Origin of the sequence: Qipengyuania algicola, assembly GCF_042492175.1 — a bacterium.
Taxonomy (GTDB): domain Bacteria; phylum Pseudomonadota; class Alphaproteobacteria; order Sphingomonadales; family Sphingomonadaceae; genus CAJXSN01.
This window is the reverse complement of the sequence record NZ_CP170453.1, coordinates 568,493-1,025,753: the sequence shown is the minus strand read 5'-3', so window position 1 is coordinate 1,025,753 and position 457,261 is coordinate 568,493. Positions and strand designations below refer to the sequence as shown.

The 457,261-nt window shown below is 62.2% G+C and carries 411 protein-coding genes, 9 tRNA genes, 3 rRNA genes and 1 pseudogene (2 of these 424 cut by a window edge); 220 read left to right on the top strand and 204 right to left on the bottom strand.

Annotation, left to right across the window (positions count from 1 at the left end):
- From ACFCW2_RS04870 to ACFCW2_RS04855, 4 genes are all read left to right on the top strand, one after another.
- Positions 1–335: the 3' portion of a GntR family transcriptional regulator gene (locus tag ACFCW2_RS04870; RefSeq protein WP_379548504.1), read on the top strand. It extends 64 nt beyond the left edge of the window; only the last 335 of its 399 coding nucleotides appear in the window; its start codon lies beyond the left edge, outside the window; its stop codon occupies positions 333–335.
- Between the two features lie 172 nt (positions 336–507).
- A complete protein-coding gene (locus ACFCW2_RS04865; protein ID WP_379548503.1) occupies positions 508–786 on the top strand; it encodes an integration host factor subunit beta in 279 nt (92 codons plus the stop codon).
- Positions 787–912: 126 nt separating this feature from the next.
- Positions 913–997: transfer RNA gene (locus tag ACFCW2_RS04860), tRNA-Leu, on the top strand.
- Between the two features lie 107 nt (positions 998–1,104).
- The gene (locus tag ACFCW2_RS04855; RefSeq protein WP_379548502.1) at positions 1,105–1,740 is read left to right on the top strand and encodes a PilZ domain-containing protein; all 636 of its coding nucleotides are present in this window, start codon (positions 1,105–1,107) and stop codon (positions 1,738–1,740) included.
- A 13-nt stretch (positions 1,741–1,753) separates the two neighbouring features.
- Here ACFCW2_RS04855 and msrB (ACFCW2_RS04850) read toward each other — a convergent pair whose 3' ends face one another.
- The 4 genes from msrB (ACFCW2_RS04850) to ACFCW2_RS04835 all read right to left on the bottom strand — a co-directional run bounded on the left by msrB (ACFCW2_RS04850) (position 1,754) and on the right by ACFCW2_RS04835 (position 6,103).
- Entirely contained in the window at positions 1,754–2,266 is a 513-nt protein-coding gene (gene msrB / locus ACFCW2_RS04850) for a peptide-methionine (R)-S-oxide reductase MsrB (RefSeq protein ID WP_379548501.1), read from the bottom strand.
- Between the two features lie 94 nt (positions 2,267–2,360).
- Complete coding sequence (locus ACFCW2_RS04845) at positions 2,361–3,692, bottom strand: cytochrome P450 (RefSeq protein ID WP_379548500.1); 1,332 nt, start codon at positions 3,690–3,692, stop codon at positions 2,361–2,363.
- Between the two features lie 147 nt (positions 3,693–3,839).
- The gene (locus tag ACFCW2_RS04840) at positions 3,840–5,084 is read right to left on the bottom strand and encodes an ABC transporter permease (RefSeq protein WP_379548499.1); all 1,245 of its coding nucleotides are present in this window, start codon (positions 5,082–5,084) and stop codon (positions 3,840–3,842) included.
- Entirely contained in the window at positions 5,081–6,103 is a 1,023-nt protein-coding gene (locus ACFCW2_RS04835; RefSeq protein ID WP_379548498.1) for an ABC transporter ATP-binding protein, read from the bottom strand. The genes ACFCW2_RS04840 and ACFCW2_RS04835 overlap by 4 nt, the downstream gene beginning before the upstream one ends.
- A gap of 75 nt (positions 6,104–6,178) precedes the next feature.
- Between ACFCW2_RS04835 and queG the strand changes: the two genes are divergently transcribed.
- The gene (queG, locus tag ACFCW2_RS04830) at positions 6,179–7,249 is read left to right on the top strand and encodes a tRNA epoxyqueuosine(34) reductase QueG (RefSeq protein ID WP_379548497.1); all 1,071 of its coding nucleotides are present in this window, start codon (positions 6,179–6,181) and stop codon (positions 7,247–7,249) included.
- Here the strand turns inward: queG and ACFCW2_RS04825 are convergent.
- The 9 genes from ACFCW2_RS04825 to ACFCW2_RS04785 form a co-directional block, all read right to left on the bottom strand.
- Positions 7,246–8,472: an NAD(P)/FAD-dependent oxidoreductase gene (locus tag ACFCW2_RS04825; RefSeq protein WP_379548496.1), complete on the bottom strand. Its 1,227-nt coding sequence runs from the start codon at positions 8,470–8,472 to the stop codon at positions 7,246–7,248. The two genes, queG and ACFCW2_RS04825, sit on opposite strands and share 4 nt — an antisense overlap.
- A gap of 70 nt (positions 8,473–8,542) precedes the next feature.
- Positions 8,543–13,306, bottom strand: coding sequence for an NAD-glutamate dehydrogenase (locus ACFCW2_RS04820; protein WP_379548495.1), 4,764 nt, complete (start codon positions 13,304–13,306; stop codon positions 8,543–8,545).
- A gap of 291 nt (positions 13,307–13,597) precedes the next feature.
- Positions 13,598–14,593 (bottom strand): LLM class flavin-dependent oxidoreductase, encoded by a 996-nt coding sequence (locus ACFCW2_RS04815; protein WP_379548494.1) that lies wholly within the window; start codon positions 14,591–14,593, stop codon positions 13,598–13,600.
- Positions 14,590–15,336, bottom strand: coding sequence for an alpha/beta hydrolase (locus ACFCW2_RS04810; RefSeq protein WP_379548493.1), 747 nt, complete (start codon positions 15,334–15,336; stop codon positions 14,590–14,592). The genes ACFCW2_RS04815 and ACFCW2_RS04810 overlap by 4 nt, the downstream gene beginning before the upstream one ends.
- A complete protein-coding gene (locus ACFCW2_RS04805) occupies positions 15,336–16,490 on the bottom strand; it encodes a M48 family metallopeptidase (RefSeq protein ID WP_379548492.1) in 1,155 nt (384 codons plus the stop codon). Before ACFCW2_RS04805 ends, ACFCW2_RS04810 begins: the two co-directional genes overlap by 1 nt.
- 3 nt (positions 16,491–16,493) lie before the next feature.
- Positions 16,494–17,588, bottom strand: a complete 1,095-nt coding sequence (locus ACFCW2_RS04800) for a YjgN family protein (protein WP_379548491.1) — start codon at positions 17,586–17,588, stop codon at positions 16,494–16,496.
- A gap of 80 nt (positions 17,589–17,668) precedes the next feature.
- Positions 17,669–17,860, bottom strand: a complete 192-nt coding sequence (locus ACFCW2_RS04795; protein ID WP_379548490.1) for a helix-turn-helix transcriptional regulator — start codon at positions 17,858–17,860, stop codon at positions 17,669–17,671.
- On the bottom strand, positions 17,857–18,504 hold the full coding sequence (locus ACFCW2_RS04790; protein WP_379548489.1) for a hypothetical protein: 648 nt from the start codon (positions 18,502–18,504) through the stop codon (positions 17,857–17,859). Before ACFCW2_RS04790 ends, ACFCW2_RS04795 begins: the two co-directional genes overlap by 4 nt.
- Positions 18,471–18,653, bottom strand: a complete 183-nt coding sequence (locus ACFCW2_RS04785) for a hypothetical protein (RefSeq protein ID WP_379548488.1) — start codon at positions 18,651–18,653, stop codon at positions 18,471–18,473. The genes ACFCW2_RS04790 and ACFCW2_RS04785 overlap by 34 nt, the downstream gene beginning before the upstream one ends.
- A gap of 156 nt (positions 18,654–18,809) precedes the next feature.
- On the opposite strand from ACFCW2_RS04785, the gene ACFCW2_RS04780 reads away from it, so the two are divergent.
- From ACFCW2_RS04780 to ACFCW2_RS04765, 4 genes are all read left to right on the top strand, one after another.
- Positions 18,810–20,480, top strand: a complete 1,671-nt coding sequence (locus tag ACFCW2_RS04780) for an alkaline phosphatase D family protein (RefSeq protein WP_379548487.1) — start codon at positions 18,810–18,812, stop codon at positions 20,478–20,480.
- The gene (locus ACFCW2_RS04775) at positions 20,477–21,325 is read left to right on the top strand and encodes a glycosyltransferase family 2 protein (RefSeq protein WP_379548486.1); all 849 of its coding nucleotides are present in this window, start codon (positions 20,477–20,479) and stop codon (positions 21,323–21,325) included. Before ACFCW2_RS04780 ends, ACFCW2_RS04775 begins: the two co-directional genes overlap by 4 nt.
- Positions 21,326–21,388: 63 nt before the next feature.
- Complete coding sequence (thrS, locus tag ACFCW2_RS04770) at positions 21,389–23,419, top strand: threonine--tRNA ligase (RefSeq protein ID WP_379548485.1); 2,031 nt, start codon at positions 21,389–21,391, stop codon at positions 23,417–23,419.
- A gap of 12 nt (positions 23,420–23,431) precedes the next feature.
- Complete coding sequence (locus tag ACFCW2_RS04765) at positions 23,432–24,178, top strand: TSUP family transporter (protein ID WP_379548484.1); 747 nt, start codon at positions 23,432–23,434, stop codon at positions 24,176–24,178.
- Positions 24,179–24,186: 8 nt separating this feature from the next.
- Here ACFCW2_RS04765 and ACFCW2_RS04760 read toward each other — a convergent pair whose 3' ends face one another.
- Genes ACFCW2_RS04760 through ACFCW2_RS04750 form a run of 3 tightly spaced genes read right to left on the bottom strand, consistent with a single transcriptional unit; the run spans position 24,187 to position 27,777 of the window.
- Positions 24,187–24,999: a DUF1223 domain-containing protein gene (locus tag ACFCW2_RS04760; RefSeq protein WP_379548483.1), complete on the bottom strand. Its 813-nt coding sequence runs from the start codon at positions 24,997–24,999 to the stop codon at positions 24,187–24,189.
- A 57-nt stretch (positions 25,000–25,056) separates the two neighbouring features.
- On the bottom strand, positions 25,057–26,037 hold the full coding sequence (locus tag ACFCW2_RS04755) for an agmatine deiminase family protein (protein WP_379548482.1): 981 nt from the start codon (positions 26,035–26,037) through the stop codon (positions 25,057–25,059).
- Between the two features lie 24 nt (positions 26,038–26,061).
- The gene (locus tag ACFCW2_RS04750; RefSeq protein ID WP_379548481.1) at positions 26,062–27,777 is read right to left on the bottom strand and encodes a M28 family metallopeptidase; all 1,716 of its coding nucleotides are present in this window, start codon (positions 27,775–27,777) and stop codon (positions 26,062–26,064) included.
- Between the two features lie 114 nt (positions 27,778–27,891).
- Here ACFCW2_RS04750 and ACFCW2_RS04745 point away from each other — a divergent pair, with 114 nt between their 5' ends.
- From ACFCW2_RS04745 to ACFCW2_RS04715, 7 genes are all read left to right on the top strand, one after another.
- Entirely contained in the window at positions 27,892–30,597 is a 2,706-nt protein-coding gene (locus ACFCW2_RS04745) for a bifunctional [glutamine synthetase] adenylyltransferase/[glutamine synthetase]-adenylyl-L-tyrosine phosphorylase (protein WP_379548480.1), read from the top strand.
- Complete coding sequence (locus tag ACFCW2_RS04740) at positions 30,597–31,061, top strand: peroxiredoxin (protein WP_379548479.1); 465 nt, start codon at positions 30,597–30,599, stop codon at positions 31,059–31,061. The genes ACFCW2_RS04745 and ACFCW2_RS04740 overlap by 1 nt, the downstream gene beginning before the upstream one ends.
- Positions 31,062–31,069: 8 nt before the next feature.
- The gene (locus tag ACFCW2_RS04735) at positions 31,070–31,861 is read left to right on the top strand and encodes a ferritin-like domain-containing protein (RefSeq protein WP_379548478.1); all 792 of its coding nucleotides are present in this window, start codon (positions 31,070–31,072) and stop codon (positions 31,859–31,861) included.
- Positions 31,862–31,977: 116 nt separating this feature from the next.
- A complete protein-coding gene (locus ACFCW2_RS04730) occupies positions 31,978–32,661 on the top strand; it encodes a M23 family metallopeptidase (protein WP_379548477.1) in 684 nt (227 codons plus the stop codon).
- A 187-nt stretch (positions 32,662–32,848) separates the two neighbouring features.
- The gene (locus tag ACFCW2_RS04725) at positions 32,849–34,384 is read left to right on the top strand and encodes an acyl-CoA synthetase (protein ID WP_379548476.1); all 1,536 of its coding nucleotides are present in this window, start codon (positions 32,849–32,851) and stop codon (positions 34,382–34,384) included.
- Complete coding sequence (locus ACFCW2_RS04720) at positions 34,384–35,676, top strand: cytochrome P450 (RefSeq protein WP_379548475.1); 1,293 nt, start codon at positions 34,384–34,386, stop codon at positions 35,674–35,676. The genes ACFCW2_RS04725 and ACFCW2_RS04720 overlap by 1 nt, the downstream gene beginning before the upstream one ends.
- Entirely contained in the window at positions 35,673–36,410 is a 738-nt protein-coding gene (locus ACFCW2_RS04715; protein ID WP_379548474.1) for an SDR family NAD(P)-dependent oxidoreductase, read from the top strand. The genes ACFCW2_RS04720 and ACFCW2_RS04715 overlap by 4 nt, the downstream gene beginning before the upstream one ends.
- 74 nt (positions 36,411–36,484) lie before the next feature.
- Here the strand turns inward: ACFCW2_RS04715 and ACFCW2_RS04710 are convergent, their stop codons facing one another.
- The 4 genes from ACFCW2_RS04710 to galU form a co-directional block, all read right to left on the bottom strand.
- Entirely contained in the window at positions 36,485–36,733 is a 249-nt protein-coding gene (locus ACFCW2_RS04710; protein ID WP_379548473.1) for a hypothetical protein, read from the bottom strand.
- A gap of 604 nt (positions 36,734–37,337) precedes the next feature.
- Positions 37,338–38,474 (bottom strand): J domain-containing protein, encoded by a 1,137-nt coding sequence (locus ACFCW2_RS04705; RefSeq protein WP_379548472.1) that lies wholly within the window; start codon positions 38,472–38,474, stop codon positions 37,338–37,340.
- On the bottom strand, positions 38,471–38,914 hold the full coding sequence (locus ACFCW2_RS04700; RefSeq protein ID WP_379548471.1) for an RHS repeat-associated core domain-containing protein: 444 nt from the start codon (positions 38,912–38,914) through the stop codon (positions 38,471–38,473). The genes ACFCW2_RS04705 and ACFCW2_RS04700 overlap by 4 nt, the downstream gene beginning before the upstream one ends.
- Complete coding sequence (gene galU, locus ACFCW2_RS04695) at positions 38,911–39,795, bottom strand: UTP--glucose-1-phosphate uridylyltransferase GalU (protein ID WP_379548470.1); 885 nt, start codon at positions 39,793–39,795, stop codon at positions 38,911–38,913. The genes ACFCW2_RS04700 and galU overlap by 4 nt, the downstream gene beginning before the upstream one ends.
- A 119-nt stretch (positions 39,796–39,914) precedes the next feature.
- On the opposite strand from galU, the gene murA reads away from it, so the two are divergent.
- Positions 39,915–41,198, top strand: coding sequence for a UDP-N-acetylglucosamine 1-carboxyvinyltransferase (gene murA, locus ACFCW2_RS04690; protein WP_379548469.1), 1,284 nt, complete (start codon positions 39,915–39,917; stop codon positions 41,196–41,198).
- Between the two features lie 2 nt (positions 41,199–41,200).
- Here the strand turns inward: murA and ACFCW2_RS04685 are convergent, their stop codons facing one another.
- Positions 41,201–41,455: a ribbon-helix-helix domain-containing protein gene (locus ACFCW2_RS04685; RefSeq protein WP_379548468.1), complete on the bottom strand. Its 255-nt coding sequence runs from the start codon at positions 41,453–41,455 to the stop codon at positions 41,201–41,203.
- Positions 41,456–41,541: 86 nt separating this feature from the next.
- On the opposite strand from ACFCW2_RS04685, the gene ACFCW2_RS04680 reads away from it, so the two are divergent.
- Positions 41,542–42,309, top strand: a complete 768-nt coding sequence (locus ACFCW2_RS04680; protein ID WP_379548467.1) for a DUF4019 domain-containing protein — start codon at positions 41,542–41,544, stop codon at positions 42,307–42,309.
- A gap of 192 nt (positions 42,310–42,501) precedes the next feature.
- Here ACFCW2_RS04680 and phbB read toward each other — a convergent pair whose 3' ends face one another.
- Positions 42,502–43,224 (bottom strand): acetoacetyl-CoA reductase, encoded by a 723-nt coding sequence (phbB, locus tag ACFCW2_RS04675; RefSeq protein ID WP_379548466.1) that lies wholly within the window; start codon positions 43,222–43,224, stop codon positions 42,502–42,504.
- Positions 43,225–43,344: 120 nt separating this feature from the next.
- A complete protein-coding gene (locus tag ACFCW2_RS04670; RefSeq protein ID WP_379548465.1) occupies positions 43,345–44,070 on the bottom strand; it encodes a hypothetical protein in 726 nt (241 codons plus the stop codon).
- A gap of 461 nt (positions 44,071–44,531) precedes the next feature.
- Between ACFCW2_RS04670 and ACFCW2_RS04665 the strand changes: the two genes are divergently transcribed.
- From ACFCW2_RS04665 to ACFCW2_RS04620, 10 genes are all read left to right on the top strand, one after another.
- On the top strand, positions 44,532–44,942 hold the full coding sequence (locus ACFCW2_RS04665; RefSeq protein WP_379548925.1) for a DUF3576 domain-containing protein: 411 nt from the start codon (positions 44,532–44,534) through the stop codon (positions 44,940–44,942).
- 61 nt (positions 44,943–45,003) lie between these two features.
- A complete protein-coding gene (leuS, locus tag ACFCW2_RS04660) occupies positions 45,004–47,538 on the top strand; it encodes a leucine--tRNA ligase (RefSeq protein WP_379548464.1) in 2,535 nt (844 codons plus the stop codon).
- Positions 47,538–48,053, top strand: a complete 516-nt coding sequence (gene lptE, locus ACFCW2_RS04655; RefSeq protein WP_379548463.1) for an LPS assembly lipoprotein LptE — start codon at positions 47,538–47,540, stop codon at positions 48,051–48,053. The genes leuS and lptE overlap by 1 nt, the downstream gene beginning before the upstream one ends.
- A 22-nt stretch (positions 48,054–48,075) precedes the next feature.
- Positions 48,076–49,116 (top strand): DNA polymerase III subunit delta, encoded by a 1,041-nt coding sequence (gene holA / locus ACFCW2_RS04650; protein ID WP_379548462.1) that lies wholly within the window; start codon positions 48,076–48,078, stop codon positions 49,114–49,116.
- A gap of 127 nt (positions 49,117–49,243) precedes the next feature.
- The gene (locus tag ACFCW2_RS04645; RefSeq protein ID WP_379548461.1) at positions 49,244–50,626 is read left to right on the top strand and encodes an exopolysaccharide biosynthesis polyprenyl glycosylphosphotransferase; all 1,383 of its coding nucleotides are present in this window, start codon (positions 49,244–49,246) and stop codon (positions 50,624–50,626) included.
- Positions 50,627–50,688: 62 nt separating this feature from the next.
- On the top strand, positions 50,689–51,129 hold the full coding sequence (locus ACFCW2_RS04640; RefSeq protein WP_379548460.1) for a hypothetical protein: 441 nt from the start codon (positions 50,689–50,691) through the stop codon (positions 51,127–51,129).
- A gap of 72 nt (positions 51,130–51,201) precedes the next feature.
- Positions 51,202–52,515: an O-antigen ligase family protein gene (locus ACFCW2_RS04635; protein ID WP_379548459.1), complete on the top strand. Its 1,314-nt coding sequence runs from the start codon at positions 51,202–51,204 to the stop codon at positions 52,513–52,515.
- Between the two features lie 34 nt (positions 52,516–52,549).
- On the top strand, positions 52,550–53,263 hold the full coding sequence (locus ACFCW2_RS04630; protein ID WP_379548458.1) for a polysaccharide biosynthesis/export family protein: 714 nt from the start codon (positions 52,550–52,552) through the stop codon (positions 53,261–53,263).
- 3 nt (positions 53,264–53,266) lie between these two features.
- Entirely contained in the window at positions 53,267–55,447 is a 2,181-nt protein-coding gene (locus ACFCW2_RS04625; protein WP_379548457.1) for a GumC family protein, read from the top strand.
- Positions 55,448–55,623: 176 nt separating this feature from the next.
- Positions 55,624–56,181 carry a hypothetical protein gene (locus tag ACFCW2_RS04620; RefSeq protein WP_379548456.1) on the top strand — a complete coding sequence of 186 codons (558 nt, stop codon included), beginning with the start codon at positions 55,624–55,626 and terminating at the stop codon, positions 56,179–56,181.
- Positions 56,182–56,190: 9 nt separating this feature from the next.
- Here the strand turns inward: ACFCW2_RS04620 and ACFCW2_RS04615 are convergent, their stop codons facing one another.
- On the bottom strand, positions 56,191–57,876 hold the full coding sequence (locus tag ACFCW2_RS04615; protein ID WP_379548455.1) for a hypothetical protein: 1,686 nt from the start codon (positions 57,874–57,876) through the stop codon (positions 56,191–56,193).
- Positions 57,873–58,304, bottom strand: a complete 432-nt coding sequence (locus tag ACFCW2_RS04610) for a hypothetical protein (protein WP_379548454.1) — start codon at positions 58,302–58,304, stop codon at positions 57,873–57,875. Before ACFCW2_RS04610 ends, ACFCW2_RS04615 begins: the two co-directional genes overlap by 4 nt.
- Before the next feature lie 207 nt (positions 58,305–58,511).
- Here ACFCW2_RS04610 and ACFCW2_RS04605 point away from each other — a divergent pair, with 207 nt between their 5' ends.
- The 5 genes from ACFCW2_RS04605 to ACFCW2_RS04585 are packed head-to-tail and all read left to right on the top strand — an operon-like array spanning position 58,512 to position 64,064.
- A complete protein-coding gene (locus tag ACFCW2_RS04605; protein ID WP_379548453.1) occupies positions 58,512–59,804 on the top strand; it encodes a lipopolysaccharide biosynthesis protein in 1,293 nt (430 codons plus the stop codon).
- Positions 59,801–60,667, top strand: coding sequence for a glycosyltransferase (locus tag ACFCW2_RS04600; RefSeq protein WP_379548452.1), 867 nt, complete (start codon positions 59,801–59,803; stop codon positions 60,665–60,667). Before ACFCW2_RS04605 ends, ACFCW2_RS04600 begins: the two co-directional genes overlap by 4 nt.
- A complete protein-coding gene (locus ACFCW2_RS04595; protein ID WP_379548451.1) occupies positions 60,664–61,887 on the top strand; it encodes a glycosyltransferase family 4 protein in 1,224 nt (407 codons plus the stop codon). The genes ACFCW2_RS04600 and ACFCW2_RS04595 overlap by 4 nt, the downstream gene beginning before the upstream one ends.
- Positions 61,884–63,137, top strand: a complete 1,254-nt coding sequence (locus ACFCW2_RS04590) for a hypothetical protein (RefSeq protein WP_379548450.1) — start codon at positions 61,884–61,886, stop codon at positions 63,135–63,137. The genes ACFCW2_RS04595 and ACFCW2_RS04590 overlap by 4 nt, the downstream gene beginning before the upstream one ends.
- Positions 63,138–63,164: 27 nt before the next feature.
- A complete protein-coding gene (locus ACFCW2_RS04585; RefSeq protein WP_379548449.1) occupies positions 63,165–64,064 on the top strand; it encodes a sulfotransferase in 900 nt (299 codons plus the stop codon).
- On the opposite strand, the gene ACFCW2_RS04580 is transcribed toward ACFCW2_RS04585, so the two are convergent.
- On the bottom strand, positions 64,065–64,901 hold the full coding sequence (locus ACFCW2_RS04580; RefSeq protein WP_379548448.1) for a phytanoyl-CoA dioxygenase family protein: 837 nt from the start codon (positions 64,899–64,901) through the stop codon (positions 64,065–64,067). It abuts the gene before it with no gap.
- Complete coding sequence (locus ACFCW2_RS04575) at positions 64,898–65,689, bottom strand: SDR family NAD(P)-dependent oxidoreductase (RefSeq protein WP_379548447.1); 792 nt, start codon at positions 65,687–65,689, stop codon at positions 64,898–64,900. The genes ACFCW2_RS04580 and ACFCW2_RS04575 overlap by 4 nt, the downstream gene beginning before the upstream one ends.
- A 193-nt stretch (positions 65,690–65,882) precedes the next feature.
- On the opposite strand from ACFCW2_RS04575, the gene ACFCW2_RS04570 reads away from it, so the two are divergent.
- Genes ACFCW2_RS04570 through ACFCW2_RS04555 form a run of 4 tightly spaced genes read left to right on the top strand, consistent with a single transcriptional unit; the run spans position 65,883 to position 69,169 of the window.
- Entirely contained in the window at positions 65,883–66,773 is an 891-nt protein-coding gene (locus tag ACFCW2_RS04570) for a hypothetical protein (protein WP_379548446.1), read from the top strand.
- A 2-nt stretch (positions 66,774–66,775) separates the two neighbouring features.
- Positions 66,776–67,474, top strand: coding sequence for a sulfotransferase family 2 domain-containing protein (locus ACFCW2_RS04565; protein WP_379548445.1), 699 nt, complete (start codon positions 66,776–66,778; stop codon positions 67,472–67,474).
- Positions 67,467–68,264 carry a WecB/TagA/CpsF family glycosyltransferase gene (locus tag ACFCW2_RS04560; protein WP_379548444.1) on the top strand — a complete coding sequence of 266 codons (798 nt, stop codon included), beginning with the start codon at positions 67,467–67,469 and terminating at the stop codon, positions 68,262–68,264. Before ACFCW2_RS04565 ends, ACFCW2_RS04560 begins: the two co-directional genes overlap by 8 nt.
- Complete coding sequence (locus ACFCW2_RS04555; protein WP_379548443.1) at positions 68,264–69,169, top strand: glycosyltransferase family 2 protein; 906 nt, start codon at positions 68,264–68,266, stop codon at positions 69,167–69,169. Before ACFCW2_RS04560 ends, ACFCW2_RS04555 begins: the two co-directional genes overlap by 1 nt.
- On the opposite strand, the gene ACFCW2_RS04550 is transcribed toward ACFCW2_RS04555, so the two are convergent.
- Positions 69,166–70,827, bottom strand: coding sequence for a glycosyltransferase (locus tag ACFCW2_RS04550; protein WP_379548442.1), 1,662 nt, complete (start codon positions 70,825–70,827; stop codon positions 69,166–69,168). The two genes, ACFCW2_RS04555 and ACFCW2_RS04550, sit on opposite strands and share 4 nt — an antisense overlap.
- Positions 70,824–72,509, bottom strand: a complete 1,686-nt coding sequence (locus ACFCW2_RS04545) for an ABC transporter ATP-binding protein (protein ID WP_379548441.1) — start codon at positions 72,507–72,509, stop codon at positions 70,824–70,826. Before ACFCW2_RS04545 ends, ACFCW2_RS04550 begins: the two co-directional genes overlap by 4 nt.
- A gap of 264 nt (positions 72,510–72,773) precedes the next feature.
- Here ACFCW2_RS04545 and ACFCW2_RS04540 point away from each other — a divergent pair, with 264 nt between their 5' ends.
- A complete protein-coding gene (locus tag ACFCW2_RS04540; RefSeq protein WP_379548440.1) occupies positions 72,774–74,339 on the top strand; it encodes a glycosyltransferase family 2 protein in 1,566 nt (521 codons plus the stop codon).
- Positions 74,340–74,353: 14 nt separating this feature from the next.
- On the opposite strand, the gene ACFCW2_RS04535 is transcribed toward ACFCW2_RS04540, so the two are convergent.
- Genes ACFCW2_RS04535 through ACFCW2_RS04525 form a run of 3 tightly spaced genes read right to left on the bottom strand, consistent with a single transcriptional unit; the run spans position 74,354 to position 76,230 of the window.
- On the bottom strand, positions 74,354–74,932 hold the full coding sequence (locus tag ACFCW2_RS04535) for an LptA/OstA family protein (RefSeq protein WP_379548924.1): 579 nt from the start codon (positions 74,930–74,932) through the stop codon (positions 74,354–74,356).
- The gene (gene lptC / locus ACFCW2_RS04530; RefSeq protein ID WP_379548439.1) at positions 74,932–75,594 is read right to left on the bottom strand and encodes an LPS export ABC transporter periplasmic protein LptC; all 663 of its coding nucleotides are present in this window, start codon (positions 75,592–75,594) and stop codon (positions 74,932–74,934) included. Before lptC ends, ACFCW2_RS04535 begins: the two co-directional genes overlap by 1 nt.
- 12 nt (positions 75,595–75,606) lie before the next feature.
- Positions 75,607–76,230, bottom strand: a complete 624-nt coding sequence (locus ACFCW2_RS04525) for a ribonuclease D (RefSeq protein WP_379548438.1) — start codon at positions 76,228–76,230, stop codon at positions 75,607–75,609.
- Between the two features lie 79 nt (positions 76,231–76,309).
- Here ACFCW2_RS04525 and ACFCW2_RS04520 point away from each other — a divergent pair, with 79 nt between their 5' ends.
- Together ACFCW2_RS04520 and ACFCW2_RS04515 are read left to right on the top strand one after the other, a co-directional pair.
- On the top strand, positions 76,310–77,005 hold the full coding sequence (locus ACFCW2_RS04520) for a uracil-DNA glycosylase (RefSeq protein WP_379548437.1): 696 nt from the start codon (positions 76,310–76,312) through the stop codon (positions 77,003–77,005).
- 176 nt (positions 77,006–77,181) lie between these two features.
- On the top strand, positions 77,182–77,550 hold the full coding sequence (locus ACFCW2_RS04515) for a TraR/DksA family transcriptional regulator (protein WP_379548436.1): 369 nt from the start codon (positions 77,182–77,184) through the stop codon (positions 77,548–77,550).
- Here ACFCW2_RS04515 and ACFCW2_RS04510 read toward each other — a convergent pair.
- From ACFCW2_RS04510 to ACFCW2_RS04485, 6 genes are all read right to left on the bottom strand, one after another.
- Positions 77,525–78,547 (bottom strand): YeeE/YedE thiosulfate transporter family protein, encoded by a 1,023-nt coding sequence (locus tag ACFCW2_RS04510; protein WP_379548435.1) that lies wholly within the window; start codon positions 78,545–78,547, stop codon positions 77,525–77,527. The genes ACFCW2_RS04515 and ACFCW2_RS04510 overlap by 26 nt on opposite strands.
- Before the next feature lie 84 nt (positions 78,548–78,631).
- Entirely contained in the window at positions 78,632–79,705 is a 1,074-nt protein-coding gene (locus ACFCW2_RS04505; RefSeq protein WP_379548923.1) for a carbohydrate porin, read from the bottom strand.
- Positions 79,706–80,035: 330 nt separating this feature from the next.
- Positions 80,036–81,472, bottom strand: a complete 1,437-nt coding sequence (locus ACFCW2_RS04500) for a glutamate synthase subunit beta (RefSeq protein ID WP_379548434.1) — start codon at positions 81,470–81,472, stop codon at positions 80,036–80,038.
- Positions 81,473–81,530: 58 nt separating this feature from the next.
- Positions 81,531–86,195: a glutamate synthase large subunit gene (gene gltB / locus ACFCW2_RS04495; RefSeq protein WP_379548433.1), complete on the bottom strand. Its 4,665-nt coding sequence runs from the start codon at positions 86,193–86,195 to the stop codon at positions 81,531–81,533.
- A gap of 243 nt (positions 86,196–86,438) precedes the next feature.
- Positions 86,439–88,622 carry a hypothetical protein gene (locus ACFCW2_RS04490; protein WP_379548432.1) on the bottom strand — a complete coding sequence of 728 codons (2,184 nt, stop codon included), beginning with the start codon at positions 88,620–88,622 and terminating at the stop codon, positions 86,439–86,441.
- Positions 88,623–88,667: 45 nt separating this feature from the next.
- Positions 88,668–89,912, bottom strand: a complete 1,245-nt coding sequence (locus ACFCW2_RS04485) for a TIGR04063 family PEP-CTERM/XrtA system glycosyltransferase (protein ID WP_379548431.1) — start codon at positions 89,910–89,912, stop codon at positions 88,668–88,670.
- A 121-nt stretch (positions 89,913–90,033) separates the two neighbouring features.
- Between ACFCW2_RS04485 and ACFCW2_RS04480 the strand changes: the two genes are divergently transcribed.
- From ACFCW2_RS04480 to ACFCW2_RS04455, 6 genes are all read left to right on the top strand, one after another.
- The gene (locus ACFCW2_RS04480) at positions 90,034–90,246 is read left to right on the top strand and encodes a hypothetical protein (protein ID WP_379548430.1); all 213 of its coding nucleotides are present in this window, start codon (positions 90,034–90,036) and stop codon (positions 90,244–90,246) included.
- A gap of 6 nt (positions 90,247–90,252) precedes the next feature.
- Complete coding sequence (locus ACFCW2_RS04475) at positions 90,253–91,650, top strand: DUF5935 domain-containing protein (RefSeq protein ID WP_379548429.1); 1,398 nt, start codon at positions 90,253–90,255, stop codon at positions 91,648–91,650.
- 56 nt (positions 91,651–91,706) lie between these two features.
- Complete coding sequence (locus tag ACFCW2_RS04470) at positions 91,707–92,156, top strand: MaoC family dehydratase (RefSeq protein ID WP_379548428.1); 450 nt, start codon at positions 91,707–91,709, stop codon at positions 92,154–92,156.
- Between the two features lie 118 nt (positions 92,157–92,274).
- Positions 92,275–93,453, top strand: a complete 1,179-nt coding sequence (locus ACFCW2_RS04465) for an acetyl-CoA C-acyltransferase (protein WP_379548427.1) — start codon at positions 92,275–92,277, stop codon at positions 93,451–93,453.
- A gap of 118 nt (positions 93,454–93,571) precedes the next feature.
- The gene (locus tag ACFCW2_RS04460) at positions 93,572–94,531 is read left to right on the top strand and encodes an alpha/beta hydrolase (RefSeq protein WP_379548426.1); all 960 of its coding nucleotides are present in this window, start codon (positions 93,572–93,574) and stop codon (positions 94,529–94,531) included.
- Between the two features lie 88 nt (positions 94,532–94,619).
- The gene (locus ACFCW2_RS04455; protein ID WP_379548425.1) at positions 94,620–95,273 is read left to right on the top strand and encodes a hypothetical protein; all 654 of its coding nucleotides are present in this window, start codon (positions 94,620–94,622) and stop codon (positions 95,271–95,273) included.
- Positions 95,274–95,306: 33 nt separating this feature from the next.
- Here the strand turns inward: ACFCW2_RS04455 and ACFCW2_RS04450 are convergent, their stop codons facing one another.
- Positions 95,307–96,551, bottom strand: a complete 1,245-nt coding sequence (locus ACFCW2_RS04450) for a polyhydroxyalkanoate depolymerase (RefSeq protein ID WP_379548424.1) — start codon at positions 96,549–96,551, stop codon at positions 95,307–95,309.
- A 154-nt stretch (positions 96,552–96,705) separates the two neighbouring features.
- Between ACFCW2_RS04450 and ACFCW2_RS04445 the strand changes: the two genes are divergently transcribed.
- The 5 genes from ACFCW2_RS04445 (at position 96,706) to ACFCW2_RS04425 (ending at position 102,810) form a co-directional block, all read left to right on the top strand.
- Positions 96,706–98,544: an ABC transporter transmembrane domain-containing protein gene (locus ACFCW2_RS04445; protein ID WP_379548423.1), complete on the top strand. Its 1,839-nt coding sequence runs from the start codon at positions 96,706–96,708 to the stop codon at positions 98,542–98,544.
- A 117-nt stretch (positions 98,545–98,661) separates the two neighbouring features.
- Positions 98,662–100,863: a M13 family metallopeptidase gene (locus ACFCW2_RS04440; RefSeq protein WP_379548422.1), complete on the top strand. Its 2,202-nt coding sequence runs from the start codon at positions 98,662–98,664 to the stop codon at positions 100,861–100,863.
- A gap of 432 nt (positions 100,864–101,295) precedes the next feature.
- A complete protein-coding gene (locus ACFCW2_RS04435; RefSeq protein ID WP_379548421.1) occupies positions 101,296–102,102 on the top strand; it encodes an undecaprenyl-diphosphate phosphatase in 807 nt (268 codons plus the stop codon).
- A gap of 101 nt (positions 102,103–102,203) precedes the next feature.
- Positions 102,204–102,458, top strand: coding sequence for a hypothetical protein (locus ACFCW2_RS04430; protein ID WP_379548420.1), 255 nt, complete (start codon positions 102,204–102,206; stop codon positions 102,456–102,458).
- A 91-nt stretch (positions 102,459–102,549) separates the two neighbouring features.
- Positions 102,550–102,810 carry a hypothetical protein gene (locus ACFCW2_RS04425; RefSeq protein ID WP_379548419.1) on the top strand — a complete coding sequence of 87 codons (261 nt, stop codon included), beginning with the start codon at positions 102,550–102,552 and terminating at the stop codon, positions 102,808–102,810.
- Between the two features lie 105 nt (positions 102,811–102,915).
- Here ACFCW2_RS04425 and phhA read toward each other — a convergent pair whose 3' ends face one another.
- Positions 102,916–103,854 carry a phenylalanine 4-monooxygenase gene (gene phhA / locus ACFCW2_RS04420; RefSeq protein ID WP_379548418.1) on the bottom strand — a complete coding sequence of 313 codons (939 nt, stop codon included), beginning with the start codon at positions 103,852–103,854 and terminating at the stop codon, positions 102,916–102,918.
- Positions 103,855–103,959: 105 nt separating this feature from the next.
- Between phhA and ppk2 the strand changes: the two genes are divergently transcribed.
- The gene (gene ppk2, locus ACFCW2_RS04415) at positions 103,960–104,694 is read left to right on the top strand and encodes a polyphosphate kinase 2 (protein WP_379548922.1); all 735 of its coding nucleotides are present in this window, start codon (positions 103,960–103,962) and stop codon (positions 104,692–104,694) included.
- On the opposite strand, the gene ACFCW2_RS04410 is transcribed toward ppk2, so the two are convergent.
- Genes ACFCW2_RS04410 through ACFCW2_RS04385 form a run of 6 tightly spaced genes read right to left on the bottom strand, consistent with a single transcriptional unit; the run spans position 104,695 to position 109,863 of the window.
- Positions 104,695–105,546: an FAS1-like dehydratase domain-containing protein gene (locus ACFCW2_RS04410; RefSeq protein ID WP_379548417.1), complete on the bottom strand. Its 852-nt coding sequence runs from the start codon at positions 105,544–105,546 to the stop codon at positions 104,695–104,697.
- Between the two features lies 1 nt (position 105,547).
- On the bottom strand, positions 105,548–106,774 hold the full coding sequence (locus tag ACFCW2_RS04405) for an acetyl-CoA C-acetyltransferase (protein ID WP_379548416.1): 1,227 nt from the start codon (positions 106,772–106,774) through the stop codon (positions 105,548–105,550).
- A gap of 12 nt (positions 106,775–106,786) precedes the next feature.
- Entirely contained in the window at positions 106,787–108,031 is a 1,245-nt protein-coding gene (locus ACFCW2_RS04400) for a CoA transferase (protein WP_379548415.1), read from the bottom strand.
- Between the two features lies 1 nt (position 108,032).
- Complete coding sequence (locus ACFCW2_RS04395) at positions 108,033–109,208, bottom strand: acyl-CoA dehydrogenase family protein (RefSeq protein WP_379548414.1); 1,176 nt, start codon at positions 109,206–109,208, stop codon at positions 108,033–108,035.
- The gene (locus tag ACFCW2_RS04390; RefSeq protein WP_379548413.1) at positions 109,205–109,441 is read right to left on the bottom strand and encodes a hypothetical protein; all 237 of its coding nucleotides are present in this window, start codon (positions 109,439–109,441) and stop codon (positions 109,205–109,207) included. The genes ACFCW2_RS04395 and ACFCW2_RS04390 overlap by 4 nt, the downstream gene beginning before the upstream one ends.
- Before the next feature lie 17 nt (positions 109,442–109,458).
- A complete protein-coding gene (locus tag ACFCW2_RS04385) occupies positions 109,459–109,863 on the bottom strand; it encodes a hypothetical protein (protein ID WP_379548412.1) in 405 nt (134 codons plus the stop codon).
- A 125-nt stretch (positions 109,864–109,988) separates the two neighbouring features.
- On the opposite strand from ACFCW2_RS04385, the gene recQ reads away from it, so the two are divergent.
- Both recQ and ACFCW2_RS04375 read left to right on the top strand, forming a co-directional pair.
- Positions 109,989–111,815: a DNA helicase RecQ gene (recQ, locus tag ACFCW2_RS04380; protein ID WP_379548921.1), complete on the top strand. Its 1,827-nt coding sequence runs from the start codon at positions 109,989–109,991 to the stop codon at positions 111,813–111,815.
- 60 nt (positions 111,816–111,875) lie between these two features.
- Positions 111,876–112,901, top strand: coding sequence for a right-handed parallel beta-helix repeat-containing protein (locus ACFCW2_RS04375; RefSeq protein ID WP_379548411.1), 1,026 nt, complete (start codon positions 111,876–111,878; stop codon positions 112,899–112,901).
- A gap of 10 nt (positions 112,902–112,911) precedes the next feature.
- Here the strand turns inward: ACFCW2_RS04375 and ACFCW2_RS04370 are convergent, their stop codons facing one another.
- The 4 genes from ACFCW2_RS04370 to ACFCW2_RS04355 are packed head-to-tail and all read right to left on the bottom strand — an operon-like array spanning position 112,912 to position 115,848.
- Positions 112,912–113,412, bottom strand: a complete 501-nt coding sequence (locus ACFCW2_RS04370) for a GNAT family N-acetyltransferase (protein ID WP_379548410.1) — start codon at positions 113,410–113,412, stop codon at positions 112,912–112,914.
- Positions 113,413–113,423: 11 nt separating this feature from the next.
- Entirely contained in the window at positions 113,424–113,936 is a 513-nt protein-coding gene (locus ACFCW2_RS04365; RefSeq protein ID WP_379548409.1) for a GNAT family N-acetyltransferase, read from the bottom strand.
- Entirely contained in the window at positions 113,933–114,994 is a 1,062-nt protein-coding gene (gene ribA, locus ACFCW2_RS04360) for a GTP cyclohydrolase II (RefSeq protein ID WP_379548408.1), read from the bottom strand. Before ribA ends, ACFCW2_RS04365 begins: the two co-directional genes overlap by 4 nt.
- 44 nt (positions 114,995–115,038) lie before the next feature.
- The gene (locus tag ACFCW2_RS04355; RefSeq protein ID WP_379548920.1) at positions 115,039–115,848 is read right to left on the bottom strand and encodes an exodeoxyribonuclease III; all 810 of its coding nucleotides are present in this window, start codon (positions 115,846–115,848) and stop codon (positions 115,039–115,041) included.
- Positions 115,849–115,962: 114 nt separating this feature from the next.
- Here ACFCW2_RS04355 and ACFCW2_RS04350 point away from each other — a divergent pair, with 114 nt between their 5' ends.
- On the top strand, positions 115,963–117,384 hold the full coding sequence (locus tag ACFCW2_RS04350) for an alkaline phosphatase (RefSeq protein WP_379548407.1): 1,422 nt from the start codon (positions 115,963–115,965) through the stop codon (positions 117,382–117,384).
- 260 nt (positions 117,385–117,644) lie between these two features.
- Here ACFCW2_RS04350 and ACFCW2_RS04345 read toward each other — a convergent pair whose 3' ends face one another.
- The 5 genes from ACFCW2_RS04345 to pabB form a co-directional block, all read right to left on the bottom strand.
- A complete protein-coding gene (locus ACFCW2_RS04345; RefSeq protein WP_379548406.1) occupies positions 117,645–118,307 on the bottom strand; it encodes a LolA family protein in 663 nt (220 codons plus the stop codon).
- 92 nt (positions 118,308–118,399) lie between these two features.
- Positions 118,400–118,567 (bottom strand): 50S ribosomal protein L33, encoded by a 168-nt coding sequence (rpmG, locus tag ACFCW2_RS04340; RefSeq protein ID WP_379548405.1) that lies wholly within the window; start codon positions 118,565–118,567, stop codon positions 118,400–118,402.
- Positions 118,568–118,715: 148 nt separating this feature from the next.
- Positions 118,716–119,135, bottom strand: a complete 420-nt coding sequence (arfB, locus tag ACFCW2_RS04335) for an alternative ribosome rescue aminoacyl-tRNA hydrolase ArfB (RefSeq protein WP_379548404.1) — start codon at positions 119,133–119,135, stop codon at positions 118,716–118,718.
- Positions 119,128–119,808, bottom strand: a complete 681-nt coding sequence (locus ACFCW2_RS04330; RefSeq protein ID WP_379548403.1) for an RluA family pseudouridine synthase — start codon at positions 119,806–119,808, stop codon at positions 119,128–119,130. The genes arfB and ACFCW2_RS04330 overlap by 8 nt, the downstream gene beginning before the upstream one ends.
- Positions 119,805–121,625 (bottom strand): aminodeoxychorismate synthase component I, encoded by a 1,821-nt coding sequence (gene pabB, locus ACFCW2_RS04325; protein WP_379548402.1) that lies wholly within the window; start codon positions 121,623–121,625, stop codon positions 119,805–119,807. The genes ACFCW2_RS04330 and pabB overlap by 4 nt, the downstream gene beginning before the upstream one ends.
- Positions 121,626–121,684: 59 nt before the next feature.
- Here pabB and ACFCW2_RS04320 point away from each other — a divergent pair, with 59 nt between their 5' ends.
- Positions 121,685–123,259: a helicase HerA-like domain-containing protein gene (locus tag ACFCW2_RS04320; protein ID WP_379548401.1), complete on the top strand. Its 1,575-nt coding sequence runs from the start codon at positions 121,685–121,687 to the stop codon at positions 123,257–123,259.
- 17 nt (positions 123,260–123,276) lie between these two features.
- Here the strand turns inward: ACFCW2_RS04320 and ACFCW2_RS04315 are convergent, their stop codons facing one another.
- From ACFCW2_RS04315 to ACFCW2_RS04285, 7 genes are all read right to left on the bottom strand, one after another.
- Entirely contained in the window at positions 123,277–124,365 is a 1,089-nt protein-coding gene (locus tag ACFCW2_RS04315) for a glutathione S-transferase family protein (protein ID WP_379548400.1), read from the bottom strand.
- A gap of 33 nt (positions 124,366–124,398) precedes the next feature.
- The gene (locus ACFCW2_RS04310) at positions 124,399–125,808 is read right to left on the bottom strand and encodes a sensor histidine kinase (RefSeq protein ID WP_379548399.1); all 1,410 of its coding nucleotides are present in this window, start codon (positions 125,806–125,808) and stop codon (positions 124,399–124,401) included.
- A 5-nt stretch (positions 125,809–125,813) separates the two neighbouring features.
- Positions 125,814–126,575 carry a response regulator gene (locus tag ACFCW2_RS04305; protein WP_379548398.1) on the bottom strand — a complete coding sequence of 254 codons (762 nt, stop codon included), beginning with the start codon at positions 126,573–126,575 and terminating at the stop codon, positions 125,814–125,816.
- A gap of 24 nt (positions 126,576–126,599) precedes the next feature.
- Complete coding sequence (locus ACFCW2_RS04300; protein ID WP_379548397.1) at positions 126,600–127,220, bottom strand: EF-hand domain-containing protein; 621 nt, start codon at positions 127,218–127,220, stop codon at positions 126,600–126,602.
- 215 nt (positions 127,221–127,435) lie between these two features.
- The gene (locus ACFCW2_RS04295; RefSeq protein ID WP_379548396.1) at positions 127,436–127,837 is read right to left on the bottom strand and encodes a cupin; all 402 of its coding nucleotides are present in this window, start codon (positions 127,835–127,837) and stop codon (positions 127,436–127,438) included.
- A gap of 52 nt (positions 127,838–127,889) precedes the next feature.
- A complete protein-coding gene (locus ACFCW2_RS04290) occupies positions 127,890–128,270 on the bottom strand; it encodes a VOC family protein (protein ID WP_379548395.1) in 381 nt (126 codons plus the stop codon).
- Positions 128,271–128,341: 71 nt separating this feature from the next.
- Positions 128,342–130,162 (bottom strand): aminopeptidase P family protein, encoded by a 1,821-nt coding sequence (locus tag ACFCW2_RS04285; protein WP_379548394.1) that lies wholly within the window; start codon positions 130,160–130,162, stop codon positions 128,342–128,344.
- A gap of 114 nt (positions 130,163–130,276) precedes the next feature.
- Here ACFCW2_RS04285 and ACFCW2_RS04280 point away from each other — a divergent pair, with 114 nt between their 5' ends.
- The 3 genes from ACFCW2_RS04280 to ACFCW2_RS04270 are packed head-to-tail and all read left to right on the top strand — an operon-like array spanning position 130,277 to position 134,165.
- Positions 130,277–132,475, top strand: a complete 2,199-nt coding sequence (locus tag ACFCW2_RS04280; protein ID WP_379548393.1) for a S9 family peptidase — start codon at positions 130,277–130,279, stop codon at positions 132,473–132,475.
- Entirely contained in the window at positions 132,472–132,876 is a 405-nt protein-coding gene (locus ACFCW2_RS04275) for an acyl-CoA thioesterase (RefSeq protein WP_379548392.1), read from the top strand. Before ACFCW2_RS04280 ends, ACFCW2_RS04275 begins: the two co-directional genes overlap by 4 nt.
- Positions 132,873–134,165 (top strand): NADH:flavin oxidoreductase/NADH oxidase family protein, encoded by a 1,293-nt coding sequence (locus ACFCW2_RS04270; protein WP_379548391.1) that lies wholly within the window; start codon positions 132,873–132,875, stop codon positions 134,163–134,165. Before ACFCW2_RS04275 ends, ACFCW2_RS04270 begins: the two co-directional genes overlap by 4 nt.
- An 11-nt stretch (positions 134,166–134,176) precedes the next feature.
- On the opposite strand, the gene ACFCW2_RS04265 is transcribed toward ACFCW2_RS04270, so the two are convergent.
- Together ACFCW2_RS04265 and ald are read right to left on the bottom strand one after the other, a co-directional pair.
- A complete protein-coding gene (locus ACFCW2_RS04265; RefSeq protein ID WP_379548390.1) occupies positions 134,177–135,826 on the bottom strand; it encodes a sensor domain-containing diguanylate cyclase in 1,650 nt (549 codons plus the stop codon).
- A 161-nt stretch (positions 135,827–135,987) separates the two neighbouring features.
- Positions 135,988–137,109: an alanine dehydrogenase gene (gene ald, locus ACFCW2_RS04260; protein ID WP_379548389.1), complete on the bottom strand. Its 1,122-nt coding sequence runs from the start codon at positions 137,107–137,109 to the stop codon at positions 135,988–135,990.
- Between the two features lie 185 nt (positions 137,110–137,294).
- On the opposite strand from ald, the gene ACFCW2_RS04255 reads away from it, so the two are divergent.
- Complete coding sequence (locus tag ACFCW2_RS04255) at positions 137,295–138,692, top strand: OprO/OprP family phosphate-selective porin (RefSeq protein ID WP_379548388.1); 1,398 nt, start codon at positions 137,295–137,297, stop codon at positions 138,690–138,692.
- A 76-nt stretch (positions 138,693–138,768) separates the two neighbouring features.
- Positions 138,769–139,812 (top strand): substrate-binding domain-containing protein, encoded by a 1,044-nt coding sequence (locus tag ACFCW2_RS04250; protein WP_379548387.1) that lies wholly within the window; start codon positions 138,769–138,771, stop codon positions 139,810–139,812.
- Between the two features lie 140 nt (positions 139,813–139,952).
- On the opposite strand, the gene ACFCW2_RS04245 is transcribed toward ACFCW2_RS04250, so the two are convergent.
- The 3 genes from ACFCW2_RS04245 to ACFCW2_RS04235 form a co-directional block, all read right to left on the bottom strand.
- On the bottom strand, positions 139,953–141,488 hold the full coding sequence (locus tag ACFCW2_RS04245; protein ID WP_379548386.1) for a DUF389 domain-containing protein: 1,536 nt from the start codon (positions 141,486–141,488) through the stop codon (positions 139,953–139,955).
- Positions 141,489–141,497: 9 nt separating this feature from the next.
- Complete coding sequence (locus tag ACFCW2_RS04240; protein WP_379548385.1) at positions 141,498–143,888, bottom strand: FtsK/SpoIIIE family DNA translocase; 2,391 nt, start codon at positions 143,886–143,888, stop codon at positions 141,498–141,500.
- 240 nt (positions 143,889–144,128) lie between these two features.
- Positions 144,129–144,704: a thiamine phosphate synthase gene (locus ACFCW2_RS04235; RefSeq protein ID WP_379548384.1), complete on the bottom strand. Its 576-nt coding sequence runs from the start codon at positions 144,702–144,704 to the stop codon at positions 144,129–144,131.
- Here ACFCW2_RS04235 and ACFCW2_RS04230 point away from each other — a divergent pair.
- Complete coding sequence (locus tag ACFCW2_RS04230; RefSeq protein WP_379548383.1) at positions 144,703–145,380, top strand: YggS family pyridoxal phosphate-dependent enzyme; 678 nt, start codon at positions 144,703–144,705, stop codon at positions 145,378–145,380. The two genes, ACFCW2_RS04235 and ACFCW2_RS04230, sit on opposite strands and share 2 nt — an antisense overlap.
- Here ACFCW2_RS04230 and ACFCW2_RS04225 read toward each other — a convergent pair.
- Complete coding sequence (locus tag ACFCW2_RS04225; protein WP_379548382.1) at positions 145,377–148,148, bottom strand: [protein-PII] uridylyltransferase; 2,772 nt, start codon at positions 148,146–148,148, stop codon at positions 145,377–145,379. The genes ACFCW2_RS04230 and ACFCW2_RS04225 overlap by 4 nt on opposite strands.
- Positions 148,145–149,836: a class I adenylate-forming enzyme family protein gene (locus tag ACFCW2_RS04220; protein ID WP_379548381.1), complete on the bottom strand. Its 1,692-nt coding sequence runs from the start codon at positions 149,834–149,836 to the stop codon at positions 148,145–148,147. The genes ACFCW2_RS04225 and ACFCW2_RS04220 overlap by 4 nt, the downstream gene beginning before the upstream one ends.
- Before the next feature lie 143 nt (positions 149,837–149,979).
- Here ACFCW2_RS04220 and lgt point away from each other — a divergent pair, with 143 nt between their 5' ends.
- From lgt to ACFCW2_RS04205, 3 genes are all read left to right on the top strand, one after another.
- The gene (gene lgt / locus ACFCW2_RS04215; protein ID WP_379548380.1) at positions 149,980–150,870 is read left to right on the top strand and encodes a prolipoprotein diacylglyceryl transferase; all 891 of its coding nucleotides are present in this window, start codon (positions 149,980–149,982) and stop codon (positions 150,868–150,870) included.
- Positions 150,867–151,940: a class I SAM-dependent methyltransferase gene (locus ACFCW2_RS04210; protein WP_379548379.1), complete on the top strand. Its 1,074-nt coding sequence runs from the start codon at positions 150,867–150,869 to the stop codon at positions 151,938–151,940. Before lgt ends, ACFCW2_RS04210 begins: the two co-directional genes overlap by 4 nt.
- Before the next feature lie 90 nt (positions 151,941–152,030).
- Positions 152,031–152,471: a DUF2147 domain-containing protein gene (locus ACFCW2_RS04205; protein ID WP_379548378.1), complete on the top strand. Its 441-nt coding sequence runs from the start codon at positions 152,031–152,033 to the stop codon at positions 152,469–152,471.
- Between the two features lies 1 nt (position 152,472).
- On the opposite strand, the gene ACFCW2_RS04200 is transcribed toward ACFCW2_RS04205, so the two are convergent.
- The 3 genes from ACFCW2_RS04200 to ACFCW2_RS04190 are packed head-to-tail and all read right to left on the bottom strand — an operon-like array spanning position 152,473 to position 156,295.
- A complete protein-coding gene (locus ACFCW2_RS04200; protein ID WP_379548377.1) occupies positions 152,473–154,017 on the bottom strand; it encodes an ABC transporter permease/substrate-binding protein in 1,545 nt (514 codons plus the stop codon).
- Positions 154,014–154,778 (bottom strand): ATP-binding cassette domain-containing protein, encoded by a 765-nt coding sequence (locus ACFCW2_RS04195; protein WP_379548376.1) that lies wholly within the window; start codon positions 154,776–154,778, stop codon positions 154,014–154,016. The genes ACFCW2_RS04200 and ACFCW2_RS04195 overlap by 4 nt, the downstream gene beginning before the upstream one ends.
- A complete protein-coding gene (locus ACFCW2_RS04190; RefSeq protein ID WP_379548375.1) occupies positions 154,775–156,295 on the bottom strand; it encodes a sensor histidine kinase in 1,521 nt (506 codons plus the stop codon). The genes ACFCW2_RS04195 and ACFCW2_RS04190 overlap by 4 nt, the downstream gene beginning before the upstream one ends.
- Before the next feature lie 189 nt (positions 156,296–156,484).
- Between ACFCW2_RS04190 and ACFCW2_RS04185 the strand changes: the two genes are divergently transcribed.
- The 7 genes from ACFCW2_RS04185 to ACFCW2_RS04155 all read left to right on the top strand — a co-directional run bounded on the left by ACFCW2_RS04185 (position 156,485) and on the right by ACFCW2_RS04155 (position 162,011).
- Positions 156,485–157,651 carry an acyl-CoA dehydrogenase family protein gene (locus ACFCW2_RS04185; RefSeq protein ID WP_379548374.1) on the top strand — a complete coding sequence of 389 codons (1,167 nt, stop codon included), beginning with the start codon at positions 156,485–156,487 and terminating at the stop codon, positions 157,649–157,651.
- The gene (locus ACFCW2_RS04180; RefSeq protein WP_379548373.1) at positions 157,648–157,998 is read left to right on the top strand and encodes a hypothetical protein; all 351 of its coding nucleotides are present in this window, start codon (positions 157,648–157,650) and stop codon (positions 157,996–157,998) included. Before ACFCW2_RS04185 ends, ACFCW2_RS04180 begins: the two co-directional genes overlap by 4 nt.
- Complete coding sequence (locus tag ACFCW2_RS04175; RefSeq protein WP_379548372.1) at positions 157,995–159,605, top strand: carboxyl transferase domain-containing protein; 1,611 nt, start codon at positions 157,995–157,997, stop codon at positions 159,603–159,605. Before ACFCW2_RS04180 ends, ACFCW2_RS04175 begins: the two co-directional genes overlap by 4 nt.
- A gap of 4 nt (positions 159,606–159,609) precedes the next feature.
- On the top strand, positions 159,610–159,969 hold the full coding sequence (locus tag ACFCW2_RS04170) for a hypothetical protein (RefSeq protein WP_379548371.1): 360 nt from the start codon (positions 159,610–159,612) through the stop codon (positions 159,967–159,969).
- A gap of 101 nt (positions 159,970–160,070) precedes the next feature.
- Positions 160,071–160,703, top strand: a complete 633-nt coding sequence (locus tag ACFCW2_RS04165) for a 1-acyl-sn-glycerol-3-phosphate acyltransferase (RefSeq protein ID WP_379548370.1) — start codon at positions 160,071–160,073, stop codon at positions 160,701–160,703.
- Between the two features lie 92 nt (positions 160,704–160,795).
- Positions 160,796–161,257, top strand: coding sequence for a hypothetical protein (locus ACFCW2_RS04160; protein ID WP_379548369.1), 462 nt, complete (start codon positions 160,796–160,798; stop codon positions 161,255–161,257).
- Positions 161,258–161,378: 121 nt separating this feature from the next.
- Positions 161,379–162,011, top strand: coding sequence for a hypothetical protein (locus ACFCW2_RS04155; protein ID WP_379548368.1), 633 nt, complete (start codon positions 161,379–161,381; stop codon positions 162,009–162,011).
- Between the two features lie 52 nt (positions 162,012–162,063).
- Here the strand turns inward: ACFCW2_RS04155 and ACFCW2_RS04150 are convergent, their stop codons facing one another.
- The 5 genes from ACFCW2_RS04150 to gyrB all read right to left on the bottom strand — a co-directional run bounded on the left by ACFCW2_RS04150 (position 162,064) and on the right by gyrB (position 168,451).
- Complete coding sequence (locus tag ACFCW2_RS04150; protein ID WP_379548367.1) at positions 162,064–163,260, bottom strand: NAD(P)/FAD-dependent oxidoreductase; 1,197 nt, start codon at positions 163,258–163,260, stop codon at positions 162,064–162,066.
- Between the two features lie 15 nt (positions 163,261–163,275).
- Positions 163,276–164,400: an AI-2E family transporter gene (locus ACFCW2_RS04145; RefSeq protein WP_379548366.1), complete on the bottom strand. Its 1,125-nt coding sequence runs from the start codon at positions 164,398–164,400 to the stop codon at positions 163,276–163,278.
- Positions 164,397–165,149: a M50 family metallopeptidase gene (locus ACFCW2_RS04140; RefSeq protein ID WP_379548365.1), complete on the bottom strand. Its 753-nt coding sequence runs from the start codon at positions 165,147–165,149 to the stop codon at positions 164,397–164,399. Before ACFCW2_RS04140 ends, ACFCW2_RS04145 begins: the two co-directional genes overlap by 4 nt.
- A 130-nt stretch (positions 165,150–165,279) precedes the next feature.
- Positions 165,280–165,804: a nuclear transport factor 2 family protein gene (locus ACFCW2_RS04135; RefSeq protein ID WP_379548364.1), complete on the bottom strand. Its 525-nt coding sequence runs from the start codon at positions 165,802–165,804 to the stop codon at positions 165,280–165,282.
- 82 nt (positions 165,805–165,886) lie between these two features.
- Positions 165,887–168,451 carry a DNA topoisomerase (ATP-hydrolyzing) subunit B gene (gyrB, locus tag ACFCW2_RS04130; protein ID WP_379548363.1) on the bottom strand — a complete coding sequence of 855 codons (2,565 nt, stop codon included), beginning with the start codon at positions 168,449–168,451 and terminating at the stop codon, positions 165,887–165,889.
- 142 nt (positions 168,452–168,593) lie between these two features.
- Here gyrB and ACFCW2_RS04125 point away from each other — a divergent pair, with 142 nt between their 5' ends.
- The 3 genes from ACFCW2_RS04125 (at position 168,594) to ACFCW2_RS04115 (ending at position 172,969) form a co-directional block, all read left to right on the top strand.
- Positions 168,594–170,153 carry a class I adenylate-forming enzyme family protein gene (locus ACFCW2_RS04125; protein WP_379548362.1) on the top strand — a complete coding sequence of 520 codons (1,560 nt, stop codon included), beginning with the start codon at positions 168,594–168,596 and terminating at the stop codon, positions 170,151–170,153.
- A 742-nt stretch (positions 170,154–170,895) separates the two neighbouring features.
- Positions 170,896–172,485 carry a glutamine-hydrolyzing GMP synthase gene (gene guaA / locus ACFCW2_RS04120; protein ID WP_379548361.1) on the top strand — a complete coding sequence of 530 codons (1,590 nt, stop codon included), beginning with the start codon at positions 170,896–170,898 and terminating at the stop codon, positions 172,483–172,485.
- A gap of 4 nt (positions 172,486–172,489) precedes the next feature.
- Positions 172,490–172,969, top strand: coding sequence for a hypothetical protein (locus ACFCW2_RS04115; RefSeq protein WP_379548360.1), 480 nt, complete (start codon positions 172,490–172,492; stop codon positions 172,967–172,969).
- Between the two features lie 28 nt (positions 172,970–172,997).
- On the opposite strand, the gene ACFCW2_RS04110 is transcribed toward ACFCW2_RS04115, so the two are convergent.
- Positions 172,998–173,594, bottom strand: coding sequence for a zeta toxin family protein (locus ACFCW2_RS04110; RefSeq protein WP_379548359.1), 597 nt, complete (start codon positions 173,592–173,594; stop codon positions 172,998–173,000).
- Positions 173,594–173,944 carry a TA system antitoxin ParD family protein gene (locus ACFCW2_RS04105; protein WP_379548358.1) on the bottom strand — a complete coding sequence of 117 codons (351 nt, stop codon included), beginning with the start codon at positions 173,942–173,944 and terminating at the stop codon, positions 173,594–173,596. The genes ACFCW2_RS04110 and ACFCW2_RS04105 overlap by 1 nt, the downstream gene beginning before the upstream one ends.
- A 44-nt stretch (positions 173,945–173,988) precedes the next feature.
- Here ACFCW2_RS04105 and ACFCW2_RS04100 point away from each other — a divergent pair, with 44 nt between their 5' ends.
- The gene (locus tag ACFCW2_RS04100) at positions 173,989–174,696 is read left to right on the top strand and encodes an endonuclease III domain-containing protein (protein ID WP_379548357.1); all 708 of its coding nucleotides are present in this window, start codon (positions 173,989–173,991) and stop codon (positions 174,694–174,696) included.
- On the opposite strand, the gene gloA is transcribed toward ACFCW2_RS04100, so the two are convergent.
- Positions 174,693–175,181 carry a lactoylglutathione lyase gene (gene gloA / locus ACFCW2_RS04095; protein WP_379548356.1) on the bottom strand — a complete coding sequence of 163 codons (489 nt, stop codon included), beginning with the start codon at positions 175,179–175,181 and terminating at the stop codon, positions 174,693–174,695. The two genes, ACFCW2_RS04100 and gloA, sit on opposite strands and share 4 nt — an antisense overlap.
- Positions 175,182–175,270: 89 nt before the next feature.
- Between gloA and ACFCW2_RS04090 the strand changes: the two genes are divergently transcribed.
- Positions 175,271–175,897: an endonuclease III domain-containing protein gene (locus ACFCW2_RS04090; protein WP_379548355.1), complete on the top strand. Its 627-nt coding sequence runs from the start codon at positions 175,271–175,273 to the stop codon at positions 175,895–175,897.
- Here ACFCW2_RS04090 and ACFCW2_RS04085 read toward each other — a convergent pair.
- From ACFCW2_RS04085 to ACFCW2_RS04070, 4 genes are all read right to left on the bottom strand, one after another.
- Positions 175,887–176,384, bottom strand: a complete 498-nt coding sequence (locus ACFCW2_RS04085; RefSeq protein ID WP_379548354.1) for a DUF924 family protein — start codon at positions 176,382–176,384, stop codon at positions 175,887–175,889. The two genes, ACFCW2_RS04090 and ACFCW2_RS04085, sit on opposite strands and share 11 nt — an antisense overlap.
- Before the next feature lie 63 nt (positions 176,385–176,447).
- A complete protein-coding gene (locus ACFCW2_RS04080) occupies positions 176,448–176,903 on the bottom strand; it encodes a hypothetical protein (RefSeq protein ID WP_379548353.1) in 456 nt (151 codons plus the stop codon).
- A gap of 133 nt (positions 176,904–177,036) precedes the next feature.
- Complete coding sequence (locus ACFCW2_RS04075) at positions 177,037–177,297, bottom strand: zinc-finger domain-containing protein (RefSeq protein ID WP_379548352.1); 261 nt, start codon at positions 177,295–177,297, stop codon at positions 177,037–177,039.
- 53 nt (positions 177,298–177,350) lie between these two features.
- Positions 177,351–177,998 (bottom strand): DUF4402 domain-containing protein, encoded by a 648-nt coding sequence (locus ACFCW2_RS04070; protein ID WP_379548351.1) that lies wholly within the window; start codon positions 177,996–177,998, stop codon positions 177,351–177,353.
- A 124-nt stretch (positions 177,999–178,122) separates the two neighbouring features.
- Between ACFCW2_RS04070 and ACFCW2_RS04065 the strand changes: the two genes are divergently transcribed.
- The 11 genes from ACFCW2_RS04065 (at position 178,123) to ACFCW2_RS04015 (ending at position 188,389) form a co-directional block, all read left to right on the top strand.
- Positions 178,123–179,109 (top strand): ABC transporter ATP-binding protein, encoded by a 987-nt coding sequence (locus ACFCW2_RS04065; RefSeq protein ID WP_379548350.1) that lies wholly within the window; start codon positions 178,123–178,125, stop codon positions 179,107–179,109.
- Positions 179,110–179,114: 5 nt separating this feature from the next.
- Positions 179,115–179,414 carry a putative quinol monooxygenase gene (locus ACFCW2_RS04060; RefSeq protein WP_379548349.1) on the top strand — a complete coding sequence of 100 codons (300 nt, stop codon included), beginning with the start codon at positions 179,115–179,117 and terminating at the stop codon, positions 179,412–179,414.
- Between the two features lie 315 nt (positions 179,415–179,729).
- Positions 179,730–181,313: an L-aspartate oxidase gene (nadB, locus tag ACFCW2_RS04055; RefSeq protein ID WP_379548348.1), complete on the top strand. Its 1,584-nt coding sequence runs from the start codon at positions 179,730–179,732 to the stop codon at positions 181,311–181,313.
- Between the two features lie 90 nt (positions 181,314–181,403).
- On the top strand, positions 181,404–181,715 hold the full coding sequence (locus tag ACFCW2_RS04050) for a GIY-YIG nuclease family protein (protein ID WP_379548347.1): 312 nt from the start codon (positions 181,404–181,406) through the stop codon (positions 181,713–181,715).
- 43 nt (positions 181,716–181,758) lie between these two features.
- Complete coding sequence (locus ACFCW2_RS04045; protein ID WP_379548346.1) at positions 181,759–182,694, top strand: alpha/beta fold hydrolase; 936 nt, start codon at positions 181,759–181,761, stop codon at positions 182,692–182,694.
- 542 nt (positions 182,695–183,236) lie between these two features.
- Entirely contained in the window at positions 183,237–185,276 is a 2,040-nt protein-coding gene (locus ACFCW2_RS04040) for a ribonucleoside-diphosphate reductase subunit alpha (RefSeq protein ID WP_425589491.1), read from the top strand.
- 112 nt (positions 185,277–185,388) lie between these two features.
- Complete coding sequence (locus tag ACFCW2_RS04035) at positions 185,389–185,757, top strand: endonuclease domain-containing protein (protein WP_379548345.1); 369 nt, start codon at positions 185,389–185,391, stop codon at positions 185,755–185,757.
- 94 nt (positions 185,758–185,851) lie between these two features.
- Entirely contained in the window at positions 185,852–186,112 is a 261-nt protein-coding gene (locus ACFCW2_RS04030) for a hypothetical protein (RefSeq protein WP_379548344.1), read from the top strand.
- Between the two features lie 13 nt (positions 186,113–186,125).
- Positions 186,126–186,299: a hypothetical protein gene (locus ACFCW2_RS04025; RefSeq protein ID WP_379548343.1), complete on the top strand. Its 174-nt coding sequence runs from the start codon at positions 186,126–186,128 to the stop codon at positions 186,297–186,299.
- Between the two features lie 59 nt (positions 186,300–186,358).
- Complete coding sequence (locus ACFCW2_RS04020) at positions 186,359–186,892, top strand: hypothetical protein (RefSeq protein ID WP_379548342.1); 534 nt, start codon at positions 186,359–186,361, stop codon at positions 186,890–186,892.
- A gap of 138 nt (positions 186,893–187,030) precedes the next feature.
- The gene (locus ACFCW2_RS04015) at positions 187,031–188,389 is read left to right on the top strand and encodes a GntP family permease (RefSeq protein WP_379548341.1); all 1,359 of its coding nucleotides are present in this window, start codon (positions 187,031–187,033) and stop codon (positions 188,387–188,389) included.
- Positions 188,390–188,434: 45 nt separating this feature from the next.
- Here the strand turns inward: ACFCW2_RS04015 and ACFCW2_RS04010 are convergent, their stop codons facing one another.
- From ACFCW2_RS04010 to ACFCW2_RS04000, 3 genes are all read right to left on the bottom strand, one after another.
- A complete protein-coding gene (locus tag ACFCW2_RS04010) occupies positions 188,435–188,728 on the bottom strand; it encodes a DUF6958 family protein (protein ID WP_379548340.1) in 294 nt (97 codons plus the stop codon).
- A gap of 145 nt (positions 188,729–188,873) precedes the next feature.
- Entirely contained in the window at positions 188,874–189,116 is a 243-nt protein-coding gene (locus ACFCW2_RS04005; RefSeq protein WP_379548339.1) for a DUF2171 domain-containing protein, read from the bottom strand.
- Positions 189,117–189,239: 123 nt separating this feature from the next.
- Positions 189,240–189,377: a hypothetical protein gene (locus ACFCW2_RS04000; protein ID WP_379548338.1), complete on the bottom strand. Its 138-nt coding sequence runs from the start codon at positions 189,375–189,377 to the stop codon at positions 189,240–189,242.
- Between the two features lie 224 nt (positions 189,378–189,601).
- Here ACFCW2_RS04000 and ACFCW2_RS03995 point away from each other — a divergent pair, with 224 nt between their 5' ends.
- The 4 genes from ACFCW2_RS03995 to ACFCW2_RS03980 all read left to right on the top strand — a co-directional run bounded on the left by ACFCW2_RS03995 (position 189,602) and on the right by ACFCW2_RS03980 (position 192,951).
- Positions 189,602–190,675, top strand: coding sequence for a ribonucleotide-diphosphate reductase subunit beta (locus ACFCW2_RS03995; protein WP_379548337.1), 1,074 nt, complete (start codon positions 189,602–189,604; stop codon positions 190,673–190,675).
- A 35-nt stretch (positions 190,676–190,710) separates the two neighbouring features.
- Positions 190,711–191,967: an AAA family ATPase gene (locus ACFCW2_RS03990; protein WP_379548336.1), complete on the top strand. Its 1,257-nt coding sequence runs from the start codon at positions 190,711–190,713 to the stop codon at positions 191,965–191,967.
- A 134-nt stretch (positions 191,968–192,101) separates the two neighbouring features.
- Positions 192,102–192,404, top strand: coding sequence for a DUF1294 domain-containing protein (locus ACFCW2_RS03985; protein ID WP_379548335.1), 303 nt, complete (start codon positions 192,102–192,104; stop codon positions 192,402–192,404).
- A gap of 196 nt (positions 192,405–192,600) precedes the next feature.
- Positions 192,601–192,951 (top strand): hypothetical protein, encoded by a 351-nt coding sequence (locus ACFCW2_RS03980; RefSeq protein ID WP_379548334.1) that lies wholly within the window; start codon positions 192,601–192,603, stop codon positions 192,949–192,951.
- Between the two features lie 112 nt (positions 192,952–193,063).
- Here the strand turns inward: ACFCW2_RS03980 and ACFCW2_RS03975 are convergent, their stop codons facing one another.
- The 4 genes from ACFCW2_RS03975 to ACFCW2_RS03960 form a co-directional block, all read right to left on the bottom strand.
- Positions 193,064–193,456, bottom strand: coding sequence for an SEC-C metal-binding domain-containing protein (locus ACFCW2_RS03975; protein ID WP_379548333.1), 393 nt, complete (start codon positions 193,454–193,456; stop codon positions 193,064–193,066).
- Positions 193,422–193,946: a thermonuclease family protein gene (locus tag ACFCW2_RS03970; protein WP_379548332.1), complete on the bottom strand. Its 525-nt coding sequence runs from the start codon at positions 193,944–193,946 to the stop codon at positions 193,422–193,424. The genes ACFCW2_RS03975 and ACFCW2_RS03970 overlap by 35 nt, the downstream gene beginning before the upstream one ends.
- Before the next feature lie 386 nt (positions 193,947–194,332).
- Entirely contained in the window at positions 194,333–194,812 is a 480-nt protein-coding gene (locus tag ACFCW2_RS03965; protein WP_379548331.1) for a thermonuclease family protein, read from the bottom strand.
- A gap of 88 nt (positions 194,813–194,900) precedes the next feature.
- The gene (locus ACFCW2_RS03960) at positions 194,901–195,557 is read right to left on the bottom strand and encodes a hypothetical protein (protein ID WP_379548330.1); all 657 of its coding nucleotides are present in this window, start codon (positions 195,555–195,557) and stop codon (positions 194,901–194,903) included.
- 128 nt (positions 195,558–195,685) lie between these two features.
- Here ACFCW2_RS03960 and ACFCW2_RS03955 point away from each other — a divergent pair, with 128 nt between their 5' ends.
- The 7 genes from ACFCW2_RS03955 (at position 195,686) to ACFCW2_RS03925 (ending at position 200,351) form a co-directional block, all read left to right on the top strand.
- Positions 195,686–195,919, top strand: a complete 234-nt coding sequence (locus ACFCW2_RS03955) for a hypothetical protein (protein WP_379548329.1) — start codon at positions 195,686–195,688, stop codon at positions 195,917–195,919.
- Between the two features lie 7 nt (positions 195,920–195,926).
- Positions 195,927–196,547 carry a DUF6969 family protein gene (locus ACFCW2_RS03950; protein ID WP_379548328.1) on the top strand — a complete coding sequence of 207 codons (621 nt, stop codon included), beginning with the start codon at positions 195,927–195,929 and terminating at the stop codon, positions 196,545–196,547.
- A gap of 59 nt (positions 196,548–196,606) precedes the next feature.
- Complete coding sequence (gene argB, locus ACFCW2_RS03945) at positions 196,607–197,557, top strand: acetylglutamate kinase (protein WP_379548327.1); 951 nt, start codon at positions 196,607–196,609, stop codon at positions 197,555–197,557.
- A 71-nt stretch (positions 197,558–197,628) separates the two neighbouring features.
- Entirely contained in the window at positions 197,629–197,928 is a 300-nt protein-coding gene (locus ACFCW2_RS03940; protein ID WP_379548326.1) for a YggT family protein, read from the top strand.
- Positions 197,925–198,818 (top strand): bifunctional methylenetetrahydrofolate dehydrogenase/methenyltetrahydrofolate cyclohydrolase FolD, encoded by an 894-nt coding sequence (gene folD / locus ACFCW2_RS03935; protein WP_379548325.1) that lies wholly within the window; start codon positions 197,925–197,927, stop codon positions 198,816–198,818. The genes ACFCW2_RS03940 and folD overlap by 4 nt, the downstream gene beginning before the upstream one ends.
- 12 nt (positions 198,819–198,830) lie before the next feature.
- Positions 198,831–199,715 (top strand): hypothetical protein, encoded by an 885-nt coding sequence (locus ACFCW2_RS03930; RefSeq protein WP_379548324.1) that lies wholly within the window; start codon positions 198,831–198,833, stop codon positions 199,713–199,715.
- 9 nt (positions 199,716–199,724) lie between these two features.
- Positions 199,725–200,351 carry a MarC family protein gene (locus ACFCW2_RS03925; protein ID WP_379548323.1) on the top strand — a complete coding sequence of 209 codons (627 nt, stop codon included), beginning with the start codon at positions 199,725–199,727 and terminating at the stop codon, positions 200,349–200,351.
- Between the two features lie 8 nt (positions 200,352–200,359).
- On the opposite strand, the gene ACFCW2_RS03920 is transcribed toward ACFCW2_RS03925, so the two are convergent.
- From ACFCW2_RS03920 to ACFCW2_RS03905, 4 genes are all read right to left on the bottom strand, one after another.
- On the bottom strand, positions 200,360–200,785 hold the full coding sequence (locus ACFCW2_RS03920) for an MAPEG family protein (protein ID WP_379548322.1): 426 nt from the start codon (positions 200,783–200,785) through the stop codon (positions 200,360–200,362).
- The gene (locus ACFCW2_RS03915) at positions 200,782–201,432 is read right to left on the bottom strand and encodes a TetR/AcrR family transcriptional regulator (RefSeq protein WP_379548321.1); all 651 of its coding nucleotides are present in this window, start codon (positions 201,430–201,432) and stop codon (positions 200,782–200,784) included. The genes ACFCW2_RS03920 and ACFCW2_RS03915 overlap by 4 nt, the downstream gene beginning before the upstream one ends.
- Before the next feature lie 98 nt (positions 201,433–201,530).
- Positions 201,531–202,136, bottom strand: a complete 606-nt coding sequence (locus ACFCW2_RS03910) for an LON peptidase substrate-binding domain-containing protein (RefSeq protein ID WP_379548320.1) — start codon at positions 202,134–202,136, stop codon at positions 201,531–201,533.
- Positions 202,137–202,150: 14 nt separating this feature from the next.
- On the bottom strand, positions 202,151–203,062 hold the full coding sequence (locus ACFCW2_RS03905) for a tetratricopeptide repeat protein (protein WP_379548918.1): 912 nt from the start codon (positions 203,060–203,062) through the stop codon (positions 202,151–202,153).
- 265 nt (positions 203,063–203,327) lie between these two features.
- Here ACFCW2_RS03905 and ACFCW2_RS03900 point away from each other — a divergent pair.
- Positions 203,328–203,402 (top strand) — tRNA-Gly (locus ACFCW2_RS03900).
- 72 nt (positions 203,403–203,474) lie between these two features.
- On the opposite strand, the gene ACFCW2_RS03895 is transcribed toward ACFCW2_RS03900, so the two are convergent.
- Complete coding sequence (locus ACFCW2_RS03895; protein WP_379548319.1) at positions 203,475–204,767, bottom strand: acyl-CoA dehydrogenase family protein; 1,293 nt, start codon at positions 204,765–204,767, stop codon at positions 203,475–203,477.
- 263 nt (positions 204,768–205,030) lie between these two features.
- On the opposite strand from ACFCW2_RS03895, the gene ACFCW2_RS03890 reads away from it, so the two are divergent.
- A complete protein-coding gene (locus ACFCW2_RS03890; protein ID WP_379548318.1) occupies positions 205,031–207,235 on the top strand; it encodes a TonB-dependent receptor in 2,205 nt (734 codons plus the stop codon).
- Positions 207,236–207,259: 24 nt separating this feature from the next.
- On the opposite strand, the gene ACFCW2_RS03885 is transcribed toward ACFCW2_RS03890, so the two are convergent.
- The 6 genes from ACFCW2_RS03885 to putA all read right to left on the bottom strand — a co-directional run bounded on the left by ACFCW2_RS03885 (position 207,260) and on the right by putA (position 214,054).
- Positions 207,260–207,619 carry a DoxX family protein gene (locus ACFCW2_RS03885; RefSeq protein ID WP_379548317.1) on the bottom strand — a complete coding sequence of 120 codons (360 nt, stop codon included), beginning with the start codon at positions 207,617–207,619 and terminating at the stop codon, positions 207,260–207,262.
- 17 nt (positions 207,620–207,636) lie between these two features.
- Positions 207,637–208,821: a saccharopine dehydrogenase family protein gene (locus ACFCW2_RS03880; protein WP_379548316.1), complete on the bottom strand. Its 1,185-nt coding sequence runs from the start codon at positions 208,819–208,821 to the stop codon at positions 207,637–207,639.
- A 54-nt stretch (positions 208,822–208,875) separates the two neighbouring features.
- Entirely contained in the window at positions 208,876–209,691 is an 816-nt protein-coding gene (locus ACFCW2_RS03875; protein ID WP_379548315.1) for an acyl-CoA thioesterase, read from the bottom strand.
- Between the two features lie 2 nt (positions 209,692–209,693).
- On the bottom strand, positions 209,694–210,248 hold the full coding sequence (gene dcd, locus ACFCW2_RS03870; protein ID WP_379548314.1) for a dCTP deaminase: 555 nt from the start codon (positions 210,246–210,248) through the stop codon (positions 209,694–209,696).
- 60 nt (positions 210,249–210,308) lie between these two features.
- Positions 210,309–210,833 carry a hypothetical protein gene (locus tag ACFCW2_RS03865; protein ID WP_379548313.1) on the bottom strand — a complete coding sequence of 175 codons (525 nt, stop codon included), beginning with the start codon at positions 210,831–210,833 and terminating at the stop codon, positions 210,309–210,311.
- Between the two features lie 83 nt (positions 210,834–210,916).
- Positions 210,917–214,054 carry a bifunctional proline dehydrogenase/L-glutamate gamma-semialdehyde dehydrogenase PutA gene (putA, locus tag ACFCW2_RS03860; protein WP_379548312.1) on the bottom strand — a complete coding sequence of 1,046 codons (3,138 nt, stop codon included), beginning with the start codon at positions 214,052–214,054 and terminating at the stop codon, positions 210,917–210,919.
- Between the two features lie 91 nt (positions 214,055–214,145).
- Here putA and ACFCW2_RS03855 point away from each other — a divergent pair, with 91 nt between their 5' ends.
- Positions 214,146–215,045: an SDR family oxidoreductase gene (locus tag ACFCW2_RS03855; protein ID WP_379548311.1), complete on the top strand. Its 900-nt coding sequence runs from the start codon at positions 214,146–214,148 to the stop codon at positions 215,043–215,045.
- Between the two features lie 9 nt (positions 215,046–215,054).
- Here ACFCW2_RS03855 and ACFCW2_RS03850 read toward each other — a convergent pair whose 3' ends face one another.
- Positions 215,055–215,822: an N-acetylmuramidase domain-containing protein gene (locus tag ACFCW2_RS03850; RefSeq protein WP_379548310.1), complete on the bottom strand. Its 768-nt coding sequence runs from the start codon at positions 215,820–215,822 to the stop codon at positions 215,055–215,057.
- A 145-nt stretch (positions 215,823–215,967) separates the two neighbouring features.
- Between ACFCW2_RS03850 and ACFCW2_RS03845 the strand changes: the two genes are divergently transcribed.
- From ACFCW2_RS03845 to ACFCW2_RS03825, 5 genes are all read left to right on the top strand, one after another.
- Positions 215,968–219,567, top strand: coding sequence for a hydantoinase B/oxoprolinase family protein (locus tag ACFCW2_RS03845; RefSeq protein ID WP_379548309.1), 3,600 nt, complete (start codon positions 215,968–215,970; stop codon positions 219,565–219,567).
- Complete coding sequence (locus tag ACFCW2_RS03840) at positions 219,564–220,241, top strand: DUF969 domain-containing protein (protein WP_379548308.1); 678 nt, start codon at positions 219,564–219,566, stop codon at positions 220,239–220,241. Before ACFCW2_RS03845 ends, ACFCW2_RS03840 begins: the two co-directional genes overlap by 4 nt.
- Positions 220,238–221,188, top strand: coding sequence for a DUF979 domain-containing protein (locus ACFCW2_RS03835; protein ID WP_379548307.1), 951 nt, complete (start codon positions 220,238–220,240; stop codon positions 221,186–221,188). The genes ACFCW2_RS03840 and ACFCW2_RS03835 overlap by 4 nt, the downstream gene beginning before the upstream one ends.
- A complete protein-coding gene (locus ACFCW2_RS03830; RefSeq protein ID WP_379548306.1) occupies positions 221,188–222,180 on the top strand; it encodes a DUF2891 domain-containing protein in 993 nt (330 codons plus the stop codon). The genes ACFCW2_RS03835 and ACFCW2_RS03830 overlap by 1 nt, the downstream gene beginning before the upstream one ends.
- A 117-nt stretch (positions 222,181–222,297) precedes the next feature.
- The gene (locus ACFCW2_RS03825) at positions 222,298–223,488 is read left to right on the top strand and encodes an acyl-CoA dehydrogenase family protein (protein WP_379548917.1); all 1,191 of its coding nucleotides are present in this window, start codon (positions 222,298–222,300) and stop codon (positions 223,486–223,488) included.
- A gap of 283 nt (positions 223,489–223,771) precedes the next feature.
- On the opposite strand, the gene ACFCW2_RS03820 is transcribed toward ACFCW2_RS03825, so the two are convergent.
- Entirely contained in the window at positions 223,772–224,599 is an 828-nt protein-coding gene (locus tag ACFCW2_RS03820; RefSeq protein WP_379548304.1) for an ImmA/IrrE family metallo-endopeptidase, read from the bottom strand.
- Complete coding sequence (locus tag ACFCW2_RS03815; RefSeq protein ID WP_379548302.1) at positions 224,596–224,928, bottom strand: helix-turn-helix domain-containing protein; 333 nt, start codon at positions 224,926–224,928, stop codon at positions 224,596–224,598. The genes ACFCW2_RS03820 and ACFCW2_RS03815 overlap by 4 nt, the downstream gene beginning before the upstream one ends.
- A gap of 145 nt (positions 224,929–225,073) precedes the next feature.
- Here ACFCW2_RS03815 and ACFCW2_RS03810 point away from each other — a divergent pair, with 145 nt between their 5' ends.
- Positions 225,074–226,375 (top strand): site-specific DNA-methyltransferase, encoded by a 1,302-nt coding sequence (locus ACFCW2_RS03810; RefSeq protein ID WP_379548300.1) that lies wholly within the window; start codon positions 225,074–225,076, stop codon positions 226,373–226,375.
- Positions 226,372–227,196 carry a DUF5681 domain-containing protein gene (locus ACFCW2_RS03805; protein ID WP_379548298.1) on the top strand — a complete coding sequence of 275 codons (825 nt, stop codon included), beginning with the start codon at positions 226,372–226,374 and terminating at the stop codon, positions 227,194–227,196. Before ACFCW2_RS03810 ends, ACFCW2_RS03805 begins: the two co-directional genes overlap by 4 nt.
- Before the next feature lie 68 nt (positions 227,197–227,264).
- On the opposite strand, the gene ACFCW2_RS13745 is transcribed toward ACFCW2_RS03805, so the two are convergent.
- Positions 227,265–227,684, bottom strand: a complete 420-nt coding sequence (locus ACFCW2_RS13745) for a hypothetical protein (RefSeq protein WP_425589489.1) — start codon at positions 227,682–227,684, stop codon at positions 227,265–227,267.
- Between the two features lie 211 nt (positions 227,685–227,895).
- Between ACFCW2_RS13745 and ACFCW2_RS03795 the strand changes: the two genes are divergently transcribed.
- Genes ACFCW2_RS03795 through ACFCW2_RS03785 form a run of 3 tightly spaced genes read left to right on the top strand, consistent with a single transcriptional unit; the run spans position 227,896 to position 230,240 of the window.
- A complete protein-coding gene (locus ACFCW2_RS03795) occupies positions 227,896–228,366 on the top strand; it encodes a hypothetical protein (protein WP_379548995.1) in 471 nt (156 codons plus the stop codon).
- Positions 228,367–228,387: 21 nt separating this feature from the next.
- Positions 228,388–229,341: a patatin-like phospholipase family protein gene (locus tag ACFCW2_RS03790; protein WP_379548295.1), complete on the top strand. Its 954-nt coding sequence runs from the start codon at positions 228,388–228,390 to the stop codon at positions 229,339–229,341.
- Between the two features lie 8 nt (positions 229,342–229,349).
- Positions 229,350–230,240 carry a nucleotidyltransferase domain-containing protein gene (locus ACFCW2_RS03785; RefSeq protein WP_379548294.1) on the top strand — a complete coding sequence of 297 codons (891 nt, stop codon included), beginning with the start codon at positions 229,350–229,352 and terminating at the stop codon, positions 230,238–230,240.
- A 47-nt stretch (positions 230,241–230,287) separates the two neighbouring features.
- Here the strand turns inward: ACFCW2_RS03785 and ACFCW2_RS03780 are convergent, their stop codons facing one another.
- Positions 230,288–231,643, bottom strand: coding sequence for a DUF6414 family protein (locus tag ACFCW2_RS03780; RefSeq protein ID WP_379548292.1), 1,356 nt, complete (start codon positions 231,641–231,643; stop codon positions 230,288–230,290).
- Positions 231,621–232,871, bottom strand: a complete 1,251-nt coding sequence (locus ACFCW2_RS03775) for an ATP-binding protein (protein ID WP_379548291.1) — start codon at positions 232,869–232,871, stop codon at positions 231,621–231,623. Before ACFCW2_RS03775 ends, ACFCW2_RS03780 begins: the two co-directional genes overlap by 23 nt.
- A 210-nt stretch (positions 232,872–233,081) precedes the next feature.
- On the opposite strand from ACFCW2_RS03775, the pseudogene ACFCW2_RS03770 reads away from it, so the two are divergent.
- A pseudogene (locus tag ACFCW2_RS03770) lies at positions 233,082–233,713 on the top strand (tyrosine-type recombinase/integrase).
- Positions 233,714–233,953: 240 nt separating this feature from the next.
- On the opposite strand, the gene ACFCW2_RS03765 reads toward ACFCW2_RS03770, so the two are convergent.
- From ACFCW2_RS03765 to ACFCW2_RS03745, 5 genes are all read right to left on the bottom strand, one after another.
- Complete coding sequence (locus tag ACFCW2_RS03765; protein WP_379548290.1) at positions 233,954–234,955, bottom strand: hypothetical protein; 1,002 nt, start codon at positions 234,953–234,955, stop codon at positions 233,954–233,956.
- A gap of 227 nt (positions 234,956–235,182) precedes the next feature.
- Complete coding sequence (locus ACFCW2_RS03760) at positions 235,183–236,124, bottom strand: hypothetical protein (protein WP_379548288.1); 942 nt, start codon at positions 236,122–236,124, stop codon at positions 235,183–235,185.
- Between the two features lie 206 nt (positions 236,125–236,330).
- Entirely contained in the window at positions 236,331–238,883 is a 2,553-nt protein-coding gene (locus tag ACFCW2_RS03755) for a polynucleotide kinase-phosphatase (RefSeq protein ID WP_379548287.1), read from the bottom strand.
- Entirely contained in the window at positions 238,876–239,688 is an 813-nt protein-coding gene (locus ACFCW2_RS03750) for a nucleotidyltransferase domain-containing protein (protein WP_379548286.1), read from the bottom strand. Before ACFCW2_RS03750 ends, ACFCW2_RS03755 begins: the two co-directional genes overlap by 8 nt.
- Complete coding sequence (locus tag ACFCW2_RS03745; protein WP_379548285.1) at positions 239,685–241,091, bottom strand: 3' terminal RNA ribose 2'-O-methyltransferase Hen1; 1,407 nt, start codon at positions 241,089–241,091, stop codon at positions 239,685–239,687. The genes ACFCW2_RS03750 and ACFCW2_RS03745 overlap by 4 nt, the downstream gene beginning before the upstream one ends.
- 638 nt (positions 241,092–241,729) lie before the next feature.
- On the opposite strand from ACFCW2_RS03745, the gene ACFCW2_RS03740 reads away from it, so the two are divergent.
- From ACFCW2_RS03740 to ACFCW2_RS03725, 4 genes are all read left to right on the top strand, one after another.
- Positions 241,730–242,203, top strand: coding sequence for an Ig-like domain-containing protein (locus tag ACFCW2_RS03740; protein WP_379548916.1), 474 nt, complete (start codon positions 241,730–241,732; stop codon positions 242,201–242,203).
- Entirely contained in the window at positions 242,197–242,655 is a 459-nt protein-coding gene (locus ACFCW2_RS03735; protein ID WP_379548284.1) for a hypothetical protein, read from the top strand. Before ACFCW2_RS03740 ends, ACFCW2_RS03735 begins: the two co-directional genes overlap by 7 nt.
- A gap of 79 nt (positions 242,656–242,734) precedes the next feature.
- Complete coding sequence (locus ACFCW2_RS03730; RefSeq protein ID WP_379548283.1) at positions 242,735–247,090, top strand: RHS repeat-associated core domain-containing protein; 4,356 nt, start codon at positions 242,735–242,737, stop codon at positions 247,088–247,090.
- A 423-nt stretch (positions 247,091–247,513) separates the two neighbouring features.
- Positions 247,514–247,876 carry a transposase gene (locus ACFCW2_RS03725; RefSeq protein WP_379548281.1) on the top strand — a complete coding sequence of 121 codons (363 nt, stop codon included), beginning with the start codon at positions 247,514–247,516 and terminating at the stop codon, positions 247,874–247,876.
- Between the two features lie 178 nt (positions 247,877–248,054).
- Here ACFCW2_RS03725 and ACFCW2_RS03720 read toward each other — a convergent pair whose 3' ends face one another.
- Genes ACFCW2_RS03720 through ACFCW2_RS03680 form a run of 9 tightly spaced genes read right to left on the bottom strand, consistent with a single transcriptional unit; the run spans position 248,055 to position 256,079 of the window.
- Complete coding sequence (locus tag ACFCW2_RS03720) at positions 248,055–248,423, bottom strand: TrbC/VirB2 family protein (RefSeq protein WP_379548280.1); 369 nt, start codon at positions 248,421–248,423, stop codon at positions 248,055–248,057.
- Complete coding sequence (gene virB11, locus ACFCW2_RS03715; RefSeq protein ID WP_379548279.1) at positions 248,423–249,448, bottom strand: P-type DNA transfer ATPase VirB11; 1,026 nt, start codon at positions 249,446–249,448, stop codon at positions 248,423–248,425. The genes ACFCW2_RS03720 and virB11 (ACFCW2_RS03715) overlap by 1 nt, the downstream gene beginning before the upstream one ends.
- 6 nt (positions 249,449–249,454) lie before the next feature.
- Positions 249,455–249,682, bottom strand: a complete 228-nt coding sequence (locus tag ACFCW2_RS03710; RefSeq protein WP_379548278.1) for a TrbC/VirB2 family protein — start codon at positions 249,680–249,682, stop codon at positions 249,455–249,457.
- A gap of 32 nt (positions 249,683–249,714) precedes the next feature.
- Complete coding sequence (locus ACFCW2_RS03705) at positions 249,715–250,782, bottom strand: TrbI/VirB10 family protein (RefSeq protein ID WP_379548277.1); 1,068 nt, start codon at positions 250,780–250,782, stop codon at positions 249,715–249,717.
- Positions 250,779–251,474, bottom strand: a complete 696-nt coding sequence (locus ACFCW2_RS03700; protein ID WP_379548276.1) for a TrbG/VirB9 family P-type conjugative transfer protein — start codon at positions 251,472–251,474, stop codon at positions 250,779–250,781. The genes ACFCW2_RS03705 and ACFCW2_RS03700 overlap by 4 nt, the downstream gene beginning before the upstream one ends.
- Positions 251,471–252,214: a virB8 family protein gene (locus ACFCW2_RS03695; RefSeq protein ID WP_379548275.1), complete on the bottom strand. Its 744-nt coding sequence runs from the start codon at positions 252,212–252,214 to the stop codon at positions 251,471–251,473. Before ACFCW2_RS03695 ends, ACFCW2_RS03700 begins: the two co-directional genes overlap by 4 nt.
- Positions 252,215–253,471: a type IV secretion system protein gene (locus ACFCW2_RS03690; protein ID WP_379548273.1), complete on the bottom strand. Its 1,257-nt coding sequence runs from the start codon at positions 253,469–253,471 to the stop codon at positions 252,215–252,217.
- Positions 253,438–255,819, bottom strand: coding sequence for a VirB4 family type IV secretion/conjugal transfer ATPase (locus ACFCW2_RS03685; protein ID WP_379548271.1), 2,382 nt, complete (start codon positions 255,817–255,819; stop codon positions 253,438–253,440). Before ACFCW2_RS03685 ends, ACFCW2_RS03690 begins: the two co-directional genes overlap by 34 nt.
- Positions 255,798–256,079 (bottom strand): type IV secretion system protein VirB3, encoded by a 282-nt coding sequence (locus tag ACFCW2_RS03680; RefSeq protein ID WP_379548269.1) that lies wholly within the window; start codon positions 256,077–256,079, stop codon positions 255,798–255,800. The genes ACFCW2_RS03685 and ACFCW2_RS03680 overlap by 22 nt, the downstream gene beginning before the upstream one ends.
- A 434-nt stretch (positions 256,080–256,513) precedes the next feature.
- On the opposite strand from ACFCW2_RS03680, the gene ACFCW2_RS03675 reads away from it, so the two are divergent.
- Genes ACFCW2_RS03675 through ACFCW2_RS03665 form a run of 3 tightly spaced genes read left to right on the top strand, consistent with a single transcriptional unit; the run spans position 256,514 to position 258,845 of the window.
- Positions 256,514–256,783, top strand: a complete 270-nt coding sequence (locus ACFCW2_RS03675; RefSeq protein WP_379548268.1) for a DUF3489 domain-containing protein — start codon at positions 256,514–256,516, stop codon at positions 256,781–256,783.
- Positions 256,780–257,211: a DUF2924 domain-containing protein gene (locus ACFCW2_RS03670; protein WP_379548267.1), complete on the top strand. Its 432-nt coding sequence runs from the start codon at positions 256,780–256,782 to the stop codon at positions 257,209–257,211. Before ACFCW2_RS03675 ends, ACFCW2_RS03670 begins: the two co-directional genes overlap by 4 nt.
- Positions 257,208–258,845 carry a recombinase family protein gene (locus ACFCW2_RS03665; protein WP_379548266.1) on the top strand — a complete coding sequence of 546 codons (1,638 nt, stop codon included), beginning with the start codon at positions 257,208–257,210 and terminating at the stop codon, positions 258,843–258,845. The genes ACFCW2_RS03670 and ACFCW2_RS03665 overlap by 4 nt, the downstream gene beginning before the upstream one ends.
- A 204-nt stretch (positions 258,846–259,049) precedes the next feature.
- Here the strand turns inward: ACFCW2_RS03665 and ACFCW2_RS03660 are convergent.
- Positions 259,050–259,136: transfer RNA gene (locus ACFCW2_RS03660), tRNA-Leu, on the bottom strand.
- Between the two features lie 199 nt (positions 259,137–259,335).
- Here ACFCW2_RS03660 and ACFCW2_RS03655 point away from each other — a divergent pair.
- Positions 259,336–259,578 (top strand): hypothetical protein, encoded by a 243-nt coding sequence (locus tag ACFCW2_RS03655; RefSeq protein ID WP_379548265.1) that lies wholly within the window; start codon positions 259,336–259,338, stop codon positions 259,576–259,578.
- A 17-nt stretch (positions 259,579–259,595) separates the two neighbouring features.
- On the opposite strand, the gene ACFCW2_RS03650 is transcribed toward ACFCW2_RS03655, so the two are convergent.
- Positions 259,596–260,498, bottom strand: coding sequence for an MJ0042-type zinc finger domain-containing protein (locus ACFCW2_RS03650; RefSeq protein WP_379548264.1), 903 nt, complete (start codon positions 260,496–260,498; stop codon positions 259,596–259,598).
- Positions 260,499–260,654: 156 nt separating this feature from the next.
- Here ACFCW2_RS03650 and ftsE point away from each other — a divergent pair, with 156 nt between their 5' ends.
- The 4 genes from ftsE to ACFCW2_RS03630 are packed head-to-tail and all read left to right on the top strand — an operon-like array spanning position 260,655 to position 263,576.
- On the top strand, positions 260,655–261,413 hold the full coding sequence (gene ftsE, locus ACFCW2_RS03645; protein WP_379548263.1) for a cell division ATP-binding protein FtsE: 759 nt from the start codon (positions 260,655–260,657) through the stop codon (positions 261,411–261,413).
- Complete coding sequence (locus ACFCW2_RS03640; protein ID WP_379548262.1) at positions 261,410–262,342, top strand: cell division protein FtsX; 933 nt, start codon at positions 261,410–261,412, stop codon at positions 262,340–262,342. Before ftsE ends, ACFCW2_RS03640 begins: the two co-directional genes overlap by 4 nt.
- A complete protein-coding gene (locus ACFCW2_RS03635; protein ID WP_379548261.1) occupies positions 262,339–262,875 on the top strand; it encodes a YdcF family protein in 537 nt (178 codons plus the stop codon). The genes ACFCW2_RS03640 and ACFCW2_RS03635 overlap by 4 nt, the downstream gene beginning before the upstream one ends.
- A complete protein-coding gene (locus ACFCW2_RS03630) occupies positions 262,854–263,576 on the top strand; it encodes a lysophospholipid acyltransferase family protein (protein WP_379548260.1) in 723 nt (240 codons plus the stop codon). Before ACFCW2_RS03635 ends, ACFCW2_RS03630 begins: the two co-directional genes overlap by 22 nt.
- Here ACFCW2_RS03630 and ACFCW2_RS03625 read toward each other — a convergent pair.
- Positions 263,573–264,715, bottom strand: a complete 1,143-nt coding sequence (locus ACFCW2_RS03625; RefSeq protein WP_379548259.1) for a pyridoxal phosphate-dependent aminotransferase — start codon at positions 264,713–264,715, stop codon at positions 263,573–263,575. The genes ACFCW2_RS03630 and ACFCW2_RS03625 overlap by 4 nt on opposite strands.
- A 131-nt stretch (positions 264,716–264,846) precedes the next feature.
- Between ACFCW2_RS03625 and metX the strand changes: the two genes are divergently transcribed.
- From metX to ACFCW2_RS03610, 3 genes are read left to right on the top strand one after another with little or no spacing between them, the layout of a single operon-like run.
- A complete protein-coding gene (metX, locus tag ACFCW2_RS03620; RefSeq protein ID WP_379548258.1) occupies positions 264,847–265,941 on the top strand; it encodes a homoserine O-acetyltransferase MetX in 1,095 nt (364 codons plus the stop codon).
- Complete coding sequence (gene metW / locus ACFCW2_RS03615) at positions 265,934–266,530, top strand: methionine biosynthesis protein MetW (protein WP_379548256.1); 597 nt, start codon at positions 265,934–265,936, stop codon at positions 266,528–266,530. Before metX ends, metW begins: the two co-directional genes overlap by 8 nt.
- A gap of 44 nt (positions 266,531–266,574) precedes the next feature.
- Entirely contained in the window at positions 266,575–267,336 is a 762-nt protein-coding gene (locus tag ACFCW2_RS03610; protein WP_379548255.1) for a hypothetical protein, read from the top strand.
- 111 nt (positions 267,337–267,447) lie between these two features.
- Here the strand turns inward: ACFCW2_RS03610 and fghA are convergent, their stop codons facing one another.
- Genes fghA through ACFCW2_RS03585 form a run of 5 tightly spaced genes read right to left on the bottom strand, consistent with a single transcriptional unit; the run spans position 267,448 to position 270,881 of the window.
- On the bottom strand, positions 267,448–268,284 hold the full coding sequence (fghA, locus tag ACFCW2_RS03605) for an S-formylglutathione hydrolase (protein WP_379548254.1): 837 nt from the start codon (positions 268,282–268,284) through the stop codon (positions 267,448–267,450).
- Positions 268,284–268,676: a VOC family protein gene (locus ACFCW2_RS03600; protein ID WP_379548253.1), complete on the bottom strand. Its 393-nt coding sequence runs from the start codon at positions 268,674–268,676 to the stop codon at positions 268,284–268,286. The genes fghA and ACFCW2_RS03600 overlap by 1 nt, the downstream gene beginning before the upstream one ends.
- Before the next feature lie 12 nt (positions 268,677–268,688).
- Entirely contained in the window at positions 268,689–269,057 is a 369-nt protein-coding gene (locus tag ACFCW2_RS03595) for a cupin domain-containing protein (protein WP_379548251.1), read from the bottom strand.
- On the bottom strand, positions 269,057–270,163 hold the full coding sequence (locus tag ACFCW2_RS03590; protein ID WP_379548249.1) for an S-(hydroxymethyl)glutathione dehydrogenase/class III alcohol dehydrogenase: 1,107 nt from the start codon (positions 270,161–270,163) through the stop codon (positions 269,057–269,059). The genes ACFCW2_RS03595 and ACFCW2_RS03590 overlap by 1 nt, the downstream gene beginning before the upstream one ends.
- Positions 270,164–270,215: 52 nt before the next feature.
- Positions 270,216–270,881, bottom strand: coding sequence for an alternative oxidase (locus ACFCW2_RS03585; RefSeq protein ID WP_379548247.1), 666 nt, complete (start codon positions 270,879–270,881; stop codon positions 270,216–270,218).
- A 218-nt stretch (positions 270,882–271,099) separates the two neighbouring features.
- On the opposite strand from ACFCW2_RS03585, the gene ACFCW2_RS03580 reads away from it, so the two are divergent.
- Entirely contained in the window at positions 271,100–271,750 is a 651-nt protein-coding gene (locus ACFCW2_RS03580) for a carboxymuconolactone decarboxylase family protein (RefSeq protein ID WP_379548245.1), read from the top strand.
- On the top strand, positions 271,747–272,277 hold the full coding sequence (locus ACFCW2_RS03575; RefSeq protein WP_379548243.1) for a VOC family protein: 531 nt from the start codon (positions 271,747–271,749) through the stop codon (positions 272,275–272,277). Before ACFCW2_RS03580 ends, ACFCW2_RS03575 begins: the two co-directional genes overlap by 4 nt.
- Positions 272,278–272,310: 33 nt before the next feature.
- Here the strand turns inward: ACFCW2_RS03575 and ACFCW2_RS03570 are convergent, their stop codons facing one another.
- Complete coding sequence (locus tag ACFCW2_RS03570) at positions 272,311–273,741, bottom strand: NAD-dependent succinate-semialdehyde dehydrogenase (protein ID WP_379548241.1); 1,431 nt, start codon at positions 273,739–273,741, stop codon at positions 272,311–272,313.
- 108 nt (positions 273,742–273,849) lie between these two features.
- Between ACFCW2_RS03570 and ACFCW2_RS03565 the strand changes: the two genes are divergently transcribed.
- The 5 genes from ACFCW2_RS03565 to ACFCW2_RS03545 all read left to right on the top strand — a co-directional run bounded on the left by ACFCW2_RS03565 (position 273,850) and on the right by ACFCW2_RS03545 (position 278,649).
- Positions 273,850–274,194, top strand: coding sequence for a hypothetical protein (locus tag ACFCW2_RS03565; protein WP_379548239.1), 345 nt, complete (start codon positions 273,850–273,852; stop codon positions 274,192–274,194).
- A 100-nt stretch (positions 274,195–274,294) separates the two neighbouring features.
- Entirely contained in the window at positions 274,295–274,732 is a 438-nt protein-coding gene (locus tag ACFCW2_RS03560) for a hypothetical protein (RefSeq protein ID WP_379548237.1), read from the top strand.
- Between the two features lie 64 nt (positions 274,733–274,796).
- On the top strand, positions 274,797–275,468 hold the full coding sequence (locus ACFCW2_RS03555) for a glutathione S-transferase family protein (protein WP_379548235.1): 672 nt from the start codon (positions 274,797–274,799) through the stop codon (positions 275,466–275,468).
- A 379-nt stretch (positions 275,469–275,847) separates the two neighbouring features.
- Positions 275,848–276,252, top strand: a complete 405-nt coding sequence (msrB, locus tag ACFCW2_RS03550; RefSeq protein ID WP_379548233.1) for a peptide-methionine (R)-S-oxide reductase MsrB — start codon at positions 275,848–275,850, stop codon at positions 276,250–276,252.
- Between the two features lie 138 nt (positions 276,253–276,390).
- Positions 276,391–278,649 carry a transglycosylase domain-containing protein gene (locus ACFCW2_RS03545; protein WP_379548231.1) on the top strand — a complete coding sequence of 753 codons (2,259 nt, stop codon included), beginning with the start codon at positions 276,391–276,393 and terminating at the stop codon, positions 278,647–278,649.
- A 69-nt stretch (positions 278,650–278,718) separates the two neighbouring features.
- Here the strand turns inward: ACFCW2_RS03545 and ACFCW2_RS03540 are convergent, their stop codons facing one another.
- The 3 genes from ACFCW2_RS03540 to hflK all read right to left on the bottom strand — a co-directional run bounded on the left by ACFCW2_RS03540 (position 278,719) and on the right by hflK (position 282,388).
- Positions 278,719–280,254: a Do family serine endopeptidase gene (locus ACFCW2_RS03540; protein ID WP_379548915.1), complete on the bottom strand. Its 1,536-nt coding sequence runs from the start codon at positions 280,252–280,254 to the stop codon at positions 278,719–278,721.
- Positions 280,255–280,430: 176 nt separating this feature from the next.
- A complete protein-coding gene (hflC, locus tag ACFCW2_RS03535; protein WP_379548229.1) occupies positions 280,431–281,261 on the bottom strand; it encodes a protease modulator HflC in 831 nt (276 codons plus the stop codon).
- 2 nt (positions 281,262–281,263) lie between these two features.
- Complete coding sequence (gene hflK / locus ACFCW2_RS03530; protein WP_379548227.1) at positions 281,264–282,388, bottom strand: protease modulator HflK; 1,125 nt, start codon at positions 282,386–282,388, stop codon at positions 281,264–281,266.
- A 140-nt stretch (positions 282,389–282,528) separates the two neighbouring features.
- On the opposite strand from hflK, the gene ACFCW2_RS03525 reads away from it, so the two are divergent.
- From ACFCW2_RS03525 to ACFCW2_RS03510, 4 genes are read left to right on the top strand one after another with little or no spacing between them, the layout of a single operon-like run.
- Complete coding sequence (locus tag ACFCW2_RS03525) at positions 282,529–283,506, top strand: Mrp/NBP35 family ATP-binding protein (protein WP_379548225.1); 978 nt, start codon at positions 282,529–282,531, stop codon at positions 283,504–283,506.
- A 3-nt stretch (positions 283,507–283,509) separates the two neighbouring features.
- Complete coding sequence (locus ACFCW2_RS03520) at positions 283,510–285,780, top strand: xanthine dehydrogenase family protein molybdopterin-binding subunit (RefSeq protein ID WP_379548224.1); 2,271 nt, start codon at positions 283,510–283,512, stop codon at positions 285,778–285,780.
- A 41-nt stretch (positions 285,781–285,821) separates the two neighbouring features.
- Complete coding sequence (gene hemH / locus ACFCW2_RS03515; protein WP_379548223.1) at positions 285,822–286,868, top strand: ferrochelatase; 1,047 nt, start codon at positions 285,822–285,824, stop codon at positions 286,866–286,868.
- A gap of 35 nt (positions 286,869–286,903) precedes the next feature.
- Positions 286,904–288,289, top strand: a complete 1,386-nt coding sequence (locus ACFCW2_RS03510; RefSeq protein ID WP_379548222.1) for a cytochrome P450 — start codon at positions 286,904–286,906, stop codon at positions 288,287–288,289.
- Here the strand turns inward: ACFCW2_RS03510 and ACFCW2_RS03505 are convergent.
- A complete protein-coding gene (locus tag ACFCW2_RS03505) occupies positions 288,286–288,456 on the bottom strand; it encodes a DUF1674 domain-containing protein (protein WP_379548221.1) in 171 nt (56 codons plus the stop codon). The two genes, ACFCW2_RS03510 and ACFCW2_RS03505, sit on opposite strands and share 4 nt — an antisense overlap.
- 51 nt (positions 288,457–288,507) lie before the next feature.
- Between ACFCW2_RS03505 and ACFCW2_RS03500 the strand changes: the two genes are divergently transcribed.
- Positions 288,508–289,782, top strand: a complete 1,275-nt coding sequence (locus tag ACFCW2_RS03500) for an RsmB/NOP family class I SAM-dependent RNA methyltransferase (protein ID WP_379548219.1) — start codon at positions 288,508–288,510, stop codon at positions 289,780–289,782.
- Between the two features lie 76 nt (positions 289,783–289,858).
- A complete protein-coding gene (locus ACFCW2_RS03495; protein ID WP_379548217.1) occupies positions 289,859–290,329 on the top strand; it encodes a DM13 domain-containing protein in 471 nt (156 codons plus the stop codon).
- On the opposite strand, the gene msrA is transcribed toward ACFCW2_RS03495, so the two are convergent.
- Positions 290,326–290,862, bottom strand: coding sequence for a peptide-methionine (S)-S-oxide reductase MsrA (msrA, locus tag ACFCW2_RS03490; protein WP_379548215.1), 537 nt, complete (start codon positions 290,860–290,862; stop codon positions 290,326–290,328). The genes ACFCW2_RS03495 and msrA overlap by 4 nt on opposite strands.
- A gap of 102 nt (positions 290,863–290,964) precedes the next feature.
- Here msrA and ACFCW2_RS03485 point away from each other — a divergent pair, with 102 nt between their 5' ends.
- Genes ACFCW2_RS03485 through folK form a run of 3 tightly spaced genes read left to right on the top strand, consistent with a single transcriptional unit; the run spans position 290,965 to position 293,370 of the window.
- On the top strand, positions 290,965–291,933 hold the full coding sequence (locus ACFCW2_RS03485) for a class I SAM-dependent methyltransferase (protein WP_379548213.1): 969 nt from the start codon (positions 290,965–290,967) through the stop codon (positions 291,931–291,933).
- 31 nt (positions 291,934–291,964) lie between these two features.
- Positions 291,965–292,828: an N-carbamoylputrescine amidase gene (aguB, locus tag ACFCW2_RS03480; protein ID WP_379548211.1), complete on the top strand. Its 864-nt coding sequence runs from the start codon at positions 291,965–291,967 to the stop codon at positions 292,826–292,828.
- A gap of 41 nt (positions 292,829–292,869) precedes the next feature.
- Positions 292,870–293,370 carry a 2-amino-4-hydroxy-6-hydroxymethyldihydropteridine diphosphokinase gene (folK, locus tag ACFCW2_RS03475; protein WP_379548210.1) on the top strand — a complete coding sequence of 167 codons (501 nt, stop codon included), beginning with the start codon at positions 292,870–292,872 and terminating at the stop codon, positions 293,368–293,370.
- A 12-nt stretch (positions 293,371–293,382) separates the two neighbouring features.
- Here folK and ACFCW2_RS03470 read toward each other — a convergent pair whose 3' ends face one another.
- Positions 293,383–293,937 (bottom strand): hypothetical protein, encoded by a 555-nt coding sequence (locus ACFCW2_RS03470; RefSeq protein ID WP_379548208.1) that lies wholly within the window; start codon positions 293,935–293,937, stop codon positions 293,383–293,385.
- Positions 293,938–294,178: 241 nt separating this feature from the next.
- Here ACFCW2_RS03470 and ACFCW2_RS03465 point away from each other — a divergent pair, with 241 nt between their 5' ends.
- The 4 genes from ACFCW2_RS03465 to ACFCW2_RS03450 all read left to right on the top strand — a co-directional run bounded on the left by ACFCW2_RS03465 (position 294,179) and on the right by ACFCW2_RS03450 (position 299,956).
- The gene (locus tag ACFCW2_RS03465; RefSeq protein WP_379548207.1) at positions 294,179–295,768 is read left to right on the top strand and encodes a tetratricopeptide repeat protein; all 1,590 of its coding nucleotides are present in this window, start codon (positions 294,179–294,181) and stop codon (positions 295,766–295,768) included.
- Between the two features lie 81 nt (positions 295,769–295,849).
- Positions 295,850–295,925, top strand: a tRNA-Lys gene (locus tag ACFCW2_RS03460).
- A gap of 512 nt (positions 295,926–296,437) precedes the next feature.
- Positions 296,438–297,751 (top strand): FecR domain-containing protein, encoded by a 1,314-nt coding sequence (locus ACFCW2_RS03455; protein ID WP_379548206.1) that lies wholly within the window; start codon positions 296,438–296,440, stop codon positions 297,749–297,751.
- A gap of 18 nt (positions 297,752–297,769) precedes the next feature.
- Positions 297,770–299,956, top strand: a complete 2,187-nt coding sequence (locus tag ACFCW2_RS03450; protein ID WP_379548204.1) for a CHASE2 domain-containing protein — start codon at positions 297,770–297,772, stop codon at positions 299,954–299,956.
- Positions 299,957–300,014: 58 nt separating this feature from the next.
- Here the strand turns inward: ACFCW2_RS03450 and ACFCW2_RS03445 are convergent, their stop codons facing one another.
- The 3 genes from ACFCW2_RS03445 to ACFCW2_RS03435 all read right to left on the bottom strand — a co-directional run bounded on the left by ACFCW2_RS03445 (position 300,015) and on the right by ACFCW2_RS03435 (position 304,881).
- Positions 300,015–300,563: a hypothetical protein gene (locus tag ACFCW2_RS03445; protein WP_379548202.1), complete on the bottom strand. Its 549-nt coding sequence runs from the start codon at positions 300,561–300,563 to the stop codon at positions 300,015–300,017.
- Positions 300,553–301,257 (bottom strand): response regulator transcription factor, encoded by a 705-nt coding sequence (locus ACFCW2_RS03440; RefSeq protein WP_379548201.1) that lies wholly within the window; start codon positions 301,255–301,257, stop codon positions 300,553–300,555. The genes ACFCW2_RS03445 and ACFCW2_RS03440 overlap by 11 nt, the downstream gene beginning before the upstream one ends.
- A 141-nt stretch (positions 301,258–301,398) precedes the next feature.
- Entirely contained in the window at positions 301,399–304,881 is a 3,483-nt protein-coding gene (locus ACFCW2_RS03435) for a PAS domain S-box protein (RefSeq protein WP_379548199.1), read from the bottom strand.
- 261 nt (positions 304,882–305,142) lie between these two features.
- Between ACFCW2_RS03435 and ACFCW2_RS03430 the strand changes: the two genes are divergently transcribed.
- Complete coding sequence (locus ACFCW2_RS03430; RefSeq protein WP_379548198.1) at positions 305,143–305,925, top strand: glucose 1-dehydrogenase; 783 nt, start codon at positions 305,143–305,145, stop codon at positions 305,923–305,925.
- 175 nt (positions 305,926–306,100) lie between these two features.
- Positions 306,101–311,029: a beta strand repeat-containing protein gene (locus ACFCW2_RS03425; protein ID WP_379548196.1), complete on the top strand. Its 4,929-nt coding sequence runs from the start codon at positions 306,101–306,103 to the stop codon at positions 311,027–311,029.
- A 78-nt stretch (positions 311,030–311,107) separates the two neighbouring features.
- Here ACFCW2_RS03425 and ACFCW2_RS03420 read toward each other — a convergent pair whose 3' ends face one another.
- Positions 311,108–311,728, bottom strand: coding sequence for an RNA polymerase sigma factor (locus ACFCW2_RS03420; RefSeq protein WP_379548194.1), 621 nt, complete (start codon positions 311,726–311,728; stop codon positions 311,108–311,110).
- A gap of 243 nt (positions 311,729–311,971) precedes the next feature.
- Between ACFCW2_RS03420 and ACFCW2_RS03415 the strand changes: the two genes are divergently transcribed.
- The 4 genes from ACFCW2_RS03415 to ACFCW2_RS03400 are packed head-to-tail and all read left to right on the top strand — an operon-like array spanning position 311,972 to position 320,574.
- Positions 311,972–313,645: a tetratricopeptide repeat protein gene (locus ACFCW2_RS03415; protein WP_379548192.1), complete on the top strand. Its 1,674-nt coding sequence runs from the start codon at positions 311,972–311,974 to the stop codon at positions 313,643–313,645.
- A 55-nt stretch (positions 313,646–313,700) separates the two neighbouring features.
- Positions 313,701–318,281 carry a cytochrome P450 gene (locus ACFCW2_RS03410; protein WP_379548190.1) on the top strand — a complete coding sequence of 1,527 codons (4,581 nt, stop codon included), beginning with the start codon at positions 313,701–313,703 and terminating at the stop codon, positions 318,279–318,281.
- Positions 318,278–318,958 carry a hypothetical protein gene (locus ACFCW2_RS03405; protein WP_379548189.1) on the top strand — a complete coding sequence of 227 codons (681 nt, stop codon included), beginning with the start codon at positions 318,278–318,280 and terminating at the stop codon, positions 318,956–318,958. Before ACFCW2_RS03410 ends, ACFCW2_RS03405 begins: the two co-directional genes overlap by 4 nt.
- On the top strand, positions 318,955–320,574 hold the full coding sequence (locus ACFCW2_RS03400; protein ID WP_379548188.1) for a S8 family serine peptidase: 1,620 nt from the start codon (positions 318,955–318,957) through the stop codon (positions 320,572–320,574). Before ACFCW2_RS03405 ends, ACFCW2_RS03400 begins: the two co-directional genes overlap by 4 nt.
- A gap of 120 nt (positions 320,575–320,694) precedes the next feature.
- On the opposite strand, the gene ACFCW2_RS03395 is transcribed toward ACFCW2_RS03400, so the two are convergent.
- Positions 320,695–321,384, bottom strand: coding sequence for a queuosine precursor transporter (locus ACFCW2_RS03395; protein ID WP_379548186.1), 690 nt, complete (start codon positions 321,382–321,384; stop codon positions 320,695–320,697).
- Positions 321,385–321,536: 152 nt separating this feature from the next.
- Here ACFCW2_RS03395 and ACFCW2_RS03390 point away from each other — a divergent pair, with 152 nt between their 5' ends.
- From ACFCW2_RS03390 to ACFCW2_RS03380, 3 genes are all read left to right on the top strand, one after another.
- The gene (locus ACFCW2_RS03390; protein WP_379548185.1) at positions 321,537–322,880 is read left to right on the top strand and encodes a NupC/NupG family nucleoside CNT transporter; all 1,344 of its coding nucleotides are present in this window, start codon (positions 321,537–321,539) and stop codon (positions 322,878–322,880) included.
- Positions 322,881–322,891: 11 nt separating this feature from the next.
- The gene (locus tag ACFCW2_RS03385; protein WP_379548184.1) at positions 322,892–323,845 is read left to right on the top strand and encodes an isopenicillin N synthase family dioxygenase; all 954 of its coding nucleotides are present in this window, start codon (positions 322,892–322,894) and stop codon (positions 323,843–323,845) included.
- Positions 323,846–324,116: 271 nt separating this feature from the next.
- Positions 324,117–327,542, top strand: coding sequence for a TonB-dependent receptor (locus ACFCW2_RS03380; protein WP_379548183.1), 3,426 nt, complete (start codon positions 324,117–324,119; stop codon positions 327,540–327,542).
- A gap of 98 nt (positions 327,543–327,640) precedes the next feature.
- On the opposite strand, the gene ACFCW2_RS03375 is transcribed toward ACFCW2_RS03380, so the two are convergent.
- Positions 327,641–330,508 (bottom strand): ATP-binding protein, encoded by a 2,868-nt coding sequence (locus ACFCW2_RS03375; protein WP_379548181.1) that lies wholly within the window; start codon positions 330,506–330,508, stop codon positions 327,641–327,643.
- 144 nt (positions 330,509–330,652) lie between these two features.
- Here ACFCW2_RS03375 and ACFCW2_RS03370 point away from each other — a divergent pair, with 144 nt between their 5' ends.
- From ACFCW2_RS03370 to ACFCW2_RS03360, 3 genes are all read left to right on the top strand, one after another.
- The gene (locus tag ACFCW2_RS03370; protein WP_379548180.1) at positions 330,653–331,387 is read left to right on the top strand and encodes an energy transducer TonB; all 735 of its coding nucleotides are present in this window, start codon (positions 330,653–330,655) and stop codon (positions 331,385–331,387) included.
- 83 nt (positions 331,388–331,470) lie between these two features.
- Entirely contained in the window at positions 331,471–332,508 is a 1,038-nt protein-coding gene (locus ACFCW2_RS03365; RefSeq protein ID WP_379548179.1) for a mannose-1-phosphate guanylyltransferase, read from the top strand.
- Positions 332,505–333,296, top strand: a complete 792-nt coding sequence (locus ACFCW2_RS03360; RefSeq protein ID WP_379548178.1) for a class I mannose-6-phosphate isomerase — start codon at positions 332,505–332,507, stop codon at positions 333,294–333,296. Before ACFCW2_RS03365 ends, ACFCW2_RS03360 begins: the two co-directional genes overlap by 4 nt.
- Positions 333,297–333,309: 13 nt before the next feature.
- Here the strand turns inward: ACFCW2_RS03360 and ACFCW2_RS03355 are convergent, their stop codons facing one another.
- The 4 genes from ACFCW2_RS03355 to ACFCW2_RS03340 form a co-directional block, all read right to left on the bottom strand.
- Positions 333,310–333,609 carry a polyhydroxyalkanoic acid system family protein gene (locus tag ACFCW2_RS03355; RefSeq protein ID WP_379548177.1) on the bottom strand — a complete coding sequence of 100 codons (300 nt, stop codon included), beginning with the start codon at positions 333,607–333,609 and terminating at the stop codon, positions 333,310–333,312.
- 4 nt (positions 333,610–333,613) lie between these two features.
- On the bottom strand, positions 333,614–334,357 hold the full coding sequence (locus ACFCW2_RS03350) for a hypothetical protein (protein ID WP_379548176.1): 744 nt from the start codon (positions 334,355–334,357) through the stop codon (positions 333,614–333,616).
- Positions 334,358–334,367: 10 nt separating this feature from the next.
- Positions 334,368–335,576: a toxic anion resistance protein gene (locus ACFCW2_RS03345; RefSeq protein WP_379548175.1), complete on the bottom strand. Its 1,209-nt coding sequence runs from the start codon at positions 335,574–335,576 to the stop codon at positions 334,368–334,370.
- A 99-nt stretch (positions 335,577–335,675) separates the two neighbouring features.
- Positions 335,676–337,421, bottom strand: coding sequence for a fatty acyl-AMP ligase (locus ACFCW2_RS03340; protein WP_379548174.1), 1,746 nt, complete (start codon positions 337,419–337,421; stop codon positions 335,676–335,678).
- Positions 337,422–337,564: 143 nt separating this feature from the next.
- On the opposite strand from ACFCW2_RS03340, the gene ACFCW2_RS03335 reads away from it, so the two are divergent.
- The 4 genes from ACFCW2_RS03335 to ACFCW2_RS03320 all read left to right on the top strand — a co-directional run bounded on the left by ACFCW2_RS03335 (position 337,565) and on the right by ACFCW2_RS03320 (position 339,845).
- Entirely contained in the window at positions 337,565–338,182 is a 618-nt protein-coding gene (locus tag ACFCW2_RS03335; protein ID WP_379548173.1) for a regulatory protein RecX, read from the top strand.
- Positions 338,183–338,187: 5 nt separating this feature from the next.
- Positions 338,188–338,664 (top strand): DUF192 domain-containing protein, encoded by a 477-nt coding sequence (locus tag ACFCW2_RS03330; protein WP_379548172.1) that lies wholly within the window; start codon positions 338,188–338,190, stop codon positions 338,662–338,664.
- Positions 338,665–338,838: 174 nt separating this feature from the next.
- On the top strand, positions 338,839–339,255 hold the full coding sequence (locus ACFCW2_RS03325; protein WP_379548171.1) for an NADH:ubiquinone oxidoreductase subunit NDUFA12: 417 nt from the start codon (positions 338,839–338,841) through the stop codon (positions 339,253–339,255).
- The gene (locus ACFCW2_RS03320; RefSeq protein WP_379548170.1) at positions 339,255–339,845 is read left to right on the top strand and encodes a DUF2155 domain-containing protein; all 591 of its coding nucleotides are present in this window, start codon (positions 339,255–339,257) and stop codon (positions 339,843–339,845) included. The genes ACFCW2_RS03325 and ACFCW2_RS03320 overlap by 1 nt, the downstream gene beginning before the upstream one ends.
- Here the strand turns inward: ACFCW2_RS03320 and aat are convergent.
- On the bottom strand, positions 339,758–340,459 hold the full coding sequence (aat, locus tag ACFCW2_RS03315) for a leucyl/phenylalanyl-tRNA--protein transferase (protein WP_379548168.1): 702 nt from the start codon (positions 340,457–340,459) through the stop codon (positions 339,758–339,760). The two genes, ACFCW2_RS03320 and aat, sit on opposite strands and share 88 nt — an antisense overlap.
- Positions 340,460–340,601: 142 nt before the next feature.
- On the opposite strand from aat, the gene ACFCW2_RS03310 reads away from it, so the two are divergent.
- A tRNA-Trp gene (locus ACFCW2_RS03310) sits at positions 340,602–340,677 on the top strand.
- 48 nt (positions 340,678–340,725) lie between these two features.
- Here ACFCW2_RS03310 and ACFCW2_RS03305 read toward each other — a convergent pair.
- The gene (locus tag ACFCW2_RS03305; RefSeq protein WP_379548167.1) at positions 340,726–342,114 is read right to left on the bottom strand and encodes a hypothetical protein; all 1,389 of its coding nucleotides are present in this window, start codon (positions 342,112–342,114) and stop codon (positions 340,726–340,728) included.
- Positions 342,111–342,752 (bottom strand): ATP-binding cassette domain-containing protein, encoded by a 642-nt coding sequence (locus ACFCW2_RS03300; protein WP_379548166.1) that lies wholly within the window; start codon positions 342,750–342,752, stop codon positions 342,111–342,113. The genes ACFCW2_RS03305 and ACFCW2_RS03300 overlap by 4 nt, the downstream gene beginning before the upstream one ends.
- A 184-nt stretch (positions 342,753–342,936) precedes the next feature.
- On the opposite strand from ACFCW2_RS03300, the gene ACFCW2_RS03295 reads away from it, so the two are divergent.
- Positions 342,937–343,092, top strand: coding sequence for a hypothetical protein (locus tag ACFCW2_RS03295; protein ID WP_379548164.1), 156 nt, complete (start codon positions 342,937–342,939; stop codon positions 343,090–343,092).
- A 5-nt stretch (positions 343,093–343,097) separates the two neighbouring features.
- On the opposite strand, the gene ACFCW2_RS03290 is transcribed toward ACFCW2_RS03295, so the two are convergent.
- Together ACFCW2_RS03290 and ACFCW2_RS03285 are read right to left on the bottom strand one after the other, a co-directional pair.
- Positions 343,098–343,823, bottom strand: a complete 726-nt coding sequence (locus ACFCW2_RS03290) for a glutathione S-transferase family protein (RefSeq protein WP_379548163.1) — start codon at positions 343,821–343,823, stop codon at positions 343,098–343,100.
- A 35-nt stretch (positions 343,824–343,858) separates the two neighbouring features.
- Positions 343,859–345,394, bottom strand: a complete 1,536-nt coding sequence (locus ACFCW2_RS03285; RefSeq protein WP_379548162.1) for an alanine/glycine:cation symporter family protein — start codon at positions 345,392–345,394, stop codon at positions 343,859–343,861.
- A gap of 251 nt (positions 345,395–345,645) precedes the next feature.
- Here ACFCW2_RS03285 and secE point away from each other — a divergent pair, with 251 nt between their 5' ends.
- The 3 genes from secE to ACFCW2_RS03270 all read left to right on the top strand — a co-directional run bounded on the left by secE (position 345,646) and on the right by ACFCW2_RS03270 (position 348,172).
- Positions 345,646–345,876: a preprotein translocase subunit SecE gene (gene secE, locus ACFCW2_RS03280; protein WP_379548161.1), complete on the top strand. Its 231-nt coding sequence runs from the start codon at positions 345,646–345,648 to the stop codon at positions 345,874–345,876.
- A gap of 67 nt (positions 345,877–345,943) precedes the next feature.
- Positions 345,944–346,480: a transcription termination/antitermination protein NusG gene (nusG, locus tag ACFCW2_RS03275; RefSeq protein WP_379548160.1), complete on the top strand. Its 537-nt coding sequence runs from the start codon at positions 345,944–345,946 to the stop codon at positions 346,478–346,480.
- 105 nt (positions 346,481–346,585) lie between these two features.
- Positions 346,586–348,172, top strand: coding sequence for an AbgT family transporter (locus ACFCW2_RS03270; protein WP_379548159.1), 1,587 nt, complete (start codon positions 346,586–346,588; stop codon positions 348,170–348,172).
- A gap of 20 nt (positions 348,173–348,192) precedes the next feature.
- On the opposite strand, the gene ACFCW2_RS03265 is transcribed toward ACFCW2_RS03270, so the two are convergent.
- Positions 348,193–349,251, bottom strand: coding sequence for a retroviral-like aspartic protease family protein (locus ACFCW2_RS03265; RefSeq protein WP_379548157.1), 1,059 nt, complete (start codon positions 349,249–349,251; stop codon positions 348,193–348,195).
- Between the two features lie 287 nt (positions 349,252–349,538).
- Here ACFCW2_RS03265 and rplK point away from each other — a divergent pair, with 287 nt between their 5' ends.
- Both rplK and rplA read left to right on the top strand, forming a co-directional pair.
- Positions 349,539–349,970 carry a 50S ribosomal protein L11 gene (gene rplK, locus ACFCW2_RS03260; RefSeq protein WP_379548155.1) on the top strand — a complete coding sequence of 144 codons (432 nt, stop codon included), beginning with the start codon at positions 349,539–349,541 and terminating at the stop codon, positions 349,968–349,970.
- A gap of 2 nt (positions 349,971–349,972) precedes the next feature.
- Complete coding sequence (rplA, locus tag ACFCW2_RS03255) at positions 349,973–350,671, top strand: 50S ribosomal protein L1 (protein ID WP_379548154.1); 699 nt, start codon at positions 349,973–349,975, stop codon at positions 350,669–350,671.
- A gap of 193 nt (positions 350,672–350,864) precedes the next feature.
- Here rplA and ACFCW2_RS03250 read toward each other — a convergent pair whose 3' ends face one another.
- The 3 genes from ACFCW2_RS03250 to ACFCW2_RS03240 form a co-directional block, all read right to left on the bottom strand.
- Positions 350,865–353,888 carry a DUF2339 domain-containing protein gene (locus tag ACFCW2_RS03250; protein ID WP_379548153.1) on the bottom strand — a complete coding sequence of 1,008 codons (3,024 nt, stop codon included), beginning with the start codon at positions 353,886–353,888 and terminating at the stop codon, positions 350,865–350,867.
- An 87-nt stretch (positions 353,889–353,975) separates the two neighbouring features.
- The gene (locus ACFCW2_RS03245) at positions 353,976–354,746 is read right to left on the bottom strand and encodes a competence/damage-inducible protein A (protein WP_379548151.1); all 771 of its coding nucleotides are present in this window, start codon (positions 354,744–354,746) and stop codon (positions 353,976–353,978) included.
- 33 nt (positions 354,747–354,779) lie between these two features.
- Positions 354,780–356,288: a flavin-containing monooxygenase gene (locus ACFCW2_RS03240; RefSeq protein ID WP_379548150.1), complete on the bottom strand. Its 1,509-nt coding sequence runs from the start codon at positions 356,286–356,288 to the stop codon at positions 354,780–354,782.
- A gap of 112 nt (positions 356,289–356,400) precedes the next feature.
- On the opposite strand from ACFCW2_RS03240, the gene ACFCW2_RS03235 reads away from it, so the two are divergent.
- Together ACFCW2_RS03235 and ACFCW2_RS03230 are read left to right on the top strand one after the other, a co-directional pair.
- A complete protein-coding gene (locus tag ACFCW2_RS03235; RefSeq protein WP_379548149.1) occupies positions 356,401–358,434 on the top strand; it encodes a TonB-dependent receptor in 2,034 nt (677 codons plus the stop codon).
- A 90-nt stretch (positions 358,435–358,524) separates the two neighbouring features.
- Entirely contained in the window at positions 358,525–359,298 is a 774-nt protein-coding gene (locus ACFCW2_RS03230; RefSeq protein ID WP_379548148.1) for an SDR family NAD(P)-dependent oxidoreductase, read from the top strand.
- A gap of 12 nt (positions 359,299–359,310) precedes the next feature.
- Here the strand turns inward: ACFCW2_RS03230 and virB11 (ACFCW2_RS03225) are convergent, their stop codons facing one another.
- The 9 genes from virB11 (ACFCW2_RS03225) to ACFCW2_RS03185 all read right to left on the bottom strand — a co-directional run bounded on the left by virB11 (ACFCW2_RS03225) (position 359,311) and on the right by ACFCW2_RS03185 (position 367,783).
- The gene (gene virB11, locus ACFCW2_RS03225; protein ID WP_379548147.1) at positions 359,311–360,318 is read right to left on the bottom strand and encodes a P-type DNA transfer ATPase VirB11; all 1,008 of its coding nucleotides are present in this window, start codon (positions 360,316–360,318) and stop codon (positions 359,311–359,313) included.
- A 12-nt stretch (positions 360,319–360,330) separates the two neighbouring features.
- Positions 360,331–361,479, bottom strand: a complete 1,149-nt coding sequence (locus tag ACFCW2_RS03220; protein ID WP_379548146.1) for a TrbI/VirB10 family protein — start codon at positions 361,477–361,479, stop codon at positions 360,331–360,333.
- A gap of 12 nt (positions 361,480–361,491) precedes the next feature.
- Positions 361,492–362,313, bottom strand: a complete 822-nt coding sequence (locus ACFCW2_RS03215) for a TrbG/VirB9 family P-type conjugative transfer protein (RefSeq protein WP_379548144.1) — start codon at positions 362,311–362,313, stop codon at positions 361,492–361,494.
- A complete protein-coding gene (locus ACFCW2_RS03210; RefSeq protein WP_379548143.1) occupies positions 362,310–363,545 on the bottom strand; it encodes a type IV secretion system protein in 1,236 nt (411 codons plus the stop codon). The genes ACFCW2_RS03215 and ACFCW2_RS03210 overlap by 4 nt, the downstream gene beginning before the upstream one ends.
- Positions 363,542–366,007: a VirB4 family type IV secretion/conjugal transfer ATPase gene (locus ACFCW2_RS03205; RefSeq protein WP_379548142.1), complete on the bottom strand. Its 2,466-nt coding sequence runs from the start codon at positions 366,005–366,007 to the stop codon at positions 363,542–363,544. Before ACFCW2_RS03205 ends, ACFCW2_RS03210 begins: the two co-directional genes overlap by 4 nt.
- Positions 366,008–366,036: 29 nt before the next feature.
- Entirely contained in the window at positions 366,037–366,321 is a 285-nt protein-coding gene (locus tag ACFCW2_RS03200; RefSeq protein WP_379548140.1) for a type IV secretion system protein VirB3, read from the bottom strand.
- 3 nt (positions 366,322–366,324) lie between these two features.
- Entirely contained in the window at positions 366,325–366,630 is a 306-nt protein-coding gene (locus tag ACFCW2_RS03195) for a TrbC/VirB2 family protein (protein WP_379548138.1), read from the bottom strand.
- Positions 366,631–366,634: 4 nt separating this feature from the next.
- Positions 366,635–367,273 carry a lytic transglycosylase domain-containing protein gene (locus ACFCW2_RS03190; RefSeq protein WP_379548136.1) on the bottom strand — a complete coding sequence of 213 codons (639 nt, stop codon included), beginning with the start codon at positions 367,271–367,273 and terminating at the stop codon, positions 366,635–366,637.
- A 195-nt stretch (positions 367,274–367,468) separates the two neighbouring features.
- The gene (locus ACFCW2_RS03185; protein WP_379548135.1) at positions 367,469–367,783 is read right to left on the bottom strand and encodes a hypothetical protein; all 315 of its coding nucleotides are present in this window, start codon (positions 367,781–367,783) and stop codon (positions 367,469–367,471) included.
- A 208-nt stretch (positions 367,784–367,991) separates the two neighbouring features.
- Here ACFCW2_RS03185 and ACFCW2_RS03180 point away from each other — a divergent pair, with 208 nt between their 5' ends.
- The 3 genes from ACFCW2_RS03180 to ACFCW2_RS03170 all read left to right on the top strand — a co-directional run bounded on the left by ACFCW2_RS03180 (position 367,992) and on the right by ACFCW2_RS03170 (position 373,841).
- Positions 367,992–369,581: a hypothetical protein gene (locus tag ACFCW2_RS03180; RefSeq protein WP_379548133.1), complete on the top strand. Its 1,590-nt coding sequence runs from the start codon at positions 367,992–367,994 to the stop codon at positions 369,579–369,581.
- A 167-nt stretch (positions 369,582–369,748) separates the two neighbouring features.
- Positions 369,749–372,433 carry a TonB-dependent receptor domain-containing protein gene (locus ACFCW2_RS03175; RefSeq protein WP_379548914.1) on the top strand — a complete coding sequence of 895 codons (2,685 nt, stop codon included), beginning with the start codon at positions 369,749–369,751 and terminating at the stop codon, positions 372,431–372,433.
- Positions 372,434–372,578: 145 nt separating this feature from the next.
- A complete protein-coding gene (locus ACFCW2_RS03170; RefSeq protein ID WP_379548131.1) occupies positions 372,579–373,841 on the top strand; it encodes a glutamate-5-semialdehyde dehydrogenase in 1,263 nt (420 codons plus the stop codon).
- A gap of 48 nt (positions 373,842–373,889) precedes the next feature.
- Here ACFCW2_RS03170 and ACFCW2_RS03165 read toward each other — a convergent pair.
- A tRNA-Ser gene (locus tag ACFCW2_RS03165) sits at positions 373,890–373,981 on the bottom strand.
- Positions 373,982–374,233: 252 nt separating this feature from the next.
- Between ACFCW2_RS03165 and ACFCW2_RS03160 the strand changes: the two genes are divergently transcribed.
- The 3 genes from ACFCW2_RS03160 (at position 374,234) to ACFCW2_RS03150 (ending at position 376,918) form a co-directional block, all read left to right on the top strand.
- Positions 374,234–375,067, top strand: coding sequence for a DUF1134 domain-containing protein (locus ACFCW2_RS03160; protein ID WP_379548913.1), 834 nt, complete (start codon positions 374,234–374,236; stop codon positions 375,065–375,067).
- An 87-nt stretch (positions 375,068–375,154) separates the two neighbouring features.
- Entirely contained in the window at positions 375,155–376,339 is a 1,185-nt protein-coding gene (locus tag ACFCW2_RS03155) for an aromatic amino acid transaminase (protein ID WP_379548130.1), read from the top strand.
- 3 nt (positions 376,340–376,342) lie between these two features.
- Positions 376,343–376,918, top strand: a complete 576-nt coding sequence (locus ACFCW2_RS03150; RefSeq protein WP_379548129.1) for a GNAT family N-acetyltransferase — start codon at positions 376,343–376,345, stop codon at positions 376,916–376,918.
- Positions 376,919–376,975: 57 nt separating this feature from the next.
- Here the strand turns inward: ACFCW2_RS03150 and ACFCW2_RS03145 are convergent, their stop codons facing one another.
- On the bottom strand, positions 376,976–377,842 hold the full coding sequence (locus tag ACFCW2_RS03145; RefSeq protein WP_379548128.1) for a hypothetical protein: 867 nt from the start codon (positions 377,840–377,842) through the stop codon (positions 376,976–376,978).
- Positions 377,843–378,076: 234 nt separating this feature from the next.
- Between ACFCW2_RS03145 and ACFCW2_RS03140 the strand changes: the two genes are divergently transcribed.
- On the top strand, positions 378,077–378,508 hold the full coding sequence (locus tag ACFCW2_RS03140; protein WP_379548126.1) for a DoxX family protein: 432 nt from the start codon (positions 378,077–378,079) through the stop codon (positions 378,506–378,508).
- Positions 378,509–378,510: 2 nt separating this feature from the next.
- Here ACFCW2_RS03140 and ACFCW2_RS03135 read toward each other — a convergent pair whose 3' ends face one another.
- The 7 genes from ACFCW2_RS03135 to ACFCW2_RS03105 all read right to left on the bottom strand — a co-directional run bounded on the left by ACFCW2_RS03135 (position 378,511) and on the right by ACFCW2_RS03105 (position 383,401).
- Entirely contained in the window at positions 378,511–379,128 is a 618-nt protein-coding gene (locus ACFCW2_RS03135) for a riboflavin synthase (protein WP_379548124.1), read from the bottom strand.
- Between the two features lie 140 nt (positions 379,129–379,268).
- Positions 379,269–380,240: a bifunctional diaminohydroxyphosphoribosylaminopyrimidine deaminase/5-amino-6-(5-phosphoribosylamino)uracil reductase RibD gene (gene ribD, locus ACFCW2_RS03130; RefSeq protein ID WP_379548122.1), complete on the bottom strand. Its 972-nt coding sequence runs from the start codon at positions 380,238–380,240 to the stop codon at positions 379,269–379,271.
- Positions 380,237–380,749 (bottom strand): hypothetical protein, encoded by a 513-nt coding sequence (locus ACFCW2_RS03125; RefSeq protein ID WP_379548121.1) that lies wholly within the window; start codon positions 380,747–380,749, stop codon positions 380,237–380,239. Before ACFCW2_RS03125 ends, ribD begins: the two co-directional genes overlap by 4 nt.
- Before the next feature lie 55 nt (positions 380,750–380,804).
- Positions 380,805–381,653 (bottom strand): DUF4402 domain-containing protein, encoded by an 849-nt coding sequence (locus ACFCW2_RS03120; RefSeq protein WP_379548119.1) that lies wholly within the window; start codon positions 381,651–381,653, stop codon positions 380,805–380,807.
- Between the two features lie 55 nt (positions 381,654–381,708).
- Positions 381,709–382,443 carry a M48 family metallopeptidase gene (locus ACFCW2_RS03115; RefSeq protein WP_379548118.1) on the bottom strand — a complete coding sequence of 245 codons (735 nt, stop codon included), beginning with the start codon at positions 382,441–382,443 and terminating at the stop codon, positions 381,709–381,711.
- A complete protein-coding gene (locus tag ACFCW2_RS03110) occupies positions 382,440–382,895 on the bottom strand; it encodes a YcgN family cysteine cluster protein (RefSeq protein ID WP_379548116.1) in 456 nt (151 codons plus the stop codon). The genes ACFCW2_RS03115 and ACFCW2_RS03110 overlap by 4 nt, the downstream gene beginning before the upstream one ends.
- Complete coding sequence (locus tag ACFCW2_RS03105; protein ID WP_379548115.1) at positions 382,883–383,401, bottom strand: SCO family protein; 519 nt, start codon at positions 383,399–383,401, stop codon at positions 382,883–382,885. Before ACFCW2_RS03105 ends, ACFCW2_RS03110 begins: the two co-directional genes overlap by 13 nt.
- Positions 383,402–383,610: 209 nt before the next feature.
- Between ACFCW2_RS03105 and ACFCW2_RS03100 the strand changes: the two genes are divergently transcribed.
- The 5 genes from ACFCW2_RS03100 (at position 383,611) to ssb (ending at position 387,662) form a co-directional block, all read left to right on the top strand.
- Positions 383,611–384,240 carry an ankyrin repeat domain-containing protein gene (locus ACFCW2_RS03100; protein ID WP_379548113.1) on the top strand — a complete coding sequence of 210 codons (630 nt, stop codon included), beginning with the start codon at positions 383,611–383,613 and terminating at the stop codon, positions 384,238–384,240.
- Positions 384,241–384,243: 3 nt separating this feature from the next.
- A complete protein-coding gene (locus ACFCW2_RS03095; protein ID WP_379548112.1) occupies positions 384,244–384,921 on the top strand; it encodes a COQ9 family protein in 678 nt (225 codons plus the stop codon).
- Positions 384,922–384,989: 68 nt separating this feature from the next.
- The gene (locus ACFCW2_RS03090; protein ID WP_379548111.1) at positions 384,990–385,241 is read left to right on the top strand and encodes a FeoA family protein; all 252 of its coding nucleotides are present in this window, start codon (positions 384,990–384,992) and stop codon (positions 385,239–385,241) included.
- Between the two features lie 27 nt (positions 385,242–385,268).
- On the top strand, positions 385,269–387,113 hold the full coding sequence (gene feoB / locus ACFCW2_RS03085) for a ferrous iron transporter B (protein WP_379548110.1): 1,845 nt from the start codon (positions 385,269–385,271) through the stop codon (positions 387,111–387,113).
- 15 nt (positions 387,114–387,128) lie between these two features.
- Positions 387,129–387,662, top strand: coding sequence for a single-stranded DNA-binding protein (gene ssb, locus ACFCW2_RS03080; protein ID WP_379548109.1), 534 nt, complete (start codon positions 387,129–387,131; stop codon positions 387,660–387,662).
- A 39-nt stretch (positions 387,663–387,701) separates the two neighbouring features.
- On the opposite strand, the gene ACFCW2_RS03075 is transcribed toward ssb, so the two are convergent.
- Together ACFCW2_RS03075 and ACFCW2_RS03070 are read right to left on the bottom strand one after the other, a co-directional pair.
- Complete coding sequence (locus ACFCW2_RS03075; RefSeq protein ID WP_379548108.1) at positions 387,702–388,244, bottom strand: YceD family protein; 543 nt, start codon at positions 388,242–388,244, stop codon at positions 387,702–387,704.
- 8 nt (positions 388,245–388,252) lie between these two features.
- The gene (locus ACFCW2_RS03070; RefSeq protein WP_379548107.1) at positions 388,253–388,771 is read right to left on the bottom strand and encodes a ubiquinol-cytochrome C chaperone family protein; all 519 of its coding nucleotides are present in this window, start codon (positions 388,769–388,771) and stop codon (positions 388,253–388,255) included.
- Between the two features lie 247 nt (positions 388,772–389,018).
- Here ACFCW2_RS03070 and ACFCW2_RS03065 point away from each other — a divergent pair, with 247 nt between their 5' ends.
- From ACFCW2_RS03065 to ACFCW2_RS03050, 4 genes are all read left to right on the top strand, one after another.
- Positions 389,019–389,495 (top strand): outer membrane protein assembly factor BamE, encoded by a 477-nt coding sequence (locus ACFCW2_RS03065; RefSeq protein ID WP_379548106.1) that lies wholly within the window; start codon positions 389,019–389,021, stop codon positions 389,493–389,495.
- Positions 389,496–389,558: 63 nt separating this feature from the next.
- Entirely contained in the window at positions 389,559–390,116 is a 558-nt protein-coding gene (gene hslV / locus ACFCW2_RS03060) for an ATP-dependent protease subunit HslV (RefSeq protein ID WP_379548105.1), read from the top strand.
- Positions 390,117–390,226: 110 nt separating this feature from the next.
- Positions 390,227–391,528, top strand: coding sequence for an ATP-dependent protease ATPase subunit HslU (gene hslU, locus ACFCW2_RS03055; protein ID WP_379548103.1), 1,302 nt, complete (start codon positions 390,227–390,229; stop codon positions 391,526–391,528).
- Between the two features lie 27 nt (positions 391,529–391,555).
- On the top strand, positions 391,556–392,200 hold the full coding sequence (locus tag ACFCW2_RS03050) for a hypothetical protein (RefSeq protein WP_379548102.1): 645 nt from the start codon (positions 391,556–391,558) through the stop codon (positions 392,198–392,200).
- 8 nt (positions 392,201–392,208) lie between these two features.
- Here the strand turns inward: ACFCW2_RS03050 and ACFCW2_RS03045 are convergent, their stop codons facing one another.
- The 5 genes from ACFCW2_RS03045 to ACFCW2_RS03025 form a co-directional block, all read right to left on the bottom strand.
- Positions 392,209–393,726 (bottom strand): SulP family inorganic anion transporter, encoded by a 1,518-nt coding sequence (locus ACFCW2_RS03045; RefSeq protein WP_379548100.1) that lies wholly within the window; start codon positions 393,724–393,726, stop codon positions 392,209–392,211.
- A gap of 134 nt (positions 393,727–393,860) precedes the next feature.
- A complete protein-coding gene (locus ACFCW2_RS03040) occupies positions 393,861–395,705 on the bottom strand; it encodes an ABCB family ABC transporter ATP-binding protein/permease (protein WP_379548099.1) in 1,845 nt (614 codons plus the stop codon).
- Between the two features lie 73 nt (positions 395,706–395,778).
- The gene (locus ACFCW2_RS03035; RefSeq protein WP_379548097.1) at positions 395,779–396,789 is read right to left on the bottom strand and encodes an aspartyl protease family protein; all 1,011 of its coding nucleotides are present in this window, start codon (positions 396,787–396,789) and stop codon (positions 395,779–395,781) included.
- Between the two features lie 90 nt (positions 396,790–396,879).
- Positions 396,880–398,835, bottom strand: a complete 1,956-nt coding sequence (locus tag ACFCW2_RS03030) for a sulfatase-like hydrolase/transferase (RefSeq protein ID WP_379548095.1) — start codon at positions 398,833–398,835, stop codon at positions 396,880–396,882.
- Position 398,836: 1 nt separating this feature from the next.
- The gene (locus ACFCW2_RS03025; RefSeq protein WP_379548094.1) at positions 398,837–400,333 is read right to left on the bottom strand and encodes a lipopolysaccharide biosynthesis protein; all 1,497 of its coding nucleotides are present in this window, start codon (positions 400,331–400,333) and stop codon (positions 398,837–398,839) included.
- Between the two features lie 599 nt (positions 400,334–400,932).
- Between ACFCW2_RS03025 and ACFCW2_RS03020 the strand changes: the two genes are divergently transcribed.
- The 6 genes from ACFCW2_RS03020 to ACFCW2_RS02995 all read left to right on the top strand — a co-directional run bounded on the left by ACFCW2_RS03020 (position 400,933) and on the right by ACFCW2_RS02995 (position 406,417).
- Positions 400,933–402,421, top strand: a 16S ribosomal RNA gene (locus tag ACFCW2_RS03020).
- A 204-nt stretch (positions 402,422–402,625) separates the two neighbouring features.
- Positions 402,626–402,702: transfer RNA gene (locus ACFCW2_RS03015), tRNA-Ile, on the top strand.
- A 14-nt stretch (positions 402,703–402,716) separates the two neighbouring features.
- Positions 402,717–402,792 (top strand) — tRNA-Ala (locus tag ACFCW2_RS03010).
- A 267-nt stretch (positions 402,793–403,059) separates the two neighbouring features.
- Positions 403,060–405,851: ribosomal RNA gene (locus ACFCW2_RS03005) — 23S ribosomal RNA — on the top strand.
- A gap of 119 nt (positions 405,852–405,970) precedes the next feature.
- Positions 405,971–406,085 (top strand): 5S ribosomal RNA (gene rrf, locus ACFCW2_RS03000).
- Together the 16S, 23S and 5S rRNA genes with 3 tRNA genes alongside form the textbook arrangement of a ribosomal RNA operon.
- 255 nt (positions 406,086–406,340) lie before the next feature.
- Positions 406,341–406,417 (top strand) — tRNA-Met (locus tag ACFCW2_RS02995).
- Between the two features lie 89 nt (positions 406,418–406,506).
- Here the strand turns inward: ACFCW2_RS02995 and ACFCW2_RS02990 are convergent.
- Positions 406,507–407,664: an acyl-CoA dehydrogenase family protein gene (locus ACFCW2_RS02990; protein ID WP_379548093.1), complete on the bottom strand. Its 1,158-nt coding sequence runs from the start codon at positions 407,662–407,664 to the stop codon at positions 406,507–406,509.
- A 195-nt stretch (positions 407,665–407,859) separates the two neighbouring features.
- Between ACFCW2_RS02990 and ACFCW2_RS02985 the strand changes: the two genes are divergently transcribed.
- From ACFCW2_RS02985 to ACFCW2_RS02965, 5 genes are read left to right on the top strand one after another with little or no spacing between them, the layout of a single operon-like run.
- A complete protein-coding gene (locus tag ACFCW2_RS02985; protein ID WP_379548092.1) occupies positions 407,860–408,351 on the top strand; it encodes a (2Fe-2S)-binding protein in 492 nt (163 codons plus the stop codon).
- On the top strand, positions 408,348–410,639 hold the full coding sequence (locus ACFCW2_RS02980) for a xanthine dehydrogenase family protein molybdopterin-binding subunit (RefSeq protein WP_379548091.1): 2,292 nt from the start codon (positions 408,348–408,350) through the stop codon (positions 410,637–410,639). The genes ACFCW2_RS02985 and ACFCW2_RS02980 overlap by 4 nt, the downstream gene beginning before the upstream one ends.
- A 9-nt stretch (positions 410,640–410,648) precedes the next feature.
- Positions 410,649–411,110, top strand: coding sequence for a c-type cytochrome (locus tag ACFCW2_RS02975; protein WP_379548089.1), 462 nt, complete (start codon positions 410,649–410,651; stop codon positions 411,108–411,110).
- A gap of 12 nt (positions 411,111–411,122) precedes the next feature.
- A complete protein-coding gene (locus ACFCW2_RS02970) occupies positions 411,123–412,067 on the top strand; it encodes an XdhC family protein (RefSeq protein WP_379548088.1) in 945 nt (314 codons plus the stop codon).
- Entirely contained in the window at positions 412,054–412,659 is a 606-nt protein-coding gene (locus ACFCW2_RS02965; protein WP_379548086.1) for a nucleotidyltransferase family protein, read from the top strand. Before ACFCW2_RS02970 ends, ACFCW2_RS02965 begins: the two co-directional genes overlap by 14 nt.
- Positions 412,660–412,680: 21 nt before the next feature.
- Here ACFCW2_RS02965 and ACFCW2_RS02960 read toward each other — a convergent pair whose 3' ends face one another.
- Positions 412,681–414,456 (bottom strand): sodium:solute symporter family protein, encoded by a 1,776-nt coding sequence (locus tag ACFCW2_RS02960; RefSeq protein ID WP_379548085.1) that lies wholly within the window; start codon positions 414,454–414,456, stop codon positions 412,681–412,683.
- A gap of 14 nt (positions 414,457–414,470) precedes the next feature.
- Positions 414,471–414,773 (bottom strand): DUF4212 domain-containing protein, encoded by a 303-nt coding sequence (locus ACFCW2_RS02955; RefSeq protein ID WP_379548084.1) that lies wholly within the window; start codon positions 414,771–414,773, stop codon positions 414,471–414,473.
- 239 nt (positions 414,774–415,012) lie between these two features.
- On the opposite strand from ACFCW2_RS02955, the gene ACFCW2_RS02950 reads away from it, so the two are divergent.
- The 8 genes from ACFCW2_RS02950 (at position 415,013) to ACFCW2_RS02915 (ending at position 423,566) form a co-directional block, all read left to right on the top strand.
- The gene (locus ACFCW2_RS02950; RefSeq protein WP_379548082.1) at positions 415,013–416,221 is read left to right on the top strand and encodes an acyl-CoA dehydrogenase family protein; all 1,209 of its coding nucleotides are present in this window, start codon (positions 415,013–415,015) and stop codon (positions 416,219–416,221) included.
- A 24-nt stretch (positions 416,222–416,245) separates the two neighbouring features.
- Positions 416,246–417,376, top strand: coding sequence for an acyl-CoA dehydrogenase family protein (locus ACFCW2_RS02945; protein ID WP_379548081.1), 1,131 nt, complete (start codon positions 416,246–416,248; stop codon positions 417,374–417,376).
- A 172-nt stretch (positions 417,377–417,548) separates the two neighbouring features.
- Entirely contained in the window at positions 417,549–419,033 is a 1,485-nt protein-coding gene (locus ACFCW2_RS02940) for a carotenoid oxygenase family protein (protein WP_379548079.1), read from the top strand.
- A gap of 14 nt (positions 419,034–419,047) precedes the next feature.
- Positions 419,048–420,277, top strand: coding sequence for an acetyl-CoA acetyltransferase (locus tag ACFCW2_RS02935; RefSeq protein ID WP_379548077.1), 1,230 nt, complete (start codon positions 419,048–419,050; stop codon positions 420,275–420,277).
- Positions 420,278–420,280: 3 nt separating this feature from the next.
- On the top strand, positions 420,281–421,183 hold the full coding sequence (locus tag ACFCW2_RS02930; protein WP_379548075.1) for a DUF1295 domain-containing protein: 903 nt from the start codon (positions 420,281–420,283) through the stop codon (positions 421,181–421,183).
- A 10-nt stretch (positions 421,184–421,193) separates the two neighbouring features.
- On the top strand, positions 421,194–422,153 hold the full coding sequence (locus ACFCW2_RS02925) for a winged helix-turn-helix transcriptional regulator (protein ID WP_379548073.1): 960 nt from the start codon (positions 421,194–421,196) through the stop codon (positions 422,151–422,153).
- Positions 422,154–422,157: 4 nt separating this feature from the next.
- On the top strand, positions 422,158–423,015 hold the full coding sequence (gene asd, locus ACFCW2_RS02920; RefSeq protein WP_379548071.1) for an archaetidylserine decarboxylase: 858 nt from the start codon (positions 422,158–422,160) through the stop codon (positions 423,013–423,015).
- Positions 423,015–423,566 carry a pseudouridine synthase gene (locus ACFCW2_RS02915; RefSeq protein ID WP_379548069.1) on the top strand — a complete coding sequence of 184 codons (552 nt, stop codon included), beginning with the start codon at positions 423,015–423,017 and terminating at the stop codon, positions 423,564–423,566. The genes asd and ACFCW2_RS02915 overlap by 1 nt, the downstream gene beginning before the upstream one ends.
- Positions 423,567–423,577: 11 nt before the next feature.
- Here the strand turns inward: ACFCW2_RS02915 and ACFCW2_RS02910 are convergent, their stop codons facing one another.
- Positions 423,578–424,735, bottom strand: coding sequence for a JmjC domain-containing protein (locus ACFCW2_RS02910; RefSeq protein WP_379548068.1), 1,158 nt, complete (start codon positions 424,733–424,735; stop codon positions 423,578–423,580).
- Positions 424,732–424,998: a hypothetical protein gene (locus tag ACFCW2_RS02905; RefSeq protein WP_379548066.1), complete on the bottom strand. Its 267-nt coding sequence runs from the start codon at positions 424,996–424,998 to the stop codon at positions 424,732–424,734. Before ACFCW2_RS02905 ends, ACFCW2_RS02910 begins: the two co-directional genes overlap by 4 nt.
- 79 nt (positions 424,999–425,077) lie before the next feature.
- Between ACFCW2_RS02905 and ACFCW2_RS02900 the strand changes: the two genes are divergently transcribed.
- From ACFCW2_RS02900 to ACFCW2_RS02890, 3 genes are all read left to right on the top strand, one after another.
- Positions 425,078–426,943 carry an ABC-F family ATP-binding cassette domain-containing protein gene (locus tag ACFCW2_RS02900; RefSeq protein ID WP_379548065.1) on the top strand — a complete coding sequence of 622 codons (1,866 nt, stop codon included), beginning with the start codon at positions 425,078–425,080 and terminating at the stop codon, positions 426,941–426,943.
- A gap of 77 nt (positions 426,944–427,020) precedes the next feature.
- Positions 427,021–428,547 carry an acetyl-CoA acetyltransferase gene (locus ACFCW2_RS02895; RefSeq protein WP_379548063.1) on the top strand — a complete coding sequence of 509 codons (1,527 nt, stop codon included), beginning with the start codon at positions 427,021–427,023 and terminating at the stop codon, positions 428,545–428,547.
- Between the two features lie 72 nt (positions 428,548–428,619).
- Positions 428,620–430,269, top strand: a complete 1,650-nt coding sequence (locus tag ACFCW2_RS02890) for a RyR domain-containing protein (RefSeq protein ID WP_379548061.1) — start codon at positions 428,620–428,622, stop codon at positions 430,267–430,269.
- A 12-nt stretch (positions 430,270–430,281) separates the two neighbouring features.
- Here ACFCW2_RS02890 and ACFCW2_RS02885 read toward each other — a convergent pair whose 3' ends face one another.
- Positions 430,282–430,797, bottom strand: coding sequence for a hypothetical protein (locus tag ACFCW2_RS02885; protein ID WP_379548060.1), 516 nt, complete (start codon positions 430,795–430,797; stop codon positions 430,282–430,284).
- Between the two features lie 153 nt (positions 430,798–430,950).
- Between ACFCW2_RS02885 and ACFCW2_RS02880 the strand changes: the two genes are divergently transcribed.
- Entirely contained in the window at positions 430,951–431,403 is a 453-nt protein-coding gene (locus ACFCW2_RS02880; protein ID WP_379548058.1) for a MaoC family dehydratase, read from the top strand.
- Positions 431,403–432,275: an HpcH/HpaI aldolase/citrate lyase family protein gene (locus ACFCW2_RS02875; RefSeq protein ID WP_379548056.1), complete on the top strand. Its 873-nt coding sequence runs from the start codon at positions 431,403–431,405 to the stop codon at positions 432,273–432,275. Before ACFCW2_RS02880 ends, ACFCW2_RS02875 begins: the two co-directional genes overlap by 1 nt.
- A gap of 3 nt (positions 432,276–432,278) precedes the next feature.
- Here the strand turns inward: ACFCW2_RS02875 and ACFCW2_RS02870 are convergent, their stop codons facing one another.
- The 5 genes from ACFCW2_RS02870 to ACFCW2_RS02850 form a co-directional block, all read right to left on the bottom strand.
- The gene (locus ACFCW2_RS02870; RefSeq protein ID WP_379548912.1) at positions 432,279–433,007 is read right to left on the bottom strand and encodes a 3'(2'),5'-bisphosphate nucleotidase CysQ; all 729 of its coding nucleotides are present in this window, start codon (positions 433,005–433,007) and stop codon (positions 432,279–432,281) included.
- Between the two features lie 107 nt (positions 433,008–433,114).
- Positions 433,115–435,031 (bottom strand): sulfate adenylyltransferase subunit CysN, encoded by a 1,917-nt coding sequence (gene cysN / locus ACFCW2_RS02865; protein ID WP_379548054.1) that lies wholly within the window; start codon positions 435,029–435,031, stop codon positions 433,115–433,117.
- Between the two features lie 123 nt (positions 435,032–435,154).
- Positions 435,155–436,060 carry a sulfate adenylyltransferase subunit CysD gene (cysD, locus tag ACFCW2_RS02860; protein ID WP_379548052.1) on the bottom strand — a complete coding sequence of 302 codons (906 nt, stop codon included), beginning with the start codon at positions 436,058–436,060 and terminating at the stop codon, positions 435,155–435,157.
- A 164-nt stretch (positions 436,061–436,224) separates the two neighbouring features.
- Entirely contained in the window at positions 436,225–437,235 is a 1,011-nt protein-coding gene (locus tag ACFCW2_RS02855) for a radical SAM protein (protein WP_379548050.1), read from the bottom strand.
- 4 nt (positions 437,236–437,239) lie between these two features.
- Complete coding sequence (locus ACFCW2_RS02850; protein ID WP_379548048.1) at positions 437,240–438,658, bottom strand: dihydrolipoyl dehydrogenase family protein; 1,419 nt, start codon at positions 438,656–438,658, stop codon at positions 437,240–437,242.
- Between the two features lie 141 nt (positions 438,659–438,799).
- On the opposite strand from ACFCW2_RS02850, the gene ACFCW2_RS02845 reads away from it, so the two are divergent.
- Positions 438,800–439,813, top strand: coding sequence for an SDR family oxidoreductase (locus ACFCW2_RS02845; protein ID WP_379548046.1), 1,014 nt, complete (start codon positions 438,800–438,802; stop codon positions 439,811–439,813).
- Positions 439,814–439,816: 3 nt separating this feature from the next.
- Here ACFCW2_RS02845 and ACFCW2_RS02840 read toward each other — a convergent pair whose 3' ends face one another.
- The 3 genes from ACFCW2_RS02840 to ACFCW2_RS02830 are packed head-to-tail and all read right to left on the bottom strand — an operon-like array spanning position 439,817 to position 442,508.
- Positions 439,817–440,551, bottom strand: coding sequence for a glycosyltransferase (locus ACFCW2_RS02840; RefSeq protein WP_379548044.1), 735 nt, complete (start codon positions 440,549–440,551; stop codon positions 439,817–439,819).
- Entirely contained in the window at positions 440,548–441,129 is a 582-nt protein-coding gene (locus tag ACFCW2_RS02835; protein WP_379548042.1) for a TIGR04282 family arsenosugar biosynthesis glycosyltransferase, read from the bottom strand. The genes ACFCW2_RS02840 and ACFCW2_RS02835 overlap by 4 nt, the downstream gene beginning before the upstream one ends.
- Entirely contained in the window at positions 441,126–442,508 is a 1,383-nt protein-coding gene (locus ACFCW2_RS02830) for an MATE family efflux transporter (protein WP_379548040.1), read from the bottom strand. The genes ACFCW2_RS02835 and ACFCW2_RS02830 overlap by 4 nt, the downstream gene beginning before the upstream one ends.
- A gap of 143 nt (positions 442,509–442,651) precedes the next feature.
- Here ACFCW2_RS02830 and ACFCW2_RS02825 point away from each other — a divergent pair, with 143 nt between their 5' ends.
- Positions 442,652–443,416 (top strand): class II aldolase/adducin family protein, encoded by a 765-nt coding sequence (locus ACFCW2_RS02825; protein WP_379548038.1) that lies wholly within the window; start codon positions 442,652–442,654, stop codon positions 443,414–443,416.
- A 31-nt stretch (positions 443,417–443,447) separates the two neighbouring features.
- Positions 443,448–443,990: a (2Fe-2S)-binding protein gene (locus tag ACFCW2_RS02820; RefSeq protein WP_379548036.1), complete on the top strand. Its 543-nt coding sequence runs from the start codon at positions 443,448–443,450 to the stop codon at positions 443,988–443,990.
- 35 nt (positions 443,991–444,025) lie between these two features.
- Here ACFCW2_RS02820 and ACFCW2_RS02815 read toward each other — a convergent pair whose 3' ends face one another.
- Entirely contained in the window at positions 444,026–446,155 is a 2,130-nt protein-coding gene (locus tag ACFCW2_RS02815; RefSeq protein WP_379548034.1) for a TonB-dependent receptor, read from the bottom strand.
- Positions 446,156–446,296: 141 nt separating this feature from the next.
- Between ACFCW2_RS02815 and arsC the strand changes: the two genes are divergently transcribed.
- On the top strand, positions 446,297–446,641 hold the full coding sequence (gene arsC / locus ACFCW2_RS02810; RefSeq protein ID WP_379548032.1) for an arsenate reductase (glutaredoxin): 345 nt from the start codon (positions 446,297–446,299) through the stop codon (positions 446,639–446,641).
- A gap of 15 nt (positions 446,642–446,656) precedes the next feature.
- Here the strand turns inward: arsC and ACFCW2_RS02805 are convergent, their stop codons facing one another.
- Positions 446,657–448,057, bottom strand: coding sequence for an MFS transporter (locus ACFCW2_RS02805; RefSeq protein WP_379548030.1), 1,401 nt, complete (start codon positions 448,055–448,057; stop codon positions 446,657–446,659).
- Positions 448,058–448,174: 117 nt separating this feature from the next.
- Here ACFCW2_RS02805 and ACFCW2_RS02800 point away from each other — a divergent pair, with 117 nt between their 5' ends.
- Positions 448,175–448,804, top strand: a complete 630-nt coding sequence (locus tag ACFCW2_RS02800; protein ID WP_379548028.1) for a class I SAM-dependent methyltransferase — start codon at positions 448,175–448,177, stop codon at positions 448,802–448,804.
- 6 nt (positions 448,805–448,810) lie between these two features.
- Here ACFCW2_RS02800 and ACFCW2_RS02795 read toward each other — a convergent pair whose 3' ends face one another.
- Positions 448,811–449,671, bottom strand: a complete 861-nt coding sequence (locus tag ACFCW2_RS02795; RefSeq protein ID WP_379548026.1) for a glycerophosphoryl diester phosphodiesterase membrane domain-containing protein — start codon at positions 449,669–449,671, stop codon at positions 448,811–448,813.
- Between the two features lie 47 nt (positions 449,672–449,718).
- Between ACFCW2_RS02795 and lipB the strand changes: the two genes are divergently transcribed.
- Positions 449,719–450,387 carry a lipoyl(octanoyl) transferase LipB gene (gene lipB, locus ACFCW2_RS02790; RefSeq protein ID WP_379548024.1) on the top strand — a complete coding sequence of 223 codons (669 nt, stop codon included), beginning with the start codon at positions 449,719–449,721 and terminating at the stop codon, positions 450,385–450,387.
- Positions 450,384–450,680: a hypothetical protein gene (locus ACFCW2_RS02785; protein ID WP_379548022.1), complete on the top strand. Its 297-nt coding sequence runs from the start codon at positions 450,384–450,386 to the stop codon at positions 450,678–450,680. The genes lipB and ACFCW2_RS02785 overlap by 4 nt, the downstream gene beginning before the upstream one ends.
- On the opposite strand, the gene ACFCW2_RS02780 is transcribed toward ACFCW2_RS02785, so the two are convergent.
- From ACFCW2_RS02780 to ACFCW2_RS02755, 6 genes are all read right to left on the bottom strand, one after another.
- The gene (locus ACFCW2_RS02780; RefSeq protein ID WP_379548020.1) at positions 450,677–451,549 is read right to left on the bottom strand and encodes an HpcH/HpaI aldolase/citrate lyase family protein; all 873 of its coding nucleotides are present in this window, start codon (positions 451,547–451,549) and stop codon (positions 450,677–450,679) included. The two genes, ACFCW2_RS02785 and ACFCW2_RS02780, sit on opposite strands and share 4 nt — an antisense overlap.
- A 61-nt stretch (positions 451,550–451,610) precedes the next feature.
- Positions 451,611–452,723 carry an alkene reductase gene (locus ACFCW2_RS02775; RefSeq protein ID WP_379548019.1) on the bottom strand — a complete coding sequence of 371 codons (1,113 nt, stop codon included), beginning with the start codon at positions 452,721–452,723 and terminating at the stop codon, positions 451,611–451,613.
- A 131-nt stretch (positions 452,724–452,854) separates the two neighbouring features.
- Positions 452,855–454,189 (bottom strand): DUF2254 domain-containing protein, encoded by a 1,335-nt coding sequence (locus ACFCW2_RS02770; RefSeq protein ID WP_379548018.1) that lies wholly within the window; start codon positions 454,187–454,189, stop codon positions 452,855–452,857.
- 312 nt (positions 454,190–454,501) lie between these two features.
- Positions 454,502–455,488 (bottom strand): quinolinate synthase NadA, encoded by a 987-nt coding sequence (nadA, locus tag ACFCW2_RS02765; RefSeq protein WP_379548016.1) that lies wholly within the window; start codon positions 455,486–455,488, stop codon positions 454,502–454,504.
- A 73-nt stretch (positions 455,489–455,561) separates the two neighbouring features.
- Complete coding sequence (locus tag ACFCW2_RS02760) at positions 455,562–456,347, bottom strand: hypothetical protein (RefSeq protein ID WP_379548015.1); 786 nt, start codon at positions 456,345–456,347, stop codon at positions 455,562–455,564.
- 44 nt (positions 456,348–456,391) lie between these two features.
- A protein-coding gene (locus tag ACFCW2_RS02755; protein WP_379548014.1) for a sulfotransferase crosses the window boundary here: on the bottom strand, positions 456,392–457,261 show its end. 1,104 nt of this gene lie beyond the right edge of the window; 870 of the gene's 1,974 nt are visible here — the last part of the coding sequence; the start codon falls outside the window, past its right edge; its stop codon occupies positions 456,392–456,394.

The window sequence follows — 457,261 nt, the reverse complement described above, 5'->3', positions numbered from 1 at the left end:
AAGGCCGCTACCGCGAGGGCGAAATGCTGCCTTCCGTCCGGTCCTTTGCCGCCGACCAGGGCGCCAACCCGTTGACGGTGGCGAAAGCGTATCAGCAATTTCAGGCCGATGGTCTGGTGGCGGTGCAGCGCGGCGTGGGCATGTATGTCGTGCGCGGTGCGGCGGCGAAGCTGCGCGATGCGGAGCGCGAACGCTTTCTGGCCGAAGAATGGCCGGATATCGCCGAACGCATGGCGCGGCTGGATATTGATCCCAAATCGCTCTCCATGCCGCAAACGAACGCAGGTACATCGCCGGGATCGGGGGCGAAAAAGGCTGAGGCTGCGTCCGCTTGACCGCAGGCCTCAACAAGGAACCACACCGGTAATTGCGCCCCCGCCCCAAGTCTGGCATACCCGCCTGAAGGTCGCGCCCCTGTTGCCGCTTATTGCGGCATCCGATCCGGGAATGTGGGATTCCCGCTGTCAAACCCAAAGGCGCCCCTCCCTCAGAGCGTCGGAGAATAGCATGATCCGTTCCGAACTCCTTCAGGCGCTGGCGAAGGACAATCCCGAATTGCGGGCCGAAGAAGTCGAGCAGGTGGTCGATATCTTTTTCGACGAGATCTCCGAAAGGCTCGCCGAAGGCGGCAGGGTCGAATTGCGCGGCTTCGGAGCATTTTCCACCCGCGAACGCGCCGCACGGGTCGGCCGCAATCCGCGCACTGGCGAGGCGGTCAATGTCCCTGCGAAACGCGTGCCCTATTTCAAGCCGGGCAAGGAAATGCGCGAAGGCCTGAACGAATAGAGCTTTCCGGCCGCGCGGGTTCCATTCCGGCACCACTACAGACAGCACACTCTGCGCGATTGCGCGGGCGCCTTCGATTGCGCTAACGGCCCGTATTGTACGGTGCGTCTTGCATCGGCACGCAATGCGGGTGTGGCGGAATGGTAGACGCCGGGGACTTAAAATCCCCTGTCCTTTGGACGTGCGGGTTCGAGTCCCGCCACCCGCACCACCCCCTCTGCTGATCAGACCCCGTAAAATTCCCTACCCGCTCGCTAGGCATAGGGCAGGCAGACCCGGTTAGGGGTTGTCCCCACGATGAAAACTCAAGGGGATCCCATGCACGGCTTGATAGGCCCGGAACTGGAACTGGACCAGACCGCTTCGGTCGAGCAGCGCGAGGCACCGCGCGTCGCATTGATGCTGCGCAATGCGAAATTGTCGATCGACGGGGTCGAAATCCTGTGCATTGTCCGCGATGTGAGCGCCACCGGCATTCGCATCCGGGCTTTCCATAGAATTCCCGAAGGCAAGGCCTGCTCGATCGAATTGTGGGAAGGCCAGCGCTTTCCGATCGAAGAAGCCTGGAACACGGGCGACGAAGCAGGATATGCCTTCTGCGAGGCCAAGGATCTCGACGCGCTGGTCTATGAGCACGGCCCCTTTCCCAAGCGACCGATGCGGATCAACCTGACCATGCCTGCTGCCATCATCAGCGGCGAGACGGGCACACAGGTGACGATCCGCAACATCTCGCAGCAGGGTGCCTGTGTTGAAAGCGACGGCGTGTGGGCGCCGCAGCTGCTCGTTAGGCTACAGGGCCAGTGCCTGCCTGACCCGCTCCATGCCAAGGTTTTGTGGCAGCGCGATAATCTGCACGGGCTGGTGTTCGAGCGGACATTTGCGCTGGCGGACTTTGCGAGATTGGCGGCGCGTCTCCAGAAGCTTCCGGCCAACATTGCGCCGGGCAACTAGCGGAACCAAGCGCTTAGCCGGGGCGGAAATCCATTGCGATACCGTTGATGCAATGCCGCTTCCCGGTCGGCCTGGGGCCGTCGTTGAAGATATGCCCCAAATGCCCGCCGCAATCGGCGCAGTGCACTTCGGTGCGGGGATAGCCTAATTTGAAATCGCGCGATGTGCCCACTGCGCCCTTGTCGATCGGCGCATAGAAGCTGGGCCAGCCGGTGCCGCTGTCGAACTTGGTCTTCGAGGAATAGAGCCGGTTGCCGCAGCCTGCGCAGACAAACGTGCCGCGCCGGTTCTCCTTGTCCAGCGGAGAGGAATAGGGGCGCTCCGTCCCCTTGTTGCGCAGCACGGCGAATTCAGCGCGGGTCAGCTTCTTGCGCCATTCCGCTTCCGACAGGCGCACGGGAAAGCTTTTGGCCTCTGCCGGATCGACCCCGCATCCGCCGAGCACCAGAGTAGATACACCAGCGCCCAGCCAGCCCATGAGAGAGCGGCGACTGATTGCCGTATGGGGTTTGCCAAGGTCGGTCATTGTCACGGGTCCTTCAGTGTCTCGCGCTGGATATACGCACGAGACCGGTGAAAAGTTACCGCGCCTAATGGCCGTGCCGCTTGGCGGCCAACTGTCAGAAGGTCGAGAGCTCCACCTCGAGCACACGGAACCCTTCGACGAAATTGGCCCGCACGCGCTCGACATCGCCCGCGACATGCACCCGCATGCGGCGGGCATGCATTTCTTCGAGCAGGATGCGCAGCTGCAATTCCGCAAGACGCGCACCGACACAGCGGTGAATGCCATAGCCGAAGGCGAGGTGCCGGCGGGCGTTTTCGCGGTCGAGGATCAGCTTGTCGGCATTTTCGAAGACCGTCTCGTCGCGATTGGCGGAATTGTACCACAGGACAACCTTGTCGCCCTTCTTGATCTGCTTGCCGAACAATTCGGTGTCTTCGCTGGCCGTGCGGCGCATATGCTTGAGCGGGGTCTGATACCGGATGCATTCCTGCACCGCATTGGGGATCACATCGGGGTTCTGTTCGAACAGTTTGCGCTGGTCGGGGAATTTGTCGAGCGCGTGGACGATGCCGCTCATCGTGTTGCGCGTCGTGTCGTTCCCGCCGACGATCAGCAGCACCAGATTGCCCATGAATTCCTGCGGGCTCATCTGGTTCATGGCCGGGGAATGGATCATCATGGAAATGAGATCGGCACCGGGTTCTTCCTGCGATTTCTTCGCCCAGAGCTGCTGGAAATAAGCGGCCATTTCCATCTGGATGCCGCGACGGGTTTCTTCCATTTCGGGGCCGGCAAGCATCAGTTCGGTATCGCCCGACCAGTCGGACCAGAAGGTCAGCAGGTCGCGGTCTTCCCACGGGAAATCGAACAGGATCGCCAGCATGCCGGTGGTCAGCGGGATGGATACCTTGTCGACCCAGTTGAACACTTCGCCTTTGGGCAGCGAGTCGAGACATTCGCCGGTCCGCTGACGGATCTCGCCTTCCATCCGCTTCATTTCGCCGGGATTGAAAGCGGGCGCTACAGTGCGGCGCTGGCCGGTATGCTTGGGGCGGTCCATGGCAATAAACATCGGGAGCTCGAAACGCTCCTCGTCGGCCATGTCTTCGTCATCGACGCGCTCCAGAATGGTGATGCCGCCATGTTCCCAGCTGGAGGAGAACAGTTCCGGCAGCGCCTCGACATGCTGGATCGCCTTGTGTCCCACCACGCTCCAATAGGGGCCGAACGGGCTTTCCTTGATGTAGTGCAGCGGACCTTCTTTGCGCATTTCGGCGAAAATCGGGGGCCATGTGTTGTCGACATAGATGTCGCTGCGGCTGGTATCGTATTTCTCGGGATGCGACGGTTTGGCTTCCGGGTGGTCGTCAAAATGTTTCTGCAACGCTTCATGCGCTTTGGGGCTGCGGGTCCATTCGGTGCGCTCGGGGGCCAGGGTCGCCATTGTCACTCTCCAACAGATCGGGTGCATCTACGGCACCTCGTTAGGTTCCATCCTGACGCTACTGACATGGGAGTCAATACTGCGTTTCAATCTGCGACCTAGTTCTGCCTTTTCAGGCCCGGGCCAAGCTGCTGGGAAAGCGGCAAATCAGGCGGGTTTGCGTCGGAACAGACTTTTTCCGGCACCCGATGGCCCACTCTGCATCACCTTGCGGCGGAAGAGCGTGGACCCGACTTTCACGAAGATGGCCACCCACAGCAATTGCCATGCGATCCCAGCCACGTGCCACCACAGCGTGTCGAACATCGCGCCGCGCGCCAGCATCACATAAGGCGAGCTCATCGGCACGATCATCGCGATACGCTCCACCGTGCTGCCCGGATCGGCCACGGCGAAGCTGGCGAGAAAGAAGATCAGCACCTGCAAAATGGTCGAGGGCAGCGAGAGCGTCTGCACGTCGCGCACCGTCGGGGCCATCGCGCCCACGGTCAGGAAGATCGAGCCGATCAGCAGATAAGCGAGCGCGAAATACACCAGAAATAGCAGGGCGAAGAGCGGCCAGCCAATGGCGGGCGGAGTGGGCAAGGTCATGTCGCCCGCTCCAACAGCCGCCAGCGTCAGGCCGACCGTTCCCCAAAGCGCGATTCCGACAAAGCTCACCGCCAGCATGGCGAACAGCTTGCCCAGAAACACCGCGTCCATCGGGATGGAGGCCGCGAGTATTTCGATAATCTTGTTGCCCTTCTCCTCCACCAGATTGGACAGGACCATGCCGGCCAGAAGCATGGACAGGAGAAACAGCATGGTGATCGAAGCGGTTGCCGTGGCGGTGTTGCTGCGCCGTTCTGCCGCAACGCTGTTGTCGCGCGGGGAGAGCGTGATTTCGGGCACTTGATCGGCCGCATTGCCGGCCGAAGAACCGCCCATCGCTTCGGCCGCCTCTGCGGCCAGCAGAGCGACTTCGCCGCTCCAGCCCGTGATATTGGCTCCGGCACCGGTCAATTCCGGCTCTGCCAAAGTGCCGCTGAGCACGCCGCCGAAATTGCCTTCCTGATCGATCAGCAGTTCGTCGATTGTCCGCCCGTCTTCGATCGTTTCAATCGGCGGCAGAGTGATCAGATCCGCAAGCTTTGCGTGCGACCGGGCCAACGCTGCGCGCTCGCCCGCGTCGGACAAGGCCACGGCCATGCGCGGCGGAGTAACGCTTTCCGCAGCGCGATTGGCGAGCGACCCTGCAGATACGCTGATGCCGACAAACAGCAGCGGGCCAAGCAGGAAGAAAATGAACGCCTTGCTGAGCAGGATGGCAAGAAAATCGCGCCGGGCCACCACGAAGGCGGCTTGCAGCAGCGAGAGACGACCGGCGGAGGCCGGAGTAGATGGCGTGCTCATGCTGCGGCTCCTGCGGCGTCGGCTTCCATGGCTTTGGCCGCGGCCTCTCCGGCAATTTCGACGAAGGCATCATGCAAACCGGCGCGTTCGATCGACAGCGACAAAATGCCTGCTCCCCCCTCGATTAGCGCGCGAAGCAGGGTTTCCACGCCGGTAGACGGCAGCGGGAAATACCAGAAATGGCTTGCTTCGCCGCCCGTCGCGGTCTTTGCCTCGTGCCGCGCATCATCGGGCAGAGCGCTGCGCCATGCGCCGTCGCCAGCCTTGGTTTCCAGCTTCACCTGCGCCGGAATGCGGTCGCGCGCCTCGTCGACCGATCCGGCATAGGGCACCTTGCCGCCTGCGATAATCGCGACGCCTTCGCACAGGCGTTCGGCATGGTGGATCACATGGGTGGAGAAAATCACCGTCACCCCGTCATCGGCCAGCGCGCGAATCATCCGCTCCAGCTTGCCCTGATTGATCGCGTCGAGGCCGGAGAACGGTTCGTCCAGCACCACCAGACGGGGCCGGTGAACCAGCGTTCCGAGCAATTGCACTGTCTGCGCCATGCCCTTGGACAGCATCCGGATCTGCTTGTCGGCAGCATGGCCCAACCCGTGCGCTTCCATCAGCTCGCGGCCACGGCGCCAGCCTTCGGGTTGCGGCACACCGCGCAGCGCGCCCATAAAGGCGATGGCATCGACGCATTTCATCGTCGGATACAGCCCGCGCTCTTCCGGGAGGTAACCGATCATCCGGCCGATCTCGTGCGGCTTCTCATGCCCCAGCACCCGGCGCACGCCTTCATCGGGGTCGATAATCCCCAATAGCATCCGCAACGTGGTGGTCTTGCCCGCCCCGTTAGGCCCCAGAATGCCGTAAATCGCGCCCTGCGGCACGGCGATATCAACGCCGTTCACCGCCGCAACGCCGTCGAACCGTTTGACCAGCCCGCGCGCCTCCAGCGCCAGAACCTGAGGAGCCGCCGGTGCGTGGGCCTCGTCCAGTTCGTCTGTGGGGAGAGTATCGTTGCCCATGGCCGGGGCTTGGCTTAGCGATGCATCCATGAGCGGGCAATTACCTCCAAGGCGTGAACGGGATGGCCCCTGTCTATGGTAAACGCCGCATCAACCTCTGACGCTTACGATAAACTGCGTACTGCGCTCGTCCAGCGGGCGCAGGAGCTGGGCTTTGTCTCTGTCGGATTTGCCTCGGCGCAGGACGATCCGGAGCGCGCGCGTCGGCTGCATGACTGGATCGCGGCGGGGCATCACGGCGATATGGGCTGGATGGAAGACCGCGCCGATGTGCGGCAGGGCCCGCAATCCATGTGGCCCGAGGCGCGCAGCGTGATTGCGCTGGGCATGGCCTACACGCCGGACATCGATCCGATGGCGCTGGAAGGCGCGGGCGACCGGGCGCGGATCTCGGTCTATGCCCAAGGCCGCGATTATCACGATACGGTGAAGAAGGCGCTGAAGGCGCTCGCCCGCTGGCTGGTGGAGCGTGAACCGGAAAGCGCTCTGAAGGTGTTCGTCGATACTGCGCCGGTTATGGAAAAGCCTCTGGCCGAGGCTGCGGGGCTCGGCTGGCAGGGCAAGCACACCAATGTCGTCAGCCGTGAGCATGGCAACTGGCTGTTTCTGGGCGCGATCTACTCCACGCTGCCCTTCGCGCCCGATGTGCTGCATTCGGACCGATGCGGGTCCTGCAATGCCTGCCAGACGGCCTGCCCGACCAAGGCGTTTCCCGCGCCTTATCAACTCGATGCGCGGCGCTGCATTTCCTATCTCACAATCGAGCATTCCGGACCGATCCCCGAGGAATTCCGCGCGGCCATGGGTAACCGCATCTATGGCTGCGACGATTGTCTGGCGGTGTGCCCGTGGAACAAATTCGCCGATAGCGCCGCGCGGCACAAAGCCTTTGCGCCGCGAGAGGAATTGATCGCGCCGCAGTTGGCGGATTTTCTGGGCCTGGACGATGCGGCCTTCCGGGCGCTGTTCTCCGGCTCTCCGATCAAGCGCATCGGGCGCAACCGCTTCGTCCGCAACTGCCTGATCGCGGCGGGCAACAGTGCGGATGCGGCGTTATCCGCGCCAGTCGAGGCGCTGCGCAGCGATGCCGATCCGGTGGTGGCCGAAGCAGCCGACTGGGCCGCTGCACGCCTTTCGGCGCTCTAGAGCAGTTCTTTCAGCGGGCGCTCGATATCGGCGAGGTCTTCGGGCGCGGCGACCAGCCCGGCCTCGACCAATTTGCGCCCCTGCGCATAATCCTTGGTCCGGTTCACGCAATCGAGCGCCAGCACGCGGCCCTCGCGCAGATAGACCACGGTAAAGCTGCGCTCTGCCGGATCGCCGCGCAGGACCGTCGCGTCATAGCCGAGCGACAGGCCGACCGTTTGCAGGCGCAGATCATACTGGTTGGACCAGAACCACGGGACCGCATGGTAGGGCTTGGCATCGCCGCAGATCGCGGCGGCGGCGACATTGGCCATGTCATTGGCGTTCTGGACCGATTCCAGGCGGACCACGGCGCCTCCGGCAAAATTATTGGCGTGGGCTGCGCAGTCGCCGATGGCGTAGACGTCCTCCAGACTGGTGCGGCAGAAATCGTCCACATCCACCCCGTTCGACCCGGAAGCCCCGGCGGCGATCAGCGGACCGATGGAGGGCACGATACCCACCCCGAAGACGACGATATCGGCGGGGATTTCCTCGCCATCGGCCAGCTTCACGGCAGTGGCACGGTCGCCTTCGCCCAGGATAGCTTCCAATTGCGCATTGAGGCGCAGGTCCACCCCGTGGGCCCGGTGCTCTGCGGCGTAGAAATCGGACAGGTCCGGCCCGGCAACGCGGGCCAGCACCCGGTCCTGCGCTTCCAGCACGGTTACCTCCATATTGCGCTTGCGCATCACCGCTGCGGCTTCCAGCCCGATATAGCCGCCGCCGACAATCACCGCGCGCCGCGCTCCGCCTTCGATATCGGCGCGCAGCCGGTCGGTATCGGCGCGGCCGCGTATCGTGTGGACATTGCGAAAGTCGGCACCGGGGCAGGGCAAGCGGCGGGCATTGCCCCCTGCTGCCCAGATCAGGCTGCCATAGCCGATCGTATAATCATCGCCGCATTCCACCTGTTTGGCCGCTGCGTCGATCAGCGTCACCGTCCGCCCGGATAGAAGCGTGATATCCTTGTCGGCCCAGAATTTCTCCGGCCGCAGCTGGATTTTCTCGAACGGCTTTTCGCCCGCGAGATAATCCTTCGACAGCGGCGGGCGCTCGTAGGGCAGTTCCTTGTCCCGGGTCAGCACGGCGATGCTGCCGGCAAACCCCTTTTGACGCAGAGCGATGGCGGCCTGTGCTCCGCCATGGCCCGATCCTACGATGACGACATCTGCATGGTTCATGCCCGCGGGAATGTCCTGCGCAGAAGCTTTGGTCAAGCAAGCACGGATGTCAGCGCGGGGTCAGTGCCGGTCAGCGCGCCAGGAGATTGCGCGCCTGGCTGGCAATTTGCGCCAGCATGGCAGGTGCGACCGGCGTGTGGCTCTGCGCGCGGCCAATCATCGAACCGAATTGCCGGATCGCCGCTGCATTGGCCTCGGCCCAATCGCTGACCGCTGCAGAGGGATCGTCCTTCGCCCCCTTGCGCCGCAAGAGGCGCTTCAGGAAATCGAACCGCATCTGCTGGAAATCCCTTGCGAGGCCTGCGACCAGCAAACGCTCCCATACATCGGAGGGGTTCATCAGCGCAGCCGTACCCTGCGCCCAGTCGAGCCCCATCCGTTCGCCCAGTTCGGTAAAGGCGCAGGTGAGCGAGCGCGGATCGACATCGAGATCGCGCGACAGGCGGGCAAGGCCCATGATACCGTCGAGGTCGAACAGCAGGGCCGCTGCGGCCGCTGCCTCTTTGGGCGCACCATCGGCGGTGAATTCGGAGCGCATCCGGGCTGAGCGACGGCGGTTTTCCTCGCCCAGAAGATTGTCGGTGCCATGGGTCAGATCGCCGACCTGTTTTTCCAGCGCGGCAATAATGTCCGACGGGCTGGTATTGTCCCCGCAGGCGCGCAGGACGTCGCCCATATGGATGCGCATTCCGGCGGCGACCTGATCGAACAGGTGCAGCCGTGTCGCCTCGGGCATGGCGCCTTCTTCCAGCGCGCTCCAATGCGCGTCCATCCCCAGCAGGCGTTCCGTGGCTACAAAGGCCACGGCGACTTCGGCCAGACTGACGCCCTCTTCCTCGGCCAGTTCGAAGGGATGGATGATCCCCATCCGGTTGATGATCCGATTGGCCAGCCCGGTCGCCGCGATTTCACGTTTGAGGCGATGGTCACCGATTTCGGCCGCATATTTCTTGCGCATGGCGGACGGGAAATAGGCCACCAGCGGTTCGTGCATGGCCGGATCATCGGGCAGCGTGCTCGCCTCGATGGCATCCTGCAGCACCAGTTTCGCGCTCGACAGCAGGACGGCGAGTTCGGGGCGGGTCAGCCCGCTGCCATCGCCCGCGCGGCGGACCAGGGTCTCATTGTCGGGCAGACCTTCGGTCTGGCGATCCAGATCGCCGCTTTCCTCCAGCGTTTCCATCAGGCGAATGAAGGAACCGGTCGTGCCCGCGCCGCCATGCTCGGCAATCGACAGGGCGAGCGCCTGCAGACGATTGTCTTCCAGCACAATCTCGGCGACGTCATCGGTCATCGATTCCAGCAGCGTATTGCGGCGCTTCTCGCTCAGCTTGCCGCTGCGCTGGGCGGCGGCCAGACCGATCTTGATATTCACCTCGTTGTCCGAGCAATCGACGCCCGCCGAGTTGTCGATGAAGTCGGTGTTGATGCGTCCGCCGGTGCCGCTCGCGCCTTTCAGCGAGAACTCGATGCGGCCGGCCTGGGTGATGCCCAGATTGGCCCCCTCGCCGATGACCTTGGCGCGCACATCACGCGCATCGACCCGCAAGGCATCATTGGCCGGATCGCCGACCTGAATGTTGTTCTGCGTCTCCGCCTTCACATAGGTGCCGATGCCGCCGAACCACAGCAGGTCGACCGGCGCCTTCAGGATGGCCGAGATCAGCGCTTCGGGGTCCCATTCGGCCTGATCGACGCCGAGTGCCTTTTGAGCTGCCTTGCTCAGCTTGATCGACTTGGCGCTGCGCGGGAAAATGCCGCCGCCCTTGGACATCACGTCGCGGTTGTAATCGTCCCAGCTGGAGCGGGGCAGGGCGAACATCCGGCTGCGCTCTTTCCAGCTTTTCGCCGGATCCGGATCGGGATCGATGAAGATATGCCGGTGATCGAACGCGGCCAGCAGGCGCAGTGATTTGGACAGCAGCATGCCGTTGCCGAACACATCGCCCGACATATCGCCGCAGCCGACCACGCTGACCGGATCGGTCTGCACGTCCACGCCCATTTCCCGGAAATGGCGCTGGACCGACACCCACGCACCGCGCGCGGTGATGCCCATCGCCTTGTGGTCATAACCGTTGGACCCGCCGCTGGCGAAGGCATCGCCCAGCCAGAAACCGCGCTCCATCGCGATGGCATTGGCGACATCGCTGAATTTTGCAGTGCCCTTGTCCGCCGCGACCACGAAATAGGGGTCGGCCCCGTCGCGGATCACAACGCCTTCCGGATGCAGGACCTTGTCGCCATCCAGATTGTCGGTGATCGAGAGAAGCGTGCGGATAAACACTTCGTAGCTGGCCTGCCCCTCGGCGGCCCAGCCTTCGCGGTCGGTCGCGGGATCGGGCAATTGCTTGGGATAGAATCCGCCCTTCGCGCCGCTCGGCACGATGACGGCGTTCTTCACCCGCTGGGCTTTCATCAGGCCGAGAATTTCGGTGCGGAAATCGTCGCGCCTGTCTGACCAGCGCAGGCCCCCGCGCGCCACCGGGCCGGAGCGCAGATGGATGCCCTCCACCCGGCGGGAATAGACGAATATCTCGCGCCACGGCAGCGGGCGGGGCAGCCCCGGAACCTTCGCGGATTCGAGCTTGAAGGCGAGCGCTGTCTGGCCGCCCTGTGTATCGGTGCATGCGAAGGCATTGGTCCGCAGCATGGCCAGTATCACCCCGTGATAGAGGCGCAGCAGGCGGTCGTCATTGATCGCCGCCACCTTGGACAGCCCGGATTTGATCGCGCCTTGTGCATCCCTGATGGCTTTCTCGCGGTCACCGGAGAAGGCGGGATCGTGCATCGCGGTGAACAGGCCGAGCAGCGCCTGCGTGACCTGCGGCGCGCGAGCGAGGGCATCGACCACGGTATAGATCGTGAAGCCCATGCCCGTCTGGCGCAGATAGCGGTAGATCGCGCGCAGCCATTCCGCCTCGCGCGCGCCCATATCGGCGGCCACCACCAGACGGTTAAACGCATCGTCCTCGGCCCGGTCGTTCAGGACGGCAGTGATTGCCGGCTCGATCTGGTCCGCCCGCTTCAGCACGGTGGCGCTGTCGATGCCGGGCAGGGTTTCCAGCAGGAAATCATGCACCGTGCCCAGCTCACCGCCTTCCACCGGATTGGGGATTTCCTCCATCACGCGGAAGCCGAAATTCTCCAGCTCGGGCACCGCATCGGATAGCGGCAGGCTGCCCTGGTGTTGATACACTTTCAGCCGCATCCGGTCCTGCGGATCGCCGTCGAGATGATACAGCCGCGCGCTGCGTTCTCCGGCACCGTCCTCGGCCCCTTCGCGGCCCGACAGACGGCGCAGATAGTCGATATCCATGGCCGCTTCGCGCGGGCCGTAGCGGGCGCGGTAGGCGGCGGAGAAGCCGCTGCCATAGCGCATGGTGAGGGCCGCTGCGCGCTGAGCGGAGACCATTTCGCCCAGCTCGGTCTCGACGGCCTCTCCCCAGCCGCGCAGCATCGCCTGCAGCCGTTCCTCGACCACGGCCTCGTCCACCTTGCGGCGATGGGCGCGGTTGTCGAGCACGAAGCGCAGCATGGCCAGCGTGCCGCCCTCTACTTCCAGCCCCCAATCGAGCAATTTCGCTCCGGTGGTTTCTTCCAGCATCGCGGTGATCTGGTGGCGGAGCGCGGTCGACATCGTGTCGCGGGGCAGCCATGCGAAGGCGAATATATGACGGGCCAGCGGTGCCTCGACCAATGCGATGCGCGCGCGCGGGCGGTCCACCAGGCTCATCATGGTGGTGGCAATGCGCTCCAGATCATGCGTCTCGAAACCGACCAGCAAATCATGCGGCAGGCTGGTCAGCGCGTGGACCAGAGCCTTGCCCGCATGGCCCCCGGGATCGAAATCCAGTTCTTCCATGAGCGACGCCATCTGCGCGCGCAGGCGCGGCACCGCTGCGGGCGGAGCGGCCAAGGCGGCACTGGTCCATACGCCCGCGTGGATCGACAGGGCCTCGGTCTTGCCCTTGGCATCGCGGCGGGGGACGATGAACAGGTCCAGCGGCACGCGGCGATGGACATTGGATACCCGGTTCGCCTTGATCACCAGCGGCTGGCGGATCGTGTCGCCCTTGCGATCGAACCACGCAAACGCGCGATCATACGACTCTTCGGCCAAAATCTGTTTGGCGCTTCGGCGGCAAATCCCCAGCAGATCGGAGTGGCTGCCGTCGCGGTGGCGGGTGACATGGCCGAGCTGGGTCAGCATCCCGCTGTTGAGCCATTCGAGCAAGGCCGCGCCTTCTTCGGCTTCGGGAGAGGCCGCTTCGCTGGCCCGGATTGCGCGGGCATCGGCGGCCATCGCTTCCTGAGCCTGTGGCCAGTCGCGCACTGCGGCCCGCACATCGTTCAGCGTTTCGCGCAGTGCCTTCTCGATTGTTCTCCGGGTCTTGGCGTCGACCCGGTCTGTTTCCAGGTAGATCATCGATTCGCGCAATGGCGTCTTGCCCTTGGGCGACAGGCTGGTCAGCGCGCCGTCCGGATCGCGCTCCACCGGCAGAACCGGGTGGATCAGGCGATCGATGATCAGCCCGTGCCCCGCCAGCGTGGCCGCCACCGAATCGACCAGAAACGGCATGTCGTTATTGACGATGGCGATGCGCAGGAAGCGCCGTTCACCGGTTTCCGACGCCAGCGACAGGGCCGTTTCATCCGCCGGACGCCGGATCGCTGCCCCCAGCAGGAACCGCGATGCCGCATCCAGCTCGGCTTTCGAGAACGGCGCGTCGCCGGGCAGAAGGGAGGCCTTCAGACGCTTGGCCAGTGCGGCCTGCAAAGCAGTCTCCAGCGCGGGGTCGGAACGATTGGCGGCGGCAGTTGTGGAACCCATCGGGCAGCATGCTCCCTGACAGGTCCGGGCTCGGGCCTGACTCTGCGCTGCTTGTTATAATGTTGCGCGGGGTGCGGCAAGCGTTGTCGGCCCGGTGAAAAAATTCCCGGCAAGCGCCCGCGTGCCGGCATTGGCCGCTATAACCTCACTGTGACGGCGCAACTGGCTGGTTTCTGCAGACGGTCTCCCTCGCTGCAGGGGCTCTCCCTTCCCCCAAGCGCTGTCACCTTTACCCGTCCTGCCTTTGGCCCGGCTGCAACAAACCGGGCGGCAGACCCGGGCCCGTTCGGTTCAGGCGGGCACTGCTTCGCGGCAGGCCGCCACGGTCAATGCAACCGATCGGGCCCGGGCTTCGGGTTCGAAGGTCGCCCCCGACATGATGATTTCGTCCGCGCCTGTGCGGGCCACGAAGGCCGCGATTTTCTCGGCTACCTGATCGGGTGTGCCGATGGCGGCAGCCTGATCCATGTGCGCCAGCATGGCCCGGGCGGGCGCAGGCAAGGTGCTGCGGTAATCCTTGATCGGCGGAGGCAGCTTGCCCGGCGTGCCGGTGCGCAGGTTGACGAAGGCCTGCGCCTGGCTGGAGGCGATCAGCTGCGCCTCTTCCTCGGTGTCGGCGCAGAACACCGTCATGGCCGGCATGACATAGGGCTGCGCGAGGGAGGCGCGGGGCTGGAAATCGCGGCGATACAGCTCTAGCGCGGCGTCCAGATGATCGGGCGCGAAATGGCTGGCGAAAGCGTAGGGCAGTCCCAGCTTTGCGGCCAGCTGCGCGCCGAACAGGCTGCTGCCCAGCATCCACATTTCGATGTTCGCGCCGAGGCCCGGAGTGGCTTTGACCGGCAGCTCCGGCTCGCCGCTAAACAGCGCCTGCAATTCCGCGACATCCTGCGGGAAATATTGCGAGGCCGCGTTCAAATCCTTGCGCAGGGCGCGCTGCAATTCGGGGCCTGCACCGGGCGCGCGGCCCAGCCCCAGATCGACGCGGCCGGGGAACAGCGCCTCCAGCGTGCCGAACTGTTCGGCGATCACGAACGGCGTGTGGTTGGGCAGCATGATGCCGCCCGATCCGATGCGGATGGTGGAGGTGGCATTGCCGATATGGGCGAGCACCACCGACGTTGCGCCGCCTGCAATCCCGGCCATTGCGTGATGCTCGGCCACCCAGAACCGGTGGCATCCGGCTGCTTCGGCGGCGCGGGCCAGATCGGTGGTGGCGGCCATCGCCTGCGCGGTGGTCTGGCCCTCGCGCACGGGCACGAGATCGAGAACGGACAGTCTGGTCATGCCACATCGTCCACCAATTCCAGCAGCCGCGCAATATCCTGTTCGCGGCTGAGCCGGTGGTCGCCGTCCTTGATAAGGGTCAGCACTACATCGTCGCTCGCCAGTTTCTCGGCGAGACGCACGCTGATCTCCCACGGAACATCGGCGTCCTGCTGGCCGTGCAGCAGGCGAACCGGCGCGGTGATTGGAATGGGACCGCCCAGCAGCCGGTTCGCCTGCCCGTCGGCGAAGAAGCCGGGATGGGTCGGGGTCGGCTCCGGCCCGTAAGGATTATCGGCGAAAACGGGCTGGCCTGCGGACAGCGTCGCCTTGTCAGCCGCGCTCGTGCCCCATTCGGTGAAGTCCGGCGCAGCAGCTATGCCGCCCAGCCCCGCCAGTCGGTCGCCCAAGGCAAGGCCGACCATCAGCATCAGCCACCCGCCCATGGATGAACCGATGACCACCACGGTCCCGTGCAGATGCGCATCGATCAGGGCCAGCACCTCGTCCCGCCACCGGCTGAGCGTGCCGTCGGCAAAATCCCCGTCGCTCTCACCGCAGCCGGAATAATCCATCAGCAGGCACGCGCGCCCGGCGGCCTGTGCGTGGGCGAACAGGGCGGTTGCCTTGCCGCCAGCCATGTCGGACATATAGCCGGGCAGAAACACCAGCGCCGGACGGGTGTCGCCGGAGGCTGCGGGCGAGTACCGGAAAGCAATTCGGCGGCCATCGGGCAGGGCGTGGAAGCGGGTCTTGTCGGTCATCAGAACAGGTCGAACTCTTCTACGTCTTCATCCTCGTCGCACATCGATTGGATCGCGGCGAATTCTTCATCGGTGAGGACGGGCGGGTAGCCTTTGCCTTCGCTCGCTGCATCGCGGTAGGCCTTGGCGCGTTCGCCGGGCGCGGGATGGCTGGCAATCCAGCCGATCAGGGCGTTCTCTTCGCGCGCGTCTTCGCCGTTTCCTTCGCCGTCCTCATCCGCTTCGTCATCCCCAGTCTCATCAGCTTTGCCGCCGCCCAGCCGCTCGAAGAACGCGGCGGCCCCCAGCGGAGAGATATCCGCCGCTGCCATGCGCGCGCGGGCATATTCGTCCGCCTCACGCTCCGCCTCGCGCGAATAGCCGAGACTGGCGATGCCGAAGGCGGTGTTGCCAATGCCCGAATCCGCGCCTGCCAGCAGGATGGAAAGCCCGAACTGGCGCAGGATAGCGGTCATCACATGCCGCTCCCGCACATGGCCGACCTCGTGACCCAACACGCCCGCCAGCTCTTCGGGGGTCTCGGCCTGCTGGACCAGCCCGTCAAACAGCATCACCTGCCCGCCCGGCAGTGCGACGGCGTTGACCATACCGGAATTGGCCACGCCTGCGCGCACCTTTGTCTCCGCCGGATCGACCGCAGCCAGCATCTTCGCCATGGCCGCATCGCCCGCCGGCGTGTGGCAGAGCTTTCCGCCCAGATCGCCGACCATTGCATCGCCGATCTGCCGCTCCCATGCGGGCGGAACCATCGGCCCCAGCCATTCGGGCGCGGTCATGAACAGCGCGACGGCGGCGGCGCTAACCGCAGTGAAAGCGATGACGGCCTTGCCCAGACCCAGCCGGTCGACCCAGCCACCATATTTGCGCCGCTGCGGCAGGGCGGCAGCAAAGTCGGGCGGCAGATCGAGCGGCAGGCGCAGGCGGAAATCGGGCAGGCTGACGCGCTGATAAAGCAGCTGGGACGCCAGCGCTCCGCCCGACACCAGATCGCCAAGCGGGACATGCAGCGCAGGCTGTCCCGCTTCCTCCAGCACCAGTGCGGTCTGACCGCTCAGCCTTGCGGTGCCCTCGTGCCGCACAGCCGATACGCCGTCATACCAGTTGGCAGGCAGAGTGCCGGCCAATGATCCGGGAGGGCTGGCGGTCTCCTCCATCGGCTAGATCGCGCCTACATCGAAGGCATCGAGCAGGCCCTCGCCATGTTTCGATGTTGCGGTGGTGGACTGGGTCAGCTCGTCCAGCATGATCTCGCCATCAGCCTCCAGATGCGTCATGAAAAACTTCCAGTGGCGATAGGACAAGAAGATATACCCGATGCCTAGCGTGAACACGACCAGCGCGAAATCGCCGAGCAGCAACATGATCCACTCCTTCGTCGATGCGGTGAAGGAAAAGCCGACGCTGTTCCACCGCATCGCGCCGACCACTTCTCGGTAAAATGCGGCGTAGAAAGCAACTGCGATCAGGCCGAGTACGAAGTAGAACCCGAAGACAAACAGCAGGACTCCGATCACGAAGCCCGCGCCCATCGCGTCCGAATCCATGGTGCCTTCTTCCAGGCTTGCGATGACACCGCCGAACAGCAATCCGCCAATAAAGATCGCGAAAAACATCAGAAACGGTGCGAGGTAGAACAGCAGATACCGCACGAAGACCGGACCCTGATCGGCTTCGGCAATGAACTGGTGCGGGCCGAAGCTCATCTTGCTCCAGCGTTCATTCCACAGGCTGACCATCGACCACGGAACCAGCAGGCCCAGCGGCAGATATCCGACAAAAGTCTTCCACATATAGGACAGGCCGAAATTCCAACCCTGCGTATCGCTGCCTCCGCGAATACCGCGCCAGCGGGTCCGTGAAAGGCGGTATCGCAACGCGCGGAAGCGGGCGACGCCGGCGAGGTAGAAGATCGCGAGGAAGGAAACGAGCGTCAGCCCGACGCCCAATGCTTCCTGTCCTTGCAGAACAAGCATTTGCGATACCTGCGAAATGACAAAGAAGGGTAGCAGGAAAACGATTGCCGCAAGGGCGAAACCGATCAGCAATTCCTTGCCGGTGCCGGCCCATTCCAGATTCTCGTCCACGAACCGGCTGCGCGACCAGAGATAGCGGCGTTCGCGCGCGGTCGCCCAGAACCGGTAAATACCCAGTGTGACAATCGTCAGCAGCAGGTTGGTGAAAGCGATGGGCGCAAATTCCTGCCACGTGCCTTCGAATTGAAAGGCGCTGTCCGCGCCCGGTTGATCCTGCATGTCCACTGTTTCCCCGCACAAGCTCTTCCCGCGTTGTCCAGACGGGGCGGGGCCAAGTCAAGCGGGCCGAAGGCTGCAGGTCATTCGCGCTGGAAAATCTCCTCGATCGGCATGCCGAACACATCGGCAATGGTGAAGGCCAGCGGCAGAGAGGGATCGTAGCGCCCTGTCTCGATCGCATTGACGCTCTGCCGCGACACGCCCAGCCGATCGGCCAGCGCCTGCTGGCTCCAGTCACGCTCGGCGCGCAGGACTTTCAGGCGGTTTTTCATACAGCGCCCCATGTGCCGAATTGCACACGGTTGACAATCGCGCCCACGCCCAGTCCCAGAAACCAGATGATCGTGACCCAGTAAAGGTCGACTGGCGGTGCGATATCGCCGGCTTGCAGGAAGCCCCAGATGGACGCTGCGCTCAGCGCCAGTCCGGTTGCGATCAGCGACTGGCGCACGGTCAGCATGCGGAGAAATTCGTCGCTTTCCTCCACGATAAGCCTGCCGACTGCCCACAGCACGCCCAGAATCGCAAGGCCGGGCAGGAGGGCAAGAACGACACGAAGCGCGTAGGCGACTTCTCCCGCTTCCTGCAGAAACGTCATCAGGGCGAACGACGCCAGATAGGCGGAGGTGAAGATCGCCACGCGCCTTGTATAGCGCTTCTGCGCCGCACTGTTGCCGCCGCAGGCTGCGTCTTTCTGCCGGGAAGACTTGGCCAGCGGATACATCAGTCCCGCCGGGATCAGCAGGAGCAGCATGGCGGTGTATTTGCCAATCGCGTCGGTGATCGCGAGCCCCGCGATAATGCCGATCGCGGCCAGCATGCAGCCCAGCCACAGGCCGGGGCTGCCCCAGTTGCGCGTGGGGCCGGGCTCGCTTTGCGCCATCACGAGCGCGCCTTGCCAAAGGGCAGGCAGCATTTGCCGGAGGCTGTCATCGAAACTGCGAGGGCGGGCAGGACGAACAGCATCAGCTGGCCGAATTTGGGATCGACCTGTCCCTGGCTGACACCCAGCGCGACGAGGATCATGCTGACTGCAAAGCTGGCGGCGAGGAGGAGATTGCTCATGGTCAAGGTTCCTTTCTTTAATGGAAAGGGTCTTTGACATCGATTCGGGTTCTTGTCAACTAAGCTTTCCATATTGGAGCGGGTGCTTGCCATTCCCTGCGTCATCCTGCAGTCATCGCAGCGCGTCATAGAGCGCGGGTAGGGAGAGAATTTGTTATGTTGCCAGCCGATAATCCTGCCGCTCCGACCTCTGCACAATTGAACCGCAGGACTTTGCTGAAAAGCGGCGGTGCCGGGCTCGGAATGCTGGGCGCGGCGGGCTCGGGCGCGCCTTTGTTGGCGCGGGAACGGGGGAGCGGCTTCACCCATGGCGTGGCGAGCGGCGAGCCGGGGCCTGACCGCGTTTTGCTGTGGACCCGCTACAAGGCGGAGCAGGATACGCAGCTGGCTGTCGAGATGAGTGAGACGCTCGATTTCTTCCGCCACAGCCGGGGGCAGAGTGTGACCGCAGGGCCTGACAGTGATTTTTGCGCCAAGGTGGTGGTCACCGATCTGAAGCCCGGGACCTGGTATTACTACCGCTTCATCGCGCCCGACGGGACCATCAGCGACGTCGGTAGGACCCGCACGCTTCCAGAGGGCCCGACCACCCGCTTCCGCATGGCGGTGTTCTCCTGCTCCAATATCGGTTTCGGCTATTTCAATGCCTATGCCCATGCGGCCGAGGCGAACGATTTCGATCTGGTCGTCCATACCGGCGACTATTTCTACGAATACGAGGCGGGGCGTTACCCCGACGAGCCGCTGGCGGGACGATCGATCGACCCGCAGACCGAAACGCTCGCTCTGGCGGATTACCGTCTGCGCCATGCCAGCTACCGCGCCGATCCGGACCTGCGCCGCCTGACCCAGCTCTATCCGATGATCATGGGCTGGGACGATCACGAAAGCGCCAATGACAGCTATGCCGACGGGGCGGAAAACCACGATCCGGCGACCGAGGGTTCGTGGGATGTGCGCAAGGCCGCCGCGATCCGCGCCTACCGCGAATGGTTGCCGGTGTCGGACGATCCTTGGGCGGCGTATGAGGTGGGCAATCTGGCGACGCTGTTCCGGCTGGAAACCCGGCTCACCGCGCGCTCCCGCCCGCCGAGCTTGCGCGAAATTATCGGCGGCAAGACCTCGCCCGAGGATATGGTCGCCAGCCTGGCCGCCTTCCGCGAAGGTGCCTATCGCGACCCCGCGCGCACCATGCTCGGAGAGACGCAGGAGGACTGGCTGGCGGCGGGACTCGCGCGCTCGGCCCGTCAGGGCAAGGCGTGGCAGGTGCTCGCGCAGCAAGTGCTGATGGGCAGCGTATCCACCCCGCCTGCGCTGGCTGGCGGTGTGACAGAAGACATGCCCGATTTCGTCCGTCAGCGGGTGCTCGCTGCAGGCATGGCGAGCCGCGCGGGTCTGCCGCTCAATATGGACGCGTGGGACGGATATCCGGCGGCACGCGAGCGGCTGCTGCGCTCCGCTCTCGACGCGAACGCGAACCTTCTGGTGCTGGCCGGAGACAGCCACAATGCCTGGGCCTTCGATCTCGATCTGGACGGCGAGCGTGCAGGCATCGAGTTCGCCGGACAGTCGGTCACTTCGCCCGGTTTCGAAGGCTATCTGCCCGGCGTTCCGCCGCAATTGCTGGAAGGCGCCGTGGTCCAGCACAACGATCAGCTCAAATGGGCCGACACATCGCAGCGCGGCTATCTGGCCGTGGAGCTCACACCGACGCAGGCCGTGGGCGAATACCGTTTCCTCGGCTCGGTCCGCCAGAAAAGCACCGCCCTCGCAGGCACCAAACGCTTTGTGTCGGGTGCTGGCGAGCGGGTGTTGGCGGAAGGTTGAGGCGCCCGCGCATTTCGCTGGTTCTGCCCGTTCACAACGGAGCGGACTATCTGGAAGAGGCGCTGGCTTCCATCGCCGACCAGACCCTTGCCGGATACGAGCTGATATGCGTGGATGACGCATCGAGCGATGCCACGCCGGAGATATTGGCGAAAGCGGCAAAAGACGACGACCGGATCACCATCCTGCGCAACGCCGAAAGGCGCGGCCTTCCCGCCAGCCTCAATATCGGCTTTGCCCGCGCCACTGCCCCGCTCCACAGCTGGGTGAGCCACGACAACCGGCTGCTCCCGCATATGCTGGAACGCCTGACCGCATTGCTGGAAGCGCGCCCCGACTGCGCGATTGCCTACGGGGCTTACCGCGAAATCGACCAGTCGGGCGCGCGCACCGGCCATCACGGCGCGCGCGGCAGTGCGGACTTGCTCCTCGCCAACACTGTCGGCGCAGCCTTCCTGACCCGCGCCGGGGTATGGCACCAGCTCGGCGGCTATGACGAAAACCTCGAAGGGGTGGAGGATTACGATTTCTGGCTGCGCGCACGCCATCATTTCGCGTTCTGTGCCACCCAAGAAGAGCTGCTCGAATACCGCCTCCACCCCGCCAGCATGACCTCGCGTCGCTCCGCCGCCATCGCCGATGCCCATGACGCTTTGCTGGAGCGCGAGATTCCGCTGGAGGAAGATGCCAAGACCCGCGCCCACGCATGGCTTGCACTGATGGAACAGCGCCCCGATATGTCCCGCATCCGATACCTTGCCCGCGCGGCAAGGGCGCATCCATCAACCGCTCTTGCCCACACCCGCAAAACATTGCGCTGGCTGCGCGCGGCACGCCGCAACTAATCCTGCACTTTATGCGCCCGCTCGCCTATGCCATGGGCGCGCCGAACTTGAGACGAGAAACCGATGACACAGCTTTTGAAAATCAGCCTGCCCGATGGATCGGTGCGCGAGATGGAGCCGGGCAGCACGCCCGCCGACGTCGCGGCTGCTATCGGCCCCGGCCTTGCCAAAGCGGCGCTGGCTGCCCGCGTGGACGGTGAAGTGCGCGATCTGGGCCGCCCGTTCGACGGCGATGCCGAGCTGGCGCTGATCACCGCGAAGGACGAGGAAGACGCGCTGGAGCTGGCGCGCCACGATTTCGCGCATGTTCTGGCGGAGGCGGTCCAGTCGCTGTTCCCCGGCACGCAGATCACTTTCGGTCCGGCAACCGATGACGGGTTCTATTACGACGTCAAAGCGCCCGACAGCCGCGAGCCGTTCAGCATGGACGATCTGCCCGCGATCGAGGAAGAAATGCGCCGCATCATCAAAGCGGACAAGCCGCTGGTGCGCGAAGTCTGGAGCCGCCAGCAGCTAATCGAAAAATGGCAGTCCGAAGGCGAGACGTTCAAGGCCGAATGGGCCAAGGAACTGCCCGAGGATGAAGAGCTGACGGTGTACTGGTCGGGCGAACCGGGCAGCGAGGACGGGTGGCTCGACATGTGCCGCGGCCCGCATCTGGCCAGCACGGGCAAGCTCGATCCACAGGCGTTCAAGCTGATGCGCGTCGCCGGGGCCTATTGGCGCGGCGACCAGAACAATGCGCAATTGACGCGCATTTACGGCACCGGATGGCTCAACAAGAAGCAGCTCAATGCGCATCTTCACCGGCTGGAAGAGGCGGCCAAGCGCGACCACCGCAAGCTGGGCCGCGAGATGGACCTGTTCCACCTGCAGGAAGAGGCGCACGGGTCCGTCTTCTGGCATCCCAAAGGCTATCGCATCTGGCGCGAGCTGGAGGCCTATATGCGCCGCAAGATGGATGGCGGCGGCTACCGCGAAATCAAGACGCCGCAGCTGATGGACGTGCGCCAATGGACCCAGTCCGGCCATTGGGGGAAATATGCCGAGAACATGTTTGCCGTGCCCGACATGGTGCCCGAAGTCGATGACGAGGGCGACGGCGTAGCGCGCCCGACGGTCGAGGACGATGCCGATTGGATGGCGATCAAGCCGATGAATTGTCCGGCGCATGTGCTGGTCTTCAAACAGGGTATTACCAGCTACCGCGACCTGCCCATCCGGCTGGGCGAAATGGGCTGCTGCCACCGCAACGAACCCCATGGCGCGCTCCACGGCCTGATGCGCGTGCGCCAGTTCACGCAGGACGATGCGCATATCTTCTGCACGGAAGCGCAGGTGGTCGAGGAGGTGCGCACCTTCTGCAAACTCGCCGCAGAGGTCTATTCCGATTTCGGCTTCAACTTTGCAATCAAGCTCGCGCTGCGTCCCGAAAGCCGGCTCGGAAGCGATGCTGACTGGGACAAGGCCGAGCAGGAACTGCGCGACGCAGTCCAGGAAGCGGGCATGATGAACGAGGAGTTCGGCTGGGAAGAACTGCCCGGCGAAGGCGCGTTCTATGCGCCCAAGCTGGAATGGCACCTGACCGATGCGATCGGCCGCACATGGCAGGTCGGCACGATTCAGGGTGACCGGGTGCTGCCCGAGCGTCTGGATGCAACCTATATCGGCGAGGACGGCGATAAGCATCGCCCCGTCATGCTGCACCGCGCGATCTTCGGTTCCTACGAGCGCTTCATCGGCATCCTGATCGAGCATTTCGCAGGCCGCCTGCCCGTGTGGCTCGCTCCGGTCCAAAGCGTGGTCGCGACAATCACCTCCGATGCGGACGGCTATGCCGGTGAGGTGGCTGCGAAGCTGGAGGCGGCGGGCATTCGTGCCGAGAGCGACCTGCGCAACGAGAAGATCAACTACAAGGTCCGCGAGCACAGCCTTGCCAAGGTCCCGCATCTGCTGGTCGTCGGCAAGCGCGAGGCCGAGGAAGGCACCGTCGCCATCCGCACGCTGGGCGAGAAGGAGCAGCGCGTGATGAGCCTCGACGAGGCCATCGCGATGCTGAAAGACGCCGCGACGCCGCCCGATCTGCGCGGCTAGAGCCGGACCGCAGTGGAACTTCTGGCAGGCTACACCGCGGTCCAGATCGCTGCGGCGCTGGCGACGGCGTTTGCCGCTGCCTTCGTGCGCGGGCTGGCGGGCTTTGGTCTGGCGATCCTGCTGGTGCCGGTACTTGCGCTCGCGCTCACTCCGGTGGAGGCGGTGCTGGCGACCAACTTCGTGGCGCTGTTTATCGGCCTGTCGGAAATCCGCACCATTCTGCGCGATGCCGAGAAGAGTGCGCTGGTGATCGGGGGAATCGTTGTTTTGACAACTGCGCCGGGCCTGATGTTGCTCGCCGCGACGCCGCCCGATCTGGCGCGGTTCCTTATTGCTCTCGTGGCGCTCTCGGCGTTTGCTGCAATTCTGTTGCCGACCCGCTCTGCCGCTGTGCCGGGCCCGGCGGTGACAGGCGGGGTCGGCATTGTCAGCGGATTGCTGACGGGCTTTGCCGGAATGCCCGGGCCGCCGGTGGTGCCCTATTATGTCGGGCGACAGATCCCGCGCCACATGGCCAAGGCATCCATGCTGCTGATTTTCACCATCGCTGCCACGGCGGGATTGGGGGCAGGGCTGGCCATCGGCGTGCTGGAATGGCGGCTGGCGGTGCTGGCGCTGCTGCTGTTCCCCGCAGTGCTGGTCGGCAACTGGCTGGGCGCGAAGGCGTTCGGCAAGGTTAGCGACCCGGTTTGGCGCGGCTTTGTGGCCTTCGCATTGTTTGCGGCAGCGGCGGCGGCGCTGATCAAGCTGCTCAACTGAGCGAACCGTCAGGCGTCAGGCAGAATTTTCCCCGCCAGTATCGGGCCATCGGCTCCATCGCGCAGGATCACCGCATAGGCATTGGCGCCGTCGATATCCCGCTCATTATTTGCGAGCGTGTAGTCCAGCGATTGGTTCGCCAGCTGGCCCAACGGTTTCTCGCCCTTCCAGACATTGGTGTAGGTAACGCTGCGCCCGCCATTCTCGCCGCGCCCGATTTTGACAGTCTCGCTTCGGTCCAGCCCGACCAGCTGGAGCCGTCCGGACTGGCCGGGCTTGCCATCGACCGCAATCTGCACAGTTCCGTTCACTCCGCGGGACAGCATGATGTCCGGCGCATCGCGGTGCCGCTCGCGGCCCACCAAGGTGCGCAGGGCATCCTCGCGCGAACCGACCACGCCTTCGCGCCCGCTGACCACTGCTTGCGGAGTGTAAACGCCATTGCGGCCCTCCAGACCGCGCCTTGCATAGGCGCGCTGCAAATTGGTGTTGGCTTGCTTGCCCAGCGTATCGCGCCAGCCCAGCCGGTCCCAATAGGTCACCGGACGCTCGATCACGAGCAGGCCGTCTTCCTTCGCCAGCTTCGCCGCGAGCCGGTCCGCAGGCGGGCAGGAGGAGCAGCCCTGACTGGTGAAAAATTCCACCACGACCGGTTTTTTCTCAGCTTGCTTCTGGCCGGGAGCGGCGGGAGCCGATTGCTCCATCATCATGCGCTTCTTTGCGGCAGCGTCGGCCTGGTCGGCGGAATTGCCGACATAAAGCGTGCCGGCCGTCAGGCCGAGAGCGCCGATTGTGGCTGCGATCCAGAGGGGCGTGTGCATAGCGTTGTCCGTGGCAGTGTGTGTCTGCCCCGGTATTCGAAGGTTATGCCTGTATAGTTACAGGTTTGCGGGCAAAATGGGCATTTGCTGGCTGGCGCAATGGAAGCCCCCACCACCTGCCAGAACGGCATCGGCCGGAAGCCCGATCGTCATGCGATCAGGGAACAGTGCGGCAATGGCCGCCACCCCGTCAGCATCATGCGGGCTGCCGAAAGTCGGCACCACGACCAAATGCGTGGTGATAGCAAAATTGGCGTAGCTCGCCGGTTCGATGGCTCCGTCACGCACAATCCTGCCGGGGGAGGGGATGCGCACCAGATCGAGCCCTGCCTCGGTGATACGCCCCGCCGCATCGGCATAAATCGCGGCGTTGGGATCGTCCGAGCCTGTCGCGCGCGGCAAGGCCACTGTGCCCGGGGCCACAAAGCGCGCGAGATTATCGACATGGCCGTCGGTATGGTCGTTGATCAGGCCATCACCCAGCCACACCACGCGGTTGAAGCCCAGATCGCGCGCCAACCGTGCCTCGATCTCCGCCTTGGAAAGGCCGGGATTGCGGTTGAGATTGAGCAGGCATTGCCCGGTGGTCAGCACGGTACCCAATCCGTCCGTATCGACCGCCCCGCCTTCCAGCACCCAGTTGCCTTCCACCACAGGCAACCCTGCATCGCGGGCCAGCTCGGCCCCGATGGTCTGGTCGCCCGCCATAAGATATTTCCCGCCCCAACCGTTGAATTGGCAGCGCAGAGCCGTGCCGTCTGTCCGCACCAGCGGGCCGGTATCACGCAGCCAGATGTCGCCATAGACGCGCCGTTCCAGCGTAATCGCAGCCGTGACCAGTTCGCGCGCCCGTGCCTCGTTGGCGGCGTCCCGCACGAGCAAGCGCACTTCCTGCCCGCTTTCGGCCACGGCATTGGCGAAGGCGGCGATCTGTTCCTGCGCGCGCGGCAGGATGCCCGGCCACTCCTCGGCGTCGTGCGGGAAGCCGATCCAGAGCCAGTCCTGCGGCGCCCATTCGGGCGGCATGGTTGCGGACATGGTCTCCGGCTTCCCGTCAGACGATCAGCAGCCCACTTCGCTCCGCTCGCAATCCGCATCGCGGGTGCCGCGGAATTCATCGCCGTCGTTCCAGTTGGGCCAGCTCGTGCTCATGCCCATCATGCGGCCAAGGCGGTAGAACAGGTTAAGATCGCCCATCACGCCGGACCAATCCCACTCCTCGTTGAACTCGTCTTTCGGGCCGTGATAACGGTTTTCGGTGTAGTCTTTTGCCACGGCAGCACCGGCTTCGCGGCCGCCTTCGACCAGATCTTCACCGCCATCGACATACAGCATCGGCACGCCGCGCTTGGCGAAAGCGAAATGGTCAGAGCGATAATAATAGCCCGCTTCCGGCTTGGGATTGGGCGTGGCGACGCGGCCATCGGCTTCCAACGCGGCCTCCAGGAACAGGTCGAGCTGCGATTTTCCGGGGCCGACAACGGTCACGTCCTTGGCAGGCCCGGCCACCTGAAACGCGTCCATATTGATGCCGCCGACTGTCTGCGCCAGCGGGAACACGGGATTGGCTGCGTAGTAATCGGCACCCAGCAGGCCCTGCTCCTCGGCAGTCACAGCGAGGAACACGAGGCTGCGGGCAGTGGCGCCAGCCTTGGCATGCGCCTCGGCAAGAGCGACCAGAGCGGCGGTTCCGGTGGCATTATCGACCGCGCCATTGCAGATATCGTCGCCGTCGGGCGCGGGCGTGCAGCGGCCCAGATGGTCCCAATGCGCGGTATGGATCACATACTCATCGGCGCGCTCGGTGCCGGGCAAAACGCCGATAACGTTCTGCGAAGCATAGGTGCGGATGTCGTTGCGGAACGAGGTCGAAGCACTGAGGCCGAGCGGGACCGGCTTGAAGCCCGGCTCCTTCGCAGCGGCGAGCAGAGCTTCGAAATCCTGCCCTGCTGCCTCGATAATCTGCTGCGCTGCGCTTTTCTGCACCCAGCCATTCATGCTGGTCATGGGCGGAGCATTCTCGCCGCGCTGGGCGTAGGCCTGCGGGCCGGACCAGCTCGATTCCACCACATTCCAGCCATAGGAAGCCGGGGCTTCGTCATGAATGACCAGCGCTGCTGCCGCGCCTTTCCGCCCTGCTTCCTCGAACTTGTAGGTCCAGCGGCCATAATAGGTCATCGCCTTTCCGCCGAACGGTCCATCCAGCGTCTCTGCGCCAAAATCGGGATCGTTGACGAGGATGAGGGCGGTTTTGCCCGTCATGTCCACGCCGTCATAATCGTTCCACTCGCGCTCTGCTGCATCGATGCCATAGCCGACGAAGACGATCTCGCTGTCCTCCAGCGTTGTCTCGACATTTTCCTGATAGCTGACGCCGACCCAGTCGGTGGCGAAATCGAGCGAAATATCCGCCGCTGCATCGCCGTTCGGGTTGGTGATCGTCAGCGGAGCGAAATCCTTCCCGGTTATCTCGACCAGCGGCACATCCTGCACCCACTCGCCATTATTGCCCGGCTCCAGGCCCGCCGCTTTGTACTTCTCGATGAGCAGCGCGACCGTTTTCTTGCCGCCCTCGGTTCCCGGCATCCGGCCTTCATATTCGTCGGAAGACAGCTCGCGCACGATGTCGACCATGGTTTGCTCGGACAACTCGCCATCGGCCACTTCCGGAATGTCGAGCGCAGAACCTTCGCCGGAAAGGCTGTCAGGCAATTCGTCGCAAGCGGTGAGCGAGAGGGCCGCTGCGGCGCTGGCTGCGGCAAGGAACATGCGTTTCATGGCGGTGGTGTGTCCTGTGATGGGCGTGTGTTCTGGCGCGCTTGTCGCAAAGGCGGGCGCATTGGGCAAGTGGGGTGCTTGCAAGCATTCACCGGGAGCGGCAGTGCATATGGTATGACAAAGGAAGAGCCGGACTGGACGGGAGCGCTGGAGCGGGCGCGGGCATACGCTCCGTTTTTGGCGCGCACTCTGGTACGCAGACCGGAACTGGAGGAATTGCTGGCTGCGGGGCGCGGCGAAGAGGCTCTGGACCTCGCGAGACACTCAGGCGAAGGGCAGGCGGAAGGTGTGGCCCTGCGGCGCGAACGGCTTGGGTTGGCGCTGACGCTGGCGGTCGGCGATCTGGCGGGGGCTTTCGAACTGGAGACCGTGACCGGCGCGCTGTCTTCCTTTGCCGATGATGCTCTGGGCCGGGCGATCCGGGCAGCCATAGCGCGGCGAGTGGAGGATGCAGACGACAGCGGTTTCTATGCGCTGGCTCTGGGCAAGCATGGGGCAGGGGAACTCAATTACAGCTCGGACATCGATCCCATCCTGCTCTACGATCCCGCCCGCATGGCGCGCCGCGAGCGGGACGAGCCGGGCGAAGCGGCGCAGCGCTATGCCCGTGAGATTGTCCAATTGCTGTCCGAGAATACCGCCGAGGGCTATGTCTTCCGGGTCGATCTTCGCTTGCGCCCGGCGTCGGAAGTCAGCCCGCTGGCGATTTCAGAAGGGGCTGCGCTGACCCATTACGAAAGCAGCGCGCTGCCATGGGAACGTGCGGCTTTTCTGCGCGCCCGCGCCTGTTCTGGAGACATTGCAGCCGGCGAAAATTTCCTCGCCGCCATCGATCCGTTCATTTGGCGGCGCAGCCTCGATTTCGGGGCGATTGCGGAGATTGGCGCGCTGACGAGCCGCATCCGGCAAGCGCATGACGGGCCGAAGGCACCGGGGCCGGGCTACAACGTCAAGCTGGGGCGAGGCGGCATTCGGGAGATCGAGTTCTTCGTCCAGACCCATCAGCTGATCCATGGTGGCCGCAATCCCGGTTTGCGCCATCGCGGGCTGTTCCGTTCGTTGGAGGCGCTGGTGGAGGCCGGGCTGGTCCCGCGCGATGATGCAGAGGTGCTGGCCGCCGCCTATCGCCGCCTGCGCACAGTGGAGCACCGCTTGCAGATGGTGGAGGACCGGCAGACCCACAGCCTGCCCTCTGGTGATGCGCTGGGTGGCATCGCGCGTCTCGATGGTCTTGATAATGCGGCGGCTCTGGTGGCGGATTTGGAGGGCTATACCAAAGAAGTCGGCGCGCTGTTCGACCAATTGCTGGAGCAGGTCGGGGCCGGTCCAAGCTTCGCGCCTCTCCCTCAGCCGGGTGAGGCTATTGCCGACGCCGATGGGTTGCCCAGCAAAGAGAAGGCGCGGATGCGGCAGCGGATCGAGGGGTGGCTCGACGGCCGTTACCGGACGCTGCGCAGCCCCAATGCGCAGGCTGCGTTCCGCTCTCTTTTGCCTAAATTTCTGGATGCGATTGCCGACACGCCGGAGCCTGATCAGGCGCTTTTACGGTGGGAGAAACTGCTGGCGACCATGCCATCGGCAATCAATCTGTTCCGCTTGCTGGAAGCGCGGCCCGGGCTGCTCGACCAGTTGCTGCGGATATTGTCGCTTGCTCCGCCGCTGGCCGACGAGCTTGCCCGCTCGCCCGCTCTGCTGGATGCGCTGATCGATCAGACGGCGCTCGATTTGCCCGCCGATGTCGCGGCGCTGGAGGCGGCTATGCGCCCTTCTGACGTAGCGCAGGATTACGAACGTGCGCTCGACCGGCTGCGGGTGGTCACTGGAGAGCAGCGCTTTGCCCTCGGCGTGCAATTGATCGAGGGCGCGCATGATCCGCTGGATATTGCCGCGGGCCTTTCGCGGGTCGCCGAAGCTGCCGTCCAACGCAGCGTCGCCATGGCCGAAGAGGAATTTGCGAAGAATCACGGCCGGATCGCGGGCAGTGATCTGGTGGTGCTGGGGCTGGGGCGGCTGGGCGGCTGCGCGCTGACCCATGCCTCCGACCTCGATCTGGTGACGATCTTTACTGGCGATTTCGCCGCCGAGAGCGACGGGGAAAAACCGCTCGGCGGGACACTCTACTTCAACCGTTTGGCCCAGCGAGTCGGAGCAGCGCTCAGCGTGCCGACAGCGCAGGGGGCATTGTATGAAGTCGATACAAGGCTGCGTCCGCAAGGTGCGCAGGGGCCGCTGGCGGTCAGTCTGGACAGCTTCGCGCGCTATCAGCAGGAGGACGCGTGGACGTGGGAGCATATGGCGCTGACCCGGGCGCGGGTGGTGGCTGGCCCGCCCGAAGCGCGCAAAGCGGTGGAGCGTGAGCTGGATCGCGTGCTCTGTATGGAGCGCGATCCGGAAGAGCTGCGCGCAGCCGTCCTGAAAATGCGCGAGGATATGGCGCAGCATAAACCGCCCAAGGGACCGCTCGATGCCAAGCTGCTGCGGGGCGGGCTGGTCGATCTGGAATTCCTCATCCACCACCAGCAATTGCTATCGCGCAAGGGCCTCAGCCCCAGGCTACCCGAAGGGATCAATGGCTTGGCAAGCGCGGGACTGCTCCCGGATGGTCTGGCCGATGCGCATGATTTCCTCACGCGCCTGATCGTCGGCATGCGGCTGCTCGCGCCCGATAGCGCCATGCCCGAAGGCGCGCGAGGCGACGTGTTGTGCAGCGCGTGCCGGGTGCCAAGCCCTTCGGCCCTCTTGAAAGAGCTCCAGCTTTCGCGGCAATGCGTCGCGCAAGGATGGGAGCAATTCCTGAACACCAAACTGGAGATCGACTGATGGCCGAAGCTGGCGAAAAACTGCCCGATATTGCGATGGGAACCCCCGACGGCGGGACGGTTAAGGGCTCCGGCTACAAGGGCCGCAAACTGGTGCTGTTCTTCTACCCCAAAGACAACACGCCGGGTTGCACGACCGAGGCGAAAGACTTCTCCGCACTGAAGGCCGAGTTCGAGAAGGCGGGAACTGCGCTTCTGGGGATCAGCAAGGATTCCGCGAAGAAGCACCAGAACTTCATCGCAAAACATGATCTGACTGTCGATCTGGCGACCGATGCGCAAGAAGGTGGCCTGTCCGATGAGCTCGGGATTTGGACTGAGAAGCAGATGTACGGGAAGACCTATATGGGCATGGTGCGCACCACGCTGCTGGTCGATGCCGAGGGCACAATCGCGCAGGTCTGGCCCAAGGTGAAGGTCAAAGGCCATGCCGAGGCGGTTCTGGAAGCGGCCAAAGCGCTCTAGCTCTCCCTATGCAGTCATTGTCCCACGCCATCCGCGATGCGCTGCTGACGCCTGATCCGCGTGCGAAGTGCTTTGCCACCCGCGCTTTGGTGCGGGAATGGCGTCGCGGGGAGCTGGCGCCTGTTTTCGACACGTATATGCCTGATCGGCCAGCCTGGCCTGAAACACTCGAACTGTTGCCGCCGTCGCAAATGCCGCGCCGGGGCAAGGGCGGATCGGAGAAAAGCCGCATCGCCCTGTGGCACGCGCTCGCCCATATCGAATTCGTCGCCATCGATCTGGCACTTGATATGGTTGGCCGGTTCGGGGCGCAGGGCGGGCAGGAGTTCGCCGACGATTTTCTGCAGGTGGCTGCAGAAGAAGCGATGCATTTCGGCCTGATCGAGCGCAAGCTGCGCAGCCTTGGTAGCCATTACGGCGCTTTGCCGGTTCACGATGGGCTGTGGCAGGCTGCGCAGGATACGGCCCATGATGTGGCAGCCCGGCTGGCGGTGGTGCCGATGGTGCTGGAGGCGCGCGGTCTGGATGTTACCCCGGCGATGCTGGAACGGGTCCGTGCCGCCGGAGACGAGAACGGCGCGAAAATTCTCGCCCGCATTCTTGACGACGAAATTACCCATGTCCGATTCGGGACAAAGCACTTTCTGATACAGGCTAAAGTCCGCAGAATTCCGCCGGTCGAGCTGTGGCACACGCTCGTGAACCAACATTTTACAGGACGAATTCAGCCACCGTTCAACGACTCGGCGCGGTTTGCAGCCGGTCTGTCGCGCGACTTCTATTGCGGTATTGCTTCGTAAACATTCTGCCCGCAACCACACTAACCATGGACGCCGGGATTGGTTCCCGGCTTGGGTTTGGCCTCCGAAAGACAGCGGAAACAGCTGGCACGGGGCACAATGGAACGGGTCGCTCTATGATTGATCGCAAGATCGCTTTTGCAGTTATTTCCGCGTTTGCAGCGATGGGCATGTCCGCCCCCGCAAATGCAACCAGCGCTTCTGCCGCAGCCGCCGTCGAAATTACCGAAGCCGTGGACGAGGCGTCCTCTCCGCTGGGTGCGGGCGATGACCAGTTCAGCCGCTTGTTCGCGGACTGGAAATCGCTCGATAGCGGTTCGCCAACCGCTCCGGCACCTACCACCACCGTTTCGGTTCCCTCGCGGATGCCGCTGGACGACGCGCGCCTGACCAGCGGTTATGGCATGCGCACTCATCCGGTGACCGGCGGACGCCGCGCTCACAAGGGCATTGATCTGGCTGCACCGACGGGCACACCCGTTTATGCCACCGCCGATGGTACGGTAGAGCGCGCCAACTGGTTCTCCAGCTATGGCAAATTCATCAAAATCGATCACGGCGCGTCGATGGAAACCCGGTTCGCGCACCTTTCGAAAATTTTCGTTTCGGCGGGTGATCGGGTGAAGAAGGGCCAGCTGATCGGCCATGTTGGTTCAACCGGCCGCTCCACTGGACCGCATCTGCACTATGAAGTGCGAATCGATGGCAAGGCTGTGAACCCGATGCCCTACATGGTCGAAAGCCAGGCGCAGCAAGCCTTCCAGCTGGCCACGGGACAGGGCGGCCGCGGCGGCGACTAAGCGCCCGATTTCAGATTATCGGTTACCGCTTGGACGCGGAACAGAAGAGGCGGCGGGGTAATCCTGCCGCCTTTTTCTTTGGCTGATGAAATGGTCATCGCTCTCAATCAGTTTGGCAGGGTCTCGCCCGTTTTCGCTTGCCCGCAAACGGTTGCCGCTTAAAACCTGATGGCAGGAGAGAGACATCATGCACCCCATTACCCACGCGCAGACCAAGCCTGACCATCCCGCAATCATCATGGCGGGAAGCGGGGAAACGGTGACCTATGGCGAGATGGATGCGATGGCCAATCGCTTTGCCCATTTGCTGCGGTCCAGAGGGCTGAAGGAGGGCGATAGTTTCGCGCTTCTGATGGAGAACAACGCGCTCTATCTGCAGCTTGTCTGGGGATCGCAGCGCGCCGGCACGATGCTGGTGCCAATCTCCACCCGCCTCGCCGCGCCCGAGATTTCCTACATCATGCAGGACGCTGGCGCGCAATTGCTGCTCACCTCGCCCGCCTTTGCCGACCGGCTTCCCGCACTGCGCGCCGACTGTGCTGACTGCGAAGTTCTGGTGCTGGGCAGTGGAGACAACGAAGACCTCGAGGCGGCTCTGGCGCAGCAACCCTCAACTCCGATCAACGATCAGGCCGCCGGGCTCGTTATGCTGTACAGCTCGGGCACCACCGGTAGGCCCAAGGGTATTATGCCCGCTCCCCCTGACGATCCCGATGTGAAGGCGATCAATCCGCTCGTCGGCCTCGCCACGATGGGTGTCGGAATGCCCGCCGATGGCAGCATGGTCTATCTCAGCCCGGCGCCGCTTTATCACGCGGCCCCGATGGCATGGTGCAGCACAGCGCACCGGCTGGGCGCAACCATCGTCGTAATGGAGAAGTTCGACCCCGAATTGGCGCTCGCCTCGATCGAGAAATACAAGGTCACCGACAGCCAGTGGGTCCCGACGCATTTCGTGCGCTTCCTGCGCCTCGAAGAGGAAGAGCGCGAGCGTTACGACTTGTCGACCCACCAACGCGCGGTCCACGCCGCCGCACCTGTGCCGATCCCGATCAAGCAGGCGATGATCGACTGGTGGGGCCCTATTCTGGTCGAGTATTACGCCGGGTCGGAAGGCATCGGCATGACCATGGTGAAGAGCGAAGACTGGCTGGAGAACCCCGGCACGGTCGGGCGCGCGCTGCACGGTATCCTGCATGTGTGCGGGCCGGACGGTGAGGAACTGCCGGCGGGGCATGACGGGGTGCTCTATTTCGAAAACGACAAGATCCCGACCTACCACAACGATGCGGAGAAGACCGCCGAGGCGATGCACCCTGAAGGCTGGATGACGCTGGGCGATATCGGCCATGTCAACCAAGGCGGCTGGCTGTTCCTGACCGACCGCAAGAGCCACATGATCATCTCCGGCGGGGTGAATATCTACCCGCAAGAAATCGAGAACTTGCTGATCGCGCACGAAAAAGTGATGGATGCCGGCGTGATTGGCGCGCCATGCGAAGATATGGGCGAGAAGGTGGTCGCGGTCGTTCAGCCGGCCGATTCCGCCGCCGATACTGGAGCGCTGGAGGCGGAACTGCGCGAATATCTCGAGCCGCAAATCGCCCGCATCAAGATGCCGAAGCTGTTCGATTTCCGACCCGAATTGCCTCGCGAGGCCAATGGCAAGCTCTACAAGCGCGAGCTGCGGGATGAATTCGAAGCCAAAGCGCAGGCCTCCTGATGGCCTTGCCGGTGACGCTCGACCAAGAAACCGCCCGCGCGGTCATCAATCCGCAGAGCTATGCCGCGTGGGACCCGTTGCTCGACCTTCTCGACCGGGTGCGCAGCAAAAGCCCGGTGGCCCGGGTCGAGCCCGATACGCCGGGCGTGTTCGAACCGTTCTGGCTGGTGACGCGCTATGACGACGTGATGCGCATGTCGAAGGACAATGCGCTGTTCCTCAACAATCCGCGCCCCGTGGTGTTCAGCCTGAACAGCGCCATCGAATTCAGTCGCAAGGCTACGGGCAGCGACATACTTGTCGACTCGCTGGTGGTGTTCGACGCACCGGTACACCCGAAATATCGCAAGCTGACGCAGGACTGGTTTATGCCGCGCAACCTTGCGAAGATCGAAGGGGAGATCCGCGAGCTGGCTCACCGGACAGTAGAACGTTTGGAGGCATCGGGCGGCGAGGCGGACTTCGTAGAACTGGTCGCCGCGCCCTATCCACTGCATGTCGTAATGCAGATCCTTGGCGTACCGGAGGAAGACGAGCAGCGCATGCTGATGCTGACCCAGCAGATGTTCGGCGGGCAGGATGCCGATCTATCGGGCAGCGGCATGGAGAACATGACTCCTGAACAGGTCGTCCAGTTGGTCGCTGGAGCAGTCCAGAATTTCGAGGACTATTTCGAGACAATCACCCGGGCGCGGCGCGAAAACCCCACAGATGACGTCGCCAGCGTCATTGCCAATGCCACCGTCGATGGCAAACCGCTGCCCCCGCGCGATATGGCGGGCTATTACATCATCGTGGCGACCGCAGGGCATGACACCACCAGCGCCAGCACGGCGGGCGCGATGCTGGCGCTGGCGCAGGACCCGGAGCAGTTCGCGAGGGTCAAGGCTGATCGCAGCCTGCTGCCGGGTATCGTCGAAGAGGCGATCCGCTGGACCACGCCGGTGCAGCATTTCATGCGCACGGCGGCAGAGGACACCGAGCTGGGCGGCCAGGAAATTGCCAAGGGCGACTGGCTGATGATGAATTACGTCGCCGCCAACCACGATCCCGCGCAATTCGACGATCCGCGCCGGTTCGACGCGGCGCGCAGCCCCAATCGCCATCTGGCGTTCGGCGCGGGCGCGCACCAGTGCCTCGGCCTGCATCTGGCGCGGCTGGAAATGCGCATCCTGTTCGAGGCTCTGCTCGACCGGATTGACACGCTGGAACTGGTGGGCGAGGCGAAACGCTCCAGCTCGACTTTTGTGAGCGGCCTGAAGACGCTGCCGATAAGGTTCACTACATCATGACCGATCCACTCGACTTCACTGGCAAGCGCGCTCTGATCATCGGCGGATCGAGCGGTATCGGCAACGGTATTGCGCGCGCATTCTTGGACCGTGGCGCGGAGGTGACCGTTTGGGGCACCCGCCCCAGTGCGGCGGATTATGCAGGCGAAAACGGCAGCGATCTGTCGGGCCTCAGCTACGCGCAAGTCGATGCGACCGACGTCGACCAGATAGAAGCGACGCCAGTGCCCGATGCTCTCGATATCGTTGTGTGCTGCCAAGGCGCAGTCGAATACCGCCGGGCTGAATTCGAGCGCGAGGGGTGGGACCGGGTGGTCGCCACCAACATGACCTCGGTCATGGACTGCGCCCGCCACACACGCGCTGCACTGGCGCAGGCGGGCGGCGCGCTGATCGTAGTCAGCTCCACCGCAGCCTTCCATGCCACCATCGGCAATCCCGCTTACGGCGCATCAAAGGCCGCCGCTGTGGCGCTGGTCAAAAATCTCGCGGCAGCGTGGGCGGGCGAAGGCATCCGCGTCAACGGCATCGCCCCCGGCTTTGTCGCCACCAAAATGACGAAAGTGACCACCGACCACCCCAAACGCCTAGAAGGGGCCCTCGCAAAAATCCCGCTGGGCCGCATGGGCGAGCCAAGCGAAATGGCGGGAGCAGCGCTGTTTCTGGCATCGCCTATGTCGAGCTACGTGCTTGGCCAGACGCTGGTGGTGGATGGCGGGCTGACTTTGGGGTGAACGCGATCTACCGCCTGCCGAGTATGATCCGTATGCCGGAGCCTCGCTAAGGCGGGATTGAGAACGTCCGCCCATCAGGCTGCCTTCGGCTTGGGCCCCGGTTTGCGCGGACGAAAGGTGCGTCCAGTCACGTCTTCCTGTTGCCTGATCCATTCGTCTGCTGCAAGCGGGCGGCCAGTGCGCAGCCGCGCCTCGATCGCTTCGGCCACGTTTTCACCCTCAGCGGCTGTGCCTCCGGCTTCCAGCCCATGCCGCAACATGGACCTCCAGTTCGAGACCGCATCCGCCAGAGTCTCGACATCGGTTAGCGTATCATGCAGCAACCGGCTGCCAAGAATATGGCTCTGCGCGCTCGACTATTTCCATCGTTCGGCTCGTTCAACGATTTTCGCAGCGACCGGCCCTTCGACAAGCTCAGGAGAGCATTATTCTAGGCATAGCGCACAGCCGCCATCAAATGGGCATCGTCCATCGGATAGCTGGCGAAGCGACCCTGAAACAGATGACCGCGCCACCCTTCGCGGAAATTGATCATTCGCGTGTACCGCCTATGCGACTCACCAAGCATTGCACGCAGGCCGTCCGTATCTTTGGGGACGAGGACTAGATGGACTTGATTGTCCTCAGGCACCAGGCGACACAACGCGTGCCGCTGGCTTTGGCGGCGTACGCGACGAGCGATAGGTATTCCGCACGGTCATTGTCGGAAAAGAACACGGGCAAGCGGCGGTTGCCGCGCTGGGTGACGTGATGCGCTACGTCCGGAATGACGATGCGAGAGAGCCGGGGCATATTCGCGAACTAACCGCACGGGTACAATTTGCCAATTATGCATACTGTCCCCGGAACTCCAGTCCGTTGTCAGGACCCGACCAGTAACGACCGTCAAATTCGATAGCACGTCCGGTCAATCGAGGGGTTATTCGCTCAATCGGGCGTGGCGGACTGCGCATCGGTGTTCGGCGAGGGCTCGTTAGTTTCAACCGAACGGGTCGGTTGGGCGGCGGGCGTTCGCTGCGCGGAAGGCGCATCTGTGACGCTCTCGCGAGCAACAGGCCCGGGGCGCTGCCGTGGGCTCTCCATCGCGGATTTTAAATCCTCGACCTGCTGCACATCCGAACCACGGCCACCACCGCCCAGGTCCCGCAGGACGCCCTGTGTGGTGTTGCGGATCGTGCGTAGCCGAGTATTGGTCTGCCCCGGCCGTCCGTAGTGATCGGCTTGGTTGGCAACTTGGAAGGCGAAATAACTGCTTTGTGATCGGCCGGCCGCGCGGGCTGCCCCGCGATCGGCCTCGGCCGCCGCGTAGTCGAAAGCCGCGCAGAAATCGAGCTTCCCCCATTCCTGCGCGTCGGCGGCCGCCACATGGCAGTTCTCGCTGTATTTTCGCGCACCCGCGATCCCTGATCTGCGAAGCGTCCGCTGCATGGTTACGACCGCCTCTTCGATATTTGCGAAGTCGACGGCGTCGGGGACCGCTGGAAGGTATGCTGTAGTTTCGACGTTCCAAACTTCGGGGTCTAGGGCGGAGGCACCCGCCATCGCCAACTCAGCATCGATCGCCGCCTGCTCCGCGTCGAAGAGCACATCATCGACACCGACTGCCATCGCATCCAAGTTCGCTTCGGCGTCCATCATCGCGGCGTCGACTGCCATTCCAGCATATTCCCGATCGCGCGATGTTTTATCGTTGGCGATCATGAACGCGAGCCCACCGAAAATCATGATGCCCAAGGTTACGAGAGGAGTTCTCCATTCCGGCGGCTCCTCCGCTTCGTCTTCACCCTTGTCGGATTCAGGAGGCGGTGCCGGTGGAGGGGGAGGAGGAGATGGAGGTCCTGAAGATTTTTCCTGATTCGGCTGATCTTTCGCCCGCTCTCCTATTCCGCTCTTGATCGCCTCATAAGCCTCGACGATTTCGCTCGTCCGTTCGGCCGCGTCCTTGCCATGGTATTTGTCCGGGTGAAATTTCTTCAGACACGCGCGGTAGGCCGCCTGAACAACGTAATCCGGAGCGTCGGGCGTAATGCCGAGAACTTCAAAGGGGTTGCGGCATTGCTTCATGAGGTGATGGTTAGCAGCGGATCGATCAGCATGGCAATTGAAGAGGTCGCCAACCAACCGCATCCCGATCCGCCTTCGGGAGGTGCGGAACGGGCCTTACTCGCTATCCATTTCCCACTAGGATCTATCGCATTTATCGGAACATTCCCGACATACGCATAGAGGTTCACCTGATCCTCATACCCGATGGGATCGACCTGCAGGAACCGCCCAAGGATCGGCGAGTAGAATCGTGCCTTGTAGTGATAGAGCCCGACCTCTTCGAGCCACGCCTGCCTGGTGTATTGGAACCGGCCTGCGTTTGTGGTGCCGGACACGCCATAGGGATCGTACGTGTTGATCGCGGTGGCGGTGCCCGTGTCGTCGGAGCGATAGGCACCCGAACCACGCGTATCGGCATAGAAGAAGGTCGCATTGGCGAGCGATGCGCGCGACCTCACCCCAGCAACCGCGTCATAATCTCGCGCAACTCGTCCCCCATATCCTCGCGCTCCAGTGCCAGCGCGAGGGTCGCTTCCACGAAGCCCGTCTTGCTGCCGCAGTCGAAGCGGCGGCCTTCGAAGGTTTTGGCGTGGAAGGGTTGCTCGCCGATCATTCGGGCCATCGCGTCGGTCAGCTGGATCTCGCCGCCGGCGCCTTTGCCTTGCGTTTCCAGCGTGCGCATCACTTCGGGCTGGAGAATATAGCGGCCCGAGATGATCTTGTTCGACGGGGCCTCGGAAACCGGGGGTTTTTCGACCAGACCGGTCACCTCGACCAGCGTGTCGGACTTTTCCGCGCCCGGCGCAATTACGCCGTAGCTGGAAACCTCCTCCTGCGGCACTTCCAGCACGCTGATCAGATTGCCGCCGACTTCCTCATAGGCCTCGACCATCTGCTTCATGCAGCCGGTGCCGCCCTGATGCGCGACCATCAATTCGTCGGGAAGAAAGATGGCGAAGGGTTCGTCGCCCACAATCGCCCGCGCGCACCAGATTGCATGGCCCAGACCCATCGGAACCTGCTGGCGCACGGTGATAATATCGCCGGGTGTCGCGCCGGTCGGCTCCAGCGCCGACATATCCTTGCCGCGCGAGGACATGGTGTCTTCCAGCTCGTAAGCCACATCGAAATGTTCGACGATGGCGGTCTTCCCGCGGCCCGTCACGAAGATCATCTGCTCGATCCCCGCCTCGCGCGCTTCATCCACCGCATACTGGATCAGCGGGCGATCGACGATGGGCAGCATCTCTTTCGGGATGGCCTTGGTGGCGGGGAGGAACCGCGTGCCGAGACCGGCAACGGGGAAAACGGCTTTCTTGATCGGTTTGTGTGTGGTCATGGAAATCGGCCTAGCATGGGGGACAGGGAAGACAATTGTACGCTGACGACTGCATTATCATGACACGCAGGGCGGGGCACGCTTTGCCGCGGGAGTAAATCCGGTTAGAGGCTCCTCCCATGGACAAACTGATCATTCGCGGCGGCAATCGCCTGTCGGGCACTATTCCCATTTCCGGGGCGAAAAACGCGGCGTTGACGCTGATCCCCTGCGCCCTGCTGACCGAAGAGCCGCTGACCCTGCGCAATCTGCCGAGGCTGGCGGATATTGACGGATTCCAGCATCTGATGACGCAGTTTGGCGTCTCGACCGGAATCCGGGGCAAACGTCCGGAAGAATTCGGCCGGGTGGTGACGTTCGAGGCCGCGCATCTGACGTCCAATGTCGCCCCTTATGATCTGGTCCGCAAAATGCGCGCGTCGATCCTTGTGCTCGGCCCATTACTGGCGCGCGCTGGCGAGGCGACGGTTTCGCTGCCCGGCGGCTGCGCGATCGGCAACCGCCCGATCGATCTGCACTTGAAAGCGCTGGAAGCATTCGGCGCGAACATCGAGCTGACGCAGGGCTATGTGAAGGCGATGGCGCCTGATGGCGGCCTGCCCGGGGGCGATTTTGATTTCCCTGTGGTGTCGGTCGGCGCAACCGAGAACGCACTGATGACGGCTGTGCTGGCCAATGGCACCAGCCGCCTGTTCAATGCCGCGCGCGAGCCGGAAATTGTCGACCTGTGCAATCTTCTCGTGGCGATGGGCGCGGAGATCGAGGGCATTGGTTCGTCCGATCTGACGATCCACGGTGTGAAGAAATTGAACGGAGCCACCTACAAGGTGATGCCCGACCGGATCGAGGCGGGCTCCTATGCCTGCGCAGCCGCCATCACCGGCGGCGAAGTGCGGCTGGAGGGGGCGTGCGAGGCGGACATGCACTCAACCAATGCCGCGCTGAAAAGTATCGGGGTGGAAATCGAAAGCGACAAGCACGGGATGACCGTGCGCGCCGATGGTCAGCTGAAGGCTACCAACCTCTCCACCGCGCCCTTCCCCGGCCTCGCCACCGATATGCAGGCCCAGTTGATGAGCCTGCTGTGTAAGGCTGAGGGTACGTCGGTGCTGAAGGAAACGATCTTCGAGAACCGCTATATGCACGTCCCCGAATTGGCGCGCATGGGAGCCAATATCGAAACCGAGGGCCGCACGGCGATTGTCAAAGGCCCGGCCGATCTGACGGGCGCCGAAGTGATGGCGACCGATCTGCGCGCTTCGATGAGCCTGATCATCGCGGCATTAGCGGCGGAGGGTGAAACGCAGGTCCGGCGGATTTACCACCTCGATCGCGGGTACGAGCGTCTCGAAGAGAAATTGCAGCTGGCAGGTGCCGATATCGAGCGGGTCGGCGACGAATAGACTCAGTCGGCCGGGTCCGTGCGCGTCGATCCCAGAGAATAGGCCAGCCAGGTACGGACCGCGGTTGCGAGGCCGGTCGGTTCGGCTGCCGCCAGTCGCTCTGCATCGATCCGCGCGACGATCGCGTTGATCGGCACATTTTCGCGCGCAGCGGCATCGCGCAGCAGGTCCCAGAAAACCGGCTCCAGACTGATCGACGTCTTGTGCCCGGCAATCTCGACCGACCGTTTCACCGGAGGATGATAGGGGACGCTCATAGTCCGGTGGTAGCCGCTCGCATGCGTGCTGCCACGAATTTTTTGGGGTGGGGCGGCGGTTCAGTAGAAGCTAGGCTACGTCCATAATGCCGCAACCGACCGACCTCCTGAGCGAAAAAGAGAAGGAAACCCTGCGGCTTATCGTGCGCGGACACGATGCCAAATCGATGGCGCGCGAACTCGATCTGTCTGTGCACACGATCAATGACCGGCTGCGCGCAGCGCGCCGCAAGCTGGGCGTCACCAGCAGCAAGGAAGCCGCGCGGATGCTGCTCGAGCAGGAAAGCGGCAGCCCCGAATATTCTGCGTACCAGCAATTGGGGGATGAATCCGCAAGCGCCGATGCTCCACTTTCCTCCCATCCGGCACGTGCATTGTCACAGAGCCGGTGGGTGGCCCCCAGGGCTGCCCTCATTGCAGGAGGATTGATTATGCTCACTCTTATTTCCGCCATCGCGCTTTCGTTTGCGGCCCATCCTAGTGAAGAAGCCGTTCAGTTCGGCGAAGCAGCGCAAACCGCAACGACCGATGCCGAAGTTCTGGGCGCAGCGCAGGCGTGGCTGGCACTGGTCGACGATGGTGACTGGCAGGCGAGCTGGGATGCTGCCGGCGAAGCGTTTCGTGAACCCAATACGCTGGCGGGATGGACGTCCGCTTCCGAGCAGGTCCGTCCGCCGCTCGGCGATGTGCTGGCCCGCACACCGCTTTCGCAGGACCATGTGAATGCCCCGCCGATGGGGTACATTCTCCAGCGCTTCAAGACCGATTTCGAAAACCGCAACGGCGCAATCGAGACGGTCACGTTGATGCGCGAAGATGGCGAGTGGCGTGCAGTGGGATATTTCATTTCCTGAGCAAGCGGATTGTCCCCGGACAATCATGCGACGGCGGGCGCCTCGCTCTTGATCACGATTTCCGGGTCGAACAGCGCGGCTACGCCTCATCGCGTGCGGGTGGCGCCTGTTACTTCGACAGCGTGGTTGAGCCCGAAGCCCTGCAGCCAGGGGGTCGGGTTGTGCGCAGATCTCTGCACTACCGATAATCCCTCAATACATGTGCTGACCGCCATTGATGCTCATGGTCGATCCGGTCACAAAACCCGCTTCGTCGGAGCACAGGAAAGACACGCCGCGGGCAATCTCGCTGGGTTGGCCCAGTCGCCCCACCGGGATTTTCGCAACGATCTTCTCCAGCACATTCTCAGGCACGGCGGCGACCATGTCGGTGTCGATATAGCCCGGTGCGATTGCGTTTACGGTGATATCAAAACGCGCGCCTTCCTGGGCCAAAGCCTTGGTGAAACCGTGAATGCCGGACTTGGCGGCGGCATAATTGACCTGGCCATATTGCCCGGCCTGCCCGTTTATCGATCCGATATTGACGATCCGGCCCCAGCCGCGTTCCTTCATTCCGGGGAAGCAGGCCTTTGCCATATTGAAGCAGCCCCCCAGATTGATCCGCATGACATCGTGCCAATCTTCATAGGTCATACGCATCAGCGTACCGTCACGGGTAATCCCGGCATTGTTGACCACAACATCCACCGGGCCGATCTCTTCGGTCACTTTCTCGCAGCCGGCCTGCGTGGCGTGATGGTCGCCTACATCCCATTTGTAAGCCGCAATGCCCGTTTCCTTGGTGAAGGCCTGCGCCGCTTCGTCATTGCCGCCATAATTGGCGACCACGGTGAAGCCGTCTTCTTTCAAATGCTCGCAGATCGCGCGGCCTATACCCCGCGTTCCTCCGGTGACGATTGCGACACGTGCCATATCTCCGCTCCTTGCCTGTGCTTGTCCCCTTGACGTAGCGTCAGGCGGGTTTGCGGGCAAAGAAAAACCCCGCCGGAGCGGGGTCAGTCATTCGTATTCAAATACCCGGTCTGCAAAAGATCAGAAGCGCAGCTGGGTTCCGACATAGACCGACTGATCGTCTTCCGTACCATCGGTGAGTGGCGCCAGACGGTCGCGCTCCTGCGACAGACGGACACCGGCGGTCAGATCGATATTGCGCGAAACGCGGAAGCTGCCGCCCAGCTCGACCGATTGCTCACCCTGTGCCTCCAGAGTGCGGGGCGAACGGCCTGCGGGTGTGCTCTGATCCAGCGTGAGGCGCGGCGTAAAGCGGCTCGGCTTGTCGGGAGCGGTACCTTCTTTCGGCTTGAACTCGGCCAGATCGGGCATTTCAACCCGCGCAATCCCTGAAGGAAGCTGCGTAGCGGGTTTGGCAAAGCTCTGATACCCGCGCGAGATACCCAGATCGAAGCGCGAAGGAGCGATGGTTTGCACGGTGCGGCGACCCGGTTCCACTTGCGCGGATGCAACGGCTGTCCGCACCGAAATGGCGCGGGCCTCTTGCTCGCCGACACGGACGGCCACGGTCACCGTTCGGTCCGCCGGCTGGGCGCGACCTGCGGGCGTAAAGCGAATCGCCTTGCGCGCAGCGGCGTAGCGGCTGGCCACACGCTCGGCCAATTCCGGATCGACGCTGGCGGGTGTGAACGGGAGGGCGCTCTGCGCTTGCTGGTCGGGAGCAAAGCTGACCCCGGCAAGCGCGAGACCTGCGGTGGGCACAGCAACAATCGCGGCGCCGACGGCGAGCGGAGCAATGCCCCGCATCCAAGCCTGTCTGATCGCGCTGCGCATTGCTTTGCTCTCGTCCCCTGTACGCCCCGCCTCATGCGGGCACGCAAATGTTCTGTTCTCGTCGGCTAGCCGCAAGGGCGACTCACTGACACTGTCGAAATCTATGGGGCATTCCTTAGAAGCGCCAGTTTTTCCACAAGCTGAACAGCGCTTTGCCCTCCTACTGTGTCCCGATGCACACAATCGGCGCTCCCGGATACGGTGGTTGCGTGGTTCCACGCCATTCAGTCGCCATAAACGCTCCGGACGCAGAAAGCAGCCTGCGACCCTCCGGAATTGGTGCACGGCGCTTGCCGAGGCCACCCGCAAGGCTATAGGACGCATCACATAAGACACGCGTTTTCGCGCCGAAGTATGAGAGAACCACTATGATGACTGACACAGCAGCCGCCCCCACCGCCGGTCAATCGCGCGTTCGCACCCTGGCGCGGGCGATGGTTCTGGGCACCGCGACCTTGGGTCTTTCTGCATGCGGCGGCGGTGATGACCGTCCGGCTGCCGATCTGGCGGCGGCGCAGATCAGCACGATTGGCGTCAATTCCTATCTCTGGCGCGCCAGTCTCGAAACCGTCAGCTTCGCGCCGCTGCTGCAGGCCGATAGCGCGGGCGGCGTTCTGGTGACCGACTGGTATACCAATCCCTCCAATCCCGGAGAGCGGGTCAAGCTGACCGTTTCGATTCTCGATCAGGATCTGCGCGCCGATGCGCTGAGGGTCGCTGCCAGCCGTCAGGTTGCGCAGGGCGGAACATGGGTCGATGCCCCGGTCCAGGCCGCCACCGTGCAGAAACTCGAAGACATCATCTTGACCAAGGCGCGCGAACTGCGTCGACAGGCCGTGGGTTGATCGCACGGCACCTGCCTTAAGTCGTGCCTGCACATAGCATCGCCCCTTCCGGAGCAATTTCATGACTGACGCCGTTCCTTCCCGCTTCGATCCGGGCAGCGCAGACGCGCGCTGGCAGGCTGCGTGGGACGAGGCCCGCATTTTCGAAGCGGATTCGGAAAGCAACAAGCCGAAGAGCTTCGTGCTGGAGATGTTTCCCTATCCCAGCGGGCGCATCCATATCGGCCATGTACGCAATTATACCATGGGCGACGTGCTCGCGCGGTATAAGCGGATGACGGGGCACGAAGTGTTGCACCCGATGGGCTGGGATGCTTTCGGGATGCCGGCCGAGAATGCCGCGATGGAGAAGGGCGTTCATCCCGGCGGTTGGACGCGGGACAACATCGCCAATATGCGCGCGCAGCTGAAACGGCTGGGCTTCGCGCTCGATTGGTCAAGAGAATTGGCGACCTGCGAACCCGATTATTACGGCCACGAGCAGGCCCTGTTTATCGATCTGTACGAAGCCGGGCTGGTTTACCGGAAGCAGGCGACTGTAAACTGGGATCCGGTCGATCAGACCGTGTTGGCCAACGAACAGGTTATCGACGGCAAGGGTTGGCGCAGCGGAGCTGAGGTCGAAAAGCGCAAGCTGAGCCAGTGGTTCCTCAAGATCACCGACTTTGCCGATGAATTGCTGGATGGGCTGGGTGATCTTTCCGGCTGGCCCGATAAGGTCCGGCTGATGCAGGAGAACTGGATCGGCAAATCGAAGGGGCTGCAATTCGCCTTCGATCTGTCGGATGGCGGAAAGTGCGAGGTCTATTCCACCCGGCCTGACACCATCTTTGGCGCGAGTTTTGTGGCGGTTGCCGCCGATCATCCCGTTGCGCAGGCGGTCGCTGAAAGCAGCGCCGAAGCCGCCGATTTCATCGCTCTTTGCAAGCGGGGTGGAACTACGGCTGCAGACCTCGAAACGGCGGAAAAACTGGGCTTCGATACGGGGATTACGGCGGAGCATCCGTTCACCGGCGAAAAGCTGCCTGTCTTCATCGCCAATTTCGTATTGATGGAATATGGCACTGGCGCGGTGATGGGCGTGCCCGGCCACGACCAGCGCGACTTCGAGTTCGCGACCAAATACAAACTGCCGATCCCGCGCGTGGTTGCTGCCAGTGAAGAGGATGCGGACCAGCCTGTCGCCACCGAGGCCGAGCCGGGTGACGGGGTGATTGTCAATTCCGGCTTTCTCGACGGGATGGATGTGGACACCGCCATCGCCGAAGTCATCACCCGGGCCGAGAAAGGCAAATGGGGCGAAGGAAAAACGGTCTGGCGACTGCGCGACTGGGGCGTCTCGCGCCAGCGGTATTGGGGCACGCCTATCCCATTCGTGCACTGCGATGCCTGCGGCGTGGTGCCGGTGGCTAAAGACAGCCTGCCGATTGCTTTGCCCGAAGATGTCGATTTCCAGACGCCGGGCAATCCACTGGTCCGCCACGCGAAATGGAAGCACACGACCTGCCCAAAATGCGGCGGTGCAGCGACACGCGAGACCGATACGCTCGATACGTTCGTCGACAGCTCTTGGTATTTCCTGCGCTTTGCTAGCCAGCCGGAGGACAAGCCGTTCGACGCTGCGGAAGTCGCCAAATGGCTGCCGGTCGAACAATATATTGGCGGGATCGAGCATGCGATCCTGCACCTTCTCTATGCGCGCTTCTGGACCCGTGCGCTGAGCCATATCGGGCAGATCGACTTCCAAGAGCCGTTTGCCAGCCTTTTTACGCAGGGTATGGTCACGCACGAAACCTATTCCCGCCGCGCGCCGGACGATGGCCGTCAAAGCTATTTCTCGCCCGACGAAGTGGAGCGTGACGGCAAGGGCGCAAAGCTGAAGTCCGACGGTTTCCCGGTCACTGTCGGCCGAGTGATCAAGATGTCCAAGTCGAAGCGCAATGTGATCGACCCGGATACGATCATCGCTAATTATGGCGCGGATGCGGTCCGCTGGTTCATGCTGTCGGACAGCCCGCCGGAACGCGACCTGCCATGGTCCGAAAGCGGGATCGAAGGCTGCTGGCGCTTCGTCCAGCGGGCTTGGCGTTTGTTCGGTGCGTATGATGCAGCGGCGAGCGGCGAAGACAAGCCGCTTGCCCGCAAAATGCACCAGACGGTCGCCGCAGTGGCTGATGATATCGAGGCGCTGTCGTTTAACAAAGCTGTGGCGCGACTTTACGAACTCGCCAGCGCAATCGAGAAAGCCGATGCGTCGGCCGCGCGCAGCGAAGCAATCCGCACCCTGCTGCTTATGATCGCGCCGATGATGCCGCATCTGGCCGAAGAAGGCTGGGCGCAAATGGGCATGGAAGGTCTGGTATCGTCAGCGCCTTGGCCCACCGTCGATGAGGCCATGCTGATCGAGGACGAAGTGACCATCGCCATCCAGCACAAGGGGAAACTCCGCGATACGCTGACTGTGGCAAAGGGCTTGCCGAAGGACGAAATGGAAGCGCTCGCGCTGGCCAGCGACAAGGTTCAACGCTCGATCGACGGGGCCGAAGTGCGAAAGGTCATTGTCGTGCCGGACAGATTGGTCAATATCGTCACGTGATGCGGTTTCGTGCTCTCCTTGCGGCTTGCTTTGTCCCTCTGGCGCTGGCCGGATGTGCGCTGCAACCGATGTATGCGGGCGGAGCCGCAGGGGCAGCCGGGCAGGCGCTGGCCAATGTTTCGGTCGCACCGATACAGGGACGCGCCGGATGGCTGGTGGCGAACGAATTGCGCGACCGGCTTTCCGTGGGTCAGTCTGGCGGGGGCGTGGACGATGACAGCGCCCGATACCGCCTCGAAGTGCGGCTGGACGACCAGCTCGAGGGCTTTGGCCTTCTCAATGACGACACGATCGGTCGGGAGCGCCGGACTCTACGCGCGCGTTATCAGCTGATCGATACTGCAGACGATTCCATCGTGCTCGACGCGACTGCGGGTTCCGATGTCGGGATCGATGTCGTCTCCAGCGAATATGCGGTGATCGCCGCTGAACAGACCGCGCTGGAACGGCTGGCGGGCGAAGTTGCCGACCGCGTCGTGACCCGTATCGCCTTGCTGGGCCGCGAGAGCCAGTGAACGCAGCGCTGCAGAACGCACGATGAAGGTGAAGCAATTCGAATTCGCCGGACGCGCCAAAGCTGCTGCGTCGCAATGCAACATGTTCTTTTTCTGCGGGCCTGACGAAGCGGGCGCAAGCGCTGCTGCTGCCACTATCCATTCGCTCCTGCCCGATCCGGGAGAGCGGATCGAACTGTCGGGCGCCGATATCAAACGCGATCCGGTGCTGCTTGGCGATGAAGCGCGCTCCAGCTCCCTGTTCGGTGAAAAGCGCCATATTTTCGTGCGCGCTGCAGGGGAAGAAGCGCATGATGCGCTTAAAAACCATCTGACGGGAGAAGGAGAGGCCTGCCCGGTTCTGATCGTCGCAACCGGTGCGACCGACAAATCGCGTACGGCCAAGCTGCTCGAAAAGCGCGACGATGCGCTGGTGGTAATGTTCTATCCGCCGGACATGCGCGCCATGACCGGCACGGTGCGCGATCTCGCCGACCGAGCAGGCCTTCGATTGCAAGGCGACATGGCCGAGCGCATCGCGCGGTCTTCCGGAATGGATCAACGGCTGGCGGCTTCCGAAATCGAGAAGCTGGCCCTTTATCTCGATGCCGCGCAGGACCGGCCAGTGAATGTCACCCGCGAGGATTGGGACGCGATCGGGGCAGTATCCGAAGAAGATGGCTTCATGGACATTGTGAACGCTGCCCTGTCAGGCCGCGCGCAGTCTTTGCCGGGAGAACTGGCGCGGATGGAGGCGACCGGGATCAACCCGGTGACCGTGCTTTTGGCGGTCGAACGACGTGCGGCACAATTGTCACAACTGGCGGCGCGGCTCGGGAGTGGCAGCGATATTGCGGGCTTTATTGATGGAGAGAAGCGCGCGCGGCGGGTGTTTTTCAAGGAAGCTGCTGATTTGCAGGCACAACTGGGAACTTGGCGCGGTCCCAATTTGGACCGGCTCGTCGCACGATTGACCTCGCTTCATCGAAAAATGTTAGGCAATAGTCAGCAAGCAGGAACACTGCTAAGACACGAATTGACACAGATTGCGCGGGTCAGCGCGCGGGGTCGCGGGAGATCGTAGGAAGGATCGGCCGCATGACGCAAAATAATGGTGATCGGAGGCCAACCTCCGGCGAAAAGTTTTTCGGAATTGCCGGGCCCGGGCTCGCGAAGGATGGCGTCGCACCGGACGGGTGTGGAATCTGAAAATGAATGCCCCATCATTCCTGACGGCAGCCGATCTGGAAGGCGACACTCCGCTTGTGCAATCGCTGGAGAAGCGGCGCCTGCGCATCTACGCGGCGTTTCTTGTCCTTGATATTTGCATCCTGGCCTTCAGTTTTGCGGTATCCAGCTGGCTCACCAACCGGGTATTCGCCGGGGCGGGGGCAATGGCTCAGGCGCAGGTGATGGCACCTTTGTTCCTGACCATCGCGCTCTACAACCGAGCCTATTCGATGAGAGCTATGGAAGCGTGGAATTACGCCGCGTTCCGGGCGGTGTTGTCGCTGCTGATCGCAGCGGCGCTGCTGAGCTTCATTACCTTCTATCTGCGAGCAGAGGATTACTCGCGCGCGGTTTTCACTCTTGCCATCTCGATTTCCGCGATCGGTCTGGTGGTCTCGCGCTATGCCATTGTCGGCCAGTGGCAGCCCTGGGGGCGCAAGCTGACCAATGTGCTGGTTGTCCATGATGGCGGCCCCAAAGTTCCGCTGGAGGGCGCGATCCATGTGGATGCGAGCCAGCAGGGCATTCGCCCCGACCCGAACGATCCGCACGCGCTGAACAAGCTGGGCCAGATGATGACCAATATGGACCGCGTGCTGATCAGCTGCCCGATCTCGCGGCGGATGGAGTGGTCGTTTGTTTTGCGCTCGGCAGGCGTCAATGGCGGCATCGTGACTGAACGGCTGAACGAACTACGCCCGCTGCGGATGCAGAACGACAACGGTCTGCTTTCGCTGGTGGTGTCTGCAGGCCCATTGGGCATGCGCGACCGGGTTCTAAAGCGCGCGTTCGATACGGCCCTCTCGGGTACTGCGTTGATTGCATTGTCGCCCCTGTTGATCCTGACCGCGCTGGCGATCAAGCTGGAGGACCGGGGCCCTGTGTTCTTTGTCCAGCGCCGGCTGGGTAAGGGCAATTGCTTCTTCGATATGTGGAAATTCCGCTCGATGAAGGTTGCCCGGCTGGACGCCGACGGCAAGCAGTCGACCGCGCGCGACGACGACCGGGTGACTAAGGTCGGGAAATTTATCCGCAGCACCAGCATCGATGAACTGCCCCAGATTATCAACGTGTTGCGCGGAGAGATGTCGATCGTCGGCCCGCGGCCCCATGCTCTGGGTTCGCAGGCAGGGGACAAGCTGTTCTGGGAAGTCGATCCGGAATATTGGCGACGTCATGCCCTGAAGCCAGGGCTAACCGGACTGGCGCAAGTGCGCGGTTTTCGCGGGGCGACGGAGCAGGAAAGCGACCTGCAACACCGTTTGGGCGCCGATCTGGAATATATCTCCAATTGGAGCCTGCTGACCGATATCGCCATCGTCTTCGCAACCGCCAAAGTATTGGTCCATCAACGGGCTTTCTAACGACATTGAATCTTTACTGGTTTTCTGCGATAAAGTGCTGTCGAATAGATCAGGACAATAAGATGCAAGCGAGAGCGACAATTTCAGGGCGGTTGGTTGTTGGTCTGGGCTGCGCCAGTCTGGCGATGGCCGGTGTGCCTGCCCATGCCGATACCCGCGTGAGCGTTCTGTTGCCTCTTTCTCAGCAAACTTCCGCCGTCGCGACATGTGCTGCATCGCGTTCTGCCGCTGAAGTCGCGACTGCCGCTCAGGGCGCGCAGACTGCCCAAACCGCGCAAGCGGCCCAAACCCGCGGTTGCCTGTTGCCACTTCGCGCAGCACCGCCGCCAGCGGTTCAGCCTCCACCGCCGGCTCCTCCCGCTCCGCCGGTTGCCGCTCCGGCTGCAGGTGGTGGGTTCGGCTGGCTGGCTCCGGCGCTTGCCGGGATCGCCGCGATTGTCGGCATCGTCGTCGCTGCAGGCGGCGGTGACAATGGCGCTAATCCCGGAATTAGCCCCGGCTAACCGGCGATAACCGCTCTCAAGATACTTTAGCCAGGCGATGCAATGGCACCTCTGGCGTCTCAAACAAGCAAGGTGAAAACTACCATTGCCGAATGGGCTCTGGCGGGCCTGCTGGTTCTCGCCTTGCTGTTTGGCGGAGGAGGCAGCCCGTCGCCGGCACCCGAACTCGTTCTGCAGATCGCTTGTGCCATCTTTGGCGTTGCCGCTCTGTGGGCAGGATGTTTTGCGAACGGGGCAGGGCGGACGGCGTGGTGGCTAGCGGTCATCGTCCTCGCACTCCCGGCAATTCAGCTTATTCCCTTGCCGCCCAGTGTCTGGAACGCGCTGCCGGGACGTGATCTTGTCGCAATCTCGCTGGAGAATGTCGGCGCATCCGGCGATTGGCGCCCCCTTTCCATTGCGCCGCACAAGACCATGGCCAGCCTGCTGGCATTGGGCCCGCCCCTGCTTGTCCTCCTGCTGACCGCCTCTTCGAGTGATAGCCAACTGCGCAAGGCGCTCGGGGCGATCATCGTGATGGCTTTGGCGGCCACTATTCTGGGCGCAGTGCAAGTCGCGTCGGCAGGACAGGTGGGCCATCTTTACGAAGCGACCCATCGCGGTTGGGTCACCGGCTTCTTTGCCAACCGCAATGCGGCAGCCGATCTGTTCCTTATCGCAGTGCTGGCGCTGCTCGCACTCGCCTATGGCCAGCCTGATACCAAAAGCCCTGCGCGTGTTCCCCCCGGAGCGGCAGGAGTAATCGCGGTGCTCATGGGTGCCGCGTGCATCATGACAGGATCACGCGTCGGCGTGGTACTTCTGGCCGTGCTCGCGATGGTATGGCTGGCCAGCGTCGCCATTAGGGCGATATCGGTGTCCAGAAAAACTGCGGGCACTGCGGCCGCAGGAGCTGCAACCGTTGTGATGGGTCTGCTCTTGGCCGGTTGGTATGCTGGCGGCCTCAGGCAAGTTGCCGCCCGTTTCGGAGCAACCCGCGATATGCGTGCCGAGATCTGGCCTGACACTGTCCATGCAATCGAGCGGTTTTGGCCTGTTGGCTCTGGGCTAGGCACTTTTCAGGAAGCCTACGCGCCGTCCCAGCGGCTCGAGACGCTGGGGCCGGCAATTATTAACCGCGCGCATAATGATTTTCTGGAGCTCGCACTGGAAGGCGGGCTGCTCGCATTGATCCTGCTCTGTGCCATTGCTGCCTTGCTGCTGCGCAGCGCGCTGCTGCAATGGCGAGCCTCACCTCTGATCCGCAGTCGCCTGCTTTTTGCCGGTGCAACGCTTGCCGTTCTGGCCGCGCATTCGCTGGTCGATTATCCCCTTCGCACGATGGCGCTGGCAGTGCTTGGCGCCTTCGCTGCCGGAATTGTGGCAAAACTTGTAAGGCCGTCTTGATTGCGCGGACGCTTGCTTCACTGTCGCGTTAACCATGAAAAAGCGCTTAGCCCGATTCGGCCCCAAAGCCGCTATCGCCATCCCAGTGGGTGCTCTCGCAGCGTGTCAGGCGACGTTGCAGCCCGATGTTCCGGCAGGCGCTGACGCGTATACCGCCATTTCAGTGGCCCCGGAAGAGAGCGATGCGGTTGCTCCACGTTACGCATTGCGGGGCGGTGATGTCGTCAGTGTGGCAGTGTTCCAAGAGCCGGAATTGTCGCGCGATTCCATCGTGTTGGACGCCGCGGGTAATCTCAATCTCCCTCTGCTGGGGGAAATTCGCGCACGGGGCCTGACCACCAGCGAACTCGCCCGGTCGATCGAAAGCGCCTATGCTGCGCAATATCTGCGGGATCCGCGGGTCGCGGTCTACCTCGATGCGAGTATCAAGGATGCCGTCACCATCGAAGGGCAAGTCGAATTGCCCGGCATGTATGATTACCGCGACGGGCTGACGCTTCTTTCGGCCGTGGCTCTCGCCCGCAGTCCGACCCGTACGGCCAAGCTGGATGAAGTGGTTGTCTTTCGCGAGGTCGATGGCCAGCGGCAGGGGGGCGTATTCGATCTGATGGCGATCCGCGAAGGCCGGATGCCTGACCCGGCATTGCGTCCTGGCGATGTAATTGTCGTCGGCTACTCCTCGTTGCAGGGAACCTACCGCGATATTCTGCAAGCCGCCCCGATCCTTGGCATCTTTACGCGGTTTTAGAGCATGGCGACTTCCTCCAACCTGCCGGTAGTTATTCCGCAGTCTTCCCAGTTCGGGGAGACATCGGTCGGGCGTCTGTTTCGTCAAAGTATTGTGGCTCTGCGCCGCAATGTGTGGCTGGCCCTCGGGCTCGTCGCTCTTGGTCTGGTGCTCGGCGTGGCCGCCACTCTGCTGCAAACGCCGCGTTACACGGCCACCACCAGCATGGAGATCGACGAACGCGCGCAGCAGATTCTTGGCGAAGGTCTGGATACCGAAACTGCCGACAGCGATCCGTGGGATATCGACCGTTTTCTCAACACCCAGCTTGATGTGTTGCGCAGCCGCGCTTTGGCGAAACAGGTTGCGGAAGAACTGGGGCTGCTGGAGGATGACACCTTCCTGACCGCAATGGGCGCTGCAGTGCCTGACGACGCGGCTGACGAAGAAGCGCGCGAAAACACCGTTCTGGCGCAGTTGCGCGAGAACCTGCTGATCGAACCGCCAGAGAACAGCCGGGTGGTTCGGGTCTCCTTCACCAGCCCCGATGCTGCACTGTCCGCCCGCATCGTCAACAGCTTTGCCGCCGAATACATCCGCTCGACGCTGCAGAACCGGTTCGACAGCTCGTCCTATGCGCGTGAGTTCGTATCGGATCAGCTCGAGGAAGCGCGCGTGCGGCTGGAAACCTCGGAGCGGGAGCTCAATGCGTTTGCGCGGGCTGCCGGGTTGATCCGCTCGCGCGATCCGCAGGTCAGGGAAAACATTCCGGCAAATACCAGCATCACTGCGGCCAGCCTGCAGCAGGTGAATCAGGCGGCGAATGCCGCGCGGGCGGAGCGGATCGCTGCTCAAGGCCGATGGGAAGCCGAACGCGCGACGCCGCTGCTGTCCTCTCAGCGGGTGCAGACCAATTCGACGGTACAATCTCTGATGACCCGCAAGGCCACGCTGGAAACCGAGTTGCAGGCCGCGCGGGAGCGATATCTCGATGGCCACCCTACGGTCGAGCGGTTGCAAGGCGAGCTGGCGATTACTGACAGGCAATTGTCGACCGCCGCGAACAATGTGCGGGCATCGGTGCGCGCCGAGTTCATTGCCACCCAGCGGGCCGAGCAGGCGCTGGCGAGCCAAGTGCGCGAACTTCGCGGAGAGACACTGGCGGAGCAAGATCGATCGGTGCGTTACAACACCCTCGCGCGCGAGGCGGACACCAACCGCAAGATCTATGACGAGCTGCTCGAACGCTATAGCCAGCTGAATGCATCGTCAGGCGTGGCTTCCAGCAATGTGACGATCATTGACACCGCGATGGCTCCGAGAATGCCGTCTTCGCCCAACCTTCTCGCAAACCTGCTGGTCGGGTTGCTGGGCGGATTGGTCGCTGCGGCGCTGGCAATCTTTGTCAGGGATCAGCTCGACGATGCAATTCGGGTGCCCGAGGACGTCGAAACCAAACTGGGCCTGCCGCTACTGGGCGTCGTGCCTAAAGCTCTGCGCGGTGGTGCCGGTGACGAACTGGCCGATTCCAATTCGGCCATCGCGGAGTCCTACATGGCGCTGCGTGGAGCGATGCTTTACGCTACGCCCGAGGGCCTGCCGCCAGCTTTTTCGGTTACTAGTGCAGAAGAGACCGAAGGCAAGACGACCACAAGCATGGCGCTGGCTCAGGGCCTCGCGCGCATGGGCAAGAGCGTGGTTCTGGTCGATGCAGACCTGCGCCGTCCGTCGATCCATAAGCGTCTTGGCATGGCCAACAAGGCGGGCACGGCCGACTATCTGATGTCCGACCGTGGTGCAGCGGAATTCATCCAGCCCGGGCCGGTCGACGGTCTTTCGGTGATCACAGCGGGCCCCTCTCCGGTCAGTGCGGCCGACCTTCTGTCGACCCCGCGTCTGCAGGATTTGATCACCGAGTTGCGTGCCCGATTCGATGTGGTGATCCTCGACACGCCGCCTGTGCTGGGGCTGGCCGATGCACCGACAGTGGTGGCGCAGACCGGCGCGGTTCTGTTCGTCGTCGAAGCGGGAAGGGTGCGCAGCGGGCAGTTGAAATCGGCGCTGCGCCGGCTGCGTTTTGTGCGTCCGGCGATCCTCGGAGCGGCCATGACCAAGTTTGATCCCTCGCTCGCCGGCAACAGCTATTCCGCTTATTACGGGCGCGATTACTACCGCTATGATAGCCCTGACGAGGCGGCAGTCTGATTAAGCGCTGCCATACGGACGCGAACACATCACGAGCGCGCCTTGTCGCAGCCTCGGCATCGGCGCTGATTTTTGCCAGCTTGAGCATCGCCAGCGCTGCGGACCGGCTGACGGTTTTTGATGCCCGCGCGTCGGCACTGGTGCCCGCTTCTTTTGCCGGGAGAAGCTCTCAGATCATGGCTGACACCGCGCTTGAGCGTGGCGAGGTCACCACCGCGCTTGCTTACGCGGCGTTGGCCGTGCGGCAATCGCCGATGGATGCGGCGGCGGTGGACCTTCTGGGCGAGGCGCAGCTTGCTGCCGGTGAACAGGACGCGGCATTCGGCACCTTTGCAATCGGGCAACAATTCGGCTGGCGCGGCGCGGTGGGGCAGGCTTACCAATTCGAACAGGCAATCGCAGGGGGAAATGCCAGGCGCGCAGCGCTTCATCTCGACGCATTGCTCCGCTTGCGGGCAGGCGACGCGGCTCTGCACAGCGCCATCGACCGGCTTCTGGAGCAGGACGGTGGACATGCGGCACTCGCCGAGCGGTTGTCCTACCGCCCGCGATGGCGCAGCGCTGTGCTGGGCGGGCTCGACGGATTGTCGCGGCCAGCGCTGGAAAGGCGCGCCATGCTGGTTGTGGAAGCCATCGAGGCCGGAGCAATCCGCTGCACCGAAGCACGGTTTTTCGTCACCCATGCCGAGGCGCGCGGATTGGCCATAGAACGGTGCGATACGCCAAACCGCTAGGCGCCGGCCTCAAAGACTGGCGGTCAGGTCCAGCTCCACTGTAACGTCGGCGCTGGCCTGCGTTTCCAGATTGGCGCGCATCTGGGTCGATCCGGCATGAAGTGAGCCATACGGCACGCCGCCGCCCGAAGTCGGTCCCAGTGGCCGAGCGGACAATTGCAAGCCAGCATTGGGCAAGTCATGGCCGATCAATGGTCCGCTCACGGAGCCTGCCGGGATCGTCGAAACGGCGCGTGACCGAACTGGCAGGCCGGGATTATCGGCCTCAATCTTCAAAGCGGCAGCATTGTTTTTGAACACAAAGCTCTGCGCCGAATGGGGCACCGCCGCGGCCATCCGGTTGGCGGAGAGATGAACCGTGTATGCGTCGGCTCCGGATTCCGCGAAGGCCGCCACCAGCGGACCGACCCGCGACGGATTGCCATTGGTGATGGTGTTGCCGGCGATCACCTGTTCGCCGGTCAGCGTGTGGCAGGCGATCACCGGCCTGTTCTCAGCATCTGACCATAGGTCGCAGTGCTCGACAGTCACAGGTCCGCAGGTTTTGGGCTGGCCATCGTCATCTGTTCCCGTGCCCTTGATGGACAGAACATGCCAGCCATTGGTCCCGGCATCGCTGGCCACCGCCAGCTTCATATTGCGCAGAGTCAGTGCGTCGCTGACTTCGAACGACAATTCGCTTTGGATGGTTGGTCGCCCGCCGGGATCGCCCACAGCCCTGACCAGCGTCAGCCCGTCGATCGAGCATTGGCTGTTTGCATTATAGGCCACGCGCCGCCCGCTGAAGGAGATCGGCGGTACATCGACCGGCGCTGTTGCCGCGCGGATCATCGCATCGCGCATCACCAGCCTGTCGCACCCGGCATTCTCCAGTTGCGGGCCGGCATTGCCGTCAAAATAGGGGCTGTGGACGGTTGCATTGTCACCCTTGCCTGTGAAACTGAGGCCCATACCCAGCGCAGCATTCACTTTGCCGGCGCCAACAATGCGCGGGCGGATGAAGTGGATATCGGCATAGCGCGCGGTGCCATCATTATTATGGTTCTGCAGTTCGAAGTTCATCCGCCCCGCGTCGCGAAATTCGCAATCGACGAAATAGACGGTGCGGATGCCACCAGACATGTTGTCGGTCACCAGTTTCATGGCATTGGCAAGCAGGCCCGGCCGCGTGGTGAAGCGGCAGCGATTGAAGATTATGTGCTCCAGATCGTTGGCCAACCCTGCACCAAAGCCGCCATCGAATGTCATATCGGCAAAATAGAGATGGCTGCAGCTGGCACCGAAATCGAAGACCCGCCCGCCTGCGGGATTGACGTTAGAGAGGATTGTCCGCGTCATCCCGCGCCCGACCATGCCGCCATGGCTATCGGTCCATTTGAGCGAGCCGCCACTGGCATTCTGGCCGATGGCGAAAGTGCCGCTGCCGAGCTGGACGATGCCTTCGCCGACCTGTCCGACGGTCTCGGCAAATGCAGCGAGAGCAGTGCCGTCATCATGGATACCGTCGCCCAGTGCGCCGAAATCGCCCGGAGTCAGGCCCATTTGCCTGATGACGGTGGAAACGGGTCGCAAAACGGCCTCGGCAATATCCCGGCGATAGCCCACCGATTGCGCGCCTTCCGCACCGCCAAGCGCCGCATTGAATGCGAGAGAGCGGGCAGCGAGGCCACGCGCTGCGAGATCGGCCCCGCTCATTGCGACACCCGGTAGATGCATGAGCCGGAGTTCAGAGCGAACTCAAGCCAGAAGGTCGCTTCGCCGTCGCTCTCCGACCAGATCTGCTCGACTCCGTTCTGGGTCAATACACCCCAATCGAGGCCGACGACCCGTAAATTATGCAGAGTGGCGCCGCCGTCGACAGACCTTTTCAGGCGCACCTCGCCTGCCCAATCGCCTGACAGCGATACCGCAATCGGAGCAGAGCTTGCGGGCGTGAAAGGGCCGGCCAACCCGGAGGTCGATTGTGTCCCGGCCAGAACGGCGGCCTGTCCGGCGCCGGCTGCAAGCGCGACCGGAAGCGGATTGGCTTCGGTGATCTGCACCAGACGGTTCGCAGGATCGGAATATCCGATCGCGAAAGCCGGAGCGAAACCGGCGGGGGTGGTAATACGGGGTGCTGGCATGGGGGTCCTTCCGAATCGGGAAGGCAACCAACTATACATCGAAGGTTCTGTAGGAAAATGATTTGTACCAAATAGATTAATCCAAGGGCGCCGTGCCGGAGAAGCTGCATGTGCCGGAGCCGTGGGGGAACACGCAATCGGGCTTGAGAAGACGGCACTGTCCTGCGATGCCTGCAAACACTGGATCGAAGGGAAGCTGGACACACAATGCGTGCCCCACGGGCCCATATGCGCGAGGTTTCCGCGACGGCGGCTATTACCGGTTTGCGGATGGCGGGCGCTGCCCTGTCATTCGCGCTGGCAACGCTTCTTTCGGCCCTCTTGGGCGCGGGCGATGCAGGACGGTTTTTTGCAGCAATCAGTTGGGCGACCGGTCTGACAATCATCGCATTGTGGGGCTTCCCGCAACTGGTCCTTCACGAAATTCCGCCGATGCTTGCCCGGGCGAGAAGGGCTGCGGTGGGGCCACTCATCCGCTCGATGATGGCCGCCAATGCTGCGCGTCTCTTCGGCCTTCTCGCCGTTTCGGGTCTGGGCGTTCTTGCCTTCCGAGCAATAACCGGCGCGGGAGGGGCGATCATGGATATGCTCTTCGCCGCAGCTGCAGCGTTCCTTTTGCTGACGATCCGAACCGCGACCTCGACGGCCAAGGCCTTGGGGCTGCCGGGCCGGGCAACCGCGCTCGAATTTGTCCTGGTGCCCGGTCTCGCCATCGGTTTGTGTATTCTCTTTCTGCTCGGTGGCGACGCCGACTTGTGGGGAGCTATAGTGCTCTACATCGCCACGCTCGCTGTAGCCGCCGCTGCTGCATACGCCGGGCTCCAACACCAGCTTCCCGGCTGCCGCTTCGCCCGGCGGTCCGATCCCGCGCCGTGGAAGCAGCGCCGGTTTGTGTTTGCGCAAATCGAGACGGGGCAGTTTCTGACGGCGATGGGTGCAATCGCATTTCTCCCGCTGGTTCTGTCCTCTTCCGACGTCGGGGTGCTCAATCTGGTCTTGCGGATCGCCGGTCTGGTCTCGCTCGTCACGGCGACCATTCCCTCCATCTTCATCCCGCGGCTGGCGACACTGCAGGCGGAAGGGGACAGGGCGGGATTTGCCCGAACGCTGGGTTCGCTGCGCCTGATCATGGGAATGTCGGGCGTGGCCGCCTATGCCGCTATTGTTCTCCTCGGACCCGGCATCCTGGCGCTCGCAGGACCGGACTTCCTGGCAGGCGCGCAGGCTTTGCCATGGGCCGCAGCCGGGTTTTGTGCCGCGCTCGTACTGGGCCCTGCCGGAACCGAGCTGACCTTGCTTGGCCACGAAAAAGTTCTCCGCAACACAATTTTGCCGCTGGGCATCTTGGGTGTGGTGGCGAGCCTTGTGGCCGGATGGCTGGCAGGTCCTGTCTGGGCTTCTGCCATGCCCGGTGCGGCAGCCTTTCTGGCGCGCGCAGCCCAGCTTGCCATTCTGCGGCAAGTGCGGGCGCGGACAAATCAGGGCGGGGCCGCGCCATGAACCCAAGCACACAACCCCCAAAATTCTCGATCCTTATCGCAACCTACAACGCGGCGGAGCCACTGCAACGATGCCTCGATAGCATCGCCCGTCAAAAGGCGGGGCTATACGAGGTCCTGATTGCGGATGGAGGATCGACCGACGGCACACATGCAATTGTCGAAGCGAGCGACCATCTTGTGGCGCATCGTATCTTTGGACCCGATGGGGGGCCTTACGATGCATGGAACAAGCTCCTCCCGCATGCGCGCGGCGAATGGATTATGTTTCTTGGTGCGGACGACCAGCTCGCCACTCCCGACACCCTGCGCCTCCTTGCCGAGCGCTGCGCCCGGCTTCCGGTCACGGCACCGCAGCTCGCTTTTGTTTTCGGAGTCACCGAATTCGTCGCCGGTGACGAGATTATTGAGCGGTTTGGCGAACAAGCGATGCCTGGCGACCAGCATGACCTCGCCACGGATTTTTCGCTTTCGCATACAGGCCTGCTCCACCACCGCGATTTGTTTTCCGCTTTCGGCCCGTTCTCGGCAGAATACGCAATTGCAGGCGACGCGCATTTCATGCTGCGCAGCGCGCTCGACCCGCGAACCCGGTTTTTCCATGCGCCCTTTCCGGTGGCGCGGATGGCCGCCGGTGGCCTGTCGAGCAGCGTTGCCTCGCGGGTGGCTTGCTATGCTGAAGTGGAGAAGGCGCGCCGCGAATTGGGGGTCAAGCCCATCCGACCGCACTGGCTCGCTGCACTCCAGTTCCGCTCAGCCCTCGCTGCCCGCATTCAGACGGTTCTTGGGAAAAAGGCCCTGCTGTTGGCCGCCAATCTCTACCGCACGCTGTCGGGCAAACGCGCGCGGAGCGATTATCGATGAGCGGCCTTCCTCCGATACTGAAACTGCATAACCGCTACCGTCAGACGGGCGGAGAGGAAGCGGTGGTCGCCGCCGAATATGCGTTGCTGGCATCGGCTGGTCACGACGTATCGCTGCGCGAGATGGACAATGCCGACATAGCCGGCCTCTCGGGGAGTATGGCCAGCTTTGCCGCTGCGTCGGGCAGCGAAAAGTCCGGCGCATGGCTGGAGCGACTGCTCGACGAGACGGGGGCGGGCATAGTCCATGTCCACAATTTCTTTCCTCTGCTCTCGCCAACCATCCACCTGACGGCCGCCCGACGCGGTGTGGCTGTGGTGCAGACCCTCCACAATTACCGCCTGCTCTGTGCTGCCGCTACATTCCTGCGCGATGGCGAGGTATGCGAGAAATGCGTTTCGGGTGGCCGGAAATGGGCGCTGATACATCGTTGTTATCGCGGCTCTCTGGCTGGCTCACTGGCCAGCATCCGGATGCAGCGCGCCACAATCGGCAGTCGGCAATGGCTTAACGGTGTCCACCGCTTCATCGCGCTTTCCGAATTCGCCCGCCAGAAGATGATCGCCGGAGGATTACCGGCCGAACGCGTTGTGGTGAAGGGCAATTTTCTCGAGTCAGCGCCCGTTCCGCCGGAGACGCCGATGGACAAGGGAACCGGCCGGACCGGCGTGATTTATGTTGGACGTCTGTCGGCAGAAAAAGGTTTGCGGGAGTTGATCGAAGCATGGCGTGCGCTTCCCGATATCGCTCTGGCAATCATTGGGACCGGACCGCTGGAGGCTGAACTGAAAGCGGGGGCACCGCCCAATGTTCGCTTTGCCGGGTATTGCTCGGCGGAAGAGGTAGCCAGCAAGATGCGCTGCGCCAGCCTGCTCGTTATGCCGTCGCTCTGGTATGAAGGATTCCCGCGCACGATGGTGGAGGCGTTTGCCCGTAAATTGCCGGTGATTGCCAGCGATCTTGGTAGCTTGCGCGAAATTGCCGGGGAAGGCAGGCTGGCCCGTCTTGTCGAGCCGGGTAATATCGACGCATTGTCGGGCGCTGTCCGACAACTGATGGGTTCCGATGACGAGCGCGGCAGGCTCGCCGAGGCAGCGCACGGCGCGTATCTGCAACACCACACCGCGGAAATAAATTTGGGCAAGTTGGAAGACATCTACCGCGCAGCATTGGGGGAAGTGGCTCAAGCGCCGGCCACAGGGCTCGGGAGCCGATCATGATATCGAGAACCCTGACCCCCCAGCAACTGACATCTGCCGAAACCGCGCCGCCCCAGCAAGAGCACGCACAGACAAGCGCCGGAGAATTGCTGCTCGCGGCGCTGATGCTGTTCTACGCGTGCCTCTTCCCTTGGCTGCGTGATGCCGGTGTCGCCGCGCTCGCCGTTCCGGCGGCAGCAACCGTGGCTCTCGCTCTGATCTATGGCCGCCGATACATACAGTTCTCCCTCATCCTGCTGGCGGCTATCGGGATGGTCTACGTCGCCCTGTCCTGGGCGGGGATAATGCATCGCGGGATCACCCTGCTTTACCAGCAATCGGCCATTGTCCAGCAAGCATTCTATACTGTGTTTCTGGTCGCTCTCGTGCCAGCCTGCGCGCATATCTGGTCGCAGATAGAACAAGACAGGCCGGGTTGGCGTGCGCTGGAAATATGCGTTCTGATCGCTGCCTTGGCCAGCAAGATTGCGCTCGCTCTTTCCGGGCAGAGAACCACCGACGGATCCGGGTTCGGTATCTCGCAGCTCATCAATGCGGATATGATCGCCGTGGTGATCATCGCCCATCTGGTGGTGTTCAATGAGAACCGCCCGGCCTTGGTGCGGTTTCTGGTCGCAGCACTGCTGCTGCTGTCGGCTGGCTCGTTTCAATCCGTTCTCGTTGTGTCGGCAATGATCGCGCTGCTGGCTCTGCCGCAATTTGGAAAGATGATCGCTGCTGGCGTGTTTCTAGGCCTGTTCGTGGTGGCCTTCGCCGCGCAATTCTATGCCCAAGCCATATGGTGGTGGGACTACAATACCGGCATCCGGCTACTCTTCTGGCGGGATGTGTATGAGCGGCTTCTGGCCAGTTGGGGCACTGGTGTCGGGTTCGGCACGGAGACGATCCGCCCTGTCTACCATATCGGCATAGAGGAGCATGTCATCTCCGGTTTGGAGCGGACGGGCTACATCCATGTCACCGCCCACAATGCCTATGTCGATGCGTTCTACCGGATGGGCATTTTCGGGGGAGTGGCCTTGCTGGTCTATGTCTTTGCCATGTTCGCCCGCACGGTCGACCCTGCCCGCCAAAGCTCCGGCTTCGACTGCTGGGTTTTCGCAACGCTGGCCATATCGCTTATGGTCAATGTGGCGCTGGCCAGCGTGGGTTTTATGATCGGCACCGGGCTGCTGATGGGATGGTTGGTCTATCGTCACCACGATGCCGATTCGATCCCAGTGGCAGAACGATGGGCGCAGGCACCCTGACGGTGACGTCAGGATGACCGATCCGTGATGAACAAGACACTGGTTTGCATCGCCGGATATGGCCGATCGGGCAGCACAATGCTCGAAATGCTGCTGGCCCGACGCTTGGACGCGCTGGGTCTGGGTGAGGTAAAATATGCGTGGAGCCGCGGTTTCCTGCGCGGAGACACTTGCTCCTGCGGAAAGGCGGCGCAGGATTGCCCATTCTGGCAGGCGGCGTTGGGCCGGGTGCGGCAAGCAATCGGTAAAGGGCCAAATGAAGCCGAGGCTCTACGCAATGCGGTTGAGCGCAACCGGCACCATTGGGCGCATCGGCTGCTGGGAATTCCCTCGTCCCGCTATGACGAAGCGCGGGCACAATATGTCTCGCTACTGTCGCAAATTTATGCGCAAGCCGAGGCCTTCGGATCCGGCGACTATCTGATCGACAGCAGCAAAGACCCGGCGCATGTCGATCTCGCGATTGACGCATGGTCTGGCAGGACCGTGGTCATCCACCTTGTGCGCGATCCGCGTGCCGTGGTGTATTCTCGCCGCTATTCCCGGCGCAGCCCCGATGCGCTTCGTCAGAATGGTGTTCTGCGTTCCTGCACCGAGTGGAATGCGATCAATGTCGCCTCTGACAAACTTCGTCACCGCGCAGAATACGCGCTGGTGCGGTATGAGGATCTGTCCACCGACCCGGGCGTGCTGCACGAGCTGGTGACTCAGATTGCCGGTGGCGATACGCCCCCGCCGAACTCGACCGGCGGCGGGACAGGTCACGCCTTGTCAGGCAACAGTATGCGGTGGGAAGTTGACGGGATCGAAGCCCCCGTGCTCGATACGCGCTGGCACACTGCACTCCCGGCTTGGGAGCGCAGGCTGACAGGTGTGTTATGCGCCCCGGTCATGGCGCGATACGGCTATTCGAGCGCGGCGGACTAGTCAGCGCCAGTCGAGCGCAAAATCCGGACAGGTGGACCCTGCAACCATGGCAGGCGAAGTGCCCCGGCCGCTCATTTCATCGAAGGCCTCTCGCGCGATTGTGTTGCGCGGATCACAAAACCTCAAACCGATGGCGAGGCGGGGAGGATCGGCAATAAGACCCTTGCCCTCGAACCGGCTGACGACCGATTTGGCAGTGCGCTTCGCGAAAGAAACAAACGGGTTCCGATTGCTGTTGTCACCCAGACGATCGACCGAAGCGTGCAGTGTGGCGGGGTGGAACAGGAAGAATTCGCCCGGCGCCAGCGGTATCGCTTGGGGCGCGGCAGCGCCGCTCATCCGCTGATAATAGGGCGTGCCATACCCTGTGCCCGCTGTCTTCTCGATCAGATGAAATCCGGCTGTCTGGCGCTTCTCCTCGCTCCACAGATGGCTGCCGGGGATCACTTTCATGCAATTGTCCGCAGGCGCATCGGTGAGCGCGAGATGTGCGGTCAAATGATCCTCAGAATCCGCCAGCAAGGTTGTGAAGCGGTCGCTGTGCCAGCCAAGGCCGCGTCCGGGCCTTCCAGTGAAGACGTGGCTGCGCCACAGCAGCAATTGCCCGGAATACACGGCTCTCACGGTTTCGATCAGCGCTTCGGCAGTGGCGGCTTTGCGCACCGAGGGAAGATCGAAATGGCGATTGCGGCGGGCGTGGGCAGAGTAATTGTCATCGCGCAATTCCGCGCGCAATTCCTCCGCAGCCAAGGCGGCGTCGGCCTCTGAAATCGCTCTCAAAGGGCCGACAAAGCCGTCCTTCGCAAAATCGCGGGCAAGCATTTGCGGATCTGTCATACGCCGAGTGCCTGTTGCAGGTTTGCCCGCCATTGCTTGGCTCGCAATCGCCAACCGCCCCGCGCCACGATCTTGCGGCGATACACCGTGTGTCCGGCTCCCGCCCAGCGCGGGCGATCCAGCAAGGCGCGCACGAAGGGATAGACATCCTCAGGTGACTGATAGCGTTCCGGACTATCGGTCTGCGTGCCCAACAAGCCAGTTACGGTCTGCCCCGGATAAAGCACATTGGCCTGCACATTGGCGCGGCCTTTGCGCTGCCACAGGATTTCGTGCGCCACGCTCTGGGTCAATCCCTCAACCCCTGCTTTCGAGGCGCTGTAAGCCGAGGTGACGGCTCCGCCAGCATGGGCGGAGCGGCTTCCCAGAGTTACGATGCGCCCGAAATCCCTTGCCAGCATGCCGGGCAAAACGTGATGTATAGCCAAGGCTGGAGCGAAGAGATTAGCCTCCATGATCTTCCGCCATTCTTCCATGTCAAATGTGGCGAGCGCGCTTTGCGTATAAAGGCCAGCGGCATTCACCAGAATGTCCACGGGGCCGGTGTTCTGCTCGATTTCTTGCATTGCGCGCGTCACGGCCTCTGGATCGGACATATCGCACCGCACCGGATCAATCCGGCCGCCAGACAATTGTGCTGTTTCCTGCAAGGTAGCCTCGGTTCGGCCGGTGATGGCAACCCGCGCACCATCCTTCACCAGACCCAGCGCAACGGCGCGGCCAATGCCCGTCCCACCGCCCGACACGAGGGCTACACGGCCAGAGTAATGCAGCTCTGATTGTCGCACTTGGCGATCCTAAACAAAAAACTGGGGAAGGCCACACTGCATTAAGGGATAACCCGTAATAACGATGCTATAAAACAAATAAAGCCGACCACACGGCGCGAGGTGAGCAGCGATGCTTTACCGTGTAGTCAGGCCGGGTCCACAACCTCGCATGATGTCTGCTGGTCTTATGGCCTAGCAGCTGGCGGCACGGGTGAAAATTTTCGAGTTCAATCTCTTCTACAACGAGCATGACGCCTTGACGATCAAGCAGGGCGAGGCGGCGCGTTGGGTGGATGAGCTGCACTTGTGCGAGGCGACGCGAACATTCCGTGGGCAGGCGCGCGCTTCCTCCGGTCTACAAGCAGATGATTTTCTGCGCATTCACCAGTTCGACGGCGACCGTTTCCACCCTGAATACAAATGGGGCCTCAGCCGTTACGCGCCGTTCTTCCGGCGCAAGGATATGGCGCGCAAGAACGAAACGATGCAGCGCAATGCGGTGCACGATCTGATCCGGCCAGGTGACGACGATATCGTGATCCTAGCCGATGTCGATGAGATCATCGATTCCCGCCATGCAGAGGCGATCGTTGCGGCGGCACGGGAACACGGGATCGTGTCCATCCGGCTGCGGCACACCTTCTTTTTCCTCAATCTGTTTTCGACCCGGTTCCACGAAGCATGGCCAGGTTCGCCGCCGGATTATGCCTACCGTATTTTCGTAATGACCGGCGCGTATTTCAACACGATGCGCCGTACATCCGATCGGTTGCGGCGCCTTGGCGAATGGAACCGGCTGGGCGGCGAAGTGCATCTGATGGACGGCTATCGCGGCACCCATCATTCGTGGTTAGGGGATGCGGAAACAGCGTTCACGAAGCTGAAGTCCTACGCTCATCGGACCGAAGAACATGATCCCGATCTGGTCGATGCGGCGAGCGGGGAGATTACTCTGGCGCGCCTGGCGCAGGCAATCAGCAACGGGCGCAGTCTGTTTCCCGGCGACCACCTGGAGCAGCGCGCGCCGGCTGATGCAGCCTTACTGCCCTTCGTGGCCGACAATCCGGACAAGTTTTCGCATCTGATGATGGAGGCTGCGTGATCATGCTCGATTATCTCGCGCAGCTTGTCCGGCATGGCAGGATCGACCCGGTCGAATACTACGTCAGCGACCGGCACCGCGCTGTTTACGTCGAGAATGCGAAAGTCGCCTGCACAGCAATCAAGGCGGCGATGTTTCCCGATGCTGCCGCGAAGGGTCTATCGCAAACCGCGTTCCACGAGGCATTGCGCGGCCATGCGCATCACCGCCTGCCGACCATCGCATACAATTACCTTGTATTCACATTCGTTCGCCATCCCGAGGCCCGCCTGCAAAGCTGTTATCGCGACAAGGTCCAGCGAAACGCGCACGAGGACGGCCCCTCGATCCTTCACCGCCGGTTCCATCGCGGCCTGTTTGCCACCTTGGGCGGTGTCGACATTCGTGCCGACGGCTTGCCGTTTGAAAGATTTGCAGAGGCGGTCGCGCGGATCCCCGATCGCGTATCCGACCGCCATTTCGCCAGTCAGTCGCGCGCGGTCGAGGCTGTCCAGCGTGCCGAGAATTCCTTCGTCGGGCAGTTGGAGACGCTCCGCAGGGATTGGGCCGAAATTCAGGCAATGACCGGACTTCCCGATCTGGCGATTGCCAACCGCTCGGCAGCCGAAGGCGGGACAACTGCCACGAGTCCGGTTGCCCGAAGCGTCATCGCCCGGCGCTATGCTCGCGACTTCAAGGTGTTGGGTTACGCTTATGAATGAAGTGTCCCACAACTTCGCATCCTACGATGTGCTGGGCGTGCCGCTGACGGTCACGACCCCGACCTTGACGGCCGAAGCCATCGAGCGCTGGGCGCAGGATTCCGTCGGCCGGTTCGTCTGTTTGCGCGACGTCGCAAGCCTGATGGCGATCCGCGACAATCCCGATCTTGCACCGCTGCACCGGGATGCCAGTGTCATCACTCCCGATGGAAGGCCGCTTGCGGAGCTCGGCAAGCGGCGCGGCTTGCCGGTCGAGCAGACGTCGGGCTACGATTTGTTCGACGCGGTTTGTAGCCGCTCTGCGGAAAGCGGGCTGAAGCATTATATTTATGGCGGCGACGATGGGGTGGCCCAGCGATTGGCCGAGATCATGCGGGAAAAATATCCCGGCATCGCAATCGTGGGAGTCGAAACCCCGCCGATGGGCGATCCGGATGATCGGACCGCGCAGGCCACCCGGGATCGCATTCGTGAATCGGGCGCGGATGTTGTGTGGGTGGGCCTGTCCTCGCCTCGCCAGGACGCATGGATGTGGCGCAATCATAAGGACCTGCCGCAAACCCTGATCGGTATCGGAGCGGCGTTCGATTTTCACACCGGTCGTAAGCGCCGTGCCCCGAGGATTGTGCGCGTCATGATGCTGGAATGGCTTTACCGGTTGCTGGCCGAACCCAAGCGGCTGTGGAAACGCTATCTGGTGCTTCTGCCGCGCTTCGTCACACTTGTACTGGTCGATAAGGGACGCCGCGAACGCAGGGCGTTTCGCCGCCACAACATTTCCCCCGAGTAATGGCGCAGTCAGGCACTGGCGATCTGCCGTCTGCAAACAGCAAGCGCGCGACGCCTCGCGTAACCGTCATCTGCATCTTCCTGAACGAAGAGCGGTTCCTGCGCGAGGCCATCGATAGCGTGTTGGCGCAGGACCTCGACGATTGGGAACTCGTGCTGGTCGATGATGGCTCTGTGGATGGCAGCACCGGCATTGCACTGGAATTCGCCGAGAGCGATCCGCGGATCAGCTATCTGGCGCATCCCGGACATGCCAATCTGGGAATGAGCGCCTCGCGAAATATCGGTGCCGCCGCCGGATCGGGGGAATTCGTCACATTCATCGATGCGGACGATCGCTGGCCAACCGATAAGCTGACGCATCAGCTCGCCATCATGGACGCGCACCCCGAAATCGCCATGACCGCTGGCGCGATCCGCTATTGGGACAGCTGGCGCGGGGGTGAGGACCGGATCGAACATTGCGGCGTGGTGCGCGGCAGCGTGACCCCGGTTCCCGAAGCATTGCTCGGTGTGTATCCGCTCGGCAAAGGGGGCGCCGCTGCAGTCAGCGCACTCATCCGGCGCAGCGCATATGAAGCAGTCGGCGGGTTCGAGGAGCGCTTCCCCGGGTTCTACGAGGATCAGGCGTTCTTCGCGAAGATCTACGCCCAATTTCCCGTGCTGTTCAGCAGCGCTTTGTGCCAGGATTACCGCCAGCACGATGATAGCTGCTGTGCCCGTACCGAGGCTGCCGGCCTCTATCTGGAAAAGCGCTCTGATCTACTGAAATGGCTCGAAGGCTATGCGGCAAACCTCGACACGGATTGGCAGCCAAAGCTTGTGGCGGCGCTTCACCGCGAACAGCGGCGTCTGCGATGGAGAAAGCTGAGGCAGGCGCTAATATCCTTGCTGGGCAGGAGTTAGCGGCGGGCCACGAATGGCCAATGTCGCAGGATGGTCGCAGCCGTGGGGAACCGCGTCTTGAACCGAAAGCGCCAAAGCGTATCGGTCGAATGCATCATCACGCGGGGCAGGTCATACAGGTCGCTCGCGGGCGTTACGCGGCGATCAGCCAGACCCCAGCCGGCGGCATAACCTGCATCCTGCACAGCCTGCTTAGCGGCGGCATTCTTCTCCCCAAAAGGGTAGGCGAAGTGGGACGGGACCGGCAGACCGGCCGCTGCAAAATCCTGCCGCGGCCCGTCGATCTCGACCCTGAGATCGTCCTGTTCCAATCCGCTCAAATCCGCGTGAAAACGGGAATGACTGCCCAGAGTGACCCCTGACCGGCGCAATTCTGCCGCACCCTCCCGGTCAACCAGCTGGCGCGGCAGCGCCCCTGCAGGCTGGTCCCAGACATTTGTCTCGCCAAGCCGTCCGGAGACCAGAAAGGCAAGCGCCGGGATGCCATCTGGCGCCAGCAGCGTGTTCACTGCCGCCGGCAAATCATCATAGCCATCATCGAATGTCAGCAGGACCGAGCGGTCCGGCACCTGCGCAAGGCCCCGCGCTACGGCCAGTGCGGTGTCGGCTGTGACGAAGTGGAAGCCGCGCCGGACGAGCGACCGGATATGGTCGCGGAACAGCGCGGGCGGGATCGAATAGGCTGCCAGCACCGGATCATCCGAATGATCGGCGATCGCATGATAACACAGCACAAGCACCCGCTTGCCGGAAGGGATGCCGCCCGCGTCCCGAACCCCCGACCACCAATGGATACGCCGCGCAATATCGAACGATTTCGCTTCGCCAAGAATCTTGGCCAACCATTCCGAGGCGGCGCGGATCCCGGGGATGCGGGCCACCCATTTCAGCACCAGCCGGTCAAGCGCCCGGTCTGCGCCGCTGCCAGATATTAGCCCGGCTGCATGGCGGGGATGGGTCCGGCAAAAATGGATGTCGGCTCGTCCCTGTTCGAACGCCCGTTTGATCATCACGTCAGGCGCAACATTATGCACTTGCCACGCTCTGGCAGCCGGTGCGGCAGCGATTGCGCCATGGTCCAGCAGGCGGACGGCAAGATCGGTGTCTTCCCGGCCGTATCCGCCATTCGAAGTGTAGCGTTCCTCGAAACCGCCAATCGCCTCGAACGCCTGACGCCGAACAGAAAAATGTCCACCATAGAGCGCGAAGGGATCGCTTGCGCGGGGTCCGTCGAGCGCTCCCTCGGTCCACTCTCCGACCCCTTGCGTGAGGAAATTGACATCGGATTGCTCATCCAGCCCGATCCACCCGGCGACGGCGACAACCGATGGCTCGAGAGCCGCTGCATGCTGGCCAAGCAAATCGGGCGCGACCCGCATGTCGTCATCGAGAAACAGCAGAATGTCGCCCTCGCTACTCCGTGCCCCGGCATTGCGCGCGGCGGCGAGACCGGCATTGTCCTGTTCGATGATGTTGAGAGGGTACGGCAGATCGAGGGCGCGCAAAGCCTTGGCGGTATCGTCGGTCGATCCATCGACGACGACACAGACGGACCAGTCCCCGGCATACTGCAGCTTTGCCAAAGACTGCAGCGCGCCTGTGACGAGCTCACGCCGCTCATAGGTTGGAATGACAATCGAGAAACTCGGCAGCTTCATTGCGCCGCCCGTTCCAGCGATTGAAAGTAGGCCAGAATTTCGATCGGCCCGCTCTCCGTGACCCGTCCCTCGCGTAGAACGATGCCGTGGGTGCAGGCCGCCAATGTGGCGCTCCGGTGACTGATGACAATTGCTGTGTGGAAATGCTCGCCGCGCCTGAGCAACGCGACGATCTCGGCTTCGGAGGGAGCGTCGATAGCGCTGGTAGCCTCGTCCAGAACCAGAATGTCGGGCTTGCGCAGTAATGCTCTGGCGAGAGCGATGCGCTGTCTTTGTCCGCCCGAAAGCGCCCGGCCGCCGGGGCCGAGCGGCGTGTCATAGCCTTGCGGTAGCGCTTCGATCATCGCAGCAGCCCCGGCATCCTGTGCCGCCTGCAAGATGGCAATGTCCGAAGCGCCCGCTGACCCGAAGCGGATATTCTCGCGCACTGTTCCCTCGATCAGCGCGATGTCCTGACCGGCATAGGCCATGCGTGCGCGCCACAGCGATGCGGGAATGGTCTCTGCAGGTGACCCATCGTGCAGCAGGGTTCCGGCATCCGGTTCAGACAGGCGCGCGATGAGGGAAACGAGTGTCGATTTTCCAGCGCCCGTCGGCCCCATCAGCGCGGTGATCGATCCGGCGGGAATGTCGCAATCCACGCCAGTCAGCGCTCCGTCACGACCGGGATAGGAATAGGAGACCTCGCGCAGTTCCAGGGTGCCCGTCAGCTCTGGCACTGCCGCGTTGTCGGGCGGAGGCGTTTCGCTTGCTTGATCCAGCAACCATTCGACTTCGGTCATGGAGCGGTGCCGCGCGGCAAGTTCCACCCGGGCCTGACTGAGAGTTGCGGCATAAGGGTAGCTGCGCAGGAGGATCAGCAGGAACGCCGCGAGCGCGGGGGCGGGGCGTTCAAGCGATATCCCGCTGAACAATATCAGCAGGAAAAGCCCCGCAAGCAGCAATTCCGAGAACGGACCGGTGAGGGCCGCCAGCCGGCCCACCGCGAGGATACTGCCGGCTGCGTCCTGACTCGCTTGGGCAAATCGCGCCTCTTCGCGCTTCGCCTCCCCGAACAGGCGCACTGTGCGCACACCCTCGACCACCGAAAGCATTTGCCATCCAAGCACGCGGTTGGCGGCCGTCGCTGCCGCGCCCAACCTCCGCTGGCGGCGCTCGATCAGACGCAGGATCAGCCATAGAACAAGGCCCGCAGCCACAACGAACCCCAGCATTAGCGGATCGAGCCAGAGCAGAAGGCCGCCAAACAGCAGCAATCCGGCCAGTGCGGGAAGGGTGGACAGGCCCGCCCGCGCAGCCTCGGCCACGGCCCAGCTGTCGGTCGAGAGCACATGCAGCAGGCGCGCGCGTTCGGCAGAGAGATAGGTCGCGAAGTCGAGCGAAAGGATCCGGGCGCCCAGAGCCTCTATTAGACGTCGCGCAACGGAGACATCTATCCGCGCAATGAGGAGTGCATTCGCCGATTGCAGCACGGTTTTCAGAATAACCGCCATCAGGATCAGAGAGCCGAGAACCGCAATGCTCGCTTCGGGGCTCATGTCGCCTGCGAATTCGGCTAATGCCCCCAAAGGTTCCGGCAGGGGTTCTGTGGAAGATGGCGCCAGCAATATGGCCGCAATCGGCACCAAAAGGCCAATCCCGATCCCCTCAAGCAGGCTGACGATCAGGCCCAGGAAGACCACTAACGGCCAAACGCGCGCTTCGCTGCGAACAATCGCGCCTAGGGGTGTCCGAGAATCAACCAGCGGACTTGCACCCGGAAGGATAAATCCGTGGTCCTTCACACCGTCGCCTTAAGTCGCTGATTGCGATAGGATGCTGCCAATTGCACGCAGCAACGCAAATCGCCGTTAAGTCGCACCCTGAAACTCTGGCCGGTCACGTCCCTATTGTCCTCCACCATGTCATCCACTGCAAGCACGGTGCCCGCAAAGGCGGAGGATAGCATGCGCGCGGCCATTGTGGTCACAACCTATAATCATGCGCACTTCCTTGGTCAGGCGCTCGAGAGCATTGCGAACCAGACCCGCGCGCCTGACGAAGTGGTAGTGGTCGATGATGGGTCGCAGGACGATCCCGCATCGGTGACCGCCCGGTTTCCTTTTGCCCGCTTGGTGAGAACGGAAAATCGCGGGCTGGCCGCAGCGCGAAACACCGGACTGGCGAATGTCACCGCCGATGCGGTCGCATTCCTCGATGCGGACGATATCCTTTACCCCGGCGGATTGCAGGCGGGCCTGACTGCGCTTGCCAGCAATCCGGGCGCGGGATTGGTGCACGGGGCTTTCTGCTATCTCGACGCCGATCTGGGGTCGCCCAGCGCGCCGCGCTTGCGGCGAACCGGCCCGGCAGCGCGGCAGATTCTGCTCAGGGAAAACGCGATTCGAATGCACGGGGCGGTGATGTACGACCGGGAGAAATTGACGGACATTGGCGGGTTCGACGAAACGCTGCCGCTGGTGGAGGATTATGACGCTTATCTTCGCATGGCGGCGCGGTACCCTCTGGCTTCGCATGGCGGAGTGGTTGCGGGTTATCGGCGGCACGCGGGCGGGCTTTCGGCCAATGCACGGGCGATGTTCGATTGGACGCGGACGGTTCATCGCAGGCATGAGCCGGACCGGGCCGAAGCGTTGCTGCATCAGGCGTGGCTGGACGGAGAGCAGCATTGGCTCTCGGCTTTTAGCGAGCTTGCGTGGACAGGGCGGCCCGATATGGAAGGGCGCAATGTCTGGTCCGACCGTAAACGCCTGATGCGCATCGCCCCGCGCCTGACCCCGCCAGCGGCGCTGCGTGCGCTTGCGATACGACTGTTGCCGGCGCCGGTTGCCGACTGGCTGCGACAGATCCGGCGCGGCCCGGTCGAGCCGCCCACCGGTGAAGTCGATCTGGGCGATCTGGGACGGATTGCGCCGATCAGCGCGGATTTCGGGTTTGCCCGCGGTACTCCGGTTGACCGGCTGTATATCGAGCGCTTCCTCGAGCGGGAGCGGGCTGCGATTAGCGGGCGCGTGCTTGAATTGGGTGATCCCGGATATAGCGAGCGCTTTGGCAAAGGGATTACCCGGCAGGATGTCCTGTCGCTGGATGATGGGCCGGGTGTGACGCTGACCGGAGATCTCGGCACGCCCGGGACTCTGCCCGACCAAGCCTTCGATTGCGCCATCGTTACGCAAATGTTGCAAATGGTGTTCGATGTCGGGTCGGCGGTGCGCGAATTGCATGCCAGCCTTTCTTCCGGGGGAGCCTTGCTGGCGACATTGCCGGGCATCACGCCTGTTCGTCCCGAGGCAAATGAGGGTTGGTATTGGTCGTTCACCGGCTCAGCGGCCAAGCGCTTGTTTGGCAATGTGTTCGGCCCAGATCAGGTCGAAGTCGAAGTGTTCGGCAATGCTTTTTCGGCGACCTGCTTTCTACAGGGCATTGCGCAAGAAGACATCGGCCCCGGCTGGCTCGATCCGGTCGATCCGGCCTATCCGGTGATTGTCGCGGTGAAAGCGGTGAAGGCCTAATCCGGCCCTACAACCTAATCCGGAACCGCAAAGCTGCCCGACACCCTGCCATTGCCGGTACTCACTGCTGGCTCTCCGGTGACCGAGCTGGACCCGGCGGCGCTGCCGTCCACGCTGGAGACACCGCTGCGCAGATCGATGGTTAGCCGCCCGCCATTCAGCGTATCGCCGCCGCGCGCGAGGCGGACATTGCCTGCCATGGTGATGATCCGCCGGTTGAAATCATACACCGCCACCTCGCCCGAGGCCCGCTCGTTGCCGCGCGTCACGGTCACTCCGCCGGTTGCGGTGATGCGCTGGATGGAAAGGCTGCCCGCATCGCTATAGTTCACCACGGTGCGGCCAGCACGCAAAGTAAGCGCGGCCTGGCTGATGACGACATTGCCTGCCAACACCACGCGGTTCTGCTTGTCCTGCAGTTCCAGCCGGTCTGCGGCATAGCTGACAGGCGCGTTGGAATTGTGCGACGCGATGGCCTGTGCATCCAGCCGGATGCCGGTCGCCACCACCAGCGTGACGGCAAAGCCCAGCATGGCAGAGCGCAGCGCGGTCGATGTCAGGCTTCGTTTGGCCGTGCTGTCATTAGGGCGCATCATTGCATACTCCTGAGGGCTCCGGGTTCCATGCGCATCCGCGCATTGCCGGTCAATGTTACGGTGCGTTCGGGCAGATCGATGCGCAGCGCGTCGGCCGAGAAAGTGCCCGCGGGTATTTCGCCGCTCACGCCGCCACTCCCCACCAGTTCCCGCGCGTCGAGATCGATCGATACGCCGTTGGCTGCGAGCCGGTACCCATCGGCTGCCGTCAGTCGCAAGGTACCGTCCACATCCACCACATCGTCTCGGATCAGATAGCGTCCATTGGGCGCACGGAGGCTCGCGGGGCCTTCGGGCAATTGAATGCGCGCGACCATATCGTCCAGCCGCAAAATGCCTTCTTTCGTGGAGCGCTGGACGGCCTCGTCCGCTGTCAGCGAAAAGGGCCGCCCCTGACTGTCGGAACCGCGCACCATCGCATTGTCGACCCGCAGCCGTTCGTCGATCACTGCCACCTCGTCACGGTCGAGCAGAAAGCTGACTTCGCCGCGCGGGGCCAGCGGCGTGATGATCATGAGCGCAGCCAGAACACCGACTCCCATCGGCAACACTGCCGCCAGCACGCGCACCAGCCTGTCATGAAAGCCACCGGGTGCGGCGAAGCGCTGGCGTCCGCGCCGCAATGCCCGTGCATCTTCGCTGGTGATCCGCTCGCTCATCGCCTGTGCGTATCAGCCTTCGTGGCTGAACAGGTCCTTGTCAGCCCAGCCAACCAGATCCAGCCGTGCGCGGGTGGGGAGGAAATCGAACGCCGCCTGCGCCATCTCCATCCGGCCCTCGCGCTCCAGTCGCTTCTCCAGCTCCACCTTCATCCGGTGGAGATAGCGCACATCGCTGGCGGCATAATCGCGCTGCGCCTGGCTGATGTCCGGGCCGCCCCAATCGCTCGATTGCTGCTGTTTGGAGATGTTCTCGCCCAGCAGCTCCTCGACCAGATTTTTCAGCCCGTGCCGGTCGGTATAGGTGCGCACCAGCTTGCTGGCGATCTTGGTGCAGAACACCGGCGCGGCTTCCACGCCCAGATAGTGCTCGATCGCCGCCAGATCGAAGCGGGCGAAGTGGTACAGTTTCGTGCGCGTTCGGTCGGCCAGAATCGCTTTGAGGTTTGGCGCCTCATAGCTGCTGCCGGGGTTGAAGCGCACGAGATGCTCGTCTTCCCCGCCATCGCTGATCTGCACGATGCACAGCCGGTCGCGTGCGGTGATCAGCCCCATCGTTTCGGTATCGACGGCAAGCGCGCTGTCGCCCTGCAGCACGCCGTCCGGGAGGTCTTCTTCATGAAAATGTACAGCCATAGCTAGCGCTCCTAGGCGTATCGGGGATTGAGGGGAAGAGTGGATGGCGCGGGCGCGATGCACCGCCTAGCGTGCCAGTATGAGCGAGACAGTTCCCGAAAGCTGGCGGCCTGTGCTGGAGCCTGTTCTGGCCACGGCCGAAGTACGCGCGCTAGGCGGCTGGCTGCGGGCCGAAGAAGCTGCGGGCAAGGTGATCTACCCGCCGAGGGGCCAGCGGCTCCGCGCGCTGGAGCTGACCCCGCCGGAGAGCGTGCGTGCGGTCATTCTGGGGCAGGACCCGTATCACGGGCCGGGGCAGGCGCATGGGCTGGCGTTCTCTGTGCCCGAAGGCGTCAAAGTGCCGCCGTCGCTGGTCAACATCTTCAAGGAATTGCGCGCCGATCTGGGCGTAGAGCCGCCGCAAAACGGCAATCTGGAGCATTGGGCGAAGGCGGGCGTCCTGCTGCTCAACACCAGTCTGACAGTGGTGGCCGGGCAGGCGGGCAGCCATGCCGGACGCGGGTGGGAGGCGCTGACCGATGCGATTGTCGCCAGCGTGGCAGCGCGCACCGAGCCGACCGCATTCGTCTTGTGGGGCGCGCACGCCCAGAAGAAGGCGCGGGCCATCCCCGCTTTGCGCAGCCCCCATCATCTGGTGATCGAAAGCCCGCACCCGAGCCCCCTCTCGGCCCATCGCGGCTTCTTCGGCTCCAAGCCGTTCAGCCGGATCAATGCGTTTCTGGAGGCCAACGGGCGCGGGACCATTGACTGGTCTGGCCCAGCGCGGGAACGCTGAACCCTGTCCTAAAGAGTGTGACTTTCGCCGCATATTGCTGAAACAGTTGCCGGGAATGCGCAGCCGGTGTGGCTTTCGCGATGTCGGGGGCGTCGGAGGGAAATAGGTGCTGAATTCGGGCATCAAAGGCACTCTGCAACAGCGCCGATGCTGTAGAACAACATTTTCGTGTAGGATTGGCCTATCACGCAAAAGCTCATGACCCCGGAAGAGGCTCGCACCTGCCTGATCGCGCGCCGCGATGCATTGTCGGAGGAAGGCGCGCTGGGCGAAGATGGCCGCGCACCCGTCACGCTGCAACAAGACAGCGTCGGGCGGTTATCCCGGATGGACGCGATGCAACAACAGGCCCGAAAAGTTTGGGGGCTCAGGCCCAAGAACGCCGCCGTGCCGCCGAACGCCAACGCATCGATGCTGCGCTCGCCCGGCTGGACGAAGACGAGTTGGGGTGGTGCGCAACCTGCGGCGAGGAAATCGCCCCCGCAAGGTTGGCGCATGACCCCAGCGCGGCGCAGTGTATTACTTGCGCGCGCGTTTCTGTCTGAACCTTTCCGGCAAGAACGTCGCTAGCAACACTACGCTCATCACCGCGTAGGCTGTAATCGCGCTGAGTGACAGCGACGGGACCCCGTAGAGCACGAGCACACCATTGCTGCCCGGAACCATCGCCGCGCCTGCACCCATGGCAATCCCGCCGATGCCGTGCCTCGTCAATTGCGACACGGATGCCCAGCGCGGCGAGAATCGGCCGGATCTGAAGGCGGCAAAAACCGCACCGGCGACAAGTGCGCCGCTGGCGGCCAATGGGCGTGCGCCAACGGTTTCGCCTGTCATGCCAAAAATGAACCTGCCCTCGCTGGAAAGCACGCTCAGATAGGTCCAGCTCTGCGCAAAAGCGAACAGTGTGCCGCCCAGACAGCCGATCACCAGCATCGCCCCCGTGGGCCGTAGCAGAGTGTCTTTTCGAACGACTGACGCAGCGACGTTTTTGAATGTTACCCGCTTCAAGGCAGGCCAGACCGCGAGCCCGCACAGACCAAACGCGGCGAGACCTGCCCAAGAATTCTGTTGAACATACATCCTGTCTGCCACCAGCGGCGGGGATTGGTTGATAAGCATCGCCCCGGCAATCGCACCAAGCACGGTGCCCAGATATCGAAGCTGTCCCCCGCTAAGACGCGAGAGCGTGCCAAATGCGCAACCGCCATTGAACCGCGCCCCGATTGCAAACAGCGCAGCGCCTCCGCACAATTTCAGAGTAATCGGGCCTTCCGGATAGAGCGCGACCAAGTTGGGGGCTGCCCATGCGGCAGGAATGATGATGACGCCCGCTGCACCCGCCGCGATGGCAAATGATCTCAGTTTGAGAGTCTTGCCCTTGACCACGGCGCGCTGGGAAGCGTCGACCAGGCATACGCTCCCACGGCGGATCGCAAATCCCATCGCGAACGCCATCACTGTGACAGCGATGATAGAAAAGAGGTTCTGAAACTGATCCAAATTAGGTGCACCCCGGTCACACCAGACTATGTCGATAGGCATGATGGACGCGGTTGACCCTCTTGGGAAGATGCTGCGAAAGACAGTTGACCTGATCTGGCCAAAGAGCGCTTGCGGCGGTTCTCCCTAAAACCGCGTTTGCAGCACAAATGTCCCGATCACGGCGTTCCCCCGCGCGGCGATGCTGGAGTTGACCCATTGCACATCGGCGGTGACGCGCAGCCAGTCGGTGACGCCGAGTGTGTAGAAGGCCTCGACCCCGTATTCGTCCTCGAACGCGATGAAGGGGGAAAGGTCGCTGACCAGTTCATTGCTCAAGGAATAATGGAAATATGTCAGGCCGGCCTTGTCCTGCGGGCGGCCCGGAATATCGCCCGACACGCCGATAAAGGCGCTCCAGTCCAGCGGGTTGGGATCGCCATCGGTCAGGAAAGCCTGCCCGAACAGGCCGATGCCTTTGCCGGGATTGTCGGCGGCGAGGGTCAGGAATTGCTGGAAAGAGAACGTGACGCTGCCGGTGCCCTTCTGCCGCCCCCATTGCCCGCCGGGGATGGGCTGGAGCACGGGGGGCAGGATTTCCGTTGGCGGGCCGGTGCGGGTGGTGCCGGTGAATTTCAGCGAATACATTCCCGGCTTGCCGCCGATTTTGGCCGGTACGCTGACCATGGCGAGCCCGCCGACGCCGGTGGCAAACGGGTCTTCCAGCCCGGTCCGCTGCGATTGCAGATAGGGATCGTAGACCCACAGGCGAAAGATCGCTTTGTCCGTCGGGATGGTCAGCAGTGCGCCGGTGAGATTGGCGGGGACAATCGCGCTGGGGGGCAGGGCGATGCCCAGATTGCGGAAGCCCTCCAGCCCGCCGCCGCCCTCGATTGGGATCTGCGCGACGTAATCCAGCGCATTCAGCTTGCCCACGGTGAGCGAAACGCCGGATTGCCAAGTCTTGGTGACATTGAGCGCGAGGTCCACCACTTCGCCATCATCGGCGGGATAGAACAGCGCTGTGTTGACGGGTAGCAGGCCGACCTCCGCATTGGGATCGCCGCCATAGCGAAATTCCGGATGGGCGCTGATCGAGATGCTGTCGTCCAGCCCGATGGCGCTGCCACCGATCTTGGCGAACAGGTCGATCTTGCCGCCATAGGTTTCGCCCGAAGTGCCGCCGCCTACATCGTAAGCGCTGGCGAATTGTGTCCACACCAAATCGAGGTCTATGGGCGATCGGACAGGCGCGGCCTCGGGTTCTTCTGTAGCCAGAGTTGCAGGTTGCGGGGTGCCTGACGCATCGTCTGCAGGCGAGGCGGAAAAGGGGCGCGCTTCATCCCCCATCTCATCCTGCGCCGCGACAGGCGCACACAGCAAAAGCGCACACGCCAACAGGCCGTACGGCAATACTTGCCTAACCAACAAATTAACCCCCATCCCGAATACCGGGTGCGATCAGGCCCGGGACGTACCAAGTAATTTCCCTTGGTCTAAGATGGTATTGTTAGCAAGTACTTACTGGCCGGCAGCTTAACGGCACACGCATCAGCGTGGCAGGTGGGATACACCCATCAATGCCCCGTCCACAGCGCGGGCGCATTGGCGGCCTTCGCGGATTGCCCAAACGACCAAGCTTTGCCCGCGACGCATGTCTCCGCATGCAAAAATGTCCGGCTCGCTGGTGACGTAGCTGTCGGTATCGGCGGCAACATTGCCGCGGCCGTCGAGATCGACGCCTGCCCGGTCGAGCAAGCCGCGTCGCTTGGGGCCGGTGAAGCCCATCGCCAGCAGGATCAGATCGGCGGGCAGGGTAAATTCGCTCCCTTCGATTTCCTCGATCTTGCCATCGCGCCATTCGATGCGCACGCATTCGAGGCCGGTCATGTTCTCGCCGTCGCCGATCACCCGCTTGGTCAGGATCGACCAGTCACGGTTCGCGCCTTCCTCGTGGCTGGAGGTGGTGCGCATCTTCACCGGCCAATCGGGCCACGTCATCGCCTTGTCCTCATGCTCGGGCGGCTGGGGCATAATCTCCAGCTGGGTGACGCTTTTTGCGCCCTGCCGGTTGGAGGTGCCGACACAATCGGAACCGGTGTCCCCGCCGCCGATCACGATTACGTCCTTGCCCGTGGCGGTCAGCGTGCCGCGCGGGGCGGCGCGAACCTCGTCGTCACCCGCATTGCGCTTGTTCTGCTGGGTCAGGAATTCCATCGCCAGCCGCACGCCGGGCATTTCAGCGCCTGGAATATCGAGCGCGCGGGCTTCCTCCGCGCCGCCCGCCATTACCACCGCATCGAAGTTTTCGCGCAATGCCTGCAAGCTGACTTCCACGCCGACTTCGGAGCTGGTTTTGAACACCACGCCCTCGGCTTCCATCTGCACCGCGCGGCGGTTGATCAGATGCTTCTCCATCTTGAAGTCGGGGATGCCGTAGCGCAGCAATCCGCCGATCCGGTCGTTCTTTTCGAACACGGTGACGGCATGGCCCGCGCGGGCGAGTTGCTGGGCGCAGGCAAGGCCTGCAGGACCGGAACCGATGACCGCAACGGAGCGCCCGGTCTGCTTTTCGGGCACTTGCGGTTTCACCCAGCCTTCTTCGAACCCGCGATCAATAATCGCGCACTCGATGCTTTTGATGGTCACCGGATTGTCGGTGATGTTGAGCGTGCACGCGGCCTCGCACGGGGCGGGGCAGATGCGGCCGGTGAATTCTGGGAAATTGTTGGTCGAATGAAGGACGGTGAGCGCGTTTTTCCAGTCATCTTCGTACACCAGATGGTTCCAGTCGGGGATGATGTTGTTCACCGGGCAGCCGTTGTGACAATACGGAATGCCGCAATTCATGCACCGCGCGGCCTGCTCGCGCAGCACCTTTTCCGGCGGCGAGACGGTAAATTCGCGGTAGTTTTGCACGCGCTCTTCTGGCGCGAGATAGTCCCGTTCGCGCCGTTCGATTTCCAGAAAGCCGGTTTCTTTGCCCATGCAATTTTAGTCCCAAAAAATGTTCGTCATCCCCGCGAAGGCGGGGGTTCACCAATTGTTATTCCGCCGCTTCCGATGCCGCTTCTTCACGCTCGTTTTCGAGGTTGGTGAGCGCGCGGCGATAGTCGGTCGGCATGACCTTGACGAATTTCGTGAGCGCCGTGTCCCAATCCTCCAGCAAAGCCGCCGCCTTCGCGCTGCCGGTGTGGAGCTTGTGCCGCTCGACCAGAATGCGCAGCCGCTCTGCATCGTGGCGCAGCATGTCGCCCATGCCGTAATCATGCACGCTTTGCGGGCGCTGGCGGGGCAGGCCTGTGCCTTCGTCGGGCGAAGGCTCGCCGCTGATCCGCTCCAGTTCGACCTGCGCCGGATTGACCAGATCGGCAAAGGTGCCGTCCTCGTCCAGCACATAGGCGATGCCGCCGCTCATCCCCGCAGCGAAATTGCGGCCCGTCTTGCCCAGCACGGCCACTACGCCGCCGGTCATATATTCGCAGGCGTGGTCGCCCGCACCCTCGACCACGGCGATCGCGCCCGAATTGCGGACGGCAAACCGCTCGCCTCCGACGCCTTCGAAATAGGCCTCGCCCGCAATCGCGCCATAGAGCACGGTGTTGCCGACAATGATGTTCTGGTCAGGCGAACGCGGTGCGCCATCGGGGGCACGCACGATGATTCGCCCGCCTGACAGGCCCTTGCCGACATAATCATTGGCATCGCCGACCAGATCGAGCGTGACGCCGTGCGCCAGCCACGCGCCGAAGCTTTGTCCCGCCACGCCGGTGAAGTTCACCTGCACGGTATCGGGAGCGAGCCCTGCATGGCCGTGCTTTTCGGCAATCCGGCCCGAAAGCATTGCGCCGACTGTGCGGTGCACGTTGCGAATCTCGCGGGTGATCTGCACCGGTTCGCCGGTGTCGATGGCGCCTTGTGCTGCGGCGATCAGATCGTTGTCCATCGCGGCTTCCAGCCCGTGTTCCTGCGTCTGCGTGTGATGCAGCTGGCGGCCTTCGGGCAAATCGACCTGATGGAGCAGGCGAGAGAGGTCCACGCCGTCCGCCTTCCAGTGCCGGTCCACCCGGCGGGTGTCGAGCAGGTCCACCCGGCCAACCATATCGTCCACGGTGCGGAAGCCCATGCGGGCCATGATCGCGCGCAGTTCTTCGGCCACATAGAAGAAGTAATTGATCACGTGCTCCGGTGTGCCGGTGAAGCGCGCGCGCAGTTCCGGATCCTGCGTTGCTACACCCACGGGGCAGGTGTTGAGATGGCATTTGCGCATCATGATGCAGCCCGCCGCAATCAGCGGTGCGGTGGAGAAGCCGAACTCGTCCGCCCCCAGCAATGCGCCCACTGCTACATCGCGGCCCGTCCGCAGGCCGCCATCGACCTGCACCGCAATGCGGCTGCGCAGATCGTTGAGCAGCAGCGTCTGCTGGGTTTCGGCAAGGCCTATTTCCCACGGGCTGCCGGCATGGGTCAGGCTGGTGAGCGGCGAAGCGCCGGTCCCGCCTTCATAACCCGAGATGGTGACGTGATCGGCGCGCGCTTTGGAGACACCCGCCGCCACGGTGCCCACGCCCACTTCCGATACCAGTTTCACGGAAATGCGCGAGCTGGGCTTCACGTTCTTCAGATCGTGGATCAGCTGGGCAAGGTCTTCGATCGAATAAATATCGTGATGCGGCGGGGGCGAGATCAGGCCCACACCCGGCGTCGAATGGCGCACGGCGCCAATCCGCTTGTCCACCTTGTGGCCGGGCAGCTGACCGCCTTCGCCGGGCTTCGCGCCCTGCGCCATCTTGATCTGGATATCGTCCGAATTGACCAGATATTCCGTGGTCACACCGAAGCGGCCACTGGCCACCTGCTTGATCCGGCTGCGCATCGAATCGCCGTTGTCCATCGGGGTGAAGCGGAACGGTTCCTCGCCCCCTTCACCGGTGTTGGAGCGGGCGCCCATGCGGTTCATAGCGATGGCCATGGTCGAGTGCGCTTCGTGGCTGATCGAGCCGAGACTCATCGCGCCGGTGCTGAAGCGTTTGACGATTTCGGAGGCCGGTTCAACCTCGTCGATATCGAGCGGGGTCTCCGCCTCCTGAAATTCCAGCAGGCCGCGAATGGTCAGCAGGCGCTCCGCCTGATTGTTCAGCGATTCCGCAAAGGCGTTGTAGTTCTCGTAGCCTTTCTCGTCCGGCCCGCCGCGCACGGCGTGCTGCAATTGTGCAACGTTGGTGGGGGTCCAAGCATGGTCCTCGCCGCGCAGACGGAACTGGTAGATGCCGCCGACATCCAGCATTTCGGTGTGGAGCGGATCATCGCCATAGGCGAGCGCGTGGCGGCGGATCGATTCCTCGGCCAGTTCGGCCAGCCCGATGCCTTCGATCGTGGTGGCGGTGCCGGTGAAATAGCTGTCGACCAGCGCGCTGGAGAGCCCGACCGCGTCGAAGATCTGCGCGCCGCAATAGGACTGGTAGGTCGAAATGCCCATCTTGGACATCACCTTGCGGATGCCCTTGCCCACGGCCTTGATGTAATTCGCCTCGACCTGCTCCGGCGTCAGATCGGGATGGCGTTTGACCCGCAGGCCTTCCAGTGTTTCGAACGCCAGATACGGGTTGATTGCTTCCGCGCCGTAGCCCGCGAGCACGCAGTAATGGTGCACTTCGCGCGCTTCGCCGGTTTCCACGACAAGGCCTGTCTGCATCCGCAAACCCTGGCGCACCAGATGGTGGTGCACGGCAGATGTGGCGAGTGCGGCAGGCAGGGGAATGCGGCTCTCGCTCATCGCGCGGTCGGACAGGATAAGGATATTGGCATCCTGCAGCACGGCCTCGGTCGCGGCCCAGCACATTTCCTTGATCGCCAGCTCCACGCCTTCCGCGCCGCTGTCCGCGTCCCACGTGGTGTCCACGGTGGCGGTACGGAATGCGCCATCCAATGCGGTTTCGACCGAACGGATTTTCGCCAGATCGGCATTGGTCAGGATTGGCTGGCTGACTTCCAAGCGCTTGTGCGTCCCGGCTTCTTTGCCCAGCAGATTGGGGCGCGGGCCGATCATGGACAGCAGGCTCATCACCAGTTCTTCGCGGATCGGGTCAATCGGCGGGTTGGTTACCTGCGCGAAGTTCTGTTTGAAATAATCATACAGCATTCGGCTCTTGTCGGAGAGCACGGCAATCGGCGTGTCGGTGCCCATAGAGCCGAGCGGATCGTCCGCGTTGAGCGCCATCGGCTCGAGGAAGCGCGTGATGTCTTCCTGCGTGTAACCAAAGGTCTGCTGGGCCTGTAGCAAGGTAGGCGTTTCGAGGTTTTCGTCCTGCCCCAGCATCGCGAATTCGGGATCGACGATCTCGAGGTCTTCCAGCTTGTACTGCGCTGTGTCGAGCCACTGGGCGTAGGGCTTGTCGGCGGCCAATTGTGCTTTCAACTCGCCGTCTTCGATGATCCGGCCCTCTTCCAGATCAATCAGCAGCATCTTGCCCGGCTGCAAGCGCCATTTGCGGGTGATGTCGGCATCGTCGAACGGCAGCACGCCGCTTTCGGAGGACAGGCAGATCAGATCATCCTTGGTCACGCAGAAGCGCGCCGGTCGCAGGCCGTTGCGGTCCAGCGTCGCACCGATCTGGCGGCCATCGGTAAATGCGACGGCGGCGGGGCCATCCCAAGGCTCCATCAGCGCGGCGTGATATTCGTAAAACGCGCGGCGGCCCGGCTCCATCTGGGTGTTCTTGGCCCAGGCCTCCGGCATCAGCATCATCATGGCGTGGGCCAGCGAATATCCACCCGCCAGCAGCAGCTCCAGCGCATTGTCGAGGCAAGCGGTGTCCGATTGGCCATACGGGATCAGGGGCCACATCTTGTCCAGATCGGGGCCGAGCAGTTCGCTCTCCATCGTCCGGCGGCGGGCATTCATCCAGTTCACATTGCCGCGAACCGTGTTGATCTCCCCGTTATGCGCCATGAAGCGGAACGGGTGGGCCAGTCGCCAGCTGGGGAAGGTGTTGGTGGAGAAGCGCTGGTGCACCAGACCGAGCGCGGAAACGCAGTCAGGATCGCGCAGATCATCAAAGAAAGTGCCAACCTGGTTCGCGAGGAGTAGGCCTTTATACACAATGGTTCGCGCGCTGAAGCTGGGAATGTAGCTCTGCGTCAGGCCGGGCAAGTCATGCTTCTCCGACAGTTTCGCAAGCGGATTAAGAGTTTGCTTGCGGATCACGACCAGCTTGCGTTCGAACGCAGCTTCGTCTGCGCAATTTGGCCCGCGCGCGATCACGCATTGGCGGATCACCGGCATGGATGCGACAACTGCCTTGCCCAGACCGTCGAGCGTCACCGGCACATCGCGCCAGCCGACCACGCGCTGGCCTTCCTTCTCGGTGAAGCGCTCCAGCCGCTCGATCACGAAATCGCGGCTCGCCTCGTCCTGCGGCAGGAAACACATGGCCACCGCATATTCGCCGCGCTGGGGCAGATCGTGGCCGTTCGTTTCCGCCCATTTGCGAATCAGCGGATCGGGGATCTGAAGCAGAATGCCGGCACCGTCGCCCAGCAGTGGATCGGCCCCGACAGCGCCGCGGTGATCGAGATTGGAAAGGATCTCCAGTCCCTGTTTGACAATATCGTGGCTCCGCTCGCCTTTAATATGCGCGACAAAGCCGACGCCGCAGGCATCGTGTTCATTACGCGGATCGTAGAGGCCCTGCGAAGCGGGGTGCACCATAAATTGCCATTCCTGTCAGGTGCCGTGCAGCACACCCTCAGGGCAGCGCGCGGCAATTAAGCACGCGTTTCGTCGGCAAAGCCTTGTACGAAACTGTCGCGAGCCATCCTTTTGGCGACAGGATATGTTTTTTGCAAGTGCGAAGGGGCGAACGAAATCTTGGCCACGGCAAAGTGCCGCGCCGATCCGGTAAGCCGGATTATGTTCGCTTAAGCGGCACAGGCCGCGCCGCCTATCGCCCGATCAGGCGGCGCCGCTCATGCGCTGCAGCTTCTCGAGCGCTTCGCGCAGAGCCCGTTCGGTTTCGGTCGGGTCGGAAGGGGCGCTGGGAGGCGTGGTCGGCTGCGGCACGGGGTTTCCGCCTTGAGCCGCTTCTGCCGGAGCATCGAACATGCGGGCCGGAGTCTGTGCTTCCTGTGAAAATGGGCGGCTCTCGCCCTGGCGGTTTTCGTTCTGGCCGGGGAATACGACGACCGGTTCCGGCAAGGAATCTGCTGCGTCATCCTCGTCGTCGACCCGCACGAATTCCTGTCCCGACAGCTTGCTCTTCATCGACAGAAGCGAGCTGTAGGCGTCTTCGCTGCCCTCTTCTTCGGCACCTTCGGCTTCAGGCTCGGAAGCGGCAAAGAGATTGGACGGTACAGGCCCGGCCAGCGGATCGCGCGGACTTGCATCCGGCGAGTTGGTTTCCGGTGATGCCGGTGCCTTCGCAACCGGGTCGGCAAAGGGACGCTGGGCTGCGAAGTCGATCGAAAGCGGCGCATGGGCCGTATCGTCGTCCTCGTCATCTTCGTCTTGCAGGTCGAGGGGCTGCAGCGCTGACGGAATGCCGCGTTCCTGCGCGAAGGAGGGCGCAGCCTCTGCCTGCGCGGGCGCTGCGGGGTCTTCCGATGCTCCCGAGCGGCGGAATACCATCGGCGCAGCCGGTGCATCGTCGACCGGTGCCTCTTCGGCTGTAGGCGCCTGAGCAGGTTCCGCAGCCGGTGTCGATTCCGCCGCAACAGGCTCGGGATCGTGCGCCGAGAGAGGCGACGTGAACGGCAGGGGCGAGGCCATCGAAGGCGCTGCGCCGCGCTGACCGAGGTCGGCCTCGGCTGCGCGATCGGCAAAGGGGTTGGCCCCATCGAATGCATGCGACGGGGCGCCTACTTCTACAGATGCTTCCGGAGCGCTTTCGTCACGCTCTGCCTTGGCCTGCATGGCGGTGGCAAAACGCTCCACCAGCTCGGCCATCCCGAGATCGGACAGCGCAGCTGAGGCCGGGGAAGCCGGCGACTGGGCCGGCGTAGCGGCAGGCGCCGCGCTTGGGGCCGCGAAATTGTCCGGAGTGGGCTCTGTCATCGGTTGTTCCTGCACTGGTGCTTGGGAAGGTGCCTGCACGGGGGATGCCTGCATTGGGGAGGTTGAAAATTCGTTTGTCTGTTCGGGGTGAGCGTCAACAGAACCGGCCGACTGGGCCGCTTCTGCTTGCGCAAACACGGCAGCGGGATCGCCCGCAACTGCCGGTTCCTCCTCTGCATGATCGACCGCTTCATCGCCCCCTTCGTCGGGCGCTGTCAGGTCGGCCAACGGATCAATGATACCCGACTCGCTGTGCGAAGAGCGCGGCTGCGGCGCGGGTGCCGGAACAAACGCGTCGTTGCGCAAGGACGCGAATTCCTGATTGAATTCTTCAACTGCCGTTTCGTCCTCGGCAGCCATGTCCTCGATCTCTTCTTCCTCGAGGATATCGAGCTCGAGAGGATCATCGTAGCTTTCGCCGGGAAGCGGGACCTTCTGAAGGTAGTCGCTGGGGCCGGAATCGTCGGTTACCGAAAGCGCGCGGCGGCGACCGGGCAAGGCACCTGGCACGGGCTTGCGAGCCGCTTCTGCGTGATCTTCACCGGCATCTTCACCGGCATCCTCACCGTCATAGGACGCGTCGTCATCATATTCATCGTAGTCGTAACCGTCGTCGTCCTCGTACTCATCGTCATCATCCGAAGCCCATTCGTCTTCGAATTTCCACGGGTCCTCCATTGGGCCAAGACCTTCGCTGCCGAGTTCGGCGCGGGCCGAGATCGGGCGTTTGGCGGGGGCGTCGGGGTGACGGTCGGCTTCTTTCAATTGCAAGTCGCGACTGCGCTCCTTGGGCGCTGCCTGGGACTGCGCCACCTTGCGGGCCAGAAACAGGCCAGCCACCAGTCCGAGACCAGCGACCACAAGGGCAATCATCGCGCGCGCTGTAAAGCCGAGCGGCGGAGCGGCGGCGGGAAGAATTTTGTGCAAGCCGATTGTGGCGATGGCGTTTTCGACCAGGGCGTCGGGCAAGACCATGCTGCCAATGCCGAATAGTGCCGCAAACCACAGGGCAACTATCGCGGGAAAGGCCGGGTGAGTGCTGATCGGCGCTCCACCCTTTGCAGCTTTCTGCTTTTTACGTGCCATGCCCAAACTACTTTCCTGTTGCCGCCCGTGTGCCGGTGCTGCGGTTCAGGCAGCGGCCGGAACGGGCCTAATCTTCAGGTTTGCTAGCAAATGATGGTAAACGCTTTGATAACGATGGATGCCCGCATCCCAGTCGTGACGGGCTGCGACATGCTCGTAAGCGCGCTCACGGATCTCATCCCAGTCACTGCGCCGGGCCGACAGGCTGGCCAGCGCCTGCGCAATCCCCTCCGGATCGTCCGCCGGGAACAGCGTGCCGGTGACACCGTCTTCCATCAATTCGCGGTGTCCGCCTACATCGGATGCTGCGACCAGCCGCCGCTGGGCCATGGCTTCGAGAGGCTTTAGCGGGGTGACCAGATCGGTCAGACGGCTACGTTTTCGCGGATAAGCGAGGATATCGGTCAGCGCGTAATATTTCTCCACCTCCTCATGCGGCACGCGGCCGGTGAAATGGATCGCATCGGCGCACGGGGATGCTGCCGCCTGCGCTTGCAACGCCTGATTCATCGGCCCGCCGCCGACCATCAGCAGATGCGCCCCGGGCTGGCGCTCGCGGAGCATCGGCATGGCGGCGATCAGATCGTCCAGCCCCTCATAATCGTAGAAACTGCCGATAAAGCCGATCACCGGACCACCATCGATGCCCAAAGAAGCCGCCAGCGCATCATCGCGCTGCGCCGGTTCGCCGAACAATGACAAATCGACCCCGTTGGGCGAAATCCCGATCCGTCCGCCGTCAAAGCCGCGCTCGATCAAATCGTCCCGCAAGCCTGAGCAGATGGTGAAGACCGCATCGGCGCGGGCCACCACCCGGTTTTCCAGCGCGCGGGTCATGCGGTATTTCAGCGAACCCTCGCGTCCCTGACCATTGCCGACCGCAGCATCTTCCCAGAAGGCGCGGATTTCATAAACGACCGGAATGCCCAGCCGTGCGCCCGCCCGCACAGCCGCCATCCCGCACAATGCAGGAGAATGGGCGTGCAGCACATCGGGACGCCATTCCTTCGCCAGTTCCTCAATGGCTTTGGCGAGACGGTTGATCTCGCGAATCTCGCTGATTGCCGGAAGCGAGCCGGTATCGCCATCATCGGGCGTACGGTGGAAAATCAGCCCTTCGGCCTCTTCCTGCATCGGACCTTTCGCGCTGTGCCGCAGGCTGGTGATGCCGCGCACTTCCATTCCGGCGCGTTCCTGCGCCTTTAAAATGGCGCGCGTGCGAAAGGTGTAGCCGCTGTGCAGGGGCAGCGAATGGTCGAGAACATGCAAGATGCGTGGCTGTGTCGTCATGGGGAGCGCTTCTGCCATGGTTTGCTTAACGGCCCGTCAACCCGTCAGTGGTAGCGAACCGGTAACCAAAGGCAGGCCATACCGGCCCGCACTGGTCCGCCGCCGGAGCACCACGCGCGCCATGATCGACTATTTCGCCCTCGCCTTGACCCATGGGCTGCTGCTCATCGGGCTGCTGCGCGTGCTGACCGATGACAAGCTCGACCACGAGGATGTAGCGACTTTGGCCGAGACCGATGCTGCGGATGCGGCGCGGGGCGAGGGGGCAGAGGAAGGCCCCAAAAAGCACAGGCCCGCTCACCGCAACCACAAGACACAGCAGACGGCCCGCTGACCGGATATGCTCGACGCGGCCCTCTTCCTGTTTGTCCTCGGCTTCTTCGCGCTGGGCGTGCGCCGCCCGTTCGTGTGGGTGCTGGCCTACCTCTATATCGATATTCTCGCGCCGCATAAGATCGGCTGGGGTCTGATGCAGATGTTTCCGCTGTCGCTCATCGCGTTCTGCGCAGCCTTTGGCGGCTGGCTGCTGACCGATACCAAGAAAGATGTGCGCTTTACCTTCAGGCAGGGACTGCTGCTGTTTTTCATGCTGTGGTGTTTCTACACCTTGCAGAGCTCGCCCTTCCCGGAAGACGCCTATGCGAAATGGGATTGGGTGTGGAAAGCGATGTTCTTCGCGATCTTCCTGCCCTTCACCCTGATGACCCGCCTGCGGCTGGAAGCGGCGGCCATGACAATGGTGCTGGCGGTGGGTGCGATCATCATCTCGGCAGGCATGAAAACCGCGACTGGCGGTGGCGGCTATGCGAGCCTCTATTTCTTCGTGAACGACAATAGCGGCCTGTATGAAAGCTCCACTCTGGCGACGGTGTCCATCGGGATTATTCCGCTGATCCTGTGGTTCACCAAGCACGGGACAATCTTTGCGCCCGACTGGCGGGTGAAGCTGTTTTGCTATGCGCTGGTCTTTGCCTGCCTGCTGATTCCGGTGGGGACAGAGGCGCGCACCGGTCTGGTCTGTATTGCAGTTTTGTTGGTGCTGGCTTTGCGCGATGTGAAGCGCCGGGCGCTGTTCATGATTGCCGGTGCTTCGCTGGGCATGATGGCGATCCCGTTCCTGCCGCAAAGCTATTTCGAGCGGATGTCGACCATTGCCAGCCATGACGGTGACCAGTCCGCCTCCACCCGTGTGGCGGTGTGGGAATGGACGTGGGAATATGTCCAGAACAACCCGCGCGGAGGGGGCTTCGACATCTACCGGGCGAACAAATTTACCTACCAGCTGCCCCAGCGCACGGGCGAGGGGAACACAAGGTCGATCGAATACAAGAAGGTGGTCGATGAAGGCCGCGCGTTCCATTCCAGCTATTTCGAAGTGTTGGGCGAGCAAGGCTATCTCGGCTTTGGCGTCTGGGCGTGGCTGCAACTGCTTGGCCTGTGGCACATGGAGCGGATCCGCCGGAAATGGCGCAAACGTACCGGCGACGGGGAGCGCTGGCAGGCACCGTTCGCCACGGCGCTGCAATATGCGCACGTCATCTATCTGGTGGGCGCGCTGTTCCAGGGCATTGCCTATCAGCCCTTCATCATGATGCTGATCGGCCTGCAAATCGCGCTGCATGTCTATTGCAAACGGCTTGATTCGCCGATCAAACGGGGAATCGGGGCCACGCGTGCCCGGCCTGCCTCTGCCAAGGACAAGCCTGCCGTAGCGGCAGCCGAGCCCGCATTGCGCTAGGCGCGCTCATCCTGCATGAATGCCCGCAATTGCAGCATTCATATCAGGAGAGGTACATGACCCCGCAAGATCTCGCCGCCAAAACAGGCGAAAACCTCGGCTCCAGCGAATGGACCGAGATGACGCAGGAAAAGGTCAACATGTTCGCCGATGCGACAGGTGACCACCAGTTCATCCATATTGACGAAGAGAAAGCCAAGATGACGCCGTTTGGCGGCACCATCGTGCACGGCTTCATGACCCTGTCGATGATCCCGTATCTGGGCGCGAACAGCGATATGCCCAAGATCGACGGCGTGAAGATGGGCGTCAATTATGGCGGCAACAAAACCCGCTTCATCGCGCCCGTCCGCGTCGGCAAACGCATCCGCGGACACTGGAAGCTGCTCGAAATGATCGAGAAGCGCCCGGGCCAGTGGCAGCAGACCGCCGAGATCACCATCGAGATCGAAGGCGAGGAAAAGCCCGCTTTGATCTGCGAGTGGATCACCCAGTACTTCGTGTAACCGGCGTCGTCCCGGCGAATACCGGGGCCGCTTTCCCCTAGGTCGTCCTTCGCTGAACGAGGCCCCGGCTTTCGCTGGGGTGACGACCCCTTTGTTTTGAGTTTTCAGGAGCATCACCATGCGCGACGCAGTTATCGTATCCACCGCCCGTACCGGAATGGGCAAAGCCTATAAGGGCGCTTTCAATTCCACTCCCGGCGCAACTCTGGGCGCCTACGCTCTGGCCCCGGCGATCGAACGCGCCGGTATCGAGCCGGGCGAAGTCGACGATGTTCTTTGGGGCTCCGCGCTCCAGCAGGGCACGCAGGCAGGCAACCTGGCGCGTCAGGTCGCTTTGAAGGCGGGCTGCCCGATCTCCACCAGCGGCATGACCATCGATCGTCAGTGCTCCAGCGGCCTGATGTCGATCGCGACGGCTTCGAAGCAGGTCACGCTCGACCGGATGGATATTGTGGCCGCAGGCGGTCAGGAATCGATCAGCCTGGTGCAAACGCCGGAAATGCGCGTCGCCCCTGACAAATCGCTGATGGCGATGCACGGCGCGATTTACATGCCGATGCTGCAAACCGCGCAGACGGTCGCCGATCGCTACGGTATCAGCCGCGAAGCACAGGACGAATACGGCCTCCAGTCGCAGCAGCGCACCGCTGCCGCTCAGGAAGCCGGTCTGTTCGATGACGAAATCGTCTCGGTCACCACCACCCATATGGTGAAAGACAAGGAAACGGGCGAAGTCTCCGAACAGGAAGTCACCATCGCCAAGGACGAGGGCAACCGTCCCTCGACCACGCTGGAAGGCCTCGCATCGCTCCAGCCGGTCCTCGGCCCCAACACGACGATCACCGCCGGTAATGCCAGCCAGCTGTCGGATGGTTCGTCCGCCGTGGTGGTGATGGAAGCCGCCGTCGCCGCGAAGAAGGGTTTGACTCCGCTGGGCCGTTATGTCGGCATGGCTGTGGCCGGCACGGAGCCCGACGAAATGGGCATCGGCCCGGTCTTCGCCATCCCCAAACTGCTCGAGCGGTTCGACCTGTCGATCGGCGATATCGGCCTGTGGGAACTCAACGAAGCGTTCGCCGTGCAGGTCCTGTACTGCCGTGACAAGCTGGGCATCGATAACGACAAGCTCAACGTCAATGGCGGCTCGATCTCCATCGGCCACCCCTACGGCATGACCGGCGCACGCTGCACCGGCCACGCGCTGCTGGAAGGCAAACGCCGTGGCGCGAAATACGCAGTCGTCACCATGTGTGTCGGCGGCGGCATGGGCGCAGCGGGCCTGTTCGAGATCTTCTAAGCACGCGCTTAACCGATAGATCGCTCGGCCTGATCGACGAGCGGATTGGTGCATTGGCCCTGCTGGATGTTAGCGTTTTCTTGAACCCAGCATTCGGCAGGGTTTTTTGCGAGGGACTATGATCAGATTTTTCGGGTTGATATTGGCGGCTCTGGGCTTGGGCATCGCCGCGCCGGCGCTGGCCAATCCGCAGCTTGCCGCCATTCCGGGCGCGCGGGCCAACATGGAAGTCTTGGACACCGAACGTTTTCGCGGCACCGCGTTTTCCTATGACCACGCGGTCACCATTGCTCTGCCAGCGAGCTACGGCGTGTTGCCGGACAAGACCTATCCGGTGCTGTGGGTGCTGGACGATCCGCTGATGACCCGGATGGCGGTTTCGACCGTCGATTTGTTGGTGAGCGGCAATATGATGCCGGAAGTCATCGTGATCGGCGTGGGCAGTCCGAGCGAAGAAGGGCTTGCCGGAGTAGGCAAGCGGATCGTCGAGTTTTCGCCCCCGGGCCAAGGTTTCGGCCCGCCGGGATTAGCGGGCGAGACCATGCGCCAGATCGTCCCGCTGCCCGAATATCCGCACCGGGCGGATGAATTTCTCGGCTTCCTGATCGACGAACTGCGCCCGCAACTGGCGCAGCGTTACCGCTTCTCCGGCGAGCATGTTTTGCACGGGCATTCGCTGGGCGGCATGCTGGGCGGCTATGCGCTGTTCAGCCGTCCGGGCGCGTTCGACAAGATGATCCTGGGCAGCCCGGCGATGGCGAATATCGACGATGCCGTGTTCAAGGCGGAGGAGCGCTTTGCTGCTCAGAACGAAGCCTTGCCCGCCACGCTCTATGTTGGCGCAGGCGGGGCGGAGGGGAACGAGTGGTTCCTCAATGTCGGCAGCATTCTGACCGGCACATCGCGCTTTGTGGAGCGGCTGCGCTTGCGCGGCTATGACGTATTGGACCTGCACAGCCAGTTCTACACCGGCGAGGACCACTATACGGTCGCCCCGCGCGTGATGCTGGATGGCCTGCGCTATCTCTACCGCGAAGAGGCTGCCGAGATCGGCTCGACATGGCCGCAACGCCCGTGATGCGCCCGTGATGTGAGGGTTCCCTGAGGCGGGCGACTGTGGCTAAAGTGCCCCAGGCGGGATCACCGCCGTCTTGGGGGACACTGACATGAAACGCCTTGCTCTGATTGCTTCGCTCGCCCTGCCTTTGGCTGCCTGCCAGCAGGATGCGGAGGAACCTTCTGCAGATCCGGTGAGCGAACTGGAGGCTGCCGCAACCGAAGAACCAGAGACCGGGGCGGGAGAGGCGGAGGAAGGGGAACCCAAAACCGAAGACGGCGAGAAAACCGAAGACGGTGTGACGTTCAGCTATTCCAAGCTCGATTTCGATGCCTGCGACCAGATCGACGCTGCCGAAGAGGGGGAGGGCGAATGGGCAATCTGGGAATGCCCGGCAGTGCAGGGCGTGCCCTATTGGGTGGCGGCAGGCGACGGGCGCTATGATCTGGATGTCGGAGCGGAAGGCGAGTTCGAAACCATTGGCGCCTTCAACGATATCGCCCCGACGATGGAATGGCGTAGCGAGGGCGGCAAACCCTTCGCGGTGATCTTCCGCTACAAGGACGTGTCGATGGAATCCGGCGGTCGCACGGTGCTGGCGGTCGAAAAGGTCGGCTCAGGCGGCGAGGCCGGCTGCCGCGTCGCGCAAATCGAGGGCAGCTATCCCAGCGCCAATGAGGAAGCGCGCAAGCTGGCGGACGCGGAGGCACGGGGCTTCACGTGCGGGAGCGACGAACCGACATTTCTCGGCAACGCGCGTTAGATTACGCCAGCGCGCGCCGAAGCCGGTCAGCCTTTATCCATTCGCGGCGATAAACTCCTCGACCACCGGGGCGATTTTGTCGCGCCATTTGCTGCCGTTGAAAATGCCGTAATGGCCTGCGCCTTCGGCCATGTAATAGCGCTTCTTCTTCTCTGACAGACCGTTGGCAAGCTTCAGCGCCGCCTTCGTCTGGCCCAGTCCTGAAATATCATCCCGCTCGCCCTCGATGGCGAGGATGGCGGTCTGGTCGATTGCGCCCAAATCCACCAGCTCGCCGCGATGGGTGAAAGTGCCGTTGGGCAGCGAGTGCTTCTGGAACACCTCCTCCACCGTCTGCAGGTAAAACTCGGCGGTCATGTCGCACACGGCGCGATATTCGTCGTAGAAATCTTTGGTCGCCTGCGCGCTTTCCTCGTCGCCCGCGGTCAGATGTTTGAACATCTCGTAATGGCTCATCATGTGATTGCTGAGGTTCATGCTCATGAAGGCCGAGAGCTGCATGAAACCGGGATACACCCGCCGCCCTGCGCCGCGGTATTGCATCGGCACGCTGGCGATAACCGACTGGCGGAACCATTCGATCGGCTTCTTCATCGCATGATCGTTGACGGTGGTCGGGCTTTCCCGTGTGTCGATCGGGCCGCCCATCATTGTCAGCGTCTGCGGCGTGGCGGGCGAATTGCTGGCGTTCATAAGCGCGGTTGCGGCAAAGGCCGGGACCGAGGGCTGGCACACCGCCATCATATGCGGGCGCTGGCCCCCTTTGTTGGCGCCTTCGACGCGGATATGCTCGAGGAATTCCATCAGGTAATCGATGTAGTCGTCGAGATCGAAGCTGCCCTCGTGCGTTGGTACCAGCTTCGCGTCGGCCCAGTCGGTGATGTAGACGATGCAGCTTTGCAGCATGCGCTCGACCGTACCGCGCAGCAGCGTAGCGTAATGCCCGCTCATGGGCGCGACAATCAGCAGGCGGGGCGAATCTTCCGGCAGCCCGGTATGGCGGAACCGCTTGAGATCGCCAAAGGGCCGGTTGACTACCGTGGCTTCTTCCACGGCATGCACTTCACCGTCTTTCTCGATCTCGGTAATGCCGAAGGCCGGTTTGCCATAGCTTGCGGTCGCATGGGCAACCACGTCGAGCGCGTTGGCGGTTATGCTGCCGATTCCGAGATAGCTCCACGGATTGGCCTGGCTGCTGAGCATTTCTGAGCTGAGCGAGGCCATGGTGCTGACCGAATTCAGCCAGTTGCGCTGCATTTCATAAGCTTTGTAAAGCACTGTTCGTCCCCTGCGGATGCTCTTCTCGGAGCATCACCGTCCTCCTTATGATGGGCGTCCTGCGCTGATTGTGCAATGCACAATACCTGATACGGCCTAACGGGCGGTGGATTTACGCCCCGGCAAACCCTAGATAGCCAGTAACAGACAAAACATGGCTATTCCCGAAACATCACAAACCACCGGTACGGACCCGGATGCTCATCGGGCCGCGCCCAAGAGCCGATCGCTCGGCCCGCTGCGCATGGTGTACCGGGAAACGGCCAAATATCCGGACAAGATCGCACTTGCTTTGATCGCACTGTTGGTGACGGCGGCGGCCACTTTGGCCATTCCGGCGGGATTCAAGCTGATTATCGATCGCGGCTTCGCGGCTGGCGGCGACCCGGCGGATATCGGGCGGTGGTTCGAATATCTGCTGATGATTGTCGGCGTGCTGGCGCTGGGCACCGCGATGCGCTTCTATTTCGTCAGCTGGATTGGCGAGCGGGTGGTCGCGGATTTGCGCAAGAAAGTGCACGCCAATCTTCTGCGGCAAGAGCCGGGCTTTTTCGAGACCAACAGCCCCAAGGAAATCAGCAGCCGGATGACCAGCGACACCGCGATTATCGAGCAGGTGGTCGGCACCACCGTATCGGTCGCCTTGCGCAATCTGCTGATGGCACTGGGCGGTACGGCTTACCTGTTTTACCTCGCGCCCTCGCTCACGCTGGGGATGACGCTGGTGATCCCTGCCGTTGTCATTCCCATCACGATATTCGGGCGGCGGCTGCGCAATGTCTCGCGCGATAGCCAGGACCGCGTGGCCGATGTGGGCGCGATGGTGACCGAAGTGCTCTCGGCGATGAAGATCGTTCAGGCCTTTGGGCAGGAACGGCGCGAGACCACGCGTTTCGGCGACGCGGTGGAGCGGATTTTCACCGTGGCGAAGCGCCGCATTGCGATCCGTGCGGCGATGACCTCGATCATCATCCTGCTGATTTTCGGCTCCATCACCCTGCTGATGTGGCGCGGGGCCATCGGCGTTTCGTCGGGCGAGATTTCCAGCGGGGCGATTGCTGCGTTCGTGATTACCGGCGGACTGGTCGCAGGCTCGTTCGGCTCGCTGACCGAGGTGTATGGCGATCTGCTGCGCGGGGCTGGGGCCGCCAGCCGTCTGAATGAATTGCTGGTCGCCCAACCTGGCATTGCGCCGCCCGACCGGCCCGAGAAATTGCCAGAGCCCCCGCGCGGCAGCTTGTCGTTCCGGGGCGTCACTTTCCAGTATCCCACCCGGCCGGAGACCAATGCGCTAGAGGGGTTCTCGCTGGAAGTCGAGCCGGGCGAAACCGTGGCGATTGTTGGCCCGTCGGGCGCAGGCAAGTCGACGATTTTCCAGCTGGCCGAGCGGTTTTACGATCCGCAGGCGGGCACGGTGCGCCTCGACGGCGTCCCGCTGACCAGTCTCGACCCGGCGCAGGTCCGCGACCGGATGGCGCTGGTCCCGCAGGATGGCGTGCTGTTCAGCGCCGATGCGCGCGATAATCTGCGCTATGGCAATTGGGCCGCGAGCGACGAGGAAATCTGGGAGGCTGCGCGCGCGGCCAATGCCGAGGATTTCCTGCGCGATCTGCCGCAGGGGCTCGACACGTTTCTGGGCGAAGACGGCACCCGGCTTTCGGGCGGGCAACAACAACGCATCGCGATTGCCCGCGCGGTTCTGCGCGATGCGCCGATCCTGCTGCTCGACGAAGCGACCAGCGCGCTGGATGCTGAAAGCGAGCGGCTGGTGCAGGATGCGCTCGATCATCTGATGCGCGGGCGCACGACGCTGGTGATCGCCCATCGGCTCGCCACGGTGCGGGCGGCGGACCGGATTGTGGTGATGGAAAACGGCAGGATTGTCGAACAGGGCCGCCATTCGCAGCTCATTGCGAATGGCGGATTGTATGCCCGGCTGGCCTCGCTGCAATTCGACGCGCCGGACGAATTGGGCACGAATGCAGCGGCCTGATCTCCATTCACGTGCCGCTCAATCGACGGGCGGCATATCCATCCGACGAATGCACCCGCTGCTGGCCGATATCGGCTATGCCGGGACCCATAGATTTACCAAGGGGACGCTCCAGATATGATCCGTACAGCCATCGCCACTTCCGCCAGTGTGCTTGCACTGGCGCTCGCCGCGCCTGCCCCCGCTCTCGCCAGTGCGCAGGACGCCGAGACCGACGCAACATCCGCAGAAGCGCCGGTTCCGGGAACACCCACTCTGCCCGATGGCGAAATGGCCGAGCCACCAAAGCCGAGCATGAGCTTCGGGGAATGGGGCTTCGATCCGCGCTATCTGTCCGAAGACATCGATCCGGGCGACGACTTCTTCGCTTACGCCAACCAGACATGGCTGGATGAGAACCCGCTGCCCTCCGACCGTGCGCGCTTCGGTGCATTCGATCTGCTGCGCGAGAAATCGACCGAAGACGTGAAGGCCGTGATCGACGATCTGACGGCCAAGCCGGTGGCCGAACTGACCGCAAACGAGAAGCGCATCGTCGATGGCTACAACGCCTTCCTCGACACCGATGCCATCGAGGCTGCGGGCCTCGCCCCGGCACAGCCTTATCTCGAGGCGATTGAAGGCGCGGAAACGCTGACCGAGCTGGTCACGCTGTGGAGCACGCCGGGCTATCCCTCGCCCCTGGGCGGCTTCGTCAATGTCGATTCGAAAGAGCCGACCCGCTACTCGGTCTATGTCGGCTCCGGCGGGCTCGGCATGCCCGACCGTGAGTATTATTTCGACGAGACCGAAAAGGGCCTGTCGATCCGCGCCGCCTATCAGGAATATCTCACCTTCCTGATGACCGAGGCTGGCTATGACGACCCCGCCGCGATGGCGCAGCGGGTCTATGATCTGGAAGACAGCTTTGCCCGCAAGGTGGCGTGGGACCGCACCGTGCGCCGCAATCGCGACCTGACCTACACCGCGCTGACGCCGGAAGAATTGCAGGGCCTGTCCGATGCCTTCCCCGTCGCCACGATGCTGGCGACCACCGGCTTCGACAAGTCGGACCGCTTCATTGTCGGCGATATGCCCCCGTCGGCCGAGCGTCTGGCCGAGCTGGAACTGGACGAGGAAACCATTGCCAAGATCGGCGGCGGAACGCCTGCGATGTTTGAATTGCTGGCGAGTGCGCCGATGGACGTGCTGCAGGCGTGGACGATCAAAGGCTTCCTCTCGGGCAATGCAGCCGTCTTGCCCAAGCGGATCGACGAGGCGAATTTCGCTTTCTACAGCACCAAGCTGAACGGCATTCCCGAGCAGCGTGAGCGCTGGAAACGTGCCGTGAGCGCGACCGAAGGCATGCTGGGCGAATTGCTGGGCGCGTCTTATGTCGAGCGGTATTTCCCGCCCGAAAGCAAAGCTTCGATGGATGAGCTGGTCGCCAATCTGCGCGTTGCGCTGGCCGAATCGCTGGAAGAAATCGACTGGATGTCCGATGCGACCAAGGTCGAGGCGATGGCCAAGCTCGACAGCTTCGATCCAAAGATCGGCTACCGCGACAATCTGGAAACCTATGAAGGTCTGGCGATCTCGGGCGACGATCCGCTGGCCAACAACATGGCCTCTGCCGAGTGGGCGCTGGCCGACAATCTGTCCAAGCTGGGTGGACCGATCGATCGGACCGAATGGTTCATGCTGCCCCAGACGGTGAACGCCTATTACAATCCGACCAAGAACGAGATCGTCTTCCCGGCGGGCATTCTGCAACAGCCGTTCTTTGGCAAAGATGCCGATCTGGCGATCAATTACGGCGCAATCGGCGGTGTGATCGGGCACGAGATCGGCCACGGTTTCGACGATCAGGGTTCGAAGTCCGACGCCAGCGGTGCGCTGCGCAATTGGTGGACCGAAGAAGATCGCGCAAACTTCGATGCGCTGGGTGACCGTCTGGTGGCGCAGTACAACGAGTTCTGCCCGCTGGATGATGGCGAGACCTGTGTGAATGGCCGCCTCGCACTGGGCGAGAACATCGGCGATCTGGGTGGTCTCTCGATGGCTTACCGCGCCTACAAGCTGGCCACAGAGGGGCAGGAGGTTCCGGTGCTCGACGGGCTGACCGGTGACCAGCGCTTCTTCCTCGCCTGGGCGCAGGTGTGGCGCGGCCAGTACCGCGAAGATGCGCTGCGGACCCAAATCCGCAGAGGGCCACACAGCCCGACCAAATACCGGACCAATGGCATCGTGCGCAATTTCGACGAATGGTATGAAGCCTTCGGCATCACCGAAGACGACGCGATGTATATTCCGCCCGAGGAGCGTGTGCGGATTTGGTGAGGTAATTCTGTACCGGGGCGTGGGGTGATTGCTGAACCCCCGCGCACCGGAAGGAGTTTGTTTGTTTCATGAACCCGCATCCGCGGGTTCGTCCTCGGTGCTGTTTCGACCCTGCGGGTCGAGCACCTGCGGGGCGGCCGCGTGGCCTTGCGGCCTGCTGGTCGCAGGCCGAGTTCCGCAGCGATATGGCCTGTTGCGACGGAGATCGGTCCAAGCCTGTACGGCTTGGCGCCGAGCATTTCGCCAAACTGCTTAGTTCTCGAATGATCTTGGTCGCGACCAGCGACCGACACAGGCCGACCGGCCGCCCGCAGCGACGCGACCTTCAGGTCGCATGAGCGAGGATAGCCTAAGGGAGCGAATGCGACCGCCGGCGCTTGAGGCCAATCAAAAGTTGACACATTCCCTCCATTGTCCATGGACCTCACCGCTATGGACAACACGATTACCGCCATCCTGCTCGGCATCCTTGAGGGGCTGACCGAGTTTCTGCCCGTTTCCTCCACCGGCCACCTGATCCTCGCGCAGGCGTGGTTCGGGTATGATCCGGCGGAATGGAGGCAGTTCAACATCGTCATCCAGCTGGGCGCTATCCTGGCGGTGGTGGTCGCCTATTTCGGCACCTTCTGGAACATGGGGATGGGCCTGCTGCGGCGCGAAGAGCAATCCCTCCGGTTCGTGCGCAACATCCTGCTCGGCTTCGTGCCCGCTGCGATTATCGGGCTGATGGCGAAAGACGCGATCGACGCGATGCTGGAGACGCCGATGGTGGTCGCAGTTGCCCTGATTGTGGGCGGAATCGCCATTCTGGTGTTGGAGAAGGTGATCCCCCCGCGCGAAGATACCGGCGTCGCGGGCATGTCGGCCAAAACCGCTCTGGCGGTCGGCTGTGTCCAGTGCCTCGCGATGATCCCCGGCACCAGCCGTTCAGGCGCGACGATCATGGGCGCGCTGGCCATGGGCGTGGGGCGCAAGACGGCGGCGGAGTTCTCCTTCTTCCTCGCGGTGCCGACCATGCTGGGCGCGGCCACGGTAAAGATTCTCGATGATCCGGCTCTGCTGGCGGGCGAGGCGACGATTGGCTGGACGGAGATCGCGCTGGGCTTCACTGCCGCCTTCGTCGTGGCGCTCGCGGTGATCAAGGCGTTTGTGGCTTATGTCAGCAAGCGCGGCTTTGCCCCGTTCGCTTGGTACCGGATTCTGCTGGGCGGAGCGTTCATCGCGTGGTTCATGACGTAAAATTACTGCTATGATTTGAAGCGCTTGGTGCATTGCAGCAAATTTCCCGGAACGCGCCCAGCGCCTTTTCGTTTATTCTGCATGACACGCAGAGAATTTTCATGGGTTTGGTAATCCTGATTGTCATCGGGGCCGTTCTCGGCTGGCTGGTGACGATTATCCTCAATATCGAAGATGCCCAGCGGGTGGGAATGCACATCCTGATTGGATCGGGAGGTTCGTTGCTCGCTGGCCTGGCGATCAGCAGCGGCGAGGCAGTGACCAGCCTCAGCCCGATTGGTCTGTTTGCCGGTATCGCCGGCAGCGGCATTGGTCTCGTGCTCTATCGGGTGTTCCAACGCACTGAAATCCGGTGATTGTTCTTAAGACGCTGGACTCAAGGTGCAGCCTGCTGTCATGTCCTAAGCGAGTCCAAATTTGGATTCGTCCGAATCAAGGGGAATTGAAATGAAGTTCACAAGCAAGACCGCCATGGTCGCCACCGCAGCCGCTCTCAGCCTCGGCCTCGCCGCATGCGACGGTGCCAACGAAGAAGCTATGGAAGATGCCGGCGAAGAAATGGTTGAAGCAACCGAAGCCGAAGCAGACGCGATGGAAGAAGCCGGCGAAATCACTGGCGACGAAGCCGACGCAATGGTCGACGAAGCCGAAGACACGGCTGACGCCATGGAAGAAGAAGGCGAAACCATGGACGAAGCCGCTTCGTAAGAAGTTTTCGCTTCGCGGTTTCGAACCGTTAGATTGGCGGTCCCGGAGCGATCCGGGGCCGCTTTTCTATTGTCGCGTCTGTTTTCCCGAGTGGCCAGCGTCCGCTTATACCGGCGCAGCTCCGCTGCCCCGTCCACCGCGCAGCAGATATTCCTGCGTTCCCCGATGCACCAAATTATCGACATCGATGATCGCTGAATTGGCATAGGTGAAGCTGGGCGGCAGATTACGATACAGCCGCTCGAAATCGCGCTCCACCGTCTGGCGGTAGAGATCTTCGAAGCTTTCTATGACGAAATAGGTCGGCTGCAGATCGCTGATGACGTAATCGGTGCGCATCACCCGGTCGACATTCAGCATGATCCGGTTGGGGCTTTCCGCCTCCACCGCGAACACTGCCTCAGTCGGGCCGGACAGAATCCCTGCGCCGTACGCCCTGATGCCGTCCGCTTCCTCGATCAGGCCAAACTCGACCGTGTACCAATAAAGCGCGCCCAATGCCTTCAGACGGTTGTAGCGCATCGCGTTCCAGCCGGCCTTGCCGTATTCGTACATGTAATCGGCATAGACCGGATCGGTCAGCATCGGCACGTGGCCGAATACGTCGTGAAAGACGTCCGGCTCCTGAATGTAATCGAATGTCTCGCGCGTGCGGATGAAATTGCCTGCCGGAAATCGGCGATTGGCCAGATGCCAGAAGAACACGTGATCGGGGATCAGCATAGGCACAGGCACCACGCTCCACCCGGTCATCGGCTCCAGCTCGGCCGAGAGGCGGGCAAATTCGGGCACGCCTCCACGGCTCAGATCGAGCCGCTCCAATCCTTTCAGGAATGCTGTGGCGGCGCGGCCCGGCAAGACCTCCATCTGGCGCGCGAAAAGGTCATTCCAGATAGCGTCGTCTTCGCCATCATAGACCGTCTGCGCAGGCTCAAGCCAATCCTCGCCCACATGTTCGGGGCGCTTCAGCGGCGCGGTGAAGACGTCATCCGGCATGTGCGGGAGGACGGAATAATCCTGATCGGTTTTTGCGAGTGTAGCCATGATGCAGATTATGTAGGTATCATCGCCGCAGATTGCTGGCAATTTCGTGAAGGGTGTAGTGTGCCGAAGCTTAAGAAAAAGGCCTACGAGGAACTGCTTGGTCCGATGGAAGAGGAACTGGTGGCCATGGCCCGCTGGGCGCGCACGACGGGCCAGCGGATCTGTGTAATTTTCGAAGGCCGCGATACGGCGGGCAAGGGCGGGGCAATCCGCGCCGTTGGCGGGCGCCTGAACCCGCGCCAGACCCGGGTTGTGGCGCTGTCCAAGCCGAGCGAACAGGAGCGCACGCAGTGGTATTTCCAGCGCTATGTCCCGCATCTGCCCAGCGCGGGCGAGATCGTGCTGTTCGACCGCAGTTGGTATAACCGCGCCGGGGTGGAGCAGGTGATGGGCTTTGCCGATGAGGCAGAGGTCGCAAAATTCCTGCGCGAGGCTCCGGTGTTCGAGCGAATGCTGGTCGATGATGGCATTCTGCTGTTCAAATATTGGCTGACGACCGATCAGGAGAAGCAGGAAGAGCGCCTGAAAGAGCGGCTGGACGATCCACTCAAACGCTGGAAGCTCTCGCCAATCGACCTCGCGGCGCGGGGGAAATATGATGCCTACACGCAGGCGCGCGAGGCGATGCTGGAGGCAACGCACACCGAACACGCGCCGTGGACACTGGTCGATTTCAACGATCAGAAACGCGGGCGACTGACGCTGGTGCGCGATCTGCTGGACCGGCTGCCGGATACACAGGTTGAGCCGGAACCGCTGGAATTTCCCGAACTGGACCACGAGCCCAAAAGCGAGAGCTACGGAGTGCTGAAGCCTATCAAGGATTATCCGGTCGACTAGTCAGATCGAGGCGCTCGCCTTCATCACCTGTCGGCCATCTGAGGCAAACGCGCCCAGTTCGTAGTCGCCCTCGCTGCGGCGCATCACCAGATGCAGCGGCTCGCCCGTGATAGCGGGTGACACGCCCCGGAATGAGAACTTCCGCACCCTATTCTCGCCCAGCTCCCTCGCCGCCAATTGCAGCAGCAGACTGGCAGTGAGTGGCCCGTGGACGACCAGCCCGCGATAGCGCTCTTGCGTCTGGGCATAGGGCAAATCGTAATGGATGCGGTGGGTGTTGAAGGTCAGCGCCGAGTAGCGAAACAGCAGCCGGGGATCCGGCGTCAGGCCGCTATGTGCGTCCCATGCGGAGGGATCGAATGCGCCTTCGCCCATCTCCGGTGGGCTGAGCGGCGCATCGGCTGCAGCCGCATCGCGGTAAACCAGCGTTTGGGTCTCGCGCACCGACAAAGTGCCATTGCTCGTCGTCTCATGCGCGACTTGGACGAAGGCGAGTTTGCCCGATCCGCCGTCCTTCTCGCTGATAGACGCGACGCGGCTGGTGCGGTCGATGTCCGCGCCTATTGCAATGGGGGCTATGAAATCGATCTCGCTTGAGGCCCACATCCGGCGCGGCATCGGGAACGGGGGAAGGAAACTGTCCGGATTGTCATCGCGCGCCGGGTGGCCGTCCTCGCCAAGGCAATCGGTGCGCGCTTCGGGCGTGCACAGCGCGAAGTGGATGCCCTGCGGCATCACCCCATCGCCGGGCCATTCGAGATCGAAGGTGGAGCACCATTGGAATGCGTGCTGCGGTGTGAGCGTGTCGCGGCCACTCTGCTCGCGCCCGATCCACGCGTCCCACCCGGCCATGTCAGACCGCGCGCTCGAATACCGCAGCGATGCCTTGCCCGCCGCCGATGCACATGGTTTCGAGGCCGTAGCGCACTTCGCGGCGGTGCATTTCATGCGCCATGTCGGCCAGAATGCGCCCGCCGGTCGCGCCGATGGGATGGCCCAGCGAAATGCCCGAGCCGTTGACGTTGAGGATATCGCGGCGGCTGTCATCCTCGCTCCAGCCCCAGCCTTTCAGCACCGCCAGCACTTGCGGCGCGAAGGCTTCGTTGAGTTCGACGAGCCCGATATCGTCCCAGTTGTATCCGCGCCGTTCGAACAGCCGCTCAACCGCCGGCACAGGGCCGATGCCCATGCGCGAGGGGTCGCAGCCTGCCGCCGCCCAGCCGCCGAACCACAGCATCGGCTCCAGCCCCAATTCCTCCAGCTTGTCTTCGGCCACCACCAGACACGCGGCAGCGGCATCGTTTTGCTGGCTGGCATTGCCTGCCGTCACGATCGCCTCGGGGTTTTGCCGCCCTTCGATGGCGCGCAATTTGCCGAGCGTTTCCATGTCGGCATCGGCGCGGTAGCCTTCGTCCTCCGAGAAAGTGACCGGATCGCCGCGCCGTTGCGGTACGTCGATAGGGACGAGCTGTGCATCGAACTTGCCTGCGTCCCACGCCGCAGCCGCGTTCTGGTGGCTGCGCACGGCAAAAGCATCGGCTGCCTCGCGCGAGATATTGTAATCCTTGGCGAGGTTTTCCGCCGTTTCGATCATGCCGGTAATCACGCCGAAGCGCTCGATTGGCTGGCTCATCACACGGCCCCGGCTCAGCCGATCATGCAGGGTCAGGTCGCCCATCCGCGCGCCGTGGCGGCCCTGCGTGGTGTAGTGCTCTACATTGGACATGCTCTCGCAGCCGCCCGCGACCACCACGTCGGCCATCCCGGTCTCGACCATCATCGCCGCGTTGGCGATGGCCTGCAGTCCCGATCCGCAGCGCCGGTCGAGCTGATATCCCGGTACTTCCAAAGGCAGATCGGCTGCCAGCCATGACCAGTGCCCGATGCACGGGGCCTCGCCGTTGCCGTAGCCCTGACTGAAAACCACATCGTCGACCCGTGCGGGATCGATCCCGGTGCGCTCCATCAGCGCCTTCAGGATTACAGCCCCCAATTGCCCGGCATCCATCGGTGCCAGCGTGCCGAGGAACTTGCCGACCGGCGTGCGAAGCGGCGAGACGATTGCGGCTCTTCTGGACATATCGGACGGTTCCTATCGGTTGTTCTTGTCGCTGGTGCGCACGATGCCGCGATCAATCAGATCGCCGATACTGCCGCTGCCCAGGCCCAGCCGCTCGGCCAGGACTTCTTCGCTGTGCTGGCCCAGATATGGCGCAGGGGCGGGGTCGCCGGCCTCACGCTCCGGGATATTGGCGAAACTGCGCGGGGCAGGATATCCGAACCCGCTGGGATTGGCGGGCGAGGGGCCGAACAGCGGATTATCGCCCACGAGCTGCGGGTCCTGCGCGGCCTCGTGCGCGGTGCGGTATTTCTCGAACGTGGTGCCCGCCGCCGCCATGCGTTTTTCCAGCTTGGCATATTTCAGCCCGCTGGCGACATTCTGGAACAGATCGAATAGCCGGTGGCGATGGGTGAAGCGCGGCTCATCCCCGGCGCTGAAATCCACGCCCAGCTCTTTTTCGAGAGAACCAATCGCCTCGCCCAGATTGAACGCTTCGACGAGGCCCGCCCATTGCTTTGCGGTCAGCGCGGCGACCATAAAGCGCACGCCGTCCTTGCTACGGAAATCGCGGCCGAACGCGCCCCAGATGGCATTGCCCAGCCGCTCCCGGTCCCCGCCGCGATAGAGCATTTCCGCCATCATGCCCGAATTGGCGACTGTGCCGATGGCCACATCGCCCAGCGGCACGCGCAATTCGCTGCCTTCCCCGGTGGCGTCGCGGTGGCGCAGCGCGGCCATCAGGGCAAAGGCGCAATAGGCCCCGGTGATAAAATCCCACGCAGGCAGGATCTGGTTGACCGGCGGCGCGGTGTCCGGGTCCCAGTCCTCCGGCCCGCCCATCAGCGGATACCCGCTGGCGGCATTGACGGTAAAGTCCATGGCCTGACGCCCGTCATGCCAGCCCATGATCCGCACGCTGATCATGTCAGTGCGATTGTCTGGACGGTGCGCCTGCATCGCGGCGTGGCCCAGAAAACTTCGCTCCGGCAAATTGGTGATGCACTGCCCCGTCTGGCCTGCCAGTTGTGCGCACAGCTCGCGCCCTTCGCCGCTGCGCAGGTCCAGCGCGACCGATTTCTTGGCGCGGTTGAGGTTTTCCCAGCTGAGCGAGCGTCCCTCTTCGGTCAGCATGAAGCGGTCGTAATCGAGGCCCCCTGCGACATGGTCCACGCGGATGACTTCTGCACCCATTTGCGCGCAATACAGCCCGGCGGTGGGTGAAGCGACGAAGCTGGAGACTTCGACGATGCTCAGGTCATTGAGAAGTTGATACACGTCAGGCAGCCGCTGCCCATTCGCGCAGCATATGCTTGGCGATTTGCAGCTCGAGGATTTGGGTCGTGCCCTCGTAAATCCGGTAAATGCGCGCATCGCGGAAGAACCGTTCGGCATCGTATTCGGCCAGATAGCCCGCGCCGCCATAGACCTGCACCACCCGGTCGACGACCCGGCCGCACATTTCGCTGGCGAAGACTTTGAAAGCGGCAGCGTGCTTTACCGTGTTCTCGCCTCGGTCGACCCGCGCGGTGACATCGGCCATCATTGCCTCGGCAGCGTAAATCTCGGTCCAGCTTTCGGCCAGCATCTGCTGGATCAGCTGGAAATTGGCGATCGGTTCGCCAAAGGCCTGTCGCTCATTGGCGTATTGCACCGCGCTGTCGAGCGCGCGGCGGGCATACCCTGCCGAGGCGGCACCTACCGAAATGCGCCCGTTGTCGAGGCTCTGCATGGCAAAGCGGAAGCCCTTGCCCGTCTCGCCGCCCAGCAGCGCCTCGCCCGGCACATGAACATCGTCCAGCATCACATCCGAGATATGGCTGCCCGACTGGCCCATCTTCTTGTCGGGGCTGCTGGTCGACATGCCCGGCGTATCCATTGGCACGATGAAAGCGCTGACATGCGCGTTTTTGGGCAGCGCTTCCTTCTCAGTGCGAGCCATGATCAGCGCGACATCGGCGTGCGGAGCATTGGTGATGTAGCGTTTGGAGCCGTTCAAGACCCAGCCATTGCCGCTGGGATCGGGCTTGGCAAAGGTCGCCATGGCCGCACTGTCGGAGCCTGAACCGGGTTCGGTCAGCCCGAAACAGGCGATTTCTCCGGCGGCAATACGCGGCCACCATTCCGCCTGCTGTTCGGGTGTGCCGCCGTTCTTGATCGCCGAATTGAACATCCCGACATTGATCGAGAAGATCGATCGATAGGCCGGCGCGGCATAGGCCATGGTGTTGACCACCTTCGCATATTGCTGCGTGTTTAGCCCTGCGCCGCCGAAATCTTCCGGCACAGTCAGGCCGAATAGGCCCATTTCCTTCATTTCCGCGACGATGTCTTCGGGGATCGCGTCATTCGCGATCACGTCCTTTTCCGCCGGGATCAGGCGTTCGCGGACATAGCGCTCCAGCTGCTCGATGAACTGCGCGAATGTGTCAGCGTCCATACCTTCATTGATCATTCGGTGGGCTCCTCTTGCGCGCCTTCAGCGGCTGGCGTTTCTGTCTCCGGTGCCGCGTTGCCCAGCGTATCGGGCGGCAGACGCCGCGCTTCGATCATTTCTGCGGCCTCGTCCAGCGCGCGCGCCTCACCCACCGAGACCCCGCCCGGCCCCGGATCATTGTCCGAGGGACCACAGGCGGAGAGCAGGGCGATGGCTGCAATTGCGGTCGACGCTTTGTGGCGAGAAATCATGGCAGACAGTCGCCGCTTTACTCGGTAGCTTCGTTGACGGCGTCTTCGCCCGCATCGACCGCGTCTTCCATGGCGTCTGCCCCGTCATTGGCAGCATCTTCCGTGGCGGCGGCGGCACCGGCGGCAATCGCTGCTACGTCTGCGGCAGCCGCAGCGGCGGCTTCACCGGCTGTCTCGGCGCTCGCTACGTCGGCGGCTGTCGGTTCTGGATCGCTCGCTTCGTCCTCTTCCACGACCGGAGCAGGTGCGGGCGCAACATTCTCGTCGACCACAGGCTCTGCGGTGACGCCTTCCATCGCTTCGTCAGCCGGGATCTCAACCGTGTCGGCGACTGCTTCTTCCGAGGCATCATCGCTGCTGCCGCAGGCGGCCAGAGCAAGCGCTCCGGTAAGGGCGAAAGCTGTTTTCAATACGGTTTTCATGGGTGCGCTCCTGATTGTTATATGATTGTGCGCCTGTTCTAGCCGCGCATCGCGCTGCGGGCAAAGGGGGAAAACACATGTCCATCCTGCTTGCGGAAAGCCCGATGTGTGGCATGGCCTGCCAGATGGACGCAGCGACCGCCCCTGACACAAGAAATAGCCTTCCAGGCACCGGCCCGGAAGATGGGCTGGACGCGGCGCGCGAGACTCTGCGTGAATTGTTCGGCTTTAGCGATTTTCGCGGACGGCAGGCGGAGGTTGTCTCGCGGGTTCTGAAGGGGGCCTCCACGCTTGCCGTGATGCCCACCGGTGCGGGCAAGTCGCTGACCTACCAGTTGCCGGCGGCGATGCTGGAGGGGACCTGTGTGGTCATATCTCCGCTGATCGCGCTGATGCATGATCAGCTGCGCTCCGCCCGCGCCAACGGGATCCGCGCCGCGACACTGACCAGTGCCGACAGCGACTGGCGCGAAACGATGGACGCCTACCGCGCAGGCCAGCTCGATCTGCTGTATGTCGCGCCCGAACGCGCCAGTCAGCCGGCCTTTTGTGACCTGCTGACTGCGGCCCCGATTGCGCTATTCGCCATCGACGAGGCGCATTGCGTGTCCGAATGGGGGCATGATTTCCGGCCCGATTACCGCCAGCTGCGCCCGCTGATGGACCGGTTCGACGATGTGCCGCGCCTCGCGCTGACGGCGACGGCGGACGAGGCAACGCGGGCAGATATTCTGACGCAGCTGGGCATTCCCGAAGGCGGCCTGATCGTTGCCGGGTTCGACCGGCCCAATATCCGCTACACTGTCCGCCACCGCGACAATCCGGTCCGCCAGCTGACCCAGCTGATGGCCGACAATCCGGGACCCGGTATTGTCTACGCGCCCACGCGCAAGAAGGTAGAGGACATCGCGGCCAAGCTGGCGGCGGCGACCGGGCGCGATGTGTTGCCGTATCATGCCGGACTCGATCCGCAGGTGCGGGCCGATCATCAGGCACGCTTTGTGGCGAGCGAGGACATGGTGATGGTCGCGACCATCGCGTTCGGCATGGGGATCGACAAGCCGGATGTGCGCTTTGTGGCCCATGCCAGCGTACCCAAATCGATCGAGGCCTATTATCAGGAAACCGGCCGCGCGGGCCGCGATGGTGACCCGGCTCAGGCGGTGATGCTGTGGGCCGCCGGTGACTTTGCCACTGCGCGCCAGCGGCTGGGCGAACTGCCTGATGACCGGCGGGCGGGCGATGCCAAGCGGCTGGATGCGCTGGCCATGCTGGTCGAAACGCCTGAGTGCCGCCGCGCGCTGTTGCTCAGGCATTTTGGCGAGGACCCGCCGGCCAAGTGCGGCAATTGCGACAATTGTCTGGATGCGCCCGGCGTGATCGATGCGACCCAAGTGTCGCGCAAGCTGCTCTCTGCCGCTTACCGAACGGGGCAGAGTTTCGGCTTCGGCCATCTACAGAAGGTGCTGACCGGCAGCAGCGACGAGCGCATCGAGCAGCGCGGCCATGACCGGCTGAGCGTGTTCGGAATTGTCGCAGGCGAGGAGGCAGCGCTGCTGCGCCCGGTGGCGCGGGCCTTGCAGGCGCGCGGCGCGCTGGTTGCGACCGAGCATGGCGGGCTGGCGCTGGGCGGCGATGCCAAGGCGATCCTGAAAGGCGAGATGGACGTGACCATTGTTCAGCCTCCCAAGCGTGCGCCGCGATCCGGCAGGCGTGAACGCACGCCCAATCCGGTGGGCGATCCGCTGTTCGATGCCTTGCGCGAATTGCGCCGCGAACTCGCGCTGGAAGGGCAAGTGCCGCCCTATGTTATCTTTCACGATGCGGTGCTGCGGGCGATGGCGAGCGAGCGTCCGGCAACTCTCGATGCGCTGGCGACGATTAACGGTGTCGGGGCGAAGAAGCTGGAGGCCTATGGCGAGCGCTTCCTCGACTGTATCCGGCGGCACTAGGACGGCACTCCATTGCAGAGGTTGACGGGTCGTTAACCTTTTTTCGTTACGCGTAGCAGCATGACACATTCCTCGCTCAACTCGCCCACTTTTCTGACGCCTGTGGAATACAATCAGGCCAAGCCGCTCAGCCGACCTTCCGTGCTGATTGGCGGAGCTATTGCAGCTGCCGCGATCGCGCTGATTCCCGCTGCGGCATTGCTGGCGCAGGGGGCGCCCGCGCCCTTCACCGTGGTCGAAAGCGGGCAGGGCTTCGGATCCCTGCAGGCGGCAGTGGATGCGATTGGCGACGGGCAGGGCAGCATTGCCATCCGCTCCGGCACCTATCGCGATTGCGCCGTGCAGAAGGGCGGCTCGGTCTCCTATCTCGCCTCCACCGCAGGCGACGTGGTGTTCGATGGCGGCACCTGCGAAGGCAAGGCCGCGCTGGTCCTGCGCGGGCAGGACGCCAATATCGCCGGGATCGTGTTCAAGAACATGGCCGTGCCCGACGCTAACGGCGCCGGTATCCGCCTGGAAAAAGGCAACCTCACCATCACGCAAAGCTGGTTCCTCGATAGCCAGCAAGGCATTCTGACGGCCAATGGCATGCCCAGCCGCATCGTCATCGACCGGTCGACATTCTCCGGCCTCGGCACCTGCGAAGGCGCAGGGGGCTGCGCGCACTCGATCTATATTGGCCGCGTCGCGCATCTGCGCGTCACCCGCAGCCGGTTCGAACGCGGGCAGGGTGGCCACTATGTCAAATCCCGCGCCGCGCGCACCGACGTTGCCGCCTCCAGCTTTGACGACAGCGCTGGCAATGCGACCAATTACATGATCGACATTTCCAACGGCAGCGTGGGCCAGATCACCAACAACTGGTTCGTCCAAGGCCGCGACAAGGAAAACTACTCCGCCTTCATCGCTGTCGCTCCAGAGGGTGCGGAGAACACCTCCAACGGTCTGGTGATCGCCGGAAACGACGCCCGCTTCGTGCCGGGTTTGTCGCGCAATTCCGCCTTCGTGGCGGACTGGTCGGGCCACAATCTGACCATCGAAGACAACAACATCGCGGCGGGTCTCAAGCGCTACGAGAAGCGCTGAACGCTGGCTGTCAGCCGAACGCGGGCGCCAGAGTCAGCTGGCCCGATGGTGGATCGCCCTGCAGGGTCTTGATCTGCAAGACCGGGTCCATCTGCTGTGATAGGGTCACCTCGTGCTCCAGAATGAAGCCGAAGCGCCCGTAATAAGCAGGGTTGCCGACCAGTGCGATGCCGTGAGCGCCGCGCTCTGCCATCTGGCGAGCGCCTTCCTCGATTAAAGCAGAGCCGATGCCGCTGTGCTGGTGTGCGGGCACGACCGAGACGGGCGAGAGCTGGAACCATGGTCCGCTGGCCTGTTCGATTGTGATCGGCGAAAATCCGATATGGCCGACTATGCTGCCGCCGTCATCGACTGCGACGAGCGACAACACCAGATCGCCGTCCTCGCGCAATTTCTCGACCAGCGGGCCTTCATCGCCATCGCTGAAGGGCATGTCCTTAAACGCCGCATCGGTCAGGGTGCGGATGGCGCGCTCATCTCCTGGCCTTTCCTGTCGGATCGAGATTTGCATGTTGCGCTCCCTCAGCCTGTCGCATGACCGAAGGCGGCGGGATAGACCACCACGCCTGTCGGCACGTCCCCGGAGAAAGGAAATATCTGAAAACGCTCCGGCTCGACCTTAGCCACGCTTAGCCTCGGATCCGGTGCGCAGCCGAACCGGGCCGACAATTCGGGGCGGCCGATGACCATCAGCCCCCTGGCACCGGCATTGCGCGCTTCTGTGACCGCAGCGTTGACCAGCGCGCCGCCGATTCCGGTGCTTTGACGTGTCGGCATGACCGAAACGGGCGCAACCGCGTACCATCCGCGCGCACCGTCCGGCATCGCAACCTCGGCCAATCCGATATGACCGATGACCGCCTGATCCATATTCACCGCGACCAGCGACAGCCACAGTTGCTCATCCGCGCGCAGGCCGTCGATAATCTCATGGTGGCGGGGGCCGGGCCGCTTCTCGTCCCGGTCGGAAACCTTGGCGAGCGCAGCGATCGACGGAATATCCCCGGGTTCCTCGCTGCGGATCGTTATGTTCATTCGAGCAAATGTCCCGATCGATCGCGCTTCGTCGCCAAATAGCGCGCGTTATGTGGATTGTCGGGCAATTGATGCGCGACCCGCTGGGCAATGTTGATGCCTTCTTGTTCCAAGGCCGTGACCTTGCGCGGGTTGTTGGTCATCAGTCGGATACGGTCAATCCCCAATAAAGCCAGCATTCGGGCCGCTGTGGCGAAATCGCGCGACTCGTCGGGCAGTCCCAGCCGCTCGTTGGCCTCCACCGTGTCGAAGCCCTGATCCTGCAGGCGGTAAGCACGCATCTTGTTGACCAGCCCGATGCCGCGCCCCTCCTGCCGCATATACAGCAGCACGCCGTATCCGCCGCGGTCAGCCTCTTGCGCCATGGCATGCAGCGCGGCGTCCAGTTGTGGTCCGCAATCGCATTTCAGGCTGCCGAGAATGTCACCCGTCAGGCATTCCGAATGCAGGCGTACGAGCGGGGTGGTGCCAGCCATTTGCTTACCGATGATCAGCGCGCAATGCTCGCGCATGTCGTCGGCCTTGCGGAAGACCACAATCTCGCTCGGTTCGTCCTGTTCCTGTGTCGCGGCAATCGGCAGCCGCGCGCGGGTGGCAATCGAGAGCTGTGCGGGATCGCTCCACGCCTCCAGATCGGCCGGCGCGAAGGGCTGCGCTTCGCCCGCATTAGCGGGCGCGACCATGAAGGCCGGCAGAATGCCTGCGATCCGCGCGAGTTCCAGCACCGCCTGTGCAGTCTCGGCCCACTCCAGCGGATCGGCGCGGAACGGGCCTTTCATCGGCCTGGCGAGGTCGAGTGCGGGGTCGGCCACTGCCATCGCATCGCTCAGCGTAAACCCGTCAGCACCCCGGATCAGCACCGGAGCATAGGGCACAGCAGCCTCGCGCTGATTGGGCAGTTTGAGCGTCGCAGCGCGCGCGGCAGAGATCAGCAAGCGATCCGATTGCAGATCGCTGACTGCCGCTGTTTCAATCGGCTGGAGAATCAGTGTCCCACCGCTCCCCGGATCGATTTCGAGCGGCCAGCCATGGCGCAGCGCATCGACCGCCTGCGCCACGCGGCGTGCCGGTGACGGCTGGTTTCCAGAAGGCGCGCCAGCGCTCAGAAAGAAAACTCCGTCGTCAGCGGCACGTGGTCGCTCGGCTTCTCCCAGTCGCGGGCATCTTCATACACGCTGTGCCCGGTGGCCTGCGCCGCGAGCTGCGGGCTGGCCCACATATGATCGAGCCGCCGCCCGCGATCGCCCTTCCGCCAGTCTTTGCTGCGATAGCTCCACCAGGAATAATACCGCTCCGGCGCAGCAATGTGTTCCCGCCCGATATCCTTCCAGCCATGCGCATCCATGAAGCCTTGGAGTGTTTCCACCTCCAGCGGCGTGTGGCTGACGACTTTCAGCAGCTGCTTGTGGCTCCACACATCGCTTTCCAGCGGGGCGATGTTGAAATCGCCAACGATCAACGTGGGGCTGTCGATTGTTTCCGCCCAGCGCGTCATCCGCTCGAGAAAATCGAGCTTCTGGCCGAATTTGGGGTTCTGCTCGCGATCCGGGATATCACCGCCAGCGGGGACATAGACGTTCTCGATGACGGTGCCCGCGCCGCCCTTGCTGCCAGCGCCATCGCTTAGCTGCACGCCAACATGACGCGCCTCGCCATTGTCCTGCCAATCGTGGCGCGAAAACTCGATGAAAGGCACTTTGCCGACCGTGGCGACGCCGTGATACCCCTTCTGCCCGTGCACCGCGAAATGTTCGTAGCCCAGCGCGCGGAACGCCTCGTAGGGGAACTGGTGTTCCTGGCATTTGATCTCTTGCAGGCAGAGGATGTCGGGCGCGTGGGACGCGATGAATTTCTCGACAATCGGCATCCGCAAGCGGACGGAATTGATGTTCCAGGTGGTGACGGACAGCATGGGGCCGCAGATAGGCCGCGCGCGTCTCTGCGGCAACCCGCGCAAAAGACGTTTCTCGCCCTCGTCATATTGCTGCGCCATCGTTTAGGAACAGGCTGATCAAGGAGACTGTTCATGCGCCGCGCCCTTTCCGTTCTCGCTCTCACTGCATTTCTGCCGCTGGCGGCCTGTGCGACTTATGCTCAGGAGGACGCAGCACCGATGGCCACAGCACCTGTCCAGCCGCCAGAGGCTGACAAAGCCAAAAACGTGATCCTGTTCATCGGGGACGGCATGGGCATCAGCACCATCACCGCCGCGCGCATTTATGCCGGGCAGAAACTGGGCCAGACGGGCGAGGAATATGTCCTGCCGTTCGAGCGGTTCGAGAACGTGGCGCTGGTCAAGACCTACAACACCGATGCGCAGGTTCCCGACAGCGCGGGCACCGCCACGGCGATGCATTCGGGGGTGAAGACTCGCATCGGGATGCTGGGCGTGGGGCCGGGTGCGGACAAGGGCGATTGCCGGACGGCTGCCGATCATGCGCTGCCGCTGCTGGGCGAGGAAGCAAAAGAGCGCGGGCTCGCGCTGGGTATCGTTAGCACGGCGCGGCTGACCCACGCCACGCCTGCCTCGGTCTATGCGCGCAGCACGAGCCGCGATTGGGAAGCGGACGCCGCCTTCCCTGATGCGCAGGCAGGCTTTGGATGCCGGGACATCGCCACCCAGCTGGTCGAAGCCGATTTCGATGTGGCTCTGGGCGGCGGCAGTGTAGCCTTCTACGGGGCTGATAGCGGCGGCAGGCGCGGGGTGGCATCGGCCGATCTGCCATCCGATTGGGCAGCAAGGACCGGCGGAACCGTTGCACGCACCGCTGCGGAAATGGCCGCTGCACCCGCCGATGCGCCGGTGCTGGGCCTCTTCTCGGCCAGCCACATGACCTACATGGCAGAGCGCGAGGGCGCCTCCACCGAGCCGACCCTGACCGAGATGACCGCGGATGCGATTCGCCGGCTGGGTGGCGATCCAGATGGCTATTATCTGATGGTAGAAAGCGGACGGATCGACCACGCGCACCACTGGGGGCGCGCGGGCGTCGCCTTGGAAGAAGCTGTCGAGTTCGCCCGGGCCATCCAGCACGCCATCGACAATACCGACCCGGCAGAGACGCTGATCATGGTCACCGCCGATCACAGCCATGTGTTCACGATTGCCGGGTATCCGCAGCGCGGCAATCCGATCCTCGGCCATGTCGTATCCCCGCCCGATTCGGGCAGCGGAGAGGGTGAACTGGTTTTGGCGGAGGACGGCAAGCCTTACACCACGCTGGGTTATGCCAATGGACCGGGCGCCATTTCGGGCGAGCGGGAGATTCCTGAAACCGGCGTCATGGCGCAGCAGCAGGCCGCCATTCCCACTGGCTCTGAAACCCATGCGGGTGAGGATGTCGCGCTCTATGGCTCGGGCCCCGGAGCGGACGGTGTGCGCGGTGTGATCGAGCAGAACCGCATCTATCACATCATCCGCAGCGCGTTTGGCTGGCCTGAGGAATAGAGTGGCCGAATAGCGTCCCCAACCAAAACCGGAGCCCGAAAACGAAAAAACCCCCGCACCGGGGGCAGTGGTGCGAGGGTTTCCGTTTCAGCGTTCGTCACGCTTGGTGCAAAGCGGCCAATCCGAGGGACAGGGCAACAGGGGGGAAACCCGTCTCTCCGCCGCTTTACAAGTATGATACTATGACCCCCGCGCTTTCCGTTAGGTGAACGGCATGTCGCGAATTGTCGCAGAAGCGGGGCAATCCGGCGACGAAGCGTTCAGCGCGTGCGACGACCGCTGCGGCGCGGATCCTTATAGGTGAACGCCGAGTCGGATACCGACACGCCATAGCGTTGATTGCGCAGACGCACCGTCGTGCGATTGTTTTGTGCGTCGAGAGCGACCCAATTGGTCAATTGCCACCCGCCGGGTGCACTGGAGTTCTTCGTGAACACCAGCGTGATGACGCCAAATTCCGGGCGCTTCGGGTCGCGCACTTCCACGCTCATCACATTGGGATTGCTGGTCGGCATCAGCTTGCCGTATTTCTTCACATCGCGATTGGGATCGAGCAGCGCGCCGAGCGGCGAGTTGCTGATCGGCCAGCGCTGGACCTGATTCACCTCGTAATCGACCAGCGTCAGCGACTTGCCGTTGGAAACGACCAGCAGCGGCACGCCCTTTTCATATTCGAAGCGGATCTTGCCGGGGCGCTTCAGCGTCATCACGCCGCCAATGCTCTGGCCCTTGCGGTCGGTCTGGGTGAAATCGGCGCGCATCGTGCTGATACCGCGCAGCGCGGCGACAGCGCTGTCGAGCTGTCCAGCCTGTGCGAATACAGGGGTAGCGGGCGCAATCAGCGCGGCGGCGGGCAAGCCGACAGCCAGTGCAGCCGCAAAGGCAACACCGGCAGGCTTGGCGATAAGAGATTTGATGTTCATGCGGCGACGATTACCCGCGAAGCGCTGAACTGTCACTGACCAACGATCGATCCCGCTGTTCAGGAAAGTCGCCAGATAGATGAACTCGAAGCTTACTTGATTTTGGCTTCCTTGAACTCGACGTGCTTGCGCGCGACGGGATCGTACTTCTTGAACACCATCTTCTCGGTGATGTTGCGGGGGTTCTTTTTCGTCACGTAGTAAAAGCCCGTGTCTGCGGTCGAGACGAGCTTGATCTTGACGGTTGCGGACTTCGCCATCGTGGTTTCCTAAAATTCCTGTGGGGCACCGCGAGGTTCACGGGGCCAAAATAAAACAGGCGGCGCTTGCGCACGCCGCCACATCGGGCGCGCAATTGACCGATGCGCGCGTCCGAGTCAAGGCAAAACGCTGGTCCCGCCTCCGGTTTTACCAGTCGCTGCCGGGTTTCACAGAGCCACGTTTGGCCTTCACCTCGCCGCGCGCTTTCTTGGCCTTCAGGCGCTTGGTCTTGCCGACCCGGTTGAGCCGGGTCTTGGCGCGCTTTTTCGGCTGGCGGTGGGCCTCTTCCAGAATTTCGGCGAGCTTCTCGCGCGCCTCGCTGCGATTGGCGTCCTGTGTGCGGTGGCTGCGGGCGACAATCAGCAGGTCTCCGCTCGCTGTCAGCTTGCTCCCGGCAATCCGCCTGAGCCGGGCGAAGACCGGCGGGGGCAGGCGCAGTTTGTAGGCATTGACCCGCAGTTGGACTTCGGTGGCGACCTTGTTGGCGTTCTGGCCGCCCGGCCCGGACCCGGCGACAAAGCTCTCCTCCGCCAGAGCATTGGCGCGAGAGATCAGCGTGTCATCCATCGGCTTCTGTGCTGGCGGCTTCACTTGTCTCGCCAGCAAGCCGCGCGAAATCGGGCGGCATTGGCGCTTCGGCGACGATGTCGGGCTTGCCTTCGCGCGGGATCGTCAGCGCGCTGGCATGGAGCATGGTGCGCGGCCCGCTCGCCTTGTCGCCGTAAATCGGATCGCCCAGCAGCGGCAGGCCAAGGCCCGATGCAGCATGGACGCGGATCTGGTGGGTGCGGCCTGTTTCGGGCTTGAACTCCACCAGAGCGCCGCCGCCCGCCAGCGCGCGCACGAGCCGCCAATGCGTCAGGGAAGGTTTGCCCTTCCTCGCCGGAATCATCCGCCAGCCCTTTTCCGCGCTGCTGATCTTGGCCAGCGCCAGCTCGATCACGCCTTCCGCTTCGGCCGGAACCCCGCTGAGCAGGCCGAGATAGGTCTTTTGCGGCAGGCGTTCCTCGAATGCGCGATTGAACCGCTTCAAAGCTTTCGGATTGCGCGCCAGCAGCAGGCAGCCGCTGGTGTCCGTGTCGAGCCGGTGGACCGGCACAGGCGGGCGTTGGAAACCCATTTTCAACTGCTCGACATGGTCCTCCAGAGAAGGGCCGCCCTTGCGCGGGCGCTCTATCGACAGGCCTGAAGGCTTGTCGATCACCAGCGCTTCGCCGTCTTCGAACAGAATATCGATCATACCATTAGCTCCGCGTGCATCAGCCCGCGAACGGCATTGCCGAGCAGGAAACCGTCTTCGAGATCTGTGACGCGCAGCTCGCGCTCCACCGCTTTGCCTGTCGCCAGCAAATGCGCGCGCTGCACACCGGGCAGCAGGCCCAGCCCGAGCGGCGGGGTGGCCAGCATCCCGTCCTGCTGCACAAACAGGCTGGTCCATGCCCCTTCTGTCAGTAGACCATCGTCGCGGATAAACAGCGCTTCGTGTGCGCCCGCCTCCAGCGCAGCGGCCCGCGCGGCCTCGTAAAATCCGCGATCCGTGGTCTTGTGCCGCAGCCGCCAGTCGCGGCTATCGACCGGCAGCGGCAGGATGATGCATTTGAGCGGTGCTGCCGGAGCAGGAGGCAGGGGAGCAGCCTCCAACGAAATCTCGCCCGATCGTGAAGCCAGCAGACGGACCTTCGCGCCTTGCTCCAGATCGAAGCACAGCGACTGGATGCGGTTGCGGCTTTCGTGCCGGTCAAACGTGAAGCCCAGCTCCGCCGCGCTTGCCTTCATGCGCTCCAGATGCAGTTCCAGCAGTGCGATACCGTGGTCGGGATCGAAATGCATCGTCTCGATCAGGTCGAACCCCGCAACGCTCGCGCCCGGAGCAGAGGCGCGCGCAAATCCCGCCTTCAGCAAGGTCTCGCGCCATTCGGGCAGAGCCTCGCTATCGGCCACGATCCCTGCGCCCACGCCCAGCACGGCGCGGCCCTGGCCGTTCTCTATGGGCGACAGGCGCAGCGTCCGGATTGCCACGTTGAAGGCCGCATCCCCGCTAGCATCGATCCGCCCGATCGCCCCGCAATAGGCCCCGCGCGCATCCCGTTCGACCTCGTTGATCAGCTCCATCGCCCGGATTTTCGGCGCGCCGGTGATGGAGCCGCAGGGGAAGATCGCGCGCACCAGATCGAAGATGTCGCTGCCCGATTGCAACCGCGCCGTGACTGTCGTCACCATCTGGTGGACGCTGGGATAGTGCTCCACCTTGAACGGGTTTTCCACGCTCACCGTGCCCGCATCCGACACGCGGCTGAGATCGTTGCGCATCAGGTCGACGATCATCAGGTTCTCGGCGCGTTCCTTGTCCGATGTCTCCAGCTCTGCGGCCAGTGCCGCATCGGTTTCGGGATCGTCGCTGCGGGGACGGGTCCCTTTCATCGGTTTGGCCCGCACCGTGCCGTCTTTTAGCGAGACGAACAATTCGGGCGACAGGCTGAGGAGCCAGTCGCCGCCATCGAAGATCACTCCGCCATAGCCGGCCTGCGCCGCCGGGCGCAGCGCGGCATAGAGCGCCAGCGGATCGCCCCGGTAAGACCCCGTCAGCGGCAAGGTCAGATTGGCCTGATAGATGTCGCCTGCGGCAATGGCCCCTTTCAGCCGCTCGAACGCCTCGCCATGCGCGCCGGGCGAAACCTGCGGCTCCAGCGGACCGAGCGATACGGGCGCACCTGCGCTCTCCGCCTCTGCCGCGAGCCAGGCAGGCACAGCATCGGCGGGCATTGTCTCGGATTTCTCGAACAGACCCAGCCACACCAGCGGACCCGCCGCACCGCTGCGCGCCTGCGCCAAGGGCATCAGCTTGGGCTCCAGCGCCAGCCCCGCCTCGTAGGCGATATATCCCGCCAGCGTCCCGCCATTGAGCGCCTGCGATGCGCGGGCCTGTTCCAGCACCGCCTCGACCAGATCGGGCTGGTGCGCCACGAACAGCGCGCGCGGGTTTGTGAGCAGCTGCGCATCCGCAGCACCCTCTGGACGCGCATCGTCCAGCAACACGAAGGGTTGGCGCTCTCCCATTGGGTTTGCCATAGAGCGGCCCGCGCAAAAGAAAACCACTTGGGGAGCACGAGACAGACATGGGTGACATTTTTATTGGACTGGGCGGGAACGGTGAGCGCCAGTCGCTCGACCTGTCCCGCGCCAACCGCCACGGCCTGATCGCAGGCGCCACCGGTACGGGTAAAACGGTGACCTTGCAGGGGCTGGCCGAGAGCTTTTCCGCCAATGGTGTCCCGGTGTTCGTGGCCGATGTGAAGGGCGATTTGTCCGGCATCTCCATGGCTGGATCGCCCACCTTCAAGCATGCCGACAAGCTCGAAGGGCGGGCCGAAGAGCTCGGCATGGACGACTACGCCTATTCCGACAATCCGGCGATTTTCTGGGATTTGTATGGCGAGCAGGGCCATCCGATTCGCACCACTGTGTCTGAAATGGGCCCGCTGCTGCTCGCTCGCCTGCTCGATCTGAACGACACGCAGGAAGGCGTGCTGCAAATTGTTTTCCGCCATGCTGATGACAACGGCCTGCTGCTGCTCGATTTCGGCGATTTGCAAGCCATCCTCGCCTGGGCTTCGGAGAATGCGAAGGAGCTGTCGGGCACATACGGCAATGTCAGCAAGCAGAGCGTGGGCGCGATCCAGCGGCAATTGCTCAGCTTCGAATCGCAAGGGGCCGATCTGTTTTTTGGCGAGCCGGCGCTGGAAATCGACGACTTCTTGCAAGTCGATGATGAAGGGCGCGGCTATATAAACGTGCTCGCCGCCGACAAATTGATGCGCAGCCCCAAGCTGTATGCCACTTTCCTGCTATGGCTGCTGGCGGAGTTGTTCGAGACGCTGCCCGAAGTTGGCGATCCGGAAAAACCCAAGCTCGTGTTCTTCTTCGACGAGGCGCATTTGCTGTTCGACGATGCGCCCAAGGCGCTGGAGGACAAGATCGAGCAGGTCGTGCGCCTGATCCGCTCAAAGGGCGTGGGCGTGTTCTTCGTCACCCAGAACCCGATCGATATCCCCGAAGAAGTCGCCGGACAGCTGGGCAACCGCGTCCAGCACGCTCTGCGTGCCTTCACTCCGCGCGACAAACGCGCGATCAAGGCGGCGGCAGAGACCTTCCGGATTAACCCCGATCTCGATGTCGAGGAAGCGATTACCGAGCTGAAAGTGGGCGAGGCGCTGGTCTCCACCCTGCTGGAAGATGGCGCGCCATCGGTGGTCCAGCGCACGCTGGTGAAGCCGCCGCGCAGCCGTCTTGGCCCGGTGAGCAAGAAAGAACGCGCGATCATCAAGTCGATCAGCCCGGTCGAGGGCAAGTATGACGAGGCGGTCGACCGCGAAAGTGCGGAAGAAGTGCTGGCGGCAAAGGCTGTCGATGCCGCCTCCACGGCCGAGGAAGTCGAGGAAAAGGGCAAGGAAGAAGTCGCCAAGCGGCCGCGCAAGACGACGTCCTTGTGGGAGAAAGCGGGCAAAGCCGCTGCCGGTGCTGCGGCCAGTTCCGCTGCCACGATCCTTGCGGCCAAGCTGACCGGGCGCAAAAGCCGCGCCAACCCCACCCGCAGCGCGGCGACTTCGGCAGCGGGAACGGTCGCCACGGCGCTGGGCGGAGCGACCGCCGGGCGGTTCGTGCGAAATCTGATCGGCGGGCTGATGCGTTAGGGCGCAGGCCGGGGCGGTTAGCGCTCCACCCGCAATATGTGGTCCGCGAAAGTCAGACGGGCGGGGAGTGTGAACGACAAAAGCGCCTCTCCGCCGACGCTTGCCAGCAGGTCCTCGCACGCTGAGCGGTCCGCGCCGTCCAGCGACGCCAGATAATCAAGCGCGCGTTGCAGCATCCATAGGCTGAACGGCGTGGCGATCCGTTCGCCCGTGACGCCCTCGATGGTGAAAGGCGCCATGCCGACCGCGCGCGGTGGCTCGTCACCGCCGGTTTGCTCCATCCACTCGCCCAACATGGCTGACGTGCGCTGGAGATAAGGCAGCTGTTCGCTCATCATGCGGCTGAGCACAGGCAGCAGCGTTTCGGGGACAGTGTCGTCGGACAAGAAATCGCCCGACTGCGGAGTTTTCACTTTAACCATCCGCTCCACCCACCGGGCAACGGCGGGGGCAATGCGCTCCATGATCTCGCCCGACGCCGGATCGCGGTAGAGATGGGCGTAAAGCGGACCGATCAGACCGAAATCGCCTATCGACGGGCGGCTGCCGAATAGAAAGTTATGCGCCGAGAATTGCACATCCAGGTCGCGCAGCAATTGTTCGTAGCTCGCTTCGATGGCCGGAATAGTCGCTGCGTTGATGCCCAGAACCGGCACGAACCCGCGAAATGTCGCGCCGCGTTCCTTGCCGATGGCGTATTGCTCTTCCGGTGTCCCACCGGGCAGGGCCACCGCGCCGAACTCGCCGTAAACCCACTCCGCGTTGTAATTCCAGCGATAGTGCATCGCCGGGATGACCAGCCATTCATCGCCAAAGCATTCCAGCAAAAGGGCGGCGAGGCGCTGGCGCGGGGAGGCGGGATAGATCGAGGAGCCATCGGCCAAGTGCTCGTAATGATCGATGATCAGGGTCGTATCCTGCAGGATCGCGCCGTCCTCTGCCTCCATCACCGGAATCACAGGCCGCCCGACATTCGGCACGATGATGTCGCGGTAAATATCGGGCGAGGCGAGCACTTCAGTATAGTCTACGCCCTTCCAGTCGAGATAGGCGCGCGCCTTTCCGGAATAGAGCGACAGAGGAGCGGCATAGAGCTTTGCGGTCATGTTCTTGTCCATGAACGCATTTTCGCATGACGCCTAGATTTCGTTACGGCCACTTGCAGGCAGAAGGATATCGGCGCGCAATCCGCCGCTTTCGCGGTTGGTGAGGACCAGCGATCCGCCGTGCTGCTGGGCAATGGCACGGGCGATGGTCAATCCGAGGCCTGCGCCGCCAGTGGCGCGGTTGCGGCTGGCTTCGCCGCGCCGGAACGGCTCCAGCATATCGGCCATCTGGTCTGCAGGGATACCGGGGCCATTATCCTCCACTCGCAGAATCGCCGCGCCATCTTGGCTCAGCAGCGAGACCTGCGCGGTGCCCCCATAGCGTACGGCGTTGGAGACCAGATTGCGCAAGGCCCGGCGCAACCATGTGACATGGACCGGCGCGGTGATCTTCTCCGCGCCGGCAAAGCTGACGTCTTTCCCCATATCCTCGAACTCCTCGACCACAGAGGAGGCGAGTGCGTTCAATTGAGCATTCTCCGGTGCACCGGGCGCGCGCCCGATCCGGGCGAGCGAGAGAATGTCGTCGAGTGAGCGGGTAATGTCTTCAATTCCGGCGGCCATCTTGGCCCGTTGGCCCTCATCCTCCACCGCCTCGATCCGCACGCGCAGGGCAGTAAGCGGGGTTTTCAGATCGTGCCCGATGGCGCCCAGCATTACGTCTTTTTCGTCGAGCAGCGCGGCGATGCGCGCCTCCATCGCATTGTGCGCAGTGATCAGTCGCTGGACATCGGCGGGGCCGGTTGCGGGCAGAGGCTCGGCGGCATCCTGTGTGGCGGCAAATTGCTCGGTCCGGCCGGTCAATTGCGCGAGCGGCCGGGTGATCCGGCGAAGCAGCAGGAACAGCACGCCCATCAGCACCAGAAACAGCAGGGTTGTCTGGACGATCAAACCGACGACACGTCCACGCTCGCGCGGCGGCACCGCAACGCGGGCAACCTTCCAGCCGGCGTTTTCGGGCAGCTCGATCGCGGCCACGAGAATGGTTTCGCCCTGCCAGTCGGACCGGCGGGCGAAGCGAGCGCCGCCTTTGGCTGCGGCGGTAAGCCACGGGTCGTCGCCGGCCTTGCGCTTCAGCACCACGACTTGCGTGAACGCTTGCCCCTGACGTTCCAAAATGCCGCCGAGTTGCTCGCCCAGTCCGCTTTCGATCCGTTCACCTTCTTGGGGCGCGAATTTTGGGGTGATGATGGCGGGACGCGAACGCTCGATGCGGCGTGTGGCCAGCGCGCGTGGGCCGCGATCGCCCCGGATGCCGCGCCTCTCTTGCGGCCGGTCCTGTTCCAGCAACAGGCTGATAGCTGCCCGATTGATGATATCGTTCTCGCGCTGCGTCTCGCCTGCACGGTAAAGAAGTACGGCGGAAAACGCCTGAGTGATGACCAGCGCAAGGGCCACAGCAAGCAGCGTCTGGCCGCGTAGGCTGGAGGGCCACAGGCGCATTCTGCTCAGCCGCTTTGCTGCGTCACGCGGCGCACGTCTGCCGCGAACTGGTAGCCGCCGCCTCGCACGGTGAGGATGAGTTGCGGATCACGGCTGTTCGCCTCGATCTTGCGGCGTAGGCGGCTGACCTGATTGTCCACCGCACGGTCGAACAATTGCGCCTCGCGGCCTTGCACCATGTCGAGCAGCCGGTCGCGGTTCATCACGCTACGGGGATGGTCGAGAAAGGCTTTCAGCATGCGGAATTCGGCAGTGGAGATTGCAATCACCGTGCCGTCGGGATCAGTCAGGCGATGCTTGACCGGATCGAGATGCCAGCCTTCGAACTCGTACAGCAGATCCTCGCTTGGCGTTGGAGCCGCGCGTCCGGCCCGGCGCAGGACCGAACGGATGCGCGCGACCAGCTCGCGCGGTTCGAACGGCTTTGTCACGTAATCATCCGCGCCAATTTCCAGTCCGACGATCCGGTCTGTCGGCTCGCCCTTTGCAGTCAGAAGGATGACGGGGAGATCGCGCGCCTCGATCAGATGGCGGGTCAGCGAGAGGCCGTCTTCGCCCGGCATCATGATGTCCACGAGAGCGATGTCCGGTGTTTCGCTGAGCAGCGCGGTGCGGGCACCGGCCCCGCTGTCTGCTTCGGACACACGAAACCCCTGACCGGTGAGATACTCGGCCAGGGGTTCGCGCAACGTAGCTTCGTCATCGACGAGGAGGATGTGGGGCGACGTTGATGCCAGTGAGTCAGAGCCCGATGGGTTGGTGGTCATCGCCGCCCCTTCCTTCCGTATGTTTTAGCTTGCCGTCCGCTCGGCGGAGCGTTCGGCGCGGTGCGCCTGACGGGCGGCCTTGCGTTCTTCGGCGGTCACCGTGCCATCACCATTGGTGTCGGCCTTGTCGAACCGGGCAAGGGCAGCGGCCTGAAACTCGGCCTGGCTGACAGAGCCGTTACCGTCGGTATCGGCCTGCGCCATCATTTCCATTCCGCGCATTCCGCGGCCGCCACGCATGCCGTGCTTTCCGCCGCGTTTGCCGCCGCGCTTCATGCGTTCGCCGTTCTCGGTGTCAGCACCGCGTGCAGCCCGGCGTTCCTGCCGGTCACCGCGCCGCGCCTCGCGGGCTGCGGTCACTTCGGCTTGGGTCAGGACGCCATCACCATCGGTGTCGGCTGCGGCAAAGCGCTCGGCCATCTTGGCATCGCGGTCGGTGCTATCCAGCTGACCATCGCCATTGGCGTCCATCTTGGCGAACTTTTCGAGCGAGCGCTCGGCAACTTCTGCGCGGGTCATCGGACCCTTGTCGCCGTGCGTCTGCTGGGCAACGGCGACGCCGCCAACCAGCAGCGAGGCGGATGCCAATGCAATCGCGATAGTCTTGGGCGACTTGAGGGTAAAATTGGGGGTGGGGATTTTCATTTTCATTTCTCCATTACGACAAAAGTCGCGAGCTGCGAAGCGAGCGCCCCGAGGGAGGGGGAGAGGGGGGAGGGGGCCACCCGCATTCGCAACTCACAAATGCCGTTCTAGAGGCGGAGTGTCACAGGAGTTTGCCGGATAGCAGGAGAAGTGTCGCGGATTGTATCACGGCACGTTGTTCATTCATCTAGCGGAAAAGATGAATAACCCGGGCGCTAGCGGGGCCGATGCTCGGTCCCTTCCCCGGCTGTAATGAACACCGCCGTGGCAGAAGCGCCCGATATGTCGGCGGTGTGCCACACGCCTGGCGGGTTGATGGCGTATTCGCCTTTGCCGATAGTGACCGCATTCACGGTGCCATCGGGATGCTCCTGATGCAGGGTCATGCTGCCTTCGACGCACAGGACCACTTCGGTCCCCTTGGGGTGCATTTCCCACACATCCCAATCCGCATCGAAGGTGTACATAGAGACGAGCCGGCCTTCGGCTCCGTCCGCGCCATGCCGCTGGCCGTACCCCTCATACCATTCCATTCCGTCAAAAGGAGGCTGGGGGACCGATGTTGCGCCTAGCCCAAGATGGATGAATTGCTCGGTCAGTGTGTGTGGTCCGCTCATTGTAGATCCCCTCTATTGGCCTGCTCGTTCAGGCTATCTCATCAAGTCAGTCTCATTCTGGCCCAACCATGCAGAACGCGTTGAGTTTGTGTCCGTCCAGATCGCGGAAATAGGCGGCGTAAAAACCGTCATCTCCGCGCGGTCCGGGCGGGCCTTCATCCTTACCGCCCTGTGTGATGGCGATGTCATAGACCCGCTGCACCTGCTCTCGGTCGGCGACTTGCAGCGCGACCATCGTACCGTTGCCCACACTGGCCTTCTCGCCGTCGAAGGGCTGGGTCAGGGCTACGCCCGGTGCGCCGCCCATCTCGCCCCACGCGATAAAGCTGTCGAATTCCATCATCCGCCCGACACCTAGCTCCTTCGCAATGGCGTCGAAAAACTTCGCGCCCTTCGCGAGGTCATTGGTGCCCAGTGTCACATATCCGATCATTGCCTGTCTCCTGCCGCGACTCGCGATAGTGGAACATTACCGGAACATGGGTGGGCGAGTCAAAGCGACAATCAGAGAAGCCGCGTGTGTCGCTCCAGCCATTCCAGCGCTGCGCCTTCCAGCTGCGGGGCGAGCAGCGCGCGGGTGTCGGCGTGATACTGGTCAAGCCATGCGCGCTCGTCTGCGGTCAGCAGGGCCGGCTCGATCAGCGTGCGGTCGATCGGCACCCAAGTGAGGTTTTCAAAGCCTAACCAAGTCCCTTCATCGGCCCCCGGTATCTCACGCTCCTCGGTCAGGACCAGATTCTCGATCCGAATGCCGAACTCGCCTGCCTTGTAATAGCCGGGTTCGTTGGAAAGGATCATCCCGGCCTGCAGTGGCTCCAGCGTGCCGCCCTGCGCGCCAGCGGTTTTCGCGATGCGCTGCGGCCCTTCGTGGACCGAAAGGAAGCTGCCGACCCCGTGGCCCGTGCCGTGGGCGTAATCGGTCCCGGCCAGCCACAACGAATGGCGGGCCAAGCTATCGAGCTGGCCGCCATTGGTGCCTTCGGGGAAGGTCACTGTGGCAATCGCGATATGCCCCTTCAGCACGCGGGTGAAGCGGTCCTTCATTTCCGCGGTAGGTTCGCCCGGTCCAATCCAGACAGTACGGGTGATGTCCGTCGTGCCAGCGCCATCCCCAAGCGTGTACTGGCCGCCCGAATCCACCAGATAGATGCTGCCGGGCGGGATGGGGATGTTGGTGTCCTCGTCCACCTTGTAATGCGGCAGAGCGGCGTGGCCCGCGGCGGCACTGATCGTGTCGAAAGACAGGTCTTTCAGACCCGGATCTTCAGCGCGGCAGGCCTGCAATTTCGCCGCTGCGGCCAATTCGTCCACTTGGCCGGTTGGGCCTTCCGTCTCCAGCCAGCACAGGAAGCGCGAAACCGCCGCCCCGTCGCGGGCCTGAGCATCGCGGTGGCCCTGCGCCTCGACCGGGTTCTTCACCGCGCGCGCCAGAATGGTCGGATCGCGCTTGGCAATGGCGGTCGCCCCGCCATCTTCCAGCGCCTTGGTGATCGCCGCCACGCCGTATTCCGGATCGACCGCAACGCGCTTTCCCGACAGGCCATGCAGCGCCGGGGCAAACTCCGTCCGGTCACGCACCGTCACGGCGTTGCCCAGATGCTGCTGCAATTCCGGCGTGACTTTCTCTGGAGCGATAAACAGCTCCGCCGTGCCATCGGCATGGGCCACAACATAGCTCAATGCGACCGGCGTATGAGCAATATCGGCCCCGCGAATATTGAGCAGCCATGCCACCGAATCGAGCGCGGAGATCACCGCCGTATCGAGCTTCTCTTGCTTCAGCCACTCGGCCACATCGCCGCGCTTTTCTGCGCTGCTGCGGCCTGACAGCGTATCGGTGTGAACCATTGCCACTGCCGCGCTCGGCTGGGGGCGGTCTTGCCACACTGCGTCCACCGGATTGCCATCGACGGCGACCAGCTGGCCGCCTTTATCCGCCAGTAGCTTCGCCGTAGCCTCGGCCCAGCCGCGCGAGTGGAGCCAAGCGTCATAGCCAATCCGGTCGCCCTCCTGCACGTTCTCGGCCAGCCATTTCGCCGGGCTGGTGGCGGGCACAGACTGATAATCGAACAGCTTCTCGTCCACCTGATCGCGGACTTGCACGGTGTAGCGCCCGTCGATGAAGATCGCCGCCTGATGCGTCATCACCGCCGCGCTGCCCGCGCTGCCGCCAAAGCCGGTGAGCCACGCCAGCCGCTGCGAATCTTCGCCGACATATTCGCTCATATGTTCATCAGAAATCGGGATGACGAACCCGGCCAGACCTCGGCTTTTCAGTTCCTCGCGCAGGGCGGAAAGGCGGGCTTCATGGGTTTGCATCAGCATCGGTCGGGGTCCTGCTTAGGTTTTTGGCATCTTGTGGCCTTCGACATGGGGCTTTACCCGTCATCGGCAAGGCTGTCCAAGGCGGACGGCATAGGCAACAGGATGAGATCACCCATGAACCAGCCAAAGCCCCAGCCCCAGGCCCAAACCCGCCATCTGCTGAAAAGCGCCCCGATTGCTCTGGCAGCATCCCTGCTGACCACCACCCTTTTGACGACCCCCGCGTTCGCGCAAGGAGACCCCGCACAAGTGACCGACACGACTTCAGCGACGCCGCCCGTGGCGGACAAGCGCGACCATTCCTTCACTCATCACGGCATCACCATCAGCGATCCGTATCACTGGCTGAAGGACCAGTCTTACCCGACCATCGATGACGAGGACGTGCTCGATTACCTGAAAGAAGAGAACGCCTATTTCGAAGCGCAGATGGCCCCGCGCCAAGAGCTGGTCGACACGATCTTCGAAGAGCTGAAGGGCCGGGTGAAGAAGGACGATGCCTCTGTCCCGCAGAAGGATGGCGACTGGCTCTATTGGTCCGAAGTGGAAGACGGGAAGGAATACCGCATCCATTATCGCCGCCCGGTTGCAGGCGGGGACAGGGAACTGCTGCTGGACGAAAACCAGCTGGCCGAGGGCAAGGAATATTTCCGCCTCGGTTCGGCCTCGGTCAGCGATAGCGGCAAGTATCTCGCCTATTCCTACGATGATGACGGGTCGGAACGGTTCACCGCGCGTATTCGCGACATTGCGACCGGCGAGCTGCTAGACGATGTGATCCCCGAAACGCTGTCGGGCCTGACCTGGCTGGCGAACGACACGATGATTGCTTACGGCAAAGCGAACGAGAACTGGCGGGTCGACAATGTCCGTCTGCACCGCGTCGGCACCGATGTGTCCGAAGACGTCGAGATTTTCCGCGAGGAAGACGAAGGCTTCCGCGTGGGTGCCGGGCTCACGGCAGAGGAAGACTGGCTGCTGATCGCCACCGGCGACAACGAGACGAGCGAAGTGCGGCTGGTGCGCGCTGACGATCCGACTGGCGAGCAGATCCTTGTGAAGGCGCGCGAGAAGGGCGTCGAGTATTCGGTCGATGTGCGGGAAGGCACGGTGTTCGTCCACACCAATGACGACCACGTCAATTTCCGCCTCGCCACCGCGCCGCTTTCCTCTCCGGGCGAGTGGACGACGCTGATAAGTGGCTCGGACGAATTTTATCTGACCGGCTTCGAACTCTACAAACATTTCTACGTCACCGAGGGGCGATTGGACGGGCTCGACCAGATCCAGCTGCGCGATTACGCCGACGCATCGAAGATCACGCCCATCGCGTTTCCTGAGGCAAGCTATTCCACCGGCCTCAGCAACAATCCGGAATACGACGTCAGCAAGCTGCGTCTGTCCTACGAAAGCATGGTCACGCCCGACAGCGTGTATGATTACGATGTGGCGAGCGGCGCACTGGAACTTCTGAAGCAGCAGGAGATTCCCAGCGGCTACACCCAGTCCGATTACGTGACGGAGCGCCTGATGGTGGCCGCGCGCGACGGGACGCAGGTGCCGGTCAGCGTGGTCAGCCACAAGGATACGCCAATGGGCGCGCCGCTGCACCTCTATGCCTATGGCGCTTACGGATACGCTATTCCGCCGGGCTTCTCCTCCAGCCGCCTCAGCCTGCTAGACCGGGGCATGCGCTATGCCATCGCGCATATTCGCGGCGGGGATGATCTGGGCCGCAACTGGTACCTGCAGGGCAAGCTGAATGAGCGGACCAACACGTTCAACGATTTCGTCGATGTGGCGAAGGGCCTGATCGACAAGGGTTACACGCAAAAGGGCAAGGTCAGCGCGAGCGGCGGCAGTGCTGGAGGCGAACTGATGGGCGTGGTGGTCAATACCGATCCCGATATTTGGGGCGCAGTCGCTGCGCATGTGCCGTTCGTCGATGTGCTCAACACGATGCTGGATGCGGAACTGCCGCTGACGCCGGGCGAATGGCCCGAATGGGGCAATCCTCTGACAAGCAAACAGGCGTTCGCCTATATCCTCAGCTACAGCCCTTATGATCAGGTGGTGGCGCAGGATTATCCGCCGCTGCTGATCACTGCAGGCCTGAACGATCCGCGCGTGACCTATTGGGAACCAGCCAAATGGACCGCCAAGCTTCGCGATGTGAAGACAGACGACAATGTGCTGCTGCTCAAGACCAATATGGGCGCAGGCCATGGCGGCAAGTCGGGACGCTTCACCCGGCTGTATGAAACCGCAGAGGAGTTTGCGTTCCTGCTGTGGCAGCTCGGTCTCGAGGAGTGAGCGCACGCTTCACGAAAACCTTCACCGCCGGGCCTGAGCACATCGATGTGATGGGCCATGTCAACAATGCGGTGTGGGTCCAGTGGATACAGGACATGGCGACGGCGCATTGGGATGCGGTGGCAAGGGCCGAGGACCGGGCGCGGTTTGTCTGGCTCGTGGTGCGGCACGAGATCGATTATCGCGGTAATATTGCCGAGGGTGAGAGCGCTGTGGGCGAGACCTTCATTCCCGGTGAACCCAAGGGTGCGAAATTCGACCGCCGCGTGGACTTCCGCAATGATGCGGGCAAGGTGATCGTCAGCGCCAATACGACCTGGGCCATGCTTGACGCTGAAACCCTGCGCCCGCAACGCGTCAGGGCGGAGATCGCCGCGCCGTTTTTCGAGGATACCGAATGACCACCGAAGCAACCGGCAGCCCGCTGTTCCAACCTCTTACGCTGCCCAATGGCAGCACCATTCCCAACCGCATCTGCAAGGCGGCGATGGAGGAAAACCTGGCCGAGCAGCCGGGGCAATATCCGGGCGAGCGGCTGTTCACGCTCTACGAACGCTGGGCGCGTGGTGGCACCGGGCTCATCCTGTCGGGCAATGTCATGGTCGATCCCAGCGCGTTGACAGGGCCGGGCGGCGTGGTGCTGGAGAAAGGCACCGATCTCACGCCCTTCATCAACTGGGCGCGGATCGGCAAATCGGGTGGTGGGCAATTCTGGCTGCAGATCAGCCACCCCGGCCGCCAGCTGTACAAATCGCTGGGCCAAACCGCCGTCAGCCCGTCCGATGTTTCGCTCGATCTGGGTAAGTTCTCCTCGCTCTTCGCCGAGGTTCGCCCGCTGGAAGTCACCGAGATCGAGCGGATAATTGAGCGCTTTGCCGATACGGCCCAACAGGCCGAGAAAGCCGGTTTCGACGGGGTGCAGATCCATGGGGCGCATGGCTATCTGGTCAGCCAGTTCCTCTCCCCACTGGCCAATCGGCGGACTGACGAATGGGGCGGATCACTGGAAAACCGCGCGCGGTTCCTGCTCAGAATCGTTGATGCTGTGCGCGCGCGGGTCAGACCTGCTTTCGGCGTGGGTATCAAGCTCAACAGCGCCGATTTCCAGCGCGGTGGCTTCGCGTTTGAAGATGCGCGGCAAGTGGTCGAATGGCTGGGCGGACCCGAACGCAAAGGCGCCTTGGATTTCGTCGAGCTGTCGGGCGGCAATTACGAAAGTCCCGCGATGCAGGGCAACCCGCAAGAGGACAGCGCGCCGCAAACCTCCACGCAGGCGCGCGAGGCCTTTTTCGTCGATTTCGCCCGCGACATCGCCAAGGTCGCGTCCATGCCGATCATGGTGACAGGCGGCATCACGAAGTTGGAGACTGCTGAGGCGGCCTTGGAGCAGGACGCAAACGGGTTCGGCGTGGCGATCATCGGCATTGCCCGCGCTTTGGCTGCCGATCCTAACCTGCCAAACCACTGGCGCGAGCGGAAGAATGCAGCTGTCGAATTGCCCGAATGCGGCTGGAAGAGCCAGACGCTGGCAGCGCTGGCGGTCATGGGCCTGACAAAGGCGCAGATCGAGCGGATGGCAAAGGGCAAGCCGCCCGGTGATGGCGGTTCTTCCGCTGCCGCATTGCTGGCTGATCAGGTCCGCGCGGCGACCCGTGCGCGGCGCTATCGAAAATGGCGCGCCTCCGCCTGATGGGTGTATTGTCAGGCGGCGCGAACTGCTTCTGATTGGCCGCGCCGATCCTGACCGCGCTTGCGGAAGGCGCGAAGCTTTTGACTAACCGTCCGGTTGCGGCCGCTTTCCTTAGCTTCATACAGAAGCTTGTCGGTCAGTGCGTACAGATCCTCGAACGATGAATTGGGCACGGCGCTATAAGGGATCACGGCCAGACCCATGCTGGCGGTGACCAGCCGTTCCAGCCCGTCTACCTCGCGTGCCACGCGCAGGGTAATAGCCTTGCGCAGCTGCTCGGCCCGGTCCGCGGCATCGCCGCCTTTCATTACGAGCATGAATTCTTCCCCGCCCAGACGAATGGCGAGCGAGTGTTCGTCGCTTTGCAACACGTCGGCAGCCACCCGGATCACATCGTCGCCCACGCCGTGCCCGGCCGTATCGTTGACCTGCTTGAATTCGTCGAGATCGAGCAGCGCGAAAGTATCATGGCCCGATTTGTGCAGCGCTTCGATCCGGTCTTCCAGCGCGCGGCGATTATATAGCCCGGTCATCGGGTCGCGCTCGGACAGCTTTTCGAGAATGCGCGCCTCGCTCTGCGCATCGTCACGTTCGCGCCGCAGCAGCACGAGGCGGTGGGCAACACCGATACCGGTAACAACGACTTCGAATCCCATGGCCAGAAACGGTGCCAGCACCCCCCAACGCGGTTCGGCTTGCAAGCCGAGGCCGGTGGCGGTCATATCAAGGCCCACGATAATGGCCGGGGTCCAAGCTGCGATTTGGTATCGTACCCACAGACTTCCGCGCTGCACTGCCTGCGCCATTGCCGCCAATGACGCGAAACATATCGGGAAGAAGGCGAGCAAAAAGATGGTTCGCCCCAGCCAGGAAAATGGCGGGATACCCGCAGCGATGCCGCCTGCAATCACAAGGGCCAGCAGGCCTGATCCCTTAAGCGCACGGCGCACCACCGGGCTAATCGCGCCCTGTTCGAGGAACGTTGCAGCGAAGAAGCCGCCAAGAGCGACGATGAGGACATAGCCAATCTCTGTCAGGGTCACGAGAGCGTACGTGTCCAAACCCAGCATGCCGGTTGCCAGCCCGCTGGCTGCCGAAAGGGTCATCAGCATGCCCAGCGACATGCCGGCATGATAGAGCATGAAAGAGCGTTGCAGTGCGGGAAACAGGGTCAGATTGAGAAAAAGGGGCGCGCAGACCAGCCCAAATATCGCGCCGACGATAATTGTATAATGCTCCGGCCATCCGGCAGTGGCGGCGGAATGGATCAGCCGGGCATCTGCACCGGTCGCGGCATAATTTGCCCCAACCAGTCTGACATAGAATGTCTCTGCCTTCAGCCCGGTGCCCGGCAAGGGCACGGCAACATAGGGTCCGTTGTCTGCCGGACGGATCGCAGCGCCCGAATGGCTCTGATAGGCAATTTCGCGTCCGTCTTTGATGGAATAGATCTCAATCGACTCAATCTGGGCCAAGCGAAGGAAAAGCTCTGTTGGCTGGGCCGAAAAGGGATCGGCGGGCGCGTCGAATTTCAGCCAGGCTGCAGGCTCCCCCGTGTGCCATTCTCCGGACCGGCAGATCCAGCCCTTGCTGTCGGCCCGAACCGTGTTGAGCGTCGCCTCCAGCGACGCGCCCCGGTGGCAATCCGCCCCATGGATCACGGCGGCGTGTGCAGGTGCCGCCCAGACAGAAACAATGCCGCACACAAGCGCGCACAGAATTGTCCAAAGGAAGCTGACCCGGCCCATGGTCCAAGGTCTAGGCCAGTGTGCCCTAAATTAGGGTTAAGACCAGCTTAAAATTGCCCTTAGTTTCGCGCAGCTCAGTCCATCGCCAGCAGGCGGTCGATGCTGCGGTAATCATAGCCCAGCTCGGTCGCTACCGCCTTGTAGGTGACCTCGCCTTTGTGGACGTTCAATCCCTCGGCGAGATGGGGGTTCTCGCGCAAAGCGTCTTTCCAGCCCAGCTTCGCAATTCTCAGGGCGTGGGGCAGGGTGACGTTGTTGAGCGCATAAGTGCTCGTGCGGGCGACAGCGCCGGGCATATTGGCGACGCAGTAATGGACGATGTCATCCACCACATAGGTCGGATCGGCATGGGTTGTCGGCCTGCTGGTTTCAAAACACCCGCCCTGATCGATCGCCACATCGACCAGCACTGCGCCTGGCTTCATTTCTTTCAGCATTTCCCGGCTGACCAGCTTGGGCGCTGCGGCCCCGGGGATCAGCACTGCGCCGATGACCAGATCGGCCTGCCGCAGCGAATCTTCCAGATTGGTTGTGTTGGAGAACCGGGTGCTGGCGCGTGCTTCGAAGAAGGTCCCGACCTTCTCCAGCACTTCTGGATCGCGGTCGAGAATCTCGACATCGCCGCCCAGACCCACCGCCATCTGCGCCGCGTTAAAGCCGACCACCCCGCCGCCGATCACCACGACCTTGGCTGGCAAGACGCCCGGTACGCCGCCAATCAGCACGCCGCGCCCGCCATGGGCCTTCTCCAGCGCATTGGCGCCCGCCTGAATGCTCATCCGTCCGGCCACCTGGCTCATCGGAGTGAGCAGCGGCAGCCGTCCGCCGGGGCCGGTGACCGTTTCATAGGCAATCGCGGTCACGCCAGATTCCAGCAGATCTTTCGTCTGCTTCGGATCTGGGGCGAGGTGCAGATAGGTATAGAGAATCTGCCCCTCGCGCAGTTTCTTGCGCTCTTCTGCTTGGGGTTCCTTCACCTTCACCACCATCTCGCACTCGGCAAAGATCGTATCGGGGCCGTCGACAATGGTGGCACCGGCATCGATATACTGGGCATCGGTTGCCCCGATACCCAGACCGGCGCCGCTCTGGATCCAGACCTCGTTGCCGCGATGGGTCAATTCCCGCGCGCTTTCGGGCGTCAGGCCGACGCGGTATTCGTGGTTTTTGATTTCGGAGGGGCAACCGATGCGCATGGCTTTGGTCCTTTGGAATAGTGCGAATGCGGTCGTTACAAACGAAACAAGAAGGCCACAAGGTGCGGCGGGGCAGCAGGCCGGCAATATCAGTGGGGGATAAGTGCAGCGCTTGTAACAGGACTGTCACACAGTGGTCATACGGGCGTCACCGATATGAAACACGGGCGCAAAGGGTACCCCAAATGAGCAACCGCCAAATGGCCAACCAATTGTGCAGGGCTGCATTGGCAGCGACTGTCGCTGCAGCTGCGTTGACCGCGCATGCTGCTCCCGCAGCCGCGCAGGACGCCGCAGCGGATGCACCGCTGACGATGCAGGAAGAGCTCGCTTTGATGCGCGCGCAGATGGATGCGATGGCGCAGCGTATTGCGACGCTGGAGGCAGAGCTGGAAACGGCGCAGGCTGTCCCGGCAGCAGTCGCCGCTGTGCCGCCACCAGCGCCTGCGCCTGCCGCCGCGCCTGACACGCAGATTGCCTTCAAGGGTGCACCTGAAATCAAGGGCAAGGGCGGCTGGAGCTTCAAGCCGCGCGGCCGCCTGCAATATGATGCGGGGATTGTCGAAGCCCCCAATGCGACGGGACGCGACGAAGGCTTCGGCAATGATCTGCGCCGTGCCCGTCTGGGCGTGTCGGGCGATATGCCGGGCGGCTTTGGCTACAAATTCGAAGTCGACGTTGCGAACAGCGATCTGGCAGTGACCGATGCGATCATCTCCTACGAGGACGGTGACGTCGAAATCAGCGTCGGCCAGTTCAACAATTTCCAGGGTCTGGAAGAACTGACCAGCAGCCTGCACACCAGCTTTATCGAACGTGCGGCCTTTACCGATGCGTTCGGCTTTGTCCGCCGCGTGGGTGTGGGCGTGCAATATTCGCCGGGCGATTTGCTGATCCAGGGCGGCGTGTTCAGCGACAATATGGATGTGTTGCCGAGCGATGACTGGAGCGCGAATGGCCGGGTGGTCTACATGCCCAAGGTCGGCAATGCGCAGGTCCATCTGGGCGCGTCCGTCCATTACCGCGAATATGAAGCGGGCAGCACGGTCCGCTATCGCCAGCGCCCGCTGGTTTCCTTCACGTCGGAGCGGTTCATCAACACCGACCGCTTCTCTGCCTCCAGCGAGCTGGGCTACGGCGCGGAAGCTGCAGTCATCTCCGGCCCGTTCCACGCGGCTGTCGAAGGGCGCTGGCAGAATGTCAGCCGCCCCGGCGCGCTGGCCGACCCGACCTTCTTCGGCGGATATGCCGAAGTGGGCTATTACCTCACCGGCGGCGATACGCGCGGTTACAAGGGCGGCAAATTCGATCGCACGAAGCCGGCCAATCCGGTGGGCGAGGGCGGCATCGGTTCGGTGCAGGCCAACCTGCGCTATGACCGGCTGGACCTGAGTGATGCAGGCATTCTGGGCGGCACGCAGGATGGATATTTCTTCAGCCTCGTGTGGAAGCCGACCGATTACACCATGCTTCTCGCCAATTACGGGAAGCTGTCTTACGGCGATGCCTTCTACCCGGCAGCCGGCGGCGATACGTCTTACGATGTCGATGTGTTCGGCGTGCGCGCGCAGATCGACTTCTGACCCGCAGAGAAACCGTCACCAGACTGTCATGCAACGCGGCTAGGGCCGCCTCAAATTTCTTACAGGAACTTGCACAATGAAAATGATCAAAACACTCGCCATGGCTGCCACAGCCAGTCTCGCTCTCGCCGCTTGCGGTGCGGATAGTGGCGGCGGCACGCGCGATTCCATCCGTGCGGTCGGCTCCTCCACCGTATATCCGTTTGCCAAGGCGGTGGCCGAAACCTTCACCCGCTCGACTGACTTTAATTCGCCGCTGATCGAATCGACCGGGACCGGCGGCGGCATGAAGCTGTTCTGCGCGGGCCTGGGTGCAGACACCCCCGATATGTCGAACGCATCGCGCCGCATGAAGACCAGCGAATTTGACACCTGCCTTGAAAACGGCGTGACCGATGTGATCGAGATTCAGGTCGGCCTCGACGGGCTCGCATTCGCTTCGGCGAAGGGCGGAATCGACATGAACCTGACGCCGGAAATCGTGTACCGCGCGATTGCTGCCAATCCTTATGGTGAAGAGCAGACGGCCGAAAAATGGTCGGACCTCGATCCCTCGCTGCCTGATCTGCCGATCCTCGTTTACGGTCCGCCCAGCACATCGGGCACCCGTGACGCGCTGAAGGAACTGGTGCTGGTCCCGGGCTGTGAAAGCAATGCCGCGATGCAGGCGCTGGAAGAAAGCGACGAGGACGCATTCGAGCGGACCTGCACCGAATTGCGCAGCGACGGCGCCTATGTCGATCAGGGCGAGCAGGACAATCTGATCGTCCAGAAGATCCAGGGCAATGAAAACGCTGTCGGTGTCTTTGGCTACTCCTATCTCGAAGAAAATATCGACGCGCTGCAGGGCCTGTCCATGAACGGTGTCGAGCCGACCTACGCGAACATTGCGAGCTTCGATTACCCCGGTGCCCGTCCGCTCTATGTCTATGTCAAGAAAGCGCATCTCGATGCGATCCCGGGTCTGAAGGAATATCTGACCCAGTGGACCAAGATGTGGGACAAGGGCGGTGAGCTGTCGAAAATCGGCCTGGTTGCCAACCCCGACGACGCGATGGCCAAAGCCGTTGCCGGTGCCACCGAATATGTGACCATCACCAAGGCCGATCTGGAAGGCTAAGCCTGCGGTAATAGCCAACGCGTTCGGGCACCCGCTCCCTCCCGCGGATTGCCTGAATGCAAAAGAGAAGCCCGGCAGCGCATCATGCACTGCCGGGCTTTCTTATGTCCGGAGCTCGCCCTTGGACGGGGCGCCGCAGCCTACTCCGCCTCGGCAGCCTCCCACCGCGCAGTGATCTGCGCGGACCCGCCGCCTTCGTTGACCAGCACAGTCGCGCCTGCCTCTTGAGCGGCGATGGCGGCGATTTGCAATGGCTCAGCCGCACCCGACAGGGTCACCGGTATTCCGGTGCGCCTGCTGGCCCAGCCGATCAGCGCAATGGCGCGCTCTCCATCCGCATCGGGTTCGCCGTCTTCCATCGAGATGGAAGGAAGCGCGGAAAGCGGCGGTCGCAGCCGGACATCCCAATCGTCAATCCCCGCAGCCACCCGGCTTTCCAGAATACGATAACCCTCTAGGCTGAGCCCCTCCAGCCGCCTTGCATCGGCCATCACGCGCCGGTTTTCCCGGTCGAGCGTCACGTCGGCTGCCTCGACACCCGCCACCAGCGCCAGCCGTTCCTTCAACCGCGCGACCAGTTGGGCATCAGCGCGCGCTTCTTCCTCCGCGCGGGCACGGGCGAGCTGCGCCTGTTCCGCCGCGCCGGGATCCGTGCCGACAAGATACTGGCTGATATCGACCGCCACCGGATCGTCCAGCAGCTGGCCCAGCTCGCCCGACAGCCGCTCGTTCACATCGGCGCGGAATTGCGGAGTCAGGACAGAGGCGGACACGGTGATCGGGTCGCCGTCCCAGTCGATGGTGATCTGGTCGACCCGCGCCTCTTCGGAGAAAGCCGTGGCAATCGTATCGCGGATGATCCGCTGGCCGTTGGATTCGCGGGCGATCTGCATCAGCGACAGGCCCAGCGGGATGGCGAGAGCGACAAAGGTGCCGACCACCAACCCGCTCTGCACTAGGCTGGTGCGGCCATCATGCTGTTCCGACCGGAAGCCGTAGAGCCTTGCCATCAGCGCGGCGGTCAGCGCTATGGTCAGCAGGTTGGTGATGTAGAGCATCAGCGCCCCGCCAAACACCGTCCAGTTCAGCGTCGCGAGACCGAAGCCCACAGCGGCCAGCGGTGGCATCAAAGCGGTCGCGATGGCGACGCCGACAATCGTCCCGTCGCGCCCGCGGATCATCGCATAGCTGCCGGCCAGCGAAGAAAACAGCGCGACCAGCAGATCGAAGAGGTTGGGCCGGGTGCGCGCGGCGATTTCCTCGGTCACGTTTTGCAGGGGAGAGAGGAACACGATGGCCGCGCAAAACAGGACAGCAAACAGCGTGCCGAATAGCAAGGCCCGCCCGCACAGCCGCAGCCAAGTGAATTTGCCCTCTGCCAGAGCGAAGCCTGCGCCCAGGATCGGGCCCATCAGCGGCGACAGGAGCATGGCCCCGATGACGACGGCTGGCGAGGACAGCAGCATGCCGAGAATGGCGATCCCGGCCGACATGCAGGTCATGAAAATATAGCGCGGCGTCATCGAGCTTTCGCCCGCGATTTTCTTCAGCACGACCCCGTGATCGACATCGACCATGACATGGTCGCGCCACCATTCGCGCAGGGAATTCCACACGCTCTGCAACGGATCGCTCACCGTTTTGGTGGGCGGCACAGGATCAGGATGGGTGCTCATCGGCAGATATTAGAGCGGATTTCCATCCTTGTCGCGATAGATATCGCGCCGCCCGACATGGTTGGCCGGGCCGACCAACCCGTCATCTTCCATTCGCTCGATCCATTTGGCAGCGGTGTTGTAGCCCACGCCCATCTGCCGCTGCAGCCAGCTGCCGCTCGCTTTCTGGTTTTCGAACACCACCTGGCACGCCTGCAGATATTTGCGCTCTGCCGGATCGTCGCTCGCGGTCATGTCGTCTTCGAAGCCGAAGCCGCCCCCGTCGGCAGGTTCCTCGGTCACGGCATCGACATAGTCGGGCTTGCCCTGGGCGCGCCAGTGGTCGGCGACGGATTCGACTTCTTCGTCCGATACGAAGGGGCAGTGCACGCGGACCATCGCGCCGGTGTTGGGCTTGTAGAGCATATCGCCCTTGCCCAGCAGCTGCTCGCTGCCCTGTTCGCCCAGAATGGTGCGGCTGTCGATCCGGCTGGTGACCTTGAAGCTGATGCGGGTCGGCAGGTTGGCCTTGATGACGCCGGTGATGACATCGACCGAGGGGCGCTGCGTCGCCATGATCAGGTGGATGCCCGCCGCACGCGATTTCTGGCTCAGGCGCTGGATCAGGACCTCGATTTCCTTGCCTACGGTGACCATCAGATCGGCCAGCTCGTCCACGATCAGCACAATCTGCGGAAGCGGCTGATAATCGAGCTGCTCTTCCTCGTACAATTCCTCGCCCGTCTCGGGATCGAAGCCGGTCTGCACACGGCGGCCCAGCGGCTTGCCCTTGGCGGCGGCGGTGCGCACTTTCTCGTTGAACGAGTTGAGATTGCGCGAGCTGACGCTCGACATCATCCGGTACCGGCGCTCCATCTCCTCGACAGCCCATTTCAGCGCGCGAACCGATTTTGCCGGCTCTGTCACCACCGGCGAGAGCAGATGCGGAATGTCGTCGTAGGTCTTGAGCTCCAGAACCTTGGGGTCGATCAGGATCAGGCGGCATTCTTCCGGCGTAAAACGGTAGAGCAGGCTGAGCAGGATACAGTTCAGCCCGACCGATTTACCCGAGCCGGTGGTTCCCGCGACCAGCAAATGCGGCATGGCCGCCAGATCGGCGACGATCGGTTCACCGGCGATGTCCTTGCCAAGGATGATCGGCAGGTTGCCCTTGGCATCGGCGAAGGCGGCGCAGGCGGCCAGTTCTTTCAGAACGACCATCTGGCGGTGGGCATTGGGCAGTTCGATACCCATCACCGTCTTGCCCGGAATGGGCGAGACGCGGGCACTGATCGCGCTCATATTGCGGGCGATGTCTTCGGCTAGCCCGATGACGCGGCTGGCCTTGATACCCGGCGCAGGCTCCAGCTCGTACATGGTCACCACAGGGCCGGTGCGCACGGCTGTGATTTCGCCCTTCACATTGAAATCGTCGAGCACGGTTTCGAGCAGGCGAGCGTTGCGCTCCAGCGCCATCTTGTCGAGCTTGGGCGCGTCGTCCTCCGGCACTTCCTCCAGCAGATCGAGGCTGGGAAGCGTGTATTCCGCGAACATGTCGCGCTGCTTCGCTGCCTTGGCCATGCTCGCGCGCTTGGGCGGCGCGCTGGGGTCGGTAATCATGGGCGTGCGGCGCGGCTCGGCCACCTCCACCGGCTCGCCCTCGGCGGCCAGCGCTGCCTTCTTGCGCTCTCGGCGGGAGATTTTCGGTTTGGCGGCGGCGGCGTTTGGCGCAGTGGCTGTCCCGTTTGTGAACTCGATGTCTGCCGGCGCACGCTGGCCGCCGATAAAGCCGAGAATGAAATTGGGCAGAGTCAGCAAGGCGCGCCAATCAATCGCGAAGACGCGGGTCGCCAGAACCACGCCGCCAACCAATGCCAGCAGAGCCAGTCCAAGCGTAATCCAACCGCTCGCACTCTCACCGAAACGCGTCGCGACGGCTTCGATGGCGCCCGCACCCAGCAGGCCCGTCAGCCCGCCGGTGGAGGCTGGCATGGCGCCGCCCGGGCCATCGAAGGTCAGCGTCAGGACGGTGGAAAGCAGCACCATCGCCAGCACCAGCTGCGCGGTCGGCTGCCACCAGCGGGTTTCAGTTTCCCGCTCTTCCTCCTCCACATCGCGCCACAATTTGCGCGCGAAGACATACAGCATCGGTAGGATCAGCACGCCCGACAGGCCGAACAGGAACCACACCCGCTCCGCCGCCCACGCGCCGCTTGCCCCCATCCAGTTGGCAATCGCGCCGGTGCCCGCGGCGGTGGAGGGGCTGGGATCGGTCTGCGAATAGCTGAACAGCGCAAGGCCGAGGAACAGCATGAGGCCAAAAAGCACTGCCGCTCCGGCCATCTGGCCCGCGCGCCGCAAACTGCGCCGGAATGTCGCCCGCCAGTCGGGCTGTGAATTGCTGATTGCACGCGTGGCCATGGGCCCAATTCTCCCTATCGGAACACACCATGAATCCTCGGCGAGTCCGGGTCAAGGATTGAGAGGTTCAGCTAGGCTTTGCAGGGGCACTCACAGAGGCACAGAGGCACAGAAAAGGCGTGATTTTCGGCAAAGCCGCTCTCTACTTTCAAGCGGTTCAAGTGGGGCAACGAGGGAAGTTGGTGGGCGGCGTCCCCGCACGGTGCTTCATCTCTGTGCCTCTGCGCCTCTGTGAGCGCCTCAACCCAACCCATCAATCGCAGCGAAACGCGGCCAGTTCATCGCCTCCGCGCGGCGCGGGTTCATCCCGCCCAGAGCGATGACCGGCACGGGCGATTGGGCCGCAAGCAGCCGGAACCGCACCGGCCCGAGCACCAGCGCACCGGGATGCGAGCGGGTCGGGAACACGGGGCTGAGCATCACCGCGTCCGCGCCCATGCGTGCCGCGTCGCCAATCTCGCGTAAGTTGTGGGCGGTTGCGATGGTCAGCAGGTCGTGGCGGGTCGGATAGAGCGAACGCGCCGAGCCATAGATGCCGTCTGCGCCCCATTCCCGCGCCGTCAGAGCGCTGTCGGCGAGGATCAACAGGTGATCTCCCGCGCGGCACAATCGCTGGACCTGCCGATAGCGCGCCAGCCGTTCCTGCGGAGCCAGATGGTAATGGCGAAACACCACAGCGGACCCCGTCGGCAAGGTATTGATGGCACTCGGCAGCCCCGCATCGTTGCGCTCGTCGGTCAGAAACCAGAGGGCGGGCAGGCTGGAGAGCGGGAAGGGCTGGCGCAGCGTCACGCCCACGCTATAGCGCAGCCCCATGGAAAGTGCAGCCAATACGCCGACAGCCCGGCTCGAAACGGTTCAGGCCAAAATCGCCAAGACCTGCAAGATCGCCCGCCGCGAGGTCGATGAAGTGACGCTGGTTGCGGTCAGCAAAACCCATGCCGCAGAGAAAATCGAGCCCTTGCTCGAAGCTGGCCACCGCGTCTTTGGCGAGAACCGCGTGCAGGAAGCGCAAGGCAAGTGGCCCGCGCTCAAGGAACGCTTCCCTGATGCGCAGCTCCACCTGATCGGCAGCCTGCAATCGAACAAGGCGGAGGATGCTGCGCGGCTGTTCGATTGCATCCACTCGCTCGACCGGATGAGTCTGGTGAAAGCGCTGCCCAAGGCGTTCGAGAAAGCGGGGCGGCAAGTGCCCTGCTTCGTGCAAGTCGACGTGGGCGAGGAACCGCAAAAGGGCGGCTGCCCGATCCCCGAACTGCCCGCTCTGCTGGACGCGGCGCGGGAGCGCGAGATTCCGCTGGCGGGCCTTATGTGCCTCCCGCCCGCCGATATCGAACCCGCCCCTTTCTTCGCGTTGCTCGACAAACTGGCGCGCGATAACGGCCTCGATGGCCTGAGCATGGGCATGAGCGGCGACTACGAAACCGCGATCATGCTGGGTGCGACTCATGTAAGGGTCGGCAGCGCGCTGTTTGGAGGGCGGAGCCCCTAAACCCCCTCCAACTCCGCCTGTCTCTCATCGCTCGCCGCCTCTTCCAGCGCCGTTGCGATTGAGCCCAGCCGCAGGGCGTCGGTGATTTTCTGGCCCATCAGGTCGGTGACGTAGAAGGTATCGGCGGCGCTCTCGCCGTAATGGGTGATGTGCGCGGAGTGGATCATCACTTGCGCTTCGAACAGGGCGCGGCCCAGCCGGTTGAGCAGGGCGGAGCGGTCGCGGGCGGCGACTTCGATCACGGTGAAGCGGCTCGATGCCTCGTTATCGAATTGCACCCGCGGCTTGATATCGAAGGCCTTCGCACGGGCGCGGGGTAGCGGGCGCGCCGCCAGTTTGGGGACCAGTTCGCCGCGATTGGCGATGGCGTCCCGGATCGAGGTCTTGATCCGCTCCATCTGGCGCGGTTCGTTGAATGGCTGGCCCACCGGGTCCTGCACCAGAAAATTGTCGATCGCCCAGCCATTGCGCGTGGTGTGGATGCGCGCATCGATGATGTTGCCGCCCGCCAGATGAATGCCGCCCGCGATGCGTGTGAACAGGCCGGGATGGTCGGCGGCGATGACGGTCACCAATGTCGCGCCGCGCTCCGCATCGTATTCGCAATGGATCGACAGATCATCGCCCGATTCCCGCGCGGCGTAATATTGGACGACATTGCGGGCGATGATGTCGGCAGGCTCGGCAATCCAGTAAGCATCGCCCAGCATGCGCCCGTCGCGCTCCATCAAGTCGGCCTGATCGCCTAGCAATGCGGCAACCTCGGCCCGCTGCGCCGCAACGCGTTCGGCGCGGTAATTGCGGGTATGGCCCAGTCGCAGGCGTTCATGGGAAAGGTCATAGAGCTCGCCCAGCAACTGGCCCTTCCAGCTGTTCCACGTGCCCGGCCCGACGGCGCGGATGTCCACGCTGGTCAGTATAGCGAGCTGGCGCAGGCGTTCCAGACTGCGGACCTCGGCGACAAAGTCCTCCACCGTCTTGGGGTCGGACAGATCGCGTTTGAAGGCGGTGTCGCTCATCAACAGGTGCCGCAGGACCAGCCAGCTGACCAGCTCCGTCTCCGCCTCGTCCAGACCGAAGCGGGGGCACAGTTCCTCGGCCACTTCCGCGCCCAGTTCGGAGTGGTCGCCGCCGCGCCCCTTGGCGATATCGTGCAACAGAGCGGCGACATAGGCGATGCGCCGCGATTGGAGCTTGTGAATCTGTTTCGTGGCGCGCGGATGATCGTCTGCCAGCTCGCCGCGTTCGATCTTGGACAGAAATCCGATCGCGCGGATGGTGTGTTCGTCCACCGTATAGTGGTGATACATATTGAACTGCATCTGCGCGTTGACCCGTCCGAAATCGGGCACAAATCGGCCGAATACGCCCGCCTCGTTCATCCAGCGCAGCGCGGTTTCGGGATCGTTGCGGCCACACAGCAGATCAAGGAACAGAGCATTGGCCCGCTTGTCCTTGCGCACATCATCCTTGATCAGGGAGGCATCGCGGCCCGCCTGCCGCATGGTGCGCGGGTCAATTTCCAACCCCTCTGCCTCGGCCAGTGCGAAGATTTCGATTAAGCGCACCGGGTCCTTCTGGAACCAGGTGTCACTCGGCGCGGCAATCCGCCCACCCAAGACGCGGAACCCTTTGAGGCTGCGCGGTTTCGGCTTGAAACCGGCGAGCAGGCCACGCCGCGCGCGTTTGCGGGCAAATTGTTCATCCAGTTGCGCAAGGAACACGCCTGTCAGCGATCCGACGCGTTTCACCTGCAGGAAATACATCTGCATGAACCGCTCGACCGCGCTTTTGCCCGGACGGTCGGCGAAATTCATCCGGTCCGCCACGCTCTTTTGCAGATCGAAAGTCAGCCGGTCCTCGGCCCGCCCGGCAATCGTGTGCAGGTGGCAGCGCACGGCAAGAAGAAAGCTCTCGGCCCGGCGGAAGGAGCGGTATTCCTGCGCGGTCAGCAATCCGGCATCGACCAGCTCCGCTGCATCGCGCGCCCGGTGGATATATTTGCCGATCCAGTACAGCGTCTGCAGGTCGCGCAGGCCGCCCTTGCCCTCTTTCACATTGGGTTCGACGACATAGCGGCTGTCGCCCATTTTCTTGTGCCGTTCGTCGCGCTCGGCCAGCTTTTCCGACACGAATTGCTTCTCGCTGCCGGAGACAACGTCGGCAAAGAAGCGCGCGCGCACCTCCTCGTACAAGGCCCGGTCGCCCCACAGATAGCGTCCTTCCAGTAACGCTGTACGGATGGTCAGGTCTTCCTTCGCCATCCGGACGACATCTTCAGGTGTGCGGCTGGAGTGGCCGACCTTCAGGCCCAGATCCCACATCAGATAGAGCATCGCCTCGATCGCCTGCTCGCACCATGGCGCGTGGCGGGTCGGCGTAAGGAAGGCGATGTCGACATCGCTGTGCGGGGCCATTTCGGCGCGGCCATATCCGCCCACCGCCATCAGGGCGAGCCGCTCCGCCGTGGTGGGATTGGGATGCGGGTGGAGATGGGTGGTCACGTAATCGTGGATCACGCGGACCAGTTGATCGATCAGAAACGCATGGCCCGCCGTAATCTCGTGGCCGCTGGAGGGTTTCTCTTCCAGCCGCCGGGTCAGTTCCGTGCGCCCGTCTTCGAGCGCAGCGCGCAGCGCCGACAGCACCGCACCGCGCGCGTCTTTCTCCTGCGTGGCCAGATCGGCAATGGACCCACCCAAGGCGCGCCGGTCAATGATGGCGCGCTGGCGGGGGACGGCTTTGGCGGGGCTCTTGTCCTGCGTCACCCGCCCGTGAACACCTTCGTGTATTTCTCGCGCAGGAATTTCTTGTCGACCTTCTGCGTGCCCAGACGCGGCAGGGTTTCTGTTTCCTGCCAATATTGCACCGGCTGCTTGAACGGGGCGAGACGGCTGGAGAGGTGATCGCGCAGATCGGCCTCGCTCACATCATGGCCGTCTTTGGCGAGGAACACCGCGCCGACAATTTCGCCGAAGCGCTCGTCCGGCAGGCCGAAGACGCTGCATTCGGCAATGCCGTCATGGGCATAAATTGCGTCTTCCACCTCGATACAGGTGATGTTCTCGCCGCCGCGGATGATGATGTCCTTCTTGCGATCGACGATATAAAGATAGCCGTCTTCGTCGAGCCGACCCAGATCGCCGGTGCGGAAATACATATCGTCGGTGAAGGCTTCCTTGGTGGCTTCGTCATTGTTCCAATAGCCGAGGAAGTTGCACACTGAGCGGATGCAGACCTCGCCGATGCCGCCTTCGGCAACAGGTTTCCCGTCATCGTCGAGAATGGCCAGATCGACCAGCGGTCGGCTGGGTTTGCCGGTGCTGGACGGCTTGGCGAGGTAGTTCTCATTGAAATTGCCGCAGCCCACGCCGTTGGTTTCCGTCAGGCCATAGCCAAGCAGCGGGAACCCTTCGGGAAAGGCTTCTTTGATTTTCGCAACATGCTCCACCGGGCGCGGCGCACCCCCAGCGGCCAGGCTCTTGCACGAGGAAATGTCGAACTGGGCGCGGTCGGGGTGCGTCGCCATTTCATAGGTCATCAGCGGAACGCCGGCGAAATAGCTGACCTGCTCGTCCTGAATCAGGCGCAGCGCTTCCTTTGCATCCCATTTCGGCATCAGGACGATCTTGCGACCCAGCGCATAGCTTTGCAGGAACAGTGGCACTTCGCCGGTCACATGGAACAGCGGCACGGCGAGCAGGGCGCAGGCCTGTGTGGTCGGGGCATCGCCGGTCGCATCGAGATAGCTGAACGCCATCAGTGACTGGATCGCATAGCTCATCGCGCCATGAACGACGCCGCGATGGTCCGAATACGCGCCTTTGGAGCGGCCGGTGGAGCCGGAGGTGTAGAGCAGGGTTGCGTAGTCGTCCGGGCCAACATCGAGGAACATATTCGCGCCCGGATCGCCCCAGACATTCTTCAGCCCCTCGGCGGGCGAACAGTCATGATCGATCAGCACGATCTTCGCGCCGTGCTCGATTCCGTCGAGCCGCGCGGCGCGGCCTGCGTCGGCAAAGACCAGCTTGCAATCGACAAGATCGATCGCATCGGCCAGCTCGTCACCATTGGAAAAGCCGTTGAGCAAAGTGGCGCAGCCGCCGGCCATGATGATGCCCATATAGAGGACGATCCAGTTGGCCGAATTGCGCGCCGCGATACCGATCCGGTCGCCTTTGACCAAAGCGTGGTCGGCCTGCAGGCCTGCTGCCACATGCCGCGCCGCGCCATAGGCCTCGCCAAAGGTCAGGCGGCAATCGCCATCGACCAGAAAGGTCGCGTCCTTATGCTCGTTGCAATAATGCGCGAAGTAATGCGACAGGCTGGGCGGGGCGAGTTTGAGCGCCGGCATGTCCGTGCCGTTGCGCGTGAACTGCACCGTTTCCGCAGGCGCGCCTTCGGCAGTGAGTTTGTCGATAATGGCGTCGAGCGTCAGGTCCAGCTGTGTCGGCATTGGGTTTTTCTCTCCTTGGTGTTTCTCCAGCGCATATCCGCCCCTTGGGGTTCCCCACACAGCCGCCCTGTGCCAAGGCGGCAATGAGTTTTCCGAGACGCGGCCACGCTGATAGTTGGCCACGCTTCTAAGGGGTTTGCCACGTGCTGTCACTATGGGCCGTATCCGTCATCGGGGCTGCTGTAGAACCGATCCGCTGGGCCGAATTGGGCCTAAGACCGGGCATCGATCTCGGCTTCATGACGCTGCGCTATTATTCGCTGGCCTATCTGATCGGGATTATCTTCGCCTATTGGCATATGTCGAAGATGATCAAGGCACCCGGTGCCCCGCTGGCGCAGGACCATGCGGACGATCTGTTCTTCTACTGCACGCTGGGCGTCATTCTGGGCGGGCGGCTGGGCTACGCGACGTTTTACCAGCCCGAATTGTGGTCCACCCCGCTGGAAATCCTGAAAGTCTGGACCGGCGGGATGAGCTTTCATGGCGGGCTGCTTGGCGTGCTGGCGGCGATTGCCTTTGTTACGCGGCGCGGCAAGCTTAGCTTTCTGCGGGTGTGCGATTACATCGCAGTCAGCGTGCCTATGGGCATGCTGCTGGGGCGGCTGGCGAACTTCATCAATGGCGAGCTGTGGGGCCGCGAAACGACCGTGCCATGGGGGATGATCTTCCCCGCCGGCGGCGAAGTGGTGCGCCATCCAAGCCAGCTCTATCAGGCGACGTTTGAAGGGCTGGTTCTACTCGTCATCCTGATGCTGTTGTTCTGGCAAACGCGCGCGCGCTGGCGACCTGGCCTGCTGGTCGGCGTATTCACGCTGGGCATGGGTCTCGCGCGCTTCTTCAACGAATTCTTCCGCCAGCCTGACCAGCAGCTCGCCGATTTTGCGGAGCGGACGGGGCTATCCATGGGGCAGTGGCTGACCATCCCGATGATCGCTGTAGGACTGTTCTTCATAATCCGCGCTCTGCGGCGTCCGGCGCTGGGTGTGGCAGCGCCCAAGGCGGCAGAAACGCAGCCCACACCCGCCGCATGAACGGAGCCGGTTCAAGCACAGAGCCCGATGATCTGGGCACGATTTTCCGGCGGCTTATCCGCAACACCGGGCCGATATCGCTGACCCAGTATATGGGGGAGAGCAACACTCGCTATTACGCATCGCGCGATCCGCTAGGGCAGGGCGGCGATTTCGTTACCGCGCCGGAAATCAGCCAGATGTTCGGGGAACTGATAGGGCTGTGGCTGGCGGATGTGTGGATCAATTCGGGAAAGCCGGACTATGTCCACTATGTCGAGCTGGGGCCGGGGCGCGGAACGCTGGCAAAGGACGCGCTGAGGGCGATGAAACGCTATGGGCTGGAGCCTGAAGTGCATTTCGTGGAAGGGTCGAGCGCGCTGAAGGAAGTGCAGCAGGAGGCGGTGCCGGGCGCGCGCTATCACGACGATCTGTCCACCCTGCCGCCCGATGATCCGTTGCTGATTGTCGGCAATGAATTTCTCGATGCGCTGCCTGTCCGGCAGATGGTCAAGACCGCCGATGGCTGGCGCGAGCGCGAGATTGCGCTGCAGGAAGACGCGTTTGTCTTCGCTGCCGGAAACCGCCCGATGGATGCCGCCGTGCCGGAGGATTGGCGCGATGCCGAGGATGGCACCATCCTCGAAACTTCGCCCGCCCAGGCAGCGGTGATGTACGAGCTGGCCGGGCGCCTGTCCGATCAGGGCGGCGCGGCGCTGCTGTTCGATTACGGCCATGCCGAGCTGCAAGCAGGCTCGACATTGCAGGCAGTGCGCGGTCATCAGAAGGTCGATCCGCTGGCGATGCCGGGCGAGGCCGATCTGACGGCGCTCGTGGAGTTCGGCACGCTCGCCCGCATTGCCCAATCGCGCGAGGTGTGCTGGATTGGCACGGTGGAGCAGGGCGCGTGGCTGCAGGCACTGGGCATCGATGCGCGCACGCAGGCTCTGTCACAGGCCGCCCCGCATCATGCCGAGGATTTGCGCGCCGCGCGCGACCGGCTGGTGGAAGCCGACCAGATGGGCGCTTTGTTCAAGGTGATGGGCCTGACCGGGCACGGCTGGCACGGCGGGGCGGGTTTCGGTTCCTGAAGCCCCGCGCCAGTTCTGCGCAGGTTCATCGCGTGGCCTGTAACCGATCGGCGTGCTCATGCGTATCAGGCGCATAAGGAGAGCTTCACGATGCCAACCATTTTCCGCAAATCCGGCCCGCTTGCCATTGCAGCTGCAATGATCGCCAGTGCCGTGTCCGCCCCCGCCTTTGCCGCCGACCCGATCACCGGGCGCTGGATGACGGAGGAGCGTGATGCGGTCGTTACCGTGGCAAAATGTGGCTCGACCTATTGCGGGCGCTTGAGCAAATATCTGGTCACGCCCGAAGGCGGCGTGGACCAGCGCGATGTCAACAACCCCAACCCGAAACTGCGCAAACGCAAGCTGCTGGGTACGCCGCTGCTGTCCGGTTTCAAAAAGGACGGCAATGTCTGGCGCGGGACGATTTATGATCCGCGCAATGGCAAAAGCTATCGCAGCGTTGTGCGCCGCAAGAGCGCCAATGTGCTGGAAGTGAAGGGCTGCATCGGCCCATTCTGCCAGACGCAGCTCTGGCGCAAGGCCAGCTAGGCTATAGCCCCAGATTGTCGGCCAGTTCGCGGGCTGCCTCTGCCGGGGTCAGCTTGTCGCCGTCGGTCCGGTCGACCGAGAGATTGGCCGCGCGCACTGCCTCGACATCGATCGCTCCGACCAGCGGGCGCAGCGCCTCAACCAGAGCGGCATCCTGCCCCGCTTCGGGGCTCATCAGCAGGATTGCATCGTAGTTCGGGAACGCGCTTTCCGGGTCTTCCAGAATAACGAGATTGTCCGCCGCGATCCGGCCATCCGAAGTGTACGCGCCGATCACCTGCGCTTCGTTCGATTGCAGGGCGTTGTACATGAAGGTGGGTGAGAAATTGCGTGTTTGCGCGAACCGCAGGCCATAGGCATCCCGCACCGCAATCCATTCGGGCCGCTCGAAAAATTCCGGGTCTCCGCCGATTGCCAATTGGGGCGCAATCGCAGCTAGATCGCCAATGGTTTCCAGCCCGCGTGCGTTTGCGAAATCCTGCCGCACCGCCAGCCCGTACGCGTTCTCGAAACCCATTCGGCCGAGCACCAATGCGCCGCTGGTCTCGCTTTCCCAAGCGGTGATTTCTTCCAGCATCGCGTCACGGTCGGGATTGTCCGTGCGCTTCATCATATTGGCCCAGATCGTGCCGGTATAATCGACCAGCACATCCACCGATCCACTGGCGACCGCGCTGTGCGCCACGGCTGAGCCAAGCCCGTCGCGGTATTCTACGCTGTAACCTTCGCCCTCCAGACGCTGCCCGATCAGGCGGGCGAGAATGTACTGTTCTGAAAACCCCTTGGCCCCGATGGTGATGGTGTCGTTGCGGTCGCCCGCCGTGCCGAAAGTCGCCCACAAAGCCGCTGCCACGCCTAGCAACGCGGCACTCGCTCCGCCGCGTATCAGGGCCGGCCGGCCTTTCGCAAAGCCGCGTTCCACCATGCCCAGAAGCGCATCCGCGACCAGCGCCAACGCTGCAGAGGCGAGGCATCCCGCCAGCACCAGCGTCCAGTTCTGTGTCTGCAATCCGGCAAAGATCGGATCGCCCAGCGAGGGCTGCCCGATAGTGGTGGAAAGCGTCGCTGCGCCGATGGTCCAGACAGCGGCAGTGCGAATGCCCGCCATCACATAGGGCGCGGCCAGCGGAGCTTCGACCAGCCGCAACTTCTGCGCAGGCGTCATGCCCACACCGTCCGCTGCTTCCAGCACGCCGGGGGCCATATGCTCGCGCGCGGTGACCGCATTGCGCAGGATCGGGAGCAAGGCGTAGAGCGCCAGAGCGAGGAGCGCGGGGAGGAAGCCGAGCGTCGGCAGCCCCTCGCCAAACACTGCTCTCAGGCTCAGCAATATCGGGAAAAACAGCGCCAGCAGCGCCAGCGCAGGCACTGTCTGGACAAGGCTCGCAAAACCCAGCGCAATGCGTGCGACAGCGGCATTACGGCTGGCCCACACGGCCAGCGGCAGCGCTACGATAATGCCCAGCGCCAGCGCGGAAGCGGCCAGCAGGACATGGGCCGCCAGCTTGTCACCCAGCCCCAGCATGGTGGAGAAAACATCGCTCATGGAGCGAGCTTCGCCAATTGCCGCGCCTGATTGCGGGGGACTGCCACCAGTTCCTGCGCCACATCGCCGCCTGCACCCTCCAGCAAGGACCCGGGCGTTTCATCCGCCACGATGTGTCCGGCGTCCATCACCAGCACCCGGTCGGCCAGCAGCAGTGCTTCGGCCATGTCGTGCGTGACCATCACGCTGGTCAGGCCCAGCTTCTGATGCAGGCCGCGCACCCGCTTGCCGAGGGCATCGCGGGTAACAGGATCGAGCGCGCCGAACGGCTCGTCCATCAGCAGCAATTCCGGATCGCCCGCAAGAGCACGCGCCACACCGATGCGCTGGCGCTGACCACCCGACAATTCGGACGGCATGCGGTCGGAATAGCTACCGTCCAGCTCCACCATTTCGAGCAATTCTGTAATCCGTGCCTCGTCCAGCGAGGCCCCGGCGATGCGCGGTCCGATGCCGATATTTCGGGCAACATCCATATGCGGGAACAGGCCGATGGACTGGAAGACATAGCCGATCCGGCGACGCAGCGCGGGCGCAGGCAGGCCGGTTACATCCTCCCCAGCGAGCAGCACGCGGCCGGACGTCGGCTCCGCCAGCCGGTTGACCATTTTCAGCAAGGTCGATTTGCCCGATCCCGACGCCCCGACCAGCGCGGTGAAAGACCCTTGGGCGATATCCAGCGAGACATCACCCACCGCGACTACGGGGCCGTATCGCTTCTCTACCGCCTCGAACCGAAGAAAGGCGGCAGGAGCCGTCACAGAGCCAGAGATTTGGTGGGTAGCGACAGGCGCACTTTCAGCCCGTCCTTGCCCCATTCGCGGTCCATCGATCCGTCGAGCTGCGACTTCACGCTCATATCCAGCAATTGCGAACCGAAGCCCGCAGTTTCGGGCGGCGCCGCTGCGGGAGCGCCTATTTCGCTCCAGTCGATCAGGATCGTGTCGCCCCGTTCTGCGAGATCAATGCTGACCCGCCCTTCCTCCCGCGAGAGGGCACCGTATTTGGCCGAATTGGTCGCAAGTTCATGGAAGATCAGCGCCAGCGGCGTGGCTGCGCGCTTGCCCAGTTTCACCGTCGCGCCATGCACCTCCACCTGCTTGCCCTCGCCGATGCCGTAGGGGGCCATCAGCACGTCGAGCAATCCGCGCAATTCGCTGCCCTTTTCGCTGCCTAGCGGGCGGACAAAATCATGCGCGCGGCCCAGCGCCCGGATGGCTTCACCCAATTCGCTGGCGAATTCCTTGAGCTCGGGCCGGTTGCGTGCCCTGAGCATGACAAGGCCGGACACGACCGCAAAGATGTTCTTGATCCGGTGGGACAGCTCCTTGGCCAGCAAATCCCGGCTTTCCGACCGCCGGTGGTTGTCGTCGATATCGGTCAACGTGCCGAACCATTGGGTCACATCGCCCGCACTGTCGCGCACCGGCAGCCCCCGGCTCAGCATCCAGCGCCACGTGCCATCCGCACGGCGCACACGGAATTCCTGCTCGAAGGGTTCGCCTGAGGCGAGAGCTGTATCCCACGCATCGCGGTAGGCGGCGTTGTCATCCGGGTGGAAGACCTCGTATGCCCCCTCGTTGCTTGGCGCATCGTCGGGATTGATCCCGGTAAATTCATACCATCGGCGATTGAAGAAATTCGCTTCGCCAGAGGCATCGGCGGACCAGGCAATATCGGGAATGGAATCCGCCAGTGCGCTCAGCCGGTTCTGGCTGGTTTCCAGCTCGGCATCCGCGACCAGATCGCGGCGACGGGCATGGAGGCGGCGCATTACGGCATCGCGCAGGACCTTGAGCCCCTCCTCCTGCAGCGCGGTCAAACCATCGGGCCGGGGCAGAGTATCGTTGATGCACAGGGCCCCGATGGGCGCCCCCTCGCTGCTGATCAGCGGTGCCCCGGCATAGAAACGGATATTCGGTTCACCGGTAACCAGCGGATTGTCGGCAAAGCGGGGATCCTCGAGCGCGTCGGGCACCACCATCACATCATTGCCCAACATGGCATGCCCACAAAAGCTCACGGGACGGGGCGTTTCCCTTGCTTCCATCCCCTCGCGAGCGAGAAACCGTTGCCGGTCTTCTTCGACGATAGAGACCATCGCGCTGGACGTATCGCACAGGCGCGCGGCAAACTGCGTGATCCGCTCCAGCTCGGCATCGTCCTCCAGCGCATCGACGCCAAAGCCTGCGAGCACCGGCAAGCGGACGGCGTCTTCCATTCTGGCAGGATCGGGGGCCTTGCCTTCGGGCCATGGGGCGGTGGGTACTGCTTGCACGCGCATCGATTCCTTCATTCGGAAAATCGCATACAGAAATGATCGCGCGTCGCAAGTAACCCAATGAACCTCCATTGTTTTTACTCGATTCTTATTTTTCAGGTGCAGGCTCTGCTTTGCGGAAAGGGGCCACCTTGCTATGCGGCTTCGCCAGAAAGCCCGCACATTTCAGCGGGCGCAGGAGAGACCATGCGCGCGACCCCCGATTTCGATTTTCAGCTTGGCGAGACAGCGGAAATGATCCGCGAGACCACGGGGCGGTTCTCCGACGAGCAGATCGCCCCGCTGGCAGAGAAGGTCGACCGCGAGGACTGGTTCCCGCGCGAACTGTGGTCGCAAATGGGTGAGCTGGGCCTGCACGGGATCACGGTGCCGGAAGCGGATGGTGGGCTGGGGCTTGGCTATCTGGAGCATGTGATTGCGTGCGAGGAAATCAGCCGGGCGAGCGCCAGCGTGGGCCTGAGCTACGGCGCGCATTCCAACCTGTGCATCAACCAGATCGCCCGCTGGGCCAATGACGAGCAGAAGGCGAAATACCTGCCCAAGCTGATCAGCGGCGAGCATGTCGGGTCGCTGGCCATGAGCGAGGCGGGCGCAGGATCCGATGTCGTCTCGATGAAGCTGAAGGCCGAGGCCGTGCAGGGCGGCTATATCCTCAACGGCACGAAGTTCTGGATCACGAATGCGCCTGAGGCCGACACGCTGGTGGTCTATGCCCGCACCGACCCGAACGGCGGCAGCGGCGGCATCACAACCTTCCTGATCGAAAAGGATATGCCCGGCTTCTCTATCGGCCAGAAGATCGAGAAAGTCGGCATGAAGGGCTCGCCCACCGCAGAGCTGGTGTTCGACGATTGCGAAGTGCCCGAAGAAAACGTGATGGGCGCCGTTGGCGGCGGCGTGGGTGTGTTGATGAGCGGGCTGGATTACGAGCGCGTGGTGCTGAGCGGCATCCAGCTGGGCGTGATGCAGGCGTGCCTCGACACGGTCATCCCCTATCTGCGCGAGCGCAAGCAGTTCGGCAAACCCATCGGCAGCTTCCAGCTGATGCAGGCGAAGGTGGCGGACATGTATGTCGCGCTGCAATCGGCGCGGGCGTATGTTTATGCTGTGGCGAAGGCCTGCGATGCCGGGCAGACGACGCGGTTCGACGCGGCAGGCGTGATCCTGCTGTCGAGCGAGAATGCTTTCCGTGTTGCTGCCGAGTCGGTGCAGGCATTGGGCGGCGCAGGCTACACGCTCGACTGGCCGGTGGAGCGCTACATGCGCGATGCCAAGCTGCTCGATATTGGCGCAGGCACTAACGAGATCCGCCGCATGCTGATCGGGCGCGAATTGATCGGGGCGGCGGGGTGATTTTCCATTACCTCGCTGCCGCACTGCTTATTTTTGCCATCGTCCAACATGCAGCATTAGGCTATTTTGCGCGCTTCCTTCGAAGGCATTCTCAAATTGATCACGCAGGAAAGATTGAAGCGCAGGATCCTAGCGCCGTTTTAGCTATCTCGATTGTCGTTGGTCTGTGGGCCGGAATGGTGGCTTTGTTAATCGTGCCTGGCATTCCTGCGGTGATCGAAGTCGGGCTCGGAATACTGATCATTTGCGCCACCTTGGCAGCGACGATCAAGAGGGGGGCTCCGACAATGAGACCTTATCTTTTGCTCTTGAGCGGAGCCCTGATTCTTGCTGGAAATCTGATATGACCGCACCCGTTCTCAAATCAACCCTCGACTGCGAGTCACCGGATGCCAAGGCGCGGTTCGCGCACAACAAGGCGCTGGCCACCGACCTGCGCACCCACGTTGCCGAGGCTGCACTCGGCGGTTCCGAAGGCTCTCGCGAGCGTCATGTCGGGCGGGGCAAACTCCTCCCTCGCGAGCGGGTGGAGCGGCTGCTCGATCCAGGTTCGCCGTTTCTCGAAATAGGCCAGCTCGCCGCAAACGGTATGTATGGCAAGGACGCGATCAACGGTGCTGGCCTGATCGCCGGGATCGGACGCGTCTCGGGTCGTCAGGTGATGATCGTGTGCAACGATGCCACCGTGAAGGGCGGCACCTATTACCCGATGACGGTGAAGAAGCATCTGCGCGCTCAGGAAATCGCGCAGGAGAACCGGCTGCCGTGCATTTATCTGGTCGATAGCGGCGGAGCGAACCTGCCGCATCAGGCGGAGGTCTTCCCTGACCGCGAGCATTTCGGGCGTATCTTCTTCAATCAGGCGAACATGTCCGCGCTGGGCATTCCGCAAATCGCCTGCGTGATGGGCAGCTGCACGGCGGGCGGCGCCTATGTCCCTGCCATGTCCGACGAGACGGTGATTGTGCGCGAGCAGGGCACCATCTTCCTCGCCGGACCGCCGCTGGTGAAGGCCGCGACGGGCGAGGAAATCACTGCCGAGGATCTGGGCGGCGGCGATCTGCATGCCAGGAAATCGGGCGTGGTCGATCATCTGGCGGAGAATGACGAGCACGCGCTGACCATTGTGCGCGATATCGTCAGCCATCTGGGCGCAAACACCGGCGCAGCGGCTGACGTGACGGTGAAAGACCCGCGCCCGCCGAAGTTCGACGCAGACGAGCTTTATTCCATCATCCCCGACGATGTCCGCGCGCCCTATGATGTGCACGAGGTGATTGCACGGCTGGTCGACGGCAGCGAGTTCCACGAATTCAAGGCGCAATACGGCTCCACGTTGGTCTGCGGTTTTGCGCATGTCTGGGGCATGCCGGTCGCAATCCTCGCCAACGCGGGGGTCCTTTTTAGCGAGAGCGCGCAGAAGGGCGCGCATTTCATCGAGCTGGCGCAGCAACGCCGCATACCGCTGCTGTTCCTGCAGAACATCTCCGGCTTTATGGTCGGCGGGAAATACGAGGCGGAAGGCATCGCCAAGCACGGCGCGAAATTGGTCACCGCCGTCGCCACCGCCACCGTGCCGAAAATCACCGTGGTCATCGGCGGTAGCTTCGGTGCAGGCAATTACGGCATGTGCGGGCGGGCTTATTCCCCGCGCTTCCTGTTCACCTGGCCCAATGCGCGGATCAGCGTGATGGGCGGCGAACAGGCGGCCAGCGTTCTCGCCACAGTCCACCGCGACGCGGACAACTGGACCGAGGAACAGGCGGAAGAGTTCAAAGCTCCAATCCGCCAGAAGTACGAAGACGAGGGCAACCCCTACTACGCCACTGCCCGCCTGTGGGATGACGGCGTGATCGACCCAGCCCAAACCCGCGACGTCCTCGGCCTCGCCTTCGCCGCGACGCTGGAGGCTCCGATACCGGAGCGGCCCAGCTTCGGCGTTTTCCGGATGTGAGGCTGTGAAACTATATTTCCCTGATGAGCGGGTAGTCGAAATTGAGAGCGTCGTGGGGCTTAAGTCAGCTTTGGCCTTTATCGACCGGATACCTGACGGCCAAGTCATTGAACTCAAGCAAACCGAGAAGCATACTATCCGGGCCGAGCGTGATGAAAATTACTGGATCGTCACCGCTAAGCCGCGGGGTTGGTGGTTCCGTCAAACGCTAACGACTGGCGACTGGATCGACCCTTCAAAGCGTAAGCGGAAACCGTTCTGGGTTTACCGGGGAACACTGAGCGACGCGAAGGTTCAAAAGGTATTCCTCGAGTTTTTTGAAGGGAAGAACCTTAGCCAGCCGATCGAAGGCGCAGCTGACTAGCCTGAAACCCACACTGCCCAGCTTTGGTGTTTTCAGGATGTAGACCTTAGGGCATGGTCGCCATTTGCGTAAGCTTTGGTAGGGAGGCACGGGGAGAGAACATGTCGCATCATGTCACCAGAAAGCCATCGCTGCTGTCGCGCATCGTGCGCCGGATTATTTGGTGGATCTATCGCTTTCAGGGCTGGAAGATCGATACCGGGCTGCCCGACATTCCCAAATTCGTCATTGCGGGTGCGCCGCATTCGTCGAATTGGGATTTCGTGTTCTTCACCGGTGCCACCGCCGAAGAAGGCGTGGCCCCCAGCTTCATGGGCAAGCATACGCTGTTCAAGGGCATCATGCGCAATTTCATGCTCGATATGGGCGGAGTCTCGGTCGATCGGACAAAGCGGACCAAGGTCGTCGATCAGGTAGCCGATGCCTTTGCTGCGGCAGACAAGCTCGCACTGGTGATTGCGGCAGAGGGCACGCGCTCCTCCAACGGCGAGTGGAAATCGGGGTTTTATCATATCGCGCAAGCGGCGGGTGTGCCGGTGGTGGTCGCGTGGGTATCATGGGAAAAGCGGGTTCTGGGCTTCAGCGATCCGCTCTACCCGACCGGCGATTACCCTGCCGATCTGGCAAAGATTGCCGCCTTCCTGCGGTCCAAACGCCCCGATTACGAGCGCTACAAAGTGCTGGAGGCGCAGGCCGAGCGGCTGCAACGCGAAGCGATTGGCGGCGCCGACTGATTCCCGACCTGACGTTTCGTTGTGTAAAGCTTCGAAACCAATGCGCTGCGCATCCGTTGGGATGACAGGAAACCAATCAAGGAGAAGATTTCATGAAGAATCCTACCCGCCTCGCACTTGCCGCCCCTCTGGCTCTCGCCCTTGCTGCCTGTGGCGGCGGTGCCGACGCCGACGAGCGCGTTGTCGATGATGGCCTGACCGAAGGCGTCGATGTTGATGTGCCCGAAGTGGACGTCGAATATCCCGAAGTGTCGGTCGATGCGCGCGGTACGGTCAACTACCAGCGGACCTACACCAACACCGATGCAGCCGGCGGCACCAGCACGATCACGCTGGGCGCGGATGACAGCTACACGATGACGAAGGCGGACGGCACCGAGACGTCCGGCACCTTCAACTGGTATTCCGATAACAGCCGCATCCTGATCCGCGAAGACGGGACAAGCATGGTCTTCGGCGTGGCCGATGGCGCGCTGTATCGTCTGGCCGACGAAAACGCCGACCCCAACGGTCCGCGCACGCCGGAGAACACCTTCACGGCACCAGCGCTCTAAGCCGCTGCACAGCAATCACTATGAAAAAGGGCTGCCGGAGCGATCCGGCGGCCCTTTTTTTGCGCGCCGCCAGGGCCTAGATAGCACCGGCTACGGAGCACACACGGCGGGAACCCACGGAATGAACGGATTGTCGGGCGGTAAGGACGAGCGGCAGCGTCTGATTGAAGATGCGCTGGCGCTGGTGCGCAGTGAAGGCCGGGTCATTACCCGCGCCGATCTGGCCCTGTCCGGCGGGCTCTCGCGCAGCAAGATCGAGCGGCATTTTCCGGAAGAAGCGGACCTGTTCGACTGCGTCGCCGAGGCGTTTTACCAGCCGCAGATCGATCTGATGGAGCAAGTGGTTGCCAGCGATCTTTCGCCCCCGCGCAAGATGTATGAATTCTTCGCCCGGCGCTATCTCCTCAACCGGGAGGATTTCCGCGCCGACCCGTCGGGCTATCGCGCTTTGTGCGAAGTTGGTTCGGAAGAATTTGAGCGGGTGCGCGGCTATGTCGATCTGGCCGACCATTATCTCGCAATGATTGTGGCCGAGGCGCAAGGGGACGGCGCGTTTCCCGATCTGACCATCGATCAGGCGCTGTCGCTGATCAACCAGATGGTCATGTGCTACACCATGCCGGACCTGATCGCCCTGCTGGATCACCGGCTGAGCGAAGGGAAACTGGCTCAGATAATCGATACGCTCTTTGCCGGTCTGGCGGGCACGGATCGCGGGGCCGCTCCTGTGACGGGACTTAGAGCCGCGACCTAGAGCAGTGGACTAAATCGTCTGTCCTGCGGCCCAGCCGCTTAGACCCCAGAACCTAAATCGCCTGTCCTGCGGCCCAGCCGCTGGACCAGGCCCACTGGAAATTATATCCGCCCAGCCAGCCAGTCACATCCACCGCCTCGCCGATGGCATAGAGGCCGGGGACCGATTTGGCCTCCATAGTCTGCGACGATAATTCAGCGGTGCTGATGCCGCCCGCGGTCACTTCGGCCTTGGCAAAGCCCTCAGTGCCATTGGGAGTAAACTCCCAGCGTTTCAGCTGCTCGCCCGCCCGCCGCAGCGCCTTGTCGGACAGGCCCTGCAACACGCCGGACAGGCCCAGCCGCTCGGCCAGAACCCGCGCTAGGCGCTCGGACAGCTGTTCCTTCAGGATGGCGACGATATCGGTTTGCGGTGAGTCGCGCTTGCGGGTGAGCAGCCAATCCGGTTTTTCGTCTGGGAAGAAATCGAGCGCGACCGGATCGCCGTGGCTCCAATAGCTGGAGATCTGGAGAATGGCTGGGCCTGACAGGCCCCGATGGGTCATCAACGCCGCCTCGCGGAACGCAGCCTTCTGCTTGCCGGTGCCCGCCATGGCTTTGACCTCTGCCGATACGCCCGACAGTTCGCGGAACAGAACGTCCTCTCCGCCTAATGTGAATGGCACCAGAGCTGGGCGCGGCTCGACCACTTTCAAGCCGAATTGCCGCGCCAGATCATAGGCGAAGCCGGTCGCGCCCATTTTCGGAATGGACGGCCCGCCGGTGGCGATCACCAGATTGTCGGCCAGCAGTGCCTGTCCGTTCGCCATTACGGCAAAGGCTCCGCTGTTCTGCACCACCTCGGTCACATCCTGATCGGTCAGTATATCGACCTGCCCGCCCTGAACGCTGGCTTTCGCGCATTCCTCCAGCAGCAGATCGACGATTTGCTGCGCAGGACCATCACAGAACAATTGGCCAAGCGTCTTCTCGTGATGCGCAATCCCATAGGCATCGACCAGCGCAATGAAGTCACGCGCGGTGTAGCGTTTCAGCGCCGATTTGGCGAAATGCGGATTGGCCGAAAGATAGTGCTGCGGCCCCGCACCGATATTGGTGAAATTGCACCGGCCCCCGCCGCTGATAAGGATCTTCTTCCCCACGCGGTCGGATTTTTCCAGCACAGCCACCCGCCGCCCGCGCTGGCCTGCTTGCGCCGCGCAGAACAAACCCGCTGCCCCGCCCCCGAGGATGATGGCATCATATTTCATGGGCAAACGCGTGCGCTACGTCTCGGCGTCGGGCAGAATATCCACCTCGTCCACCACATCGGCGATCCGGTCGGTTTCCGGCCGGTCGCGAAACTCGCTCAGCATGCTCCACCCGGCCAGAAACAGGCCCGCGACCAGCGGCCCCAGCACGATGCCCGACAGGCCGATGCTGGCGATGCCGCCCAGCGTGGTGACCAGCACCAGCCAGTCGGGAATGCCGGTGTCGCGGCCCACCAGAATGGGGCGCAGGACGTTGTCGGCCATGCCGATCACCGCCACGCCGGAGATGATGACCACAACGCCTTCCCACACCGCGCCGGTCGCCAACAGCCAGATGGCAGCAGGCCCCCAGACGATGGCCGGGCCGACTGCGGGCAGGAGCGAGAACACCGCCATCAGCACACCGAACAGGATCGCGGAAGGCACGCCGACGATCCAGAAGGTGATGCCTCCCAGCGCCCCCTGAACCATGCCGACGACGATCGATCCCTTGATCGTGGCGCGCACGATGGACAGGAATTTTTCTGACAGACGCTCGGAAATGCGGCGGTTCATCGGCAGAGCGCGGGCAATGGCGTGCCCGATGACTTTGCCGTCCCGCAGCAGGAAATAGGTTATATAGAGCCCGACACCCAGAGCCAGGACCCATGTCAGCGCGCTGCCGCCAATGGCTACCGCTTGCCGCGCGATCAGCCCGGCGCTTTCGGTCAGGACTTCCTGAACCCGTTCCTGCACCAGCGGCAGGTCGGTCCAACCGGTGCTTTCCAGCTGGGTGCGGATGCTGTTGGGCAACGCCGCGATCAGCGTTTGAAACCATTCGGCGACATCCACATTGCCGTCACGGAAGGCGACATAAATAGTGGCGGCCTGCCGCACCACGATGCTGGCAATCCACAGCGCCGGCAGCAGCACAGCGAACAGGATGACCAGCAGCGCCGCACCCGCAGCCCGATTGGGGTAGCGGGGCATGCGCGCGAGCATCCAGTCATAGAGCGGCCGGAAGATAATTGCTGCCAGCGCAGCCCACAGGATCGGACCCCAGAACGGCCAGGAAATCATCGCCAGCGCGATGGTCACCAGCAGCAGAAGCAGCAAGAAGCCTCCATGCTCGATCCCGACGATGCGGTCTTTGCGGATCATGGCACTTGGCTCCATTCATTGGCACTGCGGCGCGGTGACAGGGCATAGCGCAGGCTTGCCCCGATCATCAGCGCGGCGAGGACGATAATGGCCCCCGCCCACACCCAATGGGGCAGGAACAGCGCGCGTTCAATCTGTCCTGTGTCCGACAGCATGACCTCGCCGCCGATATTGGCTTGCTCGACCAGCAGATAGTCCCATTGCGCGAACATCGACAGGGCTGCCTGCAGCCCGAGGAATTGCAACGTGAAACGCTCTGCCCATGGCGGGGCCCTCGCGGCTATCGCCACCAGAGTGAGGACAATAAGCGGCAAGACGATCCAGCCGGTCATCCCGTCGACCCATATCAGAGTGGATACTGCAATCGCTCCGGCCAATGAATAGAGGACGGGGCGCCATGCACGGGGATGGGCCGAGGCAAGGATCAGCAGCGACCCGATCACCGCCGGTCCAATTGGGCCAGCCGCACTGATCACCGCATCGTCAAACCGTGAGGCGCGGATCGGCCCATAGGATTCCGCCACGCCCGAACCGTCGGGATAGAGGATCAGCCGCTCGAAATCATTGCCGACCAAAATCGCGGCAAGCCCGTGACCCATCTCGTGAAACCACGTCGCCAGGATCATGAAGGGATAGAGCACGAAATTGCCCAGCGGCAGCACAGGCAGAACAAGCAGGATTGCTCCGGCCAGAACCAGCGCCTTGATCGTCTCTTCGCGCGAATGAATGGCGAGTGCGCCGGGTTTCATGCAAGTCGGGCCTCCTTGCGCCCTCACCATGCAACATAGGAAACCACGGCGGATCGTGAAAGATGCGATCGCCTCACGACCGAATGGGCATTGTCCCGCGCTAAAATGGCCAGTAGGGCGCTTGCAGCCGCTATTCCTGCCACCATGCGTAAGACGGATCATCGGGCTTGCGCGCTCCGGTGCGTTTGAGCGCATCGAACATCCCGCCGCTGGTCTGCATGGTGGCTAGCCCCATGCGGTTCCAGTCCATGATGTACAGCCGCTCCACGATCAGCCAGCGCCCGTCGCGCTTGGCTAGAGTGTCGAGATAGCGGCCACCAACGACCAGTTCGGTTTCGTCGCCTGCGTCATTGTCGAATATGTGCAGGGCGACACAATAAGTCTCTGCCTTGGCGCTGTCGCCATCGATCCGGCACACAACATTGCCGATATTGTGCTGGGTCAGCCGCATCGCGCTGAGCGAATCGAGCAGCCCCTCGATCATCGGCGCGGGCTCTTGCGGGCCATACCCATAATCGAGCTTGGCATCGGGCGGGAAGACGGCGTGCAATGCCTCGGCATCGCAACGGTCGATCCCCCGGCAATAAAGCGCCAGCGTGTCTTCAATGGCCAGCCTGTCGGCAAGCTGTTCCACTGTGATGCTCGGGCCCGTCATTGCGCGCAGGCTACCGCGCTTGCGGGGCCCTTCGCACTAGCAAATGTGGGGCAGGAACCGGCACGGTCCACGCTCCAACGCCTCAGACATCGAGGTTTGCGACATTCAGCGCATTATCCTGAATGAACTCGCGCCGGGGTTCGACCACATCGCCCATCAGGCGGGTGAAAATCTCGTCCGTCACGTCCGCATCTTCCACCTTCACCTGCAGCAGAATGCGGTGATCGGGGTCGAGTGTGGTCTCCCACAGCTGCTCGGCATTCATCTCGCCAAGGCCCTTGTAGCGGGCAATGGCCAGACCCTTGCGGCCTGCTGCGAGCACGGTGTCCAGCAGCTGGGTTGGACGGCTGATCGAATCGTCATCGGCGAAGGATGGCGTTTCGGCCGCGTCATCCTCGACATCGGCCACTTCGGTGTCCTCGGCAGATTCCGCATCGGCGCTCGACAGCTTCACCAGAACGGCGGCCTTGTCATAGGCTTCGGCATGCTCCTGCGCCACGCGGTGCAGCTTGCGCGCCTCCGCGCTTTCGAGGAATTTGGCGTCGATCATGTGGACATCGGTGACACCGCGCCACAGCCGTTCGAACTGGACGCCGCCATCGGCGTTCTTCGTCGCGGTCCAGGTCGCTTCCAGATCGCCCATATTCAGCCGCTGGGCAGCCTTTTCCATCGCTGCCGCGCTGGCGGTCGCGTCGGGGTCCAGCACACCGGCCAAAGCCATTTCCTCGACAATCATGGGCGAGTAACGCCTCGGGGCGAACGCGATCAGATTGCGCATCCGCAGGCCGTGTTCGACCAGCCCTCGCAGATCGTCGCCCGAGCGCTGCGAATTGCCATCGTCCAGCATCCGGCCCTGCAGACCGGCATCGATCAAATAGCGGTCGAGCTCCCGGTCATCCTTCAGATAGACCTCGCTGCGGCCCTTGCTCACCTTGTACAGCGGCGGCTGGGCGATGAACAAATGCCCGGCCTTGACGATCTCGGGCATCTGTCGGTGGAAGAATGTCAGCAGCAGCGTGCGGATATGCGCGCCGTCGACATCGGCGTCGGTCATGATCACAATCTTGTGATAGCGCAGTTTCGACAGATCGAATTCGTCGCGCAGGCCGGTGCCCATCGCCTGAATCAGCGTGCCGACTTCCTTGGAGGAAATGATCCGGTCGAACCGGGCGCGCTCCACATTCAGGATCTTGCCCTTGAGCGGAAGGATCGCCTGAATCTTCCGGTCACGGCCCTGCTTGGCGCTGCCACCAGCGGAATCGCCCTCCACCAGAAACAGTTCACACTGCGCGGGATCGCGGTTCTGACAATCGGCGAGTTTGCCCGGCAGGCTGGCGACGCTCATCGCGCCCTTGCGGCTCATCTCGCGGGCGCGGCGGGCGGCTTCGCGGGCGGCAGCGGCGTCGATGATCTTCTGGATGATGGCTTTCGCATCGGCCGGGTTCTCTTCCAGCCATTCGGTCATCTTCTCGCCCATCAGCGACTCCAGCGGCTGGCGGACTTCGCTGGAGACCAGCTTGTCCTTCGTCTGGCTGCCGAACTTGGGATCAGGCAGTTTCACGCTGACGATGGCGGTCAGGCCCTCGCGCATGTCTTCGCCCGACAGACTGACCTTTTCCTTCTTCATCAGCCCACTGGACTGCGCATAATTGTTCAGCGTGCGGGTCAGCGCGGCGCGGAAGGCCGCGAGGTGCGTGCCGCCGTCGCGCTGGGGAATGTTGTTAGTGAATGTCAGGACGTTTTCGTAATAGCTGTCGTTCCATTCCAGAGCGACGTCGATCCCGATGCCATCCTTTTCCGCGCTGACCGAAATCGGCTCGGCGATCAGGGCTTCCTTGTTCCGGTCGAGATATTTGACGAAAGCTGCGATACCGCCCTCGTAATACAGATCGTGCTCCAGCGTTTCTTCGGGCCGGTTGTCGCGCAGCAGAATGCGCACACCCGAATTGAGGAAGGCGAGCTCGCGGTAGCGGTGCTCCAGCTTGTCGAAATCGAAGTCGGTCACGTTCTTGAATGTGTCGTGGCTCGGCATGAAGGTGACGCGGGTCCCCTTCTTGAAGCCATTGTCGTCAGGGTTCTGCTCGACCTTCGGGGCATCGCCGGTCACTTCGAGACTCTTTACCGCCTCGCCATGTTCAAAGCGCATGTAGTGCTCTTTGCCGTTGCGCCAGATAACCAGTTCCAGCCATTCGGACAGGGCGTTCACCACCGAAACGCCCACACCGTGCAGGCCGCCCGACACCTTGTAGGCGTTGTCGTCGCTGGTGTTTTCAAACTTCCCGCCCGCATGCAGCTGGGTCATGATGACCTCGGCCGCCGACACGCCTTCTTCCTTGTGCATATCGACCGGAATGCCGCGCCCGTTATCTTCTACAGAGACACTGCCATCGGCGTTCATCTCGATCAGAACGAGGTCGCAATGGCCAGCCAAGGCTTCGTCGATCGCATTGTCCGATACCTCGAACACCATGTGGTGCAAGCCCGATCCATCGTCGGTATCGCCAATATACATGCCCGGGCGCTTGCGCACGGCGTCCAGGCCTTTGAGAACCTTGATAGAATCGGCACCATATTCGCCCATTTGCTTGGCGTTTTGGGGCGGCGTGGCGTCGGGCGTTGCCGGGGTTTCCGGTGGGGTGTCACTCATGCTTTTTATATAGGCGCTTGGCGGTGGAAACCCAAATGCTGCGGGCACCTTTCGCGGCAATTTTCCACGACCTAAGGAAGCTCTCATGCAGGCTCTCAAATTGAGTGCTTGCCGCTCGTCGTCGCTGCGTTAGGTCAGGGGCATGACCAAACAGCAAAACCCGGCCTCCGCCCCGCTCCACGCGCCCTTCGGTTCCTACTGCGAAACACTGGCTATGCGGGCGCGGGAGACGCCGGACAAGGTGGCGCTGCGCGATGATGCGGGTGAGCTGACATGGGCGCAAATGCAGGACCGTGTGGAGCGGATTGCGGCGCGTCTGGTGGAGACGGGGCTGGAGCGCGGGCAGTCGGTCGCGATCCTTGGTACGTCCTCGATCAATTACGCGCTGGTGTTCCTCGCGGCGGTGCGCGCCGGCGGGGTGGCCGCTCCGCTGACCACCAGTGCCAGCCCCGCGCAACTGGAAGGCATGGCGACAGATTCAGACGCGCGGCATCTGTTTATTGATCGAGCCAAGACTGCCGAGCTGGGCGACGGGTTTTTGCCCGAACTTACCCATATCATTCTCGACGAAGAGCTGGATGCATGGATGGCGCCGGAGGGGACGCAGGCCCCGGCGCATGACCCGCAGCCCGGCGACCCGTTCAACATCATTTACTCCAGTGGCACGACCGGCACACCCAAGGGTATCGTCCACTCGCACGCCATGCGCTGGACCCAGTTTGCGACCACCGGCGCATCCTATCTCGATGCCGGGATCGAGCCGGTCAGCCTCGCTTCCACTCCGCTCTATTCCAACACCACCATGGTCGCGTTTCTGCCGGTCATGCTGGCGGGCGGGACGGTGAACATCATGGGCAAGTTCAAGACAGTCGACTGGCTGGCCACCGCCCAGCGCTTCGCGGTCAATGTCACCATGCTGGTACCAGTTCAGTATCAGCGCCTGATGGACGAACCGCGCTTCGACGAGTTTGACCTCTCGGCGCTGAAACTGAAATATTGCACCAGCGCGCCGTTTTCTGCCGAGCTGAAGCGGCAGGTGCTGGACCGGATGCCGGGCGCATTGATCGAGATTTACTCGATGACCGAAGGCGGCGTCGTCTGCCTGCTTTACGCCCATGAATTTCCGGACAAGCTGCACACTGTGGGCCGCCCATCGCCGGGCAGCGTGCTGAAAGTGCTGGACGATGACGACAATGAAGTGCCCGTGGGTCAGCCGGGCAATCTGGTCGGCTGGTCGCACACCATGATGAGCGGGTACAAAAACCAGCCCGGCAAAACGCAGGACGGCTATTGGAAAGATCCGGACACGGGCGACATCTGGCAGCGGATGGGCGATATCGGCCGGGTCGATGCCGATGGCTTTGTCGAGCTGGTGGGCCGCGCGAAGGATATGATCATCTCCGGCGGGTTCAGTATCTTCCCCAGCGATCTGGAGGCAGAGCTGGAGAAAGACAGCCGCGTGGCCGAGGCCGCCGTGATCGGCGTGCCGAGCAAGCAATGGGGCGAGACGCCGTTGGGCTTCGTCCGGCTGGCGGATGGCGTGGAGAGAAGCGAAGTGCCCGATATCCTGGGCAGAGTGAACAACAATGTCGGCAAGACCCAGCGGCTCTCGGCCCTGCACGCGATCGAGGAAATGCCGCGCAGCCATATCGGCAAATTGCTGAAGACAGAGCTGCGCGCGATGGTGGCTGGAAAAAGCTGACGCCGGACAGCCTGCAAAACAGGGGGCCGGTCACGCGCGGATGGAACAGGCCGGACTGAATGGCCGACATCTCTCGCGCACCGGCCCCTTTGTAGTCTTGCGCACTGCCAACAAAAAAGGTGTGACCCGCCGGCTGTGGGGGAGGGGGAGTGCCGGCGGGCCACACGGTCTGTCGGGCGGTTCCGCTGGGAACTCGGCCCGGATGACCTGCTGTGCAGCGTCCCCCACCTATTCGCGCAGTATGGCGGCCCGGTTACAATGCAGGCACTTTTTTTGAAGCGCTCCATCTGCGGGCGGCAATCGAACCGCGCGGAGCAGACCGGATCCAAGGGGGGGAAGGAAAACGGGGTCTGCCGCCGCGCGGCCGATTCAGCGTATCGGAGTGCCGCGCCCGCAGGCTGACGGTGTCCGCATCGCATGGCCGGGGCAGAGCGATCTTGCCGAAGCAATCGGGCCTGCCGGGGCCAACAGGTGTCTGCGGGCCGGAAGGCCGTGGACAATTCCTGTTATTCAAAGGGCCGGGCGGGGCGTCTTGGGGGGAGGGAGAGAGAGGACTGCCACCGCCCGGCTACGGGGCAGTATTTAGGCTTGCGCGCAGCAAACCAAAAGCGACAAAACTTCACAGCCTGTGCACTTTTTTGCAACATGGGTTGGCGCTCAGTCTGAGCACAGCGCCGCGCAGTGGTGGGCCACTGGCGGGCGTCGCTGGACACCCCGAAAGCCCCGACCTAACGCATTTGCCATGGCACAAGAACCTCTCCCCGATTCCATCCTGCCCGACTCGATCCTTATCGTCGACTTCGGCAGTCAGGTGACCCAGCTGATCGCGCGCCGCGTGCGCGAGGCGGGCGTTTACTCCGAAATCGCGCCGTTCACTTTGGCGGAGGAAGCGTTCAAGCGGATGAAGCCCAAGGGGATTATCCTCTCCGGCTCCCCCGCAGGCGTGCCCGATGATGGCAGCCCGCGCGCACCGCAGGCGTTCTTTGAAGCGGGCGTCCCCATCTTGGGCATCTGTTATGGTCAGCAGGTGATGACCCACCAGTTGGGCGGCGAGGTGAAGCCCGGGCATGAAACCGGAGAAGGCGGCGAATTTGGCCGGGCTTTCCTGACTGTGACCAGGGATTGCGCGCTGTTCGATGGCCTGTGGCAAGAAGGCGAGCGGCATCAGGTCTGGATGAGCCACGGCGACAAGGTCACGCGCTTTGCCGACGGGTTCGAGATTGTCGCCACCAGCGACGGCGCACCCTTCGCCGTGATCGCCGACGAGAAACGCAAATTCTACGGTACGCAATTCCACCCCGAAGTCGTCCACACCCCTGATGGCGGGCGGCTGATTGCCAATTTCGTGCGTCATGTCTGCGGATTGGCGGGCGACTGGACCATGGCCGCCTACCGCGAGACCAAGGTCCGCGAAATCCGCCAGCAGGTGGGTGACAGACGCGTGATCTGCGGCCTGAGCGGCGGGGTCGATAGCTCGGTCGCCGCGATCCTGATCCACGAGGCAATCGGCGACCAGCTGACCTGCGTCTTCGTCGATCACGGCCTGCTGCGCCTGAACGAGCGCGAACAGGTCGAGACGATGTTCCGCGACCACTACAACATCCCGCTGGTTGTGGTGGATGCAGAAGACATGTTCATGGACGGGCTGGCGGGCGTCACGGACCCGGAGGCCAAGCGCAAATTCATTGGCAAGACCTTCATCGATGTGTTCGATGCGGAGGCAAAGAATGTTGGCGGGGCGGACTTCCTCGCGCAGGGCACGCTCTATCCCGATGTGATTGAGAGCGTCTCCTTTACCGGCGGGCCGAGCGTGACGATCAAGAGCCACCACAATGTCGGCGGCCTGCCCGAGCGGATGAATATGGAACTGGTCGAGCCGCTGCGCGAGCTGTTCAAGGACGAAGTGCGCGAACTCGGCCGCGAGCTGGGCCTGCCCGACATGTTCGTCGGCCGCCACCCGTTCCCCGGCCCCGGCCTCGCCATCCGCATCCCCGGCGAAGTCACGAAGGAGCGCTGCGACATTCTGCGCAAGGCCGACGCCATCTATCTCGACGAGATCCGCAAGGCCGGCCTGTATGACGCGATCTGGCAGGCCTTTGCCGTGCTGCTGCCGGTGAAAACCGTTGGCGTGATGGGCGATGCCCGCACCTATGACAGCGTCTGCGGACTGCGCGCCGTGACCAGCACCGACGGGATGACGGCCGACGTGTACCCCTTCGACGCCGCCTTCCTGACCGGCTGTGCCACGCGCATCGTCAACGAAGTGCAGGGCATCAACCGGGTGGTGTATGACTATACGTCGAAACCGCCGGGGACGATTGAATGGGAGTGAAGTCGTGAGCCGCGATCCGGGTGATATCGAGGCCGAACGGCATCTGGCCGCGACCAAGAAATTTCTCGCGGACAAGGATCCGATCGTCTGGTTCGTAGTGGCTATGGAAGATGGCCATCACGACGAATACGGGGTTCGGGAATGGGTCAGGCAGCAGTCGCAATACGCGGAAGCCAAGCGCCAAGTTGACGCAGGTGCCGAACCCTGTTGGCCGCCCAATTTCAAGTCTTGGCTGAATACCTCTGTTTACGACTATTACCGGGATACTTACGGGCTCGTGAAAGACCATCCCCGGCCCGGCAGTCCGGAGTTTGACGAATGGTGGAACACGGTGCGCGGCGACCCGGAGAAATACTGGGCAAACGAGCCGGTCATGGGCTATCCCAAGACGATAATCGGCAAGGTCGCTAGATATGCCTTCGCGGCGCTGATGATCGCCTTCATCGTTTGGATGTGCGTGCTCTATGTACGAAGAAAGTCTTAGCAGAGAGGGCGTGTCGGTAAGCGCAGGATCACTGCATCTCGCCATACAGCTCCGCCGCCCACTCCGGCATCTCATCGCCAACCCGCACCACCTGCCCTCCGGCAAACTCTGCCACCAGTTGCGGCGCGTCGTTCAATACCGACGCATCCAGCACTTGCGCGCGGTCGGCCATTAGGACGGCATCGCGGATGAGGGCACCGTTGCGCGCGAAGCGGGCGGCGATCTTTTCGGGCGGGACGGGGTGGCCGCCTTCCTGTGTCCGTTCGGCGACGCGGGCAAGGGCCAAGTCGACCGATTGCAGGCCCAGATGGAACACCACGATCCGGTATCCGGCCGCGCGGGCATCGCGCAGGAGGTCGAGCTTGGAGGGGTGGGAGAACACCGTCTCCATCACGAAGCTGCGGCCTTCACCGATATACTCGCGCCTGCGCTCCTCGGCGATTTCGGCGGCGCGGTAGCTGGCGCTGGGAGAGGGATCGCCCAATTCGTCGCGCTGGATGATGTCGGCATTGACGAAGGGTGCAGCGATTCTCGGGGCGAGCACCGTGTCATAAAAGGTCGATTTGCCTGCGCCGTTCGGCCCGGCAATCAGGAACAGCGTGGGCCGTCCGGCGACAATCGCCATTACGCGCTATCGGCGCTTTCGCGGGTCAGCGCTCCATCGCGCATGCCGGCACCCAGCCCCTTGCGGCGGCGGTCTGCGAAGAAGCGGTCCTGTTCCGGCGTGCCGCTGCGCGAGGCGTCGAACAGCGTGTCGACATAGCTTTCCTGCTCTTCCGCCGTCAGCATATCGGGCGAAAGCTTGCCCGACAGCGCCTCGACAATGCGGGACTGGTCGAAAAAGCGGGATTTCTCTACGCTCATCCCGATCCGCACCCAGTGGCGCACCTGCCCGGCGAGCGAACGGCTCATCATGTCCGCCTCGCGGCCAACCAGCTCCATCAGTTCGTCGTCGAGTTTGATCGTCTTTGCCATGGTGTCAAATTGACACCTTTGCGTGTATTTGTCAAGATTGCGCCATGCAACTCCCCCTAGGCCCAGACCCCCGCACAGAGACGTTGCGCCGTTTGCAGCCGCTGCTGATCCAGCGCTTCGGGCGGATCGAGCGGGCGGCGGCGGAATGGCGAGAGCCGGAATGGGTGCTGGTGCAGGGCGTGATCGGCGCGCGGACCAAATCCGAAGTTTCCAATGCCGCGACGCAAGGCCTGCTGGACCGGCATGGCAGTTGGGAGGCGGCGGCCGCGCTCCCGCTGGAGCAATTGCAGGCCGAGCTCGCCACCCAGACCTATCCCAATGTCGCGGCGGAACGGCTGAAAGCCAGCCTCACTGCGCTTGTCGAGCGGCGCGGGGGCGTGGACCTGTCGCACCTTTCCGAAATGGACACGCTGGCCGCCATGCGCTGGCTGGAGCAGCTGCCCGGCATCGGGCGCAAGATTGCGGCTGGCGTAATGAATGCCAGCACTCTGGACCGGCGCGCAATTGTGCTGGACGGGCACCATACGCGCATTCTCCAGCGCATGGGACTGGTCCCGGCGAAAGCAAACACAGACCGCGCCTTTGAGGCGATCATGCCCGCCATGCCGCCCGAATGGAGCGCCGCCGATTATGACGAGCACCATTTGCTGATGAAGAAGATCGGCCAGAATTACTGTCGCCCGTCCGCGCTGCTGTGCGGCGATTGTCCGGCGCAGGCGCTGTGCCAGACAGGGCGTGGGCGCGTCGTTTAACGTCCGGCCATAGCCTTCGCGCTCAGGATTTCGATCCAGTAGCCATCAGGGTCCTTGATGAAGGCGATGTGGCTCATCATTCCGTCTTCGGGGCGTTTCTGGAACTTCACTCCGTGCTTGTCGAAATGCGCCACCGCTGCCTCCAGATCCGGCACGTCCAGCGCGATATGGCCAAAGCCCTGCGGCTCTGCATTGCCGTCGTGATAGACCGGGCCGTCCTCGTCCTCGGTGCCCCAATTGTGGGTCAGCTCCAGCACGCCCTGACGGCTGAAGACATATTCGGTCGCGTCCGCATCGCCTTCGGGCACTTCATCTTCGCTGGAGGTAAAGCCGAGGAAGTAGAGCGAGAACTCGCCCGCCTCGATATCCGCCTTGCGAAGCAGGGTCATACCCAAAACCTCGCTATAGAAAGCGAGGCTTTTCGACGGGTCCTTCACCCGCAGCATTGTGTGGTTGAGGGTGAAATTGTGCGGATTGGCGGACATGGCGGGCTCCCGTTGAATAGTCTCTGTGGCAACCAACGGCATGGCTCGCGCGTTCCCGAACCATGCTGACCGCTTGCCAAGTAGAGAAAGTGTTCGAGACGCTCGCGGAGGCGATGCCCGGGCGGACGGCGGATGCGAAGGGGCCGAAGGGGCAGCCGGACCCGTTCCGCAGCTGCATCTCCTGCATGCTCAGCGCGCAGTCTCTCGACCGGAACACCGCCAAGGCGACGCGCGCCCTGTTCGCCCTCGCCCGGACGCCGGAGGAGATGCTGGAGCTCGACGACCGCGATGTGGCCGCCGCAATCAAGCCATGCGGGTTGTACAATGTGAAGGCGCGCAACATCCGCAAGTTTTGCGAAGCGCTGCTTGCGGACCATGGCGGCGTCGTGCCCGATACCCGCGCGGGGCTGCTGTCGCTCCCCGGAATCGGGCGCAAATGCGCCGATATCGTGATGAGCTTTGCCTTCGGGCGGGACACGATCGCGGTCGACACCCATGTCCACCGCGTCTGCAACCGCATCGGACTGACCAATGCGAAGAGCGCCGAGCAGACGGCGGCGCAGATCGAAGAGCGCGCGCCCGACTGGGCGATGCGCGACGGGCATTTCTGGCTGATCCAATTCGGCAAGCGGGTGTGCACCGCGCGCAGCCCGAAATGTGAAAGCTGCCCGGTGGCCGATCTTTGCGAGTATTACGCGGCGAACCCTACCAACTGAAACCGGCGTCGATGGCGCGCTGTTCCGCTTCGGTAGTTTTGCGTCCCAACGCCTCGTTGCGATGCGGGAAGCGGCCAAAGCGTTCGATCATCGTGCGGTGCGAGCGCGCGAAATCGAGTGCGCCGGGCACATACTGCCCGAAAACATCCACACACAGGCGCAGGTCGGCGCGGCTTTCGCTGTGCATCAGCGGCATGGCGAGGAACTGGATATGTTCGCGCGGCATCCCCCTATGCCACCCGCGATCCAGCGCATTATGGGTCAGCGTGACGGCCAGATCATCACTGGCAAAGGCCTGCGCCGTGCCGCGAAACAGATTGCGCGGGATCTGGTCGAACAGCAGAATCGCGCCCAGCGTGGTGGAGGGCTCGATCAGGAAAGCATGCGCGTCCTGCCCCCGCAGCCGCTGCCAGTCAGCCGCGAAACGCTGGCGGAGCAAATCGTCAACCCGGTCCGAGCCGCCAAACCAGTCCGCCGGGCCTAGCACCCCAAACCATGTGCGCAGAAGGCGTGTCGCCCAATCCCGCCGGGCCAGAGCCACAAGGCAGGCCTAGCCCGCGTCGTTTGCCGGGACGCGTTTGTAGGGCACAAATCGCGAGAGGATGACGTTCCCGGTGTAATGCCCGCCATACCGGTCCTCTGTCCGGACGATATCGCTGCTGCACAGCCGGGCAAAGCTGCGGGTGGTGACCAGCCTGTCGCGCTTGCGCAGCCGCTCGGCGCCTGCGGGCACATTCACATAGATGGTGCCGCCATAATCGAACACCAGCGCCGTGCCGTGAATGATCTTCATGTTCCGCAAGCCATAGGTCGGCAGGCAGGGTTCGGAGGCGTGGGCTACGCGGTCGCCGAGGATTTTCTGCAGCTTGACCTCGCCCTCTGTGAGCTCGGCCCCTTCCAGATCCGTTTGCTCGGCGTCCGGCGACGCATCCTGAGCCAAAGCGGCATGACCGGCCAATGGCACGCTCATGAAGGCTGCAATCGCAGCAGCAATCATCGGTTTCATGGCGTGTTCTCCTGTTGGGCAAGGCATCGGGGACAGCTTCGACTGCCATCGTGGTGCATAGCACAAATGGGTGAACTGTCCCTGTCAAAAGCGTATGCAGGTCCGGCGCTGCCAAGCCCGCATGCGGAAGCGCCTATCGGTGCCCGGGATCGGCCCCTTCGGAGATGTCTTTCAGCGCCGCCTGATCGACCCCGTCGGCGGGCCCGCCAGAGAGCACAAAGCGCCGGTCGCAATAGCCGCAATCGACATAGCCATGCTCGTCGATTTCCAGATAGATGCGCGGATGACCCAGCGCAGAGGGGCGATAGGCCTCGCCCCCGCGAATGGCGTCGGCCCCGTCGCAATGCACACGGGTTTCAGTGGTTCTGACGATTTCGGGCGGGGCGGTGTTCATAGCGTGCGGCTCATACAAAGCCGCCGAGGCCGAGGCAATGGGCGCGCGTGATCTTACTGATACTCAACCCGCACTTCGAAGGTGCCGGTGTATTCGCCCGGTAGCTGGTTCGGATTGACGTTCAGCGTCCCGCCCAGCCGGAACCGGAACAGACCGTTGGCCGATACGATGCGATACCGCACGAAGCCGTTCCCGCCGATATTGCCATTGATATAGGTAAGGTCGGGGCTGGCATCGAGAGTGATGGTATCGATCAGCATGTCGATGCCGGGGCCGGTAATCGTGATCTCGCTGGGTGTTTTAACCCGAATGATCCGTCCGCTTTCGCCAGCCCCTCCAAAATCGGCTGGCTGGCAGACGCTGCCGACATGGATCACGCCGCTGGCCGTGCAGCCATCGTTGCCCGTCGGATCGAGCACCACCGTGCCTCCGGCCGGTGTGGCAATGACGCCGCCGAAATCGAGATCCCGCAATTTGGTGATTGCCAGCGAGCGAAGCACCGCTGCTGACGTATCCCCGCCTGCTGCATTAGCATTTGCGTTGGCAGAAGTTTGCGCCTGCGCTCCGACCGGTGCAAAAATCGCGAGGGCCGCCAGAGCCAACGCCACTGGTGCGCCAAGCAGAGCACGCCTCACCTTGCGCAAATGCGCAAAGAGGGTGGCCGCGCGAATCGCGGAAATCTGGAGGCGTGGTCCGTCCATGACGCTGCCAATACCTAGGGAGGCGTTAATCGCGTCGCCGCAAACATGGTTACCGGGCTGTTTACCTCTTGGCTTCACCACCGGGCCCTGCAGCGGGGTTTACGCGGGGGCCTGCTGTCGCCAAATGGCGGGCATGGAACAGCAGGCCCAAAGCAGCGACACCAGCAATGCGCACGAAAATGCGCCCGCGATTGCCATCCGCAATCTGGAAAAGACCTATGCCGGGTCCAAAGGCGAGCCGGGCAAGCAAGCGCTGAAGGGCGTCAGCTTCGATGTCCCGCAAGGCGGCGTGTTCGGTCTGCTCGGCCCCAATGGGGCGGGCAAATCGACACTGATCAACATTCTTGCCGGGCTGGTTTCCAAAACGGGGGGCGAGGCGGAAATCTGGGGCTTCGACATTGATGGCCAGCGCCGCAATGCCAGCCGCAGCATCGGGATCGTGCCGCAGGAAATCGTCTTCGATCCGTTTTTCACGCCCTATGAAGTGCTGGAAAATCAAGCGGGTTTCTACGGCATCCCCAAGGCCGACCGGCGCAGCGAGGAATTGCTGGAGGCGGTGCGGCTGGCCGACAAACGCGATGCCTATGCCCGTACTCTGTCAGGGGGCATGAAACGCCGCCTGCTGATTGCCAAGGCGATGGTCCATTCGCCGCCCATTCTGGTGCTCGACGAGCCGACCGCCGGTGTGGACGTGGAACTGCGCAAGCAATTGTGGGAACTGGTGATGCAGCTGAACGCGCAAGGCGTCACCATCGTGCTGACCACCCATTATCTGGAAGAGGCCGAGGAGCTGTGTGACCGCATCGCAATTATCGGCAATGGCGAACTGATCGCCAACAAGCCGACGCAGGAACTGATCGGTATGGCCCGCGAGAAAATCGTGCGGGTGACGGTGGACAAGGAGCTCGCCGCTCCCGTGATGGAAGAAGGCTTCCTGAAAGCCGAGACGATCGACGCACGGACGCTGGAGATCACCTACAATCGCGACGTGATGAGCGCTGGCCAGGTGCTCGCCGTGATCCAGAGCCATGGCTATACGGTTGAAGACGTGACCACCCGCGAGGCCGATCTGGAAGATGTGTTTGTCTCGCTGACAGGCTCGGGGGCCTAGCCGTTATGCTGATGATAGTGGGCACGGTGCGGATGCCGCCGGAAAATCTCAACGAAGCGCGTCTCCCGATGCAGGCGATGATCGAGGCGAGCCTGGAGGAAGACGGGTGCATGGCGTATTCCTACGCCGAGGATGTGATCGACCCCGGCCTGATCCGGGTGATGGAAATATGGCGCGACCGCGAAGTGTTGGACGCCCATTTCGCGTCCGAGCATCTGAGCGAATGGCGCGCCCATTGGGACAGGCTGGGCATCCATGATCGCGATTTGCAGCTGTTCGAAACCGCTGGCGGACAGCCGCTCTAGCGTCTGCCACCTTCTCGGCCTGTGCAGGTCATTCGGAGCGCACGGGTGCCGCACTCCAGCTTTTCGGGCCATCGCGCATCATGGGTGTTCCGCAATGTTTGCAACGCCCGACAAAAGTATGTCCGTTGTGACGCACCTTGTGCCGGTCGGGTTTGTGTTTGCCGAAAATGCAGAAGACTCGGTTCAAAAACATGGGGGCCGCTCCATAAATTCCAGTCATGATCCCCGCAGGCGCTGCGACCCAGCCCGCCGAGGTTTACTCTCCCTAACTCTTCTTATGTTGTCTGATATATCGCAGCGCGCCATGACGGTCCAATGACAATTGCATATGACGTACTGATTATCGGCTCCGGAGCAGCGGGCCTCACTGCGGCGCTCGCCTTGGCGGAGCACAAGCGGGTGCTGGTGCTGGCCAAGGGTTCACTCACCGGTGGTTCCACCGCGTGGGCGCAAGGCGGCATCGCCGCGGTTCTGGATACCGGCGACACGTTTGAAAACCATGTCCGCGATACAATGGTGGCGGGCGCCGGGCTGAACGACCGCGAGACGGTGGAGTTCGTGATCGAGCGCGCGCCGGATTCCATCGACCGGCTGTGTGAGCTGGGCGTGCCGTTCAACCGCGACGCCGATGATCTGCATCTGACGCGCGAGGGCGGGCACAGCCACCGCCGGATCGTCCATGTCGACGATGCGACCGGCTGGGCAGTTCAGGAGGCGCTGCTGAAAGCCGCCGAGGCCAATCCCAATATCACCATGTTGCCGGGCCAGACCTGCGTCGATCTGATCACCAGCCGCAATGCCGAGAAATTCTCCGCCGAGGGCCGCGTATGGGGCGCCTATGCGCTGGACGAGGCGAGCGGCAAGGTGGAGGCGCATATTGCGCGTGCCACTGTGCTGGCGGCTGGCGGTGCGGGCCGGGTCTACCAATTCAGCACCTCTCCGCGCGGCGCGACGGGTGACGGCATCGCGATGGCGTGGCGGGCCGGCGCGCGCATGTCGAACATGGAGATGATGCAGTTCCACCCCACCTGCCTGTACAATCTGGAGGTCAAGAACTTCCTGATTACAGAGGCTGTGCGTGGCGAGGGCGGCCATCTGCTCCACCCGGAAACGGGCCACCGTTTCATGGCCGATTACGATCCCGAGCGGATGGAGCTGGCCCCGCGCGATGTGGTCGCCCGCGCGATCGACGATCAGATCAAACGCTATGGTCTCGATTACGTGCATCTCGATATCAGCCACCAGCCGGCCGAATTCGTGCGCGAGCATTTCCCGACCATCGACGAGAAGCTGTCCGGCCTCGGCATCGACATGACCAAGGAGCCGATCCCGGTGGTGCCCGCGCAGCATTACACTTGTGGCGGGGTGATCGTGGGGCTGGATGCGGCGACCGACCTGCCCGGCCTTTGGGCGGCGGGCGAATGCACCGAAAGCGGGCTGCACGGAGCAAACCGGCTCGCGTCGAATTCCTTGCTGGAATGCTTTGTCTATGGCGAGGCAGCGGCGAAGGATATTCTGGAGCGGTGGGACGAACTGCCACAGCCGCCCGCGATCAAGGGCTGGGACGAAAGCCGGGTGACGGACAGTGACGAGGAGGTCGTGATCAAGCAGAACTGGACCGAAATCCGCCGCTTCATGTGGAACTATGTCGGCATCGTGCGCACCACCAAGCGTCTGGAACGCGCCCGCAACCGCCTGCGCATGCTGGGTCAGGAGATCGAGGATTATTACGGCTCTTTCCGCGTCACCACTGACCTGATCGAGCTACGCAACCTGCATCAGGCGGCAGTCCTGATCGTCGAAAGCGCACTGGAACGCCACGAAAGCCGGGGCCTGCATTACACGCTCGATTATCCGGAAACCGATGAAGTAGCGCGCGATACGGTGTTGGTGCCTTGAAATGGGTGAGCGCTTTGCCGCTCTGGGTCCCCGCTTTCGCGGGGATGACGAGCCCACTTACCGTCATTCCCGCGCACGCGGGAACCTAGGGTGGAGCAGCGCGAGGTCCAACCGGCGGTCTATTTGCTGGCGTCCCAGCGGAACGGCACCCTCTATTGCGGTGTAACATCCAATCTCGTGCAACGCATCGCCCAGCACCGCGCAGGCAATTATTCCGGCTTCACGAAAGAGCATGGAGTCCACCGCCTAGTGTGGTTTGAACTGCACGGGACTATGGAAGACGCCATCACGCGCGAGAAGCGGATCAAGAAGTGGCGCAGGGCTTGGAAGCTCGAACTGATCGAGGCTGAAAACCAGCGCTGGCTTGATTTGGCCGAGCAATTCGGGTTCGAAGCGCTTTGACACTCTGGGTTCCCGCATACGCGGGAATGACGAAGGAACAAAAATGCCCACAACCACAGCCAACAACCTGACCCTCCATTACGATGAGCACGGCGATGCCTCGCATCCGCCGCTCCTGCTGGTCATGGGCCTCGGCGCGCAGATGACGCTTTGGCCGATGGAGCTGGTCGAGGCGCTGGTGGCGCGCGGCTTTCGGGTCATCCGCTTCGACAACCGCGATATCGGGCTGAGCGATAAATTCGACGGGCAGAAGGTGCCGGGCGTCGTGCGCCACATCCTCTTCCGCCGTTTCGGCCTGCGCCCCAAGGTGCCCTATACGCTGGCCGACATGGCCGCCGACGGGGCCGCGCTGCTGGACAGTCTGAAGATCGAGCGCGCGCATGTCGTGGGCGCCAGCATGGGCGGGATGATTGCCCAGCTGATGGCAATCAACCATGCGGACAAGCTGCACAGCCTCACCTCCATCATGTCCACCACCGGCAATCCAAAACTGCCGCAGGCGGAAAAGCCCGCGATCAAGGCGCTGACCACCCCGCCGCCATCGATGGAGGAGGAAGCGCTGGTTGAGCACGGGGTGAAAATCGCCCGCGCCATCGGCAGCCCGGGTTATCCCGCGCCGGAAGACCGCCTGCGCACGCGGGTGCGCAATGGCATCCAGCGCAGCGTCTATCCGCAGGGCCTGCCGCGCCAGATGGCCGCGATCATCGACGATGGCGACCGGCGCGAGCGGCTGAAATCGGTCACCACGCCCACGCTGGTGCTGCATGGCGAGGATGATCCGCTGGTCAAGCTGGAGGGCGGGCAGGACACGGCTGCCGCGATCCCCGGCGCGACGCTGAAGACCTTCCCCGGTTGGGGCCACGATCTGCCGATGGAGCTGGTCGACACCATGGCCGACGCCATTGCCGCGCACGCCCATGCGGCGGCTCCGCCAGTGACTCCGGCCGCACCTGATTCGGCCGCAGTCGCAGCCGAATAGATTCGACGTTCTGGCGGGTTTCAGTGCTGCGCGACGCTACGTCGGCGCACAAAAATTGCTCGCGCCGATTCGATTGATTCAAAAGCCCTTCCGGCCAGTTTTCCCGAATAAAATTTTTGCGCAGATTCATTTTGTGGCTTGCGCATCGCAGAACCCCAGCTTGGTCCACGCGTCGCTGCGTTGCAGCAAGCTAACACACCGCCACATCGGGCCAGCGGGCATGGTAAAAATGCGCTTTACCCTCTTGCGCGCAGAGTCCGTCTGATTCACTATCTAGTGGTTCGCAAGGCTTGCGGACCCCAAACCTAGACGAAAGACCCGCCGAAACGCGGATTCCCGCGCAAAGGGAAGGAGTCTCTCAGGCGGGATGCGGGGTGGCAGCCTGTGGATGATACGGGGGGCAATCTGGGGACGGGAAAATCCGCGTTCGCTTCCTATATGCGAGGGGGTACTCCGGTGCTCGACTCGTGAGAACGAATGTGGAACATACGGACCCTGCGCGACTCGCCGGGCCGGACAAAAAAGGGCGCGAGAGAGTGATGATGGATTTCAAAGCCGGGGATGACAGTGTGACGGGTACGGATGTTCTGGATGATACCGCGACGGAAACAGACAGCACGGCCCGGCCCGCTGCGGATGAAAAGGCACTGACCATGGACAAGACCGATGCCGGCTCCGACGCGCTGACCGCTGCGACTGCAGGCGCCATGGGCGAAGTGGCCAAGGCCGCTGCCTCTGATGCAGCGAAAGACGACAGCAAGAAGGTCAATGACCGCCGCTTTACCATCACAACCGATGCGGAGCGCGACGCGCTGCTGACCGAGTTCGGCAAGGAAACGCTGATCGACCGGTATCTGCTGCCCGGTGAAAGCTTTCAGGATCTGTTCGCCCGCGTGGCCGATGCCTATGCCGACGATCAGGAGCACGCCCAGCGGCTGTATGATTACATCTCCTCGCTGTGGTTCATGCCCGCAACGCCGGTGCTGTCCAATGGCGGCACCAATCGCGGGCTGCCGATCTCGTGCTATCTGAACTCGGTGTCGGACAGCCTCGATGGCATTGTGAACACGTGGAACGAAAATGTCTGGCTGGCGTCGAAGGGCGGCGGCATCGGCACCTATTGGGGCAATGTGCGCGGGATTGGCGAACCGGTCGGCCTGAACGGAAAGACCAGCGGCATCATTCCCTTCGTGCGGGTGATGGACAGCCTGACGCTGGCCATTTCGCAAGGCTCGCTGCGGCGGGGCAGCGCGGCCTGCTATCTCGACATCAGCCACCCGGAAATCGAGGAATTCCTCGAAATCCGCAAGCCCAGCGGCGACTTCAACCGCAAGGCGCTGAACCTGCATCACGGCGTGCTGCTGACCGATGAATTCATGGAAGCGGTACGCGCGGGCGAGGAATTCAACCTGATCTCGCCCAAGACCGGCGAAGTGCGCTCCACTGTCGATGCGCGCAGCCTGTTCCAGAAACTGGTCGAAACGCGCCTCGCCACAGGCGAGCCCTATATCGTGTTCAACGACACGGTGAACCGCATGATGCCCAAGCATCACCGCGAGCTGGGCCTGAAGGTTTCCACCTCCAACCTGTGCAGCGAAATCACGCTGCCCACCGGCATCGACCATCTGGGCAATGACCGCACGGCGGTGTGCTGCCTGTCCTCGCTCAACCTGGAAAAATGGGACGAGTGGAAGGGCGAGAAGGACTTCATCGAGGACGTCATGCGCTTCCTCGACAATGTCCTGCAGGATTATATCGACCGCGCGCCGGACGAAATGGCGCGGGCGAAATATTCCGCCGAGCGCGAGCGCAGCGTGGGGCTGGGCGTCATGGGCTTCCACTCTTTCCTCCAGTCGAAAGACCTGCCGATGGAAGGCCCGATGGCCAAGGCGTGGAACGAGAAGATGTTCAAGCATATCAGCGGCAAGGCGGAAGAAGCCTCGCTGATGCTGGCGAAGGAACGCGGGCCCTGTCCCGATGCCGCCGATATGGGCGCGATGGAGCGGTTCAGCTGCAAAATGGCAATCGCGCCGACCGCGTCGATTTCGATCATCTGCGGCGGCACCAGCGCCTGCATCGAGCCGATCCCGGCCAATATCTACACCCACAAGACGCTGTCGGGCAGCTTCATCGTGAAGAACCCCTATCTGGAGAAAATCCTCCAGAAGAAGAGCAAGGATTCCACCAATGTGTGGAACTCGATCCTGGAGAAGGGTGGCAGCGTCCAGCACCTCGATTTCCTCACTTCAGAGGAAAAGGCGGTGTTCAAGACCAGCTTCGAAATCGACCAGCGCTACCTGCTCGAATTCGCCGCCGACCGCGCGCCCTATATCGATCAGGCACAGTCGCTGAACCTGTTCATCCCGGCCGACGTCGACAAATGGGACCTGCTGATGCTGCACTTCCAGGCATGGGAGAAGGGCATCAAGTCGCTCTACTATCTCCGCTCGAAATCGGTCCAGCGCGCAGGCTTCGCCGGCGGCGTGGAGGCGGACAACACGTCCGACGCCAAAGAAATCGAACTGAAAGCCGAACTGGGCGAACAACAGACCGATTACGAGGAATGTCTGAGCTGCCAGTGATGGGGTTATGATGGGGCGTTGATGACCCTCACCCTTTCGCACCTCCGGTGCTCTTTCCCTCTCCCAATGGGAGAGGGAGGGGCCCGGCGCGAAGCGCTGGGAGGGTGAGGGTATGAAGCAATACGAACGCGGGAATTCCGGCACGGTCGAACGCGCTCGCAAGCTGCGACGCGATATGACCGAGGCCGAGAAACTACTGTGGCGCAAATTGCGCGAGGCATTTCCGGATGCAAAGTTCCGGCGGCAGTCGCCGGTTCCGCCATACTACCCCGATTTCCTCAGCTATCGGCACAAGCTGATCATCGAAGCCGATGGCGGGCAGCACGATCCGCTTGATCCCGCTGAAATTGCTCGCACCCGTTTCTTCGAAGAGCAGAACTTTCGAGTCCTGCGTTTCTGGAACCATGACATCCTTGCCAATTCCGACGGCGTGTTGGAGACTGTTCGCCGATCAATCCAAGGAACCAACAGTGCCAGCTGATCCTCACCCTCCCCACGCTTCGCGCGGGTCCCCTCCCTCTCCCAGCGGGAGAGGGAAAGAGGCGCGCAGCGCCGAAAGGGTGAGGGTGATGGGCATGGCCGCTGCCACAATCCTCCTCTCCGCCTGCGCATCGCAAATCGACGCTGGCGTCGTGCGTGAGGCGGGCTCGCCCGGCTTCTGGTGGGGGCTGTGGCACGGGTTTATCTTCCCGTGGTCCTTCATCGGATCGCTCTTCAATCCGGACATTGCGGTCTACGCCGTGCCCAATCGCGGAGGCTGGTATGATTTCGGCTTCTTCGTCGGCATCACCGTGCTGGGCGGTGGATCGTTCTTCGGTTCCAAGAAGCGCGCTTGAGCAGCCTCATCGCATGACCGCCGAATTGATCTTTCGCCTGGGCGGCACGGTGCTGCTGCTGATCGGAGCGTTCGTGTTCTGGAGCGGTATCGGTCGCCGGCGGCGCACGATGGGGCGCGGCTTTGCAGCGGCGATGGCAGCGCTGGCGGCGTTCCTGATCTGGCCGGTGGTTGATTTGTTCATTTGACTTGCGCGGCGTCTTTGCGGCCCGGATAAGCGGGGCACCTCACCATCGCCGGATTGTCTATGTCTATTCCGCCGGAAATTGCTGAACTTCTGGCCAGCTACTTTTACCCGGTCGCCTACGGCCTTGGCGGGGCGGCGGCCATTGGTGGTTTTCTGAAACTTCGGCGGAGCTTTAACATCTGGCGACACAAGCGTGCCCTTGCCCGAAATCCCGAGATGTCGCTGGAAGAAGAGCGTGAACATCTCTGGCGCATTGACGAGACCGAACATCCTCCCGTGATTTCTGTCGAACGATTGGGCGAATTTGCCTTTCAGTTCGCGCCGCTCGCGATTGGCATCGCTGCATTCTGGGCGTTGCTTGATTTGGGCTATCAGCCGGACGGCCACGACGTGGTTATGATCAGTTTCTTCGCTTTCATGGGGGCGGTAGGGATTGTTACGCTCTGGAAGAGGCTCAACGATCCCGCCGAAGATGCGCTGATATCGGATGGGAGCGGGCGCTTTGCCGAAGCCCCGACCGAAGCGATCCATGGGGCCTTGGCAGTAGGCGCAATCCTGCTGATTCTCGGGCTGTTCTGGTGGTTGGCACCGTAGGGCAAGCAGACGGCGAACCTTCTCGGCATTCTCTCATCGGCACGCGCGTCTTCGCCCGGCTCTTCCCGCGTTTGCGACCTTGCGGCTTTCCAACGCTGCAGAGCTGTGGTGTAGATGAGGGCAAGGGGGAGGCCTTTCATGCTTGGTATAATGGGATTGCTGGCGGGCCTTGGCCTGCTGATCTGGCTGGCGCTGCGCGATGTGAATATCATCTTCGCATCCGTGATCTGCTCGCTGGTGGTGATCGTCACCAATTCGCTGCCATTGGCGGAGAGCCTGACGGACAGCTACACGTTCGGCAATCTGGGTGCGTTCACTTTCGCGGGGCGCTTCTTCATGCTGTTCGCAGCGGGCGCGATGTTCGGGCGGATCATGGGGGAAAGCCATGCCGCCACCGCCATCGCGATGGCGCTAGTCCGTGCTTTGGGCGCGCACCGGGCGCTGTGGATCACGGTGCTGTCCTGCGCGCTGCTGACATATGGCGGGGTGGTGGTGTTCGTGGTGATCTTCGCCATGTACCCGCTCGGCCTGCGACTGCTCAAAGAGGCCGATATTCCCAAGCGCCTGTTCTGCGGCGCGGCGGCGCTGGGGGCGGGGACGTTCACCCTCACCGCGCTGCCCGGTACGCCGTCGATCCACAATGTCATTCCCACGCTGACGCTGGGCACCGATCTGTTCGCCTCTGCCGGGCTGGGCCTGTTTGGCGGGGCGCTGATGTTCGGCCTCGGCATGGTCTATCTGGAGCGCGAGAGGCGCATGGCGCAGGCGGCGGGCGAGGGGTTTGAACCCGGACCGCGCGATGTGATCCCCGATCTGGAGGCGATTGCGCAGGACATGCCCAAATGGTGGCTGGCGCTCATCCCGCTGCTGCTGGTGATCGGCACCATTCTTGCCCCTCGCCTGCTCGCGCTGGCTGGCGTGGGGGAGGGCGTGGCCCTGCTGGAATTTGCTGCCGCGCAGCCAGTGCTGTGGCCTTCCATCGCTCTGCTGCTGGCGAGCATCGTTGCGTTGGCGCTGTTTCCCGCCGTCCGCCGCGCGCCGATGCGGGCGCTGGGCGAGGGAACGCAGGATGCGATTATGCCGCTCATGGCGACCTCTGCGGTGATCGGATTTGGCGGTGTCGTCGCGCAGACGGGCGGGTTCGCGCTGTTCACGCAAACGGTCCTGGGGCTGGACTTGCCGCCGCTCGTGTCGATGTTTGCGGCCGCCAGCGCGGTGTCGGGCATCACCGGATCGTCTTCTGGCGGATTGCAGATTTTCATGGCGACGCTGGCCGAGCCCTACCTGGCGCTGGGCATAGCCCCCGAAGAACTGCACCGGCTGGTCGCAATGGCGGCGGGCGGGCTGGACTCGCTCCCCCACTGTGGAGCCGTGATCGCCATGCTGACCATCACCGGTCTGACGCACAAACAGGCCTACAAGGATGTCGGCGTGGTCACTGTAGTCATCCCGATGATCGCCACCGCCGCAACGATTGCGCTGGCGATGCTAACTTAGGGGTGACGTAGGGGCGACCTAGGGGCGACCCAGCGCGTCAGTCCGTCATGCCCGATGCCATCGAAGCGGTTTGCTGTTCTCGCGCACAACCACGCCCTTCGCTTCCAGATCGAGCTGGACGGTCTTCGCCCACCAACCGCTGGTCTTGCCTTCGGGGAACAGTGCGGGGTCGAGATGCGGGACCATCGCCTCGCGCGTTTCGCTTTGCGTCAGGCCCGGCGCGGCGGCGGGCATTACGGCCAGCATAGCCGCCTTGGCCGAGGCATATTTCGCCGCATTCACGCGCGTGACGTGCCTCGGGTGATTGACGTTCTCGACCTCGATGATGTCCTTTGCCACCGCGCGCTCCTTCGCTCCCGCAAGGAGGATAGCAAAGCGGCCCAGAAGTGCGAAGCCCGGCCTCGCATAGCCTCCTTGAGGCTTTTGCGAGCGCCGGGCTCCTATTGCTGCCACCCTCACGGGTCAGCAGAAACTTGTGCGTGGGTTACGATGCCATCTCGGCTTTGTTTCCAAGGCCGGTCGGGATGCGCGCATCCTTGGTCAGGACCACGCGGTTGTCCGTGATTTCCTCGACATCGTCGATCATCAGGAAGTGGTGCATGTCATCCATGCTGTCCGACTTCGTCAGCTTGATCTTGTCGTCCTGAAGCGCGTCGACTGTCCCGACATGCAGACCTTCCGAATTGACGACTTCCATGTGTTCTTTAATGCGAATCTTCTCAAACATAATTATCTTTCCGGGCGGTTTTTCCACCCCGTTTTGAATGGGTTATACCTTACTAACGGGTGACCCCCGATGCCGTTCCTCGCCTCGTCGCAGCTGAGGCACGGCTCACAAATCGCAGGCCGCTCAAGCGCCTTCCGACTGCTCTTCGGCGCGCTCTTCTTCCTGCTCGCGGCGCAGCTGCTCGGTCTTCGGGCCGGTGCGGGTCGGCTCGATGCTGGTGGTGGAGGGCCTCAGCGTAATATCGCGTTGATCGTGTGCCATGATGGCTCCTTTGTGTTAGGGTGTATGCCTAACCAATGGATGCCCACCGGCGCTCGTTCCTACCTCTTCTGGTCTAGGGTGAGCGCCCGACGACGCGCCGATACAGATAGGCGGGAAAGGCCCCACAGCTTATCCCCGAACCATTGGGCAGGGTTGCTATCGAATCACCCATGTGATTCTGTAAACCCCAACATAAGACGCATTCAAACCCACGGAGACACCACATGTCGTTGCTCGAAGCCCGCAAGACCTACAAGCCGTTCGAATATCCGTGGGCGTATGATTTCTGGAAACTGCAGCAGCAGATCCACTGGATGCCCGAGGAAGTGCCTTTGGGCGAGGATTGCCGCGACTGGGCGCAGAAAATCTCCGAGCACGAGCGCAATCTGCTCACGCAGATCTTCCGCTTCTTCACCCAGGCCGATGTCGAGGTGCAGGATTGCTATCACGACAAATATGGCCGCGTGTTCAAGCCGACCGAGATCAAGATGATGCTCACCGCCTTTTCCAATATGGAGACGGTGCATATCGCGGCCTACAGCCACCTGCTCGACACGATCGGCATGCCCGAAAGCGAATACAGCGCCTTCCTCGAATATGAGGAAATGAAGGACAAGCATGACTTCCTGCAGCAATTTGGCGTCGACAGCGACGAAGACATCGCCTGCACACTGGCCGTGTTCGGCGCCTTTACCGAAGGCATGCAGCTGTTCGCCAGCTTCGCCATGCTGATGAACTTCCCGCGCTTCAACAAAATGAAAGGCATGGGCCAGATCGTCAGCTGGTCAGTCCGCGATGAGTCCTTGCATTGCGAAGGCATCATCAAGCTGTTCCACGAATTCGTGCGCGAGCGGGATTGCTACACCAAGCAGGTGAAGGAAAACATCATCGACATCTGCCAGAAGTCTGTCCGGCTGGAGGACAACTTCATCGATCTGGCGTTCGAAATGGGCCCAGTGAGCGGGATGACGCCGAAGGAAATCAAGAAATACATCCGCTACATCGCCGACTGGCGTCTGGGCCAGTTGGGCCTGCAGCCGATCTACATGGTCGACGAACACCCGCTGCCCTGGCTCGCCCCGCTGCTGAACGGCGTGGAGCACGCCAACTTCTTCGAACAGCGCGCAACCGAATATTCCAAGGGCGCCACGAAGGGCAACTGGCAGGACGTGTGGAGCACCTTCGACAAACGCGCTGGTGCGGGCAAAGCTGCAAACGCCGAGGACGAGGCTGCGGATGATGGTCCGGGGCTGTTTGGCGATGCGGGTGAGGCGTCAGGGAGTGTGGCGGCGGAGTGATTGAAGGCTGGCGCTTTTGGCGCTAATGATTATCAGTGAAATATAATCCGTATCAGCCAAATCGTATCGTTGCGCCGGGCATGTTCACCGGGCGGCTTGACGAAATTGCAGCGGTCGAGAAGTCTTTGTTTCAGGCAAAGCACGGCAATCCGATTCATTTTATTATTTCGGGCGAGCGAGGCATTGGTAAATCTTCTCTGCTAATGCTCGTTTCGCGGATTGCCAGTAGTGAAGTAAACCTACTTGAAGATCAGAAATTCAACCTTTTGGTTGTGCCGGTTGAGCTTGGCAATGTTGGAAGTCAAATTGAAATTGTACGCGCTATTGCAAGGCAGTTTAAGTCAGAACTGCAGCGTATTAGCGCAAATGTTGAGATTGCAAAATCAGTTTGGGATTTCTTGTCAAATTGGGAAGTTTTAGGTGTCCGCTATCATAAGTCGGATGTCGCCCCTGAGCCTGAGAGCGCCCGCGACTCTCTGGCGGACCAAATGGCAGAATTTTGTAAGCATTCTGGGTATGACGGCATCTTCATTGCTATCGATGAGGCGGATGCGCCAAGCGCCGACGCAGGTCTCGGGGAGTTTCTTAAATACTTTACCGAGCGGTTGTCGCGTATTGGCTGCAACAAAGTGCTTTTTGGATTGGCGGGCCTTCCGATTCTGCTTGATCGTATTCGGTCGAGCCATCCTTCGGCAGCGCGAATTTTCAATCTCTTAAATCTCGCTCCGCTTGGATCTGACGAACGGATGGAGGTTGTGAAGCGGGGTTTGGCTGAGGCCAATGATAAAAATAACGTAGAAACCGTTATCACTGATGATGGCTTGGTTCTCTTGGCCGAGTTATCCGAGGGCTACCCGCACTTCATTCAACAATTCGCCTATTGTGCTTTTGAATCCGACGTTGACGATACCATTGATGCTGCTGATGTTGTTGACGGGGCGTACCAAGATGGTGGTGCCATTGCACAGCTTGGCACCAAGTATTTTGATGATTTATATTTTGGCAAAATCTCATCGGAACGATATCGGAACATTCTAAATTCAATGTCAGAATTTGGGGATCAATGGCTTTCCAGAAAACAGATAATTAACCTATCAGGAGAGAGCTCAACTACGGTCTCCAATGCTCTTAACGCCCTAAAAAGTCGCAACATTTTGATTGCTGATAACACGAGGCAAGGCTTCTATAAATTGCCCACACGCTCCTTCGCGGCATGGATAAACGCCATTAAGTCGGTTGAAGGCAGACGGCAGATTGATCACACTTCGCGGCTTCCGCTTGAGCCATCCTGATCGCTCAGGACGGCACAGCTGGCAGGGGCAGCGCGCGTTGGCGCTTATTACCACCTATTACCACCTATTACCGCCTATTACCGGTTATGATCTGACCATAAGAATCATGTCACAGGTTCAACCATGTGCCGCCCATGCTCGAATATCTCGCCTATTACCTGATCGCGATCAACTTTGCCGCGTTTGCTGCGTTCGGCTTCGACAAGATGCTGGCCGAGGCACGGGCATGGCGCATCAGTGAGGCGAACTTGCTGGGGCTGGCGATGTTTGGCGGTACTGCGGGGGCCTATGCGGGCCGCGCGATTTTCCGGCACAAGACGCGCAAAATGTCCTTCACCCGCGAGCTGCATGGCGTCACTGCGCTTCAGGCGTGCCTGCTGGCTGCGGCGGCGCTGGAGGCGGGCGGGGTGATTGATCTGGTGCCTTGGTTGGGGTGAAATAACTTGCTCCGGCCCACCCCCGGCCCTTCCCGCAGGCGGGAGGGGAGGAGGAAGGGCGTTTCGTTGCAGGCAGGCGCGTCCTCCGCGCATCGGTTCGCAAATACCGGCGCGTTCCGCAGAGCAGTTCATTGTCGCCCCCTTCCGCGAGTATTTGCCAGTCGCTTTCGGTTGCCAAAGCAAATACGGTCGCAGCATGGCGAACGACGATTTCGACGACCGCTGGCTGAACGCGGTCATTGGGCGCGAGCATTGGCATTTTCACAAACGGTTGTTTGAGCGTTACGGCATCGTTCTTGCTCCCGGAGAATTCTCCCGCATCCATAAGCTGATCGTGTCCCGCCGTGCCTATCTCGTCGACAAGTCGCGCGAAGGCTCGATTTACGTTTTCAAGCTCAACCGGACGCATGACGAATTTTTCGTGATGGCCGTCGGGGATCGGGTAATCTCGGCATGGCCACCAATCCCGCAGGTGGTGAAAAAGTGGAAAGCGGAGAAGAAGGAGGTAGTGCTGGAGCGCGGTTACCAGCGCCACTACTTCATTTAGCCGGAGTCGACGCCGTACAGACAGTGCACAGCATTTGTCTCCACTCATGCCATCACAGACAGACCTTGCGCGTAGTTGGCCCACCCCCGACCCCTCCCGCCTGCGGGAGAGGTCAGGGGGCTGCGAAGCCACTCACCGCCAATAATCTTGCCGCTCGGCACCGTCGAACCGGCCCGATTGCAGGCAGCACCGCTTGAAAGCTCTTTCCCGAGCCGCACGGGCACGGATCGTTGCGGCCGAGTTTCTCGACCAGCTCGATCTCTCCGCCTCTAATCGTCCGCAGATGCCCCTTGCGAGAGCGCTTCACGCGCGTCTCGCTGGGGAAGCCCTTACGCCGTTTCGAAATCCGCTCGAAAGGACGGGAGCGCGTCGTAATCGTGATGCTTTGGCATGATCGCCTCCTGTGTTTGGGGAGTGCGCCTTTAGGCAACAGGTGCGTTGTTGGGAAGTGGCGATGGTCTCGGACCGGATTAGCACCAGTCGCGCTGGTACCCTTCCCACTCATGCGCCAGTCCTTCTTCCACCAGCGTGTCGCCGACGCTTCGGCCATCGACGCGCACTTCGCGTAAGGCGCGGCCATAGACGTCGGTGTCGCGGTCTCCGGTCTGGTGAATGGTCACTCCCCCGGAATTGAGCAGGGTGGTCAGGCGCGTCGTGGCGCGCTCGCCGAGGCGGCGCTCGGCCTCACAGCCCGGATTGCTGATCTCGGGCGTGTTGTAATCGGCCATGCGGATTTTGACCCCGTTTGCCCAGATCGTATCACCGTCCACTACGCATGTGATGCGCTGTCCATTTCCGCACCGTGCGAATTTGCCAGTGATGCGCGTTCCCGGATCGCTGCTTTGCGTGAACGTTGCCGCCGAACCACTCCGCCCGCCGCCATCCCAGAAGAATACGGCGCTGAACGCCCCTAGGAACAAGGCGACGACGATCAGGACAAATCCGATGGAGGATTGCTGCTTCGGGGAGCGGCGGAGCGGGACAACTTTTGCCATTGCCCCTGTTTAGGGCGGGGTCACTACCTGCCGGTTAAAGGCGAGTGGTCAGTCGTCACGGTAGAGAGGGCGACGCCAAGGTTAGATGAGTTTTTGTTTGGACCCTGCTGGCGGGGCGCATCCGCGCCCCTTGCGTCGCCGCATTAGCGGCGGCGGGCGGTCGCCCTTGCGGCGCTTCGCGCCGAGCTCCGCGATACGGTAGCTGGCTGGCGTCAAGGTTCTTGGATCAAGTCTCTTCGGTTGCGCACTGGTTTGGCCCGCGACCAGCGGGCCGCAAGGGCACGCACCCGCCCCGCAGGTGCCCGAGCGCAGCGAGGGATAGCACCGAGGACGCGCGCCCGGATGGGCGTGCGAAACACAAAAGCTCGTCTAATCCCGGCGCTTCCTCAATGCCGCCTTTCACACCACTCCACCGGCACCGCGCCCCAGCCGCTGGGGGAGGCGAGGCCGTTGTCGATCATGTGGTCCGCCAGCCCGGTGCCATCGGCGCGGGATGCGGCGCGCAGTTCTCGGCCATATTGGTCGAAAGGAGGGGCCTCGCCGCCATCAACCTGGGCCGGGGCGGCGTTCAGCCAATCGCGCAAGGCGCTGCGGGCGCGGCGGGCGGCGGTGCGCTCGTCTTCGCACGCTCCGTCCAGTTCGGGCGCATCATATCCGGTGAAACGGATGCGGCGGCGGGCTTTGCCGAATTCCCCGGGCGTTCCGATCGACACCGTGTCGCCGTCGATCACGCAGGCCGCGCTGCCCCGTTCGGCGCAGATCGTGAAGCGTTCTGGCAGCGCGACCGGATCGGGCGCGGGGGCCAGATAGCTGGTATAGCCCCACCACGCGGCGAGAACCGCGCCGAGGATGAGCCACCAGCGCAAGGCGCTCCACGCTCTGGCGAGGCGGGCCTTCCGCCGGCGCTTGCGCTGCCAGCGCGCGTCAAAACGGGGCGCGGGCAAGGGACGCGGCTCAGGAACCCGCCTCGTCAAAGCCCCACGGCGAAGGGGGCGTGGCGACCTCTTCAGTCAGGTCGAACTCGGCCCGGAAGAAGCGCTCCTCCGGCGCGCCGCCCGCGACGGTGCGTTGCAGCTGGTAGGCATACCCAGCGCCCTCGGCCCCGGCAGGATCTACCTCCACGGTCCAGACATTCGTGACCGACGCATCCAGCCCCTCGCGCTGGAACAGGGCGATGCTTTCGTCATCCACCGGGAAGGACTGGCTGCGCGGGGCTCCGGAATCCGCCGTATCGCCGCCATACATCGTGACCGCGTCGGGCTTGCCGTCCTCGTGCCGGTGGTCATGCTTCAGGCGCAGGCCCTGATCGGTGCGGGTGAAAACCCATGTGCGGCTGCGGTCCCATTCCCCGTCCGCGCCGCGAATGTGGAAGGGGACCTTGATTTCGCTGTCCGAGCACTCGCGCACATGCATCACCATGTCGGCGCCAACGAGATCGGCATCGGCCGCGTCATCGCTCACCAGCTCGCCGGCAAAAGCCTTGCCGCAATGGCTGGCGAGCGCGGCGAAGAACGAGCTTTGCGGATCGGTATCGGCGGGCTCCGGAATACACCCGGCAAGCAGGACGATGGCTGGAAGGGCGAGCGGAGCGAGGATGGTGGGTCTGGTCATACCCGCCCTTGTGGCAAAGGCCGGGGGGCCGGGCAATCGCAGCGTCGATGGATGTTGGGGACCATGTGTAACCGATCCGGATCGCGGAGCGAAAGACGAAGTTCCACCAACCTAGAGAGGAACCTGGAATGGCGACTGACCGATTGATGCAATTGATGAAGGTAACCGGCGGACTGGCGCTGGCGGCCCCGGCGCTGGTATCGTGCGATGCGATCTGCGGCGCATGCGGTGCGTGCTGTGCTGCGGCGGGCGGATGCTCGGCCTATGCACAGGGCGAGAAAGCCCCCGGATGCTGCGCTGCCGCGGAGAAATCGGGTTGCTGCGCTGCGGCTGACAAGTCGGGCTGCTGTGCTGCCAGCTAAGGCGCAATTGCCTGAAGATCCGGGCGAAGCACTGCTGGTGCTGACCGCGGCAATGGCGGAGGAGGGCGCATCGCTGGTCGAGCGCGTCCTCCACCCTCAGCCGGGGGCGGCCGAGCGGGCGTTCCGGCAATGGGATCACTATCCCAGTGGCGACGCAATCGATGCGGTCAGCGGGGCGCGCTGGTTCTATCACGCCCACCCGCCGGAGGATCGCGGAGAGGAAGAGCATGGCCACTTCCATCTCTTTCTGCCGCCCGAACCGTTTGTCGGCATTGAACCCCTGGCCACTCCGGCGAAGGAGGATGCGGCGCAGGTGGTTCATGTTGCCGCGCTCACTTTCGACCGCGGCGGCCTGCCATGCGAGTGGCTGGCGACAGCGCACCGCGTGACAATGGACCGCATGATGCCGGGTGCGGCGATTGCCGAGCGGCTCGATCATCTGGTGCTCGATCAGGCGGGCAAGAACGAACACCTGCATCCAGTGGGGCGCTGGCTGACACTGGCCGCGCAGGCGAACCGCGCGCAATTGACCGAATTGCTCCGCCAGCGTGACGAGGCTCTGGCCGCCGTGCCCGAAGGCGAGAAAGCGCCCGAGATACTTTCCCGCATTCCCTTCACCATCGATTGATACGCGCCAATACAGAGCGCGTCTTTCCTCACCCTGCTGCATCGGCTAGGCGCAGCGCCATGGCGGATTCCACCACACCAACGGACGCGTTGTCCGATACACGGGCCGACACTTTGGCCAAGACGCAGGTCCTGATCGAGGCGCTGCCCTATTTCCAGCGCTATGCCGGGCGCACCTTCGTGGTGAAATATGGCGGGCATGCAATGGGCGATGCCAAGGCCGCGCGCGAATTTGCCGAGGACATCGTGCTGCTGAAGGCCGTCGGGATCAACCCGGTGGTGGTCCATGGCGGCGGCCCGCAGATCGGCGATATGCTGAAACGGCTGGGGGTGGAGAGCACCTTTGTCGATGGCCTGCGCGTGACCGATCAGGCAACCGCAGAGATTGCCGAAATGGTGCTATCGGGCGCGATCAACAAACAGCTGGTCGGCTGGATTGCGGCGGCCGGGGGCAAGGCGATGGGCGTCTCGGGCAAGGACGGGGGGCTGGTTACCGCGACCAAGCTGCAGCGCACCACGCGCGATCCCGACAGCCAGATAGAGCAGGTGCTGGATCTGGGCTTTGTCGGCGAGCCGACCCATGTCGACACCACCATCTTGCAGACGGCCAGCGCGGCGGGGATGATCCCGGTTGTCGCGCCGATCGGGCGGGGCGAGGACGGGGCGACCTACAATATCAACGCCGACACGATGGCGGGCGCGATTGCGGCGGCGCTTGGCGCGGCGCGGCTGCTGCTGCTGACCGATGTGCCCGGCGTGCTGGACAAGGAAGGCCAGCTGCTCACCGACCTGACGCCCGCAAGCATCGCGGAACTGCGCGCAAACGGCACGATCTCCGGCGGGATGATCCCCAAGCTGGAAACCTGCACTGCGGCGGTGGAAGCCGGGTGCGAGGCTGCGGTTGTCCTCGATGGGCGGGTGCCGCATGCGATGCTGCTGGAATTCTTCACCTCGCGCGGGGCGGGTACGCTGATCAGCACGGGACCCAACGAGGGCGCAGAACAAGGCTAGGCGCTTGCGTTTGCGCCAGAGCGTATTAGTTTAGTGATACACCGAAACCGCATAGGCCGGAAAGGCACACAATGCAGAACGTCCTTTTTACCCTGATCCAGATTGTCGATCTGCTGACTTCGGTCCTGATCACGCTGATCATCGTGCAATTCGTCATCGGATTGCTGTTTGCCTTCAATGTGATCAACCAGTCGAATGAATTTCTGGCCAGCGTCTATCGCTCCATCAATGCTTTGCTGGAGCCGGTGCTGGCCCCGATCCGGCGGTACATTCCCAGCGCGGGTAATATCGATTTCTCGCCACTGGTGCTGATCATCGTGCTGCAGATCATGATGATCGTGCTGACCAGCGTTGCGCGATCCGCCGTATGACCGCGACGATTATCGACGGCAAAGCCTTCGCGGCTGGCCTGCGCGAGCGCATCGGAGAGCTCGCATCCGAATTCGAGCAGAAGGCCGGACGCAAGGCGGGCCTAGCCGTGGTGCTGGTGGGCGATGATGCGGCCAGCCAGGTCTATGTCCGGTCCAAGGGCAAGGCGACGCTCGCCGCCAATATGGAAAGCTTCACCCATCTCCTGCCCGGTGACACCACGCAGGAAGACCTGCTCGCGCTGGTAGAGACACTCAATGCCGATCCGCTGGTGGATGGCATTCTGGTGCAATTGCCCCTGCCAAAGCATCTCGACGAGCAGGCGGTGGTCGACCGGATTGTGCCGAACAAGGATGTCGACGGCCTGACGCCGGTCAGCACCGGGCAATTGGCGCTGGGCCTGCCGGGTCTGGTGCCGTGCACGCCGCTGGGCAGCCTGATGCTGCTGAAGGATCAGCTGGGCGATCTCTCCGGTATGGATGCGGTCGTAATCGGGCGGTCCATTCTGGTCGGCAAGCCGATGGCGCAATTGCTACTCGATGCGAATGCCACCGTCACTATCGCCCACAGCCGGACGAAGAACCTGCCCGAAGTCGTTGGCCGCGCCGATATCGTGGTGGCTGCGGTGGGCCGCGCCGAAATGGTCAAGGCCGAATGGCTGAAAGAAGGCGCCACCGTGATTGATGTCGGGATCAACCGGCTCGCGCCGGAACCCGGTGCCGAAAAGGGCCGGCTGGTCGGCGATGTGGACTTTGCCGGGGCGAGCGAACGCGCCAGCGCTATTACGCCGGTGCCGGGCGGCGTCGGCCCGATGACGATTGCGGTCCTGTTAAGAAACACGCTGGTAGCGGCCCATCGCAACGCTGGATTGACCCCGCCCGAGGGGCTTTAGGAGACACCAGATATGAGACTGCGCCCACTTGCTACGCTAACGGCGCTGTCTCTGATGGCCGGGGCCTGCGCCCAGTCGGGCCCGCCCCGCGCGGTGCTGAAACAGATCGACCGAATTCTCGAAAACGCACCTGGAAAGGCGCAGCCGAGCAAGATTGTAGCGGTCGAGGCGGCGTTCGAGCGGATGGCGGTGGAGGACGGGCAATGGACCGCCTTCCGCGCTTTTGCCGCGCCGGGCGCGGTCATCCATCTTCCCTCCGGCCCTGAGAGCGCGAGCACATTCCTCGCCGGCAGGTCCGATCCGGAGGCCTCGGTTCGCTGGGACACACGCGGTGTGTGGGTCAGTTGCGACGCACAGCTCGCGATCAGCAGAGGACGGCTGGAAACGGCGGGCGGCCTGGTCGGCACGTTTGTGACCGTGTGGCAATTGCAGGACGACGGGCAATATCGCTGGGTGTATGATGTCGGTGCGCCCGATGACCCGCAGCCGGCGGCTCTGCCGGAAGACAGGGCAACCGCTGACGTGATTGTCGTGGAAGGTCTGGATGTCGTGCAGGGCCATGTCGCGGACTGCGTTCGCAGCGCGCGGCCCCCGCGCGGTGATCGCCCGGAAGGTGGGGCGCGCCCAAGGCCACCATCTGCGTCACCATCAGGACCTCCACCAGAAGCACGCCCGCCAGAAGGACAAGCTCTTGAAATGCCCGCACCACCCGAATTCAGCACACCAGCGGGGGCGACAGCGCAGCAATTCGCTTCGCCCGACGGCACTTTGCGCTGGCAATGGGTCCACGGCCCTGATGGTGCGCGCAGAGTGGTTGCAAATTATCTGGCAGAGGGGCAATGGCGCACCGCAATCGACCAGCCGATCCCCGGCCGGATCGCGCCTCCGTCAGACTGATTTCAACCAATGCTCGAACTGTTCGTTTCCGCCTTTGTAACCCTTTTCGTGGTGATCGACCCGCCCGGTTGCGCGCCGATCTATGCCGGGCTGACCAAGGGCGCATTGCCCGCACAGGCGCGCAGCATGGCGATCCGGGCATGCGGCATTGCGGCGATCATCTTGCTGGGCTTTGCCTTGTTCGGGGAGCAATTGCTGGCCGCGCTGCATATCGAGCTCGACAGTTTCCGCATCGCGGGCGGGTTGATGCTGTTTTTCATCGCCTTCGAAATGGTGTTCGAAAAGCGCACGGAACGCCGCGAACAGCGGGCCGACAAGGTGCTCGCCAGTACGCCGGAGGTGGAGGACGTGTCGGTCTTCCCCATGGCCATGCCGATGCTTGCCGGACCGGGAGCCATCGCGGCGATCATGCTGCTGACCAATGAAGCGCAGGGCACCGAGCAGACGATGGTGGTGCTGGGCGCGCTGGCAAGCGTATTGCTGCTCACGATGCTGGCGCTGATCGCGGCAGGTCCGCTGATGCGCATCTTCGGAGACAAGGTGGAAGCGGTGATTACCCGCCTGCTCGGTGTGCTGCTGGCTGCGCTGGCGGCGCAATATGTGATCGACGGCCTGCGCGGCAGCTTTATGGCCTGAGCCGGACCCTAGGCCAGAATGGTCACGATGGCCGCAGCAGCCCCGATCGCGGTGATCAGCGTGCCCATGGCACCCAACGCGCGGGCTGCGGCGAAGAGCTTGCGGGCCCCGGTCAGATTCTCGCCATGCGATCCGGCCAGTGACGAGAAGCCGATAGCGTGCAGTATCCGGGCACCAGCAAAAATGCCGCACAGGGCCGCGACATACCATGTCTGGCCAGCAAGCATTTCCAGCAGAGCGAGCACCACCAGAAACAATCCCGAATTCTCCGCCAGATTGCCGTGCCGCCGTACTTTGCGTTCCAGTTCAAGGTCTCCCTCGACCAGGCCGATGAATGCCCCTTTCGAGCGGTGAAGTCCGACGCTCAACATCAACACCACCTGCAGCACGACGATAAATGCGCCCAGCGCGGCAGTATAAAGGGGTAAGTTCATTGGTTCTCTCCAGGCAAATGGTCGTGGCGATAAGCGCTGCCGATCAGAGCAAGCGATGCATTGGCGGCATCGACAAATGGCCCCGGGGTCGCCGCAAGGCGGCTCGAAACGAACGCTCCGTGCAGGATCTGCATCAGGAGGCGGCCCAGCGCGGGCGAGGTCCATCCCGATACGGCTCCGCGAGCCAGCGCGTCTTCGGCGAGTTGCTGGAGCCGTTGCTCGATCTTGGCGAATATTGCCGCAGTCTCGCGCCGAAGTTCGGGCATTTCACGCCCCAGTTCCAATGTCAGTCCAGCCAGCGGACAGCCGTAAGTGTCTTCGTCCTGCGTGTAGATAGAGCGCAAATTGGCCAGCATCGATCCGTAAATGGCCCGCAGTCGCGCGTCCGGCTCGGTGTGGTTCGCAAACGCCGGAGCGAAGACTCCCGCCTCGATGTGTTCGCCGTTGAGGCGGGCTACAGCCACAGCGATGGAGGCCTTGTCCGGAAAATACCGATAGATGGTTGCCTTGTTTACCTCCGCCGCTTGGGCCAATTCATCCATCGCCACGGAATGAAAGCTCCGCCGCCAGAAAAGAGCGGCCGCCGTCTCCAGAATACGGTTCCGGGTAACGGCGGCCTTAGGTTGTTTCGACGGAGGGGTCGGCATAACCAAACGGTTAGTTTTTATCCCGACACCTGGAAAGAACTAAGCCGCGACGATTTGTCGCATTCCTGCTTGCTGACCCAAACGGCTACCGCTGATCGCTATTGCAGCGTGACCTTGTCGTCCTCGCCATCGGTGCGGCCGTAGAAATACATTAGCTGGATCAGCAATTCGCACCGCGCGGCCAGATCGGGGGCCTCCAGCAGCGCCTGCTTGGAAGCAGGATCGAACGGTGCGATCTGGGCCACGCCGTTGATCAGCGACTGGTCGTCCAGCCGCTCGACATTGTCCCAGTCCACGCTGTAGCCCTGCGCATCGGCAAAGCGGCGGGCCTCGCGTTCAAAGCCGGCGCGTTCCACGCTGGCGAGAACTTCGTCGCCATCATCGGCGATGGCTTCGGCTTCCACCTGCCGGAATGCCGTCTCGACATCGCGTTCCTCGATCAGACGGAACCGCGTCTCGCCGGTCAGGATCAGATTGTACCGCCCGTCTTCCAGAGCCTCGATCTGCTCGATCTTCCCGACACAGCCGACGCTGTAGAGCGGGGCACCCTCGCGCGATTCCTGCGGCTGGATCATCCCGATCCGCCGGTCGCGCACCAGCGCATCGCCGATCAGCGCGCGGTACCGCGGCTCGAAAATATGCAGCGGCAATTGCAGCCCCGGGAACAGGACAGCACCGGGCAGAGGGAAGATCGAAAGACGCATCCGGTTGCTGTGCCCTATCCGAAGAGGATTTTCGAGAGGCGGCGGCGGGTGGTGACAACCCACTCGTCTTCCAGCCCGATGGCTTCGAAGATCTGGAGGAGTTTGGTGCGGGCCGCGCCCTCGTTCCATTCGCGGTCGGCCTCTACCATGCCCAGCAAGGTGTCGGCGGCGGCGTCGCGGTCACCGGCGGCATAGGCAGCCTCGGCAAAGGCGTGCTGGGCCTCCATATCTGCGGGCCGTTCGGCGGCAGCGGCGCGCAGGGCGGCAAGCTCGCCCTCATCCACCTGCGTTCCCGCCAGTTCCAGTGCGCTGTTGGCCTGCTGCACCAGCGGGTCCTTCGCCAGCTCCTCGGTCAGGCTGCCCATATGCTCGCGCGCGGCATCGGTCTGCCCGCCAGCGACCAGCGCGCGGATCAGGCCTGCATGGGCTGCGGCATTGTCGGGCGCCATCTGCACCACTTGCGAGAAAACACCTGCGGCGCGCTCGGCATCGCCTTCGGCCAGAACTTGCTCGGCCATGGTCAGGAATTGTTCGAGATCCGGCTGCTGTGCGGCCCCGTCGGCGCCCGCGCCATCCAGCGGAATCTTCGCCAAAATCTGGTCGAGCGCATCCCGCAGCTGGCTCTCGGTCCGCATCGGAGTGAGATCGGCGACCGGCTGACCCTGGAACATCGCATAGACTGTGGGGATCGATTTGACCTGGAACTGGCCCGCGATGAACTGTTCTTCGTCGACATTGATCTTCTCCAGAATCACGCCCTTGTCGGCATATTCTGCGGCGATCTTCTCCAGCGTCGGCGTCAGCGCCTTGCAGGGGCCGCACCATTCGGCCCAGAAATCGAGGATAACCAGCTTGTGCATCGACGGCTCGACCACGCTTGTGCGGAAGCGATCAACTGCCTTTTGTTCATCGAGATTAAGACCCATGCTGGCCACGGCGTATTCCCCTGATCGTGTTTGGTTCGCCCGCGCTTTGGGCGGGCATCGCGTTAGCCACCTATGTGGCGAATTTTGCGGGGATGTGAAGGGTGCGAGAGACAAAGTCGCTGACGCGCTCTGGCGGCCACCCGCTTTCTTCGCGGGAGATGCCGGACAAGCGCAAATAAGGCTTGCCGGGAAAACAGACCCCTGCTAACCGCGCGCTTCCCCACCGAACCGGCGCAGATGCGGCGGCTTTGGGAACGTCTAGTGAGCGGGCGTAGCTCAGGGGTAGAGCACAACCTTGCCAAGGTTGGGGTCGGGCGTTCGAATCGCCTCGCCCGCTCCATTTCTTCAAATCGTTGAAGCATTGACGCGCGCTGGCAATGGCAGCGCGCGCCCGGTTGCCGGCCGCCTGCGCCTAGGTTTTGGCGAAGGTTTCCCTGCGCGGGCCGAGATAGCCGAACAGATACGCGCCCACCTTGCGCATCTGGATCTCCTCCGCGCCTTCGGTGATCCGGTAACGGCGGTGGTGGCGGAAAATGTGCTCGAAGGGTTTTTCGCGGGAATAGCCGATACCGCCATGCACCTGCATCGCGCGGTCGGCGGCTTCGCAGACCAGACGGTTGGCCCAGTAATTGCACATCGAAACCTTGTCCGAGAGCTGCTTTTCGACTTCCTTGTGCGGCATCTGGTCCATCTGCCACGCCGTCTTGTAAATCAGCATGCGCAGCATCTCGCACTGGGTCGCCAGCTCCACCAACGGGAACTGGATCGCCTGATTGCGGGCCAGTTCCTGTCCGAAGGGCTTGCGCTGGCGGGCATATTTGACGCTTTCCTCCACGCAATATTGCGCCGCGCCGAGCGACCCCGCCGCCTGCCGGATACGGTTCTGGTGCACAAAGCTTTGGGCAAGGGCGAGGCCGCCGCCTTCCTCGCCCAGAATCGCCGAATGCGGGACCCAGACATTCTTAAGATAGAACCGCGCGTGGTCGGTCGGCATGTTAAAGGTCCACACGAACTCGTCGATTTCCAGCCCCTCGGTCGGATTGGGCACGATGAAGCAGGTGATCCCCTTCGCATCGCCCGCATCGCCCGATGTCCGCGCGAACAGGCCAACATGCGTTGCGGCGTGCATGCCGGTGATCCACATCTTGGAGCCATCCAGCCGCCAGCCATCGACGCCGTCGCGGGTCTCGGGAACGGCGACGGTTTCCATATGCGTGGCATCCGAACCATGGTCCGGCTCGGTCAGGCCGAACGCCATCCGCCGCGTCATGTCGAACCCGCCGAGGATGAACTCGTCCTGCTGCTCGGGCGTGCCGAAATGCTCGAACATGGCGACAAAGGGGAAATTGCCGACAATCGAATGCTCGTTCTGCAAATCGTTGTGCAGACCCAGCCCCCGCTGCGCAAAGTGATCGCGGATCACCGCCATCCACAGGTTGGAGCCATCCTGACCGCCATATTTTTTGGGTGCACTGAAACGCCAGTGCCCGGCCTTGTCGGCGAGCAGCTTTGCCTCTTTCAGCAGGTTTTCCCATTCCTCATTGGGCAGGCCATTGCGGTCCCAGTCGGTCCGCGAATCCTCTCGCCGGTGGTCGAAGAACCGGTTGTTGTCGTCCTTCATCTGGAGCGGCGTGATCTCGTTATCGATGAAGCGGTCAAGCTCTTCCAGATAGGCTTGCAGATCGGCGGGAATGGCAAAATCCATTGTGGTCTTTTCCTCCGGCAATCGGGCAATCGATTATGGCCCGTTTGCTTCCGAAGGTAGCCGAGAATGGGCGCAAGGCTACACTGTCCTAAAGGAGAAGGTCATGCCGCGGGAGTGATAGATGCTGCCCATGCGCCCGCCGCAGCCCGTTTGCGGTTCGTCGAGTGGAATGCGGGCTGGGCAACTCGGCCCTTGCGCCCCGGACCTCGATATGCTTGGGGAAATGTTACCACGTATCATTTTCTCAGAGAGCCTCCCTCCACATGTCTATTTCCCGCACTGCGCTTCACTCCGTGTCGCTCGTTGCCCTGTCCGTTTGTTCCCTGCCCGCTTTGGCTCAGAACACCACGGCAGAATCCTCTTCAGCTACCCAAGAAGAGTTCGACGACGATCTCCACAGCCGGGGAATCGGCCCCGACGGCGAGATTGTGGTGACGGTGGAAGGCCTGACCCAGCTGGACGTTCTGGCCGGCACGAATGTTGTCGAGGGCATCGAATTGCAGCGCAACCTCGATGGCCAGCTTGGCGAAGTGCTCGCCAGCCTGCCCGGCGTATCTGCGACCAGCTTCTCCCCCGGCGCATCGCGTCCTGTCATTCGCGGATTTTCCGGCGAACGGGTGAAAGTTCTGGTCGACGGGCTGGGTTCGCTTGACGTGTCGAACACCTCGGACGATCACGCGGTCTCGATTGACCCCCTGACAGCGGAGAGCATCGAAGTGCTGCGCGGCCCGGCGGTCCTGCTGTATGGTAGCCAGGCTATCGGCGGTGCCGTGAACGTGATCGACAAACGCATTCCGCGCCGCCGCGTCACGGAAGACTTCCATCTCGATGCGCTAGTCGAAGCCGACACCGCCCGCAATTTGTGGGGCGGCGGTGCCTCGCTCGATCTACCGCTCGGCCCCAATGTCGTGCTGCACACCAGCGGATCCTATCGCAATACCGATGATGTGGAAGTCGCCGGGTTCACAGTAGCAGACAGTCTGCGCGCGGAAATCCTCGAGGAAGCGGCCGAGGAAGAGGAGGAAGGCGAATTCGACGAAGCCGACGAGCTGCGCGAAGCCGCCGGCCAGCGCGGCTTCGTGCCCAATAGCGGCAGCGAAACCTGGAGCGCCAATGGCGGCGTGACGATCTTCCAGGGCGACAGCAGCCTCGGCTTCTCGCTCGGCTATTACGACACCAATTACGGTGTTCCGGGGCGCCCCGGTGCCGGGCACCACCATGGTGAGGAAGAGGAAGAGCATGGCGACGAGGATCATGATGAGGAGCATGGCGAGGAAGAAGGCGAGGAAGAAGAGATCGTAACCATCGATCTCGAGCAATTCCGTGCCGATCTGCGCGGCGAGCTCGATCTGGGTGACGGCTTCTTTGGCCGCATGATTACCCGCGCCGGCTATTCCAATTACAGCCATATCGAATTTGAAGGCGACGAAGTCGGAACGACCTTCGACACCGAAGCAATCGAGGCACGTGTCGTGCTCGCGCAGAACCGGCGCGGCGGATATGGCGGCTCGTGGGGCGCGCAATATTACACGCGCAATTTCGAAGCCGTCGGAGCGGAAGCCTATGTCGCGCCGAACCAGACCGATCAGTTTGCGGTATTCGGCCTGCAGGAGTTGACGCTCCGCCAGATCCAGCTGGAAGCGGCGGCGCGCTATGAAACCACCAACGTTTCCTCCCGCACGCTGAATATAGAGCGTGACTTCGATGCCTTCTCCGGCGCTCTATCGGCGATCTATGAGACGTCCGCAAACGAACCGCTGCGGTTCGGTGTGACCGTGTCGCGCGCCGCGCGTGCACCCAGTGCCGAAGAGCTGTTTTCCAACGGACCGCATATCGCAACGCAGGCGTTCGAAATCGGCGATCCGAATCTGGCGGTCGAGAAATCGGTGGGCGTCGAGGGGTTCGTCCGTGGACGTCTGGGCGCTGCCAACATCACTTTCTCGGTCTTCCAGAACTGGTTCGACAATTACATCTATCTGTCCGAAACAGGCGCGGAAGAAGACGAGCTTCCGGTATTTGTCTATCTTCAACAGGATGCGGATTATTTCGGGATCGAAGGTTCGATCGATTTCCCGCTGGCCGATCTCGGTTCCTTCGCACTCTATGGCGATGTGCGCGGCGAATATGTCCGGGCGGAGCTGGATGATGGCACCAATGTCCCGCGCATTCCGCCGCTGAGCCTGCTGGGCGCAATCGAGGCGCGTTCGCAGCAATTCGATGCCCGCGTCGAAGTCGAATGGTTCGATGACCAGAACAATGTCGCGTCGTTTGAATCAGCCACTGACGGGTTCACCCACGTCAATGCGTCGATCGGCTTTGAACCGTTTGCCGGCGACGACACCGTGCGGTTGCTGGTTCAGGCGAAGAATATCTTCGACGCCGAAGGCCGTCGGCACACCAGCTTCACGAAGGACTTCGTTCCGCTGGCCGGCCGTAATTTCCGGGTGAGTCTGCTCGCCAGCTTCTGAACGCCGACGCAGCGGAGGCGGCGCTTACCGTGTCGCCTCCGCATGCGCGTAAACCATCAGCAAGCCGCCCGCGATGGCGAGGTTCTTCATCGCCAGCGCCATTTCCTGTGTGTTCGCCAGATCGTAATGGAAGAACACGATCGTCAGCAGAGTGAAGACAGCCATCGCGGGGGCAACGATCCGGGGCCATAGACCCACGGCCAGCGCCAGCCCGGCAAAGATCTCGAACAGGGCAGTGGGCAGGGCGAGGAAGGCCGGCAGAACGCTGACCCCCTCGATATATTCCTGCGTTGTGCCCAGATTGATCAGCTTGTTCACCCCGGCGAGGATGAACAGGATGGCCAGCATGACCCGGCCTGTAATGGTCGCAATTTTGACTGTCATGACAAGGCCTCCTGCAATCAGTCTTCCAGAGCGAAGGTCAGCTCCGCGCGCTCTTCCAGCCGCTTGACCAGATCTTCACCGAGGAAAGAACCGGGGGTGCCGACCCCGCCTTCGGCCTTGCTGGCGAGCAGTGCCATGCCGGTTTCGCCCAGCATCCGGCTGGTGGACCCATAGCCCGGATCGTAGCGGCCCTTAACGCCATAATTAATGGTCTCGCCATCGGGCATGATGCCGATGAACAGCACGTCGTAAAACCCGTTCTCGCGCTCTTCTGCGGTCGGTCCTTCGCCGGGCTTGGGCGGCTTGGCACCGAACGGGTTCTTGAGCATTTCCGCCGCCGCATTGGCCGCTTTCTCGCCGATTTCGCCCGCGCTGGTCAGCATCATCTCGTCATATTTGAAATCTTCGCCATAGGGATGCCCGCGCAGGTAATTGGTGCGGTGGACGTTCTTCGTGTTGATCGTCGCCATGATGAACGGCGCGGCCCACTTGCCCGCTTCCTTGTCATATTCCGGCACCAGACCCATCGGCTGGATCGGCCCTTCGAAACCGGGTGTCAGGCCGAACGGGCTCTGCAGGATCGGGATGAGCGCGGGCTTCTTGGCAACCGCTTTCATCGTCGCGGTCAGGCTGGCTGCGGTGCCGCCAGAGAATGTACCCTGCATGGCGCGCACGCGGCCTTTCACGCGGGGCGCAGGCTTGCCGAATTTCGCCTTGGCTTCTTTCTGCAGCATGAAAACGCCGAGATCGAAGGGGATGGAATCGAACCCGCTGGAGAAACAGATGCGCGCACCGCTGGCTTTGGCGGCTTCGTGGTGCAGGTCGATCTGTTCGCGCATCCAGCCGGGCTCACCGCACAGATCGGCGTAGTCGGTGCCGGTTTTCACGCAGGCTTCGACCAGTGCATCGCCGTAGAGCTGATAGGGGCCGACGGTGGTCAGGACGACTTTGGTCCGATTGCACATAATTTCCAGACTGGCTGGATCATCTGCATCGGCCACCACCAGCGGCGTATCGGCGGGTGCGCCGATTTCGTCGCGCACGGCCTCAAGCTTGTCCTGGCTGCGTCCGGCCATCGCCCATTTCGGCGCGTCTTTGCTGTCGCCGTATTCGCGGACGAAATGCTCCGCCACCAGTCGTCCGGTATAGCCGGTCGCCCCGTAAACGATGATGTCGAACTCGCGCTTGCTCTTCTCGGTCATAGAACTCTCCTTTGCGCTGCGTTCTGCGGCGGCACGCGGCGAGAGTCAAAGACGTTAGGGCATCGCGGGTGCCATTGCCTCAGCGTCAGCGAACGGAATTCTGGGCAACACGCCCGACTGGCTCGAGATGGCCAGCAGCCGCCCGTCCTCGCTGAAATGCTGCGCCGATCCGTGAACCACCCCGCGCGAGAAGGCGCCAAGCTCGGTAATGGAAAGCACCCATCCCGGCTCGCAGCCCTGTACGAAGCGGAGCGTGGCATCGAGGCTGGACGAGCCGATCCCATGCGCGAGAGGGTGCGAGCCCAAGAAGAAATCGGAGATAATCGCCAGCCACCCCGCGTCCACCGCAAACTCCGCGCGGCTGCGCGTCCAGATGGCCTGAATGCCGCGCTCATTATCTTCGAGTGCAACGCGCATGTCGATCTGGTCGATCAGTCCGCCCGGCTGGGCCCAGTCGCGTTCCACGCCATGACAAGCATCCGGCGCAGGCATTTCGGGCATTGCGGCAAATTGAGTATCGTCGCCATGCTCGCGCTGGCCGAGCGCAGCGCTGGCGCGGTGCGTCGGCCGCCCGCCGACATGGGCGGTGGCGGCATATTGCGCGATGGCTCTGCCGCCTCCGCATGGCTCGGAGGCAATTGCCAGTTCTTCGGCGTGCTGTGTCGGGCTGAGGAACTGGACCTGTGCGAATTGCAGCGGCAGCTCGCTGTCGAGTTCCATAGCATCGATCAGCGCGCCGAGCCCGACGCCGCCCATGATATGCGGCGCGCCCTCCGGCCCGACAGTTGCAGCAGGCATGACGGGGAAGACATATTGCCCCTCGGCATGGCCCGGCACGCAGCGCCAGAACGGTGTCGCGGAGACGGTCAATCTTACAGCCGCGGCAGCGTCACGCCGCGCTGGCCCATATATTTGCCCGCGCGGTCGGCATAGGTCACTTCGGGGCGTTCATTACCCTGCAGGAACAGGAACTGGCACGCGCCCTCATTGGCGTAAATTTTGGCGGGCAAAGGCGTGGTGTTGGAAAATTCCAGCGTCACATGGCCTTCCCAGCCGGGTTCCAGCGGAGTGACATTCACGATGATGCCGCAGCGCGCATAGGTGCTCTTGCCGAGGCAGATGACGAGCACGTCCTCAGGGATGCGGAAATATTCGACCGTGCGCGCCAGAGCGAAGGAATTGGGCGGGATGATGCACACATCCGTCTCGCGGTCGACCAGGCTTTCCGCATCGAACGATTTCGGATCGACGGTGGAGGAATTCACATTGGTGAAGATCTTGAATTCCGGCGCAACGCGCGCGTCATAGCCGAAACTGGAAAGCCCGTAGGAGATACAGCCATCGCGCCGCTGCGCCTCTTCGAACGGCTCGATCATGCCATCGCGCTGCGCCCGTTCGCGGATCCATTTGTCAGAGAGAATCGCCATGTCTCGACCCTGCGCGATTGCCCCGGTTGCAGCAAGCAGGCGGCGATTCTTTTCCTGCTATTAAAGCGGCTTTGCACCCAGAGACGGATTGAGCGTGCCGATATAATTGAGCCACTTTTTCGGGCGCCGGAGCATCTTCTGCGGATAGGTGATTTTCAGCCCGGCAATCTTGCCCAGCTCGCCCACGAAATGGATGCAATTGCGCTTCTCAAGATCGTAATATTTGCCCGGCGCATTGCGCCAGCGGCTGATCATCGCCTTCACCTCGGCATATTCGGCATCGGTCAGCGTAACGGTGAAATGGCGATTGGTCTTGCCGATATATTTGCGCTCTTCGACCAGAATATCGTGTTCGACCGGGCCGGTGAGGATCGCCGGAGTAGTGCGTTTGGCCGTGAACCCGTAGTTTTCGTCCACCGTCTTGCCGCTGTCCAGCGTGCCCTCCAGCACTACGAAAGCGTGCGGGTAGCGTCCGAAAAAGACCGATCCATTGAACGAATGGAAATGCATCTTCACATCCGCATAGGCGGCATTCGACCAGGCGAGGGCAAACAGGGCGAGAAACAGTTTGGCGAAGCGAGTCATGCGGGAGGTCTTAACGAGTGGACAGGTGAAGCTGAACTGAATTTTTTGTGGCAAGCCTTTTGTTCGGGCCCGTTCTATGGGCGTCATCCGTTCAGCAAAGAGGCGTTGCCGCCCGCCGCTGTCGTGTCGATGGTGACGACCCGCTCATTTGCGAAGCGCGCAACATAGTGCGGGCCGCCCGCCTTCGGGCCGGTGCCCGACAATCCTTCGCCGCCAAAGGGCTGGCTTTCCACCACCGCGCCGATCTGGTTGCGATTGACGTAGAAATTGCCGACCCGTGCGCGGCTCTCCACGAACCGGGCGACGGCTTCGATCCGGCTGTGCAGGCCCAGCGTGAGGCCGAAACCGGTCGCGTTGATGTCGTCCAGAACCTTGCCGAGCTCGCCGCCCGCGAAACGGATTACGTGCAGCACCGGCCCGAAATTCTCGCGTTTCAGATCGAGGATGGAGGCCATTTCGATGATGGTCGGGGCGACGAAGCAGCCGCTGGAACCGCCGCGCGGCAATTTGCGCCGCCAGACCGTGCGCCCGGCTTTCTTACGGCGCGCGACATGGCGTTCCAGCGCGGCCTTCGCATCGGGGTCGATCACCGGGCCGACATCGGTCGCGAGGTCCGCCGGGTCGCCCACTTCGAGCGCCTCGAAAGCGCCGCGGATCATGCCCAGCATCTCGTCATAGACATCGTCCTGAATATACAGGACGCGCAGGGCGCTGCAGCGCTGGCCCGCGCTCTGGAAAGCGCTGGCGACCACGTCGCGGGTAACTTGCTCGGGCAGCGCGCTGCTATCGACGATCATCGCATTCTGCCCGCCGGTTTCGGCGATAAAGGTTGCAATCGGTCCCTCGCGTGCGGCGAGCGAGCGGTTGATCGCCTGCGCGGTCACGGTGGAGCCGGTGAAGGCCACCCCGGCGAGACGCGGGTCGGACGTAATCATCTGACCGACATCACCGGCGCCCGGCAGCAGCTGGAAGACTTCTTCGGGAATGCCCGCCTGATGGCACAATTGCGCGGCGAACATGGCAATCAGCGGGGTTTGCTCGGCGGGCTTGGCAATCACGGTGTTGCCAGCGGCCAAGGCGGCAGCGGCGGGGCCGATGAAGATGGCGAGCGGGAAGTTCCACGGGCTGATCGTGGCAAAGACGCCGCGCCCGGCCATGGTCATGCGGTTTTCTTCCCCTGTGGGGCCGGGCAGGACCAGCGGCTCGGCAAAAAGGCGCCGCGCTTCGCCTGCATAATAGCGCAGAAAATCGACCGCCTCGCGCAGTTCCAGCACTGCATCGGGCAGGGTCTTGCCCGCTTCCCGGCGGCACAGGCTCAGCAGTTCGTCACTGTGATCCTCGAACGCATCGGCCGCGGCTTCCAGCAGCAGCGCGCGGCGCTTGCCGCCCAGCGCATCCCAGCCGGGCTGGACCAGCAGCGCCCGGTCGATGGCGGCCTGCACTTCCTCTGCGGTGGAATCGCGCCGGTGCCCAACTTCATGGCCCAAATCTTGCGGCGCGTTGATCGGGGCGGTCTCGCCTTCGTCGGGCAACGGGAAGGTCGGCGCAGCGTCCCAGTGCCGCTCGCCAAGAGCATCCAGCCGCTCCACCAGAGGCTCGCGCACCAACGGGTCGGCCAGATCAATCCCGGCGCTGTTCATGCGGCCAAGGAAGATTTCGGAGGGCAGACGGATCGCTGGATTGCGCTTGGGTTCCATCGCGGCGAGTTCCGCCACCGGGTCACCGGCCAGCTCGCTCGCCGGAATTTCCGCATCGGCCATCCGGTTGACGAAGCTGCTATTGGCTCCGTTCTCCAGCAGGCGGCGCACCAGATAGGCGAGCAGGTCCTTGTGGCTGCCGACCGGCGCATAAATGCGCACCGGCGTGCGCTCGTTCCCCTCCAGCTTGGCGAGCGCGGAATACAGCTCCTCGCCCATGCCGTGCAGCCGCTGGAATTCGAACGTGCTGCCCCGATCCTCCGCCAGCGTTCGGATCGCAGCGATGGTGTAGGCGTTGTGCGTGGCGAAGGCAGGGTAGATCGCCTCGCCGCCATCGAGCAGAATTTTCGCGCAGGCGAGGTAGGAGACATCGGTTGCCACCTTGCGGGTGAAGACCGGGAAATCGCTGTATCCGCCAACCTGGCTCAGCTTGATCTCGGTGTCCCAATAAGCGCCCTTGACCAGCCGGACCATTAGCCGCCGGTCGTATCGCCGGGCCAGCCGCAAGACCCAATCGCATAAAGGCGCCCCGCGCTTCTGATAGGCCTGCACAGCCAGGCCAAAGCCTTCCCACTGTCCGCCACCATCCAGCCGGAACAGGCTGTCATCGCTGACCAGTTCCTCGATAATGTCGAGCGAGAGTTCCAGCCGCTCGGCCTCCTCTGCATCCACTGTGAAATGGATATTCGCCGCGCGCGCTTGCTCGGCCAGCGTGCGCAGCATCGGGACCAGTTCGGCCTTCGCCTGATCGGCGTGGAGGAAATCATATTTCGGATGCAGCGCCGACAGCTTGACCGAGATGCCGGGGCTGGCGGTGATCCCCGCACCGCCTTCACGGGCCATCCGCTCGATCGCGCGCTCATAGGCTTCGCGGTATCGCTCGGCATGGGGGTAGGTCATCGCCGCTTCGCCCAGCATATCGAAACTGTGCGAGAGGCCTTTGGCACGCTCCGGCTTGGCGCGGTCCAGCGCCTCGTCGATTGTCCGACCAAAAACGAATTGCCCGCCCATGATCTTCATCGCCTGCAGCGTGGCCTTGCGGATGACCGGCTCGCCCACGCGCCCGATGGTCCGGCGGAGGGTCGCGCCCATGCCCTTTTGCGCTTCCTGCGGCTGCTCCAGCACTTCGCCGGTCAGCATCAGCGAGAAGGTGGCCGCATTGACGAAGGTGGAGGAGCTTTCGCCGAGATGCTCGGCCCAGTCGATATCGCCCAATTTGTCCCGGATCAGCGCGTCGGCGGTGTCGTGATCGGGCACACGCAGCAGCGCCTCTGCTAGACACATCAGCGCGATGCCTTCTTCGGTATCCAGCCCGAACTGGTGCAGAAACGCATCGAGCCCGCTGGCTTTGCGCGCGCGGGCCTCTGTCACCAGCTTTTCGGCAAAGGCGCTGGCCTTATCGTGATGCTGCGTAATCGCTCTCGCCTGCGCGATGCGTTCGTGGACGCAGGCCTCCTCTTCCATGCGATAGGCGGTCCGCAGCTTGGTGCGATCGAGCGGTGTGATGCGCGACTGGATGTTCATGGGATTCGCCGTTGGACCTCCTGACCCCTGTTATCAAGTATAGTGGACACAAGGCGGCTTGCCAGCCACTCAGCGGCCAAAGGAGAGACTGATGGATACGAGCAAACTGATGTTCCGCGACGGCCTGATGGCGGGGGAGCGCATTCTGGTGACCGGCGGCGGAACCGGGCTGGGTCGCGAGATGACGGAAGCCTTCCTCAAGCTGGGCGCAACGGTGTATATTTGCGGGCGGCGTCAGGGGAAGGTGCAGGAAACCGCCGATGCGCTGATGGAGGCGCATGGCGGCAAGGTCGTCGCCCATGGATGCGACATCCGCGATCCGGAAGCGATCAAGACGATGGTCGATGCGATCTGGGCCGATGGCGGCGCGCTGACCGGCGTGGTCAACAATGCGGCGGGCAACTTCGTCAGCCGCACAGAGGATGTCTCCACCAACGGGTTCAACTCGATCTCCGATATCGTGTTCAAGGGCACATTCTATGTCACGCACGATATCGGCAAGCGCCTGATCGAAGAGGGCAAGAGCGCGAGCTTCCTCTCCATCCTCACCACATGGGTGTGGAATGGCGGACCATTCACCGTGCCATCCGCGATGAGCAAGAGCGCGATTAACACCATGACGCAAAGTCTGGCGGTGGAATGGGGCCGCTATGGCCTGCGCTTCAACGCGATTGCGCCGGGCCTTTTCCCGACCGACGGAATGAGCGCGCGGCTCTCACCCGGCGGACGGGGCAACAATTCGGCCGACCGGACCAATCCGATGGGTCGCCATGGCGAGATGCATGAACTGGCCAATCTCGCCGTGTTCCTGATGGGGCAGGGGGCTGAGTGGGTGAACGGCCAGACCATCGCCATCGACGGGGCCGGTTTCCAGGCCAATGCGGGCAATTTCTACCAGGCTCTCTCGCCCTTGGGTGACGAGGAGTGGGAGAAAATGCGCGCCATGATCAAGGGCACCAACGCCAAGGACAAGGCCGAGCGCACGGTCTAGGCTTTCTGGCTATCCAGATGCACGTGTCAGGGCATCGCGGGTGATGGGGCCGACAAGACCGTCGGCCGCCAGACCCCGTGCCCGCTGGAAACTGCGCACGGCGGCGGCGGTTTGCGGGCCGAAAATGCCGTCCGCGGCAATGCCCAGCTGGTCCTGCAGACGGCGCACCGCCGCGCCCCGGCTCCCCTCGCGCAGCAGGCCCCTGCACGAATGCCGCCGCCATGCCGCAGCGAGGCGCTCGTCATAGCGGTGCTTGCGGAAGGCGGGGCCATTATAGCCGCGCGCAAACCGGGCCCAGTCGTGGTTCCGCAGGGGGCGGTCCAGTTTCTGTGACTGGAGGAAGGCAACGAACGCTCCGAGGTGCTGGTCCTCGCCTTCGATCATCGCAGCCACAAACGCCTCGACTTGGTCAAAGCCGCACGCGCCGTAATTGTCGCCCATGATCTGGAAAGCGCCCCAGCTGGCGGAGCGCAAGGCTGCCTCGCGGTCCAGCTCTGCGGCGCGCTCCAGCCGGCTGTATTGCGCACTGCCCCGACCATAGCCGCCCCAGCGGCGATGGCTGATATCGGGCGCTTCGGCGTCGAATCGGCCACCGGTCAATCGGTGAAAGTAGTGTCGCTCGAACAGGATGCGCGGGCGGCGGGCATGATCGAAGCCGCCTTTGCTCTCGATCTCGATGACCGCGTGAATGGCGGCTTCGTCGCATTCCAGCGTGCGCGCGGCCTGCGCGATGGCGCTGGGGGACATGGGGGTGGCGGGGCCGGAGAATGGCGACATGCTGGATGATCCCGTGATGCTGGTTGCCGCTTGCTGCGCAAGCGAGCGAATCCAACACACCGGACCCGCTTCGGGGTCTGGCAGCGTGGCTGCGTGTAGGAAAATGGTTTTCTGTAGGATTGGCGCGTGCCTATAGAGTGGGTCGATGGGATCAGGGGCAGAGCATTCGGGGGCCGGGCATTCAGGCGGGGCGTGGCGGTTCGCCATTGATCGGGGTGGCACGTTCACCGATGTGGTTGCCACGACGCCGACAGGCACGCTGGTCACGGACAAGCTGCTTTCCGAAGATCCTGCGCGCTATTCCGATGCCGCGAGCGAGTGTGTCCGCCGGTTGATGGGCCGGCATGGTGCGGGTCCGGTGGCCGAGCTCAGGATCGGGACGACGGTGGCGACCAACGCTCTGCTGGAGCGCAAGGGAGAGCGCACGGCGCTGGCCATCACGCGCGGCTTTGCCGATGCGCTGCGGATCGGGACGCAGGCGCGGCCCGGGATATTCGCCCGGCATATCATCTTGCCGGAACAGCTGCCCGAGAAGGTGGTCGAGATTGCCGAGCGGGTGGCAGCCGATGGCGAAGTCCTGTGCCCGCTCGACGAGGACGCGGCGCGGGCCGATCTGTCGGCGCTGCGGGCAGACGGCTTCGATGCGCTCGCCATCGTCCTGATGCATGGCTGGACGCATAGCGATCACGAGCAGCGACTGGCCGACATCGCCCGCGAGCTGGGCTTTGCGCAAGTCAGCGTGAGCCATGAAGTTTCGCCGCTGATCAAACTGGTGCCGCGCGGGGATACCACCGTAGTAGACGCGTATCTCTCGCCGGTCTTGGGCCGCTATGTCGATGGCCTGCGCGCCAATCTGCCCGAGCATGGCTCCCTCGCTTTCATGCAATCGAATGGCGGGCTGGCCGATGCCGGGTCCTTTCGCGGCAAGGATGCGATTCTTTCCGGCCCCGCTGGCGGCGTTGTGGGCATGGTCGCGGCGTGCGAGCCGCTGGGCCATTCCCGCCTGATCGGCTTCGACATGGGCGGAACCAGCACAGATGTGTGCCACTATGCTGGCGCGTTCGAGCTGACCGGAGAGGACACGGTGGCCGGCGTGCGGGTGGCAGCTCCGGCGATGCAAATCCACACGGTTGCGGCGGGCGGCGGATCGATCTGCCGGTTCGACGGGGCGCGGTTCCGCGTGGGGCCGGAAAGCGCCGGGGCCGATCCGGGGCCTGCCTGCTATGGCAAGGGCGGACCGCTGACGGTGACCGATTGCAACCTGTTTCTGGGCCGGGTCGATCCGGCGTTCTTCCCGCAAGTGTTCGGGGCAGACGGCGCGCGGCCGCTGGACATGCAGGCATCGCGGGCGCGGCTGGAAGAGATTGCGGCGAGCCTCCCCGATCCATTGCCGCTAGAGGAAATCGCCGAGGGATTCCTGGCCATCGCGGTGGATTCCATGGCCGCTGCGATCCGCAAGATCAGCATCGCCCGGGGCCGCGATGTGACCCGGTATGCGCTGTGCTGCTTCGGCGGCGCAGGCGGGCAGCACGCCGCGCGCATCGCCGACGAACTGGGCATCGACACGGTGCTGGTCCCGCCGCTGGCCAGCGTATTGTCGGCCTATGGCATCGGCCTTGCTCCGGTGAAGGCCATCCGCGAGCGCAGCCTGGTGCGGCCATTGGAGGCCGGATTTGCAAGTGAACTGGCGGAGCTGGAGGCGCTCGCCAATGCCGACCTGCTGGAACAGGGCATTCCGGCCGGCGCGATCACGCTGAGCCCGCAGGCGCGCCTGCGTTTCGATGGCAGCGACTCCACCCTGACGATCGTCTGCACCGGCCCGCAGGCGATGGATGCGGCGTTCCGGACCGAGCACCGCCAGCGCTTCGGATATAGCGAGGACAGCGCCCCGATCATCGTCGAGGCCCTGAGCGTGGAGGCGACAGGCCAGATCGGCGGGCTGGGCGATCTGGTCCCGCAAGCGTCGCGCACGGGCGGGGTCGCCAGCGGCTCTTGGCCGACTGTCGAGCGGGCAGATATGACACCCGGTCATGCCATCACCGGCCCGGCGCTGATCATCGATCCCGGCTCCACCACAGTGGTGGAGAAAGGCTGGCAGGCGCAGCTTGCCGGCGAGGCGACGCTAGAGCTCACTCGCCACACAGCGCGGCCCACACGGCGGGCGGAGGGGACCGATGTCGACCCAGTGCGGCTGGAGATTTTCAACAATCTGTTCATGGCGATTGCCGAGGAAATGGGCGTGGTGCTGCAATCCACCGCCACCTCTGTGAACATCAAGGAACGGCTCGATTTCTCCTGCGCGCTGTTCGATGCAGGTGGCGCACTGATCGCCAATGCGCCGCATATTCCAGTGCATCTGGGCAGTATGGCGGACTCGATCCGGCGGGTGCTGGAGGCTCGGGCTTCGGGTGAAAAAGGCGCGCCAGCCGACGGGCGCGGTATCCTTCGCGGCGATGCCTATGTGTTGAACGATCCCTATCGCGGCGGGACGCATTTGCCCGACATTACGGTGATTGTGCCGGTGTTCTACTCGGACGCTTCCGACACGCCTGACGCCTTCGTCGCGGCGCGCGGCCATCACGCGGATATCGGTGGGATTGCGCCCGGCTCCATGCCGCCCGACAGTAAAACCATCGCCGAAGAAGGCGTGTTGATCGACAATCTGCTTATGGCGGATGAGGGGCGCTTCTGCGAAGCCGAAGTTCGCGCGGCCCTGGCGGACAACGCGACGCCCTCTCGCCAGCCAGACCGGAACCTGTCGGACCTGCGCGCGCAGTTGGCCGCCTGCACACGTGGGGCGGAATTGCTTGGCGGTGCAGCAGCGGAACACGGCAGCGATTTGCTGGCCGCCTATATGCGCCATGTCCTCGCCAATGCGGAGGAAGCCGTGCGGCGGCTGATCGGCGGGCTGGAAGATGGCGCGTTCACCTATCCGATGGACAATGGCGCTGAGGTGAGCGTGGTTGTGCGGATCGACCGGGACAGCCGCTCTGCCGTGTTCGATTTCACTGGCACCAGCGCGCAGACAGGCGACAATTTCAACGCCCCGCGCTCGATTACCCGGGCCGCCGCGCTGTATGTCCTGCGCACGCTTATCGACGATCCCATCCCGATGAATGACGGGTGCCTGCGACCGGTCGAGCTGGTGATAACACCCAGATCGATCCTCGATCCGGCACCGGGTGCAGCGGTGGTGGCGGGCAATGTCGAGACCAGCCAGGTCATCACCGATGCGCTGTTCGCCGCGACCGGACGCCTCGCGCCCAGTCAGGGCACGATGAACAATTTCACCTTCGGAAACGAGCGGTACCAATATTACGAGACCATCGCGGGCGGGTCTGGTGCGGGGCCGGACCATCACGGCACGAGCGCAGTGCAAACGCACATGACCAACAGCCGCCTGACCGATCCTGAAATCCTCGAAACGCGCTTCCCCATCCGGCTCGACCGGTTCGCCATCCGCGCTGGCTCCGGCGGGGCGGGCGTGCACAATGGCGGCGACGGGGTGGAGCGCGAAGTGACGTTCCTTGAACCAATGCGCGCAAACATGCTGGCCAATCGCCGCGCAATTCCGCCAAGCGGCCTCGCCGGCGGCGGGGAGGCGGCACCGGGAGAAAACTGGGTCGAGCGGACCGACGGAACGCGGGAGACGCTGGGCGCGACAGGCGCTGCAGATATGGGCGCAGGTGACCGGTTCGTCATCCGCACGCCGGGCGGCGGCGGCTTTGGGGAGAAGACACGATGAGTTACTGGCCGCTTGTGGGGATCGCGCTGGTCGTGATCGGATTTGCGCTGCGGTTCAATCCGCTGCTGGTGGTGGCCGTCGCGGCGGTGGTCACCGGGCTGCTCGGCGGGCTGGAACTGGTCCCGGTGATCGAGGCGCTGGGCAAGGCGTTCAACGACAACCGCTATATCTCGGTCACGTGGATCATCCTTCCGGTCATTGGCCTACTGGAGCGGTATGGCCTGCAACAGCGCGCGCGGACCCTGATCGAAAGCGTGCGCGGCGCGACGATGGGGCGGTTGCTGCTGCTCTATCTCGGCTTTCGCCAGATTACGGCGGCTATCGGGATGAAGGACATTGGCGGCCACCCGCAAACCGTGCGCCCGCTGATCGCGCCCATGGCAGAGGCAGCGGCGGAAAAATCGCATGGTGAGCTCGCCGAGGATGACCGCGAACAAGTGCTGGGCATGGCCGCTGCGACGGATAATGTCGGGCTGTTTTTCGGCGAAGACATCTTCTTCGCTATCGCCTCGATCCTGCTGATCCAGGGCGTGTTCGAAAGCTACGGCTATCCGCTCACGCCGCTGCAACTTTCCGTGTGGGCGATCCCCACAGCGATCTGCGCCTTTATCATTCACGGCGGGCGCGTACTGAATTTCGACCGGCGGCTTGGCCGGAACGGAGGCCGCGCATGATCACCCTCGAATGGCTCTACATCCTGACGGGCTTCTTCTTCGCCGCATGGTCGATCCTGAGCGCGCTCGACCGGACCAATGGCAAGCGGTGGGGCAATGCCGCCTTCTGGGGCTTGCTGGCGGTGAGCTTTTTCTTCGGGACGCATTTCTCCGATCTCGCCAATGGCGTGCTGGTGCTGGCACTGGTCGGCATTGCCGGATTTGGCGGACTGGGCAGGGGCGATCCGCCGACGACCGGCCTGGCCGAGCGTCAGGCCCTTTCGGAGAAGCTGGGAAACAAGCTTTTCCTGCCCGCCATCATCATCCCGGTCACGGCCGTCGCGGGCACGCTGCTCTACAACTACACCCCGCTTGGGGAGACGGGCCTGTTCGAGGAACGGCGCGAGACGCTGATCTTGCTGGGTGTTGGCGTGATGGTGTCGCTGGCGGTGTGCTACGCATGGCTCAGGCCGCCTTTGCTGGCTCCGGTCGAGGAAGGGCGGCGGTTGATGGACTCCATCGGCTGGGCCGCGATCCTGCCGCAAATGCTGGCGGCGCTGGGCGGTGTATTCGCGCTCGCCGGCGTGGGCGACATTATCGGCGGAATTGCCGGGGCGACCATACCGGAAGGCAGCCTGTTCCTCTCGGTCGGCGTCTATTGCATCGGCATGGCGCTGTTCACGATCATTATGGGCAACGCCTTCGCGGCTTTCCCGGTGATGGCCGCAGCAATTGGCATTCCGATCCTCGTCATCGGCTTTGGCGGCGATCCGGCGATCATCGGGGCTATCGGGATGCTGGCGGGTTTCTGCGGCACTTTGCTGACCCCGATGGCGGCCAATTTCAACATCGTGCCCGCCGCGCTGCTGGAGCTGAAAAGCCAGTATGGGGTCATCCGCATGCAGGTGTGGACCGCCATTCCGGTGTTTGTCTGCAATGTCCTGCTGATCTATTTTCTCGCTTTCTGATGACCACGCTGGACCAGCCCCTTGCCGCCAGATTCGCCCGCATAGCGCTCGGCCATGTGGGGCGCGAATACCCGCACAAGCTCGATCACGTGATGGAGGGCGATGGCGATGTCCTGTCCCCGCGCACGCTGCATCCGTGTTTCTTTGGCAGTTATGACTGGCATTCCTGCGTGCATGGCTGGTGGACACTGCTGACGCTGAGGCGGCGCTTTCCTGACATGGCAGAAGCGGCGCAGATCGCGGCTTTGGCCGAACAGACCTTCACAGCGGACAATCTGGCCACCGAACTGGCTTATGCCCAGAGGCCTGCCTCGCGCGGGTTCGAGCGGCCTTACGGCTGGGGATGGCTGCTCTACCTGCATCACGAAGCCGCGCGTCACGGCGAACCCTGGGCTGCGCGCATGGAGCCGCTTGCCCGCCACTTCGCTGCGGCCATGCGCGATTATCTCGCCATTCTGACCTATCCCATCACGGTCGGCACGCATTACAACACGGCCTTTGCGCTGGTGCTTGCGCGCGAATGGGCAGAGGCACGCGACCCGGAATTGCTCGCCGCCATCGACCGCTGGAGCCTGCAGGCCTTTGCCGAGCGGACAGACTATCGCGGCTGGGAGCCGGGGGGTGACGAGTTTCTCTCGCCATCCCTTATCGTGGCACTTCTGATGAGCCGCGTGATGGAGGCGGAGCGCTTTGCCGAATGGTTCGATGCGTTTCTGCCTGCTGACAGGATCGCGGAAATTTTCACGCCCGCCACCGTATCGGACCGCAGCGATGGCAAGGTCGCGCATCTCGATGGCCTCAATCTCAGCCGGGCGTGGTGCCTCCGCACCATTGCCGACGCGCTTGGCCCGCACCAACGCGCCGAGGACCTGCGCGATCATGCAGACCGGCATCTGCAAGCGGCTTTGCCGCATGTCGCGGGCGACTATATGGGGGAGCATTGGCTCGCATCCTTTGCCTTGCTCGCGCTGCTCCCGTCACGGCACCCCTAAACCACTGCGCATTTTGATAAGCCAGCGCCGCTGAGGGGCCTGCGCTGTATCTTTGCCGCCAGTCATCACGTTATAGCGACGCCGCCCACCAATCCCTTGATGACGGACAAGCCTTTCATGACCCAGCCCTATTCAGACCGCGCTCTCGCCATTGCCGAGAAGGTGGAAACCTTCGTCCGTGAGACCGTAGCGCCCTATGAACAGGACCCGCGTCTGGGCGCGCACGGGCCGAGCGATGCGCTTGCTGACGAGCTTAAGGGGCTGGCCCGCGAGGCCGGACTGCTCACCCCGCACATTCTGGAGGATGGCGGCCATCTGGACCATGCCGAGGTCGCGCTCGTCCTGCGCAAGACGGGGCTTTCCCCGCTGGGTCCGGTGGCCTGCAACACCGCCGCGCCGGACGAGGGCAATATGTATCTGCTCGGCAAGGTGGGCAGCCCGGAGATGAAGGAGCGTTTTCTAAAACCGCTGGTGGAGGGCCGCGCACGCTCCGCATTCTTCATGACCGAACCGGCCAGCGAAGGCGGGGCAGGCTCGGACCCGTCCATGATGCAGACCACCTGCAAGATGGACGGCAATCACTGGGTGGTGAACGGGCGCAAGGCGTTCATCACCGGCGCGGAGGGCGCGAAGGTCGGGATCGTAATGGCCAAATCGGAGCAGGCCGGATCGGAAGGCGGCGCGTGCATGTTCCTCGTCGATCTGCCCGACCCGGCGATCCGCATTGACCGCGTGCTCGACACTATCGACAGCTCCATGCCCGGCGGACATGCGGTGATTACCATCGACAATCTGCGCGTGCCTGCCGACCAGATGCTGGGCGATGCGGGCGAGGGGTTCAAATATGCGCAAATCCGTCTCGCCCCGGCCCGCCTGACCCATTGCATGCGCTGGCTTGGCTCGACCACCCGCGCGCACGAGATCGCTGCCGATTACGCCTGCCGCCGTCACGCCTTTGGCAAGCCGCTGGTCGATCACGAAGGTGTCGGTTTCATGCTGGCGCAAAATCTGATCGATTTGAAATCTTGCGAGCTGATGATCGACTGGTGCGCAGGCGTGCTCGATAGCGGGGAACTGGGCACAGCCGAAAGCTCGATGGCCAAGACGCATGTGGCCGAAACCCTGTTCCAGATCGCCGACCGCTGCGTGCAGGTGATGGGCGGAACAGGCGTGACCGGCGATACGATCGTGGAGCAGGTCTTCCGCGAAATCCGCGCCTTCCGGATTTACGACGGCCCCACCGAGGTCCACAAATGGAGTCTCGCCAAGAAAATCAAACGCGATTGGCGCGCCGCGCAGGAAGGGTGAGGGGCGGAGGGCTAAGCGGCCCCTGAGCCAGACTGTTTGGTGCGCGACGCAGCCTGTAGCGGATCAGTCTCTCGCTGTTTTCCCTGTATAACAGGGAATTTACAGGGAAAGATGGATTTTCGCGGCCCTAGAGCCACTCGCCTTGGGTCTGCTTACCGCAGAAATCCGCCGTTTTCCGACGTGATTTCCCTGCGCCCAGAACAGGGAATTTTTCCAGCACGATCAGGGAAGAAAACTTCGGGTATCAGGGATGTGCAGACCGCTGAACAGCGATACGTCCGAGTTATTCCTCGTCGAGCTCTGCAATGAGCAGGACCATCGAATACCCTCCGCGCTGCGAAAGGACCTGCTCGGTCAGTGAGGCGATGGGGCCGGTGTCGTTCTCATCCATCCAGACATCCGGCTCGATTTCTTCAATCTCGGAATACCGCCCCGGACCATCCATAGCGTCAGCTGCAATCGAGTCGTCTGGGACAGGCTCGCCAAACCTTCGCGCCAGCCATGGGAAACCACTCGAGCGATAATATCGGGCGATGTTGGAATGCCGCGTCATGACGATAGCAACTGGCTCGGAATGCTGCTCGACCCAGCACCGTGCCATCGCTTCCTTGCTGACGCCGAAGCGTGAAGCCATTGCGACGATGGCTTGAAGATCGTCGTTTGATTTTAAGATTTCCAAACGAACCCGTTTGGGCGGCATCAAAAGGTGGGCCGCAAATCTGTTGGCTTCCGCTTCTATCCTCCGGCGTTTGTTCTTGGTCTTCGAGTCCGCCTGACGCAGGTGCTCATCGCTGCAGCCAGCAAGCTCGCTTGGCATTGGCCGGTGGCTAGGGATCAAGAAATGGCCGAGCTCATGAGCAATTGAGAAGCGAGTTCGAGCGGCATGGCGGCCGCGGGCATGAAGAATGGCGCCTTGAGATTTGTGTTCATCGGTAATGAGCGCCGCTTCGAACGCTTCAGTGCCCAGTTCCGAGATCGAGGTGATGTCGAGACGCTTGCAGAGCTCTTCCAAAGGCACAGGTAGCGGCAGGTCTGGCAAGAGCTCATGTATGCGGGCGGCTAGGCCAGTGGGAGAACCCACTCCGTCGAGGTCCATCCGGTCGATATTCACTTGGGCGTGTCGCCCTGGTTTCGTTTCATCTGCTCCATGAGGACGCGGATGGTCTCGCGGTCACGGTCCTCAAGGCCCTTCAGATCGCGGAACATTGCAACCATTCCCGGTTCTGCGTCGGGAGCGTAGGGGTTTTCGCCTACGAGATCGGCGACGCTCACCCGGAAAAGGTCAGCGAACTTCAAGACCAGTTCCATGGAAGGATTGTCCGAGACGCCCTTCTCGAGGTTCCAAACATGCGCCTTGGAGATGCCGACCTTGTCGGCCGTTGCTTGGAGCGAAAGCCGATTGGCGACCCGCAGTTCGTGAAGCCGGCGCGCGAAGCTCATGAGGGGCCTTTCCATCCGTGTTGTTCAACTGAGTGGACCGCCTTCATACACGCCGGCTTGACAATTACCAGCGTTCAATGCAGTAGTACGAAATCGGCAACAGGGATGATTCGGGATGACAGGCGGTTCGCAAAAAATCACAGAAATGGCAGTGGCGCTGCTCAAGCCTTACGCTGGCAATGCGCGCACGCATTCCAAGAAGCAGGTCAAGCAGATCGCTGCGTCGATCGAGCGGTTCGGGTTTACCAATCCTGTGCTGGTGTCGGACAAAGGCGAGATCATCGCCGGGCATGGGCGGGTCGAGGCAGCAAAGCTGCTGGGACGCCGGACGGTCCCCGCGCTCGCTCTATCCCACCTCTCGGAAGCCGAGCGCCGCGCCTATGTTCTAGCCGACAACAAGCTGGCACAGAATGCTGGCTGGGACCGGGACATCCTCGCGATCGAGCTGCAAGCTCTGATCGATGTGGATTTCGACATTGAGCTGACCGGGTTCAGCTTGGCCGAGGTAGACTTCACGCTTGCTGAGGCCGCAGAAGCGGATCCTGATGGTCCGGCCACTGCCGAGGATGCTGTTCCAGAGCCTGCCGGGGAACCAGTCACGAGAGCGGGTGATTTGTGGCAGCTTGGTCGCCACCGCCTTCTGTGCGGCGATACGCGTGACACGGCAGCAATGGATCGTTTGATGTGCGGCGAGACAGCCGATCTCGTGTTCACTGATCCGCCGTATAATGTGGCGATCGACGGAAACGTCTGCGGGCTTGGCTCGGTCAAGCACCGCGAGTTCGCCTTTGCTTCGGGTGAGATGAGCGAAAGCCAGTTCGAGCAGTTCCTGACCCAGACCCTCAGCAACACCTCGCGGGTCATGCGCGATGGAGCCATCGCGTATGTTTGCATGGACTGGCGCCATATGGGAGAAATGCTCGCCGCAGGCTCTGCCAGCTTCACCGAGCTCAAGAATTTGGTCGTCTGGAACAAGACCAATGGCGGCATGGGCGCCTTCTACCGCTCGAAGCATGAGCTTGTGTTCGTATTCAAGCAGGGCACCGCGCCGCATACCAACACCTTCGGACTTGGCGACACAGGTCGGTACCGGACAAACGTATGGGATTACGCCGGCATCAGTTCGATCGGCACCAATCGTTCTGAAGAACTGGCGATGCATCCCACGGTCAAACCTGTGGCGCTGATCGCCGATGCCATAATGGACTGTTCGCGCCGCGGCGAGATCGTACTCGACGGGTTCGGTAGCTCGGGCAGCACGCTCATCGCAGCGGAGAAGACCGGTCGCTCCTCGCGTCTTATCGAGTACGATCCGATCTACTGCGACACGATTATCCGACGCTGGGAGGCTTACACCGGTAAGAAAGCCAGTCTCGGCGGCACCGGAGCCCTGTTCGAGGACGTCGCTGATGAGCGCCTCGGGTTGGAAATGGAGGCTGCGGAGTGAGCGCTGCAGACAAGCCTGTGAAAGACGCCCTGCCTGCAACCTACGAGGTCGGCTATAAACGCCCTCCTGCTCAGCATCGGTTCCAGAAAGGCCGGTCAGGCAATCCGTCAGGCCGCCCTAAGGGAGCAACCAACAAGCCTAAGATCGAGACTGGATACGGGCTGAAAGCAGCCGAACAGTTTCTTCGGGAAGAAGCGTATAGGCCGGTCACCGTCCGAGAGGGTGAACGCACTATCGAGCTTCCTGCCATACAGGCAGTGTTCCGTTCGATGGGTGTGTCGGCCATGAAGGGGAACCGCTTTGCGCAGAAGACAATGGCGGAGCTTGTCACACGCATTGAAGGCGACGATCACCAAGCTCGCATGGAGCTGTTTGGCTCTGCCATCGAGTACAAGCACGAATGGTCGCAAGAAATCATGCAATGTGAGAAGGCCGGCAAGGAGCCACCGCAGCCGATCCCGCACCCCGATGACATCATCCTTGATCCATCCAATGGCGGCGTCCGGTTCGAAGGCCCGCAAACAAAGGAACAGCGCGACCGCCTCGATGAGGTTCTCCAGCGCCGAGATGAGGCGCAAGACGAGGTCACGTACTTCGCGCAAAAATACAAACGGTCTCGCAGTGAAAAGCTCAGGGCATTTTACTTGGACGAATGGCATTGGGAGCAACGCATGTTTGATATTATCAACGACATCATGCCTTCGCGATACAAAGCGAAGCTCGAGAACCGGTCTTACCGTGAGGGAGCCTCACGATCAGGCAAGGCGCTCGATGAACTTCGGGCTGATCGAGAACTCCGGGATCAGTATGTTGGTGAGTAAAGGGCAGCTTTGCGCCCCAATGTCGGACATCAGGGCATTGTCGCCGCGTCCCCGGAGGCGGACATCATCTAGTGATCTGGATCGGCGTATAGTGCCTTCGCTCTCTCATAGCTGTCGACAAAGCCTTCCCTCCGATCGACGAACTTTATCGAACCATTTGTATGACGATCGGTCCAATAATGCCCATCAACCTGTTCAACAGGTGTGCCAATGAGCTTGTACTTGAAGCTTCCATAGTGGATCTCGCTGACCTTTCCGTCTTGGGCAGCTTGTCCACGTCTATGGATCTTCGGGTCACTCTGATAGACACCATAAATGTAGAAGGTCCCGTCCTCCTTTTTTTCAACGCGACTGGCTACGAGAAACGACTCTGATTCCTCGGACATGATCCGTATCGAGAGCATTGAATACGTTTGCCGGATCACGGCAAACGCTTCCACGGTCTTGGATTGCTCTCCAGTCTTTGGGTCACGATAAGTAGAGTTCAACTCTACTCGCCATGTTCCCAACAGGGATGGTTTTGTGTCTAGAAATGAGAAAATGGAAAATTGCCACAGATACCTATCAAAAAGCCATGTAAGCGCAGTAAGAACGCCCAGTGTAAATGTGTATGGTTTCGCGTAATCCCAGCTTAGCCCAATGCCTAGAAACCACAGAAAAAGTCCCCAGACTGCGACCGCGATGATAAGCAGTGTTGATATGGAAACCCGTGTAAGCAATTTGCCCCCCGATCCAGCTAAGCATCTCGAGGAAACGCTTAGGAAGCTTCGGCTTCGAGAATTGCCGTATTATCCATTAATTCTTGTGTTTGCTACAGGCTCAATCACGGACCGGCATTGTGTAGCAATGAAGCGAGAACCAATGCCGCCCACAGGTGCTCCGTTCTCCAAGGACTTTAGCCGCGTTTTGCACTCAGCCTACGACATAAATCCAAGTATTCACGATGGTGCGGTTCTATTCTCACGTAGCCATGAGCGGGATGAATACAGTTTGGAAGCGTGGTCGATGAGAATCGTCAGCACCGCTGCTCCCGTCGCCGCAGAATCAAATCACGGTTCCGCATTCAACAGTGCCCACTCTTTGTCTGCGGTACACAACGTTGATTTATGTTCTATCCTGTCGAAAGAGAGCGCATCGTTTTTCCGCAATGGCGTAGCGATCGAGGAGTGAGCCGAGGGCTGGGTCGGAGAGATGGATAAGGATGTGATGGCCCAAACCGAGGATGGTTCTAAGGCCTGCAGAATCTTGGCCTTAGACGGCGGCGGTGCAAAAGGTTTCTACACGCTTGGTGTACTCAAGGAGTTAGAAGCAGCATTAGGCGCTCCGCTCTACGAGGAGTTCGATCTCATATTCGGGACTAGTACTGGTTCCATAATCGCCACGATGCTCGCAATCGGCAAGAGTGTAGATGAGATACATGAGCTCTATCGACTGCATGTCCCGACGATAATGCGAGAAAAGAAACCTACCGCTCGAACTCGCGAACTACGAAAGGTCGGAGATCTAGTATTCGGCCAGCTGGGCTTTGATGCCACCCGCACCGGTCTGGGTATAGTCTGTACAAAGTGGCAGTTCGAAACCCCAATGATCTTCAAGAGCCTTGAAACTCAAGCCCATGGCCGTACGAGCACGTTCGTCCCAGGGTTCGGTTGTAAGCTGTCTGACGCAGTTGAAGCCTCGTGTTCCGCGTACCCGTTCTTCGAGAGGAAGGTCGTGACCACGAGCGATGGCGACAAAGTGGAGCTCTTTGACGGAGGATATGTAGCAAACAACCCCTCATTGTATGCGCTCGCCGACGCCACTGGCCCCCTCGGTTTCGAGCCTATGAATTGTCGCGTCTTGAGTATTGGTTGCGGCCAGTTCCCGGAGCCAAAATATTCACTCATCGACCGAATGAAGCGACGGTTTTGGCTAGTTCAGCTTCTTCAAAAGACTCTTGAAGTGAACACTGGCTCCATGGATCAACTGCGACGTTTGCTATTTCACAATGTACCGACTGTGCGGGTAAGCGATACTTTTGATAAGCCTGAAATGGCCACAGATATGTTCGAACACAACATTGATAAGCTGAACTTGCTACGTCAGCAGGGACGCAACTCGTTCGCTACTCAAGAAAAAGAGATCGAGAGTCTTTTCGCGGCATAGGAAGCAACATGGCAGTATCTGAGCAGCAACTCGAAACTTGGTCGCACCAAGGCGCGACAGCCCAATCAGCCAGCACCTATCAATCAATCAGGAACGTGCTCAATCATCCAGATTCTCCCTATCACAAGTGGAGCTACGAAATCTTCCTCCAGGGGTCATATGGAAATGATACGAATATCTATGCGGATAGCGATGTAGACATCGCGATCTGCCTGACTTCAGTTTACTATTCCGATCTCCATCATTTGAATGATGATGAGAAGGCACGATATGAAGCCAATCGACTGGTGGGGAAGATAAACTTCAATGAATTTAGAGATTTAGTTCTACAGTGGCTTAGAGCCAATTTCGGCCAAGGAGTAGAGGCCGGGAAGAAAGCAATTTTTGTACCGGGCCATGGTAACCGTAGAGACGCCGATGTACTGGTGTGCGTAGAAAACAAAGAATATTTCAGCTACCCCGCTAATGTGTCTCCGAGCTTCGTAACAGGCATTTGCTTTTGGACCAGCAGCAAGGAGAAAGTTGTAAACTACCCTAAGCAGCATCTTCAGAATTGCAGTGAAAAACATGCCGCTACCTCCCAACGGCTCAAGCCCTCGATCCGAACATTGAAAAACATGCGAAATGCCATGATTGACGCTGGGAAGCTCGAAGATGGCCTTGCACCATCCTACTTCTTGGAGGGTTTACTGTCGAACATACCCAATCAGAACTTTGTATCGAGCCGCCAACAGACTTTTGAGAATTACATGAGTTGGCTCCAATCATGTAATTCCGACGAATTGACCTGTGCAAATGGAATTCACTACCTACTCCGCAATGGTCATTCAGTATGCTGGAACAAGGCAGACTACGACAAGTTCAGGGCCGCTGCCTATGGATTTTATGTCTCCAATTGAATGCTCCGAATTTACCGTACGTTGAGTAGAGATATTCGCCGCTGAATTCACCAATACATCGCCACAACCTCCACATCGAGGAAGCGGTCATTCTGCGGGACGCTTTCAATGTCTTCTGGTGGCACCAGCGGGTTAGACCTAGGCGGCTCAAAGTACTCTTGCCCAGTCGCTTTCCGGGCATATTCGCGGAGCTTGAGCGCGGTCTGCGCATCAATCATATGGTCGGTAAGCTCATTAAGGAACTCGCCCATTTCCTTCAGAGCGGCGGTTTGCTCAGATACTGATTGACCTGTCGCAGAGAGCTCGATGACCTTTAGTTCGACAGAAGTCTGCTGATTTTCCTCCAAGCTCTCGCCAACCTCCGCAAAATGCGCGCGCGAATACACCTCCAGTAGCGCTGCGAAGGTAGATTTCTGCTCATTTTGAGGCATGCCCCGCCTTGTTACGTCGAACATAATGGCCGCTGCATCGTCGATTTGCTGCGCCAAATCTGGCGCGAGCTGACCGAGCAGGTCCGCAAGCTTGACGGGGGTCCACTTCCGTTTCAGCCCGTTCTGCGCGACGCGGCAGAGCATCGTGAATTCGGCGTCGGAGAAAAGAACCCTGCGGATATCTTTCCAGTAGGCATCGAGTTCCGTAACACACCCAATCTCAAGAGGTTTGTGCTCGACTTCTAAATTCTTGAGCGCGTCAACGTGTACGATATACTCATGGTCTTCGATGTCTACCACTACGTAGTCGATCACTTGCGCCCGAACAGGGATCAAACCTGCCAGAAGCCGCTGAAGCACCCGACTAATCCCATCAAGCTCACCAAACTGCTCCAATCCGCCATTACTGTCCATCATGGTCGGATAGTCCTCTGCCATAGCTTTCATCTCGGAAACGATTGTCACCAGATGAAAAATCGGATCGGCCGCAAGCCGAACGCGAAACTCAACGATATCCCCGCGCAAGAAATGATCGTCACGCATACATACCGAACGATTCTCGCAAGAGATCAATTCTCCAGTGCTCGCGAATGGTTGGACCAGTTGCACCGTTTCCATTTTTCTCAGGTTTGGAACCTCGTCGAGCTCTCGAAACCACGACTGAACCGTTGCTTTCTTAGCAGTTTGAAGCGTGCTGCTATTCTGAGTTTGAAAGCGTGAGCGTGCTTCCGCTCTGCCGATGCCAGTGGCTGACATGCTCGCAGAAGATTGAACCTCTTCCTCAACCCGTTGTGAGACTTCCGTTGAGGTTGAGGATGTCATCTCACCGTTCTTGGAAGAAAGCAGACTCTGTAGACTCACCTCATCAAGGTAGATGAACTCTCTCAGAGGATTCTTCGATATTTGGCGGTGAGAGATGGCTATTGGCCTCTCTCTCAAAATCCAACGTCTAAACCACTCTGGCAGCTTCATGCTTCTTCTCTTTTTTAGCTTTGTTCAGGAGCCTCGCTGTCACTCGTTCAAATCCTTGCGCAAAATCCTCCGCCGCAATCTCACGACGCTGATCGCTCGCGGCGATCTGGCCTGCTTCGGCAATAATGAGGACGAGTTCTGCCGCTGACCAACCATCAGTTTTTGCAGCAACCCCGGAGATCGGTAAGTCGTTCGCCGTTTGATGCCGGGCTACCGATTTGACCAGAATTTCAAAACGGTCACGCAAGTTGGGCAAGCCAAATTCTATCTCCCAATCAAACCGACCAGGCCTCGTGATCGCTGGATCAAGCGTGTCCGCACGGTTTGTGGCAGCTATCACGATTACGTGACCAGCGCTCTCATCGAAGCCATCCATTAACGTCAGAAGTTGTGCGACCAGTTTCTTGGATGCCTCATGCGTATCGCCGCTTCGATCGGCTGCGATACTATCAATCTCGTCGAAAAATATGATTGCACCATCTTCGCTTTTGAGCGCTGCGTCGAAGATTTGCCTAAGCGTACTCTCGCTTTGACCGAGCCACTTGCTCACTACAGTTGGGCCATTCACCAGAAAGAACTTGGCCCCCGTGTGCTTCGCGATGATCCTGGCAAGAAAGGTTTTTCCGGTTCCCGGGGGTCCTGTCATTAGCACGCCTCGAATGGGTCGTACTTTCATAGCGTCCAAATATTCTCTGTTCTCGATCTGATTCCTAATCAGCTCACGAATGCGGGATACCGCGTCAGCATATCCGCCAAAGTCGTCAAAACTGTAGTCTGCTTTTGAATCGTCAATGAGATAATCTTCAGACGTATCCTCCGCTTCGAGATAAGGGTTATCACGTTGGATTGGTTTGGCGCTAATCACACCGACAATCCCGTCGGTGTCGTTGTGCTCCACCGTGTTCCCTCGTTCTAGCTTCAGACCTTTCGGGTTCTTAAGGAAGCTGACGATGTAATTCGCCTCGACAACCACTCTACCATCGTCGAGGAGCTGTTTGACCACCGCAATCTGGTTCTGGTTCGGCCATGCTGTACTCCCGATGGCCTCCCAGCTTGTTTCGGTAACAAATATGATGTCGCCTTTTGCGGGGAGAGCATTTTCTCGGTCGGTTATCATGAGGGTCTTATCGTTGGCCGACCGTACGATAATCTTGCAACGATCGTCGTCTACAGAAATTACTTTGCATATGACGCCGGTTAGCAAATCGGTCTCGTAGAATTCACCCATGCTTGGCGTTTAACATACTTTCTTACTTAGGCGACCGACGACTTTAAGTGATTTTGAGGCCTAACGCTTCGCACTCCGTACCGTCACTAACCACTTTGTTATGAGTATCCAGCTACACCGCTCAAAGCATGCGTTCTTGCGCGAACCCCGGCGATGCGACGACAGCGATGATAGCTTTTCCGCGGCCATATCGGCCGAAGGAGAAAGAAGATGGGTTACTCACGTTTTGATCCTGCAGGAATGGGGCGAACACCATGGAACGCCGGGCGCATCGTTGGAGCAAAAAAGCCGCTCAAACCGAAACAGGTCTGGAAGATACGCTTCTGGCTCGAGCGCGAAGGTCGAGTTCGAGATCGCGCCCTCTTTGACTTGGCAATCGATAGCAAGTTGAGGGGCTGCGACTTGGTCTCGATCAAGACAGGCGATTTGACGAATGGACCGGAAATAAAGCACCGCGCCATGGTTGTCCAGCGAAAGACCAAGAAGCCCGTCCAATTCGAGCTAATGAGCACGGCGCGGCAAAGTCTGCTCGATCGGCTCGAAGAGCGCGGGGCAGTGTCGATGAGTACGCCTTTCCGAGCAGGATCGACCATTCGGGCCACCCAAGCACGCGCCAATACGCCCGCCTCGTTGATGAGTGGGTGAGCGCAATAGGATTGCGACCGCGAAACTACGGCACACATTCGCTTAGACGGACTAAGGCCGCACTCATCTACAAGCGAACGGGAAACTTGCGAGCAGTGCAGATCCTGCTCGGTCACACGAAGATTGAGACAACTGTACGATACCTCGGCGTAGACATTGAGGACGCGCTTGAACTTGCGGAAGCCACCGAGGTCTGAATTGTGCCTGCGCCGCGTCCGCTTTCGCGGCGCGCCCGCCCAAGCCCAGACGGTCGGTAATCGGCGCATAAAGGGCCGTTAGCCGCCCTTAGGTTGCCCGATCGCATTGGCAGAACATGCCAATCTGGAATGCGCCCCAGCTACGGTCGTCTGAAATGCTATTCTTCGGTCCCAGAACTTAATGTGGGTCGCACCTTGGGAAACGGATGCCACATGCGGCCCGCCGCATATTAGGTAAGCCTATTTCAGGACCTTGCCGAGCGCGTCTGTATTGATCTCGATTTTGCGTCCGACGCGCCTGAACTCGACCACATCGATCTGCAGCGCTGCAAGCGTGGCGGGAAGAAGCCTTCCCATACCTTTCGGCACGACCAATACCTGCCGGTAGCCTGAACCTAATAACTGGTCGTAAATGTTAAGTTGGCCGACGCCTTCTAAGATATCACGGGCGCCGCAATTTGACTTTATTTCAAACAAGACCTTCGGTCCGCTTCCAAAGGTGAAAAGGTCAGGTCCGTATTGCGCTACCCGGTCATTGGAGTGCGGAACGTTTCGCCGTTCGAGCTGCGCGACCAAAGCCTTCCAAATGTCGCCATGACCACGGCGGCCCTTTCCGCCAGCGCGCGGCGCGATGTCGAACTCGCCGCTGGTCTCCGGGCTGAGGCCACGCTCCCATTCTTGCGCCTTGGTGAGATTGGGAAGCGGGGCGCCTTTGGCGAGCTTGGTGACGCGAGCTTGGGCGCATTTTGCCATGAACGCCGCAATGCTATTCTGAACAACCGAGGCGGGGGCGGCGAGGTTAGCTACTGGGTGATAGGCTCGGCTCGAGCCGTCGCTGAAAGCGACAGCGCTCGGTTTAAGGCCGGTTGCAGTGATGAAGTCGGTTTCGGTGACCCGGCTGCCCGAAATGCTCATCCGCCCCTGGTGAAGGAGCCAGAGGTGGCCCTTCTCGTCATGGGCGAAAACTGCCTGAAGATTATGATCGATCCCTTGAGGCGGCTGGTTGATCTCGACGATCATGTTGCTGCGGAAATTGTGCGGCTGCTGGCCGAATGCGTTCCAGTCGCGCTCTATCCCGCCTTTGCCGGTGGTTTTGCCGAACAATCCCCAGATTTCCAGCCGTTCATGCCAGATCACATCCCTGCCGCTCATCGTGCCGATAACTTCAGCACCCTCACGAAAGGCTCGCCGCCACGCTTTTGCCGCGGTGCTGATATCCGCTCTCTTCTCCAGCGCTTTCACCCTTACCTCTCCTCAACTGAAATTTGGCAAGCGCCGAACGACGCGAGCTGCAGGCCGAATTGCGCCAATTTACGACCTGTCGTTGGCTTACGCCACTCTTGAGACCAGCGTCCGTTTCCGACCCTCGACCAAAAGCTGCTATTCTGCGGCCGGCCCAGAGATCTCCCTTCGGCAACGCGCCGGTCGACGATCCTGCGCAAACATTATTTCACCATGAACGGATGTGCCTAAGCCTGCCGATCGAACTTAGAAAACTGCTGATCGACGATTTCGTCGAGCAATTGCGGTTCCGAGCAAAAATCAAAAAGGTGACGTCGGCTGTAGTGGGTGGCGATGCTCGCGACGGCTCGCTCGCGACTGACGGTCTCCCAGTTCCAATGGCGGAACTTACCGGGTCCATCGAGTACGCGTTCGGCGTGCTCCGCGATCTCCGCGCGCGTCGGTCGGGCTAAACGGCAGAGGTCGGTCGCCACGTACTTGATCATCCGCGTGAACAGAAGGAAATCGTCGAAGGATAAGCTGTCGAACGGATTGGGCGCGGAGAGTCGGAGGTCAGCGTCAATGATAGGCCTCCATGCCTCGGCCCGGCTGAACGCCGCGTCGAGCGTGCCCTGTTTCACCTTGTGCGTGAAGGCGTTGCGAACAGTGCGATAGTACTCAAGCACCTCGTAGCGTTCCTGCCAAATCCGTCGGGTGTTGCGGGTGGCACCGCCCGGCAACACATCGAGCGCCCAGTCCAGTGCTGCCTCCTTGTCCCTGCGGTCACGCGAATTGCGGCTGCAAGTCTCGTCGACTTCATCCACCAGTTCTTTGAGAAAGCCTTCCAGCTGCTGATATGCGCCGACGATGTAGAGGATTGCAGCCCGCGTCGGCAGGTTCGCTGCGTCGAGCTCGTCAACGACGATATTCTGCGCCTTCGCCCGGGCCCGAAGGTAACCACGCGGGTCTCCTGACGCATTGGCAAGGTCAACGAAGTCACGACGTGCCACTTCAATGACCTCCGCCATGCCGTCGCCGTGCCCAAGCCTCTGGAGCAAGTCCTTGTAGGCATCGAAGCGCCATTCGAGGCGCTTCCCCTTCTTCGGGAGGGAGGGGAGTCGGTCGCTGTGTTTCAGCCGCCCGCGGAGCTGCTCGAGTTCACGTTCTTCATCTGTCTGTACCGTGCTCAATAGCGGCCCCTTGACTGGTCGCCCGCGCGGATTGCCAACTGCTCGCCAAATACCGGCGGCATCGCAGGATTTTCTATCTTACTCATTCACCCTTTTTGACCGACTCATAAGCGACGCGCTAGCCCTATGAAGGTCAGTTCATCACCCCCAGTCTGTCAAAAGAGGAATGTCGGCAATCGGCCCAAACCGGCTGATCCCAAGTCCGCTCAAAGCCTCGGATCGACCGGCTCGCTCTCCATAGCCAACACGCCAAAGGCGCATTGGTGGACATGGCTGAACGGCGCGTTTTCCACAAAGCGATGGAGGCCCTCCATACCTAGCGCGAACTCACGCAGAGCCATCCGGCGTTTCTGACCAAGTCCGCGACGTTTCAGCCGCTTGAGGTTCTCTGGCATGTCGTAGTCAGGACCATAGATGATCCGCAGATACTCTTTGCCCCGGACCTTGATCGCTGGCTGCACTAGACCTCGTTTGCCCCGGACTGAGAACTGCAACGGTTTGACGACCATCCCTTCTCCGCCTTTGGCAGTGATCTCTTCCCACCAGCAGATCGCCTTCTCAACCTGAGCTTCATCGCCCAGGTCGATGACATGAAAAGGCGTCGCGGTGATCAGGCTTGGGTCCGCCTCAGCAAGGCGATGAGCATGGCGCATATGCCAGACGTGGTCTTTGTCTGAGTGCACCTCATTGCCAGATGCGAGTAAGTGGAACGGAGCGATTTCGATGTCATCGAAGCTGTCCGTTTCACCGACATAATGGTTGTAGGCCGTGCGATAGGCATGCGCATTGGCTTGCCGGGTCACGGATTGATTCAGCAAGTCGTCAACTGGCAGGCCCCGTGCTTTGGCGGCCTCGAATAGCTGCACTGTTTCGCCAAGGCCCGCGACAGACGCAGCCCCGACGGGCGCGTATTGTTGGCTGATGAGGCCGCTCGCTTTCAGGTTCCACGGCATGATCTCCGCGTCCCAAAGCGCCCAGTCCGCATCGAGTTCATCCCACATCCCGCACGCCTGCATGGCCGCATGCATGCGTTCCACTAAAGTGCTCTCGTGCTGCGCATTGGGAAAGAAACGCCGCCCAGTCCGACTGACAACAATGCCAGTCGAACCGTCGGTCACGTCAAAGCGTTTTGCCGCCGCCTCTGCATCACGAGCGAGCGTCACGAGTGCACGCGAACCCATATGCTTCTTCTCGACTACAACGGTCTCGACTCCCTGGCCTTTGAAGTAGGCAAAGGCTTCTTCGGGCCGCTCAAGCCAGCCGTCTTTCTCACTGGTCTCTGGCGGCGACATGGTTGGAGGCAAATGAACGAGCCAACGCGGATCAGCCGCGAAACGGCTCATCACTTCCAACGCCGCAGCGCTTTCGTCTTCTCGCACCATTACGATGCCCATGTCGCGGGTCTCAATCGCCTGCTTGCCCAGAACATGCGAGATGTTGAGCTTGCCAGCATCCTGATCGTTGCCAACGACCCCGGCGTCCAGCGGTTTGACCGGCTCGTAATAGGTCTTCTGAGCCGGAACTTCGACAAGCTCCATCTCCGGGTATTGTAGCGCCGTCAGCTTGCTGCCGAAGACGCAGCCGGTGTCAATGCAGATCGTGCCATTCGTCCAATGCGCTTCAGGGACAGGCGTGTGGCCGTAGACGACCTTGGCCTTGCCCGAATATTCAGCGGCCCAGTTGTGCCGGACAGGCAGGCCGAACTCATCGATCTCTCCCGTCGTTTCACCATACATGCAGAAGCTGCGGATCGCGCCCGAAGCACGGCCCTGCATTTCTTCCTTCAGACCAGCGTGAGCGACAACGAGGTTGCCGCTATCGAGAACGTAGTGGCTGATCAGGCCATCGAGCCATTCACGCATACTTTGTTTGAATTCATCGCTTTCGGATTCAAGCTGATCGGCCGTTTCGGCAAGGCCATGGGTGAGCTTGACCCTACGCCCATCGAGGAAGCGCTTAAGCTTGTCATCGTGGTTGCCGACAACTGCCAAGGCGTTGCCGCTATCGACCATATGCTTGGCGATCCGCAGCACGTCGGGCGAGCGGGGGCCACGATCCACCAGGTCGCCCACGAATACAGCCTTGCGTCCCGCAGGTGCTTGCACCTCGGGTTCGCCGTCTTTCCATGAAATTGAGTAGCCCAGCTTTACCAGCAAGGTCTCAAGCTCGTCAGCGCAGCCGTGGACATCACCAATGATGTCGAACGGGCCGACCTCCTCGCGCCTGTCATTCCAGAGCTTGGCACGCGAGATCTTTACGGCATCAATTTCTTCGACCGAGCTCAAGACATGCGTTGCGCGGATACCCTCGCGCTTCATGTTCCGGAACGAGCGCTTCAGATCGATCATCTGCCGCTTAACGGGACCCGGACCGAACTGTCGATCTGGCCGTTCCTTGTTGCGCTCAATCGCGAGGTTTTCCGGAAGCTTGAATACAATTCCAACCGGAAGGGCGTGCCACTTTCGCGCAAGCGCCACCATTGATTTTCGCGCAGCCGGCTGGACGTTGGTTGCATCGACCACCGTTAGCTTGCGGTTCTTAAGCCGCTTTTCGATGATGGCCTTGACGATGTCGAAGGCGTCACCTGTCACGGATTGATCGGTCTCATCATCGCCCACCCAGCCGCGCGCCTTGTCCGATGACACGACTTCGGTGGGCAAGAAGTGCTTTGCCGCAAAGGTCGACTTGCCCGTGCCTGACGCACCGATCAGCAAGACCAGCGCGAACTCGGGAATGGAAATCTCTTTGGTCTCAGTCATGGTTCGTATCTTTGATAAATTCTCTGAAGAGCCGATCCGCTTCCGGGCGCAAATCAACCCTGCTCTTCTCAATTTCTGATGCAGCGTTCCGGGCGTGCTCGAATTCGGACTGCACGAGCGCGTCGATCAGTGGTTCTCGTGCGCCTGTGCCTAGCTCTTTTGCTTTGCTCTTGGCCTCGAGAATGCTGGCAAGCCGCTGCGTTGTGTGCTCATCCAGATCACAGCCATCCAGCAGCGCCTGAAAGTTCATTGGCGGAATGACCTCCGGGTGCGTCCGGGTCCAGCGGATCGCCATCGCAGGCCTCACGACATAGAGATACTTCTTCAGGCTGATCTCATCCCGTCCATCGATGTAGGTGTTCCACTGCCGCTCACCCAAGCGGCGATAGTGGGTGAGGCAAGCCAGCCCATGCGCAACCTGATGGCTGAAGTGGATGAGCTTCTCACACACCTCGTCATGCCAGATGTATCTGACAGGACTGGAAAGCCATTCTAGCAGGACAGGGTTTGGCTTGAGCAAAAGCCCGAGCGCCTTGCGGACATCCCAGCCGTTGACGTCCCAATCGCCTTCAATTGGTCGTTCAATGACGTCCCGCCCAGGGTGAATGGACAGATACCAGTCAACCGGGCGTGCATAGACAAAGCGAACATCATAATCGCTGTCCGGGGAGGGAAAGCCCCAAGCCCTGCTTCCGCTTTCGATCGCAAACAGGATGCGCACGCCTTCTGTCTGCTCAACTTCGCTAAGCTGAGACATGATTTGGGAGCGAACTCCCGGTGAGATCGAAGACTTAAACTCCATCATTTCGAGCCTCCATCACTTCGACGGAAGACAGCCATCTGGGTCGGCGCGCCGTGATCTTCGTGGACTTCGCCGATAGTCGTGAAGGACACGTCATAGCCAAACTTCTCGGCTTGAGCCTTCGACCAATCCTCAAACTCTGAGCGTGTCCATTCAAACCGATGGTCAGGGTGACGCAGTGCACCCGGTTCCATGCCCTCGAAGAGCACGTTGTATTCGCTGTTGGGTGTGCTCATCAGCACGGTGCTAGGCTTTGCATGGCCAAACAGTGCATCGGCAAAGGCGGGAAGCCTTTCGGCGTCCATATGCTCAATCACCTCGACAACGGTCGCTGCATCGAAGCCCTTAAGCCGGTCGTCTCGGTAGACGAGCGATCCTTGCGCAAGCTCGATCCGCTCGCGCTGATGGTCGCCCATCCGCTCCAGTTTCAGCTTCTCCGCTGCAATGGCGAGGACTTGCGGTGCGACTTCCACGCCGAGAATCTTTCGGAACTGAGGCTTCTGGACCAGCCGCTTGAGCAGCTTGCCCTCCCCGCAGCCAAGATCGAGCACAGACGAAGCGCCAGACCGCTCGAGTTCGGCCATTACCGAAAGCATACGCTGTTCGTTCAGCCGAATGGGCTTCTCAATGACTTCCTCAGCATGGTCCTTCTTGGCCATCGCTTCGGCAGATTCCGGCTCGACACTCTCATCCAGCCGCCTGAGAGCGGCGCGAGATAGAGAGCGAAAGCGCAGATAGCGCTTTGCGATAAGATCTTTGTGCGGATGGCCTTCGAGCCAACCTTCGCCCTTACGAAGCAGTTTCTCGACCTCATCATCGCCCATGTAATAGTGCTTGTTGGCATCAAGGACGGGAATGAGGACGTAAAGGTGGCTGAGCAGATCGGCGATTTTGTGCGCGCCACTGATCGTGAGCTTCACATAGGGGCTAGTGCCCCACTCAGGATGCTGAGGATCAAGCTCAAATGGCTCGACTTCAACGGAATAACCCAGTGGCTCGAATAACTGTTCGACAATTTGCCTGTCGCCGCGCACTGGCAATGGTGCGATGGTCGCGGTGAGCGGGATGGCGGTCTCAGCCAGTTCCTGCCGATGCTTCGATCTACCGCTAAGCGCTGTGCCAAATGCTCTAGAAAGCGCGACAGACAGCAAAGAGGACGCGGCATATGGCCGGTCGTTCACATACTGATCTTCAGCACCGCTGTGCCGTCCCTTGCCGCGGACTAGCTGAACCGGATCAATGTCGAGTGAGAGGGCTGCCATGCACGCATCCTCGCTCGCTTCGGGAAAGAACACGGTTCCTTTCCCGAAGGACAGATCAACCTCGTGCAAGTTGTCTGGGTTCTTCATCAGCAAGAAGCCCAGATCAGATGCTGGTTTGTGCATCGTTGAAATCGTCAGCAGCATGTCACCAAAAACCCAATAAAAAACCCTTCCGGATTGTCGTATCCGAAAGGGCGAAAATCACTCATCAATTCCAAGAAAAGATCAGACTTCGCCCACCACTCCCAAACTATTGAGACGGGGCAATTGCGCGCACAGCGACTCTCGCGAAAACATCGCGATGACAAAGCTTGTCAGGCTTTGGGGCAGTCTCGAAGTCATCGCGACCTGTTTGCCGAGCATCCATGGAAAGTCAACCGCTTGCCAACTCTCCGCTCATTTGAACTGTCTTTCATAGAAAACTGAAAGTCTGCTTTTCTGCGGCTCCAAAACAAAACCAGACAGTCCGAAATCGGCCCATTTCCCAAACCCGGAAATGACTTCCTGTGCCGGCGTGAGGCCGGCGATCGATATCTTGTTAGTAACCGGTATTGGTCTGAGATATTATAGTTATCGACATGAGACTAGTGAAATATGACATGAGCCACTTTCCGTTCCGATATTTTCTGTTACTCTTTCATCGAATCGTCGGGGGAAGCGAATTGAACAGGGTGCGGACTGCAGGGTTTTTGGCGGTTACTGCGGCTGGTGTATTGGCTGCAGGGCCTCTTCTCTCTCAAACTGAGGTCACGTACTACTATTATGATGAGCTGGGCCGCTTGGTGCAGGCTCAGGAATACGAGGCGACGGCTCCCAAGGATCTCGACCGGTATTGCTACGACGATGCCGGCAACAGGACGCAGCATTATTCCGATATTGCGGGCAGCGCGCCGCAATGCCCTGAGCCAACCACCGAGGGTAGCGTTGAGCCTATGGCCGAAGACCCGCAGCCTGCGTCTGCGCCGCCGCCCAATAACGCCCCCAATCCATCGCCCGACTATGTCAGCGGCATGTGCGCGACGACCAGCACGATCGACATGTTGGTAAACGATGTCGATGTCGATGGCGATCCGCTGCAGCTTGTATCTCTGACGCCAGATGGCACCGGGCCAGCAACGGCAAACTCCGGCACGGATGGCCTCGCTGCGATCAATTTCGGTGCATCGGACGGTTTGTCTGCATTTATCTATATCGTCGCTGACGATCGCGGCGGGGAGGCAACTGGCCGGCTGACGGTGGAGACAAGCGGATGTTGAACACGGCAAGAAGTCGCGATGGTCGGTTCGGCATTTGCGCGGGCGCGTTTTTCGGTGCGGCAGCGATGGTATTCGTGGGCGTTGTTTCCTCGCCATTTGCGCTGCAGGCACAGGGGACTTCTCCCAATGCCAATAGCAATCCATCTGCCGCCATCTGCATGAGCCGCGCGGTTCCAGAAGAGTTGGAAGGCATTGCGAGCGAAGTTCCGGTCGTGGTGCCGGCCCGCGATGTCGGCGGGATGGTTGCCAAGGGGTTCAGGGTATCCGGATGCAAAAAATTCTTCGCTTCTACGGAGGCTCAAATCGCATGGCGCGACGAGGTCTGCGCGATTGCCGCGCTGAATTACACCGGCCAGGCCGAGAGCTTCGAGCGCCGTGTTGGCGAGCGGCCATCGGTTCTGTGCGGACTGGCGCAAGTTGCGTTGGGGCCACGTTCGCGGGGGAGCAACTAGGATGGCGGCGAAAGGGGACGGGGGAGTGGTCGCGAGAAGCTGTCATCGGCTTGAAGTGGTCAGGGTTGCGGCTCTTGCTGTGCTGCTGGCTTTGGCTTCGCTGATCGCGGTGCCAGCAGCTTTTGCGCAAGGGCTCGATCCGCTCACGGTCGAGAAAGATCCGAACGGGGTGGATGTCCTCTCGGGCCAGACGACCCAGCGGCTTCCGTCCATCTCCATACCCGCAGCACCCAGCCTTACCTTTACTAGGCTGTCCGACTGGAATTTGATTTTGCAAGCCGATGTAGAATCGATCGGCGGCAATGGTGGAAACGTTAGCAACAATTACAGCGCGAACGCATTCGGGGCCGAATCTGAGAGGCTAGAGTGTAACGGGGACCTTTGTGAGGACAAGAAAGGGCGCGGTTCCACAATCATAGGCAACCCTCTTGGCGGGGTGATGGTCTTGTACCAGGCAGGGTCAGGCCACAGCATTACATATGATTTGAAGGATGGTGATCTGAACGCGCCGTCGAATGGCGAAACTGCCATGTATCGCCCAAGCGAAATCAAAATGGCGGATGGCGAGCTGCTGACCCTAGCTTGGGATGAAGCCATGAATGGCAGCTGGAAGGTTCATCGCCTGAGCACAGTCACGAGTTCGATAGGCTATCGGCTCGAACTCTCATACGTTCATGCTAACAATAATGGATCAAATTTTGTTCCGTGGGGCACCCTTAAGAGTGCCCAGATCGTCAGCGTCTCTGCACCTTCAGTACCACTTGCTCGCCTAGATTACACCTACACTGCTGGCTATGGTCAAATGACAGCAACTGATCTGGCTGGTCGGGAATTCGTGTGCTCGGCGTGTACTCAGACGCTTGGGAATGCAACGAGCGTCGCCGCAACCGTTCAGCGATTGCCTGAGTACAATCCTGATCCAGCGAGTGATTTGCCGCCTGCTAATTTTATCGCGGAGGCGGAGACCACCAATCATGGTGTGGAGACGCATCCATTTTTCACGACTTTGGTGACGACCGATGGCGTGGATTATACCTACAAATACGACCAGATTGCGAATACCGGGGGTTCGGAACGCTGGATTGCGGAGGTCGAGGTAACCGGCCCCAACAGTTTCAAGCGCACGACCGAGATTACCAATACCTACAGTCAGCAAGACGGGCACGCTGCACGCATCGACGTGGTTCGCGACTCCTTCAACCGCCCGACCACCTACACGTATGATGCGACCGGGCCAGGAATCAGCGAATTTACACGCGTCGAGAGCATAACCTATCCCGAAGGTAACTCGGTCCATGCGGACTATGATGAGCGTGGCAGAGTCACGGAAATCAGAACGAAGGCGAAGCCGGGCTCAGGTTTGGCGGATATCGTCGAAACGGCTCTTTATGTTGATACGGCTTGCCCTCTGGCGGGCTGTTTCAAGCCGGCGTCAACGGTCGATGCCAGGGGCAACACAACGTCGTATCTCTGGCGGCCTCATGGTGGTCTTGAACGAATGATGGAGCCTGAACATGCTTCAGGTAAGCATCGCGGGACTTACAAGACTTGGGAAGAGACGGCTGGTATTCCGGCAAGGGTTCTTACCGAACAGGTCTGTGAAATCGGCCCCGCTTGGCAAAACCTCAATTGCGGAACGCTCGCCTCGTTCCTCAAGACCTACACCTATTGGAACACCACGTCATTGCCGCTGACCGAGACGGTATCGGCGGGCGATGGCTCCGACCCGCTGACGACGACGTACGAATACGACAGCGCAGGCCGGCTTCTCAAACAGGACGGTCCTTTGGCGGGTGATGATGACGCGATGTTCTACCGCTATGACATTCTGGGTCGCCAAACGTGGGAGATCGGCCCGAAGGGCGAGAACGGCAAGCGTCCGGTCAAGGTCACCACCTATCGCGACATGGATGATCAGGTCGAGCGGGTCGACACCGGCCATGTCACGCTGCCGACCGACACAACCTACACCGGGCACGCCTACACCACGACGCAGTACAATTGGCGGCGCCTTCCGATCCGCACGGTCCAGCGCGGAATCGATCCGGCCACTAGCGCGGTCGCAATCTACGGCGTCACGAATATGAACTACGACCAGCGCAACCGCACCAAATGCACGGCGGTGCGCATGTACACAGCTCATTTCAATACCAACTACCCCAATGCTTGCGCCCCGACCCTGAGTGGCGCGGCCTCGGCGGTGACTGATCGCATTACGCGCACGTATCACGACCGTGAAAGCCGGGTGACCAAGATCGACAAGGCCTATGGCACGCCTCTCGAGCAGACATATGCCTCTTACACCTATAGCCACAATGGCCAGCAACTAAGCATGACGGACGCGCGCGGTTACCGAGCGGAGATGGAGTATGACGGGTTCGACCGGCAGACGAAGTGGATATTCCCCGATCCCGATGCGACCGGTGTGGTCAACACTGCAGACTTCGAAGAGTATGCCTACGACCCCAACGGCAACCGTACATCGCTGAGGAAGCGCGATGGCTCGGTCATCACCTACACCTATGACCAGCTCAATCGTGTGGCGGTGAAGACCATCCCCAATCGCATCGGTCTTCACAGTGTCTTCGTGCGAGATGTCTACTACCGATATGACCTGCGCGATCTTCAGACGGGAGCTTGGTTCGATGCCTTCGGCGGACCCGAAGGCACGGTCACCAACTTCGATACCCATGGCCGGCCGACCTGGACGCTCGACACGATGGGTGGGCGCGCGGAGTACACCTACAGCAGCTACGATGCAGCCGGCAATCGTGTTAGTCTCACCAATGACGGGGCGGTCCTCGACTACTGTTATACCAGCGGCGGGCAGTTCGACCGGATGGGCCTTGCAGGCACTTGCGGCGCGACACCTACGAATGAGCTTGTCGACTTTACTTACAACGATCGAGGTCAGCTGACCGGCGCGGCCAGAGCCTCTGCTGCGCTCGATCAGTCATTCGCCTACGATCCCGTGGGCCGCCTTCGGGTCAACGCATGGGGTGCCTCCGGCCAGACCAATGCAGTCAACTGGACGCTGTCGCGCAATCCCGCTTCCCAGATCAATGTGCAGGCGCTCACCAATCAGGCCTACTCGTGGGATGCGCGTTATCAGGGCTCGGCGACGACAAGCTACAATACGAACGGTCTCAACCAGTACACCGATATCAATGGCACCGGCCATTGCTACGATGCCAATGGCAATCTGACATTCGATGGCACCACCGCCTATCTCTACGATATAGAGAACCGGCTGGTTACTGTGCGAGAGGGTGCAGGGTGCACGGGCGGCACGGCAAGTTATTCAGGAACCACAAGGGCAAACCTGTATTACGACCCTCTTGGGCGCCTGTACGAGGTTCGCGGCTTTGTGAACGGGACGGTCAATAGCCGGACCAAATTCCTTTACGACGGCGATGCATTGATTGCGGAATATAACGGTGGCAACAATCTGCTGCGCCGCCATCTGCACGGACCCATTGCCGGGGCCGACGATCCGCTGGTGACGTTCGAAGGTACCAGCGCATCGCTCGCCAATGCGACTTTCCTCTATGCGGATACGCGTGGTTCGATTGCCTATCGCTCCGACGACACGGGCACCACCACCGCGATCAACACCTATGATCCCTATGGCGTCCCCGGCACGACGAACGCAGGCCGGTTCCAATACACCGGGCAGGCGTGGCTCGAAGAGGTCGGGCTCTACCACTACAAGGCGCGGTTCTACTCGCCGATCCTTGGGCGGTTTCTGCAGGTCGATCCCATCGGGTATGAGGATCAGGTGAACCTCTATGCCTATGTCGGGAATGATCCAATTAATGCGGTAGATCCTACGGGTAAAGCCGGATTGATTGGGGCTGGAATTGGAGGACTTGTTGGAGGAGTTATAGGAGGTGCAGTCGAAGCTGGTCGCCAATACACTGACGGCCAAGATTTGGATTGGAGTTCCATAGGAGCGTCGGCGGCTGGAGGCGCGGTCGAGGGGGCAATTGTCGGCGCCACTGGAGGGGCCGCCGCAGGTGTCGTCACAGCTGGAGCGATCGGTGGTGCGGCTGGAAGTGCAACGACTGATGCCCTAAAAGGAGATGCAATTTCCATGGAAAAAGCGGTAGTTTCAGCCGCGGCAGGAGCTCTCGGAGCTAGCGCCGGTGACAAAATTATGGCGATCGCCAGCCCAGTGCGGGACTTTTCGATGAAAAGTGGTAAAGCCGTTGCTGGCACTGGCACACCAATAGCGACGGCAGCAGCACCTGGTGAGTCGATGAAAAGAGCGCTGCATTCCGCAGGGGGTGCCGCATTTGGCTCGTCCGTCGGTGCAGCAACTGTAGGAGCGACGGGCACCTCCACCAGCGTCCAGCCTACTATAACGGTTGTTGGCAAGAGAAGAAACTGGCTCCAAAGAGCCATAAGTGATATTGGTGATGCTTTAGGGCTTTAAGTGCAAAATCTTCTAATCATTATTCTGAGCCTGTCTAAGCTTTTCGCGACGTCTCTTATTTTGTGGGGGCCTTATGCAATATTGAGTGATTACGGAATTATCGAATGGATATTGCTTTCCTTTATATCAGCATCAGTAGTGTTCGCTGTCGTGAAAGTGGGTAGTATCATGATTGACTGGTTTAATTAGGATACGGGTAGTTCCGGGAACAGCATACGTAATTGACGCTGCGGCAAACATTGCCTCGCCAGACTCTTTTGCTCGCCTGTCCCGTATCGTTTTGCCCTTTGTCCCCCATCACGTCACCCAGCGTGGAACCCGGCGTTTGCCAGTCTTTTTCTCCGACGACGACAGGCACAATATCTTTGTCAATTGGCCACTGCTGCTCAGGGCGCACAAACCCGTTGCATTGCGTGGTGCCTTTTGGACAACCCCGTTCATCTCATTCTGGTCCCGAGCCATGAGGACGGCCTGCGCGCCACTTTGGGCGAAGTGCACCGGCGTTACACGCGCATGGTCAATTTCCGCGAAGGGTGGCGCGGTCATCTGTTTCAAGGCCGGTTTGCCAGCTATCCGATGGACCAATCTCATCTTATGGCAGCGGTTCGCTATGTTGAGAACAACCCGGTCGCAGCAAAGATGGTGCAACGGGCAGAGCAATGGAAATGGTCAAGCGCGCAGACCCATATTCGTGGCAACCGGCTGCCGCATGATCCGCTGACCGATGTCGAGGCTCTAGCGGGTGAGGTCTCGAACTGGAGGTCGATGTTGCGGCATGGGCTGTAAGGTGGAGGTACAGCCGCTGAAGGTGAAAATATGGCCGAAGCGATCGAGGCGCGGTTGCGCACTGTCCGCCCGCTTGCAGCAGACGAATGGATCAAGCGGCAGGAAGACGCGACTGGACGAACGCTTCGCCCGCGCAAGCGGGGACCCAAGCCAAAGGCAGCCTGATGGGCGGACACTCTCAATCCCGCCTCAATGAAGCTCCCGCATAGGGATCATACTCGGCAGGCTGCAAATCGCGCTCGGCTTGCACGGGCTGGGAGTAGACCATCGCAGGCCCGCTATTCATCCCCCGCTCGGCTAACCCAATTAGCGCCGAAGCCAAGGTGCTAGCGCCAAGCAATAAGAAGACACCCAATATGGCACGACCAGACTCGCGGACCGGGAAGCGGCCGCTAAGCGTGAGGAACCCAATGATGGCCACTGCGAGCACCGACAGTGTGACCGCCAAGCTTCCGGTTAGAAGCGTCGCAATCCAAGCAGCTGCACTTTCAACTGCGCTCGGGCCGGCCGCCGTAAACAGGTCACCCCCTGAACTGCGCAACGCCATCACTCCGCCACCATGATCTGTGCAACGCGCCGCTGGCCATCGCGCCTCTCGAGCTGGACGAACACATCGACACTTTGCAGGATATAATGCCGCGCATCGTCGCGCTTAAGGTTTGATGCCTGCACGACCAGCAGAACAAGCTGTTCGATGGCCCGAAACGGCGTGTCGGCATGGATGGTGGTGATGGAACCGGGATGCCCAGTGTTGATCGCCCGCATAAAGGTGAAGGCTTCGATCCCGCGCAGCTCGCCAAGGATAATGCGGTCAGGCCGCATGCGTAGTGCAGCGATAAGCAGGTCTTCTGCACTGGCATCGGATTCGCCAAGGCGCCCGCGCACCGAGATCAGGCCAACGGCATTCTCATGCGCGATCTGAAGTTCTTCGGAGTCCTCAATCAGTATCAGCCGTTCGGACTTTGGTATCTCCGCCAACAATGCGTTCAGAAAGGTGGTCTTGCCGGTGGAGGTCCCGCCCGCAACTAGGATATTCTTTCGACCGAGAACGGCCTGCCGCAGGTAAGTCTCCGCCTCTTCACCATCGAGCGTCCGATGCGTCCGCGGAGGAAGGCGCTCCAGCTTCACGCTCTTACCAAGATGCTCGAAGGCACCATCCTCGGCCCAGTCGCTGAGCGAGAAGCGGGAGACAACGTGCCTACGGATAGCGATGGCGTGGCCGGCACGCGTCGCTGGCGGTGCAACAATCTGTACCCGTGATCCGTCGGGGAGGTTCGCGGCGAGCAGGGGATGGTTGCGATTGATCCCTTGCGCGCTGGCCGCTGCAATTTGCCGCGACAGCCGCGCCAGATCGGCTTCAGTCAGGCCCTGAACATCATGGCGCGTAATCTCCCCGCCAACGGCTTCGACCCAGATTTCATTGGGCCGATTGATATAGATGTCGGTTACATCGTCCCGCGACAGCACGCCGGCCAAGGGCGCTAGAAAGCTGTCGAGATAATAGCCCTTGGAACGATCTTCAAAAGGCTCGTTAGGCGCTGCCGTGTCTTCGGTGGGAGCAATCTGGTCCATTTCCGATCAGCCAGACGCTGCCTGAATGCCCGCCACGATCGAGGCTGCACCGAAGATGATGAAACAGCCAATGATGACCGTCGCTCCGAAACGCCAGTCGAGCCGTCCGGTCAGCATCATGAACCCGACCGCTGCCACGGCAATGACCGCCGCAACTGTTGCGACAGTGCCGAGCAATGTGCCCTGGAGCCACTGCATGGCGCTCACGAGGACGCCCGAGCCTTGCGGATCCATTCAAAAGCTCCCTGATGTTTGTGCAGCGAAGCTCATGTCCCGACACCGGAGAAATCGAGGTCGCGTGCGACGAACACAGAAACGCTCGTTCCGTGCTTCACCTTGAGCGTCGGCTGTGGCTGGTTCTGCTGAATGGTTTGCGAGACGGTGCTGGTCGCGCCGGGTATAGCGACAATCACACCGCCGGTCGCTTCGCGCGTCGCCACGCCGACCCCCACATCGAGCACGGATTGGAGAAGAGCTCCGCCAAAGCGCGCGAAGAACTTGCTATCTACTTTTCCGCGCACGCCAGCGCGCCCGAGCGGATCGGATGCAGGCGAATCGAGCGAGATCAGAACGCCATCGGGCCGCATGAGCCGCGTCCAGCGAATGGCGGCGCGTTTCTGTCCGGATTGCAGGTCGGCCTCGTATTCTCCGTAGAGCCGACTGCCGCGCTGGATGAGGACCTGCGTCCCGTCAAACCCGTGCACATCACGTTGGACCAGCGCGCGCACTGCGCCGGGCCGCGTGGAGTCGAGCGCTGTCTCGAGAACAGCCGGAATAATGGTCCCGAGCGGAATGGTGCGCGATGGGTTGGCGAAGCGGCGCGCGTTCACGCGCTCCGGATCGTCTGCATCGGACGTGGTGGTTGGCGGCAATGGCCGGGCGGGGAACGCGTTCTCGAAGACAACCGAAGGTCCGGGCGGAGGGGTGGTGTCGCCCGGATCTGCAGGCGGCGCAGGTCTTGGCCGCGGCGGCGTGGTTGATACGGCCGCAGAAGGGGCCGTTGCCGGACGAGGAACAGGCTCGCGGGCGATGACCTGCACGGGCACAGGCGGCAGGCGGCGATAGCGTTCTGCAAGCAAGTCGCCTCCCCTATCGGGCACGCTCAGAGGGGGCGGCGAAGAAATCTGTCCATTGCCAGGGAGGATCGGCGTGGCCTCAGCCTCCAGACCTTGCGTCCGATTGGCATTGAGCGCGCTGAACAGACCAATCCCGCCCACCAATAAGGCCGCTCCGAAAAGCCAGACGCCCAGATTGCTGGTCGTCGCTGGCGCGACCTGTGGGAACGGATCGCTGTCCGGCACGCCCGATCCCGTGGGGTTTGCGGCTTCGCTCATCCGGCCGCCTCCGGAGAACTTTGCCGCTTGGCTGTCGCCTTCTCCTTGTCGATTCGAAAGACGAGTTCTTCGAAGACGCGATCAATGATGAAGGCTTCGCCGCGCATATAGCCATTGACCGCCTGTTCTTCGCCTGTCGGGCCGATCGCAAAGATGGCGGGCAGTGCCTGCTCGGGCGCAAAGAAGATACGCGTCTTGCGGCCATCATCATGGACCCGGGCAGGTTGTACCTCGCGGTCGCCGCGTATGCGGTAGGCCCAGGTTTGAGTGGGCTGCGGCGAATAGTCGGGCGCAGAATCGGAGGGGGCAGGCTCGGCTTCGAACCGGACGAGATAGGCGGCAAGCAGGCTGTCCTGCGTATCGACCAGGAACCGGTACTGCCGCATATCAGTAACAATCGCGATTTCGGAGGTGGCACCAAGCCCACGCGGACGCAGCATGAAACTGTCTGCTGCCGGCGAGACGCTCACTTCAAACGCATCGGCGTCGCTGATGGTGGCCCGCGTGATGCGTTCGCCGCGTTCGAACAGGACAGTCAGCCCGGTTTCGGGCAGCGCGAGGAGCCGGTAGGTGTCATCCGGCGATACCTGCAGCGTCTGGAGCCTGGGATTGTTCGCGTCGGGCACGGGAAGCGACTGACCCTGAAGCGCAAAGGCAGCGGCGCTCGCCGCAATGGCAGGTAACCGCCTCACGGCGTTTGCCCTTCGCTCGCTTCCATGGCCTCGACTGCCGCCTCCCTCGCTTCGGTCACTTCGGGCAGGGTCTCGGCATCGCGGCGATAGCGCGTGACCTGAAACCCGAGCGGATTGAGGAGGCGATCCTCTTCGCTCATCGCAGCTTGCGAATAGCCATAATCGACGATCGCTGCCCAGTACTGCGCGGCCTGCACCTGCGCGCCCGGATCAGATCGCACAGTTGTAAACCGCACGAGCGAACGGCCCGGCGCCAGCGAAGACACGCTGCGCACATCGACCGTGATCGTGCCTCCTGCGGGCATAAAGGAAAGCGGGCTTTGTGCATTGCTGCTTTGCATTGAGGCGACATAGCGCTGGCGCGCGTCGCCCGTGCTCATCAGCGCCACTTTTCGATAATCGCGCCCGACACTCGCTGCATCATAGCTTTCGCGCGCCACGACGTATTGCACGACGAACGACCGGGTTAGCGCGGCATCGGGCGCAATCGTCTGTGCGTCGAGCGGCTGCAGCAGTTCGACATTGCCGGTCTGGCGATCAACCAGTAGCGTGTAGGGCTCGACTGTTTTGAGCGGTAGCACGATCACCAGCGCAATCGTGAGAAGTATGGCGATAGCTCCCGCGACTGCGGCGACGATCCAGGCGCGTCTGCGTGAGCGCTCCAGATCGGCTGTAACGCTGTGCGACCAGCTGTCCTCGACTTCCATATCGAGCGGTTCGATTTTCTCCTGCCGGCCCATTTACCGGGCATCCCGCGAGCTCGCCGCAACCGAACGGCGATAGGAAGTCCGGCGATAGGAGCTACCCAGACGCGGAGGACCCGCCGGCGCAGGCGCGCTCGACCCTGAGCCAAAGCCGGCGTCGGAAGAAGGACCGGTCGACGCCGACCGATCAGTGCCAAGACTGCGAAAACTGATCCGATTGTTTTCGACCAGGTTCTCACGCCGCATTTGTATCTCGACAGTGTCGGAAATGCGCTGCGCTCTTGTCATGCCTGCACTCTCGCGCATGGAGGCCAGAGGCGCAAGATTTGGCGCGGTGCTATCGGAACGGCGTTCGCCCGATGTGACCTTGAGAACCGCTGCGCCCCGGTGAAAGGCGATCCATGCGAGCAGAAATACCAGAGCCAGCTGAGCCACGGCAAAGGCCAAGGTAAGTGCCAGAAGTTCAGTTGGACTCGAAGGCGCGGCATAACCGAGCGAGCGAATGCGCAGCGCATCGGCAAGCCAGGGTTCGAGCAGCGCGAGCTCGAAAGCCAGCAAGATGGTCACCCCAAGGGAGCCGACAAGGGCCAGCACAAGTCCGCGTAGCCAGCCTGCAAAAAGCCCGCGCGTTTGCTCGAACAACAGCAAGCCCGCAGCGAGCGGTGCAATAGCAAGAAGCAAACCTGCAATGACCCGCAGAAGCGCCAAACTGCCGATGATGCCCGACAGGAAGAACAGACGCGCTGTCCCGAAGGTTTCTTCGTCGGCGAGGCCCTGTCCCCGAAAGGTTGCTTCCGGCGAGCCGGGATCGACAAATTGACCAATCGTGCGCCCCGTGCCCACCGAGGTTAATTCGATGATCGCGGTATCGACGCGCTGCAGCCGCTGAAGGAAACCTGAGCCCACATCGGCAAGTGTTGCCGGTGCTATTGCTGCAGCAATCTGGGCAGGACCGTTCAGGGTCAGATCGTAGATGAGCGTGCGGAATGCGGGCCATGAAAAGGCAAGCGTCAGCACAATGCCGATCTTGACCACATCGCCCACGACATCGCGTGCGCCAGGCGCGGGGCCGAACAAGAGCCGGATCGCAAACAGGGCGACAAAGATCGTCAGCAGCGAGAGCATGACGTTCGAGGCCAGCGAGCCGGGCTGTGACAGGCTCTGGAACCCGTAACTGCCAAGCGCCTGTGCCTGACAGTCGATATGCGTGACCACCCGCGTCAGGAAGGCATCGCCTGTCAGGATCGTCGGACAGGCCATCAGGCAGCGCGCCTCAAGAGTTCCGGGATCCATGCGGCGGGATCATCGCTCCCATGCTCTGCGATAAGTTCATCGAACAGACGCACCGTGCTCTCGCGCCCTGATAGGATAGTGAGTAGGTCCTTCTCGCCAGACAGATCGAGCCGGGCGATCACGCTTTCATTGCCATGGCGGATAAGGAAGCAATGCGAGCTGTCGGGCAATGTTCGCACGAGATCGAACTCGTGGTGCGACAGCCCGAACCCGTTGATATAATCCTCGGCGCGCGCCTTGGGATTGATCATGAATATCTGGGTTGCCGCCTGCTCGATGATCGCGCTGGCGATCTTGCTTTCCAATGCATCGCTCGCGCTCTGGGTTGCGAAGCCGACAATTCCGTTCCTTTTGCGGATTGTCTTCTCCCAGTCCTTGATGCGGCGCACGAAGACTTCGTCATCGAGCGCTTTCCAGCCTTCATCGACCACTATGATCGCAGGGCTCCCGTCGAGCCGCTCCTCGACCCTGTGGAAGAAATACATCATGGCAGGCGTGCGCATGACTGGATCATCAAGCAGCGCGGTCATATCGAACCCGACCGTATCGGCTGTGAGGTCGGTGTTGTCCTCGGGATTGTCGAAAAGCCAGGCCCGTTCTCCATCGCCCCACCAGGGCCTGAGCCGGGAATAGAGATCATCGGGGCGCGGCCGATCCCCGCCGCGAAACAGCTCGCACAGATAGCGCAGGCGTCGCCGGTCGCGGGGCTGGGCGAAGTTAGTGTCGATGGCCTCGGCAATCATACCGCCCTCATCGCTCGACACCCCGCCTGCCAATACGCCGATCCAGTCCTGCAGCAATTGGCGATTGGCGCCGCTATCATCAAGCTGCAGGGGATTGAGACCGGACGGCGTGCCGGGGCTTAGCCGATCATAGCTGCCCCCGATTGCGCGGATGAAGAGTTCTGCGCCCCTATCCTTGTCGAAAAAGACGATGCGAGGGGACAGCCGCCGCGCCTGCGCGAGCAGAAAATTGACGACCACGGTCTTGCCGGAGCCAGAAGGACCGATGACGGTAAAATTGCCCAAATCGGCGCGGTGGAAGTTGAAGAAATAGGGACCTGCTGCCGTCGTTTCGAACAGCGAGATCGCCTCGCCCCAATGATTGCCGCGCTCGCGCCCGACAGGAAAATTGTGCAAGCTGGCAAGGCCAGCAAAGTTGGTGGTCGAGACCAGGCCGCGCCTTCCGATATAGCGGAAATTGCCCGGAAACTGCGCCCAGAAGGTCGGCTCCAGCGCAATATCCTCGCGCACCGCATTGATGCCGAGATCGGCCAGCAGCGCGATAACCTCTGCCACTTGCAGATTGAGGGCATCTTGGCTGCCCGCATGGATTGCAATCGTCGTGTGGTGCTCGCCAAACCCAGCACGGCCTGCAGCAACTTCGTCCTTCGCCTGCGCCAATTCATCGCGCAGCGAGATGGCCTCGTCTTCAGCAGAGCGCATCCGGCGCAGCGCCAGGTTCATCCGGGAAAGCGCCTCGCGCCGTTCTACGAAGGCAAAGCTCTGGGTCACCTGCAACTCAAACGGCAGGCGATAGAGCTCATCAAACATGCCGGGCAGTGTGCGGTTCGGGTAATCCTTGATCGACACCATCGCGACGAACCGGCGATCGAGCGGCCCGTTCGGGCCAAGCTCGACGGTATCACGTCCGAAGCTGATGCGCCGTGTCGGTATGTGATGCCCAAGATCGCCATGCGGCTCGGCCACTGGCTTCATCTCCGCATTGCAAAGGCAAGAGAGGAACTCGAGCGGTTCGGAGCATGTCGCACCGTCTGCTCCCTCATAGCGCGACAACACCTGCGGGTTGTAGGATGCGAGCGCCGAGACCGCTGCCTCGCGTGCATCGTTCAGTGAGCGAAGGTCTGCCAAAAGCTGCGCCCGCAGATCGTCGCCCTGCCGACCAATCCATGAGCGAAGCCTGTCGGCTATGCCGATCCGCCCTTGCATGGGCCGGCGCACGATCGTGAGAAACAGATCGTTGACGAACAGGTTGCGGCCCTCGAGCCGCGCGCGCCATTTGTCGTCAAGCGATTGCGAGAACTCGTCCGGGAATTTGTCCCCCAGCGCGACGTCGGCACGGCGGCGCACGACGTGGTGATAGATGGCGAAGCGCGAAGATCCCAGAGCGCGCAGCATCGCATCGCGCAAATCGGCGCGGTAATTGAGTTCCTCGCTATCGGATGTCTCGAACAGCAGGCCGCCGATGCGAATGGTCTGCATCAGCAGCCCGTCGCGCAGCTCGATCGTCGCATCATCGATATGGCGCGCATAGGGCAGATGCTTGCCAACCGGCATTTCCTTGGCAATTCTTTTGGGGTCCCGCGTCACGGGCGGTAAGAATTGCATCGCCACAGCCTGAAATTGGGAATGCGCGGACAATTGCGCACACGGGTGATCCAAAGATCGAAGAAACGCGGCTCATGCAGGCAGAGCAGCGCTGCTACGCCGTGGAGGGCAACCGCTATCAGCAGGACCCACCAGGCCCGGAATATGAGGAACAGCTCGACCGCGATGACTGCATTGATGACAAAGAAGGTATAAGTGACACCCGCAAACATTTGCGGGCGTGTGAGGGCCGTGAATAGCGTCGCTTGTGACAAGTTCATCGATTCCCCCTCGGATCAATACACTCTACGTGTCGGGCGATTTTAAACAAGAGCTTCTGTCCGCCTGCCTTCCAATTGATCTGGCGGGTTTTTGCCTTGTTGGGCGCTCAATTTTCGTCTCGAGAGAATTGCTTGGCGCGGCGATGGTCGACCATGCGATTGTACCTTAGTCTTCCGTCAATCGAAGCTGTAACGCCAGCCCGCCAGTCCCGGACCAGCGGAACATCGGCCTCAGTATTCCGAGCCAAAAATTAGAGCGGGCGTATCACCACATCGTTGCTCGGCACAATCCACTCGACTTCCCTCAGAAACGAAGCATTGGTGTCCTTACTGAATCGCGGCTCAGAGGAGATGCTGCCCCGACGCCTTGAGCGATAATGGGGCCTTGGGTGGTGGGAGCAGCATGGTGCTACGCTCCCACAGGAGAACCATCCATGACTAGGACTGCGAAGAACAATGCCCCTGCAAAGACTACCAAGCCAAAGCGCAAGACAAAGGCATCGATCGTCGAAGCGCTGCTCGAGCGCAAAGACGGAAGTAGTCTCGCAGACATTTGCAAAGCGACTGGCTGGCAGACCCATAGCTCACGAGCCTTTCTGACTGGCCTGCGCAAGAAGGGCCGCGAGGTAGTCCGCTATAAGAATGACAAGGGAGCTTCGATCTACAAGCTTACAACGCTGGATACCGGTGAGGGCGGCGCGTGAAGAGACGAGGCAAGCAGGCCGCGCTTTCAAAGCTCGAAGGCCTAACCGCAGCTGAACTGAAGGAAGAGTGGTCGCGTCGGTTCGCCGCGCCCATTCCGAAAATATCGTCGGCGCTGCTGCAACTGGGACTTGGCTACAAGCTGCAAGAGCAAAACCAGGGCGGGCTAAGCAGAGAGGCCCGATCCCTACTGAAGCAGCACACGCAGGCCGATGCGGCACAGGCATCGTTGCCGATACCCCGCAAACTCACATCAGGGACACGGCTGGTGCGTGATTGGCACGGCACCGGCCACACCGTGACCGTCCTGGAGAAGGGCTTCGAGTATGATGGCAAGACGTGGCGCTCTCTGAGTGCGATTGCCAAGGCCATCACCGGCACGCATTGGAACGGCCCACGCTTCTTCGGTCTGACGAAGCAACACATATGAAGACCCTTCGTTGCGCAGTGTATACCCGTAAGTCGACCGAAGACGGGCTCGAGCAGGAGTTCAACAGCTTGCACGCCCAGCGTGAAGCTTGTGAGGCCTTTATCCTTAGCCAGCGTCATGAGGGCTGGACGCTTGTGGAGCGGGCCTACGATGACGGCGGCTTCTCAGGTGGCAGTATGCAGCGGCCAGGGTTGCTTGCTCTGATCGAGGACGTCGAAGCAGGTCTTGTCGACGTCATTGTGGTCTATAAGGTCGACCGGCTCACCCGCAGCCTCGCTGACTTTGCCAAGATCGTCGAGCGGCTGGATGCCAAGGAAGCCAGCTTCGTGTCGGTGACCCAAGCGTTCAACACTACCACCAGCATGGGGCGCCTGACGCTGAATGTGCTCTTGTCATTCGCTCAGTTCGAAAGGGAAGTGACCGGTGAGCGGATTAGGGACAAGATTGCAGCATCCAAGAAGAAGGGTCTGTGGATGGGTGGGCCAGTTCCGCTTGGCTACGAGGTGATCGATAGAAAGCTGGTGCCAGTTCCAGAGGAGGCCGAGCGCGTATGCACCATAATGCGTCGGTACATCGCATCGCACTCCGCCGCTGAACTTATCGCGCAACTTGAGGCAGAAGGCATACAGACGAAGATCCAACGCCGAACCAGTGGCCCACATAAGGGAGGTATCCCTTTCAAGCGGGGCAGCTTGTTCCACCTTCTCAAAAATCCGATCTATCGCGGCAAGATTGTTCACAAGGGTAACGCCTACAAAGGCGAGCACGAACCAATTGTAGATGAAGACCTTTGGAATTCAGTGCAGGCGAAACTGAAGGAAAAGTCTCCGCCGCGAAAACGTCCACAGAACGATGCACAGAACGCTCTCCTACGGGGTCTCCTCACCGATCCTCACGAACGGCCGATGGTGCCGACCTACTCTACAAAAGGCAGCAGGCGATACGCTTACTATGAAACCCGCAAGGATCTAGCGCGGCCCGATGATCCTCCCGCCACCCGCATTGGTCAGGGCCAGCTTGAGCGCCATCTCATTGTCGAACTAACAGCGCTGTTGGAAGATGAGCATGCACTGCGCAGATTGTCAGGCATAACCGAGGCGAACCAGCTATCGAGCATATTCGATGCCGCACGCCAAGCTGCTGCCAGTCTTGAATTTGGTCAGCTGCGGAGGTCGGTGATTTCGGAGCTGATACTATCTATCAGGTTTACTAATGGCCGTCTCGATGTTGGTCTCGATCCCAAAGCCCTTGGCATGGAAACAGTTAATCCGTGGCGCTGGAGCATTCCCGGACCAGAGCGCAAACCGTTCCGTGAAACCAAACTCCGGATTAATCCGGCAGAGAAGCAAACTGAGCCTGACCCAAAGCTGGTTCGGCTACTTGTTGATGCCAAGGAAGTACAAGAGCTGGTTTTGGGAGCACCAGAGCTAAGCCTCAACCAGCTCGGCAAGCGTGAAGGGCGATGCCGGACGCAGCTTGCCAAGTACCTGCGCCTCTCATGGCTGAGCCCGAAAATTGTCGAAGCCATCTTGGCTGGCCAGCAACCTGCGAACCTTACTCGAACGCGAATGCTCAACTGTGACTTGCCGGTCGACTGGCGTGAGCAAGAGCAGCTCCTTGAGTTTGGGGCCTAAGCCAACACTTCCTCCCAGCACGGCAAGGTGAAGTCTGGAAATCCGCGACAGAGATTGTTGCGGATTTTGCGCTTCTGGAGATAACATCTCTGCCAGTCTCAGGCTGCAAGGCTACTTAGCTCAGCGCGCAAGGCCCGCAGAACTGCGCCCTTTCGGCCGCGGTCTCGGAATGAGAACTAATCAGGGGGTCTCTACGAGACTGTTTGGTGCGGTCGAGAAGACTCGAACTTCCACGGCCTTTCGGCCACAACGACCTCAACGTTGCGCGTCTACCAGTTCCGCCACGACCGCACACTTAGTCAAACAGAGGCGCATGCGCCCTGGCTGGTAGGTGCGCGCCCTTAGCAACCGGTTTTCCCTATCGCAAGCGCCCATCGCCATCACGGTGCCCAGAAGGGGCCGTTAGGTCTTTGCGGCCCCACTGTCCCGATGCGGGAACGCGTTAATGCGTTGCTTGCGAGAATGGTGAACGGCGCGGCAAGGATTGGCCATGAATTTGGCACTCGCCCTCTTCCTGACAGCTTCCGCCAGCGGCGTTTCCGGTGCTGCGCCCGATGGAGCCAGCAGTGGCGCAGCGCGCGATGCGATGATCGCTGCCACCCGGGCTGAAGGCCGCGCCAGCGTCACAATCCTGCAGCCAGAGGTCATCGACTTCGATGCAATGAAGGAACGCGGCGAGCGGGCGAAGCTGCGCCGGGACGCTGCCGGGACTGTTTGGCTGGAGTTTAGCTGACGCCGACAAGCGCAGCTTTAGCTTGGCTTCCAACCGATCTCGGCGAATTTCGCGGATTTGGGCACATCGGTCACCGCCTCGTTGATTGCCACGCTTTCGCCCGGTGCCAAGGTCTGCGCCGAGGGCACGACTTCCCAGCTGAACACAATCCGCTCCCGCGCATCACGCAGGACGATCAACACAGCGGGAACCCGCTTCGTCTCGCGCCCGACATTGGTGATCGTGCCGCTGGCCCCGAAAAACTCGGTGCCATTGGGCAGCGTTCGCCGGTCCTGCCGGTCGGCGGGGAAATCCAGCACCAGATCGGGTTGCTCGACCGCGAAGGTAGGGCGGCTGACAGGGACCCAGTCGGGCAAGCCCCAGTAACTGACCGCCGCAATCGTGCCGAACGCTGCGAGGAGAAACACGACACCGGCCGCGGTCCACAGCTTGAGCGGATTGCGGCGCGGGCGGAACGGCGGCTCGTAATCGAATTGCGATTTGTCCGGGTCGATGTCCGGCATGGGCGGCGGTTCGGGCCGCGTGTCGGAGACGGGCGGCGGGCCGTTGAAACCTGTCTGTTCGTCTTCGTCGTCAGAACTTGCCGCGTCCGGAGTGGGCACGGGACCGGTCCCGTCGTCTTCCTCGGGCTCGGCCACACGCACTGGTGGTGGCGGAACCTCGTCTTCTGTCTTCGCGTAGGGTTGCGGTTCTGATGCGCGCTCGGAAGGGAGCGCTTCCGGCTCGGGTGGCGCTTCGGGCACCGGCTCGGATGCAGGGGGAACATGCGCCTGTTCGGATGCAATGACCGCTTCCGCCCCCGGCCCTTCCTGAAACCAGCTATGCTTGCACTTCGCGCAGCGCACTGTTCGGCCGTCAACGCCAACAGCGCTGTCGGGCACGACATAGCGCGTAGCGCAGGCAGGGCAGGCGAGTATCATGACGTCAACGCCTTACGAGTGTGGAGGAATCATTGGCAAGCGCAGGCATGGGGATGCGGGGAAGAACCTGCCTTTTTTCCACATGGAAGGCCCGCTATAGGCATCCCTCTATCATGACGTTCCGCAAAATCACGATCCGCCGGAAGGCAGGGCATCATGTCGACGGGTGACAGCGAAGTTGTCGGGTTCGACAATGTCGGGCTGCGCTATGGCTCGGGCAAAGAGGTGCTGAGCGATGTGTCGTTTACGCTTTATCCGGGCAGTTTCTATTTTCTGACCGGCGCGAGCGGGGCGGGGAAGACCAGTCTGCTGAAGCTGCTTTATCTGTCGCAGCGCCCCTCGCGCGGGCAAATACGCATGTTCGGGACCGATGTCATCACGCTGCCCCGTGCGCGGCTGCCCGGTTTCCGGCGGCGGTTGGGCGTTGTGTTTCAGGATTTCCGGTTGGTTCCGCACCTCTCGGCCTATGACAATGTCGCGCTGCCACTGCGCGTGGCCGGTGTGCCGGAGGCTGATCTGGAGCGACCGGTGACCGATATGCTCGACTGGGTGGGTCTTTCGCATCGCTCCGATGCGCGGCCTGCGACGCTTTCGGGCGGGGAGCAGCAGCGGGTGGCGATTGCGCGCGCGGTCATCGGGCGGCCCGACATGCTGCTGGCGGACGAGCCGACAGGCAATGTCGACCCGGAGATGGCGGTAAAGCTTCTGCGCCTGTTCGAGGCGCTCAACCGGCTGGGCACGACCGTTGTGGTGGCGACCCACGATCTGCATCTGCTGCAGAAAGTGCCGGCCTCCATGATCATGCGGCTAGACAAAGGGCGACTGTCCGATCCCACCGGCGCGCTGCGCTATCCTCCGCGACCCGCGGGGGACCGGGCAAGCGATGACGGTCCGCCGGAGGACGTCTTCCGGTGAAGAAGCCGCCAACCCTGTCGCGCGCGATCGAGCGAGGGCTAGCGCCGTTTCGCGGTGCCCCGGCGCAGGAGCTGGTGCCGCAGGCGCGGCTCGCCGGGCCGATGCCCTGGGTGATCGCGATTATGGTCGCGCTGACCGTGGTGGCGACGGCGGCGGGCCTCGCGCTGACCAATCTGGCCGACGGCGCGCGGGCGGAACTGGCGGGCGGCGCGACCGTGCAGATTATCGAAGCCGAGCCGGGTGAGCGCGAGCGACAGGCCGCGGCGGCGCAGGATGTGCTGGCGGAATTTCCCGAAGTGGCCGCTCTGCGCCGGGTGCCGCCTGACGAAGTCGCGGCTTTGCTGGAGCCATGGCTGGGCACCGGCTTTTCCGGCGAGGCGGTGCCGATCCCCGCGCTGATCGACTTGCGGTTTCGCGGCGAAGCGACGCCGGATAAATTGCGCCGTCTGCGCGCGTCACTGGCAGAGGTAGCGCCCGATGCGCGGATCGATGCGCAGGCGAGCTGGCTGAGGCCGATTTTCTCGGCCATCGCATCGCTGCAATGGCTGGCGCTGGCGCTGGTGGTGTTGCTGTCGCTGACCAGTGCCGCCGCGGTGTTCCTCGCCGCCCGCAGCGCGCTGGGTAACAATCGTGAGACAATCGAGATTGTCCATTTGCTGGGTGGAACGGACCACCAGATTGCCCGCGTGTTCCAGCGCTCGGTCGGCTTCGATGCCACGCTGGGCGCGGGCGCTGGCCTGCTGCTGGGGATGATTGCGGTGCTGATCCTCGGCCAGCAATTCGCGCAGCTCGGCTCCGGCATGATGGCGGGCGGCGGGCTTGGCTGGATAGACTGGCTGGCGGTGGCGATGGTCCCGCTCGTGGCCGTGGCGCTCGCCATGGTCACTGCGCGGCTAACGGTGCTTTTCGCGCTCAGGAAAATGCTGTGATCCGGCGGCTTCTCGCGGTGATCGTGCTGGCGTGGATACTGGGCTTCGTCTGGTTCGCCAGCGCCTTGCCGCAGCCTTTGGGTGATGCACAAACCGATGCGATCATCGTGCCCACGGGCGGGGCGGGCCGGATCGAACGCGGGGTACAGGTTCTGGCAAACGAGCAAGCGGGTGACATGCTGGTTACCGGCGTATCGACACAGGTGACACCGGGCGAGTTCGCAGCGGAATTCGATGTGCCGATGGACCTGATGGAATGCTGCATCACGCTGGGCTTCGATGCGGTCGATACGCGTGGCAATGCACGGGAAACCAGCCGCTGGGTGGAAGACAACAACTACAAACGTCTGCGACTGGTCACCACCGACTGGCATATGCGCCGGGCGGAGAGCGAGCTGCGGCGCACTCTGCCCGATAACATCGTGATTGTCCGCGATGCGGTCCATTCCGAGCCCTCGCTGGGCACGCTGTTTCTCGAATATCACAAGCTGCTGGCAAGCAGAGCCACGCAGTGGATGCCGGGTCTGGGCTGATGGCGGTGCTGCGCAGCCTGCTGTTCTATCCGATCTTCTATTTCGGGACGCTTCTGCTTGTCGCGCGGGCGGTTATTGCTATTCCCGCCGGACGTGCCGCTCTGCGCCGTGTGGTTAGCACATGGGCCCGTTTCCACCGGGATTGTTGTCAGGCGCTGCTGGGTATCGAGATTATTCAGGAGGGCGGCCCGCTGGAAGAGCCCGCGCTCTATGCCATCCGGCACGAAGCCTATTTCGAGGCTATCGATGCGCCTGCTCTGTTTGACCTGCCCGCCGTCTTTGCCAAGCGAGAGCTGTTCAATCTGCCGGGGTGGGGGCGTGCGGCGATGGCTTATGGCCTGATCCCGGTGGCGCGGGACGGCGGGGCCAGTGCCTTGCGCACCCTGATCCGCGAGGCAAAGCGCAAATCGGCCGAGGGGCGCCCGCTGGTCATCTTTCCCGAAGGGACCCGCGTGCAGCACGGGCGCAGGCCGAAATTGCAATCGGGCTTTGCCGGTATTTACAAGATGGTCGGCCTGCAAGTGGTGCCGGTCGCGGTCAATTCCGGCCCGCTCTATCACCGGCTGTGGAAGCGCAGCGGGCAGATCACCTATCGCTTTGGCGAACCGATTCCGCCCGGCCTGCCGCGCGGCGAGATCGAGGCCCGGGTCGAGGAAGCAATCAACGTGCTGAATGCTGCCGGCACTGCCGATGGAGCCTAGGCGGAGGTGTCCTCCGCCATCTCTGCAATGGCTTCGGCGATAGCGTCCATATCCTCCGCCTTGCCGATGGTGATACGCAGGCCATTGGCCAGCCCCTGCCCCGGCAAACGGCGCACAGCGTATCCGCGCTTAGCCAAACCATCCAGCGCTGTTGCTGCGTCCAGTTCGCCATCGAACAGCACCAGCACAAAATTCGCCTCGCTCGGCAAGGCGCGGATGCCGCGATTGCCGAGTGCCGCAAGGCTCTCGGCAAAGCGCGCGCGCTCGGCATTGTTGTGCGCGCGGGACCGCTCAAGAAATTCGGCATCGTCCAGCGCAGCCAGCGCGGCCACCTGACCGCTGGCGGTGACATTGAACGGCCCGCGCAGCCGGTTGAGCGCATCGATCAGTCCGGGCGCTCCGGTGGCCCAGCCGATCCGCTCGCCTGCCAGTCCGAAAATTTTGGAGAAGGTGCGGGTGACCAGCACGTTTTCATGCCGCGCCGCCATCTCCAGCGCGTGCGCCGCCTCCTCGCCGGGCAGATATTCGGCATAGGCCTGATCGAGCACCAGCAGGACATGGCCCGGCAGCCCGGCATGCAGCCGCTTGACCTCTGCGGGCGGCAGATAAGTGCCGGTGGGATTGTTGGGATTGTCGAGCAGAACGACGGTGGTGCGCGTCGTCACGGCATCCAGCAACGCGTCTACGCTGGCGGCGTAATCATCATCTGCGGCGAGCACGGCCTGCGCCCCGACCTTGTGCGCAAGCAGCGGATAGAGCGAAAAGGCGTAGCGCGAGAAGACGATCTCGTCGGGCGCGTTTTCGCCTGAATCCGCGCCCGAATCCGCACCGGGACCCGCAAAGGCCTGCACCGCGCAATTGAGCAATTCCCCCGATCCCGTTCCGCACACGATGCGCGCCGGATCGATCCCATGAAGCGCGCTCAGCTTTTCGCGCAAGGCCGATGAGTCGGGATCGGGGTAAAGCGCGGGGGCACTGGCGCCCTTCAGCGCCTCGGCCGCGAGCGGGCTGCACCCCAGCGGGTTCTCGTTGGCCGACAATTTGACCAGTTCGCGCCCGTCCGAACCGGTCGAGCGGCCGGGGACATAGGCGTGGATTTGCGCGATCCACGGTTTCATCTGGGGACGTGTGTCGGACATTTCGGATATCAGGCCATAAAGAAATACAGCCCTTCGACAAGCTCAGGGCGAACGGATAGAGGAGGGTACCCTAAACCCGTTCGTGCTGAGCCTGTCGAAGCACTGTTCTTTATCTGGTCCAAAGGTCTGGTTTGAGCACGCCGCACACTACCCTCGCGCTTCCAGATTCCCTGCCGCTCGACGGCGGCGGGACCCTGCGCGATGTGCGGATTGCCTATGAAACCTATGGCGAACTGAACGATGCGCGCTCCAACGCCATTCTGGTGTGCCACGCGCTGACCGGCGATCAATATCTCGCCAGCACGCATCCCGTCACCGGAAAGCCCGGCTGGTGGGAGCGGATGGTGGGCCCCGGCAAGCCAATCGATACAGACCGCTTCCATGTGATCTGCGCCAATGTCATCGGCAGTTGCCTCGGCTCCACCGGCCCTGCGAGCGAGAGCCCCGAAGGCGCGCCCTACGCCATGGATTTCCCGGTTATCACCATTCGCGACATGGTGCGCGGGCTGGTCGGCCTGCTGGACGGGCTGGGGATCGGACAATTGCATGCCGTGGTCGGCGGATCGATGGGCGGGATGCAGGCGCTCAGCCTTGCGGCAAACTTCCCCGACCGCGCGGCCCGCGTGCTGGCGATTGCCACCACCGCGCGGCATTCGGCGCAGAACATCGCCTTTCACGAGGTCGGGCGGCAGGCGATCATGGCGGACCCCGCGTGGCGTGAAGGCCAGTATTACGGCCATGACGACGCGCCCGATGCAGGGCTGGCTGTGGCGCGGATGGCGGCGCATATCACCTATCTGTCCGAAGAGGGGCTAACCGAGAAATTCGGCCGCCGCCTGCAAGACCGCGACACGCCCGGTTTCGGCTTCGACGCGGATTTTCAGGTGGAGAGCTATCTGCGCTATCAGGGCAGCGGCTTCACCCGCCGCTTCGATGCCAATTCCTACCTCTATATCACCCGCGCGATGGACTATTTCGATCTGGCGCAGGAACATGGCGGTTCGCTGGCCGAGGCCTTCCGCGCCAGCGCCGCGCGCTTCTGCCTGGTCAGCTTCGACACCGATTGGCTGTATCCCACAGAGGAAAGTCGCCACGTCGTTCATGCGCTGAACGCGGTGGCCAAACCGGTGAGTTTTGTCGAACTGTCCGCACCTTATGGCCATGACAGCTTCCTGCTCGATGTGCCCGCACTCGATAAAGTCGTCGGGGGGTTCCTCAATGACTGAGGTGGACACAGCGTTGCGCCCCGACCTGGCCGTGATTCTGCAGCGGGTGGAGGCAGGCTCGCGCGCGCTCGATGTGGGCTGCGGCGATGGCGCGCTGATGGCGGCCTTGCGGGCGAAGGGCGTGGATGCGCGCGGCATCGAGATCGACGGCGCGCTGGTGGCGGACTGCGTGGGGCAGGGCCTCAGCGTGGTGCAGGGCGATGCCGACCGCGACCTGACCTTTTATCCCGACGGCGCGTTTGATTACGCGATCCTCAGCCAGACCCTTCAAACCGCCGAGCGACCGGACAAGATGCTGCGCGAGCTCCTGCGCGTGGGCCGCCGCGCCTTCGTCAGCTTCCCGAACTTCGCTTACTGGCGCATGCGCTGGGCGCTGATGAGCCGGGGCCGCATGCCGGTAACGCGCCACCTGCCGGTCAGCTGGTATGCCACGCAAAACATCCACCACGTCACGGTGAAGGACTTCGAGGCGCTGGCCGACGAACTGGGCGTAGCAATCGAACGGCGCTGGTTCTTCACAAATGAACGCGCCGTGGGCGAAGCACAAGCAAACTGGCGCGCCGAATATGCGTTGTTCGAGGTGAGCTAAGGGGTTAAGCTGCCTGCCAAAATTCAAAACAGGGGAGCGATAAATTGGCATTCTTCTCAGCAATTGCGGCAATTCTGTTGCTCAGTCTTCAGCCTTCTGCTCCGAGTGGAGACCTTATAAATACAATTTCCAAAGGCGACGCAGCCCCCTCCCCGATGGAAGGCTTATTCCTGTGTACCAGTGAAATTCGTGGCAAAGGCTACTTTGGGCTGTGTTCCGATCCCGCGCTGAGAGTTCCTAGGGCTTCGCTCACAAGCGATAGCGATCAGTTCTCGGAGGCACAGACAATCCTTGCGGGTCGGCTATCCCAGTTGGAAGATGATGAGCATTGGAACTTCAGGGCGGCATTAGATCTGTGCCTTTCTATAAAAAAGGCAGATTCTTTAGAAATTTTCGAAAAATACCTAATTTCGGCAGAAAAAGATAGGGCTAGTATAGAGATAACTATTCTAGAACTACTGAATACTGAAAAAGATAGTGAATCTTTCTCGAAGGAGGATGTAATTAATTACCACCTAGATGTAAGAAATTGGTATCTTGAAGAACTTTTTGACTCAAGATTTTCTGAAGAGAACAATGCTATATTGCATTCTGAAAGCATGCCGCTGGAGGTGCGAGCCTATTTCGCCCGTGGCATGGGGCATCTTACTCAGTTTGATCGAAAGAGGATATTGGATGCAGTATCGAAAGAAAAAGATGCAATGTCGGAAGTAAACAATAGATTTCATAAAAATATTAAAGATTGGGCTTGGCTGCAAATCGAAATTTTCAATGGAAAGCCATTAATACTTGAAACGTTACTCTAGTTATGATTTAGGTCTTTATTAATAAAATGAGAAATTTGCCTGTAATATGTATTTTGCGAGAATATTTTTGTAGAAAAATTTCTTTCAATATGAGCTGATTAACAAATACTTTTACAGCCACCCCGAATGCCACTTCACATGCTCGGCCATGAAGGTCGCAATGAAGTAGTAGGAGTGGTCATAGCCATCCTGCATCCGCACCTGTGCGCGCATGCCGGCTTTCTTGCAGGCGAGGGCGAGGAGGCCGGGCTTTAGCTGCTCTTCCAGAAAATTGTCGGCGGTTCCCTGATCGACGAGGATGTGGGGATGGCGCGCTCCGTCCTCGATCAGGGCGACGGCATCGTATTCGCGCCATGCTTCGCGATTGTCTCCCAGATAGCGGCCCAGCGCTTTCTCTCCCCATGGAACTTGTGACGGGGCGACGATGGGCGCGAAGGCGCTGATCGAGCGGAAGCGGTTTGGATTGCGCAGGCCGATGGTCAGCGCACCGTGGCCGCCCATCGAGTGTCCGGTGATCGACTGGCGCTCCATATCGGCGGGGAAATTGGCCGCGATGATGCCGGGCAGCTCACTCTCGAGATAGCTGCGCATCCGGTAGTTTTTTGCCCACGGTTCCTGCACCGCATCGACATAGAAGCCTGCGCCTTTGCCGAAATCGTATTCGTCATCGGCGTCAGGCACATCGTCGCCACGCGGGGAGGTATCGGGCGCGACGAAGATGATGCCGGCTTCCGCGCAGGCGGCGCGGTACTCGCCTTTCTCCATCACATTGGCGTGGGTGCAGGTCAGGCCCGAGAGATACCAGAGCACGGGCAGCCGCGCGCCCGGCTCGTGGGGCGGCACATAGACCGCGAAGGTCATGTCGGTGCCGGTCTCGGCGGAGGCATGGGAATACACTCCCTGCACTCCGCCGAAAGCGAGCGCTTCGCTGATGGTTTCGAGCGCCATCAGGCGCCTTGTTTGATGCCGCAGATCTTGTGGCCGTCGGGGTCGCGGAAGTAGCTCAGATGCATCGGACCCATCGCCCCTTCGCGCAGGCCCGGAGGGTCTTCCAGCGTGGTGCCGCCATTGGCGATGGCCACATCGTGCAATTCCTTCACCTGCTCCGCGCTGTCGCATTTGAAGCCGATTGTGGAGCCGTTGGAGGGATTGGCCGGTTCGTCATTGATCGGCTGGCTGAGGGCAAAAACGCTGCCATTGTGCATGTAGAAATAACGCACATGGCCGCTATCGGCGACATTCTTCATCGGCTCGCCCGCGCCCAGAACGCCCAGCACCTTGTCGTAGAACGCCTTGGATTTCTCGATATCGGTGCACCCGATCATGATGTGATTGAACATGGTTTTCTCTCCTTAGATTTCGGTGGCTTGGTATGCGGTGGCAGGATTGCCAGTATTTGCAGTGTCCTTCGGATCGATGATGATCATCTTCACCTCGCCCTTCGGTACGCGGGGGAAGTGCTCGACGCCGCGTGGCACGATAATCATCTCGCCGGGGCCAACGGTCTCTGTGTGGTCCCGGAACTCCATCACCAGCTCGCCTTCCATGACGAGGAAAAGCTCGTCGCTCTCGGCGTGGCTGTGCCATTGGAAGTCACCCGAGGCCTTGGCCAAGCGGACTTCATTTTCATTGTACCGCCCGGCAATGCGCGGGGCCCAGTGATCGGAAAACAGCGCGAACTTGTCTGCCAGATTGATTGTCGCAGGATGGGTCTCAGCCATCAGAAGACTACCACCGCGCGGATGCTCTCGCCTGCATGCATCAGGTCGAAGCCTTTGTTGATCTCGTCCAGCGACAGCCGGTGGGTGATCATCGGATCGATGGCGATCTTGCCGTCCATGTACCAGTCGACAATCTTGGGCACATCGGTGCGCCCCTTTGCGCCGCCAAACGCGGTCCCGCGCCAGTTGCGCCCCGTCACCAACTGGAAGGGGCGGGTGGCGATTTCCTTGCCCGCCTCGGCCACGCCGATGATGATGGAGGTGCCCCAGCCCTTGTGGCAGCATTCCAGCGCGTCGCGCATCACATCGGTATTGCCGGTGCAGTCAAAGCTGTAATCCGCGCCGCCGTCGAGCAGTTCGACCAAATGGGCGACCACGTCCTTGGTCTCTTTCGGATTGACGAAATCGGTCATGCCGAACTTGCGGCCCCATTCCTCTTTGGAAGGGTTGATATCGACGCCGACGATCCGGTCCGCGCCCGCCATCTTCGCGCCCTGCAGCACGTTCAGGCCAATCCCGCCCAGGCCGAACACCACGACATTGTCGCCCGGCTTCACCTGCGCCGTATTGGTCACTGCGCCCACGCCGGTCGTCACCCCGCAGCCGACATAACAAGTGGTGTCAAACGGCGCATCTTCGCGGATTTTTGCCACGGCGATTTCGGGCAGGACGGTGAAGTTCGAAAAGGTCGAGCAGCCCATATAATGGTAGATCGTCTCGCCCTTGTAGGAGAAGCGCGAGGTGCCGTCGGGCATCAGGCCGCGCCCCTGCGTCTCGCGGATCGCGCTGCACAGGTTCGTTTTGCCGGACAGGCACATTTTGCACTGGCGGCATTCGGGCGTGTAGAGCGGGATGACATGGTCGCCCACGCTCACACTTGTGACGCCCGCGCCCACTTCGCGCACCACGCCGCAGCCTTCATGGCCGAGCACGCTGGGGAACAGCCCTTCGCTGTCCAGCCCGTCCAGCGTGTAAGCATCGGTGTGGCAAATGCCGGTCGCCATAATCTCGACCAGAACCTCGCCCGCCTTGGGGCCTTCCAGATCGAGTTCGACGATTTCGAGCGGCTTTTTCGCTTCGAAGGCTACGGCGGCGCGCGTTTTCACTGGTATCTCCCGGTTATGCACCGCTCAGCGCAACACCAGCTGGAGCCTCAGGTCAAGCGCTGCGCCGATTGTCGAGCTCGGCGACCATACCGTGATTGACATCACGGTGCTCGGCCTCGTCTGCGCGCACGGCGATGATGACATCGCTGAGGCGGGCACTTTGGGGCAGTTGCCAGTAATCGATCGCGATTTGCGGGGCCGGCACATTTTCATGTCGCCCGGCTTCGACCTCGGCGAGATATTGCGTGTAGCTGATGACGGCCTCTTCCTCGAAATAGCCGACAACGCGGTGCGCCGTGCGCGGCGCAAACAGGTAAAGCCAGAAATAGAAATTGTAGAACAGCATTTGCGCGATCGCGATCAGCATGCGTTCGAAGCGGTTCGGCTGAGCGATCTGGATGAACGTCATCAGATGCATCCGCTCGTTCTCGGCTTCATCCAGCAGCGTGCGGATCCAGCCCTCGTCATCGCGAATATAGCGCAAGGCGGTGAGATGCTGGAGCAAGCCGCCGACCATGCCGGGGACGGCCGCGACCGTTTCCAGAACCACGGCGCGGTGGCCGTAGCGATTGGCGAAAAACCGGTCAGCGAAGAAGCGCAGCGCCTTGACGAAACCGAAGGCGATCTTGTCGCTGCGGGTTTCCGGTTCGACATGGGCAAGGAGATCGACGTCAAGCCGGACCTGACGAACAAGAGGACGGGTATCAAGCTGTTGCATGGGACACTCTCAAGCGGATTGGTCCCTTCTACCCGGCCCCATGCCGGACGCCCTGACCAAAACTCTATCGGCGTTTGCAAAATAGGATCGAGGCCCCCGATTTCAATCGGATTCGGTGCATCACATGGTGCTTGCCGCGCAACATGCGGAGACGGCCGCGCTTGAGCGCTGCTGCAACTTCACTACGGTATTGGCAAGGAAGAGGGAGAGAGCAGGTTATGCCACGACTGAAACAGGCGGGACGCGAGGCGGGCAATGCCTATGCGGAGCCGATTTTCAACCTGCTGTTCGGGGAGCGTGATCCGGTGGCCGAGCCGGGGACGGCGACCGGCACACCGGGCAATTGGTGGACCGTATTCAATATCGTGCCCGATGCCTTCAAACACACGACCGAAGGGTTCCAGTTCTATCGCTCCCCGCAGCGCAAGCTGGACCCGAAATTGCGCGAGCTGGGGCAGACGCGCGCCGGTTTCGCGGTGGGCTCGCAATTCGTGTTCTCCCAGCATTGCAAGGCCAGCCGCGATGCGGGGCTGAGCGAGGCGCAGGTCGCGGCGATCCCGCATTGGGCGGTGGCCGATTGCTTCAGCGCGATCGAACGCGCGGTGCTGGCCTATACCGATGCGCTGGTGCTGCAGCATGGCCGGGTGCCGGACGGGGTATTCGCTGTGCTGAAGGAGCATTTGTCGGACGAGGAAATCCTCGAGCTCACCTATGTGACGGCCACCTATATGATGCACGCCGTGATGAGCCGGGCGCTGCGGCTGGAATATGACGATGTGGAGGAGCGCGTGGTCGAAGTGCCCGCGCCCGAGGCTGGTTCGGACGATGTCATGAGCATGGTCGATACAAAGAAGGATGGCGCGCAATGAGCTATCACCACCTCGCTTTGGCGGCCAGCGACATGAAGGCGACGCACGAATTTTACGAAGGCGTGATGGGCTTCGAACTGGTGAAGGTCGAAGTCGCACCGGTGATGACCGGCGGCTGGGGCAAGCATTTCTTCTATCGCATGGACGGCGATGACAGCACCTTCATCGCGTTCTGGGAATTGCACGATACCAAGGATGCCGACGAGTATATTTTCGATCTGAACAAGGCGGCGAACCTGCCGCCGATGACGAACCATTACTCCTTTTCGGTCAAGAGCGACGAGGAACTGGCGCAGTGGCGCGAGAAATGGCACGCAGCGGGTCTCAGCGTTTTCGAAATCGACCACAATTGGTGCAAATCGATCTACACCACCGATCCCAGCGGCAATGCGGTGGAATTCTGTCTTACCAGAGGCGAATTCACCGCAGCCGACCGGGAGCGCGCATTGGCGGCGCTGGACGAGACGGAATTCAATCCCTCGCCCGCGCCTGCATCGATGAAAATGTGGGAGCCGGTGGACGCCTGACCCGATGGGCTTGCGACCACCGGCCGGCCCCGACTATCCTTCGTGGACGGTCTTGGTGACCATGCACGCCTTCACACCTTCCGCGCCGTCTTCCAGCCCGTGGCCCGACCATTTGACCCCGCCAAACGGTGCGTCCGCCGCACTGACGGAAGCTGCGTTGATGCCGAGCATCCCGGCCTCCACCTGAGCGGCCAGACGACGACGGCGAGCCGGGTCCTCGGTGTAGGCGTAGGCCGCCAGTCCATAGGGCAAGCGGTTCGCTTCCGCGATCATGCTTTCCTCGCTGCCCATCGGATTGATAAGCGCGACGGGGCCGAACGGTTCCTCGTTCATGATATCGGCATCGGTGGGTATTTCGGAGAGAACGGTCGGAGCAAAGAAATTGCCCTGATTGCCGATCCGCTCGCCGCCGGTCAGCAATTTCGCGCCGTGACTCTTGGCGTCGTTGATCTTCTTCAGCAAGCCATCGGGGCCACGGCTGTTGGCCATCGGACCCATGTCCGTGCCGTCTTCGAAGCCATTGCCGACCTTCACCTTTTCGGCCCGCTCGACAAAGCCGTCGCGGAATTTCTCGAACACGTCTTCCTGCACCAGAAAGCGTGTCGGGCTGACGCAGACCTGTCCGGCATTGCGGAATTTGGCACCGGCCATCTGGTCGAGCGCCTTGTCCATATCGGCATCGTTGAATACCAGCACCGGACCGTGGCCGCCCAGTTCCATGGTGGTGACTTTCAGATCTTCCGCCGCCAGTTTCGACAATTCCTTGCCCACTGCGGTGGAGCCGGTGAATGTGACTTTGCGGATGATGGGGGAGCCAAGCAGATGCTCGCTGACATCGCTGGGCACGCCGAACACCACTTGCAATGCCGATCCCGGCACACCGGCATCGAGCAGCGCCTGCGCCAGCATCAGGCCCGCAGCGGGCGTTTCCTCACTCGGCTTCACGATGACCGAGCAGCCTGCCGCCAGCGGTCCGCCAATCTTGCGCATCACGTTCAGCGAGGGAAAATTCCACGCCGAGAAACCGGCGACCGGGCCGACGGGATGGTATTGCACTTCGACCCGGCTGCCCTCGGGGCGGACCAGCGTGCGGCCATAGAGGCGCTTGATCTCTCCGGCGTAGAATTCCAGCAGCATGGCGGAATACATCGTCTCGCCCTTGGCCTCGGCCACCGGCTTGCCCTGCTCGCGGGTCAGCGCCTGCGCGATGTCACCCGCGCGTTCCTTGATCAGCTTCGCCCCGTCCATCAGGATAGAGGCGCGCTTGTCGGCCGAAGTGTTCTTCCACTCGGCAAAGCCGCTCTCGGCCTGCTCCAGCGCGCGGTCGAGATCGTCCGGCGTCGCGCGCGTCAGGGTGGTGATGGCCTCGCCCGTCGCCGGATCGAGAACATCTTCTGTTTCCCGCCCCCCGCCGCTCAATTTTTCGCCGCCGATAAGAAGGTGGAGATCGGGATAATTGCTCATGAAAGGGTATCCTTGAAAATGGGTCAGTGTTTGTGCGCGCATTAGGCGCTTGGTCCTTCAACGCAAAACAGCAGGAATGGTTCAGATAGTCCGCTATAGAAGCGCGCAATGCTTGAAATTCTCCTCCCGCTCGCGATGGTCCAATCTGTTCCAGCGGTCGATCCGCCGCTCGATCTGGAGCAGCAGGCGGCGGTGCGCTGCTCGGCGGCGTTTGCGGTGGTGGGCCACGGGCAACAGAGCGGAAATGCCGAGGCACTGGCCTATCCGCTGGTGAACGAGCGCGGGCGCGAGTTTTTCGTGCGCACTGCGGCGCGCCTGATGGACGAACGCGGGCTGACCCGCGATCAGGTCACGATGCTGATGCGCGAACAGGCGCAGACCCTGTGGGACGACGATGCCGTGGAGGCGGTCATGCCGGGCTGCCTGTTGTTGCTCGATGCTTCGGGGCTGTGAGACGCGCCCCAATGCGGGCCTGTGTGCGCGGCATTCAGGAACAGGTCAGCGGGCGGCTGGTAGGGCTTTCCCATTGATTTCCAATCGAAAGGGTCCACACATGCGTATTCTTACCGCTTTGGCCGCATCACTGGCGCTTGCCGCAGGCTCTGCTCCGGCACTGGCGCAATCCGCCGATCCCGCTCCGGAAGAAGCGGTGGGGGCCATGGCCGATCGCCTGTCCGATCCGGCTTTCCAGCAACAGCTCTCCGTGACACTGGCAACATTGTCGCAGGTGTTGCTCGATCTGCCGATCGCCCCGCTCGCGGAAGCCGCCGCCGAGATGGCCGGTGAAGAACCGCTCGCGGTCGACCCCGATATGACCTTGCGCAAAGTCGCGCCTGACGCTTCGGCTGTGCCGGAGGTGATCGAGCAGGAATTGCCCCGCGCGATGGACCGGATGGCCTCCATGGCTGGCGGGATGGAAGCGATGTTGCCCGCTTTGCGTGAAGCGGCGCGCCAGATGGAACAGGCGTTCGAAGGCGTCGATCTGCGTTAATATTTAGCGCAGCACGGCACGCACCGTATAGACCGCGCCAGCGCCATGCGGCATGAGTGGCTGCATGTGGTCGATCTATCAATTTCCCCTGTGCCCGTTCAGCCGCAAGGTGCGCCTGCATCTGAGCGAGAAGGGCGTGGCCTATGATCTGGTGCGGGCCGAGCCATGGGCGGCGGATGACCGGTTCTGGGCGCTGAACCCGGCGGGCCGCACGCCGGTTCTGCACGATCCCGAAAAGAACATGACGCTGAGCGATAGCCAGGCGATCTGCGAATATTTCGAGGAAACGAACGACCGCGCGCCGATGATCAACGGTACCGCCGTCCAGCGTGCGGAAATCCGCCGTCTGGTTGCGCTGTTCGACGAAAATTTCTTCGGCGATGTGACCATGCCGCTGCTGCATGAGCGGATGAAGAAGCGGCTGGTCTACAAACAGCCACCCGACAGCCGCATCCTGCGCGAGGCGATGAAGCTGTCGCACGGGCATCTCGACTATATCGACTGGCTGATCGACAACCGCGCATGGCTGGCCGGCTCGCAAATGAGCCTCGCCGACCTGGCGGCCGCGGCGCAGATTTCGGTGGCCGATTATCTCGGCGGTATCGACTGGACCGGCCACGCGTCTGCGCGGGGATGGTATCAGGTCTTCAAGAGCCGCCCCAGTTTCCGCCCGCTGCTGAAAGAGCGAATGGATAATGTGCACCCGCCTGAGCAGTATTCTGATCTTGATGGGTGATTTGGGTGGTTTGCTGGATTGCGACGTGAGTTCCTAGTTTAGCGGGCGGGTTTTTTGTTTGTTTTGGACCCTGCGGGCGGGGTGCATCCGCACCCCTTGCTTCCTCGCTCATGCGACCTGAAGGTCGCGTCGCTGCGGGCGGCCGGTCGGCCTTGCGGGGCCTCTCGGCCCCGGGCCATTCCAAGCCACTGCCTTGGTGGCGGAGCACGGTCCGCGACCAGCGGACCGCAAGGGCACGCGCCCGCCCCGCAGGTGCTCGACCCGCAGGGTCGAAACAGCACCGAGGACGCGCGCCCGGAGGGGCGTGCGAAACACAAAAATTCTCAAAACTTGAGCCGCCGCAATCCCTCCCCATATTCCCTTGAAAGGAGAACACCCGATGTCCGACCCCAAATCCACCCCCGACACCGAATGGCGCGAGAAGCTTTCGCCGGAGCAGTATCATGTCCTGCGCGAGGCGGGGACGGAGCGGGCGTTCACCGGCAAGTATGACAAGCACTACGAGGCGGGCGAGTATGTCTGCGCGGGCTGCGGGCAGAAATTGTTCGAGAGCGACGCGAAGTACAATTCGGGCTGCGGCTGGCCTGCCTTCACCAAGCCCGCCGAGGGCGATCTGGTGGAAGAGCACCGCGACACCTCGCACGGCATGATCCGCACCGAAGTGACCTGCGCCAACTGCGAAGGGCATCTCGGACACGTCTTCCCCGATGGTCCGCCGGAGCAGGGTGGCTTGCGCTATTGCATCAACAGCGCTTCGCTGGATTTCGCGCCCGAGGGTGAGTGACACGGAGGCATTTGCGTGATTGTGCACCGGTTGCGATTGCCCGTTCACTCTGTGCCCAGCTTGTCCTAGATACATCCGTGATACGTCGGATGCCTCCCCGCTGTTGGGAAGGTTCCCGGCAAGGGAGGCCCCAGGGCAATGGTTGAGCGCGGCAGTCGCCGGAAGGCGGCGCGCAAGTCCGGCAGCAGGCGCAAGCGCCGCCCGGAACCGAAACAGAGAAGTGCCTTCGCGCGCTGGATGCGGCGCATTTTCTTTTTCGGAGCGTTCGCCGCGCTGATGGGCGTGCTGTTTCTGGGGCTGGCGGTTCTCTTCGCCTCGCGATCTCTGCCCGGCTATTACGAATTGAAGGCGCAGCAGACCGGCCAGACCATTGTCGTGCGCGCGCGCGATGGCACGCAGATTGTCGAACTCGGCCCCAGTTACGGGGAATGGCTGGATGCGGGCGAGATCCCGCAGGTGATGAAAGAGGCGATGATCTCGGTCGAGGATCGCCGCTATTATTCGCATTACGGGGTCGATCCGATTGGCCTCGCCCGCGCGGTCTATGTGGCGGCGACGGGGGACGGGCGCGTCTCTGCCACCTCCACCATCACCCAGCAGCTGGCGCGCAATGTCTTCCTCAATTCCAATCGCACGATGGACCGCAAGATGCGCGAAGCGGTGCTGGCCATGGCGATGGAGTACAAGTTTTCGAAGGAGCAGATCCTCGAGCTGTATCTCAACAAGGTGTATTTCGGCGGCGGCGCTTACGGGATCGACAGCGCCAGCCGCAAATTCTTCAGTCATCCGGCCACCGAACTGTCGGTCGCCGAAGCGGCCATCATTGCCGGGCTGGTGAAGGCGCCCAGCCGGTACTCGCCCACTGCCGATGTCGATGCCGCTGTGGGCCGCGCGCAGGTGGTGCTGCGGCTGATGCGCGAGCAAGGCCGGATCAGCGCGGCGGACGCCAATGTCGATCCGTCCACGGTCAATCTGCGAGACGATGCTGCCGGCCAGAACTCGGTGCGCTATTTCACCGATTGGGCGCTGCCGCAGCTCGATATTCTGCTGCCTGAAACATTCGAGCCGATCGAGGTGTGGACCACGCTGGATGTCGGGATGCAGCGCGCGGCGACCGCTTCCATCAAGGCGAACACGCCGGGCGGGGCACAGGGCGCGATGGTGGCGCTCGACCGGGATGGCGCGATCCGCGCGCTGGTCGGCGGAACGGATTATGTGGAGACCAATTTCAACCGCGCGACCAAGGCGATGCGCCAGCCGGGATCGAGCTGGAAACTGTTCGTCTATCTCGCCGCGCTGGAAGCGGGCTACAAGCCGGAAGATACGGTCAAGGATACCCAGACGACGATCGAGGGCTGGACCCCGCGCAATTCTGGCGGCGGCTATTCGGGCGAGATGAGTCTGCGCTCCGCCTTCGCGTTCTCGAAAAACACCGTTGCGGCGCAATTGGGCAATGAAGTGGGCTTCGGCACGGTCGCCTCGATGGCGCGGCGATTTGGCATCACCTCGGAGATTACCACTGTGCCATCCATGGTGCTGGGCAGTTCCGAAGTGCGCCTGCTTGACATGACCCGCGCCTTTGCTGCGGTGAGCGCAGGGGGCCGGTCGGTCGAGCCCTATGGAATCGTCAAAGTGACCACCGCCAGCGGAGACACGATCTACACCCATAAGAAGGCGCGGCAGACCAAGCTGGTGCCCGACTACGTAGTCGCAGGGATTACCGATCTGTTGCAGGCGGCGGTCGCCACCGGCACGGGCAAGGCCGCGCAGATCGGACGTCCGGTGGCGGGCAAGACGGGTACCACCAGCAGCAACAAGGATGGCTATTTCGTCGGCTTCTCCAGCGGGATCACCACGGGCGTGTGGATGGGCCGGGATGACAACAAGGCGGTCAGCGGATTGCAGGGCGGGCGGGCTCCGGCGCAGGCTTTCGCCGCCTTCATGCGCTATGCCGTGAAAGACCGCCCGGTGGAGCAATTCAACACCGAACTCGACCTGCCCGAGTGGCAGCTGGAACCTGATGACGAGGTGATGTTCGGCGACCCGAGCGATTATTACTATATCGACGAGCAGGGCAATCTGATCGAGCCGGGCGGCGTTGGCCGGGCCAACCGCTTGCCGGGCGAGGGCGAAGGCGGCGTGCGCGACACCGGCGAGGATGGCGCTCCACAAGCGGCGAGCGATGATTTCCTGAACCGCGCAACGGGAGGCGCGACCGGTGGCGGCACGTCACAGGGATCTGGCGGACAGAGCGGCCAGGGCGTCCAGAGCGGGCAGGGCGGCGGCGCATCGCGGCCCCAGCCGGCACCAACGCAACCCGCGCCGCAGCAACCGGCGACGGGCCCAGCGACGCGGCCCGCTGCGCCGCCCCAGCAACAGGCACCCGCACCGCAATAAAGCCAGACAAGAAAAAGGCCCCGCCGGATCGCTCCGACGGGGCCGTTTTCTTGTAGCTTGCCCGATGGATCAGCGCATGCGCACCGCGACATATTGCGCCGGACGGCCCCGGCGCTGGATGCGCAGAAGCACCGCATCACGCCCGGCATTCTTGGCCTGCGTGACGGCATTTTCGAGATCGTCGAGGCTGGCCACGCCGCGGTAATTCGCCGACAGAATAATGTCGCCGCGCTGGAGGCCCTTGCGGGCTGCATCCGCATTCGGATCGACGGCGGCAATGACCATGCCCTCGGTATCGGCGGAAATGCCCAGCTGGCGCGCGATCTGCGGTGTCAGGTCAAGCACCTGAAGGCCCAGCGCATCGGCGACAATCTCGCTGTCGGTGCCTTCGGCCGCCATCTCGTCATCCGAATCGCCGTCGGCGTTGAACATCTGCTGCTGGCGCAGTTCATCCTCGCTCGGACGCTTACCAACCGTCAGCTGCACCGTGCGGCGCGAACCGTCGCGGTAGAGTTCCACCGGAACGCGGGTGCCGGGAGCGATATTGGCGACGAGGAAGGACAGCGTCTGCTCCGGCGTCACGTCTTTGCCATCGACCTTGGTCACGATATCGCCGGGTTCGATTCCGCCCTTGTCTGCCGCGCCATCGGGCACGACCGACTGGACGAACTCGCCGCGATTGCGCGCAATGCCGAGCGAGTCCGCAACGTCGTCGGTCACCGGATTGATCTGCACGCCCAGATAGCCGCGCTCGATCGCGTTGCCGCCTTTCAGCTGCTCGACAATCGGTTCTGCGATTTCGGCGGGGATGGCAAAGCCGATGCCCACGCTGCCGCCGCTGGGGCTGAAGATGGCGTTGTTGATGCCGATTACATTGCCCTGCATGTCGAACAGCGGACCGCCCGAATTGCCGCGATTGATGCTGGCATCGGTCTGGATGTAGCGGTCATAGGCGCCGCCCTGACCGGTGTTGCGATAGACCGCCGAAACGATCCCGCTTGTCACGGTTCCGCCAAGGCCGAACGGGTTGCCGATGGCCATCACCCAGTCGCCTGGACGGGCCTGCGAGCTGTCGCCGAACTTCACGAAGGGAAAGGGCTCGCTGCGGTTGATCTTCAGCACGGCGAGGTCGGATTGCGCATCCGCGCCGACCAGCTCGGCCTCATATTCGGTGCCGTCGGGCATGGTGACGGTGATTTCCTCAACCGTGCCGCGCCCGCTGGGGCTGACCACGTGGTTGTTCGTCACCACAAAACCGTCTGCCGAGATGACGAAGCCGGAGCCCAGCGACTGCGCCTCGCGCGTCTGGGGCTGGCCGTTGCCGCTCCCGCGATTGCCGAACAGGCCTTCGAACGGGGTGCCGCTGAACGGGTTGCGGCTCTGCTGAACCTCCACGCGCTGGCGGGTGGAGATGTTGACCACGCTGGGCTGCAGCTGCTCGGTCAGGTCGGCAAAGCTGGCAGGCGCTCCGGCGCGGGGGACGATGCTTGACATGCGCGCATCATCGTTCTGCGCGACCTGCGCCCCTGCGGGCTGGCCGGTGATCAGGGAAACGGTGGCGCCGCCGATCAGCAGCGCGGTGGAAAGTCCATAAGCGTAACGCACAGGTTTCACGTCCTCTCGTTCCTTTTCATATTTCAAATCGTACTCCCCCCGCTTATGCGAAGGGTTACCAGACCGCCGGGGGACTGAACCCGCTTTGAACAGCCCCGATGAACGGCCTGCCTGTTTCTGCGAACGACCAATCAGGGCCGTCCAGCGGCTTGGTTCAGCGGTGTGCCTCAGCGACGACCGCGGAACTGGCGCATATATTCGTTGTCCGGCGACAGGATGATGCTGCTTTCGCTGCCGCTGTCGCTGGCGAAGGTCGCATCATAGCTCTGCATGGCGCGGTAGAAGTCGTAGAATTCCGCATCTTTGCCAAAGCTTTCGGCATAGGTCCGCGCAGCGTCGGCATCGGCCTCGGCCCGAATGATCCGCGCATCGCGCGAACCGGCAGCGCGAATGGTCCGCGCCTCGCGTTCACGATCCGATTCCATCCGGCGGAAGGCCGATTGCAGCGGAGCGTCGGGCAAATCGGTGCGCATGATCTGCACATCGATGACCTCGGCACCGTATTGCGCTGCCTGCCGGTCCAGATTGGCCCGCACATTGGCAAGGGCCGAACCGCGCTCTGCCGTCAGCATGGCCTGGAAGGTCCGGCGGCCCAGTTCCTGACGCAGCACCGAGTTGAGGATCGGCGCGAGCGCGTTGCGCACGCCCTCTGTGGTGCCCGCACGTTCCACCATGCGCACCGGATCGACAATCCGGAACCGCGCATAGGCATTGACGAGCAGACGCTGCTGGTCGTTCGAGAGAACTTCCTCGTCCGTCATTTCCAGATCGAGCAGGCGCTTCTCGATCTTGCGCACACTTTCGATGATCGGGATGCGGAAATAGAGCCCGGCCCCGCGCTGCGTCGTGGTGGTGTTGGCCACGCCGACGGGTTCACCCGTGCGGATCACCACGGCCTGCTCTTCTTCCGACACCACGAAAGCGCTCAGCGAGAAGACCACGATGGCGGCCAGCACTGCGAAGATCACGAGGCGATAATTATGCAAAGCCTGAGGCATGATTACTGCCCTCCACTGGTTTGAGGCGCGGCTTGCTCGGCGGGCGGTTGCTGTGCCCGCCTGCGGATTTCCGGCAGCGGCAGATACGGCGTCACATTGCCGGTCTCCACGACTGTCTTGTCGGTATCGCGCAGCACGCGCTCCATGGTTTCGTAATAGAGGCGCTGGCGGGTGACTTGTGGTGCGAGGCGGTATTCCTCGTACACCTTGTCGAACGCCTGCGCCTCACCTTCGGCCTGCGCCAGAACCTGCTGCGCATAACCGCGCGCCTGGTTGCGGGCGGCATCGGCGTTTTGTTCCGCCACCTGCACATCGCGGAAGGCATCGACCACCTCGGCGGGCGGATCGGCTTTCTCGATTTCAACACCCAGAACCCGGATACCGGCCTGATAGGTGTCCAGCGTGCGCTGCATCCGCTCACGCACATCCTGCTCGATCTCGGCACGGCCCTGACCGGAGAATGTCTGGTCGAGCTCTTTCTCCGCCACAGCGGCGCGCATCGCGGCCTCGGCCGCTTCGTTCACCGCTTCGATCGGATCGACCAGCCGGAATTTGAAATTGCTCAGATTGTTGATGTTCCAGCGCACGATGTAGCTCAGATCGACCAGATTCTGGTCACCGGTCAGGATCAGTTTGACCTGACTGTCAGAGCCCGGAATCTGGATGGCGCGCACGCCCTGCACGTCTTCCTTCTCGACAATCTCGATCGGGTATGGCGCGGAGATATGCAGGCCGGGATCCAGCGTGCGGGTGAAATTACCCAAGGTTTTGACAACCGCCTGCTCGCGTGCCTCGATCAGGTGGATGCTGGTGGAAGCCAGGAACAGCAGGACCATTCCGCCCAGAATGAACGGGAACCAACTTTTGCCGCCGGGCCGGGTTGGCATGCGGAAATTGGGACCACCGCCCCCGCCGCCGCGCCGTGGGCCTTCCGGTCCGCGATTCTTGAAAATGTCCTCGATCTTGGCGGAGCGGCGCGGGCCTTCGCTGCTGCCACCTTTGGGCGGGACCCACGGGTTACGCGGGCCATCACTTTTTCCGCCGTCACCATCGCTGCCGGAGGGGCTATCCCCGCCGCCATCCGAGCCGTTGCCGCCACCATTACCCCAGGGGCTCTTGCCAGCCATTGCCAGCCCAAACCGCCTGCGAAATCCATCCATATTGATCATGTCATACTGTATAGGGTTGGATTGACGGAAAAACAGGGGGCCAAAGGGCCAAATTTGCTGCTAGGGGCGCACAGGTCATGGTTAAGGGGTCTGCATAAGTGAAATCCGCGCTTCAGGAAGCGGTGCGCGCGTCGCTTTCCGGCGATGTTTCGGCGCGTCTCAGCACGGTAGCGGTGCGCGGCAGCTCGGCAACGCTGGTGCTGGACGGGGCGGGGCTGTCGGCCAGCGAACGCGATGGTCTGGAAACAGAAGCCAAGCGTCAGGCCTCTGCCCATCCCGAAATCACCGCCGTGCAGGTCGCGATCATGGCGCAGCGGACCACGCGGCGGATTATCGCGGTGGGATCGGGCAAGGGCGGGGTCGGGAAATCGACGCTGACCGCCAATCTCGCGGTCGCCCTCAAACGCATGGGCCACAGTGTCGGCGTGGTCGATGGCGATATTTACGGGCCGTCGCAGCCGACATTGCTGGGCTGCACCAAGTCAAAGCCGGTGGCGAAGGACGAGGTGCTGCAGCCGGTTACCGGCGTGCTGGACATCCCAACGCTGTCGATCGGGCACATCATTGCGCCGGGCAAGGCGCTGGCATGGCGCGGGCCGATGGCAGCGGGCGCGCTGGGCCAGCTGATCGAGGCGGACTGGGGCGATGTCGAAACCCTGCTGGTCGATCTGCCGCCGGGCACCGGCGATGTTCAGCTCACCATGGTGCAGAAATACAAGCCCGCAGGCGCGGTGATCGTGTCGACGCCGCAGGATCTGGCGCTGATTGATGCGGCGCGGGCCGGACAATTGTTCGAAACAGCGGGCGTGCCGGTGATCGGGCTGGTGGAGAATATGGCCGGCTATATCTGCCCCCATTGCGGCGAGGGCAGCGATCCTTTCGGCCAGGGCGGGGTCGAGAAAATCGCCGGGCGGCTGGAATTGCCATTCCTTGGCCGGGTGCCGCTGACCATGGCGATCCGGCAGGCCAGCGATGCTGGCACGCCTCCAGCGGCGGACGAAAAAGGCGAGGCGGGCGAAGCATTCGGCGCTATTGCCCGGCAATTGGCTGACTGGCTGACGAAGGAGCACGCCTGACCGATGCGGATGTCGCGGCGCGGATTGCTGGCTGGCGCTGCCGTTGGCGGCGGGCTGGTCGTCGCGTGGGCGCTCTATCCGCGCACCTTCCCCGATCCCCTCGCCACGACGGATCAGGAAACCGCCTTCGGCGCATGGCTGAAGATCGCCGAGGACGGGGTGATTACCGTCGCTGTCCCGCAATTGGAGATGGGGCAGGGCGTTACCACTATTCTGGCGCAGATTATCGCGGTGGAACTGGGCGCGGACTGGCGGCAGATTGCAGTGGAGCCTGCGCCGGTCAGCGGGATTTATGCCAATGTCCCGCTGGCGGCCGAATGGGCTCCGCTGTGGATGCCGGAAATCCCCGGAGTGTCGGAGCCGGAGGATGGCATTGTCGCGACCCGCTGGGCCCAGCACACCCGCCTGACCGCCACCGCTGCAGGCACCACTCTGGCTGCCTATGAGACCCCGGCCCGCGAAGCCGCCGCCACGGCGCGCAGCCTACTGGTTCAGGCGGCAGCGGACAGATGGGGCGTCGCGCCCGAGCAATGCGATACGCGCGCAGGCTTTGTCGTGCACGAGAATGAGCAATTGCGCTTTGCCGAACTGGCCCGCGAGGCGGCGCTTCTGGACCCGCCGGAAACGCCTCCGGTCAAAGTTCTGCCCGCCGCCGAGACGCCTTTGCCCGGAGAGGCCGAGGCTCCGTCCGCGTTCCCGCGCCTTGACCTGCCATCGAAAGTCGACGGGTCGCATCTGTTTGCGGGCGACATTCGCCTGCCGGGTATGGTTTATGCTGCGATCCGCCATGCGCCCGTCTCTCCGGCCTCCGGCGTGGCCCGGTTCGACCGCGCGGCAGCCGAAGATATGCCCGGCGTGGTGCAGGTGGTGGAAGGGCGCGACTGGCTGGCCGCGGTGGCTGAAAATGGCTGGGCCGCAGAAAAGGCACTGGATGCGATGGCCGTCCGGTTCTCGGCAGTCGATCCGGTCGACAGCGCCAGCATCGAAGAAGCACTGGACGCGGCGGTGCGCGAGGGCGAAGTGTACGTCATCGCCGAGCGCGGAGAGACCGGCGGAGAATTCGGCAAGGCCAGCATTGCCCGCCGCTATGATGTTGCGCCCGCGCTCCACACGCCTCTGGAAACCGCGACCGCTGCGGCGTGGCTGCGCGATGGACGGCTGGAATTGTGGATGGCTTCGCAGGCGCCCGAACGCGCGCGCGAGGCCGCGGCGAAAGCCATCGGGCTGAGCGCGGAGAAGGTCGTCCTCTATCCCATGCCGGCAGGCGGGAGTTTCGACCGGCGGCTGGAGCATGAGCACGCGATCGAGGCGGCGTTGCTGGCGCGCGAAGTGGGTCGTCCTTTACAATTAACGTGGAGCCGCGAGCAGGAAACCCTGCGCGCGCCGCCCCGTGCGCCTGCCGCTGCTCTGCTTGCGGCCAAGTTCGACAGTGCCGGCGGCATCGCGGCCATGCGCACGCGGATTGCGGTGCCGAGCACCAGTCTTGAGTTCGGGCGGCGTCTTTTCGCCAATGACACGCACCGCGCGGCGATCGAAAACTCTGCGGGCAAGCGCGATCCGCTGGCGGTGGCGGGCGCGCTGCCATTCTATGCCATTCCCGACGCGGCGGTGTATCAGGCCCCTGTGACGCTCCCTCTGCCGACCGGGCGGATGCGCGGCGGCGCGCACGGTTTGACGGCGTTCTTCACCGAGAGCTTTATCGACGAGATCGCCGCAAAGGCCGCGCGCGAGCCGCTTTCCTTCCGGATCGGCATGCTGGGCGGCGATCCGCGCATGGTTGCGTGTCTCCAGCGGGCCGCGCGCATGGCGGAGTGGGGCGGCGGGCGTGACGGCGCGGGTCAGGGCCTCGCCTGCCACCGGATGGGCGATGCGGCCAGCGGCGGATCGATTGCCTGCGTCGCCACCGCGCGGCAGGCAGAGGGCGGCCTCAGGGTAACGCGGCTGACGGCGGCGGTGGATATCGGGCGGATCGTCAATCTGGATATTGCCCGCCAGCAGATCGAAGGCGGGCTGGTCCACGGCCTCGCGCTGGCCATGGGCAGCAGTGCGGTGTGGGACGCCGGTCGGCCCGACAATCGCCGCCTGTCGCAGCTCGGCCTGCCCCGTCTGCCCGAAATGCCGGAAGTGGAAGTGGACCTGATCGCCAGCGAAGCACCGGCATTCGACCCCGGCGAACTGGGCCTGACTGTGGCCGCCCCGGCAATCGCCAATGCCCTGTTTTCGGCCACCGGATTGCGCCTTCGCCGCCTGCCCTTATTGTCGGGCGGTCTATAGTTCCCCTTGACCCTGCGGCTTCCACCGCCAAGTGAGCGCGCATGACTTGGCAGGAACAGCACCTCCCCGCAGATCATCCGCCCGTGGAAAGCGGGCGCGTGGGCGTCCTGCTCGTCAATCTGGGCACGCCCGATGCGCCCGATACGCCGTCGGTAAAACGCTATCTGGCAGAATTTCTGTCCGACAGGCGGGTGGTGGAGATTCCGCCCATTGCGTGGCAGCCGATCCTGCGCGGGATCATCCTGAACACCCGCCCGCAAAAAAGCGCCGCCGCTTACAAGAAAGTCTGGAGCGAGGACGGATCGCCGCTCGCCGCGATTACCAAGCGGCAGGCCAATGCCCTGCAAGTGCGGCTGGGCGGCGCGGTGATGGTGGACTGGGCGATGCGCTACGGCACGCCGTCCATCGACGAAAAGCTGCGCGGCATGATGGATGCGGGGTGCGAACGCATTCTGCTGGCCCCGCTCTATCCGCAATATTCGGGCGCAACCACGGCGACCGTGGTCGACAAGGCGGCGGATACGCTGAAGGATCTGCGCTGGCAGATGAGCCTCAGGACCCTGCCGCCCTATCACGATCACCCGGCCTATCTGGACGCGCTGGAAAGCGATCTCGTGGGGCAACTGGACGCGCTCGATTTCACACCCGAAGTTCTGCTGCTCAGCTTTCACGGCATGCCGCAGCGCACGCTGGAGCTGGGCGATCCCTATCATTGCCACTGCCACAAGACCGCGCGCCTGCTGGGCGAGCGGATCAAGGCCAAACCGGCGTGGAGCGATCTGCGGATCGTCACGACATTCCAGTCCCGCTTCGGCCCCGCAAAGTGGCTGGAGCCGAGCACCGATGTGACCATCGAGGCCGAAGCGGAAGCAGGCACCAAACGCATGGCGGTGGCGATGCCCGGCTTTTCCGCCGATTGTCTGGAAACGCTGGAAGAGATCGCGCTGGAAGGGCGGGACGAATTTCTGCAAGGCGGCGGCACGCATTTTGCGGCGCTGAGTTGTCTCAATGACAGCAAGCCCGGCATGGATATGATCGAGACATTGATCCGCCAGGAATTGTCGGGCTGGATTCCTGTCCCGAAATAACTTACACCGCTGTAAGTATCGAAAGAGGACCGACCATGGCGACGCTCGCAGCTCACTCTCCCGAGGCCCCCGCTCCCGCACACTGGAGCGAGCAGCGCATGACCGAGGATGATCTCGCCCATATTCCGGGCGAGGGCGGCTATCCGCTGGTCGGACACACCTTCACGCAGCTGTCCGGCCCGCATGAATTCACTCGCCGGATGGTCGAGAAATATGGCCGGGTCTACAAGGTCCGCAGCTTCGGCGGCTGGCAAGTCGCGATGGTTGGCGCGGATGCGAACGAGCTGATGCTGTTCGACCGCGAGAAGATTTTCTCCAGCGAGCAGGGCTGGGGCCCGATCCTCGACAAGCTGTTCCCGCGCGGCCTGATGCTGATGGATTTCGACCATCACCGGATGGACCGGCGGGCCCTGTCGATTGCGTTCAAGCCCGGCCCGATGCGGCACTATGCCGGCCAGCTCAACGCGGGGATCGCGCGGCAGGTGAAGGCGTGGGGCGAAGGGAACATGACCTTCTACCCCGCAATCAAACAGCTGACGCTCGATCTGGCGGCGGAAAGCTTTATCGGCCTGCCGTTCGGTCCGGAAGCCGATGCAATCAACCAGGCCTTTGTCGATGCGGTGCAGGCGTCTGTAGCGCCGGTGCGCAGGCCCTTGCCGTTCACACAAATGCGCCGGGGGACCGAGGGCCGCAAATTCCTGATCGAGTTTTTCAGCCGGGAAACCGAGCGCCGCCGGGCCGAAGGCGGCGGGCAGGACATGTTCAGCCAGTTCGCGACCGCCACGCGCGAGGATGGTTCGCTGCTGCCGGTCGACGAAGTGGCCGATCACATGAATTTCCTGATGATGGCCGCACACGACACCATCACCTCCAGCGGCACGTCACTGGTCTGGTTGCTGGCGAAGCATCCCGAATGGCAGGAGAAGCTACGTGAGGAATTGCGCGCGGCGACCGACGATACCGGCATGCTGGATTACGATGCGCTGGGATCGGTGGAACTGACCGAGATGGCCTTCAAGGAAGCGCTGCGCATGGTGCCGCCCGTGCCCTCCACCCCGCGCCGCGCGCTGAAGGCGTTTGAATTTGGCGGATACCGCATTCCCGCCGGAGCAGCGGTGGGGATCAACACCCATTACGTGCATCACGATCCGCAGCACTGGCCCGATCCCGACACCTTCGATCCGATGCGTTTCACGCCGGAAAAGATAAAGGCGCGGCACAAATATGCGTGGGTGCCGTTCGGCGGCGGCGCGCATATGTGCCTCGGCCTGCATTTTGCCTATATGCAGATCAAAGTGCTGATGGCGCATCTGCTGACCAATTACCGCGTCGAGCTGGCGGGAGACAAAGACCCTGACTGGCAGGCATGGCCCATCCCGAAACCGAAGGACGGGCTGCGGATCAAGCTGGTGAAGCTCTAACTAAAATCGATCGCAATCCCGTCCTTCACCCAGTCCCCATAGCGGGTCGGGCTGAGGCCATCGGGGTCTTTCTCGCTGGCATCGATGGGCTGGGGCGCGGGCGGGGGTTCGCTCGTCCAGTGGGCGGGCTTCTTGAAACCTTCGGGCCGTTTTGTTGCGCGTTCCATACTTCATACAATGCGCAGGCTGGCCAGTGGTTTCAATAGGGCCTAACCGCCATGGCCATGAACGCGCCTGCACCCTCTTCGCCGCCACACCTTGACGACACCGCCACCGGCCTGCCCGCGCGGCGGGCGGCGATGCGGCTGCTGGAGGCGGTGCTGATCAAGGGCGAGACGTTGGAGAAAGCCGGAGCCTATTGCCTGTCTGCCCTCAAAGGACCGGCGGACAAGGCCCATGCGAAAGCGATTGCGGGCGAAAGCCTGCGCTGGCTGGTCGATCTCGACACGCTGATCGATGGTGCGACCAAGAAACCGCTCGACCCACATGCCAAAACACGCAGCGTGCTGCGGATCATGCTGGCCCAGGCGCTGCGCCTGGAGACGCCGCCGCATGCGGTGATTGCTTCGGCCCTGCCGCTGCTGACAGGGGGGCAGCGGCGGCTGGCGCACGGCGTGTTCTCCGCGCTGCTGAAGCGGAATGCGGCCCTGCCCGATGTGCCCACTCTGCCCGAAAATGTGCAGGCGCGGTGGGGCGAACGAGCAGCCGCGATTGCCGCAGGGCTGGCGAGCCCGCCGCCGCTCGATCTGCAATTGAAGAAGTCGGCCGAGACGCGGGAGCGGGCGGAGGGTATGGGCGCAGTGTCGCTTGCGCCCGGCCATTTGCGTCTGCCGCGCGGGACACCGGTGGACCGGCTGCCCAGTTACGAAGAGGGCGCATGGTGGGTGCAGGATCTGGCAGCATCCTTGCCCGCTTCGTTGCTTGGTAGAGGCGAAGGAAAGCGCGTGCTCGATCTGTGCGCGGCGCCGGGCGGCAAGACGCTGCAACTGGCGGCCGCCGGATGGCAAGTCACAGCGCTCGATATCAATGAAAGGCGGCTGGAGCGCCTGCGCGAAAATCTGCAGCGCAACGGGCTGGAGGCGGAGATCGTGGTTGCCGATGCGCTGGCCTACACGCCGGGCAAGGCGTTCGATGCCATTCTGCTGGACGCGCCCTGCACTGCAACCGGCACCTGCCGCCGCCATCCTGATGTGCTGCACCGGATCGGTGAGGATGAGCTGTCCGAGACAACCACTTTGCAGGCCGCGCTTCTGAGGCGCGCTGTAGGTTGGCTGCCCGAAGGCGGCACGCTGGTCTATGCGGTGTGCTCGCTGGAGGAAGGGGAAGGCGCGGCGCAGGCCGCCAGAGTTGCGCTCGACCCGCTGCCGATTAGCGCGAGCGAATTGCCCGCCGGATTGCAGCCCACCCCCGAAGGCTGGCTGCGCACCGATCCCGGAATGCTGGCCGAACATGGCGGACTGGACGGGTTCTTTGTGGCGCGGTGGAAGAAATAGCGTAACCTTTCGCGGCAGTCGGACGGACCAGCCGGCACAGGCTCACATTTCACATCGGGCTCGGGAGGCCGCTTTCATGAAAAAGATCATCCTACTTCTTTTCTCGCACGGTGCCGTTCTCGGCATCGGCTTCGCACTGGGCGTTTTCTTCCTGCCCATCCTGACCGCGGAATCCGCGCCGGATGCAGCGGTGTTGGAACAAGAAGTGCAGCAGGCAGAATATTCGGCCCAGCTGACCCGTGACCTGCGCGGCAGCGATGCCCTGCATTGGGGCGAAGGCACGATCAGTGTCTCGCCCGAGCGCATCGCCCATCAGGGTGAGCTGGCGCCCGGGCCGGACTACATGGTCTATCTGACGAAGGATTTCGTCGAACACGAAGACGAATTCGAACCGGTAAAACAGGACGCTGTGCGGATCGGCGCGGTGAAAAGCTTCGACGGGTTCCTGCTGGATGTTCCGGACGGCGTCGACGTCGAAGGTTATACCACTGTAGTTGTATGGTGCGAGACCTTCGGCGAATTCATCACGGCAGCGAAATACCGCTAGTCGGTGACATATTGCGCGAAACTCTTGCGCAATTTCATGAGCTTGGCCGGGATCAGGGCCTGACAATAGGGATTGCGCTGGCCTTCTCCCTGCCAATAATCCTGATGGTAATCTTCGGCCGGATACCAGGTCGCCGGGCCTTCGATCGTAGTCACTGCACTGCCGCCATTATCGGCATTCCAGCGGGCGATCGCCGCCTCGGCCTCGGCGCGCTGGGCATCGTCAAGCGGGAAGATCGCGCTGCGATACTGGGTGCCGATATCGTTGCCCTGCCGATTGAGCTGGCTGGGATCATGCGTGCCCATGAACATGTCGAGAATCTGGGCGTAGCTGACCGTTGCGGGATCGTAATCGACCTTCACCGCCTCGGCATGGCCGGTTCGCCCCGTGCAGATTTGCTTGTAAGTCGGGTTCTCGGTCTCGCCGCCGATATAGCCGCTTTCCACATGGCTCACGCCGATCACATCGTTGAATACAGCCTCGGTGCACCAGAAGCATCCGCCAGCGAAAATTGCAGTTTCTGTTGTGTTCATGGGAACTCTCCTATGCGAGCAAAGTAGGTAGTGTGAGCAGGCTTGTCATCCATGGCGGGCCGCGAAAAATATTGCCTGACTCGGGCAACAGGGAGACATTTGATGAAATTCACCACCATTACGGCTGCGCTGTGTGCAGCGGCCATCGCGGTTCCGGCTGTGGCGCAGGAAACCCGTCAGCCCTCGACCGGCGAGCGCATTCTCGGTTCCATCCTGAACCGCGTTCTAGGCCCCGAACAGACCGCCGAAGAAGAAACGTCGACCACGGTCCCGGCCGAAGACATTGTCGCAGCTGAAACCGCCGTGGAGACAGCGGCGCCAACGATCGACGTCATTCTGGCCGACACGCGCCGCGATGGTGACCGCGCCCGCGACCAGTATCGCAACCCTGCCGAGACGCTGGAATTCTTCCGCGTTGGCCCGCAGATGACCGTCCTTGAATATGGTCCCGGTGGCGGCTGGTACACCCGTGTCCTTGCGCCATATCTGGCGGCAGAGGGCACGTATGTCGCGCTCAACAATGACAGCGATGCGCGCACCTACAACAGTGCCGAAGCCGAGCAGCGCGCGAAAAGCTGGACCTCCCGTTTCAAAGCGAGTGTCGCGGACATGACGGGCACCAGCACGGACGAAGTTACTGCTTTCGAAATCGACGAGATCCCTGAAGATGCGGCTGGCACCGTGGACCGTGCGTTGATCTTCCGCTCCATGCACGGCCTGTGGAACAATGACGAGGTCGACAGCACGCTGGGCGCAATGCGCACGCTGCTGGCCGATGACGGGATGGTCGGCGTTGTCCAGCACCGCGCCCCGTCCAGCGCCTCTTGGAGCGATGTCAATCCGGCCCGCGGTTATATGCGCCAAGCCGACGTCATCGCGATGTTCCAGCTACACGGCTTCGAACTGGTCGGCACCAGCGAAGTGAACGCCAACCCGCGCGATCCCGCGAATTGGGAAGGCGGCGTGTGGACGCTGCCGCCGGTGCTTCGTTATGGCGACGAGAACCGCGCGCAATATGAAGCAATTGGCGAAAGCGACCGGATGACCTTGCTGTTCCGCAAGGCTTCCTGACGCGCCATCAGGCGAGAGGGGCGCACGCAATATGGCCGACATCACCGTTGCTGCGCTCCAGCTGGCCTTGGGCGATCCTGATGACCGGGCCAATATCGAGGCAGTGAGCGACCTCGTCGCAGACGCAGCAGGGCGGGGGGCGGATATCGTCCTCCCGCCCGAGTTGTTTGACGGTCCGTATTTCTGCAAGACCGAGGACGAGGCGCTGTTCGAGCGAGCCCGTCCGGTGAATGATCACCCCAATGTGCAGGCGATGGCGAAGCTTGCGAAACGCCTTGGCGTGGCCATTCCCACCAGCTTTTTCGAACGCGATGGCCAGCACTATTACAACTCGCTGGCGATGATCGACCCGCGCGGCGAGGTAATGGGCGTATATCGCAAGAGCCACATTCCCGATGGACCGGGCTACGAGGAAAAATTCTATTTCCGCCCCGGCAATGGCGGGTTTCGTGTGTGGGACATCCCCGCAGGCGACCAGACGGTGCGCATCGGTGTCGGCATTTGCTGGGACCAATGGTATCCGGAGGCGGCGCGGGTGATGGCCCTGATGGGGGCCGAGATGCTGTTTTACCCCACCGCTATCGGGTCCGAGCCCTATGATGCCGAATTCGACACATCGGCGATGTGGCAACGCGCGATGCAGGGGCATGCGGTGTCCAATTGCATGCCGGTGATCGCGGCCAACCGGATCGGCACCGAGGACGGGCAGGCGTTCTACGGCCACAGCTTCGTGACCAATGAATGGGGCGAGAAGGTCGTGGAGTTCGGCCGCGAGGAAGAGGGCGTGCTGGTCGCCACGCTCGATCTGAAACTGGCCGCCAAACACCGCGCGGGCATGGGCTTCTTCCGGGATCGCCGCCCAGAGCTGTACGGGCGCATCTGCGAAGATATCTAGGCCCGTTCCCCCTCACTGCCGAACGGGCTACACCCTGCGGCATGGGTGAACAGGCCAACCATCAATATATTATCGCGACAGGGTCAAACCAGCGCCATCCCCGCCATGGCTCGCCGGCAGCGGTCCTTGCAGCGGTGCCGGCTGCCCTGAACGCCTGCAATGTCGAGGTTCTGGCCAAGGCACCAATCATCGCCAGTGCGCCTGTCGGGCCGTCCCGCCGGACCTATGCCAACGGTGCGCTACTGGTCGAGGCCGCTTTGGAGCCGCTCCTCATGCTGCGCTGCCTTCAAGAAATTGAACGCGTTTTCGGCCGGGTCAGGCGAGGGCAGCCGTGGCAGGCGCGCACGCTCGATCTCGATATTGTCGTTTGGTCGGGCGGGATATCGTATGGCCCAGAATTGACGATACCCCACCCGCGTTTCCGCGAGCGGGGTTTCGTGCTTGGTCCGGTGGCCGCAATCGCTCCGTCGTGGCGCGATCCGCTATCCGGCCTGTCGATGCGTCAGTTGTTGGCCCGGCTCAGAAAACCAAGACCAGCCTGACGCGTATCGGGCTCAGGCTGCTGCCGGAACCAGACCGGCCTGCTTAACAGCCTTGGGACGGCGCGCTGCACCGCCGCGGCGGAAGCGGCCGAAGCCGAGCAGAGCCAGAGCCATGGCGAACAGGCCGAACATGCCCGGTGCCGGAACTTCGGTTGCCGAGTAGCTATCGATGCTGCGGACATAGTCGCCACCGATGATCGGGTCGCCCCACCATGCCCAGAGGTTGAAGCGGTCGCCCCAGCCGATCAGCTTTTGCGGGTGAGTGGTGTCGATGTTCTTCGGATTGTCGGTGACCAGCTGACCGTTGATCAGACGGGTTCCGTCCAGCGATGTGAGGATCGAGCTGAAGGTGGGGTTTGCGCCGCCGGTAAAGGTCGCAAAGTCGTCGCTGGTGAAAACGGCGTTGATGTCCGAACCGACCCATGTGCCGGTGCTGGTGTCGGTATTGATGGTCAGCACGCTGCCATCGGTCATGCCGTATTCAAAGATCGTTGCATTGGCGGGTGCGGCCACTGCCAGAGCAGCGATTGCTGCGGCGCCGGTCGCTGCCAGTTTCAGGTTACGCATATCAATTCCCCTTCATCCAAGTCTTAATCGTGTTGCCTCGACAAAACGTTACCGAGGCTCGGAATGATGGGATGCATGCGGCGTGCCAGTTTTGAAGAATCGGCCCGCCCTGCGCGTTTCGATGGTTAACGCAAAAAATATTATAAACGGTGTGTAAACCAGACCGACGCCCCGAATGCCGCAGATAAGCCCGGTTTGCGGCACAAACGAGGTCTTAACCAGTTGCTGGCATACGGGCGGCATGAAAACACCGCTCACTCGCTCGTTCCGTTCCGGTTCCTCCTTCGGGAAGGCCCGCGCAGGTTTCTCCGCTGCTGCCATGGCGCTCGCCCTTGCGGCCTGTACCACCGGCCCCGCAGGCAGTCTGGCGGACGCGCAGGCGGCAGTCGCCGAGGGCGATCTGAAGCGCGCGCAATTGCTTGTCAGCGGATATCTGGAGGAACAACCCCAGGACGCCGCCGCACTGGAGCTTTCCGGCGATGTCGCCATGCGCATGGGCAATCTCGATCTGGCGATTACCCAGTTCAAGAATTTAAGCGCGGTGCCGGGCAAGGAGCAGGCGGGCAGCGATCTTCTGGCCGAAGCGTTCCTGGCCAACGGAAATACCCGCATGGCGAAACGGAGCCTGAGCGATCACGGCATCGAAACGCCGCGTGCCTACGGCGTCGCAGTGGGCGTGGCATTGATCGAAGGGCGTTCGAATCAGGCGCTGGAAACGCTGCAGGAGGGCCTGGAGCGGTTTGATGATTCCGCCGATCTGCATGCTCTCGACGCCTATCTTACTTTGCAGGCGGGCGATCTGAACGGGGCAAAGGCCAAGCTGAAAACCGCACTGGGCCACGATGCCAATCTGGTCGATGCACAGCTGCTGGCGGGGCGCATTGCTCTGCTGGAGCAGGATTTGCCGACTGCCAAAGCCAGCTTCGAAAACGTGGTGGCGCAGGAACCCAACCACCAGACGGCGCTGCTGGCGCTGATCGCCATCGCGCGTGACACCGGTGACGATGCTAATCTGAAGCGCTTGATGGCTCAGGCCGAGCAGGGCGGCAAAGTGAACCCCATCGCGGTCTATTTTGCCGCGCAGATGGCGTTCGAGAACAACGAGGTGAAGCGCGCTTTCGAGTTGCTGCAGCCGATTGTCGGCCAGAGCCGGACCTTCCCCGCGCTGGACCGGCTCGTCGGCCTGGTTGCTGCACGCCGGGGCCAGACCAATGAAGCGATAATCAGCCTGAACCGCTATTTCTCCGGCGGCGGGGAAGACCGCGTTGCGCGGCTGGTTCTGGCGGCAGAGCAGCACCGCAACAAGGAGCACGAGGCCGCTTGGGAAACAGTGCAGCCGCTGCTGTCGGACCCGAAATCAGGCCCGCAAATTCTCCAGCTGGGCGTCTCCATCGCAAGCGCCCTGAACCTGAAGGACGCCGATGCGCTGAAGGCGCGCATTGCGGGGGCCGGGCCGGACCAGAAGTTTCTTCAGGCCATGGGGCAAGCGGGTGCCGCGATCAAAGCAGGCAATTGGAAGCGCGCCGATGCGATCTATGCGGAACTTCTGGCGAGCGGCCATGACAAGGAAGTCGGCCTGCTGAACAATGCGGCACTGGCGAAGCTGGAATTGGGCGACGGCGCGGCTGCAACCGCGCTGGCGCGCAAGGCGGCCAAACTGGCACCGCAAGATGCCGTGGTGCTCGATACGCTGGGCTGGGTGCTCTTCAAAACCGAGGGCGCCAGTGAAGAATCGCGCAATTTGCTCGCCATGGCAGCCACTAAGAAGCCCGGCGACAAGGCCATCGCGCAGCATCTGGGCACCGTGAGCAAAGCGCTGTCGAGCAATTAATTTGCTACTTTGGAGGTGCGCAGGGCCGCAATCCATCTTGACCGGCCCAAGCCATCCCCCTAGGCGCACCATCCGGTGGTTGGGCCCTTAGCTCAGTTGGTAGAGCAACTGACTTTTAATCAGTAGGTCGCTGGTTCGAACCCAGCAGGGCTCACCACCGAATTCCCTCGTTCGGGTAAATGTCGCTTCCCAAAATATGCTTGGAGTTTCGCGCAGGGCCGTGCCCCCGCGAAGCCGTTTGCGCTGGGATGTCAGCTGGCGAGCTTCATCGCGGGCGGCCCTGAATTGCGTGGCCGGGAGGAGGGATCGATTCTCGTTTTCGTTCGCCTCGACAGGTCGCTCTGGGTTGTCGGGCGGGGTCGCGGAAGCGGCGCACACTCCGTTTCGCGCGCATTCCCGGCCTGCAGGCTGCTCCGTAAAAAGCGCCAGCTGCGGATCCCCCGCACAATCGCATCACCGGTGACGTAAAGCGCAATCGCCAAAGCGCAGACGAGAAACACGTTCGTTGCAATCGTGATCAGCATGACTTGGGCCTCCGCCTGTTTCGAATGCCAATGGCTTAGCGCAGAACAGGCCTCACACGTTGTAAACAGGCTTATCCACAAGGTAAGAAGTTGTAAGCGGGTCCGCCACGGCATTCACACATTAACGTTGCCGTGGCATAAGTGCATGATGAACCTGTTAGCTGCGCCTCGCTCGGCCCTTATGGCTGCTCTCGTATTGTCGATGGCATTTGCACCATCCTGTGCCTTTGCGTCGGAGAAGGACTCTCCGCTGCGCTACACTGTTGAGCGCGGCGATACGCTTTATGGACTGGCGGAGAAATATTTCCGCTCTACCGCTGCGATCGAGCAGGTCCGGCGTTTGAACCGGGTGGCTGACGCGCGGCGTCTGCCGGTCGGAAAATCGCTCCTGATTCCGCGCGACGTCCTGCGCTACACGCAGGTTGAGGTCGCAGTAGTTGCGTACTCCGGCCCTGTCCGGATCGCCAACGGAACGGCGCAAGTCGGGCGGGTTCTGAAGGAGCGCGAAACCGTTGCCACGGGGGCGAACGGTTTTGTCAGCTTCTCGACGAAATTTGGCGGCCGGTTCTCGATTCCCTCCAATTCACGCGCGCGACTCGTCTCTGCCCGGCGCTATCTTCTCGGTGAAACGCTCGATATCGATCTCGCAGTCGAGAAGGGGCGCAGCAGTGCCAGCTCGCCGACGCTGAAAAACGGGAGCCGCATCAGGGTGCGCACCCCGGTTGCTGTGACTGCCGTGCGCGGAACCGAATTCCGCGTCGCTTACGATGAAGAGCGTGGCCGCAGTCTTACCGAAGTGGTCGAAGGTTCAGTGGCAGTAGTTACACCTGCGCAGGAAACAGCGGCCCTGGAAGGTTTTGGGGTGGCCTTGGCAGAGGGGCAAGCCCCGTCGACCGAGCGGCTTTTGCCGGCACCCCAGCTTGTGAACGGCGGTGATATCCAGACGGCAGAAACGCTGCAATTTGCCATCGCCCCCTCGGCTGGCGAGGAAGGATACCGGATCCAGATCGCCAAGGATGCAGGGTTCCTCGACGTTGTATCGGAGCAGCTCATCCAGCGTCCGCAGGCAACTTTTGAGGAGCTCGCGGACGGCCGCTATTTCGTTCGCGCGCGTGCAATTTCCGGTTCGGGTCTGGAAGGCCAGTCGGAAGCTTTGTCGTTCCGGCGCAAGCGGCTTGGCGCTGGAGGCAGCGCAGGCACATCCGACGACGGGGCAGGCTATGTCTTCCAGTGGCTGCCCTCAGGAGAAGGCAATACCTATTACGCCTTTCAGCTATGGCGCGCGGATGATCCTGCGCGGCTAGTCGTTGATGAAACATCGCTCTCGACGAGCGGATTTGAACTGACCGGTTTTGATCCGGGTGCTTATGTCTGGCGGGTCGCTGCGATTCAGGCCGACGCGGAAGACGGCCTGCTAAAGGTTTGGGGCCCCGAACAGAAGTTGACGATTTCCGACTAATCCGCTCCGGCTTGCGAGATGAATTCGTTCCGCCTCAGACTGGAATGGTGGGCGCTCCTTGCTGCGTCGATCGGATGTCTGTGGCTCCTGCAAACTTCGGACACGACGCAGCGGCTCGATAATCAATTGTTCGATTTTGGCAGTGCTCTGGCGCGGCCCGCCGTGCCGGACGACATTGCGATTGTCACGATAGACGATCGCAGCATTGCCGAGCTCGGTGTCTGGCCGTGGCCGCGCGCCTTGCATGGCGAGATCATTGATCGGCTGACGGAGGCGGGCGCGCGGGCGATTATTCTCGACGTTTTGATCCTGGACGAAAGCGACCCGGACGATCTTGCCCAGCTGGTCTCGGCTGTCGGGCGGAACGGCAACGTGTTTCTTCCTCACAGCTTTACTGCGAGCCCGGACAGCGCGACCGGCTCAATGGCACTGATGCCCGTCGCCGCGCTGGCAGAGCAGGCCAAGGGCGTGGGCCATGTGGTCGCGGAACCCGATTCCGACGGAGTGCTGCGCCGCTTCGAGATGGATTACACGCTGGATGGCATCGAATATCCGCACCTTGCCAAAGTGCTGGTGTCCAACGCCGGGCCATCGGAGATCGCTGTGCCCGAGCAACCTGTCATACCGATCCTCCCGGTGGGCTCATTCACCGAATTGCCGGTTGCCGAATTGCTGGCGGCTGAGAATCCCCCTGAATTTTTGCGCGATACGATCGTCTTCATCGGCGCGACGGCGCAAGGCATGGGAGACCGCTATTCGGTCGCGGCGGGCAGTGTCGGTTTGATGAGCGGCGTTGAGACGCAGGCTAATTTGGTCAACACGCTCCTGACGCGCAGCTGGATCGAGACGCTCCCTGTCTGGGTCACTTTCGCCATCGGTGCCGTTGCACTGTTTCTGCTGTTTACCGGTTTCCGGCTTCTGTCGCCGCGCGCCTCTTTCATGCTCACTCTCGGGCTGGCCGCCTTCATCACCTTGTCGTCTTTGGTCATGCTGCTGGCAGGCAAGCTGTGGTTTGCGCCGACTGCGACTGTTGTCGTGTTGCTGTTTGCCTATCCCTTCTGGTCGTGGCGCCGCCTCACCTATGTCAGTTCCTATCTGGAGCAGGAGGCCGCGCGCCTATTCGAAGAGCCGGCGTCTGGCGAGGGCGCCGCAGGGACTGATGTCCTGTCGAGGCAAACTGCGCGGCTCCAGAGTCTGGTGGGTTCGGTCAAGCAATCCCGCGATTTTGTCAGGCAAGTGATCGAGGCATCTCCGGATGCGATATTCGTCCTCGATACGGATTCCGTTGTCGTCATGGCGAATTCCCATGGCGGGCAGCTCTTGCCCAGCGTGTCTACTCTGGACAAACCCGTCTTCTCCGAAGTTCTGATTATGGAAAAGGCCCGGCGGGAAGCGGATGCGGATGAACTGCAAACGACCGACGGACGGACTTTCCTCGTCGCCCGTGCGCCCTTTCCGGCGGCTGAGACGGACGGAGACGCGATTTCCGCAGGCCTGCCCCAGGGCGGCGAGATATTGGCACTGCGCGATATTACCAACATCCGCCAGATCGAAAACGAGCGCCAGCAAATGCTGGAATTCCTCTCGCATGATATGCGCACACCTCAAGCTGCGATTATCGCGCTGACCCGCAAGGTATCGCTCGCTGGAGAGGCGAGGGATATGGTGCGCCGTATCCGCTCACAAGCGGAGCGCACGATGAAACTGGCTGACGATTTCGTGCAACTGGCCCGGCTCGATCATACCAGCATCACGCCCGAGGACACGGATTTGGGCGCCCTGATAGAAGAGGCCTGCGACCGCGCTTTCACGCAGGCAGAAGCTGCAAACATCGATATCGTGCAACATTTGCCGGAGGACCCGTGCTTCGTTCATGTCGATGGGTCGCTGATAGCCCGGATGATGGACAATCTGATTGGCAACGCAATCAAGTATTGCGCTGCCAACGACACCATCGAGGTAACGCTCGATTGCTGCGCCGCAGACCATGCCATCCTCGTCGTTTCCGACAGCGGACCCGGCTTTCCGCCCGAACGGCTGGCCGATCCGTTTGCCAGGTTCGGCGCGCATGCAACCCATGCCGGGCCCAGCGCCGGCCTTGGCCTTACGCTCGTCAAGAAGGCGGTGGATGTGCATGAAGGCACAATCGGTGTGGATAGTGTGAAAGGCGAAGGTACGACCTTCACGATCACCCTGCCTAAATAGGCTAACCCAAGTTTTGGAGTGGCTGGAGCGAGGCGCGGCGCCGGTCCTGTGCTTTTGTTTAAAGGCCCATTTGCCCCATTGCGTCGGCAACCAGCGCATCGGCCATCGCGCGCTCGTCCGCTTCGGTGAAGGCGCAATCCACTACCGTCCCCTCTCCGCGATAGCGGATAGTGCCACTGGTCCGGTCAAGCAGGCTCAGGGTGGCTTTCATCCGCTGCGGTGCGCACTTGTCCAACGGGCTGCTTTTGACAGGTACGGCCACCGTGCGCACGCTAGAGGGACCTGCGGCCTCGCGCGGTTTCTCGGTGATCGCAGTCGATGCAGGCGCAAGGGCCAGTCCGTAGTCACCGACAAGAGCTGCGTCGTCCGAACGGTCAAGCCCCGCAGCCCCGAATGCGCTTACCAGAGCCTCGCCGAACCGGCGGCTGCTATCCGGCTTCTCAGTGACAATCAAAAACACGGAAGAGGGTTTCGCAGCAGCTTCGACGTCGGCTATCGACTGGATGCTTACCGGTTGGCTTACGGCGCAGGCAGAAAGCGCAGATGCCAGTGTGAGACTGATGGCAACGGGGCCAAAGCGCGAAAGAACTGCTGCATTATTCGCCATCGCCGCCTGTATCTCCGATCTCGTCCATCCTGTATCCGAACCCGAACACTGTCTGGATGGCGAAACCATTGCGCGGACGCAACTGGAGTTTTGACCGGACGCGCGAAACATGCAGGTCGAGGGTTCTGCTTTCGACGTCCAGCGCGCCGCCCCAGATCTCGGCGAAGATGTAGCCGCGCGACAAGGGGCGGTTGAGATTATCGAAGAAAAGCAACGACAACTCGAATTCTTTATTGGTGAGTGTGATCTCCTCCCCGCGGAGGCTTGCCTTCTGGAGAACACGATCGAATGTGTAGTCGCCGAATGATACGATACGGTCGGGCTGCGGCGGAGCTTGCCGGCGATGCGCTGCCTCGATCCGCGCGAGCACGACTTCGGCCATTTCGGGTTTGACCACATAGTCGGTCGCCCCCGCTTTGAGGCCGGTGACGATATCCGCTTTGCCTGTTCGACTGGTTATCAAGATGAAGGCAGGCGGGCGCTCAAGCTTGGCGACCGCCCATTCGACAATCGCCAGGCCGGTATGACCCGGCATGTTCCAATCGAGCAGAACGACATCATACGTTTCGCGCTGCAGCGACGTCTTCAGTTCCGTTCCGTTGCGAAATCGTTCGAGATCGTGACCGGCCTGGGAGATTGCCTGTGACAGGGAATCGAGCAGCTCCGGATCGTCGTCAGCAAGAGCTATCCTCACATCTTCCCCCAAGGTCGAATGGTGCGATCTACAATATTTCGATACATGCAAGAGCGCCTACCATGGCCAAATTCAGCCACGAAACTTGTATCATCGGATGATACAAGAAATTACGATTTGATAAAACGGTCGGGTATTTACCTACGCAGCCAGCAGCCGTCTCATCTCGTCAAACAGTTCGAGTTGGTCCGATTGCGATCCGGAGAGCAGCGCATTTTCCAAGCGCCGGCTTTCCTCGCCGAGCGCTTCCTCCCCGAAATAGGCGGCGATACCCGCTATCTGGTGCAATTGCGCGGCAAGCTCGTCGAGCGAGGTGCCTTCCAGCGTGCCTGAGCGTATCGCGGCTTCTATTGCAGTTCGCGCATTGGTTTTGCGTTCATCATACATGGCGACAAGATGCGGATCGGTTTCCCGTCCATACTCGCCGTCTTCTTCGCTATCATCGGCGAGGGCCCAGCGATTGAGAGATGCGCCCAGCTCGCGCATCCGCAAAGGCTTGGCGATGTGCTCCTGCATGCCCGCTTTCAGACACGCGTCGATGTCTTCCTGATAGGCATTGGCGGTCAGCGCGATGATCGGGAGCTCGGCCGACGGCAGCCCGGCCGCGCGAATGGCGCGCGTCGCCTCGAGCCCATCCATCACCGGCATCTGCATATCCATCAGGACAATGTCGAACGGATTACCGGCCCCGGCGGCGCGCACTGCCATGTCCACCGCTTCGCGCCCGTCATGGGCGAGAATGGCGCTGCACCCCAGCTTTTCGAGCATGGCGATGGTCAAATGCTGATTGATCGGATTGTCTTCGGCGACGAGTATCCGCAAAGCCGCAGCGGTTTCTTCCTCAAGCAGATTATCGCCGCCCGTTTCCTCGGCCGCTTCCGGTGCCTCACATGCGATCACAGGCAGCGTCAGCGTGAATGTCGAGCCCTTGCCAATCTGGCTTTCCACCCCGAGCTTTCCTCCCAAAAGAGAGGCAAGCTGGGCGCAGATCGGGAGGCCAAGACCGGTCCCGCCGAAGCGCCGTGCAATGGTGGAGTCCGCCTGCGTGAAATTCTCGAAAACATAGTCGATCTTGTCTGGAGCGATGCCGATGCCGCTGTCGGTAACACTGATCTGAAGAGTTGCGGGATCATCACCGAGTCGCGCGGTTACCTCGACCGCCCCTTCCTCTGTGAATTTCAGGGCGTTGCCCAGCAGATTGAGAATGATCTGGCGAAGCCGGATCGGATCGCACAGGAACCATTTTGGCACATCGTCATCGACCGTGAAGTCGAGCGAGAGACCATTGCCGATTGCCACCGGTTCCATCAGCCGGACCGCGCCGCGCAATTTGTGGCGCAGGTCAGTCGGCTCACTCGCCATCGTCATTTGCCCTGACTCGATCTTCGCGAAGTCGAGCAGATCGTTCAGCAGGCGCAGCATCGAACGTCCTGAATCTGCGATCATCTCAAGATTCTGGCGTCGCTCCGGATCTGGCTCCCCCGACAATGCCAATTCTGTAAAGCCGATCACGCCGTTCATCGGTGTGCGGATTTCGTGGCTCATATTGGCAAGGAAGGCCGACTTCGCCTCGACCGCGCCTTCGGCTCTGTCGCGCGCTTCGACCAGTGCTGCTTCCAGCGCTTTGGTCTCGTCGATATTCCGCAATGAGACAATCATCTCCAGCGGATCGCCGCTTTCTTTATCGCGCAAAAGCCCGCATTGCGCCTCGAGCCATTGATACTCGCCCGGACGGTCGAGCGCGATGGCGCGAAAGGCGATGCGCGTGAGGCTTTCATCCCCTTCGGACAATGCCCGGAAAGCCTTCTTCACACGCCCGGCATCATCCGGGTGAAAACCAGTTAGGAATTGCAGCCCGACAAGGCTGGACGAGGGCGCGCCGAAAACCTTTTGCGAGGAGGGCGAAGCATAGAGGCACAACCCGTCCAGGCTCAATCGGAGGACCGCATCGGTCGCATTGTCGGCTAGCAAGGCAAGTTGCTGTTCGCGTTCTTCGAGTTTAGCGCGCGTGCGCTGCTGGCGGGTTATATCGTGGGCAATGCCGACGTAACCGACGATGTCCCCATTTGCGTCGAATTCGGCTGAATTGACGGTTTCGAGAATGATTTCCTCGCCATCCGCTGTCTTGTAGCCGATGACCCTGCGCCGCACGTCACCCGGCTTGTTGAAGCCCGAAAAAGCCGGATCACCCTCATATTCCTCACCCGTGGCAAGTTGGGTCTTCCACCCGTCGCCGAGGACATCTTCGGCTTTCAATCCGAAATTCGCCAGCCACACCGAATTGACGTAGGTGAGATCGCCCCACGCATCGGCCTGGAATATGCCAACCGGGGCGGATTCCGCCAGCCGGCGAAACCGCGCCTCGCTCTCGGCCAATTCGTGGCGGTGGGCGAGCGATTCCGTCACGTCGCTGGCAGAACCCAGCATTCCTGAGAACGCGCCGTCCTCGTCGAATTGCGGAACCAGGGTGACGGCCAACGTGATGGTGCGTTTCTCGTCGATGGCAATCGCGATTGTGTGCCGCTCGTCCTGCAAGGGTACCAGATTGGGGTCGGCCCTTTGCTCGGCGAGACGATCCCTTTCGTTACCGACGATCTGCTCAAGCAGCGCGTTGCGCAGCAGGCTGACATTCGCGCCTTTCGAGAGGTGTTCCCAGCGCCGGTTCAGATAGGTGAAGTTCCATTCGGGATCGAGCCGGAAGACGATGTCGCCAATGCCCTCGAGAATGGAATTCACGAACTCCTGTCCTTGTCGCAATTCTTCGCGGATGGTTGCTCGGTTAGCGAGGGCCACCGCGACAGGAATGCCAATCGCCAGAAGCGAGGCGAGAAAGACCTGCAAAGCGATGATCTCGGAACGCGGTGAATCCTCGATGAGCGCGATCGGCCCCATATCATTCATCGATGCGATCGATGCTGCACAGGCAAACACCGCAACTGTGATGGCTGTGCCGAGGCGTCCGGTGAGGAACGCCGCCACAACAACTACCGGCGCCGCGAGGAACAGGAACGGGAAGGTCGTTTGGGCAAAGATTGCCGGCACGCCGATCGCCATGGCAGCCAGGACGATTCCCCAGCGCGAAGCCGAAACGCGCGTCCATTGTTCGGGGTTTGCAACCGCGTTGCGGGCGATGAGCACCATAGAGCCGAAAATAGGAATTGGCAGGCAGTGCGCGGCGAGCCACATGGTGTAGGCATGCCAAAAGACGTCGTCTGCGAACGTCGAATAGACAGCTGCGGCAACAACGCCGGACAGCAGCGGCACGGTGGCGCCTATGGCCGCCATTTTGGCAAATTCGCGGACTGTTTCGAAGGTTTCGCTCCGCAGCATCAGGCGGTCCAGCAGATAGAGGACCAGAACCATCTCGAGCGCATTGGCTGCGGCCAGACCTATTGCGACCGGTGCATTATCCCCCACAGCGAAATTGACCGCCACATTCGCAGCCAGGCACGCGGTAAGCGCGCTGGTTCTGCACCTGCGAGCGCGCCCGAGCAGCAGCCCGATGACCAGAGCATTGCCGATCCAGAAACCAGCGATGCGACCGGATTCCAGCGTCAGAGAGATCCCGGCAAGAGCAAGACCGGCATAGAGGAACGCGATTGCCACGCAGGCAAGCGCAATCATGGCCCATGGAAGTGGGGGCGATGCGCCCTGATTTTGAAAGTCCTCTGGCATTGCGGCTGCGTAGCGCAACGTAGTTAATATCTGCTTTTCAACGCTGATTAGGTAATGGCCCCTAAGCCATGATCGCGGCGGCGCCAGACTGGTCGTTTTTATACACCTGCGAGCGCATTCGAGCGGCAGAGAACTTTTCCCTTTGATAATCGCCCGCTTCCCTTCAAACGAGCCTCCCTGTCTGGATAACCAACATGATTGGAAAAGCGCATGACGATGAAATCCCTGTTCGATGTTTCCGGCAAGATCGCCGTTGTGTCTGGCGGATCGAGCGGGATCGGCGCGATGATGGCGCAGGGACTGCTGGAGAACGGGGCGAAGGTTTACATCACCGCGCGCAAAGTCGACCGGCTGAATGCCAAAGCGGATGAGATGTCACAGTTTGGCGAGTGCATCGCCATTCCCGGCGACATGTCCTCGGTCGAGGGGATCGAGGCGCTGGTTGCCGCCATTGGCGAGCATGAAAGCCACGTCGATATCCTGATCAACAATGCCGGGGCCAACTGGTTCGCCCCGCTCGAAGGTTTCCAGGAGAAGGGCTGGGACAAGGTGATGGATATCAACATCAAGTCGATTTTCTTCGCCACCCAGAAGTTCCTCCCGCTGCTGAAAGCGGCGGGCACGGCCGAGGCGCCGGCGCGGGTCATCAACATTGCTTCCATCAACGGCATCCGCAATTCGGGCATGCCGACCTATGCCTATTCCGCCAGCAAATCGGGCGTGATCCATCTGACCGAGCATCTGGGGGCCGATCTTGCGCCCTCGCACATCAATGTGAACGCCATCGCGCCGGGCCTCTTCCCCAGCGATATGACCAAGGAACTGGTCGAAAGCGAAGGCATGACCAAGGCGGCCATCTCCCGTATCCCGCGCGGACGAATGGGCGCGCCGGGCGACATTGCCGGGACCGCGATTTTCCTGTCCTCGCCCGCCTCGGCCTGGATCACGGGCCAGACGATTGTGCTCGACGGAGGGATGATCGCAACGGCCTGAATTGGGCGTGGTGACCCCCGATCAGGGAAGAATGCCGAGCTATTACAGTGAATAGGCTTTGACTCTCCAGCTCTTTCTGACGAGGGTAGTTGGCAACCGGGGGAGTCGTTCAAGAACATAATCTCGGGTCGCACACGCCTCTTCCGGAAGTGGAACCGACCCGGGAGAAATTGAAATGCGTAACCATCTCTTGCTCAGCGCGGCCAGCGTTGCGATCGCTTTTGCCTGCAATGCACAGCCCGCCATCGCCTCGGAAGAATGTCCGGCGGCGGAAACCGAGCAAGCGGCCATGCTGGCATTGCTGGATGAGGAGCGCGCGGTCGATTGCGCTACGGCGGCACTCGGGATCGAACAGGTTACTGCTGCCCAGCGCGGTGTCTTGCTGTCGACCTATGCCGGTACGGGCCCGCGCGGCACGGTCGCGGCACTGACAGCCCGACGCGAAAATACCGCAGGCGAAACCACTCCGATTGCCGGGCTCGATCAACCGCAGGGCGCGACTGCGTCTTGCGTCACAAATAGCGGATCGAATTCGCGGCTGGAATGCGGAGTCAATTCCGTAGCCAGCGCACCCGGAGCGACTGCGGTGGGCAGCGATGCCACAGCCAGCGGCGATTTCTCGACTGCACTGGGCCGCGATGCACGAGCAACAGCCAATAACGCCACCGCAGTGGGCGAAGGATCGCGCGCCACCGGTGTCGGCAGCACCGCAGTGGGCGAAGGAGCAAACGCCAGCATTCAGTTGTCGACGGCGGTGGGGCAAAGCTCCTCTGCAGGGAATGGTGCCTCAGCCTTGGGCGTGCTAGCAAATGCCTCCGGTGGGGATAGCCTCGCGCTAGGGCGCAGTGCTCTGTCAAGCGGCGCCGACTCTATCTCAGTCGGCGCAGGGTCGGGCGCGACTGCCACAAATGCCACCAGTGTCGGGGCCGGTGCGCAGGCTCTCGGTACTAGTTCAACCGCCCTTGGTCAGGCGGCAAGCGCTGGCGGGCAATCGGCGATTGCCATCGGCCACGCCTCGAACGCCTCACGGCCAGGCGCTGTTGCCGTGGGTGATGCCGCATTGGCCAGTCAGAGTAGTGCGCTTGCGGTTGGTACCAGCGCGATCGCATCCTTTGGCCAAAGCACTGCCGTGGGCACATCAGCATCGGCAACCGCAACCAGCGCCGTCGCCGTTGGTCAATCGGCCAGTGCGGCCGGAGTTTCCTCACTAAGTGTCGGCGCTTTGGCGCAAGCGCAGGCCGCGCAATCGGTGGCGTTGGGGCAGAGCGCAATATCAAGCGGATCAGGCGCCATTTCTCTCGGCGATTCTGCACAGGCCAGTGGCGAGCGGTCAATTGCGATAGGTGAAGACAGCGAAGCTCTGGTTAACGGCAGCATCGCGATCGGCGCCGATGGCGCGGACGCAGGCTCTGGTGGAGCTATCGCCGGCGGGGTTAATTCCACAGCAGTAGGCACAGATGCGACTGCTCCGGCTGCCGAGGCCAGTGCATTCGGTGCCGGTGCCACGACTGCCGGAACACAAGCCACGGCCATTGGTGCCTCGGCAATTGCTGCATCCAATGGTTCGACTGCCATTGGATATTCGGCAGTTGGATCTTTCAATGCGCTTGCTGCGGGGTTCGAAAGCACCGCGGATGGTGGCAGATCTGTTGCATTGGGCAGTTTCGCACGCTCGGTAGGTACTCAGAGCGTTGCGCTGGGCGGTGGATTGGACGCGGCAACAGCTCCCTTGGCCAGCGGGCAGTTGGGGATTGCGATTGGTTCCGGTTCCACCGCAGGCGCGGTAGCGCAAGGCCTTAGCTCCATCGCAATCGGCAGCGATTCTACAGCGCTCAGCAACAACACTGTGGCTGTCGGCGCAAACGCCGATGCGACGGCTTTCGACGCTGCAGCCATCGGCGCAAATACTCAGGCGACCGGAGCATCCGCGCTCGCATTAGGCGATACGGCGGCGGCAAGCGCTAACGATACGGTTGCCCTCGGCGTCAATGCAGCGGCCAGCGGGGTGTCATCCTTCGCCGGCGGGTCCGGCGCAGGCGCGCTAGGCGAAGCCTCGATTGCGCTTGGGCTCAACTCCAATGTCGGGGCAGGCGGTGCCAATGGCATTGCCGTCGGCACGAACGCGTCCGCCTCGGGCGACCGCGGATTAGCGGCGGGCATTTCGGCCAATGCAGGCGGATCGACCACGATCGCCCTCGGATCGTTTGCCAATGCAGCGGGCGCATCCGCGATTGCCGCTGGCAACAATTCCAGCGCCGGCGCGGACCATACGATCGCGATAGGCGGCGATACCACTTTCGATGGCGATGCCGATGGAGCGGTAGCATCCGGCTTTCGAGCAATTGCTATTGGCGCCGATTCTGAAGCTACCGGGGCCAATGCGCTTGGCCTTGGCTTCAATACGGAAGCAACCGGGTTCAACGCTGTCGGGATCGGCCCATCGGCCCGTGCCATTGCGCAAGAGACCATTGCTGTCGGCTCCGGCGCAATTGCCAATGCATCGCGCTCCATTGCGTTGGGAATCGGAGCCAACACCACCAATGCCAGCTCCATTGCATTGGGCACGCTGACCCAATCCGGCGGCATATCTTCCGTCGCTGTCGGAGGTGATGGGGATGATGCAGGCGCCAACGGCGCAGTAGCCAGCGCCGATTACGCAACAGCGGTGGGCTCCGATGCTCTGGCGGACGCCAATCTGGCCTCGGCATACGGCGCCAGTGCTATAGCTGAAGGGATAAGCTCGACCGCATTGGGCAATCTCGCCAATGTCGGGACCGACGGTGTGGAGGCCACAGCGGTCGGCTACCAGTCCAGCGCCAGTGCGCTCAGAGCCTCCGCCTTTGGGCGCAATTCCGTGGCCAGCGGAGCCAACACCACGGCAGTGGGTAGCGGCGCACAGGCAACCGGCGGCGGGGCCTCTGCCTTCGGGCTGGCCGCGCGCGCGACAGCCAATCGCGCCACGACAGTGGGCCGCGCTTCGACTGCCAGCAACGCCGATACCGTGGCCGTCGGCCATGCAGCAACAGCCAGCGGGAACCGCGGTACTGCGATCGGCAATGCGGCTTTGGCCGGGCAGACGAGCACCACTGCCATCGGCGACGGAGCGCAGGCAAACTTCGCCCGCAGTCTCGCCATCGGCTTTGGTACGGTCAGCACCGGAGCGGACAATGTCAGCATCGGCAACAGCAGCGCGACCTACAACCTCGCCGGTCTTGCCGCACCGAGCGCGGGTACTTTTGTGCTGACCATTGACCAGAACGGACGGCTGGCGACGGTGGCGAGTTCGAGTTTGTCGGGCGATGCGCGGTTCACCGGGCTCGATCGACCGCAGGATGGGACTGCGCCTTGCAATACCAATGGCGGGGCTTCCACCACTCTCGAATGCGGTGTCAATTCGTCAGCTACCCCAAATTTTTCAACCGCCCTTGGTGCCGCAGCCAGTGCAAATATTCAGTCAACAGCGGTAGGCTATGATGCGATAGCTGCCGGACAACAGGCGATATCGATCGGGCAGGGATCTGACGCCACATCGAACAGATCGTCCGCCGTGGGGACCTTCAGTCAGGCAGGCGCAACCGATTCAACGGCAGTCGGTCATGACAGCAGGGCATCGCAAGCCGGTTCAACCGCTATCGGCAAATCCGCAAATAGCGCTGGTCTCCAAGCTACCGCGCTTGGAAATCTCGCCCAAGCCACTTCGGCCGGGTCGGTAGCGGTGGGCGCAGGCTCGTCCGTGTCGGGGACCAATGGAATCACAATAGGCCACGACAGTTCCTCTACGGGCATTGGCACAATCGCCATTGGAGGCGATGGTAATGATAGCGACACGCTGGGAGCCCGGGCGACCGGCGGAAGCGGAGCCATTGCTATCGGTGCCGACAGCCTGGCCAGCGGGATCGATTCAATCGCTCTGGGTGAGACAGCCACTGCGACAGGCTCGTCTGCTATTGCCATTGGCGACCTTGCCCAGTCGACCAGCAACGATACGGTGGCGATCGGCGAAGGAGCGGAAGCCTCCCTGACTGGAGCCATCGCCATGGGCGACGGCGCAATATCTTCTGGGACTGAATCCATATCCATCGGCGACTTGTCGACAGCCTCGCAGTCCGACGCTGTTGCGATCGGTTCCGGTTCAGACGCGACCGGATCCTCTGCCGTGGCGCTGGGCGGGGACGCAGGTGATGGCGATTTCTTGGGTGCACAGGCAACGGCCAGTGGCGCGTTGGCTTTGGGAGCGGACACGGTTGCTTCCGGTATCGAGTCTTCCGCGGTGGGTTACCAGAGTTTGGCGAGCGCTGATGGAGCCTCTGCCTTCGGACGCGCGGCCAATGCCGGCGGAGTCAATTCGACAGCACTCGGAAACGGCGCGAACAGCGGGGGAGGTGGAGCGACTGCTATCGGTAATGGTGCCTTTGCTACGTCGAACCGATCGACCGCCGTCGGGCGGGGATCGCGGGCTCTGAGGGCCGATGCAACGGCGGTTGGCCAGCAGGCCAATGCCGGGGGCATTCGCTCGACGGCTGTCGGCAATGGCGCAACCGCCAATTTCACCGATGCGACCGCCATCGGTTCGGGTGCAACCTCCACCCGCTCCAACCAGGTCACCCTGGGCGGAGCAGGTTCCTCTGTCGTCGTTGCTGACATCGACGCCAGCACCAACCAGCAGGTCGGGCCGGTCGATGTCGTCACTATCGACGCTACCGGCACTCTGGGGCGGCAGGCGGTCGCGACTACTGGGCAGCTGCGCACGGTGGAGGCGACCGTCGATCATATTGCCGCGGTGACCGATGCGCAGTTCAGCAGTCTGGCGAACCGCGTCGGGACGCTGGAAAACCGCTTCGCCGATCTCGACTTCCGTCTCAGCGATCTGGACGAGCGTTCCAGCGGCGGGATCGCAGCGGCAATGGCCATGGGCGGTCCGGCAATTGCTCCTGGCAAGGCGATCTCGCTGTCCATGTCGGTGGCCAATTACCGGGGCGAACAGGCCATTGCGGGCTCTCTGACGGGAGAGATCGCGCGGGACATCTATCTTTCCGCCGGGGTCAGCGGGAACACGGCTGATGGCGATATCGGGACCCGGGCGACGGTGCTGTTCGGCTTCTGATCGGTCCCGCCTCAACCAAAACTCCCCGGCGAGATTGTCGCTCGCCGGGGAGGTTTGCATCTTGGGGCGAACGCTCGCTCAGTTTCGGAGCATCGTGCCCGTGTCCCCTGCCATCTGGCCGGCTGGCAGTGTGGCTGCATCCGGCACAGCGTGGACGATATCTCCGACGCACAGATCGCCTTTCAGCATTTTGCGGGCGTAATGCAGCCGGGTTTTCACCGTCCCCTCCGGCACCCCGGTCGCCTCGGCAATGTCCTGCACCGACATTTCGTTGAAATAGCACAGCACCACCGCTTCCCGCTGGGCCGGTGACAGGCGTCCGATGGCGGCGCGGATGCGTGTGGACGTGTCCTGCTCATGCAGATGACTGTCCTGTGCCGGGGCATTGTCGGTGACTTGCAGAAAGCTTTCGGGCGGCAGCACACTCTCGCGTTTGCCCTCGCGGCGCAGGCGATCAATTGCCTTGTTGCGGACGATCCGACGGACCCAGCCATTGGCCGATCCGCGCCCGCCATAATTTCCGGCATGCTGCCAGATATCCATGAAGGCCTCGTCCACTGCATCCTCGGCGGCGGCGATATCTCCCGCCAGCAATGCCCGCGCCTGGGCAAGCAATCCGGTGCGCATCGCCTTGTAAAGATCACTGAATGCGGCGTGGTCGCCATCGGCAATACGGCTCAGATAAATTTGGCAGTTCATGGTCGGTCCCCTTTTTGCGATCAGGCAGGCTGGTTTGTCGGCAAAGTGCGGAGCACGGCGCCCGTCTGAAGGGCTGTTGCGATCCGGACTTCACGTTCCAGTCATGAGGATTGGGCTAGGGGAGGTGCGGTCGCGCAGCGGGAACAGGGCGTCCGCGCAGCGTGAAAAGATTGTGAAAGCGGGCAACTTTTCGTAAGTCCGCAAAAGGGGCAGCAGCGACAAAGGTCGCAATATTGGGGGCGCATGACAGGAAACAGAGCGTTCGCGCTCAGACTATTGGGCACGTTCAGGCTGGACGCACCGGACGGATCGCGCATCGATATACGAAGCAAGCGGAGCCAGGCATTGCTTGCCATGCTGGTGCTGGGCCGTGGCGGTGAACGTGCGCGTGCGTGGCTGCAGAATATGCTGTGGGCAGATCGGGCGCCCGAGCAGGCGCAGGCCAGCCTGCGCCGCGAGTTGTCGAATTTGCGCCAATTGGTGAACGGGGATGGCGAACTGGTTCTGGCCGACAACCAGAATGTGCGGCTGAACCTGTCGCTTCTGCAATGCGACTTGGATGATGGTGCTGGCGGCCCACAGGGCGAATTGCTCGAAGGGTTGGATATTCCCGGCGCAACCGCGTTTGATGACTGGCTAAGGGACGAACGTCAGGCACTGGCCAATCGCCCCTATCCAAGTTCTCCAGCTCTGGCGGAGAACGGTGCCGGTGAAGCACCCGGGACGGTTGCTTCGGAGCTGGCCATCGCAGTCCTGCGGTTCACGGCAAGTCCGGCTGATGAACAGGCGGAAGCGGTGGCCGAGGGTCTGGCCGAAGACCTGATCGATACGCTGGCCCAAACACGCTGGTTGCCGGTTATCTCCCGCTCCAGCAGCTTCGCCCATGATAGCGGAGCCAGCGATCCGCGCAGCGTAGGCGCTGTTTTGGGCGCACGTTATCTCGTGGATGGCCGCCTTAGGACGATAGGCGACACGGCAATTCTGCGGATCGAGCTGCAAGACGCAATTGCGGCCCGTACCTTAAGGTCCGACAAATACGAATGGACCGAGAAGCAGGACCGGCCGCGAACGCGCCAGATACTGGCGGATATTGCCGCCACATTGGGCATGCGGATCGAGGAGGAAGAGCAGCGCCTTTCTTACAGCAAGGACGACAGCGAGCTGGATGTTACCGATCTCATTTGGCGGGGCCGCTGGCATCTCAACCGCCTGACGGACCGTGACCATGAACAGGCGCAGGCGTTGTTCAATCAGGCACTGGAGCGCGATCCCCGGTCCAGCGAGGCGCGCATTCAGGCGCTGTGGCTGCAAATCCGTGACCTGTGGCGCAAGCGGAGCACAGACGAAGAGATCCGGGGTGCACGGCACACGGCGCAAGCGTTGATTCAGGCCAGCCCTGATGATGGTCGCGGCTATATGCTCGCGGCAATCACGGAATTGTGGCTCGGGCATCTGACCCGGGCACAGCAGGGCTTCGAACGCGCGATCGAGCGCAATCCCAGCCTTACAATGGCGCATGCCCAGCTCGGCAGCGTTCATCTGTTCAAAGGGGAATGGGATGAGGCGGTATCCTCACATGAGCGCGCCCGTCGCCTGAGCCCTAGCGATCAGGACCTGTTCTTCATCCATGGCGAACTGGGCATGATCCATGTTCTGGCCGGCCGATACGAGGAAGCGATCGACCATGCGGAGCGCTCGCTCGCGCTGCGGGCAGGCTATTGGTACGCCCATATGGTGCTGGCTGCGGCCCATATGCAGTTGGGGCAGGAGAACGATGCGCGCGAGGCCTTGGCCGCACTGCTACGAAACAAGCCCGATTTTAGCCGCAGCTATGTCGATTGGCTCCCGTTTGAAGACCGCAAGCATGGCGATTTTCTGCTCGAACAATTGAACCGTGCGGGGTTCGCCGCCGACTGATAGTGATTCACAAATGGGCGCGATGTGCCGCGGGTGAGGGGCTCGAATAACAGTTATGGCCAAGGCGAAATATTACGACAAAATTCGCGCCGCCCAATCGGGTGAAACCGAGCCCGAAGATGGCCCGGACAGGCCATTCTCGTTCTCTGATCTGGCTCCGGAAGGCCGCTGGGCGCAGATCAGGGGTAAGTTGACGCAGCGGGCCATTCCCTACCTCCATGCGTTCTCCCGTCGCCATCGTCCGATGCTGTCGGTGGCCGGATTGCTGCACATCACACGCGCAGAACAAGTGCGCGATATTCTTTCCCGTCCGCAGGACTTTCCCGTTCCCTTCGGTCCGGAGATGAAGGAGCTGGGCGAGGGTGCGACGTTCCTGCTGGGGCTGGACGGGGCGGAGCATGACCGGTTGCACGCTATCCTGCTGCAAGTCCTGCTGCGTGAAGATGCTCCGCGTATCCGCGATATGGCGGAGCGGTTTGCCGATGCACTGCTGGATAACAGCGCGGGCGAGATCGACGCTGTGGCCGACCTGATGAAGCGGGTCCCGACAGAAATCTGCCTGCGCTATTTCGGCCTGACCTGCGTCGACCCCGATCTGTTTGCCGACTGGACGCTGGCGGTTTCTGCGGTGTTGTTCGGCGACCCTTACGGTGATCCCACCACAAGGCGGCTGGCCTTGCAGGCGGGCAAGCGGCTCCGTGCGGTGATCAGTGATGCAGTGGCGCGTCATCGGCAGGTGCTGGATCGCGGGCCCAGCACGATTGCCGAGCGAAGCACTCTTGTGGAGCGGCTGCTGCTGGTCCAGCGCAGCGATCCCACGCTGACCGACGAAGAGATCACCGCGATGCTGCTGGGTCTGGCGGCAGGCTTCGTGCCGACCAACACGCTTGCGGGCAGCAAGATGCTGACCGAGTTGCTGGGCCGGCCAAATGCTCTGCGCATGGCAGGCAAAGCTGCACGAGCCGGTGATGCCGACACCATGCGCAAGATCGTATTGGAGGCGGGCCGCCTGAACCCTGCACTTGCGCCGGGCCAGTGGCGGCATACCGATCGCGCGACCACGCTGATGGTGGATGGAGAGGCAAAGGTCATTCCGGCCGACATCACGCTGCTGGTTGCCACCCAGTCAGCCCTTCGTGATCCGCGCGAGTGGGACGAGCCGGAGCGTTTTCGCATCGACCGCACGAAGGCCGATGGCTCGCCGCAGCATCCCGACCTGATCTTCGGCCTCGGCTCGCACACCTGCCTTGGCGAGCATCACGCGGTCGCTCAGATTTCGGGCTGCTTCACTGCCCTGCTCAGGCGCGAAGGCGTCACGAAGGCTCCGGGCAAGGCCGGGAAGCTCGAAAGCGTCGGCCCGTTTCCGCGCCATCTGACCTTGCGCTATGGCCATACCGGGTCGCAGCAATCGATGTTCCTCGTCATTGCACCGGTTACCGATGGATCAACGAAGGAGCAGGTCGAAGCGACGATTGGCACGCTCGGCCATCCGGCGAAGGACGCCGTGCGCAATGCGCTGGACAGCACCAACCGCGTGCATTTCGCCTCCCTCATCGCCTTGGAATCCGAGCGCGGGCTGGATGTGGTGTTCGAACTCAGCTGCGATGGGAAGGACAAGGAAACGCTGCGAACTATCGAGGAGTATGCCGGCGACTTGTTGCGTCCGGTCTTTGCTCATTGCGGCGTTCGCGAGGGGCAAGCGCTGGCTCCCTTTATGGAGCGTCATATCGTCCGCCTGCATCTCAAGCCGTGGGGGGCAACCGGGCTTAACGTCAATGGCTTGCCTGAATTCCCGGTTGCCGCTGTGGCGCGGCAAGCGCGTTTTGCCGATTTTGCGAAGCGCGTTCTGGACGATTATGTGGCGAGCGAGACTGCACGGGGCAGCCACCCTTCGCTGACGCTGGGCCATTTGCGCCGTATCCTCCGCGACGATCCGCTCCTCCGAGCCGAGGCGACACCCAATCAACTTGCCCTGATGGAAGAGGCGCAGCGCGAAGGGTGGGACGCTTACCATCTCGCAACGCAGCGCATGCGCTTGGGGATTGCGGGCTTCGAAAAACCCTCGGGCTGGGGCGAAATTGCGAAGCGCTTCCTTACCTCTCGCGATGCCTTGGCGCTTTACGTTCCGGCAGGTGCCGTGCTGCTACTGGCGAGTGTCGCCTGCTGGTTCGCTCTGGGCGGCGCTGCGCCGATGCGCTGGCTGATCGCGCCCTTGCTGGGCCTGCTGACTGGTTCGCTGATGCTTGCCGCGATGGTCGGCGTCTTTTTGTGGATGCTGCGGCGGGAGGAGATGTCGAACACCCCGACCAGCGAGCGGGCGACAATGCCGAAAATGCGGCACCTGATGGGGGGCGAAGACCATCCGGGTTACGCCCAGAACCACGTGCTGGCTGTTGGTACGCTCAAGCGTGGCTGGTTTCGATCTTGCATCCATGCAGGCGCGTTGTGGGGTATCAAATCCGTCCTCGCCCACGCGATGCGTCCCGGTTTCATCTGGAGCATGGGGACGATCCACTACGCGCGTTGGTGGCGTCTGCCCGGCACTCGCCGAGTGGCGTTCTATTCTAATTTCGACGGCAGCTGGGAAAGCTACCTGGAAGACTTCATCGTGCGCGGAGGCGAAGGGCAAACTGCGGCGTGGAGCAATTGGGAAGGATTTCCCGAAACGCGGTTTCTGCTGTGGAAGGGGTCGAAAGACTCCGACGCATTCAAGAATTTCACCCGCACCGTGCAGCGCGTCGCGCCCTTCTGGTATGCGCGCTTTGCGGAGATGTCGTCCGCAACCATCCGGACCAATGGCCAGATCCATGTGGGCGCCGGTCTGGCGCGCAGCTCGACTGAGGCTGAGGAGTGGATCCGCTGCTTCGGCTCGATGCCGCGTACCGCAAACCGGGTTGAAAGCGACGAAGTGCAGGCGCTTGTCTTTCGCGGCATGAAGCGGCTGCCATATTCGGTCAGCCTCGCAATCGAACTGCCGCAAGAAGCGAAAGCGCTCGGTGAATGGCTTTGCTGGGTGCGAGGCAGGCCAATGCGGATCGACCGTCTGGTGCCTCGCGACGCACAGCAGGCTTTAAGCGAACTGCTCGCGCAGCAGGTGATTGAGCGGGTTCCGCGCGGCGATGGTCAGGAACCCGAATATGCCCTGTCGCATGCGCTTTCGATCGCGTTTGGCGACCGGCCCCTTATGGGCTTTGGCCAGGATGGCGGCCACGCTTCACAGGCGATGGGGCAGGCGGCCTTTCTTGCCCTGTCGGCAGCGGGACTGGCAAAATTCGACGCACCCGGATTGCCGAGCGGGACGCTGCTGGCTGGTTTGCCGCCTGCCTTCCGCATGGGCATGGCAGCGCGCAAGCGAGTGACCGGAGACTATGGCGAAGACGATCCGGATGGCTGGCGCTGGCACGACCACCCGCATCGGCTTGGTGCGACGGACGCGGTGCTGATGCTCTACGCTGCCGATCGTCCGTCGCTCGAACGCATGCTCACCGTGCATGACACCCTGTTGCAGAATCATGGCGGCAAAGTCCTTCAGCGCACCAATTGTGCGCCTGCTTTCGCCGAGACCGAGCGGACAGATTTCGAGCATTTCGGCTTTCGGGACGGTATTTCGCAGCCAGTGATGCGAGGCACGACTCGTTCGACCCGCGGCGTGCCCGAACGGGATGTGGTCGAGCCTGGCGAGTTTATCATCGGCTATCCCAACGACACCGGCTACTTGCCCGAAAGCCCCTGCCTGCCAGCCGATGCCGACATCGCTGGCGCGCTGCCTGTGGTGATCGACGCGAATCTCACGCGCTTTACCGATTTCGGCGCAGCCAGCCTTGCCGATGCGCCGCGCGACCTTGGACGCAATGGCTCTTTCCTCGTGATCCGTGAGTTGGCGCAGGATGTAGAGGGTTTCGAGGCAGGAATGGAGGCGGCAGCGAAGCAGCTCTCGCAGGGCGGCTACCGCGACCTTTACAAGCTGCTCGGTCAGCATCCTGATGCTGAGTGGGTCGGCGCAAAGATGATGGGCCGCTGGAAAGATGGCCGTCCTCTGGTCGGAAATCCGGTCGCTGGCCATGGCTCCGCGCATGACGATCCGGCTTGCCGTGAAAACGATTTCTCGTACGCGTTGGATGATCCGCAAGGTCTCGCTTGCCCGTTCGGTTCGCATATACGCCGTTCCAATCCGCGCGACAGCAAGGTGCCCGACGAACGGGAAGGCGAGCAGGACATAACCAACCGCCACCGGATCCTGCGGCGCGGGCGGCCTTATACGCGGGCCGATGGGAAGGGGGGTGTCGAGAAGGGCCTGCTCTTCGCGTGTCTGTGCACCGATATCGAGCGGCAGTTTGAGTTCGTGCAGCAATTCTGGGCCAATGCTCCGGCTTTCCACGGGCTGGCGAACGAGCCCGATCCGATCATCGGCGCGGACCCTGTCTCTACCCGGGAAGGGGAGACACGCCCGCGCGGCTTCACCATTCCGACCACCGCCGGACCAGTGCGGCTGGAGGGGCTGAAGAAATATGTCACGGCCAAGGGCGGGGGCTATTTCTTCCTTCCCAGCCGTTCTGCCCTGGGGTGGTTATCGGATACGGCCCTCAGGCAGTCGGCTAGCCAGCGGCCCACGGGCAAAGCAGGAGCGCAGACATGAACGCCGAAAGTGAATTTGAACGGCTGGCGGCGATGCTGCCCTTCTATGTCAACGGCACGCTGGAGGAGGATGGCCGCAGACAGGTCGAAGTGGCGCTCGCATTTTCTCCCGAGCTGTCCGCGCTGCTGCAAGAGGAGCGCGCACTGGCCGATGCAGTGGTTTCCGATACGCAGATGGGCATGGCCAATGTGCAGGATGATGGCGAGGCACGCTTGTCGCAGATGATGGCGGGCCTGCCCGAACAAGGAGGCAGTGGCGGTACTAGCGGGGGTGCCCAAAGTGGGAATGCAGCGTCCGGGGGCGCGTTGGCCAATGCGCTGTCCTTCCTCAACCCGCGCCGCTGGAACCCGACTGTGGTGCTGGGCGCAGGCGTGCTGGGGCTGGGCGGTGTTACCGGCTGGCAGGCCACGATGATCGACCGGCTGGAAGCGGAGAATTACGAGCTGTTGTCCGGTCAGGACGGGACCGCGCAGGGCATCATTCTGGTGGAATTCAGCGCCGACGCGCAGTGGGATGCGATCCTCACCTTGATAGAGGAGGAAGGGCTGACAATCGTCTCTGCTTCCGCATTCGGGGCGGTCACATTGGGCGGGGAAACTGCCGAGGACGGTGTGGCAGCGCAGGTAGAGCGGCTGCGCGCGTCTCCGCTGATAGCAACGGCTGACCCCGCAGCATGAAGGGAACAGGCGCGCGGGCCGCCATTCTGGGCTCCGCTGCGGTGGCCGCGCTGTTTGCCGTGCCCGCGCTGACGTTGGCGGCGGCACCTCGCCCAGTGGAGCCGGCCAAGATCGAACCCCGCACGACCGAGCGCGCTGTAAACCGTACGCGGATCGGCCGCCCGACCGGTGAAAATCTCACCAATGACGCGGCTGCGGCGACGACAACCGTCTCCACTGTCGAAGACGCCAACCCGAACAATGTCTCGCCCGTCGACGAGATCATCGAAGAGGAAGCGGCGGACGATAAGGACGAAGACGAAAAGCAGCCGGATGAGAAACCGGAGGATTTGTCCGAACCCGCGCCCCTGGTCATGCGCGATCCGGTTGGCCCCGATACAGTGGCGGGCGAGGTCGTGTTCCTTTCGCGGGCGAGTAACGCGCAGCTCGATGCGCTGATTGCAGAGCGAGGCTTTGCGCTGGTTGGGCGGGATCGGCTGCCTTCGTTGGGATTGGTCATGGTGACTGCGAGGCTCAAGTCAGGTGACGAACGCGCGGAAATATTGGCGGAGTTGGGGGCCGACAGCCGCGTGGCTTGGGCCCAGCCAAACCACATTTATTGGCTAATGGCTCGCGAAGATGAAGCCCGTCCTGCCAGTTCGCGCGACCGGGGGCTGGCGATGCACTCGCTGGATCGGCAGCGGCCCGCCATCAGTGGGACGATTGCCCTGATCGATGGCCCGGTGGACTTGCGCAACGCAGCACTAGCGGGCGCTAACGTGACAGAGGAATTGTACGGCGAGGACGGCACCCCTTCGCCCCATGGCACCGCGATTGCGGAGCTGCTGGTCGGCACAGGCGCATTTGCCGGGGTGGCGCAGGGCGCGCGGCTGCTCAGCTTGCCCGCCTTCCGCCCGGTGGGCATAGATGACTGGCAATCGACCACCCGCCATGTAGCCCGCGCACTGGACCGGGCCGTGACGGCGAGCCCGCAAGTGCTCAACCTGTCTTTCGGAACGCGCGCAGTCGACCGCACTGCGCGCGAGCTTCTTTTGCTGCTGGAGGAAGGTGGCACCTGTATTGCGGCGGCGGCGGGCAATGGCGGCGGCGACGTGCTGTTCCCGGCCACCTTGCCGCAGACGCTGGCAGTGACAGCGGTGGATGGCGCGCGCGCGCTTTACCCCCACGCATCGCGCGGGCCGCAAGTCGATGTGGCGGCGTGGGGCGTGATGATGAGCGCAGCCGTGCCCGGCGGGCGTCGCAATGTCTCAGGCACGTCCTTCGCCACCGCCGTGGTCGCCGGATCGATGATGCACATGCCCGCCTGCAATGGAGGCCGCGCGCCAGCCATCATGCGCGAGGCGGCACGCGGCGATGCGCTCGATATGGGGGACAGCGGGCGCGATCCGCTGTTCGGGGCAGGCCTGTTCCGTCTGGGAACCGCATCGTTGGCGAGTGTGCCCGAGCAGGCTGTGCGCACAAACACGTCGGAGCCCGCGCCTTCATCAGCCGATATGTATCAGCCTGCGGAATCCTCAGGCGTTTGGAAATGGGTGCTGCCTGCTGGGGGGCTCGCCTTGCTTGTTCTGTTTTTCCTGTTCCGCCGGAAGAAAGACAAACCAGCCGCGAAGCCATGAACCTTCCGGGCAGCCCTCACGACTAAGAAGAGCCGCAGCCCTGATCGTCCCTTTTTCAGGGTCTGCGGTGTGCCCCCGGTCCCGCTATGTGTTCTCAGATGGCGGGGCCGGGACTTCTATTCAGTCGCCCGAGGGCCGGTTGTCGAGCCAGCGCGCGGCTTTCACCGCCAGCGCGATCAGCGGCGGGACCAGCACCAGCGACAGAACGACCTTGGCGATGATCTGCCCGATCAGAAGATTGATGATCGGGAACAGGCCGTAAAATGCGAGCGTTATGAAAATTACCGAATCGACTGCCTGGCTCAGCGCAGACGCAATTGCGCCGCGCACCATCAGCCCGAATGTCGATTCTTCGCCGGACCCGCGCAGCCGGTCGAACAGCCAGATATTGAGCAGAAGCGACACGATATAGGCGGCCGGCCCAGCAGCCCAGACCCGCCAGACTGTGCTGTGCACCCGTTCGAATGCGGCCAGATCGTCGGCGCGCCCTTCCAGCATCTCGGTCGATGCAGGCAGGCCAAGCACAAGCTGCATCAGCAGCGAGGCGATCAGCAACGGGAGGAAGCCCCACCAGACGATGCGTTTGGCATAGTCCCGGCCATACAGCTGCGCGATGGTGCTGGAGATGACGACCAGTAAAAGGAACGCGAAGATACCCGATTCCACGGCGAGGTCGGTGGGCCACAGCTGGACCTGCTTATACGCCAGCACCCCCGCCAGAACGGTCATCCCGCCATACAGCAGGGTGAAAACGAACAGGCCCTGCGGCATGAGCCGCGCTGTGGGTGAAGGGTCTGTGCTTGCTATCATGCGCGCCTGCCTATGGCGCTGGTTACCAAAAGGGAAGCGCCGTGGTCCGCCTATCCGCAAAGCGCGCGGGTTTGACTCGGGTTGGCGGGTCGGCAATGGGCCGTTGATGCAAGGCGCAGACCGGCGCGCCGAATGACGGGACCTATCAAGCCATGCCGCCTTTCCTGACCAGTATTCTCGGAATTCTAGCGATTCTGCTGGCGGCGTTCCTGCTGTCCACCGGCAAGAAGCGGATATCGCTGCGGGTGGTGGGTGCAGCATTCGCTCTGCAGGCGCTGATGGCGCTGCTGGTCCTGCGAACGCCGTTCGGAGTGACAGCGATCCAGTGGCTGTCCGACGGCGTCATTGCGCTGCTCGATTATTCGAAAGTCGGGATCGAGGCGGTGTTCGGCCCGATGGCCTCCAACCCGTTTGCCAATACTTTCGTGATCGCTGCCCTGCCGGTGATCATCTTCTTCGCGGCGCTGGTCTCGATCCTCTATCACTGGGGTATCATGCAGCGGCTGGTGCGCTGGGTGGGCGGAGCGATCGGCTGGATCACCGGTATCAGCAAAGTCGAGGCGCTGGGCAGCGCGGCGAACATCTTTGTCGGCCAGTCGGAAAGCCCGCTGGTAGTGCGGCCCTATCTCGCCTCGCTCTCGCCCAGCCGACTATTCACTCTCATGAGCGTCGGCATGGCCGGTGTCGCGGGCACCATTTTAGCAGCTTATGCTTCGTTTATCGGCGCCGAGGCGGTGCCGTTCCTGTTGGCGGCGGCCTTTATGTCGGCCCCCGGCGGAATCCTGATGGCCAAGATAATCATGCCGGATGACGACAGCGATCTCGCGCGCGGTGCGGCAGAGCTCGCTGGTCTGGACGAAGAAGACATCCATCTGCCCAAGTCGCGGATCAGCGCAGAGGGACCGGGTGCTCTGGTCGAAGGCGGCAAGCCGCACGAAGTCGAAGTGGCCGAGACCTTCGAGGAGGGACACAGCCCCGCCAATGTGATCGAGGCCGCAGCGCAGGGCACGCAGACCGGCGTGAAGCTGGCCGCCGCTGTGGGCGCTATGGTGCTGACCTTCGTGGCGCTGGTGGCGCTGGCCAATGGCCTGCTGGGCGGAGTGGGCGGATGGTTCGGTTATCCGGATCTCAGTTTCCAGCAGATCCTCGGCTTTGTGTTTGCGCCGGTGATGTTCCTGATCGGTGTACCTTGGGCAGAGGCCGGAGTGGCCGGCGGTCTGTTCGGCACCAAGATCGTTCTCAATGAATTTGTCGCCTTTATCGAACTGGGGGCGATGGAGCCGGGCGTGTTTAGCGAGCGGACGGCGGCGATTGTCACCTTTGCGCTGTGCGGTTTTGCCAATTTCAGTTCGATTGCGATCCAGATGGCGGTGACCGGCGGTCTTGCCCCCAACCAGCGGCCCGTGATTGCCCGGCTGGGCCTGCGCGCGCTGGCGGCGGGTAGCCTTGCGAATTTGATGAGCGCAGCACTGGCAGGACTGTTCCTGCCGTATTAAAGGCATGCCCCATGTCTGACATTGCCTCTGTATCGCTGTCCCGTCCGCTGGAAGAAATTGCCGACGAGCTGGGCCGCAGCTTCGCCGAATACGGCTTTGGCGTCATCCGCGATCACGGGATCGACCCTGATCTGATCGCGCGGGCCGAGGAAATGTCCAAGGCGTTCTTCGCATTGCCGGAAGAAACGAAGCGCGCATACAAACTGGAAGGCGGGGGCGGCGCGCGCGGCTACACGCCTTTCGGGACCGAGAAAGCCAAGGATGCCGAGGTCCATGACCTGAAAGAGTTCTGGCATGTCGGCCGCGATTTGCCGCCGAAGCACAAGCTGGCGGAATTCATGGCGCCCAATATCTGGCCCTCGGAGATCGACGGCTACCGCGAGGCTTTCGAGGAGCTCTATTCCGCCTTCGATGCAGCCGGTGCACGAGTGCTGAAGGCCATTGCCCTGCATTTGGGCCTGCCGCGCGATTTCTTTGACGATACCGTGGCCGACGGCAATTCGGTGATGCGCCTTTTGCATTACCCGCCGATGGATAGCGCCGACGCAGAGGGTGCGATCCGGGCTGCTGCCCACGGCGACATCAATACGATTACGCTGTTGCTTGGCGCGGAGGAAGCCGGGCTGGAATTGCTGACCAAGCAGGGCGAGTGGCTGGCTGTGGCTCCGCCGCCGGGTGCGTTGGTGGTGAATATCGGCGATATGCTGGAACGGCTGACGGCAGGCCGCCTGCGTTCCACCACCCACCGTGTGGTCAACCCGCATGGCGAAGCGGCTCGGCGTGCCCGCTATTCCATGCCGTTCTTCCTGCATTTCCGGCCTGACTATCTGATCGACCCGGCCAGCCTTCAGGCAGCGCAGGATTCCGAGTCGGGCCGCGGCAATGCGCCGGTTGCAGACGCGCAGCCGCCGATCACCGCGCATGACTTCCTGATGCAGCGCCTACGCGAGATAAATCTGGTGTAAATTTACACCACTTGCCTAACGAAAACAGTTTTCCGCAATAATGTTGCGCTGCAGCAACACCATATTTTCCCTTACGTAAACTTGGGTTTTTCCCGCTGCGATGGTGCGATGCAGCGGATGGCTGTCGCCGCTTCGACTTGGTGTCATATTGCGGCAACAATTCGCATGGCTATGGGGCAGCCGAGCCGCACGCGGATGTGCGCCTTTTTGAAATCCAAGTTCCCGATACCTCTTTCGAAGAGCCAACTCCTCTCGCAAAGGACCTTCTCTCATGAAGCTCAAATATCTCCTGGCGGCCAGCGTTGCGACGCTCAGCACTGCCGTCGTCCTGCCGGCACCAGTTGCGGCACAGCAAATCACTTCCGGCATCGAAGGCACTGTTTCGGCAGCTGACGGTGGGCCGCTGACCGGTGCGACTGTGGTTGTCACCGACACCCGCACCGGCCAGAGCCGCACCCTTACGACAGGAGCCAGCGGAGCATTCCGCGCCGGCTCCCTGGTCCCCGGCGGCCCCTACACCATTACGGCGACCGCAGATGGCTTCGAAGGTCAGACGGTTGAAGACCAGTTCATCACGATTTCGGGTAACACCGCGTTCGATTTCTCGCTGGCATCTGCCACGGTCGCCAATAACGACAACGTGATCATCGTGACCGCGCAACGCGCTGGCGTACAGCAGCTCGCCATCGGCCCGGGCACGGCCTTCGGCGAAGGCACGCTAGAAGCGTTCCCGAGCCTGTCGCGTGACGTTCGCGACATTATTCGCCTCGACCCGCGTGTAAGCCTCGAGCGAGCCAACGAAGTCGATCGTATCTCTTGTCTCGGTGGTAACGAGCGTTCGAACACTTTCACCGTCGACGGCATCGTGCAGGCCGACGTCTTCGGTCTCAATGGCACACCGTTTGCAGCGCGCAACTCGCTTCCCCTGCCGTTCGATGTGATCCGCGAGACCTCGGTCGAATTTGCGCCGTTCGACGTGGAATATTCCGATTTCACCGGCTGTCTGGTCAACGTTGTTACCAAGTCCGGTCAGAACGAGTTCCACGGATCCGCTTTCTACACCTTCTTCAACGATGACCTTCTCGCTAACAGCATCATCGATGGTGAAGGCGTTGAGCAGCCGCTGTCTTCGGGTAGCGAAAAGCGCTGGGGCGCGACGCTGGGCGGCCCGATCATCAAGGACCGCCTGTTCTTCTACGCAGGTTACGAAGAAACCGATCTGGGCGATGCCAACGATACCGGTCCTTTGGGTGGCGGCTTCGTCAACACTGTCGAAGGGATCAGCCAGACACAGTTCGACCGCTTTAGCCAGATTGCCAACGACGTTTACGGTCAGGACATCGGTGGTTACCCTCGCACCCTGCCGGAAACGAGCGTCAAATATTTCGGCCGGATCGATGCCTACATCACTGACAATCATCGTCTTGAGGCAACTTATCAGCGTCTCGAAGAATCGAATGTCGAGGACGATTTCGGAGGAGACAACCTGACTGGTCTCAACTCGTTTGAGGACGAAGGTACGATTTCCGACTATTATTCAGCCCGTCTCTATTCGGACTGGAATGACAAGATTTCGACCGAAATTCGCGTCAGCCGCGCCAAGGTCGACGATCAGCAGGGGCCGTTCGGCTTCGGCGAAGCGCAGTCGGACAATCCGACCGTGCGTCTGGCTGTCGGGACCATCCAGCCCGGTGATGACGGCATCATCGGCACGGATGATGACGATTTTGGCGTTCTCAGCACGGGTCCGGGCATTTTCCGCTCGGCCAACCAGCTGAACTCGACAATCGACCAAGCGAAGTTCCAGATGAACATCGATGGCGGTGATCACCAATTCAAGATCGGCGCAGAGGTCAACAGCCTCGAAGTGTTCAACCTGTTCGCCATCAACGCAACCGGGACGCTGTACTTCGCCAATCTCGATGATTTCGAGAACGGTATCCTGAGCCAAGGCTTCGAATTCTTCCCGAACGCGGAAGAAATCGCGACCGGTCAGGCCTATGGTGCGGACATCAACGCTTCGCCTACAGGCGACATCGCTGACGCAGCCGCTACCTTCAACCGCACGATCTGGTCGTTTTACGCCCAAGACGAGTGGCAGGCGACGGACCAGCTGAGCATCACGGCTGGTATTCGTGCTCAGCTCTATTCGGGTGACGCTCCGCGTCCAAACCCGAACTTCGCCGAGCGTTACGGTTTCACCAACGCCAATTCTTTCGGCAAGTTGGACCCGGTAATCCTGCCACGCTTCTCCGCCACCTACGACCTCGACAATGATGGTTTCTTCTCGGGAACTCGTATCACTGGCGGTGTCGGCATGTTCTCGGGCGGTGACCCGGTCGTGTATTTCTCTAACGCTTTCTCGAACAACGGTTTCTCGACCGGCCTCGGCACCTCGGTGTTCTGTGCCAATCGTCCGACCAACGTTTTGGATGCGCAGGGCAACTTCACCGGTTTCCCCGGCTGCGTCACTGCTTCGGGTTCGGCTTCTGCTGCAGCTGGCCTAGCCGACACGCAATCGACTGACCCGGAGTTCGACGTACCGACAGTGGTTCGTGCGAACTTCGGTATCTCGACCAACTTCGGCACCGAGACCGGTTTCTTCAGCAATTGGCGCGCGAATGTTGATTACATCTACTCGCGTTTCAACGACACGCTGAACTTTGTCGATCTTTCGCAGGTTCCGAACCCGAGCCGTGGCCTGAACGGATTCACAGTCGACGGTCGGCCAATCTACGCTGCAATCGACCCGACCAATGCTGGCTGTAATGCACAGCTGGTTTATCCGGGTGGCACGCCGCCGCAGTACACGAATGTCTCTGATGCTTGCTTCGGTACGCGCCGCGATGACGAAATCCAGCTGACAAACGGGCCGAGCTACGAAAGCCACGTTGCTTCGTTCCTGCTCAGCAAGCGTTTTGATGGTGGCCTGTTCACCCAAAATGGCAGCGTCAATGTGCGTTTCGGCTATGCGTTCACCGATTCGAACAACAACCGGAACGTCGGTTCGTCGACGGCCACTTCGTCGTTCGATGTCACGGCAGCGTTTGACCGTCAGAACCCGGCGATCTCAACGTCCAACTTCGAAACCCGTCACAACATCACGGCGGCGATCAGCTGGAACGAAGAGTTCATCGACGATTTCCGTACGCAGTTGGGCATCTTCTTCCGCGCCCGTTCCGGCCGTCCGTACAGCCTGACCTTCGACGGTGGCGGCTTGTTCAACGACAGCTCCTCGGGCAACGACAACGCGCTCGTCTATGTCCCCTCGGGCCTGAACGATGCCAATGTGTCGCCGCTTTCGGATGCAGGTGCGGTTCAGTCGCTGATCGACTATGTGGCTGCCTCGGGTTGCGACTACACGCCGGGTGCCTCCATCCGCCGCAATACCTGCAGCAACCCGTGGCATTACGATCTCGACATGCGTATCAGTCAGGAACTGCCCTTTATCGGCAGCCTGACAGGTGTTGCGGATGACCGGATCGAGCTCTTCGCTGACTTCGACAACGTCCTGAACATGATTGACAGCAGTGCGAACCGTCTGAAGTTCCGCCCTGGCCTTGTTGATGTGGTTGACGGCGGTGTTGACGATCAGGGTCGCTATATCATCGACGGCTTCAACCCCGATGATGATCAGGATATCTCGATTTCCAGCTCTGCCTGGAAAATTCAGCTCGGTATTCGCTACGAGTTCTGATCGCACACAAGCTGCGTTCGCTGAACCACACAAAAGCGGCGGCCCTTCCTGATCGGGAGGGCCGCCGTTTTCGTTTCTGCAGCCAGCGGGCGTTTGGGTCAGGCGGCTTCCAGCAATTCTTCTGCCAGCTTGCGGCTCACATTGCCGGGGACATCCGATTTTAAGGCGCGTTCCAAGGCAGAGGCGCGCTCGCCGAGTATCTCCTCGCCGAACATGCCTGCGGTCCCGGCGAGCTTGTGCGCGACGCGTGACAGGACATCCCGTTCGCTCTCGTCCAATTCCGACTTGTCCAGAGATGCCCGCACGGCTGTGATGGCCTCCTCGCGGCGCTCGGCCCATTTCGCGCGCGCACCGTCGATGATCGCGCTGGGCGCTAGATCGCCCGCAGGTGCTGGGGTTTTGCCTTCGGCGGCATCCCCTTCCGCCATCACGTCCAGAACATCATCGTCGGCGACCAGATGGGTGGGCAGCCAGCGATGCAGCGTTTCGACCAGTTCGGCAAAGACCAGCGGTTTGGCCATATGCGCCTGCATGCCCGCATCGCGCGCGGCGGCGATGTCTTCGGGGAACGCGTTGGCCGTGATTGCCACAATCGGCAGAGCGCGCGCATCGATCCCGTGTTTGCGGATGGCGCGCGTCGCGGCATAGCCATCCATGCCCGGCATCTGGATGTCCATCAGCACCAGATCATAGGGCTGATCGTCTTGGGCGGCAGCCAGCACCTTGGCCACGGCCTCCTTGCCGTCGACTGCGATATCGACGCCCTGACTGCATTTTTCCAGCATTGCCCCGACCAGCATCCGGTTCACATCGTGATCTTCAGCCAGCAGGATGCGCGATGCCGAGGGCATTGGGAGATCATTCGCAGGGCGGAGGTCGGCCAAGGCAGGCGGCACCATCTGGTCTGCAATTTCGACCGGCACGGTCAGTTTGAAACACGATCCCTCGCCGGGCGTGCTAGTGCAGGTCAGCGTGCCGCCGAGCAGTTCCGCCAATTGCCGCGAAATGCTCAGGCCAAGGCCAGTGCCGCCATATTTGCGCGACGTACGCCCGTCCTCCTGCTCGAAAGGGGTGAAGATATCTTCGAGCCGCCCGGGGGCTATCCCGATGCCGCTGTCTTTGACTTCGGCGATAAGGCTCTCGCCTTCAAAGCGCGTGATAACTTTCACATGTCCCGACTCGGTAAATTTCACCGCATTTCCGATCAGATTGAGGATGATCTGCCGCAGCCGCAATTGATCGATAACGAAATGGCTCGGCACGCCCGAGTGCATTTCGTAGTTGAGCGTGATGTTCTTTTGTTGCGCATGGGCTGAGTGCAATCGGACACAACCTGCGATCAAATGCTCGACATCGACCGTTTCGGGCGAAAGCACGATCTGGCCCGCCTCGATCTTCGAGATATCGAGAATATCGTTAAGCAGCAGCATCATGGAGCGGCCCGACTCGTAGATGAGGTTGGCATAGCGGCGTTCCTCCGCCTCCAGCTCCCCGTTGCGCAGCAGTTCCGCAAAACCCAGCACCCCGTTCATAGGGGTGCGGATTTCATGGCTCATATTGGCGAGGAATTCGGACTTTGCGCGTGCAGCGTTTTCGGCATGACGCCGGGCGCGAACCAGCTGGTGTTCCAGCGTGATCCGCTCTGTCACATCGCGGGCGGAGAACAGAATGCCTTCATGCGCACCGGTCAGCGGATTGACCGCCATGACGCAGTCGGCCTCGATATAGACCGGCTCTCCATCATCATCATCCAGATACCGGCGATAGGTGAAGCGCTCTTTCGTGCTTTCGCCCGACATCAACCGGGCGTTGGCTCTCTCGATGGTTTCCTGAGCATCCTCGTGCATCCGGCCGGTGGTGGTTTTGCCGAGGAACGTCTCGGGTCCCACACCCAGCACGTCTTTGACGGAAGGGGAGACGTAGGTGCAGATGCCATTCTGATCGAAGCGCAAGATGGCGTCGCTGATATTGCTCGTCAGCAAATCCATCTCTTCGCGCCGCCTTGCCAGATCGTCCATCATGGCGCGCCTGCCATTCAGCACCGCAGCGACCGGCAATCCGACCAGAAAAGCCCCGGCTATAAAGCCCTGCAGAACAATGAGCTCCATGGTCAGCGGCCCGTCGACCAGCTGGATCGGGCCGCTGCCTTTCCACGTAAACAGGGTAGCGACGATGGCGACATTGATGGTGGACACCGCCGTGCCCAGACTGCCCAGGCGGAAGGCGTGCAGAATGATGATCGGGGCGATGACGAACAGCAGCGGGTAGGTGGTCTGCGCGAAAACGGCCGTCGTTACACCGATACCCCCGATCGTCAGGACGAACCACTCGACTTGTTCTTGCCTGCTGGGCCAGCGAGGCTTCGCGAGACTGTCGGCAATAACCAGCGCGCAGGGCGTGATGATGATGATGCCCAGCGCGTCGGTGACCCACCATTTGAGGATGGTTGGCAGGGGATCGCCGGCCCCGGACAAAGCAATACCGGCGAGGGTGGCGCTGCCCAAAGGTGCGATGCTCCCGGCAAGCACCGTCACGAATAAGAGATGACGGGTATCTTCCATCGCGGGCCGCCAGCTGCAGAAACTGCGTACCAACTGGACGGCGACGAGAATTTCTAGCGAGTTCGCAGCCGATAGTGACAGGGCTTTGCTTCCCGCATCGCCGACCAGCAGATTGGCGGTGACATTGCCTGCGAACAGACCGGCATAGAATAGCGGTTCGAAGGGAATGCGCGCCCGCAACAATACGGCGATGGCCAGCGCATTGGGCGCCCAGACGGCTGCGATACGCCCTTCTCCGCGCGATGCCTCGATGCTCAGATAGGCCAGCAGGCAGAAGGCCACTGCGCCAAACACTGACATAGCCACGGTTCGCAGCCATGCCTCAGTGCCCAAATCCAGCCAGGCCGGACGGGGGTAATGCTCTGCGCTCTGATCCATCGCCGGGGGTTCGCCCAAGCTTTGCATAACGGCTCCCTTCCTGTGCCTTGTAGAGAACGGAAGGGTTTTGCGGGCGGGCGGCGGGAAATTTGCCGCAAGGACGGGTCTCGCGCTATGGCCGCGCCAATGCCCGCAATACCGTTCGGGTCGGACTATTCAGGAACACCGCGTATGAGCCGTGGCACCAGCTTTCTGACCAAGCGCAAGCGCCCTAGCGTGCCCGTGATCATTGCGATCGTGTTGCTGCATCTGGTGCTTTTTTACGGATTGATCCGCGCGCTCGCCCCGGATTTCACTGCCGGAGTGGAGGAAAGCGTCACCGAGGCGTTTACCGTGACCATCACGGCCCCGATGGAAGAAGCTGAGGCTCCCGATCCCCAGCCTGAACCCGATGAAGGCGCAGCCGGCGATCCGGGGCGCGAGGCTGTACCCCAGCCTAGGGCAGAGCCAACTCCCCGCATCCGCGTGCGGGAGGATGAGCCTGCACCGCGCGCGACCTCCACCGGTACGGCCCGCACCAGCGGGGCCACCAATGACGGCGCGGGCACCGGCGCGGCGGGTTCAGGCGATGGCACAGGCAGCGGGCGCGGCGGCGCAGGGCAGGGCGGACCGCCGGTGCAGGCCAGCCCGCCGGTCTTGGTGCAGAGCATCACCGACAGCTCGCTGTTCCCGATCCCGCCCGGTGGCCGCGAGGCGCGCATCGGCAAGAGCGCGGTTGCACGGCTGGAAGTGTCCGCCGCAGGCCGCGTGACAGGCTGCCGGATCGTGCGCAGCAGCGGCTTCCCCGAAACCGATGCAACGCTGTGCCGTTTGGCTCCGGCCAATATCCGGTTTGACCCGGCGCTCGACACCAATGGTCAGCCCATGGCCAGCGTGTTCGGCTATCAGCAGCGGTTTTTCAATTGAAGCTGTGAAGTCGCGACGCTAGGCCCACCAAAAGGGTCGCTAAACGTCACACAATTTCAATAGCCAAGGGCTAGACTGACTTTATGACCGACCTGATCCATCCCGTTATTCTGTGTGGCGGAGGCGGTACACGCCTGTGGCCGATGAGCCGCCCGGCGCGGCCCAAACCCTTCCTGCCTCTCCTCGGCGAACGCACCCTGTTTCAACAGGCGCTGGACCGGGTGGCGGATACCAGCGTCTTCGCGCCTCCAACGGTTGTGGCGGGCGAGGCGCATGTCGCCCCGATCCGTGAGCAGGGCGGCGATGCGCTGCCCCTGATTGTGGAGCCGATGGGCCGCAACACCGCGCCTGCGATTGCGCTCGCCGCTGCGCGTTTGCCTGCCGACGCGGTGATGCTGGTGTGCCCTAGCGACCATCATATTGGCGACGTGCCTGCTTTTGTAGCTGCAGCCGAGGCTGCGGCCGGATTGGCGCGGCAGGGCTATCTGGTCGCCTTCGGGATTGCACCCGACCGGCCCGAAACGGGCTATGGCTATCTGAAGCAAGGCGCTGCGATCGAAGGCGGGTTCGAGCTGGAGCGCTTTGTCGAAAAGCCTGACCGGGAGCGGGCCGAGGAATTCCTCGCCGATGGCTCCTACAGCTGGAACGGCGGGATTTTTGCCTTTGGCGCAGGGCGCTTCATGGAAGAACTGGATCGCCACCGCCCCGACATGGCCGATGCTGTGCGCCGCGCTGTGGAGCAGGGCGGCGATGATGGCGCGACCTTGCGCCCCGACGCAGAGGCCTTTGGCAACATCGCCGGGGAATCGGTCGATTACGCGGTGATGGAGAACACAGACCGCGCAGCGATGGTGCCGGTCAGCATGGCATGGTCCGACATCGGCAATTGGCAGGCGCTGCACGAGGCCCGCGCGGCTGACGGGGCGGATGCGGCGGGCAATGTCGCTGATGCACGGCATGATCTGGCGGATTGCACCAATGTCATGGCGGTCAGCGATGGCCCGCGCATCTCAGTCGTCGGTCTGGAAGGAGTGATCGTTGTCGTTGATGGCGATGATGTGCTGGTGACCAGCGCAGCGGGCGCTCAGGATGTCGGCAAACTGTCGGGAGCAGGCAAATGAGCGGCCTTCTCCCAACGCGCACCGTCAACAAGGTCTGGGGGCGGCAGGAATTGCCCGCTCCTTTTGAAAACACCACCGGCGAGCCGGTGGGCGAGATCTGGTTCGAGCCTCCGCAGGAACTCGACCAGCTGCTGGTCAAATATCTCTTCACCAGCGAGAAATTATCGGTCCAGTGCCACCCCAGCGATGCGCAGGCACCCGAAGGCGGGAGCGGCAAGGAAGAATGCTGGTATGTGCTCCATGCCGAACCCGGCGCGACCCTCGCTATCGGGCTTGAACGGGAGGTTTCCCCTGAGGAATTGCGCGCCGCTGCGCTGGATGGCTCGATCGAGCAATTGCTGACATGGCACGAGGTGAAGGCGGGCGATTTTTTCTACCTGCCCGCGGGGACCATCCACGCCATCGGACCGGGCCTGTCGCTGATCGAAGTGCAGCAGAACAGCGACATCACCTACCGCCTGTATGATTATGGCCGCCCGCGTGACCTGCATCTGGACGCGGCGATGGAGGTTGCGGTGCGCGCGCCTTACGATCCGAAATACACCCGGCATATTCCGGCAGACGGCAACGCCGTGCTGGTCAGCGGGCCGCATTTCCGGCTCGACCGGATCGCGGGCCAGCCATCGGCGAACCATGTCGAAAGCATTGCCGGACGCGCGCTGGTGATCCCGCTATCGGGCGAATACAGCGTTGCCGGCAAAGTGGTTCAGCCCGGCGAATGCGCCTGGTGTGAAATGCTCGATGACGTGGCGTGGCCGGAAGACGGGATGGCACTCGTCGCGGCCTGATTGTGCGGCGGCGTCAGGGCGCGAGAAGCTTCTGCCCCCGGTCATGCAGCGCGCTCGAAACCACCGGCTCGAAGAATGACAGCGCGCCAGGCAGGGCAATGTCCACCACCACCTGATTGTCCTCGATATCGATCACACCGCTCAGTTGCTGTCCCATAGCGTTGATCGCCAGTGTCATGCGATCTTCGGAAGGCCATTCGGTGTCCACCTGCGCCATGCCGCCGGGGATATGCCCCGCTATTTCATGGCTGCGTTCACGCAGGCGGCGGCGCACTTCCTCGCGCGGCAAAGTATGGGAAATGGGCACGCGCATCGGCCTAGCCTTCCTTCACGGGATCGGCAGGATCGCCGTATTTGTAATCGAGATAGCGGTGTTTGACCGCCAGATCGTCCAGCGACCCTTCGGCCAGTTGCCGGGTTACGTGGTCGATCTCCTTGGAAATCTTGCCCAGCCCCTCGGTCAGTTGCTGGTCCGGCGTAGCGCCTGCGCGCTTCTCGGCCCGCAGATTGGCCGGGATCTTCCGGTAGCTGTCGATCATCTCGGGCAGCGTCTCGCCGACCAGCTGACGGACTTCGCGGGTGGCCGGGTGGTCTTGCGGCACCGCTTCCAATTGCAGGCCCAGCGCGTCCAGTTGGACGCCCATGTCCTCCACCACCTTCGCGGCGGGCGGGGGCAGGGCGAGGCGCTGGCTTTCCAGCCATAGCTCGGTCTTCCCGACCAATTGGCGCGCATCGCCCTTATTGATGTCTGCGCGCTTGGGAATTTTCACCTTCGGATAATTGGCCAGTACGGCGACTGCGATCACCGTCATCAGGGCAAGAGCCATCACGCCCATCACGCCAATGCCGTTCAGGATCGCCCCGGCAATCCCGCCGGCGACCCAGATTGCGAAGATTGCAATCATCACATTACGGATGCGCTTCACCCAATTGGTGCGCTTGATCCGCTTCGATCCTTGGCCGATCGAAACCTTCCGGTGGCGCCCGCCCGCGCGATTGTCGTCGCGCACGATCTGCGCTTCGCGCAGGATACGGTCGCTATCGTGGGTGATATCGTTCATCGCTGGGCCGTCACCCTTCGATGCTCAGCAGGTCGCTGGTGGCAACCTTTTTAGATGCTTCGGCCTGTCCTTCGGCGCGGGCGATATAGCCCTTGGACCGCTCGACTTCGCCCGACAGCGTCTCGACCGTCTGCTTCATGCTGTCGAGCGCCCGCAGTTTGAACGTGTCGACCTCGTCCATCGTGTCGTAAATGTTCTGGAAGGCGCGTTGCAGCGTTTCCAGCGGGATCGTGCTGCTGGCGGCCTGTTCGTGGATCTTGCCGGTCTGGTCGCGCAGCAGGGTAGAGGTGCTGTCGATAATGCCAGCCGTCGTCTCGTTGAGCGCGGTGATCTGGCCCAGAACCAGCTTCTGATTGGTCATCGCCTCGGCCACCGTCACAGCGGTGCGCAGCGCACCCACAGTGGTGGTGCTGGCGCGGTCAACGCCTTTGACCAGCTCGACATTGTTCTTCTTCACCAGATCGAGCGCGAGGTACCCCTGCACGCTGACCGCCATCTGGGTCAGCAGGTCCTGCGTGCGCTGGCGGACATAGAACAGTGCCGTTTCGCGGACCGCCTTCGCTTTCGCGGGATCGGTCGCGTCAAGCTCGGCGGCCTTTTCCTCCAGCCGCGTGTCGAGCGTTTTGGAGATGTGGATCATCTGCTCCAGATTGCCCATCGCCTCCCACAGCTTCTTACGCTCCACATCGATGGCCGCATTGTCCATCAGCAGCTCGTCCTTGCCGCTCGACAGATTGTTCAGGATGGACTGGATGTGTGTCTGTGCGCTCTGGAAGCTGCGGAAGTAATTGTTCAGCTTATTGCCGAAGGGGATGATGCCCAGCAGCTTGCGCCCCTTGCTGAGCTTGCCCTTCTTGCCGGGGTCCAGCTCCTCCACCACGCGGCGCAGCTCGGCCAGATCAGCTCCAACACCTTCGTCCTGATTCATCGCGCGCACGGGGCGATCCAGGAAGCGGTTGGAATGCTGCGAGGCAGCGAGGATTTCCTTGCGGCCCATATTGGTCAGCTGATCGACCTTCTCGCCAAATTCGGGCGAGTTGGCATCGGCAGAGATCAGATCGGCGACAAAGCCTTCGACCTTGGCGGCAAGCTTGTCCTTCACCTCGTCCTGAACGGGCACCAGACCGGCAGCTTTCTCCACCGCGATTTCCGGCACGGGATCGGGCGGTGTCAGCTCGAAATCCAGCTTCGTGTCGGTTTTGGTTTCGTTCGTCGCCATAGATGCGGTCTTCCAGCCTCCTTGCGCGGTCCCTCCTAGCGGGACGGCTATACAAGTGTATTAAGTGGCTAAGACACGCTTTTCAAGCCGCCAAACGAATCAAGCCGCCAGCGAATAGGGCTCGATCTCGCCACTCAGATATTGGCGTTTGGCCTTGGCGCGGCTCAGCTTGCCCGAGGATGTGCGCGGCAGAGTGCGCGGGGGCACCAGTTCAACGACGCAGTTCATGCCCGTGACGGCCTGCACTTTCTCGCGGATGGAATCGCGCAATTTGACCCGCTCCTCCGGCTCCGATGTGCGGCAATGGACCAGCACTGCGGGCGCTTCCTCGCCGCCTTCGCTTTCAATACTGAAGGCTGCAATGTCGCCGTGGTTGAAGCCGGGCAATTGCTCCACCGCCCATTCGATATCCTGCGGCCAGTGGTTCTTACCATTGATGATGATCATGTCCTTGGCCCGGCCCACGATATAGAGGTAGCCGTCAGCAACATAACCCATGTCGCCGGTGTCCAGCCAGCCATCGACCAGCGCTTCCTCGGTCGCTTCCGGATTGCGGAAATAGGAATGCATCAGGCTGGGCCCGGCGCACCACACCGTGCCGATCTGGTGATCGCCGCGCGCCGCGCCTTTTTCATCGCGAATCTCGATCTTCATGTCCGGCATCGGCTTGCCGCAATTGACGATCGCGCGATAGCGGGCGGGGCGGTCCAGATTGCGCGGACTGCCCGAGAGGCGCTCTTCCTCCACCAGTTCCACCCGAATGCCTTCGCCCGGCGGCATCACGGTGACGCCCAAGGTCGCCTCGGCCAGACCGTAGCTGGGGGTGAAGGCCTCCGCCTTGAAACCGGCATCGGCGAAGGCGTTGATGAAATGCTGCATGACGTCGGGGCGGATCATGTCCGCTCCGTTGCCCGCGGTGCGCCAGCGGGACAGGTCGAACCGGTCGGCCACATGGCTCTGGCTGGAAATGCGGCGGGCGCAAATGTCATAGCCGAAGGTGGGCGAATAGCTGAGCGTGGTGCCCTTGTTGCGGCTGATCAGATCGAGCCACGCCAGCGGACGACGGGCGAAATGCTCGGTCTTCAGATAATCGATCGACGCCTGATTGGCGATTGGTGACAGGAAGCAGCCGACCAGCCCCATATCGTGATACCACGGGAGCCAGCTGACCACCCGGTCTCCGGGCCCCAGCGCCATCGAGGTGGAGTGGCCATAGAGGTTGTGCAGCAGCGCCTTGTGCGTAACCGCCACGCCGGTGGGAAAGCGGGTCGATCCGCTGGAATATTGCAGATAGCAAATGTCGTCCGGCGATGCGGGCGGCAGGTCGCATTGCGGTGCCTCTTTTTCAGCCAGTGTCGCCCAGTCCATGCCGGTGCAACCCTGCGCCTTCGCCGCCTCTGCCGCCATTTCGGCGATTTCGGGCGGATAGATCAGCATCTTCGGGTCAGAACTGCTCAGCTGCACGGCCAGCTGGTCGACATAGCTGTCCCGCCCGCCGAATGTGGTGGGCAGCGGCAACGGCACGGGCCACGCGCCCGCATAGATGCAGGCACAGAACAGGGCGGCGAATTCCGGACCTGTCTCGGCGATCAGAGCGATCCGGTCATCTTTCTCGACCCCTTGCGCGACCAGACGATACGCCATCGCCAGCGCATCCTCGCGCATTTCGGAATAGGGATAAGGCCGCACCAGCGTGCCGCGCATGTCGTGAAAGTTCAGGCCCTTCTCGCTGCGCGCGGCGTAGTCGATAGCCTCGTTCAAGGTGCCGAAATCGGACAGCCTGCGGGGGAGCGGGCAATCATTCGGTGTAGGAACGAGTGCGGAATTCGTTTGTGTATCGGTCATGTCAGGAAATGCGAAACCCGTGTGTAGCGCGCCGGAAAGCGCATCCTCTCAGCGGTCGGCGCATCATTTTTCTTTGTTGTGGCGCCATCACACTTTCCCATTTGATTGAGAGTGTGGCACGAATATGGCGAAGGGGAGGAGCCGTGCCGCTCTCGGGACGCAAAAACTGGGGCAAGAAGCGCGGCGAGGGGGCCGAGAGGAAGCCGCGCGAGAAACGTCCTCCCAAACCACTGGACGCCGAGAAATTGCAGGAACTTGCGCTGCATTATGTCTCCAGATACGCGACGACGCGCGCCAAACTTGTCCGCTATCTGGAGCGCAAACTGCGCGAGCGGGGGTGGGACGAGGAAGCAAGCGGCGGGGAGCCGCCCTTTCCACAGGAAATCGCCGAGACCTTTGCGGCGCGCGGGTTTCTGGATGACGAGGCCTATGCCCAGATGCGCGGGCGTGACCTGCTGCGACGGGGATATGGTCCGCGACGTGTGGGACAGGCCCTTCGCGAGGCGGGCGTAGAGGAAGGCATTCGCGAGCGCGTCGATACCGGCCCACGCAAGCGCGCCAAGGCTGCGATATTGCTCGCCCGTAAAAAGCGCATCGGCCCCTTCTCGATCGAGCCTCCGGATATGAAAACCCGCGAGAAGCATCTTGCCGCAATGCTGCGTGCAGGCCATGCCTTTACCGAAGCGAAAAGGGTGCTGGATGCGGGCACCGAGCAGGAGCTGGACGAATGGCTGGACGAATTGGCGGAGTGGGATGGATGAGAATCATGGCGCCACTATTGACAGCGTTCGCGCTGGCTCTCGCCGCGTGCTCCCCGCAGCCCTCTGCCGAGGCGACCCCAGCTGTCGCACAAGACGAACGCCACCCCACATCGAATCTGCGGATCATCCCGGTGACCATCCGCAGCGGCACCGCCGCTCATGTGTTCCGCGCAGAAGTCGCCAATACGCCCGAAGCGCAGGCGCAGGGCCTGATGTTCCGCACCGAACTGGCGGATGACGAGGCGATGATTTTCCCCCGCGACGATGCCGGAATTGCCAGCTTCTGGATGAAGAACACGCCGTTGCCGCTTGATATCATCTTCATCGGCACCGACCGGAAGATCCTCAACATTGCCGCCATGACGACCCCCTATTCACTCGAATCGGTCTCCTCCATCGGCCCGGTCAGCGCGGTGTTCGAAGTCCGGGGCGGACTGTCAGAGGAATTGGGCATCGGGCCGGGCGATACGGTTGAGTGGTGAGGCGCTTTTATCTCTCGGCGTTTGTTTTCTCTCGCGGCTGATTTGCTTCGCAAATGCCTCCGAGGGGGCGGCCTGACCGGTCGTCGCCCGGTCGGGCTCTGGCAGGCGCTTTGGGGCACCTGCGATTGTATGGTCTTTCTTGGCCAGTAACTATCGGCTAGGCGCTTTTCCATTATGGGTATCTTCGGAAAAATCTTCACCTGGTGGGATGGTGCCACGATCGGCACCAGCCTGTGGTCTGCGCGCAATGGAGAGCATGTCGGCACCGACGCGCAGGGCAATAAATATTATCGCGAAAAGAAGAAGCGTGACGAAGGCGCAGGTGGCTATTCCGCGCGCGAACGGCGCTGGGTGATCTATGACGGCGCGAATGATTCCAGCCGCGTGCCTGCAGAATGGCATGGCTGGCTGCACGGTGCGGGCGACGATGTGCCCGAAAGCTTTCTGCCCGCCGCGAAAATCTGGGAAGTCGATTACACCCCCAACGCCACCGGCACCGCGCAGGCTTACCGTCCGCAGGGCGCGCTGGAGCGGGGCGGGAAGCGGGCCAGCGCTGTCGGCGATTACGAGGCGTGGAGCCCGGGCGACTGATGATGCTCCGGTCCGGTATTCCTGCGCTGACAGTGGCTGCTAGTCTCGCGCTGGCCGCCTGTTCCGGTGACACTGAAGAGGCGGAGCCCGAGGTTGTCGCAACGGCAGAGCCGGCAACATTGGACGATCAAACCGAACAGGCAGAGCCGGAGAACGAGCCCGAAGCGGGCGAGGACGAGGCGGTCATCGCTGCCGATGTGGCCCGTGCCGCTGAGATCGGCAGCCCGATGGAAGACCGCGTCGCGACACTGGGCTTGCTCAACAAACGCAACAATGTCTCGCAGGACCTCGAGCTGAAGCCCGGCGAATCGCGCCGCATCGGCGATGTGATCGTGCGGCTGTCTGCTTGCGAGCGCACCGCGCCGTGGGAAATGCCGCAGGAAACCGGCGCGTTCGTCCAGGTGCTCGTCCAGTCCCGCGATGACGAGGACCAGTGGGCGAAGACATTCTCAGGCTGGCTGTTCAAGGAATTGCCCGGCCTCAATGTGGTCGAGCACCCGGTTTACGACGTCTGGGTCAAAGAATGCGCGATGAGCTTCCCGGGCGAAGAAGAGGGATCGTCCTCCGCTTCGGATGACAGCGACGCGTAAGCCTGCTCCAGCGTCATTCGCTGCGGCACGGCGGCATCTGCCACCATCTGCATATACGCCTTCTGGGTGAGCGGTACTGCGCCCAGCGATTCCAGATGGCTGGTCATGAACTGGCAATCGAACACTTTGCACCCCGCGCGGCCCAGCAGCGCGACCAGCCACGCCAGCGCCACTTTGGAAGCATCGGTGCGGCGGCTGAACATGCTTTCGCCGCAAAACACACTGTCAAAGCCGACACCGTAAACTCCCCCGACCAGCGTCTCGCCTTCCCAGCACTCGATCGAATGGGCATCGCCCCGCGCATGCAGAGCGGCATAGCTCGCTTCTATTCGCCCGCTGATCCATGTTCCGTCGGCATCCTCGCGCGGACCGGCACAGCCGCGCACGACTTCACGGAACGCTGTGTTGCAGGTCACGAGGAACTTGCCCCGCCGCAAAGTCCGGGCAAGCGAGCGTGACAGGCGAAAACCGTCAATCGGCAGAATCGCCCGCTCGCGCGGCTCGACCCAGAAAATCTCCGTATCGGTGCGGCTGTCGGCCATCGGGAAAATGCCATGGCGATAGGCCGAAAGCAGCAGCTCCGGCGAAATCAGCGAGGGCATCGGCGCATGCATGGCGGATACCATGCCGCGCGCTGGCAAAGGCGGCAAGCAATGCTTGGTATCACCGCCCCCCCACCCCCCCCAAGCGGGCGAATGAGAGCGATTGCCTCTTGCCTACCGCCCGCGTGCTGGCCTAGGGGCTGCGGCTCCCTGCAGGGGTGTAGCTCAGTTGGTAGAGCATCGGTCTCCAAAACCGAGGGCCGTGGGTTCGAGTCCCTCCGCCCCTGCCAGGGAATTGCCGCGCGGTTTGTATCCCGCCGCAGACCCTTAATCCCATATTACGAAGCCAGATAGGCGTACCAGCCGATCAGCAGGGTGATCCGCGCCACGAAGGGTGAGCGGGCGGCCCATGCCAGAACTATTGCCGCGAGTGAGGCAGCCGCGCCGGTCAGGAACGCCAGCTCCAACACATGGAGCGGCCCGTGGACCATCATAGCGGGTACCGCGATGGCTAGCGACAGCACCGTGCCTGCGATGACAAATGCCACGCGGCGGATCATCGGGTGGAACGGGGCTGTGGCGGTCAGGGCGACCAGCCCGCGTGCTTCGGTGCGGCCGGCGTGGGACGACAAGGCAAAGACCAGCAGCAGGAGCGCGGCGGGGCTGCCGGCATGGCGGTAGTCATCCGCCAGTCCGATGGCGGCAGCGCCCACGGCGAGCAGCGGGAACAATGGCCCGGAGGCGATCAGGCGCATCTCCGCCAGCACCAGTGACACGATGCCCAGCCCGGCGCGGCTGGCGCGCTGTGCGGAGGGAGCGGCACCGGGCAGCAATCTGCGCAATGTCAGGCGGTCCAGCCATGCAAAGCTCTGGGTCCGCGCCTTGGACTTGTGTGGGCGGTAGACGAGCCCGGCAAGGGCGGCGATGGCCAGCGACAGCAGCACCCAGCCTGCGCGTGAGGCGAGATACCCTTGCGCGCCGATGCCAGCCCACGGGTCCAGCTCCACCCGTCCCGGGGCCAAGCTCGACGTACCGATGGCGAACGACTCGGACCCCGGCGGCGCTGACTCCATCAGCGGGCGTATTGCCCCTCCGACAGAGGCCATGTTGTTGGCAAAGGTGGAGCCGTTCTCCGCGGCGATGGAAGGCACGATGATGCTCGCCATCCACAGCATGAAAAACAGGAAATCGCCCAGCGCACCGCGCAAGATGGGCACCGCGTCGAACAGAATCCGGATCGCAGCCACCGCCAGCAAGGTCGGCCCCGCGACCACCCATAACAGCAGCAGGATATGGCCCGGCTGGTATGGCCCTGTCACCTTCATCCAGGCCAGAAACAATCCAGGTAGGCTGAGCGCGATCAGCACGCCCATCATGATCGCCGCGTCGGCCCCGAAACGCCCGAGTGCTATCGCGATGCGGCTGGCAGGGCTGGTCTCGTCCAATTGCCATGGTTGCCGCCGTGTCGGGCCAGCGCGCAGATAGATGAACACCACCGGCATCACGAGGGTAGAGACGACGATGCCCAGCCAGATGCCAAAGACGGGCGAGGTGAGGACTGGCAATTGCCCGCCCACTGCGATGGACACGCCCTCGCCCTCGGTTTCCGAAATCATGTAGCGTGCGGCCACCGGGGCGCAGAGCAGGAGCAGCCAGAGCGATGCGCTGCGGCGGTATCGCAGGAGGTCGGCACCAAATGCCGATGCGGTTACAGTGGAAGCGGTCATCCGACTTGCTGCGCTTTCCCGTCGGCGATGCGCAGGTTCTGCACGGCCTGCGGGGCGAGCTGTTCGCCCAGATGGGTGGTCATGATAACGCTGGCCGTGGCTGCGCGCTCCATCACCAGCCCATGCACGGCGGCGGCGCTTTCGCTGTCGAGCTCGGCGGTTGGCTCATCGAGTGTCAGCACTTGAGGTTCGCCGAGCAAGGCCTGCGCGGTGATCAATCGGCGACGCATACCACCCGAATAGCCCTGAATGCGGCGGTCGATGTCGGGCAGCAGACCGAGCGCTTCCAATATGCCGGCAAACTGCGCATCCGCCTCGCTGCGGTTCAGCCCTTTCAGCGAAGCGATGTGCAGGCCAAACTCGCGCGCGGTCAAGTCCTCTGGCAGATCGACGGCCTGCGGTGCGTATCCCAATGTCTGGCGCAAGGCGCGCCGGGCAGCGGGCAGAGGCTGACCTTGCCAGATGATCTCGCCGCTATTGGGCTTGTCCGCCGTCGCCAGCAGCCGCAGCAAGGTCGATTTTCCCGCTCCACTTGGCCCGGTCAGCAATGTCAGACCTATGGGGAATGTGGCGCTCACATCCTCCAGCACCTTCTTGCGGCCAAAGGATCGGGCGAGGGAGCGGGCTTCGAGTGTCATGACTGGTGTATTATCATAACAATACACCAGCGCAAGAGGATTTGGGCCAACCCTGCATCACAGTGCATGTTCAGCAAGGAGGCGCATTTCCTGAACAATTTCCGAATGCGCAATTCAGCGTCGGCGCAGACGAGTCGTGCGAGAGCAGCGGTGAAGTGTTTAACCCGTCATAAGGAGAAAGCTTTTGTCCGCCTATACATTTCGCAGCAGCAAGCCCGATCACTGGACCAGTCCGCGTCCGTTTCGCGACCCGACTCTGCGCCTGATGCATCACGGGCGAGTGCAGCCGATGGAACAGCATCGGAGCGGCTTTCTGGCGCGGTTGCTGGCGCTGGGCTGAAGCGTCTAGCTGTCCGTCTCGTCCATCCGCAATTGGCGCGCGGCCGCGGCACCGTCCGCCGGTTTGAACTGGTCGGAATTTTGCCACACGTCGAAGAACCGCTGTTCCTCGGCCAGACAATCCTGAAAGGCGGGCCGCTTGCGCACGCGCTCGTGCCAGGCGGCCAGCTTCGGCCACGACGCGGGATCGACCTCCCCACCTGCTAGGACCATCATGCACAGCTGCGAAGCGACGGCCGCATCCGCAAGACTGTATCCGCCGTGCCACAGATACTCGCGACCATTGGCCAGCTGCTCTTCCAGATAGGTGAAGATCGGCGGCAGGGTATCATTCAGCAGCGCCTGCGCACCCTCTTCGTCCACCGGCAGGCCCATCAGGCGCGGGCCGATAAAGCGGCAGCGGAACAGGCCAGCGCAGAGTTCCAGCAGCGCGCTGTCGGAATATTCCTCCAGCCACAGCACCCATGCGCGGTCCTTGGGTTCTGCCGGCAGCAGGGGTGGCTCGGGCGCAATCGCATCCAGATAGGCGCAGATGGCAGAGCTGTCGGGCAGGGCGAAGTCGCCGTCTTTCAGGATCGGCATTTTACCGACTGGACTGTATTCCAGATAGGCCTCCCGCTCGATCAGCGGCGAGATCTGGCGATAGGTGAACTCCAGCCCCTTCTCGCGAAGGACCAGCTCGCACTTCTTCACGAAGGGGGAGAGAGGCATGCCGATCAGTTCCATCGTCATATGCGTCTCTCCCCTCGTGAAGTGTCAGCCCGCGATCAGTACTCCTCCGGTTCCTCCGGAGTATCGGCGGTGTGCGTCGGCCCGGCATCCTTCTGACCCTTGGCCAGTTTGAACACCACGCCAGAGAGCAGCGCCAGCGCCAGCAGGTTGGGCAGGGCCATCGCCGCGTTGGAGATGTCGCCCAGTCGCCAGACCAGCTCGCTCGGCTGAGCTGCGCCCAGCCAGATCACGAAGCACCACAGGACCCGCCACGCGATATGCAGCTTCTTCTCGCCGCCACGGGTCGAGCCGGGGATACGGTCGTAGATGAAGGTGATCGCCCGTTCCCCATAATAGCTCCACGTCAGCAGGGTGGTGAAGACGAACACGATCAGCGCCACACTGGCGACCAGCACACCGATGGGCACGCCCACCACTTCCAGGGGGAAGGCCGCCGCAAATGCGCCGCTGGTCATCTCGAAACCGACGCGGTCGGATTGCCAGGCATGCGCCACCGCCTCGCCGCCGCCGACAAATTCGCCGCGCACAGTCAAGATCACCAGCGCGGTCATCGTACAGATCACGATGGTATCGATGAACGTCCCCAGCATCGCCATGCGGCCCTGCTGCTCGGGATCGTTGGTCTGTGCCACAGCGTGGGCAATCGGGGTGGAGCCCTGACCCGCCTCATTGGAGAACAGACCGCGCGCCACACCGGCCCGGATCGCAAGGATGATTGCCGCGCCGACAAAGCCGCCGGTGGCCGCCTGCGGGTTGAACGCGCCATGGAAGATCAGCGCGAAGGTTGCGGGCAGATCGGCGAAGTTCAGGATCAGGGCGATGGAGGCCATCACGATATAGGCAGCGGCCATGAACGGGATGACGCTTTCGGCCACGCGCCCGATCGACTTGATCCCGCCAATGATGACGATGAAAACCAGCACGGCGACAATTGCGCCGCCCCAAGCTTCTGGAATGCCGAACAGTTCATTCAGGCCATCGGCCACCGCATTCGACTGGATGGAGTTGCCCGTCACCAGCGCGCTGAACAGCGTGCCGATACAAAAGATGATGGCGAGCCAGGTAAACTTCGGCCCCAGACCCATCATAATGTAGGTCATCGGACCGCCGCGATAGACGCCGTCCGATGTTTTCTCGCGGTACCGAATGGCCAGCGAGCCCTCGGCAAAGGCCAGCGCCATGCCGAACAGCGCGGTAACCCACATCCAGAAGATCGCGCCCGGTCCGCCCAGTGCGATCGCTGTGGCTACACCGGCCAGGTTCCCGGTGCCGACTTGGCCCGATAGCGCGGTCGAAAGCGCGGCAAAAGGCGAAATCTCGCCGTCGCCATCGCCCTTGCGGCTCTTGAACAGGCCGGCAAAGGCACTGCCCAGTTTGACGATGGGGTAGAATTTCAGGCCCACCATCACCCACAGGCCAATGCCCAGCAGGATGATCGTCATCGGGGGGAAGGGCAGCAATTCCACCCCGTTCCATGTCCCCGCCCAGATGAAATCGGATACATTGGTGACAGGTGCCACCATCCGTTCGCCAAAACTAAGCTCGGCCTCGCCGCCAGCTGGTGCAGTCATGTGATGATGTTCCCCGATTTGTCCCTTAAGCGCGCGACGCTAGAGCGGGGCGGTTTCGCCTGCAACGGGTTTCTTGCTCCCCTCTTCCCCCACGCTTGCTTTTGCCGCCCTGCGCCATTAGATGCGTTCGGGTCTTCCGACATCGGAGCCTACCACTGCCCTCCCGGACCTAGCCCGGGGCGGCGATAGGCCCTACCCGGAAGAGACGATACGACGACAAGTTTTTGGTTCACACGAAAGCGGTAAGCCTAATGGCGGAAGAAACACCGAAATCAGCAGCTCCGGCGAAGCAGAAGACGTCTCCGGGCGAATTCATCCGTCAGGTGCGCACAGAAGCCAGCAAGGTCGTCTGGCCGACCCGGCAGGAAACCGTGACCACGGCGATCTTCGTCGGGATTATGGTTGTTATCCTCTCGCTGTTCTTCCTCGGCATCGATTCGGCGTTCGGCGCCATTGTCAGCTGGCTGCTGACGCTTGCCTGATCGGGCGCTTGACCCGCCCTTCGGTTGAACCACCCATCACACGATTAAACGGACGATACTGACACCCATGGCACGCTGGTACATCATCCACGCCTATTCCGGTTTCGAGAACAAGGTACGCGACGCAATTCTCTCCGAGGCTGACCGTCTGGGTCTGGCCGAGGGTGTGGAAGAGGTGGAAGTGCCCACCGAAACCGTGACCGAGGTCAAACGCGGCAAGAAAGTTCAGGTCGAACGCAAGTTCATGCCCGGCTACGTTCTGGCGAAGCTGAATATGACCGATGATGTTTATCACCTTGTGAAAAACACGCCGAAGGTCACCGGCTTCCTGGGCACCAACAACAAGCCGCAGGCGATTTCCGAGAAAGAAGCTGCGCGTTATTTCGGCGGTGTCGAGGAAGCCAAGAACGCACCCAAGCAGCAGATCAGTGTCGATTACGAAATCGGCGATCAGGTCAAGGTGCTGGACGGCCCGTTCGCCAGCTTCAACGGCGTGGTGGAAGAGCTCGATTTCGACAAGCAGAAGGTCAAGGTTTCGGTCTCGATCTTCGGCCGTGCGACTCCGGTGGAACTGGATTTCGAGCAAGTCGAACTGATGAAGTAAGGCGCAGCGGGCGGCGAACCCGCCCGTTTGGTGCAGGTTCATCCCCGCCTGCGAAAAGTGTTTCGGTAAACGCCGGAACACGCAGCGAAAAGGGGATAATGCGGCATGGCCGAAGAAACGCAGTCCGAGCAGCCGCGCCGCAACGGGTTTACCCGCTTTCTCGACGGCGTCGAATGGCTCGGCAATCTGCTGCCGCATCCGGTTACGCTTTTTGCATTGTTGGCGCTCGGCATAGTTCTTCTCTCCGGCTTGCTCGGATGGATGGAAATTGCCGTTGCCGATCCGCGCCCGGCGGGCTCCAAGGGCGTGGCCGAGGACGGTATGATCCGCGCGGTCAGCCTGATGGACGGCGACGGGGTGCGCCGGATATTCACCGGCCTGGTCGACAATTTCACCGGCTTTGCACCGCTCGGCGTGGTGCTGGTGGCGATGCTGGGTGTGGGTGTGGCGGAGCATTCCGGTCTGCTATCGGCGGCTGTACGCAGCATGGTGCTGGGCGCGCCGAAGAACCTTGTGACCGTGGCTATCGTCTTTGCTGGCATCGTGTCGAACACGGCTTCCGAAGTCGGCTATGTGGTTCTTATTCCGCTTGCCGCGGCGATTTTCTATGCTTTGGGTCGTCATCCTCTGGCGGGTATGGCTGCGGCATTTGCCGGGGTCTCGGGCGGCTACAGCGCGAACCTGCTGATCGGCACGATTGACCCCCTGCTGGCCGGGATCACGCAGGAAGCAGCGCAACTGATCGACCCTGAATACACCGTGGTGGCGACCGCGAACTGGTATTTCATGGTCGCCTCGACCTTCCTCATCACGCTGATCGGCTCGCTGGTGACGATCTATATCGTCGAGCCGAAACTGGGCACTTACGATTCCAGCCGTGCGGACGAGACCATTCTGGATGACAGGATGATGGATGAAGTTTCCGATACGGAGCGCAAGGGTTTGCGCTGGGCGGGGCTTGCGCTGCTCGGCGTGCTGGGCCTGATGGCGCTGGTTCTGGTTCCCGAGTGGGGCATCCTGCGCAATCCCGAAACCGGCGACCGGATCGACAGCCCGTTCTTCGACGGGTTCGTGGTGTGGATCTTCATTTTCTTCGTGACCCTCGGCTATGCCTATGGCCGCGCGGTGGGCACGATGAAAAGCGACCGCGACGTGATCGACGCGATGGCCAAGGCGCTCAGCTCGCTTGGCCTGTATATTGTTCTGGTATTCTTCGCCGCGCAGTTCGTCGCGTTTTTCGGCTGGACCAATCTGGGCGCGATTACTGCTGTGACGGGGGCGAACTTCCTTGTCGAAACCGGCATGACCGGCCCGGCGATCTTCTTCATGTTCATACTGCTATGTGCGCTGATCAACCTTTCCCTCGGCAGCGCAAGTGCGCAATGGGCAGTCACTGCGCCGATCTTTGTCCCGATGCTGATGCTGATCGGCTATGCGCCGGAGGCCATTCAGGCGGCCTACCGCATCGGCGACAGCACCACCAATATCATCACCCCGATGATGAGCTATTTCGGGCTGATTCTGGCTTGGGCCACGCGGTATGACAAGAATCTGGGCGTCGGCACGCTGATTGCGATGATGCTGCCCTATTCGATGTTCTTTCTCTTTTTCTGGTCGATCTTCTTCTACCTTTGGACCTTCGTGCTGGGCATTCCGGTGGGTCCGGGTTCGCCCACCTATTACACGTCCTGATCGGCTGAAGTCGCCCAGCCCTAGCGCGCGCAGGCGGTACCTTTTGCCGCCTTGATGCGGCTGGCTATGCCGCTGGTCCGCAGTACTGTGCGGCGGCTGTCGCAAATCTTCAGCTGGAAGCGGGCCTTGCGCTCCTTGAAATCGAGCGAGACGCGGCGGAAATTTTCCATCAGGTCGGTGCCCAGCAGCAGCGCGGGCTCCTTGTCGATGCCGAACACCGCGAAGGGCGGGACATCGGCGAAGGCGATCGCCACTTTGTTCAGCGTGATCGGTCCAATCTTCAATTCGGGGATGATGGCAAATTCCATTTCCACCGGTTTGCCCGTCACTCCATAAACGGTGACGGTCTGGAAATCGCGCGGACGGCGCGCCTTCAGCTTGTCGCGCAGCAGCGAGTTGCCAATCGTGATCTCCGTGCCCGTATCGACCACCGCATCCACCGTGACGCGCCCGGCCGACACTTCCGTCAGGATCAACTGGCCGCGTTGCAGTCGCGCGGTGACCACGATGGTGCCGCCTTCGAAACGCGGACGGGTGGCGGCATCGTCCACCGTTATGACGCGCTCCTCGAAATCCATCATCAGCCGCTGTTCGACCAACGCATCCAGCCCGATCATCCCGTCGCCGCCAATATTGCGCTCTTCCAGCACGGGCAGTTCCAGTCCGGTGGTCACCGTGGGGCCAAGGCGCAAATCGTCAACCATGACGCGGTCCACCACCTTGCTCTCGGTGATGGCGTGCAGCAGCACGGGTGATCCTTCGGGAAGCGCCAGTTCGCGCGCCAGCTGTTTGCCAATCACTGATGTATCGGCGCCGCTATCGACCACGAACCGGTACGGCCCCTGATCGTTTACTTCGACCTCCACAGTCATGCGGCTGCGCGATTTGCGGGCGTCGATTTCTTCGCCGCCGATGGCCAGTGTCTCGTCGATCTCGGCAACGGGCAGGGCTGGTATTCGGCTTGGGGTAGGAGCGCTTTCCGGCGCGTCCTGCGCAGCCGCACCTGCCGGAACGCCGCCCGCGCCGAGCGCAGCGACAAAGGCCGAAGCCGACAGAATGAGAGAACGAAAAGGAGGCATAGAGGCATATATCCAGCGGGCGGAATGAACTGGCGGTGAGTTTGCTGTCTGCGCCTTCATACCTGCTGACTCAACCACACACTCTCACCTGTGCTTTGACATGGTCCGGTTCCCGCCCAATTCGTGCCGAATCGCTTGCAAATTGGGGCGAAAGCGCTATGTGCCGCGCTTCCCAAGTTCAGCTTAGGAAACCCGCTGCGGGAGGTGCTTCTTACGATGTGCCGCTTGACCGCTTACCATGAGCCCCGGCCACAAACCGGGGCGACAGTGAGAAAAGGAGGCCTCTCATGGCCAAGAAGATCGAAGGTTATATCAACCTTCAGGTGCCCGCCGGCACTGCCAACCCGTCCCCGCCGATCGGCCCTGCGCTGGGTCAGCGCGGCGTGAACATCATGGAATTCTGCAAGGCGTTCAACGCCGCTACGCAGGACATGGAAAAGAACGCCCCGATCCCGACCAAGATCACGGTCTATGCCGATCGCAGCTTCTCGTTTGAAACGAAGACGCCGCCAGCCAGCTACATGATCAAGAAGGCGATGAAGATCAAATCCGGTTCGAAAGAGCCCGGCAAGGACATCATCGGCTCGATCAAGAAGAGCCAGCTTGCCGAAATCGCCGAGGCCAAGATGAAGGACCTCAACGCGAACGACATCGAGCAGGCAATCAAGATCATCGGCGGCTCTGCCCGTTCGATGGGCCTCGAAGTGGTGGAGGGCTGATCATGGCGAAACAGACGAAAATGCAGAAGGCGCGGGCCGAGAAGATTGATCCCGAAGCCATGTACAGCTTCGAAGACGCGCTGGCCACGCTGCGTGAATTCGGTTCCAAGAAGTTTGACGAGACGATCGAGGTCGCAATGAACCTCGGCGTCGATCCGCGCCACGCCGACCAGATGGTCCGCGGCATGGTTGCCCTGCCGTCCGGTACGGGCAAGGACGTGAAGGTCGCTGTCTTCGCTAAGGGTGACAACGCCGACAAGGCGCTGGCCGCCGGTGCCGACAAGGTCGGGGCGGAAGACCTGATGGAAGACATGCAGGCCGGCAATCTCGATTACGACCGCGTGATCGCCACGCCCGACATGATGGGCGTTGTCGGCCGCCTCGGTAAAGTGCTGGGTCCCAAGGGCCTGATGCCGAACCCGAAGCTGGGCACTGTAACCCCGAATGTGGAGCAGGCCGTGAAGGACGCCAAGGGCGGCCAGGTCGAATTCCGCGTCGAGAAGCAGGGCATCGTGCATTCCGGCATCGGCAAGATGTCGTTCAAGGATGCCGATCTGAAGACCAACTTCGACGCCTTCACCAGCGCGATCCTGAAGGCCAAGCCATCGGGCGCGAAGGGCAAGTATCTGCGCAAGCTGTCCATCACCTCGACCATGGGCCCCGGCCTGAAGATCGATACGAGCGGGATGGAAGGGGCGTAATTTTCGGGGTGAGTGAGCGCATCCGCGCTCACTCCTCCTCGCTCACGTGGCCTGGAGGCCACGTCGCTGCGGGCGGCCGGTCGGCCTATGCGATCGCATTCGCGACCGGATGAAGATGCGCTGTTCAATAGGACAGTGATGAGATTATAGGGCCTCTCGCGTTTGGTGCGGGAGGCCCTTTCTTTTCTTTGGGTCAGCTGGGGTCGGCTTCGGCATTTTCTTTGCTGCCTTTGGTGCCCAGCTGTCTGGCGTAGAGCCAGCCGATGCCCAGCAGGCTGAAGCCCAGCGCCATGAAGCTGGCGATCCGGAGCAGGCCTTCCAGCGCGGCGGCATCGATCAAAAACACCTTGGCCACCGCCAGCAGCATCAGCACGAGCGATCCGATGCGCCAGCTCTGCTCGCCGCGCATCCGGCCGATCAACAGGAAGCCAATGGCCAGCGCAATGCCCATGACCGAGCGCAGCAGATCCTCGGTCTGGCCCATCGGCTGGGCTGTCAGGATAGAGCCGGAGAACATCTGGCGTAGCAAAGCGAGGGCGGTGACGGTGATGGCAATCATCGCCAGCGCATCCACCGCCTGTCTGCCACGAAGGCCCGTCATACCGCGTATCAACCAAAGGGCGGCGAGCGCCACGATGCCTGCGGCCAGCGCCAGATTGGCAATCGGCACCGGCCCCACGGCTTGCGCAGTGAATAGCGGATTGTGGACCACCCCGGTGAACCAGACGAGATGTGCGAGCGCCAATCCGGTCAGCGCCAAAGCCATGGCAGGCTGGGCACCGATGCGGGGCAGCGGACGCAGAGCAATCGCCGCTCCGCCTATCAGCAGCGCCTGCCAGATTGTCCGCTCGGCCAAGGCATTCGCAATGAAGGAAGTCTGGGTCTCGATGCCGAAGATCTGTTTGTAGAGAATATGCAGCGTCACCAGCAGCGCAGCGCCTGCCGCCCAGAACAGCGCTGGTCCCGGCACGTAAGGCACGCTCCATTCGCGGGCCTCGCCCCCTCGCCAGCCCAGGGCAGCAGCGGCAGCGCCGAATGGGAGGATACGCAGCAAGGCGTCCCGCCATGTCGGCCAATCCAGCAGGAAGGTCTGCGCGCCAGCACCCGCTTCTATGCCCGTCGCGCTCCACTCCATCAGCGGGAGCAGCGCCCACAACCCTGCGACACCCAGCAGCGCCCAGCGTGCCGGATCGGCAGCAAAACGCGCGAAGCCGAACGCTCCAACAGCAAACGCCGCCAGCCAAGGCAACGTGTCGGCGGGCAGGATCTGTGCGGCGAGGCCGTAGCCTGCCAGCGCCGCGCCGATTTGGCCGATATCGAATGCGCGTCCTGCCTTGGCTCTCCATGCGGCGGCGCCAAGCGCGAGCGACACGGCGGCCCAGCGCAGGATAGCGCGTCCATCGATCCCGTCCTGCTGGCCGGTAAACAGGTTCTCGAATTCCTGCTCGAACCCGGCAGAGCCGAACAGCAGAAGCAGCACGGCCATACAGGCACCGCTGATGAGGGCTGTCGATGCCTTGTCGGACCGCCGCAGATTGGCGAACAGCAGAATGCCCAGAACGGCCGCGGCGACAATCGGCGCGGTCCAGCTCGGCGTGACGAGCAGGGCGCATATGAGCACCAGCAGCGCGGCAGAGGCGCTGAACAGCGCTGTCCAGCCTGTCGCATCGGGATCGCGGCGGGTGCGGATGGCCGCGGCGAGCGGGAAAGCTGCGAGCAGCAGCGCCGTGATGGCAGGACGCCACTCGGTTGTCTCGGGGGCAAACGGCTCGCCCACGATAACATAGGTCGCCGCCATCAGCCCGAGCGATCCGGCGGCGACTTGCGCTCGGTCTGCCAAGGTGGCGGGCTTCGCTTCGTTCGAGAGCCAGATGTGCAGCGTGGGGACGCCTGCGAAAATCACCGCCGCCCCAGCCACCAATGCATAGAATGTCCAGTCCGCCACCGGGTCCCACTGCGTCAGCAAGCCGATGGCGATCACCATGGCCACTGCGCTTGCTTCGCGCAGCTCTGCGCGTTTCCATGCGAGTCCGGCTAGCGTTGCCCCCATCAACAGATACAGTCCCCATGCCAGCAGGCCGTCACCCGCCCGGTCGACCAGCAAGGCCAGTTGCAGGCTGGCGACCAGCGCGGATGCCAGCCGCACAGGCCGCGCAAACGAACCACCCGTCACCAGCGAGGGCAGCACAGCACCCAGCAGCAGGAGGTAGAAGCCGAGCGCCAGTATCTCGGCGGTCCCGACATCGTCGTACAGCAGCAAAAGCGCACCCCAGCCAAGGCCGGCGGCCAGTGCGGCAAGCGAAAGCCAAGGGCGGCCCTGACGCTCCCCGGCCTGGGTCAGGCCAACGGTTACAAGGCCGAGATAGATGGTCAGCAGCGGCAGGTTGGCTTCCTCCCCGCCGACCAGCAGCGGCGCGGCAAATCCGCCGACCAGACCGAGGATCGCGCATGGCAGCCCGAACCGGAAAGACAATGCAATCGCGGCGGCCGTCACCGCCGCCAGCCCAAGGAATGCCAGCGTCTGACCGATTAGCCCGTATTGCGAACCCGCAAGGTAGAACCCGGCATACAGCGTCGCGAGGCCCGCCCCCGCGAGTGCCTGACAGATGCGCGGATCGCCGACCAGATCGGCTTTGCGGTGGGCAAACTCGGCACCCGCCAGAAGGGCGATTCCGAAAACAAACGCCATCGCCACGCGCACCGACGGCGTCACCAGACCGGCATCGATGGAGTAGCGGACCAGCAGGATGCCCGCGATGGCGAGCGTTATCCCGCCGACCCAGATTGGTAGCCTGCGCCCAAAAATTTCCTCGAAGTCGAAGCTGCGCTTGGCAGGCTCTGGCTCTGGCTCTGGGTCTGGCTCTGCCGCTGGCTCCGGCTCGTTTTCGACTTGCTCGGTAATGTCGGCGGCTGCCGGCTCTGCGCTTACGAAGGGAGGATCTTCCGCTGGCAGAGCTTCACGCGCGAGAGACGTCTCGCGCTCCGGCTCAGGCTCAGGCTCAGGTTCAGGTTCAGGTTCAGGAAGAATTTCCGACTGAGCAACATCTTCGGCAACACTTCTGACCAGTGCCACCGACGCCACCGGTTCTTCTGCGACCTGCTCGGCAGCGGCCGATTGCGCCCATTCCAACTGGTCAATACGCCTTTGCAGCGCGTCCACACGTTGCCACAACCAGTAGATGGCAGCGCCAAAGGCGATGATGATCAGTAGTTCCAAGAACGCCCCCGCAAATGCATCACGATTAGGCTATGGAAAGCGCCCGGAAGTCAAGCAAGCGGGTGCGAGAATGCGGGGGGTGGAGAATCAAATGCCGCCCGGCGTGAAATCCAGCCCGGCCGTGCCCAGCGCATCGCACAATGTGTGCACACAGCTCGACAGTTCTTCCGCATCGGTCGAACGTATGACGAAGTTTGCGCCTACTTTGCCTTCGCGAAAGAAGGGGTAGCTGCCGATCTGGCAGGCCTGATGCGCCGCCTCGGTCTCGCGCAGAATATCGGCAACTTCGCTCTCTGCCGTCCAGCACCCGATCGTCTCGCTCTTCAGCGGAACGCCGCCTTCCAGCGTGCCGGTCAGCGCATCAAGCATTCCGGCGGTGATGTGCGGGACACCCGCCATCAGGAAGACGCTGCCATGGCGAATGCCGGGCGCGCCGGACATGCGGTTGGGGATCAGCTCTGCGCCCTCGGGCACACGGGCCATCCGCAGACGCGCTTCGCTCAGGCCGCCGGGTTTGTCGGCATAATACCGCTCCAGCAGAGCGCGCGCGTCCGGATGGATCGTGACGCCGACACCCAGTGCCTTGGCCACCGCATCGACAGTAATGTCGTCATGCGTCGGGCCGATACCGCCGGTGGTGAACAGATAATCATTGTCTGCCCGCAGTGCGTTCACCGCAGCGACGATCCGATCCTCTTCATCGGAAACCACCCGCACTTCGGCCAGCCGGATTCCCTGCACCTGCAACCAGGAGGCAACCTGCGCGATGTTCTTGTCATGGGTGCGGCCCGACAGGATCTCGTCACCGATAACGAGGAGCCCGGCGGTCCAGATGCGGTCTGATTGAGTTGCAGTCATGCAGTGGGCATTAGTCTAGCGGCGTGCCCGGCGCTACTCCGCAGCTTCCAGCTGTTCACTGGGCACGGCAGTCCCCGTTCCGGCCTTGGCGAAAACCAGCAGGCCATCATCCACCGGATCACTCGTCATCCGCTTGCGGTCGACGACATATTCCTGATTGAGCCGCCACGGATAAGCGATGGCGTTCTTGGGCATAATGTGCTTCGAACGCTGGATGTAGCCGGAAGAGAAATCGAAGATATCGTCCTCTTCCAGTTTTGCTTCGTCGTCCGGCGTTAGGCGCGCGACCGCGATCTCGTGCCCTGTCGCGTTCATGTGATTGAGCACGCGGCACACATATTCCGAATTGATATCGGCCCGCAGCGTCCAGCTGGCGTTGAGGTAGCCGAACACCACCGCAAGGTTCGGCACGTTGGAGAACATGCATCCCTTGTAATAATAGACTTGCGAGAAATCGACCGGCTGGCCCTCGACGCTGACATCGATCTTCCCGCAGACCGCCATTTTCAGGCCCGTGGCGGTGATGATGATATCGGCTTCGAGCAGCTCGCCGCTTTCCAGTTCGATCCCGTTTTCCACGAAGCGGGCGATCCGCCCGGTCTTCACCGAAGCCTTGCCGCTGTTCATTGCCTCGAACAGATCGGCATCGGGGATCAGGCAAAGACGCTGGTCCCACGGGTCATAAGGCGGCGTGAAACTTGTCTCGTCATAATTGATGCCGAGCTTCTCCTTTGCCGCTTTGGTCAGCGAATTTTTCACCTTCTCCGGCTTGTTGCGCGCCAGTTTGAAGGTGAAATCCTGCATCCGGATATTCTTGAACCGGGTGATCCGGTAAGCCAGCTTCTCCGGCAAAATCTTGCGCAGGGTGTTGGCGAACCGGTCCTTGGCCGGACGCGCGAACATCCATGTCGGGGTGCGCTGGAGCATGGTGACATGCCCTGCTTCCCCCGCCATCGAGGGCACAATGGTGACGGCGGTTGCGCCCGATCCGATCACGACAACTTTCTTGCCGGTGTAGTCGAGATCGTCGGGCCAAAATTGCGGGTGCAGCACCTGCCCCTTGAATTCGCCCAGCTCGAAACCGGCGTCGTAGGGCTCATCGTAATCGTAATAGCCGGAGCCGAGATACAGGAAGTTTGCAGTCAGCCGCTTGCGCTCGCCATCGGTGGTTTCGACCACCACGGTCCAGCGCGCATCCGCCTCGCTGAAATCGGTCGAAATGACGCGGTGGCCATACCGGATGTGGCGGCGGATATCGCGCTCGTCCACGATCCGGTTGAGATATTCCATGATCGACGGTGCGTCGGCGATGCTTTTCTCATGCGTCCACGGCTCGAAGGAAAAACCGAGCGTGTGCATGTCGCTGTCGGACCGGATGCCGGGATAGCGGAAGAGGTCCCACGTCCCGCCCAGATTGGCGCGCATTTCGAGGATGCCGTAACGGTGATCGGGGCAGTGCATCTCCATGTGCGCGGCCATGCCGATGCCCGAAATCCCCGCGCCGACGATCAGTACGTCGAAATCTGCCGCTGCGCTCATCATGTCGGTCCTTTGTTGCAACGTATCTCTTCTAAGCGAGCATGACACACTTTGCGAGTCCCTGCACGAAAGGTCATAGCTGACGCGGGCTGCAATACCCGCTAGGCGGCGCGCCATGTCATTCAAAGCCAGCTATACCCTCGCCGCATCTCTCCTTGCGAGTGCCACGGTGATTGCGCCCGTCTCTGCGCAAGAAGCCGATCAGGATGCGCCGGAAGACACCGAGATTGTCGTCGTCGGCCAGGGTCTGCCCGATACGCCGTCAGTTCCGGCCTACGCCACGCGCACGCTGGAGCGCGAAGCGATCATCACCGCGCCCTCGGGCCGGATCGAGGATGCGCTAGGTTCTGTCGCGGGATTCCAGCAGTTTCGCCGGTCGGACAGTCGCTCTTCCAATCCTTCCGCCCAAGGCGTCACCCTGCGGGCTCTCGGCGGCAATGCGACGAGCCGCGCCCTTGTGACACTCGACGGTGTGCCGATGGCCGATCCGTTCTTTGGCTACACGCCTTTCGCCGCGCTGATCCCCGAGCAACTGGACCGCATTCGCGTGACGCGGGGCGGCGGCTCCGGGCCCTTCGGAGCAGGCGCACTGGCGGGCACGATCGCATTGGAAAGCGCTGGGCTGGACCAATTGGGCAGCGTGAACGCGTCGCTGCTCGCCAATGATCGCGGCGCGACGGAAGCAGCTGCAACGCTGGCGGCTCCGCTGGGAGGGGGATACGTCGTGGCCAGTGGCCGATGGGACCGGGGTCAGGGCTTCTTCACCACGCCGGAGGACCAACGCGCTCCGCTGAGCGCGCGGGCTGCTTTCGACAGCCGTTCGGGCCAGATCCGCGCCGCCATTCCTATTGGCGACACATACGAGGTGCAGGCCCGCCTGCTGGCTTTCGAAGATAACCGGACCCTGCGGTTCGACGGCGCGGACAGTTCGGCGAGCGGCCAGGACGCCAGCATCCGGGTGGTCGGTCGCGGGGCATGGGAAGTGGACGCACTGGCCTATGTGCAGGCGCGCAATTTCTCCAATATCGTGATCAGCTCCACGCGGTTTGTGAAAGTGCTGGATCAGCGCAACACCCCGTCGACAGGCTTGGGCGGCAAACTGGAGGTGCGGCCACCGGTCGGTGCCGACCATGTTCTGCGACTCGGTGTGGATTACCGGCGGAGCGATGGCGAGTTGCAGGAGGAGGCGTTCAGCGCCTTCACAACCAATCTGCGAGCGCGGCGACGGGCGGGCGGGACCACGAGCGATCTTGGCCTGTTTGTCGAGCATGACTGGACGCGCGGCCCGCTGGTGCTGACGGGCGGAGTGCGCGCCGACCGGACCGTCATCAGCGACGGGTTTTTCCGCGAAAGCGATGCTGCGGGCGTCGTCGTCATCGACAATCAGTTCTCCGGCCGCAGCGACTGGACCGTCACCGGGCGCGGCGGTGTGCTGTTTAAAGCCAGCGATGCGCTGTCCCTGCGCGCAGCAGTCTATAGCGGACTGCGCCTGCCGACCTTGAACGAGCTGTATCGGCCCTTTGTTGTCTTTCCCGTATTCACCAGCGCCAATGCGCTGCTCGAAAACGAGAAATTGGTGGGATACGAGGCGGGGCTGGACTGGCGACCGGCGGAGGGCGTCGAGCTGACCGTAACCGCCTTCGACAATCGATTGAAAAACGCCATCGCCAATGTCTCGCTGACCCCGACCGACCGCCAGCGGCAGAACCTGCCCGCCATCGATGCGCAGGGCCTGGAGCTGGGCGCGAAACTGGAGCGGGGCCCGTGGCGGTTCAATGGAACGGTGGCTTATACCGATGCGGCTGTGGATGGCGAAGGGGCGTCCGTAGCGCTGGACGGCAATCGCCCGCCGCAAACCCCGCAATGGGCCGCATCAGCGACGCTCGGATTTGAGCCGCGCGAAGGTCTGATGCTGGCGGCCACGCTGCGTCATGTCGGTGCGCAGTTTGAAAGCGATTCCGAAACGGATCGCCTGCCCCCGGCCACCACTCTGGGCGCGTTTGCCAGCATTCCGGTCACCGCGCGGCTTGGCATTGTGCTGCGGGCGGAGAATATTTTCGACGAGACCATCGTCACGCGCAATTCAGCCGGCGCCATCGATTTGGGTGTTCCGCGCACGCTGTGGGGCGGCATCCGTTACGGGTTCTGATTGGGCAGATTTGCCACGCGGGCTAGCTTAAGCGCCAGTTTCGCGTCGGCGCTACCAATGGCACGCCTCTTGGCAACAGGAGGCGACGGCATGAGTATTCTCGACAGGTTCCGGCTGGATGGCGAAGTGGCGGTGGTCACCGGCGCTGGCAAGGGCATCGGGCGCGCTATCGCGATTGCTCTGGCTCAGGCCGGAGCCGATGTTGCAATAGCTGCGCGGACCCAGTCCGATCTCGATGCAGTGGCCGAGGAAATCCGTGCGCTGGGGCGCAACGCGCTACCGTTGGCGACGGATGCCACCAGTCTGGAGGCCCTGGAAGCGCTGGCCGCAGAAACCGTCAGACAACTCGGCAAGCTGACCATCTGGGTCAACAATGCGGGCGGGATTCCGGACGGCACCCCGCGCTATCTTACTCGTACTTCTGAAGAAAATTTCGATGCCCAGATCGGCCTGAACCTGAAAGCGGTGTGGATGGGTTCGACCGTGGCGGCGCGCACCATGAAGGACTGGGGCGGGGCGATCGTCAATATCTCCTCGCGGTCTTCCTACGGGCCGCAGGTGAAGAACGGCCCCTACGGCGCGGCCAAGGCTGCGGTGAACAGCCTGACCTCGACCTTGGCAATGGAGGCAGCCCCCAATATCCGCGTGAACGCTGTTGCGCCGGGGCCGGTGCCGACCGAGAATTTCGACGATTGCATGGGCACCGATACGCCCGAGAAACGCGCAAAACTGCTGGAAATGATGCAGATGCCGCTCCAGCGTTATGGGACCGGCGAGGATATTGCAGCGGCCGTGGTCTATATGGCCTCGCCTGCGGCCAGCTGGGTCACGGGGCAGTGCCTCTATGTTACCGGCGGAAAGTAAGACTACAGTGCATTAACGTTCGAGCAGTTGCTCGCTCGTGTTGATCTCTGTGATGCCGCGCTTGCCTTCTGCGTCACGACCCAGCTGCACCACGACATCAATCACGCTGGCGGCATAGGCGATGGTGTCGCTGCGGCTCAGACCAATGCCGGTTTGCATCACCATCAGCGACAATTGCTCCAGCGCGCCGCGCAGCGAATTGGCGTGGATGGTGGAGAAGCTGCCCGGATGGCCGGTGTTGATTGCCCGCAGGAAGGACACGCTCTCCGCCCCGCGCAATTCGCCCAGCACAATCCGGTCGGGGCGCAGGCGAAGGGCGGCCTGAAGCAGCTCGTTGGCGGTGACTTTGGCTTCGCCCAATTCGCCCTTCACCGCGACCAGTCCCACGCCGTTTTCGCCGGGCAGGCGCAGTTCCGGTGTGTCCTCCACCAGCACGACGCGCTGGTGCGGCGGGATTTCGCCCAGCATTGCGTTGAGGAAGGTGGTCTTGCCGGTGCTTGTCCCGCCGGAGATCAGGATCGTGCGGCGTTGCCGTATGGCCTCGCGCAGGAATGCAATCGGCTCGGCCTGCGGATCGGGCATGGCACCGGCGGTCGCCGGTTTCAGCGCGCCATTGTCATAGGCATCGAGCGGCAGATCGAGCCGCCGGTGGCGGCGAATGGCCATCACCCAGTGCTTGCGGCTGGCGGGCGGACCGCAAAACTGGATGCGCGCGCCATCGGGCAGGGTCGCGCCGAGCAGCGGATGCTCGCGGTTAATCCCCTGATGGCTGACCCGCGCCACTTGCTCGGCGAGCCGCTGGACCAGCGTGTCGGTGATGTTCGGCGTGTCGATCCGCTGCATGCCGGGGCTGGCCGCGTCTTCGATCCAGACCTCGCCGGGGCGATTGACCAGAATTTCGGTGACGGTATCGCGCTCCAGCCACTCGCGGAAAGGCGCGAGATAGGCGTCGAGATAGACGCTGCGTTCGCCTTCGGGCGGGATGCCGCCCTGCGGGATCGGATGGATGTCGGCGGACACGAACCTGCTCGCTTACCTAGCGTTGCCGACGCCGGAGAAATCGAGATCGCGCGCTGTGAAGACCCGGATCGGCTCGCCTTGGCGCACGCGGATGGTCGGGCCGATCTGGCTGTCAGTTTGTGCAGCGATGCCCGCAGCCGACTGGCTCGCTCCGCCAATTACCACTGACGCGCCGCCCGAACCCACAGCGGACAGTCCGCCGATGACCGACAGCAACATGGCCGAGCCAAAGCGCTTGAAGAATTTGGAATCCACATCGCCGGGCAGGCCGGTGGTCCCGTCAAAGCCGATGGCCGGCGATTGCAGATTGACCGATGCGCCGTCGGGCCGGATCAGCCGCGTCCACACTACATAAGCGCGCTTCTGGCCGCCCTGCACACCGGACTGGTACTGACCGATCAAACGGCTGGAGCGGGGGACAAGGATGTTCTTGCCATCGAAGCTGCGGACATCCTGACTGACCACTGCGCGCACAAAACCAGGCACATCGGTGTCGATGGCGGTTTCCAGCACGGCGGGGATGAGCGTGCCCTGCGTGACGGTGGTCGCCGGATTGGTCATCGCGGTCGCCTGCGTCGGTCCGCCGCCTACGCCGCCGATGCGGCTGGCGAAATCCGACGCTGAGCCGGTCACGCCGCCCGGTACCGCGTCGGCGGCAGCCTCGGCCAGTGCCGCAACGGGACCGCCTGCAACAGCTTGGCCTGTGCTCGCATCGAACACCATGGTCGGGCTGGAATAGGGGTTGGGCTGGGCAACGGGCAACGCAGCGCGTTCCGGCATGTTCGACAGGACGGGCTGCGGAGCCGGATCGGCCCGGCGGACAGGTGCGCCCACCGGTTGCGGTTTCGGCTGCGCCACCACAGCGCTGCGCACGGGCTGGGTGGCTTGCGGAGCTGGCTGGACCTGATCGGTGCCGACACTGGCGGGCGGCTCCATCCGCGCGCTGTTCATGCTCCACAAGGTAACCGCACCCAAGGCAGCAACGATTGCGATGCCCGCCACCATGCCGACCATGTCGGACCGGCCCTGCTTGCGCGCGACTGCCGGGTAGGAATTGCGGCTCGCAAGATCGATGACTTCCGCGCTTTCCGTATCGCGCGGATCGTTTGCTGCTTCATTCTCGGACCCACCACTGGGCGGCAATTTGGAGGCTAGGCGCATGGGAAGTCCTGACTATTGGCGGGTGGTGGATGCGGTAGATGCGGCGGGAGCAGAGAGAGCGGCCTGATCGGGCGCAGCGCGCACCGGTCCGCGATTGACCAGAGTGGCGGTCTCATCGCCCGATCGCAGGATAATCGCGGCGGGCACGCCTTCGACGACGATGGTGTCACCGCGCACGGTGAAGTTTACCGGACCCTCGGTGCCCTCGTAATCCTTCACCAGAATGGCGGGGACGGCGCGGCCTGCCGGCCATGTCAGGAAAGTCGCTTCCCCGTCATCATAGGTTTCTGCGGGGAGCAGCACGGTATCGCCCGAGCCGTTCCACGCATAATTCAGCAGAGCCGGATCGACCACGGCATAGGGATCGGTCGCGGCGGCGATTTCGACTGCATTCGGCCCGCCCACGCTTGCCAGCGCGGCTTCCGCTTCTTCTTCGGGTTCTTCCGGATAGGTGAAGGCGAGGAGATAAAGCGGCTGCGCTTTCGGGCTGGCGACCAGATCGAACAGATAGGTATGGCGATTGGTCACCACGGTCATATTGGTCCGCGCGGTGGGGGAGAGCGGTTTGACGAACAGCAGGTTGGCCCGCTTGTTCGGAGTGACCTGCCACGCATTGGCATCGCCAATCGCGACATTCTCGATGGCCTCGCCTTCGCCGAAGCGGATGGTGGCTTGCACCTTCACGCGGCCTTCCAGACGCACGACTTCCATGGGGTCATACATCCGCTCGGCCAGCCGCGAATCTTGTGCGTGAAGCGGGGCTGCGGGAACTGCGAGAGTCAGGGCACCGCTTAGGGCGAGTGCGAGCGCGGCCGGGATTTGGGCGCGGGTCATTTGAGTTTCTCCGTATTGGCTCGCGATATGCGCGCCTGGGATGGTTTGAAGCGGGTCCCCAGACCCATGGTGCGCCCGGTGCCGCTGCTGAGCGGCTGAACCTTGCCGTCGGCAGAGCCGGTCGCAAAAACATTGGTGACGCGGGCCGGCTGGGAGGCCGGGCCCGTATCATTGGCCGGGGCGGCTGGCGCGCTGCCCGGATAGCTGGTTGCGGCAATCGCGGTGCGCTGCGCGGCCAAGCTTTGCTGGCCGGTTGCCGCGGCGGCAGTGCCCCGCGCCTCGCTGGCTGCCTGTTGCGGCTGAGCGGGTGCAGGGGCCGGGGCCGCGCTTTCGCCGCGCTCGCCCTTGTCCGGCACCAGCCCGAAGACCTGCCAGCCCGACACCATCGTTCCGGCCACTTTCAGCACCATGATCATCAGCGCGACATGCACCGCGCCGACCATGAAGAACGCCATGGCCGCGCGCGTTTCGATCTCTCCCGGCACCGCTGTCAGCGCGGCGAGGATTGGCACCGAAAGCTCCAGCATGACGCTGCCCGCCAACACGGCGAACAGCGGAGTCAGGGCCAGAAGGACCAGCCCTTTCAGCCAGCCGGTGAACAATCCGCGCGTGCCGTTGAATAGTGCCATCACCACAAAGATCGGCCCCAGGGCGACCAGCACCGCCAGCGCGATGCGCGCCGTCACCAGAACGCCGACCGTACCGAGCATGAACAGCATGGCGCCCAGCCACAGCATTCCTTCAGGCGAGAAGGCCGAGACATCCTCGTTATCGCCGCTCGCCTGCTCGATTGCGGCGAAGACCACATCGACCTTGGTGGCAAAAGTCGCGGTCGCGCTGCCGCTGTCGCCGGTCATCACGCCGGCCAGCCAGTCGGGCGCGCCGATCGCAAGGTTCCAGACCACCGTCTGGTAGGCGACCCAGCTGGTCGCGAAAGTCAGCACCAGTCCCAGCGTCAGCATGCGCGGGGTAAGCGAGCGGACGCCGAGGCTGGAGCGCCCGGTCAGCAGGCTGATCGCGAAGAACGCGATATAGAGCGTGAGCAGGATCGTCAGCACCGTGACCAGTGTCCCGCCCGAGGCAAACAGCCTGCCAAACGCCGCGCCGGTCACTTCCGCGGCAACGCAGTCCACCGCGCGCAGGGCCGAGGCTACGCCGCCCGCCGCATCGCTGACCGCATATTGGCATTCCGCCGGGGTCGGGGTGCCGACTGGAGGCGCGGTGGCTGTCACTGGGCCGCCTGATCGTACACGATGCGAGGTTCACGGTCCGCTGCGGGATCGGGATCAAGCGCGTCGTCGCCGTTTGCCGGCCATTCATAGCCGGTCAGTTCGGGGAACCAGTCCGCTGGATCATCGCCGACATCGCTGCGCACACGGTCGAGCTGGCGCACGCTGCTTTCGCGGCCCGACAGCATGGTCAGCACTTCGGGTGCGCCCGACAGATCAAGCCTCACGACCACGCTCGCATCGGGCTGACGGACCAGAAAACAGCGGCTGTGCGCGGGGAGTGTGCGGATCAGGGCCAGCTCGTGCAGCGTCAGGCCGAAGCCGTCGCAATAATCTTCGGGCCGTGCGCGGCTGTTGGGCATGAACACCATGGTGGCGGTCTGCTCGACCAGCGCGGTGGAGATTCGGCTGTCGAGCGCATCGCGGGCGCTCTGGGTGGCGAAACCGACCAATGCGTTGCGTTTCCGCAATGTCTTGAGCCAGTCACGGATGCGCGCGGCGAACACCTCGTCGTCCAGCGCCTTCCAGCCCTCGTCGATCAGGATCATGGTCGGATCGCCGTCGAGCCGTTCCTCGATCCGGTGGAACAGATACATCATCGTCGGCGTTCGCAGCTTGGGGTTCTCCAGCAGCGCAGTCATGTCGAAGCCAAGCGTCTTGTTGTTCAGGTCGAGCTTGTCAGCCGCGTTATCGAACAGCCAAGCGTGCTCGCCGCTTCCCCCTGAATCATTGGCAATCCATGCGCTCAGCCGGTCCGCCAGATCGCCGGGCTCGGGCCGCCGCGCGCCGGACAGCAATTCGCGGAAATTCTTCAGCCGCCGCAGCGTGGCATCGTTTTCATAGGCGGCATCCACCGCGTGGGCGATGGTTTGCAATTCTTCCGGGCCGTCAGCGGCCAGCAGCACGCCCAGCCAGTCGCGCAGAAACGCGCGGTTGGCCGCGTTGTCGGGTAGGGCGAGCGGGTTGAAACCGGTTGGCTCGCCGGCATTGATCCGGTCATACCGCCCGCCGATCCCGCGCACGAACAGCTCCGCGCCGCGATCCTTGTCGAACAGGATGGTGCGCGGCGCGAACTTCTGGGCCTGCGCAGCGAGGAAATTCATCACCACCGTCTTGCCCGAACCGGACGGCCCGATGACCGAGAAATTGCCCAGATCGCCGTGGTGGAAGTTGAAAAAGAACGGCGTCGCGCTGGTGGTTTCCAGCAGGGTGACGGCATCGCCCCAATGGTTGCCGCTGGCCTGACCCAGAGCGAAGCCATGCAGCGACCCGAAGCTCGCCATATTGGCAGACGAGATCATCGCGCGGCGGACGATATATTGCTCGTTGCCGGGGAACTGCGCCCAGAAGGCCGGCTCCAGATTGGTGTCTTCGCGCACCACGATGGCGCCGGTATCGGCCAGCGCGGCGGCGCAGGCGGCACACGCGTCGTCGAGTGCGGGCAGAGTGCCTTCGCGCACCAGAACCGACAGGTGATGATCGCCAAAGCCGACCGCGCCATTGCCCAAAGCATCGCGCGCGGCGAGCATGTCATTACGCTCGGCCTGCGCTTCTTCATCGGCGCTGCGCAGACGCCGGACCGCCAGATCCATCCGCTCGCGCGCGGTCGTGCGTTCGGCGGGCGCGTAGCTGTCGGTGACCACCATTTCATACGGCAGGCGCAGCAGGCCATCGATCAGGCCGGGGCTGGTCGCGTCGGGATAATCCTTCAGGCTCAGGATCGCGGAAAAGTCCGGCTCTCCCGACCCGCGCAGTTCCATCGCATCAAGGCCGAAGCTGGCACGGCGATAGGGCAGCATGTGGCCGATATCGGTGTCTTCGGACGGCGTGCGGACGGGCCGCATCTCGCCATTATAAAGCGCGGACAACAGCTCGAGAATTTCGTTGTTGGTCTTGCCGCCGGGGCCGGAATATTCGCCCAGCAGACTGGCGCCATAGGATTGCAGCGAAGCGACCAGCCCGGTGGCCGCCGCTTTCAAAGAGCGCAAATCCTTCGGATCGGCCTCGACCTGCTCCTGACCGCGCCTCTGCCACATCTTCGACAGTTTCTCGGCAAAACCGGCCTTGCCCCGCGCCGGGCGGCGCACCAGGGTGACGAACTGGTCGTTGATGAACAGCGAACCCGAACCGAGCCGCTCTTTCCACCGCGCATCGATATGGCGGCTGAGCGGATCGGGGAACGTCGCCTCCAGATCCACCTCGACCCGCCGCCGGATCACGTGGTGGAACATCACAAAGCGCGAATCCAGCGTGGAGCGCAGCATCACCTCGCGGGTCGCCGCATGGGCGTTCAGCGCGTCGGTATCTTCGGTTTCGAACAGCAGGCCGGGAACCTGGATCGCCGTCATCAGCGAGCCGTCGCGCAGCAGCATGGTGTGTTCATCCACCAGCCGCGCATAGGGCAGACGGTCGCCCGCGCGGGCTTCCTTCTTGCTCCATGCTGCCGGTCCGATCCAGTTGCTCATTGCTTTCGGCCCTCCATCAGGCCGGACAGTTAGGCGGCGTAGCTGTTGCAGCCCCACCTGTTGAAATTCTTCACCCGCGGACATTTGCTGACCTTGGTGATCCACAGGTCGAAAATGCGCGGTTCGCGCAGGCAGGCGAAATAGCCGATGCCATGCATGATGGCGGCGGCGGGCAAGGCCAGCCAGCTGCCGGTTATCAGGAACACTTCGGTCGTGACCGCAGCGTTAATGATGAAATAATTGTAGGTCACACCGCCGAACATTTGCGGGCGGGTGAGGGCGCGGTGCACCGGGTGGCGGATCAGCTGGTCCATCCCCTAGCCCCCGGCGGCGCCCTGAATGCCCGCCACGATCGACGCGGCTCCGAACAGGATGAAGGTGCCGATGATCACAGTCGCGCCAAAGCGCCAGTTGAGCCGGCCCGTTAGCATCATGAAGCCGACCGCGGCCACGGCCATGACGGCAACAGCCGTTGCAACATTGCCCAGCAAAGTGCCCTGCAGCCAAGTCAGCGCGTTGACGATCGGGCCCGAGCCAGCGGGATCGGCCTGCTGCACCTGAGCGATTGCGGCTGCGGGAGTAACAAACGCGGCGGCGGCCACGCTGCGGAAAAACGAACGCATAGAACTAATTATCCTGCCTGGAATGGTTGGAAAGCCGGCCCATGATGGCGGCCACATATTGCTGTGTCTCGCGGATACGGGGAATGCCGCCCGCGCGGATTACGCGGCCCGGGCCTGCATTATAGGCGGCGAGCGCCTTCTCCAGATCGCCATCGAACCGGTCGAGTTGCTCGCGCAGATAGCGCGCCCCGCCTTCGAGATTTTGGAACGGGTCGTTCGGATCGACGCCGAGATCGCGCGCCGTGCCGGGCATCAATTGCGCAAGGCCGCGCGCCCCGACGGGCGAAACGGCGGTCGGGCGCCAGCGGCTTTCCTGCCAGACCAGCGCTTCGATCAGGCTGGGGCTCAGATCGAACCGCTGGGAAAGCTCTGCAACTTTCGCCGCATAGGCTTCGGGCACCATGCGGGCGTGCTGGCTCTGGTCGGAGGTGGCGTGCAGGGGAACGGCAGCGGCGGCATCACCGACTTCCACCGGCGCTGTTGGCAGAGAGGCTGCCAACAAACCGCGTGCGCCATCCTGTGTGCCGCCGGCAATCCAGCGCGCACCCTCGTCGTCAATTTCCATCACGTCCGCACTAGCCGGTGCGGCGAAGGAAAGCAGACCGGCCAACATGGCTGCACGCTTTCCGATGCGTAGAATCATTACGCCCTCCGTCCGTCGCCCAATGGCTACATTAAATGACAGGAGAGTGACAGGGCGCACTGTCATTGCAGGTTCGGGCTGCGACCGGCGCAATCCTTTGAAAACAAAAAAGCCCGCCGATCAATGACCGGCGGGCCTGAATTTCTTGTGGGCCTTGCTGCGAGGGCCGCCAGGGCCGTCAGCAGGGCCGTCAACCTAGTCACGCGCGGCGATGGACTGCGCGCGGAGTTCCCCGCGATCAAGCTGGCGCAGACCCTGACGGGCGAGGTCCGCCGGGTAAACCCAGCGTCCGTCCGTGGTTTCTAGAGTGTAGTCGACCTTCATCTTGCGGACGGCCAGAAACAGGGCGCGGGCTTCTTCATCGCGGCCGGCGCGGGCGAGCGCGACGGCTTGGTTGAGCATGTCAGCCGGGTCCACCTGCTGCTGCTGGGCGGGTTCCGCCGCCAGAGCGCTGGCCGGCGCGGCAGCGCCAAGAACTGCGAGCGAAAGTGCGAATGCGGCAATCTTCATATCTCATCCCTCCGGTGTCACAAAGATGTAACATAAGTGTCATGGAGGTGCAATAAATCTGTCATTTTCCGGATTTTGCGTGCCGCCCGGTGTGGCTGTCACAAATCCGAAACGGACCAACAAAAACCGTCACACAAGGCCCCTAGATGGCGAGTCGCGATCACGAATTCGCATTCGTTTCTTCCCGGATACCGAGGGGTCTATCCAAGTGAACAAATCCATCAAAATGCTCGCAATTTCCTGTAGCGCGCTCGCTTTGACAGCCTGCGGCGGAGACGAAATCGTCTCGCCCGGCACCGGCGGCAACGTCACGATCAACAACAATACGCCCGCACCCACGCCGGCACCCACTCCGACGCCGACGCCGACCGGCGTGACGCCTGCGGCAGGCTGCCCGACGATCTCCGACCCGCAAGGCCTAACCGACAGCGGAACCATCACCGGCCCGACCGGCGAATACCGGGTCTGCACCCTGCCGAGCCAGTTCGACGTGTCCTCCACTCTGCGCCAAGTCGACGGCCTGCTCTATCGTCTGGACGGGCAAGTCGATGTGGGAGCCGATGGCGGACCAGCTCCGGATGCGTCCGATGGCGCGGACGATACCGACGTGACCCTGACGATCGAGCCGGGCGTCATCATCTACGCCGCCGGTTCCTCGTTCCTGAACATCAACCGCGGCAACATGATCAACGCGGCCGGCACTGCCAGCGCACCGATCATCTTCACCAGCCAGGACAACGTCCTTGGCCTCAACGATGCCAACTCGTCGGGCCAGTGGGGCGGGGTGATCCTGAACGGACGCGCGCCGGTTACCGATTGCGAAGCCCCCGGTGCTACGCCCGGAACCGTCGATTGCGAACGCCTGACCGAAGGGGCCACCACGCCTCCGCGTTATGGCGGCGCGACGCCGGACGACAATTCGGGCACCATGTCCTACATCCAGATCCGCTATTCGGGCTTTATCCTTTCCAACGGTGACGAGCTGCAATCGCTCACCACCGGCGGCGTGGGCAATGGCACTACGTTCAACAACATCATGAGCTACAACAGCTCGGATGACGGCGTCGAATTCTTCGGCGGCGAAGTGAATGTGAACCGTCTGGTTGTGGTCGGCGCCGAAGACGACTCGCTCGACACCGACACCGGCGTTCAGGCCAATCTGTTCGAAGTGATCGCGGTCCAGCGCCCGGGTGCCGGCGACACGATCCTCGAAGGCGATTCGAACAACTCGGTCAGCGACGATACGCCGCGCCAGCAGACGAACATCGTCAATGCCACCTTCCTGGCCAATGGGGTGGAGCAGGATCAGGTCCTGCGCCTGCGTGGTGAAGCGGACTTCAGCATCGCCAACACCGTGATCGTGGACCAGACGGGCAACACCCCGTGTATCCGTATCGACTTGCCCGGCACGCTGGCAGCAGCCGGCTCGCAGGCCGATGAAAACGGTCCGCCGACCTTCGACTCGGTCGTGCTCGATTGCGCCACCGACTTCCGTGACGGCAGCGATGGTGTCACCGCAGCGCAGGCGCAGGCCGCGTTCGACGCCGGGAGCAACAATGACGCCGGTTTCACCAACACGCTGCTGACGCTGGGCGGGGCTCCGTTCATCAACGGCACCAACGAGAACGGCGTTGCCGCTTTTGATCCCACGGCTCTGTCCACCTTCTTCACGACCCTCGGCTATATCGGCGCTGTGCCCGATCAGGCGTCGAACTGGGCAGAGGGCTGGACCTGTAACTCGGCCACGATCACGCTGGGTTCGGCCAACACCGGCGCATGCGAGAGCCTTCCGATCTGATCGCCAGTGATTGCAGGGCGGCGCACCGGGCACACCCGGCGCGCCGCCCTGTCATCCATTTTCAATACGCAATTGATGTGCCGCTGACTGTCGCGGCGGGCCGCACTTTCGGAAAGACGGGAGGAAGCGGCCAAATTACAAAGGGATCGACGATCATGACGACGAGCATGAGCCCCGCAAAGAAGCTTGCCAGCCTTTTGCTCCTCTCTACCGCTTTGAGCCTGCCCGTCGCGGCGCAGGCCCAGAATGCCGATCCTGAAGCAGCGTCTGATCCGGCGTCCGATCCGGCATCCGATCCGGCCCCCACCCCCGAAGCCGAGCCTGAAGAGCCCGATGTTTCCATTCCCGGCGGCGTGATCGTCGTCACCGGACGCCGTGGCCCGCGCGATGTGTCGCGCAGCTCCAGCCAGGTCGTCTCGGTCCTGTCTGCGGAAGACATTGCCCGCACCGGTGAAGGCGATATCGCAGGCGCACTCAGCCGCGTCACCGGCCTGTCCGACAATGGCGACGGGCGGGTGTTCGTACGCGGCCTCGGCGATCGCTACTCGCTCGCGCTGCTCAACGGTCTGCCGCTGCCATCGCCGCAGCCGCTCAGCCGGGTTGTGCCGCTGGATATTTTCCCCACCGGCATCGTCGCATCTAGCCTCGTACAGAAAACCTATTCCGCCAACTTCCCCGGTGAGTTTGGCGGCGGTGTGATCAACCTGACCACCCGCGCAGTGCCCGACGAGACCTTCGTCGAACTGAGCGCCGGGACCAGCATGGACAGCGTCACCACCTTCTCCCCCAGCGTCCAGCATTACGGCTCGGACTATGACTGGTTCGGCTTCGATGACGGTCGCCGGGATGTGCCGGGCGCGCTCGCTGATTTCTTCGCCGGTGACAGCCAGTTGTCCGATCTCGACGCGGCGGCCCAGCAGACCATCGCGAAAGACCTCATCTCGCCCAATTTGATCGTGTTGCAGAGCGTGGATGCGCGCCCGAACTTCTCCGGCGGGATTACTGCGGGCACCAACATCTTCCTCGGCGGCGATACCGAGCTTGGCATTATTGCCACGGCCAATCTGTCGAACTCGCTGACGACGCGCATTGTTACCTCGCAGACCCCGGACAGCCTCGATCTCAATCTGCGCACCGATTTTGAGAATTTCACCACCAACAACAAGATTCTGTTCAACACCTTGCTGGGTTTCGGCCTGGAAACAGGCGAGCACAAATTCCGCTGGACCAACCTGTATATCCGCGACACGCTCAAGCAGTCGGTTCTGGGGCAGGGCGAGGACATCCAGAACGGCGACAGCGAAGTGCAGCAATCGACCGGCTGGTTCGAACGCCAGCTGATCGACAGCCAGTTCGTCGGCGAAATGGAGTTCGGCGATCTGAGCGTCGATCTGCGCGGCGGATACGCCCAGACGGACCGCGAAGCGCCCTACGAATACGAGTTCGAATATGTCCGCACGAACAATGCGAACGACCCGTTCGGCGATCAATTTGTCAATCCGCTCAACCGGATTCGCGGGGATCTGGCCAGCGTCGCCTTTTCCGACCTGACCGAGAGATTATGGTTTGGCGGGATCGATCTGTCCTATCAGTTCTCCGATCTGGCTCTGCTGACATTCGGCTATGCCTATACCGACACGGACCGCCGCAGCACCCGGCGCGAGTTCATCTTCGATTCCGATTCCAGTTTCCCGACCGGTGTCGGCCTGCTGCGCCCCGATCTGCTGCTGGGGGATGCCATCATCGAGGCCTTCGATGTGCGTCTGTTCGAAACCACCCAGACCTTCCCCGAATTCCAGGCCGATCTGGAAATCAATGCGGGATACGCGAAGACGATTCTGACGCCCGCCAATGGCCTGACCATCGATCTGGGTGTGCGGTATGAAGACGCTGTCCAGTCGGTCACGCCGGTGCAGATCTTCACCAACCAGCAAAATCTGGATGCGGTGACCAATCTGGCCAATGATTACTGGCTGCCTGCAGGCACGATCACCTATGAATTCGACAACGGGCTGCAGATCCGCGCCAGCGGTTCGAAAACCATCGCCCGTCCGCAATTCCGCGAGCTGATCTTCCAGCCCTTCACCGATCCGGAATCGAACCGGCAATTTGTCGGCAACCCCGCCTTGCAGGACAGCGAGCTGCTGAACTTTGAAGCGCGCGCGGAATATTACTTCGCAAACAGCAGCCGCGCATCGCTCGCCGGCTTCTACAAGAAGATCGACAACCCGATCGAGCCGTTCTCCAGCTTTACCGACAACAGCCAGATCACCCAGTTCGCCAATGCGCCCACCGCCACCCTGTGGGGCGCGGAGCTGGAGACGCAGTGGAACAAGGATCTGTATGACTGGGGCGGCTGGTTCGAGACCAAGCAATTGGTTCTGGTGGCCAACTACACCTACACCCAGTCCGAATTGAAGGTCGATCCGGCGGACGAAACCTTCACCTTCACCCCCGGCGTGGGCGGCGTTCCGCGCCCGGCTTCCGGCTTCTTCGTCGACGGTGCCCCGCTCACCGGCCAGTCGGACCATCTGGTCAATGTCCAGTTCGGCATCGAAGATATCGACAAGCTGCAGCAGCTCACCCTGCTCCTGTCCTATGCCAGCGAGCGTGTGACCAGCCGTGGTTCGGGCGGATTGCCCGATATCGTGGAGGACCCGGGTCTGACCATCGATCTGGTCGGCCGCAGCGAAGTGAACCTGTTCGGACAGCCGTTTGAAGTGAAGATCGAGGCACGCAATCTGACGGGCCGCGACAATTTCGAATTCCAGTCGAACGGAACCAACCGGATCGAAATCAACTCCTATCAGGTGGGCCGGACATTCTCGCTGGGCGTTTCGACCGAGTTCTGACCGGCTGAAAATCACCGGCTCACGGCGATTCGAACGCCCTGTCGATGGTTCATTGGCATCAATCACGCTTGTGACGGCGTGAAAACGTGCCAATGAAGGCGGAACTGCGCCTCCGGAAAGGGGGCAGGTTTCGCCGAGGACAACCATGACCGACCAGAAGCTCGATCCCGCAATGCATGTCCGCCAATTGGGCGAACGCGCCAAAGCCGCGTCGCGCCAGCTGGTCGGGGCGTCCACCGAGGCTAAGAACACCGCTCTTGAGGAAGCGGCCAAGGCTTTGCGTGCGGCGACCGGCGATCTGGTTGCCGCCAATGCAAAAGATGTCGAGAGCGTGCGCGGCTCCAAGCCGGATTCTTTCATCGATCGCCTGATGCTCGACGAAAGCCGGATCGAGAGCATGGCCGCAGCGCTGGAGCAAATCGCCCGGCTGCCCGATCCGGTTGGCCGCACGCTCGCGACATTCGAACGGCCCAATGGCCTGACTATCGAGCGTGTTGCCGTGCCCATCGGCGTCATCGGGATGATTTACGAATCGCGGCCCAATGTCGGTGCCGATGCCAGCGCGCTCTGCCTCAAATCGGGCAACGCGGTGATCCTGCGCGGAGGCTCGGAAAGCCGGTATTCGACGCGAACCATCGTTGAATGCATGCGCGCAGGACTAAAGGCAGCGGGACTGCCCGAAGACGCCGTGCAAAGCGTTCAGACGACGGCGCGCGAAGCTGTGGCGGAGATATTGCAGGCCGTGGACACGGTCGATCTGGTCATCCCGCGCGGCGGGCGCGGGCTGGTCGAGCTGGTTCGCGATCAGGCAAGGGTGCCGACGCTGCTGCATCTCGACGGCAATTGCCACAGCTACATTCACGAGGCGGCGGATCTGGCAAAGTCCGTTGCCATCGTGCGCAACGCCAAATTGCGCCGGACCGGCATTTGCGGCGCAACCGAGAGCATCGTAATCGATCAGGCCATCGCCGAACAGGCGATTCCCGCTCTGCTCGACGCCATGCCCGATTGCGAATTTCGCGGGGATGTTCTCTCTGCCGGGATCGACGCGCGTGTCCTCCCGGCGAGCGAGGAAGATTTCGGCACCGAATATCTCGACGCCATTGCTTCGATAAAAGTGGTCGAGGGCCTCGCCGAAGCAATCGATTTCGTCGCCGAGCATTCGTCCGGCCACACCGACGCCATCCTGACCGAAGACTCTGGCGCGGCCAGAGCCTTCCTGACTGACATCGACAGCGCGGTGGTGATGCACAATGCCTCCACCCAATTCTCCGACGGTGGCGAATTCGGCATGGGCGCCGAAATCGGCATCGCCACCGGTAAGATGCATGCGCGCGGCCCGGTCGGCCTCGAGCAGCTCACCAGTTTCAAATATATCGTCCTGGGCGACGGACAAACGCGCCCCTAAAGCGGCGCTTCGCGAACCGGTGATTTGCGATGGGTATTCAGGGGGAAATGGCGGAGACGGAGGGATTCGAACCCTCGATACCCGTTAAAGAGTATGGTTCCTTAGCAGGGAACTGGTTTCAGCCACTCACCCACGTCTCCGCATCGCCAATGTGGCGAGCGGGCGGGCTATAGCGGGCAGGCATTGCGCCCGCAAGCACAGTATCGGGCCCTTGCAAAACTGCCCGCATTCCGGCGTTTTCGACTCGTTTCGCCGTATTTTGGATTCGTTTCGCCGCGCGTTCATTGCCGCTTCACCTGCAAAGGATTCTCTATGGAGCCCGATGAGGCAGGTTCGCCGCCATCCGCGCTGTGCTGGCGCAGCTGCAAGGGACGGGATGAGAAATGACTGACATGTTCGGCAAATGGCGCAAAACCCTGCTGGCGATTGGCGCGGGCGTTGTTCTGGTATCCGCCCCGCTCAGCGCGCAGGGCGTGGAAACAATCGATCCCAGCGCGGGCTTCGGCTCCGGCATTGACGCCGATCTGGGCGAGCAGCCCGGCGACACGCCTGTTTATGCCGACGAGCAGGTGATCACAGACCCGGCCGATGCCGGTGCGCAGGCCGGGGTCGCTGTGGCGCAAGCTGCGGCACCCGATGATGGCGCGGAAGTCGCCTATCAATGGTCGGACCCGGCGATGTCGTCTGACGGAGCGATCGCGGGTGAACCGGGCGCAGCGGGGCAGGTCGCCGAAGCGTCGGCCACCACCTACAAGCAAGACGACCTGATCGGCGCGGCGCAAGGCGTTTTTGGCGAAGGCGCGGAAGGCGTGGCCAAGATGATTCAGGACCTGCTCGCCGAGCAGGGTGAGCCCAATGGCTATATCGTCGGGCGCGAAGCGGGCGGAGCGTTCATTGTTGGCGCGCGCTACGGCTCGGGCACGCTCTATCACAAGGTCGAGGGCGAGCGCCCGGTCTACTGGACCGGCCCCTCCATCGGGTTTGACGCCGGAGCCAATGCCGGCAACACCTTCGTTCTGGTCTACAATTTGTATGACACAGAGCAGCTTTATGAGCGCTTTCCTGCGGGAGAAGGCCAGGCCTATGTCCTTGGCGGGATGACGGCGAGCTATCTGCGCAAGGGCGATACCGTGCTGATCCCGATACGTGTCGGGGCCGGTCTGCGCCTCGGCGTCAATGCCGGTTACATGAAGTTTTCCAAGAAGCAGCGCTGGCTGCCCTTCTAGTCGCCAAAGAAGAGCTACGGCAAAGCCGGGCCTTCTGAACACATACAGGCTTGCGGGCGCACCGGCGGCGCGGCAAAGGCTGTGGCCATGCTGGACCAACTCGAAGCCCAATCGCCCGATGCGCTGCTTGCGCTAATCAAGATGTACGCCGCCGACGAGCGGGCGGACAAGATCGACCTTGGTGTCGGCGTTTACCGCACCGATGACGGGGTGACGCCGGTGTTCCGCTCGATCAAGCAGGCCGAGCAGCGGCTGCTCGATACGCAGGACAGCAAGAGCTATCTCGGCCCCGAAGGCGACACCGGCTTTGTCAGCGGGCTGATGCCTTATATTTTTGGCAGCGACGATCCCGATATGGGCGGCCGCATCGGCGGGATGCAGACCCCCGGCGGGACCGGTGCGGTGCGGCTGGCGGTATCGCTGGCCAAGCAGGCGGGTGCGCGGCGCGTGCATATGGGTTCGCCCAGCTGGCCCAACCATGTCCAGATCCTCGGCGATGTTGGAATCGAGCCGGTTCTGTTCGACCATGCGAACCCTGACGGCAGCGCGAATATCGATGCGCTCATCGCCGCAATCGAGAGCGCCGAGCCGACCGACGTCGTGCTGCTCCACGCCTGCTGCCACAACCCGACCGGCGTCGATTATACGCAGGAAGAGTGGGAGCGGATTGCCGCTGCACTGGCCGCCAATGGCGTACTCCCGATCATCGACAGCGCCTATCACGGGCTGGGCGAGGGGATGGAGGAAGACGTTGCCGGTATGCGCACCGCTCTGGCTGCGGTTCCCGAGGCGCTGATCGCCTATAGCTGCGACAAGAATTTCGGCATGTACCGCGACCGTGTGGGCGCGTTCTATGTAATGGCGCAGGATGGCGGCCAGCTGGACGCGATCATGTCCAACGCCAACGCGCTGGCCCGCGCAAACTGGTCCATGCCGCCCGATCATGGCGGGGCTGCCATTCGCCTCATCCTGAGCGATCCCGCGCTGGTGCAGGACTGGCAGGACGAGCTGACCGATATGCGGGCGCGGCTTCGCTGGGTGCGCGAGACATTGGCCGCTGCCGACAACCGGGTGCCCGGCCTCGATCTCGCGCCTCTGTCCAGGCAGAATGGCCTGTTCGCTATCCTGAAGCTCGACAAGGACCAGATCGCTGCCCTGCGGGCGGACCACGGCATCTACATGGCCGGTTCGGGCCGGATCAACGCGGCGGGCCTCACCAGCGGCAATATCGAAAAGTTCATCGGCGCTCTGGCGGATGTGACCTCCGCCTGAGCTATGCTGGACCGGCAGCCCACCCTCGAGACCGAGCGGCTGGTGCTGCGGCCCCTGACCGAGGCCGACCGCGAGGCGCTGTTCGCCATCGCGTCGGACCCGATGGTGTGGGAACAGCATCCGATCCATGACCGCTGGCGGCGCGAGGTGTTCGATCCGTTCTTCGATGAAGGGCTGGCGAGCGGCGGCGCGCTGACGGTAGTGCGCCGGGGCGATGAGGAGCGGGACGAGCAGATCATCGGCTCCACCCGCTACGACCGGTATGATCCTGAGGATGGAGGCTCTGTCGAAATTGGCTGGACCTATCTAGCCCGCAGCCATTGGGGGAAGGGCACCAACCCCGAAATGAAGCGCGCCATGCTGTCCCATGCTTTTGAACATGTCGCCGAAGTCCGCTTCCGCGTGGGCGACACCAATTACCGCTCCCGCAACGCGCTGGAAGCCATCGGCGCGGTGCGCACAGAGCATTACGATCTGGACCGCTATCAGGGCCGCCGCGTGGTCCACCTGACCTACGCTATCGGGCGCGAAGATTTCGCGACAGGGCCGCTGGCTAGCGAGGCGGGCGGGTCCAGCTAGCGCCGGGCGAGGCGATAAAGCGCGCCGTTCATTGCCGCCGGGCGCAGTTTCGGGCGCCTAGTCCCCTTCGTACAGGAAGAGCTCGCTCAGCGTGTAATATCCGGACATTTTCGTTGTCATGAAAACTTCTGCCGGCTCGAAACCGCTTTCTACGGAAACAACCGCATCCTCGCCCACCCGTTCATGGACGGTGGCGCCGAGACCCAGCAATTCCATCGGAATAGGAAACACTGCAGGGGCGCAGCCATACGGCTCGATCGGCTCGTCGACGCAATTGCGAGACATAAGGTTCATTCGCTTGGCCGTCCCCACTTCATAAAAGAAACTTACCGCCGTTTCCGACTGGATTTGGCCTTGCAAGCCACCTTGGAACAGATTTCCGGCGTCCAGAAACCGACCGAAATTGACGCTGAGGATAGGCGCATCATTCAGGTCTTCCGCCGGAGCACTGGAAAGCGCAACCGGTTGGATATCCTTAAGCTTGGAGGGGCGAACCGATCCCGCCAAAACATACCAGTAGTGGCTGTCCCGCCCCTTCGCGAAGTGGCTATCGAAGTTTCCATCGGAATCCTTGTCGACAAGGCAGAGGTGTTTCTTGCCTGCCAGCGTTTCATCGTTCTGCTTATGAACATTGCAGGCCATCGGCAGATCGGACCGCAGTGCGGCGAATTGCGTCCCTTCTTTCGCCAATATCTTGCCGCCGGGAAGCGTGATGTCGCTGTCTGCCACGAGCAATTGTGTGGGCAGAAGCCGGGTCTGCGCCAGTTCGGATAACTTGGAATAGGAAGCCGCCTCTTTCTGCTCGTCGCTGGATTCCACCATCCAGGTGAGGCGGTATTCGATCTTCTCTTGCGCACTCGTGGCTGCCGGGACGAGTATCGACAAGGCTGCCAACAGCCTGAAACAATGCGCTTTTAAAAACATAAGACCTCTACCTTCGCTTGAGCATCAGGTATAGATTTGTTCCTGATAATTCAAGCACATGGTTCATGGCCGGATCCCCTTTGCACCGGGTGAAGCCGCTCACCTTTCTCCATTCGCTGAGAGCGCAAAACCGTCCGCCACCAATCCTGCGCAAATCTTCCCAACCCCCTCAACCTCGGCTAGCCCTGCCAGCATAGCGGGCCGTGCAATGGCTCCGGGGGATAGGGAAATACCATGGCACCATCAGTGACAGTGACAATCGGACGGGTTCTTCTGGGGCTCTATTTTCTGGTGCCAGGGCTCAGCAAGGTTGCCGGGTCCGCGGATACGCTGGCCTATATGCAGGGGCACGGCATTCCCTTTGCCGAGCCGCTGCTGTGGTTTTCCGCCGTGGTGAATATCATAGGAGGGCTGTTCCTTATTCTGGGGCGGCACGTGAAATTCGTCGCCTACGGGTTTGTGGTCTACATTCTGCTGGTCAATGTCCTGCTGCACGATTTCTGGACCATGGAAGGCGACATCGTGGCACGCGAGACGCAGAACTTCGTCAAGAATCTGGGCATTCTGGCGGGCCTGCTGGTGCTTGCGGGAAGCTCCGCCGCGCGCAAGATCACGCCAACGGGATGGTGGCGCAGCGACGGCGCAATGCTGCGGGATCAGGCGTAGGATTACCCGCGCAGGCTTTCCATCCGTTTCAGATACCGCGCCAGCACGTCGATCTCCAGATTGACGCTGTCGCCTGCTGTCAGCGCACCCAGCGTCGTTACCTCACCGGTGTGGGGAATGATGTTGAGGCCGAAAACGAACCGGCCGTCGGGCTCGTCCTCCACTGCGTTCACCGTCAGCGAGACGCCGTCCACGGTGATCGAGCCTTTCTCGGCCACGAAGGGAGCGATGTCGGCAGGCGCGCGGATATCCAGCCGCCATGATCCGCCCTCCTGCTCCATGCGGACCACTTCGCCAACCGCATCGACATGGCCGGTCACCAGATGGCCGCCCAGCTCGTCGCCCAGTTTGAGCGCCTGTTCGAGGTTGAGCTTGCGGCCCTTGGTCCATTGGTCCTTCGCCGTGCAGCTGACGGTTTCGCCCGACACATCGACTGCGAACCATGCGTCCCCTTCGCTGCCGCCACGTTCCACCACCGTCAGGCACACGCCGGAGCAGGCGATGGATGCGCCGATGGCCATGCTGTCGGGCGCATAGGGGCAGGCGATGCGGATATGCAGATCGCCGCGTTCTTCCACGCTTTCGATATGGCCGATGGCGGTAATGATGCCGGTGAACATGTGTACTTCGGTCCTGTTGTCCTGCTCCCCTCCCTCGAGGGAGGGGCCGGGGGTGGGTGTTCGGCGCTTATCGCCAGTGCTGTACCCCCACCCCTAACCCCTCCCCAAGGGGAGGGGAACCTTGGTGAAGCGCCGGCGTGTCAAGCGCGCATCCTTTCGAACGCTTCGTAGCTGTCGCTGCCAAGCTGGCGGCGCTCGGCGAGCGTCCACCGGCCATGTGCATCGCCCAGCGCCTCCAGGCCGATATCGCCCACGCCCTGTTTCCCGCCGCCGATGATGATGGGCGCTCGATAGATTTCCAGCCTGTCGACAAGGTCTGCGGAGAGGAAGCTGGCGGCGGTTTGCGCACCCGCCTCGACATAAAGATATTGCGCATCCAGTTCGGCGATGCGCTCGGGCGTGTTGATGACCTTCACCCCGTCAGGCGGGATGCCGCGCGTCAGCAAGATGCGCGCAGGCGAGCGATTCTCCAGCCCGGGCAAGCGCACATCCAGCCGCGGTTTGTCGGCTCGCCACGTGCCACCGCCGACCAGAATGGCATCGGCGAGCGCACGGCGCGAATGGACATGGGCGCGCGCGGCATGGCTGGTGATCCACTGGCTTTCGCCATTGGCCATCGCAATGCATCCATCGAGCGAGAGTGCGAGTTTGAGGGTCACATGCGGGCGGCCCAACTGCGCCCGCGTCAGATAGCCTGCAAGGCTGGCAGCGCTGGCAGCACAGTCGGTTTGAACGACTTCGACCCCGGCATTGCGCAGGGCTAGCGCGCCCTTGCCCGCGGTGCGCGGGTCGGGATCGCTCTGGCCGATAATGACCCGCGCGGGCTTCGCTTCGCCAAGCAACGCTGCGCAGGATGGTCCGCGCTCGGACTGGTGCGCGCAAGGCTCCAGCGTGACGAAGACATCCGCGCCTTTTGCGGCATCACCGGCCTGTTCGAGCGCCACCGCCTCGGCATGGGGACGCCCGCCGGCCTGCGTCCAGCCGCGCCCGATGACGCGGCCTTCCTTGGTAATGATGCACCCGACGCTAGGATTGGGGAAGCTGGCGGGGCGGCCCCGCGCAGACAGGCGCGCGGCAGCCGCGAGCCAGTGCAAATCGCCCGCAGTGCTCACTCGGCCTGCTGCGTCCCGGCGGTTGGCTCGGCCGCAGTTTCGCCGTCGTCCGGATCGGCGACATTGTCCATCCACCGCTCGATCCGAGCTTTCTCGGCAGCTTCGGCGGCGGCACGGTCGGCTTCGGCTTCGGCCTCGATCTCATCGACATCCATGCCCGATGCGCGGCCCAGCGTGCGGTAGAGCTCGCGCTTGCGCTCCTCGCGCTGGGCGATCAGCGCGGCGACCTCGTCCTTGCGGGCCTGATTTTCCGCATTGGCCGCGCGGATTTCCTCGATCGTTCTGTTGGGCGCGAAGCTGGTGATGTAAGTCACTTCCGGTTTCACCGGCGGGCCGACCACGCGTTCCTGCGTGAACATATAGACCAGCGAACCGCTCACCGCACAGGAAATCAGCAGGATCGGGATACGATAGGGCTGGGGCCTGCGGAACTCGTTCCAGAAATCGGCCACAGCCGGAGCCGGATTGAAGCGCGAGATAAAAGCCATGGGCACAAGATAGGCGCTCATGTCGCGCTGCGCCAGTGTTCTGAAGGTCAGGCTTCTGAAGGTCAGGGTGCCGGGGTCAGTTATACTCGACCGTAATCGGCACCCGGCCCCGCAAATCGCCGCCATCGCCAATCGTATCAGTGACCGCCAGCTTGCCCGTGAAAGTAAACTCCAGCGTGCCATTATTGTCGAGCCGGGGGACGACCGGCAGGCTGGTGGTGAATTCGCGCAGTTCCGCGATCCCGCCGCGCGGATCGCGCATGGTCACGCGCGTGGGCAGGGTGACCTGAACTTCGCTGTTCGGATTGCCGGTGACAGTCGCGCGGCCGACCATGGTGACGCCGCCGTAATCGTCGAGATTGCCGGCGGTGATTTTCTGCCCGCTTTCCAGATCGAGCAGAACGCTGGACTCTCCGCTGCCGAGCAGGATCAGGCGGCCGAAATTGATCTCGTTCTGGATGGTGAGTTCCGGCGGGCCCTGATTGCTGCCGCCATTGCCGTTTCCATTGCCGTTATTGCCGTTGCCATTGCCGCCGCCATTATTGCCCGACCCATCGCCACAGGCCTGGCCACTGCCATTGCCCGCTGTGCCATTGCCGCTGCCGCCGCCCACACCGTTGCCGCAGCCGGCCTCTTCCGGCCCGCCATCGCCATCATCGGCGCCGCCTCCGCCCGATCCATCGCCGCCGCCGTTATTGGAGCCGCCATTGCCATTGCCGTTGCCATTGTTTCCGCGCCCGTTTCCGCCTTTGGCTTGCGGTGCTTCGGCAGGCGCGCCAAGCCAGTCTTCCGGCATTGGCTCGCCGCGTTGCTGAATGGCGCAGCCAAGGCATTCCCGCTGCGCTTGCAACGCGGCGGGCGCAGCAAGCAGCGCCAATGGCAGCGCATAGTGCAGCGGGGTCAGCAGGGACAATCGGCGAAACATGGACCAATTATCGCCGAATAGGGTAAACCGAACCTTAAAGCGCGGGGGCTGGTGTTTACCCGAAGGTGCTGAACAGGCCCGGCCCGTGATCCTTCAGCCAGCGATCCGCAGCGGGCAGCTCCGGCCCGAACAGCTGTGCTAGCAATGCGTGAAATGCAGGCGAGTGGTCAAAATGGACGCGGTGCGCGGTTTCGTGCGCGACGACCGAGCGGCGGACATGATCGGGTGCCTGCACCAGTCGCCAGTTCAGCCGCATGGTCCCGTCGCTCGCGCAGCTGCCCCAGCGGCGGCGCGCGGTGCTGAGCGAGAGGGGCGGGGGCGGCAAGTCGATCATCGCGCTGTATTCTGCCGCATCGGCCTCGAACAGCTCCATCGCCCGGTCGCGCAGCCAGCGCTTCAGGCGCGCCTCGATGCTTGCCTCTGGCCCACCGAGATAAATCTGGCTGTCATCCGCATTGGGCTGGCGCGGGGCCTTGGGCGACCATTCGATGGGCAGTTCGCTGCCACGGTAGTGGATGATGCCGCCGGGCACGGGCGGCGCGCGGCGCGGGCGTTTGGCCAGCTCGGCCTCGAGCCAATCGGTGCGCGAGCGGGCGAAATCGAGCGCGTCCCCGACACGGCCCCAGCGGGGGATGGTGACTTTGACGCCCTCGCCATCGGGCGCAAGCCGCAGTGTCAGGCGCTTGGCCGTGGGGTGGCGGATAATGGCCAGCGGCAGGGCGCGGCCGTTCAGGATGATCGAACGGACAGGCGGCTTTTCTGCCGGATCGCGTCTGAGCCAGTCGATCACAAGTCCGACCCGCTCTCGTCCCAATCGACGATGTGATGCTCGAGCGGCCCAGCCTCGTCCTCGCTGACAACACGGCCCGCCACACCGGCCCCGCGCAAATGCACCGCGTCGCGGTCACCGCTCAGAAGATAATGCCATTCGGGCAGGGGATCACCGTCGGCGCGCAGGCGATAAGCGCAGGTGGCGGGCAACCAGCGGACATCCTCGACAATCTTGAGCGTCAGCCGCAGGCAATCGGGGACTTTCGCCTTGCGACCCGGATAATCGGTGCACCGCGCGGTCTGCGTGTCGAGCAGGGTGCAGGCGACATTGGTGTCCTCTATTTCGCCGGTGTCCCAGTCTTCCATCTTGTGCAGGCAGCAGCGCCCGCATCCGTCGCACAGCGCTTCCCATTCTGGAGCGCTCAAATCCGCCAGCGGACGCTCCCAGAACCGGTCCCTCAACGCACCCATTTGGCCAGCTCTTCGGCCACCGCGTCCGCGCCAAGATCGGTGGGCAATGTGGCGATAGGCAGTCCGTCAGGCCCGAACAGATAGGTGACGTTGGAATGGTCCATCAGATAGCCGCCGCCCGGCGCGTCTTCTCCGCGCGAATAATAGACGGCAAAGGCCTTGGCGGCGTCGGCAATTTGCTCAGGTGATCCGGTCAAGCCGATCAGGCGCGGGTGGAAGGCATCGGTGAACTCCGCGACCACTTCTTGCGTATCGCGTTCGGGATCGATGCTGATAAACAGCGGCTGGATTTTCGCACCCAGCTCCGGCTCGGCCTTCTCGAATGCTCTCAGGCCCGCCATTGCCCGCTGGTTGTCGGCCGGGCAGATATCGGGACAGTACGCGTATCCGAAATACACGGTGCGGTACTGGCCGTCGAAATCGGAGAACCTCACCGTCTCGCCGGTTTCCGAAACAAGCTCGAACTCGCCGCCAATGGTCGCGCCCGCGAGCGGGGGTTCCTGCATTTGCGCCTGCTGTGCACCACAGGACGCCAGGGCGAGGGCCGCGAGTGCCGCGAAACAGGGGGTGAGATTCTTGGTCATGGCGAACAGGTTCAGGCTTTGCTAATTGGGGGCGATGAATAGGCAGCGGGTGGACGTAGTGTCCATCTGACATGTGGTGGAAAACAGGGTTCAATTCAATGCGGGCAACGGCACCTTTCCGGAAAATTCAAATGGGCACCATGACGGGAATCGCGGTCGGTATCGGCCTCGCGCTGGCGCCGGCATCTCTGGCGATTGTCAGCGCGCCCGCCGCGGCGCAGGCACTGTATTCGGACAGCTTCCAGTTCCTGAAACTGGTGCGCGATCGGGACGGCGAGAAGGTCACGAACATTCTCGACACGCCGGGGCAGACCATCATCAACACCCGCGATCTGACGACCGGTGAAACAGCGGTGCATATCGTTGCCCAGCGCCGCGATGCGGTGTGGATCAAGTTCCTGACCGATCGCGGGGCCAATCCCAATATCGCCGATGCGAAAGGCGTGACCCCGCTCATGATCTCGGCCAATCTGGGCCATATTGACGGGGTCGAGGCCTTGCTCGATGCCGGCGCACGGGTCGATGTGGCCAGCTCTGCGGGGGAGACTCCGCTGATGGGCGCGGTGCACCGGCGCGATATCGCGCTGGTCCGCCTGTTGCTCGAAAAAGGGGCCGATCCCGACCGGAACGACAATTCGGGCCGCTCCGCGCGTGACTATGTTGAACTGATGGGTTCGAAGCGCCTGATGGATGAATTTGTCGCCGCCGACGAAGCGCGTGCCGGTAACGGGGAACCACAAACCTATGGCCCCAGTTTCTAACCCATGATCGATAACCCTCAGGATCTGACGCTGGACGAGCTGCGGCTCGCTCTGGCCCCCGCCATTGCCGATTCGGCCATTTTTGACGGCTGGGGCGCCGAAGCCCTGCAAATGGCGGCGGAGATGGAAGGCGTTGACCCGGCCGTTGCGCGGCTGGCCTTTAAAGGTTCGGCCAGCGCTCCCGATGCAATGGCGATGGTCACCGCATGGATCGACGCGATCGATGCACGGATGGTCGCCGAATTGCCGAAGGAAGAGCTGGCCACGCTGAAAATCCGCGAACGCATCCGCGCGCTCGTGGCGTTCCGGCTGGAAGCGGTTGAGGGACAGGAAGAAGCTCTGCGCCGGGCCATGGCGATCATGGCCATGCCGCAAAATGCGCGTACGTCGCTGAAAATCGGCTGGCGGAGCGCTGATCTGATGTGGCGGCAGGCGGGCGACACGGCCACCGATTACAACCACTATACGAAGCGCACGATTCTTGCGGCGCTCTATGCATCCGTGCTGACGGCCTTCATCAATGACGAGAGCGAGGACAAGGCGGACACGCTGGCCTTCCTCGACCGGCGGATCGACAATGTGATGCAGTTCGAAAAGGTGAAGTCCCGCTTCCTGCGCTCCGACCGCGAGACTTTCAGCGTGACGCGCTTTCTGGGCCGGTTGCGCTATCCCGCGCGCTAGCGACATCGCCCCAAGCCTCTATTGATAATCACTTGCAATACGCCAGGGTGCATGGCAGCACCCGGCCTATGAACCTTGCCACCCTGAAGACCGGCCAGAGCGCCACCATCACCGGGATCGACTGGTCCGCCGTTGCGCCGGGCGATGCCAAGCGCCTGCGCGCTTTGGGGCTGGATACCGGCGCGGAAGTGGCGGTTGCCTATCGCGGAGTTTTCGGCGGGGCCGATCCGCTGGCGATCCAGATCGGGCGCACGACTGTTGCGCTGCGCCGGGTGCACGCGGCGGCCATGGCGGTCGAACTGCCCGCACCCAACGCCTAGACCCTCCCGCGCAGGATATTTGACGACATGACCGAGATGCGCCGCGTCGCTTTGGTGGGCAATCCCAATGCCGGGAAAAGCGCGCTGTTCAACAAGCTGACTGGCGCGCGTCAGAAGATCGCCAATTATCCCGGCGTGACGGTCGAGCGCAAAGCAGGCAAGATAGCTCTGCCCGGCGGGGCCAGCGCCGAACTCATCGACCTGCCCGGCAGCTATGCCTTCGATGCGTCCAGCCCGGACGAGGAAGTCACCCGCAAAGTTGTGCACGGCGAATTTCCGGGCGAAGCCGCCCCCGATGCGCTGATTCTGGTGCTGGATGCGGCCAATCTGGAACAGCATCTGGTGTTCGCGCAGGAAGTGCTGGCACTGGGTCGGCCCACCGTCGTCGCGCTCAACATGGTCGACCTGGCGGAGCGCGACGGACTGACCGTAGATGCGGCGGCCCTGTCGCAGGCGCTGGGCGTGCCGGTTGTCCCCACCGTGGCCGTGCGGCGGCGCGGGCTGGATGAACTTATCACGGCAGTGGAAGGGTCATTGCAGGGCAGCGATGAGCTGGAGCCGCGCGCGCATCTCGATCTGATCGAGCGGCGGCTGGCGGCCAAGAACATCGCCAAGGGCGCGATTGTGTCGCGCAGTTCGGGCCACCGCGTTCGTTCGGGGCTGGACCGGGTGTTGCTGCATCCGTGGCTTGGCCCTGTCATCCTGTTCGCATTGCTGTTCGTCGTGTTTCAGGCGGTCTTCGCGTGGGCCGATCCGTTTATCGGCCTGATCGAAGGCGCGACGGAAGCCTTGGCCGGCTGGGTCACCGGCATCATGCCAGAGGGCTTCTTCCGCGATCTGATTACCGAGGGACTGATTGCCGGTGTCGGCTCCGTCATCGTGTTCCTCCCACAGATCATCATCCTGTTCGCCTTTATTCTGGTGATGGAATCGACCGGCTACATGGCCCGCGCGGCCTTCCTGATGGATCGGCTGATGGCGAAGGTCGGGCTTTCGGGGCGCAGCTTCATTCCGCTCCTTTCCAGCTTCGCCTGCGCTATTCCGGGCATCATGGCGACACGCAGCATTTCCGATCCGAAAGACCGTTTGACCACCATCCTGATTGCCCCGCTGATGACGTGCTCGGCGCGCCTGCCGGTCTATGCCGTGATCATCGCGGCGGTGATCCCGGCGACCACAGTGGGGCCGGGCATCGGCCTTCAGGGACTGGTTCTGTTCGCGCTGTATGTCGCCGGGATAGTCGGCGCGATGGCAGTGGCGTTCGTGCTGCGACGCTCTGTTGCCAAGGGCGGGGCGTCGGGCTTCATCATGGAGATGCCGCGGTATCAATTGCCCGATATCCGCGATCTGCTGATCGGGTTGTGGCAGCGGGCATGGGTGTTCCTGCGCCGCGCAGGTACGATCATCTTCGCGGCAACGGTCATCCTGTGGCTGCTGCTCACCTTCCCCAAGGCCGATCCGGGCGAGAACCAGCTCGATGCCAGCTTTGCCGGGCAGATTTCCAGCGCAATCCAGCCCGCCTTTGCGCCGGTGGGCTTCAACCGCGAAATGACGCTGGCGCTGGTCCCCGCCATGGCCGCGCGTGAAGTCGCCGTCTCCAGCCTCGCCACGACCTACGCAGTGGAGGCCGATGACGAGGCCGAAACAGAAGCCGCCCTGCGCGACCAGATCGCCGCCCGGTGGAGCCTGCCGACTGCGCTCGCTTTCCTCGCGTGGTTCGTCTTCGCCCCGCAATGCCTCAGCACCATCGCTGTGGCCCGCCGCGAAACGAATGGGTGGAAATGGCCGCTCTTCATGCTGGGGTATTTGTTCGCGCTGGCTTATGTGTTCGCGGGAATCACTTACTGGAGCGCCCTCGCTCTGGGATTGTAGCGAAGGATTGGTAAGATGGCCGGGTCACTCAACAAGGTAATGCTCATCGGGAATCTGGGCGCCGACCCGGAAGTCCGCAGTTTCTCCAATGGCGGCAAAGTGTGCAATCTGCGCATCGCGACCAGCGAGCAGTGGAAGGACCGCAACACCGGCGAGCGGCAGGAACGCACCGAGTGGCACACCGTCGCGATTTTCTCCGAAGGTCTGGTCGGCGTGGCCGAACGCTTCCTGAAAAAGGGCAGCAAGGTCTTTATCGAAGGCCAGCTGCAGACCCGCAAATGGCAGGATCAGCAGGGCAATGACCGCTACTCGACCGAAGTCGTCCTGCGCGGCTTCAACGGCACGCTGACCATGCTCGACGGCCCCGGCGGCGGCCAAGGCGGCGGCGGTGGTGGCGGCTATGGCGGCGGCGGAGGCCAAGGTGGCGGCGGCGGTGGCGGCTGGAACCAGGGCGGCGGCTCAGGCGGCGGGAATGGCGGAGGCGGCGGTGGCCAAAGCTCCGGCGGCGGCTCCAATTACGACGATCTGGACGACGATATCCCGTTCTGAGTTTGCTCGCGTCCCTGCCCACGTGGGGACGCGGTCAACCTAACCCTTCTTCAGCGCATCCAGCATATCGGCAAGTGGGCCGCGTGCGGCGGCTTCTTCCAGACCGGCTTCGGTGCGGGCGGCGTCTGCGCCTGATCCCTCGGCATAGGGATCTATTGCGAGGCCCAGTGTCTGCGCGACCGCTTCGCCCAAATCGATAGTGTCGCCTTCATATTCGATCTCGTCCAGCTCGTCGCGCTCCAGCTCGATTTCGATCGGCTCGTCATCGGCGGGCATAGCGGCGGGCAGGGCGAAGTCGCTGAGAGGCAGGAAAACAAGCCCGATGTCCTCGGTCAATGAGACCGGAAATTCCTCGCCCGACACAGCGCAGGTCTGATGGATCTGCGCCGCCATTGTGCCGTGCGCGCGGACCTTCTCGCCATCGCGTTCCAGCGCAATTTCGGCAGTGAGCGTATTCACTGCTGGCAGAGCGAAGCGATCAGCAAGGGCTGCACGCTCGGCCTCATTCGCCTCGATCTGCACCGGGCGAGCGTCGATCTGGCGCAGGCGGACGGGGCGGGAAAGTTCAGGCGTTGCAGGCATAGGCGTCGTCACAATTGCAGCTCCGCCTCCAGCAAAACATCATAGGGCAGACCGCCGATCACGATCGACAGCTTGCGCACTTTTTCGGCCACGCAGTCGGGCGATCCGCCCTCGGCAAAAGTGATGTTGCGCTCCATCGCGGCAGCCAGAGCTGCGTTGTCCTCTTGCGCGAGCGCCTCACGCAAAGCGCCTGTGCGTCCGCCCAGCGCGCTGACCAGATTGCCGACTTTCTTGCCCACGGTCGGATCGCCAATGCCCGCCTCGCGCAGCTGGCCCTCCATATCCTCGACAAACAATTCCGTCAGCCTTGCGCTGGCAGGGACTGTCTTGGGGTCCTGCTCGAACCGCAGCATGGCGAGCGCAATCATCGTGCTCAGGACATCGAAGCGCCCTTCCAACGTATCGGCCACCTTGCATTCTGCATACCACGCCGGATCGCGCGCGAGGCCGACCAGCCGATGCCACAGCGGACGGATGGTTTCCTTCGGATCGGGCCCGCGGGAGAACAGTTTGGAGAAGAAGGACATGAGGCAGAAACGCTCCGCTGGAGAAATTGTTCATCTGGCCGTTCATCCGCAATTCAACGCATCAGCACCAGAAATCGTTGCCCGCGGGCAATCGCGTGTCCGGCATGCGTTGCCAGCGGCGCGATGCACCCTTAAGGCGGGTTACGCACCATATAGGCCGCCGGGCGCCCCGCTTAAAGACGGGCATTGGGCGGCCATGACGAACAGTTTAGTCCGGCAATCCGGATGGGTAAGGAACGATAGCGTGATGAAGCTCCGCACAGGTTTCAAGGCACAGATGATGGGAACGGCGCTGGTCGCCATGAGCATCGGCGTAACCGGTTGCAGCTCGATTACCGAGGGTGCAGGCTACATCGCCAATGACGGGCTGACCGCCACGATCCAGCCGGGTCTGGATAACCGGCGCTCGGTAACGGAAACTCTGGGCCGCCCCAGCTTCACCAGCCAGTATGGCACGCCGACCTGGTATTACGTGTCGAGCACCACGGGGCGTAAGCCCTTCGTGAAGCCTCGGATCGAGCAGCATTCGGTTTTTGCAGTGGAGTTCGATGGCGCGGGCAATGTTGTGTCGGTGAACACCACCGGCGTGGATCAGGTCGTGTATCTGTCGCCCGATGGCGACGAGACACCGACGCTGGGCCGCGAGCGCAGCTTCCTCGAAGACCTGTTCGGCAATATCGGCACTGTCAACGCACCGGGTGCACCGGGTTCCGGCGGACCATAACCGCACACCTTTGCCGGTTCCGCGTGGCTTGATCCGCGCATCGGCAGCCCCATATCCTTGGGTATGAGCACTTCAAACGATAGCCACGGCCTCACCCCGTGGCACGGCACCACCATCATCGGCGTGAAGCGGGGCGATAAAATCGTCGTCGCGGGCGATGGGCAGGTTTCCATGGGCAATACGGTGATGAAGCCGAATGCCCGCAAGGTCCGCCGGATCGGGGATGGCAAAGTCGTCGCCGGATTCGCGGGGGCGACCGCCGATGCCTTCACCCTGTTCGAGCGGCTGGAGCGCAAGCTGGACCAGTATAACGGCCAGCTGATGCGCGCTGCTGTCGAACTGGCCAAGGATTGGCGGACCGACAAATATCTCCGCAATTTGGAAGCGTTGATGATCGTCGCCGATGCCGAAGTGCTGCTGGTGCTGACCGGCAATGGCGATGTGCTGGAGCCGGAAGGCGGCATCGCCGCGATCGGGTCAGGCGGAAACTATGCGCTAGCCGCAGCGCGCGCTCTGTCCGATTACGAAGACGATCCAGAGAAAATCGCCCGCAAGGCAATGGCCGTTGCGGCGGATGTCTGCGTCTTCACCAATGATCAGGTGACTCTGGAAACAGTCTGACAAACCCGCTCGTCCTGAGCCCGTCGAAGGACCGTCCTTCTTCTGGCGCAGCGCGAGATCTCAGAAAAATACAACCCTTCGACAAGCTCAGGGTGAGCGGATCAGGAATTATGACACAAAGTTTGACCCCCAAAGCCATCGTCGCAGCATTGGACGAGCACATCATTGGCCAGAAAGATGCCAAGCGCGCCGTGGCTGTGGCGCTGCGCAATCGCTGGCGGCGGCAGCGGCTCGGCGCGGAATTGCGCGATGAAGTCACGCCCAAGAACATCCTGATGATCGGCCCCACCGGCTGCGGCAAAACCGAAATCAGCCGCCGTCTGGCGAAGCTGGCGCAGGCCCCGTTCGTGAAGATCGAGGCGACCAAATTTACCGAGGTCGGCTATGTCGGGCGGGACGTGGAGCAGATCGCCCGCGATCTGGTCGAGGATGCGATCCGGCTGGAGAAGGACAACCGCCGAGAGGCCGTGCGCGAGGCCGCCAGCGAGGCGGCGATGGACCGGCTGCTCGATGCGCTGGTCGGCGACAATGCCAGCGAGGCCACCCGGCAGAGCTTTCGCCAGCGGATTACCGACAATGCGATGAACGATGTCGAGGTGGAAATCGACGTCACCGATGCTCCCTCCATGCCGATGGATATGTCGGGCATGGGCGGCAATGTCGGGATGATCGACCTCTCCGAAATGTTCGGCAAGGCGATGGGCAAGAAGCCGACCAAGCGCCGCAAGCTGAAAGTGCCCGAGGCGTGGGACCGGCTGGTTGATGAAGAAGCCGAGAAGCGCATGGATCAGGACGATGTCGCGCGGGTGGCACTGGAGAACGCGGAGACCAATGGCATCGTGTTCCTCGACGAGATCGACAAGATCGCCGTCAGCGATGTGCGCGGCGGCAGTGTGTCCCGCGAAGGGGTGCAGCGCGATCTGTTGCCGCTGATCGAGGGCACCACGGTTTCAACGAAGCATGGCCCGATGAAGACCGACCACGTGCTGTTCATCGGCTCGGGCGCGTTTCATGTCGCCAAGCCCAGCGACATGCTGCCCGAATTGCAGGGCCGCCTGCCGATCCGGGTGGAGCTGCGCGCTCTGACGGAGGAAGACTTCGTCGCCATCCTGAGCGAGACGCGGGCCAATCTCGTGACGCAGTACAAGGCGCTGATCGGGACCGAGGATGTCACGCTCGACATTACCGAAGACGCCGTGCGCGAAGTCGCCCGCATTGCCGCACAGGTGAATGAAGGCGTCGAGAATATCGGTGCGCGCCGCCTGCAAACCGTGATGGAGCGCCTGCTGGAAGACATCAGCTTCGACGCCGAGGACCACGCTGGCGAAACGATCACCATCGATGCGGCTTACGTTCGCGAACGGCTGACCGATCTGGCGGCGGATACGGATTTGTCGAAGTATATTTTGTAGTAACTTTGCATTCGGGAGCGATTCACCATGAACGCCACAAGCAGAATCTGTGGGTACGGCGCCACCGGTTTAGAGCTTCAGTATATAGAGTGGACTGCAAAGGCTACCATTGCAATGGCAGCGACAGGGATCGGAGCACTCATACTTAGCACAGTTGGCGTTATATTGGTTTTCCGAACTCTGAAGGCTACACGCGAAGCCGCAAATGCTGCAGCCTTACAACTATCCAGCTTCAAGAATACTGAGCGGGGATTCTTGACTGGTCATATTCAGTTTGGAGTGGCTCAGGACGATGGCTCGGTCCGCGTAAGTTGTTTGGTTGCCAACAGAGGCAAAGCCAAAGTGGAAGTGATTGAGGTTCACGGTCAATGGCAAAGCGACCTAACAATCCCAGATACCCTACCTCGTCATGTTGCAGATCCGATCTGGGTCGAACCTGAAAAATGGAAATCAGTCTCGTGCCCAATTATTACATGGACCGAGCAAGATGACCTTGATCATCTCATCATTGAAGTCCGCTATCGCGATCAATTTGGGGACAAACATTCGCTCTGGCTCGCGGGCAGCCTAACCGAAATCGTCACGCCCTCTGAGGAGGAGGTAAAGTTTGGCGGTGACCCGACCACTCACAAGTTTCGAGATCTCACGCAAGCGTTAGTCCCCTTAGATTAGGTATGGTATTAAGGATGCGGCGCTAGCCCGATCTCGACGCCCGTCTTGTCGGTCAGGGCGAATTTGTCGATCAGGTCCGCACTCGCTTCATTCAGCCCGACCACCTGCACGCTGCGGCCATTCAGGCGCATGCGTTCGACGATCTTGTCGAGCATATCCACGCCGGTGATGTCCCAGAAATGCGCCCGTGTCACGTCGATGATGACGTGATCCGCCGGGTCGGGGCGGGTGCTCTCGCGGCCGAAGGCCTGGCTGAACCGGTCCACGCTGGCGAAGAAGATCTGGCCGGTCACCACATAAGTCGCTGTTTCCGCATCGCGCGTGCGGACCACGCCGAACATGCTGCGCACCTTGCCGGTGAAGAAGATGCCCGACAGCAGCACGCCGACCAGCACGCCCAGCGCCAGATTGTGCGTCCACACCACCATGATCACCGTCGCCAGCATGACGACGGAGGAGCTGGTGGGGTGCTTGGTCAGATTGGGGATGGAATTCCAGCTGAACGTCCCGATGCTGACCATGATCATCACCGCGACCAGCGCCGGCATCGGCACCTGACCGACAATCGGGCCGAGCAGCCATAGTAGCACCAACAGAGTGAAACCGGCGGTGAAGCTCGATAGACGCCCGCGCCCGCCGCTGGTGACGTTGATCACCGACTGGCCGATCATCGCGCAGCCGCCCATGCCGCCAAAGAACGCCGCGACGATATTGGCGACGCCCTGGCCCCAGCTTTCGCGCTGCTTGTTGCTGCCGGTGTGCGTCATGTCGTCGACAATCTGCGCGGTCAGCAGCGATTCGAGCAAGCCGACAGCGGCCATGGTCAGCGAATAGGGCAGGATGATCTGCAATGTTTCCAGCGTCAGCGGGACGTCGGGAATGATGAAATAGGGCAGGCCTTCGGGCAGTTCGCCCATATCGGCCACGGTGTTGACCGGCGCTTCCAGCCAGATGGTCAGCCCGGTGAGTACGATGATGGCAACCAGCGGGCTGGGGACGGCGGTTGTCAGCTTGGGCAGCAGATAGATAATCGCCAGCGCGCCCGCGACCATCGCATAGGTCAGCATGGATACGCCTTCATTGCCGGGCAGCAGCTGCGGCATCTGGGCCATGAAGATCAGGATGGCGAGCGCATTGACGAAGCCGGTGATCACGCTGCGGCTGACAAATTGCATCAGCAGGTCGAGACGCAGCAGCGCCGCGATCCCCTGGAAAATGCCCATCAGAATGGTCGCGGCGAACAGATATTCGACCCCGTAATCGCGCACCAGCGGGACCACCACGACGGCTACCGCGGCGGTTGCTGCGCTGATCATACCCGGACGACCACCGGTAAACGCAATCACCATGGCAATCGCGATGGAGGCATAAAGGCCCACGCGCGGATCGACACCCGCGATGATCGAGAAGCCTATGGCTTCGGGGATCAGCGCCAGCGACACGACGATCCCGGCGAGGATATCCTTGCGGATATTGCCGAACCAGTCCTGCCTGAACGAGCCGTCGGTTGCAGCGATTGCTGTCATGATGAGAAATCCGGATTGTGTGCGTGTGCCGCCGCTCTAACGCGCAACAGCAAGAATAGGATGAACGCGCGCCCTAGGCTTTGCTGCACTGCAGCACAACCCGCGCGCTTACCTATGCGTATGACGTGCGCCCGCTATTGCGCGGCGACATCCTGCGGCTGATCCTCGGTCTGCTGGCGGGCCCACATCTCTGCATAGAGCCCGTCGCGGCGCAGCAACTGCGCATGCGTGCCGCGTTCTTCCAGCCGGCCTTCGTTCAGAACGAGAATGTCGTCCGCGTCGGCGATTGTGCTCAGCCGGTGGGCGATGGCCAGCGCAGTGCGGTCCTGCGCCACCCGGTCCAGCGTCGCGAGAATCGCCTGCTCGGTGCGCGAATCCAGTGCGCTGGTCGCTTCGTCGAACAGCATGATCGGCGGGTTTTTCAGCAGGGTGCGGGCAATCGCCACGCGCTGCTTCTCTCCGCCCGAAAGCTTCAGGCCGCGCTCGCCGACCTGCGTCTCGAACCCGTCGGGCAATGCTTCGATAAACGGCAGGATCGCGGCATCGCGGGCGGCGGCAATGACGTCCGCGGTGCTTGCTCCGCCCAATTCATGCGGGTGGCCATAGGCAATATTATAGCCGATCGTGTCGTTGAACAGCACGCTGTCCTGCGGGACGATTCCAATGGCAGCGCGCAGGGATGCCTGCTGGACCTGCGCGATATCCTGGCCCGCAATCAGGATACGGCCTTGCTGCGGATCGTAAAACCTAAACAGCAGTCGCCCGATAGTCGATTTGCCCGCGCCCGACGGCCCGACAATCGCGGTGCGCGAACCGGCGGGCACTTCAAAGCTGAGGCCATGCAGAATAGTACGATCAGGATCGTAACCGAACACGACATTGTCGAATACCACGGTGGGCGGCTGCGCGATCAGCGCGGGCGCGCCGGGTACGTCCCGCACCTCCACCTCGGTATCGATCAGGCGGAACATCTCGGCCATATCGACCAGTCCCTGCCGGATGCTGCGATAGACCCAGCCCAGCATGTCGAGCGGGCGAAACAGCTGCATCAGATACATGTTGATCGCGGTCAGATCGCCCACTGTCAGATTGCCCTTGCTCCATTCCCACACGGCAAAGACCATCGCGCCCGCCATCAGCGCATTCGTAATCAGTGATTGCACCACATTGAGCAGCCCGAGCGAATTCTCGCTCTTGATCGCCGCTTGCTGGTATTCCGTGGTGGCGGTGGAATAACGGTCCTGCTCGCGGTCCTCGGCACCGAAATACTTCACCGTCTCGTAATTGAGGAGCGAGTCGACCGCGCGGGAAAGCGCTGTGCCGTCCAGCTGGTTCATTTCGGCGCGCAGTTTCACGCGCCATTCGGTGATCCAGCGGGTGATGAAGATATACAGCACCACGGTGAACGCCGTCGCCGCCACCAGCTCCCAGCCGAAAAGGGTATAGAAAATGATCGCCACTGCTGTCAGTTCGATCACCGTGGGGGCAATGTTGAACAGCAGGAAATAGAGCATCGAATCGATAGTCTTGGTCCCGCGCTCAATCGTCTTTGTCACCTCGCCCGTGCGGCGTGACAGGTGGAAGCGCAGCGACAGGCGGTGGAGGCGGGCGAAAACGTCTTCCGCCAATGCGCGGGTGGCATCCTGCCCCACTCGTTCGAACACGACATTGCGCAAATTGTCGAACCCGACCGACAGAAACCGCGCGCCGACATAGGCCAGCACGAAGCCGATTGCGACGAGTGTGACCGTCTCGCGCGCACCGTCATTCGCGCCGGTCATCGAATCGATGGCTTCTTTCATCGCCAGCGGCATGGTCAGAATCACGCCCTTGGCCATCAGCACAATCAGCAGAGCGCCGATAATGCGCGCCTTCAGATCGGTCCGACCCTTGGGCCAGAGGTAGGGGAGGAAACGGCGGATCGTCCCCCAGCTATCGGCGGGAGGTTTCTGACCGGGCATGACTGTATCGGGTGGCACGCTGCGCTATGTGGGGCGGGCGCGGACCAAGGGCAAGGCGGCGGGCCGCTGGCACCCCCGACCGCGCGCTGCGCTAGCTTTCCTTGATGCGGGATCCGCGCGCATTGGGCCGCAGTTTGCTCCGGCCGCTGCTGCGCGCCGATGCGGGCAGATCGAACAGGATTTCGCGGCTCGCAAAATCGATCGCAACCCGGTCAAAGCTGCGCAGGTTCTGCATCCCCAGAATTAGGGCGGGCTTCTTGTCCAGACCCAGCGCTGCGAAGGCGGGACCGTCGCCATAGCTCATCGGTACGCGGGACAGCGCCAGCCCCGCAATGGTCACTTCTCTGGCGAGAACGATGTCGTTTGTCGTGGTTACACCGTTGACATCGGTGGCGATCGATTGCCCCTGCTTTGTCCCGCGAACGCGGCGCATGAGGGCGGCGTTGCCGACCGATCCTTGTGCGCCCGTGTCGATGATGACGGCAGTTCTCACGCCGTCCACCATCGCATCGGTGATAATCATCTGGCCCAGTTTGCGCCTCGCGCGCACGACGATTTCGAAACCGTCGCTGCCGCCCGCATCATAAGCATCGCCCACCGTCATGGTGCGGTCGCGAAAGTCGATGATGACGCGCAGATCCTGCAGGGAATCCAGCCCCAGAATGCCATCTGCGCCGATATTGCTCTCTTTAAGCAGGGGCGCCTGAAGATTGTCGAACTGGCGACCGGCAAATTGCAGGCCATCGAAATCGACCAGAGTGACCTGCGCGCTGCTGCTCATGCCGACCAGAGTGGCTGTGCCTGTCGGCGTCATGGCAAAGCGTTCGGAAAGGGCGGGCGTAACCACCGTCGCCTGCGCACCGGTATCGACCATGAAGTCGAACGGGCCCTCGCCGGAAATCTGCACCGGCACTGTCATGCGGCGATTGCGGTCGCTCGATATGGCGAGGATATATCCTTCGATCATGCTGATCCGCTGCTCTAAGCTGCGGATGAGCTCGGCGTCGCTTTGCACGGCATGGGCGGCAACGGGCGTTAAAGCGAGTGCAGCGGCAGCGCCGGCTCTTGCGATGGCGGACAGGGTGGCGTGATGGCGCGTCATTGTTCTCTCCCGGTAGAAGAGCAATACCACATGGTGCGCGGCGGGGCCAATATGGGCGATTGGCCTGCCGGAAGTGTCAGTAAGGCGGAACTATTGCTTAGCGCGGCGTGCCCAGCGCTCGGAACCCCACCGCGCCACCACGGCATCGGCGCGGGCCAGATCGGATCCCTTTAGCTGGTCGTAAGGCAGGCATCTGTTGTTCGGCAGGAAACAAACTTCATGCGTGTCCAGCCTGATGCTGACGATCCGTCCATCGGGCTCCGCGAGGCCGATGGCGGTCGGTTCATCCAATGGGCCGATTTGCAGGAATGGCGGGAATTCCGGCTGGACGGGCTGCCCCCCGGTCATGGCGGCGAGAATGATAGGGCGCAGGTCCGACAGACCCAGCGGACCGGCGGGGGCGGCAGCGGGGCGATTCATCACGAGAAATGTTTCGTTCTGCGCTTTGCCGATGCGGTGGCCGTGGCCGAGAAATCCGTCGTCGAACAGCTCTTCCCCGTGATCGCCGGTGACCACGAGTACGGTGTTGTCCCACTCGCCGCTTGCTTTCAGCCGGTCGATCAGCTCGCCCAGCCAGAAATCTGCGGCCGCGACAGCATTCCAATAGCTGCGCTGGACGTGATCGGCGTTCTTGGCCGAGATCGCGCCGCGCTCGATCGGATGGTCTTCGATGCGGTTGGGCATTTCGTCATGCGCATAAGGGAAGTGCGGGGATTGGAAATTGAAATAGGCGAACAAGGGGTCCTGCCAGTCGGATGGTTCGCCGAAGTTTTCGTCGAACGCGGCGAGCAGATGGTTCTCGGCCACCAGCAGCGACCCTTGCGCGGCGAAGCTGAAGGCGCGCTTCTCTTTCAGGCTCTCGGCATCGACATAAACATCGGCTGCGTCGCGCATGCCGACAGTGGCCGATATATTGCCAAAGTCCTCCGGCTGGCCGGAAAACACGCCGATGCGGTAGCCGCTTTGATCAAGCTCGCGGAAAAGGGATGGGCTACCCTTCGCCGGGACCAGCGATCCGGAGAACAGCGATTTCAGCGATTCGGTGGTGAAGCCAACATGACTAAAGACAGAGGGTGTGACGCTGCCTTCTGCCGCCAGAGCGTTGAGATTGGGCGCGACTTCCTGACCGTTCACCACTTTGCCCAGCACATCGCTGCGGGTGCTTTCCAGAACCACGATGACCAGATTGGGCTGCTCGCCAGTGATCTGGGTCAATGCCGGCTGCTCGGGAATGGCGACCAGTTCGAGATCACCGCCAAAGCCGTCCTCGTCCACACCGTTGCCGGGAATATCCAGCGCCAGTGGATGGCGGGCGCTGTCGAAGGGGTGATCGTCGCGGATGATGGCGATCATGCCGTACCCGTCGCGGTCGAAATCGGTGGCTGCATCCAGAGCCGTGCCGCCCGCGCTCCACACTTGTGTGCGGTTGAGCCCGAACGCGGCATCGCCGCCGGAACGGGGAATGAAGGCCAGCGCTCCGATCAGGGCCAGCGTGGCGACGCCGCCCGCTTTCCATCCCGGGCGCAGCGCACCGTAGCGCGCTCCGTCCTTTGCGGTCGGTCCGGGATGGCGGCGCACCCAGCGCCAGATCAGCCAGTAGACCAGCACCACACCCAGCAGCGCGCCGACGCCCAGTGTAATCTCGTTGATGCCATACAGAATCGCATCGCCCAGACTGCCGCCGCCCAATTGCTTCATCAGGCCAAAGCTCATCGCGTCGCTGAAATAGCTGGCGAGCTGGTAGCGCAAAGCCATGACCCCGGCGAACAGGCCGCCAAAGGCAAACAGGAAATGGAACAGCAAATGCCGGTTCGATCCCGACCGGTTGAGCCGGGCAATGATCGCCCATGCCAGCAGGCCGATAAACACTTGTGCGCACACATAGCCCAGCACGAACAGCGCCACCTCGCCCCCGCCATCGACGGCGCGCGACTGGCCAAAGCCGCCGGTGAACAGGCCGAACTTGCGATTGGCCAGCAGCAGCTCTGCAAGCGAGAGGATCAAAACAACGCCGGTTGCGGCCAGCAAGGTCAGCACGCGGTTCATGTCAGGCGGGCTCCAGATCGCGGTGGAAGATGAAGGCGCGGATTTCGCGCAGGGCCGGGCGGGCGATGGTCAGCAGCACCCCCAGATAGGTTGCCGCGCCCAGCGTCCCGACGACCGCCAGCACCAGCGGCGCGGGCATCGGAGGGAGGGCAGGCTTCACCCACAACACCACCATCGCCATGGCCAGCGTCGCCAGCAGTCCGGGGAGGAGCGCGGAAAACAGATCGGTCCAGCGCGCGCCGATTTTGGGTAGTGTGACCGCGAGGGTGAAAAGCAGCAGCGCAGGCGCCCCGAACCACCATGCATGCACCAGACCCATCGGCCCGGCATTGACAGCCGTCAGGAACAGCACCGGGAAAAGGACCGCTCCAAACCCGTTGGTCATCAGGTAAGCGCCCGGTTTGCTCATGGCATTGGTGGCCGGGCTGCATACGATTTGCAGCGCCATCAGCGGCATCGCCAGAGCTAGGCCCGCCACAAGCGGTGCCATCTCGGTCCATTTCGGGCCGAACAATGTATAGACCGCTTCGTCCGCCACCAGCGCCAGACCGACATAGATCGGCGCGGTTACCAACAGCACTGTACGCTGGGTGGTGATGAAATAAGACGCGATAGAACGTCCGGCCTTATGCACCTCGGCATAGGCGGGATAGGCAACCTCGTTGATCGGCGGCAGGAAGCGGCCGGTCACGATCAGGGTCAGAAACAGCGCTTCGGAATAAAGGCCGAGATCATGCAGGTCGAAATGGCGGCCTGCGATAAAGATGTCGCTCTGGCTCTGGATGATCCAGAACAGCTGGCAGATCGTCAGCGCGCCGCCAAAGGTGATGAGATCGCCCGCCCCGCGCATATCGAACACCGGCCACACCAGCAGCCGGGCGGCGTAGGTCAGGACCATGGCCCGCGAGGCAAAGCCGACGATCGGTGCGATTACCAGCGCCCAAACGCCGTAATCGAACCACGCCATGACCAGCGCCGTTACCGCGCCGGCAACAGCGCCGATCATATTGGCCAGCCCCTGACTGCGAAATTCCAGCCTGCGCGACAGCAGGGCCGTGGGCATTGCTATAAAAGGAGTGGTGAAAAAGATCAGCGCCTGCACCCGAAGGATCGTCTCGACCTGAGGCTGATTGTAATAGTCCGCCGCAATGGGGGCCATCAGCAGTTGCGCGGCCGCCAGTACGGTGTTGAGCATCAGCAGCATGGCAAAGACTTGCCCGATCCGCCGCTCGTCGACCTTGTCGGCCTGAATCAGAGAGGTGGCGAAGCTGTGCCCATTGAGAAAGTTCAGCGCGACCAGCACCACCTGCGTCATCGCGAACAGGCCGTAATCGCCCGGCTCCAACAGGCGCACCACCATAAGAGTGGAGGTCCATGTGATGACCTGCGCAAGCAGCTGACTGCCCCACCGCCACGCGACGGCAGAGCGCACGCGTGCGGTAAAGCCGGCGGGGCTCGCGCCAGCATCGGGTTCTGGAATGGGATTCGGCGCAGTCACAACAGGGGTGCGTTAGGGGCAAAAGGTGAAGGATTTGCAGCCAAGGCCCACATTTCTGCGGGCGACAAAGGTTAAGCCCGCGTTGAGAATCCTTGCAATCGGGGGAACGAAACCCATCTTCTAGGGGCAGAGGCATAGTAGGAATGGCGGCTTTCCGCGGGTCCGGCACTTTTTTGAAATAAAATTGCAAAGACGTGTTGACCCGAATCAAGGCGCCGCATATATGCCCTCTCACCGAAGCGAAGCAGACGGCTCACACCGCCTCCACCGCCTAGGTCGCCAACATAAACGGATAGCCGGTCCCCCGGTGTAAATCGGGGAAACCATCGCTGTCCGCCATTTGTGTCTGGTAGGCTCTTTGACATTGTTAGTTATTGATGAAGGGACATGTGGGCGACGGCGCCCGGTTCGGGGATTTTAAGGCTCCGAATACCGGTTAATTTAAGCCGATTGCCACATCCTTGCTGGGCACCACGCCTGGCTTTGATGATGCATGTTCATTCGTATCCATTACGTTTGACAGTGCAGGTATCGGCTCCTTGAAGCTCATGCCAAGCAGGTTAGCGGGGTTTTCCCCGTGCTTGTTTAGTATGTGACACAAACTTGAGAGTTTGATCCTGGCTCAGAACGAACGCTGGCGGCATGCCTAACACATGCAAGTCGAACGAAGCCTTCGGGCTTAGTGGCGCACGGGTGCGTAACGCGTGGGAACCTGCCTTTAGGTTCGGAATAACAGTTAGAAATGACTGCTAATACCGGATAATGTCTTCGGACCAAAGATTTATCGCCTTTAGATGGGCCCGCGTTAGATTAGCTTGTTGGTGGGGTAATGGCCTACCAAGGCGACGATCTATAGCTGGTCTGAGAGGATGATCAGCCACACTGGGACTGAGACACGGCCCAGACTCCTACGGGAGGCAGCAGTGGGGAATATTGGACAATGGGCGAAAGCCTGATCCAGCAATGCCGCGTGAGTGATGAAGGCCTTAGGGTTGTAAAGCTCTTTTACCAGGGATGATAATGACAGTACCTGGAGAATAAGCTCCGGCTAACTCCGTGCCAGCAGCCGCGGTAATACGGAGGGAGCTAGCGTTGTTCGGAATTACTGGGCGTAAAGAGAACGTAGGCGGCTTTTTAAGTCAGGGGTGAAATCCCGGGGCTCAACCCCGGAACTGCCCTTGAAACTGGATAGCTAGAATCCTGGAGAGGTTAGTGGAATTCCGAGTGTAGAGGTGAAATTCGTAGATATTCGGAAGAACACCAGTGGCGAAGGCGACTGACTGGACAGGTATTGACGCTGAGGTTCGAAAGCGTGGGGAGCAAACAGGATTAGATACCCTGGTAGTCCACGCCGTAAACGATGATAACTAGTTGTCCGGGCTCATAGAGCTTGGGTGACGCAGCTAACGCATTAAGTTATCCGCCTGGGGAGTACGGTCGCAAGATTAAAACTCAAAGGAATTGACGGGGGCCTGCACAAGCGGTGGAGCATGTGGTTTAATTCGAAGCAACGCGCAGAACCTTACCAGCCTTTGACATCCTAGGACGACTTCTGGAGACAGATTTCTTCCCTTCGGGGACCTAGTGACAGGTGCTGCATGGCTGTCGTCAGCTCGTGTCGTGAGATGTTGGGTTAAGTCCCGCAACGAGCGCAACCCTCATCCTTAGTTGCCATCATTTAGTTGGGCACTTTAAGGAAACTGCCGGTGATAAGCCGGAGGAAGGTGGGGATGACGTCAAGTCCTCATGGCCCTTACAGGCTGGGCTACACACGTGCTACAATGGCAACTACAGTGGGCAGCTATCACGCGAGTGTGAGCTAATCTCCAAAAGTTGTCTCAGTTCGGATTGTTCTCTGCAACTCGAGAGCATGAAGGCGGAATCGCTAGTAATCGCGGATCAGCATGCCGCGGTGAATACGTTCCCAGGCCTTGTACACACCGCCCGTCACACCATGGGAGTTGGTTTCACCCGAAGGTAGTGCGCTAACCAGTTTACTGGAGGCAGCTAACCACGGTGGGATCAGCGACTGGGGTGAAGTCGTAACAAGGTAGCCGTAGGGGAACCTGCGGCTGGATCACCTCCTTTCTAAGGATACTTGCGAAAGCGCCGGGGCTAGACCTCGGAAGTGCTTCGCAGTTTTCCAAAGAACATTGCCGTCGTCCTCATGTCCTTTCATCACTGGAGATAACACCTAGGGGTCAAACCTTTTGTGTTTACGCCTGAGCTGGCTCACGCCCCTCGCGGCAGCCATTTCCGTTATGGAATTGGAGGCCACGCGATGAGCGGAGTGGGCCTGTAGCTCAGTTGGTTAGAGCGCACCCCTGATAAGGGTGAGGTCAGAAGTTCAAATCTTCTCAGGCCCACCAATTTTCAGGCTTAAGGGGCCTTAGCTCAGCTGGGAGAGCACCTGCTTTGCAAGCAGGGGGTCATCGGTTCGATCCCGATAGGCTCCACCAGCCTGAAAATGTAATACTCTCCAGAGATGAAAAGAAAGCGGATCCCGCATTAGCGGGTAGGTGGTTTCGACCACCGTCTTTGACATTGTGAATGGGTTTTTTAATCGATGCCGTGATGCACGGATTATCGGTTCTTAACGGTCTTCGGACTGTGGGATCGAAATCTATGTGTTACAAATCAGATGTAAATCTGGCTGAGATTATCTTCCGTGCCATCGTATGGCGAACAGACTTTTATGCAGGTCTGTCGTTGATGGTGTGGATTCTCAAGCGTGAGGTAAGAGCATTTGGTGGATGCCTTGGCACATACAGGCGATGAAGGACGTGGCACGCTGCGATAAGCGTCGGGGAGTTGTGAGCAAACTTTGATCCGGCGATTTCCGAATGGGGAAACCCACCTTCACCATTTCATTCCTGGTTCGAGCAATCGGACTGTGAGTGAGGTGGACAAGGTATCACCGAGTTGAATAAAATAGACTTGGTGAAGCGAACCCGGGGAACTGAAACATCTCAGTACCCGGAGGAAAAGACATCAACCGAGATTCCCGTAGTAGTGGCGAGCGAACCGGGACCAGGCCAATGCCTTTATTTCAACTAGCAAAACACTCTGGAAAGTGTGGCCATAGCGGGTGACAGCCCCGTATGCGAAAGTGATAATAAAGGATTCGAGTAGGGCGGAACACGTGAAATTCTGTCTGAACATGGGGGGACCACCCTCCAAGCCTAAATACTCGTATGTGACCGATAGCGAACAAGTACCGTGAGGGAAAGGTGAAAAGCACCCCGATTAGGGGAGTGAAATAGTACCTGAAACCGAATGCTTACAAGCAGTGGGAGCTCCTTTAGGGAGTGACCGCGTACCTCTTGCATAATGGGTCAGTGACTTAATCTACCATGCAAGCTTAAGCCGTTAGGTGTAGGCGCAGCGAAAGCGAGTCTGAATAGGGCGACTGAGTATGATGGATTAGACCCGAACCCCGGCGATCTAGGCATGACCAGGTTGAAGGTGCAGTAACATGCACTGGAGGACCGAACCGTTTAATGTTGAAAAATTATCGGATGAGTTGTGTTTAGGGGTGAAAGGCCAATCAAGCCGGGAAATAGCTGGTTCTCCGCGAAATCTATTGAGGTAGAGCGTCGGACGTATGCCGATGGGGGTAGAGCACTGGATGGGCTAGGGCTGCGCGAGCGGTACCAAACCTAACCAAACTCCGAATACCATCGAGTCTTATCCGGCAGACAGACGGCGGGTGCTAAGGTCCGTCGTCAAAAGGGAAACAGCCCTAACCTACAGCTAAGGTCCCCAAGTCATATCTAAGTGGGAAAGCATGTGGGAATCCCAAAACAACCAGGAGGTTGGCTTAGAAGCAGCCATCCTTTAAAGAAAGCGTAACAGCTCACTGGTCTAAATAAGGGTTCCTGCGGCGAAGATGTAACGGGGCTAAAGATATGCACCGAAGCTTAGGGTTGCAGTTTACTGCAGCGGTAGCGGAGCGTTCCGTAAGTTGATGAAGCCGAAGGGTAACCGACGGTGGAGATATCGGAAGTGCGAATGCTGACATGAGTAGCGATAAAGAGGGTGAGATGCCCTCTCGCCGAAAGACCAAGGGTTCCTGCTCAACGCTAATCGGAGCAGGGTTAGCCGGCCCCTAAGACGAGCCCGAAGGGGGTAGTCGATGGGAACCACGTTAATATTCGTGGGCCTGAAGATGTGTGACGGTTTGTGGAAGTAGTGTGTCCTTATTGGATTGGGCATGCTGCCAAGCAGATCCTGGAAATAGCCTCTTCATATAGACCGTACCCGAAACCGACACAGGTGGTCAGGTAGAGTATACCAAGGCGCTTGAGAGAAGTATCCTGAAGGAACTCGGCAAATTGCCTCCGTACCTTCGGAAGAAGGAGGCCCTCTCACTGGGCAACCAGTGTGGAGGGGGCACAGGCCAGGGGGTAGCGACTGTTTATCAAAAACACAGGACTCTGCTAAGTCGGCTTCAAGACGACGTATAGGGTCTGACGCCTGCCCGGTGCTTGAAGGTTAAGAGGAGGAGTGCAAGCTCCGAATTGAAGCCCAAGTAAACGGCGGCCGTAACTATAACGGTCCTAAGGTAGCGAAATTCCTTGTCGGGTAAGTTCCGACCTGCACGAATGGCGTAACGACTTCCCCACTGTCTCCAGGATATGCTCAGCGAAATTGAATTCTCCGTGAAGATGCGGAGTACCCGCGGTTAGACGGAAAGACCCCGTGCACCTTTACTGCAGCTTCAGAGTGGCATTAGGAAAGAGTTGTGTAGCATAGGTGGGAGGCTTTGAAACTTGGGCGCCAGTCCGAGTGGAGCCATAGGTGAAATACCACCCTGCTGTTTTCTGATGTCTAACTAACTACCGTTATCCGGTAGTAGGACCCTCTGTGGCGGGTAGTTTGACTGGGGCGGTCGCCTCCTAAAGAGTAACGGAGGCGCGCGATGGTATGCTCAGGCTGGTTGGAAACCAGCTGCAAGAGTGCAATGGCATAAGCATGCCTGACTGCGAGACCGACAGGTCGAGCAGAGACGAAAGTCGGTCATAGTGATCCGGTGGTCCCTCGTGGAAGGGCCATCGCTCAACGGATAAAAGGTACGCCGGGGATAACAGGCTGATGATTCCCAAGAGCTCATATCGACGGAATCGTTTGGCACCTCGATGTCGGCTCATCACATCCTGGGGCTGGAGCAGGTCCCAAGGGTTTGGCTGTTCGCCAATTAAAGTGGTACGTGAGCTGGGTTCAGAACGTCGCGAGACAGTTTGGTCCCTATCTGCCGTGGGCGTCGATACTTGAAAGGAGTTGCCCCTAGTACGAGAGGACCGGGGTGAACATACCTCTGGTGTACCAGTCATGCCGCCAGGCGTGCCGCTGGGTAGCTATGTATGGACGGGATAACCGCTGAAAGCATCTAAGCGGGAAGCCTCCCTTAAGATAAGGTATCTTCGAACCGTCGTAGACCACGACGTTGATAGGCTGGGTGTGGAAGCGTAGTAATACGTGTAGCTAACCAGTCCTAATAGTTCTGATCATGCTTGAGAGTTCGCACCATCAACGACAGCCCTGCTGTTGTTGAGGAAGATCCTCACAGCCAGATCGCCCACTGAATAACCTTGAAAAAGGTGCATCGATTAAAAAACCCGCACGCAAGCTTCATTGCTTGGTGGTTATAGCGTCTGTGACCCACCCGATCCCATCTCGAACTCGGCCGTGAAACCAGACAGCGCCGATGGTACTAACGCTCAAGCGTTGGAAGAGTAGGTCGCCGCCAGGCATTGTAGCTTGCGAGCGTGGTTATAAACCCATTCACTAGTCATAGGGCTGACCCCACAAGGGCAGCCCTATTGGCGTCTTTGGACTTATGAAGTCTTGGGATGCCGTCCTGCGAGCATTTGCTCGTGGGAAGCCATCGGATCCAGGGGGTCCGCAAGGCCGGTGGGCCGTCCGCAGCGACGCCAGCATTGCTGGCATGAGCGAGGATAGCCAGGTGCACGGGTGTGCGCGCCGGCGCTTGAGGCACAATCGGTGACGCGGGGTGGAGCAGTCCGGTAGCTCGTCAGGCTCATAACCTGAAGGTCGTTGGTTCAAATCCAACCCCCGCAACCACCATTAAATCAAAGAAAATATGCTTTTTAGCCTCACTGTCGCCAGTGGGGCTTTTTGCGTTTCGGGGCCAATTCCAACTCCCCCGTACCTCACAACATCGCAGTATCGACATCCTCGCCCAAGAGCACGCGTCCGGCGAGTTCGTATGTCGCGGGAGCGACCATAATGTGCTGCGTGGCGACATGGGCATCGCGGAAGCGGCGCTGCAAATCATTGCTGAGATAGACCGCGCTCCCGCCGCCCAACGTATAGACCGCCTTGCACACGTCCGCCGCAACTTCGGCCATATGCGCGCAAGCGAGCCTCAGCTCTGCCCGTGCGTCAGTGGTTATCGGATCGCAGCCTATGGCCTCCTGCCACGCGGTGTCGATCGCCTTGGCCAACAGCGCTTCGGCGGCGGATAGAGCTGCGCTGGCGCGGGCAATCTCGGTCTGGACCGTGGCGCGCTGCGACTGGCTGCGTGCGCCACCGGTAGTGCGCTTGGCTTTTAGCAAACTCTTTGTCTCGGCCAGTGCGCCCTTGGCATTGCCGAGAGTGACCGACGCCACGCCGACGGCGAGCAACCCGAAGAGAGGGAACTTGTACAATGGAGCGGTGATCCGCGGCGAATCCGACAGGAAAGAGACGCTATGCGCCTTCGGCACCCGCAGAGCTGCCACCTTGAAATCACCCGATCCTGTGCCTTTCAGCCCCGCGACATGCCACGTGTCGACAAATTCGGCCTCGCGTGCCGGAAAGAGCATCATCCGGTGTATCGGAGCACCGCTCTCGTGCCGTTGCAACTCCCCATCCTTGACGATCATCGCCCCGCCGCCGAGCCATGCGCAATTGGCCGATCCGGAACCCCACTGCCACTGACCGGTGAGCAGATAGTGATCGCCCCTGTCCTCCGCCTTTCCCATCGGGGCGAAAACGCCGCCATGAATGTCCCGGGGTTTGGCGTAGATTTCCCGAGCGGCATTTGCATCCAGATAAGCACCCGCGAGAGTGGAGGTTGCGCCGATCATCACGCACCACCCGACGCTTGCATTGGCTTCCGACAGCTTGGCGATGACTTCCATCATCTGCGCGGGCGGCAATTCCATACCGCCAAGTTCCGCAGGCTTTATGATGTTGAAGCAACCGGCCTCGGCCAGCTTTGCGGCCAGATCCGCAGGCAGACGGCGCGCATCTTCGATTTCCTCCGACCGCCCTATGATCTCCTCGCTGAGGCTGTCGATCGCACGGTAAAGGTCGGCGTATGTCATGGGCCGCATCACACCACAGCCTTGCCCCCAAGTCGAGGGCCTCGGTCGAGGGACGATCGCCAGACAGGCGGCTGCCCACTGGGCTGCATGGACAAGCGCGCCACCCACGTGCAAAAGAGTTGCTAGGTGAAACTTTATTACGGACCAGCCTGACGTGCAGGGACATCAAAGCGCGCGGGACAAAGGAAACCGACGATGGCAACAGTGAAGATCAGCGTGAACGGGACTCCGCAGGAGATCGATGTAGATCCTGCCATGCCGATCCTGTGGGTCGTGCGCGAGCGCTTGGGCCTGAGCGGGACCAAATTCGGCTGCGGCATTGCCCAATGCGGCGCCTGCACTGTTCATCTGGATGGCGAGCCGGTGCGCAGTTGCTCCACGCCGATTTCCGCCGCTGATGGCAAAGACATCACCACTATCGAAGGAATCGCTGCAGAAGACGGCACGCTGAGCAAGGTCCAGCAGGCGTGGATCAACGAGCAGGTGCCGCAATGCGGATATTGCCAATCGGGCCAGATCATGTCGGCCACAGCCTTGCTGAAGGAAACGCCGCGACCAACAGACGAACAGATCAACGCCTATATGGCCGGCAATGTCTGCCGGTGCGGCATGTATGGGCGGATCCGCAAAGCGATCAAGGTGGCTGCCGGGATCGAACCCTCCGCCACGCAGGAGACACCGGCATGAGCGATACCGAAACAACCGCCGCAGCCGCCGCGAAACCCGAACGCAGCAAGGCTGCGAAATGGACCCGGCGCGGGTTCATCGGTGCAGGTGCTCTTGCGGGCGGCGCGCTGCTGGTCGGTGTAGCTGTCCGATCGGGCAATCCGGTGGGCAAGCTCAAGCCGATTGTGGCGGGCGGCGACGGCGAAGCGCTGATCAACAGCTGGGTGAAAATCGACGCCGACAATATCGTCACCGCCATCGTGCCGCATTGCGAGATGGGGCAGGGCGCAAACTCCACCCTCGCGCAGATGCTGGCGGATGAAATGGACGTCAGTTGGGACAATGTCCGCGTCATGGATGCGCCAGCCGATGGCAATTATGTTTCGCAGCACGCCGTGCGCACATTTGTCGGGCCGGGCACTGTTCCGGGCAAGCCCAATCAGGTCAGCTTTATGGAGCCGACCTATGACGGGCTGTTCACCCAGATCGGCAAGCTGGGCGATGCCTATATCACCGGAGGCAGCTCCTCGGTCCGCTCGACCGGGCAAAACGGAATGCGGATTGCCGGCGCCGCCGCGCGCGAGATGCTGATTGGCGCAGCCGCCGCCGAATGGGGCGTGCCTGCTGGCGAGATCACCACGCAGGACGGCGTGCTGAGCCATGCCGGTTCTGGCCAGTCCGCGCCCTATGCCCAGTTTGCTGCCGCCGCAGCGGAGCAGACCTTGCCCCGTGCGCCGCGCATCAAGCAGGCGTCCGAGTTCAAGCTGATGGGCACGCCCGCCCCGCGCAAGGACATCCCGTGCAAGGTCGACGGGACCGGCATTTTCGGGATCGATGGCGGGCCAGCGGAGGGGCCTGGCAAAGACGCACTGCGCTACGCTGCGGTCAAAGCGGCACCAGTGGTCGGCTCTACTGTGGAGGCGATTGATGCCAGCGCGGCGAAGACGATGCCCGGCGTGCTGCAAATCCTGAACATGGGGGATTTCGTCGCGGTTGTGGCGGACAGTTATTGGCAGGCACAGCAGGCGCTGCGCAGTGTCAAAACCACCTACAGCAAGACCGAGATCGACGGGCTCGATACAGATCAAATGTTCGCGCAATACGCTGCGGCTCTGAATGAAGCAGGCGCGGATGGCGGCAACAGCAAGGCCGGTTATGGCGATGTGGCAGGTGCCCTGTCCGGCGCAGCGAAGACCGTTGCGGCGGAATACAAGGTTCCCTTCCTCGCCCATGCGACCATGGAGCCGATGAACTGCACCGCATGGGTCCGCGATGGCAAATGCGATATCTGGACCGGCACGCAGGTCCCGTTGATGTCCCGTAAAGGGGCCGCTGAGGGCGCAGGTGTGGGTGAAGACGACGTCACCATGCACACCGTCATGCTGGGCGGAGGCTTTGGTCGGCGGCTGACGCCGGAATATGCCAATCAGGCCGCGCGCATCGCCAAGGCGACCGGCTATCCGATCAAGATGATCTGGTCGCGCGAGGAAGACACGGCGCAGGATTTCTATCGCCCCGCCGATATCAGCCGCTTCTCCGGCGGGCTGGACGAGCAGGGCCGCGTGGTCGGGTGGAGCAATATCCACTGCTCCGAGGACGAACCTGCCGAAGCGCCGCTGGTGGAATTCTATGACATTGCCAATGTCTCGGTCCGCGGTGCGGAGGTCGAGGCTCCTTTGCGTCTGGGCGCATGGCGCTCGGTCGGACACAGCCAGCATGGCTTCTTCGTGGAAAGCTTCGTGGACGAACTGGCCCATGCTGCCGGCAAGGATCCGCTCGAATTCCGCCGCACCCTGCTGGCCAATTCCCCGCGCCATCTCGCGGTGCTGGAGGGGGCGGCAAAAATGGCTGACTGGGGCAGCGATCTGCCGGAGGGCCACGGACGCGGGATCGCCATTGCGCGCTCCTTCAATTCCATCGTCGCCGAAGTGGCCGAGGTGGATATGACCGGCGATATGCCGCGCGTCACCAAGATGTTCTGCTGTGTCGATGCAGGCTATGCGATGAACCCCGATGGCCTCTCCGCCCAGATGGAGAGCGGGATCATCTATGGCTTGTCTGCCGCGCTGTATAACGAAGTGACGATCAAGAACGGCGCGGTCGAGCAGAGCAACTTCCACGATTACCGGATGATGCGGATGGACGACGCTCCGGAGATCGCCGTGCAGATCATCAATGGCGCGCCGGACAATCTGGGCGGAGCGGGCGAGCCCGGCCTGCCACCCGCCGCGCCGGCTGTCGCCAATGCCATCTTCGCCGCGAGCGGAACGCGCATCCGCGAACTGCCCATCGCCAAGCATTTTGCCTGAGGCACATCCATGAACAGCATCTCACTCATCGCGCTAACCGGCGTCGCTGCCGCGACATTGTCTGCCTGCAGCTCTGAATCGCCCGATCCGGTGGAGCAGATCATTGTGCGCGAGCCGGGCGAGGTTGCTGCACCAGCGAGAAGCGAAGGCACCGCCACGACCGATATTCTGGCCGCTGGCAGCGCTGCTTTTGCCGCCTGCGCATCGTGTCATTCGGTGGAGGCAGGGGAGCCATCCGGAGCCGGGCCGAACCTGCACGGCGTGGTCGGGCGGCCTGCGGGGAGCCTTGATGATTTCGCCTATTCGGAAGCCATGTCGGCCTCCAGTCTGGTGTGGAACGAGGGCGAGCTCGATGCTTTCCTAGCCAATCCCACAGGCGGCGTTCCCGGCACAAGTATGGTGGCAGGCGGGGTTGACGATGCCGAACAGCGTGAAGCCATCATCGCCTACCTCGCTTCCCTGTCCGAATAGAACCGGCCAGCCGTGGACAAACGGCGCGTCTTTGCGTTTCTGAACGACCGGCTCGGCGCAGGTCAGGCTGCGGTGCTGGTCACAGTGGTCGCGGTCGAGGGATCGTCCATGCGCGGACCCGGTACGCATATGGGCGTGTGCGAAGACGGCAGTTTTTCCGGCTCGCTTTCGGGCGGCTGTATCGAGAATGCGGTTGTGGCGGAGGCTCTGGAGGCGCTCAAGGCAGGAGCGGTCCGCGTGGTCCGTTTCGGCTCCGGGTCGCGCTATATCGATATCAAACTGCCCTGCGGCGGAGGACTCGATATCCACTTTCTGCCGCTGTCGGGCCAGCAATTGACCGGCCAATGCCTGAACGCAATCGACGCGCGAAAGCCGTTTGCCCTTGAGCTGGGGCAGGGTGGGGCGGATTTCCTCGCCGAATGGCGGGAGACGGATTGGGAACCCGGCAAGGGCTGTGCGCACGTCGGCCACTGGCCGGAGCCGAAGCTAACGATTATCGGTCACGGGGCCACCGTGCCTGCGCTTGCGCGGCTTGCACGGCAGATGGATCTGGCGGTGGAGGTGCTCAGCCCGGACCGAACATCGCTGGAGGAACTGTCAACGGACGGCGTGCCCGTACACCAGCTCGCCAGCCCGAACGATACAGCCGCTGTTACAACCGATCGCTGGACCGCCGTGGTGTTCCTGTTTCACGATCACGACTGGGAAATCGCGCTGATGGCGCACGCGATGGCGCACCCGCATTTCTATCTTGGCGCAATGGGCGGGCGCAGGGCCCATGCCTTGCGGGTAGAAGCGCTAGCGCAGGCCGGGTGCAGCCGTGATGCCATTGATGCGCTGCATGCGCCGATTGGCCTGTTCCATTCCTCGCGCGATCCGGACACGCTGGCGCTTTCCACGCTCGGCCAGGTGATCGAAGTCTATCACAAGACGGATTTCGCCAGTGGCGAGGCATAGCGACTTGCGCCTGTGCGCGGCGGTGCTTGCTGCCGGACAATCGCGCCGCTTCGGGGAAGCGGACAAGCTGACGGAGCATTTGGAGGGCATGCCCGTGGGTCTCCATATCGTGCGCACCGTCAGCGAGCTGGACTGCGCGGAAAGACTGGTCGTCACCGCTTCAGACGATCACGCGTGCGCAGACGATTGGCGCGCGCACGGTTTCACGGTGGCGGTCAATACGAAGGCGCACGAGGGAATGGGCACATCCGTAGCCCATGCCGCTGCGTGGGCGGCTGCGCGAGAGGCCGACGCACTGCTCATTTTTCTGGCTGATATGCCGTTCGTGCCGCTCGGCCATCTGGAACAGATGATCGCCCTGTTCGCCGCCGATCCAGGGCAGCGAACCATCGCCTCCTGTGGCGGAGCGGCTCTGTCCCCGCCGGCGACTTTCGGCAAGGCCCTGTTTCCCGAGCTCTCGCAGCTGGCCGGTGATACGGGTGCACGAGCAATCCTGCGCGATGCCCGTCAGCTTTCCCTCCCGGCCAGCCAGCTCGCCGATATCGACACCTTGGACGATCTGCAGCGTGCACGGAGCCGGACCGCGCCATAGATCACCGCCTGCACTTCACGATCAATGCCCCTGCGCATCGCCTGCGCCGCGCGGAACACGGATCGAATCCACCAGCCTGCGGATTTCAACCGGAGGGCTCGCCGTGAACCGCGAAACCGCAATGGCGATGGCAAAGTTTATCACCATCCCGATCACCCCGATCCCCTCTGGCGAGATGCCCAGCAACCAGTTGTCCGCGCTGTTGGCCGCCGGGGCCACCAGCTTGAAATAGGCGATGTAGACGAAGGTGAAGACAAGGCCGGAAACCATGCCGGCAATCGCGCCCTCCTTGTTCATGGACTTGGAGAAAATACCCATGAAGATGGCCGGGAAGAGGCTGGCCGCCGCCAAGCCAAAGGCAAAGGCAACCACCTGCGCGACCCAGCCGGGCGGATAGATCCCGAGATACCCCGCCACGATAATCGCAGCCGTTGCCGCCAATCGTGCCGCCAGCAATTCCTGCTTCGGCGAGATGCCGGGCGCGAAGGTCGATTTCAGCAGATCGTGGCTGACCGAACTGGAAATGACTAGCAACAGCCCCGCCGCCGTGGAGAGCGCAGCAGCCAAGCCGCCCGCCGCCATCAGGGCAATCACCCATGGCGGCAGATTGGCAATTTCGGGGTTGGCCAGGACCATGATGTCCTTGTCGACATAGACCTCGTTCTCGCTCTCGGGATTGGGCGTGTTGGCCAGCGCCCGCTCTCCGGATGGCCCGGTTTCGCCAGAATAGTCCGGCGCGCCTTCAAACGCGTCGCCCGGGCGGTATTGCATTACCCCGTCGCCATTCTTGTCCTGGAAGGCGGTCAGGCCATAGCCTTCCCATTTGGTGAACCAGTCATCGACTTCGCTGTATTGCGTCTCGTTCACATCATCGACGAAGTTGAGCATCGCAAATGCGCCGACAGCCGGTGCGGTGGTGTAGAGCAAGGCAATGAAGACCAGCGCCCAGCCTGCGGATTTGCGCGCGTCGGAGGCCTTGGGCACGGTGAAGAACCGCACAATGACATGGGGCAGTCCGGCGGTGCCGACCATCAGAGCCAAGGTGATGCAGAACACATCGATCATGGATTTGGACCCGCTGGTATAGGCCTGAAAGCCCAGATCGGTGAGCACCGCATCCAGCCTTTGCAGCACGAACATCCCCGACCCGTCATTGACCTGCGATCCCAGTCCGATTTGCGGGATCGGCGTGCCGGTGATCATGAAACTGAGGAAGAAGGCCGGGACCATATAGGCAAAGATTAACACGCAATATTGTGCGACCTGCGTATAAGTGATCCCCTTCATCCCGCCGAGCACAGCGTAGATGAAGACGATACCCATGCCGATGATGACGCCCAGCGTGATGTCGACATCGAGGAAGCGTGAGAACACGATCCCCACTCCGCGCATCTGCCCAGCGATATAGGTGAAGCTGATGAAGATCAGGCAGATCACTGCGACCACGCGCGCGGTTTTGGAATAGTACCGCGTGCCGATGAAATCGGGGACGGTGAACTGGCCGAATTTGCGCAAATAGGGTGCCAGCAGCAATGCGAGCAGGACGTAGCCGCCGGTCCAGCCCATCAGATAGACCGAGGCATCATAACCCGAAAACGCGATCAGTCCGGCCATGGAAATGAAGCTGGCTGCGCTCATCCAGTCGGCCGCGGTCGCCATGCCGTTGACCACCGGATGGACCCCGCCACCGGCGACATAGAATTCCTTGGTCGAAGCCGCACGGCTCCACAGCGCAATGCCGATATAAAGCGCGAATGTGCCGCCCACGAAAATATAGATGAGGGTTTGCGTGTCCACTGGTCCGCCCCCGCTCAATCGTCGAGATCGTATTTGCGCTCGATCTTCCGCATCTTGAACACGTAGTAAAAGATCAGCGCGATGAAGATGTAGATCGAGCCTTGCTGCGCGAACCAGAAGCCGAGTGGGTATCCGCCGATGCTGAATTGGTCGAGCCAGTCGCGCAGCAGGATGCCCGCTCCGAAAGAACAGGCGAACCAGATGCTCATCAGTGTGACCAGCAGACGGACATTTTCGCGCCAATAGTCGCTTTCGGCCTTGGTCGTTTCCTCTGGCTGCTCTTCGTCCATCGTCGCTCCCCCTTTTTTATCCGTCATGGTCTCTCGCACAGAGTTAGGCCCGACGCTACGTCCTCCTTTGCTTCCGGCGAAAACGCCGTGCCGGCGGGCGAGCAGCAGGGGCGAAACGAAGACGAAAGACCCACTTGCCCTGATCTGCCATGGTCCGCATGACAGGCAGCGAGATAGCGGCTCGCTTCGGCATTTTTCGCTATCGCTGCGCGCGCGCGCGTGGCAGCAGATAGGACAAACAAGACAGTTTCAGGAGACGGATCGATATGAATCTGGATTTCACCCCCGAAGAGATCGCCTTCCGCGACGAAGTGCGCACTTTTATTGCCGAGAACCACCCCAAGCATCTGGGCGATTTCGGCATGCGCGAGGACATGACGCCGGAGGAAATGACCGCGTGGCACAAGGTCCTGGGGGAAAAGGGCTGGTCCGTCCCCGCATGGCCGGTCGAATATGGCGGCACCGGCTGGACGCCGACACAGCGCTATATCTGGTCGGAAGAAAACGCGCGCGCAAACACGTTCATGCCGCTCCCCTTCGGTGTCTCGATGGTCGGCCCGGTCATCTACACCTTTGGCAACGAAGAACAGAAGGCAAAGCATCTGCCCGGCATTCGCAGCGGCGAAGTGTGGTGGTGTCAGGGCTATAGCGAGCCCGGCGCAGGCTCCGACCTTGCTTCGCTGAAAACCACGGCTGTGCGTGACGGCGATCATTATGTGATCAATGGCCAGAAGACATGGACCACGCTGGCGCAGCACGCCGATTGGGGCTTCTTCCTGTGCCGCACCGATCCCGATGCTGCGAAGCCGCAGGAAGGCATCAGCTTCATCCTGATCGACATGAAGACGCCGGGCGTCGAAGTGAAGCCGATCAAGCTGCTGGATGGCGGTTACGAGGTCAACGAAACCTGGCTGACCGACGTCCGCGTGCCGGTCGAAAATCTGGTGGGCGAAGAGAACAAGGGCTGGACTTACGCCAAGTTCTTGCTCGCTCACGAACGCAGCGGCATTGCCGGTGTGGCCCGCTCCAAGCGCGGCGTTGAGAAACTGCGCGAAATCGCAGCGAACGAGACGCTGTATGGTGAGCCGCTGATCGAGGACTTCGATTTTGCCCGCAAGGTCAGCCAGCTGGAAATCGATCTGGCTGCGCTGGAAATCACCGAACTGCGCACGCTTGCTGGTGAGCAGGCTGGCAAGGGCCCGGGGCCGGAAAGCTCCATCCTGAAGATCAAGGGCACCGAGGTGCAGCAGCGCCTGACCGAGCTGACGCTGGAAGCGGTCGGCAGCTACGGCACGCCGTATTATGGCAGCATCGCCAATGACAACAGCGAGGCCGGTTCAAACCAATATCCGATCGGGCCGGACTATGCCGCGCATTCGGCAGCGACCTATTTCAACATGCGCAAGACCTCGATCTATGGCGGATCGAACGAAATCCAGCGCAACATCATCACCAAAATGATCCTCGGCCTGTAAGCCGGCCGGACGGGAGAGAAACACGTGGATTTCAACTTCACCGAAGAACAGGACATGGTCCGCGACGGTCTGTCGCGCATGGTCCGTGAACAATATGACTGGGAAACACGCCGCAAGGCGATCGAAAGCGATGCCGGCTGGCGCCCCGAAGTGTGGGCGCAACTGGCCGAGCTGGGCATTCTGGGAATGCCGTTCAGCGAAGACGATGGCGGCTTTGGCGGCGGCGCCATCGATTCCATGGTCATCATGGAAGAGTTCGGCAAAGGTCTGGTCGTTGAACCCTTCGTGCCCACCGTTGTCTGCGCAGGCGGATTTCTGAAGCACGCAGGCACCGATGCGCAGAAAGAAGACCATCTGGCGGCAATCATCGGCGGCGAGCGGATCTTCGCCTTTGCTTATGCCGAGCCGCGGGGCCGCTACGACTATGCCGACATCGCTACCGCCGCCAAGAAAGACGGCGATACCTACACGCTGAACGGTCACAAGGCTGTGGTCATCGGCGCGCCGTGGGCCAGCCATCTGGTCGTAACCGCTCGCACATCGGGCAGCGGGCGCGACCGGGACGGAATCAGCGTCTTTATTGTCGAGAAGGCCGCCGACGGGGTCGTGACCCGCGATTATGAAACCGTTGACGGGCGGCGCGCTTCGGAAGTGTATTTCGAAAACGTTTCCGTCGCGGCGGACGCGCTGATCGGCGAAGAGGGCAAGGCCCTGCCGCTGATCGAGCTGGTGACGGATGAAGCCATCGCCGCGCAATGCGCGGAAGCGTGCGGCGCGATGAAGGTCGCCCATACAATGACCGTCGAATATTCGCGCCAGCGCAAACAATTCGGCGTGCCGATTGGCAAGTTCCAGGTGCTGCAGCACCGCATGGTGGACATGTACACGGCCTACGAACAGTCGGTGTCGTTGACGTATCTTGCTACGCTGAAACTGGATGCAGGCGAGACCGAGCGCAAACGTGCGGTCTCCGCAGCGAAAGTGGGTGTGGGTCAGGCCGCGCGCCTGATCGGGCAGGAAGCTGTCCAGATCCATGGCGGCAATGGCGTGACCGATGAATACGCCATCGGGCATTATTTCAAGCGGCTGACGATCTTCGACCACGAGTTCGGCAATGTCGATCACCATTTGAAACGGCACGTGAAACTCTCATGACGCGGCGCGAGCAGCGTTTGAGCAAAAGAGAAGGGGCGGTCTGGCAACAGACCGCCCCTTCTCTTTGTATGCTCCGGATTTAAGGGCCGCCCATTTGATCAGGGAGCGATTGACAGAAGCGGAGGGGTGGCTATCACTTGCGTAACTTAACCTACTCGAGGATCCGCGCCCCATGTCAAAGCTCGTCAACCGCGTTGAAGCCACTCTGGAGCCGACCGATCATCCCTATCTGACCGGCGCATGGACCCCCAATTTCGACGAGTATGATGCGGATGACATGGAGGTGATCGGCACGATCCCCGCCGATATTGACGGCATTTACGTGCGCAACACGGAAAACCCCGTGCACCAGCCAATCGGCCGCTATCACCCCTTCGACGGCGACGGGATGCTGCACATGATGCGCATTTCCGGCGGGAAGGCGCAGTACAAGAACCGCTTCATCCGCACCGCAGGCTTCAAGGCCGAGGCGCAGGCCGGCAAGGCGTTGTGGGCGGGCTTCACCAACAACAGCAAGAAATCAAAACATGATGGCTGCGGCATTGGCGGGGGCCTGCGCGACAGTTCTTCCACCGATGTGTTGGTGCGCAACGGCCAGATCCTCTCCACTTTCTGGCAATGCGGCGAGGGCTATCTGCTCGATCCCGAAAGCCTCGATACGCTGGGGATCGAGCCCTGGACCCCGGCAGAGGGCCTGTCCGCTCACCCCAAGCTGGATGGCAAGACCGGCGATCTGATGTTCTTCAATTACGGCGATAAAGCGCCCTACATGCATTACGGCGTCGTCGGCCCGGACAACCAGCTAAAGCATTATGTGCCGATCGAATTGCCCGGTACCCGCCTGCCGCACGATATGGCGATTTCTGACAATTATTCGGTGCTCAATGACTGCCCGCTGTTCCCGGTGCCGGAAGCGCTGGAGAACGGATATTTCGTGCCGACATTCGATCCCACCAAGAAGCTGCGCTTCGCTGTCATCCCCCGCTTCGGCGCGGCAGAGGATGTGATGTGGTTCGAGGCGGAGCCGACTTATGTGCTCCACTGGACCAATTGCTGGGAAGATGGAGACGAAGTGGTTCTGGAAGGATACCGCCAGCAAAGCCCGCTGCCCGGCCCTCTGGAAAGTATGGAGCCGCCCAACAACCTGCTGTTCGCCAATATCGACCTGCATTCGCTGCGCCCGCATCTCCACCGCTGGCGCTTCAATCTGAAGAACGGCGAGACGACAGAGGCCCGCGTCTGTCAGGAAGAGCATGTCGAGTTCGGCACGCTCAATCCCAATTATTACGGCCGCGAACACCGCTATGTGTACAGCGCACATGGCGAGAAGGGCTGGTTCCTGTTCAACGGGCTGGTGAAGCACGATCTGAAAGAAGGCACCGCGACCAAGGTGATGTTCGGCGAGGGGCGCTATGGCTCCGAAACCCCGTTCATTCCGCGCTTCGGCGCGACCGGGGAGGACGATGGCTATCTGATCAGCTTCATCACCGACATGGTGCAGGACCGGTCCGAATGCGTGATCTTTGACGCACGTAATATCGAGGCCGGGCCGGTGTGCCAGATCATCCTGCCGCACCGCATTTGCAGCGGCACGCACGCCGTGTGGGCCGGGGCCGATGAGTTGACAGGTGCGCACGCCGGCGAGCAAGCAGCCTGATCGAAAGGCGGCACATGGCAGGCAACGTATATATCCTCGGCGGTCACCAGACCGATTTCTCGCAGAACTATTCGCGCGAGGGCCGCACGATCGTCGATCTGCTGAGTGACGGTGTCAACGGCGCTCTGGCAGCCGCCGCACTGGATCCGGAAGAAATCGACGTCGCGCATGTCGGCAATTTCGTCGGCGAATTGTTTACCGGGCAGGGGATGCTAGGCGGTTTTCTTGGCCATGTGCACCCCGCATTGGCCGGTGTCCCTGCCTCCCGCCATGAAGGGGCCTGCGCGTCGGGTTCGCTCGCCATTCTGGCGGCGATGGCCGATATCGAGGCAGGTCGGTATGACTGCGCCTGTGTCATCGGCATGGAATATATGCGCAATGTCTCCGGCCAGACGGCGGGCGACCATCTGGGCGCAGCAGTGTGGGTGGGTGAAGAGGCCACCGATGCGCGGTTCGTCTGGCCCGCGATGTTCTCCGACATGGCGGAGGAATATGATGCGCGCCACGGCCTCAATCACGATCACCTGAAGGAAATCGCACGGATCAATTTCGCGAACGCCAAGCGCAACCCCAATGCGCAAACGCGCGGCTGGACCCTGTCCGATCAGCATTTCGCCAATGATGACGAGCTCAACCCGGTCGTCCATGGCTGGATGCGGCGGCAGGATTGCAGCCAGATCACTGACGGAGCAGCGGTGCTGTTCCTCGCCTCCGAAAGCAAGGCGAAGGAATACGCTGACAAGCGCGGCGTCCCGCTGGAAAGCCTCGCTCGGGTGAAGGGCTGGGGCCACACCACTGCTCCGATGCTGATGGACACCAAACTGGCCGCCAGCAAAGACGCGGAATACCTGCTCCCGTGGACCCGCAAGGCGATCACCGATGCCTATGCCCGTGCCGGGATTTCAGGACCGGAGCAGCTGGACGCGATTGAAACGCACGACTGTTTCACAATCAACGAATACATCGCGATCGAGCATTTCGGCATCACCGCGCCGGGCGAGGCGTGGAAAGCGGTCGAGGATGGGCGCATTGCGTATGGCGGCTCCATCCCGGTCAATGCCTCGGGCGGGTTGATGGGCATCGGGCATCCGGTGGGCGCAACCGGCGTCCGCATGGCGCTTGACGCGATGCGACAAGTTACTGCAACAGCGGGGGATTATCAGGTCGAAGGTGCGCGCAATATCGGCACGTTCAATGTCGGCGGATCCGGCACGACCAATTGCAGTTTTGTTATCGGGGTCTGAACTATGGCAAACTTGAAGAAATCGCTGCGCAGCTTTGGCGTGGTGATCTTTGCTACTGCCCTTGGACTCGGCTTTGCCTGGCTGGCAGGCAGCACCGGTCAGGATCTGGCCGGAATCCCTGTATTGGCTGTTTGCGCGATCATGGCCTTCGCCGTAAACTGGATCGCTTTTGTCCCGGCGGCGATTGCCCAGACGGAAAAGTTTTACGACCTGATCGGATCGCTGACCTATATCACGATGATTGCAGTCGCATGCCTGCTCTCCCATGATTTCGGCCTCGGCACGAAACTGGATACGCGGGCCATTGTCGTCGCGATAATGGTTGTGGTGTGGGCCGCGCGATTGGGCACGTTCCTGTTTATCCGTATTTCCAATGACGGCGGCAGGGACAGCCGGTTCGACAAGATCAAGGTGAACCCGCCGCGCTTTCTGGTGGCGTGGACCCTGCAGGCTGTCTGGACGATCATCACGGCGTCGGCCGCGTTGGCGATCATCACCGCAAGCGACCGTGTGCCGCTAGGGGTCTTCTTCTGGCTCGGCGCAGCAATCTGGGTGGTCGGTTTCGGCATCGAAGTTGTGGCGGACAAGCAGAAGAGCGCATTCAAGGCCGACCCTGCGAACAAGGGCAAGTTCATCAATGTCGGCCTGTGGCGTTGGTCGCAGCACCCGAACTATTTTGGCGAGATCATGCTGTGGACCGGGGTCGTGGTCATGGCGCTGCCGGTCCTGTCCGGCTGGTCGTTTGTCGTCCTCTCCTCACCGGTGTTCATCTACCTGCTTCTGACCAAAATCAGCGGGATCAATTTGCAGGAGCAGTCGTCGAAGAGCAAATGGGGCGATGATCCGGCCTATCAGGAATATCGCCGCAAAACGCCGAAGCTCGTGCCCATGCCGCCCCGCTCCTGAAGCGGCCACGATGTCCGGCGATCAGCATCAGAAATCCAACGCAGCGCGGCTGGTCCGCACCTGCTCGATCTGGCGCGCGCTGGATGTGCTTGGCGATGTGCCAACGCTGCTGATTCTGGAATCGATCTGGCTCGGCGACTTGCGTTTCTCGGCCATTCGCGAGCGGACCTGTCTGTCTCGGCCGCTGGTGACGGAGCGATTGAAATCGCTGGTCGGGCGCGGCGTTCTGCAACGCCATCAATATTGCGACAAGCCGCCGCGGCACGAATATCGCCTGACGGAAATGGGCCGCGATCTCTTTCCGGTCACCATGATGCTGCTGCGGTGGGAGAAAAGCTGGTCGGCCCGCCGAGCATCGCTCGATATGGAGCTGACCCACCACTCCTGCGAACAGGCGATCATCCCGCAGCCGCTCTGCAGTCATTGCCGAGAGGTCGTAAAGCCGCAGGATATTGATTGGCGCGAAGGCCCCGGGCTGGCCATGGTGGAGCCGGAATATACCCGCCGCCGCGCACACCGCAACCGGCAGGCGATCGCGCAGAACCTTTCGCTGTTCACCGATTCCGCGGAGTTACTGGGCGACCGCTGGGCGGGGCTGGCCATGCGGGCCATCTTCACCGGCCTGAACAGGTTCGACGAAATTCTGGACGATAGCGGTATGGCATCGAACATTTTGTCCGATCGGCTGGCATGGCTCGTCGAGCATGGTTTTCTCAAAGCGCGGATGTATCAGACCAGCCCGAACCGTTTTGCTTATACCGCGACGGCAAAGTCGCTCGATTACCTGCCTGTTCTGCTGATGATCCAGCGCTGGGGGGACCGCTATTTCGGGGCCGAGGAAGGCCCGCCGGTGCTTCTGACGCACACGCTCTGCGGCGCGGAGCTGGAGGTGTATGCCGGGTGCGGATCGTGCAGCGAAGAATTGCTGCTGCCGGACGTAACAATCCATCTGGCCAGATCCGAGGGTTAGCACCATGTCCGAACGCCTCTCGATCGCCGCGCAGCATTTTCTGCCCAAACTCTTGCTGACCAAAATTGCCGGCGGGGTCGCCAGCGCGAAGGGCGGGGCGATGACCACCCGCCTGATCCGCTGGTTCGTGAAGAAATACCGCGTCGACATGAACGAGGCGGCCAATCCCGACATCTCCAGCTATGCCAGCTTCAACGAGTTTTTCACCCGGCCCCTGCGCGAGGGCGCACGGCCGATTGCCGATGCGGATTTCGTGTGTCCCGTCGATGGCGCGATCAGCCAGCTGGGCACGGTGGAGACGGGCCGTATCTTTCAGGCCAAGGGCCATCATTTCACCGCGACAGATCTGCTCGGCGGGGATGCCGCGATGGCGCAGCAGTTCGATGATGGCAGCTTCGCCAATATCTACCTGTCTCCGCGCGATTACCACAGGCTCCACATGCCCTGCGACGGGCGGCTGACGCGGATGATCCATGTTCCGGGCGACCTGTTCTCGGTCAATCCGGTGACGGCACGCGGCGTGCCCAATCTGTTTGCGCGTAACGAGCGGGTGGTGTGCCTGTTCGAGTCCGAAGAGCACGGGCCGTTCGCCATGGTGCTGGTGGGTGCGACGATTGTCGGCAGCGTCGCGACGGTGTGGCACGGCGTGGTGAATGCGAAGCGCAGCGGCGAATTGGCGCAGTGGTCGTATGACGATCAGGACATCGTGTTGAAACAGGGCGAGGAGATGGGCCGCTTCCTGCTCGGCTCCACCATCGTGATGCTGTTCCGGCCCAGTACAATTGCTTTCGATCAGAATTGGGCTCCCGAGGGCCCCGTCCGGCTGGGTGAGCCGATGGGCAGCGCGGCAGCGGACGGGTAATGGCGCGGCTGATCCTGCTCAACAAGCCCTTCGGAGTGCTGTCACAATTCACCGACAGGGGTACGGAGACAAAGCGCCAGACACTGTCCGATTTCGTGAAAGTGCCCGGTGTCTATCCTGCGGGGCGGCTGGACCGGGATAGCGAAGGGCTGATGCTGCTGACCGATGACGGGCGGCTGCAATCGCGCATTTCCGATCCGAAATTCACACTGGGCAAAACCTATCTTGCGCAGGTCGAAGGCGTGCCGGACGATGCCGCCCTCGCGGCGCTGAGGAAGGGCGTGCGGCTTAAGGATGGCCTGACCCGCCCGGCACAGACCGAGGCCATTGATCCACCCGACCTGTGGCCCCGCGACCCGCCGATCCGGGTGCGCAAAAGCGTGCCCGATAGCTGGATCAGGCTGACCATTCGCGAAGGCAAGAACCGGCAGGTCCGGCGCATGACGGCGGCCGTCGGCCTACCCACTCTGCGGCTGGTGCGCTGGTCCGTCGGCGACTGGACGCTTGACGGGCTGGGGCTGGGCGAAACCCGCGAGGAATTCGTGCCCTAAGGCAAATCAGCCTAATACTCCACGATTGCAACGGCACCTGCGTTGAGGAGAATGACGAGCAAGGCAACCACATCGCTGGATATTCTCTGTGTCGCATTGACGCCCAAATACTGGCAGTTGGAAAGTATGCGGGCCACCTCGGCAGCTTCTGCGGAGCATTGATATGCAGTGCCGTCTACGAACAGGGTCACTGCGTCTTCTTCTTCCTCGATAAACGCAAAATGGCTGGCCGAATTGCGCACGATCTCGGCACCGCTTGCCAATTCCATCTCAACCCGCTCCACATCGAATGGATCATCGGGAGTCCAGTCGATCTCCGACGGTTTTGGGGCAGTGGTGAATTCGCCGAACCAGCGGGCAAAGGCCTGCTTGTCGCCCAACCGCTCGGTGATCATCCTGTGCAGCCGGTCCAGCGCTTCGGGTGCAATGGCCCCCGGATTGTCCTGCACCGTGAGATCAGGATCGGTGTAGCGGTCGTCATCGCCCGCTTCGTCCAGCAAATGCTCGGTCCAGCCATCCACCAGCTCGCCCACAGAAGGCGCGCGAAAGCCGATCGAATAGGTCATGCAATCATTGCCGAGCGATGTGCCCTCATGCGCAATACCGGGCGGCACGTAGAGGATATCGCCCGGCTCCAGCACGTAGTCCGCAACCGGCTCGAAATCTGCGAGCAGGCGCAGGCTGTCGTGCGGCAGCAGCGGTGATGTCTCGTCGCACATCCCGCCAACCCGCCAGCGCCTGCGGCCCAGACCCTGCACCAGAAACACGTCATACTGGTCGAAATGCGCGCCCACTCCGCCGCCGGTTGTGGCGAAGCTGACCATCACATCGTCGATCCGCCAGTTCGGAATGAAGCGGAACTGCAGCAACAGATCGGCCACGGCGGGCACATGGTGGTCCACGGCCTGCACCAGCAATGTCCATGGCGCGGTGCCCAGCGCATCGAAACGGTCCAGCGGCAGTGGGCCATGCTCCAACGCCAATGCATCGGCTGCGCCCGAGATCAGACGCGATTCAATACCCGGCTCGCAGCCCAGACCCGCCAGCTCGTCAGGCTCCAGCGGATTACGCCATTCCTTCCAAGGATTGCGGATCAGCAGCGGCTTCTTCTGCCAATAATCGCGCAGGAAGCTGGCCGGATCGAAGCACGCAGGGTCGAGAGTGCTCATTCTTGTTGCTGTTGAGCCTTGATCATTAGATCCATGAAGTTGCGCGCCGCCTCGCGGTCGGCCTCGTCCTCGAACGCGACATCCAGATCGGGCGCGGAGCCGAGCATATAAAGCAGGCTCCACAAGGCGAATCGCTCTGCCGGGTCTTTCTTCAACCCCAGATCGACCAGCATCCTTTCGGTTGCAGCGGGAATTGCAGCCGCATTCACCTGTGCCAGATCATCGGAGCCAAAATAACGGCGCAGCAGATTGTCCATATCCATGCCCCGCTTGCTAGAAGGGTTGCCGCCGGATGCAAGTGCAGCATTGGGTCGGCGGCAAAGGGCTGCTATGCGCCCCGCCATGCTCACCATCGATGGACTGACAGTCAGGCTCGGCGGCCGTGACATTCTTACCCGCGCGACTGCGGCGATTCCGCATGGCGGTCGTGTGGGGCTGATCGGCCGCAATGGCGCGGGCAAATCGACATTGATGAAAAGCATCATCGGAGAGATCGACCCGGACGAGGGCGAGATCAGCACCCCCAGCGGCACGCGGCTGGGCTATATCGCGCAGGATGCCCCGGCAGGCGACATAACGCCGGAGGAAGCGGTGCTGGCCGCCGATGTAGAGCGCACCGCGCTGCTGGAGGAATCCGAGACCTGCACCGACCCGCACCGGCTGGGCGATGTGCATGACCGGCTGCTGGCGATCGACGCCTACAGCGCGCCTTCGCGGGCCGCCCGTATTCTGACAGGGCTGGGGTTCGACGAGGAAATGCAGCGCCAGCCGCTCGACAGTTTTTCCGGCGGCTGGAAAATGCGCGTTGCTCTGGGGGCGCTGCTGTTCTCGCAGCCCGACGTGCTGCTGCTTGACGAGCCTTCTAACCACCTGGACCTAGAAGCCACGCTGTGGCTGGAGAATTTTCTCAAAAGCTATCCCGCCACGGTGTTGGTGATCAGCCACGAACGCGATCTGCTCAACAAGGTGGTCGATCACATCCTGCATCTGCAGGGCGGCAAGCTGACCCTGTACCCCGGCGGCTACGACAGTTTCGAGAAACAACGCGCCGAACGCGCCGCGCAGCTTGCCAGTGCGAAGGCATCGCAGGATGCACAGCGCGCGCGGCTGGAAGACTACGTCGCCCGCAACAGCGCCCGCGCCTCCACCGCCAAACAGGCGCAATCGCGAGCCAAGATGCTAACAAAGATGCAGCCGATTGCGGCGATGGCCGAGGACGCCTCGCTCAGCTTCGAATTTCCCGACCCAAGCGTTCTGCGATCCCCCATCCTGAGCATGGAAGGCGCGGCGGTTGGCTATGGCGAGGCCCCGCCTGTGCTCAAGCGGCTGAATATGCGGATCGATGCCGAGGACCGGATCGCGCTGCTGGGCCGCAACGGTAACGGCAAGACCACGCTGGCCCGCCTGCTGGCCGCGCAATTGGCACCGGCGGAAGGCGGCGTGAATGCCAGTGGCAAGCTGAAGGTCGGCTATTTCACCCAGTATCAGGTGGAGGAATTGCAGGCTGACAGCACCCCGCTGGAACTGATGACGCGGGTGATGGACGGCAAAGCCCCCGGCGTGGTCCGCGCGCATCTGGGGCGCTTCGGGTTTTCCGGTGATCGGGCCACCGCCAGGGTGGAAAAACTCTCGGGCGGTGAGCGCGCACGGCTGGCGCTGGCGCTGGTGACCCGCGATGCGCCGCATCTGCTCATTCTGGACGAGCCGACCAACCACCTCGACGTCGATGCCCGCGAGGCGCTGATTCAAGCGATGAACGACTACACCGGCGCCGTCATCCTGATCAGCCATGACCGGCATATGGTGGAGCTGACGGCAGACCGGCTGGTCTTGGTCGATGGCGGCACGGCGACGGAATATTCCGGCAGCATGGACGATTACATCGACTTCGTACTGGACCGGAACCAGCCCAAGAAGAAGGACGCGGGCAAGCCAGCGAAGAGCGGCGGCAAATCCAACGCCAAATCGCGGGCGCAAGAGCGGTTTGTGAAATCGGAACTCGCCAAGATCGAGAAGACGATAGCCAAGCTGGAGGCGCGGTGCAGCCAGATCGATCAGGCGATGTACGAACCGGCCAATGCAGTGCCGCAATATGCCGATAAAGCGATGAGCGAGCTTCTGGATCTGCGCGCGGGAGCGGCCGAGGCGCTGGAAAAAGCGGAGGCCGACTGGCTGGCGCTGGGCGCGCAATTGGAGCAGGCGGCCTGACAAAACCGCTGCTCGACAGCGGGCGGCGGGACCGGCATTGCGGCGGGGAATTTCGCTAGAAGGACACCCCCGCTGCCATGACCACACCACTCGATCCGCGCACGCCCGTCATCATCGGAGTGGGGCAGTTCTCCGAGAAACTGGACGATGCGGAATATGCCGCGTTGTCGCCGATGGATATGGCTGGCCGGGCGCTGGGCGCAGCGATTGCCGATGCACAGGCGCGCGGCGATGTGGCGTCGGCGCTGGATACGCTGGGCGCGATCCGTCAGTTCGAGATTTCAACGCCGGTAGCGATTGCTCCGTTTGGGAAAGCCGACAATCCGCCGCGCGCGATTGCGCAGCGTGTCGGGGCCGACCCCGCGCGAGCAATCCTCGAATATGTCGGCGGACAGGCTCCGCAGCGGCTGGTGGGCGAGTTTGCTCAGGACATTGCCGAAGGCCGTGCGAAAGTGGCCGCCGTGGTCGGATCGGAAGCGATTTCGACCACGCTGGCGCTGGTCGCCAAGGGCGAGAAACCCGACTGGTCCGAGGAACTGGGCGGCCAGATGGAAGATCGCGGCTTTGGTATGAAGGGCGTGCTCGACAGCACACTTATTGCCCACGGCGTGCGCGGTGCGATCCCCGCCTATGCGCTGATGGAGAATGCGCGGCGCAAAGTGCTCGGCCGCTCGCTGGAGGAACACCGCGCGCATATGGCGCAATTGTTTGCCCCGTTCACCGAGGTCGCCGCCAGCAATCCACACGCCGCCGCGCCCGTCGCCCGGACAGCCGAGGAGATTGCCACGCCGACCGAGCGCAACAGGATCGTGGCGGAGCCCTATACCAAGAGCATGATCGCCCGCGATCAGGTCAACCAGTCCGCCGCTATCATCGTTGCCTCGGTGGAGGCCGCGCGCGAACTGGGCGTGCCGGAAGACCGCTGGGTGCATATCCACGCGGTCAGCGATGCCAAGGAAGCCTCGCCCATGCAGCGCGCCGATCTGCATCTCGCGCCCAGCGCGGTCGACTGCGCGCACGCGGCGCTGGACATGGCGGGCTCCAGCGTGGCCGAAATCGCGCATTTCGACATTTACAGCTGCTTCCCGATCCCCGTGTGCAACCTGATCGAGGCGCTGGACATTGCCGAAGACGATCCGCGCGGGCTGACGCTGACGGGGGGGCTGCCGTTCTTTGGCGGGGCGGGCAACAATTACTCGGCGCATGGCATTGCAGAGGCGGTTGCCCGGTGCCGCAGTGAACCCGGAAGCCGTGCCATGGTGATCGCCAATGGCGGCTTCATGAGCAAATACGCGACCGGCATTTACTCGACAGAGCCCGCAGATTGGTCGCAGCAGCTTGTGAAGACCTGCGCGGATCAGGCCGATGCGGTCGCCGCGCTCGACCAGTATGACGGCCCAGCCACAATCGAGACCTACACCATCCAGAACAGCAAGAAGGGGCCGCGCGGCACGGTTATTGCGCGCACTCCCGGTGGCGAGCGCGTCGCGGCGATCCCGGCGGATGCGCCTGCACTGGCGCTGCTTGAAACCGGCGATCCCTTCGGCGCGAACATCACCATCGCGCACGACGATGATCTGAACCGCTTCAGCGTGGCGGGTTAACGCCGTTTGCAATCGCTCGCCCGCGTCGGCAGAGCATGCGAACTCGATGTGTAACGCGTGAGCGGGGGAAGTATGCTGCGCCGGATATTCGATTCTTCGTTTTTTATTCCGATTGTCGGGACGCTGGCTGTGGTGCTGGCGTGGATCGGCTGGATGGAAGCCGACCGCACGCCGCATGACGCGTTCTTTTACGCCATCGATTCCCTCGCGGTGGGCGATTTCTACAAGGACTCAACCTCGCTGAAAAACGACGCTGGCGAGATTATCTGGAACCCCTGGCTGGAAATCGCGCGTTGGCTCGGCCTGATCTTTCTCGCCTGGGCTGTCGGCAAGACAGTCGGCCTGCTGTTCGCAGACCGTTTCAAGGCCCTGCGCGCGCGGATGGGCAAGCCGGATATCGTCCTGATGGGCGATGCCGAAATGCTTGCCCCGCTGGCCGATCATGTTGCTGCCTCTCGCCCGACCTTGTGGCTCCACCCGGGTATGCCCGTCTCGGTGCCCGGCGCAACCGTTGTTTCGGAACGCTGGAGCGGCAGCCTTTATCGCGCCTACCGGCTGGGCACGGCCAAGGCGATTGTGATCGCCTATGAAGGCGCACCCGAAGCCCAGATGGCGATCGCCCGTTCGCTGGAAGTGATGGGGACCAGGGCCGACATCATCGTGCTGGCGCGCGACGGGGCGGCGATGGAAGCTCTGGCGCATGAATACGGGGTTACCCGCACCCGCGTCATCTCGGCAGAGGATGCCGCCGTGCGCCGCCTGCATGAACGCCGCCCACCCTTCCTTGCTGCGGTAGAGCGCGAGCAGAAGCGGCTGCACAGCGTGATTTTCGGCTGGACCGAAGCCTCCGAAGCAATTGTCCGCGATACTTTGCTGTCCTCGCTCACCACCGATCTGGGCAAGCCGCGCTTCACGGTCTTCTGCGCCAATCCGAAGGAGAATGCCGCAGCCTTGGCCTTGTCCGCGCCAGAATTTGCCGAAGTGGCCGATATCTCTTTCGAAGGCGGAGTGATCGCCGGTGAGCCGCAATATCTGCCTGCCGATACTTTGCGCTCGGTGATGGCCCAGGACCCGGTGTCGCGCTTCTATGTCTGCTTCGCCGATCAGCGGGACAATCTGGTGACCGCTTTCCGCCTGACAGAACTGGTGCGTGCCGAGGGCTGGAACGCCTGCGGTATCTATCGGTATGAGCATGTCCGCACGGGCGGAGGGGTCGACGTGCCCGAAGATTGCGACCGACCCATCGGTTTCGGCCATGCAGAAGACGTGGCTGTGGGTCTCGGGCTGGTCGGCGATACGCCCGACCGGCTCGCCCGCGCGCTGCATCAGGCCTATCGCGATGCCGCTCCGCCCGATGCCCCGGCCAACCGCCCGTGGGATGATCTGGACGAGGACTTACGCGGGGCGAACCGCCGCAATATCGTGCATCTGCCCGCCAAGCTGCATAGCGCCGGCGCTGTGGTGACGGCAGGCGACGGGCCGCTGCCGCAATTTCCAGAGCTGGAGGAGGGCGGCGCGCTGCTCGAATCGCTTGCGGTGTTGGAGCATGACCGGTGGATGGCCGAGCGGCGCCTCGCGGGCTGGCGTCATGCCGAAATGCGCGACGACCGGCGGCGGCTGCATCCCGATCTGATCCCGTATGATGCGCTGAGCGAGAAGGCGAAGTCTTATGACCGGAATGTCATCACCACGCTGGCCGATGCCCTGCGGCAGGCGGGCTAGGCGCTTGCTGCCCTAGGAAAGCAGTTCCTCGTCGCATCGCAACAGTTTCGCGTTGTCGCGGTAAAACAGGAACAACACGATCAAAATAAAAGACAGCGTCGCGCCCAGCAGGACGTTCACGAACGGCATCCGGATAAACAGAGCGATTACCAGCGCTAGCGGCAGGGCGACGAGCGCATAGCGCGTGAGTTCGGTCCGCACCTGATCGAGGGATTTGCTGGTGCTGTTGGTGGTGGTGCCGAAACACGCAATCGCGTTGTCCTCGCTCGCAAAGAGCGCCCGTGCGCGGCGGATGAACAATATTTGCGATACGATCAGCGAGGCAATGACAAAGCCGACCACCGGCCACACCAGCCACAGCCCGGTATCGCGTCCGCCATCCAGAATGCCGACAATCGACAGGATGCTGAAGCTGTCTTCCAGCGTGAAAACGAACAGCAGGAATGACAGCGCTATCGCCAGCTGGACGAGGGTGATCGCCAGCCCCAGCGCCTTCTTTGTCCGTTCGTAGAGTTCATTGCCGTCCATGTGTCCCCCATCCGGCATTATCGAGATGCGAGCATATATCTGCCAGTACAAATAACAAGCGCGGTCGCGCCCGGAAAGACGGGCAGGCTTGACCGCGTAAGTGCCACGCGCGACTAGCGAAGCAACGATATTCCAAAGCGCAAGGGGGCATGCATGGCAGGCCGGTATTTCGACGATTGGCAAGTGGGTGATCGGGTGGAGCACGAAATCCGGCGTACGGTGACCGAAACCGACAATCTGCTGTTCACCACCATGACTCACAACACGCAGCCGCTGCATCTGGATGTGGAGGCGGCCAAGGCGAGCGAGTTCGGCCAGATCCTCGTCAATGGCACTTTCACGTTTTCGCTGATGGTCGGGGTGAGCGTTGGCGACACCACGCTGGGCACGCTCGTGGCCAATCTGGGCTATGACAAGCTGGTCCACCCCAAGCCGACTTTCATAGGAGACACCTTGCGCGCCACCAGCGAAGTGACCGAGCTGAGGACCAGCAAATCGCGGCCTGATGCCGGGATCGTCACTTTCGCCCATGAATGCATCAACCAGCGCGATGAAGTGGTCTGCCGGTGCCTGCGAATGGCGCTGGTCAAGAAGAGGGCGGGCTGATGGCGATCCCCATGCGCAGCTGGCTGTTTGCTCCGGGCGACAGCGAGAAGAAGATGGCCAAGGCGGCGGCCAGCGAAACCGATATCGTCATTTTCGATCTGGAAGATGCGGTGGCATCTGAAGTGAAGCCCGAAGCGCGGCGGATGGTGGCGCAGGCGCTCTCCGGCGCGGACAATCCCGAGCGGCTGTGGGTGCGCATCAATCCGTTCGAAAGCGATATGCCGCTGCTCGATCTGGCGGCAGTGATGCCCGCACGCCCGGGCGGAATTGTGCTGCCCAAGGCAGAGGGGCCGCAGGATATTGTTCGGCTCGATCATACGCTGTCGGCTCTGGAAGCGGCGCACGGGATCGAGCTGGGATCGACGCCGGTTATGGCGCTGGTGACGGAAACCGCTGCCTCCATGTTCGAAGCGGGCAATTATGCCGGTGCTCCGCGCTTGGTGGCGATGAGTTGGGGGGCAGAGGACCTGTCCGACTCCATCGGTGCGCAATCCAATGTGGACGAGAACGGGCGGTTCGATCCGGCTTACGAGCTGGCCCGGACCCTGTGTCTGCTGGGTGCGGCGCGGGCTGGTGTTACGGCGATCGAAACGATCCAGACCGATTTTCGTGACACCGAAGGACTGGCCAAGCGGGCGGGGGCGATGCGGCGTCAGGGCTTTGGCGGCATGCTGGCGATCCACCCCGCGCAGGTCGATCCGATCAACACCGCGTTCACTCCGGGTGAAGACGAAATCGCCGAGGCACGCATGGTGGTCAAGCTATTCGACGACAATCCCGGCCTCGGGACAATCGGCCATGGCGGAAAGATGTATGACCGCCCGCATCTGTCGCGGGCACAGCAATTGCTGGCGAGCTTGCCTGCGGATTAAACTCTAAAGTTTGGCGACCTCGGCCACGACCCGCTCGGCCCATTCGGGGCGGCAGATCAGCAGGTCGGGCATGTAGGTGTCTTGCTGGTTGTAGATCAGCGGGCTGCCATCCACGCGGCTGCAGTGCATACCATGCGCCAATGCGACAGCGGCCGGGGCGCAGCTGTCCCATTCATACTGGCCGCCGGTGTGAAGGTAGATTTCGGCCTCGCCGCGCACAACGGCCATGGCCTTCGCGCCCGCGCTGCCCATGCCGACCAGCTCGCCGCCGATTGCTTCGGAGACAGCGACCGCTTCCTTGGCAGGGCGCGTGCGGCTGACGACCAGACGCGGTGTTTCCTGCGCTTGAGGGACGTTCACGGGCGCATCGGTGCGCAGGACGGTGTCCAGCCCCGGTAGAGCGACCGCGCCGATCTCCGGCTTGCCCTCGATGGAGAGCGCGACATGCACCGCCCAGTCGGTACGCGCCTCACCATATTCGCGGGTGCCATCGACCGGGTCGACAATCCATGTGCGGGCCTTGCCCAGCCGCTCGTCCGTATCTTTGCTCTCTTCCGACAGAAGGCCGTCCTCCGGGCGCAGATGGCGCAGGGCGTGGACCAGAAACTGGTTCGCCGTTTCATCGCCCGCCTTGCCCAGCGACTTGCCTTCGAAGACGTTGCTCTCGCGGACCTGAAGCAGGATTTGCCCCGCATGATGTGCCAGATGGGCAGCCAGTTCGGCGTCGGTCATTTCGGCAGGCACTTGCGTCATATTTTCAACTCCGTTCGCCCTGTGCGTGTCGAAGGGCATGTCGGTCAGCGTGCTTCGACAGGCTCAGCACGAACGGCTGGATGGGGTTATCTAAGCGGCATGATCTGGTCGACGATGTAGGCGGCGGCTTCCTCGGCCGTCATCTCCACCGTGTTGACTCGGATCTCGGCGTTCTCCGGTTCCTCATAAGGGCTGTCGATACCCGTGAAGTTCTTCAGATCGCCCGCGCGGGCCTTCTTGTAGAGGCCTTTCACATCGCGTTCTTCTGCCACTTCGAGCGGGGTATCGACAAACACTTCGATGAACTCGCCCTCGGGCAGCATGTCGCGCACCATCCGGCGTTCGGCCCGGAACGGGCTGATGAAAGCGGTCAGAACGACCAGCCCGGCATCGGCCATCAGCTTGGCGACCTCGCCAATACGGCGGATGTTCTCGATCCGGTCGGTGTCGGTGAAGCCCAGATCCTTGTTCAGGCCGTGACGGATATTGTCACCGTCCAGCAGGAATGTGTGGCGGTTCATCAGGTTGAGGCGCTTCTCGACCTCGTTGGCGATGGTCGATTTGCCGCTTCCCGAAAGGCCGGTGAACCACAGCACGCGCGGTGCCTGATTCTTAAGATTGGCATGCGCTTCCCGGGTGATGTCGGTCGCCTGCCAATGCACATTCTGTGCGCGGCGCAGGCTGAAATGGAGCATCCCGGCAGCGACGGTGCGGTTGGTCATCTTGTCGATCAGGATGAACCCGCCCAGCGTGCGGTTCTTCTCGTATGGCTCGAACACGATGGGGCGATCGGTGGTCAGCTCAGCAACGCCGATCGAATTGAGCTGCAGCGTCTTGGCCGCGAGATGTTCCATCGTGTTGACGTTGATTTCGTATTTCGGGGCCTGCACCGTCGCCGACACCATCTGGGTGCCGAGCTTGAGCCAATAGGACCGGCCCACGGTCAGATCTTCGTCGTCCATCCAAACGATGCTGGTTTCGAACTGGTCGGAGACTTCCGGCGGAGCGTCGGCGGTGGCCAGCACGTCGCCGCGGCTGCAGTCGACTTCGTCTTCCAGCGTGATGGTCAGCGATTGACCGGCAAAGCCTTCTTCCAGCTCACCCTCGAAAGTGACGATGGATTTGACCTTGCTGGTCTTGCCTGATGGCAAAACCCGCAATTCGTCGCCCGGACGGACAGTGCCGCTGGACACGAGGCCGGAGAAGCCGCGGAAGTCCAGATTGGGGCGATTGACCCACTGCACCGGCAGGCGGAACGGCTTCTCGCGGTTGACCGCGCTCGACACCTCGACTGTTTCCAGATGGTCGATCAGCGTCGGGCCTTCATACCAGCTGGTCGCTTCGGAATTGGTCGTGATGTTGTCACCGGCGAGGCCCGAGATCGGGATGGCGGTGAAGTCTTCGATACCGATTTCATTGGCGAAGGCGCGGTAGTCGGCAACGATATGCTCGAAGGTGGGCTGATCGTAATCGACCAGATCCATCTTGTTCACCGCCAGCACGATGTTGCGAATGCCCAGCAGCTTGCACAGGAAGCTGTGGCGGCGCGTCTGGACCAGCACGCCTTTGCGCGCGTCGATCAGGATGATCGCCAGGTCGGCGGTTGAGGCGCCGGTCACCATGTTGCGGGTATATTGCTCGTGCCCGGGGCAATCGGCGACGATGAATTTGCGTTTCTCGGTCGCGAAGAAGCGGTAGGCGACATCGATGGTGATGCCTTGCTCGCGCTCTGCGGCCAGACCATCCACCAGCAGGGCAAAATCGATTTCCTGCCCCTGCGTGCCGACCTTCTTCGAATCGCTTTCCAGCGCGTCCAGCTGATCTTCGAAGATCATCTTGGAATCGTAGAGCAGCCGCCCGATCAGGGTCGATTTGCCGTCATCCACGCTGCCGCAGGTGATGAAGCGGAGCATGCTCTTGTGCTGCTGGGCTTCCAGATAGGCGTCGATGTCGTCCGCAATCAGCGCTTCGGTCTGGAAGTTGGACTGTGTCTGGTCGGTCATTTTTTGCTCTCGTCATCCCGGCAAGCGCTGGGAGCTTTCTCGGCTAGGTATTTCTCGGCTGGGCGAGACCCCGGATCGGGTCCGGGGCTAATCCTTCGTCACCCTGCGGGGTGACATTGCGGGTTAGAAATACCCTTCCTGCTTTTTGTCTTCCATCGATGCGCTTTCGCCCTTGTCGATTGCGCGGCCCTGACGTTCCGAACCGGTCGCCAGCAGCATTTCCTGCACAATCTTGGAAAGGTCGGTCGCGTCGCTTTCGGTTGCGCCGGTCAGCGGATAGCAGCCGAGCGTGCGGAAGCGGACATTGCGCGTCACCGGCTTCTCGCCCTCTTCCAGACGGAAGCGTTCATCGTCGACGATCAGGATCTGCCCCTCGCGCTCCACGGTCGGCTGCGGGCTGGACATGTAGAGCGGCACGATGTCGATGTTTTCGGCCATGATGTACTGCCAGATATCCAGCTCGGTCCAGTTGGAGATCGGGAAGACTCGTATGCTCTCGCCCTTGTTCTTGCGGGCGTTGTAGATGTTCCACAGCTCGGGCCGCTGGTTCTTCGGGTCCCAGCGGTGGGAGGATGTGCGGAAGCTGAAAACGCGTTCTTTCGCGCGGGCTTTCTCTTCATCCCGGCGGCCGCCGCCAAAGGCAGCATCGAAACCGTGCTCGGTCAGAGCGGCTTTCAACGGATCGGTCAGCTGGGCCTGCGAATACAGCGCGCTGCCGGTGTCGAACGGGTTGATGCCCTGTTCCTCTGCATGTTCGTTCTTCGCGACGATCAGCTCCAGCCCGTATTCTTCCACGGTCTTGTCACGGTGATCCAGCAGGGCCTGAAAGTCCCAGCCCGACGCAACGTGCAGCATGGGGAACGGGATGGGTCCGGGATGGAACGCCTTGCGCGCAAGGTGCAGCATCACGGAGGAATCTTTGCCTACGGAATAGAGCATTACCGGCTTGGTCGCCTCGGCGACGACCTCGCGCATAATGTGAATGCTCTCGGCCTCGAGGCGTTCGAGATGGGTCAGTGGTCTGGTCATGGAAAGCTGTGGGCGTCCGTCATATTACAAGGGGGGCTCGTTGGCCCGATGATGCGACGGCAACGGCCCATGCCAAACTATGCTGCAAATGCGAAGGAATTTTTCTGTGTGCGTCCCGTTTTGCGCGCCTGATTGCGGCATTCCTGCGGTGACTGGATACCTATTCAGGCCGAACAGCTGGCTCCGCCAAGGACGCAGAACCGCGCGCAATGGGGATGGTTCAGCTTCACCGGTCCGCTGGCCTGCGCCAGAGAGTCGCCAAGATCGAAGCCAGGATCGTAGGGAATGAGCGTACAGGCTGCGACGCGGGGTGCCGATTCGCCCTTGCGATGGACGACCATCCGGCTGGTGGCGCACATGATCTGGGCCGGGTCCTTGTCGAGGATCGACCAGCAGGCGGTGGTAATCTCCGCGATGTCCTTGTCCTCGTCCATTTCGGGAAACAGGACGAGCCGCATGGGATCGCTCGCATCCACGGCAATGCCTTCGGCGGCGAACAACGCGGCATAGCCTGCGCGCTCGTCGGCCTCGCTCTCGCCCGGCAGCATCCGGCCTGCGACCGCGATGGAGAACCCGTGTGCGCTCAGCCATTGGAGCCCGTCGATGGCGATGTCCCAGCTGTTCGCCCCGCGTTCGGCCTCGTGCACAAGTTTTGTGTGATGATCGAGGCTGACGCGGATGGTCAGCCGGTCACCATGCTTCGCGCGAAGTGCCAGAAGGGCGGTCTCATGCCGCCGCATCGGCTTCATCGCATTGGACAGCACCAAAGCCTCGAACTCGCGCTCCAGCGTATCTTCCAGCATGGGCAGGAATTCGGGGTTCATGAAAGGCTCGCCGCCGGTAAAGGCGATCTCGCGTGTGCCAAGGCCCGTGTTGGCGATCTCGTCCAGATACGCCGCCACGTCGCTATGCCTGATATAGACCAGCGCATCATTGGTCGGGCTGCTTTCGATGTAGCAGCTGGCGCAGGCCAGATTGCACAGCGTGCCGGTGTTGAACCACAGCGTGTCCAGCTTCACGAGCGGGACGGACGCGCGGGGTTCGCCCTTCGCAGTCACATCGGGATCGGTGAATTTGGCGGGCGGCAGCGCGTCTCCAGCCACCGCGAAGGGGGAGGGTCCGGCCGGCGCATTTCGGCTCTTGGTGCGGCTTTTTGTGCGGGTCTGGCTGGTCATGGGATCAGGCGAAGGTCCGGCGCACCTTGGCCACGAACGCGGCGTATTTCTTGGGCAGCGATCCGAACACGGTCGGCTCCCACGCGCTGAATGCGGCGGCCTTGGTGATCTCGCTGCGGGTGGGGTAGCTAATGATGGCAGAGCCCATGTCGAAGGTTCCGCTCTTGCCGGTAATCATCTGGCTGAATGGCAGGAGCAACTCGCCGGCATTCTTGCCCACGATGCTTGCGCCGATGACTTTCTTACCCTTCAGGATGACCTTCATCTGGCCCTTGGTCGCATCCTCGGCAATCGCCCGTTCGTTATGGTCGAAGCCTTCGGTGATGACGGTCACCTTGTCGCCCAGTTTTTCGCGCGCCTCTGCCTCGGTCATTCCGATCTGCGCCACTTCGGGCTCAGTGAAGGTGCACCAGGGCAAGGCCTTCCAGTTCACTTTCGTAGGCAGGCCGGTGACGATTTCCAGCGCCACGTTCGATCCCTCATATCCCGAGACATGCGTCAGGCGCGGACCGTCGCGGCAATCGCCGATGGCGTAGATCGATTTGATCGAGGTCCGGCGGCGTGCATCCACCTTGATGCCATTGCGCGCCATTTCGACGCCGAGCTCTTCCAGCCCGAAGCCCGAAGTGTTGGCCTTGCGTCCCACCGCGACCAGCACATGCGTCCCTTTGATTGTCTCTCCATTATCGACTGCGATCTCGATAGCGCCGGCCTTGCCCGACACGCTGTCCGCCTTACCTTTGACGAAAGTCACGCCCTCGGCCTTCATGGTGTCGATCACAACCTGCACATTGTCCTGATCGTCGCGGCCCATCGGATTTGCCGGTTCGATCACCGTCACTTCGCTGCCCAGACGGCAGAAGCTCTGGGCCATTTCCATCCCGATCACACCGCCGCCGATAATAAGCAAATGGCCCGGCTGCTCGGTCAGGTCGAACAGGTTCTCGTTGGTGAGGTAGGGGACGGTATCGAGCCCGGGGATCGGCGGGACAAACGGCTTGGACCCGGTCGCCACCACGATGCGCGGGGCGGTGAGCGTTTTGCCGCCAACCTCGACCGAATGTTTGCCTGCAATACGCGCCCAGTCCCGGATGACCTCGCAGCCCATTTCCTCGAAAGTTTCTTCGCTGTCATGCGGAGCAATATGCGCGATGGCATCGTGGATATGCTTGTGGACGCCCGACCATTCCACCTTGGGCGCGGCCAGCGTCACCCCGTGCAGCGTTTCCGTCCGCGCTTCAGCAGCGCGTTTTGCAGCCGTGATAATCGCCTTGCTGGGCACACAACCATTGTTGAGGCACTCGCCGCCCATCTTGTGGCCTTCGATCAGCGCGACCTTAAGGCCGAACAGCGCGCAGCCGCCCGCAGCGGTCAATCCGGCAGCTCCGCCGCCGATAACAATAACATCATGGGTGAATTTCATAACCGGCCCCTCTACATGCCCCGTAAACAAATGTCTCTGAAATGCGAATCTCCTCTGACTCTCTGAGCAATGGAGCATCGCGATCTGCATGACTGTTCGGCTGGGAAGGGCGCTTCGTTACATGAGCTTCGAAACAAACTAATGCATATCCTCGTAACCGGGGCCGCGGGCCTCATCGGCGGTGAAGTGTGCGCGCGTCTGGTGGATGCGGGGCACCGCGTCACGGCGATGGTCCGCTCCAATCCCGATGTCCTGTCGAATGACGGGAAGACAGCGCGGGTGGACCGGATCGTGACGGGCGACCTCGCCTATGAGGGGATGCGGCTTTGCGCGGACGATTCTGCGCATCTGGCATCGGGCGTCGATCTGGTGATCCATTGCGCGGCACTGACGCGGTTCGATCTGGAGAAAGCGGATTACCGGGCGACCAATGTCGAAGGCACACGTCGGGCGCTGGAATTGGCGCGGCGCAATGGCGCTGGCTTCATGCATGTCTCCACCGCCTATGTTTGCGGTGGGCGAACCGGACCGGTGCTCGAAGATGATGCATTGCCGACAGGCGGTTTCACCAATGGCTACGAGGCAAGCAAGGCGGAGGCCGAGGGGCTGGTGCGGGCGAGCGGACTGCCTTTCGTGATTGCGCGCCCCAGCATTGTGGTGGGCGACAGCCGTACCGGGGCGATCCGCCAGTTCGACACGATTTATGCCGCGTTCAAGCTGATTGCCGAAGGGCGCGTGCGGCATATGCCGGTGACTGCGGGCGCGACGCTCGATTTTGTGCCGCTGGACCATGTGGCGGCCGGGATCGTGGCATTGGCGGAGGGGCACGAAATGGCGGCTGGACGGACTTATCATCTGGTCTCCGGCGGCCCCGTACCGGTGGAGGTTTTCGCTCAGGCGATCGGCAGCTTCGAGGCGTTTTCCGCGCCGGTACTGGTAGAGGCCGAGGGCTTCGATCCGGCGACACTGCCTGCGATGGAGCGGCGGCTCTACAAGCGCGTGGCCGGGCTCTATGCCAATTACTTCCAGCGCGACCCGCGCTTCGATGATCGCAAATTGCGTGCGGTGACCGGCTTACAAGCGGCGCCGATGGACCTCGCCATGCTGCGCCGGCTGATCCAGTATTGCGTCGATGTGGGATTCCTGAAGGGCTAAGGTTCAACGCACATCGGGATAATGCGCACCCATCCTGTCTCGCATTCCGAAGGCCCACAGCATCCCGACTTTGAAGTAAATCCAGTTCGCTTTCAGCGGGCCCCAGGCGGCAATCCGGCGGTCCGAAGTGCGTACCACCCGGCGGACCATTTTGGTGCGGCCCAGCGCAGCAAATTTCACGCACAAATCCGCCTCTTCCATAATCGCATCGCCCGGCGTGCAGCCGCCGATTTTCAGGAAGTCTGCCCGGCGAAAGAACATTGCGTGGTCGCCAAACAACAGCCGCACACCGCGCACAAAATGGTGCGGACGGGTTATCAGCGGAGCGTACCACGTCTTGATGAAGTTGTGTGCGCTGGTGAACCAGCGGGTCTTGGTGCCGGTAATCAGCGGGGTGAAACTCGCGAGCGCGATTTTCGGATTGGCGAGCGTTTCGCGGATGACCCGCACCATATCGGCAGGCGGAATTGTATCGGCGTGCAGCACACAGATGTAATTTGCCGTCGCTGCTTCTACGCCTGCATTGATCTGGCGCGCGCGGCCTTTATTGGCAGCGATCAAGCTCCACCCGGCATCGCGCACCAACGCTGCGGTGGCATCCATCGACCCGCCATCGACAGCGATAATCTCGGCAGGTTGCGGGTCCAGCGCGGCGAGGGCTTCGATGAGCGCGGGCAGGGCGGCTTCCTCGTCGAACAGCGGGATGACGAGCGCGACAGTCGCGGCAGTATCGCTCATGGCAGGAACTCCGGCCAGTCGTCCAAGTCTCTCGGCTCGTCAACATCGGACAATTCCGGCAGCATGGCGGGCGCAACGTCATGCGCCTGACACGCGGCCAGCGTTGCGGGCAGCACGGCATCTGTGCTCCATGCAATCCCCTCGAACAGCCAAGGCGACGGCTCACTGTATCCGATCAGCCAGTATCCGCCATCGCTGGCCGGCCCGATGGTGACGGGCGCTTTGGTCAGAGCCTCGGCTGCGTCTTGCAACAATTCGGGAGTCAGGCCCGGGCAGTCACTGCCGATGGCCATGCCCGGCGCAGGGGCGCGTTGCAGTTTGGCCGTCAGATCGCCGTCACCCTGCTGCGCCACTGGCACATCGGAGCCCAGCCATTCCTGAAATTCCGCCTCTCCGGCACCGGTTGCCCGCAATTCGAACGGCAGGCCCGAAGCGCGCACGATCTCCAATGTATGCACCAGCAGCTTGCGATAGACCGCGACAGCGCCCTCCGGCCCGAACGCCGGGATCAGCCGCGTCTTTGCCTTGCCGGCTTCCGGCCAGCGAGCGAATATCGAGACGGTCGGTAGGTTGCTCATGCGGCTTGGGTTTCCGCAGTGGGTTCTGCGTCCTTGCGCGCGTCGGGTTTGGCCTTCAGCACCCACCAGACCACCACCGCCGAAACGAGTCCGCCAAGCACATTGGCCGCCAGTTCGGCTCCGTATACAGCATCCGCCCCCCAGCTGCCGCGCAGGAACCATGCGAAGGGCAGCATCACCAGAAACACGCGCGCGCAGCTCTGCGCCAGTGCCAACCCGGCCTTGCCGACGGAATTGAGGACGCCATTGCCCACGATCAGCAGGCCGTATCCGGCATAGCCCCAGGCCGCGATTGTCAGATAGCGCGCGAACTGCTCGATCACGGCGGCTTCCTCGGTGAAGAAATCGGCAAACCACTCGCCGAACGAGAAGAGCACGGCAGCAATCGCCAGCCCGTATCCGACCGAGAACACGCCAGCATAGACCACCGCCTTGCGCGCGCGGTCCAGCTTGTTGGCGCCCCAGTTCTGGCCGACAATGCCGCCGATTGCCCCCGACAAGGCGAGGAGCGGCACCACGGCGAAACTCTGCAACCGGCCCGCCGCACCGAAACCGGCAACCGCCGCCTGCCCCTCGATGGCCACGAGCGCGGTCAGGATCGACAGGCCGATGGGATTGATCGCGTTGGAAAACGCCGCCGGTCCCGCAACGCTGAGGATGGCACCGGCCGACTCGCTGATCCCGCAGCGCTTCAGCAATTTCAGATCGAACGGCAGCGGGGTCCGCCGCAACAAGTAGAAGGCCATCGCAATCCCGCAGGCCCAGCCAATCGCTGTCGCGTAGGCCGCCCCGGCAATTCCGAAACCTTCGAACCCGAAAGCTCCGGTGATCAGGATCGGATCGAGCACCCAGTTGGCAGCAGCATAGGTGAGCGAGACGAGCGAGGTTTTCTGCGCCTCCCCCTGACCGCGCAGCACGCCGTTGATGCCCATGATGGCCAGCAGCAGCGGGAAACTGATGGCAAAGGGCTGCATATAGGTGCGGATGAACGGCATCAGCGCTTCGTCCGCATTCATCAGGCGGAACAGCGGGTCCATCAGCGCGAACAGCGCAAGGCCCAGAACCACGCCGCAGCCCACTGCAAAGACAATCCCGAAATTTGCCCGCCGTGCTGCCCGGTTATCATCGCCTGCGCCGAGCGCCCGCGCGACCACCGAATTGATGCCCACCATGATGCCGACACCCAGGCTGGAGAGCGCCACGCTGATCGGAAAGATGAAAGAAATCGCGGCCAGTTGCTGCGAGCCCAGCTGGCCGATGAAATAGGAATCCACCAGACCGATCGACATGATCGCGGCCACTCCGATGATCATCGGAGCCGTCTGGCTGACAAGATGGCCCGGAATGCTTCCGCGCGTCAGTTTCGCGTTCTGGCTCATCGGATCTCGCTCATCACCAGCGCGTTAGCGGCGGGGTGTGCCCTAGGGAAGGGGGACGAAGGGAGGGCTGGGCGCTAGCACCTTGTGCGATAGCGCCTGCCCGTGCGATAAAGTTCCCAAACACCGTTTAAGGAGAACCGACCATGGCGACGCAGCTGAAACCGAAAGAAGAGTATAGCAAGGAAGAATGGCAGGCCCGTCTCGACCTCGCCGCATGCTATCGCATCTTCGACCATCTCGGCTGGTCGGAATCGATCTACAACCACATCAGCGTGGCTGTTCCGGGCGAAGACGGGGCGTTTCTGATCAATCCGTTCGGACTGCTCTATGACGAAGTGACCGCTTCCAATCTGGTGAAGATCGATGTCGAGGGCAACAATATCGGCGGCTCGCCCTATCCGGTGAACAAGGCCGGCTTCACGCAGCATGCCTATTTCCACAAGCATCTGGGCGAAAAGGCGAATGCGATCTGCCACGTCCACACGACGGCCACCATGGCGGTGTGCAGCCACAAGGACGGGCTGATGCCGACCAATTTCTACGCCTGCAATTTTCAGGGCCAGATCGGCTATCACGATTTCGAAGGCGTGACGGTGCGCGAGGAAGAGGGCGAGCGGCTGGTACAAAATCTGGGTGACCATTCGATCCTGATGTTGCGCAACCATGGCCCGGTGGTGATGGACAGGACGGTCCCCGGCATGTTCGTGAAAATGTGGGCGCTCCAGCGCGCCTGCGAGATCCAGATTGCCACGCTGAGCCAGGGCGGCCCCAATGTTGTGCCGAGCGAAGTCGTCGACGTGCACCAGCGCGATATCTCGGTGATGCAGACACAGGGCGGCGCGGGCCTGTTCGATTTCGAAGCGTGGAAGCGCAAGATCGACCGGATCGACGATAGCTGGCGCAGCTAAGCCGGGCGTAACCGCGTAGGGGGGCGGCGCAGTGCCGCGCATGACCGTGAATGACCGGCCCGTCGAGTATCTGCTCGACGGGGACACGCCATTGCTGTGGGCGCTGCGCGAGGCATCCAACCTCACCGGCACCAAAAACGGCTGCGGCAAAGGGGATTGCGGCGCCTGCATGGTGCTGGTCGACGGGGCTGCACTGCGCAGTTGCCTGATTACGATCGACGAGGCGGAAGGGCGGTTTATCACCACCATCGAAGGGCTGTCGCGCGACCGCTCGCATCCGGTGCAGCAGGCTCTGGTGGCAGAGCAGGCTATCCAATGCGGGTTCTGCACCCCCGGTATCGCCATGGCCGCTGCTTCGCTGCTCAGCCGCAATGCGGGGCCGAGCGAGGCGGAAATCCGTGAGGCGATCCCCAATCTGTGCCCGTGCGGCGTCCAGCCCCGGCTGGTCCGCGCGATCCAGCGCGCCGCAGCCGTAACCCGCCGCGAGGAACGGATCAGCGCAGCGCCCGCACCGGGCATTACCGCTGAGGACGCGGCCGAAGCCGTTCCTGCAATGACGCCTCCCGAAGAATAGCGCACGTCCCCGCCTGCGCGGGGACGCGGTGCGGCTCAGAAGCGACCGGTTATCGCAAACCGCGCGTTGATCGGCGCACCCACGCTTGCCTGATGCGTCGCATGGGCATTCGGGAAGTACAGCGTGTCGGTCAGGTTCTCGACATTCACCTGCACCCGTAGATTGTCGCTCACATCGTAGAACGCCGCCGCATCGAGCCGGGTATAGGCGGGCAGCACGGCATTGTTGCCATTGTCGATGAAACTCTCGCCCTGATGGGTCAGGCCGAAGCCGAGGCCGAAGCGGTCCGTCACCTGCACCTGATTCCAGATCGAGAACATGTTCTCCGGCAATTCGCGCGGGCGCAGGCCTGTTGCTCCGGTCTGGTCGACCTGCTCACCATCGAGGTAGCTGTAGCCGGCGGACACGGTCCAACCGGGCATTACCTCGCCTTGCAGCTGCAGTTCGAAGCCCTGAATGGTCGAATCGACCACCACCAGACGGCTCGGATCGGTATCGTCGACTTCGGGCGAACTCTGCTCGATCTCGAAAATGGCCGCCGTCAGGCTGAGGCTGTCGGCAAAGTCCCACTTCACCCCGGCTTCGAGATTGGTGAAGGTGTCGGGGTCGAGCGCATCCGCTCCGCCGCCCAGGCTGGCAAACTGTTCGCCGGAGCGGGGGAGGAACGTCTCCGAATAGCTTGCATAGATCGACAGGTTTTCCTGCGGCTTGAAAATGATCCCGCCGCGCGGCGAAAATTCCTCGTCTTTGCGCGTCAGGAAGGTGCCGTTCTTGAGGTCATCGACCTTGATCTCGAAACTGTCGAAGCGCCCGCCGATCACCACGTTGAGCCAGTCGGTCAGCTCGATCTCGTCCTGGATGTAGAACGAGAAAACATCGAGTTCGACCTGTGTCGAATCGTTCAGATTGGTGAAGGCGACCCGCGTCGGATTGCCCGCCGCATTGACGCCCACTCCGCCGCTCAGCGCCAGAGGGCGCATGATCGCAAACACTTCATTGTCGTCACTGGTCTGGTCCCACACCGGATTGAGACGGTCCTGATCCGAGGATGTGGCGATATATTCGCCGCCGACCAGCAAGGTGTGCGCCACGCTGCCGGTATCGAACTCGCCGACCAGATTGGCCGTGAAGGACAGGTTCTCGCGCTGCGTGGTGTCGATATATCCATCGGTCGTCACCACGCCCGGCGTGTTGGCCTGATCGTATCCCGAAGCATAGAAGTTCGAATAGACCTTGTCGTAGTCGCCGTAGAACGCGCCGATCACGGCTTTCCAGGTGTCGGAGAACTGGTGCTGCAAATTGGCGCGTACGATATGCGCTTCCAACCGCGTGAAGTTCAATTCCGGGTCGCCGAAGACGATATCCTTGAATGCTTCCACGGGGCGACCATCGGTGCCGGTCGGAATGCCGCGATCGATGAAGCGGTCATGATCGGCATATTCGTAGGACAGGTCGAACGTGGTCGCTTCGCCAACGGCGAACCGGACCGTCGGATTGATGCCGATGCGCTCGCCATCGTAGAAGTCGCGGTGATTGTTCAGCCCCTCATAGGCTGCATTGAAGCGCACCGCGACGGTATCGGATGCGGCGATATTGAGATCGCCCTGCACACTGAATTCACCGAATGTGTCCAGCGCAACCTGTCCGCCGCCAAAGGTCTCGCCCAGACGCCCCTTCTTGGTCACACGGTTGAGGATGCCGCCGGTGCCGCCGCGCCCGAACAGCAGCGCGTTGGGGCCGCGCAGTATTTCCACCTGCTCCAGATTATACAGGCCGCGATAATACTGAATGTCGTCGCGCATACCGTCGATGTAGAAATCGGCTGTGGAGCGGATGCCGCGAAACACGATGGCGTCGCGGTGCCCCTCACCCTGAGAGGTGTTCACCCCCGGCGTGTAATCGACGATCTGCCCGATGCTGGTGAAGCCCCGGTCGAGGATTTCTTCCTCGGTCGTAATCGTCAGGCTCTGCGGGACGTCGATGATCGGCGTCGGCGTCTTCACCGAATTAAGCTGGTCGGAATAAAGAACGTCCCCGGTCACCACGATCTCGCCGGGGCGGTTATCGGCGAGGCTATCTTCGGCCATGCTGTCACTGGCATGGGCCGGCACGGTGGAGAGGAGGGCAGCACCTGTCATCAGGATGGTGCGGCGGGAGATCGTCATAGGGGCCAGGCTTTCTTGCGAGTAATTCTCAATGGCATCGTGCTATTGCGAGTTATTCGCAATTGCAACCCTGCATTCGCACTTGGCGCAGTTTTTCCGGAAGACTAGAGAATGGGCCACACCTGTTTCCGGAGAGACCCCATGAAAGCGACCATCTGGCACAACCCGAAATGCGGCACGTCTCGCAATACGCTGGCGATTCTTCAGGAGCGAGGGGGCGTGGATGTGACGGTGGTCGAATATCTCAAGACGCCGCCAAGCCGGGACAAGCTGGCCCAGCTGTTTGCCGACGCCGGAATGTCGCCGGCCGACGGGCTGCGGATGCGCGGGACGGATGCGGCCGAGCGCGGTCTGCCTGATGCCGACGCCGACACGGTGCTGGACGCAATGGTGGCGGAGCCGATCCTGATCGAACGGCCGCTGGTCGAAACCGACAAGGGCGTGCGCCTGTGCCGACCCAAGGAAACGGTCGAGGAAATCCTCTGAGACGATCCGTGTGCGCTAGGTCCGCTCGCGCGTCAAATCCTCGTCCGCCTGCAATCCGCGCCAGCCGAGCAGCAGCGTGACGAGGCAAAACAGCACCACGGTGATAAAGGCCAGCCAATCGGAATGGCCATACAGCCACACGCCCAGTGCAGGCGCATAGACAAAGCTCGCTCCATTGATCGACGCGACCTTGCCAGACACCTGCCCCTGTTCGGGCCGGGTGACGGCCAGCGAAGCCCCCGCGGTAAAGCCGGGGCGGAACAGGCCGAAACCGAGCGAGGCAATCCCGAAGCCGAGCGAAATCGCGTGCAGATCATCGGCCACCGCAAACAGTGCCACACCGATAATCGCCAGCACCATGCCCCATAACGTCGCCGCCCGCGGCCCCAGATGCAGCGTCGGGATCAGGCCCCATTGGGCGAGCAGCGTCGCAACTGCGCCCACCATCAGCACGATACCGACCGGTCCTGCGCCCAGAAGTGGGTCACCCCGCAAGCCCAGCCTGTCGAGCACGAGAAAACCCGAAATGCCCAAAATCATCGCCTGCGCATGGCCGCCCAGCAGCCCGGCAATATACCACGGCGTCGTGCGCGGATCGCGCCAGGGGAGGTCCGGTATATCCGCCGGAAGCGCTCCATCCTCGGCGTGATCGTCTTCGTCGGTGCTGTCGCCATTCTCCCCCTTGCGGGCATGATCACGTCGGGCCGATCCGCTATTGCCGTAAGGCGCGTCAAACGCCGTACCCCGCGCGGCAAATTGCGGCTCGTCATTCGGCAGACGCAGTCGCAGCGCCACCAGCGTCACCAGTCCCACAGCGGCAAAGGCAATGAACGGGCCGGTCAGGCCGAGCAGCGGGAAGATCAGCAGCGGCGCCAGAGCGGGGCCCACAACCGTGCCGAGGCCGAAACTGGAGGATATCAGCGAAAGCGCCTGGGTTCGCTCCGCGCGCGGTGTCCGGCTCGCCACATAGGCCTGAACTGCGGGCGGCGCGGCAGAGCCAAGCAGTCCGTAGAAAGACCGCGCCAGAGCAAACAGGATCAGCGTCCACACCGCCGGGATCAACCCGGCAAGGCCCGCCCACAGCACCAGTCCGCACAGACCCATCGACAGGGCAAAGCCCCACAGGCCCACGGCCATCATCGCCTTGCGGCCGCGCTTGTCGCTGCGCTTGGCCCAGATCGGCGCGCAGGTGACCCACAGGATCGCCGACCAGCTATAAGCGAGGCTGATCCACACATCCGATACGCCCAGCGCCGTGCCGATGCTGGGCATCACCGATTGCATCGCGGTGTTGCCCGCAGCGGTCACCAGCATCACCGTAAACAAAAGCATCAGCCGTCCGCGCGAAATGGTGCGCGGGCGCGCCAACGTCGGGGCCTGCGCGATGGGCGGGGGAGGGGGATCGGCATTGGCCATGAGAATGTTGGCGGGCTACGCCGGGTCCGCGCGGCTGGCAATGGTGTGATGCAATGAACGGGCTTGCTAACCCGCGCCGGCTTTGCGAATCTGACGGCTGATCAATGGAGGAATAGATTGTCCGATAACGATTTTCTTGCACTGTCCCGCCTGCGGGATCGGCTGGCGGAGCGGGCCGGACGGCTGGGCGGCCAGTGGGGCGTTTTTCTGCGTGGCTTTATCGAACACCCGCGCATGGTCGGATCGGTGATCCCGTCCTCGCGCTATACCGTCGAAAACATGCTCGCGCCGGTCGACTGGGCGAATTGCAAGCTCTTCGTGGAGTACGGCCCCGGCGTCGGCACATTCTGCCTGCCGGTGCTGGAGAAGCTCCCAGCCGATGGCGCATTGATCGCGATCGATACCAACCCGCTTTATGTCGATTATCTCAACCAGACGATCCGCGACAGCCGGTTCACCGCCGTGCTCGGTTCCGCCGCCGATGTGGAGGACATTGTCCGGTCGGGCGGGCATGCCCATGCCGATTACATTCTCTCCGGCCTGCCTTTCTCCACGCTGCCCGGCGGTGTCGGCCCCGCTATCATGTCGGCAACCCACCGCATTCTGCGGCCCGGCGGCGCCTTCATGGCCTATCAGTTCACTGCCGCGGTGCGTGATCTGATGGCGCAGGAGTTTGCCCGCATTGATGACGGGTTCGAGTTCTGGAATATCCTGCCCTGCAAGCTGTTCTGGGGCTGGAAGGACTGACTACCCTCAGTCGTCCTTTTTGACACGCGGCACGCTGGGCATGCTGGCGCGCGTGGCATGGCCCGACAATTGGCGATGCGCCGCCGCCATGACGGAGAGGAACACCACCACGCTGACCGCATTGACCAGCGCGCCAATAATCGCAGTCCCGATCAGAGCGACGGAATCGCCCGCGAGAGCGAGAATGAGCCCGACAATCATTGTCACGATTAGTCCGACAATTCCGATGGCCAGCATCAGCAGAAAATAGAACAGGAACAAGCGGAAGGAATTGCCCTTGGTCAGACCCCATGACCGCCGCACCGCCTCCACAGGATTGCGCGTGTCCTCCACCGCAATCACGGGTGCCAGCAGCGATATCTTCACATAGACATAGATGATTACGGGAATGGCCAGCACAATCGGCAATGCGGCGAGGGCCTGTGATCCGGTGAGCGAGAACAGCATCACCAGCAGAGTGAGGACCAATACGAGTGCCACACCGACCAGAATATTGGCGGCCAGATAAGGCAGCAATCCGGCCATGCCGGTGCCCAGCGCCTCACCGGCAGTCGGCCTGCCTTCACGCCCCAGCAAGACCAGCAGCCCCAGCGTGCCCGCTGCCTGAATGACCGTCAGCAACAGGAAGACCCACCAATATTGCAGGAAAGCCGCCTCCATCGCCGCCATTGCTGCATCGGGATCGCTGCCCATCGACCGGGTGCCCAAAACGGCGCCCATATCGGGCACCAGCAGGCTGATCGCGAGATAGGGCAGGAAGAAGAATACACCGGCCACGCCCAGCACGACTTGCATATTCGCGCGCAGCAACGCGGTGGCTTCTTCCCACGCGCGGCTCATGTCGAAGGAATTGCTCTGCGCCATCATGTTCTCCCTGCCTGCCCTCTTGATAAGCACGGGCAGCTGGGCCAGCAATGCCGGTGATGGACCTTTCCGGCAAGACAATCGAATGGAGCTGCGAGCAGGCACCTGTGCCCTATCGCGCCGCGCTCGCCGAAATGGAGGCGCGCAACGCTGCGATTTCGGCGGGCGAAGCGGCTGAGCTGATCTGGTTGCTGGAGCATCCGCCAGTCTACACCGCCGGAACAAGCGCCGATCCCGCCGAAATGCTCGACCCGCGTTTCGAGGTGATCGAGACAGGGCGCGGCGGACGATACACCTATCACGGACCGGGCCAGCGGGTCGGCTATGTCCTGCTCGATTTGAAGGCGCGCGGGCGCGATGTCCGGCGTTTCGTCCACTCGCTCGAAAGCTGGGTGATCGCAACCTTAGCCACATTCGGCGTCGAGAGCTGGGCAGTTGAAGGCCGGGTGGGCATCTGGACCCGAGACACCGACGGATCGGAAGCAAAAATCGGCGCAATCGGCGTGCGCGTGCGCCGCTGGGTCACCATGCACGGTTTTTCGGTCAACTTGTCGCCCGACCTCACACATTTTGGCGGCATTGTCCCCTGCGGGATCGATACGCTGGGCGTGACCAGTCTGGAGAAACTGGGCATTGCGCTGACGCCCGCAGAATGGGATGCGGCGCTGATGGACACCGCGCCCGCATTCTTTGCCGCGCTTTCCGGAGAGACTGTATGATTCGTAAGCCTTTTTCGCGCTCTGCGCTGTTGCTTTCGTCCGCGCTGGTACTGGCGGCGTGCGGATCGGACGCCGAGGCACCGGCGGAAGGCGCAGCCGACGGATCGGGCGCTGCTGGCGATGTCCAGGGCGGCTCCATCAGCGACGATATGCTGCCGCTGGAATCGGTCACATCGAAAGCCCCCTCGCGTGGCGGCGATGAGGAAGGTGATGGTGAAGAAGGCGGCGAAGAGGACGACGCCGAAACTGACGATGCCCAAACTGACGATGCCGGGGCTTCCGAAGGCAACTAGCCTTCTGCCAGAAGCGCTCTCGCCCGGGCCAGCTCTCCGCGATCCGCTGCGTGCCGATCGACCGACACAACCAGCGCTTCCGGCTGCAAATCAAACGCGGCGACAATGGCGGCGGCACGTTCGCGCTCTTCGGGAGTAGGAGCGAAAATCTCGCAAATGGGCTTCACCTGCGCGGGATGGCGCGCGACCATCGCATCGAAACCGGCGGCGCGGGCCTCACTGGCGATATTGCGGAAAATATCGGCATTGCTGGTGACGTTGCTTGCTGTCTCCAGAGCGAACAGACCTCCTGCGCGCGCGGCCAGAACCACTGCATTTCGCACTTGCGCGAAGGGCGCGGGCCAGCGCCGCACGCCCTTGCCAAAGGGGCGCATTCCGCCCGAGGCCATCAGGGCATCGGCATCCCATGACAGACCGGAAACGCGGGGATGCGGATCGCTCGCCAATTCGTTGATGGCGAGCGCACCGGCCGGTGTGTCCCCCACTTGCGGTACGATACGCACCGAGTTGAGTTCTGCCGGGGTCTTCTGCTCCAGCTCGTAGATCTCTGCGGCCAGTTGGGTGATATCCGCTGCGCCGGTGGCGCGCGGCAGGACGATCCCGTCGGGCACGCCGGGCATGACCGCGACCAGATCCTCGCGCCAATGGGCACTGCCCAGCGGATTGATCCTGACCCAGCGCCGCGCGCCGGGAAGCCCCGGAGGAGGGGCGGGGCGGGTGGAGAGGAATTCTGCCGCAGAACGCCGCGCATCGGCCTTCGCCCCTTCGGCAACGCAGGACAGGTCCAACAGAATGACATCGGCATCCAGCCCCGCGACCTTCTCCAGCTTGGCCGGTTCATCGGCGGGCACCACCAACCAAGATCGCATTTTCGCCGTCATGCTGATCCAATCCTCACCCTAAGCTCACATTGATGCGGGCCAACTGGCCTCAACCCGTTGTCGCCAATTCCTCTTCCATCGTCGGATAGTCGATATAGCCTTCCGGCCCGGGCAGATACCAGCTTTGCGGCACATTGGTGTTTTCCGCCCATGCGGCGCCGGCGCGAATGCGCTCTTCGAGATCGGGGTTGGAGATATAGGGCCGCCCGAACGTCACCGCGTCGCATTTGCCGGAGGCGATATCGGCACTGGCTTCTGCGGCAGTGTAATCGCTGTTGAGGACCAGCGGGCCGGTAAAGGCAGCGCGGATCATCGGGCTTTGTTTGGGCACATCGGTGCTGCCGAAAGTGCCGTCCGGGCCGGGCTCGCGCAGTTCGAGGAAGGCCAGCTTGTGCTTCTGGGCGATGCTGGCCGCAACGCCGAATGTGGTCTCCGGGTCGGGATCGTCGCACCCTTGCGTCTCTCCATTGGGGGAAAGGCGCAGGCCCACACGGTCGGCGCCCCACACATCGACCAGCGCGGTCAGCACTTCATCGAGGAAACGCGTGCGGTTTTCCGCAGTGCCGCCATATTCGTCGGTCCGCAGATTGGTGCTGGACCGGATGAACTGGTCCACCAGATAGCCATTGGCCCCGTGCAATTGCACGCCGTCAAATCCGGCTTTCTTGGCATTCTCCGCAGCATGACGGTAATCGCCCACCACGCGGGCAATCTCGGCGACCGACAATTCGCGTGCCTGTTGGTGATCCTGCCGCCCGGTGGGCGTGTGCGCATGGCCCGGCGCAGTTGTTGCGCTGGCCGAAACGGGCGCATCCCCATCGAGAAAGTCCGGGTGGACCAGGCGGCCCATATGCCAAAGCTGCAGGACAATCAGACCGCCTTCCTCATGCACGGCCTCGGTCACGGCTTTCCAGCCTTCAACCTGCTCGTCGCTCCAGATGCCCGGCGCAGCGGGCCAGCCCAGACCTTCGCGGCTGATACCCGTAGCCTCGCTGATAATCAGGCCTGCACCGCTGCGCTGGCGGTAATAGGTGGCCATCATCTCGTTCGGGATCGAACCGGGCTGCGTCGCGCGGCCACGGGTCAGCGGGGCCATCATGATGCGGCTGCGCGCTTCCAGAGCGCCCATGGTGATCGGCTCGAACAGATTTTCGTGTGGCATGATGGTATCGGTTTCCCTGTTGTTTTCAGGCTGGTTGGTTGGAGTGGGTGTTTGAGCGAAAGGCTAGGGCGCAGCAGTGTTCAGGGCAACCTTAGAAAAGCCGGCCTGCACGCTCTTCAGCCAGCGATACATTATTCATGCGCGGCCTCGTCCCAGAACGATTTGGCGAACTTGTTCGCGTGGCTTTCGAACAGGTCGAGATCGGGTCCTTTCAGCACCAGCCGCGCTTGCTCGGCCAGCAAGCGGCCCTCTTCGCGCAAGAGCGATTGCCGTTTTTCATCGCGGATCGGGGTGGCTGCGTTTGAAAGCGTGTCCAGCATCACCTCCGCGGCAATGGGTGAAGTCGCCACCGCGCTGCGGATCGAGCCAAAGCCGCGTTTGACGTAGTGATCGAAACCGTCGGGCAGGGGGATGACCGGGCAATCATCCGCATCGCCGCCGCAAATATCCTTGCGCAAGTCGCGCCGCCCGATATCCGCCGTCGCCGCGCCTAGCCAGTGGAGCGCGGTGATGGCAGTGAAGGGATCGTTTATTCCCGGCGAAAGCGCGCGCAGGCCGATCTCGACCAGTTCGTCGATCAGGAACTGCGGGTCCTGGCTGGGCGTGCGAAATGCTCCCAAGGTAAAGCAATCACGGACACGCGCTTCGACGTCTTCCGGCTGGCATCCGTCGATCTCCATCAAGGGGATATCGCGGTGGACGAAGTCTCCGGTCCGCACCTTGAGCGAGAAGGTGCATCCGCATTTCTTGGCAATGGCTTCCAGATCTTCGAAGTCGATCATCTGGACATAGCCGGAATCCCAAGCGACCAGCGGCTCCCCGCCCTGCTGCTCCACGGCATCGCCGAACTCGTCCTCGACCGGATAGGTCTCGCGAATGGCCAGGATCAGGCGGCGACCGATCCCTTCCAGCACTTTGTTGATGCGAATGCTGGACGGGATGTGGTTGAGGAAAAACACCAGCACCGCGACGCACAGCGCCATCATCGCATAGGCGACCAGAAGCGACAATTGCGGGACAAAGCCGGGCAGGGCAGTGGCGGCGGCCTCTGCCCCGGAACCGGGCGTTTCGTCCTCTGCCCGCACGCTGCGCAGCACGATCAGCGCATAGACAAAGGCCCCGATAAAGACGCTCAGGCTCAGCTGGTTACCGCGATCCTCCAGAAAATTGGTCAGCAATCGGGGGCCGTAATTGCCGCTGGCATAGGTCACCGCGACAAGCGTGATGGAGAACACCGTGGAGGCCACCCCGATCATGCTGCCCGCCATGACGGTGAGCATATCGGCTGCGCCCTTGGGCCTGCTGGGAATCAGCCAGTCAGCGTCGTTCAGAAAATCCGCCGCCCCGCTGCGATCCAGCCACAGCATGACAAAGGCTAGAGTCGCCGCGCAGATCGAAAAGAGGGCGGGGAAGAACCAGTAATTCGCTGTCAGGCGTTCCCAGAAAAAGCGAATTTCGGCGGTCATGGGGTGTGAACGCGCGGGCCGAGGATTGGTTGCCTCTAGAAAATTATGCCAATTGCCGTTGCAAGAATCGCGACAGTTGAAATCGCTAGCGATAATCGCGCAAGTCTCCGGCTTTCACGCGCTGATAGCTCGTGCTGAGCTAGCTCGATTTGCTGGTTCATCTGATTTACGCTCGGCGCAACCGATCTAAGTTGCCGTTCTCTCGTCTCGTTCAGTCTGAGAATCAGACGTTTAAGGTCCTTGTCAGAAAGTTCGAAGACATTGGCTGCAGCGAGATCAGGGTAAGTCGGTTCTTTCTCGGACTCTTTCAACTCATACTCTTCCCAGGTCGCCCTGACCCACCGTTCCGCTGGCCATTTCGAGCATTTTGTCGAGGCTCTTTTTGGCTTGCAGGCGCAATCCTTCGTCGATCTCGATGCGCGGCTCCAGATCGCGCAGGCAGGTGTAGAGCTTCTCCATGGTGTTGAGCGCCATGTACGGGCAGATATTGCAGCTGCAATTGCCGTCCGCGCCGGGGGCACCGATGAAGTTCTTGTTCGGCAGGGCCTTTTCCATCTGGTGGATGATGTGCGGCTCTGTCGCCACGATCAGCGTATCGCCTTCGAAGGTTTCGGCGAATTGCAGAATGCCGCTGGTCGACCCGACATAGTCCGCGTGGTCGACGATGGTCGGCGGGCATTCCGGGTGCGCCGCGATGGGCGCGTCGGGATGCTGTTCCTTCAGTTTCAGCAGTTCGGTCTCGCTGAAGGCCTCGTGGACGATGCACACGCCGGGCCACAGCAGCATTTCGCGGTCGAATTTGCGGCTGAGATAGCCACCCAGATGCCGGTCGGGGCCGAAGATGATCTTCTGGTCCTTCGGGATCTGCTGCAGGATCGTCTCCGCGCTGGAGCTGGTGACAATCACATCGGAAAGCGCCTTCACCTCGGTCGAGCAGTTGATATAGGTCAGTGCGATGTGATCGGGGTGCTTCTCGCGGAAGGCCTTGAACTTCTCCGGCGGGCAGCTGTCTTCGAGGCTGCACCCGGCGTCCATATCGGGCAGCACGACGATCTTCTCCGGCGAGAGAATCTTGGCCGTATCGGCCATGAATTTCACGCCGCAAAAGGCGATCACATCGGCATCGGTTTCCGCCGCCATCTGGCTGAGCTGGAGCGAATCGCCGACAAAATCGGCCAGATCCTGAATGTCCGGCGTCTGGTAATAATGCGCCAGAATGATCGCGTTCTTCTCCTTGCGGAGGCGGTTGATCTCGGCGAGCAGGTCTTCGCCGGTGGGCAGTTTCGTTTCGGCTGTCATTCTGTGTCCCGTCTAATGGCGCATATGCAGGCGCTTCATACACATAACGGACGCGGATGGCAGGGCGTTCCGCCTACATCGTGAAACCCGGCGGCAGGAAGGCCTCCATCGGGCGCTGCGCGCCAGGCGTGCCCGCGAGATAGCTTTCGGTCAGAGCAATGCCGAAGGGCGAATAGGCGAGCACCATCGAGACCGTGAACACCGCCACATAAATGCCGAGCCCCCACCAATAGGCGGGATGCACCGCGCCGCGCGCCCGCTTGTCAGCGATCATTCCGATTACGGGGAACAGGAACGTAATGATCTGGGTGATGAGCCACGCATTGGGGATCATCAGCGGCATGGGCAGCAGACGCCCGATTCCTGGGCCGAGCAGTACGGCCATCGCGCACAGCATAAGTCGGCGGTGCCATCCCGTGTAGCGGCGGCGTTTGAGTGCCCACCATGCGAGGCCCGCGAAGCACCACAGAACCGCGAGGTTGCTGAACAGAAACTCGCTTTTGTGGAAGAAGAACGGCCCGCCGGTGCGCTGCGCCACCACGAGCATTACCCACGTGCCGGTCAGTGCCATCAAGGGCACCCAGAGATAAGCGAGCTTGCCCAGTCGGATATGCCAGTCCCGCGCCCCTGCATGGATCGTCGCGTGCTGGCCCAGATAGATGCCGATCCAGCCCATGAAGACCACGCCGTGCACATGATAGGCCGCCGGAACGTCAAAGCTGGAGCGGCCTGCGGCGAGATTGACGACGAACCCCGCCACAATCAGCAGCGACATGACCACCGCCATGATCAGGAAAAACCGCGTATCCTGAAGTTCGCCGCGCCCCGTGACGCGCGCATCATCCGCTATCGTTGCCATCAAACCCCTCCGGCAAGCGACCCGGAGCTGATTGCTAGGCAAGATCAGGCAGTGGGGTCAAGCGTGCCGAGCGCTTCCTTCAGGTCTCCGAGCCATGGCTCGAACGGTTTCCATGCGCCTTGCCCTGACCGGTTGATCGGCTGGCGGACTTGTTCGGAAGAGGCGGTGCGCACCGCGCGGTCGGTCTTGTGAAAATCGACGCAGGACTGTTCGAATGGCAGCCCGCAATGGTCCAGCATCCGGCGCACCTGTCCCTCCAGATCGTCGAGCACATCCTCGTGCTGGACGCGCAGGACCTTGCCCGGCAGCACCGTATCCCAATGCGCCATCAGATCGACATAGTCGGCGTAATAGCGCCCGACCTCGTTCAGCCCGTAAGTGAATTCCTGCCCCTCCGCGAAGAGCTGTTTAAAACCGGAGAAACAGCAATCCATCGGATCGCGCCGCGCATCGATAATCGTCGCATTGGGCAGGATCAGGTGGATCAGGCCGATATGGCGGAAATTGTTCGGCATCTTGTCGATGAAGAACGGTGCGCCCTGCCGGTGGACGCGGGTGTTTTCGATAAAGTCCTCGCCAAACTGGGCCAGTCGCTCCGGCGCGAGTTCGTGGAGAATTTCCGGATAGCGTGACTGGCCCGCTTTCCGCCCCCGCAGCCGGTGGGCGAGCGAGAGGATATTGGGCAATTCCAGCGTGCCGTCCACCTGGCTGTGGCTGGCGAGAATCTGTTCAAGCAGCGTCGAACCAGCGCGCGGCAGCCCAAGGATGAAGATCGGGTCGGGGGCGGGGTGTCCGCTGCCCTCATGCTTCGCAAACAGTTCCGGCGTGCAATGCACTTTCTGCCTGGCCAGCTCCGCGCTCATCTGGTCGGCGCTGTAGCGGGTCTGGGCACGTTTCAGCGCATTGCCCTGCTC

Bases quoted from the DNA above. Each gene is read 5' to 3' on its own strand.
- ACFCW2_RS04175 (WP_379548372.1), top strand. From the start codon at position 157,995: ATGACCGCACCCGTTCTCAAATCAACCCTCGACTGCGAGTCACCGGAT.
- ACFCW2_RS03750 (WP_379548286.1), bottom strand. From the start codon at position 239,688: ATGATGGAGTTTAAGTCTTCGATCTCACCGGGAGTTCGCTCCCAAATC.
- ACFCW2_RS03240 (WP_379548150.1), bottom strand. From the start codon at position 356,288: ATGATGAGCGCAGCGGCAGATTTCGACGTACTGATCGTCGGCGCGGGG.
- ACFCW2_RS04310 (WP_379548399.1), bottom strand. From the start codon at position 125,808: ATGCGCCTGTGGCCCTCCAGCCTACGCGGCCAGACGCTGCTTGCTGTG.
- ACFCW2_RS03695 (WP_379548275.1), bottom strand. From the start codon at position 252,214: ATGGGCCGGCAGGAGAAAATCGAACCGCTCGATATGGAAGTCGAGGAC.
- ACFCW2_RS04490 (WP_379548432.1), bottom strand. From the start codon at position 88,622: ATGGCACGTAAAAAGCAGAAAGCTGCAAAGGGTGGAGCGCCGATCAGC.
- ACFCW2_RS03845 (WP_379548309.1), top strand. From the start codon at position 215,968: ATGGGATCAGGGGCAGAGCATTCGGGGGCCGGGCATTCAGGCGGGGCG.
- ACFCW2_RS03175 (WP_379548914.1), top strand. From the start codon at position 369,749: ATGAGCCCCGCAAAGAAGCTTGCCAGCCTTTTGCTCCTCTCTACCGCT.
- ald (WP_379548389.1), bottom strand. From the start codon at position 137,109: ATGCGCATCGGTTGCCCCTCCGAAATCAAAAACCACGAATACCGCGTC.
- queG (WP_379548497.1), top strand. From the start codon at position 6,179: ATGGTAAACGCCGCATCAACCTCTGACGCTTACGATAAACTGCGTACT.
- ACFCW2_RS04425 (WP_379548419.1), top strand. From the start codon at position 102,550: ATGAAGTTCACAAGCAAGACCGCCATGGTCGCCACCGCAGCCGCTCTC.
- ACFCW2_RS03850 (WP_379548310.1), bottom strand. From the start codon at position 215,822: ATGTCGCCATTCTCCGGCCCCGCCACCCCCATGTCCCCCAGCGCCATC.
- ACFCW2_RS04220 (WP_379548381.1), bottom strand. From the start codon at position 149,836: ATGCCGACACAGCTGGACCTGACGCTCGACGCCATTATCGACAAACTC.
- ACFCW2_RS04605 (WP_379548453.1), top strand. From the start codon at position 58,512: ATGCGTGCCCCACGGGCCCATATGCGCGAGGTTTCCGCGACGGCGGCT.
- ACFCW2_RS03400 (WP_379548188.1), top strand. From the start codon at position 318,955: ATGAAGGGAACAGGCGCGCGGGCCGCCATTCTGGGCTCCGCTGCGGTG.
- ACFCW2_RS02775 (WP_379548019.1), bottom strand. From the start codon at position 452,723: ATGCCACACGAAAATCTGTTCGAGCCGATCACCATGGGCGCTCTGGAA.
- hflC (WP_379548229.1), bottom strand. From the start codon at position 281,261: ATGCCTCAGGCTTTGCATAATTATCGCCTCGTGATCTTCGCAGTGCTG.
- ACFCW2_RS04345 (WP_379548406.1), bottom strand. From the start codon at position 118,307: ATGAACATCAAATCTCTTATCGCCAAGCCTGCCGGTGTTGCCTTTGCG.
- ACFCW2_RS04685 (WP_379548468.1), bottom strand. From the start codon at position 41,455: ATGAGCGTCCCCTATCATCCTCCGGTGAAACGGTCGGTCGAGATTGCC.
- ACFCW2_RS04185 (WP_379548374.1), top strand. From the start codon at position 156,485: ATGCGCGCGACCCCCGATTTCGATTTTCAGCTTGGCGAGACAGCGGAA.
- ACFCW2_RS03980 (WP_379548334.1), top strand. From the start codon at position 192,601: ATGGCGAACGACGATTTCGACGACCGCTGGCTGAACGCGGTCATTGGG.
- ACFCW2_RS02900 (WP_379548065.1), top strand. From the start codon at position 425,078: ATGCTCACCATCGATGGACTGACAGTCAGGCTCGGCGGCCGTGACATT.
- ACFCW2_RS04065 (WP_379548350.1), top strand. From the start codon at position 178,123: ATGGCGGGCATGGAACAGCAGGCCCAAAGCAGCGACACCAGCAATGCG.
- ACFCW2_RS03810 (WP_379548300.1), top strand. From the start codon at position 225,074: ATGGCAGTGGCGCTGCTCAAGCCTTACGCTGGCAATGCGCGCACGCAT.
- ACFCW2_RS03970 (WP_379548332.1), bottom strand. From the start codon at position 193,946: ATGGCAAAAGTTGTCCCGCTCCGCCGCTCCCCGAAGCAGCAATCCTCC.
- galU (WP_379548470.1), bottom strand. From the start codon at position 39,795: ATGACCACACACAAACCGATCAAGAAAGCCGTTTTCCCCGTTGCCGGT.
- lptE (WP_379548463.1), top strand. From the start codon at position 47,538: ATGCGGTTTCGTGCTCTCCTTGCGGCTTGCTTTGTCCCTCTGGCGCTG.
- ACFCW2_RS03795 (WP_379548995.1), top strand. From the start codon at position 227,896: ATGGAAACCCGTGTAAGCAATTTGCCCCCCGATCCAGCTAAGCATCTC.
- ACFCW2_RS03840 (WP_379548308.1), top strand. From the start codon at position 219,564: ATGAGTTACTGGCCGCTTGTGGGGATCGCGCTGGTCGTGATCGGATTT.
- ACFCW2_RS03905 (WP_379548918.1), bottom strand. From the start codon at position 203,062: ATGGGTCTTAATCTCGATGAACAAAAGGCAGTTGATCGCTTCCGCACA.
- ACFCW2_RS04855 (WP_379548502.1), top strand. From the start codon at position 1,105: ATGCACGGCTTGATAGGCCCGGAACTGGAACTGGACCAGACCGCTTCG.
- pabB (WP_379548402.1), bottom strand. From the start codon at position 121,625: ATGGGAGAGCGCCAACCCTTCGTGTTGCTGGACGATGCGCGTCCAGAG.
- ACFCW2_RS03445 (WP_379548202.1), bottom strand. From the start codon at position 300,563: ATGGCGAATAATGCAGCAGTTCTTTCGCGCTTTGGCCCCGTTGCCATC.
- ACFCW2_RS04230 (WP_379548383.1), top strand. From the start codon at position 144,703: ATGGAAAGTGCAGCCAATACGCCGACAGCCCGGCTCGAAACGGTTCAG.
- ACFCW2_RS02905 (WP_379548066.1), bottom strand. From the start codon at position 424,998: ATGGATATGGACAATCTGCTGCGCCGTTATTTTGGCTCCGATGATCTG.
- ACFCW2_RS02880 (WP_379548058.1), top strand. From the start codon at position 430,951: ATGGCAGGCCGGTATTTCGACGATTGGCAAGTGGGTGATCGGGTGGAG.
- ACFCW2_RS03150 (WP_379548129.1), top strand. From the start codon at position 376,343: ATGCTGGACCGGCAGCCCACCCTCGAGACCGAGCGGCTGGTGCTGCGG.
- ACFCW2_RS04200 (WP_379548377.1), bottom strand. From the start codon at position 154,017: ATGAGCGATGTTTTCTCCACCATGCTGGGGCTGGGTGACAAGCTGGCG.
- ACFCW2_RS02955 (WP_379548084.1), bottom strand. From the start codon at position 414,773: ATGACGGATAAAAAAGGGGGAGCGACGATGGACGAAGAGCAGCCAGAG.
- ACFCW2_RS04750 (WP_379548481.1), bottom strand. From the start codon at position 27,777: ATGAAACGCATGTTCCTTGCCGCAGCCAGCGCCGCAGCGGCCCTCTCG.
- ACFCW2_RS03155 (WP_379548130.1), top strand. From the start codon at position 375,155: ATGCTGGACCAACTCGAAGCCCAATCGCCCGATGCGCTGCTTGCGCTA.
- ACFCW2_RS04240 (WP_379548385.1), bottom strand. From the start codon at position 143,888: ATGGCCACGCGTGCAATCAGCAATTCACAGCCCGACTGGCGGGCGACA.
- ACFCW2_RS04405 (WP_379548416.1), bottom strand. From the start codon at position 106,774: ATGTCCAGAAGAGCCGCAATCGTCTCGCCGCTTCGCACGCCGGTCGGC.
- ACFCW2_RS03230 (WP_379548148.1), top strand. From the start codon at position 358,525: ATGAGTATTCTCGACAGGTTCCGGCTGGATGGCGAAGTGGCGGTGGTC.
- ACFCW2_RS03385 (WP_379548184.1), top strand. From the start codon at position 322,892: ATGTCTGACATTGCCTCTGTATCGCTGTCCCGTCCGCTGGAAGAAATT.
- ACFCW2_RS03910 (WP_379548320.1), bottom strand. From the start codon at position 202,136: ATGCGTCTTTCGATCTTCCCTCTGCCCGGTGCTGTCCTGTTCCCGGGG.
- ACFCW2_RS04795 (WP_379548490.1), bottom strand. From the start codon at position 17,860: ATGAAAAACCGCCTGAAAGTCCTGCGCGCCGAGCGTGACTGGAGCCAG.
- ACFCW2_RS03375 (WP_379548181.1), bottom strand. From the start codon at position 330,508: ATGCAAAGCTTGGGCGAACCCCCGGCGATGGATCAGAGCGCAGAGCAT.
- ACFCW2_RS03415 (WP_379548192.1), top strand. From the start codon at position 311,972: ATGACAGGAAACAGAGCGTTCGCGCTCAGACTATTGGGCACGTTCAGG.
- ACFCW2_RS04510 (WP_379548435.1), bottom strand. From the start codon at position 78,547: ATGCCTATCGACATAGTCTGGTGTGACCGGGGTGCACCTAATTTGGAT.
- ACFCW2_RS03370 (WP_379548180.1), top strand. From the start codon at position 330,653: ATGAGCCGTGGCACCAGCTTTCTGACCAAGCGCAAGCGCCCTAGCGTG.
- msrB (WP_379548501.1), bottom strand. From the start codon at position 2,266: ATGACCGACCTTGGCAAACCCCATACGGCAATCAGTCGCCGCTCTCTC.
- ACFCW2_RS03690 (WP_379548273.1), bottom strand. From the start codon at position 253,471: ATGGATCCCGGAACTCTTGAGGCGCGCTGCCTGATGGCCTGTCCGACG.
- ACFCW2_RS02985 (WP_379548092.1), top strand. From the start codon at position 407,860: ATGGCAACAGTGAAGATCAGCGTGAACGGGACTCCGCAGGAGATCGAT.
- ACFCW2_RS03890 (WP_379548318.1), top strand. From the start codon at position 205,031: ATGTCTATTTCCCGCACTGCGCTTCACTCCGTGTCGCTCGTTGCCCTG.
- ACFCW2_RS03050 (WP_379548102.1), top strand. From the start codon at position 391,556: ATGAACGCCACAAGCAGAATCTGTGGGTACGGCGCCACCGGTTTAGAG.
- ACFCW2_RS03395 (WP_379548186.1), bottom strand. From the start codon at position 321,384: ATGATAGCAAGCACAGACCCTTCACCCACAGCGCGGCTCATGCCGCAG.
- ACFCW2_RS04865 (WP_379548503.1), top strand. From the start codon at position 508: ATGATCCGTTCCGAACTCCTTCAGGCGCTGGCGAAGGACAATCCCGAA.
- ACFCW2_RS03035 (WP_379548097.1), bottom strand. From the start codon at position 396,789: ATGACGCGCCATCACGCCACCCTGTCCGCCATCGCAAGAGCCGGCGCT.
- ACFCW2_RS03365 (WP_379548179.1), top strand. From the start codon at position 331,471: ATGACCGACCTGATCCATCCCGTTATTCTGTGTGGCGGAGGCGGTACA.
- ACFCW2_RS04015 (WP_379548341.1), top strand. From the start codon at position 187,031: ATGCTTGGTATAATGGGATTGCTGGCGGGCCTTGGCCTGCTGATCTGG.
- ACFCW2_RS04100 (WP_379548357.1), top strand. From the start codon at position 173,989: ATGCAACTCCCCCTAGGCCCAGACCCCCGCACAGAGACGTTGCGCCGT.
- holA (WP_379548462.1), top strand. From the start codon at position 48,076: ATGAAGGTGAAGCAATTCGAATTCGCCGGACGCGCCAAAGCTGCTGCG.
- ACFCW2_RS04600 (WP_379548452.1), top strand. From the start codon at position 59,801: ATGAACCCAAGCACACAACCCCCAAAATTCTCGATCCTTATCGCAACC.
- fghA (WP_379548254.1), bottom strand. From the start codon at position 268,284: ATGGCGCTCGAAACCATCAGCGAAGCGCTCGCTTTCGGCGGAGTGCAG.
- ACFCW2_RS03960 (WP_379548330.1), bottom strand. From the start codon at position 195,557: ATGACCAGACCCACCATCCTCGCTCCGCTCGCCCTTCCAGCCATCGTC.
- ACFCW2_RS04625 (WP_379548457.1), top strand. From the start codon at position 53,267: ATGGCGACTTCCTCCAACCTGCCGGTAGTTATTCCGCAGTCTTCCCAG.
- ACFCW2_RS04475 (WP_379548429.1), top strand. From the start codon at position 90,253: ATGCTCGACGCGGCCCTCTTCCTGTTTGTCCTCGGCTTCTTCGCGCTG.
- ACFCW2_RS04760 (WP_379548483.1), bottom strand. From the start codon at position 24,999: ATGCACACGCCCCTCTGGATCGCAGCCACAATCGGCGCTCTCGGCCTG.
- ACFCW2_RS04560 (WP_379548444.1), top strand. From the start codon at position 67,467: ATGAATGAAGTGTCCCACAACTTCGCATCCTACGATGTGCTGGGCGTG.
- ACFCW2_RS04385 (WP_379548412.1), bottom strand. From the start codon at position 109,863: ATGAAAACCGTATTGAAAACAGCTTTCGCCCTTACCGGAGCGCTTGCT.
- ACFCW2_RS03200 (WP_379548140.1), bottom strand. From the start codon at position 366,321: ATGGACCAGCTGATCCGCCACCCGGTGCACCGCGCCCTCACCCGCCCG.
- ACFCW2_RS03940 (WP_379548326.1), top strand. From the start codon at position 197,629: ATGCAGAACGTCCTTTTTACCCTGATCCAGATTGTCGATCTGCTGACT.
- ACFCW2_RS02940 (WP_379548079.1), top strand. From the start codon at position 417,549: ATGTCAAAGCTCGTCAACCGCGTTGAAGCCACTCTGGAGCCGACCGAT.
- ACFCW2_RS04485 (WP_379548431.1), bottom strand. From the start codon at position 89,912: ATGACGACACAGCCACGCATCTTGCATGTTCTCGACCATTCGCTGCCC.
- ACFCW2_RS04460 (WP_379548426.1), top strand. From the start codon at position 93,572: ATGATCAGATTTTTCGGGTTGATATTGGCGGCTCTGGGCTTGGGCATC.
- ACFCW2_RS03270 (WP_379548159.1), top strand. From the start codon at position 346,586: ATGGCCGAAGAAACGCAGTCCGAGCAGCCGCGCCGCAACGGGTTTACC.
- ACFCW2_RS03930 (WP_379548324.1), top strand. From the start codon at position 198,831: ATGAGACTGCGCCCACTTGCTACGCTAACGGCGCTGTCTCTGATGGCC.
- ACFCW2_RS03160 (WP_379548913.1), top strand. From the start codon at position 374,234: ATGTTCGGCAAATGGCGCAAAACCCTGCTGGCGATTGGCGCGGGCGTT.
- ACFCW2_RS04155 (WP_379548368.1), top strand. From the start codon at position 161,379: ATGAACGGATTGTCGGGCGGTAAGGACGAGCGGCAGCGTCTGATTGAA.
- ACFCW2_RS02925 (WP_379548073.1), top strand. From the start codon at position 421,194: ATGTCCGGCGATCAGCATCAGAAATCCAACGCAGCGCGGCTGGTCCGC.
- ACFCW2_RS03410 (WP_379548190.1), top strand. From the start codon at position 313,701: ATGGCCAAGGCGAAATATTACGACAAAATTCGCGCCGCCCAATCGGGT.
- ACFCW2_RS02910 (WP_379548068.1), bottom strand. From the start codon at position 424,735: ATGAGCACTCTCGACCCTGCGTGCTTCGATCCGGCCAGCTTCCTGCGC.
- ACFCW2_RS04525 (WP_379548438.1), bottom strand. From the start codon at position 76,230: ATGGCTGTACATTTTCATGAAGAAGACCTCCCGGACGGCGTGCTGCAG.
- ACFCW2_RS02850 (WP_379548048.1), bottom strand. From the start codon at position 438,658: ATGAAATTCACCCATGATGTTATTGTTATCGGCGGCGGAGCTGCCGGA.
- ACFCW2_RS02975 (WP_379548089.1), top strand. From the start codon at position 410,649: ATGAACAGCATCTCACTCATCGCGCTAACCGGCGTCGCTGCCGCGACA.
- ACFCW2_RS03780 (WP_379548292.1), bottom strand. From the start codon at position 231,643: ATGAAGCTGCCAGAGTGGTTTAGACGTTGGATTTTGAGAGAGAGGCCA.
- ACFCW2_RS03235 (WP_379548149.1), top strand. From the start codon at position 356,401: ATGTCATTCAAAGCCAGCTATACCCTCGCCGCATCTCTCCTTGCGAGT.
- ACFCW2_RS03145 (WP_379548128.1), bottom strand. From the start codon at position 377,842: ATGTTTTTAAAAGCGCATTGTTTCAGGCTGTTGGCAGCCTTGTCGATA.
- ACFCW2_RS03195 (WP_379548138.1), bottom strand. From the start codon at position 366,630: ATGCGTTCGTTTTTCCGCAGCGTGGCCGCCGCCGCGTTTGTTACTCCC.
- arsC (WP_379548032.1), top strand. From the start codon at position 446,297: ATGAAAGCGACCATCTGGCACAACCCGAAATGCGGCACGTCTCGCAAT.
- ACFCW2_RS02875 (WP_379548056.1), top strand. From the start codon at position 431,403: ATGGCGATCCCCATGCGCAGCTGGCTGTTTGCTCCGGGCGACAGCGAG.
- ACFCW2_RS03120 (WP_379548119.1), bottom strand. From the start codon at position 381,653: ATGTTTCGCCGATTGTCCCTGCTGACCCCGCTGCACTATGCGCTGCCA.
- murA (WP_379548469.1), top strand. From the start codon at position 39,915: ATGGACAAACTGATCATTCGCGGCGGCAATCGCCTGTCGGGCACTATT.
- ACFCW2_RS03435 (WP_379548199.1), bottom strand. From the start codon at position 304,881: ATGATTGCGCTTGCCTGCGTGGCAATCGCGTTCCTCTATGCCGGTCTT.
- ACFCW2_RS04825 (WP_379548496.1), bottom strand. From the start codon at position 8,472: ATGAACCATGCAGATGTCGTCATCGTAGGATCGGGCCATGGCGGAGCA.
- nadA (WP_379548016.1), bottom strand. From the start codon at position 455,488: ATGACAGCCGAAACGAAACTGCCCACCGGCGAAGACCTGCTCGCCGAG.
- ACFCW2_RS03330 (WP_379548172.1), top strand. From the start codon at position 338,188: ATGGCGCCACTATTGACAGCGTTCGCGCTGGCTCTCGCCGCGTGCTCC.
- ACFCW2_RS04800 (WP_379548491.1), bottom strand. From the start codon at position 17,588: ATGCAGGATCAACCGGGCGCGGACAGCGCCTTTCAATTCGAAGGCACG.
- ACFCW2_RS04005 (WP_379548339.1), bottom strand. From the start codon at position 189,116: ATGTTTGAGAAGATTCGCATTAAAGAACACATGGAAGTCGTCAATTCG.
- ACFCW2_RS03100 (WP_379548113.1), top strand. From the start codon at position 383,611: ATGGGCACCATGACGGGAATCGCGGTCGGTATCGGCCTCGCGCTGGCG.
- ACFCW2_RS04000 (WP_379548338.1), bottom strand. From the start codon at position 189,377: ATGGCACACGATCAACGCGATATTACGCTGAGGCCCTCCACCACCAGC.
- ACFCW2_RS03220 (WP_379548146.1), bottom strand. From the start codon at position 361,479: ATGCGCCTAGCCTCCAAATTGCCGCCCAGTGGTGGGTCCGAGAATGAA.
- ACFCW2_RS03865 (WP_379548313.1), bottom strand. From the start codon at position 210,833: ATGACTCGCTTCGCCAAACTGTTTCTCGCCCTGTTTGCCCTCGCCTGG.
- ACFCW2_RS03105 (WP_379548115.1), bottom strand. From the start codon at position 383,401: ATGCAGGAACCCCCGCTCGCGGGCGCGACCATTGGCGGCGAGTTCGAG.
- nadB (WP_379548348.1), top strand. From the start codon at position 179,730: ATGACAATTGCATATGACGTACTGATTATCGGCTCCGGAGCAGCGGGC.
- ACFCW2_RS03170 (WP_379548131.1), top strand. From the start codon at position 372,579: ATGACCGACCAGAAGCTCGATCCCGCAATGCATGTCCGCCAATTGGGC.
- ACFCW2_RS04645 (WP_379548461.1), top strand. From the start codon at position 49,244: ATGAATGCCCCATCATTCCTGACGGCAGCCGATCTGGAAGGCGACACT.
- arfB (WP_379548404.1), bottom strand. From the start codon at position 119,135: ATGGATGACACGCTGATCTCTCGCGCCAATGCTCTGGCGGAGGAGAGC.
- ACFCW2_RS03065 (WP_379548106.1), top strand. From the start codon at position 389,019: ATGAAGCTCCGCACAGGTTTCAAGGCACAGATGATGGGAACGGCGCTG.
- gyrB (WP_379548363.1), bottom strand. From the start codon at position 168,451: ATGAGTGACACCCCACCGGAAACCCCGGCAACGCCCGACGCCACGCCG.
- ACFCW2_RS03045 (WP_379548100.1), bottom strand. From the start codon at position 393,726: ATGACAGCAATCGCTGCAACCGACGGCTCGTTCAGGCAGGACTGGTTC.
- cysN (WP_379548054.1), bottom strand. From the start codon at position 435,031: ATGACCGACCAGACACAGTCCAACTTCCAGACCGAAGCGCTGATTGCG.
- ACFCW2_RS04500 (WP_379548434.1), bottom strand. From the start codon at position 81,472: ATGGGCAAAGAAACCGGCTTTCTGGAAATCGAACGGCGCGAACGGGAC.
- ACFCW2_RS04410 (WP_379548417.1), bottom strand. From the start codon at position 105,546: ATGGCCGGGTGGGACGCGTGGATCGGGCGCGAGCAGAGTGGCCGCGAC.
- cysD (WP_379548052.1), bottom strand. From the start codon at position 436,060: ATGACCAGACCACTGACCCATCTCGAACGCCTCGAGGCCGAGAGCATT.
- ACFCW2_RS03625 (WP_379548259.1), bottom strand. From the start codon at position 264,715: ATGTCCGACACACGTCCCCAGATGAAACCGTGGATCGCGCAAATCCAC.
- ACFCW2_RS02895 (WP_379548063.1), top strand. From the start codon at position 427,021: ATGACCACACCACTCGATCCGCGCACGCCCGTCATCATCGGAGTGGGG.
- ACFCW2_RS03300 (WP_379548166.1), bottom strand. From the start codon at position 342,752: ATGACACTCGAAGCCCGCTCCCTCGCCCGATCCTTTGGCCGCAAGAAG.
- asd (WP_379548071.1), top strand. From the start codon at position 422,158: ATGTCCGAACGCCTCTCGATCGCCGCGCAGCATTTTCTGCCCAAACTC.
- ACFCW2_RS03955 (WP_379548329.1), top strand. From the start codon at position 195,686: ATGGCGACTGACCGATTGATGCAATTGATGAAGGTAACCGGCGGACTG.
- ACFCW2_RS04615 (WP_379548455.1), bottom strand. From the start codon at position 57,876: ATGAGCGGGGCCGATCTCGCAGCGCGTGGCCTCGCTGCCCGCTCTCTC.
- ACFCW2_RS04270 (WP_379548391.1), top strand. From the start codon at position 132,873: ATGACCACCGAAGCAACCGGCAGCCCGCTGTTCCAACCTCTTACGCTG.
- ACFCW2_RS02825 (WP_379548038.1), top strand. From the start codon at position 442,652: ATGGCGACGCAGCTGAAACCGAAAGAAGAGTATAGCAAGGAAGAATGG.
- ACFCW2_RS04125 (WP_379548362.1), top strand. From the start codon at position 168,594: ATGACCAAACAGCAAAACCCGGCCTCCGCCCCGCTCCACGCGCCCTTC.
- ACFCW2_RS03325 (WP_379548171.1), top strand. From the start codon at position 338,839: ATGGGTATCTTCGGAAAAATCTTCACCTGGTGGGATGGTGCCACGATC.
- ACFCW2_RS03285 (WP_379548162.1), bottom strand. From the start codon at position 345,394: ATGACTGCACCAGCTGGCGGCGAGGCCGAGCTTAGTTTTGGCGAACGG.
- ACFCW2_RS02990 (WP_379548093.1), bottom strand. From the start codon at position 407,664: ATGACATACGCCGACCTTTACCGTGCGATCGACAGCCTCAGCGAGGAG.
- ppk2 (WP_379548922.1), top strand. From the start codon at position 103,960: ATGGAAGAGGAACTGGTGGCCATGGCCCGCTGGGCGCGCACGACGGGC.
- ACFCW2_RS03390 (WP_379548185.1), top strand. From the start codon at position 321,537: ATGCCGCCTTTCCTGACCAGTATTCTCGGAATTCTAGCGATTCTGCTG.
- ACFCW2_RS04755 (WP_379548482.1), bottom strand. From the start codon at position 26,037: ATGTCCGCAACCATGCCGCCCGAATGGGCGCCGCAGGACTGGCTCTGG.
- ACFCW2_RS02795 (WP_379548026.1), bottom strand. From the start codon at position 449,671: ATGATGGCGCAGAGCAATTCCTTCGACATGAGCCGCGCGTGGGAAGAA.
- ACFCW2_RS04790 (WP_379548489.1), bottom strand. From the start codon at position 18,504: ATGCTGCCTGCCCTTTGGCAAGGCGCGCTCGTGATGGCGCAAAGCGAG.
- ACFCW2_RS03485 (WP_379548213.1), top strand. From the start codon at position 290,965: ATGAAATTCACCACCATTACGGCTGCGCTGTGTGCAGCGGCCATCGCG.
- ACFCW2_RS03135 (WP_379548124.1), bottom strand. From the start codon at position 379,128: ATGTTCACCGGCATCATTACCGCCATCGGCCATATCGAAAGCGTGGAA.
- ACFCW2_RS03495 (WP_379548217.1), top strand. From the start codon at position 289,859: ATGAAAAAGATCATCCTACTTCTTTTCTCGCACGGTGCCGTTCTCGGC.
- ssb (WP_379548109.1), top strand. From the start codon at position 387,129: ATGGCCGGGTCACTCAACAAGGTAATGCTCATCGGGAATCTGGGCGCC.
- ACFCW2_RS04630 (WP_379548458.1), top strand. From the start codon at position 52,550: ATGAAAAAGCGCTTAGCCCGATTCGGCCCCAAAGCCGCTATCGCCATC.
- ACFCW2_RS03995 (WP_379548337.1), top strand. From the start codon at position 189,602: ATGTCGTTGCTCGAAGCCCGCAAGACCTACAAGCCGTTCGAATATCCG.
- ACFCW2_RS02815 (WP_379548034.1), bottom strand. From the start codon at position 446,155: ATGACGATCTCCCGCCGCACCATCCTGATGACAGGTGCTGCCCTCCTC.
- ACFCW2_RS03925 (WP_379548323.1), top strand. From the start codon at position 199,725: ATGCTCGAACTGTTCGTTTCCGCCTTTGTAACCCTTTTCGTGGTGATC.
- gltB (WP_379548433.1), bottom strand. From the start codon at position 86,195: ATGGTGCACCCCGCTTCGCAGGGCCTCTACGATCCGCGTAATGAACAC.
- ACFCW2_RS04550 (WP_379548442.1), bottom strand. From the start codon at position 70,827: ATGAAGCTGCCGAGTTTCTCGATTGTCATTCCAACCTATGAGCGGCGT.
- ACFCW2_RS04845 (WP_379548500.1), bottom strand. From the start codon at position 3,692: ATGGCGACCCTGGCCCCCGAGCGCACCGAATGGACCCGCAGCCCCAAA.
- hemH (WP_379548223.1), top strand. From the start codon at position 285,822: ATGACTTGGCAGGAACAGCACCTCCCCGCAGATCATCCGCCCGTGGAA.
- ACFCW2_RS03885 (WP_379548317.1), bottom strand. From the start codon at position 207,619: ATGACAGTCAAAATTGCGACCATTACAGGCCGGGTCATGCTGGCCATC.
- ACFCW2_RS03125 (WP_379548121.1), bottom strand. From the start codon at position 380,749: ATGAGCGCCTATCTTGTGCCCATGGCTTTTATCTCGCGCTTCAATCCG.
- ACFCW2_RS03215 (WP_379548144.1), bottom strand. From the start codon at position 362,313: ATGACCCGCGCCCAAATCCCGGCCGCGCTCGCACTCGCCCTAAGCGGT.
- ACFCW2_RS02915 (WP_379548069.1), top strand. From the start codon at position 423,015: ATGGCGCGGCTGATCCTGCTCAACAAGCCCTTCGGAGTGCTGTCACAA.
- nusG (WP_379548160.1), top strand. From the start codon at position 345,944: ATGGCACGCTGGTACATCATCCACGCCTATTCCGGTTTCGAGAACAAG.
- ACFCW2_RS04365 (WP_379548409.1), bottom strand. From the start codon at position 113,936: ATGAACATAACGATCCGCAGCGAGGAACCCGGGGATATTCCGTCGATC.
- putA (WP_379548312.1), bottom strand. From the start codon at position 214,054: ATGAACATCCAGTCGCGCATCACACCGCTCGATCGCACCAAGCTGCGG.
- ACFCW2_RS03920 (WP_379548322.1), bottom strand. From the start codon at position 200,785: ATGAACTTACCCCTTTATACTGCCGCGCTGGGCGCATTTATCGTCGTG.
- ACFCW2_RS04205 (WP_379548378.1), top strand. From the start codon at position 152,031: ATGCCAACCATTTTCCGCAAATCCGGCCCGCTTGCCATTGCAGCTGCA.
- ACFCW2_RS02780 (WP_379548020.1), bottom strand. From the start codon at position 451,549: ATGCGATCTTGGTTGGTGGTGCCCGCCGATGAACCGGCCAAGCTGGAG.
- ACFCW2_RS03835 (WP_379548307.1), top strand. From the start codon at position 220,238: ATGATCACCCTCGAATGGCTCTACATCCTGACGGGCTTCTTCTTCGCC.
- ACFCW2_RS03680 (WP_379548269.1), bottom strand. From the start codon at position 256,079: ATGAACTTGTCACAAGCGACGCTATTCACGGCCCTCACACGCCCGCAA.
- ACFCW2_RS03470 (WP_379548208.1), bottom strand. From the start codon at position 293,937: ATGCGTAACCTGAAACTGGCAGCGACCGGCGCCGCAGCAATCGCTGCT.
- ACFCW2_RS04060 (WP_379548349.1), top strand. From the start codon at position 179,115: ATGCTGATGATAGTGGGCACGGTGCGGATGCCGCCGGAAAATCTCAAC.
- ACFCW2_RS04040 (WP_425589491.1), top strand. From the start codon at position 183,237: ATGGATTTCAAAGCCGGGGATGACAGTGTGACGGGTACGGATGTTCTG.
- ACFCW2_RS02980 (WP_379548091.1), top strand. From the start codon at position 408,348: ATGAGCGATACCGAAACAACCGCCGCAGCCGCCGCGAAACCCGAACGC.
- ACFCW2_RS04390 (WP_379548413.1), bottom strand. From the start codon at position 109,441: ATGATTTCTCGCCACAAAGCGTCGACCGCAATTGCAGCCATCGCCCTG.
- ACFCW2_RS02770 (WP_379548018.1), bottom strand. From the start codon at position 454,189: ATGACCGCCGAAATTCGCTTTTTCTGGGAACGCCTGACAGCGAATTAC.
- ACFCW2_RS03825 (WP_379548917.1), top strand. From the start codon at position 222,298: ATGACCCAGCCCTATTCAGACCGCGCTCTCGCCATTGCCGAGAAGGTG.
- ACFCW2_RS04810 (WP_379548493.1), bottom strand. From the start codon at position 15,336: ATGACCGACAAGACCCGCTTCCACGCCCTGCCCGATGGCCGCCGAATT.
- ACFCW2_RS03465 (WP_379548207.1), top strand. From the start codon at position 294,179: ATGAAAACACCGCTCACTCGCTCGTTCCGTTCCGGTTCCTCCTTCGGG.
- ACFCW2_RS04520 (WP_379548437.1), top strand. From the start codon at position 76,310: ATGAGCGAGACAGTTCCCGAAAGCTGGCGGCCTGTGCTGGAGCCTGTT.
- ACFCW2_RS03510 (WP_379548222.1), top strand. From the start codon at position 286,904: ATGGCGACGCTCGCAGCTCACTCTCCCGAGGCCCCCGCTCCCGCACAC.
- ACFCW2_RS04585 (WP_379548449.1), top strand. From the start codon at position 63,165: ATGAACAAGACACTGGTTTGCATCGCCGGATATGGCCGATCGGGCAGC.
- lptC (WP_379548439.1), bottom strand. From the start codon at position 75,594: ATGAGCGAGCGGATCACCAGCGAAGATGCACGGGCATTGCGGCGCGGA.
- ACFCW2_RS04725 (WP_379548476.1), top strand. From the start codon at position 32,849: ATGCACCCCATTACCCACGCGCAGACCAAGCCTGACCATCCCGCAATC.
- ACFCW2_RS04720 (WP_379548475.1), top strand. From the start codon at position 34,384: ATGGCCTTGCCGGTGACGCTCGACCAAGAAACCGCCCGCGCGGTCATC.
- phbB (WP_379548466.1), bottom strand. From the start codon at position 43,224: ATGGCACGTGTCGCAATCGTCACCGGAGGAACGCGGGGTATAGGCCGC.
- ACFCW2_RS02885 (WP_379548060.1), bottom strand. From the start codon at position 430,797: ATGGACGGCAATGAACTCTACGAACGGACAAAGAAGGCGCTGGGGCTG.
- ACFCW2_RS04465 (WP_379548427.1), top strand. From the start codon at position 92,275: ATGCGCGACGCAGTTATCGTATCCACCGCCCGTACCGGAATGGGCAAA.
- lipB (WP_379548024.1), top strand. From the start codon at position 449,719: ATGCCGGTGATGGACCTTTCCGGCAAGACAATCGAATGGAGCTGCGAG.
- ACFCW2_RS04740 (WP_379548479.1), top strand. From the start codon at position 30,597: ATGGCCGAAGCTGGCGAAAAACTGCCCGATATTGCGATGGGAACCCCC.
- ACFCW2_RS03585 (WP_379548247.1), bottom strand. From the start codon at position 270,881: ATGCAACAGCTTGATACCCGTCCTCTTGTTCGTCAGGTCCGGCTTGAC.
- hslV (WP_379548105.1), top strand. From the start codon at position 389,559: ATGAGCACTTCAAACGATAGCCACGGCCTCACCCCGTGGCACGGCACC.
- ACFCW2_RS04610 (WP_379548454.1), bottom strand. From the start codon at position 58,304: ATGCCAGCACCCCGTATTACCACCCCCGCCGGTTTCGCTCCGGCTTTC.
- ACFCW2_RS03320 (WP_379548170.1), top strand. From the start codon at position 339,255: ATGATGCTCCGGTCCGGTATTCCTGCGCTGACAGTGGCTGCTAGTCTC.
- ACFCW2_RS04430 (WP_379548420.1), top strand. From the start codon at position 102,204: ATGGGTTTGGTAATCCTGATTGTCATCGGGGCCGTTCTCGGCTGGCTG.
- ACFCW2_RS04165 (WP_379548370.1), top strand. From the start codon at position 160,071: ATGTCGCATCATGTCACCAGAAAGCCATCGCTGCTGTCGCGCATCGTG.
- ACFCW2_RS04305 (WP_379548398.1), bottom strand. From the start codon at position 126,575: ATGACCACCAACCCATCGGGCTCTGACTCACTGGCATCAACGTCGCCC.
- ACFCW2_RS04815 (WP_379548494.1), bottom strand. From the start codon at position 14,593: ATGACCAGACTGTCCGTTCTCGATCTCGTGCCCGTGCGCGAGGGCCAG.
- ACFCW2_RS04455 (WP_379548425.1), top strand. From the start codon at position 94,620: ATGAAACGCCTTGCTCTGATTGCTTCGCTCGCCCTGCCTTTGGCTGCC.
- ACFCW2_RS04780 (WP_379548487.1), top strand. From the start codon at position 18,810: ATGTTGCCAGCCGATAATCCTGCCGCTCCGACCTCTGCACAATTGAAC.
- ACFCW2_RS03380 (WP_379548183.1), top strand. From the start codon at position 324,117: ATGAAGCTCAAATATCTCCTGGCGGCCAGCGTTGCGACGCTCAGCACT.
- aat (WP_379548168.1), bottom strand. From the start codon at position 340,459: ATGCATGCGCCGATGCCCTCGCTGATTTCGCCGGAGCTGCTGCTTTCG.
- ACFCW2_RS04245 (WP_379548386.1), bottom strand. From the start codon at position 141,488: ATGAGCACCCATCCTGATCCTGTGCCGCCCACCAAAACGGTGAGCGAT.
- ACFCW2_RS04290 (WP_379548395.1), bottom strand. From the start codon at position 128,270: ATGATCGGATATGTGACACTGGGCACCAATGACCTCGCGAAGGGCGCG.
- ACFCW2_RS03895 (WP_379548319.1), bottom strand. From the start codon at position 204,767: ATGGATTTTGCCATTCCCGCCGATCTGCAAGCCTATCTGGAAGAGCTT.
- ACFCW2_RS03720 (WP_379548280.1), bottom strand. From the start codon at position 248,423: ATGGCGTTGCGCAGTTCAGGGGGTGACCTGTTTACGGCGGCCGGCCCG.
- ACFCW2_RS04280 (WP_379548393.1), top strand. From the start codon at position 130,277: ATGAACCAGCCAAAGCCCCAGCCCCAGGCCCAAACCCGCCATCTGCTG.
- ACFCW2_RS04395 (WP_379548414.1), bottom strand. From the start codon at position 109,208: ATGATCAATGAAGGTATGGACGCTGACACATTCGCGCAGTTCATCGAG.
- ACFCW2_RS03575 (WP_379548243.1), top strand. From the start codon at position 271,747: ATGAGCTATCACCACCTCGCTTTGGCGGCCAGCGACATGAAGGCGACG.
- ACFCW2_RS03580 (WP_379548245.1), top strand. From the start codon at position 271,100: ATGCCACGACTGAAACAGGCGGGACGCGAGGCGGGCAATGCCTATGCG.
- folD (WP_379548325.1), top strand. From the start codon at position 197,925: ATGACCGCGACGATTATCGACGGCAAAGCCTTCGCGGCTGGCCTGCGC.
- ACFCW2_RS04835 (WP_379548498.1), bottom strand. From the start codon at position 6,103: ATGGGCAACGATACTCTCCCCACAGACGAACTGGACGAGGCCCACGCA.
- ACFCW2_RS02845 (WP_379548046.1), top strand. From the start codon at position 438,800: ATGCATATCCTCGTAACCGGGGCCGCGGGCCTCATCGGCGGTGAAGTG.
- ACFCW2_RS03360 (WP_379548178.1), top strand. From the start codon at position 332,505: ATGAGCGGCCTTCTCCCAACGCGCACCGTCAACAAGGTCTGGGGGCGG.
- virB11 (WP_379548279.1), bottom strand. From the start codon at position 249,448: ATGGACCAGATTGCTCCCACCGAAGACACGGCAGCGCCTAACGAGCCT.
- dcd (WP_379548314.1), bottom strand. From the start codon at position 210,248: ATGGCGATTCTCTCTGACAAATGGATCCGCGAACGGGCGCAGCGCGAT.
- ACFCW2_RS04030 (WP_379548344.1), top strand. From the start codon at position 185,852: ATGGCCGCTGCCACAATCCTCCTCTCCGCCTGCGCATCGCAAATCGAC.
- ACFCW2_RS04565 (WP_379548445.1), top strand. From the start codon at position 66,776: ATGCTCGATTATCTCGCGCAGCTTGTCCGGCATGGCAGGATCGACCCG.
- ACFCW2_RS04235 (WP_379548384.1), bottom strand. From the start codon at position 144,704: ATGGGGCTGCGCTATAGCGTGGGCGTGACGCTGCGCCAGCCCTTCCCG.
- ACFCW2_RS02785 (WP_379548022.1), top strand. From the start codon at position 450,384: ATGATTCGTAAGCCTTTTTCGCGCTCTGCGCTGTTGCTTTCGTCCGCG.
- ACFCW2_RS03505 (WP_379548221.1), bottom strand. From the start codon at position 288,456: ATGGAACGCGCAACAAAACGGCCCGAAGGTTTCAAGAAGCCCGCCCAC.
- ACFCW2_RS03655 (WP_379548265.1), top strand. From the start codon at position 259,336: ATGAATTTGGCACTCGCCCTCTTCCTGACAGCTTCCGCCAGCGGCGTT.
- rplA (WP_379548154.1), top strand. From the start codon at position 349,973: ATGGCGAAACAGACGAAAATGCAGAAGGCGCGGGCCGAGAAGATTGAT.
- guaA (WP_379548361.1), top strand. From the start codon at position 170,896: ATGGCACAAGAACCTCTCCCCGATTCCATCCTGCCCGACTCGATCCTT.
- ACFCW2_RS04355 (WP_379548920.1), bottom strand. From the start codon at position 115,848: ATGCTGTCCGTCACCACCTGGAACATCAATTCCGTCCGCTTGCGGATG.
- ACFCW2_RS04035 (WP_379548345.1), top strand. From the start codon at position 185,389: ATGAAGCAATACGAACGCGGGAATTCCGGCACGGTCGAACGCGCTCGC.
- ACFCW2_RS03600 (WP_379548253.1), bottom strand. From the start codon at position 268,676: ATGTTCAATCACATCATGATCGGGTGCACCGATATCGAGAAATCCAAG.
- ACFCW2_RS02930 (WP_379548075.1), top strand. From the start codon at position 420,281: ATGGCAAACTTGAAGAAATCGCTGCGCAGCTTTGGCGTGGTGATCTTT.
- ACFCW2_RS04670 (WP_379548465.1), bottom strand. From the start codon at position 44,070: ATGCGGGGCATTGCTCCGCTCGCCGTCGGCGCCGCGATTGTTGCTGTG.
- ACFCW2_RS03095 (WP_379548112.1), top strand. From the start codon at position 384,244: ATGATCGATAACCCTCAGGATCTGACGCTGGACGAGCTGCGGCTCGCT.
- ACFCW2_RS03205 (WP_379548142.1), bottom strand. From the start codon at position 366,007: ATGAGCAACTGGATCGGACCGGCAGCATGGAGCAAGAAGGAAGCCCGC.
- ACFCW2_RS04285 (WP_379548394.1), bottom strand. From the start codon at position 130,162: ATGCTGATGCAAACCCATGAAGCCCGCCTTTCCGCCCTGCGCGAGGAA.
- ACFCW2_RS04320 (WP_379548401.1), top strand. From the start codon at position 121,685: ATGGGTGACATTTTTATTGGACTGGGCGGGAACGGTGAGCGCCAGTCG.
- msrB (WP_379548233.1), top strand. From the start codon at position 275,848: ATGTCCGACCCCAAATCCACCCCCGACACCGAATGGCGCGAGAAGCTT.
- ACFCW2_RS04470 (WP_379548428.1), top strand. From the start codon at position 91,707: ATGACCCCGCAAGATCTCGCCGCCAAAACAGGCGAAAACCTCGGCTCC.
- ACFCW2_RS03430 (WP_379548198.1), top strand. From the start codon at position 305,143: ATGACGATGAAATCCCTGTTCGATGTTTCCGGCAAGATCGCCGTTGTG.
- folK (WP_379548210.1), top strand. From the start codon at position 292,870: ATGGGTGAACAGGCCAACCATCAATATATTATCGCGACAGGGTCAAAC.
- ACFCW2_RS03735 (WP_379548284.1), top strand. From the start codon at position 242,197: ATGTTGAACACGGCAAGAAGTCGCGATGGTCGGTTCGGCATTTGCGCG.
- aguB (WP_379548211.1), top strand. From the start codon at position 291,965: ATGGCCGACATCACCGTTGCTGCGCTCCAGCTGGCCTTGGGCGATCCT.
- ACFCW2_RS04210 (WP_379548379.1), top strand. From the start codon at position 150,867: ATGAACGGAGCCGGTTCAAGCACAGAGCCCGATGATCTGGGCACGATT.
- ACFCW2_RS04540 (WP_379548440.1), top strand. From the start codon at position 72,774: ATGCGCGCGGCCATTGTGGTCACAACCTATAATCATGCGCACTTCCTT.
- ACFCW2_RS03570 (WP_379548241.1), bottom strand. From the start codon at position 273,741: ATGAGCAATTATCCCGATCTCCACCTTCTTATCGGCGGCGAAAAATTG.
- ACFCW2_RS03665 (WP_379548266.1), top strand. From the start codon at position 257,208: ATGAAGACCCTTCGTTGCGCAGTGTATACCCGTAAGTCGACCGAAGAC.
- ACFCW2_RS04555 (WP_379548443.1), top strand. From the start codon at position 68,264: ATGGCGCAGTCAGGCACTGGCGATCTGCCGTCTGCAAACAGCAAGCGC.
- ACFCW2_RS03455 (WP_379548206.1), top strand. From the start codon at position 296,438: ATGATGAACCTGTTAGCTGCGCCTCGCTCGGCCCTTATGGCTGCTCTC.
- ACFCW2_RS03855 (WP_379548311.1), top strand. From the start codon at position 214,146: ATGGATACGAGCAAACTGATGTTCCGCGACGGCCTGATGGCGGGGGAG.
- ACFCW2_RS03405 (WP_379548189.1), top strand. From the start codon at position 318,278: ATGAACGCCGAAAGTGAATTTGAACGGCTGGCGGCGATGCTGCCCTTC.
- ACFCW2_RS04735 (WP_379548478.1), top strand. From the start codon at position 31,070: ATGCAGTCATTGTCCCACGCCATCCGCGATGCGCTGCTGACGCCTGAT.
- ACFCW2_RS03675 (WP_379548268.1), top strand. From the start codon at position 256,514: ATGACTAGGACTGCGAAGAACAATGCCCCTGCAAAGACTACCAAGCCA.
- ACFCW2_RS03520 (WP_379548224.1), top strand. From the start codon at position 283,510: ATGCGGATGTCGCGGCGCGGATTGCTGGCTGGCGCTGCCGTTGGCGGC.
- ACFCW2_RS04150 (WP_379548367.1), bottom strand. From the start codon at position 163,260: ATGAAATATGATGCCATCATCCTCGGGGGCGGGGCAGCGGGTTTGTTC.
- ACFCW2_RS04250 (WP_379548387.1), top strand. From the start codon at position 138,769: ATGAAAATGATCAAAACACTCGCCATGGCTGCCACAGCCAGTCTCGCT.
- ACFCW2_RS02890 (WP_379548061.1), top strand. From the start codon at position 428,620: ATGCTGCGCCGGATATTCGATTCTTCGTTTTTTATTCCGATTGTCGGG.
- ftsE (WP_379548263.1), top strand. From the start codon at position 260,655: ATGTCGACGGGTGACAGCGAAGTTGTCGGGTTCGACAATGTCGGGCTG.
- ACFCW2_RS04595 (WP_379548451.1), top strand. From the start codon at position 60,664: ATGAGCGGCCTTCCTCCGATACTGAAACTGCATAACCGCTACCGTCAG.
- ACFCW2_RS03350 (WP_379548176.1), bottom strand. From the start codon at position 334,357: ATGAACGATATCACCCACGATAGCGACCGTATCCTGCGCGAAGCGCAG.
- ACFCW2_RS04435 (WP_379548421.1), top strand. From the start codon at position 101,296: ATGGACAACACGATTACCGCCATCCTGCTCGGCATCCTTGAGGGGCTG.
- ACFCW2_RS03450 (WP_379548204.1), top strand. From the start codon at position 297,770: ATGAATTCGTTCCGCCTCAGACTGGAATGGTGGGCGCTCCTTGCTGCG.
- ACFCW2_RS02840 (WP_379548044.1), bottom strand. From the start codon at position 440,551: ATGAGCGATACTGCCGCGACTGTCGCGCTCGTCATCCCGCTGTTCGAC.
- ACFCW2_RS04640 (WP_379548460.1), top strand. From the start codon at position 50,689: ATGCAAGCGAGAGCGACAATTTCAGGGCGGTTGGTTGTTGGTCTGGGC.
- ACFCW2_RS02950 (WP_379548082.1), top strand. From the start codon at position 415,013: ATGAATCTGGATTTCACCCCCGAAGAGATCGCCTTCCGCGACGAAGTG.
- ACFCW2_RS04160 (WP_379548369.1), top strand. From the start codon at position 160,796: ATGAAGAATCCTACCCGCCTCGCACTTGCCGCCCCTCTGGCTCTCGCC.
- rplK (WP_379548155.1), top strand. From the start codon at position 349,539: ATGGCCAAGAAGATCGAAGGTTATATCAACCTTCAGGTGCCCGCCGGC.
- ACFCW2_RS03915 (WP_379548321.1), bottom strand. From the start codon at position 201,432: ATGCCGACCCCTCCGTCGAAACAACCTAAGGCCGCCGTTACCCGGAAC.
- gloA (WP_379548356.1), bottom strand. From the start codon at position 175,181: ATGTCCGCCAATCCGCACAATTTCACCCTCAACCACACAATGCTGCGG.
- ACFCW2_RS04025 (WP_379548343.1), top strand. From the start codon at position 186,126: ATGACCGCCGAATTGATCTTTCGCCTGGGCGGCACGGTGCTGCTGCTG.
- ACFCW2_RS02870 (WP_379548912.1), bottom strand. From the start codon at position 433,007: ATGACCGACGCCGAACTGGCTGCCCATCTGGCACATCATGCGGGGCAA.
- ACFCW2_RS03985 (WP_379548335.1), top strand. From the start codon at position 192,102: ATGCTCGAATATCTCGCCTATTACCTGATCGCGATCAACTTTGCCGCG.
- ACFCW2_RS03785 (WP_379548294.1), top strand. From the start codon at position 229,350: ATGGCAGTATCTGAGCAGCAACTCGAAACTTGGTCGCACCAAGGCGCG.
- ACFCW2_RS04110 (WP_379548359.1), bottom strand. From the start codon at position 173,594: ATGGCGATTGTCGCCGGACGGCCCACGCTGTTCCTGATTGCCGGGCCG.
- ACFCW2_RS02855 (WP_379548050.1), bottom strand. From the start codon at position 437,235: ATGACCAGCCAGACCCGCACAAAAAGCCGCACCAAGAGCCGAAATGCG.
- ACFCW2_RS03650 (WP_379548264.1), bottom strand. From the start codon at position 260,498: ATGATACTCGCCTGCCCTGCCTGCGCTACGCGCTATGTCGTGCCCGAC.
- hflK (WP_379548227.1), bottom strand. From the start codon at position 282,388: ATGGCTGGCAAGAGCCCCTGGGGTAATGGTGGCGGCAACGGCTCGGAT.
- ACFCW2_RS03305 (WP_379548167.1), bottom strand. From the start codon at position 342,114: ATGACCGCTTCCACTGTAACCGCATCGGCATTTGGTGCCGACCTCCTG.
- ACFCW2_RS03880 (WP_379548316.1), bottom strand. From the start codon at position 208,821: ATGACCGAGAAGAGCAAGCGCGAGTTCGACATCATCGTTTACGGGGCG.
- ACFCW2_RS04020 (WP_379548342.1), top strand. From the start codon at position 186,359: ATGTCTATTCCGCCGGAAATTGCTGAACTTCTGGCCAGCTACTTTTAC.
- ACFCW2_RS04045 (WP_379548346.1), top strand. From the start codon at position 181,759: ATGCCCACAACCACAGCCAACAACCTGACCCTCCATTACGATGAGCAC.
- rpmG (WP_379548405.1), bottom strand. From the start codon at position 118,567: ATGGCGAAGTCCGCAACCGTCAAGATCAAGCTCGTCTCGACCGCAGAC.
- ACFCW2_RS03710 (WP_379548278.1), bottom strand. From the start codon at position 249,682: ATGGATCCGCAAGGCTCGGGCGTCCTCGTGAGCGCCATGCAGTGGCTC.
- ACFCW2_RS03075 (WP_379548108.1), bottom strand. From the start codon at position 388,244: ATGCCTGCAACGCCTGAACTTTCCCGCCCCGTCCGCCTGCGCCAGATC.
- ACFCW2_RS03245 (WP_379548151.1), bottom strand. From the start codon at position 354,746: ATGACTGCAACTCAATCAGACCGCATCTGGACCGCCGGGCTCCTCGTT.
- ACFCW2_RS03030 (WP_379548095.1), bottom strand. From the start codon at position 398,835: ATGAACCGCGTGCTGACCTTGCTGGCCGCAACCGGCGTTGTTTTGATC.
- ACFCW2_RS03185 (WP_379548135.1), bottom strand. From the start codon at position 367,783: ATGAAGATTGCCGCATTCGCACTTTCGCTCGCAGTTCTTGGCGCTGCC.
- ACFCW2_RS04370 (WP_379548410.1), bottom strand. From the start codon at position 113,412: ATGCAAATCTCGATCCGACAGGAAAGGCCAGGAGATGAGCGCGCCATC.
- ACFCW2_RS03745 (WP_379548285.1), bottom strand. From the start codon at position 241,091: ATGCTGCTGACGATTTCAACGATGCACAAACCAGCATCTGATCTGGGC.
- ACFCW2_RS04580 (WP_379548448.1), bottom strand. From the start codon at position 64,901: ATGACAGATCCGCAAATGCTTGCCCGCGATTTTGCGAAGGACGGCTTT.
- ACFCW2_RS04075 (WP_379548352.1), bottom strand. From the start codon at position 177,297: ATGAACACCGCCCCGCCCGAAATCGTCAGAACCACTGAAACCCGTGTG.
- ACFCW2_RS04730 (WP_379548477.1), top strand. From the start codon at position 31,978: ATGATTGATCGCAAGATCGCTTTTGCAGTTATTTCCGCGTTTGCAGCG.
- ACFCW2_RS04315 (WP_379548400.1), bottom strand. From the start codon at position 124,365: ATGACCGCAAAGCTCTATGCCGCTCCTCTGTCGCTCTATTCCGGAAAG.
- ACFCW2_RS04295 (WP_379548396.1), bottom strand. From the start codon at position 127,837: ATGAGCGGACCACACACACTGACCGAGCAATTCATCCATCTTGGGCTA.
- ACFCW2_RS02830 (WP_379548040.1), bottom strand. From the start codon at position 442,508: ATGAGCCAGAACGCGAAACTGACGCGCGGAAGCATTCCGGGCCATCTT.
- ACFCW2_RS02760 (WP_379548015.1), bottom strand. From the start codon at position 456,347: ATGGCAACGATAGCGGATGATGCGCGCGTCACGGGGCGCGGCGAACTT.
- ACFCW2_RS04620 (WP_379548456.1), top strand. From the start codon at position 55,624: ATGGCTGACACCGCGCTTGAGCGTGGCGAGGTCACCACCGCGCTTGCT.
- ACFCW2_RS03355 (WP_379548177.1), bottom strand. From the start codon at position 333,609: ATGCGCGTGCCCATTTCCCATACTTTGCCGCGCGAGGAAGTGCGCCGC.
- ACFCW2_RS04440 (WP_379548422.1), top strand. From the start codon at position 98,662: ATGATCCGTACAGCCATCGCCACTTCCGCCAGTGTGCTTGCACTGGCG.
- ACFCW2_RS03555 (WP_379548235.1), top strand. From the start codon at position 274,797: ATGTGGTCGATCTATCAATTTCCCCTGTGCCCGTTCAGCCGCAAGGTG.
- ACFCW2_RS04350 (WP_379548407.1), top strand. From the start codon at position 115,963: ATGCGCCGCGCCCTTTCCGTTCTCGCTCTCACTGCATTTCTGCCGCTG.
- ACFCW2_RS04135 (WP_379548364.1), bottom strand. From the start codon at position 165,804: ATGACGGGCCCGAGCATCACAGTGGAACAGCTTGCCGACAGGCTGGCC.
- ACFCW2_RS03565 (WP_379548239.1), top strand. From the start codon at position 273,850: ATGCTTGAAATTCTCCTCCCGCTCGCGATGGTCCAATCTGTTCCAGCG.
- ACFCW2_RS03290 (WP_379548163.1), bottom strand. From the start codon at position 343,823: ATGACGATGGAACTGATCGGCATGCCTCTCTCCCCCTTCGTGAAGAAG.
- ACFCW2_RS03815 (WP_379548302.1), bottom strand. From the start codon at position 224,928: ATGAGCTTCGCGCGCCGGCTTCACGAACTGCGGGTCGCCAATCGGCTT.
- argB (WP_379548327.1), top strand. From the start codon at position 196,607: ATGGCGGATTCCACCACACCAACGGACGCGTTGTCCGATACACGGGCC.
- ACFCW2_RS02935 (WP_379548077.1), top strand. From the start codon at position 419,048: ATGGCAGGCAACGTATATATCCTCGGCGGTCACCAGACCGATTTCTCG.
- leuS (WP_379548464.1), top strand. From the start codon at position 45,004: ATGACTGACGCCGTTCCTTCCCGCTTCGATCCGGGCAGCGCAGACGCG.
- phhA (WP_379548418.1), bottom strand. From the start codon at position 103,854: ATGGCTACACTCGCAAAAACCGATCAGGATTATTCCGTCCTCCCGCAC.
- ACFCW2_RS03265 (WP_379548157.1), bottom strand. From the start codon at position 349,251: ATGCCTCCTTTTCGTTCTCTCATTCTGTCGGCTTCGGCCTTTGTCGCT.
- ACFCW2_RS02835 (WP_379548042.1), bottom strand. From the start codon at position 441,129: ATGAGCAACCTACCGACCGTCTCGATATTCGCTCGCTGGCCGGAAGCC.
- hslU (WP_379548103.1), top strand. From the start codon at position 390,227: ATGACACAAAGTTTGACCCCCAAAGCCATCGTCGCAGCATTGGACGAG.
- ACFCW2_RS03975 (WP_379548333.1), bottom strand. From the start codon at position 193,456: ATGAGTGGGAAGGGTACCAGCGCGACTGGTGCTAATCCGGTCCGAGAC.
- ACFCW2_RS03560 (WP_379548237.1), top strand. From the start codon at position 274,295: ATGCGTATTCTTACCGCTTTGGCCGCATCACTGGCGCTTGCCGCAGGC.
- ACFCW2_RS04070 (WP_379548351.1), bottom strand. From the start codon at position 177,998: ATGGACGGACCACGCCTCCAGATTTCCGCGATTCGCGCGGCCACCCTC.
- metW (WP_379548256.1), top strand. From the start codon at position 265,934: ATGACTGAGGTGGACACAGCGTTGCGCCCCGACCTGGCCGTGATTCTG.
- ACFCW2_RS03790 (WP_379548295.1), top strand. From the start codon at position 228,388: ATGGATAAGGATGTGATGGCCCAAACCGAGGATGGTTCTAAGGCCTGC.
- thrS (WP_379548485.1), top strand. From the start codon at position 21,389: ATGACACAGCTTTTGAAAATCAGCCTGCCCGATGGATCGGTGCGCGAG.
- ACFCW2_RS04480 (WP_379548430.1), top strand. From the start codon at position 90,034: ATGATCGACTATTTCGCCCTCGCCTTGACCCATGGGCTGCTGCTCATC.
- ACFCW2_RS04255 (WP_379548388.1), top strand. From the start codon at position 137,295: ATGAGCAACCGCCAAATGGCCAACCAATTGTGCAGGGCTGCATTGGCA.
- ACFCW2_RS04535 (WP_379548924.1), bottom strand. From the start codon at position 74,932: ATGCGCCCTAATGACAGCACGGCCAAACGAAGCCTGACATCGACCGCG.
- ACFCW2_RS04145 (WP_379548366.1), bottom strand. From the start codon at position 164,400: ATGATCCGCAAAGACCGCATCGTCGGGATCGAGCATGGAGGCTTCTTG.
- ACFCW2_RS03830 (WP_379548306.1), top strand. From the start codon at position 221,188: ATGACCACGCTGGACCAGCCCCTTGCCGCCAGATTCGCCCGCATAGCG.
- recQ (WP_379548921.1), top strand. From the start codon at position 109,989: ATGGACGCAGCGACCGCCCCTGACACAAGAAATAGCCTTCCAGGCACC.
- ACFCW2_RS04665 (WP_379548925.1), top strand. From the start codon at position 44,532: ATGGTTCTGGGCACCGCGACCTTGGGTCTTTCTGCATGCGGCGGCGGT.
- ACFCW2_RS04820 (WP_379548495.1), bottom strand. From the start codon at position 13,306: ATGGGTTCCACAACTGCCGCCGCCAATCGTTCCGACCCCGCGCTGGAG.
- ACFCW2_RS04445 (WP_379548423.1), top strand. From the start codon at position 96,706: ATGGCTATTCCCGAAACATCACAAACCACCGGTACGGACCCGGATGCT.
- ACFCW2_RS03775 (WP_379548291.1), bottom strand. From the start codon at position 232,871: ATGGGTGAATTCTACGAGACCGATTTGCTAACCGGCGTCATATGCAAA.
- ACFCW2_RS03190 (WP_379548136.1), bottom strand. From the start codon at position 367,273: ATGATTCTACGCATCGGAAAGCGTGCAGCCATGTTGGCCGGTCTGCTT.
- ACFCW2_RS04330 (WP_379548403.1), bottom strand. From the start codon at position 119,808: ATGATCGATATTCTGTTCGAAGACGGCGAAGCGCTGGTGATCGACAAG.
- ACFCW2_RS03340 (WP_379548174.1), bottom strand. From the start codon at position 337,421: ATGACCGATACACAAACGAATTCCGCACTCGTTCCTACACCGAATGAT.
- ACFCW2_RS04680 (WP_379548467.1), top strand. From the start codon at position 41,542: ATGCCGCAACCGACCGACCTCCTGAGCGAAAAAGAGAAGGAAACCCTG.
- ACFCW2_RS04375 (WP_379548411.1), top strand. From the start codon at position 111,876: ATGACACATTCCTCGCTCAACTCGCCCACTTTTCTGACGCCTGTGGAA.
- ACFCW2_RS03755 (WP_379548287.1), bottom strand. From the start codon at position 238,883: ATGACTGAGACCAAAGAGATTTCCATTCCCGAGTTCGCGCTGGTCTTG.
- ACFCW2_RS03110 (WP_379548116.1), bottom strand. From the start codon at position 382,895: ATGGGTGCGTTGAGGGACCGGTTCTGGGAGCGTCCGCTGGCGGATTTG.
- ACFCW2_RS02805 (WP_379548030.1), bottom strand. From the start codon at position 448,057: ATGGCCAATGCCGATCCCCCTCCCCCGCCCATCGCGCAGGCCCCGACG.
- ACFCW2_RS03705 (WP_379548277.1), bottom strand. From the start codon at position 250,782: ATGAGCGAAGCCGCAAACCCCACGGGATCGGGCGTGCCGGACAGCGAT.
- ACFCW2_RS03685 (WP_379548271.1), bottom strand. From the start codon at position 255,819: ATGCAATTCTTACCGCCCGTGACGCGGGACCCCAAAAGAATTGCCAAG.
- ACFCW2_RS04590 (WP_379548450.1), top strand. From the start codon at position 61,884: ATGATATCGAGAACCCTGACCCCCCAGCAACTGACATCTGCCGAAACC.
- msrA (WP_379548215.1), bottom strand. From the start codon at position 290,862: ATGAACACAACAGAAACTGCAATTTTCGCTGGCGGATGCTTCTGGTGC.
- ACFCW2_RS03090 (WP_379548111.1), top strand. From the start codon at position 384,990: ATGAACCTTGCCACCCTGAAGACCGGCCAGAGCGCCACCATCACCGGG.
- ACFCW2_RS03345 (WP_379548175.1), bottom strand. From the start codon at position 335,576: ATGGCGACGAACGAAACCAAAACCGACACGAAGCTGGATTTCGAGCTG.
- ACFCW2_RS04300 (WP_379548397.1), bottom strand. From the start codon at position 127,220: ATGAAAATCCCCACCCCCAATTTTACCCTCAAGTCGCCCAAGACTATC.
- ACFCW2_RS03140 (WP_379548126.1), top strand. From the start codon at position 378,077: ATGGCACCATCAGTGACAGTGACAATCGGACGGGTTCTTCTGGGGCTC.
- ACFCW2_RS04715 (WP_379548474.1), top strand. From the start codon at position 35,673: ATGACCGATCCACTCGACTTCACTGGCAAGCGCGCTCTGATCATCGGC.
- ACFCW2_RS04705 (WP_379548472.1), bottom strand. From the start codon at position 38,474: ATGAAGCAATGCCGCAACCCCTTTGAAGTTCTCGGCATTACGCCCGAC.
- ACFCW2_RS04745 (WP_379548480.1), top strand. From the start codon at position 27,892: ATGACAAAGGAAGAGCCGGACTGGACGGGAGCGCTGGAGCGGGCGCGG.
- ACFCW2_RS04805 (WP_379548492.1), bottom strand. From the start codon at position 16,490: ATGGAGGAGACCGCCAGCCCTCCCGGATCATTGGCCGGCACTCTGCCT.
- feoB (WP_379548110.1), top strand. From the start codon at position 385,269: ATGACCGAGATGCGCCGCGTCGCTTTGGTGGGCAATCCCAATGCCGGG.
- ACFCW2_RS04140 (WP_379548365.1), bottom strand. From the start codon at position 165,149: ATGAAACCCGGCGCACTCGCCATTCATTCGCGCGAAGAGACGATCAAG.
- ACFCW2_RS04840 (WP_379548499.1), bottom strand. From the start codon at position 5,084: ATGAGCACGCCATCTACTCCGGCCTCCGCCGGTCGTCTCTCGCTGCTG.
- ACFCW2_RS03070 (WP_379548107.1), bottom strand. From the start codon at position 388,771: ATGTCCTTCTTCTCCAAACTGTTCTCCCGCGGGCCCGATCCGAAGGAA.
- ACFCW2_RS04080 (WP_379548353.1), bottom strand. From the start codon at position 176,903: ATGAAACCGATGATTGCTGCTGCGATTGCAGCCTTCATGAGCGTGCCA.
- ACFCW2_RS03425 (WP_379548196.1), top strand. From the start codon at position 306,101: ATGCGTAACCATCTCTTGCTCAGCGCGGCCAGCGTTGCGATCGCTTTT.
- ACFCW2_RS04105 (WP_379548358.1), bottom strand. From the start codon at position 173,944: ATGGCAAAGACGATCAAACTCGACGACGAACTGATGGAGCTGGTTGGC.
- secE (WP_379548161.1), top strand. From the start codon at position 345,646: ATGGCGGAAGAAACACCGAAATCAGCAGCTCCGGCGAAGCAGAAGACG.
- ACFCW2_RS03500 (WP_379548219.1), top strand. From the start codon at position 288,508: ATGGCCATGAACGCGCCTGCACCCTCTTCGCCGCCACACCTTGACGAC.
- ACFCW2_RS04785 (WP_379548488.1), bottom strand. From the start codon at position 18,653: ATGAGCAATCTCCTCCTCGCCGCCAGCTTTGCAGTCAGCATGATCCTC.
- ACFCW2_RS03595 (WP_379548251.1), bottom strand. From the start codon at position 269,057: ATGGCTGAGACCCATCCTGCGACAATCAATCTGGCAGACAAGTTCGCG.
- ACFCW2_RS03545 (WP_379548231.1), top strand. From the start codon at position 276,391: ATGGTTGAGCGCGGCAGTCGCCGGAAGGCGGCGCGCAAGTCCGGCAGC.
- ACFCW2_RS03420 (WP_379548194.1), bottom strand. From the start codon at position 311,728: ATGAACTGCCAAATTTATCTGAGCCGTATTGCCGATGGCGACCACGCC.